This window comes from Komagataeibacter europaeus, assembly GCF_002173515.1.
GTDB lineage: Bacteria > Pseudomonadota > Alphaproteobacteria > Acetobacterales > Acetobacteraceae > Komagataeibacter > Komagataeibacter europaeus.
The window spans coordinates 1,980,172-2,372,500 of record NZ_CP021467.1; the positions used below are offsets into that span (position 1 = coordinate 1,980,172).

General features: G+C 61.1%; 346 protein-coding genes, 11 tRNA genes, 2 rRNA genes, 6 pseudogenes and 2 riboswitches (2 of these 367 running past the window's edge). Of the genes and pseudogenes, 171 read left to right on the forward strand and 194 right to left on the reverse strand.

Annotation, left to right across the window (positions count from 1 at the left end):
• The 3 genes in view from thrS to S101446_RS09140 are tightly spaced (at most 42 nt apart) and all read right to left on the reverse strand, a layout consistent with a single transcriptional unit that may run on beyond the window.
• Positions 1–869: the 5' end (the start) of a threonine--tRNA ligase gene (gene thrS / locus S101446_RS09130; protein ID WP_010508125.1), read on the reverse strand. The gene continues 1,066 nt to the left of window position 1, outside the view; the window shows 869 of its 1,935 coding nt (coding positions 1–869); it begins with the start codon at positions 867–869; the stop codon falls past the left edge of the window.
• A gap of 42 nt (positions 870–911) precedes the next feature.
• Positions 912–1,814 (reverse strand): glycosyltransferase family 9 protein, encoded by a 903-nt coding sequence (locus S101446_RS09135; RefSeq protein ID WP_087608206.1) that lies wholly within the window; start codon positions 1,812–1,814, stop codon positions 912–914.
• Between the two features lie 4 nt (positions 1,815–1,818).
• Positions 1,819–2,805 carry a tetratricopeptide repeat protein gene (locus S101446_RS09140; protein WP_244184133.1) on the reverse strand — a complete coding sequence of 329 codons (987 nt, stop codon included), beginning with the start codon at positions 2,803–2,805 and terminating at the stop codon, positions 1,819–1,821.
• A 101-nt stretch (positions 2,806–2,906) separates the two neighbouring features.
• On the opposite strand from S101446_RS09140, the gene S101446_RS09145 reads away from it, so the two are divergent.
• From S101446_RS09145 to S101446_RS09200, 12 genes are all read left to right on the forward strand, one after another.
• Positions 2,907–4,136, forward strand: coding sequence for a glycosyltransferase family 4 protein (locus tag S101446_RS09145; protein ID WP_087608208.1), 1,230 nt, complete (start codon positions 2,907–2,909; stop codon positions 4,134–4,136).
• A 234-nt stretch (positions 4,137–4,370) separates the two neighbouring features.
• The gene (locus S101446_RS09150; protein ID WP_010508120.1) at positions 4,371–5,519 is read left to right on the forward strand and encodes an aromatic ring-hydroxylating oxygenase subunit alpha; all 1,149 of its coding nucleotides are present in this window, start codon (positions 4,371–4,373) and stop codon (positions 5,517–5,519) included.
• A 63-nt stretch (positions 5,520–5,582) separates the two neighbouring features.
• Positions 5,583–5,774, forward strand: a complete 192-nt coding sequence (locus S101446_RS09155; protein ID WP_010508119.1) for a hypothetical protein — start codon at positions 5,583–5,585, stop codon at positions 5,772–5,774.
• Positions 5,775–5,869: 95 nt separating this feature from the next.
• Positions 5,870–6,424 carry a dCTP deaminase gene (gene dcd / locus S101446_RS09160; protein ID WP_010508118.1) on the forward strand — a complete coding sequence of 185 codons (555 nt, stop codon included), beginning with the start codon at positions 5,870–5,872 and terminating at the stop codon, positions 6,422–6,424.
• Between the two features lie 18 nt (positions 6,425–6,442).
• A complete protein-coding gene (murA, locus tag S101446_RS09165; protein ID WP_019090881.1) occupies positions 6,443–7,705 on the forward strand; it encodes a UDP-N-acetylglucosamine 1-carboxyvinyltransferase in 1,263 nt (420 codons plus the stop codon).
• Between the two features lie 40 nt (positions 7,706–7,745).
• Complete coding sequence (hisG, locus tag S101446_RS09170) at positions 7,746–8,546, forward strand: ATP phosphoribosyltransferase (protein WP_087608209.1); 801 nt, start codon at positions 7,746–7,748, stop codon at positions 8,544–8,546.
• Positions 8,543–9,847, forward strand: coding sequence for a histidinol dehydrogenase (gene hisD / locus S101446_RS09175; RefSeq protein WP_087608210.1), 1,305 nt, complete (start codon positions 8,543–8,545; stop codon positions 9,845–9,847). The genes hisG and hisD overlap by 4 nt, the downstream gene beginning before the upstream one ends.
• A gap of 97 nt (positions 9,848–9,944) precedes the next feature.
• On the forward strand, positions 9,945–10,163 hold the full coding sequence (infA, locus tag S101446_RS09180; RefSeq protein WP_010508114.1) for a translation initiation factor IF-1: 219 nt from the start codon (positions 9,945–9,947) through the stop codon (positions 10,161–10,163).
• A gap of 16 nt (positions 10,164–10,179) precedes the next feature.
• Positions 10,180–10,809 carry a Maf family protein gene (locus S101446_RS09185; protein WP_167376430.1) on the forward strand — a complete coding sequence of 210 codons (630 nt, stop codon included), beginning with the start codon at positions 10,180–10,182 and terminating at the stop codon, positions 10,807–10,809.
• Complete coding sequence (locus S101446_RS09190) at positions 10,794–11,924, forward strand: ribonuclease E/G (protein ID WP_087608212.1); 1,131 nt, start codon at positions 10,794–10,796, stop codon at positions 11,922–11,924. The genes S101446_RS09185 and S101446_RS09190 overlap by 16 nt, the downstream gene beginning before the upstream one ends.
• Entirely contained in the window at positions 11,917–12,123 is a 207-nt protein-coding gene (locus S101446_RS09195; RefSeq protein WP_010508109.1) for a DNA gyrase inhibitor YacG, read from the forward strand. Before S101446_RS09190 ends, S101446_RS09195 begins: the two co-directional genes overlap by 8 nt.
• A 60-nt stretch (positions 12,124–12,183) precedes the next feature.
• A tRNA-Phe gene (locus S101446_RS09200) sits at positions 12,184–12,259 on the forward strand.
• A 252-nt stretch (positions 12,260–12,511) separates the two neighbouring features.
• On the opposite strand, the gene S101446_RS09205 is transcribed toward S101446_RS09200, so the two are convergent.
• The 6 genes from S101446_RS09205 to S101446_RS09230 form a co-directional block, all read right to left on the reverse strand.
• A complete protein-coding gene (locus S101446_RS09205) occupies positions 12,512–13,852 on the reverse strand; it encodes a dihydroorotase (RefSeq protein WP_087608213.1) in 1,341 nt (446 codons plus the stop codon).
• A 199-nt stretch (positions 13,853–14,051) separates the two neighbouring features.
• On the reverse strand, positions 14,052–16,274 hold the full coding sequence (locus S101446_RS09210; RefSeq protein ID WP_019090875.1) for a sensor domain-containing protein: 2,223 nt from the start codon (positions 16,272–16,274) through the stop codon (positions 14,052–14,054).
• A gap of 74 nt (positions 16,275–16,348) precedes the next feature.
• On the reverse strand, positions 16,349–18,583 hold the full coding sequence (locus S101446_RS09215) for an EAL domain-containing protein (protein ID WP_019085020.1): 2,235 nt from the start codon (positions 18,581–18,583) through the stop codon (positions 16,349–16,351).
• 65 nt (positions 18,584–18,648) lie between these two features.
• Positions 18,649–20,652 carry a putative bifunctional diguanylate cyclase/phosphodiesterase gene (locus tag S101446_RS09220; protein ID WP_244184136.1) on the reverse strand — a complete coding sequence of 668 codons (2,004 nt, stop codon included), beginning with the start codon at positions 20,650–20,652 and terminating at the stop codon, positions 18,649–18,651.
• Between the two features lie 508 nt (positions 20,653–21,160).
• Complete coding sequence (locus S101446_RS09225) at positions 21,161–21,718, reverse strand: cytochrome b (protein WP_010508106.1); 558 nt, start codon at positions 21,716–21,718, stop codon at positions 21,161–21,163.
• Between the two features lie 61 nt (positions 21,719–21,779).
• Positions 21,780–22,148, reverse strand: a complete 369-nt coding sequence (locus S101446_RS09230) for a hypothetical protein (RefSeq protein ID WP_010508105.1) — start codon at positions 22,146–22,148, stop codon at positions 21,780–21,782.
• A gap of 251 nt (positions 22,149–22,399) precedes the next feature.
• On the opposite strand from S101446_RS09230, the gene S101446_RS09235 reads away from it, so the two are divergent.
• Positions 22,400–22,921, forward strand: coding sequence for a hypothetical protein (locus tag S101446_RS09235; protein ID WP_048851508.1), 522 nt, complete (start codon positions 22,400–22,402; stop codon positions 22,919–22,921).
• Between the two features lie 48 nt (positions 22,922–22,969).
• On the opposite strand, the gene S101446_RS09240 is transcribed toward S101446_RS09235, so the two are convergent.
• Both S101446_RS09240 and S101446_RS09245 read right to left on the reverse strand, forming a co-directional pair.
• Positions 22,970–23,974 carry a ferritin-like domain-containing protein gene (locus tag S101446_RS09240; RefSeq protein ID WP_026018481.1) on the reverse strand — a complete coding sequence of 335 codons (1,005 nt, stop codon included), beginning with the start codon at positions 23,972–23,974 and terminating at the stop codon, positions 22,970–22,972.
• 210 nt (positions 23,975–24,184) lie between these two features.
• Positions 24,185–24,859, reverse strand: a complete 675-nt coding sequence (locus S101446_RS09245) for an ATP-dependent Clp protease proteolytic subunit (RefSeq protein WP_010508101.1) — start codon at positions 24,857–24,859, stop codon at positions 24,185–24,187.
• A gap of 210 nt (positions 24,860–25,069) precedes the next feature.
• On the opposite strand from S101446_RS09245, the gene S101446_RS09250 reads away from it, so the two are divergent.
• The 5 genes from S101446_RS09250 (at position 25,070) to S101446_RS09270 (ending at position 30,838) form a co-directional block, all read left to right on the forward strand.
• On the forward strand, positions 25,070–26,074 hold the full coding sequence (locus S101446_RS09250; protein ID WP_087608215.1) for an OmpA family protein: 1,005 nt from the start codon (positions 25,070–25,072) through the stop codon (positions 26,072–26,074).
• 84 nt (positions 26,075–26,158) lie between these two features.
• Entirely contained in the window at positions 26,159–27,400 is a 1,242-nt protein-coding gene (locus tag S101446_RS09255; protein ID WP_010508099.1) for an LL-diaminopimelate aminotransferase, read from the forward strand.
• A gap of 27 nt (positions 27,401–27,427) precedes the next feature.
• Positions 27,428–28,765: a homoserine dehydrogenase gene (locus S101446_RS09260; RefSeq protein ID WP_019085025.1), complete on the forward strand. Its 1,338-nt coding sequence runs from the start codon at positions 27,428–27,430 to the stop codon at positions 28,763–28,765.
• 78 nt (positions 28,766–28,843) lie between these two features.
• Positions 28,844–30,694, forward strand: coding sequence for a single-stranded-DNA-specific exonuclease RecJ (recJ, locus tag S101446_RS09265; protein ID WP_087608216.1), 1,851 nt, complete (start codon positions 28,844–28,846; stop codon positions 30,692–30,694).
• 68 nt (positions 30,695–30,762) lie between these two features.
• Positions 30,763–30,838 (forward strand) — tRNA-Glu (locus tag S101446_RS09270).
• A 498-nt stretch (positions 30,839–31,336) separates the two neighbouring features.
• Here the strand turns inward: S101446_RS09270 and eutC are convergent.
• The 3 genes from eutC to qhpR all read right to left on the reverse strand — a co-directional run bounded on the left by eutC (position 31,337) and on the right by qhpR (position 34,683).
• The gene (eutC, locus tag S101446_RS09275; RefSeq protein WP_087608217.1) at positions 31,337–32,107 is read right to left on the reverse strand and encodes an ethanolamine ammonia-lyase subunit EutC; all 771 of its coding nucleotides are present in this window, start codon (positions 32,105–32,107) and stop codon (positions 31,337–31,339) included.
• Complete coding sequence (locus tag S101446_RS09280; RefSeq protein ID WP_087608218.1) at positions 32,100–33,482, reverse strand: ethanolamine ammonia-lyase subunit EutB; 1,383 nt, start codon at positions 33,480–33,482, stop codon at positions 32,100–32,102. The genes eutC and S101446_RS09280 overlap by 8 nt, the downstream gene beginning before the upstream one ends.
• Positions 33,483–33,600: 118 nt before the next feature.
• On the reverse strand, positions 33,601–34,683 hold the full coding sequence (gene qhpR / locus S101446_RS09285) for an AraC-like transcriptional regulator QhpR (RefSeq protein WP_087608219.1): 1,083 nt from the start codon (positions 34,681–34,683) through the stop codon (positions 33,601–33,603).
• A 195-nt stretch (positions 34,684–34,878) separates the two neighbouring features.
• On the opposite strand from qhpR, the gene S101446_RS09290 reads away from it, so the two are divergent.
• The 3 genes from S101446_RS09290 to S101446_RS17720 are packed head-to-tail and all read left to right on the forward strand — an operon-like array spanning position 34,879 to position 37,078.
• Positions 34,879–35,427 (forward strand): phosphocholine-specific phospholipase C, encoded by a 549-nt coding sequence (locus tag S101446_RS09290; RefSeq protein ID WP_208620504.1) that lies wholly within the window; start codon positions 34,879–34,881, stop codon positions 35,425–35,427.
• Positions 35,424–36,716, forward strand: coding sequence for a haloacid dehalogenase-like hydrolase (locus S101446_RS09295; RefSeq protein ID WP_087608220.1), 1,293 nt, complete (start codon positions 35,424–35,426; stop codon positions 36,714–36,716). The genes S101446_RS09290 and S101446_RS09295 overlap by 4 nt, the downstream gene beginning before the upstream one ends.
• Positions 36,717–36,760: 44 nt before the next feature.
• Positions 36,761–37,078 (forward strand): hypothetical protein, encoded by a 318-nt coding sequence (locus S101446_RS17720; protein ID WP_157684843.1) that lies wholly within the window; start codon positions 36,761–36,763, stop codon positions 37,076–37,078.
• 346 nt (positions 37,079–37,424) lie between these two features.
• On the opposite strand, the gene eat is transcribed toward S101446_RS17720, so the two are convergent.
• Positions 37,425–38,822, reverse strand: coding sequence for an ethanolamine permease (gene eat, locus S101446_RS09305; protein WP_208620505.1), 1,398 nt, complete (start codon positions 38,820–38,822; stop codon positions 37,425–37,427).
• A 430-nt stretch (positions 38,823–39,252) separates the two neighbouring features.
• Here eat and S101446_RS09310 point away from each other — a divergent pair, with 430 nt between their 5' ends.
• From S101446_RS09310 to S101446_RS09320, 3 genes are all read left to right on the forward strand, one after another.
• The gene (locus tag S101446_RS09310; protein WP_010508085.1) at positions 39,253–39,582 is read left to right on the forward strand and encodes a hypothetical protein; all 330 of its coding nucleotides are present in this window, start codon (positions 39,253–39,255) and stop codon (positions 39,580–39,582) included.
• An 87-nt stretch (positions 39,583–39,669) separates the two neighbouring features.
• Positions 39,670–41,079 (forward strand): amidohydrolase family protein, encoded by a 1,410-nt coding sequence (locus tag S101446_RS09315; protein WP_087608222.1) that lies wholly within the window; start codon positions 39,670–39,672, stop codon positions 41,077–41,079.
• Between the two features lie 66 nt (positions 41,080–41,145).
• Positions 41,146–41,352 carry a hypothetical protein gene (locus tag S101446_RS09320; protein ID WP_244184139.1) on the forward strand — a complete coding sequence of 69 codons (207 nt, stop codon included), beginning with the start codon at positions 41,146–41,148 and terminating at the stop codon, positions 41,350–41,352.
• A gap of 218 nt (positions 41,353–41,570) precedes the next feature.
• Here the strand turns inward: S101446_RS09320 and S101446_RS09325 are convergent, their stop codons facing one another.
• The 13 genes from S101446_RS09325 to S101446_RS09385 all read right to left on the reverse strand — a co-directional run bounded on the left by S101446_RS09325 (position 41,571) and on the right by S101446_RS09385 (position 61,088).
• A complete protein-coding gene (locus tag S101446_RS09325; protein ID WP_244184608.1) occupies positions 41,571–42,863 on the reverse strand; it encodes a hypothetical protein in 1,293 nt (430 codons plus the stop codon).
• A 60-nt stretch (positions 42,864–42,923) separates the two neighbouring features.
• Positions 42,924–44,207 carry a glycoside hydrolase family 28 protein gene (locus S101446_RS09330; RefSeq protein WP_087608224.1) on the reverse strand — a complete coding sequence of 428 codons (1,284 nt, stop codon included), beginning with the start codon at positions 44,205–44,207 and terminating at the stop codon, positions 42,924–42,926.
• Positions 44,208–44,322: 115 nt separating this feature from the next.
• Complete coding sequence (locus S101446_RS09335) at positions 44,323–45,411, reverse strand: polysaccharide biosynthesis/export family protein (RefSeq protein ID WP_235450298.1); 1,089 nt, start codon at positions 45,409–45,411, stop codon at positions 44,323–44,325.
• Positions 45,401–47,440 carry a glycosyltransferase gene (locus S101446_RS09340; protein WP_087608225.1) on the reverse strand — a complete coding sequence of 680 codons (2,040 nt, stop codon included), beginning with the start codon at positions 47,438–47,440 and terminating at the stop codon, positions 45,401–45,403. The genes S101446_RS09335 and S101446_RS09340 overlap by 11 nt, the downstream gene beginning before the upstream one ends.
• The gene (locus S101446_RS09345; protein ID WP_019091705.1) at positions 47,431–48,438 is read right to left on the reverse strand and encodes an NAD-dependent epimerase; all 1,008 of its coding nucleotides are present in this window, start codon (positions 48,436–48,438) and stop codon (positions 47,431–47,433) included. The genes S101446_RS09340 and S101446_RS09345 overlap by 10 nt, the downstream gene beginning before the upstream one ends.
• Before the next feature lie 84 nt (positions 48,439–48,522).
• On the reverse strand, positions 48,523–49,764 hold the full coding sequence (locus S101446_RS09350) for a hypothetical protein (RefSeq protein ID WP_087608226.1): 1,242 nt from the start codon (positions 49,762–49,764) through the stop codon (positions 48,523–48,525).
• Entirely contained in the window at positions 49,757–50,428 is a 672-nt protein-coding gene (locus tag S101446_RS09355; RefSeq protein WP_087608227.1) for an ABC transporter ATP-binding protein, read from the reverse strand. The genes S101446_RS09350 and S101446_RS09355 overlap by 8 nt, the downstream gene beginning before the upstream one ends.
• A complete protein-coding gene (locus S101446_RS09360; RefSeq protein ID WP_244184140.1) occupies positions 50,425–51,294 on the reverse strand; it encodes an ABC transporter permease in 870 nt (289 codons plus the stop codon). The genes S101446_RS09355 and S101446_RS09360 overlap by 4 nt, the downstream gene beginning before the upstream one ends.
• Positions 51,295–51,356: 62 nt before the next feature.
• The gene (locus S101446_RS09365) at positions 51,357–52,685 is read right to left on the reverse strand and encodes a UDP-glucose dehydrogenase family protein (RefSeq protein WP_087608228.1); all 1,329 of its coding nucleotides are present in this window, start codon (positions 52,683–52,685) and stop codon (positions 51,357–51,359) included.
• Positions 52,682–55,279: a glycosyltransferase gene (locus S101446_RS09370; protein ID WP_087608229.1), complete on the reverse strand. Its 2,598-nt coding sequence runs from the start codon at positions 55,277–55,279 to the stop codon at positions 52,682–52,684. Before S101446_RS09370 ends, S101446_RS09365 begins: the two co-directional genes overlap by 4 nt.
• The gene (locus S101446_RS09375) at positions 55,276–56,982 is read right to left on the reverse strand and encodes an asparagine synthetase B family protein (protein ID WP_244184142.1); all 1,707 of its coding nucleotides are present in this window, start codon (positions 56,980–56,982) and stop codon (positions 55,276–55,278) included. The genes S101446_RS09370 and S101446_RS09375 overlap by 4 nt, the downstream gene beginning before the upstream one ends.
• A 31-nt stretch (positions 56,983–57,013) precedes the next feature.
• The gene (locus tag S101446_RS09380; RefSeq protein WP_157684844.1) at positions 57,014–59,707 is read right to left on the reverse strand and encodes a hypothetical protein; all 2,694 of its coding nucleotides are present in this window, start codon (positions 59,705–59,707) and stop codon (positions 57,014–57,016) included.
• An 82-nt stretch (positions 59,708–59,789) separates the two neighbouring features.
• Positions 59,790–61,088 carry a nucleotide sugar dehydrogenase gene (locus S101446_RS09385; RefSeq protein ID WP_087608232.1) on the reverse strand — a complete coding sequence of 433 codons (1,299 nt, stop codon included), beginning with the start codon at positions 61,086–61,088 and terminating at the stop codon, positions 59,790–59,792.
• A gap of 758 nt (positions 61,089–61,846) precedes the next feature.
• Here S101446_RS09385 and S101446_RS18220 point away from each other — a divergent pair.
• Positions 61,847–62,098, forward strand: a complete 252-nt coding sequence (locus tag S101446_RS18220) for a hypothetical protein (RefSeq protein WP_208620506.1) — start codon at positions 61,847–61,849, stop codon at positions 62,096–62,098.
• A gap of 150 nt (positions 62,099–62,248) precedes the next feature.
• Here S101446_RS18220 and S101446_RS09395 read toward each other — a convergent pair whose 3' ends face one another.
• The 3 genes from S101446_RS09395 to S101446_RS09405 all read right to left on the reverse strand — a co-directional run bounded on the left by S101446_RS09395 (position 62,249) and on the right by S101446_RS09405 (position 65,940).
• Positions 62,249–62,560: a hypothetical protein gene (locus S101446_RS09395; protein WP_244184146.1), complete on the reverse strand. Its 312-nt coding sequence runs from the start codon at positions 62,558–62,560 to the stop codon at positions 62,249–62,251.
• Positions 62,561–62,623: 63 nt separating this feature from the next.
• Positions 62,624–63,871 carry an McrC family protein gene (locus tag S101446_RS09400; RefSeq protein WP_244184148.1) on the reverse strand — a complete coding sequence of 416 codons (1,248 nt, stop codon included), beginning with the start codon at positions 63,869–63,871 and terminating at the stop codon, positions 62,624–62,626.
• 26 nt (positions 63,872–63,897) lie between these two features.
• Positions 63,898–65,940 carry an AAA family ATPase gene (locus S101446_RS09405; RefSeq protein ID WP_208620507.1) on the reverse strand — a complete coding sequence of 681 codons (2,043 nt, stop codon included), beginning with the start codon at positions 65,938–65,940 and terminating at the stop codon, positions 63,898–63,900.
• A gap of 558 nt (positions 65,941–66,498) precedes the next feature.
• Here S101446_RS09405 and S101446_RS09410 point away from each other — a divergent pair.
• A protein-coding gene (locus S101446_RS09410; protein WP_087608867.1) for an IS5 family transposase occupies positions 66,499–67,250 on the forward strand; the annotation gives its coding sequence in 2 pieces (ribosomal slippage) (positions 66,499–66,832 and positions 66,832–67,250; 753 coding nt in all).
• Positions 67,251–67,259: 9 nt separating this feature from the next.
• Here S101446_RS09410 and S101446_RS09415 read toward each other — a convergent pair.
• Complete coding sequence (locus S101446_RS09415; RefSeq protein WP_087608237.1) at positions 67,260–68,162, reverse strand: 3'-5' exonuclease; 903 nt, start codon at positions 68,160–68,162, stop codon at positions 67,260–67,262.
• A 159-nt stretch (positions 68,163–68,321) separates the two neighbouring features.
• On the opposite strand from S101446_RS09415, the gene S101446_RS09420 reads away from it, so the two are divergent.
• Positions 68,322–69,299 carry an ion channel gene (locus tag S101446_RS09420; RefSeq protein WP_053323188.1) on the forward strand — a complete coding sequence of 326 codons (978 nt, stop codon included), beginning with the start codon at positions 68,322–68,324 and terminating at the stop codon, positions 69,297–69,299.
• Positions 69,265–70,407 (forward strand): retropepsin-like aspartic protease, encoded by a 1,143-nt coding sequence (locus tag S101446_RS09425; RefSeq protein ID WP_087608238.1) that lies wholly within the window; start codon positions 69,265–69,267, stop codon positions 70,405–70,407. Before S101446_RS09420 ends, S101446_RS09425 begins: the two co-directional genes overlap by 35 nt.
• Positions 70,408–70,410: 3 nt before the next feature.
• Here the strand turns inward: S101446_RS09425 and S101446_RS09430 are convergent, their stop codons facing one another.
• From S101446_RS09430 to S101446_RS09450, 5 genes are all read right to left on the reverse strand, one after another.
• Positions 70,411–72,240: an ABC transporter ATP-binding protein gene (locus tag S101446_RS09430; protein ID WP_244184151.1), complete on the reverse strand. Its 1,830-nt coding sequence runs from the start codon at positions 72,238–72,240 to the stop codon at positions 70,411–70,413.
• 93 nt (positions 72,241–72,333) lie between these two features.
• Positions 72,334–73,674, reverse strand: coding sequence for a DUF763 domain-containing protein (locus S101446_RS09435; protein WP_087608239.1), 1,341 nt, complete (start codon positions 73,672–73,674; stop codon positions 72,334–72,336).
• A gap of 47 nt (positions 73,675–73,721) precedes the next feature.
• Complete coding sequence (gene mntR / locus S101446_RS09440; protein ID WP_010510864.1) at positions 73,722–74,177, reverse strand: manganese-binding transcriptional regulator MntR; 456 nt, start codon at positions 74,175–74,177, stop codon at positions 73,722–73,724.
• 53 nt (positions 74,178–74,230) lie between these two features.
• The gene (gene purU, locus S101446_RS09445) at positions 74,231–75,133 is read right to left on the reverse strand and encodes a formyltetrahydrofolate deformylase (RefSeq protein WP_019085091.1); all 903 of its coding nucleotides are present in this window, start codon (positions 75,131–75,133) and stop codon (positions 74,231–74,233) included.
• A gap of 6 nt (positions 75,134–75,139) precedes the next feature.
• Positions 75,140–75,811 carry a peroxiredoxin gene (locus S101446_RS09450; protein ID WP_048849557.1) on the reverse strand — a complete coding sequence of 224 codons (672 nt, stop codon included), beginning with the start codon at positions 75,809–75,811 and terminating at the stop codon, positions 75,140–75,142.
• Positions 75,812–75,901: 90 nt separating this feature from the next.
• Between S101446_RS09450 and S101446_RS09455 the strand changes: the two genes are divergently transcribed.
• The 3 genes from S101446_RS09455 to S101446_RS09465 all read left to right on the forward strand — a co-directional run bounded on the left by S101446_RS09455 (position 75,902) and on the right by S101446_RS09465 (position 78,936).
• The gene (locus tag S101446_RS09455; RefSeq protein ID WP_087608240.1) at positions 75,902–76,825 is read left to right on the forward strand and encodes an MBL fold metallo-hydrolase; all 924 of its coding nucleotides are present in this window, start codon (positions 75,902–75,904) and stop codon (positions 76,823–76,825) included.
• A 57-nt stretch (positions 76,826–76,882) separates the two neighbouring features.
• Positions 76,883–78,169 (forward strand): NAD(P)/FAD-dependent oxidoreductase, encoded by a 1,287-nt coding sequence (locus S101446_RS09460; protein WP_010510870.1) that lies wholly within the window; start codon positions 76,883–76,885, stop codon positions 78,167–78,169.
• A 179-nt stretch (positions 78,170–78,348) separates the two neighbouring features.
• Positions 78,349–78,936, forward strand: a complete 588-nt coding sequence (locus S101446_RS09465) for a DUF1643 domain-containing protein (protein ID WP_187293513.1) — start codon at positions 78,349–78,351, stop codon at positions 78,934–78,936.
• Between the two features lie 43 nt (positions 78,937–78,979).
• Here S101446_RS09465 and S101446_RS09470 read toward each other — a convergent pair whose 3' ends face one another.
• On the reverse strand, positions 78,980–79,675 hold the full coding sequence (locus S101446_RS09470) for an SDR family NAD(P)-dependent oxidoreductase (protein WP_239648239.1): 696 nt from the start codon (positions 79,673–79,675) through the stop codon (positions 78,980–78,982).
• 204 nt (positions 79,676–79,879) lie between these two features.
• A complete protein-coding gene (dinB, locus tag S101446_RS09475) occupies positions 79,880–80,965 on the reverse strand; it encodes a DNA polymerase IV (protein ID WP_087608241.1) in 1,086 nt (361 codons plus the stop codon).
• Positions 80,966–81,379: 414 nt separating this feature from the next.
• Here dinB and S101446_RS09480 point away from each other — a divergent pair, with 414 nt between their 5' ends.
• From S101446_RS09480 to S101446_RS09490, 3 genes are all read left to right on the forward strand, one after another.
• Positions 81,380–82,069 (forward strand): YfdX family protein, encoded by a 690-nt coding sequence (locus tag S101446_RS09480; RefSeq protein ID WP_010510878.1) that lies wholly within the window; start codon positions 81,380–81,382, stop codon positions 82,067–82,069.
• 109 nt (positions 82,070–82,178) lie between these two features.
• Positions 82,179–82,790, forward strand: a complete 612-nt coding sequence (locus S101446_RS09485; RefSeq protein ID WP_019085084.1) for a hypothetical protein — start codon at positions 82,179–82,181, stop codon at positions 82,788–82,790.
• Between the two features lie 223 nt (positions 82,791–83,013).
• Entirely contained in the window at positions 83,014–83,256 is a 243-nt protein-coding gene (locus S101446_RS09490) for a hypothetical protein (protein WP_010510883.1), read from the forward strand.
• A 43-nt stretch (positions 83,257–83,299) separates the two neighbouring features.
• Here the strand turns inward: S101446_RS09490 and S101446_RS09495 are convergent, their stop codons facing one another.
• The 19 genes from S101446_RS09495 to secA form a co-directional block, all read right to left on the reverse strand.
• Positions 83,300–83,695, reverse strand: a complete 396-nt coding sequence (locus tag S101446_RS09495) for a hypothetical protein (protein WP_010510886.1) — start codon at positions 83,693–83,695, stop codon at positions 83,300–83,302.
• Positions 83,696–84,054: 359 nt separating this feature from the next.
• Positions 84,055–84,780 (reverse strand): response regulator transcription factor, encoded by a 726-nt coding sequence (locus S101446_RS09500; RefSeq protein WP_019090956.1) that lies wholly within the window; start codon positions 84,778–84,780, stop codon positions 84,055–84,057.
• Positions 84,781–84,918: 138 nt separating this feature from the next.
• Entirely contained in the window at positions 84,919–85,722 is an 804-nt protein-coding gene (gene thiD, locus S101446_RS09505; RefSeq protein WP_019085081.1) for a bifunctional hydroxymethylpyrimidine kinase/phosphomethylpyrimidine kinase, read from the reverse strand.
• 3 nt (positions 85,723–85,725) lie between these two features.
• A complete protein-coding gene (gene glmM / locus S101446_RS09510) occupies positions 85,726–87,084 on the reverse strand; it encodes a phosphoglucosamine mutase (protein WP_087608242.1) in 1,359 nt (452 codons plus the stop codon).
• Positions 87,085–87,136: 52 nt separating this feature from the next.
• Complete coding sequence (gene folP, locus S101446_RS09515) at positions 87,137–88,174, reverse strand: dihydropteroate synthase (RefSeq protein ID WP_157684865.1); 1,038 nt, start codon at positions 88,172–88,174, stop codon at positions 87,137–87,139.
• Positions 88,175–88,406: 232 nt separating this feature from the next.
• A complete protein-coding gene (ftsH, locus tag S101446_RS09520) occupies positions 88,407–90,347 on the reverse strand; it encodes an ATP-dependent zinc metalloprotease FtsH (RefSeq protein ID WP_019085078.1) in 1,941 nt (646 codons plus the stop codon).
• Positions 90,348–90,491: 144 nt separating this feature from the next.
• Entirely contained in the window at positions 90,492–91,754 is a 1,263-nt protein-coding gene (gene tilS, locus S101446_RS09525) for a tRNA lysidine(34) synthetase TilS (RefSeq protein WP_087608244.1), read from the reverse strand.
• A gap of 17 nt (positions 91,755–91,771) precedes the next feature.
• Positions 91,772–92,500: a tol-pal system YbgF family protein gene (locus S101446_RS09530; RefSeq protein ID WP_010509122.1), complete on the reverse strand. Its 729-nt coding sequence runs from the start codon at positions 92,498–92,500 to the stop codon at positions 91,772–91,774.
• 111 nt (positions 92,501–92,611) lie between these two features.
• Positions 92,612–93,082: a peptidoglycan-associated lipoprotein Pal gene (gene pal, locus S101446_RS09535; protein WP_010509121.1), complete on the reverse strand. Its 471-nt coding sequence runs from the start codon at positions 93,080–93,082 to the stop codon at positions 92,612–92,614.
• Between the two features lie 247 nt (positions 93,083–93,329).
• On the reverse strand, positions 93,330–94,694 hold the full coding sequence (tolB, locus tag S101446_RS09540; RefSeq protein WP_026019616.1) for a Tol-Pal system beta propeller repeat protein TolB: 1,365 nt from the start codon (positions 94,692–94,694) through the stop codon (positions 93,330–93,332).
• 30 nt (positions 94,695–94,724) lie between these two features.
• Positions 94,725–95,717, reverse strand: a complete 993-nt coding sequence (locus tag S101446_RS09545) for an energy transducer TonB (protein ID WP_087608245.1) — start codon at positions 95,715–95,717, stop codon at positions 94,725–94,727.
• A gap of 30 nt (positions 95,718–95,747) precedes the next feature.
• The gene (gene tolR / locus S101446_RS09550) at positions 95,748–96,182 is read right to left on the reverse strand and encodes a protein TolR (RefSeq protein ID WP_026018492.1); all 435 of its coding nucleotides are present in this window, start codon (positions 96,180–96,182) and stop codon (positions 95,748–95,750) included.
• Between the two features lie 2 nt (positions 96,183–96,184).
• A complete protein-coding gene (gene tolQ, locus S101446_RS09555; RefSeq protein ID WP_010509099.1) occupies positions 96,185–96,850 on the reverse strand; it encodes a protein TolQ in 666 nt (221 codons plus the stop codon).
• Between the two features lie 201 nt (positions 96,851–97,051).
• Positions 97,052–97,471, reverse strand: coding sequence for a YbgC/FadM family acyl-CoA thioesterase (locus S101446_RS09560; protein ID WP_010509098.1), 420 nt, complete (start codon positions 97,469–97,471; stop codon positions 97,052–97,054).
• On the reverse strand, positions 97,472–98,518 hold the full coding sequence (gene ruvB, locus S101446_RS09565; RefSeq protein WP_010509097.1) for a Holliday junction branch migration DNA helicase RuvB: 1,047 nt from the start codon (positions 98,516–98,518) through the stop codon (positions 97,472–97,474).
• Entirely contained in the window at positions 98,515–99,135 is a 621-nt protein-coding gene (ruvA, locus tag S101446_RS09570) for a Holliday junction branch migration protein RuvA (protein WP_048851879.1), read from the reverse strand. The genes ruvB and ruvA overlap by 4 nt, the downstream gene beginning before the upstream one ends.
• On the reverse strand, positions 99,132–99,638 hold the full coding sequence (gene ruvC / locus S101446_RS09575) for a crossover junction endodeoxyribonuclease RuvC (protein ID WP_010509095.1): 507 nt from the start codon (positions 99,636–99,638) through the stop codon (positions 99,132–99,134). Before ruvC ends, ruvA begins: the two co-directional genes overlap by 4 nt.
• An 8-nt stretch (positions 99,639–99,646) precedes the next feature.
• Complete coding sequence (locus tag S101446_RS09580) at positions 99,647–100,396, reverse strand: YebC/PmpR family DNA-binding transcriptional regulator (protein WP_010509094.1); 750 nt, start codon at positions 100,394–100,396, stop codon at positions 99,647–99,649.
• Positions 100,397–100,455: 59 nt separating this feature from the next.
• On the reverse strand, positions 100,456–103,197 hold the full coding sequence (gene secA, locus S101446_RS09585; protein WP_087608246.1) for a preprotein translocase subunit SecA: 2,742 nt from the start codon (positions 103,195–103,197) through the stop codon (positions 100,456–100,458).
• Positions 103,198–103,481: 284 nt separating this feature from the next.
• Between secA and S101446_RS09590 the strand changes: the two genes are divergently transcribed.
• The 11 genes from S101446_RS09590 (at position 103,482) to S101446_RS09640 (ending at position 115,405) form a co-directional block, all read left to right on the forward strand.
• On the forward strand, positions 103,482–104,363 hold the full coding sequence (locus S101446_RS09590) for a peptidylprolyl isomerase (RefSeq protein ID WP_087608247.1): 882 nt from the start codon (positions 103,482–103,484) through the stop codon (positions 104,361–104,363).
• Positions 104,364–104,466: 103 nt separating this feature from the next.
• Positions 104,467–105,702, forward strand: a complete 1,236-nt coding sequence (argJ, locus tag S101446_RS09595) for a bifunctional glutamate N-acetyltransferase/amino-acid acetyltransferase ArgJ (protein ID WP_010509090.1) — start codon at positions 104,467–104,469, stop codon at positions 105,700–105,702.
• Between the two features lie 115 nt (positions 105,703–105,817).
• Positions 105,818–106,411: an RDD family protein gene (locus S101446_RS09600; protein WP_010509089.1), complete on the forward strand. Its 594-nt coding sequence runs from the start codon at positions 105,818–105,820 to the stop codon at positions 106,409–106,411.
• 191 nt (positions 106,412–106,602) lie between these two features.
• A complete protein-coding gene (locus S101446_RS09605; RefSeq protein ID WP_208620509.1) occupies positions 106,603–109,155 on the forward strand; it encodes a mechanosensitive ion channel family protein in 2,553 nt (850 codons plus the stop codon).
• Complete coding sequence (locus S101446_RS09610) at positions 109,148–109,882, forward strand: 2OG-Fe dioxygenase family protein (RefSeq protein WP_010509085.1); 735 nt, start codon at positions 109,148–109,150, stop codon at positions 109,880–109,882. Before S101446_RS09605 ends, S101446_RS09610 begins: the two co-directional genes overlap by 8 nt.
• Positions 109,882–110,952: a hypothetical protein gene (locus tag S101446_RS09615; protein ID WP_087608249.1), complete on the forward strand. Its 1,071-nt coding sequence runs from the start codon at positions 109,882–109,884 to the stop codon at positions 110,950–110,952. Before S101446_RS09610 ends, S101446_RS09615 begins: the two co-directional genes overlap by 1 nt.
• Before the next feature lie 205 nt (positions 110,953–111,157).
• Positions 111,158–112,294, forward strand: a complete 1,137-nt coding sequence (locus S101446_RS09620) for an MlaE family ABC transporter permease (protein ID WP_029335425.1) — start codon at positions 111,158–111,160, stop codon at positions 112,292–112,294.
• 5 nt (positions 112,295–112,299) lie between these two features.
• Positions 112,300–113,112 (forward strand): ABC transporter ATP-binding protein, encoded by an 813-nt coding sequence (locus S101446_RS09625; protein ID WP_010509078.1) that lies wholly within the window; start codon positions 112,300–112,302, stop codon positions 113,110–113,112.
• Positions 113,112–114,077 carry an MlaD family protein gene (locus tag S101446_RS09630; protein ID WP_087608250.1) on the forward strand — a complete coding sequence of 322 codons (966 nt, stop codon included), beginning with the start codon at positions 113,112–113,114 and terminating at the stop codon, positions 114,075–114,077. The genes S101446_RS09625 and S101446_RS09630 overlap by 1 nt, the downstream gene beginning before the upstream one ends.
• Positions 114,074–114,751 (forward strand): PqiC family protein, encoded by a 678-nt coding sequence (locus S101446_RS09635; protein WP_087608251.1) that lies wholly within the window; start codon positions 114,074–114,076, stop codon positions 114,749–114,751. The genes S101446_RS09630 and S101446_RS09635 overlap by 4 nt, the downstream gene beginning before the upstream one ends.
• 237 nt (positions 114,752–114,988) lie before the next feature.
• Positions 114,989–115,405 carry a hypothetical protein gene (locus tag S101446_RS09640; RefSeq protein ID WP_029335423.1) on the forward strand — a complete coding sequence of 139 codons (417 nt, stop codon included), beginning with the start codon at positions 114,989–114,991 and terminating at the stop codon, positions 115,403–115,405.
• Positions 115,406–115,461: 56 nt separating this feature from the next.
• On the opposite strand, the gene S101446_RS09645 is transcribed toward S101446_RS09640, so the two are convergent.
• Positions 115,462–115,535, reverse strand: a tRNA-Gly gene (locus S101446_RS09645).
• A 114-nt stretch (positions 115,536–115,649) separates the two neighbouring features.
• Positions 115,650–115,730, forward strand: a riboswitch (SAM riboswitch).
• A gap of 125 nt (positions 115,731–115,855) precedes the next feature.
• On the opposite strand from S101446_RS09645, the gene metZ reads away from it, so the two are divergent.
• The 3 genes from metZ to folE all read left to right on the forward strand — a co-directional run bounded on the left by metZ (position 115,856) and on the right by folE (position 118,216).
• On the forward strand, positions 115,856–117,058 hold the full coding sequence (metZ, locus tag S101446_RS09650; RefSeq protein ID WP_019090970.1) for an O-succinylhomoserine sulfhydrylase: 1,203 nt from the start codon (positions 115,856–115,858) through the stop codon (positions 117,056–117,058).
• 84 nt (positions 117,059–117,142) lie between these two features.
• On the forward strand, positions 117,143–117,553 hold the full coding sequence (gene apaG, locus S101446_RS09655) for a Co2+/Mg2+ efflux protein ApaG (protein ID WP_029335421.1): 411 nt from the start codon (positions 117,143–117,145) through the stop codon (positions 117,551–117,553).
• A 57-nt stretch (positions 117,554–117,610) separates the two neighbouring features.
• The gene (gene folE / locus S101446_RS09660) at positions 117,611–118,216 is read left to right on the forward strand and encodes a GTP cyclohydrolase I FolE (protein ID WP_010509068.1); all 606 of its coding nucleotides are present in this window, start codon (positions 117,611–117,613) and stop codon (positions 118,214–118,216) included.
• A 75-nt stretch (positions 118,217–118,291) separates the two neighbouring features.
• On the opposite strand, the gene S101446_RS09665 is transcribed toward folE, so the two are convergent.
• Both S101446_RS09665 and moaB read right to left on the reverse strand, forming a co-directional pair.
• Positions 118,292–118,867, reverse strand: a complete 576-nt coding sequence (locus S101446_RS09665; protein ID WP_087608252.1) for a DJ-1/PfpI family protein — start codon at positions 118,865–118,867, stop codon at positions 118,292–118,294.
• Between the two features lie 25 nt (positions 118,868–118,892).
• Complete coding sequence (gene moaB / locus S101446_RS09670; protein WP_026019618.1) at positions 118,893–119,447, reverse strand: molybdenum cofactor biosynthesis protein B; 555 nt, start codon at positions 119,445–119,447, stop codon at positions 118,893–118,895.
• Between the two features lie 262 nt (positions 119,448–119,709).
• Between moaB and S101446_RS09675 the strand changes: the two genes are divergently transcribed.
• The 3 genes from S101446_RS09675 to S101446_RS09685 all read left to right on the forward strand — a co-directional run bounded on the left by S101446_RS09675 (position 119,710) and on the right by S101446_RS09685 (position 122,680).
• Positions 119,710–121,188, forward strand: a complete 1,479-nt coding sequence (locus S101446_RS09675; protein ID WP_087608253.1) for a carbohydrate porin — start codon at positions 119,710–119,712, stop codon at positions 121,186–121,188.
• A gap of 45 nt (positions 121,189–121,233) precedes the next feature.
• Positions 121,234–122,217 carry a phosphotransferase enzyme family protein gene (locus tag S101446_RS09680; protein WP_087608254.1) on the forward strand — a complete coding sequence of 328 codons (984 nt, stop codon included), beginning with the start codon at positions 121,234–121,236 and terminating at the stop codon, positions 122,215–122,217.
• A 277-nt stretch (positions 122,218–122,494) separates the two neighbouring features.
• Positions 122,495–122,680, forward strand: coding sequence for a hypothetical protein (locus S101446_RS09685; protein ID WP_019085056.1), 186 nt, complete (start codon positions 122,495–122,497; stop codon positions 122,678–122,680).
• A gap of 57 nt (positions 122,681–122,737) precedes the next feature.
• Here the strand turns inward: S101446_RS09685 and S101446_RS09690 are convergent, their stop codons facing one another.
• From S101446_RS09690 to budA, 5 genes are all read right to left on the reverse strand, one after another.
• Positions 122,738–123,181: an NUDIX hydrolase gene (locus S101446_RS09690; protein ID WP_087608255.1), complete on the reverse strand. Its 444-nt coding sequence runs from the start codon at positions 123,179–123,181 to the stop codon at positions 122,738–122,740.
• 252 nt (positions 123,182–123,433) lie between these two features.
• Positions 123,434–125,128 (reverse strand): alpha-keto acid decarboxylase family protein, encoded by a 1,695-nt coding sequence (locus S101446_RS09695; protein WP_087608256.1) that lies wholly within the window; start codon positions 125,126–125,128, stop codon positions 123,434–123,436.
• A 135-nt stretch (positions 125,129–125,263) separates the two neighbouring features.
• On the reverse strand, positions 125,264–126,997 hold the full coding sequence (gene dld, locus S101446_RS09700) for a D-lactate dehydrogenase (RefSeq protein ID WP_010509051.1): 1,734 nt from the start codon (positions 126,995–126,997) through the stop codon (positions 125,264–125,266).
• A gap of 203 nt (positions 126,998–127,200) precedes the next feature.
• A complete protein-coding gene (gene alsS, locus S101446_RS09705) occupies positions 127,201–128,892 on the reverse strand; it encodes an acetolactate synthase AlsS (protein WP_087608257.1) in 1,692 nt (563 codons plus the stop codon).
• 80 nt (positions 128,893–128,972) lie between these two features.
• Positions 128,973–129,776 carry an acetolactate decarboxylase gene (budA, locus tag S101446_RS09710; protein ID WP_026018484.1) on the reverse strand — a complete coding sequence of 268 codons (804 nt, stop codon included), beginning with the start codon at positions 129,774–129,776 and terminating at the stop codon, positions 128,973–128,975.
• Positions 129,777–130,014: 238 nt separating this feature from the next.
• Between budA and S101446_RS09715 the strand changes: the two genes are divergently transcribed.
• On the forward strand, positions 130,015–130,419 hold the full coding sequence (locus tag S101446_RS09715) for a hypothetical protein (protein WP_010509046.1): 405 nt from the start codon (positions 130,015–130,017) through the stop codon (positions 130,417–130,419).
• Positions 130,420–130,464: 45 nt separating this feature from the next.
• On the opposite strand, the gene S101446_RS09720 is transcribed toward S101446_RS09715, so the two are convergent.
• Together S101446_RS09720 and S101446_RS09725 are read right to left on the reverse strand one after the other, a co-directional pair.
• Positions 130,465–130,794 carry a chaperone modulator CbpM gene (locus S101446_RS09720; RefSeq protein ID WP_010509044.1) on the reverse strand — a complete coding sequence of 110 codons (330 nt, stop codon included), beginning with the start codon at positions 130,792–130,794 and terminating at the stop codon, positions 130,465–130,467.
• The gene (locus S101446_RS09725) at positions 130,791–131,732 is read right to left on the reverse strand and encodes a DnaJ C-terminal domain-containing protein (RefSeq protein WP_048851871.1); all 942 of its coding nucleotides are present in this window, start codon (positions 131,730–131,732) and stop codon (positions 130,791–130,793) included. The genes S101446_RS09720 and S101446_RS09725 overlap by 4 nt, the downstream gene beginning before the upstream one ends.
• Before the next feature lie 281 nt (positions 131,733–132,013).
• On the opposite strand from S101446_RS09725, the gene S101446_RS09730 reads away from it, so the two are divergent.
• The 3 genes from S101446_RS09730 to S101446_RS09740 all read left to right on the forward strand — a co-directional run bounded on the left by S101446_RS09730 (position 132,014) and on the right by S101446_RS09740 (position 135,238).
• Positions 132,014–133,780, forward strand: coding sequence for a Na+/H+ antiporter (locus tag S101446_RS09730; RefSeq protein ID WP_010509038.1), 1,767 nt, complete (start codon positions 132,014–132,016; stop codon positions 133,778–133,780).
• Positions 133,781–133,844: 64 nt separating this feature from the next.
• Positions 133,845–134,201, forward strand: a complete 357-nt coding sequence (locus tag S101446_RS09735) for a hypothetical protein (protein ID WP_087608258.1) — start codon at positions 133,845–133,847, stop codon at positions 134,199–134,201.
• Positions 134,202–134,344: 143 nt separating this feature from the next.
• Entirely contained in the window at positions 134,345–135,238 is an 894-nt protein-coding gene (locus S101446_RS09740) for a DUF2272 domain-containing protein (protein WP_087608259.1), read from the forward strand.
• Positions 135,239–135,275: 37 nt separating this feature from the next.
• On the opposite strand, the gene S101446_RS09745 is transcribed toward S101446_RS09740, so the two are convergent.
• Positions 135,276–135,686, reverse strand: coding sequence for a rhodanese-like domain-containing protein (locus S101446_RS09745; protein WP_019085047.1), 411 nt, complete (start codon positions 135,684–135,686; stop codon positions 135,276–135,278).
• Positions 135,687–135,835: 149 nt separating this feature from the next.
• On the opposite strand from S101446_RS09745, the gene S101446_RS09750 reads away from it, so the two are divergent.
• From S101446_RS09750 to S101446_RS09775, 6 genes are all read left to right on the forward strand, one after another.
• Positions 135,836–136,858 carry a cysteine synthase A gene (locus S101446_RS09750; protein WP_087608260.1) on the forward strand — a complete coding sequence of 341 codons (1,023 nt, stop codon included), beginning with the start codon at positions 135,836–135,838 and terminating at the stop codon, positions 136,856–136,858.
• Positions 136,859–136,940: 82 nt separating this feature from the next.
• The gene (locus S101446_RS09755; protein WP_010509028.1) at positions 136,941–137,660 is read left to right on the forward strand and encodes a response regulator; all 720 of its coding nucleotides are present in this window, start codon (positions 136,941–136,943) and stop codon (positions 137,658–137,660) included.
• Between the two features lie 10 nt (positions 137,661–137,670).
• Positions 137,671–139,257 carry an ATP-binding protein gene (locus S101446_RS09760; RefSeq protein WP_048851868.1) on the forward strand — a complete coding sequence of 529 codons (1,587 nt, stop codon included), beginning with the start codon at positions 137,671–137,673 and terminating at the stop codon, positions 139,255–139,257.
• 40 nt (positions 139,258–139,297) lie between these two features.
• Positions 139,298–139,774 (forward strand): OsmC family protein, encoded by a 477-nt coding sequence (locus S101446_RS09765; protein ID WP_087608261.1) that lies wholly within the window; start codon positions 139,298–139,300, stop codon positions 139,772–139,774.
• A gap of 39 nt (positions 139,775–139,813) precedes the next feature.
• Entirely contained in the window at positions 139,814–140,392 is a 579-nt protein-coding gene (locus S101446_RS09770; protein WP_087608262.1) for a YqaA family protein, read from the forward strand.
• A gap of 140 nt (positions 140,393–140,532) precedes the next feature.
• On the forward strand, positions 140,533–141,519 hold the full coding sequence (locus tag S101446_RS09775; protein ID WP_019085044.1) for an SDR family oxidoreductase: 987 nt from the start codon (positions 140,533–140,535) through the stop codon (positions 141,517–141,519).
• A 108-nt stretch (positions 141,520–141,627) separates the two neighbouring features.
• Here S101446_RS09775 and S101446_RS09780 read toward each other — a convergent pair whose 3' ends face one another.
• On the reverse strand, positions 141,628–142,554 hold the full coding sequence (locus S101446_RS09780) for a 4-(cytidine 5'-diphospho)-2-C-methyl-D-erythritol kinase (RefSeq protein ID WP_087608263.1): 927 nt from the start codon (positions 142,552–142,554) through the stop codon (positions 141,628–141,630).
• Positions 142,554–144,371: a tetratricopeptide repeat protein gene (locus tag S101446_RS09785; RefSeq protein ID WP_087608264.1), complete on the reverse strand. Its 1,818-nt coding sequence runs from the start codon at positions 144,369–144,371 to the stop codon at positions 142,554–142,556. The genes S101446_RS09780 and S101446_RS09785 overlap by 1 nt, the downstream gene beginning before the upstream one ends.
• Before the next feature lie 42 nt (positions 144,372–144,413).
• Between S101446_RS09785 and S101446_RS09790 the strand changes: the two genes are divergently transcribed.
• Complete coding sequence (locus tag S101446_RS09790; protein ID WP_019085041.1) at positions 144,414–145,349, forward strand: uracil-DNA glycosylase; 936 nt, start codon at positions 144,414–144,416, stop codon at positions 145,347–145,349.
• Between the two features lie 182 nt (positions 145,350–145,531).
• Positions 145,532–147,508, forward strand: a complete 1,977-nt coding sequence (locus S101446_RS09795) for a lytic transglycosylase domain-containing protein (protein ID WP_048851862.1) — start codon at positions 145,532–145,534, stop codon at positions 147,506–147,508.
• 130 nt (positions 147,509–147,638) lie between these two features.
• Here S101446_RS09795 and S101446_RS09800 read toward each other — a convergent pair whose 3' ends face one another.
• A complete protein-coding gene (locus S101446_RS09800; protein ID WP_019085040.1) occupies positions 147,639–148,928 on the reverse strand; it encodes a hemolysin family protein in 1,290 nt (429 codons plus the stop codon).
• A gap of 130 nt (positions 148,929–149,058) precedes the next feature.
• Positions 149,059–150,240: an adenosyl-hopene transferase HpnH gene (gene hpnH, locus S101446_RS09805; protein ID WP_010509006.1), complete on the reverse strand. Its 1,182-nt coding sequence runs from the start codon at positions 150,238–150,240 to the stop codon at positions 149,059–149,061.
• Between the two features lie 451 nt (positions 150,241–150,691).
• Here hpnH and dxs point away from each other — a divergent pair, with 451 nt between their 5' ends.
• From dxs to hpnK, 5 genes are all read left to right on the forward strand, one after another.
• Positions 150,692–152,707 (forward strand): 1-deoxy-D-xylulose-5-phosphate synthase, encoded by a 2,016-nt coding sequence (gene dxs / locus S101446_RS09810; RefSeq protein WP_408884620.1) that lies wholly within the window; start codon positions 150,692–150,694, stop codon positions 152,705–152,707.
• On the forward strand, positions 152,704–153,366 hold the full coding sequence (locus tag S101446_RS09815; protein WP_010508992.1) for an ABC transporter substrate-binding protein: 663 nt from the start codon (positions 152,704–152,706) through the stop codon (positions 153,364–153,366). Before dxs ends, S101446_RS09815 begins: the two co-directional genes overlap by 4 nt.
• Before the next feature lie 63 nt (positions 153,367–153,429).
• Positions 153,430–154,611 carry a bacteriohopanetetrol glucosamine biosynthesis glycosyltransferase HpnI gene (gene hpnI, locus S101446_RS09820; protein WP_010508990.1) on the forward strand — a complete coding sequence of 394 codons (1,182 nt, stop codon included), beginning with the start codon at positions 153,430–153,432 and terminating at the stop codon, positions 154,609–154,611.
• 106 nt (positions 154,612–154,717) lie between these two features.
• Positions 154,718–156,142 carry a hopanoid biosynthesis associated radical SAM protein HpnJ gene (hpnJ, locus tag S101446_RS09825; RefSeq protein WP_026018636.1) on the forward strand — a complete coding sequence of 475 codons (1,425 nt, stop codon included), beginning with the start codon at positions 154,718–154,720 and terminating at the stop codon, positions 156,140–156,142.
• 79 nt (positions 156,143–156,221) lie between these two features.
• Positions 156,222–157,076 carry a hopanoid biosynthesis-associated protein HpnK gene (hpnK, locus tag S101446_RS09830; protein WP_010508986.1) on the forward strand — a complete coding sequence of 285 codons (855 nt, stop codon included), beginning with the start codon at positions 156,222–156,224 and terminating at the stop codon, positions 157,074–157,076.
• A gap of 26 nt (positions 157,077–157,102) precedes the next feature.
• On the opposite strand, the gene trxA is transcribed toward hpnK, so the two are convergent.
• From trxA to tsaE, 5 genes are all read right to left on the reverse strand, one after another.
• The gene (trxA, locus tag S101446_RS09835) at positions 157,103–157,432 is read right to left on the reverse strand and encodes a thioredoxin TrxA (protein ID WP_010508984.1); all 330 of its coding nucleotides are present in this window, start codon (positions 157,430–157,432) and stop codon (positions 157,103–157,105) included.
• Between the two features lie 69 nt (positions 157,433–157,501).
• Positions 157,502–161,083 (reverse strand): double-strand break repair helicase AddA, encoded by a 3,582-nt coding sequence (gene addA / locus S101446_RS09840; protein WP_087608266.1) that lies wholly within the window; start codon positions 161,081–161,083, stop codon positions 157,502–157,504.
• A complete protein-coding gene (addB, locus tag S101446_RS09845) occupies positions 161,080–164,130 on the reverse strand; it encodes a double-strand break repair protein AddB (protein ID WP_087608267.1) in 3,051 nt (1,016 codons plus the stop codon). Before addB ends, addA begins: the two co-directional genes overlap by 4 nt.
• Positions 164,127–164,888: a nucleotidyltransferase family protein gene (locus S101446_RS09850; RefSeq protein WP_019091408.1), complete on the reverse strand. Its 762-nt coding sequence runs from the start codon at positions 164,886–164,888 to the stop codon at positions 164,127–164,129. Before S101446_RS09850 ends, addB begins: the two co-directional genes overlap by 4 nt.
• Positions 164,879–165,352 carry a tRNA (adenosine(37)-N6)-threonylcarbamoyltransferase complex ATPase subunit type 1 TsaE gene (tsaE, locus tag S101446_RS09855; protein WP_019085937.1) on the reverse strand — a complete coding sequence of 158 codons (474 nt, stop codon included), beginning with the start codon at positions 165,350–165,352 and terminating at the stop codon, positions 164,879–164,881. Before tsaE ends, S101446_RS09850 begins: the two co-directional genes overlap by 10 nt.
• 190 nt (positions 165,353–165,542) lie before the next feature.
• Here tsaE and S101446_RS09860 point away from each other — a divergent pair, with 190 nt between their 5' ends.
• Both S101446_RS09860 and S101446_RS09865 read left to right on the forward strand, forming a co-directional pair.
• A complete protein-coding gene (locus S101446_RS09860; protein ID WP_010508977.1) occupies positions 165,543–166,568 on the forward strand; it encodes an NAD(P)/FAD-dependent oxidoreductase in 1,026 nt (341 codons plus the stop codon).
• Between the two features lie 96 nt (positions 166,569–166,664).
• Positions 166,665–167,930: a D-amino acid dehydrogenase gene (locus tag S101446_RS09865; RefSeq protein WP_019085935.1), complete on the forward strand. Its 1,266-nt coding sequence runs from the start codon at positions 166,665–166,667 to the stop codon at positions 167,928–167,930.
• A 240-nt stretch (positions 167,931–168,170) separates the two neighbouring features.
• On the opposite strand, the gene S101446_RS09870 is transcribed toward S101446_RS09865, so the two are convergent.
• The 3 genes from S101446_RS09870 to S101446_RS09880 all read right to left on the reverse strand — a co-directional run bounded on the left by S101446_RS09870 (position 168,171) and on the right by S101446_RS09880 (position 171,696).
• Positions 168,171–168,446, reverse strand: a complete 276-nt coding sequence (locus S101446_RS09870; protein WP_019091406.1) for a hypothetical protein — start codon at positions 168,444–168,446, stop codon at positions 168,171–168,173.
• A gap of 227 nt (positions 168,447–168,673) precedes the next feature.
• Positions 168,674–170,497 carry a translational GTPase TypA gene (gene typA / locus S101446_RS09875; protein WP_010508969.1) on the reverse strand — a complete coding sequence of 608 codons (1,824 nt, stop codon included), beginning with the start codon at positions 170,495–170,497 and terminating at the stop codon, positions 168,674–168,676.
• Positions 170,498–170,685: 188 nt separating this feature from the next.
• The gene (locus S101446_RS09880; RefSeq protein WP_087608268.1) at positions 170,686–171,696 is read right to left on the reverse strand and encodes an adenosine kinase; all 1,011 of its coding nucleotides are present in this window, start codon (positions 171,694–171,696) and stop codon (positions 170,686–170,688) included.
• A 430-nt stretch (positions 171,697–172,126) separates the two neighbouring features.
• Here S101446_RS09880 and S101446_RS09885 point away from each other — a divergent pair, with 430 nt between their 5' ends.
• Positions 172,127–172,618, forward strand: coding sequence for a bactofilin family protein (locus S101446_RS09885; protein ID WP_010508967.1), 492 nt, complete (start codon positions 172,127–172,129; stop codon positions 172,616–172,618).
• A 239-nt stretch (positions 172,619–172,857) separates the two neighbouring features.
• Here the strand turns inward: S101446_RS09885 and S101446_RS09890 are convergent, their stop codons facing one another.
• Positions 172,858–173,481, reverse strand: coding sequence for a GcrA family cell cycle regulator (locus S101446_RS09890; RefSeq protein WP_087608269.1), 624 nt, complete (start codon positions 173,479–173,481; stop codon positions 172,858–172,860).
• A gap of 144 nt (positions 173,482–173,625) precedes the next feature.
• On the reverse strand, positions 173,626–174,813 hold the full coding sequence (gene rnd, locus S101446_RS09895) for a ribonuclease D (protein ID WP_010508962.1): 1,188 nt from the start codon (positions 174,811–174,813) through the stop codon (positions 173,626–173,628).
• 137 nt (positions 174,814–174,950) lie between these two features.
• Here rnd and queF point away from each other — a divergent pair, with 137 nt between their 5' ends.
• Positions 174,951–175,430 carry a preQ(1) synthase gene (gene queF / locus S101446_RS09900; RefSeq protein ID WP_026018634.1) on the forward strand — a complete coding sequence of 160 codons (480 nt, stop codon included), beginning with the start codon at positions 174,951–174,953 and terminating at the stop codon, positions 175,428–175,430.
• Between the two features lie 90 nt (positions 175,431–175,520).
• Here queF and atpC read toward each other — a convergent pair whose 3' ends face one another.
• The 7 genes from atpC to S101446_RS09935 form a co-directional block, all read right to left on the reverse strand.
• Positions 175,521–175,946 carry an ATP synthase F1 subunit epsilon gene (gene atpC, locus S101446_RS09905; protein ID WP_010508957.1) on the reverse strand — a complete coding sequence of 142 codons (426 nt, stop codon included), beginning with the start codon at positions 175,944–175,946 and terminating at the stop codon, positions 175,521–175,523.
• 32 nt (positions 175,947–175,978) lie between these two features.
• Complete coding sequence (gene atpD, locus S101446_RS09910) at positions 175,979–177,454, reverse strand: F0F1 ATP synthase subunit beta (RefSeq protein ID WP_010508955.1); 1,476 nt, start codon at positions 177,452–177,454, stop codon at positions 175,979–175,981.
• Positions 177,455–177,486: 32 nt separating this feature from the next.
• Positions 177,487–178,368, reverse strand: coding sequence for a F0F1 ATP synthase subunit gamma (locus S101446_RS09915; protein ID WP_010508951.1), 882 nt, complete (start codon positions 178,366–178,368; stop codon positions 177,487–177,489).
• A gap of 16 nt (positions 178,369–178,384) precedes the next feature.
• Positions 178,385–179,923, reverse strand: a complete 1,539-nt coding sequence (gene atpA, locus S101446_RS09920) for a F0F1 ATP synthase subunit alpha (protein WP_087608270.1) — start codon at positions 179,921–179,923, stop codon at positions 178,385–178,387.
• Entirely contained in the window at positions 179,923–180,519 is a 597-nt protein-coding gene (locus tag S101446_RS09925; protein WP_010508946.1) for a F0F1 ATP synthase subunit delta, read from the reverse strand. The genes atpA and S101446_RS09925 overlap by 1 nt, the downstream gene beginning before the upstream one ends.
• Positions 180,520–180,822: 303 nt before the next feature.
• Positions 180,823–182,247: an MFS transporter gene (locus S101446_RS09930; RefSeq protein WP_048851760.1), complete on the reverse strand. Its 1,425-nt coding sequence runs from the start codon at positions 182,245–182,247 to the stop codon at positions 180,823–180,825.
• Positions 182,248–182,347: 100 nt separating this feature from the next.
• Positions 182,348–182,421 (reverse strand) — tRNA-Gly (locus S101446_RS09935).
• Positions 182,422–182,647: 226 nt separating this feature from the next.
• Between S101446_RS09935 and S101446_RS09940 the strand changes: the two genes are divergently transcribed.
• The 3 genes from S101446_RS09940 to nusG all read left to right on the forward strand — a co-directional run bounded on the left by S101446_RS09940 (position 182,648) and on the right by nusG (position 183,592).
• Positions 182,648–182,724: transfer RNA gene (locus S101446_RS09940), tRNA-Trp, on the forward strand.
• Between the two features lie 134 nt (positions 182,725–182,858).
• Positions 182,859–183,053 carry a preprotein translocase subunit SecE gene (secE, locus tag S101446_RS09945; RefSeq protein ID WP_007397644.1) on the forward strand — a complete coding sequence of 65 codons (195 nt, stop codon included), beginning with the start codon at positions 182,859–182,861 and terminating at the stop codon, positions 183,051–183,053.
• Positions 183,054–183,061: 8 nt separating this feature from the next.
• Positions 183,062–183,592 (forward strand): transcription termination/antitermination protein NusG, encoded by a 531-nt coding sequence (gene nusG / locus S101446_RS09950; RefSeq protein ID WP_010508943.1) that lies wholly within the window; start codon positions 183,062–183,064, stop codon positions 183,590–183,592.
• A gap of 128 nt (positions 183,593–183,720) precedes the next feature.
• Here the strand turns inward: nusG and S101446_RS09955 are convergent, their stop codons facing one another.
• From S101446_RS09955 to S101446_RS09965, 3 genes are read right to left on the reverse strand one after another with little or no spacing between them, the layout of a single operon-like run.
• Positions 183,721–184,362 (reverse strand): PqiC family protein, encoded by a 642-nt coding sequence (locus tag S101446_RS09955; RefSeq protein WP_087608271.1) that lies wholly within the window; start codon positions 184,360–184,362, stop codon positions 183,721–183,723.
• A gap of 4 nt (positions 184,363–184,366) precedes the next feature.
• Positions 184,367–186,031, reverse strand: a complete 1,665-nt coding sequence (locus tag S101446_RS09960) for a PqiB family protein (protein WP_087608272.1) — start codon at positions 186,029–186,031, stop codon at positions 184,367–184,369.
• A complete protein-coding gene (locus S101446_RS09965) occupies positions 186,028–187,521 on the reverse strand; it encodes a paraquat-inducible protein A (RefSeq protein ID WP_048849300.1) in 1,494 nt (497 codons plus the stop codon). Before S101446_RS09965 ends, S101446_RS09960 begins: the two co-directional genes overlap by 4 nt.
• Positions 187,522–187,616: 95 nt before the next feature.
• On the opposite strand from S101446_RS09965, the gene S101446_RS09970 reads away from it, so the two are divergent.
• Positions 187,617–187,691, forward strand: a tRNA-Thr gene (locus S101446_RS09970).
• Positions 187,692–188,501: 810 nt separating this feature from the next.
• On the opposite strand, the gene S101446_RS09980 is transcribed toward S101446_RS09970, so the two are convergent.
• Positions 188,502–189,851, reverse strand: a complete 1,350-nt coding sequence (locus S101446_RS09980; RefSeq protein WP_026019762.1) for a GntT/GntP/DsdX family permease — start codon at positions 189,849–189,851, stop codon at positions 188,502–188,504.
• A gap of 253 nt (positions 189,852–190,104) precedes the next feature.
• Positions 190,105–190,596, reverse strand: coding sequence for a MarR family winged helix-turn-helix transcriptional regulator (locus S101446_RS09985; RefSeq protein WP_182355925.1), 492 nt, complete (start codon positions 190,594–190,596; stop codon positions 190,105–190,107).
• A 189-nt stretch (positions 190,597–190,785) separates the two neighbouring features.
• Here S101446_RS09985 and S101446_RS09990 point away from each other — a divergent pair, with 189 nt between their 5' ends.
• Positions 190,786–192,990 (forward strand): FUSC family protein, encoded by a 2,205-nt coding sequence (locus S101446_RS09990; RefSeq protein ID WP_019085973.1) that lies wholly within the window; start codon positions 190,786–190,788, stop codon positions 192,988–192,990.
• Here the strand turns inward: S101446_RS09990 and S101446_RS09995 are convergent.
• The 3 genes from S101446_RS09995 to S101446_RS10005 all read right to left on the reverse strand — a co-directional run bounded on the left by S101446_RS09995 (position 192,971) and on the right by S101446_RS10005 (position 194,981).
• Positions 192,971–193,576 carry a hypothetical protein gene (locus S101446_RS09995; protein ID WP_010508927.1) on the reverse strand — a complete coding sequence of 202 codons (606 nt, stop codon included), beginning with the start codon at positions 193,574–193,576 and terminating at the stop codon, positions 192,971–192,973. The two genes, S101446_RS09990 and S101446_RS09995, sit on opposite strands and share 20 nt — an antisense overlap.
• A gap of 125 nt (positions 193,577–193,701) precedes the next feature.
• Positions 193,702–194,319: a glutathione S-transferase family protein gene (locus tag S101446_RS10000; RefSeq protein WP_019085974.1), complete on the reverse strand. Its 618-nt coding sequence runs from the start codon at positions 194,317–194,319 to the stop codon at positions 193,702–193,704.
• The gene (locus S101446_RS10005; RefSeq protein ID WP_087608869.1) at positions 194,316–194,981 is read right to left on the reverse strand and encodes a Rieske 2Fe-2S domain-containing protein; all 666 of its coding nucleotides are present in this window, start codon (positions 194,979–194,981) and stop codon (positions 194,316–194,318) included. Before S101446_RS10005 ends, S101446_RS10000 begins: the two co-directional genes overlap by 4 nt.
• 181 nt (positions 194,982–195,162) lie before the next feature.
• Between S101446_RS10005 and S101446_RS10010 the strand changes: the two genes are divergently transcribed.
• Together S101446_RS10010 and S101446_RS18025 are read left to right on the forward strand one after the other, a co-directional pair.
• Positions 195,163–196,014: an aromatic ring-hydroxylating oxygenase subunit alpha gene (locus S101446_RS10010; RefSeq protein ID WP_087608274.1), complete on the forward strand. Its 852-nt coding sequence runs from the start codon at positions 195,163–195,165 to the stop codon at positions 196,012–196,014.
• Positions 196,015–196,124: 110 nt separating this feature from the next.
• Positions 196,125–196,301 carry a hypothetical protein gene (locus S101446_RS18025; RefSeq protein WP_167376431.1) on the forward strand — a complete coding sequence of 59 codons (177 nt, stop codon included), beginning with the start codon at positions 196,125–196,127 and terminating at the stop codon, positions 196,299–196,301.
• 172 nt (positions 196,302–196,473) lie between these two features.
• On the opposite strand, the gene S101446_RS10015 is transcribed toward S101446_RS18025, so the two are convergent.
• Together S101446_RS10015 and S101446_RS18030 are read right to left on the reverse strand one after the other, a co-directional pair.
• A complete protein-coding gene (locus tag S101446_RS10015; RefSeq protein WP_087608275.1) occupies positions 196,474–197,748 on the reverse strand; it encodes a chloride channel protein in 1,275 nt (424 codons plus the stop codon).
• A 131-nt stretch (positions 197,749–197,879) separates the two neighbouring features.
• Entirely contained in the window at positions 197,880–198,056 is a 177-nt protein-coding gene (locus S101446_RS18030) for a hypothetical protein (protein ID WP_167376432.1), read from the reverse strand.
• A 360-nt stretch (positions 198,057–198,416) separates the two neighbouring features.
• Between S101446_RS18030 and S101446_RS10020 the strand changes: the two genes are divergently transcribed.
• Both S101446_RS10020 and S101446_RS10025 read left to right on the forward strand, forming a co-directional pair.
• Positions 198,417–198,755: a P-II family nitrogen regulator gene (locus S101446_RS10020; RefSeq protein WP_010508912.1), complete on the forward strand. Its 339-nt coding sequence runs from the start codon at positions 198,417–198,419 to the stop codon at positions 198,753–198,755.
• Positions 198,752–200,131 carry an ammonium transporter gene (locus S101446_RS10025; RefSeq protein ID WP_010508910.1) on the forward strand — a complete coding sequence of 460 codons (1,380 nt, stop codon included), beginning with the start codon at positions 198,752–198,754 and terminating at the stop codon, positions 200,129–200,131. The genes S101446_RS10020 and S101446_RS10025 overlap by 4 nt, the downstream gene beginning before the upstream one ends.
• Positions 200,132–200,302: 171 nt before the next feature.
• Here the strand turns inward: S101446_RS10025 and S101446_RS10030 are convergent, their stop codons facing one another.
• From S101446_RS10030 to S101446_RS10040, 3 genes are all read right to left on the reverse strand, one after another.
• On the reverse strand, positions 200,303–200,833 hold the full coding sequence (locus tag S101446_RS10030) for a GNAT family N-acetyltransferase (protein ID WP_087608276.1): 531 nt from the start codon (positions 200,831–200,833) through the stop codon (positions 200,303–200,305).
• Between the two features lie 35 nt (positions 200,834–200,868).
• Entirely contained in the window at positions 200,869–203,079 is a 2,211-nt protein-coding gene (locus S101446_RS10035; protein WP_087608277.1) for a TonB-dependent receptor, read from the reverse strand.
• Positions 203,080–203,444: 365 nt separating this feature from the next.
• Entirely contained in the window at positions 203,445–204,161 is a 717-nt protein-coding gene (locus tag S101446_RS10040) for a TetR/AcrR family transcriptional regulator (RefSeq protein ID WP_087608278.1), read from the reverse strand.
• 97 nt (positions 204,162–204,258) lie between these two features.
• On the opposite strand from S101446_RS10040, the gene S101446_RS10045 reads away from it, so the two are divergent.
• The 5 genes from S101446_RS10045 (at position 204,259) to S101446_RS10065 (ending at position 209,579) form a co-directional block, all read left to right on the forward strand.
• Positions 204,259–205,974 (forward strand): efflux transporter outer membrane subunit, encoded by a 1,716-nt coding sequence (locus S101446_RS10045; RefSeq protein WP_087608279.1) that lies wholly within the window; start codon positions 204,259–204,261, stop codon positions 205,972–205,974.
• 111 nt (positions 205,975–206,085) lie between these two features.
• The gene (gene dksA, locus S101446_RS10050) at positions 206,086–206,499 is read left to right on the forward strand and encodes an RNA polymerase-binding protein DksA (protein WP_010508899.1); all 414 of its coding nucleotides are present in this window, start codon (positions 206,086–206,088) and stop codon (positions 206,497–206,499) included.
• Between the two features lie 98 nt (positions 206,500–206,597).
• Positions 206,598–206,672, forward strand: a tRNA-Thr gene (locus S101446_RS10055).
• Between the two features lie 319 nt (positions 206,673–206,991).
• Entirely contained in the window at positions 206,992–208,452 is a 1,461-nt protein-coding gene (rfaE1, locus tag S101446_RS10060) for a D-glycero-beta-D-manno-heptose-7-phosphate kinase (protein ID WP_087608280.1), read from the forward strand.
• Positions 208,449–209,579 carry an AGE family epimerase/isomerase gene (locus S101446_RS10065; RefSeq protein WP_087608281.1) on the forward strand — a complete coding sequence of 377 codons (1,131 nt, stop codon included), beginning with the start codon at positions 208,449–208,451 and terminating at the stop codon, positions 209,577–209,579. The genes rfaE1 and S101446_RS10065 overlap by 4 nt, the downstream gene beginning before the upstream one ends.
• Before the next feature lie 80 nt (positions 209,580–209,659).
• Here the strand turns inward: S101446_RS10065 and S101446_RS10070 are convergent, their stop codons facing one another.
• The 4 genes from S101446_RS10070 to S101446_RS10085 form a co-directional block, all read right to left on the reverse strand.
• Entirely contained in the window at positions 209,660–210,109 is a 450-nt protein-coding gene (locus S101446_RS10070) for a hypothetical protein (RefSeq protein WP_048849279.1), read from the reverse strand.
• Positions 210,106–211,839 (reverse strand): putative bifunctional diguanylate cyclase/phosphodiesterase, encoded by a 1,734-nt coding sequence (locus S101446_RS10075; RefSeq protein WP_019085986.1) that lies wholly within the window; start codon positions 211,837–211,839, stop codon positions 210,106–210,108. The genes S101446_RS10070 and S101446_RS10075 overlap by 4 nt, the downstream gene beginning before the upstream one ends.
• 123 nt (positions 211,840–211,962) lie before the next feature.
• Positions 211,963–214,200: an EAL domain-containing protein gene (locus S101446_RS10080; RefSeq protein WP_087608282.1), complete on the reverse strand. Its 2,238-nt coding sequence runs from the start codon at positions 214,198–214,200 to the stop codon at positions 211,963–211,965.
• 153 nt (positions 214,201–214,353) lie between these two features.
• Positions 214,354–215,472 (reverse strand): lysophospholipid acyltransferase family protein, encoded by a 1,119-nt coding sequence (locus S101446_RS10085; protein ID WP_244184162.1) that lies wholly within the window; start codon positions 215,470–215,472, stop codon positions 214,354–214,356.
• A gap of 243 nt (positions 215,473–215,715) precedes the next feature.
• Between S101446_RS10085 and S101446_RS10090 the strand changes: the two genes are divergently transcribed.
• Positions 215,716–216,909, forward strand: coding sequence for an extracellular solute-binding protein (locus S101446_RS10090; protein WP_087608284.1), 1,194 nt, complete (start codon positions 215,716–215,718; stop codon positions 216,907–216,909).
• Here the strand turns inward: S101446_RS10090 and S101446_RS10095 are convergent.
• The 4 genes from S101446_RS10095 to S101446_RS10110 all read right to left on the reverse strand — a co-directional run bounded on the left by S101446_RS10095 (position 216,900) and on the right by S101446_RS10110 (position 220,872).
• The gene (locus S101446_RS10095; RefSeq protein WP_087608285.1) at positions 216,900–217,625 is read right to left on the reverse strand and encodes a CbtA family protein; all 726 of its coding nucleotides are present in this window, start codon (positions 217,623–217,625) and stop codon (positions 216,900–216,902) included. The two genes, S101446_RS10090 and S101446_RS10095, sit on opposite strands and share 10 nt — an antisense overlap.
• A gap of 352 nt (positions 217,626–217,977) precedes the next feature.
• A complete protein-coding gene (locus tag S101446_RS10100; RefSeq protein ID WP_010511216.1) occupies positions 217,978–218,595 on the reverse strand; it encodes a peroxiredoxin in 618 nt (205 codons plus the stop codon).
• Positions 218,596–218,630: 35 nt separating this feature from the next.
• Positions 218,631–219,869, reverse strand: a complete 1,239-nt coding sequence (locus S101446_RS10105) for a transglycosylase SLT domain-containing protein (RefSeq protein WP_087608286.1) — start codon at positions 219,867–219,869, stop codon at positions 218,631–218,633.
• A gap of 166 nt (positions 219,870–220,035) precedes the next feature.
• Positions 220,036–220,872 (reverse strand): aldo/keto reductase, encoded by an 837-nt coding sequence (locus tag S101446_RS10110; protein WP_087608287.1) that lies wholly within the window; start codon positions 220,870–220,872, stop codon positions 220,036–220,038.
• Between the two features lie 157 nt (positions 220,873–221,029).
• Here S101446_RS10110 and S101446_RS10115 point away from each other — a divergent pair, with 157 nt between their 5' ends.
• The 10 genes from S101446_RS10115 (at position 221,030) to S101446_RS10160 (ending at position 232,066) form a co-directional block, all read left to right on the forward strand.
• Positions 221,030–222,112, forward strand: a complete 1,083-nt coding sequence (locus tag S101446_RS10115; RefSeq protein WP_087608288.1) for a dipeptidase — start codon at positions 221,030–221,032, stop codon at positions 222,110–222,112.
• An 80-nt stretch (positions 222,113–222,192) separates the two neighbouring features.
• Positions 222,193–223,491 carry an adenosylhomocysteinase gene (ahcY, locus tag S101446_RS10120; RefSeq protein ID WP_010511209.1) on the forward strand — a complete coding sequence of 433 codons (1,299 nt, stop codon included), beginning with the start codon at positions 222,193–222,195 and terminating at the stop codon, positions 223,489–223,491.
• A gap of 75 nt (positions 223,492–223,566) precedes the next feature.
• Positions 223,567–223,968, forward strand: a complete 402-nt coding sequence (locus S101446_RS10125) for a DUF3597 domain-containing protein (RefSeq protein WP_048851541.1) — start codon at positions 223,567–223,569, stop codon at positions 223,966–223,968.
• A gap of 65 nt (positions 223,969–224,033) precedes the next feature.
• Complete coding sequence (locus tag S101446_RS10130; protein ID WP_010511205.1) at positions 224,034–225,149, forward strand: transporter; 1,116 nt, start codon at positions 224,034–224,036, stop codon at positions 225,147–225,149.
• Positions 225,150–225,278: 129 nt separating this feature from the next.
• Positions 225,279–226,301 (forward strand): UDP-glucose 4-epimerase GalE, encoded by a 1,023-nt coding sequence (galE, locus tag S101446_RS10135; RefSeq protein ID WP_087608289.1) that lies wholly within the window; start codon positions 225,279–225,281, stop codon positions 226,299–226,301.
• A gap of 387 nt (positions 226,302–226,688) precedes the next feature.
• The gene (locus S101446_RS10140) at positions 226,689–227,993 is read left to right on the forward strand and encodes a polysaccharide biosynthesis/export family protein (protein ID WP_208620510.1); all 1,305 of its coding nucleotides are present in this window, start codon (positions 226,689–226,691) and stop codon (positions 227,991–227,993) included.
• 135 nt (positions 227,994–228,128) lie between these two features.
• Positions 228,129–228,530, forward strand: a complete 402-nt coding sequence (locus tag S101446_RS10145) for an HAD-IIIC family phosphatase (RefSeq protein ID WP_087608290.1) — start codon at positions 228,129–228,131, stop codon at positions 228,528–228,530.
• The gene (locus S101446_RS10150; protein WP_087608291.1) at positions 228,530–230,149 is read left to right on the forward strand and encodes a capsular biosynthesis protein; all 1,620 of its coding nucleotides are present in this window, start codon (positions 228,530–228,532) and stop codon (positions 230,147–230,149) included. Before S101446_RS10145 ends, S101446_RS10150 begins: the two co-directional genes overlap by 1 nt.
• The gene (locus S101446_RS10155) at positions 230,146–230,901 is read left to right on the forward strand and encodes a glycosyltransferase family protein (protein ID WP_087608292.1); all 756 of its coding nucleotides are present in this window, start codon (positions 230,146–230,148) and stop codon (positions 230,899–230,901) included. The genes S101446_RS10150 and S101446_RS10155 overlap by 4 nt, the downstream gene beginning before the upstream one ends.
• 28 nt (positions 230,902–230,929) lie before the next feature.
• Positions 230,930–232,066: a WavE lipopolysaccharide synthesis family protein gene (locus S101446_RS10160; protein WP_087608293.1), complete on the forward strand. Its 1,137-nt coding sequence runs from the start codon at positions 230,930–230,932 to the stop codon at positions 232,064–232,066.
• 248 nt (positions 232,067–232,314) lie between these two features.
• Here the strand turns inward: S101446_RS10160 and S101446_RS10170 are convergent.
• Positions 232,315–232,989, reverse strand: a pseudogene (locus S101446_RS10170) (IS630 family transposase); the annotation flags it as partial.
• Positions 232,990–233,210: 221 nt separating this feature from the next.
• Here S101446_RS10170 and S101446_RS10175 point away from each other — a divergent pair.
• A complete protein-coding gene (locus S101446_RS10175; RefSeq protein WP_087608296.1) occupies positions 233,211–234,431 on the forward strand; it encodes a WavE lipopolysaccharide synthesis family protein in 1,221 nt (406 codons plus the stop codon).
• 107 nt (positions 234,432–234,538) lie between these two features.
• A pseudogene (locus S101446_RS18415) lies at positions 234,539–234,894 on the forward strand (transposase); the annotation flags it as partial.
• Between the two features lie 217 nt (positions 234,895–235,111).
• Here S101446_RS18415 and S101446_RS18225 read toward each other — a convergent pair.
• Positions 235,112–235,279 carry a hypothetical protein gene (locus S101446_RS18225; protein WP_208620511.1) on the reverse strand — a complete coding sequence of 56 codons (168 nt, stop codon included), beginning with the start codon at positions 235,277–235,279 and terminating at the stop codon, positions 235,112–235,114.
• A 190-nt stretch (positions 235,280–235,469) separates the two neighbouring features.
• Here S101446_RS18225 and S101446_RS10185 point away from each other — a divergent pair.
• Positions 235,470–235,931 (forward strand): annotated as a pseudogene (locus S101446_RS10185) (transposase); the annotation flags it as partial.
• A 172-nt stretch (positions 235,932–236,103) separates the two neighbouring features.
• On the opposite strand, the gene S101446_RS10190 reads toward S101446_RS10185, so the two are convergent.
• The gene (locus S101446_RS10190; protein ID WP_087608297.1) at positions 236,104–236,898 is read right to left on the reverse strand and encodes an ABC transporter permease; all 795 of its coding nucleotides are present in this window, start codon (positions 236,896–236,898) and stop codon (positions 236,104–236,106) included.
• Between the two features lie 358 nt (positions 236,899–237,256).
• Here S101446_RS10190 and S101446_RS17730 point away from each other — a divergent pair.
• The 3 genes and pseudogenes from S101446_RS17730 to S101446_RS10205 form a co-directional block, all read left to right on the forward strand.
• Positions 237,257–237,472, forward strand: a pseudogene (locus tag S101446_RS17730) (transposase); the annotation flags it as partial.
• A 79-nt stretch (positions 237,473–237,551) separates the two neighbouring features.
• A pseudogene (locus S101446_RS10200) lies at positions 237,552–237,987 on the forward strand (IS701 family transposase); the annotation flags it as partial.
• Positions 237,988–238,473: 486 nt separating this feature from the next.
• A complete protein-coding gene (locus S101446_RS10205) occupies positions 238,474–239,922 on the forward strand; it encodes a WavE lipopolysaccharide synthesis family protein (protein ID WP_087608298.1) in 1,449 nt (482 codons plus the stop codon).
• Between the two features lie 543 nt (positions 239,923–240,465).
• Here S101446_RS10205 and S101446_RS10210 read toward each other — a convergent pair.
• Both S101446_RS10210 and S101446_RS10215 read right to left on the reverse strand, forming a co-directional pair.
• Positions 240,466–241,266 carry a YdcF family protein gene (locus tag S101446_RS10210; RefSeq protein WP_087608299.1) on the reverse strand — a complete coding sequence of 267 codons (801 nt, stop codon included), beginning with the start codon at positions 241,264–241,266 and terminating at the stop codon, positions 240,466–240,468.
• Between the two features lie 52 nt (positions 241,267–241,318).
• Complete coding sequence (locus S101446_RS10215; protein WP_244184164.1) at positions 241,319–242,500, reverse strand: capsular polysaccharide export protein, LipB/KpsS family; 1,182 nt, start codon at positions 242,498–242,500, stop codon at positions 241,319–241,321.
• Positions 242,501–243,183: 683 nt separating this feature from the next.
• Between S101446_RS10215 and S101446_RS10220 the strand changes: the two genes are divergently transcribed.
• The gene (locus tag S101446_RS10220; RefSeq protein WP_087608301.1) at positions 243,184–244,623 is read left to right on the forward strand and encodes an LTA synthase family protein; all 1,440 of its coding nucleotides are present in this window, start codon (positions 243,184–243,186) and stop codon (positions 244,621–244,623) included.
• A gap of 16 nt (positions 244,624–244,639) precedes the next feature.
• Here S101446_RS10220 and S101446_RS10225 read toward each other — a convergent pair whose 3' ends face one another.
• The 4 genes from S101446_RS10225 to S101446_RS10240 form a co-directional block, all read right to left on the reverse strand.
• Positions 244,640–245,260 (reverse strand): sterol desaturase family protein, encoded by a 621-nt coding sequence (locus tag S101446_RS10225; RefSeq protein ID WP_087608302.1) that lies wholly within the window; start codon positions 245,258–245,260, stop codon positions 244,640–244,642.
• A 648-nt stretch (positions 245,261–245,908) separates the two neighbouring features.
• Entirely contained in the window at positions 245,909–247,165 is a 1,257-nt protein-coding gene (locus S101446_RS10230; RefSeq protein ID WP_244184166.1) for a glycosyltransferase family 4 protein, read from the reverse strand.
• Between the two features lie 73 nt (positions 247,166–247,238).
• Positions 247,239–248,447, reverse strand: coding sequence for a glycosyltransferase family 4 protein (locus tag S101446_RS10235; RefSeq protein ID WP_244184169.1), 1,209 nt, complete (start codon positions 248,445–248,447; stop codon positions 247,239–247,241).
• A gap of 30 nt (positions 248,448–248,477) precedes the next feature.
• Positions 248,478–249,581 carry a capsule biosynthesis protein gene (locus S101446_RS10240; protein WP_375138789.1) on the reverse strand — a complete coding sequence of 368 codons (1,104 nt, stop codon included), beginning with the start codon at positions 249,579–249,581 and terminating at the stop codon, positions 248,478–248,480.
• Positions 249,582–249,602: 21 nt separating this feature from the next.
• On the opposite strand from S101446_RS10240, the gene S101446_RS18775 reads away from it, so the two are divergent.
• The gene (locus S101446_RS18775) at positions 249,603–249,746 is read left to right on the forward strand and encodes a hypothetical protein (protein ID WP_375138790.1); all 144 of its coding nucleotides are present in this window, start codon (positions 249,603–249,605) and stop codon (positions 249,744–249,746) included.
• A gap of 480 nt (positions 249,747–250,226) precedes the next feature.
• Here S101446_RS18775 and S101446_RS10245 read toward each other — a convergent pair whose 3' ends face one another.
• From S101446_RS10245 to S101446_RS10260, 4 genes are all read right to left on the reverse strand, one after another.
• Positions 250,227–250,874, reverse strand: a complete 648-nt coding sequence (locus S101446_RS10245; protein ID WP_010512357.1) for an ABC transporter ATP-binding protein — start codon at positions 250,872–250,874, stop codon at positions 250,227–250,229.
• An 88-nt stretch (positions 250,875–250,962) separates the two neighbouring features.
• Positions 250,963–252,147, reverse strand: a complete 1,185-nt coding sequence (locus tag S101446_RS10250) for a capsule biosynthesis protein (RefSeq protein ID WP_087608305.1) — start codon at positions 252,145–252,147, stop codon at positions 250,963–250,965.
• 145 nt (positions 252,148–252,292) lie between these two features.
• Complete coding sequence (locus S101446_RS10255) at positions 252,293–253,462, reverse strand: polysaccharide biosynthesis/export family protein (protein WP_167376433.1); 1,170 nt, start codon at positions 253,460–253,462, stop codon at positions 252,293–252,295.
• Positions 253,463–253,999: 537 nt separating this feature from the next.
• Positions 254,000–254,074 (reverse strand) — tRNA-Gly (locus tag S101446_RS10260).
• Between the two features lie 221 nt (positions 254,075–254,295).
• On the opposite strand from S101446_RS10260, the gene S101446_RS10265 reads away from it, so the two are divergent.
• From S101446_RS10265 to S101446_RS10275, 3 genes are read left to right on the forward strand one after another with little or no spacing between them, the layout of a single operon-like run.
• The gene (locus tag S101446_RS10265; protein WP_087608307.1) at positions 254,296–255,267 is read left to right on the forward strand and encodes a tetratricopeptide repeat protein; all 972 of its coding nucleotides are present in this window, start codon (positions 254,296–254,298) and stop codon (positions 255,265–255,267) included.
• Positions 255,264–256,031 (forward strand): LON peptidase substrate-binding domain-containing protein, encoded by a 768-nt coding sequence (locus tag S101446_RS10270; RefSeq protein ID WP_019092537.1) that lies wholly within the window; start codon positions 255,264–255,266, stop codon positions 256,029–256,031. The genes S101446_RS10265 and S101446_RS10270 overlap by 4 nt, the downstream gene beginning before the upstream one ends.
• A gap of 44 nt (positions 256,032–256,075) precedes the next feature.
• Positions 256,076–256,270 (forward strand): Trm112 family protein, encoded by a 195-nt coding sequence (locus S101446_RS10275; protein ID WP_010516368.1) that lies wholly within the window; start codon positions 256,076–256,078, stop codon positions 256,268–256,270.
• Between the two features lie 106 nt (positions 256,271–256,376).
• Here S101446_RS10275 and panC read toward each other — a convergent pair whose 3' ends face one another.
• Positions 256,377–257,231, reverse strand: coding sequence for a pantoate--beta-alanine ligase (gene panC, locus S101446_RS10280; RefSeq protein WP_167376434.1), 855 nt, complete (start codon positions 257,229–257,231; stop codon positions 256,377–256,379).
• Between the two features lie 185 nt (positions 257,232–257,416).
• On the opposite strand from panC, the gene S101446_RS10285 reads away from it, so the two are divergent.
• From S101446_RS10285 to S101446_RS10305, 5 genes are all read left to right on the forward strand, one after another.
• Positions 257,417–257,566 (forward strand): hypothetical protein, encoded by a 150-nt coding sequence (locus S101446_RS10285; RefSeq protein ID WP_182356737.1) that lies wholly within the window; start codon positions 257,417–257,419, stop codon positions 257,564–257,566.
• Between the two features lie 93 nt (positions 257,567–257,659).
• The gene (cysG, locus tag S101446_RS10290) at positions 257,660–259,057 is read left to right on the forward strand and encodes a siroheme synthase CysG (protein WP_087608309.1); all 1,398 of its coding nucleotides are present in this window, start codon (positions 257,660–257,662) and stop codon (positions 259,055–259,057) included.
• A 101-nt stretch (positions 259,058–259,158) separates the two neighbouring features.
• Positions 259,159–261,222 (forward strand): FUSC family protein, encoded by a 2,064-nt coding sequence (locus tag S101446_RS10295; protein ID WP_087608310.1) that lies wholly within the window; start codon positions 259,159–259,161, stop codon positions 261,220–261,222.
• Entirely contained in the window at positions 261,222–261,416 is a 195-nt protein-coding gene (locus S101446_RS10300; RefSeq protein ID WP_010508642.1) for a DUF1656 domain-containing protein, read from the forward strand. Before S101446_RS10295 ends, S101446_RS10300 begins: the two co-directional genes overlap by 1 nt.
• Positions 261,417–261,428: 12 nt before the next feature.
• Positions 261,429–262,379, forward strand: coding sequence for an efflux RND transporter periplasmic adaptor subunit (locus S101446_RS10305; RefSeq protein ID WP_019087364.1), 951 nt, complete (start codon positions 261,429–261,431; stop codon positions 262,377–262,379).
• Between the two features lie 286 nt (positions 262,380–262,665).
• Here S101446_RS10305 and S101446_RS10310 read toward each other — a convergent pair whose 3' ends face one another.
• Positions 262,666–262,887, reverse strand: a complete 222-nt coding sequence (locus S101446_RS10310; RefSeq protein WP_010508646.1) for a hypothetical protein — start codon at positions 262,885–262,887, stop codon at positions 262,666–262,668.
• A gap of 203 nt (positions 262,888–263,090) precedes the next feature.
• On the opposite strand from S101446_RS10310, the gene S101446_RS10315 reads away from it, so the two are divergent.
• Positions 263,091–263,588 (forward strand): hypothetical protein, encoded by a 498-nt coding sequence (locus S101446_RS10315; RefSeq protein ID WP_239648425.1) that lies wholly within the window; start codon positions 263,091–263,093, stop codon positions 263,586–263,588.
• Between the two features lie 107 nt (positions 263,589–263,695).
• Here the strand turns inward: S101446_RS10315 and S101446_RS10320 are convergent, their stop codons facing one another.
• Positions 263,696–264,214, reverse strand: a complete 519-nt coding sequence (locus S101446_RS10320) for a nucleoside deaminase (RefSeq protein ID WP_087608311.1) — start codon at positions 264,212–264,214, stop codon at positions 263,696–263,698.
• Between the two features lie 105 nt (positions 264,215–264,319).
• Positions 264,320–264,580: a hypothetical protein gene (locus tag S101446_RS10325; RefSeq protein WP_019085824.1), complete on the reverse strand. Its 261-nt coding sequence runs from the start codon at positions 264,578–264,580 to the stop codon at positions 264,320–264,322.
• A 116-nt stretch (positions 264,581–264,696) separates the two neighbouring features.
• On the opposite strand from S101446_RS10325, the gene S101446_RS10330 reads away from it, so the two are divergent.
• Together S101446_RS10330 and S101446_RS10335 are read left to right on the forward strand one after the other, a co-directional pair.
• Complete coding sequence (locus S101446_RS10330; RefSeq protein ID WP_048851842.1) at positions 264,697–265,023, forward strand: helix-turn-helix domain-containing protein; 327 nt, start codon at positions 264,697–264,699, stop codon at positions 265,021–265,023.
• Between the two features lie 85 nt (positions 265,024–265,108).
• Positions 265,109–265,420, forward strand: a complete 312-nt coding sequence (locus S101446_RS10335) for a hypothetical protein (protein ID WP_082086069.1) — start codon at positions 265,109–265,111, stop codon at positions 265,418–265,420.
• A 12-nt stretch (positions 265,421–265,432) separates the two neighbouring features.
• On the opposite strand, the gene S101446_RS10340 is transcribed toward S101446_RS10335, so the two are convergent.
• The 3 genes from S101446_RS10340 to S101446_RS10350 all read right to left on the reverse strand — a co-directional run bounded on the left by S101446_RS10340 (position 265,433) and on the right by S101446_RS10350 (position 267,089).
• Positions 265,433–266,155 (reverse strand): M15 family metallopeptidase, encoded by a 723-nt coding sequence (locus S101446_RS10340; protein ID WP_052957802.1) that lies wholly within the window; start codon positions 266,153–266,155, stop codon positions 265,433–265,435.
• Between the two features lie 41 nt (positions 266,156–266,196).
• The gene (locus S101446_RS10345) at positions 266,197–266,427 is read right to left on the reverse strand and encodes a DUF2171 domain-containing protein (RefSeq protein ID WP_010508653.1); all 231 of its coding nucleotides are present in this window, start codon (positions 266,425–266,427) and stop codon (positions 266,197–266,199) included.
• 200 nt (positions 266,428–266,627) lie between these two features.
• A complete protein-coding gene (locus S101446_RS10350) occupies positions 266,628–267,089 on the reverse strand; it encodes a hypothetical protein (protein WP_231289902.1) in 462 nt (153 codons plus the stop codon).
• 209 nt (positions 267,090–267,298) lie between these two features.
• On the opposite strand from S101446_RS10350, the gene S101446_RS10355 reads away from it, so the two are divergent.
• The gene (locus S101446_RS10355) at positions 267,299–269,839 is read left to right on the forward strand and encodes an excinuclease ABC subunit UvrA (RefSeq protein WP_208620512.1); all 2,541 of its coding nucleotides are present in this window, start codon (positions 267,299–267,301) and stop codon (positions 269,837–269,839) included.
• Positions 269,840–269,939: 100 nt separating this feature from the next.
• Here S101446_RS10355 and S101446_RS10360 read toward each other — a convergent pair whose 3' ends face one another.
• Positions 269,940–271,340 carry a GntP family transporter gene (locus tag S101446_RS10360; RefSeq protein ID WP_010508658.1) on the reverse strand — a complete coding sequence of 467 codons (1,401 nt, stop codon included), beginning with the start codon at positions 271,338–271,340 and terminating at the stop codon, positions 269,940–269,942.
• Between the two features lie 272 nt (positions 271,341–271,612).
• Here S101446_RS10360 and S101446_RS10365 point away from each other — a divergent pair, with 272 nt between their 5' ends.
• On the forward strand, positions 271,613–271,792 hold the full coding sequence (locus S101446_RS10365; RefSeq protein ID WP_010508659.1) for a hypothetical protein: 180 nt from the start codon (positions 271,613–271,615) through the stop codon (positions 271,790–271,792).
• A gap of 48 nt (positions 271,793–271,840) precedes the next feature.
• Here the strand turns inward: S101446_RS10365 and S101446_RS10370 are convergent, their stop codons facing one another.
• Together S101446_RS10370 and S101446_RS10375 are read right to left on the reverse strand one after the other, a co-directional pair.
• On the reverse strand, positions 271,841–272,380 hold the full coding sequence (locus S101446_RS10370) for a hypothetical protein (protein WP_010508660.1): 540 nt from the start codon (positions 272,378–272,380) through the stop codon (positions 271,841–271,843).
• Positions 272,381–273,048: 668 nt separating this feature from the next.
• Positions 273,049–273,660 carry a hypothetical protein gene (locus S101446_RS10375; protein ID WP_239648429.1) on the reverse strand — a complete coding sequence of 204 codons (612 nt, stop codon included), beginning with the start codon at positions 273,658–273,660 and terminating at the stop codon, positions 273,049–273,051.
• A 160-nt stretch (positions 273,661–273,820) separates the two neighbouring features.
• Between S101446_RS10375 and S101446_RS10380 the strand changes: the two genes are divergently transcribed.
• Positions 273,821–274,951, forward strand: coding sequence for a hypothetical protein (locus S101446_RS10380; RefSeq protein WP_087608313.1), 1,131 nt, complete (start codon positions 273,821–273,823; stop codon positions 274,949–274,951).
• Between the two features lie 5 nt (positions 274,952–274,956).
• Here S101446_RS10380 and S101446_RS10385 read toward each other — a convergent pair whose 3' ends face one another.
• Complete coding sequence (locus tag S101446_RS10385) at positions 274,957–275,334, reverse strand: hypothetical protein (protein ID WP_087608314.1); 378 nt, start codon at positions 275,332–275,334, stop codon at positions 274,957–274,959.
• Between the two features lie 93 nt (positions 275,335–275,427).
• A complete protein-coding gene (locus tag S101446_RS10390; RefSeq protein WP_227672646.1) occupies positions 275,428–275,901 on the reverse strand; it encodes a surface-adhesin E family protein in 474 nt (157 codons plus the stop codon).
• Positions 275,902–276,045: 144 nt separating this feature from the next.
• On the opposite strand from S101446_RS10390, the gene S101446_RS10395 reads away from it, so the two are divergent.
• Together S101446_RS10395 and S101446_RS18035 are read left to right on the forward strand one after the other, a co-directional pair.
• Positions 276,046–277,242 (forward strand): aldose epimerase family protein, encoded by a 1,197-nt coding sequence (locus tag S101446_RS10395; protein ID WP_087608315.1) that lies wholly within the window; start codon positions 276,046–276,048, stop codon positions 277,240–277,242.
• An 82-nt stretch (positions 277,243–277,324) separates the two neighbouring features.
• Positions 277,325–277,498: a hypothetical protein gene (locus tag S101446_RS18035; protein WP_010508667.1), complete on the forward strand. Its 174-nt coding sequence runs from the start codon at positions 277,325–277,327 to the stop codon at positions 277,496–277,498.
• Positions 277,499–277,528: 30 nt separating this feature from the next.
• Here the strand turns inward: S101446_RS18035 and S101446_RS10400 are convergent, their stop codons facing one another.
• Together S101446_RS10400 and S101446_RS18040 are read right to left on the reverse strand one after the other, a co-directional pair.
• On the reverse strand, positions 277,529–277,684 hold the full coding sequence (locus tag S101446_RS10400; RefSeq protein WP_227001026.1) for a hypothetical protein: 156 nt from the start codon (positions 277,682–277,684) through the stop codon (positions 277,529–277,531).
• Positions 277,685–278,104: 420 nt separating this feature from the next.
• Positions 278,105–278,281, reverse strand: coding sequence for a hypothetical protein (locus S101446_RS18040; protein ID WP_010508670.1), 177 nt, complete (start codon positions 278,279–278,281; stop codon positions 278,105–278,107).
• Positions 278,282–278,499: 218 nt separating this feature from the next.
• Here S101446_RS18040 and S101446_RS18045 point away from each other — a divergent pair, with 218 nt between their 5' ends.
• Together S101446_RS18045 and S101446_RS10405 are read left to right on the forward strand one after the other, a co-directional pair.
• Positions 278,500–278,661, forward strand: a complete 162-nt coding sequence (locus S101446_RS18045; RefSeq protein WP_167376435.1) for a hypothetical protein — start codon at positions 278,500–278,502, stop codon at positions 278,659–278,661.
• 204 nt (positions 278,662–278,865) lie between these two features.
• Entirely contained in the window at positions 278,866–279,048 is a 183-nt protein-coding gene (locus tag S101446_RS10405) for a hypothetical protein (protein WP_019085838.1), read from the forward strand.
• 186 nt (positions 279,049–279,234) lie between these two features.
• On the opposite strand, the gene S101446_RS18230 is transcribed toward S101446_RS10405, so the two are convergent.
• From S101446_RS18230 to S101446_RS10425, 4 genes are all read right to left on the reverse strand, one after another.
• On the reverse strand, positions 279,235–279,600 hold the full coding sequence (locus S101446_RS18230) for a hypothetical protein (RefSeq protein ID WP_208620583.1): 366 nt from the start codon (positions 279,598–279,600) through the stop codon (positions 279,235–279,237).
• A 41-nt stretch (positions 279,601–279,641) separates the two neighbouring features.
• Entirely contained in the window at positions 279,642–279,974 is a 333-nt protein-coding gene (locus tag S101446_RS10415) for a DMT family transporter (RefSeq protein WP_087608871.1), read from the reverse strand.
• Between the two features lie 4 nt (positions 279,975–279,978).
• Entirely contained in the window at positions 279,979–280,167 is a 189-nt protein-coding gene (locus tag S101446_RS10420) for a hypothetical protein (protein ID WP_087608316.1), read from the reverse strand.
• Between the two features lie 337 nt (positions 280,168–280,504).
• Positions 280,505–281,584, reverse strand: coding sequence for a restriction endonuclease (locus S101446_RS10425; RefSeq protein WP_087608317.1), 1,080 nt, complete (start codon positions 281,582–281,584; stop codon positions 280,505–280,507).
• 129 nt (positions 281,585–281,713) lie between these two features.
• Here S101446_RS10425 and S101446_RS10430 point away from each other — a divergent pair, with 129 nt between their 5' ends.
• The gene (locus tag S101446_RS10430) at positions 281,714–282,313 is read left to right on the forward strand and encodes a GDSL-type esterase/lipase family protein (protein ID WP_087608318.1); all 600 of its coding nucleotides are present in this window, start codon (positions 281,714–281,716) and stop codon (positions 282,311–282,313) included.
• A gap of 101 nt (positions 282,314–282,414) precedes the next feature.
• Positions 282,415–282,810 carry a hypothetical protein gene (locus S101446_RS10435; protein ID WP_039794356.1) on the forward strand — a complete coding sequence of 132 codons (396 nt, stop codon included), beginning with the start codon at positions 282,415–282,417 and terminating at the stop codon, positions 282,808–282,810.
• Positions 282,811–282,928: 118 nt separating this feature from the next.
• On the opposite strand, the gene S101446_RS10440 is transcribed toward S101446_RS10435, so the two are convergent.
• The gene (locus tag S101446_RS10440; protein ID WP_087608319.1) at positions 282,929–284,578 is read right to left on the reverse strand and encodes a phosphoethanolamine transferase; all 1,650 of its coding nucleotides are present in this window, start codon (positions 284,576–284,578) and stop codon (positions 282,929–282,931) included.
• 220 nt (positions 284,579–284,798) lie between these two features.
• On the opposite strand from S101446_RS10440, the gene S101446_RS10445 reads away from it, so the two are divergent.
• On the forward strand, positions 284,799–286,019 hold the full coding sequence (locus S101446_RS10445) for an NADP-dependent isocitrate dehydrogenase (RefSeq protein ID WP_010508687.1): 1,221 nt from the start codon (positions 284,799–284,801) through the stop codon (positions 286,017–286,019).
• Positions 286,020–286,151: 132 nt separating this feature from the next.
• Here the strand turns inward: S101446_RS10445 and S101446_RS10450 are convergent, their stop codons facing one another.
• On the reverse strand, positions 286,152–287,411 hold the full coding sequence (locus S101446_RS10450) for a dicarboxylate/amino acid:cation symporter (RefSeq protein ID WP_087608320.1): 1,260 nt from the start codon (positions 287,409–287,411) through the stop codon (positions 286,152–286,154).
• Between the two features lie 285 nt (positions 287,412–287,696).
• Here S101446_RS10450 and S101446_RS10455 point away from each other — a divergent pair, with 285 nt between their 5' ends.
• Positions 287,697–288,284 carry a TIGR00645 family protein gene (locus S101446_RS10455; RefSeq protein ID WP_087608321.1) on the forward strand — a complete coding sequence of 196 codons (588 nt, stop codon included), beginning with the start codon at positions 287,697–287,699 and terminating at the stop codon, positions 288,282–288,284.
• A gap of 290 nt (positions 288,285–288,574) precedes the next feature.
• A complete protein-coding gene (locus S101446_RS10460; RefSeq protein ID WP_087608872.1) occupies positions 288,575–289,081 on the forward strand; it encodes an RrF2 family transcriptional regulator in 507 nt (168 codons plus the stop codon).
• 43 nt (positions 289,082–289,124) lie between these two features.
• Here the strand turns inward: S101446_RS10460 and S101446_RS10465 are convergent, their stop codons facing one another.
• The 12 genes from S101446_RS10465 to rlmB all read right to left on the reverse strand — a co-directional run bounded on the left by S101446_RS10465 (position 289,125) and on the right by rlmB (position 299,137).
• Positions 289,125–289,721, reverse strand: a complete 597-nt coding sequence (locus S101446_RS10465; protein ID WP_187293606.1) for a DedA family protein — start codon at positions 289,719–289,721, stop codon at positions 289,125–289,127.
• A 398-nt stretch (positions 289,722–290,119) separates the two neighbouring features.
• Complete coding sequence (bluB, locus tag S101446_RS10470; RefSeq protein WP_208620513.1) at positions 290,120–290,761, reverse strand: 5,6-dimethylbenzimidazole synthase; 642 nt, start codon at positions 290,759–290,761, stop codon at positions 290,120–290,122.
• A 15-nt stretch (positions 290,762–290,776) separates the two neighbouring features.
• On the reverse strand, positions 290,777–291,403 hold the full coding sequence (locus tag S101446_RS10475; protein WP_232272473.1) for a hypothetical protein: 627 nt from the start codon (positions 291,401–291,403) through the stop codon (positions 290,777–290,779).
• Positions 291,404–291,545: 142 nt separating this feature from the next.
• Positions 291,546–291,776, reverse strand: a complete 231-nt coding sequence (locus S101446_RS10480) for a hypothetical protein (RefSeq protein ID WP_010508703.1) — start codon at positions 291,774–291,776, stop codon at positions 291,546–291,548.
• Positions 291,777–291,963: 187 nt separating this feature from the next.
• The gene (locus S101446_RS10485; RefSeq protein ID WP_087608873.1) at positions 291,964–292,833 is read right to left on the reverse strand and encodes an aldose 1-epimerase family protein; all 870 of its coding nucleotides are present in this window, start codon (positions 292,831–292,833) and stop codon (positions 291,964–291,966) included.
• A 61-nt stretch (positions 292,834–292,894) separates the two neighbouring features.
• A complete protein-coding gene (locus S101446_RS10490) occupies positions 292,895–293,365 on the reverse strand; it encodes a hypothetical protein (RefSeq protein WP_010508707.1) in 471 nt (156 codons plus the stop codon).
• A 194-nt stretch (positions 293,366–293,559) separates the two neighbouring features.
• Positions 293,560–293,997: a CHRD domain-containing protein gene (locus S101446_RS10495; protein WP_010508709.1), complete on the reverse strand. Its 438-nt coding sequence runs from the start codon at positions 293,995–293,997 to the stop codon at positions 293,560–293,562.
• 199 nt (positions 293,998–294,196) lie between these two features.
• Positions 294,197–294,319: a hypothetical protein gene (locus S101446_RS18625; RefSeq protein WP_279629047.1), complete on the reverse strand. Its 123-nt coding sequence runs from the start codon at positions 294,317–294,319 to the stop codon at positions 294,197–294,199.
• A gap of 44 nt (positions 294,320–294,363) precedes the next feature.
• Complete coding sequence (locus S101446_RS10500; RefSeq protein WP_279629048.1) at positions 294,364–295,371, reverse strand: SDR family oxidoreductase; 1,008 nt, start codon at positions 295,369–295,371, stop codon at positions 294,364–294,366.
• Between the two features lie 109 nt (positions 295,372–295,480).
• On the reverse strand, positions 295,481–295,831 hold the full coding sequence (locus S101446_RS10505) for a RidA family protein (RefSeq protein ID WP_010508718.1): 351 nt from the start codon (positions 295,829–295,831) through the stop codon (positions 295,481–295,483).
• The gene (locus tag S101446_RS10510) at positions 295,806–298,061 is read right to left on the reverse strand and encodes an FUSC family protein (protein ID WP_244184172.1); all 2,256 of its coding nucleotides are present in this window, start codon (positions 298,059–298,061) and stop codon (positions 295,806–295,808) included. Before S101446_RS10510 ends, S101446_RS10505 begins: the two co-directional genes overlap by 26 nt.
• A gap of 251 nt (positions 298,062–298,312) precedes the next feature.
• Positions 298,313–299,137 carry a 23S rRNA (guanosine(2251)-2'-O)-methyltransferase RlmB gene (rlmB, locus tag S101446_RS10515; RefSeq protein WP_053323466.1) on the reverse strand — a complete coding sequence of 275 codons (825 nt, stop codon included), beginning with the start codon at positions 299,135–299,137 and terminating at the stop codon, positions 298,313–298,315.
• A gap of 117 nt (positions 299,138–299,254) precedes the next feature.
• Between rlmB and S101446_RS10520 the strand changes: the two genes are divergently transcribed.
• Positions 299,255–299,340, forward strand: a tRNA-Tyr gene (locus S101446_RS10520).
• 78 nt (positions 299,341–299,418) lie between these two features.
• Here the strand turns inward: S101446_RS10520 and S101446_RS10525 are convergent.
• The 8 genes from S101446_RS10525 to S101446_RS10560 form a co-directional block, all read right to left on the reverse strand.
• Positions 299,419–301,521, reverse strand: a complete 2,103-nt coding sequence (locus tag S101446_RS10525) for a PQQ-dependent dehydrogenase, methanol/ethanol family (protein ID WP_087608323.1) — start codon at positions 301,519–301,521, stop codon at positions 299,419–299,421.
• A 545-nt stretch (positions 301,522–302,066) separates the two neighbouring features.
• Positions 302,067–303,116 carry an AraC family transcriptional regulator ligand-binding domain-containing protein gene (locus tag S101446_RS10530; protein ID WP_087608324.1) on the reverse strand — a complete coding sequence of 350 codons (1,050 nt, stop codon included), beginning with the start codon at positions 303,114–303,116 and terminating at the stop codon, positions 302,067–302,069.
• 570 nt (positions 303,117–303,686) lie between these two features.
• The gene (locus S101446_RS10535) at positions 303,687–304,958 is read right to left on the reverse strand and encodes a M20 family metallo-hydrolase (RefSeq protein WP_087608325.1); all 1,272 of its coding nucleotides are present in this window, start codon (positions 304,956–304,958) and stop codon (positions 303,687–303,689) included.
• Between the two features lie 68 nt (positions 304,959–305,026).
• Positions 305,027–306,427: a sodium:solute symporter family protein gene (locus tag S101446_RS10540; protein WP_087608326.1), complete on the reverse strand. Its 1,401-nt coding sequence runs from the start codon at positions 306,425–306,427 to the stop codon at positions 305,027–305,029.
• Between the two features lie 235 nt (positions 306,428–306,662).
• Complete coding sequence (locus S101446_RS10545; RefSeq protein ID WP_341865145.1) at positions 306,663–308,075, reverse strand: amidase family protein; 1,413 nt, start codon at positions 308,073–308,075, stop codon at positions 306,663–306,665.
• A gap of 73 nt (positions 308,076–308,148) precedes the next feature.
• On the reverse strand, positions 308,149–310,443 hold the full coding sequence (locus tag S101446_RS10550) for a TonB-dependent receptor (RefSeq protein ID WP_244184175.1): 2,295 nt from the start codon (positions 310,441–310,443) through the stop codon (positions 308,149–308,151).
• A 933-nt stretch (positions 310,444–311,376) separates the two neighbouring features.
• Positions 311,377–312,558 carry an MFS transporter gene (locus S101446_RS10555; RefSeq protein ID WP_244184178.1) on the reverse strand — a complete coding sequence of 394 codons (1,182 nt, stop codon included), beginning with the start codon at positions 312,556–312,558 and terminating at the stop codon, positions 311,377–311,379.
• 136 nt (positions 312,559–312,694) lie between these two features.
• Positions 312,695–313,810 carry a class II histone deacetylase gene (locus S101446_RS10560; protein ID WP_087608329.1) on the reverse strand — a complete coding sequence of 372 codons (1,116 nt, stop codon included), beginning with the start codon at positions 313,808–313,810 and terminating at the stop codon, positions 312,695–312,697.
• Between the two features lie 714 nt (positions 313,811–314,524).
• Here S101446_RS10560 and S101446_RS10570 point away from each other — a divergent pair.
• The 7 genes from S101446_RS10570 to S101446_RS10600 all read left to right on the forward strand — a co-directional run bounded on the left by S101446_RS10570 (position 314,525) and on the right by S101446_RS10600 (position 323,311).
• Positions 314,525–314,974, forward strand: coding sequence for a cupin domain-containing protein (locus S101446_RS10570; RefSeq protein WP_010508740.1), 450 nt, complete (start codon positions 314,525–314,527; stop codon positions 314,972–314,974).
• A gap of 187 nt (positions 314,975–315,161) precedes the next feature.
• A complete protein-coding gene (locus S101446_RS10575; RefSeq protein ID WP_087608330.1) occupies positions 315,162–317,708 on the forward strand; it encodes an EAL domain-containing protein in 2,547 nt (848 codons plus the stop codon).
• A gap of 191 nt (positions 317,709–317,899) precedes the next feature.
• A complete protein-coding gene (locus S101446_RS10580; protein WP_244184183.1) occupies positions 317,900–318,751 on the forward strand; it encodes a 23S rRNA (adenine(2030)-N(6))-methyltransferase RlmJ in 852 nt (283 codons plus the stop codon).
• Between the two features lie 119 nt (positions 318,752–318,870).
• Complete coding sequence (locus tag S101446_RS10585; RefSeq protein ID WP_087608875.1) at positions 318,871–319,824, forward strand: ribokinase; 954 nt, start codon at positions 318,871–318,873, stop codon at positions 319,822–319,824.
• 20 nt (positions 319,825–319,844) lie between these two features.
• A riboswitch (cobalamin riboswitch) is annotated at positions 319,845–320,069 on the forward strand.
• A gap of 146 nt (positions 320,070–320,215) precedes the next feature.
• Positions 320,216–321,853, forward strand: a complete 1,638-nt coding sequence (locus S101446_RS10590) for a carbohydrate porin (protein WP_087608876.1) — start codon at positions 320,216–320,218, stop codon at positions 321,851–321,853.
• Positions 321,854–322,127: 274 nt separating this feature from the next.
• On the forward strand, positions 322,128–322,760 hold the full coding sequence (locus S101446_RS10595; RefSeq protein ID WP_244184186.1) for a hypothetical protein: 633 nt from the start codon (positions 322,128–322,130) through the stop codon (positions 322,758–322,760).
• 23 nt (positions 322,761–322,783) lie between these two features.
• Entirely contained in the window at positions 322,784–323,311 is a 528-nt protein-coding gene (locus S101446_RS10600; RefSeq protein ID WP_087608333.1) for a peptide deformylase, read from the forward strand.
• On the opposite strand, the gene S101446_RS10605 is transcribed toward S101446_RS10600, so the two are convergent.
• Together S101446_RS10605 and phoU are read right to left on the reverse strand one after the other, a co-directional pair.
• Positions 323,281–324,006, reverse strand: coding sequence for a response regulator (locus S101446_RS10605; RefSeq protein WP_010510647.1), 726 nt, complete (start codon positions 324,004–324,006; stop codon positions 323,281–323,283). The two genes, S101446_RS10600 and S101446_RS10605, sit on opposite strands and share 31 nt — an antisense overlap.
• Positions 324,007–324,011: 5 nt before the next feature.
• On the reverse strand, positions 324,012–324,716 hold the full coding sequence (gene phoU / locus S101446_RS10610; RefSeq protein WP_010510644.1) for a phosphate signaling complex protein PhoU: 705 nt from the start codon (positions 324,714–324,716) through the stop codon (positions 324,012–324,014).
• 173 nt (positions 324,717–324,889) lie between these two features.
• Between phoU and S101446_RS10615 the strand changes: the two genes are divergently transcribed.
• On the forward strand, positions 324,890–327,226 hold the full coding sequence (locus S101446_RS10615) for a TonB-dependent receptor (RefSeq protein WP_087608334.1): 2,337 nt from the start codon (positions 324,890–324,892) through the stop codon (positions 327,224–327,226).
• Here the strand turns inward: S101446_RS10615 and S101446_RS10620 are convergent.
• Positions 327,175–328,572, reverse strand: a complete 1,398-nt coding sequence (locus tag S101446_RS10620; protein WP_244184189.1) for an MFS transporter — start codon at positions 328,570–328,572, stop codon at positions 327,175–327,177. The genes S101446_RS10615 and S101446_RS10620 overlap by 52 nt on opposite strands.
• Positions 328,536–328,961, reverse strand: coding sequence for a beta/alpha barrel domain-containing protein (locus S101446_RS10625; protein ID WP_244184192.1), 426 nt, complete (start codon positions 328,959–328,961; stop codon positions 328,536–328,538). The genes S101446_RS10620 and S101446_RS10625 overlap by 37 nt, the downstream gene beginning before the upstream one ends.
• 57 nt (positions 328,962–329,018) lie before the next feature.
• On the opposite strand from S101446_RS10625, the gene S101446_RS10630 reads away from it, so the two are divergent.
• From S101446_RS10630 to S101446_RS10640, 3 genes are all read left to right on the forward strand, one after another.
• Positions 329,019–329,945, forward strand: coding sequence for a glucosamine inositolphosphorylceramide transferase family protein (locus S101446_RS10630; protein ID WP_010510635.1), 927 nt, complete (start codon positions 329,019–329,021; stop codon positions 329,943–329,945).
• A gap of 287 nt (positions 329,946–330,232) precedes the next feature.
• Complete coding sequence (locus tag S101446_RS10635; protein WP_010510633.1) at positions 330,233–331,228, forward strand: hypothetical protein; 996 nt, start codon at positions 330,233–330,235, stop codon at positions 331,226–331,228.
• A gap of 159 nt (positions 331,229–331,387) precedes the next feature.
• Positions 331,388–333,412, forward strand: a complete 2,025-nt coding sequence (locus S101446_RS10640; RefSeq protein ID WP_019085348.1) for an AAA family ATPase — start codon at positions 331,388–331,390, stop codon at positions 333,410–333,412.
• Between the two features lie 70 nt (positions 333,413–333,482).
• Here S101446_RS10640 and S101446_RS10645 read toward each other — a convergent pair whose 3' ends face one another.
• A complete protein-coding gene (locus tag S101446_RS10645; protein WP_010510628.1) occupies positions 333,483–333,692 on the reverse strand; it encodes a hypothetical protein in 210 nt (69 codons plus the stop codon).
• Positions 333,693–333,849: 157 nt separating this feature from the next.
• Between S101446_RS10645 and S101446_RS10650 the strand changes: the two genes are divergently transcribed.
• On the forward strand, positions 333,850–334,701 hold the full coding sequence (locus S101446_RS10650) for an acid phosphatase (protein WP_208620514.1): 852 nt from the start codon (positions 333,850–333,852) through the stop codon (positions 334,699–334,701).
• 33 nt (positions 334,702–334,734) lie between these two features.
• Here S101446_RS10650 and S101446_RS10655 read toward each other — a convergent pair whose 3' ends face one another.
• Positions 334,735–335,073 carry a hypothetical protein gene (locus S101446_RS10655; protein WP_010510624.1) on the reverse strand — a complete coding sequence of 113 codons (339 nt, stop codon included), beginning with the start codon at positions 335,071–335,073 and terminating at the stop codon, positions 334,735–334,737.
• 59 nt (positions 335,074–335,132) lie between these two features.
• On the opposite strand from S101446_RS10655, the gene S101446_RS18055 reads away from it, so the two are divergent.
• The 3 genes from S101446_RS18055 (at position 335,133) to S101446_RS10665 (ending at position 337,095) form a co-directional block, all read left to right on the forward strand.
• Positions 335,133–335,285: a hypothetical protein gene (locus S101446_RS18055; RefSeq protein ID WP_010510622.1), complete on the forward strand. Its 153-nt coding sequence runs from the start codon at positions 335,133–335,135 to the stop codon at positions 335,283–335,285.
• Positions 335,286–335,344: 59 nt separating this feature from the next.
• Positions 335,345–335,881, forward strand: a complete 537-nt coding sequence (locus S101446_RS10660; protein WP_010510620.1) for a DUF1269 domain-containing protein — start codon at positions 335,345–335,347, stop codon at positions 335,879–335,881.
• A 92-nt stretch (positions 335,882–335,973) separates the two neighbouring features.
• The gene (locus tag S101446_RS10665) at positions 335,974–337,095 is read left to right on the forward strand and encodes an L-dopachrome tautomerase-related protein (protein ID WP_087608337.1); all 1,122 of its coding nucleotides are present in this window, start codon (positions 335,974–335,976) and stop codon (positions 337,093–337,095) included.
• A 10-nt stretch (positions 337,096–337,105) separates the two neighbouring features.
• On the opposite strand, the gene petA is transcribed toward S101446_RS10665, so the two are convergent.
• Complete coding sequence (gene petA, locus S101446_RS10670; RefSeq protein ID WP_010510616.1) at positions 337,106–337,741, reverse strand: ubiquinol-cytochrome c reductase iron-sulfur subunit; 636 nt, start codon at positions 337,739–337,741, stop codon at positions 337,106–337,108.
• A 283-nt stretch (positions 337,742–338,024) separates the two neighbouring features.
• Here petA and S101446_RS10675 point away from each other — a divergent pair, with 283 nt between their 5' ends.
• From S101446_RS10675 to S101446_RS10685, 3 genes are all read left to right on the forward strand, one after another.
• Entirely contained in the window at positions 338,025–338,213 is a 189-nt protein-coding gene (locus S101446_RS10675; RefSeq protein WP_010510614.1) for a YqaE/Pmp3 family membrane protein, read from the forward strand.
• Positions 338,214–338,221: 8 nt separating this feature from the next.
• Positions 338,222–338,866, forward strand: coding sequence for a glutaredoxin 2 (gene grxB / locus S101446_RS10680; protein ID WP_048849473.1), 645 nt, complete (start codon positions 338,222–338,224; stop codon positions 338,864–338,866).
• Between the two features lie 104 nt (positions 338,867–338,970).
• A complete protein-coding gene (locus S101446_RS10685) occupies positions 338,971–339,162 on the forward strand; it encodes a hypothetical protein (RefSeq protein WP_087608338.1) in 192 nt (63 codons plus the stop codon).
• Between the two features lie 279 nt (positions 339,163–339,441).
• Here S101446_RS10685 and S101446_RS10690 read toward each other — a convergent pair whose 3' ends face one another.
• The 3 genes from S101446_RS10690 to S101446_RS10700 form a co-directional block, all read right to left on the reverse strand.
• Entirely contained in the window at positions 339,442–339,894 is a 453-nt protein-coding gene (locus S101446_RS10690; protein ID WP_232272424.1) for a hypothetical protein, read from the reverse strand.
• Positions 339,895–340,357: 463 nt separating this feature from the next.
• On the reverse strand, positions 340,358–341,758 hold the full coding sequence (locus S101446_RS10695; RefSeq protein ID WP_087608339.1) for a cryptochrome/photolyase family protein: 1,401 nt from the start codon (positions 341,756–341,758) through the stop codon (positions 340,358–340,360).
• 103 nt (positions 341,759–341,861) lie between these two features.
• A complete protein-coding gene (locus S101446_RS10700; RefSeq protein WP_244184195.1) occupies positions 341,862–342,209 on the reverse strand; it encodes a hypothetical protein in 348 nt (115 codons plus the stop codon).
• Positions 342,210–342,427: 218 nt separating this feature from the next.
• Here S101446_RS10700 and S101446_RS10705 point away from each other — a divergent pair, with 218 nt between their 5' ends.
• The 4 genes from S101446_RS10705 (at position 342,428) to S101446_RS10720 (ending at position 345,393) form a co-directional block, all read left to right on the forward strand.
• A complete protein-coding gene (locus tag S101446_RS10705) occupies positions 342,428–342,784 on the forward strand; it encodes a YidB family protein (protein WP_232272425.1) in 357 nt (118 codons plus the stop codon).
• Between the two features lie 99 nt (positions 342,785–342,883).
• Entirely contained in the window at positions 342,884–343,645 is a 762-nt protein-coding gene (locus S101446_RS10710) for an SDR family NAD(P)-dependent oxidoreductase (RefSeq protein ID WP_087608341.1), read from the forward strand.
• 34 nt (positions 343,646–343,679) lie between these two features.
• Positions 343,680–343,994 carry an antibiotic biosynthesis monooxygenase family protein gene (locus S101446_RS10715; RefSeq protein ID WP_019085358.1) on the forward strand — a complete coding sequence of 105 codons (315 nt, stop codon included), beginning with the start codon at positions 343,680–343,682 and terminating at the stop codon, positions 343,992–343,994.
• Positions 343,995–344,178: 184 nt separating this feature from the next.
• The gene (locus S101446_RS10720) at positions 344,179–345,393 is read left to right on the forward strand and encodes an SMP-30/gluconolactonase/LRE family protein (RefSeq protein ID WP_087608342.1); all 1,215 of its coding nucleotides are present in this window, start codon (positions 344,179–344,181) and stop codon (positions 345,391–345,393) included.
• Positions 345,394–345,505: 112 nt separating this feature from the next.
• On the opposite strand, the gene fumC is transcribed toward S101446_RS10720, so the two are convergent.
• From fumC to S101446_RS10735, 3 genes and pseudogenes are all read right to left on the reverse strand, one after another.
• Entirely contained in the window at positions 345,506–346,960 is a 1,455-nt protein-coding gene (gene fumC, locus S101446_RS10725; protein ID WP_010511056.1) for a class II fumarate hydratase, read from the reverse strand.
• A 195-nt stretch (positions 346,961–347,155) separates the two neighbouring features.
• Positions 347,156–347,254: pseudogene (locus S101446_RS17740) on the reverse strand (IS5/IS1182 family transposase); the annotation flags it as partial.
• 202 nt (positions 347,255–347,456) lie between these two features.
• The gene (locus tag S101446_RS10735) at positions 347,457–348,086 is read right to left on the reverse strand and encodes a LysE family translocator (protein ID WP_087608344.1); all 630 of its coding nucleotides are present in this window, start codon (positions 348,084–348,086) and stop codon (positions 347,457–347,459) included.
• 229 nt (positions 348,087–348,315) lie between these two features.
• Here S101446_RS10735 and S101446_RS10740 point away from each other — a divergent pair, with 229 nt between their 5' ends.
• The 3 genes from S101446_RS10740 (at position 348,316) to S101446_RS10750 (ending at position 350,972) form a co-directional block, all read left to right on the forward strand.
• The gene (locus tag S101446_RS10740; protein WP_026018545.1) at positions 348,316–349,134 is read left to right on the forward strand and encodes a metal ABC transporter ATP-binding protein; all 819 of its coding nucleotides are present in this window, start codon (positions 348,316–348,318) and stop codon (positions 349,132–349,134) included.
• Complete coding sequence (locus tag S101446_RS10745) at positions 349,131–349,997, forward strand: metal ABC transporter permease (RefSeq protein WP_087608345.1); 867 nt, start codon at positions 349,131–349,133, stop codon at positions 349,995–349,997. Before S101446_RS10740 ends, S101446_RS10745 begins: the two co-directional genes overlap by 4 nt.
• A 75-nt stretch (positions 349,998–350,072) precedes the next feature.
• Entirely contained in the window at positions 350,073–350,972 is a 900-nt protein-coding gene (locus S101446_RS10750; RefSeq protein WP_010511047.1) for a metal ABC transporter solute-binding protein, Zn/Mn family, read from the forward strand.
• Here S101446_RS10750 and S101446_RS10755 read toward each other — a convergent pair.
• A complete protein-coding gene (locus S101446_RS10755; RefSeq protein ID WP_208620515.1) occupies positions 350,947–352,725 on the reverse strand; it encodes an ABC transporter ATP-binding protein/permease in 1,779 nt (592 codons plus the stop codon). The two genes, S101446_RS10750 and S101446_RS10755, sit on opposite strands and share 26 nt — an antisense overlap.
• A 386-nt stretch (positions 352,726–353,111) precedes the next feature.
• Between S101446_RS10755 and S101446_RS10760 the strand changes: the two genes are divergently transcribed.
• A complete protein-coding gene (locus tag S101446_RS10760) occupies positions 353,112–353,561 on the forward strand; it encodes a DUF2501 domain-containing protein (protein ID WP_010511043.1) in 450 nt (149 codons plus the stop codon).
• Between the two features lie 230 nt (positions 353,562–353,791).
• Here the strand turns inward: S101446_RS10760 and S101446_RS10765 are convergent, their stop codons facing one another.
• Genes S101446_RS10765 through S101446_RS10780 form a run of 4 tightly spaced genes read right to left on the reverse strand, consistent with a single transcriptional unit; the run spans position 353,792 to position 359,131 of the window.
• A complete protein-coding gene (locus tag S101446_RS10765) occupies positions 353,792–355,480 on the reverse strand; it encodes an ABC transporter substrate-binding protein (RefSeq protein WP_087608346.1) in 1,689 nt (562 codons plus the stop codon).
• A 17-nt stretch (positions 355,481–355,497) separates the two neighbouring features.
• Positions 355,498–356,127, reverse strand: a complete 630-nt coding sequence (locus S101446_RS10770) for an SCO family protein (protein ID WP_010511039.1) — start codon at positions 356,125–356,127, stop codon at positions 355,498–355,500.
• Complete coding sequence (gene polA, locus S101446_RS10775) at positions 356,127–358,901, reverse strand: DNA polymerase I (protein ID WP_087608347.1); 2,775 nt, start codon at positions 358,899–358,901, stop codon at positions 356,127–356,129. Before polA ends, S101446_RS10770 begins: the two co-directional genes overlap by 1 nt.
• 14 nt (positions 358,902–358,915) lie before the next feature.
• On the reverse strand, positions 358,916–359,131 hold the full coding sequence (locus S101446_RS10780; RefSeq protein ID WP_019085369.1) for a zinc-finger domain-containing protein: 216 nt from the start codon (positions 359,129–359,131) through the stop codon (positions 358,916–358,918).
• Between the two features lie 38 nt (positions 359,132–359,169).
• Here S101446_RS10780 and S101446_RS10785 point away from each other — a divergent pair, with 38 nt between their 5' ends.
• From S101446_RS10785 to S101446_RS10820, 7 genes are all read left to right on the forward strand, one after another.
• Complete coding sequence (locus S101446_RS10785; RefSeq protein ID WP_087608348.1) at positions 359,170–360,288, forward strand: alpha/beta fold hydrolase; 1,119 nt, start codon at positions 359,170–359,172, stop codon at positions 360,286–360,288.
• A 57-nt stretch (positions 360,289–360,345) separates the two neighbouring features.
• A tRNA-Arg gene (locus S101446_RS10790) sits at positions 360,346–360,422 on the forward strand.
• Positions 360,423–360,837: 415 nt separating this feature from the next.
• Entirely contained in the window at positions 360,838–361,836 is a 999-nt protein-coding gene (locus S101446_RS10795) for an aldo/keto reductase (RefSeq protein WP_048849500.1), read from the forward strand.
• Positions 361,837–362,455: 619 nt separating this feature from the next.
• Positions 362,456–363,007, forward strand: coding sequence for a hypothetical protein (locus tag S101446_RS10805; RefSeq protein WP_010511026.1), 552 nt, complete (start codon positions 362,456–362,458; stop codon positions 363,005–363,007).
• Between the two features lie 308 nt (positions 363,008–363,315).
• Positions 363,316–365,037, forward strand: a complete 1,722-nt coding sequence (locus S101446_RS10810) for a SulP family inorganic anion transporter (RefSeq protein WP_087608350.1) — start codon at positions 363,316–363,318, stop codon at positions 365,035–365,037.
• Positions 365,038–365,255: 218 nt separating this feature from the next.
• Positions 365,256–366,701, forward strand: a complete 1,446-nt coding sequence (gene cls / locus S101446_RS10815) for a cardiolipin synthase (protein WP_048849508.1) — start codon at positions 365,256–365,258, stop codon at positions 366,699–366,701.
• A gap of 118 nt (positions 366,702–366,819) precedes the next feature.
• A complete protein-coding gene (locus S101446_RS10820) occupies positions 366,820–367,071 on the forward strand; it encodes a hypothetical protein (RefSeq protein ID WP_010510401.1) in 252 nt (83 codons plus the stop codon).
• A 55-nt stretch (positions 367,072–367,126) separates the two neighbouring features.
• Here the strand turns inward: S101446_RS10820 and S101446_RS10825 are convergent, their stop codons facing one another.
• From S101446_RS10825 to S101446_RS10850, 5 genes are all read right to left on the reverse strand, one after another.
• A complete protein-coding gene (locus S101446_RS10825) occupies positions 367,127–367,744 on the reverse strand; it encodes a hypothetical protein (RefSeq protein WP_231290046.1) in 618 nt (205 codons plus the stop codon).
• Positions 367,745–368,012: 268 nt separating this feature from the next.
• A complete protein-coding gene (locus tag S101446_RS10830; RefSeq protein WP_053323120.1) occupies positions 368,013–368,765 on the reverse strand; it encodes a sulfotransferase family 2 domain-containing protein in 753 nt (250 codons plus the stop codon).
• 380 nt (positions 368,766–369,145) lie between these two features.
• Positions 369,146–370,495 (reverse strand): MFS transporter, encoded by a 1,350-nt coding sequence (locus S101446_RS10840; RefSeq protein WP_244184198.1) that lies wholly within the window; start codon positions 370,493–370,495, stop codon positions 369,146–369,148.
• A gap of 146 nt (positions 370,496–370,641) precedes the next feature.
• Complete coding sequence (locus tag S101446_RS10845; protein WP_087608351.1) at positions 370,642–371,307, reverse strand: hypothetical protein; 666 nt, start codon at positions 371,305–371,307, stop codon at positions 370,642–370,644.
• Positions 371,308–371,341: 34 nt separating this feature from the next.
• Entirely contained in the window at positions 371,342–372,157 is an 816-nt protein-coding gene (locus tag S101446_RS10850; protein ID WP_087608352.1) for a hypothetical protein, read from the reverse strand.
• A gap of 496 nt (positions 372,158–372,653) precedes the next feature.
• Between S101446_RS10850 and S101446_RS18060 the strand changes: the two genes are divergently transcribed.
• Positions 372,654–372,815 carry a hypothetical protein gene (locus tag S101446_RS18060; RefSeq protein WP_019091928.1) on the forward strand — a complete coding sequence of 54 codons (162 nt, stop codon included), beginning with the start codon at positions 372,654–372,656 and terminating at the stop codon, positions 372,813–372,815.
• A gap of 241 nt (positions 372,816–373,056) precedes the next feature.
• Here the strand turns inward: S101446_RS18060 and S101446_RS10860 are convergent, their stop codons facing one another.
• The 4 genes from S101446_RS10860 to S101446_RS10880 form a co-directional block, all read right to left on the reverse strand.
• Positions 373,057–375,291, reverse strand: a complete 2,235-nt coding sequence (locus tag S101446_RS10860; RefSeq protein WP_157684847.1) for a TonB-dependent receptor family protein — start codon at positions 375,289–375,291, stop codon at positions 373,057–373,059.
• A 475-nt stretch (positions 375,292–375,766) separates the two neighbouring features.
• Positions 375,767–377,017: an SfnB family sulfur acquisition oxidoreductase gene (locus S101446_RS10870; RefSeq protein ID WP_087608354.1), complete on the reverse strand. Its 1,251-nt coding sequence runs from the start codon at positions 377,015–377,017 to the stop codon at positions 375,767–375,769.
• Between the two features lie 39 nt (positions 377,018–377,056).
• Entirely contained in the window at positions 377,057–378,208 is a 1,152-nt protein-coding gene (locus S101446_RS10875) for an acyl-CoA dehydrogenase family protein (protein WP_087608355.1), read from the reverse strand.
• A 4-nt stretch (positions 378,209–378,212) separates the two neighbouring features.
• Complete coding sequence (locus S101446_RS10880) at positions 378,213–379,172, reverse strand: aliphatic sulfonate ABC transporter substrate-binding protein (RefSeq protein ID WP_087608356.1); 960 nt, start codon at positions 379,170–379,172, stop codon at positions 378,213–378,215.
• Positions 379,173–379,702: 530 nt separating this feature from the next.
• Here S101446_RS10880 and S101446_RS10885 point away from each other — a divergent pair.
• The 8 genes from S101446_RS10885 (at position 379,703) to S101446_RS10920 (ending at position 391,012) form a co-directional block, all read left to right on the forward strand.
• Entirely contained in the window at positions 379,703–380,974 is a 1,272-nt protein-coding gene (locus tag S101446_RS10885) for an acyl-CoA dehydrogenase family protein (RefSeq protein ID WP_029335629.1), read from the forward strand.
• Positions 380,971–382,401: an NtaA/DmoA family FMN-dependent monooxygenase gene (locus S101446_RS10890; protein ID WP_019092397.1), complete on the forward strand. Its 1,431-nt coding sequence runs from the start codon at positions 380,971–380,973 to the stop codon at positions 382,399–382,401. The genes S101446_RS10885 and S101446_RS10890 overlap by 4 nt, the downstream gene beginning before the upstream one ends.
• 2 nt (positions 382,402–382,403) lie before the next feature.
• A complete protein-coding gene (ssuD, locus tag S101446_RS10895) occupies positions 382,404–383,567 on the forward strand; it encodes an FMNH2-dependent alkanesulfonate monooxygenase (RefSeq protein WP_087608357.1) in 1,164 nt (387 codons plus the stop codon).
• Between the two features lie 16 nt (positions 383,568–383,583).
• Positions 383,584–385,020, forward strand: a complete 1,437-nt coding sequence (locus tag S101446_RS10900; protein ID WP_087608358.1) for an FAD/NAD(P)-binding protein — start codon at positions 383,584–383,586, stop codon at positions 385,018–385,020.
• Positions 385,017–386,516: an MFS transporter gene (locus tag S101446_RS10905; RefSeq protein ID WP_244184201.1), complete on the forward strand. Its 1,500-nt coding sequence runs from the start codon at positions 385,017–385,019 to the stop codon at positions 386,514–386,516. Before S101446_RS10900 ends, S101446_RS10905 begins: the two co-directional genes overlap by 4 nt.
• A gap of 6 nt (positions 386,517–386,522) precedes the next feature.
• Positions 386,523–387,062 (forward strand): flavin reductase, encoded by a 540-nt coding sequence (locus S101446_RS10910; RefSeq protein WP_010510366.1) that lies wholly within the window; start codon positions 386,523–386,525, stop codon positions 387,060–387,062.
• 322 nt (positions 387,063–387,384) lie between these two features.
• Positions 387,385–389,583, forward strand: coding sequence for a TonB-dependent receptor family protein (locus S101446_RS10915; RefSeq protein WP_087608360.1), 2,199 nt, complete (start codon positions 387,385–387,387; stop codon positions 389,581–389,583).
• A gap of 31 nt (positions 389,584–389,614) precedes the next feature.
• A complete protein-coding gene (locus tag S101446_RS10920) occupies positions 389,615–391,012 on the forward strand; it encodes an LLM class flavin-dependent oxidoreductase (protein WP_087608361.1) in 1,398 nt (465 codons plus the stop codon).
• 35 nt (positions 391,013–391,047) lie between these two features.
• Here S101446_RS10920 and S101446_RS10925 read toward each other — a convergent pair.
• From S101446_RS10925 to S101446_RS10935, 3 genes are all read right to left on the reverse strand, one after another.
• Positions 391,048–391,124 (reverse strand) — tRNA-Met (locus S101446_RS10925).
• 21 nt (positions 391,125–391,145) lie between these two features.
• Positions 391,146–391,261: ribosomal RNA gene (rrf, locus tag S101446_RS10930) — 5S ribosomal RNA — on the reverse strand.
• A 114-nt stretch (positions 391,262–391,375) separates the two neighbouring features.
• Positions 391,376–392,329, reverse strand: a 23S ribosomal RNA gene (locus S101446_RS10935) (it continues 1,785 nt past the right edge of the window).

The window sequence follows — 392,329 nt, forward strand, 5'->3', positions numbered from 1 at the left end:
TAGCCGTTATTGTTCTGCGCGCGGCGCATGTAGTCCTGCAGCACCGAATACAGCCGCCAGCCCTTGGGGTGCCAGAAGATCTGGCCCACGGCTTCTTCCTGAATGTGGAACAGGTCCATCTCGCGGCCAATGCGGCGGTGATCGCGGCGTTCGGCTTCCTCAAGCTGGTGCAGGTGCGCCTCAAGTTCCTTGCGGTCGCGCCATGCCGTGCCATAGATGCGCGTCAGCATGGGGTTGCGATGGTCGCCGCGCCAGTACGCACCCGCCACCTTCATCAGCTTGAAGGCATTGCCGACATCGGCCGTGCCACGCAGGTGTGGCCCACGGCACAGGTCCAGCCATTCCCCCTGGCGGTAGATCGAGATTTCCTCGTCTTCGGGCAGGTCACGGATCAGCTCGGCCTTGAAGCGCTCGCCCCTGTCTTCGAAAAACGCGATGGCCTTCTCACGCGGCCATGTCTCCCGCACGAAGGGTTCGTTCGCAGCCACGATTTCGCCCATGCGCTTTTCAATCGCGGCGAAATCCTCCGGCTTGAACGGCTCGTTGCGATAGAAATCATAATAGAACCCGTTTTCGATCGACGGGCCGATCGTGACCTGGGTTCCGGGAAACAGCGACTGCACCGCTTCGGCCAGCACATGGGCGGCGTCATGGCGGATCATTTCCAGCGCCTCGGGGTCCTTGCGCGTCACGAAGCGGATGCTGGCGTCATGGTCGATCTCGCGACCGATATCCATAAGCTTGCCATCCACTTCCATGGCAAGGGCGGCGCGGGCCAGTCCGGCCCCGATGGACTGCGCCACGGTAGTGCCCGTCACTGCCCCGTCAAAGCGGCGAACGGATCCGTCAGGCAGGGTTATGGCAGGCATGGTTTCATTGCTCCGGTATGAAGATATTCCGCTGTAATGGCGTCAGGCGAGCGTCGCCGCAACCCTGTCAACGCGCAGAGTGGCCAGATCACGCACATAAATGACCCGCACCTGCCCCGCCTTCTGACCCACCGGCGCGGTCAGCGCGGGGTTGCTGTCGGCTGAAAACAGCACGGTGCAGGGCACGCCAAGCGCTGCGGCAAGGTGCATGGGGCCGGTGTCATTGCCCACGGCGCAGGCCGCCCGCGCCATCACGCCCCCCAGTTCCGGCAGCGATGTCCGCCCCGTCAGGTCAACGGCAGCGGGACAGGTGTCGCGGATGACGGCGGCCAGCGCCCTTTCCCCCCTGCCGCCCACGATGACGGGCAGCAGGCCGCGCGCATGCATTTGCTGCGCAAGGGCGGCATAGCGTTCCACCGGCCAGCGCTTGGCCGGGCGATGTGCCGCGGCACCGGGCACCAGCACGCCATAGGGCGCGGGCAGGACAGGGCCACCACGCGCCAGCCATGACAGGTCGGGCACCGGCAGGCTGTCGATTCCCGCACGACGCAACTGGTCACGCTGGCGCGCGCGGGTATGCATGGCGCGCCGCTGCGGACTGTCATGCACCGCCTGCGCCCCGCGCCCGATTCCCGACCAGGCCGTCATGCCCGACAGATGAAAATAACGTGTGCTGCGACCTGATGTCTGCAGGTCATAGATGAAGTCATATGACCGCAGCAGCCGACGCAGCGCCATGACCGCGCGCAGGTCATGCCATGGCGGCCTGCGATCGACATGCACATGGCCGAACCACGGCGCATGGCGGGCAAGATCGGCAAAGGGGGCCTGCGTCAACAGGTCCACCACGTCATGCGGATGATGGGCGCGAATGGCCGCGAACGGCGCGAAGGACTGAATGAAATCGCCCAGCGCGCCCAGCCGGATCACCAGAATACGGGCCATGGGGTCAGGGTGCCTCGGGGTCGGTTTCAAGCAGCGACAGGTCCTGCCGCGCCAGATCGGCCTCATCCGAATCCGGGGCCAGGGTCACGACGTCCTGCCAGTCGGCGCGCGCCTGCGCCATCTGCCCTTCACGCTGGTACAGGATACCGCGTTCCAGCAGCGCCGCCCCATTGCGGGGCATGTCCTTCAGGGCCGCGTTGATGTCGGTCATGGCCTGCCCGATCCGTCCCATCCGCCGCCATGCGGCCGCGCGCGCGACCAGCGCCTCATCCCGTTCCGCCGGGACGGATGGCAGGGGGGTAAGGATGTCGATCGCGCGCTGCGGCTGGTCCAGTTCCACCGCGACCCGCGCATAGACCAGGCGCAGCGGCACATCGCCCGGTTCCAGCGTCAGGCCATAGGCCGCGCTGTCGAATGCCTGTTTCGGGCTGTCATCCGCCTGCCATGCCCGCGCCGCCTGCTCGGCCACGGCCGCGCGGCGACGCAGCGACTGCGGGGTATCGGGCTGCGTGCCCGCATCATGGGCAGGGGGCGTGTCTCCCACGGGCCAGCCGGGCACATGCGCCAGACGGTCCAGCGATGCCGCCGCCGTCGCCACGTCCCCCAGTTCGATGCGTGCCAGGGCTTCGCACTGCTCGGCCTCCAGCCCGCCGCCATGGCCCAGCCAGTCCTCGGCATAATCACGCGCGCCGTCGGGATCATCGGACACGGTGGCGGTGCAGTGGGCGAAACTCCATGCCTCATCATGCCCGGGCCCGTCATGCTCCGGCACGGCGGAAACCGCAGGTGGCGGGGCGCTCCCTGGCGCATCCGCCGCCCGGACGCAGCCATTCCCGGCCATATTGACCACCACCACGATCCCGGCGGCCATGACGCCCCGGCGCCCCACCCGCACCCAGCGGGCGGCCCGAAACGGCGCACCGGCAGGACGTACGGAATATCCACCAGACGGAAAAAGGGGGGGGACGGACAGGCACGTAAAGACTCTCATTACCGCATTCGTCGGCCCGCCCGCCAAGAAGGTCAAGGGCCAGTCCCCCATTCGCCGCCGACCCGTGCAGTCCCGATACGATCATGATATGGGGAAGGGTGATGCAAACCGTTACCGACCGACCTGTCATCCTGCAGGCCCTGCCAGCCCTCGAATCCGGTGGGATCGAACATGGCACGCTGGAAATGGCGCGTGCCATCGTCCAGGCTGGCGGCACGGCCATCGTGGCCAGTGCGGGCGGGCGCCTGGTCCCGCGCCTGAAATACATCGGGGCCATTCCGGTCGAGATGGACCTGAAGGCCAAGAACCCCCTTTCCATCATGCGCAACGCGGGCCGCCTGCGCCATGTCATTGAGGAATTCGGCGTCAACCTTGTGCATGCGCGTTCACGGGCGCCGGCATGGGCGGCGTCCCTTGCATGCAGGCGGCTCAGGATACCGCTGGTCACGACATGGCATGGCGTGCATGCCGCGAACATGCCGGGAAAACGGTGGTACAACAGCGTTCTGGCCTCCGGCACGCGGGTCATTGCCATAAGCCGCTACATCGAAAACCGCCTGCGTGAGGAATACAAGGTGGGAGAAGACCGCCTGCGCCTGATCCCGCGCGGGGCGGACATGATACGTTTTGACCCGCAGGGCGTGCGCGGCAACCGGGTGCAGAACCTGATCAACCTGTGGGACATACCCGACGGCACCACCGTCATCATGCTGCCCGCGCGCGTGACCCCGTGGAAGGGGCATGCGCTGCTGATCGAGGCGCTGGCGCGGGTGAATGAAACCGCGGGCTTCAACGGGGACTGGGTGTGCATTTTCGTGGGTGAGGCGAACGAGAAGCTGGGCCGCGAACTCGTCACCCTTGCCCGGCGCAGGGGAATCGCGACACACCTGCGTTTTGCCGGCCACTGCGCGGACATGCCAGCCGCCCTGATGCTGGCGGACATGGTGGTTGTTCCCTCGCTACGGCCCGAACCCTTTGGCCGCGTGGTGGTGGAGGCACAGGCAATGGGCCGCCCCGTTATCGTGGCGGGCCACGGCGCCGCACTGGAAACGGTGGACGACGGCGTGACGGGCTTCGTGTTCCCGCCCGATGACGCGCAGGCGCTGGCGGCATGCATGCGCCAGGTCGCCACCATGACACCCGAGGAACGCACCCGCCTGGCCTGGCACGCGCGCGAGAATGTGTGCGCGCATTATTCAACACAGGCGATGCAGTACGCGACCCTGTCCGTATATGATGAACTGCTGCACACGCAGCTGGCGAATACCTTCTACCATGCCGCCATGGCGGACATGGGCTGGGGCGATGAAGTCCTGCCACAGGCGGGCTAGCGGCGCGGACGCGGCAATTGTCCCATATCGGGTGCAGGATTGCCTTGATCTGCCTCATGGCGCCCCAAAAAGGCGGGGTGAGCGTCCAGCATTCAGCATGGGCCTTATGCAATGGGTGGTTTTACAGTCGACAAGGCGACTGAAATTCTTCACCCATTGCGCATTCTTCCTTCTGGCGGACGGGGATGACCCGTGGCCCGCCGTTTCAACGCGAACACTTCGGGACTGCACCACATGAACCAGATTTCCCCCGCCCAGACAGACATCACGCCCGAACCCGGCCCCCACCATCCCGACCTGCGCCTGGTGAACGCCAACCCGGACTTCTGGTACCCGGTGGCATGGTCGGCCGACCTGAAGCGCGACAAGACGCTGGCGGTCAGTTACGCCGGCACCCCCATCGTGCTGGTCCGTCCCGATGAAGGCAGCGTCTTCGCGCTGTATGACCGCTGCCCCCACCGGCAGGTCCCGCTGAGCAAGGGCACCGTGAACGGCCAGACCGTGCGCTGCTGCTATCATGGCTGGGCCTTTGGCCGTTCGGGCCGCTGCATCGACGTGCCCTACCTTGGCAAGGGCAAGCTGCCCAACGGCGTGCGTACCTTCCCCGTGCGTGAGGCCGGCGGGCTGATCTTCGTCTTTCCCGGCGACCCGGAAAAGGCCGACAGCACGCCGTTCCCCAAGCTGGCCCAGACGGACAACCCCAAATACAAGACCAAGCATTTCAGCCCTCGGGTGAACTGCCACTACACCTTCATGCATGAAAACCTGATGGACATGAACCATCAGTTCCTGCACCGCCGCCAGATGGGCCAGATCAAGGCCCGCTTCCTGGGGCAGGACAGGGGCGAGGACTTCATCGAGGCGCGCTACAGCTTCATGCGCTGCGCGGGGCAGCAGCCGTTGGCCGAACGCCTGATCTTTGGCAAGCACAAGGACCTGCAGGGCAAGGAACAGCCCGTTGAGGAAGTTGTAACGATCCGTACGGAATATCCGTACCAGACCCTGCGCATCACCGACAAGGACGGTGACCTGATCATGGACCTGTGGGCCGCCTACGTGCCGCTGGACAAGGACGAGCGCGTCACCCAGTCCTTTGGCCTGCTGTCCATCCTGCGCCCGCAGACCCCGTTCCTGATCGACGTGATCTGGCCCGCGCTGGGCTGGTTCACCAACCGCATCTTCCTTGAGGACAAGGAAATCGTGGAACTGGAACAGGCGGCGTGGAACGAGGCTGGCTATGACCGCAACGTGGAAATCTTCCCCGTGGTCAAGGCGCTGCGCGAACTGCTGATCCGCTGTGGCATTCCGCAGGACATGCCGCCCGCCACCGCCGAAAAGCAGCCAGCCCCCCCCACCCCGGCCGAACCCGCCACGTCGGCCTGACCGTCCCGCCCGCCATCCGCACGGGTGGCGGGCATTCCTTGTCCCACCTAGCGAAAACGCCCCATGACCGAACGGCCTGACACCCCCCGCCTGACCGACCGGGCCGAGGCCGCGCGCCAGGAACGCCTTGCGCGCGAGGCCGAGGCCCTGCGCGCCAACCTGCGCCGGCGCAAGCAGCAGAGCCGTGCCCGCACGGCCCCCGCACCCGATGCGCCCACCCCCGGCAGCAGCGACACGTCCCGCAACGAAGCGTGATTGCAGTTGCGGTCTGACGGTCACTTCGTTAGTGGTCGCGCACGGCCGACGGGTTGCCCGCGTGCCGCGCCACTGATGCCGAAGGAAGGGACAGCATGCCAATAATGCCCGATACGTGGATTCGCCGCATGGCCACGGACCACGGCATGATCGAACCCTTCGTGGAAAAACAGAGCCGCGAGGGCGTGATCTCCTTCGGGCTGTCGTCGTACGGGTACGATGCGCGCGTCGCCAATGAATTCAAGATTTTCACCGACGTGGACAACGCGGTGGTCGATCCCAAGAACTTTGCCGAAAACAGCTTCGTCACCCGCCGGGGCGACTGCTGCACCATTCCGCCCCACAGCTTCGTGCTGGCGCACACGGTCGAATATTTCCGCATACCGCGCGATACGCTGGTGGTCTGCCTGGGCAAATCCACCTATGCGCGCTGCGGCATCATCGTGAACGTGACCCCGCTGGAGCCGGAATGGGAAGGGCAGGTCACGATCGAGATCAGCAACACCACCCCCCTGCCCGCGCGCATTTACGCGAATGAGGGGATCTGCCAGTTCCTGTTCTTCCAGGGGGCATCCCCCTGCGAAGTCAGCTACGCCGACCGCAAGGGCAAATACATGGGGCAGGTCGGCGTCGCCCCGCCGCGCATGTAAGGGCAGGAACCGCACATCATGGACCGTTTCATCATTCACGGCGGCCACCCGCTGCGTGGGGACATCGTCATTGGCGGGGCCAAGAATTCCGCCCTCAAGCTGCTGGTGGCGGGGTTGCTGACCCCCGAAAAGCTGGTGCTGGACAATGTCCCGCGCATTGCCGACATCCGCACCATGCGCAGGCTGCTTGAACAGCACGGCCTGACGGTCGAGGACATCAGCGGTGACGGCGGCACGCTGTCGATCGGCGGCGAGATCACCAATACCGAAGCCCCCTACAACATCGTCTCCAAGATGCGGGCCTCGATCCTTGTGCTCGGCCCGCTCCTGGCACGTTGCGGCGAAGCCCGCGTCTCACTGCCTGGTGGCTGCGCCATCGGCACGCGCCCGGTTGACCTGCATCTCAAGGCGCTGGAAACGCTGGGGGCGAAGATCACGCTGGAAAACGGCTACATCCATGCCGAAGCCCCCAATGGCCTGAAGGGGGAACGGGTGATCCTGCCGTTCGCATCCGTCGGGGCCACGGAAAACCTGCTGATGGCCGCCACATTGGCCAGGGGGCGCACCGAGATCGTCAACGCCGCGCGTGAGCCCGAGATCGGGGATCTTGTCGGCTGCCTCAACGCCATGGGCGCGCGCATTACCGGCATTGGCACGGGCAAGCTGGTGATTGACGGCGTGGAAGGACTGCATGGCGCGCGTTACCGCGTCATGCCCGACCGGATCGAATGCGGCACCTATGCCTGCGCTGCCGCCATTACCGGCGGCGAACTGCGGCTGGTGGGTGGTCAGGTCGAACACCTTGGCGCCGTGGTGCGCGCGCTGGAGGAAGCGGGCGTGGAAATGGTGCAGGAAGAAGGGGCCGTACGCGTGCAGCGCACGGGCGCGCTGCGCGGGGTCGATATCATGACCGAACCCTACCCCGGCTTTCCCACCGACATGCAGGCCCAGTTCATGGCGCTGCTGTCGGTGGCCGAAGGGGCGTCGATGGTTACCGAGACCATTTTCGAAAACCGCTTCATGCATGTCCCCGAACTCAACCGCATGGGCGCGCGCATCAACGTGCACGGGTCGTCCGCCATTATCCGGGGTGTGCATTCGCTGTCCGGCGCGCCGGTCATGGCGACCGACCTGCGGGCGTCGTTCTCGCTCATCATCGCGGGGCTTGCGGCGCATGGGGAGACGATCCTGAGCCGCGTCTATCACCTTGACCGTGGATATGAGGCGGTGGAGCGCAAGCTGGCGCAGTGCGGCGCGCATATCGAACGCGTTTCCGACTAGCTGCTGCCAGAAAAGCGCCCTTCCTGCATGATGGCTGAATGTGGTATGCGCGCATGTCGCCATGGGCGCCCCGCACCATGCGGCGCAACCCCAGCCTTCAATGTCGGAGAATGCATTGACCGTCCTGTCACCGGCCCAGACCGCCATTCCGGAAACGGATAGCCCGCTGATACTCGCCCTGCCCAAGGGCCGTATCCTCAAAGCCGCGGCGCCGCTTCTGCATATGGCGGGCATTGTGCCCGGCCCGGATTTCAATGACGAAAAAAGCCGTCTGCTCCGCTTTGAAACCAATGATCCGAACATTGACGTGGTGCGCGTGCGCTCGTTCGATGTCGCGACCTTCGTCGCCTTTGGCGGCGCGCAGATCGGCATATGCGGCGCTGATGTGCTGATGGAATTCGACTACCCCGAAATCTATGCCCCGCTTGACCTGGGGATCGGGGGCTGCCGCATTTCCATTGCCCAGCCCAGGGACCGCAGCGGGCAGGAAGACAACCCCAACCGCCTGTCACAGGTGCGGGTGGCGACCAAGTATCCGTCCATCACGCGCCGCCATTTCGCCGCGCGCGGCATCAACGCCAGCATCGTCCATCTGCATGGCGCGATGGAACTGGCCCCGGTTCTGGACCTGTCGCACCTGATCGTGGATCTGGTGGATACGGGGTCCACCCTGCGCGCCAACGGGCTGGAGGAAACCCACACCATCGCCCATGTCACCAGCCGCCTGATCGTGAACCGCACGGCGCTGAAAACCCAGCCCGAGCGCATAGGCGCCATCATCAACCGTTTCCGCACGGCGCTGGCCTCCAGCGCCGCACAAGCCAAGGACCAGCAGGCATGAAGCGCCTTGATACTGCCCAGCCCGATTTCCGGGCCGGATTCGCCAGCCTGCTGGCTGACCGTGACAGTGACACCGCCCGCGTGGACGGCCCTGTAACCGAAATCCTGGCTGCCGTGCGCGCGCGCGGCGATGACGCATTGTGCGAATTCACCAACCGCTTCGACCGGGCCGATGTCACCCCCGCAACCCTGCAGATCACGCCACAGGAAGTCGAGACCGCCTGCGCGCAGGTTCCGGCCGCACTGCTGGACGCGCTGGAAACCGCCGCCACGCGGATCGAGTCGTTCCACAGGGCGCAGATGCCATCTGACATGCGTTACGTGGATGACGCCGGGGTAACGCTGGGCATGCGCTGGACGGCGCTGGATTCGGTGGGGCTGTACGTGCCGGGTGGCAAGGCAGCGTATCCGTCCTCCGTGCTGATGAACGCCATTCCCGCCCATGTTGCGGGGGTGGGGCGCATCGCCATGTGCGTGCCCACGCCCGATGGGGTGCTCAACCCGCTGGTGCTGGCGGCGGCGCGACGCGCGGGGGTTACCGAGATCTATCGCGTGGGCGGGGCGCAGGCGGTGGGCGCCATGGCCTATGGCACGGCCACCATCGCGCCGGTGGACCGCGTGGTGGGACCGGGCAATGCCTATGTGGCCGAAGCGAAGCGGCAGGTCTTCGGCACGGTGGGAATCGACAGCATCGCCGGTCCGTCCGAAGTGGTGGTGATCGCCGATGGCAACAATGACCCCCGCGCCATCGCACTCGACCTGCTGGCGCAGGCGGAACATGACCCCATGGCCCAGTCCATCCTGATCACGCCGGATACGGACATGGCGGCGAAGGTGGAACGGGCGGTCGCAACCGAACTGGAAACCCTGCCCCGCGCCGAAATCGCCCGCACCAGCTGGGATGCCCATGGCGCGATCATCACGGTGCGTGACCTGAATGAGGCCGCCGACCTTGTAAACACCATCGCGCCTGAACATCTGGAACTCATGATCGATGATCCGGCGCCCACATTCCGCCGCGTGCGGCATGCTGGCGCCATCTTTGTCGGTCGGTACTGCCCCGAGGCCATTGGCGATTATGTCGGTGGTCCCAACCACGTGCTGCCCACCAGCCGCACGGCGCGTTTTTCATCCGGGCTGTCGGTGTTCGACTTTATCAAGCGCACCACGTTCATCGAGGCCCAGCCCGAGTCGCTGCGCAAGATCGGCCCCGCCGCCGTCAGCCTGGCACAGGCCGAAGGCCTTGACGCACATGCGCTGAGCGTGTCGGTCCGGCTGGCCGATCTTGATCGCCGCGCATAAGGAAACTTGACCCCGGCGGTGAGTATCCCCACATAAACCAACCGTATTGCGCTGCGGGCCCGCAGCATGACGGCAATTTTGATGATTGAAGGACACGATGTCTAAAGAAGACATGATCGAATTCAGTGGCACAGTAACCGAACTGCTGCCCAATGCCATGTTCCGCGTGACACTGGACAATGAGCATACCATCCTGGCCCATACCAGCGGCAAGATGCGCAAGAACCGTATCCGCGTGCTGGCGGGTGACCGCGTGAATGTGGAAATGACGCCTTATGACCTGACAAAAGGTCGCATCACGTTCCGCTTCAAGTAAGCCGCCCTTGTCGGTCATGACCGCAGACGCCGCTCCATCCGGGGCGGATAAGGGGGCGCAGCTTGTCCTTGCCTCGGCTTCTCCCCGCAGGCTTGCGCTCCTGCGCCAGATCGGGCTGGTTCCCGACCAGGTGCATCCAGCCGATATTGATGAAACGCCCCGGCGTGACGAACTGCCGCGCCCCCATGCCCAGCGTCTGGCGACGGAAAAGGCCGAACACGTAGCGGGCGCGCTGGACATTCCGGCACTGGTCATCGCGGCCGATACGGTCGTGGCCCTTGGCCGGCGCATCCTGCCCAAGGCGGAAGATGCGGATACCGCGCGCACCTGCCTGAACCTGCTGTCGGGACGGCGTCATACCGTGTTTACCGCCGTTGCCATCCGGCCTACCGCCACATGGTCCGGTGGGCGTGCGTGCAACAGGCTGGTTGCCAGCACGGTCACGTTTTCCCGCCTGACAGCGGCACAGATTGATGCGCTGATTGACGCAGGCGACTGGAATGGCAAGGCCGGGGGGTATGCCATACAGGGCCATGCGGCGGCATTCGTCCGCTTCATGTCGGGCAGTTACACCGGCATTGTCGGCCTGCCGCTGTTTGAAACCGCGCAGATGCTGCGCGGGCAGAAGGGATGCTGGCTCCGGTGAGCATGCGCATCTGCGCCAGCAGCAGCCCCGGAGAGGTCCGCATCGCCGTAATGGACAATGGCGTCATGCAGGATTTCGCCGTGTGGCGGCCTGACATGGCAGATGGCGTGGGCGATATCTATCGCGCGCGCGTCAGCGCCCATGTCCCGGCACTTGGCGGCACGTTCATTACCCTGCCGGGACTGGAACAGGCTGGTTTCCTGCCGGATTCGGAAGGGCTGGGTCCTCTGACACAGGGACAGACCGTCCTTGTGACCGTCACCCGCAGCGCGCAGGGGGGCAAGGGCGTGCGGCTGGGTGCGCGCAACCTGCCATCCGACCTGCCCGGCGGGTCGGACCCCAGTCTGCTGCGCCGTGGCCCCACGCCGCTGGAACGGCTGGCGCGGTATTATCCGCTGGCGCCCATTGTTATTGATGACGCTGCCATTGCAGTAATGCTGCCCGCTGCCTTCCATTCACGCCTGACACGCGTCAACTGTGTGTTCGACAGCGACCTGCGCGCACAGGCCGATGCGCTGGAAGATCCCGTCGTATCCCTGCCCGGCGGCATGTCGGCCAGCATCACGCCCACGCCCGCGCTGGTGGCGATCGACATGGATGGCGGGGCCACCAGCATGGACCGCCGCCCCAAGCAGACGGCACAGTTTGCCGCCAACCGCGATGCCCTGCCTGACCTGTTGCGCCAGTTGCGGCTACGCAACCTGTCCGGGGCGATCATTGTCGATGTTGCCGGACTTGCCATACGCAAGCGTCGTGCGCTGTCGGAAACGGTCGAGGCGTTACTGAAGAACGACCCGCTGCGTCCACGCTTCCTGGGCTTTACGGCGCTGGGGCTGGCGGAAATTGTCCGTCCGCGGGTGCATCCACCGCTGCATGAACTGTTCCAGTCGCGCGAAGGGCGTCTGCTGCGTGCGCTGCGCGGGCAGATGCAGGCCTATCGTGGCATGCCGCCTGATGGTCGGCCTGTCATGCTGGGGTGCGGTTATGGCATCATGGCGCTGTTGCAGGACCATCCGGGCTGGATGGAGGATTTCATGCGCCTGACGGGCCGCGTGCTTCAGCCTGTCATGGATCAGGGCCTGCCCGCCAATGGCTGGAGATTCGATCATGGCTGAACCATCCACCCTTCCCCCCTGCCCCATCTGCGGCCAGCCGGCACAGCCGCAATACCGGCCATTCTGTTCACGCCGCTGCGCGGATGTTGACCTGGGCCGCTGGTTTTCCGGCCAGTACCGCGTACCGTCGGCAGAGATTCCATCCGCAGAGGATGAAAAATACACAAGACGGGTTGATCCCGATGATGAGGTAGGTTAAACGCTTGTCCAACGTCACGGCGGTCCTGACTGCCTGACATAGCCGGACAGACGGCCCGGTGCCCAAGTAGCTCAGTTGGTAGAGCATGCGACTGAAAATCGCAGTGTCGGTGGTTCGATCCCGCCCTTGGGCACCATTTGATTTCCTGAAAAAACAGTCAGTCATGTAATTCAAGCCATCGGGTTTGGCTGATTTGGCGTGTCATCAGCCCTGCAGGCAGGGCATGTTTCCGCTCAAAGCGCACTTCAGAAGTCCGACCGGTCAAATCCCACGGATCAATGAAGACGTTCTTGATGAAGCTTTTTTCAAAAAGTTTCAGAAGAATACCGCCTTTCTGAAAAAAGGCGGCATCCAGAAACTTTTACTGTTTTTCTGTCTGTAGCCTCTTTCAGGCGGATTGCGGGCGGTCCGTGGCCTCGAACAGCAGCGGCGCGCCCTGGGCCGTGGGGGCAAGCTGGCCTTCCCACATGGCGACATTCCCACGAATGATTGTACCGACAGGACGTCCCGTCAGTTCGCGACCGACAAACGGCGACCAACCACATTTGGAGGCCAGCCATTCCTGCTGCACCGTCCAGCGCGCGGCCAGGTCAACCACCGAGAAGTCGGCATCATACCCCACAGCAATGCGCCCCTTGCGCACCAGCCCGAACAGACGCTGCGGCCCGGCCGATGTCATATCCACCACCCGGCGCAGCGACAGGCGGCCATGCGCCACATGGTCCAGCATGAGCGGCAGCAGCGTCTGCACGCCGGGCATGCCAGAAGGGGTTTCCGGATAGCTGCGCTGCTTGGCTTCCAGCGTATGGGGGGCGTGGTCGGAACCAATGATGTCGGGCACGCCCTGCCCCATCCAGTACCACAAGCCATCACGCCATTTGCGGCCACGGATGGGCGGGTTCATCTGCGCCAGCGTTCCCAGTTCGGCATAGGCTTCCTCACCCGCCAGCGTCAGGTGCTGGGGCGTGACCTCGCAACTGGCGATATCCTTGTGACCAGACAGGAATTCCAGTTCCGCGGGCGTCGTGATGTGCAGCACATGGATGCGACGCCCCGTACGCCGCGCCAAGCGCACGATGCGCCGTGTCGCGCGCAGGGCCGTTTCCTCATCACGCCAGACAGGGTGACTGGACGGATCACCGGCCTTGCGTTCGGACAGGCGTTCATGCAGGCGCGTCTCGTCTTCGGCATGGATGGCGACACGGCGGCGGCCCGAACGCAGCACCCGTTCCAGCACCGCGTCATCGGACACCAGCAGGCTGCCTGTGGAAGACCCCATGAAAATCTTGATCCCCGCCGTGCCAGGCAACATTTCCAGTTCACCGCACCGGTCGGCATTGTCCGTGGTGGCGCCCACATAGAAGGCATGGTCGCACCACATGCGCCCGCGCGCGCGTTCCAGCTTGTCCAGAACGGCTTCGGGCCGGTCGGTGGCGGGCTTGGTATTGGGCATTTCGAACACGGCAGTCACGCCACCCATTACGGCGGCCATGCTGCCGGTCGCCAGGTCCTCCGCCCCGGTCAGGCCCGGTTCACGGAAATGGACCTGCGTATCGATCACGCCGGGCAGGATCGTCAGGCCGGTACAGTCAATGACGCGACCGGCATCCCCCTGCCCCCCGATCCGGGCAATCCGCCCGTCACGCACGTACACATCGGTCACGACGGTGGCATCTGGCAGGACAACGCTGCCATTTTTCAGACAAAGATCAAAAACGGGTAAGGTCATGGGACTATCCTGTGGCCATTGCCCGCAGGTCGGCGGCGCGGGCGGGAAATACGCGCCGGGCCACGCCTGTGCCCGCCACGTCCTGACCCGATGTATGGCACGCGCCCGGTAGCATGCAAACCATCCCCATAACGAAACACCCCGGCCCTTGCAGGCCGGGGTGTCACAGTCACACTGATGATATGACGGGAGAAGAGCGTCAGCTGGCGGAAGAGGCGGCGCGTTCTTCCTCCGCCTGCTTCAGGACGGCCTGCAGGCCGCCATCCCTGATCCATTCCTCCAGCTTCTGTGGCGCCATGGGGCGGGCGAACAGGTAGCCCTGCACCACATCACAGCCAAGCCGGCACAGCAGGTCAAGCTGGCGCACGGTCTCGACCCCTTCGGTCACTACCGTCATGCCCAGCCGTCCGCCAATCCCGATCACCGCCGTGGTCACGGCCTGTGCATTGGCGTCGTGTTCCAGATTCATGATGAAACTGCGGTCGATCTTGATTTCCGTCAGCGGCAGGCGCGTCAGCCGCGACAGGGACGAATACCCCGTGCCGAAATCATCCATCGACAGGGCGACGCCAAGATTACGGATGGCCTGCAGGACCATGTTCGTATCCTCGTTTTCCGTCATCATGACGCTTTCGGTAATTTCGACCGTCAGGCGATGCGGCTCCAGCTTGCTGTCACTCAGCAGGCGGGCGATGAAACCGGGCAGGTTGCGGTTACGGAAATGCCCCGCCGACAGATTGACCGCCACCGTCGGCACGTAAATGCCATGCGCATCCCATTCCAGGATCTGCTGCACCGCGCGTTCCAGCGACCATGTGCCAATGGCTTCGATCTGTCCGGTTTCCTCGGCCACGGCAATGAAGCGCGAGGGGTAGATGTTGCCCAGTGTCGGATGATTCCACCGCGACAGCGCTTCCACGCCATACAGCGTGTTGTTCCGCACATCGATCTGGGGCTGGTAATGCAGGTTGAGCAGGCCCTGCGCCAGTGATTCACGCAGCGCCGAACCCAGCAGCAGCCGGTCCTGCGCCGCCTTGTTGTCTTCCGAACGCGCAAGGTGGGTCATGCCCAGGCCCGAACGCTTGGCATGGCGCATCGCCTGTTCGGCATAGCTGAGCAGGGATTCCCCATCCGGCCCGTTTTCGGGGAACAGGCTGATACCGATGCCCAGGGTCGGCACGATCATGTTGCCGCCGATCTCGATCGGCTGCTTGACGCATTCATGCAGCCTGTCGGCAAATTTCAGCGCGTCTTCCTGGCTCGTATTCGGCACGATGATCAGGAATTCATTCGAACCGGAACGGCTGAGAATGTAATTGCTGCGTGAAATGCCCTTCAGCCGTTCGGAAACGGACTTCAGGAACCCATCGCCATTGATATGGCCCAGCGCATCATTGATATCGCGGAAGCGGTCGATATCGATCATGTACAATGCGAAGTGGTTGTCACCCGGCTGGCCAATCATGGACCGGATCACCTTATGCACCGCCGTACGGTTCAGGAAACCGGTCAGCGGGTCATAGTTCGACAGCTGCGAGATATGCCGGCGCGCCTCATGCTGTTCGATCAGCACGCCACAGAACGGCACGCAACTGCTGACGATATGGGATGGCCATTCGCTGCGGTTACGCTCGGAACGCGAATACAGCGCGAAAATGCCTATGATCCGCCCGTTGCGGGTACGGATGGCTGACGCCCAGCAATGGTGCAGCCCAAGCGAAATCCCGACGGAACGGTAGCTGTCCCATACAATGGTGGTCGCCTCACCCAGATCGTTGGCCAGGGCTGCGATATCCGCATCCGTCAGGCGCATTTCCTCCAGGGCTGCGGCAAGCCGGCGCGGCATGCCGGGACCGGACAGGATGCGCAGGCGGTTCTGCTCATCAAGCTGGATCAGCACGGCGACGGTGTTGGGAACCAGCACCTCCACCTCGCGGCAGACCATGTCGGCCACGTCCTGGATCTGGATTTCGCTGGAGAGGGAGCGGAAAACCGTGTTTTGCAGTTCCATCACCCGGCTGCGATGGCCCGCGCCGGTAATGCCATGCACCATCATCAGGCGATAGGTGCGCCCACCCTTCCCCAGCCGTGCCGCCGTCAGGCTTACCTCGGCGGAAATGTAATTCCCGCTGCGGTTTTCAAACGTGACCTCGCCCGCGACCGGTTCCAGCGCCGGTGTCTCCTCGGCGAACGACAGGCTGCCGTCGTTTCCGACCGATGCGGCCAGAAGTTCGCCCACAGGCCTGCCCACCAGCGTGCCGGGATCATATCCCCACAGCGTTTCCGCCGCCGGGTTGGCATACAGGATCATGTTCTGGTCATCGATTATGACCATCCCGTCACGGGCCTGATTCAGCAGTTCAAAGCTGATGTCCGGAATGGTCTCGACAGCTGGGGACGGCTTGGGGTTCTCGGTTTTCATGGTAATCCAAAATTATAAATGCCTGTTTCCAGGCAGGCACCAGGACGGATGGGCGGTCATGGACTGCCCGGGACCTATTTTTTCTGTTCGCCCTCATGCAGGACTTCACACGCCATGCCGGACACACGCGCCATGTCGGGCCCTTCCGCCCATTTCAGCAGGTCTTCGGGCGCCATGGGACGGGCGAACAGGTAACCCTGCACGACATCACAGTTCAGCCCCCGCAGCAGCTTGAGCTGCGCTTCCGTCTCGACCCCTTCGGTCACGACGGTCATGTTCAGGCGATTGCCGATCCCGATCACCGCCGTGGTCACGGCCTGCGCATTGGGATCGTGTTCAAGGTTCATGATGAAGCTGCGGTCGATCTTGATTTCCGTCAGCGGCAGGCGCGTCAGCCTTGAGAGCGACGAATAGCCCGTGCCGAAATCATCCATCGACAGCCCGACACCAAGGTTACGGATGGCGGCCAGCCCCTCCATCGTGTCCTCGTTTTCATCCATCATGACGCTTTCCGTGATTTCGACACACAGACGCTCAGGCGAGAGCTTGCGTTCCTTGAGGATACGCTCGATCAGCGCCGGCAGGCCCCGGTTGCGGAAATGTGCCGCCGACAGGTTGACCGAAACCGTGGGGACATGCAGCCCCTGACGTTCCCAGTCGATGATCTGGCGCGTCGCCTCTTCCAGCGACCATGTGCCGATCGTCTCGATCTGCCCGGTATCTTCCGCCACCGCGATGAAGCGGGAAGGATAGATATTGCCCAGAGTCGGATGCTTCCACCGCGACAGGGCTTCCACGCCATACAGCTTGCCCGTCTTGATATCGACCTGCGGCTGGTAATGCAGGTTGAGCATGCCCTTGGCCAGCGATTCACGCAGCGCCGAACCCAGCAGCAGCCGGTCCTGTGCCGCGCGGTTATCCGCCGTGCTGGAAACACAGAAGCCGCCGCGCGCTTCCTTCTTGCACCGGCGCATGGCGATTTCGGCATGACCCAGCAGGGATTCACCATCCGGCCCGTTTTCAGGAAAGACACTGATCCCGATGCCAAGCGACACGACCAGCAGGTTGCCCGCGATCTCGATGGGTTCCTGCATGGCCTTGATCAGGCCTTCGGCAAAGGCCGATGCCTTTTCCTCGTCACTGTCGGGCATGACGATGACGAACTCATCCCCGCCCGAACGGCTGAGGATATAGTTGCTGCGTGACATGCCCTTCAGCCGTTCGGCAATCGCCTTGAGGAAGGAATCGCCATTCTGGTGGCCAAGGGTGTCATTGATGTCGCGGAAGCGGTCCACGTCGATCATGAAGACCGCGAACTGATTGTCACCCGGCCGGTCGATCATCGACTTGATGACCTTGTGAATGGCGGTCCGGTTCAGGAACCCGGTCAGGGAATCATGGTTGGCAAGCTGGGAGATATGCTGCTGGGCCTCATAATTCTCGATCACGACGCTACAGAATGGCACGCAGCCGGTGACGATCTTCTGCGGCCAGTCGCTCAGCTTGTACTGATTGCGCGAATACAGCGCGAAAATACCCGAAATCCGCCCGTTGCGCGACTTGATGGCCGAAGCCCAGCAGTTATGCAGCCCCAGCGAGATCCCCAGCGAACGATAGCTGTCCCATACGATGCTGTTGGCTTCGGACAGGTCGTTGCCCAGGGCGGCAAGGTCCCCTTCGGTCAGGACCATGTTTTCAAGGGCCGCGGCATAACGACGCGGCAGGCCGGGACCGGACAGGATGCTCAGGCGGTTGTTTTCATCCAGCAGGATGATGGCGGACACCGTGTTGGGGACGAAGCTTTCCACTTCACGGCAGACGAGGTCGGCCACGTCCTCCACCTGCATGTCGTTGGAAATGGCCTGGAACACCGTATTCTGCAGGTCCAGCAGCTTGCGGCGGTGGCTTTCCTCCGTAACACCCTTCATGAAAGCCATGTAGTAGCGCTTCTTTTCCGGGCCCAGCAGCGCGGTCGAGATCGACATCTCGCCCGAAATGTAGTCCCCGGCCTTGTTCTCGAACGTGACTTCGCGCGAGGTGCCGACAATGCGGTTCACGCCCGTCTTGCGGTTCTTGTAGATATAGCTGTCATGATCGGCGCGATAGACCGAGGGGACAAGGCAGCTGACATTGCGGCCGATCACTTCTTCCTCGGTAAAACCCCACAGCTTTTCCGCCGCCGGGTTGAAGAACACGACCTCGTTACGCTCATTGATGATCACGACGCCGTCCGTTGCCTGCTCCAGTAGCTGGAGACTGACATCCGCTGTCATGTCCAGCTTGGTGGTAGGCTTGTGGTCATCGGTCATGGCAGGCGCTTCGTGGGGGTTCATTACTTTCTCACACTGTTTCATTGAGGATATTGTGGCGGATATCACGCTGCGGGATTGAAGGACGGGGCGCACGCCGCACGCATGGGCGTCGCGGCAAACGTCTGTGGCATGGTGGGGGCGCCGGGCGCCGGGGCGTGTGCCGCCATGGGGACATGGGCGGGACGGCCAAGCAGGTAGCCCTGCCCTTCGTCACATCCCTCGGATGAAAGCAGCGCAAGCTGGCCCGGCGTCTCGATCCCCTGTGCCAGGACCGAGACACGCAGCGCATGGCCCATGATCATGACGGAGCGAACCAGTTCGGTCATGACCGGGTCCGTACCCACCTGCTGCATGAGGGTGCGGTCGATCTTGATCTTGTCAAAGGGGAATTCGCGCAGCATGGACAGGACCGATTTCGGGCCACCGAACTCATCCAGCGCAAGCCTGACCCCAAGCGCATGCACCTTGCGGGCCATGGCCAGCGCACGCGGGCGGTCACGCTGTATCGTGGCCTCGGTAATCTCGATGACAAGGCGGTCCGCAGGCAGGCCACTGCGTGCCAGGGCAGCCTGCACCGTATCGGCAAAGCGCGGCAGCAAGAACTGCGACGCGGACATGTTGACCGCGACACGGATATTCCCGTCCCAGCCCGCCGCAATCTGGCATGCCTGGTCCAGCACCCATTCACCCAGTTCGATGATCAGGCCGTTTTCATAGGCAAGGTCGAGGATTTCCGCGGGGGGCACGCTGCCACGTACCGGATGGTCCCACCGCAGCAGGGCTTCATATCCCGAAACCGCGCCAGTCGCGACGACAGTCTGCACCTGGAAAAACAGCGAAAGCTGGTTGTTGGCCATGGCGGCACGCAGGTCATCACCCATCGCGCGGCGTTCGCGCACGTTCTGGTCCAGCGAACTTTCATAATACCAGATCGTATGCTGCAGGTCGGTCTTGGCGCGATACATGGCAAGGTCGGCGCGTGAAATCAGGGTTTCACTGTCGGTCGCGTCAACGGGATAGACCGCAACCCCGATGCTGCCGCCACTGGTGACCATGTAGTCATCAATGGGAATGGGCCGGTTCAGCGCCTGCTGGATACGGTTTACGAAATCATGCAGTTCCGCCTGATCCGACGTGCGGTGGATGGCGATGAATTCGTCACCCCCCAGACGGGCCACGAATTCACCCTGACCCAGCAGCGCGCTGAAACGTTCAGCCAACGTGGTCAGCACGACATCACCTGCGGCATGGCCCCGCGTATCGTTGATTTCCTTGAATTTGTTCAGGTCGATGCCGATAACCGCGAACTGTTCGCCCTTCTGGTCGGCCATTGCGACTTCCTGGTTCAGGCGTTCATTGAAGCTTATGCGGTTGGGCAGGCCGGTCAACGCATCGGACATGGCCATGCGGTGCAGTTCGTCATACGATTCCTGCCGCACGCTGCCATCAATGACAAAACAGGCGATACCGGCGACGATCGTCAGCATCGAACCGGCAATGACCGCAAAGCCGATAGCCTGGAACTGTTCACTGTCATGCAGCGCCTGCATATGCGGGTGCATGTTGATATGCATGGCCGCCATGCCGGTAAAATGCAGCCCAGCCACCGCACCCACCATGGCCAGCGTCATTTCGATCTCATGCCGCAGGCTGGCCGGGCGCAACGCCAGGCACAGGGCCGCGGCGGACAGGCCGATGCCGATCAGGACGGACACGATCGCCAGCGGCATGTTCCAGGCCACGGGCGCATCAATCTGGTACGCCGCCATGCCGATGTAATGCATGCTGGCGATACCAAGACCGAGTATGATCCCCCCCAGCATGCAGCCACCGCGTCCGTACAGCCTGACCGCCGCCATGACCGCAAAAGGCATGGCCACGAACATGGCCAGCAGGGACAGGAAGGTGAGCAGCGGGTCGAGATGCACGTCGGCACCGGCATGATAGGCCAGCATGGCCGCGAAATGCGTGCACCAGACAAAACTGGCGCCCGCCATGGCGGTCAGGAAACACCAGCCAACACGCTGCCTGCCACGCGTTTCGGACACACGGGCGACCAGTCGCATGGTAATCCACGCACCCAGTACACAAACGATCAATGCACCAGATAGCAGAAAGGGATTATAAACCCTAAGTTCATAGATATGGTTGTTCATTGATTCCATTTTTGAACGATCAATACCATCCAGCCATCATCAGATTTCGGGTAAAATCCGTCACCACATTGGGTAATACGAAAAACCAGGCAGTATCAAACGCCTACAACAGGGGCATTTAACAAAGTATGAGATATTTATTTTATGTATTTATTGTGATTAACCGGATGTTAGTAAAGATCCACAGAAAATGCAACAACAAATATCCCGCGGAAATCCTGTATCCGTCCGTGTGGGGTTCTACACCATGCGCGATAGAACACTACACCAATATTCATGAGGAAATAGCAGACAAACAGCAGATAAACATACGATAATAGGTTTAAATTCCTAAATTATACCTATCCTGAACGCTGTTTCAGTTTGTTACTGCCATAACTGCCAACGACAGCACCCCGTCAGATCCCGCATGCCACCATCAGGGCAGCATGCGTTGAAAAACCTGATCCCGGATACCCAGCAGATGATAAAAGCCCGCACCGGCATGAAAGCACGCCAGGCAGAACAGTAACCATGCATTCCAGTGATGTAATGATGAAAAAAACGAATGTGTTCCGCCCATCAATGCCGGAAAGGGCGAATTGATCGGAACACCAAATGCGATCACGGGCCGCCCCGTTGTCCAGCGCGCCATGTAACCGAACACGATTTCCCCGCCCAGCAGCAGATAAAGCAGGCGGTGTATGCTGCGCGCGACACGGTCCTGAAATGTTACAACAGGGAAACGGATTGCCCGTCCCCCTGTAAACGCCCATGCCATGCGGGTGATGAACACAGCCGCCAGCAGCACACCCAGGGACGTATGGGTCACCGCCAGAAACGCCCGCATGGGGGCGGTGCGGTCCATCAGGTGCCAGGCCACCTGTCCCACCACGAACTGCTCCACCACCAGTACGGCGGTAATCCAGTGCAGCCAGCGGGTTTCCCAGCTATACCGCCGGGGCATATGTGACGTGACGGATGAATATGCTGCCATACCGATCACCTAACCTGGCCTGGTAGCCACAGAAAAGACGTCAGGAGCCATGACGGGCGTATCAGTCAACGCCGGGAAGCATCGAACTGTCTTCCCCGCCGATATGCATGTTGGAATAGCTGCCATCGGTCATGCCGGGGGCTTCGCTGCTTGATGCGGTGCCGGGCATCATCATGGAACCTGTCATCTGGTCGGATTCCGCGCCATCATTATGGAACTGCGGAACGCCACCGCCCGAACCGGTTTCCGGCGCGCTGTAGTCGCCCGTTATTCCGGCCGATGCATCATTTGCTTCCGATTCACCGGGTGTATAGCTGCCAGCGCTGTTGCCGCCGGAATGGCTGCGTGCGTGCGCGACACCGCCATGACCGGCCGCCACCATCACCCCTACCGTCAGGGCCGCCAGACCCTTCCTTATGTAACCCGACATCCGGCTTTTCCTCCTGTTATGCGTCACGCAATCGGTCTGCATGGCGTTCAAGCTGTTTACATGGGGCATATGCCCCGCCGCGCCAATAGTATTGCGCATACGGCCTGATCGGGACATTTCTGCCACGCATATGACGCGCGTGTGCCATGTATCCTAAAACACGTGAACGGGCGTATGGTTGTCATGAAACGTAACGCCATACACGACCCGCCCATGGCGTTACCGACACATTGCCTGCTGGAGAATGAGAGATGACCACGCTCGCCACCCTTCCCCTGACCCAGATGACCGTCGTACCCGACCTGCTGGCGGCGCCGGTGGGCACCGTGATGCTTGCATCCGAGGTCTCACGCGATGACCAGAAGATCGTCATTCGCAGCCGCGTTGTCGCGAAGGGCGGGACAACGTCCGGCCTGATCATGATGACGGCGGCGGCCAAGGGCTATTTCGTGCCGGACGAAGCCTGCACCGCCTTCGTGCGCACGGCGCTGGATGTCACGGAAGTCATGCCACTGCTGCTGACAAAGATCGTCCCCGGCTTCCGCTACAAATACGACGCGGTCGTGCGGGGTGACGTGTGGCAGCTCAGGGATGAGGCCGGCGCGCAGTTCGCGGGCCTTGCAATCGGTTCCTCCGATGAGGAGGAAAGCAAGGTCTACGCCTATGCCCGGATCGAGGGGGGCCGGATTGGCGATATTGTCGCCGCAACCCGCGTGGCCTATCTGGGCCAGCTTGATTTCGGCGCGGGGAATGTCGGCCCCACCCTGGGCTGACGATATGTGCCCACCCGCCCGGTTTGCGGGCGGGTGGGGACCGGTCGGTTACGCCGCGCCGGGCTGGCTTTCCAGACTGGCGGAATTGGGCGTGCGCGGCAGGAAGAAGCGGATGAAACGCGCAAGGTTGGGCGCAAGCTTCGGCCGCAGCAGACGCGGGTCATAGCCCGAGAAACGGCGTTCGTTCTCGATCAGGCAGATGTCAATCATGTCGCGCAGCGGCACATCGACATTGGCGACATCCTTCGTGCCATTCACGGTGAAGTTGTTGTCCTGCTCGTGCCTGTTGCCTTCGGCGTCAAACGTCGTGACCATGCCCAGCCGTTCATACAGCAGGAACAGCCAGACCCCGATCACGCGCATCTCGAACCACGGGCGCTTCCACAGCGGCATGGTGGCGCGGTGCCACGCCAGCCAGTTGGCGAACAGCAGGATATGGCGGCATTCTTCCTGCATCACGGGTTCGAACGTGTCGATCAGCGCAGGCGGGAAGAAGGCGGATTTCTGCGCGATGGCAAACAGGCCAAATGCGAAGAAGCTGTCCACGCATTCCGAAAAACCCGTGACCAGATAGGCCCATTCCACGTCACGCGGTTCGATGTAGGGGGGCTCGGACGCCAGCGGAATGCCGTAGGCTTCCACCATCTTGGACAGGACTTCCTTGTGGCGGTTTTCCTCCCACGCGTTGCGTGACAGGGCGTCCTTCATGTCCGGGTCGTCAATCAGGCGGGCATAGGCTGCCATGCGCAGGCGGGCCTTGCCTTCGGTCTGGACGGCGATGTCCCAGATCGGCAGGGAGGTCACGCGTTCCAGCGTTTCCCGGTCCAGCTTTGGCCATTCGATGACCGACGGCTTGTAGGGATTGAAGGTATCGCGGAACATCTCCGCCACGGCCTGCTTGTGCTCCGCCGATCCGGGCGTGAGCGGTCCCGGCACCGGGCTGGACCAGTGGCGGGCATTGAAATCAGCCTTCGCCACGGCATCAGGGGTCGCGGCCCCCGGGTCACGGGCTTCGGGCAGAGTGGTGTAGATGTCGGAAAGTGATTTCGTCATGTCGGCTCGCTGCTCGGAACGGTGTCGCGTGGATACGCCGGCCGATGTGGCATTCATCCCAACAGCTGACACCCTGGTGGCTGCGGTCCATATCACACCAACCAGTAAGTGCAGAACTGTTATCTGGAATTTGCGGGGAATGCCGAAGCACCCCCCGCACAACGCGACAACAGCATTATGGACCCGCCAAGCGGTCCGCCTTGCCTTAAATCAATGCAGGTCAGAGATTTTGTCGATCACGCGCGTCACCAGCCCGTAATCGATCGCTTCGGAGGCGGACATCCAGTAATTGCGGTCCGTGTCCTTGCACACCTTTTCATAAGGCTGCCCGGTTTCGCGCGCGAAGAGGCGGTTCAGGCGTTCACGCATCTTGATGATCTCACGCGCCTCGATATCGATATCGGTCGCGGGACCACGCACGCCGCCCATGGGCTGGTGCAGCAGGAAACGCGTGTTGGGCAGGCAGTAGCGCCGTTCCCTGTTTCCCGCGGCAAAGATCAGCGCGCCGGCGGACGCGACCCAGCCGGTGCCGATCATGTTGATGGGCGCCACCGAATCGACAAAGCGGATCATGTCATGGATGGTGTCGCCACTTTCCACATGACCACCGGGGGAGTTCACGTAAACATCGATCGGCTTGTCCGACGCACCGGCCAGCGCCAGCAGGCGGCCGGTCACGTCACGGGCGATCTTGTCATTGATCGGACCGAACACCAGCACCTTGCGCTGGTCGAACAGGCGGCTTTCCAGTTCCCCGATGGGGGAGGACAGGGTGCGGTTCTTGTCGGGTTCCTCGGTTTCCGGGCCCTGGGGCTCGGGGATATCGGGATCCCTGGGATCTTCTTCATCCATGCGGATGCGGTGTTTCGGCTGCATGCCGTTCATCGGGTTCTCCCTATTCTCCGGGACTGTCCTGGTCATGCCCTTATCCTGCGCCGCCTTGCGTCCGGTGCCAAGTCCCGACCTGACAATCGGGCACAATGACCCGGCCGGTTATGGACCGGGTGCGCGATCCCCCTCGCTAAGATCGGCATTGCAGGCTAGTTTGCCCCGGTCATGTCGTGTGCAGGCCGAAAAAGGCCATGGGAGCTAAGATTGGGAAAGCGGGCACCATCGCCAAGTCCCGGAAGATTTTTTTTTCCGCCATCCAGACGCACCGCCACCGCGCGGGCCGCCCTGCTGGCGCTGTTTGCCACGGGCGTGGCGGGCTGCGCGCACCATCAGGACACGGTCGATTCCGTGTCGGACTGGTACCATAACTACCAGGGCGGCGTGATCGGCCAGCAGCGTCCCCCGCCGCCCGGTACGCACCAGCCCTATCCCAAGGTCGGGCTGGGACCGGACAGGACGCCCGAACTCCCCTCGCCTGAACTGCGCGAAGACATCACTGCGGACCTCGAGGCGCAGCGCGAACTCAACCAGCGCCAGGACGCGATCATGGGCACCATGCCCACGGCCGCCGACATTCCCCCCATTCCGTCGCATCCGTCGGGCAATGGCGGGGGACAGTCCGCCTCCCTCGCGGCGGCGGATGACGGCGCGCAGGCGGGACGGCAGGCGACTGGCGGCACCAGGGCGAAATCCGAACGCGGCATGTCCCATCAGGCCGAGCCCGTGCGGGATGCCCAGGGGCAACTGGTCATGCCGGAGGTAACGGAAGCGGTACCCGACACCCCCGAGGCGATCCCCGCCAACCTGCCCGCCATTGCCGACGGGCCGCCGGAACTGCCATCGGCAGGGGGGATCAGCCTGCCTGACAATGCCGCGCGTGACGGCATGGACCTGCCGACCTATCACCTCGCGACACCGGATGACGGGGATCAGGTGCGCTTCCTGCCCGGATCGGACCAGATCGAGGATGGCGAGGAAGACGTGGTCGGCAACGTGGTAAAACAGCGTGGCAACCGCTTTGTGATCGTGAATGGCTATGGCAATGCCGCCACCGCCACGTCGGAAGGGCAGACCGCGGCCCTCAACCTTGCCCTGCTGCGTACCCGCACCCTGACCAACATGCTGCGCGCCCGTGGCGTGCCAGCCAACCGCATCGTGGTACACGCCCATGCCTTTGGCAATGGTGCAAGAATTGCCATCGTGCGCTAGAGTGTGGCGCACACCCCCGACGGGTGGCCTGCCATTTCCCCAACCCGGCGCGCGGATTGCCGCGCGCCCGTAACAGAGCGTCCCATGACCGAAGAATTCCACCGTATCCGCCGTCTGCCGCCCTATGTCTTCGCTGAAGTCAACAAGGCCAAGGCCCAGGCCCGAGCGCGGGGGGAGGACATTATTGATCTGGGCATGGGCAATCCCGACACCCCCACCCCGCCCCATATCGTGCAGAAGCTGGTGGAAACGGTGGCCGACCCGCGCGCGCACCGTTATTCCGTCAGTCGCGGCATTCCGGGCCTGCGCCGGGCGCTGGCGGGATATTATGAACGCCGCTTCAACGTAAAGCTGGACCCCGAGACGGAAGTGATCGCGACCCTCGGGTCCAAGGAAGGGCTGGCCAACCTTGCCTCCGCCATCACCAGCCCGGGCGATACGATCCTGGTGCCCAACCCGTCCTATCCCATCCATCAGTTCGGCTTCATCATCGCCGGCGCGTCCGTGCGCTCCATTCCCGCGACGCCGGATGATGAAATGCTGGAAGCACTGGACCGCGCGGTGCGCCATTCCGTGCCAAAGCCCACGGCGCTGATTGTCAATTTTCCGTCAAATCCCACCGCATATCTCGCTGACCTCGATTTCTACCGCAAGCTGGTGGCGTTCGCGCGCAAGCATGAAATCTGGATCCTGTCGGACCTGGCGTATGCGGAAATCTATTTTGGTGACAAGGTTCCCCCCTCCATCCTCGAGGTGCCGGGGGCGAAGGACATCGCCGTCGAGTTCACGTCCCTGTCCAAGACCTATTCCATGGCGGGCTGGCGCATGGGCTTCGCCGCGGGCAACCCGAAGCTGATCGCGGCCCTGACCCGCATCAAGTCCTATCTGGATTATGGCGCGTTCACCCCCATTCAGGTCGCGGCGGTCGCGGCACTCAGCGGTCCGCAGGACTGCGTGGCCGAAATCCGCGACATCTACCGCAAGCGCCGCGACGTGCTGATCCAGGGACTGCAGACGGCGGGATGGGACGTACCTTCCCCCGAAGGGTCGATGTTCGCATGGGCGCCAATCCCCGGACGCTTCCGTGAACTGGGCAGCGTGGGCTTTTCCAAGCTGCTGCTAAAGGAAGCAGGTGTTGCGGTGGCCCCCGGCCTTGGCTTCGGGGAACATGGCGAGGGTTTCGTACGCATCGGACTGGTGGAAAACACCCAGCGCCTGCGTCAGGCCTGCCGCTCCATCCGCCATTTCATGACGGAACACGGCGGCACGGCCCCCACCACGCAGCAGGCCGCCCCGCTGCCTGACACACAGCCCGCCCATTCATGACTGCCCTTATCGGTTGACGGAAAACAGATGACTTCTTCCCCTTGCAGACCCGCCCCCAAACCGCCCCTGCGCATCGGCATTGCGGGGCTGGGTACGGTTGGTGCCGGCGTCGTAAAACTGCTGCGTGAAAACGCCGACCTGATCCATGCCCGCGCGGGCCGTGAACTGGTGGTGACCGCCGTAAGCGCGCGCGACCGCACGCGCGACCGTGGCGTGGACCTGAGCAATGTCGCCTGGTGTGACACGCCCGAGGAACTGGCCACCCACCCCGATGTGGACGTGGTGGCGGAACTGATTGGCGGGGCGGAAGGTCCGGCGCGCCTGACGGTGACCCGCGCGCTGGAAAACCGCCGCCCGGTGGTGACCGCCAACAAGGCGCTGATCGCCATTCACGGCGCCGAACTGGCCTGCACGGCGCAGGCGGCGGGCGTGCCGCTGATGTTCGAGGCGGCGGTGGCCGGTGGCATTCCCGCCATCAAGACCGTGCGTGAGGGGCTGGCGGCGGACCGGATCCTGAAGATCGGCGGCATCCTGAACGGCACATGCAACTACATCCTGACCGTCATGCATGAAACCGGGCGGGATTTTGCCGAAATCCTGGCCGATGCGCAGAAGCTGGGCTATGCCGAGGCCGATCCCTCGACTGACGTGGACGGCATTGATACCGCGCACAAGCTGGCAATCCTTGCCGGGCTGGCATTCGGGCGGCCCGTGGTGTTTGCCTCCGTCTATATCGAGGGCATCCGCCGCATTGGCGCGCTGGACCTGCAGTTCGCGCGCAAGATGGGTTACCGCATCAAGCTGCTTGGCATCGCGCGCCAGCATGAAAATGGTATCGAGGCCCGGGTCCATCCCTGCCTTGTCCCGCAGGATGCACCCATTGCGCAGGTCAACGGCGTATTCAACGCCGTGGTGGTGGAAGGGGCCTTTGTCGGCCGCCTGATGCTAGAAGGCCGGGGTGCGGGCGAAGGGCCGACGGCCACTGCCGTATGCGCCGACCTGATCGATATCGCCCGTGGCTCCGCCATGCCGGTATGGGGCTGCGCCGCCGACAGCCTGATGCAGGCCGTGGCCCTGCCTGCCAAATCGTTCATGGGCGAATACTACCTGCGCCTGAACGTGGAAGACCGCCCCGGCGTGATTGCCGACATCACGGCGGTGCTGCGCGACAACGGCGTATCGCTGCGCAGCATGCTCCAGCATGCCGACGCGCATGACGTCCGCCCCGATGGCACCCATGCCGTGCCACTGGTGCTGCTGACGCACAGGACCAACGAGGCAGCAATGCAGCATGCCCTGCACCATATTGCCGAACTGCCCGCCGTACTGGATGAGCCCGCGCTGATCCGTATCGAAGCGGCCTGAACACCGGGCGATGGATGGTCCAGGGCGGACCATTCATCCTGCCCTGCCCGCGCCGCATACCAACAAGGATCCGTTTTCATGTCCGCTGCCGACCTGCTTTCCCCCTTTCCCGCGTCCCCCGCGTCACAGGAGGCGGAGCAGACGCCAGCCGTGCTGGGGGTGACGCGCAGTGTCACGGGCCGCCGGTGGAACTGGCGCGAAGGCGGGCAGGCCAGCCATACCGACCGCATGGGGATGGCCATTGCACAGCAGACCGGGCTGCCGGAAATCGTCGGTCGCATGCTGGCCCTGCGCCACATTGCCCCCGAACGGGTTGCAACCTACCTGACCCCCACCCTGCGGGCGTTGATGCCCGACCCGTCCACCTTCACGGACATGGATGCCGCGGCCACCCGTCTGGCCACCGCCATCCGCAACGGGGAAACGGTGGGCCTGTTCGGGGATTATGATGTGGATGGCGCGTGTTCCACGGCACTTCTGACCGATTTCCTGCGCCGTCAGGGCTGCACGGTGCTGACCCATATTCCCGACCGCATGACGGAAGGCTACGGCCCGAACATCCCCGCAATCGAGGCCATGCAGGATCAGGGCGCCACCCTGATTGTCTGCCTGGACTGCGGCACGGCGGCGGTTGACGTGCTGGAACATGCAAGCGGGCGCGGTGACATCATCGTCCTTGATCACCATCAGGTACAGGGCGCCCTGCCGCGTGTGCTGGCCACGGTCAATCCGAACCGGCCTGACTGCCCGTCCGGCCTGCACGGCATCTGCGCGGCGGCGGTTACGTTCATGACCGTGGTGGCGACAGTCCGCATCCTGCGCCGTGAAGGTTGGTTCGAATCCCGTCCCGAACCGCAATTGATGGACAGCCTAGACCTCGTGGCGCTGGCGACCGTATGCGATGTCATGCCGTTAAGCGGCCTGAACCGCGCCTTTGTCGCGCAGGGGCTGAAGGTCATGGCGCGGCGGCAGCGCACGGGCATTGCGGCCCTGCTGGAGGCTGCGGGCGCGCGTGACCCGCTTTCGGCGTTTACATGCGGATTCGCACTTGGTCCCCGGATCAATGCAGGGGGGCGTATCGCGGATTCCGGTCTGGGGCTGCGCCTGTTGCTGTGCGAGGACGCGGCAGAAGCCCAGGCCCTGGCCGAGAAGCTGAATTCCGTCAACCATAACCGGCAGAGCGTCGAATCCGGCATCCTTGACCGCGCCATGGAACTGGCGGCGGCGCAACGCGCACAGGGGCATGCCGTACTGGTACTGAGCGGCCGGGACTGGCACCCCGGCGTGGTCGGGATCGTGGCCGGGCGGATCAAGGAAAAATTCAACCGTCCCGTGCTGGTTGGCGCGGAAATGGAAGATGGCAGCGTAAAAGGCTCCGCCCGGTCCGTCCCGGGACAGGACCTTGGCGGCGCCATTATCGCGGCACGGCAGGCGGGACTGCTGTCATCGGGCGGGGGGCACGCCATGGCGGCGGGATTCGGACTGCCGGCGGATGGCATCCCTGCCCTGCATGAATTCCTTGACCACCATCTGGCCACCGCAGCCAGCCTGCCCGACGCCGTGGACCTGACCATCGACGCCGTGGTGAATGTCGCGGCGGCTGATGTCGCCCTTGCAACCGACATGGACCGCCTGGCCCCCTTTGGGGCGGGCAATGACGAACCGCTGATCGCGCTGCCCCGCGTGCGCGTGGCCTATGCCGAACGGATCGGGCGGGAAGGCAATACCCTGCGCCTGACGCTGCAGGGTGAAGGCCGCGGCCCCCGGCTGAAGGCGCTGGTGTTCCGCGCCAATGAAAGCCCGCTGGCCCCCGTTCTGGAAGATCGGGACATGCCACCGCTGCATCTGGCGGGGTGGCTGCGTGCCGAAAGCTGGAATGGCCGGACATCCGCCACTTTTTTCATCCGTGACGTGGCAATCCCCGAATAATTTCAATATTTTTGAATCAGGGGGTTGACCCTACCCCCGTGTCGGGATACTTACCGCTCACGCCTTTAGTCCCGTTCGTCTAGAGGCCTAGGACACCGCCCTTTCACGGCGGCAACACGGGTTCGAATCCCGTACGGGACGCCAGTTACTTTACCGCAGTTTACTGCGGGTCTTGGCTGATTACAGGCACTTTCCAAGTTTCTGTATCTTTAATACGCAGAATGCTTTTGGCACTCTGTCATGCATGGGACTGGTACTTTTTACAGTATCGTCATGCACTGACTGAAAAGCTGTTTCAAAAAACTGCCGACAAAGCTTCGTGCAAAATGCAGAGAAATTTCTGCCAAGGCTTTTCCCGGAATGCTTCAGCACACGTTGCCTGGACGGTTCTATCTGAAAAGCCCGCCATTTCGACACCATGTAAATCATAAAGACGTTTTTATTGATCAACGCATTTCCGGACATTCCTTAAAATAAAGAAGCATCAGGAAACCTGCGCTACTTTCCTGTCACAGCCCTATTCCAGAAAATAAGCCGGATCAAGATCACGCCTGCACCGTTTTCACCCACAACACGACAGGTCATGAACGCGGCCGCGCAGACCTTTTTTCTCACATGTCTGTACTGCTGGAATCCATTTTTTTATTGCCCTGATTTATCCGATAACATTTTCTGCGGATCCGGTCGGGCGGTCTGCTCGATAGTACAGGTTTCGTCCTTGAGATTGACGCCACTGTAATTGCGCGTCCGCGCCGTCTTCAGCAACCATGCCAGCGCGTTTGCCGCAGCCATGGCGGATAACCCGCCATGACCGTGGATGTTGGAAATGCAGTTCCGTCCCGAATCCCGCATCCCTATCTGCGGATTCCATGTCATGTACAGGCTCATGCTTTCGGCGCAACGCAGGCCGGGACGCTCCCCGATCATCATCACCACGCATCGCGCGCCCAGACAGGTCGCGATTTCATCGCCCAACGCCACCCGTGCCCTGTGCGCCACAACCAGTGGAGCGATACGCCAGTCCGTCAGCAGGGGCATCATCGCCGCCAGTACCGCGGGGCCCTGCTGCTCTGCCGCAAGGGCCGATAGCCCATCGGCAATGGCGAACACGACATCATACTGCCCGTGCGGCAGGTTTTCGCGGCTTCTGTCGGATAACTGTCGCCCAAGGTCGGGACGCCTTACGTATTCCTCGCGGTCCCGGGCCCTGCTTTCAACCTCGATCGGGGGCTGTGACAGGTTCAGCCGACTGGTATCCAGCGTGGTGGAGACAGCATGACGCGCACGGACATGGGCGTACTGGAACTCCCGCACGGCCGCGCCGGAAATCGTGTCGCCAGCACGGGGCAGGCCGATCCGCGCCGAGGTCCGCGCCTGCAGCCCCTGCCAGGAAACAGGACGATCATCAGTCATGACAGGGTATCATCCCGGAAAGAATGCTGGGGGAATTGACGCGTATCCGACCCTTTGCATCAACCAGTTCACGCGCGATCAGCCATTCTTCGAATTCCGGCGCCGCCCGCACGCCAAACAGCGAACGCAGTGTCTGGATATCGTGGTAGGACAGGCTCTGGTAATTCAGCATGATGTCATCGCTGCCGGGCACGGCAATAAGGAAGTTGATGCCGGCGGTGCATAACAGCATCATCAGGTTGTCCATGTCATCCTGATCCGCCTCGGCATGATTGGTGTAACAGACGTCACATCCCATCGGCAGGCCCATGAGCTTCCCGCAGAAATGGTCTTCCAGCCCCGCACGAATGATCTGCCTGCCATCATACAGATATTCCGGGCCAATGAAGCCGACCACCGTATTGACCAGCAGTGGCGAGAAAGCCCGCGCCACGGCATAGGCCCGTACCTCCGCCGTCTGCTGGTCCATGCCATGATGGGCATTGGCCGACAGGGCTGACCCCTGCCCCGTTTCGAAATACATGGTATTCGTGCCGGCCGTCCCCCGTCCCAGCGACTGGCTGGCCATATGGGCTTCGGACAGGACCGACAGGGAAATGCCGAAACCGGCATTCGCTTCCTCCGTGCCGGATATGGACTGGAACACCAGGTCCACCGGCGCATTGCGTTCCATAAGCTGGAGGGTATTGGTCACATGCGTCAGCAGGCAGGTCTGTATGGGAATGTCATGGCGCACCCGCACATCTTCAAGCATATGCAGGATATCACTGGCATTGGCCATGTTGTCCGATGCCGGGTTTATGCCCACCACGGCATCCCCCACCCCCAGCAGCAGCCCGTCCAGCATGGACGCGGCAATACCCGGCAGGCTGTCCACCGGGTGATTGGGCTGCAGGCGCGAACCCATGCGCCCCGGCAGGCCCTGCGTGTTGCGAAAGGCCGTGCGGACCGTGATCTTGCGCGCCACCGCCACCAGATCCTGATTACGCATGAGCTTGCTGACCGCCGCGACCATTTCCGCCGTCAGCCCGGGCGCGAGCGCCGCAAGGGTCGTCCCATCGGTTTCATGGTCCAGCAGCCAGTCACGCAGATCCCCCACCGTCATATGCGCGACGGGGGCGAAGGCGGCGGCATCGTGGCTGTCGATAATCAGCCGCGTGACTTCATCCGTCTCGTAGGGGACCGGGACCTCGTTCAGGAAGGTCCGGAGCGGAATGTTCGCCAGCGCCTCACGCGCGCCGATACGCTGCAGGGGATCAGGGGCTGCAACGCCTGCCAGTTCGTCACCGCTGCGATAGGGTGAGGCATAGGCAAGCACCTGTTTCAGAGAGGAAAAGCAGAATTTCTCCCCCCCCAGAAAAGCATGATATGACACGGTACAATAGCCTTCCCAGCGAGAGGTAATTTATCCATGGCTGAATTATAAACGTTTGTTTTCAAATATCTTGACCGACAGGCACAAAGACTTGACCTGCCTCCGCACGGGTGTGTGCCTAGCGGTCGCCACCTGAATGCCGGGATGCGCGGTACAGGCGTGGCGAAACCCCGGTCCATTTGCGGAATGCGCGGCTGAAGGCGCTGATTTCCGAATATCCCAGCAGTAACGCGATCTCGCCAATCGGCATGGTGGGACGGGCAAGATATTCGCGGGCCAGTTCCTGCCGGGTCCGTTCCACCAGGGCGGAAAACGTAACGCCCATCCCATCCAGACGCCGTTGCAGGGTCCAGCGCGGCATGCGCAGCGTTTCCGCCACATGTGACAGGGCGGGCACGCCCTGACCCATCGAATACCGGATTTCGGTACGGATGCGCGATAGCAGCGGATCAACGGCAGGCTCCGCCGCCCGGCCCGCAGCCGCGGGCGACAGCGATGTCAGGCTGCACCGCAGGACATCAAGCAGCCGCACATTTCCCTGCGGCATGATGCAGCCCGTTTCCGCCCTGTCAAACACGACCGCATTGACGCCCATGCCAAAATGCACCGGCGCGCCAAAGGCATCATCGTATTCACCCGCCGAGGCGATGCGGCGATGTTCAAGCCAGATGGCCCGTGGCGCCCAGTGCTGCCCCAGAACATGGCGGAATATGTTGCAGAACATGCCCATGGTCAGTTCCGCATCCTGCTCGCGCCCGATGATGCCACCCGTCACGATCCGGTATTCCAGCCGCGCGCAGCCATCGTCCTGATGGACAAGGCGGGTGATGGTGCCGCTCTGGTGATAGGGAAATAGTTCGGCCACATTTTCCACCGCGTTCCCCAGCGTAGGGGACGCCATGGCGATGAAACCGATCAGGCCCAGCATGTCCGGGGTGAAATGCCGTCCATAGGACAGGCCCACCCCTGCATGTCCGCTCTGCCGGGTGGTTTCCTCAAACAGAAGGCAGTATCCGGCAAGGTCGAGCGACGCCGTCTGGGAAAGGCTCTGGTCAAGTCGCAGCCCGGCGGACAGGGCCACGCGATCAGGATCGCAACCCTGTTCACGGATGAACTGGCACACCCCCGTGGCCGCAGCGGCAAGCACATGTGGCTGTCTGATCGTGCTGTCTGTTGGGCTGGGCATATCGCCAGGCAGCATCTTCCCTTCCCTACATCCTGAAGCGACCGCAAGTTTTCATGTTTTGGCGATCCGGAACAAGCCTAAACGTCGTGATGCCAAAATTATGTAGTCTCCTGTCAAGCTCTCCCCATCCATTCCCGTTACGCTGCGGCGCCAGCGATCGCCGTGCGCCCGTGGTGCCGCACGCGGAAGCATCAAGGAGAACAAGGCCGCATGCCCCGTTTCATCCGCCCTGGCCGACGCCGTTTCGGGGTCATGGAACCCAACATCACTCCATGGCGACGCAGCGTCTGTGGTGACCGGACATCCCTGCTTGATTTCGGGGTCACGGACCGGCGATGGCAGGCCGAACGGCCGGATACCATGCACTATCCGGCACAGACGGATGCCGCGTGTCACCTTGCCCCGCCACAGGTGCCCCACCAGCAGCATCCTCGCGTGCAGGAAACCGGACAGCGTCCCACCCGTCCCCTGCCCTGTCGTCACACGCGAAAAAACAGGCTGCATGCGAACATGGGCATGGTGGGTTACGCCGGCTATGCGCCGGTCCGTCTGGACGTTCCCCCACCGGCCAGCGTGACCCATGACGGGAAGCTTGCCACATCGGATCACTGGTATGGCCTGCGCCTGGCATGCGATGGCCATCCGCATTTCCTTGCCAGACTGGCTGGCCACATGGAAACGAGACGGCCAAGCCGCAGTAACCCGCGCCCTGGCGGCGCGCCGTCCATTACCCATCTGTCAAAAGGGCACGAAGCGTGACGAAACCCCTTACCCGTCGTCAGCTTGCCACTGTGGCAGGACTGTCATCCCTGGTGCCCGGCCTGCTGGCGGCCGGGGCGCATGCAACCGATGATACCGCATCCCTCCCGCTATTGCCGCCCCTGAAATGGGCACCGACGACACGCCGGGCGATCGAGGCGGTCATCCGTGCCCATGGACGTGCCGGGGAGGATGTCACGACCCGGCCCTATGCCGTATTTGACTGGGACAATACCTGTATTTTTGGTGACTGCGCGGAAACGCTGTTCCGTTTCATGATCGACAACCTGTGCTTCATGGTTACCCCACAACAGTTTGGCGCCTTTCTGCAGCGCGGACTAGGGCATGGTCCGCTTGCCGCGACATGCCGCACCGTTTCGGGGCAACGGGTCAACCCGCATGCGCTTGCCGTCGATCTGGTGGCCGATTACACGGCGCTGGTACGGTCCTACGGGCTGCGCCCCCTGCGCGACAGCGGCTTCACGCTCCGCACGGCCACCGATCCCATCATGTCCGGTTTCCGGGCCAAGCTGTATTTCGCCTATGACGCGATGACGGCCAGTTCCGGCGCAGACCATGCCTATCGCTGGATCATATGGATGCTGAACGGTCATACGCCCGACAGCCTGCGCCAGCTTGTACAGGCTTCCAACACCTGGCATCTGGGACAGGCCATTACATCCGTCACATGGCAGACCCCGCCACAGCGACCGGGACAGGCGGGGTGCATCAGCCACACCTTCATGCAATGCCTGCGCCTGACGCCGGAGATTGCCACGCTGCACGCCTGCCTGCGCGCGCAGGGGATTGATGTCTATGTCTGTTCAGCGTCCTTCGTGGACATCGTGCGCGTTTTCGCGACTGATCCCCGGTACGGATACAACCTGCCTGCTGAAAACGTAATGGGCGTGCGGATGCGCCCGAACGGTGATGCATCCTATCCCGGTGACAGGGACGTGCCCCACTGGCCCCTGACCTACCGCCAGGGCAAGGTTACGGCCATCCGTCAGGCACTGGTCAGGCAGAAGGGACACGGTCCCCTGATGGTCTTTGGTGATAGCGACGGGGACGTGGACATGCTGCGCGGCTTTGCCGATACCGCGCTGGCGGTCATCATCAACCGCTGCCTGTCCGGCCCGATTGGCGCACTGTCCCGACGCGCGGCACAGGAATACCCGGTACGACAACCCCGGTTCGTACTGCAGGGACGTAATGAGAATACCGGCGAATGGCGTCCTGATCCCGCCACCATCCGTTACGGCAGCACCACGCCACGCCTGCTGGCCTGACACAAACACGACGGATGAACCTGTCCCACGCGCGGGACAGGTTCGTGGGCCGCAGCGACATGCCAAGCATATGTCAGGCTGGCCTTGTACATGATCCGGGGATGATTGATGATCTGCTGTCCGTGCGTGCCGTAACGCACCCCGGCCGAGGTCACATCCGGATCATAGGTTGCATGATTCCCGCTTATGGAATTGTAAATGGACAGCCCAAAGCACATGACCCGAAACAGGAATTATTGTTTTTACTTTTATGTTTTGTTAACCATAAAATCTGTTCTTGCGATTTATTTATTTTTATGATTTCCGGAACAGAAACGAACCGAAATGGCCAGACAGTCAGAAACCGAAAAATCCCCGGCTGATACGTCCCTATCCCGCGACCGGTTCACTCGCACCTGCGTTCCATTTCCCCAATGCATTTCCATTCATGCATGTGAAAGAATATATAATATTCGCTACAATATAATAATTTATATGCTGATCTGAATTCACCTGACAAGAAATACTGTTGACATCCGTGCATGGGAATGCCGCAGGCGCGGAATTCCGCATGGATACGTGTTTTATAATATATCTGCCCCGTCACCAGACTTGAACGCCAAATCATGACTGATTATGGAAAATAATACAGTCATATTCATGCAGCCAGACCCCATGCAACACCAGCAGGCGTCTCCGGCGCAGTGCCTTCCGGTCAGGGCAATCCCGTCAGGTGCCGGATAACCTGCGGCTGAACAGATAAACCGCAAGGCCCGCAGCCATGAACACAACATAGACACCGAAAATGGCCAGATGGCTGACAGCCATGCCCACCAGCGCGCACAATGCGGCAACAAAGGCAAACCCCGGCACGACAGGATAACCGGGCACGGACCATGGCCGCACCCGATCTGGCTGGCTGCGGCGCAACCGGAACAGGCTGGCCATGGCGAACAGGTACATGGTCAGCGCACCGAATACCGATATGGTAACGATATTGGCGGTCAGCGGTTGGCCGCCGATGGTAACATACCGGTCACCGTAAATGGCCATCATCCCCACGACCCCGCCGGCCAGTGTCGCGGCCCACGGCGTTCCGAACCGGGGGTGCAGTCGTCCCAGCACCGCAGGCAGGTAGCCTTCCCGCGCCATGGCATAGATCTGGCGCGAATATCCCATGATGATCCCATGGAAAGACGCCACAAGACCGAACAGCCCAAGCCATACCAGCATATGGACATAACCACTGCGGGGACCGACCACGGCCAGCATGGCCTGTGGCAGCGGGTCGTTCAGGTTGGCCAGGGCTTTCCAGTCACCCACGCCCCCCGCAAGAATCATGATGCCGAATGCCAGAACCATCAGGGTAATGATTCCGGCGATATAGGCCACGGGAATGGTCCGGTGCGGGCTGCGCGCTTCTTCCGCTGTCATGGCCACTCCTTCAATCGCAAGGAAAAACCATATGGCGAAGGGAACAGCCGCAAGAATGCCACCCACGGCATGCAGGCTGAACGTATCGGACCCGGCCCAGCCATCATGGACGAAATTCGCCCATGAAAAACCGGGCATCACCACAACCATGAAGACCAGAAGTTCGACAATGGCGGCTATGGTAATGACCAGTTCGAATGTGGCCGCAATATTCACCCCGAATATATTAAGCGCCATGAACACCACATAGGCCCCCGTCGCGGCGGCCGATGCACTGACATGGGGATATTGCACATGCAGGTAGGCCCCGATCGCCAGCGCGATGGCCGGGGGCGCAAATACGAATTCCATGATCGAGGCAAAGCCCGTAAGGAACGCCGGCACGGGCCCGAAAGCCGCCAGCACATACGCAAATGGGCCGCCTGCCTTCGGTATGGAAGTGGTCAGTTCGGTATAGGAAAAAATCAGCGCCGCATACATCAGCGCAACCATGAACGTGGTGACAAGGAAGCCCAGCGTGCCTGCCGCGGCCCAGCCATAGCTCCACCCGAAATATTCCCCCGAAATCACCAGCCCTACGGCAATGCCCCATAGGTGAAAGACCCCGAACCGGCGCTGGAGTACAGGCGCGGGGCTGCGTGCATCATGCCGTGGCGTGAGGGAAGTGGTGGCAGTCACGATGGGTCGGGTCATTGTCCACAACAGAATTTATGATGGCCTGTACAGGAAACACGCATGGTAACTGCCCCCGCTTAACACGAAGTTCGGACTGGCTTCCATCACCACGATAGACCGCTCCGCCGACAACATTCTTGACCCCGTAAAACATTTTCTTGACCGCGAAAAACGTCTTTATTTCCCGCAGCCTCCATCCTGTGGCCATGCGCGCCGCACCACCCGTGAATGACAAGGGAATTCCCGCCCCTGCTGGCAGCGCGATTGCATGGACTGCACCACGGAACGGGGGGGCCTTTATGCGACGGAAAAATCAGGCGCTCATTGTACCGCGGGCAAGGTGCCCGGCACGACATGGCCCGCATGGCTGATGGGCGACACGTCACTATCCCCCCGGCACCACGAAACATGGCATAGTGCAACCATCACCCAAGGAGGGAACAGCCCTATGGAACCGTGGACTTCTTTCACGCTATTTGGAAAATCCGGCACGATCTATCAGTTCCGGCGCGTACCTTCGCCCCTGCCCCCGCAGGCCTGCATATTCCTGCTGACAACCGTCATGGGATCAACGGTCAAGGGCGGGTCATGGCAGTTTTTGGAACCGGAAATCGGCACCGTGGCCTCACTGTCAGGCGATTGGGACAGCGTGATCACGCCCGCCCGCGAAGCCAAGGCGGAAAGCGATGATGTCCTTGTCTGCTTTCCCGAAAGCGGTGACGTGACCGATGCATTCACCGACCTGATCGAAGGCGGGGCGACGCGCCTGCCGCGTTAGGATTTACGCGCGGCCCGCCCAGATGTGAATGGACGCGGGTCCGCACGCGTTCCACACTGCTCCACCCTGCTGGATGGAGATCCCGCCATGTCCCGTTACCGCCGCCCTGCCCTGCTGACCTTCATGACGGGGGTTCTGCTGGCCCACGGCATGGCCCATGCCCGGCCGGACAGGCCGGTGCTGCTGCGCCATGCCACCGTTATTGATGGCACGGGCAGCGCACCACAGCCGGATACGGATATCCTGATCCGCGACGGACATATCGCGGCAACCGGCCACAACCTGCCGTCCGCGGCCCATGCGCGCACCATTGACCTGTCGGGCCAGACCGTGCTGCCGGGACTGATTTCCGACCACAGCCATGTGGGACAGGTCAGCGGCACGCAGAATGGGGAAGTCAATTACACCCGCGCCAATATCCTGTCCGAACTGTCGCAGTACGAACATTATGGCGTGCTGACCATTGTTGCACTGGGCCTGAACCGTTCACCCCTGTTTGACGATCTGCGGCGCGAGCAGCATGCGGGTCTCAACCCCGGCGCCGACCTGTTTGGCGTGGACCAGGGCATTGGCGCACCCGATGGCGTGCCACCGCAGAACATGTTCCATCTTGGCGCGGATCAGGTTTTTCGGCCCACCACCCCAGATGAAGCCCGCGCTGCGGTCAACAGGATGGCGGATGAAGGCACGGATCTGATCAAGCTGTGGGTCGATGATTTCCGCAACGGCGTGCCCGGCGCGCATGGCCTGCCCAAGATGCGGCCCGAAATATACCGCGCCGCCATTACACAGGCCCACCTGCGCGGCAAGCGCGTGGCCGCCCATATCCATGACCTGTCCGATGCCCGGGCGCTGGTGGCCGCCGGCGTCGATATCCTGGCCCACGGCGTACGTGACAGACCGGTTGACGCGACCCTGATCCATGCCATGACACAGCAGGGCACGGGTTATATCGCAACGCTGGACCTTGACGAAGCGAACTACATCTTTGCCGAACACCCCGAATGGCTGGATGATCCCTTCCTGTCATACGGGCTGTCGCCTGCCCTGCGCCAGCAGTTCGCTGACCCGGCATGGCGGCAGAAGGTTCTGGCAGCCCCCCTGACCGCCGCATCGCGCAAGGCGCTGGCGATGAACATGCGCAATCTGCTGACGCTGTACCACGCGGGCATCCCCATCGGGTTCGGCACGGATTCGGGTGCGACGCCAACCCGCATTCCCGGTTTTGCCGAACACCGGGAATTCCGGCTGTCGGTCATGGCGGGACTGACCCCGCTACAGGCCATTACGCTGGCGACGGGGGATGCCGCCCACCTCATGCAGCTTACGGACCGGGGCACGATCGCACCCGGGCAACTGGCGGACCTGCTGGTGGTATCCGGCAACCCAGACCAGGACCCGGCGGCACTGGATCATATCCAGCAGGTCTGGCACCGTGGGCATCAGGTACCCGGCCCACTGGCGGGACAGGACAGGCCGACAGCCCGGCCCAAGTGACAGAAAGCCGATATGACCGGAAAAAATACGCGCAATCCCCTCCGTAAACTGCTTCCCCTGATCGGGATGGCAGCTGCCCTTGCCGCCTGCGCCGGGCCAAGCGGCCCGCAATTATCGGGGCCGGATGGGCCGATGATCGCCAATAATGACTGGAACGAACATAATTACGGCATGGGGTTCTATTCCGGGCCGTATGATGACGGTTTCGAGGCGGAGGGACTGAACGGCGGGCCACCCGATTATCTGGGCGACGAATTCATGGGAGTCCCCTGAACCCAGAGCGTGACAGTAAGCCGCATGCGACATCAGAAACTGTTCGCAGGCAGTTCACTGGTAAATGAAATAGCAGTTTCCGGATGCCGCCTTTTCAAAAAGGCGGCGTTCTTTTTAGAGACTGTTTGAAAAGGTGGCCCGGAAAACATTCAGCAATCATAAAGAAGTTCTTGGTGAAGCTTTTTTATGATTTGCAGGGCATATCATCTGGCCCTGTGTTATTTCGACGCACCGCAGTCACGTGGCCACTGGTTGCCACCACCCGCTGCCCCTGCCAGCCCCATCACGCAGGCCGCCAGCACCTCCGGGCGCATGGAGGCAGGGGGCGTCGGCACGGATGCGCCATGCATCTGCCGCGCCAGTTCCGCCCGGAACGGCTCCGCCAGCAGGGGCCCATAAAGGTGCAGGTCATCGATATTCACCGCGCCATCGGCTTCCCGTGTCGAACCGCCTATCCGCCGGGTCAGGGTAATGGAACCCACACCCAGTTTCGTATCCGGTTCCTGATTCACGATCATGTCGCCACGTGCGTCCACAACCCCACCTGTCGCGGCCGCCACGCCGTAGCTCGCGCTTGGCTTCCCATCCGGGTACAGGGTTGGTTTCAGCACGATCACGTTGTCCACCGACTGCACATAGGCATTGGACACGACCTTCGGGTGACGCTGTGATGTCGATTCAAAATAATTGCCGGTTATGCTGACCCTGACCCATGGGCGCATGGCGTCCTCATCCAGATGGGCAAGCGGGTCCGTGCAGCCAGGCGCGTCGGGGGTGATGTAGCAGGTCAGCGTGCCGATCAGCATGACCTTGTTATGCGCCTGAAAATGATTGAAGGCGACCGTGGCATGGGATGCCGCGTTGATACGGCCCTTGCGCACGATGTCGACACAGCCATCCCCACAGCGGCGAAAGTCATTATGCACGATCGCGACCCGGTCAAAAAAACCCGTCAGGCCGATGGCATCGCCGGTTTTGTCAGTCTTGTCGACATAGGGCTGCTTGGTCAGCGTCAGCCCCCGTATGATGATATTGGTTGAATCGGTAACGGTAAGGTCCGTAAGGCGTGCGCGTGCCTCGAGGGTTACCTGCCCACACCCACCATCAAGGGTTATGTTCGAAGGCAGGCGGAATGTCGCCTGCGGCACGATAACCCGGCCGTCCAGGTCGTGACTGAAAACAATCCACCCGCCCCCCGCGGCCTGCGCATCATTCAACGCATGGCGCAACGTGCCCGGCGCGGGATGTACACTGTCATCCCCCCCGTCCGTCACCTTAAACAGGGGGAAGCCAAGGCCGCCCTGCGTATCCCCCGCCTCCCCGCCGAAGTCATGGGGATACGGATCATGGCGGACAATGCCCCGTGCATCAGGTTGCACAACGGGGCAGGACTGCCTGCTGAACCGGGCGGCGCCGTCCCGGACCGCGGCAAGGAAAGTCACCGGATCAGCGGCGCGCGCATGTGCCCCGGGCACGATCCCGGCCACACCCATGAGCGCAGCAGCAACCATCACGACACGACAGATGCCGGAAGCCCGGGACCGACCATACTGATCCATGCGACTCATGCCCTATTCAGGTGAGCCGGAAATGGTAACGTTGCTTTCCTGCAGGAGCGGGCTGCCTTTTTTTGTATGAAGACGGGTATCCTCGAACGTCAGGTCGGCGTTGCGTACTTCCATCGGCTTGACCGCTTCAAGCAGCACATGGCGCAGAACCACCTTTTTTATGGGCAGGTCCGGCAGGCCCACGGCATAGCCCAGCATCAGGCCGCCCGAACCTGTCACGTTCTGGATCGTGACATCATGAATGCGCGGCGACGCCCCGTCCCTTCCCACGGCCCGATCATCATTCGCCGGGTCTTCACGCGGGATCTTGGGATAATAATCGGTCAGGATGATGGGTTCGCGCACGTCTTCCATGGTGACGCCGTCATAGACGATATCCGAGACCTCGCCCCCATGCGCGCGGTCCGTCTTGATGCGCAGGCCGTTGGTCGTATGCTGGAACTGCAGGTGGCTGGCGCGGACATGCCGCACGCCGCCCGTGGTTTCGCTGCCAATGGACAGTCCGTGACCATGCAGGAACTTGCAGTTTTCAATCACCACGTTTTCCGTCGCGGCATCGGGGTGCTGCGGGTCGCGATGGCCGGACTTGATGGCGATGTTGTCGTCCCCGTTGTCAATGACGACATTGCGGATGGTGATGTTGCGCCCGGCGGGATCAATACCATCCGTATTGGGTGAGTCAGCGGGGGAGCTTATGGTAATGCCATCCACCACCACGTTGCTGACATCCGTCATCAGCAGGTGGAAGGTCGGTGCATTGCGCAGCGTCAGGTTGCTTACATGCAGGTCGTCAACATGTGAAAACGCAATCAGGCGCGGGCGGGGCGGCATTTTTTCGTGCCGGCTGCGGGCCTGCCGGGCAATCGCCCACCATGCCTCTCCCGCGCCATCAATCGTACCGGCACCCTGCAGCGTGATGTCCCCTGCCTCCTTGCCATAAAGGAAGGCCACGGGCGGTGTGCCCGCGCCGGGAACAAGGGCGGAGCGCAATGTCGCCCCCTTTTCAATCGACAGGGTCGTATGCGACGGCACGACAAGCGCACCGGAAAGGTATGTGCCGGTGGAAAGCTGGACCATGCCCTTGCCGGCACATTCCTCAAGCGCATGGGTGATGGCCGGCCCGTCATCATGCATGCCGTCATGCGTGGCCCCGAAACTTTCCGGCCGGCAGACCGTACTTTCCGCCCTTGCCGTGACACAGCACAGTCCTGTCGCCACAAGCCCGACTGCAACCGCCGCGACAGGTCCGCGCGCCCTGCATGGGGAAAGGATGTTCCAGGCTGCCATCAATATTTTCCTTAACACAGTAAGATTGTCGAAGCAGGGAAGAGGCCACGCGCCGGTCCGGTATCGTAACCGTTCGCCCGGTCCGCCTGGCCCCCTTCCCCCTGCTTCAGATCCATCAGATCGGATGCATGAAGCGCATCATGGTCAGGACCTGCAGGAAGGGTGTCGTGAATTTCTCGAAATCATGCAGACCGGAATGGCTGACCACTATGCCATCGTTGGGCTGGATAGGGAACATCCGCGCCAGGAAGAGGGATTCCCCCCGGGACATGTTGAACCTGTACACCGTGGGCCGTGGATTGGTGTCGGGGTTGGTCAGCCGGAAGACGAACACATGGGTCCGGTCGGCCTGCATGTCATCCAGCCCGCCAGCCATGCCCAGTGCGTCAAGCAGGCTGGTGCGGCGCGCGGTCATGTCGATCTGCCCGGGCTTGAGCACGGCCCCCATCGCCACGAAGCGACGGGCATTGGCCAGGGCCAGAATCTGGTCGCCATCCGTCACTTCAAGCGGCGAGAGCAGAAGCTGCGTATAAGGCAGTTCGACCGACTGTCCATCCGCGCGGTGGACCACGATATCGGTGGCATTGCTGATCTGTGCGGGGCCGCCGCTGCGGGAAATGGCGTCAAGCACGTCGATCTTGCCACCGATGGTGGGCACGCGCCCCGGCGTTTTCACGTCACCCGCCACCACGACCGAATGGCCGGGTGTCGTCACGAATTCAATCTCGACCTGCGGTCCAACGGCAAGCTGCTGGTGTACCAGCGCGTTGCGGATCATGGTTGCCGCGCTGGCCAGGCTGGAATGTGCAACCTTGAGTGAACCCACATACGGCAGCGTAATGCTGCCATTATTATCGACCATGACCGAAGGGAATACGGACCCGCCAATGGAAATGGGGGCGAACGTGCCGCCATCGCTGCGTTCGTACACCGTAATGCGCAACGTATCCCCCGCCAGGATCGGCACATCCGGTACCGTGACAGGGGTGAGGGAGACGGGCGTCACCTGCTCGGGAACAACATTTTGCGCCAGGTTGTTCGCCGTAATGTCAACAACATTGTAATTCGCCACGGAGTTGACGGAAGATGGATGCGTAATCGCCTTCGCACTGGGCGTATCATGCGATCCGGAGCCAGCGCATCCGCTCAGCAACGGCATCATCATCAATCCGATGATCGCGGTGCAGCAAACCTTATTCAACATAGGCCTCCATCGTTTTCCCCAGCATGGTCAGGAGCGAGAAACGTTCAGTAGCCACCCGCCGGGCATCACGGGCGATCGTGGCAACGGATGTGACTGATTCAGATAATAAAGAAAGGACAGCGGCGCTTACCGCATGGATATCAGGGGAAATGGCATCGGGCAGCACAATGCCGGTTACGCCATCAATCAGTGTTTCGGCCGCGCCACCGGCAGGTGTCGTCACGACCGGAATGCCCGCCGCCTGTGCTTCGATCAGCACGTTGGGCAGTCCTTCCCACCGCGAAAGCAGCACGAAAACATCAAAATGCCGGAGCCAGAACCCGACATCGGGCCGCCTGCCGGTAAAAAGGACACGATCCGCAATGCCCAGCCTGCGTGCATGAGCATGGCACTGCTTCGCCAGCGGGCCATCGCCCACCATGATGAAGCGCAGATCCGGCCGCTGCGCCAGCATGCGCGCCGCGCAGTCAAGCCACAGCAGCGGGCGCTTGTTGTCATCAAGGCGCATGACCGTGCCGATGGTGCGCGTGGCCGGCACCTGGGCATCGAAATCCGCCATGAAGACCGCGCTGTCACCGCGCGGCGTATCAGCCAGCGGCCGCACGCCGTTATAGATGACGCGCACACGCGCTTCATCAATGCCCAGCCATGTGGCGTAACGCCGCGCGGCAAAGCGGGAATTGGCGGTCAGCACGATACCCGGCGCGGAAAGCAGGGTCTGATAAAGCATTTGATATTCGGGGCGGTCGCGTTCGGGACGGTCGGGCGGGGGGGCGCTGCGCACCGAAAGGATGATGCGCGGCACCCCCGCCAGCACCGCGCCCAGTCCTGCCGCCAGCACCATGCCATCCTGCCACAGATGCACGACCTGTGGCCTGCGCTGGCGCAGCCAGGTGGCCACCCGCGCCGTGGCGCCGTCAACCGGGGCGGGCAGCAGGTGCAGGACATCCCTTATCCCCGCCACGGCCGCGTCGCTGCGCGCCACGTCAGCAGGGATCTGGCCGTAACAGTCAACGGGTATGTGCGCGGATGTCAGGTCGGACAGGAAAAAATCCCCATGCGGCCGGTCATCCAGCGCCCGGCAGGCGACTTCCACCGGACCATCAAGGTGGTAATGACCAATGCCCTCGCCCGCGCGCGCGGCGCGCGTCAGGCCCACGGCGGTATTGACCAGCTGCCGTTCCGCGCCCCCGGCACCCAGCGAGCCATTGAACATGATCACCCGGCCGACCCGCCCCCGCATGGCAGGGGGCGTTCCGCGCCGGGCAATAGCCGAGACGAGACAGTCGTGCAGCACGGCCTGATGCATGTTACGCGCGGCCATGTCGCCCAGTCCCCGCCGTGCCAGCAGCTTCCGGTCACGGCGCAGGACGGCGAGCTGATTTGCCACGGCGTCATCCTGCGCGGCGGGCGTCTCATCGGTCGAGGCATGCGGCAGGCGTTCCAGCACGGCCTGCGCCGCGGGCAGATCGCCACGCCGCCGGAGCAGCCCGGCATGCAGGCTGCCAACGCCGACAGATGTGGAATCATTTTCCAGCAGCGCGGAAAGCGCCGCATCGACACGCGCGTGTTCCCCCACTTCCTCCCACGCCCGCGCCCACATGCCAAGATCCGGCATGGCGGGCGCACCGTCGGGAAAGCGGGCCTCGATGATTGCACGGGCCGCGTCGCGTCCCGTCATGCGCAGCACGGTACGCACGACAATCACGAAGGCTTCGCCACAATGGGGAAACTGCTCCGCAAGCCTGGTCCAGCCCGCCAGCGCCGCCGGGCGCCCTTCGCTCCGGTCACGCAGACGCATGGCCAGGAGGTGAAAACGCTCATGGGCGGGAAAGCGGGCGGCAAGGCTGTCCATTTCCCGCACGCCGTCCGCGAATGTACGCAGGCGCACATGCCGCGCGAACATGGCTTCCGCCATTTCACGCGTGCCGCGGTCGGGATGCATGGGCTGTGTCGAGCCATTGCCATCGGGGCTGGATGCCCGATGGCCTGATAGGGTATCCGCTGGCTCCTCGTGTATCAGGGGCACGCGGGGACCTTGTAGTAATCCCTGTACCACGCCACGAAGGCATCCACACCGGTCTGCACGGGGGTCGCCGGGCGGAAACCGGTCAGCGCCTGCAGGGCCGAGCAGTCGGCCCAGGTACGCGGCACGTCACCGGGCTGCATGGGCATGTAGTTGCGGACACACGGCTTGCCCAGCGCCTTTTCGATCGCCTCGATGAACGCCATCAGGCTGACCGGCTGACTGTTGCCGATATTGACCACCCGGTACGGCGCGACGGGACTGGCGCCGGGATCGCTTTCACCCGCCTTGAGCGGCGGCTTTTTGGAAAGCAGGCAGATCGCTTCCACCAGATCGTCGATATAGGTGAAATCGCGTTCCATGTTGCCGTTGTTGTAGACATCGATCGGCTTGCCCGCGAGCGTGTTGGCAGTGAACTTGAACAACGCCATGTCCGGCCGCCCCCACGGGCCATACACCGTGAAGAAGCGGAAAGCGGTAATCGGCAGCTTCCAGATATAGGAATAGGAATGCGCCAGTTCCTCTGTCGCCTTCTTGGTGGCGGCGTACAGGCTGAGCGGATGGTCGCAACGCTGGGATTCGGAGAAGGGCATCTCCTTGTTCGCCCCATAGACGGACGACGTTGACGCCATCATGAGATGGGGCGTCTTGTGCTGCTTGACCTGCTCCAGCACGTTATAGGTGCCGACAAGGTTGGCGCTGATATAGGTGCCCGGGTTTTCAATGCTGTACCGTACCCCCGCCTGTGCAGCGAGGTGGATGACCAGTTCAGGCTGGCACGCCGTAAAGGCGTTTTCCATGGCCTGCGCATCTTCCAGCATGAATTCATTGCAGGTGAACTTCTCGAATTCCCGCAGCATCGCATGGCGCTTCTGCTTGAGCGTCACGTCGTAATAGGCGGTCATGCCATCTATGCCGGTCACCTCATGGCCATCACGCAGCAGACGCTGGGCAACATGAAAACCAATGAATCCGGCCGTACCGGTAACAAGAATACGCATTATATACTCCAGAAAATTCCGGTGGCTCGGGGTAAGCCACCCCTGTTTTGTCCTGACGGGACACGACGATGTCCACGCGTTCCCTTAACGGGAATCACGCAGCGCGTAGAACAGCAGAAGCGAAATGGCCCATGCGATGAACGCGCAGCCCGTGACGGTAAGCGGGGAGAGCAGATAACGGGGGAATGTCGCCTCGCCCGCCTTTACCGGCCGGACATAGATCAGCACGTACGCGTTCTGCTTGACGGCGTTCTGACGCAGCTCACGCAATGTATTGCGGGCTTCGTCATAATGGGTCTGGGCTTCCTTCATCTGGTCAAGCAGAAGGGTGTTGGTATCCATGACCGAAGCCCAGCCTTCGGTCGGGGCCGCGGCATGGTCGGCCGAACCGCCACTGACGCGCTGGTGGATTTCACTGATCTGGCTCTTGATGGTGGTGATCTTCTGCTGCAGTGACGCCAGCGCCGGGCTGTTCATGCCCCCGGAACGACGCAGGTCATCGGCCTGGCTTTGCGCGGCAAACAGCGCCTGGCGCAGGGCCTGCTCCATGTTGATCTCGCTCTGGTTGGACCGTTCCGCGTCAACAACGCCCGTCCTGGCGCGGAAATCCGCCAGCCGGTTGCGGGTTTCCGTCAGGTTTTTTTCGGTTTCCTTCAGGCTTTCTTCGGCATATTTCACCGCATCCTGCTGCACGCGCTGCGAAATGGTGTTGGCCATGCGTTCGCTCAGCTGCAGCACGCCATCGGCCAGCGTGTAGGAATCATTGGCCGTAAAGGCGTATGTATTGAGCGTGATGATGCCCTTGGTCACATCATACTGCAGGCGTACTTTCTTGCGCCAGTCCGCCACGACATCTTCGATCTTTGCGTGGGATGAAAGCCTGCTGAGGAAATCGGCCCGTGACGAGGACAGCATGCCGCGCACGTTCACGCCCGTCTGGGTCAGATCCTCAATGGCGGGCGCAGAATTGAGGTAACTGAGCAGCCCGTACGACTGCGTGGCCGAAACCGGGCCGGTCGGTGGCCCGAATATGCCCGCGCCACCGCCAGTTTCACTTCCGTAATGATCTGAGGTGCTGCGAATGGCGAATGTCGCCTGCGTCTGGTACTGGGGGGCGGCCAGCAGGTCATAATACACGAACGCGATGAACGTCGGCAGTATGACCATAAGGACAAAAACCAGCAGCCCGGAGGAACGGCGCGGCAGTTCCAGCGGGAAAGCAGGTAACCCGATGGCCGCGCGGCTGGAGGATGAGGAGGAGACCGCTGGCGCCTTGGCCCGGGTCTCGACAGTTTGGGACGTGCCCGCAGATGACGTGTCAGACATGGATTATCCCAAGCTGGTTTTCAAATTCATTGATGGCATCGGCCATTGTCTCATGCCACGATAGCTGACCATCCACGAGTACGGCGCCGCGCGTGCACATGCGTCGGATGGTGGTCACCGCCTGGGAGACCATGATGATTTTCGCGTGCTTGCGGCGTTCGGCAAACGCGGCCATGCAGCGACGCTTGAACGCGACGTCGCCCACGGCGCTGACCTCATCGACAAGATAGATGTCAAAACGGATGGCCAGCGACATCGCGAACGCGATGCGCGATTTCACGCTGCTTGAACAGAAGCCGAGCGGCATGTCGAAACTGCGCCCGATCTCGGCGAACTCGCGCACGAAGCGGATGCATTCGTTTTCATCGGCCCCGTACAGCCGCGCGATGAAGCGCACATTGTCACGACCGGACATGTGGGGGTGGAAGAAGCCGCTATAAGACAGCGGATAGGAAACCCGCATGTCGGGACTGCGGATGATCTCCCCGCTATCGGGGTAATCCATGCCAGCCAGCAGACGGATGAGCGTACTCTTGCCCGACCCGTTGCCGCCAAGGATTCCGAGATCCTCACTGCCGTCAAACACCGCGTTCAGGTGCGACAGGACCGGATTGTCCGCCGCCCGCCCACGATAGGATTTGGTGACATCCGACATGGCGATCATGCGGATATGATCCGCTTGCGCGTGATGCGCTGCAGGCACAGGCCAACCACCACGGACCCGATGGCCCATTGCGAAAGATAGAGTGGACTCATGTAGATTGTATCATAATCGGACAGATACCCCGCGCGGAACAGCGCCACGCCATGCAGCATCGGGTTCCACAGCAACCACCGACGCAGGTCAACGGGCACCCGGTCGATAAAGAAGAAAATGGCGGAAAAGTGGTATAGCGGGCGCGTGATGATCGGGTACAGCATCACCCACGAACGCCACATCTTGCCCAGTACGGCATTGATCAGCCCAACGCCCATTCCCATCGTGAAGATCAGGATGATGGCGCCAACGCATTCCATCGGATACTCGGGCACGGGGGCATAGTCGCCCATGATCATCCCCCCCAGGATCAGCACGGATACCGCAAGCCACGTAACGCCTTCAAGCAGTCCCCGCGATGTCACGATATCCAGCGCGTGTATCAGCGGAAAGCGCAGGAGCATCTGGTTGGAACGAAGTGCCGCGCCAACATGCAGCGCCGTTTTCTGGAACAGGAAGAACGGCAGCACCCCGGTTACGAAAAACAGAAGGACATTGCCCCCCACCGGGTCCTGGCGGTTGATGGCCCAATAGACAACGGACATGACGGCAACATGGGCGATCGGTTCGATCAGCGCCCACAGGTAACCCACGCTGGTATGCCCGAAACGCGTCTGCGCGGTACGCAGGATCAGCGCGCCAATAACGCGGTAATGGCGCGTGAGGGCAGGCATGACCCAGTTGTCTGCCTGCGTACCGCCCCCGGTTGGCACGGGGGGGACGAACGCGCCATTCCCCGCCGTGTTTCCCACGCTGCCATTCATGTCAGTCATTCTCCGTCAACCACTTGGTGCACCCATGGGTCAGGCGCCAGGCCGGGCTGGCGCCTGAAGCATCAGGCCGCGCTCGTCTTCACCTGGCCACGGCCAACACCCGTATAGGTAAAGCCCGCCTTGATGACGTCCGTGGGATTGTAGACATTACGCAGGTCCACAAGGATCGCTCTTTTCATCAGGCCACGCACCCTGGTCAGGTCGAGCGCACGGAAAACGTCCCATTCCGTCACCACCGTCACGACATCCGCGCCGGCTACGGTTTCGTACGGGTCCTTGCAGAACACGACGCCTTCGTCGATCACCTTGCGCGCCTGTTCCATGCCGACCGGATCAAAGGCACGGATGTTCGCGCCCGCATCCTTGAGCGCACGCGTGATGGCAATGGACGGTGCATCACGCATGTCATCCGTGTTGGGCTTGAAGGTCAGGCCCAGCAGCGCAACCGTCTTGCCACGGATATCGCCACCCGCCGCCTGGATGATCTTGCGGCCCATGGCGCGCTTGCGCTGGTCGTTGACATTCGCCACCGCCTCGATAATGCGTCCGGGCGCGCCATAATCCTGGCCGGTCTTGATGAGTGCGCTGACATCCTTGGGGAAACACGATCCGCCAAAGCCGGGGCCCGCATGCAGGAACTTGGAACCGATACGGTTGTCCAGCCCCATGCCACGCGCGACGTCCTGCACGTTGGCGCCGGCTTCCTCGCACAGATCGGCGATTTCGTTGATGAACGTGATCTTGGTGGCAAGGAAGGCATTGGCCGCGTATTTGGTCAGTTCGGACGTGCGGCGGTCTGTAAACAGGATGGGGGCCTGATTGAGGAACAGCGGACGGTAGACTTCCGACATGACTTCACGCGCACGGGGATCGGTCGTGCCGATCACGATGCGATCGGGCCGCTTGAAGTCACCGATGGCGGCCCCTTCACGTAGGAATTCCGGATTGGACGCCACCGTGAAATCCGCATCGGGCCGCGTTTCGCGGATCAGGCGCTCGACTTCATCACCCGTGCCGACCGGCACCGTGGATTTTGTCACCACGACGGTATAGCCCTGCAGTTCCGCCGCGATATCCTTCGCCACCTGATAGACATAGCTCAGGTCCGCATGGCCATCGCCACGACGGGAGGGCGTGCCCACGGCAATGAACACCGCATCGGCGTCGCGCACGCCCCACCCCAGGTCCATGTCGAACTTGAGGCGGTCGGCCGCGACGTTGTTGGCGATCAGTTCAGCCAGACCCGGCTCATAAATCGGCACGCCGCCATTGCGCAGGGATTCGATCTTGCGTGGGTCCGTATCGATGCAGCGGACCTCATGCCCGAAATCCGCAAAACACGCACCGGTTACAAGGCCGACATAACCGGCCCCAATCACAGCAATTTTCATCCTACTCTCCCTTGTAACGGAAAACCTGTATCGTAAAGTGACATCGTATCCCCCAGCATCCGCTGAAGGCCGAATCTCTGCTCAATGAAGGCTGGCGCACCAGTCCGGGCCTTGAGACGAAACGTGCGGTCCTGCATGACCCTGATGATCGCGGCGGCAAGGTTCTCGGCCTTGTCGTCCTGGACCAGATACCCGGTAATGTCCTGGATCACCGCTTCGCGCGAGCCACCGGCATCCGTCGTGACAACGGGAACGCCCAGTGTCTGGGCCTCCAGCAATACGTTGGGCAGGCCCTCGACCTCGCTGGCCAGCAGCATGACATCCATGGCCGCGATCCATGGCTCGACCGGGCTCTGCCGGCCCGCCAGCGTCACGCGGTCGGCAAGGCCGTGGGCTGCGATCCACTGTTCAAGTTCCGCGCGCAGCACGCCGTCGCCCACAATGGTGAAACGGGCCTCCGGCACCTGTGCCGCCACGATTTCAGCCACCGACAGCCACAGGTGCGGCCGCTTGGCGGGGGCAAGGCGGAACGTACCGCCCATGAGCAGGTTGTCCGGTCCCAGCCCGAGGCGTTCGCGCACCATGGCGCGTGCTTCGGGGTTGCCGCGCTTCTGCACGGACGCGGTTTCCACCCCGTTGCGGATCACGGCGATCGACCCCGGCTCCAGTCCCAGCCACTTTTCATAATCTTCCGCGCCCACGCCGGAATTGGCGGTCAGGCGCACATCGGAACGCTGGGCCAGGCAGCGGTACATCGTGGCGAGATAGGAGCGGTAGCGCCGCCGGTCCGTCTCCTGCGCCACGACATTGCGCGTGGAACAGACAATACGCGGCACGCCCGCCAGCACGGCAGCGACCGAGCCGGTGGAAATGACGCCGTCCTGCCACAGATGCACCAGCCCGGGCTTATGACGGCGAAAACAGTCATACAGCTTGATGACATCGCGCGATATGCGCGTGGGCATTGCCGCGATGATACGCAGCGCCTCGCGTGCCCCGACATCCTCCGCCGCGATCTTGCGAAAGCACGCGGCCTGATCGATCGGGCCGAGATCCTCGATCTGGAGGTGTTCATTGGCGGCAACCGGCATCATCACGGCGCGCCCGCGCTCGGCGGCCATGTCCTGCGCGACCAGCCATGTCGGCCCACGACCGGCTTCGGCGCGCAGTCTGGCAACGCCCCCGGCCGAATAGGCGACCTGCCGTTCCGCCCCACCCGCGCCAAGCGACGACGTGACCAGCATGACCGCATCACCCGGCTCGATCAGCGTACGCGCGGGCGGGTGCAGCAGCGCGCGTTCAAACAGCGCATCGGGAAACCGGCGACGCCCGCTGGTGGCCGCCGGCTGAAGAAGGGAGGCCGAGCAGCGTGCCGCCATGCGTTCGGTCTCGATGCTGGCCGTGCCATCCTCCAGCCCGCCGGACAGGAAACTCCACGCCCGCACGTAATCCCCCGCGGCCAGCAGGGCGGCCGACGCCGCTTCCCGCGCGCGCATGCGCATGCGGGGATTGGACATGGCGCTGACCGCCAGCTTCACGGCGCGCTTGTGCTCACCAATGGAGGTTTCAAGAATGGACAGGTCAACCAGCCCTTCGGCCCCGCCTGAACGGAAATGCTGACGGGCCTTGGCAATCAGCGCGTCAATGGCGGCATTGCGTTCCAGCTTGCCCAGCGCATTGATCAGCCCGCGCCAGTACGCCAGCTTGGTGTCATCCAGCCGCAGGGATATTTCCCATGCCTTCGCGGCCCCGGCCCAGTCCTTGAAGTTGGCGCACAGCCGCGCGCGCATGACATGATAGCGCGCAATGTCCGGCTCGAGCGAGATCAGGTGATCGATCGCCTTGAGCAGTTCATCCTTGGGCGCGCCCATGATCTGGCGGGTTCTGAACCGGCTGCGCAACAGTGCGATGTTGTTGCCGTACAGCGCGGCCGCCCGGTCCTGAACCGCCAGCGCGCGCTCGGGTTCATTCACGCCCTGGAAAATCTGGGCAATGCGCAGGGCGGCGGGCAGGCTGCCCTCCCACAGCGTTTCGGCATGGGCCAGCACCTTCAGGGCTTCGGCCTTGGTGTCATGACGCAGGACGTGGGCGGCCAGACAGGCGGCGGAATTGGCCGTCTCGGGCCACGCATCCAGATGTTCGGCATAAACGCGCCGCAGGGCCCTGCCATCGGCCCGGTTCATGCGCGCTTCCAGCAGGCGTTCGGCTGCGGCAAGATCACCCGGACAGACCTGCAGGAAGCTTGTGAACAGGCGCTCGGCTTCACCATAGTCGCCGCGTTCCAGCGCGCCGTTACCCAGTTTCCACAGGTGGCGGCCATTGCCTTCCGCCGGGGTTCCCGCCCGTTCCACTTCCAGCCACAGCAGGCGCGCCTTGTGCTTTTCCCCCACCCCTTCGTAAGCCTGCGCCAGCAGGGATTTCATTTCGCGCGTAACTTCCGCTTCTTCCTGCAGGGGTTCCAGCATGCTGACCACCACCTGGAACTGTCCCGAACGGACCAGACGGCGAGCATCCTCGACAATCAGGCCAAGGTCCGCACGCGTCAGGGCCTTCCCTGACGGTGGCGGAACCAGCGAGATGATGGAATCGCTCATGCGTACCCCGCCATGACGGCCGGGGTTACGGGTGCTTCCTTGCGGAAGGCAGGTGGCGTGTCGATCGTATCCTGATACCACAGTTCGGCGCAGAACATTGTCCACAGGATACGGATGCTGCGCGCGGAACGGTGCGAAGTGTGACGGAGGTGGCGCTCGACCTGTGCCGTGCTGAACAGGCCGCGCTGACGGCACGCCGAACCTGTCAGGAGGTCACGCATGTACGAACCGATCAGACGTTCGGTCAGTTCGCGCACGTAATGGCGGGGCAGGCCGGCATGGCCCCTGCCGCGTGGCGCGGGACCGCCTTGCTGTGCGGCGAACGCGCCACGGTGCCGGATAACAGCCGGGTCCAGGAAAGGGGCTACCGCCTCGCGGTCGTCAAGGGCGGCCACGCAGTCCAGCACCAGCAGGTCGCTGCCCGGCAGGCTTATGCGCAGGTCCATGTCCGCTGCCGCGCGGCGCAGGTCAGGCGTATCCACCGTCTCCAGTTCCGGGCCAAGCGCGTCAGGCACGGCAAAAAGCAGGGTATGGGTCATTGCGGGGCCGACGACCGTCATGCGTTCGGCTTCCGTCAGGCCGCCATGACAGTGCTGGAACAGGTCGCGCACGAAGGGCATGACATCATAGAACGATGTTTTCCACCATACGGGCGGTCGCCCTTCCTCTCGCAGGCGCACGACATCACGCATGAACACGTCATAGCGCGGCGCGCTGCCCAGCAGTTCCGCGCCACCTGCGGACGAGACCAGCACCGTCTCCTCCGAATATTGCGGGAACAGGGCCGGATGTCCCGGCAGGAGGGAGACAAGCGGTTCACCGGCAATACGTTGCAGCGCCCGCAGACGCTCGATAATGACGTCGTCATCCTGATCCAGGATATTCTGGACGGGATGGAGCGGGGGAACCTGTGGCCCCAGATCCCGTAGCAGGCCATATCCCCTGTCCGCTTCCCCGTCTCCTCCCCCCATAAGGAGCGCGCGCGCGCCACCGGTACCGGTGGTGACCGCATCGCCCAGCAGTCGTGACAGGGTGGCATCCGTTCCCGCCTGTGGCGGGCGGGCCATGGCCATGTCTTCCGGGGCCGGCATGGTCCATGGGACCGTGTGAAGCTTCAGGTTGCTGCCTACAGTCAGCATGTGGCCGGGCAGCAGGCGGCTTATGCCTGCATGCAGGCCAAATTCCGGTGGCGCGCACCCAAGGGAGAAAACATAGGCCAGGGCATCAAGGTTGATGCGCCCTTCCACGTGGGGCCATGCCTGCAATGTGCGGACATCGGAAGCAAAGACGAATGTCCCGTCATGGGCGGCATAATAAAGCGGGCGCTGGCCATGCTGGTCACGCGCGCATGTCAGGCTCTGCGTGGCCTCGTCATGAATGGCGAGTGCAAAGGGCCCCTGCAGGCGCGCGAACAGGGCATGACCATGGCGTTCCCAGCCAGCCAGCAGCACGGCGCCCGTATCCGCCCCCGCCGGGCAGGCGAGTTCGCGACGCAGTTCGGTCAGGTTATCAAGCCTGCCGTCAAACAGCATGATGACACCATGCCGCTGCACGTGGACAGGACCGCCCATGCAGGCGGCATGCCCATCGGCCGACACGATGACCCCCGACATGGCGCTGCCTGGCGTAACACGATAGGCCAGGCCCGCGCCACTCTGCCGTATCATCGATACGACAGAGGGCGATGCCCTGGTATTCCCCATCCATCCAGCAAGAGCGCCCATTCCCGGTGCCTTACGCCGTCGCTGCCTGAGCCTGCCGGTTCAGGATATCACTCAGGAATTCGATGCTGCGGGTATTGTCAGGTTCCAGTTCCACCGCCTTGAGGGCAGCCGGCACGCCCAGGTCGTAATTCTTGCCCGAACGGCAGAAACTGGCCAGACGGCGCCAGTGGGTCGCCCGGTCCGGTTCCTGCTGCGTCAGATGGTTCTGGACCTCGATGGCGTCACGCCACTGGCGCTTGATACGATAGACACGCGAAAGTACCTTGAGCGCATCGACACGGTTGGGCGCGAGGGCCAGGATCTTGCGTCCGAATTCTTCCTGCCGCTCAAGGTCGTCCGCCTGCACGGCATCTTTCATGATGCGACGGTACGCGGAAACGGCCTTGCCCAGAAAACGGTGTGCCTTTTCATTCTGCGGGTCGATGCTCAGCACGATGTCCGCCTTGGACACGGCTTCCGCCACCGCGCCGGAATTGAAGTCGTTGCGGAGTTCCTTGACCAGCTTGCGCGTCAGGGATTCGATCTTGGTGCCGACAACCGCCTTCTCGTCAGGGGGAAGCTGCCCGAACAGCTGCAGCGAACGCGACCAGTTCTGCGCCCGCGCCGCGTTACGGGCGGCACGCAGCAGCGAAGGTCCGTCAGCCGGATTGGTCAGATGGGCGTAATGTTCCCATGCATCCGCTGATTCTTCCCATGTCTGCCTGACTTCCAGCGCCTTGGCCAGCACGCGTTGCAGGGGCATGTTCGCATGGTCAAAGGACAGGCCACGCCGGCACAGGGCAATGGCCTGATCCGTTTCACCAAGGGAGACAAGGCGACGTGTTTCGCGCACGATCGGCGAGACGATCTTGCGGATACCCGAATGGGCGTTGCGGTTTTCGGGATCGATTTTCAGGACACCGTTCCACGCGGCGGCGGCGCTTACGTCGTTATTCTGTTCGACGGCCAGCCGCGCACGGCGAATGAGCGAGCGCACCAGCCCCGCCTGCAGCACGGCGTCATCAGCCGCCGGGTGTCCCTTGAGGCGAATGCGCGCCAGCACGTCCGCCGCGTCTTCCAGATGGCCGGCATCCACCAGCGTCGGCACCGTTCCCATCGCGGCGCCGGGATCGATCGCGGCAATCTGGACGGCGACTTCCGCCAGCTGCTTCATGCGCTTCAGCCGCTGGAGCGCCATTGCCTTGATGACAAGGGCGGAGACATCCCCACTGTCACGCTGCAGGGCGCCATCGGCATCCTGGATGGCGGCTTCGAAGTTGCGGCCCTTCAGTTCGGCCCGGGCCGCTTCGGTCAGGGGCATGGACTGGGCGGGCTGCAAGACCGCCAGCCGTTTCCAGATCGCCGCGGCTTCCTGGAAGCGGCGGGATTTCACGAACGCCTTGGCCGCGGCGGTCAGGGCCTTGGGTTCGTCGGGCGCCTCGGTCACCAGTTCAAGCGCGAGCGAACAGGCTTCTTCCAGCCGGTTCAGGCGCTGGGCGATGCGCACCAGCAGGATCTTGGGTTCGACCAGTTTCGGATTCAGGTCAAGGGCGTGGCGCAGACTGGCCAGACCGGAAATGCTGTCGCCCCGGTGGTAAGCGATGGTGCCAAGCTGGGCAAAAACCTCGGCATTGGCCGGATGGTCGATGGAGGCGCCACGCAGCATGGCTTCGGCCTCATCGGCTTCGCCACGTTTCACCATGGCGCGGGCATCGGCCAGGATCGCGTCGATGCGCATGTCCTCGGGATTGACGACCGGGGTCGGCATTGCCGACGGGGCCTGCCCGCTTTCGGGCGTGGTGCTGGCGGCTGGCGCGGGCTGTGCCGTGCCGGATGCCTGCGCCATCGCCGCCGTCATGATCGGGCGCGCGGCTCCTGGCGTGGTCAGGGGAACGACATAGTTTTCGTACAGATAGGTGCCCAGCACATCCTTGAAGTTAGTGGCGTAATGCTTGTTATCCTCGCCCTGCTTCGCCAGCGCGTTCTTCAGGCCATGGGACGTGACCAGTGGGGTCGGATCAAAGTAGTTATAGCCATGGGTCTGACATTCGGCCCGTATCCAGCCACACAGCCGGTTGCGCGAGGCGATCAGTTCCCCGTTGTCGCCGGGCACGTTGATATGGCTGACAAACACCACGTTATTGCCAAGCCGGCTGGCAATACGCTGCATGTCCGCGGCGACTTCCTCCTGCTTCGTGAAATGCACGTAGCCTTCGAGCATGATGCTTTTCAGCAAGGGGGAAAGCGTATGGAATGCGGGGATCTGTTCCAGCAGCTGCCGACGCTCGGGAATTTCCTTGACGCGACGGTGCTTGAAGAAGATCTCCTGGATATCCTTGTGATCTTCAAAAACCCGGTTGACGCAGTTCAGCTGAAGCAGAAAATTCTTGTAATGTATTTCCTTTATGGATGAAATTTCCACGAAATACACATCGGACGGCGTCCGTACCGTGTCGGCTTCATAGCGCTCGGACGCGATAAGCGGCACCATCTCATCGGGAAGGTTCTGCCCTTCCATGCATTCGATAAGCTGAAGAATTTCCTTGGTGGTATGCACATAGCCGTACACGCGCGTCATGTTGCGCTGCATTTCGCAATGCTTGGAGGCGATGTACAGCGGTTCCGCGATGCGGCAGGTCCCCAGGGGGGTGACGGTTACTTCATGCACTTCAGCCTGCGCCGGCTTTTCCATAACAGGTGAACCGACTTCATTATCTTTCAGCATGTATCCGTTCCAGTTCGTGCATCATCTGTTAAAACAAAAGACCGGCGCCCCGCGGGAACCCGGGACCGGGGACGTTTCTTCGTCAAAGGCGGAAGAAATCGATTTCCGGCGGCATGTCTTCCGGATCAAGAACGGCCTTGACGTCGATGACGACCTTCCCCACTCCCCCCAGGCAGCGGTCAACGAATTGCCATCCCCCCGTTACGAATTCATCATGCGCGACGGCCAGTATGACGCCGTCCGAAGGTTCGATACCGTCATCCGGGCATAGCGGCACCCCCAGCTGCGTCACGACATCTTCCGGTTCGGCCCATGGGTCCACGACCTGTGGAACAATGCCGAACGCCTGCAATTTCTGGATCAGTGCGCGTGCAGGGGTATTGCGGATATCGGGCAGGTTTTCCTTGAACGTGACACCCAGTACGGTCACGCGCCGTCCGCGCTGCCCACCCGGTCCGTGCTGCCGCACAAGACGGTCAACGCATTGCTGCGCAATGAATCCCGGCATGCTGTCGTTGACATTGCGCGCAGTGAGCACAAGCGAGGGCTCGATCCCTGTCTGCCGGGCGCAGTAGGCAAGGTACATGGGGTCAACCCCAATGCAGTGCCCACCGACAAGACCGGGCAGGTAGGGATGGAAATTCCATTTTGTCCGTGCAGCCTGGAAAACGTTCGTTGCATCCAGCCCCAGCGCGCCAAAGATGCGCGCCATTTCGTTCATGAGCGCGATGTTGACGTCGCGTTGCACGTTTTCAGCCAGCTTGGTGGCCTCTGCCACACGGATCGTCGGTGCCGCGTAGACCCCCGCATCCACGATGCTGCCATACAGGCGGCTGGCCCGCGCCAGGGCGGCGGGCGTATGGCCGGCAACAACCTTCGTGACCGTCCTGAGGCAGTGCTTCCGATCACCCGGGTTGATCCGCTCCGGACTGTAAGCGACCATGAAGTCCTGCCCCGCCTTCAGGCCGGATCGTTTTTCCAGTATCGGAATGCATATGTCTTCGGTTACACCGGGAAAAACCGTGGATTCATAAACAACAAGCGCACCTGCGCGCAGGGCAGCGCCAACGGACTGGCAGGCGGCTTCAAGATCGGACAGATCCGGCCGGCCCTCGGCATCCAGCGGCGTCGGCACGCACACGATGAACACGTCGCAGGCCGCAAGCGCTTCCGTGTCATCTGTATAATCAATATGGATGACGGACAGTATCTGGGGCGTGAATTCCTGACCGGAATCCCGCCCGGACCGCAATTCGTTCAATCGTTTCTTGCTAGTATCAAATCCGGTGACGGCAGCACCCTGATTGGTAAATGCGACAGCAAGCGGCAACCCGACATAACCCATGCCGATAACCGCTATGCGCTCCCCCCGAAGAGACATGTCAGGAGTAACGACTCCCACTATCGCATCCCATATGAATACAACCAGTTCATGCGTAGCAACGGACCATCACCATATGCCTTCGTTATAAATACTTTGGTGTGTACTGGAATTATATCATTTATTCCATTAATTCTGCATTATTAACGAATCATTTACCTATCCGTCAATGGGTCAAATTAAACATTTTTCTGGTTTCAGTTATCCAAATTTACACAGAAGATAGGAATATAGACCTATATATTTCTATACTATACAAAGAATTTATGTTTTTTGTGATTATTTACCACAAATTTGGTAATTATTTAATAACTGAAATACATATATTAGATATAATGCTTGTGCTTTTGTTATATTTTGCAAAAAAAAGGACCAGGTAAAAATAACCCACGGCATTTTGTCAGGGATAAAAAGTAATATTGTCGGAATAATGGCTTCCCCCAATCCCCGCCAAACATGAAGTTAGTGACCGCCATATACTACAATCACCGAATATTGGGTGATTTCGGTTTTTTTTGTATGGTGAAATGCAATAAAATGGCATGTTAATTACCATCCATTACCGGAATTACCACATTATACGGTTCCTGCCTCGTATCATGACCTGTGCGCATTGTGGTGTTCAGGCCAGTGTGTGCGCCCGAATATTCTCCCGCATGGGCAAAAATGCATGGGTGCTTATCGTTTGTAACATTTCATTTCAATTGCAAGACAGGCATTATCCGTTTCTTCCAGATCGAGATAAGGACATAATCCCCATGAAACTTCTGCCCTTCGCCCTCTCCGCCGTGGTGGCTACCGGCCTGCTCGCTCCCCTTGCCGCGCGTGCGGACGACATGCATGACCGGGCCGAGATGGAGCGGCACCATAAGGAAGAAATGCACCGCAAGGACATGCATGAGGACGAACACCGCAAAGACCTGCGTGAAGATGAACATCGCAAGGACATGCGCGAAGACGAAGCCCACCACGACCACAGGGAAGAAGATCGCCGCGACCATCATCATTAACCAGGCGGGTAAGGGACACCCGCTGTCCTGTCGTGCCTGAAATCCGGTCCCGCGCCATAAGAGCCGGTGCGGGACCGGTCCACGAATGAATTTGCGCCAGTCCCCTGCCCTTGGCGGAATGGGCAGTCCTCCGCCCGCCGCTCCTGCAAATCAGACTTCATATTCAAATTCATGCCGTGGCTGTTCACGGTTGCCGTAGTCGCATTTTGCCGCATCAAAATAGACAATGGTCCAGCCCGGCAGTTCAGCCCTGATCGCGCGGGCGATCTTCAGCCCATCGGCTGAAAATTCCTTCAGGTCAAAAGCGGCCTGCCGTTCCGGGGGCAAATGGTCCCCGCACGCATTATAGCGATCTGCCCACGCAATCAGCCGTTCGCGCAACGCGGGGCAGATCGGGAGCGCGCTGGCGCAACCGTCGCTGCCGTCACGGTGCCACACACCATCACAACAATGACCGGCCATGACACGGACCCATTTTTCAATCGTGAAGGCGGGTGCATGCGTGTCCTTTCCCCTGCCCGACGGTCAGGCGACGTCACATAACTGCCGCAGCCTGTGTAGCAGGCCCGTATTGTTGTCCGACAGATTTACGGTTGCGATTTCCAGCACGTCAGGACCGGCACGTCTTGCGATACGGTGCAGATTGCGAACCAGGTTGCCGCCAAGCCTCGCATGATGCGGGTAAAGCAGCATGAGATGCGGACAGTCATAAATCCTGCCATATGCCATCATCTGATAGATATCGGCCTGCTTTACACCCTGCCTGGGATCATTTTCCTGCCGGGCAAGACGTTTCCATTTGGTGTCGATGATCTTTACAATTTTATCATCACGTTTGATCAGGATATCTGGAATGGTCAGGAACACGCCCCTGTTGTCGGGTGGTGTATAGAGCGCATAGTCCCCGCCGCCCTGAACCACCACATGCAGGCCCGTTCCCTCCAGTGCTACCCGTAACCAGTAGGCGATGTATTTTTCAAACAGCACGTTCATGTCAAACAGCAGGGAAAACCCCTGCGTCGCGCCATTCGATGTTGTCTGGTACGGTTTGTGCAGCAACCGGTGCGCCAGTTCGATCAACGTGGTCCAGCGTGCGGTAGTACGGTCCACCGTCACCGCGTCCCAGCGCAGGGCTGCGACGGGGACGGGACTGACATCCGCGTAGATACATGCCAGTTCCCGCAATCTTTTCTGGTTATCCGTCGCACGCGCCAGTTGCAAAAGCCGTCCCACCACCGCCTTCATGATCTGGTTGAGTGGCGTATCACAGCCCAATACATCATATCGGCACGCCAGCTTCTGCGGGCTGACCGCCAGCACGCTGAACTGCCGGATGGCATCCAGCCTGCCCCGCAGTGCCGGCAGGTCGTCGGCCTGCTCAACATAGCGACGGGGCAGGCCGCGCCGCACCGCTTCACACAACCGCCGGACGAACAGTCTTATCACAACTTCCAGCAGGGTTTCGTCCTGCGTGCCCATATGGGCCAGATCGCCACCGTCCACGGTCATGTCCAGCACGACTGCCAGCATATGCACCAGACGACTGCGTATGCTGTCGCTCGCCTGCGTGCCATGCTGTTCCAGGGATTCGATCTTGGGCAGGATTTCCAGTTCGACACCGGGGGCGACAATAATCCCCACCACGCTGCCGGCCCGCAGGCCATGGCGCTCGTACCGCAGCACGTCGGGTATGTCAGAGGCGTCAGCTACCGTCATCAGGCGGGCGGCAATACCAAGGGGAATTTCATCTTCTTTTTCCCCGTATGGCAGCATATTCCACTCTAGGACCATACGGCGGATCATGCGTCCAGAAGTCCCCTGTAAGCAAAGCCTTCCTTCACAGTGCGTACGCGCCAGCGGAAGTAGTATGTGTCGCTTTCTCCTTTTCCCCCCAACCCGGCTGGGACCTCCAGTTCGTCACACTTGAGAAATCCGCCTTCACGGTTCGTGTCCGCGTCCCCCAGCACGACGGCGATCTTGTCCCAGTCTTCGTAAAAATATTCCGCCAGCAGCGGGATGATCCGGTCACGCATGACCCGGTCGATATCGCTGCGGTTTTTGCACCCGATGAAATAGGCATGCCCGATCTGGTGTTCGCGGTCGAACAGGTATTCAATCCGTTCATTCAGCGCGCGCAACATCTTTGTCAGGTTGATGCCATCCACGGTTTTAAGCTGATCCGGATCAGGCATCAGTTCCCGAAAATCGAACCGGCGGCGCAGCGCGGTGTCCAGCAGCGCGATGGAGCGATCCGCCGTATTCATCGTACCAATGATATGCAGGTTGGACGGTACACCGAACAGGTCACCCGAATAGGGCAGGCGCACCCGCAGTTCATTGGGCTTCCCCAGCCGTTTATCAGGTTCCAGCAGGGTAATGAGTTCGCCAAAGACCTTGGAAATATTAGCGCGGTTGATTTCATCTATAATAAGGACATAAGGTTCCGCCGCGGCGGGTGGTACGTCCTGCTGCGCCTCGATATACTGTTCCAGTACCGGGATGTTGACCTGGTTGCGGTCCAGTTGATAAAGGGTCGCCCCGGAAAAACCGGGGGGATAGATATTGCTGACCGGCTGGCCCGCCGGGTCCACCCACAACCACTCCACCCGGCGGCGATGCACGTAATTCGGCTGTGCCTCAAGCGGTTTATAGTCATAGTCACCGGTTACCATGCCAATGGCGCGGAACGCATTTTCCCCGCGTGAGACGATAAGAATGTCACCATTGCGGATACTGTTGCGAAAGACGGTCGGCATCCTGACCCAGCCTGATCTGGCCTCGAGCCTGTTCCCCTGTTTCCCCACGTCTGCCTCCCGCATGGCGTGCAGGATGGCGTCCGGGTCGGCAAAACGCGGATCTCTCAAATCCACGTTTCCATAGCTGATGGTGGCGTAACGACCCTTTATGGCGTTTTCAAAGATATGGTCGTTATCACTGCCATCCGTCGCATCAAGGGATATCTTGAAAAACTGTTTTCCCTGGAAAAACAGGTCTTTCCCTTCCAGGTTTTCATTCATGGCTTCACGCACGATCTGGCGGAAGATGCCATCCTTTGGCGCCAGCGTGAACCCTGCTGCGGGCTGTTCGCCTTCGGGGCCGCAGACTGTCGTGTTCTGCTGGGGACGCAGTCCTTCCACGAAATCTTCATAAGCCAGGGACTGGTGGAAAGTGACGAATTCGATCCGGCCCGCACGCATCAGGCGGTGATAGACCGCCATCAGTTCCTCGCGGTCCTTTGGCACCGTCTCACCGCACAGCGCCACGGCTTCGGCCGCCGTGGCATAGGTCTTACCCGTGCCCGGCGGCCCGTACAGAATCAGGTTCACGGCATCTGGCGTGGATGTATCGGGCATGGCGTCTTCTTTTCCTGTCATGGCGTCCTGCGACGTGGGTGCGTTACTGTTTTCCGGACGGGGCGGATAGTCATCAGGCCACAGGCCGGGACGGGCCAATGCCAGTCTTCCCCTGATGATTTCCTGATTATGGACAAGGACACGCTGGATAACATTTACGGCGTTACCATCAAGCGGGAAGTATCCGTCCTTGTATTCCTGCAGGTCCGGCAGGCTTCCTGCATTGAACGAAAGGCGGCATTCGCCCCCCTTCTTTTCCATGAAGCCGAGCACCTTCTGTCGACCAGCCATCTTGTCATAGGCATTCTTGCGACCAAAGCGAAAGTATTCATCTGTTTTATCAGTGAAGTACCAGTCCAGACCGGCATCATGGACAATACGTGCAATCTTGCAGAAACTGCTTTTTTCTTCCGTGGTCAGATCCGGCAGTATTTTTTGAAAATCCGGGGCATTGCTGGCGAAATGCGCCAGTAATTCATCATCTGTCATGCCTGTCCCTTTTGAAATCCACGGCATCGGTGCGGGTCAGTGCAAAATACGTTGCGCTCTGCCCGCCGCCATCTGCGGTCGGCTTCAGTTTCGCCATGACGACCCTATCCGTGCCGCTGGCGGCGTACCGACCCGACTGACCATGATCGGCCGCGCGGTCCTGTCAGCGGAAAATTCCGCTTCGCGCGCCCACGTCCTGAACCGCCCTTCGTGCATATCCTGTACTTTTACGCCTCATGTTCACCGTATCGTGACGCCTGTTATGCCGGAACCGAAGATGGAAATCTGCATGGCAGACCTGTCCTCGGCCCCGTTCCGGCCCGGCGGACAGGGGAAGGCATTGATACGGAACGGATACGACATAAACGGTGGCAAGATGGAAACAAAGGTATCTCACACTCATTCCTGTCCCGTTACGACCGTTTCTGACATGGCCCGGTTTCATACTGTTCATGCACGGACAGGATTGCCCACGCGCCATCCTAGGCTCAGGACCTATTAATTTATTGAACTGAGCAAGCCATTGTGATTCAGAGACTTACCGATGGAGGTGAGGCTGTGAGTGACGTGTTTTTGCTGTCTGAGAGCCAGATGGAGCGGATTGAGCCGTTTTTCCCTCTGGCGCACGGAGTGCCACGGGTGGATGACCGGCGTGTTCTGAGCGGGATCGTTTATGTGATCCGCAACGGTCTTCAGTGGAAAGACGCTCCGAAAGCGTGTGGTCCGCACAAGACTTTGTATAATCGCTTCATCCGGTGGAGCTGCCTGGGCGTCTTGGACAGGATCTTTGTAGCCCTGACAGAACAGGCAGGCCGTTCAAAGCGCCTGATGATTGATGCAATACATCTCAAGGCGCATCGGACATCGGCCTCCCTGCTCAAAAAGGGGCTTTTCCCCGGCATATCGGACGCACGAAAGGCGGCCTGAACTCAGAACTCCATGCCGTGTGCGATGGTCAGGGCCGACCGGTCCGGCTTCATCTGACTGCTGGACAGGTCAGTGACTTCAAAGGAGCAGATGTTCTTCTGGCGTACCTGCCGGAAGGAACAGAAGAGGTCATCGGGGATCGGGGTTATGACAGCAACCGGATCAGACGATATCCTGTCGAACGGAACATTACCGCCTGCATTCCACCGAGGAAGAACCGGAAATCAAAGCCATCTTACAACTGGCACCTGTATAAAAAGCGCCACCTTATCGAAAACATGAAAGATTGGCGACGTGTAGCGACCAGATACGACCGCTGCGCTCATACATTCATGTCTGCAATCCACATCGCAGCAAGCTTCATCTTCTATCTCAAAGAATGAGTCCTGAGCCTAGCACCGCGTGGAAAAGCGGTCCCACGGCGTGATGCGGGTTACGGGCAGTTCAACGGGGCGGGCAAAGACCTCGGCTGACAGGAAGGCCAGTTCCGCTTCCACCTGCTCCTCAGGTAGCGAGATGGACCATGCACGCGGGTTCCCATCGGTTCCGTCATTCCAGCGGTAACCGCGCTGGCGCAGCATGTCCTTGTATTCATAGGGCGCGTTCTCGGCCCAGATCCGGCAACGGATCTGCCGGGCATTTTCCAGCAGCACGCCCAGCGCCGGACGCCCCGATACCGGCAGGTCACGATCCAGGATCGCGATCCCCGCCTGGCAGTCATCCACCGCCCGGTGCCCATCAAACCAGAACCCCGCCTGCATCCCCAGATAGGACAGCTTGCGGCCTTCATACCCTTCCGCCGCCCAATCCACGTCGCGCATGGAGCATGCCCAGGGCTTGGTGGTGAAGACAGATGTGAAGCGTTCCGCAAACTTGCGGTCAAAATTTGCATTATGTGCGATAATCAATGACGCGGGCGCGACAAAACGCTCCACTTCTTCCGGGGTGACGGACTGTCCCGCCACCATGGCCGGGGTAATGCCGGTCAGTTCGGTAATCTGGGGCGGAATGGGACAGGATGGTTCGCGCAGGCGGCTGAAGGGTTCCAGCGACCCCAATATCCGTCCATCCAGCGTATAGACGAAGGGGACGATCCCGAATTCGATGATTTCGTCCTTCGCCGCGCTCAGCCCGGTTGTCTCAAGGTCAAGGAACATGCCAAGCCGCGTGCCCGTCCCCTCCGGGTACTGGTCCAGCACGCGTGGCGCCAGCGGGCGCAAAACACGGTATCGCCCTGTCCCCTCCAGCGTCCGGGCCATGTGTTCCATCGGGTCGGAAATCAGGTCATCTGTCATTGCGGTTCTCCTCTGGCGGCCATGTTCCCATGGATATGCAGACAGCATGGACGCGCCGTCCAGCAGAACGGGCGTTGTTCTGGGACGGGACATGGAATATTACAAAACTTGTCAGGGCGGCTGGATCCTGATGCCGTTCGACCGCACACAGGATACGCCATGGCACAGGATGCCACGCCAGACCGCCCCATCCCGCCCGACCCGTCCCCGCCCCGACCGTCATCGGCCCCGAATCCCCACCGGCTGGAGGACCGGGGCGACGACACGATCATACGCGTGGGACAGGTTGACCGTATCTGGTCCGATTTCTACCACCATGCCCTGACCGCGCCGTGGAGTACGTTCTTCTACGGCTCCCTGCTGGTTTATGTCGGCATCAACCTGCTGTTCGCCCTGCTGTACATGGCGGACAGCAACGGAATCAGCGGCACGCATCCGCACAGTTTTGCCGATTTCTTCTTTTTCAGCGTGCAGACCCTGTCCACCGTCGGCTATGGCGGCATGATCCCCGTCAGCCATACCGCCAATCTGATCGCAACGGTGGAGGTACTGGGCGGCATGATGATCAATGCCCTGGCGACGGGGCTGATCTTCGCGCGTTTTTCACGTCCACGCGCACGGGTGATGTTCAGCCACAAGGCGCTCATCCTGTGGGAAAACAACCAGCTTCACCTTGATATCCGCATTGCCAACTGCAGGCGCAGCCCGATCCTGTCGGTTGATGTGGAATGTGCGCTGGCCCGCCTGATCCGCACGCCCGCGGGCCGGGTGGTGCGACAGTTCGATCCCCTGCCGCTGCAGCAGGCGCATGTGCCGGTCCTGCGCTTCGCCTGCACGCCAACGCATGTCATTGATAAGGACAGCCCGCTGTACAACATGACCGAAAACGACCTGTCGGCGCAGGAAGCGGAAATCATCGTCAGCCTGACCGGCACGGACGAAGCATCCGGCCAGACAGTATTCGCTCGCTCCGCTTACGGATTTGACCGTATGCTCTATAACCATCGCTTCGTGGATATCATAAACGCCGGGCCTGATGGACGGATCACCGTTGACTACACCCGTTTCGACCAGACCGAATCGCCACAGGACGCATCTGCCGATGTGGCGGAATACCTGGCTGACCAGCCTGACTGACCTGCATCCGCCGCGCATCATGCGCGCGGGCGCGTGCGCCATGGGGATCATGGCCTGCGCGGGGTCCGTCCACGCCCGTCCCGCCCATCATGCCCCGCCCGCGCCGGAAGCCCCGCCGGAACTGGCATACGGCCTGCCCGCCGCCTGCATCGCCCATGTCATTACGGCCCCGCTGCTGACCAATAGCGGCAGCCCCATCATTCCCGTCACGTTCAACACGACGGACGGGCTGTCCTATATCAGCGTGACGCAGGACAGGGTGGGCGTGTACGCCGCCACCCCGCATGATTTCCAGCCGGAATCCATCATAAACATCCAGACCATTGCGGGGGAGGACACCACCTACACCACCACCCTGAACACCATGCGCATAAACAACGGCATGGCGGAAAACGTGCCCGCCCTGCTGGAGGGAATCGGCCAGCCCCATATCAACGCCCGACCCGTTCTGGGGATCATCGGGTATGACGTGCTGGGTAATTATGACGTGCTGTTCGACTTTCCGGCCCGGCGCATGGTCCTGTTCCTCCCGCGGGAGGACAGGGCATGCCCGCCAATGCGTGACTGGCTGGGGGCGGATGGCACCGCGCTGCCGCTGCTGCCCGATTCCACGGGGCGGATGACCGGGGTGGCGCTGCGGGTGGGGGAGCGATCCGTACGGATGGAAGTTGAACCGGGGGCGGACATCTCCTCCCTTTCCCGCAGGGATGCCCGCGCGCTGGGCCTGACCAGCGCCATGCTGCATGCGGACATGCATGTGCGCACCAATGCAGGCAAGATCCTCAACGGGCGGCGGCATCATTTCGATAATGTCACGCTGGGAACGTGGCAGGACCTGGGCCTGGACGTGAATGTGGAAAAGACCAGCTACAGCGTCCTGGGCATGAACTTCCTGCGTCGCAGGCGGGTTCTCATGGCCTTTCCGCAGGGCATGGTCTTCATGACGCCACAGCAGGACATGCCTGACGACCGGGGACAGGCCACCCACGGCGTGCTGAGCACGCGCACCGCCATCGCCCGCATGGTCGAAACCCCGCCGCCACCCGCAGGCACCAACACGCTGCTGGTGCCGACAGACCGGCCCGCACCCCCTACCACCACGCACTGATCCCTATGCCGGCAGGTCGCCGCCCATGGGCAGCAGCCTGTCACGATAGGGGCCGGGCATGCGCTCAAGTTCGGCCATGCTGCCCTGCTGGGCGATGCGCCCCTTTTCCATCACTACGATACGGTCGAACCCCCGCAGCGTGGACAGGCGGTGCGCCACCGCGATCACGGTGCGGCCGACCATCAGCCGTTCAAGGGCGGCGTGGACATGGCGCTCGCTTTCACCATCCAGCGCGCTGGTCGCCTCATCCAGAATCAGCACCGGCGCATTGCGCAGGAAGGCGCGCGCGATGGCGATACGCTGGCGCTGCCCGCCCGACAGCATGACCCCCCGTTCCCCCACCACGGTATCGAAGCCGCGTGGCATGGCGGCGATAAAGCCGGTGCATCCCGCGGCTTCCGCCGCCGCGCGGACTTCGGCATCGGTGGCGTCAGGGCGGCCATAACGGATGTTTTCCCCTACCGAACGGCGCAGCAGGTACACATCCTGCGGCACGACCGCCATGGTGGCGCGCAGGCTGGCCTCATCCAGTTCCAGAATGTTGATGCCATCCATTTCCACCGCCCCCGCCTGCACGAAACGCTGGCGCTGCAGCAGGGCAAGGACGGTGCTTTTGCCCGATCCCGACACGCCCACCAGCCCGACACGGCTGCCTGCTGGAATATCCAGATCAAAATGCGACAGGACAGGCGGGCTGCCGGGATAGGCAAAGCTGACATCGCGCAACTGCACATGCCCCCGGCACGCGGCGGGGGGCAGGATCCTGGATTCCACGACACCGCTGCGTTCATGCGGCACCAGCAGGTGGCCCAGCGTTTCGGACAGGCGGGTGACATGCTTCATCGCCTCGACCATGGAAAAGGCAAGGTCGCGCGTGCAGTTCAGGATCAGGAACCCCAGCGTCGTCACCATCACCACATCCCCGGTCGTGGCCCGGTGCATGCGCCACAGTTCCACCGCCCAGACCAGCAGCCCCGTGGTCATGAAGGCGGTAACGGTGGAATGGATCATGCGCAGCTGTTCCATGTACCGCAGCGAACGGCTGTGCATGCCCGTTTCCACCTGAATGCGCCCGCGCATGCGGCCATGTTCGGAACCGATCATGCCATAGGCGCGTACCAGCGGCAGGTTCTGCATTACATCCAGCATTTCGCCGTCCACCTCCGCCGCCTCGGCGGCATAGGACAGGTGCAGGAACTGCCCCCGCCCCGCCAGCCGGTATATGCCCAGACCCAGCAGCAGGGTCATGCCCACCAGCACCAGCGCCATCCACGGGCTGACGGTGCCAAGGGTGACAATGGCCAGCACAAGGTTCAGCACCGAAGGCAGCAGGTTCCACGCCGCCATGTTTTCCAGCGCCACCACGGCACCCGCCGCCGCCGACACACGCGCCGCCAGCGCACCGGACAGGCGCTCCGCGAAATAGGTCGCGGCATGGCCGGTCAGATACCGGAACAGGTCCTGTCGCACATCGCCGCCCACGCGTACGAACACCCCCGACGCCATCCACCCCGCGACACGCCATGCCGCGTTGTCACAGATGATGGTGCCGCAGAACAGGATGATGGACACCCACACCGCCCCCATCCCCTGCCCGCCCTGCGTCATGCCGTTGACCAGATGGCGGATGATGGCGGACATGCCCACGTTGCAGGCAACCGCAATCGCAATCGCGCTGACAATAATGACATGCCAGCGCACATGCAGGCGCACGTAATGCAAAATGAAGGCAAGCGGGTGATGCCGGTAACGCTGCAGTTCGACCATGCGCGCCATGTCAGGCACGGGATCGGGGTCTGCCGGATGGGGCGGACGGGGATCGATTACGGTCATGGATGTGATGCTGCCCTCCAGGCGTGGCGAACGGGTTGGTCCGTATTTCTGCCGTATTCGGCCCGGTATCATGACTGCATGTCAGACGTACCCCTATCCCGAGTGGCGGGACGCATCACCATCATGTCCCTGCTGGTCCTGTGGCTGGCCATCATGGCGCATGACCCGATCTCCCTGCCCTTCTTCTGAAACCCGCCGGGGCGGCGGTGGTTCGTACCCAAACACCGACCGGCCGCCATATTCGTGTGAACGGTTGTATTCCTCCGCCATGATGGCGGAAAATGTGGGGCCGGTCGCGTCCCGCTCCAGACGGCGCGCGGCCGTGTCCAGCCTGCGGATGGCGTCCAGCCGTTCCTCCCGCCCCAGCTTCGCCGCCGTCACCGCCGCCTTCATCACCGACAGCGTGCGGTCATACACCGCCACCGGCACGGGATAGGGATGGCGGTCCTTGCCGCCATGGGCCAGCGAAAACCGCGCGGGATCGGAAAAACGGCAGGGTGCGCCGTGCACGACCTCCGCCACCAGCGCCAGCGCGCGTACGGTCCGCGCGCCCACGCCGGGCACGCGCAGCAGGCCCGCGAAATCCTGTGGCCCCGCTTCCGCCGCCGCCGCCAGCGCACCATGCAGGCGGCGCATGTTCACATCCTGTGGCTGGACATCATGGTGGCCGGGCATGGACAGGTGCGGCAGTTCCCCCTGCGCGGGCACGGGTGGGGGCGGTCGTCCCTCGATGCGCATGAGTTCGCGCGTCACCCTGTCCGGCCCCATGTCATGCAGCAGCCCCACCTGCCCCCGGCGCGAGGCATCGGCCCGGCGGTCGGTCAGGTTCATGATCGCAGACTGCGTGGCGCGGCCATCAATGGCCGCGTGCGGGGCTTCGACAAAATCCTCCAGCCCTTCGGACAGCCAGTGGTAGCGCCGCGCCATGCGTCGGCCGGTATGCATGCCCTGCTGGACCACGCACCACCGACCATCCGCCGCCACCACGAAACCGTGCAGGTACAGGTCGAATCCGTCCTGCACGGCGGCGCTGTCCACCTTGGCCACCATGCGGCTGGTCGCCACCAGCGGGGTGGCGTCAAGGCCGGTCGCCTGCCCCACGTCCAGCAGTTCATCGGGCGTTCGGCGGGAATGGCGGCCCCGGCCGCCACACACATACAGGCCCAGTTCGTCCTGCAACGGGGCCAGCCCGCGCTTGAGCGCCCCGATCACGCTGGTGGTCATGCCTGATGAATGCCAGTCCATGCCCATGACCGCGCCAAAGGACTGGAACCAGAAGGGATGCGCCAGCCGGCGCAGGAATTCATCGCGCCCGTAATGATGGATGATCGCCTGCGTGATGACCGCGCCAAGGCGCGCCATGCGCTGCCCCAGCCACGCGGGCACACGACCGGTATGCAGCGGCAGATCGGCGGAACCCGCGCGTCTGGTCATGGCATTCCCCCTGTGGGCGCTCCCCCCGTGCCCCGACCCCGGCGGGGTCAGTCGTGGCGGTGCTTCCGGGCGGTTTTGAGGAATGTGGCAAGGCCCGCATCCAGCGCATGGCGGAAGGCATCCAGCGTTTCAGCGCCCACATAATGCTCCATGCCTTCGGCATCAATACGTGCATTGGCTTCACTGACACCCAGCGCGCGCAGGAAGCGTTCGACCGTATGGTGCCGCGCGCGACTCAGCGCCGCCATGTCATGCCCGGCGTCGGTCAGGAAAATGCCGCGATAGGGACGGCGCGTCACCAGTCCGTCCGCCTCCAGCCGCACCAGCATCTTCGCCACCGTGGGCTGCGAAACACCCAGCCGCGCCGCGATATCCACCTGTCGCGCTTCCTGCCCGTCATTGAGCAGGTCGTCGATCAGTTCGACATAATCCTCGATCAGGGCGGTCTTGCGCGCCAGCCGCGCCTGACGGAAACCGGCGGACTGCATATCGGCGTCAGGCATGGGTTGCGGACGCGGACCACGCCGTGGCCCACCCCCGCCGTGGCCCGCTGGCGTCATGGATTGAACACGATCGTCTTGTGCCCGTTGGGAATGACCCGGCATTCCGTGAAGTAGCGCACGGCGCGGGCCAGCACCCGGCGTTCGATATCGCGCCCCTTGCGGATCAGGTCATCGGGGCTGTCGGCATGGGTGATGCGTTCGACATCCTGTTCGATGATCGGGCCTTCATCCAGGTCGGGCGTCACGAAATGGGCCGTGGCCCCGATCAGCTTCACACCACGGGCAAAAGCCTGGTGATAGGGCCTCGCCCCCTTGAAACCGGGCAGGAAGGAATGATGGATGTTGATGCAGCGCCCGGCGAGCCATTCGCTCATGCCATCGGACAGGATCTGCATGTACCGCGCCAGCACCACCAGTTCGGCCTCCGTCTCGCGCACGATATCCGCGATGCGGGCTTCCTGTTCGCCGCGCGTGGCGGCGGTGACCGGCAGGTAATGGAACGCAATGCCGTCCAGATCGATATGGGCATAGGTCTGCCGGGGATGGTTGGCGATGATGGCCACCGGTTCGATGGCCAGTTCGCCGATGCGCCAGCGGTACAGCAGGTCCACAAGGCAATGGTCAAAGCGCGAGACCATGATGACGGTGCGGGTGGGCCGCGGGTTTTCACGCAGCGACCATTTCATGCCGAACCGGGCGGCGACCTGCGCCAGCGCCACGTCCAGGCCCCCGCGCGCAATGCCATCGGCCGGCACGCTGAACACGACGCGCATGAAGAAGATACGGCTTTCGCGTTCATCAAACTGCTGGGCGCCCGCGATATCCCCACCCAGTTCAAACAGCGCGTGGCTGATCGCGGCGACAATGCCCGGACGGTTCGGGCATGACAGCGTCAGGATATAGGAACGGCGGTCGTGGTTCTTGTGGTCGGGCATCATTTCCCCATTGCCAGGCATGGCGCGCTAGCGCGTGCGGCCCGTATCGGGCACGGTGTTGTAGAACCAGCATTGGCCCGTGGCCTTGCGCACGCCGGCCTGCGTGGTGGGCACGGGCCTGACCACGTCGCCGCCCGGCACCCAGCCTTCGGGTGTCATGACGGTATTGCCCGCGCTGCGGCGCAGGGCCTCAACAAGGCGGAGCAGTTCCTCGACCGAGCGGCCAACGGACATGGGATACCACATCACGGCGCGGATGACGCCATCGGGGTCGATCACGTAGCATGCGCGCACGGTGGCACTGTTCTGCGCGGTCTGGTCCAGCATGCCATAAGCCCGGCATACCGCCATGGAAGGGTCTTCCACCAGCGGAAAGGGAATTTCGACCCCGAAGCGTTCGTATATCGTCTCCAGCCACGCCAGATGCGCGTACAGGCTGTCAACCGACAGTCCCAGCAGGGCGCAGTCCAGCGCGTCGAAACGGTCCTGCGCCCTGGCCAGCGCCATGAATTCGCTGGTGCAGACCGGCGTGAAATCCGCCGGATGCGAGAAAAACAGGAGCCAGCGCCCACGGAAATCCGACAGGCGCATCTCACCTTTCGTGGTACGCGCCTGAAAGTCCGGCGCCACGTCACCAATACGCAACGGGCGGGCCTCGGTCATGCCACCGGTTGCGGGAATGCTTCCCTCATTGCTCATGTCCTGCCCTTTTGCATCTGTCGCGCCTTGACGCAAGCCATCTTATAACATACATTTATTATGTAATTCATAAAGTATGGAAGCCATTCCATGACCGACCCTGTCATCGCGGCTGCCACCAGCCAGATCACAACATGCCGCGCCACGGGCCATATGCCTGTTGTCAGGACGTTTTTTGACGATCCGACCTTCACCGCCACCCATGTCGTCCATGACCCCGCCACCATGGCCTGCGCCATCGTGGACAGCGTGATGGACTACGACCCCGCATCCGGCCGGACCGATCACGCCATGGCGCAGGAAATTGTGGATTACGTGACGGCGGAAAAACTGAAGGTGGAATGGCTGCTGGAAACGCATGTCCATGCCGACCACCTGTCCGCGGCACCCTGGCTGCAGGAACGGCTGGGCGGCAGGCTGGGGATCGGGGAATCCATCATCCGCGTGCAGGACATCTTTGGCAAAATGTTCAATGCGGGCACCCGTTTCGCGCGCGACGGGTCGCAGTTCGACCGCCTGTTCAGCGACGGGACACGGTTCATGCTGGGTTCGCTGCCCGCCATCGCCCTGCACGTACCTGGCCACACGCCCGCGGACATGGCGTATGTGATCGGGGACGCCGCCTTTATCGGGGATACGCTGTTCATGCCCGATTACGGCACCGCGCGCGCCGATTTTCCGGGGGGCGACGCCCGCACGCTGTACCATTCCATCAGGCGGCTGCTGTCGCTGCCTGACGAAACCCGTGTCTTCCTGTGCCATGACTACAAGGCGCCGGGACGCGACGAATATGCGTGGGAAACCACAATCGGCGCGGAACGACGCGACAATGTCCACGTTCATGACGGCGTGGATGAAGATGCATTCGTCAAAATGCGCACCGCACGCGATGCCACGCTGTCGCTGCCGAACCTGATCATGCCTTCGGTGCAGGTCAACATGCGTGGCGGGCACCTGCCCGAACCGGAAGACAATGGTGTAAGTTATATCAAAATCCCGGTCAGCGGTTCATGACATTCCTGTTACAGCCGATTAGAGCCGGTTTTACATTCTGAGTTACGGAGACCCTTCATGACAGATACCGACCCAGCCGCCCCGAACCTGTCCAGCCCCGCGCACGGGCTGACCTATGATGTCGTCGTGGTAGGCGGCGGGGCGGCCGGCCTGTCCACGGCAGCCAGCATTCTCAAGCGCCGGGGCGGTATCACGGTCGCGATCATCGAACCGTCAGGATCGCATTTCTACCAGCCGGGCTGGACGCTGGTGGGCGGCGGCGTATTCAAGCAGTCCCAGACGCGGCGTTCGGAAAAGCGGCTGATCCCCGCCGGCGCGGACTGGGTGCAGGCGGCGGCGACCGGGTTCGAGCCCGAATCCAATCTTGTGCACCTGTCGAACGGGTCATCCATCCGTTACGAGGTGCTGGTTGTCGCAACCGGCCTGACGCTGGACTGGGACGGGATCGAGGGGCTGAGCGAAACGCTGGGCCGCAATGGCGTGACCTCCAACTATCGTTATGACCTTGCCCCCTACACCTGGCAGCTGGTGCAGACGCTGGGCCGGGGCAATGCCGTGTTCACCCAGCCGCCCATGCCCATCAAATGCGCGGGCGCGCCGCAGAAGGCGATGTACCTGGCCTGTGACGCATGGCGCAGGCGGGGACTGGCTGACAATATCAATGTCTCCTTCCACACCGCCACGCCGGGCCTGTTCGGGGTGAAGGAATTCGTACCGGCGCTGATGGAATACATCCAGCGCTACCACATCGACCTGTGCCTGAAATCCAACCTGACGAAGGTGGATGGCAAGAACCGGGTCGCCACCTTCACCAACGTGGCCGAAGACGGCACCAAGACCACGACCGAGACGGAATTCGACATGCTGCATGTCGTCCCGCCCCAGCGTGCGCCGGACGTGATCCGCAACAGCCCGCTGGCAGGTGAAGGCGGCTGGGTATCGGTTGACCCCGCCACCCTGCGACACACGAAATATGAAAATGTGTTCGCACTGGGTGACGTGGCTGGCACCTCCAACGCCAAGACGGCGGCCGCCGTGCGCGTGCAGGCCCCGGTGGTTGCGGTCAACGTGCTGGCCACGCTGGACCACAAGCCCGCCGTCGCCGATTACGACGGTTACGGCGCATGCCCGCTGACGGTCGAACGCGGGAAGATCGTGCTGGCGGAATTCGGTTATGGCGGCAAGCTGGAGCCGACCCTGCCGACATGGCTGCTCAATGGCCGCAAGCCCACGCATCTGGCATGGATGCTGAAGGAATGGGTCATGCCGGTGCTGTACTGGGATGGCATGCTCAAGGGCCGTGAAATCATGGTCGCCCCCCACAAGATCGGCACGCCGCGCTAAGGGACTGTTTCAGAACAGGCCATTGATAAAAAACAATAAGAGTTTCCGGGTGCCGCCTTTTTCCAAAAAGGCGGCATTCTTTCTGAAGCTTTGAAAAAGCTTCACCGGACACTTTTCTAAAACAGTTTTTTATCCAATGGGATGATGCATGGCCACGTGGGGTGGACCTTCATGCGGCCATGCGTATGAATACGGGCATGGATACCAAGCCGTCTGCCACCCACCATGTGGGGTCTTCCCGTCCGCTGCGCCTGGCCGATGATGTGGTCAGCCATGCCGTCTATGGCGGTCCGGACAAATGCTACCGCTATGAACTGACGCGCACGTGGAATGCGGATCGCCCCGCTGTCATGTGGCTGATGATGAATCCGTCGGTCGCGACCGAGGATGGGGATGACCGCACCGTAGCCAAATGCCAGCGTTATGCCCGTGCATGGGGCTACGGCACGCTGCTGGTGGGCAACACGTTCGCCTATCGCTGCACCGACCAGAAACGCCTGACGGAGGTACCCGATCCCGTTGGTCCCGATAATGACCGTCACCTGCTGGACATGGCGCGCCGGGCCGACCTGGTGATTGCCGCTTACGGCTCCCCCCAGATCAGGAGCCTGCTGTCGCGCGGGCCGGACGTGGTGCGGATGCTGCAGCAGCATGGCATTACCGTCAGCGCCATGCGCCTGAGCCGCCGTTCGGGCCGGCCTGAACATCCGTTATACCTGCCCGCCGACCTGCGTCCTGAACCCCTGCCCGCCTATCCACCCGCCTGAACGTCCCGCAGGGGCATGCGGCGGGCGGTGGCAGGCCGGCCGGTCAGAAGCTTTCTTCCGCCCGGCAGTTGACCGGCACTTCGGAAATGCTGACCTCGTTGGGGGAGGTGACAAGGAAATGGGCAATGCGGCCGATTTCCTCCGGTGGGGTCATTTTCAGGTCCGGCATCATGCCGGCCACCATGTCCGTCTTGACGAATCCGGGGCAGATGACAGTGGACCGGATGCCATGGTCAAAACCTGCATGCCGAATGGCGTGCGCCAGCGCCAGCGACCCGAATTTGGATACGGCATAGGCCCCCGAATCCGCATCATAAACCCGCTTGCTGGACAGTGAACCGATCACGATCACCCGTCCCTGCCCACAGGCCACCAGTTGGTCCCATGCGGCGGCCACGAGCCTGCGGGGGCTTTTGATATGGACTTCCAGCATGTCATCCATATCGCGTTCCGAAATATCGATGACGCTTTTCCATGTGCCAATGCCCGCATTGGCCACAACGGCATCAATCCGCCCGAAACGGGCCTGCGTTTCCTTCACCCACGCCGCTTCGGTCGCGGCGTCAAGCGCATCATAGCGGGAGACCAGCACACGTTCCCCATCCGCCCATGCGGGCATGTGGGGGGTGCGCATGCCAAGGCTGACGCACCAGCCCTCGTCATGAAATTTGCGGGCGATGGCGGCCCCCATGCCGCGCGCGGCACCTGAAACCATAATGACCCGTCCGGACTCTACCATGTAGGCTTCCTGCATCCTGTTTGTTGTCGATACAGGTCCCATCCTTTCACATGCTGAACGATCTGACGAATTCATATGCATGCCGTAATGAACAGGCAGCCATCATTTCCTATGAGCAGATAAAAGTTTTCGGGTATCGCCTTTTTTCAAAAAGGCGATGTTTTCTGAAGCTTTTGGAAAAAAGCTTCACCAGAAACTTCTTCATTATCCAAACAGCGCCAGTTGCCGGGGCGCAGGCTGCGTATCGCGCGCGCGCAGTCCCGATACGGTAATGCCCAGCAGTCTTATGCCCCGTGGCGGGGGAAAGCATGGGGCCAGCAGCGCCTGCGCCCGATCCGTCAGGTCGCCTGCGTCACGCACCGGTTCCGCCGCCGTACGCCCGCGCACGATCTGGCGGAAATCATTGTATTTTACCTTTATGGTCACGGTAACGCCCGTCAGGCTGCGGGCAGTACAGCGGTCCCATACCCGTGCCGACAGGTCCGCCACACTGTTACATGCCGCAGGCCAGTCATGGATATCGGCTTCAAATGTTTTTTCAGCCCCTACCGAACGGCGTGGACGGTTGACCTCGACCGGGCGTTCATCAATTCCGCGCGCGATGCCGTAATAGAAATCCGCCGCCTTGCCAAAATGCCGCAGCAGGCGGGACAGCGGCTGCTGGCGCAGATCCAGCCCCGTGCGAATGCCCAGCGCGTGCATCCGCGCCGCCGTGGCCGGGCCGATGCCGTGGAATTCCTCAACCGGCAGGGCGGCTACAAAATCGGCGCCCATGCGCGGTGTTATGACAAACTGCCCGTCCGGTTTGCGATAATCCGACGCCAGCTTGGCCAGGAATTTATTGTAGGATACACCAGCGGATGCGGTCAGCCCCGTCTCTTCACGGATAAGGTCGCGAATGGCCTGCGCAATCGCCGTGGCGGATGGATAGGGCTGCAGGGGGTGCGTGACATCCAGATAGGCTTCATCAAGCGAAAGCGGCTGGATCAACGGGGTAAAACGCGAAAAAATGTCATGAATCCGTGCCGAGACGGCGCGATAGACATCAAAGCGCGGCGGCACGAACAGCAGGTCGGGACATTTACGCAGCGCGGTCACGGACGGCATGGCCGAACGGACACCGAAACGGCGGGCTTCATAACTGGCGGCGGCCACCACGCCACGGCGGCCCACGCCCCCTACCGCAAGGGGCCTGCCCCGCAGGGCGGGATCATCGCGCTGTTCAACCGAGGCATAGAATGCATCCATGTCCACATGGATGATACGGCGGTACCCTGGCGACTGCGTCACGGCACACCACGGGCCTGGCAGCAGGACGTGCCGCGCGCGGCCACGCCCCGACGGGGCATGGCCGGCACGACATTACGGCAGATCAGCCGTTGCACTTCTTCTTCTTAAGGAAATACGCGATGACGCCGGCAATCGCGCCAAGAACCAGGATGCCCTTGAGGCAAGGGGACTTGGAAGGGCACTTGGTTGTACATTCAGACATGGTTCATTCCTTGATAGACAGGTCCGTTCCAGACGGGAACGGCACTGTTTCATACTAACGCATGGCGGAAACATGACCATACCGCATTTTTACATGATTGCGCCGGGTCAGGCCTGACATGCGAAGACAGGGCAGCCGCATTGCGTTGCCACATCTTTTGTTACATCTGGCGCCGCGCGATGATGCAATGACAGAGACCGGAGATATGAACCATGAAGAAGTTTGCCTTACTGCCCGCCGCCGCCCTGATGATGGGAACCGCGCTGGGTGTCGCCCATGCCGCCCCTTCCAACGGCCGTGCCGTCAATCGTGACTTCGCCAAGCTGTCGGCTGATGGCAGCCGCGCGTTTGACGATATCGCCATGGCCCGCACCGCGCTGGCCAATAACGACCCTGCCGGCGCGGCCAAGCTGCTGACCGACGCCAACAATGCCCTGACCCGCGCCAAGAGCGACAACAAGGTGTTCATGAAGGCGGAAGCCCAGCTGACCCCGCCCAAGAAGGCGCCGGCTGGCGCGCCCGCTCCCTCCGCCTCGGCATCCACCCAGCCTGTCGCATGGCTGCCGGTTGACGGCGAATATATCGTGACCGAAGACCTTGAGCCCACGTCCCCCAAGGGGTCGGCCGTGGCGTCCGCCAATACCAGCCTGAACAAGGGCCAGACCGCACAGGCGGCACAGAACCTGCAGGTCGCGGCCGTGGATGTTGACTTCGTCCTGGCCATCGCACCGCTGGATGCCAGCGCGGGCGATGTCTACCGTGCGTCCAACCTGCTGGCGGGCAAGGACACCAAGGGCGCTGACAGCGCGCTGCAGGAAGCCCAGAACAGCATCCGCTTCGTATCCGAAGACATGGTCGGCTCCCCTGATGGCCAGGGTAGCGGCAAGAAGTCCGCCCACTGATACGCGGTCGTTTCCGGTCGTTTTCATGCATCGCATGTTGACGTCACATGCCGCTTCCCGGTCAGGGAAGCGGCATCGCCTGCCTGACCGGGCGCGGACAGCCTGGCGCATGGCCGCATATGTCGGCCTGGCCTGTGCATTCCTGTCGGCCCGACCTGCATGGGCTGGCGGTGAAATCGAACTGTGCCTGCAACAGCACGCGGTGGAAAACGCCTTTGTGCAGGATTCCCCGGCGCGGGGTCCGATCCATGTGCCCGCAGGCACCGCACTCAGCTACGCCGGACATGCCTTCGGCCCTGCATCTGACCCACTGGATCGTGCCCATGCCGCCCCGGACGGGGATGGGTGGCGTAACATCCCCCCTGCGGAAGAAGCACGTCGCCGCCAGTTGCAGATGGAAGATATCGGGGGGGATGGCGATTATCACCGTCCACAGGCGGCCCTCATGACCACAACGGCGGTAACCCTGTCCCATGCCCATCCCTGCGCGCGCATTGGCGCGACGGCACTCCTGTCCGATGACTGGACATGGACAATGGATACCATTCCGGCCCGTCCCGACATGTATTTTCAGGTGTATGGCACGGTCACCGGTGACCAGCTTGACCCGACATTCAACAATGATGCCGATCCATTCCAGTGGACCGCAGCCCATGGCGGCCTGAACGCCATTGTTACCCAGACCATTGACCAGTCACTGACCCTGCGTTCAGGGGGATAGGTGTTACGCGAATTTAAATAATATACTGCCTTATACTCTGGCTGTCCTGAACCGTTCCTTAACCGGTGCCACATGCCCCATCCGGGCCGTTGCATTCAGTTACCGGAAGGATGGATGACCGAAGAGGGTGGCGTAACATAACATGCATGCTAAATGTTGTTTTAACAGCCCTTCTGACAGGTTCGACAACCTTGGCAGCCGATGGGAAAGTATGGAGAACGGGATGGCCCTCTATCAGTCCGCACAGTTTGTTGATACGTGGACCGATCCTGAATTCGACAAGATCCATCCCCCCCGTACCGTGGCGCCCCATTCCGGCATTTACCGCTGTGTTGGCTGCGGCGTGGAAATTGCCGTAAGCGAAGGGCATCTCCTGCCCCCCGCCCACGCCCATCCACACCGGCTGGGCACGCGGGAAGCGTGGCAGATGGTGGTCTATGCCGACCACCGTCCCAAACTGGTGTGAACCCTCACTGATCAGGTGCGGTACATGGATGTACCGCAATCCCTTACCACCAGCCACCGCCCCACGGGCCGCCCCAGCCGCCACCCCAGCCCCACATGCCCCAGTTCCATGAGGCATCCTGGTACATGTCAGCCGTCATCTGCTGCTGGTCTGCCAGGTTCTGGGCCTGCACATAGGACATGTACCGTCCATAGGCCGCCTGGTTACCGACATACAGGCAGTTGCATACCTTGGGGTCGGAATAGACATACAGCATGTGATCCCCGAACGATTTCTGAAGAAACCGGTTGGCGGGAAGTTTCTGCAACATTTCCTGACGTTCCGGCGTATTGGCCGGACGTGCGACGAACCCTGCCGCGGCAAGGCTGTTTTCCTTGTCCACGATCTGGTCATGCACGCTTTCACACGCGCTCAGGCTACCTGCCGCCGCGATCAGCAATATGCCGCCAGTGTATAGATGCCTGAACCTTTTACGGTGTCCCATCGACATTCTGCCTGTTTCCATCCTGTTAATTCCCGCATCCTGTCCCATGCGCGAAACGGAATAAAGATGTCACAGAAAAAACATATGCATTATTCCGACCGACTTTGATTTATCTCATGTCCGGGGATGGAACACCAATGCAATAACAGCAGGGCGATGGGGGCATCGCATATCGAATCATCACTTTAAAACTCAGGCAGGCTTACCATATGGTGGCCTGCCTTTTTTTGTGTTGCCAAGTATTCCCTGTAACCTATGTCTTTTTTCAAGGCATGGAGTGCCAGTATCCGCACCACATGCCAGCCGGGACGCGATCAGAAAACCGCCACCTGCGCCTTGGCCCGTTCAGGGGTTACGGCAAGTGGGCCGCCTTCGTCACGCAGGACATAACCCTGTCCCCATACGGTGGAGATAAGCTGCCCTGCCCCGGCGACCTGCAGTTTCTTGCGCAGCTTGCAGATGAATACGTCAATGATTTTCATTTCCGGTTCATCCATGCCGCCGTACAGGTGGTTCAGGAAGGCGTCCTTGGTCAGCACCATGCCCTTGCGCAGCAGCAATAGCTCCAGGATCATGTATTCCTTGCCTGTCAGATGCACGTTCTGGCCATGTACCGTGACTTCCCGGCTGTCCAGGCTCAGTTCAAGCTCCCCCGCGCGTAGCGTGGGTTCGCTATATCCCTTTGATCGGCGGATGACCGCCTGCATCCGCGCAACCAGTTCCATGGATTCATAGGGACGTGTCACATAATCGTCCGCACCGATGGAAAATGCCTTCACCTTGGCCATGGAGGCCCGCTCTTCCGACAGGATCAGCACCGGGGTCGGTACACGCGCGGCCCGACTGATACGCAGGACTTCATACCCATCCACATCAGGCAGCCGGACATCAATGACGGCAAGATCGTAATTATACGATTTCAGCATTCCCAGCGCATCATGCCCCGTATCGACATGATCTACCGTAAATCCACCTTTTTCCATGTGCCGGGTGGTCTCTTCGGCTTTTCGTGCAACAGGCTCAACAAGCAAAATCCGCATATCGACCATCCAGTAGATATTTTACAACGTAACCACCTATAGGTGCATTGTAATTCGCAGACAACCTAAAGTTGATAATATATTACTGCCCTGTTATAATATTTATGGATTAATATCATTTGTTTTGTTAATTAACCATTAAGATGGCCACGTCGCCATTCCAGCCGTATGATCCAGTGGCCCCGCCCCGCTGCCATAGCCGGGGGCCCCGGCAATCGCCTTGTGTACATACGCGCGTGCCCGTACCACCGCATCACGCAGGGACATGCCCTGACCCAGGCCGGTCGCAATCGCACTGGCCAGCGTGCAACCGGTACCGTGCGTATGGCGGGTATGGATGCGCCGAGTCACGAATTCTTCCGCCGCGCCACCACGCGCCAGCAGCACATCCACCAGTTCGTCGCCCTCCATATGCCCACCCTTGAGCAGTACGGCACGTGGTCCCAGCGCCAGCAGATCATGTGCTGCGGCAACCATTTCCATCCGGTTCCCGATCCGCCGGTCCAGCAGGACCTCGGCTTCCGGCAGGTTTGGGGTCAGGACGGATGCAAGCGGCAGCAGCCGGGATTTAAGGGCGGACAGCGCACTGTCCTGCAATAACGCGGCGCCTCCCTTCGCCACCATGACCGGATCAAGGACGTAGGGAATGCCGACGGCTGTCATCAGCACGCCGGCGATTGCCTCGATCACCTCGGCGCGGTCGAGCATGCCACTCTTGAACGCATCCACGCCAAGGTCATCCATGACACAGCGCATCTGGGCGATGACGAAGGCGGGTGATACCGGCATCACCTCATGCACGCCCAGCGTGTTCTGCGCCGTCAGCGCCGTCACGGCGGTCATGGCGAAACCACCCAGCATGGTGACGGTCTTGATATCCGCCTGGATACCGGCCCCGCCCCCGCTGTCGCTGCCAGCCATGATCAGGATACGTCCCTTCATGGATCAACCCGCCATCTGGATCGCGTTGATCGCGTCGCACATGTCCTCGACCACTTCTTTCACCAGCACTTCATCTTCCGCTTCCGCCATCACGCGCACCAGCGGTTCCGTCCCGCTTTCACGCAGCAGCAGCCGCCCGCGTTCCCCCAGGCGTTTTTCCGCGGCCTTGCGGGCTTCATGCACCTGCGGGTCCTGCAACGGGCTTTTCCCGGCAAAGCGGACATTTTGCAAAAGCTGGGGATAGGGCTTGAACATGCGGCAGACCGCGCTGGCGGGGCGGCCGGATTCCACCACTTCCGCCAGGACCTGCAGGGCGGCGATCAGCCCGTCGCCCGTAGTGGCGAAATCGGACAGGACCATGTGCCCTGACTGCTCGCCCCCGATATTCGCACCCAGTTCGCGCATCTTTTCCACGACATAGCGGTCGCCTACCGCCGTGCGGACCAGTTCCAGCCCCTGTGTTTCCAGATAGCGTTCCAACCCCATGTTGGACATGACCGTGGCCACGATATACCGGCTGGACAGCCGTCCCTGCCGCGCCCATGACTTGGAAATCAGGGCAAGGATCTGATCGCCATCAATCAGCCGGCCCTTTTCATCGGAAATCAGCACCCGGTCGGCATCCCCATCCAGGGCGATACCGATATCCGCCCGGTGCCGCAATACGGCAGTGCACAGGGCTTCGGGACGGGTGGAGCCGCAGCCTTCATTGATGTTGATGCCATCGGGGTCGCACCCGATCCGCACGACCTCCGCCCCCAGTTCCCACAATGCCGTCGGCGCGACGCGGTAGGCCGCGCCATTGGCGCAGTCGATCACGATCCGCAGCCCATCCAGCCGCAACCCGCGCGGGAAGGAGGATTTGGCGTTTTCCACATACCGTCCCGCCGCGTCATTCAGGCGGGACGCCCGACCGATCTGGTCCGGGGCTGCCAGCATATGGGTCAGATCGGAATTCATCGCCGCCTCGATCCCGGCTTCCGTCTCATCCGACAGCTTGAATCCATCCGGGCCGAACAGTTTGATGCCGTTATCACCATACGGGTTATGCGACGCCGAAATCATGACCCCCAGATCCGCGCGCAGCGAACGGGTCAGCATGGCAATGGCAGGTGTCGGCATCGGTCCCACCAGCGTCACATCCATGCCTGCCGACAGGAAGCCCGATACCAGCGCGCATTCGATCATGTACCCCGACAGGCGCGTATCCTTGCCCAGCAGCACACTATGGCGGTGAGTCCCCTGAATGAAGCGGAGGCCGGCAGCCTGTCCCAGCTTCTGCGCCACTTCGACCGTCATGGGAAAACGGTTGGCGGTGCCCCGAATTCCATCAGTGCCGAACAGCTTTCTTGTTTTTACCATTACTGGGGATCTCCGGATGCATTCAGGTCGTACACCCGACCTACCTTACCTGTCAGTGACGATCCAGCCCTTGGGTGACACGCATCGCCTGCATCATGGCCGTAACGTTGTGAACACGCAGCACGGTATCTGCAAAAACCAGTCCCGGCAGGCTGGCGGCGATGGTGGCCGGATCACGGCGGGCCGCATCTGGCTGGGCGCAGATTTCACCCAGCATGCGCTTGCGTGAAACGCCCAGTACCACCCGACAGCCCAGATTGGCCAGCAGCGGAAGACGGGCCAGCAGGTCCAGATTACCCTCCACCGTCTTGGCAAAGCCGATGCCCGGATCAACCAGTATGCGCGCCCTGTCGATACCGGCATCCACCGCTTCATCCACCCTGTGCGCCAGTTCGCGCACCACATCCACCGCAACATCGTCATACGCTGCATGGTCATGCATGGTTGCAGGCGTGCCCCGCATGTGCATGAGCATGACCGGGCAGCCATGCCGCGCCACCACTCTGCGCGCAGCCGGATCATATGTGAGGGCCGAGACATCATTGATGATACTGGCCCCCGCCCCCAATGCGCGGTCCATGACCATGCCCTGTCGCGTATCAATGGACAGGTGCAGGTTATCAAGACCGGTGCATTCCCGCACCGCACGGATAACGGGCCCGATACGGCGCCATTCTTCTTCCGCCGTTACCGGCGGGGCGCCGGGACGGGTGCTTTCACCGCCGATATCAACAATCCGGCATCCGGCCGCATACATCGTCCGTATGGCCTCCAGCGCGGGCGCGGCATGATAATGCCGTCCCCCATCACTGAAACTGTCGGGCGTGACATTGATGATTCCCATCACCTGCGGGCCGGACGGCAGACCGGCATCGGGAAACGGCGCGCTGACCCGGTCCGCAACCTGTGCCCATTGCGCGGGAAGGAGGCAGGCAGGCACGATATGTCCGTCTTCCTCCCCGCCCCATAACCGCGCCAGCGTATAGGCTGATGGTCCGCCTGCCAGCCAGCGGGCCAGCCCGGCCGTTACAGCCTGTCGGGCGGCAGGCCCATGCAGCAGGCCAAGGGGTTCAATCAGCCAGTCGTTCATCATCATCTGTCAATGCGGGTGTCGTACTGCAAATACCAGGGGCGTCTGTAGTAAAGCTTTTTTCCAGAATATTTCCGGACATGCCGCCTTTTGTCAAAAAGGCGGCAGCCAAAAACTTTTATTGCTTTTTTATCAAAAGATTATTTGGAAACAATCTCTTATGCCCCAGATACAAATATGGCGAGACAGCCATGGGCCACCCCGCCATATTCTTCCGTCCGGATCAGATGTCCTAACCAGCCGGCGCCGTACCAACCCCACCGCCACCTTCTGGCGCAGGAAGCGGTGCAACCGGGGCCGAGGGAGCCGAAGGCGGCACGGACGGACGCCGGTTTTCCGGCATCGGATCGTCAACCACCACCCGCTCGATCTTCTCGCCGCGCAGCACCTGCCGGATTTCCTCACCCGTCAGGGTTTCATATTCCAGCAGGGCACTACCCAGACGGTGCAACTGGTCAATGTGTTCCAGCAGCAGGCTACGCGCACGGTCGTAGGCGGCGTCGATCAGCTTGCGGACCTCGTTATCGATCTCGCGGGCCGTTTCCTCCGACACGTTCTTGTTCTGGGTCACACTGTGGCCAAGGAACACTTCCTGCCCGTTGCCACCATAGGCCACCATGCCAAGCTTTTCGCTCATGCCCCATTCGGTCACCATCCGGCGGGCCACATCGGTCGCCATCTTGATGTCACCCGACGCCCCGGTGGAGACATTGTCGGGGCCAAAGATGATTTCCTCCGCCGCGCGCCCGCCCATGGCCAGCGTCAGCTTGCCGATGCACCATGACCGGCTTTCGGAATAGCGGTCCTTTTCCGGCAGGCTCATCACCATGCCCAGCGCACGGCCGCGCGGAATGATGGTCGCCTTGTGAACCGGGTCGGAACCGGGCGTGAGGATACCGACAAGGGCATGGCCACCTTCGTGATAGGCGGTCATCTTCTTCTCGTCCTCGGTCATGACCAGGGACCGGCGCTCGGCCCCCATCATCACCTTGTCCTTGGCGTTCTCGAATTCCAGCATGGCGACGGTACGCTTGCCCAGGCGGGCGGCCATGAGGGCGGCTTCATTGACAAGGTTGGCCAGATCCGCACCCGAAAAACCAGGCGTGCCACGGGCAATCACCTTCGGGTCCACATCAGATGCCAGCGGCACCTTGCGCATATGGACACGCAGGATCTTTTCACGGCCTGCCACATCAGGGTTGGGCACCACGACCTGACGGTCAAAGCGGCCGGGACGCAACAGGGCGGGATCCAGCACGTCGGGACGGTTGGTCGCGGCAATCAGGATCACGCCCTCATTGCTGTCAAACCCGTCCATCTCGACCAGCATCTGGTTCAGGGTCTGCTCACGCTCATCATTCCCGCCGCCGAGGCCCGCGCCACGATGACGGCCCACGGCGTCGATTTCGTCAATGAAGATGATGCAGGGCGCGGCCTTCTTGCCCTGTTCGAACATGTCACGGACACGCGACGCGCCCACACCCACGAACATTTCAACGAAGTCGGAACCGGAAATGGTGAAGAACGGCACGTTGGCCTCACCCGCGATGGCGCGGGCCAGCAGCGTCTTACCGGTGCCGGGGGGACCAACCAGCAGCACGCCCTTGGGGATCTTGCCGCCCAGGCGGGTGAACTTCTGCGGATCACGCAGGAAGTCGACGATTTCCTGCAGTTCGCCCTTGGCTTCATCAATGCCCGCCACGTCGTCAAACGTCACGCGGCCCTGCTTTTCGGTCAGCATCCGTGCGCGCGACTTGCCAAAGCCCATGGCGCGTCCGCCACCAGACTGCATCTGGCGCATGATGAAGATCCACGCACCCACCATGAGCAGCAGCGGCGCATAGTTGATCAGGTAACGCAGGAAGGGGTTGGTGTCGCTTTCCAGCGGCTTGGCCGCAACCTCCACCCCCTTTTCCGTCAGGCGGGAAATCAGGGTCGGGTCCTGCGGCGCGTACGTGTCGAACGAGGTGCCATCCGTCAGTGTGCCGGTGATGTTATGTTCCTGCACCACGACAGACCGGACATGCCCGCTGTTCACGTCCCCGATGAAATCGGAATATGCCAGTTGCTGCGATGCGTGCTGCACGCTTCCCGGCTGGAAAACGTTAAACAGCAGCAGCAACAGGACGATGATGATAACCCACAGGGCCAGGTTACGGCCGAAATTGTTCATCTTGCCTACTGTTCCATCCGCTGGCCCCTTCGCCATCACCCCACGCGGGCAGACGAACAGACGCCACGTTCACTACGTCCTATCATACATAGGACGATCAAGGGACATTCACACCCCCAATCCACCACCTTTTATGACAATGGATCAGCAAGGCCTGCCATCGGGCGCATAAAACATGGCCCCGGGCAGCACGGGATGGGGTGGCTGGTTCACAAAAACCGCATCGGCCGCGCAATCCTGCGTGCGCAGTCCCATATGCGGAACGGCCATGACCCGGCCATCATGCCACAGCGCGGGCAGCGTACGCAACACGCGCGCGGGCCAGACGGACCGCGACCGGCCGGCAGGCCACCATGATGCTACGGCACCCGCCGCCCCCATCATCCACCCCGGCGCAAGGCCATGGGCCCGCAGCATGAACCGCCGGTCCCATACATCTCCCGCGCGGGCTGGCATGGGTGGGGCAAGTGCCGATTCCTCACGCGCGATGATCCACTGCCCATCGCGCCACGGGATGATGGCCGTCCCCGCCAGGGTTGCGGGCCGCGGCGCATGGACCAGTCGCCCGACGGCCTCATGCCCGGGCGGGTAATCCCGTCCACCAACCACGCGGATCAGGGCGGCAAGCAGTCTTGCGGGCGCCAGCCCCGCAGGCAGCACCACCCATCCCCCGCAATGAAACCGTGCATGGTCCGCAAGCCATTGCGCATCCGCCGCATCATGCGCCATGCGCCCGGCCCCCGCGCGTCGGGCCGCTGCCAGCAACCGCGTGGCATGCGTCCCGTCATGGGCCAGCGCCTGCCGCGCCCGCGCGCGTTCGGTACGCAGGTCATGGTTTGATGGATCTTCCACCCATGCCACCCCCGCCGCGCGAACGGTGGCATACAGGGCAGACTTGGCAACGCCCAGCAATGGCCGGACAATGCGCACATCTGCCACGGGCGTCGCAACCGCCATGGCCGCCAGCCCGTCATCACCACTGGCGGCGCGCCTGCGCATCATGACCGTTTCAGCCTGGTCCCCCGCATGATGGGCCACCAGCAGGTCCAGCGCCCCGATTTCCCGGCAGACGGCGAACAGGGCCTGATAGCGCATGCGCCGGGCACGTTCCGCCATGCGGGGGCCACGTGCCAGCCCCGTCAGGGTCAGCAGGCGACCGGGAATACCAAGCGTGGACAGCCGGGCTAGGGTCTGCACGGCTTCGGACCGGGATTCGGCACGCAGGCCATGATCGACCACCAGTGCCATCACGTCATGCCGCCATTGCCGTGCAAGGATGGCCAGCGCCATGCTGTCCGCCCCGCCCGATACCGCAACCGCCACCGGCACGCCCTGGCCCGGCCATGGGCCAAGGGACGCCATCATGGTGGCAAAACGTGACGGATCGACGGGTTCAGCCGAAAGCACCAGCGCCCTCTCGCAGGTCAGCTACACTTGGCGCGTTTACGGTAAACCTGTTCGGCGGACTTGATACGGGCGGCGGGTTCGGGAAATTCGCTGGAGAGCTTGTCCAGCGCCTGACAGGCCGATGCCTTGTCATTCAGCGCCACAAGCGTCGCCGCCACCCCCAGCAGGGCACTGGGCGCGCGCTGCCCGTGCGGTGCGCGGTTATAGGCGTCATAATAGGCCAGCGCCGACTGACGGTACTGTTTCTGCCCCGCCAGCGACTGGGCCAGCAGGTACTGGGCATCCACCTGCCGGGGGGATTTGGGTCCGGACAGGACCTGCTGCGCATCAGCCTGCGCCGTGGCGTAATCCTGCTTCAGCAACGCGTCATTGCCGGCCTTCAGCACATCATCAGGCGTGCGCTTGGCTGCCGGGGCGGCGGTGGTCGCGGGCGGGGCAACGGTGCTGGAACCCGTGCCGCCGTGGCCATGCTGCATGGCGAAGTCCATGTCGCCGATCTGCTTGCTCAGGGCGGCATTCTGCTGCTGTACCTGATTGGTCAGCTGGTCGATCTGGCCACGCATTTCCCGCGTCTGTTCTTCCAGTGCGTTTACACGGTCAAGCAGTTGCAGGGTCAGGGTATTGTCACCAGCAGCCTGCGCCAGCCCCATGCCTGCCAGCGAGACCCCACCGGCCAGCACGCCCACCCTGCCCCACCGCCGGCACAGAAGGGGGACCGAAAGGAAACATGACATCACAGACTGCATGGACCAAACCCTTTGAAACACAAGACATGCATACCTAAAACAAAACCGGCCGAGCGATAAGCGCCCGGCCGGTTCCATAACTGTCACGCCATCAAAAGCGTGGGCAGAAACTTACTGTACCGCCGTGATGGCGTTACGGTTCTGGGCCCAGGATGCTTCGTCATCGCCAACAGCGGTCGGACGGTCCTTACCATAGGAAATGGTGGTGATGCGCGATGCATCGACACCCTTCGCCACCAGATAGTCATGCGCAGCATTGGCACGACGTTCACCCAGCGCGATGTTGTATTCTTCCGTGCCACGGTCATCGCAGTTGCCAGCGATCTGCACGTGTACCTGCGGGTACTTGGCCAGCCAGGCAGCCTGCTTGTCCAGCGTTGCCTTCGCATCGCTTGACAGCGTGTTCTGGTTCAGCGCGAACAGCACGCGGTCACCCGCGGTTGCGACCAGATCAGCCTCGCTGCCCGGGGTCGGGCCGACCTGCTGCGTGGCGGCGCCCGTGTTCACGTTCTTGTTCGCATGATCGGAACAGGCAGCGAGAAAAAGGGCCATGCCGGCCGCACCGAGAAGCTTCAGTTTCATTACTTTTGATCCTGGATCGGTTTCATTTCTTGAAACCATTTGTTGAATTTCCGGATTTAAATATAGAACGGTCCCGAGTCTCGTTGCGCCCTGCCAAACAAACTGTCCAACAGAAACTCGCGATCGCTGGAAACCGCCACCAACATAGAGGTAAAACCCGGCCACAGTCAATGTTGGACAAACACATACCCGCCATTTGCTAAATGATTAGGTAGCGGAATATTATCTGTCCAACACATTGAAAGAATTACTTGTTCAGCGGCGACCATGTCGGATCGGAGGCGCTGCCCGCCGGCAGGGCCCGTTCATGGAAGCCGGTAATGTCAATTGTATTGATACCTGTTGCAAATCCGGCACCATTTCTGCCCGCCGAACTCTGGCGGCAGAAAGCCAGCACGCGGCCATTGGGGCAGAAAGTCGGGCTTTCCACCGTAAAGCCCTGCGTCAGGATCCGCTCCCCCGTTCCATCAGGCGCCATGACCCCCAGCGAGAAGCTGCCATTGGCAATACGCGAAAATGCGATCAGGTCACCACGCGGGGACCAGACCGGGGACCCGTAATACCCGTGGCCATAGGAAATCCGTTTCGCGTCACCGCCTGCGGCACTCATGATATAAAGCTGCGGCGAACCACCACGGTCGGAGTTGAAGACGATCTGCGACCCGTCGGGGCTGTAGGACGGGCTGGTGTCAATCGCGCCGGATGACGTGATCTGCCGCCGCGCCATCGTTGTCAGGTCCACCGTATAGATGTCCGACCCGCCGCCACGCGTGACCGACAGGACCACGGAACGTCCATCCGGGGCGAAACGGGGGGCAAAGGAAATACCCGAAAAGTCACCCAGCAGCCTCTGCTGTCCGGTATTCAGGTTGAACAGGTAAACACGCGGCCTGTAGTTGGCATAGGACATGAATGCCAGTTCACTATTTGCCGGGTTGAAACGCGGCGTCAGCGTCAGCCACTGCCCGTTGGTCAGGTAACGGCTGTCCGCCCCGTCCTGATCCATGATGGCAAGCCGCGTGATCTGTCGCGCCCGCGGACCGGAACGCGCAATATAGGCAATGCGGGAATTGAAATATCCCTGCTCACCCAGCAGGCGGCCATAGATCACATCGGCGATCACATGCGCAATGCGGCGCCAGTCCTGGGCTGCCGCGGTGTAGGCCGTGCCCTGGATCTGCTTGCCGGTCATGACATCCCACAGCCGGAATTCCACCCGCAGGCTGCTGCCCTGGTCCATGACCTTGCCGGTCATGGCCGCGCGCGCGCCCATGGACTTGTAGCTGCCAAAATCGGGCGTGCCCTGCGGCATGCTGGCGCTGATGGGACGGAACAGGCCGCAATTGGCCAGATCGGCGGAAATCACATCCGTGATCTGCTGCGCGACACCGCTGCCCAGCGACGGCAGGACAATGGGAATGGGCGCGGTGCGGGCCTGGTCCACCGTGATTTCGGCATCGCCAGCCTGCGCATGGGCGGCACCCGCGGCGAACAGCGGCGTGGCCATAAGGCCACCGGCCACCCCTGCCCCCATGAAACCACGACGGCCAAAGGCCGCGGCCAGCCGGTCGGCATCATCATCTGGAATCAAAGGCTTTACGCTTGATGTCATTTTCATCTCCCCGTCTTCGTCCACCTGTTCTCAGGGACGGAATACGAATTTCAGTTGCCTGGTCTGGCCCAGAAGATTCTGCGGAATGGGCAGTTTGGCACAGGTGGGGCTGAGCACCGCATCACGCGCACGTTCCGCCAGTGCGCGATAGGACGGGTCCGACGCCATCTGCGCCTGCGTCTGGGGGGCGAATTCCACTAGGCGTGCCGTGCCCGTCTCATCCACTGTCACAACCAGATGCGCCACGAACTGGGCATAATTACGCGCAGCCGTATCTTCCGAATAACAGCGGCGCACGGAATTGCCGATCGCCTTCTGCTGCGTTGCGTTCAGCGCACTGGTGATATCCCCATCCGGCGTTCCACCGCCATCGGGGGCGCCACCCTGCTGCGGGTTGGGCCGCGCCTTGGGCGGATGGGTCTGCTTCTGGTCCGCGCGGAAGGAATCCAGCGTGGCCAGCAGGGAATGCGTATCAGGCACGTGCTTCTTCGCCTCGTTGGGCTGCGTCGTGCTTGAGTGTTCCTGCACCTTGGGTGCGGCCGTCGGGTCCGGCTGGGCCGAAGGGGGCACGGGGGCATGGGCCTGTGCCGGCGCGGCCTTGGGCGGCGTGGGCGGCAGCTTCACCGCATCGGGCGAGGGCTGCTGTTCACGCGGCGGCGTTGGCGCGTCGGGCACGGGCTTGGGCGCCTGCTGCGGTGGCGGCATGGGCGGCGGTGGCGGCGGCGGCGGGGCCGCTTCCTCATTGGGCGCCTTTTCGGGCGGGGCGGGCGCGGGTGGTGCCTCCTGCCTGACCGGCGCGGGCGCCGGGGCGGGCTTGGGCGCCGGCCTGTCGCCCTTATGCGGGGTGGACGTGCCGGTATCGGCCGCGAATTCCATCTCGATCGTGGGCGGCGGAGGCGGCTCCTTGGGAACCGGCACCGGCATCCGCAGCAGCACGGCAAGCAGCAGCGCGACATGCAGCCCGCCCGATACAATGACGGAACGCCGCATGAGGATACGTTCGGAACGACGCGGTGGCACCACGATCAGACGGCTCCCGGTATCAGGTTCAGCTTAATGGCCGCCGGGCGGCTGCTGCGCCAGCAACGCCACGTGCGTAAAGCCACCTGCCGTGATCTGGCCCATGATCTGCATCACCCGGCCATAGTCGATATGGGAATCCCCACGCACGAAAATGCGGTGTTCACGGTCATTCTGGGCCGCGGCCTTGAGCTGATCCACCAGCTGGTCGGGCGAGACGGGTTCATCACCCAGGTACAGGTCGCCATTGGACCGGATCGAGACGGTAATCGGCTTGGTATCGGTATTGACCGGGGCCGCATCCGTCTTGGGCAGGTCCACGTTCACGCCGCTTGTCATCATCGGTGCCGTCACCATGAAGATGATGAGCAGCACCAGCATCACGTCAACCAGGGGGGTGACGTTGATTTCCGCCATGGGCCGCCGCTTGCGCCGGCGTCCGCGCAGGTCGCTCAGGCTTGCCCCCATGATCACGCACCCCTTTCTTCGGACTGGCGTGACAGGATGGCGGCGAATTCGGTGCCGAAGGCGTCCAGCCGGTCTTCGAACACGCTCATGCTGTTGCTGATCACGTTATAGGCGATCACCGCCGGGATGGCCGTGACAAGGCCGATGGCGGTCGCGAACAGGGCTTCCGAAATGCCGGGGGCCACGACGGACAGGTTGGTGTTGTGCATGGCCGCGATCGACCCGAAGGCATGCATGATGCCCCACACCGTGCCAAACAGGCCGATGAACGGCGCCACGGGCCCGATGGTGGCCAGGAAGATGATCCACCGGTTCAGGCGGTCCATTTCACGCGTGATGGTAATGGCCATGGCGCGGTTGACGCGATCCTGCACCCCACCATGCACCAGGTCGATGCCGGTAATGCGCGATGAACGCCGCCATTCCCCCATGGCCGCGCCAAACACGGCGGCCATCGGGTGGACCGGCTTCGCGCCATCGGATTCATACAGGTCGTCAAGGCTGCCACCGGCCCAGAAGCGTTCCTCAAAATCATTCGCCTGCCGGTTGACCCGGCGGACAGTCGTGAATTTGTCGAAGATGATTGCCCACACAATCACACTGCAGGTCACCAGGCCAATCATTACCAGCTTAACGACAACCGATGCGTGCATGAACAACGCCCACATCGACAGATCACCTGCTGCAGCGCCCAGATTCGCCGCGTTAACCGCTTGGTCCAAATATACCTCCTGCCCACCTTGACCGTTCGCACAAACACGAAACTTGCCCCTTTAGCAAGTCACGGCCAACCCGCTTTCCGCACAGCCTTGCGTCCCGGTCAACCCATGGCACGAAAAGCACATGCATACTGCATGCCTTCGTCTGGCTCAGGCCACGAGTTCGCGTAAAAGATCACGCCATCGCGGCGGAAATCGGGCAGCCCGTCCATCCTGCGCACGCACGCAGGCCAGACGGACATCCAGCGACCCGCACCCCAGACCGCCATTCCCGTCCACACGGTGGAAGTCCTGCATGAGCCGGCAGCTTGCCGCCCCGAGGTCCGTCAGGCGAGTCGTGATGCGCACGATGTCATCCAGCCGCAGCGGCGCGCGGTAGTCGATGGCGGCATGCCGCACCACGAAGGCCAGCCCGTAATCGGCCAGCAGGTCGGACGCCGCCTGCCCCTGCGCGCGGATCGCTTCCGTGCGGGCGCGTTCCGCCAGCGCAAGGTAGCGGGCATGATAGACGACGCCCCCCGCGTCCGTATCCTCGTAGTAGATACGGAAATCGATATTATGTTCCACCATTCAGTCATCCCCCAGCAGGTCGCCCTGTCCGGGCGTGCGGGCGGGGGGCTGCAACCCGAGATGGCGCCAGCCCCGTTCGCCCAGCATGCGCCCGCGGCTTGTCCGTAGCACAAGCCCTTCCTGAATCAGGTAGGGCTCGATCACATCCTCGAGTGTATCGCGCGCCTCGGCCAGGGCGGCCGCCAGCGTTTCAACCCCCACCGGGCCGCCATGGTGGTATTCGGCAATGCGGCGCAGGTACCGGCGGTCCATGCCATCCAGCCCCATCGAATCGACTTCCAGACGCGACAGCGCGGCATCCGCCAGCACCCGGTCAACCGGCCCGCTGCCCGCACGCGCCACGGCGGCGAAGTCGCGCACCCGGCGCAGCAGCCTGCCCGCGATACGCGGCGTGCCACGCGAACGGCGGGCGATTTCCTCCGCCCCCTCCGGTGTCAGGTCGAATTCCAGCTTGCGCGCGCCACGGGTCACGATCTGGCACAGTTCCTCAGGGGTATAGAACACCAGCCGCAGCGGAATGCCGAACCGGTCCCGCAGCGGCGTCGCCAGCAGGCCCGCGCGCGTGGTGGCGGCCACCAGCGTAAAGGGGGCCAGGTCAATCCGCACCGAACGCGCGGCAGGCCCTTCCCCAATGATCAGGTCAAGCTGGAAATCCTCCATCGCCGGGTACAGCACTTCCTCGATGGACGGGTGCAGGCGGTGGATTTCGTCAATGAACAGCACGTCGCGCGGCTGCAGGTTGGTCAGGATCGCAGCCAGATCCCCCGCGCGCTGGATCACCGGCCCCGATGTCGCGCGAAACCCCACGCCCAGTTCACGCGCCACGATCTGCGCCAGCGTGGTCTTGCCCAGTCCCGGCGGCCCATGCAGCAGCACATGATCCAGCGCATCTCCACGCTGCCGGGCGGCGGCGATGAAAATGGCCAGGTTTTCGCGGCTGGCCTTCTGGCCGGTGAAATCATCCAGCGTCTGGGGCCGGAGCGAGCCTTCGCTACCGTCTTCCTCGCCCCGTCGGGCGTCGATTTCGCGCTCGGGCTGTTCGCTCATCGTGCCAGTTCCTTCAGCGCGTCACGGATCACGACATCCAGATCGGCCTTGCCGTCCAGCCGGTCAATGACCCGTTCCACCACCGGCTGCGCCTCCGCCCGGCGGAAGCCAAGCCCGGACAGCGCCAGCAGCGCATCCGCCGCGATGCTCCGCTGCGTCGGCACGGTAATGGTCACGCCCGGCACCACGCTGCCCGCGGGCGCGCCCGTGGGCATGCCTTCGCATTTGTCACGCAGTTCGGTCACGATACGCTGGGCAAGACGCGCGCCCACGCCCCCCGCGCGGGTCAGCATGGCCTTGTCGCCCCCGCCAATGGCCACCATCAGGTCAGCCGGCGGCAGGACGGACAGGATGGCCAGCGCCACCTTGGCCCCCACCCCCTGCACGGTGGTCAGCAGGCGGAACCATGACCGCTCCGACGCCTCGGCAAAGCCATACAGCAGGATGGCGTCCTCGCGCACCACGGTTTCCACCAGCACCAGGGCCAGTTCCGGCGGCTGCGGCAGGACCGCCAGCGTGCGCGAGGACGCCTGCACCAGATAGCCGACGCCGCTTACGTCAATCACGCAGCGATCCGCCTCCACCTGCGCCAGCAGGCCACGCAGCTGCGCGATCATGCCATCCTCGTCGCATTGGCGATATGCATGGCGCTGGCGCGATGGTGGGCGTGGCAGATGGCCACCGCCAGCGCATCCGCCGCATCCGCGCGCTTCAGCAGGGCCGTGGGCAGGATCCGGCGGACCATCATGCCGACCTGTTCCTTTGTCGCGGCCCCGGTGCCGACCACGGCGCGCTTGACCGTCTTTGCTCCGTATTCGGATACGGGAATATCCAGCAGCATCGGCACCAGCAGCCCCACGCCACGGGCATAGCCCAGCTTCAGCGTCGCAGAACCGTTGCGGTTGACATAGGTTTCCTCGACCGCCGCTTCATCGGGGGCGAAGTTACGGGCCAGTTCCAGCAGCGCATCATGCAGGTGACGCAGACGCTCGGGCACGGACAATGCCGAATCGGTGGCGATCACACCATCGGCAACATGGCTCAGCCGGTTGCCCTGCGCCGTCACGACCCCCCAGCCGGTAAAACGCAGGCCAGGATCAATGCCAAGGATGCGGACCACCGGCCGGATCAGGCCGACAGCTTTTCGGCCACGTCGTCCGGCACGTCGAAATTGGCGTATACCGCCTGCACGTCGTCGTGGTCTTCCAGCGTGTCGATCAGCTTGAACACGCTGCGCGCCTTGTCTTCATCCAGTTCAACCGTATTGGACGGCCGCCAGTCCAGCCGGGCCGAAGCGGGTTCGCCAAAACGGGTTTCCAGCGCGTCGCGCACGGCAAAGAAGGATTCGACCGGACAGGTCACTTCATGCATGCCGTCCACGGTCTCGACATTCTCGGCACCGGCTTCAAGCCCGGCTTCGATCAAGTCGTCCTCGCTCGCCGCATCCAGTGGATAGGTGATCACCCCCAGGCGGGTGAACATGAAGGACACCGAGTTCGTCTCCCCCAGCGAACCGCCATGCTTGGAAAACGCCGCGCGGACATCGGATGCCGTACGGTTGCGGTTATCCGTCAGCCCTTCCACGATCACGGCCACGCCGGCCGGGCCGTAACCTTCGTAACGGACTTCGGTGTAGTCATCACCGCCGCCAGCGCCCGATGCCTTCTTGATCGCGCGTTCGACCGTGTCCTTGGGCATGTTGACTTCACGCGCGGCCGAAATCGCGGCGCGCAGGCGCGGATTCATGGCCGGGTCGGGCATGCCTTCACGCGTGGCCACGGTGATTTCACGGATGACCTTGGCAAACTGCTTGGCCCGCTTCGCGTCCTGCGCGCCCTTGCGGTGCATGATATTCTTGAATTGGGAATGACCCGCCATCGTTCGTCCCTGATCCTGTTTCGTCTATCGTTCTTGGCCATCCACCCCGGTATGGCTGGTCAGACCAGCCGCCCGTGGCAGTGCTTGTATTTCTTGCCCGACCCGCAGGGGCAGGGCGAATTGCGCGAGACCTCGCCCCAGCTGGACGGGTCATCGGGCATGACCGCAGCCCCGCCGATGGGCGTCGCCATGGACGGCTCCGGCTGGCGGCCCGTCGCATCGGGCATGAGGCCGGGGCCCGGCTCGTTCTCCAGCCCCGGCACCTCGGGGTCGGAATGGATTTCGGCAACACCGGCAAAGGGGTTGTCAATCGGCGGCGGCGCCATTTCCACCCGCGCCATGGTGGAGGTCACGCGCACCCGCAGGTGATCAAGCATGGCGTGGAACAGCTCGAACGCCTCGTGCTTGAACTCGTTCAGCGGGTCCTTCTGGCCATAGGCGCGCAGGCCGATGCCCTGACGCAGCTGGTCAAGGGCCAGCAGGTGTTCCTTCCATACCGCGTCAAACGTGGTCAGCAGCACCTGCTTTTCCACATAGCGCATGACGGACGGGCCGAAATTGGCGGCCCGGCTGGCCTGTGACTGGGCGGCCGCCTGCTCGATCCGTTCGGCCACGACCGTGCCGTCCACGCCGTCTTCCTTCGCCCATTCCGCAATCGGCAGGGTCAGGTTCAGCGTGGCCTGCACATCCTGCGCCAGTTCATCCTTCAGCCACTGCTCGGGGAAGGATTTTTCGGGAATGCGCCGGGCCACCATGTCATGGATCACGTCTTCACGCATTTCGGTGATGATGGGGGAGACATCCTCTGCCGCCATGTATTCCCGGCGCTGGGCATAGACCTCCTTGCGCTGGTCATTCATCACGTCATCATATTTGAGCGTGTTCTTGCGCATGTCGAAGTTGCGGGCCTCGACCTTCTTCTGCGCGCGCTCAAGGGCCTTGTTGATCCAGGGATGCACGATCGCCTCCCCTTCCTTCAGGCCCAGCTTCTGCAGCATGTTGCCCATGCGGTCGGTACCGAATATGCGCATGAGGTCATCTTCAAGCGAGATGAAGAAGCGCGAATTGCCCGGATCGCCCTGACGCCCCGCGCGGCCGCGCAGCTGGTTGTCGATACGGCGGCTTTCATGCCGTTCGGTGCCGATGACATACAGGCCGCCCGCCTTGCGTACGATATCGTGGTCGCGGGCCACCGTCTCCCGCAGTTCCTGCTCGCTGCGGGCATAGTCTTGCGGATCCTCGATCCCGGCAAGGCGCTGGTGGATCAGCATGTCCACATTGCCGCCAAGCTTGATGTCCGTGCCACGCCCGGCCATGTTGGTGGCGATGGTGATGGCCCCGGGCGCACCGGCCTGCGCCACGATCTCGGCCTCGAGTTCATGGAACCGGGCGTTAAGCACGTTGTGCTTGATGCCGTGCTGGCGCAGCAGGGAGGAGAGGTACTCGCTCTTCTCGATCGACGTCGTGCCCACCAGCACCGGCTGGCCGGATGTCTTGCTGATGTCCTTGATGAGGTTGGCGACCGCTTCGTATTTCTCCCGCGCGGTCAGGTAGACCTCGTCATCGTCGTCCTTGCGCGCGACGGGCAGGTTGGTCGGAATCTCGATCACGTCGAGCTTGTAGATATCCGCGAATTCATCCGCTTCCGTCATGGCCGTGCCGGTCATGCCGGACAGGCGGGGATACATGCGGAAGTAGTTCTGGAACGTGATGGAGGCCAGGGTCTGGTTTTCCTGCTGGACCTCGACATGCTCCTTGGCTTCCAGCGCCTGATGCAGGCCGTCCGAATAGCGGCGGCCTTCCATCATGCGGCCGGTGAATTCGTCAATGATCACCACCTTGCCACCACGCACGATGTAATCGACATCGCGGGTGAACAGCGTATGCGCGCGCAGCGACTGCTGCACGTGGTGGATCACCGCCACGTTATTGCTGTCATACAGGCCGCCTTCATGCAGCACGCCCGCGCCACGCAGCAGTTCCTCCACCTGTTCCGCGCCCTTTTCCGTCAGGATGACGGAGCGGAATTTCTCATCCTTCTCATACGCTTCGGGGTCGGCCACCAGGGCGACCATCACCTCATCCACCGCGCGGTACAGGTCGGAACTGTCCTCGGCGGGGCCGGAGATGATGAGCGGGGTCCGCGCCTCATCGATCAGGATCGAATCGACTTCATCGACAATGGCGTGGTGGAAGGGCCGCTGGACCATGTCCTCCACGCGGTACTTCATGTTGTCACGCAGGTAGTCGAAGCCGAATTCGTTGTTGGTACCGTAAGTTATGTCGGCACGGTAGGCGGCGCGGCGTTCGTCCTCGGGCATGTTGGGCACGACCACGCCCACGCTCAGCCCCAGGAATTCATACAGCTTGCCCATCTGGTCGGCATCGCGGCTGGCAAGGTAGTCGTTGACGGTCACGACATGCACGCCCTTGCCCGCCAGCGCGCTGAGATAGACGGCAAGCGTCGCGACAAGGGTCTTGCCCTCACCGGTGCGCATTTCCGCAATCTTGCCATCATGCAGGACCATGCCACCAATCAGCTGCACATCGAAATGTCGCATGCCCAGCACGCGCTTCGAGGCCTCGCGGCAGACGGCGAAGGCTTCGGGCAGCAGGGCATCCAGCGTTTCGCCCCTGGCAAGGCGTTCACGGAATTCGGGCGTCTTGGCGGCAAGGGCCGCATCGTCCAGCGCCTGGACCTGGGGCTCAAGCGCGTTGATCGCGGGCACGCGCCGCTGGTACGATTTCAGCGCCCGGTCATTGGCGGTTCCGAACAGGGCGCGGGCAATACTGGCGAACATGAAGACCTTCCCGGAATGGCATTCCCGCACGCCCGCGACGGACCGGCGGGGGCGGGGGCAGGCTTTGGCGGATAAAATTCTCGCGCGGAGACATGAGATAGGACCCATGCCGCCAACGGTCAACCGATGGACCGTGGCGCCATGGCAAAAGCGGGGGAAAACGGCCATATCGCATCCGGCCCTTGCAGGCTGGGCCGCCCTTCGCCATGATGCCCGCCGAACGCGTTCATAACTAGGGTTTTTTGCACATGCGGACTATCAGTCCGGCAAAGGCTGTCGCAACGATGGCCCTGCTTGCTTCCTCTTTCATCGTCCCTCCTGCATTCGCGGCGTCCCCCGCCCCGGCGCCCGCCCCCGCGGCGGCCAAGCCGGGCGCGCCCGGCGCGGCGGACCAGAATCCGCTCCTCGCCACGGTGAACGGGCAGGACATCCGTCTCAATGACGTGCGGCAGGCCATGGCCACGATGCCCGAGCAGCTGCGCAAGCTGCCCGACAACATCATCGTGCCGATCCTGCTCAACCAGCTTGTGGACCAGCGCGCCATCCAGGTCGCGGCGGCCAAGGCCGGGCTGGACAAGCAGCCCGACGTCCAGCAGCAGATGCAGCAGGCGGCGCAGAATGCGCTGCAGAATGCCTATCTGTCGGCACAGGTCGCCCCCACGCTGACCGATGATGCGGTCAAGGCGTATTACGACAAGAACTACGCCAACAAGCCGGGTGCTGAAGAAATCCACGCCCGCCACATCCTGGTGCAGACCGAGGCCGAGGCCAACGACGTCATCAAGCAGCTCAAGGCCGGAGCCGACTTTGGCCAGCTGGCCACCAAGCTGTCCAAGGATCCCGGATCCGCCAAGCAGAATGGCGGCGACCTGGGCTGGTTCAAGAAGGGTGACATGCTGCCGACCTTCTGGGACGCGGCATCTTCCATGCAGCCCAACACCTTCAGCCAGACCCCGGTCCACACCCAGTACGGCTGGCACGTGATCCAGGTGCTGGGCAAGCGCACCGCGCCGACGCCCACGCTGGACGCGACCCGCGACCAGATCCGCCAGAAGCTGATCCAGGAAGGCGTGCAGAAGGCCGTCAGCAACGCCCTGTCGCAGGTCAAGGTCGTGCGCTTTGGCCCGGACGGCAAGCCGCTGCCTGAACAGCCCGCGGCCCACTGATCCAAGGCTGCGGCGCGGGCGGGATGCAACCGCGTTCCCGCCCGCGCCGCTGAATAATATCCGTTCCCCGTTTCCCGCTGTCATCCAAGGATCCTGACCGACCATGGCCAATGCCCTGCCCGTCTCCCCCCTTGCCCGGCCAATGCCTGAACTTCCGCCCGTGGCGGGCGTACGTTTCGGCGCAACGGCGGCAGGCATCCGTTACAAGGGACGCACCGACCTGGTGATGGCGGAATTCGCGCCGGGCACGACGGTGGCGGGTGTCTATACCCGCAGCAAGTGCCCCGGCGCGCCGGTGGACTGGTGCCGCGCCGCGATGGCCGATGGCCGCGCGCGGGCGCTGGTGGTCAATGCGGGAAACGCCAATGTCTTTACCGGCCGCGCGGGCTTCGAGGCGACGCAGGCCAATGCGGCCGACGCGGCGCGACTGGTCAATTGCGCGGCAAGCGAGGTTTTCCTCGCCTCCACCGGCGTAATCGGTGAAATCCTGCCCTACCAGAAGATTTCAGCCGCCCTGCCCGGCCTGTACGCCACCCTGTCGGATGACGGGTGGGCGGATGCCGCGCGTGGCATCATGACCACCGATACCTTTCCCAAGGCCGCGACCCGCACGGCGCGCATTGGCGAAACGACGGTGCGCATCCAGGGCATTGTCAAGGGCAGCGGCATGGTGGCACCGGACATGGCGACCCTGCTGTCCTTCATCGCGACCGATGCGAAACTGCCCGCAGGCGTGATCCAGTCCCTGCTGACCGATGGGGTCAACCGCAGCTTCAACTGCATTACGGTGGATTCGGATACCTCCACCTCCGACATGATCCTGCTGTTCGCCACGGGGCAGGCCGGCAATACGGAAATCGGGGATGCGCAGTCGCCGCATCTGGCGGATTTCCGCGAAGCGCTCGATTCCCTGCTGCTGGAACTGGCATTGCTGGTGATCCGCGACGGGGAAGGTGTGACGAAGATGATGCACATCACCGTCACGGGCGCGGTATCCGATGAATCGGCCCACCGCGTGGCCATGGCCGTGGCCAATTCCCCGCTGGTCAAGACGGCCGTGGCGGGGGAAGACGCCAACTGGGGCCGCGTCGTCATGGCGGTTGGCAAATGTGGCGAACCCGCCAACCGCGATACGCTGTCGGTCGGCATTGGCGGGACATGGATTGCCCAAAACGGCACCGTCGTGCCCGATTATGATGAAACCCCCGTTGTCGCGCACATGCGCGGGCAGGAAATCGAGATCACCATCGACCTGGGCCTGGGCAACGGCACGGCGCAGGCATGGGGCTGCGACCTGACGCACGGCTACATCGACATCAACGGATCCTATCGCAGCTAGGCCATGGCGGGCGCCTGATTGCGGGCGCGCACTTTTTTCCTGTTTCGTTGCGCACGCAGCGATGGCATTGCTGTCCGGGTATACCCATCACGTCTGCCAGACAGGAACAGCCTGCATGACAAACCCGTTTTTCCGCCCTGCCTCCACCCCACAGGATGTCTGGACCTATGGGGGGTTCTGGATCCGGGTCGTGGCCTATGTGATCGATTCCATCGTGCTGTGGGCGGTGCTTGGCCTGCTGGGCATGCTGCTGGTGCCGCCCAGCCTCTCGATCTCGATATTCGACCCGCAATCGACGGGGGGCAGCGGGGGGGATTACCGAATCTCCTATATCCAGCCTGCCGACTACACCATCCTGTCCAGCACGCCCCACCTGCACTGGAACGGCAACGGGCTGTTCGAACTGATTACCCTGCTGCTGCCCGCCGCGTATTACATCATGTTCGAGGCGTCATCCCTGCAGGCCACGCCGGGCAAGATCATGTGCAGCATGCGCGTGACCGACCTGTATGGCAACCGCATCACGCTGCTGCGCGCGGCGGGGCGGTATTTCGGCAAATACCTGTCGGCGCTGATCTGTGGGGTGGGGTTCCTCATGGTCATGTGGACACAGCGCAAGCAGGGGCTGCATGACATTCTGGCGGGCACCTGCGTGATCCGCCGCGAGGCCCGGGCCGCCGCCCCGACGCCGCCGCAATGGGGCGGCTGACACAAAAAAACATGACAAAAATGCAACCTTCCCGCCTCTGCCGGCCTTCTATTCTGATATTGAATGTTTTTCCCGCAGCATGACGGTCCGCCCCGCGCAGGAATGCGCGCGGGCGTTTTGGTGTTATGGCGGGGATCCTGACGCTGCGCTGCGCCGGGGTTCCTGATTTTCCAAGGAGGTGAACAATCGGCATGTCGGCCCATTACGCGACAACGGTCCATTCCGCTCCAACCCGGTCCAGACGGGGCGGTATCCTGACATTGCTGGCGGCCTTCATGCTGGCGCTGCTGCCGTGGGCCATGCAGGCCCGCGCGGCGGACACCGACCCGGCGACACAGGGCATAACCAGCCAGCAGGCGCAGCAGGTCCTGTCGGTCATGAACGACCCGCAGAAGCGCGAGGAATTCACCCGCACCCTTGACGCCATCGCCAAGGGACTGCCCGCGCCCAAGCCGGCCCCCGCCGCAGCCCCCGCGAAAAAAGCCGCCCCCGCCGATGTGTCGCTTGAACCCGACAGCATCAGCAGCGAAACCATGAGCGAACTGACCCACATACGCGACCTCGCGTTGCAGCAGGGCCAGAACTTCATGGGGCTGTTCAAGGATCTGGCCTTTGTGGGCCGGTGGGTCCACTCCATCCTGTCCAATGCGGATTCGCGCCGGATCCTGCTGGATGCGATGGGTCGCGCCAGCATCATCTTCATCCTGGCCCTTGTCGCCGAACGCGCGTTGTCCATCGCCATGCGCAAGCCGCTGGCCGGTGTCACCGCGCGCGCGGTGGCGACCGAGCAGCGCCTGAACCAGCGCCTGAAGCGTGAAGACCAGGCGGACCAGAACCAGCCTGCCCCGCCACCCGCCTCCACTGCCGATGCACAGGCCGAACAGCAGACCGAACAGGCCCGCCAGAACGATGACCGCCAGCAGCATGAAACGCTGCGCATCATCACGCGCATTCCCTATTCACTGCTGCACCTGCTGATCAAGCTGCTGCCGGTCGCCCTGTTCTGCGGGCTGGGTTATGGCGCATCCGCGCTGTTCACCTCCACCCACCAGGCCGCGATGGTCACCATCACGCTGACGAACGCCTATGTGATCGCGCGCGTGATCTACCTGCTGCTCGAAACGGTGTTCGTGCCGCATTCCCCCACCATCCGCCTGTGCAGCGCGTCGGATGCCACGGCGCGCATGGTCACGCGGTGGTGGAACTTCCTTGTCGCAGCACCTTCCATCGTGGTGTGCCTGTCCACGCTGGGTGGCGTGTTCGACATGCCGGCCCGCGGCACGGAAGCCATCATTCGCGCCGTGGTGCTGATCGAACATATCCTGATCGCGATCTTCATCTGGCGCATCCGCCACCATGTGGCCGCAGCACTGCAGCCGTCGGCGCGCCTGCGTGAAAAGCCGTTCTGGATCTTCGTGGGCAGGATGGTCCGCTTCTGGTGGATCCCGGCCATGTTCTTCGACCTTGCGCTGTGGCTGGTCTGGGCTACCCAGATCCGTGGCGGCTATGCCTGGATCCTGCGCACGCTGTCGCTGACCATCGTGGTCATCCTTGGGGCGCGGCTGCTGTCCGTGCTGGCCTTCAGCATGCAGAACAAGATTTTCCATGTGCCCGAGGCCACCGAAAAGCGCTATCCCGGCCTGCAGGCGCGCGTGGACTACTACTACCCCATCGCGCGGCGCGCGCTGTCGGTGCTGCTGACATTCGTGACCATCGTGCTGCTGCTGCAGTCATGGGGCCTGCCTGCGATCCGCTTCTTCCTGCATGGTTCGCTGGGCACCAAGATCGTGGGCGCCATGCTGACGATCATGATCGCCTACACCATCGCCATCGTGGTGTGGGAAGTGGCCAACGCCACGCTGCAGAACCAGATCACCCGGTTCGAGACATCAGACCAGGCATCCCGCGCGACACGCCTGCGCACGGTCCTGCCGATCATCCGCACGGTGCTGCTGACTTTCATCATCATCATCGTGACCGTGACCACGCTGTCGCAGATCGGCATCAACGTCGCCCCGCTGCTGACCGGCGCGGGCATCATGGGTGCCGCCATCGCCTTCGGTTCGCAGAGCCTGGTCAAGGACTTCATCACCGGCTTCTTCATGCTGGTGGAAAATGCGATGCAGGTGGGTGACTGGGTCACCGCGGGCAGTGTCGCAGGCACGGTGGAACACCTGTCGATCCGCACCCTGCGGCTGCGCGCGGTGAACGGGGACCTGCACATCATCCCGTTCTCCTCCGTGACCTCGATTGCCAATACCTCGCGCGATTACAACCTTGTGGTGGTCAGCTTCATGCTGGACCTGTCGGAAGACCCGCACCGTGTCGCGGCGATCCTGAAGGATGAACTGTCGCTGATGCGCAAGGACCCGGTGTATGGTCCGCTGATCAAGTCCGACTTCTCGTTCCTGGGTGTCGAGCAGGCGGACGGGAACGGGGCCAAGTTCCTTGGTTCCATCCGCACGGCAGCGGGCGCGAAGTGGAAGGTCTATCGTGAATATTACAGCCGTCTGGGCGCACGCATGGTGAAGGAAAAGGTCGCATTCCCGATCCCGACTTCGGTCAACCTGCTGGCCAATGGCCCGAGCGGCGCGCTGCGCATGAACATGGAGGAAGATCCGGCCACGCTACTTGCCGCGCGCGAAGCACAGCCGGACGCGCCGAAACCGGCGGCCCCGAAGGCCCAGGCCGATGGCGACGGACAGGCGGCCAGCCCCAAGGGAAATGAACCCTCCAATGGCTGACGGCACGCCCACGCTGCTGGCGCGGCTGGAATCCCCCCTGCGCACGGATGGCTTCGCCTTCGTGCCAGCGGGGGAGATGCGCCCCCTGCTGGAACAGTACGGGCTGCGGGACTGGGCCAGTTTCGCCGCCAGCTGGAACCGGCTGGGGCTGGATCGCTACATGGCGGATGGCGGGCGTTACCGCCGCCGTCGTCATGCCACCTTCGCCATCAGCGACGGTGGCATCCAGCGCAAGAAACACCAGCCCCATTACCAGAGCCGCGATTACAACGAACTCAATGGCGGGATCGAACGCTGGTTCCGCGCGGTGGAACCGGAAGTGGGCACGCACCCCGCACTGCGCGCCATCCTGCGGCTCATGCACCGGATCGTCGCCGACCTGACCGACCCGGCCAGCATGCCCGATACATGGCACACCGAAATCCACCAGTTCCGGATCGAGGCGCTGGATGACAGTCCCGGCCAGCCCACGCCGGAAGGGCTGCACCGCGATGGCGTGGACTGGGTCATGGTCGTAATGATCCGGCGCGAGAACGTCATGTCCGGCGAAACCGCGATTCATGACCTGCAGCGCACCATGGTGGGCAGCTTCATGCTGGATGAGCCGCTGGATACGGCGGTAGTCAATGACAACCGTGTCTATCATGGGGTGACGGCGGTCAGGCCCCTTGACCCCACGCGACCGGCCTATCGTGACGTACTGGTCGTGACATTCCGCCACCAGTGATGCAGGCGCGGTCCGGGGCGTGGAAGCATTTCTGCACGCTTGCGCTGGAGACCATGCTGGCGCTGGGCGGCGGCCTTTATCTGTTCATCGTAACGGTTGACCCGTGGGACGTGCTGCCCCTTTCCCCCCGCCTGCCCCGCATTCCCATTACATCCAACGCCCGCTACACCATGCCCGCGCTGGCCCGTGACCCGCGCTTCGATTCCGTCATGCTGGGCACGTCCACCAGCAGGCTGATCCAGCCCGCCGTGATGGACCACGCACTGGGCACGCATTTCCTGAACATGTCCATGAACAGCGCCAGCCCGTGGGAACAGGCGCGCGAACTTGACATCTTCCTGCGCGCGCACCCCGCCCCGCGTATTGTCATGATCGATATGGACGCCGCCTGGTGCCATGAACGCCCCGGCAGCCTGACATCCCCCAACCGGCCGTGGCCGGAATGGATGTACGGCCACCCGGCCTGGACCGGCTACCTGCACATGGCCAGCCTGTACGCCCTGCAGGAAGCCACCAACCAGTTCCTGTGGCTGGTGGGACTGAAGGCCCAGCGTTTCGGCCTGGATGGCTACACCAGCTTTGTCCCGCCCGATGACCGGTATGACCGGCTGCGGGGGCGGGTCCAGGCCGCCTTCGACCACTGGGCGCCGCCTGACAATACCCCGGCGCCACCCGGCATGGCCGGGACACCACCAGCTACCATGGCGCTGCTGGATTCAATGGTTGGACGCATGCCTGCCTCCACCATCCGCATCCTGTGGTTTCCGCCTGCATCCGCCTTCCTGCACGGAACGGCGGGCGGCATTGCGGCGACCCGTCTGCAGGCATGCAGGCTGGGGGTGGAAAGGATCGCGGCCCACCAGCCCAACGTGATCGCCCTTGATTTCAACCATGACGGCCCACTGACGGAAAACCGTGACAATTTCTGGGATCCGCTGCATTACCGACTCCCCGTGGCCCGGCGGCTGATGGCGGATATCACGGCTGTCGTGCAGGGCAGGCCGGTTGCGGATCCAGCGCTGGACAGGCTGCATGACCCGCATGACGGCCCCGATATGGGCCGGCCGTAGCCCAAAGCCATGCGCTGCCATCGCGGAACCTCCACACCGGCGGGGCTTGTGCCGGGCGGGTCATCTGGTATGGAAAACAGAATATCATGGGGTGCCCGCCATACGCATGCGCGACGCAGTCATGTAACGTGGACGGGGATCATTTTGTGCATGCCGCCCCCGTGACCGGGCAGGCAAGGTTGCGGCACTGAGGTTGGAGAGGCTGGTGAATACGTCCGTCAATGGTGCGCCGCAATGGCATCTTCAGCCCGAGGCGAACCGGACCCTTGTCACGCTGTCAGGGGACTGGATTGCACAGGAAGGACGCACACCCGCCTTTCCCGCCGGCGCCCTGAAGGATGTGCCGCATGATGAGCCGGTCGAATTCCGCACGGACCAGCTTGGCAGGTGGGATACATCACTGATCAGCTTCCTGTGGGAACTCAAGCGCAGCGCGCGCGAAGCCCATGTGAACGTCGACACCAACACCCTGCCGGAATCCGCGCACAAGCTGCTGGACCTGCTGCCTGAAATCCCGCCCGAACCGACACCGCCCCCGCCCCACCATTTCGCACCGGTGGCGGCGGTGGGGCAGTTCACGCTCGATACCCTGAACGAGGTCGGCTGTGTCAGCGAAATGGGCGCGGCCGCGGCCCGGGGCGGCCTCGCCTCGCTGGTCGGGCGCGGGATGATGCGCACCGTCGACCTCATGTCCGACCTGAACGCGGCGGGGCCTGCGGCGCTGCTGATCGTGGGCGTGGTGAATTTCCTGGTCGGCGCGATCCTTGCCTTTGTCGGTTCGGTGGAACTGCATAAATTCGCGGCCGACATCTATGTCGCAAGCCTTGTGGCCATTGCCATGGTGCGCGAGATGTCCGCCGTCATGACCGCCATCATCATGGCCGGGCGCACGGGTGGCGCCTATGCCGCGCGCATTTCCACCATGCAGGCCAATGAAGAAATCGACGCGCTGCAGGTATTCGGCATTCCGGTTTCCAGTTACCTGATCCTGCCTTCGGTGCTTGCCCTCGCCTTCACCATGCCGCTGCTTTACCTGTACGGCTGCCTGATCGGCATGCTGGGCGGGTTCTTTGTATCCTACATCATGCTTGATGTATCGCCGCTGGGCTACTTCCACGAAACGATCCAGGCGCTGCCGCTGGACCAGTTCACCTTCGGCTTCATCAAGAGCTTCGTATTCGGCACCTTTGTCGGCCTGACCAGCTGCCGCATCGGGCTGAAGGCCGGGCGCAGCGCCGCCGACGTGGGCATTGCCGCGACCAAGGCCGTGGTCGTGGGCATCGTGGGCGTGATCGCCCTTGATGCGGTCTTCGCGGTTATCGCCAATGTCATCGGGATCTGACCGCCATGAATGATACGAACACCCAGATGCCCGCCACCGATGACCGTCCGGTGATGATTTCCGTCGATGACGTGACCCTGGCCTTCGGCAGCAAGGTAATCCAGCATGACGTGTCCTTCCGTGTGAAACGGGGCAGCATCTTTGCGGTCATGGGCGGGTCGGGCTGCGGCAAGAGCACCCTGCTCAAGAGCATGATCGGCCTGCTGCGCCCCACCCATGGCACATATCTGGTGGAAAAGGACAATTACTGGGCGGGCGACGATGCCAGCCGCGTGCGTATCGGGCGGCGTTTCGGCGTCCTGTTCCAGAGCGGCGCGCTGTGGAGTTCCATGACCGTAGGCGAAAACGTCGCCCTGCCCATGCAGATGTTCACCAGACTGAAACCGGACGTGATCCGCCAGCTTGTGGAACTCAAGCTGGGGCTGGTGGGCATGCTGCACGCCATTGACCAGTATCCCTCCGAACTCAGTGGCGGCATGCGCAAGCGCGCGGGCCTTGCGCGCGCCATGTCGCTGGACCCCGATATCCTGTTCTTTGACGAACCTTCCGCCGGGCTGGACCCGATCACATCCGCCCGTCTGGATGAACTGATCCTGAACCTGCGCGACGGGCTGGGGGCGACGATCATCATCGTCAGCCATGAACTGTCCAGCCTGTTCCACATCGCTGATGACGGCATTTTCCTTGATGCCGACCAGAAAACCGCCATTGCCCACGGCTCGCCGCGCTGGCTGCGCGATCATTGCACCGACCCGATGGTCCATGCCTTCATGCACCGTGAACAGCTGGACAGTTCCAGCTCCGCTGGAAACGGGTAATGCCAGTGCCCGGCAGGCAGACGCTGATCGGTTCAGCCGTGCTGGGGGTTGCGGCCATTGCGCTCGTCATACTGGGCGTAAAGGGGTCGCTGCCCCTGCCCGGCCGCACCAGCGAGGCACTGGTGATTTTTGAAAGCCCGACCAACGGGCTGGACATCGGCTCCCCCGTCAATTTCCGGGGCGTGCCGGTGGGTGCCGTCGAACGCATTACGGTCAAGGTCGATCCGGCCAGTCACCATACCTACATGCCGGTCTATATCCTGTTCGACCCCAATCATGCGCCCGGACGCAGCGATCTGCCGCCACTGCCCGAACTGATCAGTAACGGCCTGCGGGCGGAAATGACGCTGCACAGCCTTGTCACCGGGCAGACCGAGCTTGACCTGGACATGGACCCCAGGACACCGGTGCGGCTGCATCCCGGCCTGGTGGACACGGACCTGACGGAAATACCGATGGGACAGACGGCGCTGCAGCAGATGGAGACCATGCTGATCGCAACTTCCGTCCAGCAGCTGCACCATGACCTGCAGACCGCGATGGCCAGCATCCGCAAGCTGGCGGAAGACATGAATCGTGACCTGCCGGGCATGATCGCCAGCATCCGCACGACATCCGCACGCAGTGAGGGGGCGGTGACCCAGATCCGCGCGGCCATTGCGGATGTGGAAAACCGCGCCAGCATCACCATCAACAGGCTGGACAGGCTGATCGCCACCAACAGCCAGCAGTTCGCGGCACGGCGGGCGGAGCTTCTGGCGCTGATCGCCAGTACCCGCCAGACCATGGCACAGGCGCATGAAACCCTTGCCAGCCTGCGTACGCTGACTGACCCGCAATCACGTGACAGGCTCAATCTGGACGATACGATGCGTGATATTATGGAAGCAGGTTACGGGCTGCGCGGATTCGCCAATGAAGTCGAAAGTAATCCGCAACTTCTGCTGATGGGACGCAATAAATGAAAACGCGCCAGCCCGCCGTCTCCCTTTCACGTCTGTATCCGGCCCTGCGGGCAAGTGGCGGATTACTGCTGTCGGCGGTCATGCTGTCGGCCTGTTCCTCGGCCCCGGTCCGCTTTTATACCCTTGGCGCGCCTGCCGTGGCCGTCGGCGCGGAAAGTACCGCCACCCAGCCCATTACGGACAGCACGCCCGTGATCGAGGTCGAACGCGCGCGCATGCCCGATTACCTGGACAGCCAGGACATCATGGTGCGCAACGGCCATGAAATCGAACGCAGCGGGCTGGGTCGCTGGGCCAGCCGCCTGTCGGTGGGCGCGACCGACCTGATCACCGCGCGGCTGGCGCAGAAATGGCCGAACCTGTTCGTAACCGACCAGAGCCAGCCTGACCGGCCGACATGGCGGCTGCAGCTCAATATCAGCCGCCTTGATGTCAGCCGCGACGGCAAATCCGCGCTGAATGCGGACTGGGCCATCATTCCGGAGGATTCGCGCGCCTCCATCCTGCGTAACCGCACCACCATCGTCATGGATGGCAGCACGGCCAGCAACGCCAACATTGCCAAGGTGACCGAAAGCCTGCTGAACGAGCTGAGCGACCGGATCGAGGCAAGCTGGCCCAGCACGGCGGCACCACAGACCGCCATGACCTTCCATCGCCATACCAGAGGCTGACCCTGTGGCGGGACAGGTGCGGTCCTGTCCCGGTCTGGCTTGACCGCGGGAGGGTAAAACGGACCGCGACACCCGGCCCGGTCCGTACGGATGGGGAACCTTTCGGCATGAAAGGCATTGGGTGCGCAACCGTGTCCAGTCTGCCGGAGTATTGTCATGTCCCCATTTTTCCGTGCCCTTCGCAGGGCTGCCTCTGCCGCCAGCCTGTCTGTCGCGCTCGGGTCATCGGGGGCTGGCATGGCCGCGGAAAGCGGGCCGGTCCTCCTGGCGCAGCATCCCGGCACCGAACTGGACCGGCAGGCCCGCAGGCTGGTGGCGCAGGACCTGCATGATGCCGCGAACCAGCGTGAACAGCCCGTACTGCTGACCGGATCGGGCCTGCTATCGGACAACCCGCGCCGCATGGCGCTGTTTGTGCAGTTGCAGTCCGCCAGCCTGTGCGGATCGGCGGGGTGTTCCACGTCCGTGTACCTGCCCGACGGGCATAAATGGACACTGGTGCTGGATTCCGTCAGCGGGCCGATCACCATCACCCCGCAGGTGCATGACAACATGCATGACCTGCTGGTGGATGAGACAGATCGCTGGATCTGGAACGGCACGACCTACATCGATACGCAGGCAGCACCCGAACCCGCGCCCACAGGCCAATAGGCGGCGGCCACGTCCTGCGCGATCGATCCTGTGAATATGGAATTCCGGGGGGATGGTGGAGCGGGTGAAGGGAATCGAACCCTCGTATGCAGCTTGGGAAGCTGCCGTTCTACCATTGAACTACACCCGCATGCCGGCCCTCTATACTGCACAACCCTGACGGATGCAATCACCCCTGCCATACGGGCGGCAGTTGACGCACCCTGCCCTGATCCGCAATAAGCATTGATGTCCGGCGGGCTTCCTGCCGGGCCCTCGTGATTTGATGCGGCCGGCTTGCGGCGAGGTAAAACATACGCGCTAAAGAGGCCTGATCCCGCCCGCAAGGGCGCGGGCATCATGGTTTCCACGGTCGTGAACCGCCTTTGGGGAATGGGCTGCCGGAACAGACCGGCGCTGACCTCTGCCCGTATTCACGCCCATCCCCGTTCACAGGAATTGCCATCCGCCATGACTGACCAGCCTGATCCCAAGTCCTTCCGTCCCGCCACCCGCCTGATCAATGCGGGCCTTGAGCGCACCCCCTATGGCGAAACCAGCGAGGCGATGTTCCTGACCTCCGGCTTTGTCTATGACAGCGCGGAACAGGCCGAAGGCACCTTTACGGGCGATGTCTCGCATTACCAGTATTCGCGCTTTGGCAACCCGACCACATCCAACCTTGAACGCCGCCTGTGTGACCTTGAGGGCGCGGAAGCGTGCGTCCTGACGGCGACAGGCATGGGGGCCGTCTCCTCCGCCCTGCTGGCGCAGGTGCGCGCGGGCGACCGGGTCGTGGCGTCGCGCGCGCTGTTCGGGTCGTGCCACTGGATCGTGGCCGAACTGCTGCCGCGCTACGGTGTGGAAACCATATTCGTTGATGGCGGCGACATGGCGGCATGGAAGGAAGCGCTCGGCAAGCCCACGCGCGCCGTGCTGCTGGAAAGCCCGTCCAACCCGATGCTGGATGTGCTGGATATCCGCATGATCTGCGACCTGGCGCACCAGGCCGGGGCGACGGTGGTGGTGGACAACGTCTTTGCAACCCCGCTGTACCAGAAGCCGCTGGAACTGGGGGCGGACGTGGTGGTGTATTCATGCACCAAGCATATCGACGGACAGGGCCGCGTGCTGGGCGGCGCGGTGCTGGGCAATGCCAAGTGGATTGACGAGGTCCTGCGTCCCTTCACCCGCAATACCGGCAACAGCCTGTCCCCCTTCAACGCATGGGTCATGCTGAAAAGCATCGAGACACTGGGCCTGCGTGTAAACGCCATGACGCAGAATGCCGCGAAAGTGGCGGACTTCCTGGCGGAAGCGCCTGGCATCGTCCGGGTCTTCTATCCCGGCCGCAAGGACCACCCGCAGTACGAACTGGCGAAGAAGCAGATGTCCGCCGGTTCCACACTGGTGGCGTTCGAGGTCGAGGGCGGCAAGGAAGGGGCGTTCGCCTTCATGAACGCGCTGCGCCTGATCTCGATTTCCAACAACCTTGGCGATGCGCGCTCCCTTGTCACGCATCCGGCCACGACCACACACATGAAACTGGCGCCCGAAGAACGCGCCCGGCTTGGCATTACCGATGGGGCGATCCGCTTTTCCGTCGGGCTGGAAGATGCCGACGACCTGATTGACGACCTCAAGCGCGGCATCGCGGCGCTGGCCAACCGGTAAGCAAGGAGCAGTCCCGTCATGAGCAAGAACAGGCCTTTCCCTCCCCCCGGCGGGGAAGGAGCGGAGTCCCCGCTGGGCGAGACAATGGACAATACCCCCTGTTTCGAAGCGACGACCGATGACGTGCGCGTGGTTGTCCAGACCTTCTGGCTGGATGACCAGTCGGAACCGGACGAACACCGTTATGTATGGGCTTACCGGATCCGTATCGAAAACCACGGCACGGAACAGATCCAGCTGCTACGCCGCAGCTGGCGCATCGTGGACGGGAAGGGACGGATCGACCGGGTGGAAGGCGACGGCGTGGTGGGGGAACAGCCCCTTATCGACGCCGCGGCCAGTTTCGAATACATGTCCGGGGCCGCCCTTGAAACGCCAACCGGCTTCATGGGGGGCATGTACCACATGATCCGTCCCGCCAGCCGGCAGCATTTCGATGTCAGCATTCCCGTATTCAGCCTGGATAGCCCGCATCACCCGACCGTTCTCCACTGAATTTTCCCTCTGCGGCGTGTCCGTGCCGGATATGCCCATGCAACAAGAACCAACAGCATGACTCCCATCGATTCCCGCCCCTCCCGCACGGAAGCAGAGGAGGCCGTCCGCACCCTGCTGCGCTGGGCGGGTGAAGATCCCGACCGCGAGGGGCTGCGTGACACGCCCCAGCGCGTCATAAAATCCTATGACGAATTCTTCTGCGGCTACGCGGAAGATCCGGTCGACCTGCTGCGCCGCACTTTCTCGGAAGTCGATGATTATGACGAGATGGTGCTGCTGCGCGATATCCGCGTGGAAAGCCATTGCGAACACCATATGGTGCCCATCATTGGCGTGGCGCATGTGGCCTACCTGCCGCGCAAGCGGGTGGTGGGGATTTCCAAGCTGGCCCGCGTGGTGGACGCCTATGCCCGGCGTTTCCAGATTCAGGAACGGCTGACGGCCCAGATCGCCAATACCATCAACGAGGAACTGCAACCCTATGGCGTGGGCGTGGTGATCGAGGCATCGCACCAGTGCATGACCACGCGTGGCGTGCATCGTCCCGGCGTGTCGATGGTCACCAGCCGCATGCTGGGCACCTTCCGCACCAATTCGGATACGCGGCGCGAATTCCTGTCGATACTCAACCGTCCGGCCATGAACAGCAGCGGTATCTGATTGATAAAAAATAAAAGTTTTTGGGTGCCGCCTTTTTTCAAAAAGGCGGCATTCTTCTGTATCAATTACAAAACGCTATAGGGTGACTTTTGCCCCCAGCACGGCAATGAACTGCGCAAGCCATGCCGGGTGGGCCGGCCATGCGGGCGCCGTGACCAGCTTCCCATCGGTAATCGCGGCATCCAGCGCGATATCGGCATAGATACCATCCGCCAGTTCCACTTCCGGACGGCAGGCGGGATAGGCTGAAACCTTCCGTCCCGCAATGATACGCGCTGCGGCCAGAAGCTGGCCTGCATGGCAGATCGCGGCAATCGGCCGGTCGGCAAAGGCGCGGACCAGTTCGATCACGCGCGCATCCAGCCGCAGGTATTCCGGCGCCCGCCCGCCAGGCAGGACAAGACCCGCATAACCGGCATGACTGATGTCATCAAACGTTGCATTCAGCGCAAAGCGGTGCCCCGGTTTTTCGCTGTAGGTCTGAGCGCCCTCAAAATCATGAATGGCGGTCAGGACATGCTCGCCCTTCTTGCGGCCGGGACACACCGCATCAACGTGATAGCCCAGCATGGTCAGAGCCTGATAGGGCACCATGACCTCATAATCCTCGACATAATCGCCAGCCAGCAAAAGCAGCCTTGGTACGCTCATTATCCGTTTCCTTCCCGTTATCCGGTCAGTCGTGATGGTCGTCCGGGGACAGGTGTTCACGCAGCCGGGGCATGAGTTCGACAAAATTGCAGGGCACATGCCGGCTGTCGAGCTGCCAGACCAGTATGTCGTCCCACCCGTCCTTCACCGCGCCGGATGATCCGGGCAGCGCGAACAGATAGGTCCCGTTCGCGACCCCGGCCAGTGCGCGCGACTGGATCGTGGACGTACCGATTTTCTGGTAGGACAGCATGCGGAACAGCTCCCCAAAACCTTCGATCCGTTTTTCGATCACTTTATCGAAAGCCTCCGGCGTGACATCGCGGCCCGTCACTCCCGTGCCGCCCGTCGAAATGACGACATCCACCTGCGGGTCCGCCACCCACCCCGACAGGGTGGTGGCAAGGCGGTCGACATCATCGGGCACGATGGCGCGCGCGGCCACGACATGCCCTGCCGTGGTGATGCGCGCGGCCAGTATATCACCGGATCTGTCCGTTTCCGGCGTGCGGGTATCAGATACCGTCAGCACCGCGATGCGGACAGGCAGGAAGGTTTTTTTCATATCAAGTCGCGACATGAAACCATGTTCACCATTCCCGCGCCGTGGCGTCAACGGGCAGCGCGGCAGGAGGGCGCGCCACCATTCCGACAGGGAAATAATGAGTAATATGTGAGAACAAACACGAAATTCTGATGTATTTGTGCATTGCACAAAAAAACATATGCATGAATAGTAACATTCTACATAAATCTATTGATATAACAAAAAAAAATCCTTTACCGTTATTTTACAAAACATTAGTTTTTACATAATTCCCCTGCCAAGGTTTATATTCGGCATGAAATATGCTATCGATACGCGGATGACCAGAACGTTCCCCCGATTTTTTATACCGCTATCCCTGCTTCTTCTTGCGTTTTTCACCCAAAGTGAAACCGCATCGGCACAGGCCATTCCCGGCGAAGGGCAGGGTGTGATCGGTTCTCAGCCCAGCCTGAACGTCAATTCACGACGTAATGTTCCTGTAAACGATCCGGGATCGTTTTTTAGCGCGCCCTACGGAAACCAGCATTTTTTCGGGGACTGGGCCGGACTTCAGCCCTTCCTGCTGAAACATGGCGTGCATATCGAAGCCGATGTGCATGAAGAACTGGCAGGCAACTTCCGCGGTGGCGCCAAGCAGGGCGTGACCGATGCGGGCCAGGTTGGCGTGGAAGTCGATATCGACTGGCACAAGCTGGCCGGTGCACCGAAGAATTTCTGGACACATACCATGATCGTGAACGGTCATGGCCGTAATGACAGTACGGACTACATTCACGATTCCCTTGCCGGCGTGCAGCAGATCTACGGTGCCCGTGGTAACGTGGTTGCCCATCTGGTCTACATGTATGCCGAACAGTCCCTGTTCCATAACCGGCTGGACATCAGCGCGGGCTGGATTCCGGTGGGCAGCTTCTTTGCCGCATCCCCGCTGTTCTGTGACTTCATGAACGTGTCGATATGCGGTAACCCCGCGCCGGGCAAATACGTGCCGGGCGGGCGTGACTGGCCTTCGGGTAACCTGGGGGTCGTGGCCCGCGTCATGCCGACCGTCGATACATACATCATGGCCAGTATGTTCGCCGTATCGCCGCATTCCTATAACGGTGGCATTTCAGGCTGGTCATGGGCGCAGAGTGGCCTTGGCAAATTCTCCACCCCGGTGGAATTCGGCTGGCTGCCGGAATTCGGCCCCCACCACCTGGCCGGTCACTACAAGGCGGGCTACGGCTACGACAATTCCCAGTACAGCGACCTGTATCAGGACATCAACGGCAATTCCGCCGTGTTGACCGGCCGGCCGTTCCGCAAGCAGTCGGGCGTCAGTACCGCATGGTTCCAGGCAGACCAGATGTTCATGCGCAATGGCGCGGGTCCGACCAACGGCCTGATCGCGCTGGCGGGCTTCATGTATACGTCGGGCAAGGTCTCGGCGATGAAGTACCATGCATGGGCCGGCATCGTAGAAACCGGCGCGCGATGGGGCCGTCCGCTCGATACGGTGGGGGCGATGTTCCATTATTTCGAAATGAGCCGTGCATCCGTCCTGCAGCAGGAATCCTCGGTGCTGGCGGGCACGCCGTTCCTGACCAACCAGTGGGGCAAGGCATGGGGCATCCAGACGCATGAGGATGTGTACGAAGTGTTCTACAACATCCATACCGCACGTGGCATGAGCTTCCAGCCGGACTTCCAGTATATCAACCGCCCCGGCGGCACCACGACCTATCATGATGCGGCGGTGATGGGCCTGCAGTTCAACTGCATCCTGTAACGCCCCCTTCATCAAGGGGATTTCCCACGGTATGGGAGGCGGATCATGACCGATCCAGCCTTCCTTTACCGACAGGCCCATACGGCGCTGGTCGATTACCGCCTGCCTGACGCGCGGGCGACGCTGCTTTCCATTTCAGAAAATGTCATCTTCCGGATCGATGCGGGCGACGGGCGACGTTATGCGCTGCGCCTGCACCGGCCCGGCTACCACAGCGCGCCCGAAATTCGCAGCGAACTGGCATGGCTTGACGCCCTGCATGCGGCAGGGCTGGAAGTTCCCCTGCCCATTCCCGCCCATGATGGCATGTCCCTGCGCACCGTGCGGTGTGATGATGGCATAATGCGCCATGCGGTCCTGTTTGCCTGGATGGATGGTACCGAGCCCACGCCGGACATTGATCCCGCAGCGTTTGACCGGCTGGGCCGCATTACCGCGCGCCTGCATGACCACAGCCGACACTGGACACGCCCCGACGGGTTTATCCGCAAGGTCTGGACACCCGACACCATGATCGGTCCCCACGCCCTGTGGGGACGATGGGACACGGTACCGGGCATGACCGAACCGGCGCGCAGCCTGATTGCAGACTGCGTGCGCCAGGTTGATGCGCAACTGGCCGGCTACGGCAGGCAATCCCACCGATTCGGGCTGATCCATGCCGACCTGCGGCTGGCCAATCTGCTGGTCAGTGGCAGGCAGACACGCCTGATCGACTTTGATGACTGCGGCATAAGCTGGTTCATGCAGGATCTTGCAGCGGCCCTGAGTTTCCATGAAGACCACCCGCATGTGTCCCGCTGGGTCGACCACTGGCTGCGCGGCTACAGCACGACAGGCACCGTCACGCAGGCGGACCTGGACATCCTGCCCGCCCTGGTCATCCAGCGCCGCATCCAGTTGCTGGCATGGACCGGCACACATCACGATACGCGGCAGGTCCGCAGCCTTGGCCCCGACTGGGCCGATCGCACGCTGGGGTTATGCCATGCGTGGACACGGGGGAAACTGCTGCACGATATCGGCTGAAACTGGCAGGAACGGTAGGATAATTAGATATTTTTTTAATTCATCTTTGCGAGGAATGCGCCCACATTACTTTTTGGAAACTTTTGTAATGCTGAGGACAGAATGCCGTTGGTTGCATGAGATCAATTAAATGTGACTTACAGAATCGCATTTGCGGCGTGGTATGTCTTTTATGCCTCATTCCTGACATGTATGGACGTTAGGTAATGTGTCGTTCGGTTAACAACCCGATTCACCGGAGCCCGTCCCGTCCTTGGCACATAACGGAAAAACAGCAATGACCCCTGCAGTTGACACGATCACTCCGTCCCCGGCAGCTTCCCCTGTCGTCGCCGCCGGGCTGTCCGTAGCCACCGATGAAATCCCGACCCGGTCGCAGACCACGCGCATGATCTATTCCCGTCACCGCCGTGCCCTGCGGGATTATGCCCGCACGCTGAATATCCCGACCGACAACACCTGATCCCCTGCGCCGTGTGGTCAGTTGAGCGCACAACCAGCGTACCGGCCACGATAAAAATCAAACTTTGATATTATTTTGTGCTGTTGCCGCCGATCTTGCCTGAAGGGCCTTCAGGGCATGACGGGTCGGTTCAGTCAGGTCAGCAGGTAACGCATCCAGTGCATACCACCGCGGACCTTCATGCTTGTCCGGCTCCATAAGGGTCGGCACACCCTGCCATGATGTGACCAGATACACGGGCGAAATCCAGTGATACCCCGCATCGGCGTCCATCTGCTCCACCAGGCATAACAGGTCACTGGCCTGAACGGTGATACCCAGTTCCTCCGCGATTTCACGCTCCGCCGCGTAGGCCGTGGTTTCATAGGGATCAACCTTGCCACCGGGCAGGCCCCAGCATCCCGCCTCTGGCTGTTTCAGGCGTCGCAGCAGCAGGATACGGCCCTTTTCATCTATGATGGCTGCCCCACATCCCACGCGTGGGCCGGTTATTGCTGTCATATTTTTACGTCTTCCTATTTTAAGAAACTTCTTCAAAACAACCGGTTGATAATAAAATAATAAAAGTTTTTGGATGCTGCCTTTTTCAAAAAGACGGCGCCCTTTGAAGCTTTTTGCAAAAAGCTTCACCAAAAACTTCTTAATGATCTGCCGACTTTTAAAACAGCCTCTGAAAAATGCATCCCATACGACAAGGGGGCACCCGAAGGCACCCCCATATCATCCCGATACGGTCATTACGGCCGTTGGTAATCAACGCGCGGCAGGCGGCCGGGCGTTGGCGGTTGCAACGCGGCGGCCCCACGAAATCAGGTCGCTGGTGCAGTCGTCACGATCGATCACGCATTCGATCAGCGTCGGCCCTTCCTTGTTCGCGACGGCCGCGGCAATGGCTTTTTCCATTTCTGCGCCGGTGGTGGCGCGGAAACCCTTGCCGTGGCCATCTTCCGCATTGAACACGTTCATGAGCCCGGCATAATCCCAGTTCTTGATGTTGTTGTACGGACCATCATGGATCTGGACTTCGATGGTGTAGCCACGGTTGTTGACCAGGAAAATGATCACCGGTAGCTTCAGCCTTACCATCTGGGCCACTTCCTGCGCCGTCAGCTGGAACGACCCATCACCAATCATGGCAATGATCCGGCGTTCCGGTGCGGCCACGGCATAACCGAAGGTGGCGGGCACGGACCAGCCGATATGGCCCCACTGCATTTCCAGTTCCACGCGCGCGCCGCGCGGCAGCTTCATCTGCATGGCGTTGAACCAGGAATCCCCGGTCTCGGCGATGACCGACGTGTCAGATGTCAGCAGGCCCTGGATCTGGCGGGCCATTTCGGCGCGTACCAGCGGCGCCTTGGGATCGGCCGCAACCACCGGCGCTTCCGGAGACTTGATGCGGCGGTATTCAACCAGCGTCGCATCCTTTTTCGGCTGGCCCTTCAGCCGTTCGATCAGGCCCTCGATCACGTCACGCAGGTGCACGCCGTCAAACGCCTTGCCCCCGACCGCGATATGCCGTCCGTCCATCAGCGCCACGTTGTCGCCTTTGGGCCACGCGGTCCAGCCAACGGTGGAATAATCATTGAACACCGGCGTCAGGCACAGCACGCCATCCGCCCAGTCAAAGATCTGCTGTGCGCCCGGGCTGCTGACATCCCCCCAGTATGTCCCGGCATAGGCCGGATGGTCCTCGGGGAAGAAGCTTTTGGCCGCCGCCATGGAGGTCACGGCGCAACCCAGCGTATCGGCCAGACGGATGGCCGCGTCCTCGCAGCCTGCGGCGCGCAGGCGGCTGCCCACCAGCATGATCGGCTTCTTGCGCGCGGCAATGAAGCTGGCCAGTTCGTCAATCGCCAGTTTCAGCGTTTCCGGATCGGATGGCGCATCCGCCAGAATCGCGCCAACCGGACCGGGACGCGGGCACGGCATGGGGGCGACGTTACACGCGATTTCGATATAGGCCGGTTTCTTTTCACGCAGCGCAGTGCGGATGGCATGGTCGATCAGTACCGGCGCATCCTCGGCCGAAGTGATCGAGACCGCTGCACAGGTCAGGCGCCTGGCGATTTCAAGCTGATAGCCGTAATCCGGCGTACCAATGGTATGGTGCAGGATATGCCCGCTGCCATGATCGTTGGAATTGGGTGCACCCGAAATCAGGATGACCGGCAGGTTTTCGGCATATGCGCCGCCAATGGCGTTCAGCGCTGACAACGCACCCACGCTGAAGGTGACGACAGCAGCACCCGCCCCGTTCGCACGGGCATAGCCTTCCGCGCTGAAACCGCAGTTCAGTTCATTACAACAATAAACCTGCCGCAGGCCGTCAATTTCAAGAAGCTGGTCAAGCAGGACAAGATTATAGTCGCCTGCGACCGCGAAATGATCCTTGAGCCCGATCTGCGCCAGACGTTCACCAAGGTAATGGCCAACTGTATACGTCATTATTTCGACTTTCCTTCCCTTGTGTGGGGGCGCGGAAGACCGCGCCCTTTCCCCATCTGGGGGGAACCACATGGATGGCCCGCAACCGGGCCATCATGCCGAAAGGACAGCAGGGGCCGCATGCGCGGCCAGTATTCACCCTACACTTTCGGCAACCCAGTTCCGGCGCTTGGTGGCCTGACCAATGCCCGGATTGAAACAGTTGCATGGATCGAGCTGGCGGTAATGCGCCAGTACGTCATCAGGCGCCGCATACAGGTGCCCGAAATTATGTTCCGCCGGGTACCGCGCGCCACGCCTGTCCAGCAGCGGCAGCATGCGGTGTTCCAGCGCCATGCAGTCATACCCTTTGTGGACCACATAGTCCTGATGCATCACGTGGCACAGGAAATGGCCGTAGTACAGCTTGACGATGATCTCGTCATTGATGTCCTTGGGCAGCACCTCGAACCAGTCCTGGTCATTACGGCGCAGGGCCACGTCCAGCGCCACGATGTTCTCGGTCGTGTCGGTATGGACGTTGCGGTAGCGCACGGCAGCGCCTGCGGCGGCAAAGCGGTGCAGGAATGCCTTTGATCCCTCATCGGGGGTGCATTCGAAGAAATCGCCCTCATGCGTCGCGAAATGGCTTTTCAGGAAATCCCGCGCTTCCTGCGCACCCGATGCACTGACCTTCAGCATCAGGTGATGTTCGAACCGGTCACGGTAGTCACGCATGCGCGCGGGCAGGTGCTGCGGGAAGAAATGGCTCATGAACTGCATGAACCGGTCGCTGAAATGCTTGGGCAGGAACCCGATCCTGTCCGCCAGGCGGTCAAACGCATTTTTCATCGCAAACAGGGCCGGCAGGCGCTTCGTGCCGATCATGCGGATGATGACAAACGTGTCCTTGCCATATTTCTCGGCAATGTTGAACGCATCACGATGCAGGTATTCGCCCGCGATCGGCAGTTCGGCAAAGGATGACAGGATGTGACGGCGCACGTCTTCGAGCACATCGGTCTGATTGGTGCCGATATAGAAGACGACGGGATCCTTTTCCGCCTCGAACGTATCAAGACGGACGGCGAACAGACCCAGCTTGCCCGCGCAGCCAGCCCCTTCGTGCAGGCGGCGCAGGTCGGCATTATAGCGGGCGGGCGTGTCGGCATTCACGTCACGCACATGCCGGGCATAATCGTCATCATGCCCGCGGCCCGCGTTCCAGTTGATGCTGGATTCAGGGAAGTTGCCTTCCTCCGCCCGCTTCAGGATTTCCTCGGGATCGCTGCCCAGTTCGATGCCGAGGTGGTTGACCAGTTGCAGCTCGCCCTTGTCCGAAACCTGCGCGAACAGCGCCATGTCGGTATAGGCCGGGCCACGGCGCACCAGCGCACCACCGGAATTGTTGCTGACACCGCCGAACACCGATGCGCCAATGCATGACGACCCGATGACCGAATGCGGTTCACGCCCGATGGGCTTGAGCATGTTTTCAAGCTGGTCCAGCGTGGCGCCAGGCAGGCACACGACCTGTTTGCCTTCGCCGATCAGGTGGATCGCGCGCATGCGCATGCTGTGCACGATCACCACGTCGCGGTCATAGGTATTGCCATCAGGCGTGGACCCGCCGGTCAGCCCGGTATTGGCCGCCTGCATGATCACGATCACGCCCGCCTTCACGCAGGCCTGCAGTACACGCCACTGTTCCACCAGCGAACCGGGCATGACCACCGCCAGCGCACGGCCCTCGCCAAAACGGAATCCCCGGCGGTACGGCAGGGTCGCCCCGTCTTCGGTCAGCACGTGGTGGTGACCCACGACCTGCTGCAGTTCCGTAATCAGTTGCGCACCCGCAGTAGATGACATGTCCTGTGCCGCTTTCAGCATTTTATTTGTTCCTCAATCCCATTGCGGAACCTGTCGGCGGCCCATGCCCGGGCCATGCCGCATTCCCAAAATGGCGTTTTATAGTCTGGCATGTTCCGTATCGGACGACGTGCGCATAAAATGCCGATGTCACATGTCCAAACAGAACGGCCCGCCCGCCGGTCAGGGCGTGGCGGGCCGTTTTCGTCACGCATGCGGCCGTTTTACGCGGCTGCCGAAGTTTCACCCAGTGTCGCCAGCGGCTTCATCAGCAGGTGATTCTGGGAATAGTCAACCGGCACCGAAATCACGACCGGACCCTCGATTTCCATGGCTTCGCGCATTGCGCCGGCAATCCCGTCGGCGGACTGCACCGAAATGCCGTGCGCGCCACAGGAACGGGCGAACATGGCGAAGTCGATCGGCCCGAATTCCACGCCGGAACCACGACCATACTTCTTCTTTTCCTGCATCTCGACCATGTTGTAGGCCTGATCGACCCAGACCATGTGGATCAGGTTGCACCTCAGCCGCACTGCCGTTTCCAGTTCCATGCACGACATCATGAAGCCGCCGTCACCGGAAATGGAGATCACCTTCTGCGCCGGGTTGACCAGGCTCGCGGCGATACCCCACGGCAGGCCGACACCCATGGTCTGCTGGCCATTGCTGATCAGCATCTGGCGTGCCCGGAAGGACAGCAGGTAACGCGCCAGCCAGATGTGGAAGGTGCCCATGTCAAGGCACATCGTGACATCAGGCGTCACGAACGGCTCAAGTTCGCGCACGATCTGCAGCGGATGCACCGCCGTGTTGGAGGTGCTGCGCGCGCCCGACAGGGCGGCCAGACGGGTCGCGTGGTACTGCGACAGGATTTCTTCCAGCTGCGGCGCGCGCGGCAGCTTGCCCGCCTGCGCTGCAAGGGCACGCACGGACGCGGCGATATCCCCCACCAGTTCAACCGCCGGGTCGTAATGCGTGTCCAGTTCGGCGGCGACCACGTCGATATGAACGATCTTGCGACCGTTATCGACATTCCACAGCCACGGATCATATTCGATCGGGTTGTAGCCGATCGAGATCACCAGATCCGCTTCATGCAGCAGCTGGTCGCCCGGCTGGTTGCGGAACAGGCCGACACGACCGCCAAAACGGTCCGACAGGTCTTCCGACACGGCGCCAGCGGCCTGATAGGTGCCGATAACCGGCACGCCCGTGGTCGCGACCAGCGCGCGCACGGCGTCGGCCACATCGGGGCGGCTGGCCAGCAGGCCCAGCAGGATGACGGGACGCTGCGCCTTGCGCACCAGCGCCAGCGCCTCGTTCACGGCTTCAGCCGGGGCGGCGCCCGCGGTGGGCACCTTGCGGCCCGACAGCACCTTGCCTTCGGCCGGCATGGACAGGATATCCATCGGCGTGCTGACGAATGCGGCGCCCGGGCGACCACCTTCGGCAAAGCGCAGGGCGTTGGAGATGCATTCCGACACGGCGGCGGGGGATGTGATTTCCGCGCTGTATTTCGTGATCGGCTGGAACAGGGCGACCGTGTCCATGCTCTGGTGCGTAAGCTTCAGCCGGTCGGCCAGCTTCACCGCGCCACCAATGGCCAGCACCGGGTCGCCTTCGGAGTTGGCGGTGGCCAGACCGGTCACGAAGTTGGATGCACCGGGACCGGATGTGGCGATGGCGACACCCGCCTTGCCGGTCAGGCGGCCAATGCCACCGGCGATGAAGGCGGCGTTCTGTTCGTGCCGGGTCACCACCGTTTCGATCGGGCTGTCCACCAGCGCGTCAAACAGGCGGTCCACCTTCGCGCCGGGAATGCCAAATACGTGGGTCGTGCCGTGTGCGACCAGGTTGCGCACGATCATGTCCGCCCCGCACTCAGGCGCGGCCGGTTTGTTCTTGTCAGTCATTATTTCAGATATCCTGAACGGGTAGGCGCCGCAGCCAGTGCGCGGGCGGTCAATCCAAGGGAGCGGGAGGGGAAAACCCCTCAGCCGCCTTCAGCCACGCGAATGGCTTCGTGAATGTTTTCGGGGGACAGGTTGGCGCGTGCGAACTGTTCCGTGCGGGGCAGCTGGATTTCCACATCGGAAATCACGCCGACTTCCAGCCTGCCCTTCAGCACGGCGTAATCGGTCACGTGACCGCCGCGACGTCCATCTTCCGTCAGGAAGTGCAGGTGGTAACCCGCGACGTTCACGCCCTGCATGTAGCCCGGCGTGCGGAAGCCGAGCATGGTACCGGTGGAGGCGCCAAGCTGCATGGTGGGCTGGCGCGCGACCACGTCAAGCATGGGCGGATAGGGACGGCACTGGCAGAACACGGTGCGGGTCTCGACACGTTCGAACATGCCGGTAAAGCGCACGGCGGCAAACAGGTTGGGGTTATTGACAAGCTGGTCGACAATCGCCTCGAATCCGTCCTTGTCGCGCGCGGTGTCGATCATGTATTCCTTCTCCGGGTTGAAGAAGGTGACGCATGCGAACGGGGTCTTGAGGTCGCCGGGCACGCGACCGGCCTGGCCATCGGCACGGAACTGATGGATCACGCTGTCATTGACGATCATCTCGCCATCCAGCGAATTGAAGGTACCCAGCCCGAAATTGCCGTGCATCAGCAGTTCGTCAAGCGTGGTTTCCCCGTCGTACACCGCGTCAAGCAGCGCGGCCATGGTGGATGTCTGGTACAGGCGGTTCATGCGCGGACGCACCCCGGTCGCATCCGCGGCGCTGGAGCGGGTATCGACATCGCCTACCGAATAGCATTTCAGCTTCAAGACCTGAGTCTCCTGCATCGGGTGACAGCACGCCCCTGGGCGCGGCACTTCCCGGTCATGTGTGATTGCCCGAGGATGGTGAAGCAGGCGGGTTCTTACGTCCAATATATATTCAAGGCGCTTTCCATATATAAAAAATATGGAAAGGCCGGTCCCGTCCCGCTCCGTCTGGACTGGCGTGCAGCCCCCGCGCTTGCCCAAGGCAGCGCGCGCCTGCCATTGTGGCGGTTGAAATAAGATCAGGAAGACCGGATTGATGAAACCATTCCACATGGCACTTGCCGCACTGGCCCTGGGCGGCGTTGTCGGGGGCAGCACGATCGCCCGCGCCGACGGCACGGACCCCAAGCCCCCGTATGGTCCGGGGGCCTATACCGGGGACTGGACGGCGCTGGGTCTCAAGCCCGTCACCATCAGCGCCAACAAGGCGCTTGGCCCGGCGGCCAGACTGTACCTGCGCCTGCCCGACGCATTGGGCAAGATTACCGGCCTGACCGGGCGCACCATTGAAATGAAGGTTCAGGACGACACGTCGCTGCGATCGGTTGATGACAACCCGCGCGCCGTTTTCCGCCTGACATCCCCCAACGCCGCCGACCTGCAGATGCAGGGCGCAAAACCGGGCCAGAAGCTGGACCTGCCGCTCAGCCGCGCGGATTAAGCAAAAAAATACCCCCATGCCGGTGCGGGCATGGGGGCCGTTCGATCAGTCCTGCGTGCTGGCAAGCAGGGCGCGCAGCCTGCTGCGCAGTTCGTTTTCGCGCGGGACGCTGATGGCCTCACGCAGGCGCAGCATCTGCCGGCGGGCGGCATAAAGCTGGTCCAGCAGGGACAGGACCACCGGCATCCCTTCCGTGTTGATCCCCATGTCATCGCGCAGTTCAAGGATCAGCCGGGCGCGGGCCTCGTCAATCTCGCGGAACAGGTAATGCCCGCGTCCGCCTTCGGGCCGCAGCCAGTCACTGTCGATCCAGCCCAGCACCTCGTCCTGTGGCACATTGCCGATACGCATGCACAGGGTTTCGAGCGTGATCATGCCTTGTCCTTCCCGGGCTCCTTCGCCGCATCCGTCGTGCCTTTCAGGAAGGCTTCAAGGGCGGGATCCACCTTGCCTATGGTCACGACCAGCTTGACATACAGGTTACCTGCCTCCTGCTTGCCATGCGCCTTGACCCCGCGCCCGCGCAGGCGCAGCACGCTGCCACTGTCGGAATGGGGCGGAACGTTCATCTTTACCGATCCCGCAGGCGTGGGAATGGTAATGCTGCCGCCCAGAACCGCCGTCTTCAGGTCCACCGGCAGCGACATGCGGATGTCATTGCCGTCACGCGTGTACGTGCTGTCAGGGGCGACGGTGATTGTGATCAGCGCATCGCCGGGGGGGCCACCCTGCACGCCCGGATCCCCCTTGCCACGCAGGCGCATGACCTGGCCGTCGGTAATGCCGGCGGGGATCTTCACATCCAGCTGCGCGCCACCGGGCAGGGTAATGCGCGACGTGCCGCCATTGACGGAATCGAGAAAGCTGACGGTCAGCGCGTACTGCCGGTCGCCTCCCGGCTGCGGGCCCTGCGGCCTGCGACGGAACCCGCCGCCAAACCCGGCCCCGCCACCCTGGCCGAACATGGTGCCGAAAATATCGCCCAGTTCGTCTTCCGAAAACTGGCCGCCGCCGTAATTGAAACCCTGTGGCCCTTCGGCATGATCGCGGTAGCCGCCACGGCCGCCACCAAAACCGAAACCCTTTTCCTGTCCCGCAGCATCGATTTCGCCACGGTCGAAGCGGGCGCGCTGTTCCTCGTCCGACAGCAGGGCATTGGCCGCGCCCACGGCCTTGAAGTTCTCCTCCGCCACCTTGTCGCCGGGGTTGAGGTCAGGATGGTACTTCTTGGCCAGCTTGCGATAGGCCTTGCGGATGTCATCCTGGCTTGCCGTGCGGGCGACGCCGAGTACTTCGTATGGATCCTTGCTCACTTAAAAATCATCCCTCCGTCGGAACATGCCAGCCCGGCCTGTGCCACGCCCGTTATCGTCCCGAACATCATGAATACGACCTTGCGGTCCCTCTTACCTCGATAATGGGAATTGGGGGGGGCAGGGTCAATGAAATCAGGGGGAAATCTTTATTTCCTGCATGGCAGGCAGAAGAAAATAACAAAACGGAGACTTCGAAATAACATTTTTTGTATTTTTAATTAAAAGGAAAATGAAGTATTTGCAGATAACAATAGAAATATAAAAAAGACTCCCTGCAGATGCATGCCGTTTTCATCACCCTTGCATTACTCACCGTCACCGGGATCAGCAGCCTGATTTCACGCGTGGGGCGCATTCCCGTGCCGCTGCCCCTGATCCAGATCGGGGTGGGGGCCATTGCCGCCCTGGCGGGGCTGAATATCGGCTTTGACCCCGACATGTTCCTGCTGCTGTTCATCCCGCCGCTGCTGTATGCCGATGCCTACCGCATGCCGATGCGCGAATTTGGTGAACTGCGGAACATCATCATCATGATGGCGCTGGGACTGGTGGTGTTTACCACGCTGGCCTGTGGTTACTTCATCCACTGGCTGATCCCGCCCATCATGCTGCCTGCGGCCTTCGCGCTTGCCGCCGTCATGTCCCCCACCGACGCGGTATCGGTCGGCAGCATGATCGAGGGCGGCCGGGCGCCAGCACGCGTGGTGCATATCCTGCATGGGGAGGCGCTGCTGAACGACGCATCCGGGCTGGTATGCTTCAAATTCGCCGTGGCGGCGGCCATGACCGGGCTGTTTTCCTTCCAGCAGGCGCTGGGCAGCTTCATCTTCATGTCCACCGGCGGCATCCTAATCGGCATTGCCTGCGCATGGGCCGCCTGCCGGGCGGAACACCTGCTGCTGGTGCGCGGGTATGACGACCCGCCCACCCATATCACGCTGGCCATGATGCTGCCGTTCGGCATTTACCTGATTGCCGATGCGCTGCAGTGCTCGGGCATACTGGCCGCCGTGGCGGGGGGCATGACCGTCAAGTTCACCGGCGTAATGAACGAGGCCCGGACCGAGACGCGCCTGAAGGCCACCACGGTGTGGGACATGGTGAACTTCACGTTCAATGCCGTGATCTTCCTGCTGCTGGGACTGCAGTTGCCCGACCTGGTCAACGGGGGGGCCGCGATCGCGCGCGCGGGCGGCGTGTCGCCGTGGTTCCTGATCTTGGCCATCGGTGGAATCCAGCTCATGATGAGCCTGATCCGCTTTGCATGGATCTGGATTTCCATTTCCGCGCGACGGCTTTTCGCCCATTTCCGCCATCGCAAGACCGTCATCCCGTCCATACGCACCGTGCTGCTGATGACGGTGGCGGGCACGCGCGGGGCCATTACGCTGGCGGCCGTGCTGTCGCTGCCGGTGGCGTCCCTGTCGGGGCCGGGCTTTCCGGGGCGTGACCTGCTGGTGACGCTGGCGGCGGGCGTCATCATCTGTTCGCTCCTGCTGGCCAGCCTTGCCATCCCGCCGCTGCTGCATGGCATGAACACGGATGAGGAAGACCCCACCCTGCATGAACTGGACATGATGCGCATCGAACTGGCGCAGACCGCTCTCGAGACCCTGCATGCCGAACAGGCGGCGCTGGCGCAGCAGGAAGTCGAGGAACTGCCCGACCACAAGGAATCGGTGGATCTGAAACAGGAGGCCATCGGCCGCCTGCTGCATGAATATCAGGACACCATACACAGGCTGGACAATTCCCGCGCGGCGGAAGCCAGCATCCGCGCCACGGCCATACGGGAAAAACGTGCCGAACTGGCGCTGCGCTTCCGTATCATCCGGCACATGCGCGAACGCCTGCACATGCGCGTGGTCCAGAAGCACATCAATGACGAAACCGAATGGACCATCAACCAGGAACTGGATTTCATTGAACAGGAACTCCAGATCGAGGCGCGCTCCCTGCCCCGCCCCGACAGCCTGCCCCATGCGGAACCCGAAACCGCAATACAGCCCACAGGTGAATGCATGGCCGGGGCCGTGACCCACTGACACAGGCGGCCCGCGTCCCTATACCCACGACACAACCGTGCATGACCTTTCAGGAGAGCCTGCCATGCCCCCCCTGCGCACCCTGTTTGCGGGACTATGCCTTGCCACGATCCTGGCGCCCGGCGCCGAGGCCCGTTCGCACCATTTCAGCATGCCGCAGCGCCATATCCATGCGAATTCGCCTTATGGCCAGATCAGGGGCTACGTTGCTGCCGAGGATGAGCATGATCCCCACTACACCGCCGCGGAGCAGAAATGTGAGACCAAGGCTGCGATGGGTGTCATTTCAAAAGGTGCGACAGGCAACTCCACGGCCAAGGCTGGCGGCAACCATGTCCACTTTTACGCCGAATGCATGGTGTCCGAAGGCGCATGGCGCACCCGTTATGGCTCAAATACCGGCGACAAGTTCGATGACTGAATGGTGTGGCGGATAGGCCGGGCGACCCGCAACACCTGCCCGTCTCCGCCTCATTACCAACCGCGCCGCGACACCGCCCCCCTTCCACCGGGGCGGCCCACCTCGTATGGAATAGGCACGCCGCCTGCAATGGAGTGCCGATATTGCGCAAGTTAGCCCCCCTTCTTTCCCTGGCCTGCCTTGCCGCCTGTGCCCATGATCCGGGCCCGCGTGCCCGGCGCGCGACCACGCCGGTCGCGCAATACGCCACCGGGGCCGGGCCACTGGCGGTCAATACCCACGTGCCGGATTTCGCCACGCGCAATTATGAACCCTTTACCCGGCAGGACGTGGTGGCCATCGCCCTGCGTGAATGGCGGCTGTTTGGGCAGCCGGTCAGTGATGATGATCCCCTGCTGCGCCCGGAACCGACCACGCCGGTGGTCAAGCCCGAACGCACGCCCGGCCTGTGGCAGCGCGTGGGCGAATACTGGTGGATTGGCCAGGACCCGCAGGAAACCGAGATCGCATGGGATGGCAAGCATGACGCGGACGGCCACATAACCGATTTCGTGCATGATGGCCGCTTCGCCTGGTCGGCGGCGTTCATTTCCTATGTCATGCGGGTGGCGGGGGCGAATGACCGCTTTGCCTATTCCCCCAACCACGCCACCTATATCAACGCTGCGGCAAGCGGGCAGGAAAAGGGCGTCAGGGCGCGCAATCCCGCCCGTTATGCGCCCAGGCTGGGGGACCTGATCTGTGTGGGGCGCGGGGCCAGCAAGTCGGTGCGCTTTCGTGACCTGCCCACCAGACAGGGCTTTCCCGCCCATTGCGGCATCGTGGTGGCGGGGCCGCACGACGATGCACCTTTCGGCCATGAGATCAGCATCATCGGCGGTAACATAGACGATGCGGTCGCCCTGACCCACGTTCCGGTGGGACGTGATGGCCGACTGGCCGACGGCAAGGGCGGCAGCATCGATCCCCGCTATCCATGGTGCGTCGTGCTGCAGGTCCGCTATGACGCCGATAGCGAACCGCAGGCGGACCAGTAACCATCACACCCGCCGGGTGTGACGCGGACGTATGTGATCAGCCGCGTGACCACGGCAGTTCGGATGCCTGCCAGCCGGCCAGGCGACCACGGCTGCCGGTCGCGTCTTCCGGTCCTTCAAACCCGTCGGCCACGTTGTGCACATTGTGATAGCCCGCATCATACGCCGCATGCGCGGCCGCCATGCTGCGCGCGCCGGAACGGCAGATGAAATAGACCTCGTCCGTCTTGCCGATCCCCGCCTTTTCCAGCGTGGTGATGAAGTCCGGGTTGACCTGTCCCGCGGGCGGCAGCTGCCAGCTGTCACGCACCAGCGCCTTGCCAGCACCCGACAGGTCGGGCACGCCGATGTGTTCCCATTCCATGGGCGTGCGCACGTCAACAAGCCAGGCGTTGGGGCGGCCACGCACGGCCTCCCACGTGGCGGCGGGGGAAATATCGTCAATCATCGCTGTTTCCTTTCATCGGGAAAACCTGTTTAGGGATATGCCAAGCCGCACGCATTCCTGATAGTAAGGAATGCAACACGCCCGGCATGGCCGCCATGTCTGGCCGCCGTGCCGCATGATATGATCCAGACCAGTGAAGGTGCTGCCTTATGGCCGAAAGTGCAAATCCCGCCTCCTCCCTCTCACCGGACATGCCGGCTGCCATCGGCAATACGCCCCTGATCCGCCTGCGACGGGCATCGGAGGCAACGGGCTGCGATATCTACGGCAAGGCGGAATTCATGAACCCCGGCGGTTCGGTCAAGGACCGCGCGGCCCTCGCCATCATCAACGACGCCGAACGCCGGGGCACGCTGAAGCCCGGCGGCACGATTGTCGAAGGCACGGCGGGCAATACCGGCATCGGGCTGACGCTGGTGGCCAATGCGCGCGGCTACCGCTCGGTCATCGTGATGCCCGAGACGCAGAGCCGGGAGAAAATCGACTTCCTGAGCATGATCGGCGCCGACCTGCGTCTGGTCCCCGCCAAGCCGTTCCGTGACCCGGGCAACTATGTCCATGTCTCCCGCCGCCTGGCGGAGGAAACCGGCGGCGTCTGGGCCAACCAGTTTGACAATACCGCCAACCGCGAAGGCCACCGCCACACCACGGCCCCCGAAATCTGGGACCAGACGGGTGGCCGGATCGATGCCTTCACCTGTTCGTGCGGGACGGGCGGCACGCTGGCCGGTGTCACGCTGGGGCTGGAGGACTGCGCGAAAAAGGCCGGTGTCGCCCGGCCGCGCGTCGTGCTGGCGGACCCCGAGGGATCGGGCCTGTATGGCTGGGTCAAGTCGGGCGACCTGTCGGTCAGCGGGTCATCCGTTACCGAAGGCATCGGGCAGTCGCGAGTGACGGGCAACCTGGAGGGCCTGCACTTCGATGACGCCGTGCGCATTCCCGACCCGGAAGCACTGGAACAGATCTATGAACTGCTGATCCATGAGGGGCTGTCGGTCGGTGGCTCGGCGGGCATCAACATCGCCGCCGCCATCCGCGTGGCCCGCGCCATGGGGCCGGGGCACCGCATTGTCACCATCCTGTGTGACGGGGGCGCGCGGTACCAGTCCAAGCTGTTCAACCCCGAATTCCTGCGCGCCAAGGACCTGCCGGTTCCCGCCTGGCTGGCCTGAGGGGCCGCGCCGCACGGGGCGGGAATTGCTACGGATTGAAACATCTGATGTTCCCGCCTTTTTTGTGATGTAGGATCACGACATGAGCCCGCTGCCGCATATCCTGATCATTGATGATGACCGCGAGATCCGTGACCTGCTGGCACGTTTCCTCGAACGCAACGAACTGCGTGTCACCACCGCGCGCGATGGGCACGAGGCGCGCCGCCGCTGGGCCGAAGGGCACTACCAGCTGGTGATCCTCGACCTCATGCTGCCGGGGGAAAGCGGGCTGGACATCTCGCGCTGGCTGCGCACGCAGGCCAATGTGCCCATCGTCATGCTGACGGCCATGGGCGATGATACCGACCGGATCATCGGCCTTGAACTCGGGGCCGATGATTACGTGCCCAAACCGTTCAACCCGCGTGAACTGCTGGCCCGTATCCGCGCCGTGCTGCGCCGGGCATCCGACACCCCCGACCCCCGCAGCGTGCCGGTGCTGCATACGCTGCGCTTTGCCGGGTGGGAACTGGATACCGGGCGGCGGCGGCTGCTCAACCCCGAAGGGGTGGAAGTGCCGTTGACGGGCGGGGAATATGACCTGCTTCTGGCCCTGCTGGAACGGGCCAACCGCGTCATGACCCGCGACATGCTGTTTGACCTGCTGCGCGGGCGGCAGGCCGGCCCGTTTGACCGGGCGATCGACGTGGCCATAAGCCGCCTGCGCCGCAAGCTGGAAGATAACGGGCGCAACGCGCAGCTTATCAAGACGGTACGCGGGGGTGGCTATGTCCTTGCATCAGAAGTCGAGCGTCACTGAACCGCCCGCAATGCCCCATTCTTCCCGGCAGTCTTTCCTTTCCGCCCCTGTTCCCGATGAAGACGCAGCCCCCCGCTGGGGACAGCGGCTGCGCAGGCGGCTGCTGCCACAGTCACTGGCGGCACGGACCACCCTGCTGCTGATTGGCGGGCTGGGGGTCATCCAGATCATTGGCCTGACCATCCATGCGATGGACCGGTTCGACTTTGACCAGCGCATGATCTACGAGCGCACGCGTAGCAAGATGTTCAGCTACTACCGCGCGATCGTGGAAACCGCGCCATCGGACCGTGACAGGGAACTGGCCGCCCTGCACCTGCCCGAAAACGTGCATATTACCCTGACCCCCGGCCCCGAGCCGGACATGATCAACGCGCGCGCGCTTCCGCCGCACCCGCCGGGGGGCCATCCCGGCGACTGGAACGGCCACAGGCCCGATGACATGGGGGCCATACCCTTCTTCGGTCCGTGGGGCGGCGGTGGCGGGCCGCCCGACCACAGGGGTGGTCCCGGTGGACCGGGCGGCCCCCACGGTTTCGGGCCTGAAAACGACGGGGGCATGGGGCCCCTGCCGCCCTCGATGCGCCCGGAGCAGGTCCTGATCTCCCCCACGTCGGGACGCAGGCGGGCCGTGGCCTTCCTGCTGCCTGACGAACGGCGCTGGGTCACCATTCATTATATCCTGCCCCAGCCCAGCCTGTTCCGCTCGCCCACCTTTCCCATCGCCTTCCTCATCATGACCTTCACCGGCGGCCTGCTGATCCTGTGGGGCGTGCGCAGGCTGATCGCGCCGGTCAGCACCCTTGCCGCCGCGGCCGAGGAACTGGGCCGCAACATGAATGCTCCCCCCATGCCCGAAGACGGCCCGCGCGAAGTGGCCCGCGCCGCCCATGCCTTCAACACCATGGCGCACCGCATCCGCCGTTACCTGATGGACCGCACGCTCATGCTGACCGCGATCGGCCATGACCTGCGCACGCCCATTACACGGCTGAAGCTGCGGGCCGAATTCATTGAAGACGATGAAATGCGCGCCAAGATGCTCAACGACCTTGATGAGCTTGAAGCCATGGTCGCCGCCACCCTGGCCTTCGGGCGCGATGCCTCGCAACGCGAACCGATGGGACAGGTCAACCTGACCGCCATGCTGCAGACCATCGCGGATGAAGCCGCCGAAACCCATATCGACGCGGCGGACCGGATCGTGTTCGTATCGGAAAACATGCCCGATGTGCTGGTGCGCGCGCGCCCCATGGCGCTCAAGCGCGCGCTGAACAATCTTGTGACCAATGCGGTGAAATATGGCGGGGGGGCAAGGATCACCCTGCTTCATCCCATCAAGGGCAATGGGGAGGACGCGGAGGAATATAAGGTCACCATCCTGATCGAGGACGACGGCCCCGGCCTGCCGACCGAAGACCTTGAACGCATGTTCGACCCCTTCGTCCGCGCCGAACAGAGTCGCAACCGCGAAACGGGGGGCACGGGGCTGGGGCTGTCGATTTCGCGCAATATCATATGGGGGCTGGGTGGTGACATCCGTCTGGGCAACCGGCAGCCGCACGGATTGCGTGTGACAGTCACACTTGTCTGCTAAGGTCCGATTCCCGTACGGACAATTCAGGATATAACGTTCAATGCCGGACAGAACACACCGCTATCAGGTCTCGCTTCTATGGACCGGAAACGGCGGAAATGACAGGGCTTCCCGGCAGGCCCATCATCGTGATTACGAACTGCACTGCACGGGGCGACCGGTCATTGACGGGTCCGCCTCACCCGCGTTTCGCGGGGATCCCCAGAAATGGAACCCCGAAAAGCTGCTGCTGGGCGCCCTGTGCGCCGACCATCAGCTGTGGTTCATCCACCTGTGCACCGCCATGGGAATCGGCATCCTTTCCTATGCCGACCATGCCGAAGCCATGCTGGATGAATATGAGGATGGTTCCTTTTCCATCACGCAGGTCATCCTGCGTCCCCATGCCGCCCTGTCCACCCCACATGAAATACAGGCCGTGATCGACCTGCATCAGGACGCTGCCATGCGCAGCTGCATCGCACGTTCGGTCAGCTTCCCGGTATTGTGTGAGCCCCGCGTCACCAGCGCGCAATAAGTCCTTGCCGCAGGCCGGGTGGAATGGCATTGCCCGATAATGCTTGATCGCCTGTATGCCCGCATCATCGCCCTGGCCGCCAGCCGACATGCCGTCATATGGCTGGCTGTCATCGCCTTTGCCGAGGCCAGCGTCTTTCCGCTGCCGCCCGACATCATGCTGGTGCCGATGGTGCTGGCCTGCCGGGCCCGCGCCTTCCGCCTTGCGGCCATCTGCACCGTCGCCAGCGTATGCGGGGCGGTGCTGGGATGGGTCATCGGGTCGTTCCTGCTGGAATACCTCGCGATGCCCATTGTGCGATTCTATCATGCACAGAACACATTGCTGGCCCTGCAGGAACGCTTCCGCGAATGGGGGGTATGGATTATCCTCATCAAGGGGCTGACACCCATCCCGTTCAAATTCGTCACCATCGCCAGTGGGGCGGCCCATCTTTCCCTCGTTCCCTTCCTGCTGGCCTGCGCGGTGACGCGCGGGGCGCGGTTTTTCCTGCTCGCGGCACTGCTGCGCCGGTTTGGCGCGCCGATCCAGGCCTTCATCGAACGTCGGCTGCCGCTGGTGGCCGGCCTGTTCGCGCTGGCGCTGGTGGGGGGAATCGTGGCGCTGAAATACATATGACGCATCGGCTGCCGCCTCCCCTGCCCGCGTGGCGGTGTTCGGGTCTGCCATGGCGTGATATGACGGATCCATCGTGATCCGAACCCGCGCGGCCAGCACCAGCCGCGCGGCCTATATTCCAACGGGTGGGGAACATATTCATGCCGCAGCAGGTTGCCGTCATTACCGGAGCGGGCGCAGGTATCGGCCGCGCCACAGCACGCACGCTGGGCCGCGCGGGGTGCGATGTCGCCCTGCTGGGCCGTAACCGCGACCGGCTGAATGACGCGGCGGCCGAACTGCGTGAACTCAATGTTCGCACCCATATCGTCTGCGTCGATGTGGCCGACGCCAAGGCCGTCGATCAGGCCGCCGAGGAAATCGAGGAAACGCTGGGCGCCATCACCCTGTGGATCAACTGTGCCGGCGCCAGCGTGACCGGGCAGGTCGCGGCCCTTGATGCCGATGAAATCCGGCGTGCGACCGAAGTGACCTATCTTGGCACCGTCAACGGCACGCGGGCGGCACTGACACGCATGCGCAGGCGCGGGCATGGCACGATCGTCAACCTCGACCGCCTGGCCAGCCTGCGTCCGCCGCCGCTGCAGGCCGTGGAAAACGGGGCGCGGGCCGCCGTACGCGCCTTTTCCGAAAGCATCCGCCCCGAAATCCTGCATGACGGGGACCGTATCCATATCGCGCTGGTCCACCTGCCCTCCATCAACACGCCGCGCTTTTCATGGACGCGCAACCATACTGGCAAGCGCCTGAAGCCGATGGGGCCGGTATACGAGCCCGAAATCGCCGCCGAGGCGATCTGCCGCGCCGCCTTTGGCCGGGAACGCGACATCTGGGTCGGCCTGTCCGGCGTGCGCAACTGGGCGCTGGCGACCTTCCTGCCCGGCCTGTCGGACCGCTGGCTGTCGGGCAAGGGCTATGCGAAGCAGATGGAAAAGACGCCGGTTGCGGGCAACGAACCCGATGACCTGTATGAAACCGTTCCCGGGGCCTATGCCGCCCATGGCCGTTTCGACATGATCACCCGCAAGGGCATGCCCCTGCTGCTGACCAGCCGCCATGCGCAACTGGCCACCGTGACGGGCCTTATGGGCATCGTGCTGCTGGCGCTGCGCCGCAGGCGGGATTAGGCCATGCTTCTGAAATTATTGTAAAAAATAAAAGTTTGTGGGTGCCGCCTTTTTCCAAAAAGGCGGCGTTCCCTGAAGCTTTCATGATTTACGGGGTATTCCGCCTGTTCAGGCAGGCAGCGAATCGGTGGGGGCTTTCAGGCGTGCCCCCGTCCGGCACAGGTCGCCTGCCCAGACCCACCATTTTCCCTGACGCACCACAGGTACAGCGGCCTGGGCCGCCTCCGGGCTGTCGAACAGGGCGAAACAGGTTGCGCCCGACCCGCTCATCCGTGCAAGGCGACAGCCAGGGGCGGCGCGCAGGGCATCCAGCACAGTCGTGATTTCAGGGCAGATGGCACAGGCCGCGTCCTGCAGGTCGTTGGTCTGCGCCGACAGGTCACGCACCATGTCCGCCAGCGTATCCCACCGTGCGGACAGGCCGGCACGCGGCGTGAAGCCCGGCGCGCGTGACTTGAACACCTGCGGGGTGGATACGCTCTGCCCGCAATTGACCAGCATCATGCCACAAGGGGGCAATGCGGGCGCCGGGGTCAGTTCTTCCCCGATTCCTTCCATCCGGGCAGGCATCTGGTCCAGGCACACCGGCACATCCGCCCCCAGACGGGTCGCCAGTGCCATGAGGTCCTTGCGGGAGATGGACAGGCCCCATGCCTTCAGCAGCAGGCGCAGCGCCGCCGCCGCATCGGCCGATCCCCCACCGATACCCGATGCCACGGGCAGTTCCTTGCGCAGCACGATGTCCACATCCGGCAGGCGATGCGCCCTTTCCGGCCCCACTTGCGCGCGCAGGAGCGCGCCCGCGCGTACGATCAGGTTATCGGCGCAGTCATCCTGCAGCCCCGGGGCGAATGTCCCCTCTATCCGCAGGCCGACATGGCCGCCACGTCCCGCCCCCTGTTCCAGCCGCAGTTCATCGGCGGCGCCGGCAAACACGGCCAGACTGTCCAGCAGGTGATAGCCGTCATCACGCCGTCCCGTGACATGCAGGTAGAGATTGATCTTTGCATGGGCCAGTTCGCGTAACGGGGACATCAGTGGTGGGTTCCATTTGCCTGTGAAGGGGAAGGCGCGGGCTGGACCGCGGGCCGCAGGTCAGCCGGAAGCGCCACGCCAGGATGGGCCGCATTGGCCTGCCATGCCTTGGCATAGGCCAGGGCTGCCGTGATCTTGCGCCGGTCCATGGGATCGGGCTGGAACTGGATGGCGTTCTGCCATTCATTCACCGCTTCCAGCCTGCGGCCCGCCATCCAGTACGCAACGCCAAGGTGGTAATTGATGGCCGGGTCCTGCGGCATCTGCTCGGCGGACTGTTCCAGCAGCGGCAGGCCTTCGGATACATGGCCAAGCCGCATGAGCACCCAGCCCACGCTGTCGCGGATCTGGTTATCGGACGGGGCCAGCGCCAGCGCACGCCGCAGGTAGGTTTCCGCCTGTACGGGATCCCCGCCATGTTCGACCATGGAATATCCAAGGTAGTTCAGCAGTTCGGCCTCGTTGGGGGAAAGCTGGATGGCATGCTGCAGCAGCGTGCGCGCCTGTGGCCAGTGGTTCTGGCGTTCCTGTGCTATGGCCTGCCCGAACAGCAGCCGCCAGTCATCGCCTTCCAGCTGGTGCGGCGTCAGGGCCACGGCATGCTGGTAGGCATCCAGCGCTTCCGCCCATTTCTGCTGGTCCAGCAACGCATCGCCCAGGCTGAACCACAGCATGCGGTCATCGGCGGCCTGCCGCAGCAGGTCACGCAGTTCCTGCGCCGCCTGCTCCTTATGCCCCATCACGACATCAAGGTCGGCCTGTTCGGTCCGGTAGACCGGCAGCAGCGGGTCATCCGCCGGTGCGCCATCCAGTGCCTCACGCGCCTGCCGGTCCTGCTTGCGCAGATGCAGCATGGAAGACAGCAGCAGCCGGGCTTCCGAATCCGCCGGGTCCAGCATCAGCGCCATGCGCAGCATCATCTGCTCGGTGCCGCGCAGGGTGCCGGTTTCCATCGCCATGTCAGGTGACTGGTGATCGTCATCCGGACCGTCATGCGTATAAAGCTGCTGGTCGATCAGCAGGGCGACCAGCCCGTATGCCTGCGCCAGTCCCTGCGTTGCATGGGTCACGACCGGGCGCTGGATCATGGCCATGATATTGGCGCGCGCCGCCTCCAGCACCGGCATGCCCGCGATACGCTGGTTGACCAGCGACTGCGCATCCGCCATGCGCCCCTGCGTCACCAGCCACCGCGCCATGACCAGCGAGGTGAACAGGTCCCCGCCCGTCATGCTGCTGGCCTGCCGGAACAGGGTATCCGCCCGCATCTTCTGGCCCGACAGCTGCGCCACCAGGGCGGCATGGAGGGTATAATATCCCCCCAGCGTGCGATCCTGCCGGGCGGTGTCCAGCGCGGCCAGCGCTTCATCCGTCCGGCCCGCGCCCTGCAGCGCCCATGCGCGCAGCAGCGGGCGCAGCAGGGTCATGATCTGGTCCGCGGGCGCGCCCTGGTAGCTTGTCAGCGCCTCGTCCCATTTTCCCGCAAGGGCCGCGGCATTGCCCAGCACCAGCGCGGACATGACGCCGGGTGTCTGGCTACGCGCCAGGATTGCGGCCTCCGGCCGGCCTGCCAGAATGCTGTAATAAAACGCACGTTCACTGAACAGGTGGTATGTGGGGGACAGCCGCGCCGCATTGCCAAAGGCCTGCGCCGCGCTGGCGTTATCGCCCTCGCTGGCGGCGACGCTGCCGACCAGCAGATTGGTGGCCAGGTCCTGCTGCCCCGCGTGGATGATGGCTTCATCCGGGGTGGCGGCGTGTATTTCGCGGTTGGGAATCCCGGCGATGAGCGGTACAACAAGGGAGGCCACGACCATGCGTGACAGACGAGGTAAGAGCATGACGCCAGAATCTACCGCGTGCGGCGTCCGCTGCCAAACCCCGCGCATGGGGGCGGGACGGCGCGTGCGTGCGTTGCCTGTGCGGGATATATCCATCCGATGACTGATTCCCTGTCCCTGTTGCGCCTGTATGTCGAATGGGGCGCCGATGACGCGCTGGATCCCCACCCACATGACCGGCTGGCGCTCGCGCCCACGATACACGACCGTTCCCGGCCGACACAGCCCCCCCCCATACAGCCAGATGCGGGGAATGGACATAGAAAACACCGTCCGGCCCCGCCCCCGCCGCGCGGGTCCGCCACCCTGATCGACCAGGCCGCGGCCATGGCGCGGGACGTGGCGCAGGCTGCCCGCACGCTGGCAGAACTGCACGCCGCCATCCGCGATTTCGGGGAATGCAGCCTGCGCGATACCGCGACCAGCAGCGTATTTGTGGAAGGGCCGGAGGGTGCCCCGCTCATGCTGATTGGCGAGGCCCCCGACGCGGACGAAGACCGCAGCGGCCATCCCTTCGCGGGGGAAAGCGGGGCGCTGGTCAGCACCATGTTCGCCAGTATCGGCATTGATCAGGCCAGCCTGCTGCGCGCGCCGGTCATCCCGTGGCGGCCACCAGGCGGCAGGCCGCCCTCAGTGGCCGAAACACGGATCTGCCTGCCCTTCATCCAGCGCGCGATCGTGCTGGCGCGTCCCGCGCGCGTGGTGCTGATGGGCAACCTGCCGGTATCGGTCCTGCTGGACCAGCGCACCACGGCGGCACGCATGCGCGGCCGCTGGCGTGATCTGCCCCTGCCTGCCGAAAGTGCGGATAAGGGCGCAACCCCACCCACGCCACAGGCGTTACCCATGCGTCATCCACTGCAGCTACGCGCCAGCGCCACGGCCCGCCGTGATGCATGGAAAGACATGCTTCTGATCCGTGAAGCAATCGGAAACATTCCTTCAAAATCATAAAGGGTATTAACATAATCATGCCCTGCATTAGCTTGGGGCAAGGCTGCTATTCATTCTGCTTCAAGTGTATGTTTTTCACTGTTTACATATAGTTCCTGCATCTGTTCTGAAAACTTATTTACCTTCCCGTAATACGATATCTATTGCTTTCCATTCGCACAGGGCTTACATCCGGCACCGCCATGCGAGGGACAATCAATACCCCCCATCACGCGGTGACGGCCTTTCTGGCTGGCGCCGCATTTCTGGCAGGGGCGGCGTTCGCGCCGCTTCGTGCCCAAACAGTGGAAGCCGGCAGGGCGGATCAGGATCCTACCCCCCACGGCGACCATAACGAGGAAACGGCACTTGCCCTTCCGCGCCTGCCCGCACATGGCAGCGCCGGGCTGCCGCGTCCCCTCACGCCCGATGACGTAAGCCGTATCCGCCGGGTGTTCCGGCTGCAGGCCGATGGCAAGTTCGATGCCGCCATCCGTGAAACGGCCGCGATCCACGATGATACCCTGCTGGGTGATATCCTGGCCGCGCGTTATCTCAACCCCGCCTATCACGCCAGTCCGGGGCAACTGCGGCTATGGCTGCGCACGTTCTCGGGCCTGGCTGATTCGCCCGCGATCTATTCACTGCTGTCTTCCATGCCCAACCGGGGCGGCCCCCTGCCGCCAGCGCCCACCCATAACGCGCTGGACAGCAGCCATCCGCCGCAGCATATCCGCCTGCCGGAGGAGGATGACCCCTCGCTGCGTGTCTTCACCCGCAACAGCCTGCTGGACCACACGGTACGCGAACGCGCCACGCAGGGGGTAAAGGGGGCACGGAGCGCCCTGCACCTGATCGCGGTGACGCCGGGCATAAACGACCTGTATGCCGCGCACCTGCAGGCGGAAATCGCCATGACCCTGTTCAGCAGCGGTGAGAACCGACAGGCCATGTCGATTGCACGCGACGCATTCGAACATTCGGGCCGGCGGCTGGGACTGGCGGGCTATGTGGCCGGTCTGGCCGCATGGCGGCAGGGACGACCCGACATGGCCGAACCCCTGTTCGAGGCCGCATCGCGCGCCAGCCTGACGCCGGGCAGCATCCGTGCCGGCGCCGCCTACTGGGCCGCGCGCGCCCATCAGGCAACGGGGGACGTGGCCGCCTACCACCCATGGCTGCACCGCGCGGCGGCCGCGCCGCATACCTTCTACGGCCTGCTGGCGTCACAGATCCTTGGCCTGCGTGCAGCAGCCCCGAAATCCGCCCATACGCCTGACACCATCGGCCCGAATGCGGCCATGACGCTGGCGGCCGAACAGCAGACCATCCATGCGGGGAACCGTGTGCTGGGTGAAATCGATATCGAGGCCGTGGCCGCCACACCGGCAGGCCGCCGCGCCTTCGCGCTGCTGCAGGTTGGCGAGCGTGATCGGGCGGAAGCCACGCTACGCCGCATGTGGCCCGATATCCAGAACGATGCCGCCCTGTGCCGTTCCACCCAGATGGTGGCCGACGCCATGAACATGAAGGACCTGTCGGCCCAGATGCTCATGCTGATCGACACGAACGAAAGCGAGCACAGCAGCCACGACTCCCGCTTTCCCCTGCCACCGCTGCAGCCCGAGCATGGTTTCCGCATGGACCCGGCACTGGTCTATGCGCTGACGCGGCTGGAATCCAATTTCGACACCACCGTCGTTTCCGGGGCGGGCGCACGCGGCCTCATGCAGCTCATGCCCGTGACGGCCGCTTTCATCCTGCACGACAGGGACCGTTTCAACCGCCGTCCCGTAGACCTGCATGACCCTGCGGCCAACCTTGATATCGGGCAGAGCTATGTGCTGTACCTGGCCCAGCGCTCCACACAGACCGGCGGGACGCACGTTCCCCCCGGCGGTGACATGATCCGCATGCTGGCCAGTTATAATGCCGGGCCATCCGCCATTTCCCGTCATAACGCCACGATGGACGACGGGGAGGATCCCCTGCTGTATATCGAAAGCCTGCCCAATGCCGAGACACGTGATTATGTCCGCCGGGCTTTCACCTACCTGTGGATCTATGCCGACAAGCTGGGTGTCCCGACGCCTTCCCTGGAAACACTGGCCCGCAATGAATGGCCCGGTTTCGACGCGGAAATCGCCATGGCAAGCCATACCGGCCACACCATTCATTAACGGACCTTCCGCATCCGTTTGAAAAAAGGGGCATTCCCGGCGACGGGACGCCCCTTTTTTCATTCAGGATGCCTGAAAGACGTTTTTGGTAAAGGTTATTTTTAGAAATCTCCTGAAGGAAATAAGACCTTCAGTTTTCTGCCAGCAACTGCCGGCTGGCCTGCACGCGCACGACGCGGCGGCCTTCCATTTCCAGCACCTCGAACAGCCAGCCGGAAAATACGACCTTGTCCCCCCTGGCCGGCACACGCCGCAGCAGGGCGAGTATCAATCCGGCAAGGGTGTGATAGCTGCCTTCGGCGGGCAGGTCGGACAGGCCAAGCCGGTCCTTGACCTCATCAGCGGGCATGGACCCGTCAAGCACCAGCACATTGTCATGGGCCAGCCGCTGGGGCGGGGTGTTGCCCGGTTCATGCTGCTCACCCACGATGGCGCCGAACAGGTCGGACGAGGTCACGATTCCCTCAAATGATCCATATTCATCCAGCACCAGCGCAAGACCCAGCGAGGACGCCCGCATGCGTTCCAGCATGTCAAAGGCCGACAGCGTATCGGGCACCGAGATGGGATGACGCAGCCCGATTTCGACCGACGGGCTTTTACCGTCCAGAAACCGATCCAGCATGTCCTTGGCCAGGATCACGCCCACCGGGTTGTCCACCCCCCCTTCACACACCACGATGCGCGAATAGGTGGTCGAACGCAGCACCTGCAGCAGTTGCGCGCGCGGCACGTGCCGTTCCACCCAGCACAGTTCGTTACGCGGGGTCATGATGGCGCGGACAGGCCGTTCGGCCAGGCGCAGCAGGCGTTCGATCATGTCGCGCTCCTCCTGCTCCAGCACCCCGGCCTGCGCCCCTTCGGCAATATAGGCGCGCAGTTCCTCGACCGAGACGGACTGCCGGATCGCGCCGCCTATCCCCATAAGCTTCAGCACCAGTTCGGATGACCGTCCCAGCAGCCACACGATGGGCCGCGTCAGCCATGCCATCCATTCCAGCAGCAGGGACAGGCGTGCCGCGATCTGTTCGGGCTGGCGCAGCGCGATCTGCTTGGGCACCAGTTCCCCCAGCACCAGCATGACGGCGGTAATGCCGCTGACCACCAGGAACATGGCCAGTTCATCGGCAATGGAGCGCAGGGCGGGAATATGGGCCAGCCAGCGGCTGACCCCGGCTTCGATGCTGTTGCCGCCAAAGGTGCCTTCCAGAATCGAGACAAGGGTCATGCCGATCTGGACGGTGGGCAGGAAGCTTTGCGGATCACCGGCCAGTTTCAGGGCGCGGTCCGCCCCCTTGACGCCGTCACGCGCAAGAATGGCCAGCCGAGCCCGACGGGCGGAAATCAGCGCCAGTTCGCCCATGGCAAAAAGCCCGTTGAGCAGAACGAGGCACAATATGACAATCAGTGAGACAACCATGATCCCGCGATCCTACAGCATAATCACGCGCGCGGGCACACCACGCCTACATGCCTGAAAATACGCATGCAAAAGAAAAAGGCGGGACATATGTCCCGCCTTTCCCGAACGCAATACATGAAATGCGTGATCAGTCAGCCGCGTCGGCCGTTTCAGCCGGGGCCGCCACCTTGTTCACGCGCGGCGGGGCCGCAGGCTTCTTGCGGGCGGCAAGTTCCGCCATCTTGGCGTCAACGTGCTGGGTAAACACGTATTCGGCCGGGCGCTGGTTGGCCAGCGAGATTTCCGGCGCCATCGGCTTTTCCGTCTCGGGCCCGAACAGGGCGACCTTGGCAATATGCCAGGGGCGACGCACGGCATCCATGACGGCGGTCGATTCGTATCCGGAATGCACCATGCAGTCGGCGCATTTTTCGTAATTGCCGGTGCCGTACGCATCCCAGTCGGTGTCGGCCATGAGCTCTTCAAAGCTCTTGGCATAGCCTTCACCCAGCAGGTAGCACGGGCGCTGCCAGCCAAAGACGTTACGCAGCGGCTTGCCCCACGGGGTGCAGTGGTACTGTTCGTTACCCGCCAGGAAGTTCAGGAACAGCGGCGACTGCGTGAAGCGCCACTTCTTGCCCTTACCCAGACGGAAGATGTCACGGAACAGCTGCTTCGTCTTGTGACGGTTCAGGAAGTGTTCCTGATCCGGCGCGCGTTCGTAGGCATAACCCGGCGCGGTCATGATGCCGTCAACGCCCATCGCCATCACTTCGTCAAAGAAGGCGGCGACGCGCTTGGGATCGGCGCCATCGAACAGGGTGCAGTTGATCGACACGCGGAAGCCACGGGCCTTCGCCTTCTTGATGGCGGCGACCGCGCGTTCGTACACGCCGTCCTGACACACCGATGCATCATGCATCGCCGGGTCACCATCCAGATGCACGTCCCACGAGAAGAAGGGATTCGGCTCGTAATCGTCCATCTTCTTTTCCAGAAGAAGGGCGTTCGTGCACAGGTAGACGTACTTCTTGCGCGCGATCAGCCCACGGATGATATCGGGCATTTCCTTGTGCAGCAGCGGTTCGCCACCAGCCACGGCAATGACCGGCGCGCCCGCCTCGGTATCCGCGTCCAGGCATTCCTGCAGGGTCATGCGCTGGTTCAGGATCTGGGCGGGATAGTCGATCTTGCCGCACCCGGCACATGCCAGGTTACAGCGGAACAAGGGCTCGAGCATAAGCACGAGCGGATAACGTTTGCGCCGCGTGACATGCTGCTTGACAACATAGGCGCCGACGCGGACTGCCTGCATAATAGGAACGGCCATGAAACCTCTGCTCCTGCACCGGCCCAACGCCGGTCTCATATTTCAAGTCTGGTAGGGCGGATATGGTCACATCCCCCTACGAGAAAACAAGCCCAACATTACCCAGCCGTGCGTTTAAAGCATGCCGAGGTTGCGGACTTGTACGACACATGAAGCCTTTCGCGAGGGTATAGGACAGAAACCATCCTGTATTCAATTGCTATCAGCTTTGGTGTGGCCAATTAACAACAGTCATAGAATTAGAGACTGTATTTACAGCCTTAACCGGAGTAACACATCGCGATTACGCTACGGTCGCCATGGTTTTCGTGCCATGAGCCGCCATTCATCGCCGCCGGAGCAGCCTGATGCCGGCCCCGATCCCGGGACCGACAGGCCAAACCGAAACCCGGGTTGGTCCCTCCCCTGAACATGGGGCAAGGGCCAACGCAGAACAATGGACGCGAACATCATGGATCAGACCAAGCCCGCGATTCCGACCCTTGGGCGCTACCCCCAGCTTGACCGGGTGCGCACGCCGCATGACATGCGCAACCTTTCGGTGGAGCAGCTGAAGCAGCTGGCGGAGGAACTGCGGTCCGAGACGATCGATGCCGTGTCCACCACCGGCGGCCATCTTGGCGCGTCGCTGGGCGTGGTGGAACTGACGGTGGCGCTGCATGCCGTGTTCGATACGCCTGATGACCGGGTGATCTGGGATGTCGGCCACCAGGCCTATCCGCACAAGATCCTGACCGGGCGGCGCGAGCGCATTCGCACCCTGCGCCAGCCGGGCGGGCTGTCGGGCTTCACCCGGCGCAGCGAGAGCGAATACGACCCGTTCGGCGCGGCGCATTCCTCGACCTCCATTTCCGCCGGCCTCGGCATGGCCGTCGCCCATCACCTGCGCGCGGAGGAAGACCCCTCCTACCGCGAGCGCAACGTGATCGCGGTGATCGGCGATGGCTCGATCTCGGCGGGCATGGCGTACGAGGCCATGAACAACGCCTCGCATTGCGGCCCGGGCGCCGAACGCCTGATCGTGGTGCTGAACGACAACGAGATGTCGATCGCCCCCCCGGTGGGCGCGATGTCGAACTACCTGTCGCGGCTCATGTCGTCGCGCAAGTTCCTCTCCTTACGCGAACTCGCCGCCAAGATGGCCAAGCGCCTGCCCGGCCGCCTGGAACGCACGGCGAAGAAAGCGGACGAATACGCGCGCGGCATCATGACCGGCGGCACGCTGTTCGAGGAACTGGGCTTCTATTATGTCGGCCCGGTTGACGGCCACGACATGAATCAGCTGGTCCACATCCTGCGCAACCTGCGCGACGCCGAGGATGTCGGCCCCGTCCTGGTCCATGTCATCACCGAGAAGGGCCATGGCTATACCCCGGCCGAATCGGCGGGCGACAAGTACCATGCGGTCTCCAAGTTCAACGTCGTGACCGGCGAGCAGAAGAAGGGCCCGTCCGGCCCGCCGAGCTACACCTCGGTCTTTGCGAAGGAACTGGTGCGCCAGGCCGCGACCGACGACAGGATCGTCACCATCACCGCCGCCATGCCGTCGGGCACGGGGCTGGACAAGTTCGCCAAGGCCTATCCCGACCGTTTCTTTGACGTCGGCATTGCCGAACAGCACGCCGTGACCTTCGCCGCCGGCATGGCGACCGAAGGGTTGCGTCCGTTCTGCGCCATCTATTCCACCTTCCTGCAGCGCGCCTATGACCAGGTCATGCATGACGTGGTGCTGCAGAAGCTGCCGGTGCGCTTCGCCATTGACCGCGCGGGCCTGGTCGGCGCCGATGGCGCGACCCATGCCGGCGCGTTCGACATCGCCTATCTCGGCTGCCTGCCGGGCATGACGCTGATGGCGCCCAGCAACGAGCTGGAACTGCTGCACATGACCGCAACCTCCATCGCGTTTGACAAAGGCCCGATCGGCCTGCGTTACCCGCGTGGCGCGGGACTTGGGCTGGAGCTGCCGGCCGCGGGCCAGATCCTCGAGATCGGGCGCGGGCGAATCGTGCGCGAAATGACCCGCCAGTCCGGCCCCGAACAGGGCGGCATCGCCATCCTGTCGCTTGGCCCGAGGCTGGAGGACGCGCTGAAAGCCGCCGACATGCTGGCGGCCCAGGGCCTGTCCCCCACCGTGGCCGACGCCCGCTTCGCCAAGCCGATCGACACCGCCCTGGTCGAGCAGCTGGCGCGCAACCACGCCGTGCTGATCACGATCGAGGAAGGATCGGTTGGCGGATTCGCAAGCTATGTCATGACCCATCTGGCCAGAACCGGCCTGCTGGACCGCGTGCGCTTCCGTCCCATGACCCTGCCCGACCGCTTCATCGACCACAACACGCAGGCCGCCCAGTATCATGAGGCCGGGCTGGATGCAGTCGCCATTACCAATACCGCCCTTGAGGCGCTGGGTGTCGGAATCAGCATGACGCAGCCCTTGCTAAAGACAGCAAACGGACCGAAATCATGAACATTATGAAACATGTCCTGAAAACCACCTCGCTGGCGCTGTGCGCCGGACTGATGGCGGCACCGGTCGTCCCTGCCGTCCTCCCCATTCATGCAGCCCATGCGGCCAGCGCATCCGATGCGCAGGTGCAGGAGCCGATCAAGGCCCTGTACGCCGCGCTGGAGCGCGTGCAGGCCAAGGGCAGCGGTTCGTTCGAGCAGCGTTCACAGATGCTGGCCCCGGCAATCGACCACGCCTACGATATCGAGACCGTGCTCGCCTCCTCCATCGGGCCGCGTTACGCCGGCCTGTCCGATGACCAGAAGCAGACCCTGCTGACCACATTCCGTCAGTTCACGATCGCCCGTTATGTTTCCAGCTTCAAGCCCGGCAGCGACGCCCGCTTCACCATCGACCCGACCGTCACCCCTTCGCCCGTTGGCAATGACCGTATTGTTGTAACACATATCGGATCGTCCGATGACCCGAGCGGGACCGAAATCAACTACGTCATGCGTTCGGGCGCCAAGGGCTGGCAGATCGTCGACGTGCTGCTCAATGCCCACATAAGCCAGGTCGCGGCCCAGCGGGCTGACTTCAGTTCCGCGCTGTCGGGCGGGAATGTGCAGAAACTGACAAATCTGCTACAGAAAAAGATCAAAACGTTCTCGGAAGAGTGATATTACACTTCCCTGACGCCGTTTTCTAATTTGCTCCATACGCGGGACCTTGCCGGAAAGATAATGTCTGTTTTCAACGCTCTTGTTTCACCCGCCGGACTGGCCGCGACCGTTGCGGTCGCCGGGTGCATGCAGGCAGCGCTTGGCACTTTTCTGGTCTCGCGTTTCCGGTGGCAGGAAAAACGCATGGACCGGGCGGTGCCCATGCCTCCGGTTTCCGTGCTCAAGCCCCTCCACGGCGATGAACCGCTGCTGGAGGAAGCGCTTGAAAGCTTCTGTACGCAGGATTACCCGCAGATGCAGATCGTCTTTGGCGTACAGGCCGAAGACGATGCGGCGATCCCGATCGTACAACGGTTGATGGAACGCCACCCGGATGTGCAGATGGAACTGGTGATTGACCCCACCTTCCACGGGCTCAACCGCAAGATCGGCAACCTGATCAACATCATGACGCGCGTGAAGCATGATGTCCTGGTCATTTCCGATTCGGATATCCACGTTGCCCCCGATTACCTGCGGCATGTGGTGGGCGCCATGGTGCCCGACAATGTCGGCCTGGTCACGACGCTGTACGCGGGGCTGCCTGCATCATCCACGCTGCCGCGCCTGCTGGCCGCATGCCAGATCAACCATAACTTCCTGCCCGGCGTGATGCTGTCACGCTACCTCGGGCGACAGGACTGCCTTGGGGCGACAATGGCGCTGCGGCGTTCCATGCTGGACGAAATCGGCGGGCTGGAAGCCCTCGTGCCGCATGTGGCCGATGATGCGATACTGGGCCGTTACGTGCGTGACCGTGGCAAGGATATCGCCATTGCCGCGTGCATGACCTGGACCACCGTGGGCGAGACCTCGATGCGTGAGGTGCTGGCGCATGAACTGCGCTGGGGCCGGACCGTCAAGACGCTGGAGCCTGCGGGTTATGCCGCATCCGCCATCCAGCTGCCCCTGTTCTGGGCCAGCGTCGCCGTGCTTGCCGCGCCGCATGCGACCTGGACATGGTCCTTCTTTCTTGGTGCATGGGGATGGCGGGCCGTGTGTTCCTTCATCCTGGACCGTACGCTGGCGCAACGTAGCCTGGTGCTGCCGTCACTGCTTCTGCCACTGCGCGACTGGATCTCGGCCGCCGTCATGGTGGGCAGTGTCACGGGCACGCGGGTTGCATGGCGTGGGCAGACAATGCATGTCACGCCCCATTCGGTCATGACACCACGATCGCAACCGGCTTCCCCCGGTGACTGACCCGCCGTCAGCAGGCTGAACTGCTTGAGAATTCCAACCCTGTCGTTAATAAGAACGGGTATTAAGGGAACCCCATTCCCCGCCAGAGCCCGAGGATATGCGTAGCATGATGAAAACCCTGTTTCTCCAGCCGCCTTCGTTTGACGGATTCGATGGTGGGGCCGGTTCCCGCTATCAGGCCAAGCGGGAAATCAAGTCGTTCTGGTACCCGACATGGCTTGCGCAGCCTGCCGCCATGGTCGAAGGCAGCCGCCTGATCGATGCACCGCCCGCGCGCATGGGCATGGAGCCGATCCTGGAAGACGTGCGCAACCGTGACCTGGTCGTCATGCACACCTCCACCCCGTCCTTTGCATCCGATGTGCGTGTCGCCCAGATGCTCAAGGACGCGAACCCGAAGGTGAAGATCGGCATGGTCGGCGCGAAGGTTGCCGTCCAGCCGGAAGAAAGCCTGCTGAACGCCCCGCCGGTCGATTTCGTGGCGCGCAACGAATTCGACTTCACCATCAAGGAAATGGCGGAAGGCCGCGACTGGAAGGATGTCGATGGCATCTCCTGGCGCGATGCGGATGGCAAGATCGTCCATAACCGCGACCGCGCGATGATCGAGGACATGGACAGCCTGCCGTTCGTGACCGAAGTGTACAAGCGTGACCTGAAGATCGAGGATTACTTCATCGGTTACCTGATGCACCCGTATATTTCGATCTATACCGGCCGTGGCTGCAAGTCGCGCTGCACCTTCTGCCTGTGGCCGCAGACGGTGGGTGGCCATCACTACCGCACCCGCAGCCCCGAGCACGTGGCCGCCGAAATCCGCCTGGCGAAGCAGTATTTCCCGCAGGTGAAGGAATTCTTCTTCGACGACGATACCTTCACCGATGACCTGCCGCGCGCCGAAGCGATCGCCAAGGAACTGGGCAAGCTGGGTGTGACGTGGTCGTGCAACGCGAAGGCCAATGTGCCCCGCAAGACGCTGGAAGTGCTGAAGGCCAATGGCCTGCGCCTGCTGCTGGTCGGTTACGAAAGCGGCAACCAGCAGATCCTGCACAACATCAAGAAGGGCATGCGCGTCGAGACGGCGCGTGAGTTCACCAAGAACTGCCACGAACTGGGGATCAAGATCCACGGCACCTTCATTCTCGGCCTGCCGGGCGAGACGAAGGAGACCATTCAGGAAACCATCAAGTTCGCCACCGAAATCAACCCGCACACGCTGCAGGTCTCCCTGGCGGCACCGTATCCCGGCACGTTCCTGCACAAGCAGGCGACCGAGAACGGCTGGCTGGATGAAAAGAACGCCGAACTGATCGACGATAACGGCGTGCAGATCGCACCGCTGCACTATCCGCACCTGTCGCACACGGAAATCTTCCAGAGTGTGGAAGAATTCTACCGGAAGTTCTATTTCCGTGCGCCCAAGATCGCCTCGATCGTGAACGAGATGGTCCGCAGCCCGCAGATGATGAAGCGCCGCCTGCGCGAAGGGGTGGAGTTCTTCCAGTTCCTGCGTGAACGCCGCGCCGCCTGATCCGGCTTTCTGCGATTACCCCCATGCCGGGACCTTCGGGTTCCGGCATTTCTTTTGTCATGCCATCCGGTTTTGCATCATGAAGCGCGTCATCATATCCGCCGATGATTTCGGCCTGTCCGAAGAAGTGAACGAGGCGATCGAGATTGCCCATCGCGACGGACTGCTATCGACCGCAAGCCTGATGGTATCGGGACCGGCCGCAGCCGACGCCGTGCGCCGCGCGAAAAAACTGCCGGACCTGCGCGTGGGGCTGCATCTGGTCGCGATCGAGGGACCGGCAACCCTGCCGCCTGCCGATATCCCCCTGCTGGTGCCGCAGGACGGGCAGTTTCCGTCCGACCAGCTGAAGCTGGGGGTTGAATATTTCTTCCGCCCCGCCGTACGCCGTGAACTGGCCGCCGAGATCGAGGCCCAGTTTCGCGCCTTTGCCGCCACCGGGCTGGCGCTGGACCACGCCAATGCGCACAAGCACATGCACCTGCACCCCACGGTGGGGCGGTACATGATCGAAAGCGGCCTGCGCCATGGCCTGCGCGCAATCCGCGTGCCACTGGAACCGCCCGAGCCGCTTTATGCCGCAGGCACCTATACCGACACATTGGGGGATGCGGCATTACGCCGCTGGACCGGCCTGCTGCGCCATCAGGCGCACAAGGCGGGACTGGTCACGAATGACTGGTGTTTCGGGCTGGCATGGAGCGGTCATATGACGACCGACCGGGTATCGGCCCTTGCCGCGCACCTGCCGGACGGCCTGTCGGAAATCTATTTCCACCCGGCCACGGCAAAGAACAAACTGCTGCAGAAGCTCATGCCCACCTATGAGCATGAAGCGGAATTCCGCACGCTATGCGCGCCCGGCTTCCGATCCGGCCTGACCCATTCGGGGGCCGTGCCCACCACATGGACGGACGTGGCCCGCGCATCCTGACGGGCCACCCCTGACAGCGGGACAGATCAGCCGAGGCTGCTCTTGACCCATTCCTTGAGCTGGCTCTTGGGCAGGGCGCCGGTCTTGCTGGCGACCGGCTTGCCATCCTTGAACAGGATCAGCGTCGGGATGCCGCGCACGCCGTACTCATTGGGCGTGTTGGGGTTGTCATCAATATTGACCTTGGCGACGGACATCTTGCCCTTGAATTCCGCCCCGATTTCATCCAGCGCCGGTGCGATCATCTTGCACGGGCCGCACCATTCCGCCCAGAAATCGACCAGAACCGGTTCCTTGGATTCCAGAACCTGCGTCTTGAACTGGCCGTCGCTGACGGCAATCGTGTTTTCACTCATCACTCAAAACTCCTCTGTGGCGGCCAGCGCCGCCCTGTCCTGCTGACATGGCCATGCCGACGCATGCGGTCAAGTCGTAGCCGACATATCCGGCGCATACCGGTCCAGTAGCGTAGCAGGCAGAATGTCAACGCGCACGCCCTCCGTCCAGACCAGTACGCACACCACCCGCCTGCCGGGATAGACCCCGCGCAACAGGGCGCGGTAGGCTGCCATCTGCCGCAGGTACAGCACCGGCGTCCTGTCAACGTCCGCAGGCGGCGTGCGGTTTGTCTTGAAATCGCACACCGTCACCGTATCCGCGCTGACCGCCATGCGGTCCACCTGCCCCACGATCACCTGCTGGCCCACGATACCGGCCAGCGGCTGTTCCGCCCGGCTGCCGGGGGCAAACAGAGCGGCAAGCCGGGGCATGCCCATGACCGCAAGCACCTGTTCCACCAGTGTCTCACACTGCGCGGGGTCCAGCCCCGCCGCCGGGCGCGACAGCCACGACCAGGCAAGTTCCGCCCGTTCATCCGCAGGGCAGTCCGGCAGGTACTGCAACAGGGCATGCACCAGTTGCCCGCGTTGCAGGGCACGGGCGCGCTGGCCGGCCGGGTCGGCGCGGTCCCTTACGGTGGTTGCGGACACCAGTGGCGACCGCACGGCGGGCTGCGGGCCAAGGGCGACATCATCGGGACGACTGGGGGCGAGCGGTCGGGCAAGCGGTCCTTCCATGACCGGCATCACGGGACGCCACAGCGGGGCATGGCCCATCCATTTCGGCAGGGCGGGCGCGGGTGCCGGTGCCGCCGGGCCATTATCAGCGCGGGCGGCCCGCGCAGGCGGGACCGTGCGCGCTTCCTCCAGCACCAGGCTTTCCCCCTCCCAGCCAAGGTCGAAAGGCCGTGCCGCGGCCCCTGCACTTTCAAACCCCTGGCGGCACAGGTCATACCAGCAGCCATCGGGCACGCCACGACGGGGTTCCCACCCACAGATCACCAGCCGGTCGCTGGCCCGGGTCAGGGCGACATAGAGCAGGCGGTTATATTCTTCCGCCGCCTCACGGCGTATCTTTTCCTGTACGGATGCCGTCACATCCGTGGCCAGTTCCCGCCGTGGCACCCATATCGGGATATCGAGTCCCGTGGTCCTGTCGGTCTCCCATAATATGTTGGTGTCGGAACGCGGCGTTGCGATCGTATCGGGCAGGATGACAAGACGCGCCTGCAACCCCTTCGCCCCATGCGCGGTCATGACACGCACCATGTTGGCCGAGGCATCGGGTTCATGCCGCACGGTTTCATCCGATGCATTCAGCCAGTGCAGGAACCCCTGCAGGGAAATGGCGTGCGTCTCCTCAAACCGCAGGGCGGCGGACAGCAGTTCGTCAACCGGTTCCACCGCTTCCGGCCCCAGTCGGGCCAGCAGCCGGGCGCGACCGCTCAGCGGGCCAAGGGCTTCGGCCAGAAGCTGATAGGGCGTGGCATAATCAACCTGCCGGAACAGGGTGTTGAGGATATGCCACGCCGCCGACCAGTCGGGCCGTTCCGCATGACGCACGCGCAGCACCGCCCACAGCGGCTGCCCGTCACGCCCCGTCGCCAGATGCATGAGCGAGTCGTCATCCAGCCCGCCAATGGGGGATGTCAGCACGCAGGCCAGCGTCAGGTCATCCTGCGGCAGCAGCAGCGCCGCGCACAGCGCCATGAGATCCTGCACGGCAAGCTGGTCGGTCAGCACGGTGCGCACCAGTGTCGCCACCGGCACGTCATTGCTTTTCAGCGCGCGGATCAGCGCGCGGGCAAAGGCAGAGCGACGCGGCACGAGGATCAGCACGTCACCGGGCGCCAGCGGCGCTTCCCCCGGCGCGGGCGGCGCGCGCAATTGCCCGGCGATCCAGCCCGCCAGTGTATCGGCCAGGCGCTGCTGGGCCGTGGACTGCCCGGCGTTACGGGTCGGGGCCATCCACGGGCTTATGTCCGTCTCGTCAGGTTCCACCGGCACGGGTGGCCAGATTTCCACACATCCCCCCTGTCCCGGCCGGGCGGTGACATGGGCGGGAATGGTGCCGTCGGGTTCCACCACGCCACGGGCGGCGGCGGGATTGGCGAACACGCTGTCCACCAGTTTCAGCACCGGCGCTGTCGAACGGAAGGAAACCGTCAGCGCCGGTTCACGCCATATGGCGCGGGCGGCGGCCGCACGCTGGCGGAATTGCTGCCGCCATGCGCGGAAGGCCTCCGGGTCAGCCCCCTGGAAGGAATAGATCGACTGCTTGTAATCCCCCACCGCGAAAATGGTGCGCGGACAGCCATCGTCATCATGCGTGCCTTCGCCCGCGAAGAATTCCGCCGTAAGCCCACCGGCAATGGCCCACTGGTCGGGGGATGTGTCCTGCACCTCGTCAAGCAGCAGGTGATCGATCCCGCCATCAAGCTTGTACAGCACCCATGCCGCCCCCGGATCACGCAGCAGGTCAAGCGTGCGGTCGATCAGGTCATCATAATCGACCATGCCCTGCGCGGTCTTGCGCGTGGCGTAGCGTTCCAGCACCGGCTGGGCCACGGACAGCAGGGCACAGGTCAGTTCAAACACCGTAATGGCGCGCAACTGCTGGTCAATGCCAATGACCCGCACGGCTTCCGCGCCAAGACGGTCGGCCAGACCGGGGCAGGCGGCATCCATCTTAGGATTAAGGCCGCCCCGCCTGCGCGGCTCCCCCTTCTGCGTCAGCAGGCCACCCCGCCAAGTGGGCCAGTCCGCCGCGCGGGCGGCCACGTCCTGACCCAGCCATGCCAGCATGGTTTCCGCCTGCGCCCGGACGGTGGCCGATCCTTCCCGCGCCACGCAACGCAGTCCGTCACGCAGAATGTCCTCATCGGGGATCGTGGCGCAGGCATTGCGCAACACCGCGTCCACGCTGCGCCCGCTTATGCCCAACAGGCGCATGAGCGCCGATTCCACCCCCGCGCGATCCACCATCCACCGCCGCGCCACGGGCAGCATACGGCGCGACTGGGCCTGCAGCCGGGCGATCAGCGCGGTAAAGTCCCCCACCCCGATCTGCCCCGCCAGCATGGCGACGGCGGGACCGCCCTGCCCCACCACGTCCTCCACCGCCGCGCGCTGCGCCAGGCGGGCGTCGGTTTCCTCGATCAGGGTGAAATGCGGGCTGATCGCCGCTTCCACCGGGAAACGCCGCAGCAGCGACTGGCAGAAGGCATGGATGGTGCCGATGCGCATGCCGCCGGGCAGGTCCAGCACGCGGGCAAACAGTTCACGCGCCACGCGCCGGGTTTCCTGCCCCGTCGGCACGGACAGACGTGCAAGCTCACGGTCCAGATCCGCATCGGGCAGCATGACCCACTGGCCCAGGCGGTTCTGCAGGCGGATGGACATTTCCGCCGCAGCCGCCTTGGTAAAGGTCAGGCACAGGATACGGCCGGGATCGCTGCCGGGCACGCGCGTCATGACGACATCGCGGTCGGGCACGTCACGTGGCAGCATGAGACGCAGAAGCCGGTCGATCAGCAGCTTGGTCTTGCCACTGCCGGCGGAAGCGGAAACGAACACCGACGCCTGCGGGTCGGACGCCGCCGCCTGGCTGCGATTGGCGATATCGATGGCGGACGCCATGCCGTCACCCTTCGTCATGGCCCTGTTCATCCGCCATTCTCCTCCCGCGCGGCACTCCATTCCGCGACACGGGCCAGATGCGCGTAATCGGCGAAGCGGGGTTCCTCCCCCGGAAAGGGATGGGACAGATAGGGCTGGTCAGGATTGTCATAGGCCTCGACCAGCGCCCGCAGTCCCGCGCGGCAGCCTGCGATCAGTTCCGTCAGTTCCGCGCCCCGCGCCACGTCCAGCACCTGCGCCGGGACATGGCCGCCGGTCAGCCGCCAGTACACCAGTTCCGCAACCGTGCCCGCGACCGGGGGTGGGAAGCCGCCGCATTCGATCATCGCGGCTTCCAGCACCAGCTGCGACTGCCAGCCTTCCATCACGCTGCGCCGGGTGGGCAACGTGCCGGTCTTGTAGTCAAACAGGCTCAGGCTGCCATCACCATGCAGGTCGATGCGGTCCGCGCGGCCCCGCAGGGTGAACGGGCCGGCGGGCAGGTCCTCCAGCCGCATCGTGCCCCCCAGTTCCGTCAGCACGGTGCGGGGGCCGCCGGTGGCGCGGCGTGTTTCCTCGGCCTGCGCGCACCATGCCGCGATCCGGTCCAGCCGGGGCGCCCACCATGCCGCAAGGGCGGGCCGCAGGTCGGCCTTACGCAATACATCGGCAAAGACATCGCGCATGCGGGCTGCGCCATCATGCGGCCAGTCGGATGGATGGGCGCGAAACCAGCGATCCAGCGCCGCATGCACGATCTGCCCGTAATCGGCGGCATCGGCCAGTTCCTCCAGATCCGCAAGCGGGCGCAGGCGCAGGATACGCCGCGCGTAAATGGCGTAGGGGTCGCGCATCCATGTCTCGATTTCCGTCACCGACAGGCTACGCGGGCGCAGGCCCAACGCGGGACGTGGCTGTGGCGGGGCGACAGGCATCGCCGCCCCCTGTGGCCGGTCCAGACTGTCCAGCCAGCGCAGCGCCGGATGCGCCGGCAGGCCGTGGCCGTGGCCCGCCAGATACGCATCCAGCCGCACCAGCCACCGCGCGGGCACGGTTGGCGCGCCCTGCCGCCGCGCGGCCAGCGACAGCACCACGTTGGGCGCGGCGCAGGCACAGGACACGAAATCATGCGCGGCCTGACCGATCGCCCATTCAGGCGAAGGCAGGCCGACGCGCGTGCGCATTGGGCGGCTCATCCACGGTCCCGGATCGGTCGCGAGGGGCCATACGGTTTCAACCAGGCCGCCGAGCACGATGGTATCCGCCGTCTGCAGCCGGGCTTCCAGCAGGCCCCAGATGAACACGCGCGGATGCACCGCCGTGCCCTCGCGCCCGCGCACGGCGCGCCGTCCCTGCACCATCATGCCGGCAAGGGAGGACGCCAGCAGCCCGTCCAGCGCGCCCACGCGCGCATCGGGCAATACATCGCACCATGCCAGCATCGCACTCATGTGCTGACCCAGCGCATTACCTTCCTCGCCCGCCCACAGCCGCTCCGCCCCATCCACCGTATCGGTCGTGGCCAGCGCCTGCGCGGTTTCCACCAGTGCGGCCAGCAGGACGGAAACCGGCACCAGCGTGCTGCACGGCAGGGCCAGCAGCGGGCCGAAGGCTGTTTCCAGACGGTCAAGGAACGCGTTTATTTCCTCCGGCGCATCAGGCGCGTCGGCCAGTGCGCCATGCGGGTCATCGGCCGCGCGCGCCAGCGCGCTGCGCAGGCCCGCGATACCCGGCGGCGGCGCAGGCCCGCGCAGGACAAGACGTTCAAGCTGGCGCGCGCTGGCGCGACAGTTGCCCGGTGACAGCCCGCACGCCGCCAGCGGATGCTTGATGACGGACAGAAGGGCGACAGGCGACAGCCCGCCATCCACCGCCTGCACGATCAGCCGCAGGAAGGCGGTCTGCGGCACGGTCAGCAGGCTTTCGCCCGCGCTGTCGTCGGCAATGACGCCCCAGCGCATCAGTTCCGTCGCCACCCGCCCGGCCAATGCACGGTCCGGCGTGACAAGGGCGGCACGCCTGCCCGGCTGTTCCAGTACCTGCCGCAGCACCAGGGCGATGGCGGCGGCTTCCTCCTGCTGGTCGGCGCTGCGCAGGACCGACAGGCCATCGGCCGCCACGGGCGCATCCGGCGCACGCCAGCGATCCAGCGCACGGGCGGGCAGCAATGCGCGGGCCAGCAGGCTGGCGCGCGGGACGGGACTGCTGGCCACGCCGCCATCGTTCAGGGTGTCCCACTGTTCCATACAGGCACGTTCGATGCCCAGTTCGGCCAGCATATGCGCCGTGCCCGCCTGCGGGTGGTCGGGCGGCAGGTGCTGCCAGACATCATCATCGCAATCCATGTCCACGCCGGGCAGCACCAGCAACCCGTCGGGCAGGGACATGACGGCGCGCAGCATGGCGATGGTGGAGGGCACGGCATCGGAAAAACCGGCGGCCCATATGGGGTCACCCGCTGGCGGGGGCGTTTCCGTCCACCGCGCGGCCTGTGCGTGCAGCAGGGCCGTCTGGCGGGCGACAGGGTTCATCACCCCCTGTTCCGCCAGCCATGCGGGCCACACGCTGGTGACGATGGACAGGAATTTCAGCGTCTGGTGCCAGTGCTGGGCAAAATCACCGTCCGCAGCATGGGACAGGCGTTCACACAGGTCGCATTCCGCCCATTCCGCCTCATCCATCAGGTCCGCCAGGGCGCGCGCCAGCGGCCAGGCCTGGTCCACGCCCTGCACATCGCCAAACGCCTTGCCCGCCTGCATGACCAGCAGCGTCAGCGTCGCCAGCCGCCGCACGGGATCGACCGCGGGCGGCAGGTCCAGCGCACTGCACCCCGACAGCGCCAGCGATGCCTCGTCCAGTGCCGCGATGGGCGCGATACGGGGCAGCAGGATGGGGCGGCCATCCACCTGCCGCACGAACGCCTCGGTCAACGCACGGGCGGCACGGCGGCTGGGCAGCAGGATCAGGCCATTGCCACAGGCCTGCGGGTCATGACCCGCCTGTTCCAGCCAGCGGGCGGCGATCTGGTCAACAAATGGCACATGCGGCGGCACGACCGCCGCACGCCCCCGCACGCAGTCGGCCGTGGCGTCGGTCATATATCGTTATCCGAATCCGGGTTCAGGGCGGAATGCAGCACGCGCTCCGCCGCATCGATATCGGCGGGACGGGACAGGTGGAACCACAGCGAATCGTGCACGATCACCCCAAGCCTGCCCGCCGCCATCGCGCGGTCCCACAGCCGGTTCATGCTGAACCCGCCTTCCGGCGCGCCATCAAACAGCGCGGGGGAGACAATCTGCACGCCCGTAAAGACATAAGGCGTGATTTCCCCCGCACGCGGGCGACGCGGCACGCCATGCGCGTTCACCGCGAAATCCCCATGCCCGACTTCCCCCACCGCGCGCGTCATCGCGCCCAGCAGCAGCATGGCGTCCATGCGTTCGGGATCGAACGCCGCCGCCAGACGGCGCAGCGCGGGCACCGGACCGTTGAGCCACATGGCGTCGCCATTGAGCAGGAAGAACGGCCCCGGCCCCAGTTGTCCGGCCCGCAGGGCGGCCGCCGCACTGCCCCCGGTTTCCAGCAGGGCGGGTTCGGGCTGTTCAATCGTCACCGGCCCGCGATGGGCGGCACGGCGGGCGGCAAGGGCGGCATGGATATCATCGGGCCGCCAGTGGGCATTGACCACCACCTGCTGCACGCCACAGGCCTCCAGCCGGTCCAGCACATGATCGAGAATGGGCTGGCCCGCCACGCGCAGCAGCGGCTTGGGCATCGATTCGCTCAGCGGTCGCATCCGCCGCCCCAGACCTGCGGCAAAAACCATGGCGGTACGGGGCATGTTCACGCCCATGATGCATCTCCTGTCCCGAAAACGGCTGACTGCGCCAGCCGCGTATCCCATCCCTCCAGCCGGGCGACCCGCCCGCCCGTCGCATCCGGCGCAAGGGTAATACGCAACGCATCAGCGGGGGCAAGCGTGCCCAGGCGCTGCGGCCATTCCACAAGGACAATGCCTTCACGCGCATCATCCCAGCCAAGTTCGTGCACGCCCTCCGGCCCGTCCAGCCGCCACAGGTCGAAATGCGCGACCTCCGCCGCCGGCGCGTCATAGACCTGCACCAGTGTGTAGGACGGGCTTGGCACCTCCATGTCCGCATCCCCGCACAGGGCGCGCAGCAGGGCGCGCGCCAGCGTGGTCTTGCCAGCGCCCAGATCCCCTTCCAGCAATACGCAGTCCCCCGCACGCAGCACGTTGGCCAGCGCATGGCCAAGGGCTGTCGTGGCCTGTGTGTCGGGCAGGGCAATTTCACGCATTGGCGGTCCCGTCCCCTGCTTTTGCACGATTATCTGTCATGGACCGATTGTGCCTTCCCCTGCCGTCCACGCACAAGGGGCGATGGAAAGGATGCGCCAAAGCGCTTGCACCAATGCAGACAACAACGCAAAACCGCACGTGACATAGGCCTGTAGCAAGGCCACGGATTGCGGAACACCAGAACCGGACATGACCATGCCCTCCCCCACCCATACCACCGATGTCGCCATTATCGGCGCGGGCCCCGCAGGCCTGTTCGCCGCGTTTGAATGCGGGATGCTCAAGCTTGGCTGCATCATCATTGATGCGCTGGATGAAATCGGGGGGCAGTGCACCGCGCTGTATCCCGAAAAGCCGATTTACGACATTCCCGCCCACCCTGCCATTGAAGGTGGCGCGCTGATCGAAGCGCTTGACCGCCAGATCGCCCCCTTTGACGTGCCCCGCCTGCTGGGCCGCCGGGTGGAACGGCTGGAGGGCACGCGTGGCGGTTTCGTGCTGGGCACGTCCAGCGGCGATGTCATTGCAGCGCGCGCGGTCATTATCGCGGCAGGGGCCGGCGCGTTCGGCCCCAACCGTCCCCCGCTGGAAGGACTGGACGCGTTCGAGCAGACAGGCGGCGTGCAGTATTTCGTCCGCCGCCGCGCCGATTTCGCGGACAGGGACGTGCTGATCGCGGGCGGCGGCGATTCAGCGGTGGACTGGGCGCTGGCCCTGCGCGACGTGGCGCGCAGCGTGAAGCTGGTGCACCGGCGCGACCGTTTCCGCGCGGCGCCCGAAAGCCTGCGCCAGCTTGATGACGCCGTGGCACTTGGTCAGGTGGAAAAGATCATCGGCTACCAGCTACACGGCCTGCATGGCGCGCAGGGGCGGCTGACCGGCGTGGATCTTGCGACGCTGGATGGCACGGTGCGGCATGTGACCTGCGATCACCTGCTGCCCTTCTTCGGGCTGGCGACCGATCTTGGCCCGATCGCGCAATGGGGGCTGGACACCATACGCGGCACCATTCCCGTCACCCCATCAACCTGTGAAAGCAGCCTGCCCGGCATTTTTGCCGTGGGCGATGTCGCGACCTATCCCGGCAAGCTGAAACTGATCCTGCAGGGCTTTACCGAAGGGGCCATGGCCGCCCACGCCATCCACCCCATCGTCCACCCCGATACGGCGCTGCATTTTGAATACTCGACCAGCAAGGGCGTGCCCGCAGGCTGATTTCTGCCATCCCGTGCTGTCATAACAGAAACGGTTGACCATTGCGGCGCTGTGGCGCATCCCCGGTGTGTTGATGATGGAAGTAAGGATGAAACTGTGAAAGTTATCGTTCTGGGCGCAGGCGTGGTGGGTGTCACGGCGGCATGGTACCTGGCCAAGGCCGGGCATGAAGTCACGGTCGTGGACCGCCAGCCCGCTGCGGCACTGGAAACCTCCTTTGCCAATGCGGGACAGATTTCACCGGGTTTTTCCGCTCCGTGGGCGGAACCGGCCCTGCCGCTGAAGGTATTGCGGTGGATGGCCAGCCGCCACGCGCCCATCGTGGTCCGCCCGCGTATCGATTTCGCCATGATGCGCTGGATCGAGCAGCTGCTGGCCAACTGCAACGCGCATGACTACGACATCAACAAGTCCCGCATGCTGCGCATTGCGGAATACAGCCGTGACTGCCTTGACGCCCTGCGCAAGGATACCGGCATTACCTATGATGATGAGCAGCGTGGCCTGATCCAGCTTTTCCGCACGCAAAAGCAGGTTGACCATGCCGCCCGCGACATGTCCCTGCTGGATCAGGCTGGCATTGCCCACGAATTCCTCAGCCCGGATGAAATCGCCAGGCACGAACCCGGCCTGATGGAAAACCGGCACCTGTTCAAGGGCGGCCTGCGCCTGCCGGGTGACGAATCGGGCGACTGCCACATGTTCACCCAGCGCCTGGCCCAGAAGGCGGAACAGGAACTGGGCGTCACCTTCCATTATGAAACCACGATCGAGGCGCTGGACGCCTCGGCCACCGACATTTTTGGTGTCCGCACATCGGCCGGCCGCATGACGGCGGATGCCTATGTCGTGTCCATGGGCAGCTATTCGCCGCTGCTGCTGCGCCCGCTCGGGCTGCACCTGCCGGTCTATCCCACCAAGGGATATTCCCTGACACTGCCGGTGACCGACGCTGCACGCGCGCCGGTTTCCACCGTCAATGATGCGACGTACAAGGTCTCGATCACCCGTCTGGGCGACCGTATCCGTATTGGCGGCACGGCGGAACTGGCCGGTTACAACCTGCGCCTGCGCCGTGACCGGCGCGAACTGCTGGAACTGTCGTTTTCGGAACTGTTCGGCGCCAGCGGCGACATGTCACAGGGGGCGTACTGGACCGGACTGCGGCCCAGCACACCCGACGGCACGCCGGTCATCGGGCCGGCTGGACGGTTTTCCAACCTGTGGCTCAATACCGGCCATGGCACGCTGGGCTGGACCATGGCGTGCGGGTCGGGCCGCGTGCTGGCTGACAGGATGAGCGGCAAGCGCACCGAAATCCCCTGCCTGGACCTGTCGCTGGACCGTTACACCACAGCCTGAAAGCACTGTTTAAAAACAGAAAGTTTTCGGGCGCCGCCTTTTTCCAAAAAGGCGGCGTCCCCTCAGACCCCTTGCAAGAAGCTTCACCAGAATCTTCCGTATGATCTACCCGGCATTCCCCTTGGGCAGACTGTTCAGCCTGCTGGCGTCAGATCATAAAAAAAGCCCGGTTTGATACCGGGCTTTTTTCTTGGCTGTCCTGACCGGGATGACATGCCCCCGGTCAGAATGCGACAGTAATTACTGCGCAGCCGGAGCAGCAGGCGCTGCATCCGTGGATTCAGCCGCCTTCTTCGCACCATGATGGTGACCACCGCGGTGATGACCACCGTGATGCTTTGCCTTCTTGGCGCCAGCTTCCGCCGGAGCGGCACCTTCAGATGCGTCAGGGGCATGTTCGGGTGCGGAAACGGCCGGGGTGGTCGGCTCGGCAGTCTGGGCCATGACGGGAGCGGCCACGCCCATGACGGCAACAGCGGACAGGGCGGCAACGAAGCGACGGGGGAAAACGATCATATAAAAATACTCCAACAAATCAGGAATTCTGATCCCAATGCCTGCAGCGGGCGACGAATCGGTACACCCGGGCTGGCCTCCCTGCTGTAACATGCTGCCGGGAGGGCGTCTCGGATTAAAATTCTTAAATTTGTTAGTAATGTCTTACTTTTGCCCTACGGTGACCGCAATCTCAAGAACTTAAACGTAACTAAAGATTGCAGCCACCCCGGGGCCAGACCGTCAGGTCAGTCAACCGCGCCCGAACGTTCGCGCTTCTTGCGTTCGTGCGGATCGAGATAGCGCTTGCGGATACGCACGGCGGACGGCGTGACCTCGACAAGTTCATCATCCTCGATATAGGCGATGGCCTGTTCCAGGTTCATCTTGCGCGGCGGGATCAGCAGCAGGGCCTCGTCCTTGCCTGCGGCACGGATGTTGGTCAGCTTCTTTTCACGGATCGGGTTTACTTCCAGATCATTCTCACGCGAATGCTCGCCGATGATCATGCCGACATAGACCTTTTCGCCCGCGTCAACGAACAGCGTGCCACGGTCCTGCAGCGAGAACAGCGAATACTGCGTGGTCGCGCCATCTTCGGACGAGATCAGCGAGCCGTTACGACGGCCAGCGATCGGCCCGACATAGGGCTGGTAGCCATGGAACAGGCGGTTCATGATGCCCGAACCGCGTGTATCGGTCAGGAATTCACCGTGATAGCCGATCAGCCCGCGTGACGGGATCAGGAAGCTCAGGCGCACCTTGCCGCCGCCGGACGGCTGCATGTCCTGCATGATGCCCTTGCGCAGCGCCATCTTTTCAACCACGACGCCCGAATACGGCTCGTCCACGTCGATCAGGACTTCCTCGAACGGCTCTTCGCGTTCACCGGTTTCCTCGTTGGTGCGGAACAGCACGCGGGGACGGCCGATGGTCAGTTCAAAGCCTTCACGACGCATCTGCTCGATCAGGACGCCAAGCTGCAGTTCGCCACGGCCCGCAACCTCGAACGCCTCGCTCTCGGGGCTTTCGGACACGCGGATGGCGATGTTGCCTTCGGTTTCCTTGAACAGACGGTCACGGATCTGGCGCGACGTGACCTTCTTGCCTTCACGGCCACCCAGCGGACCGTCATTGAGGCGGAAGGTCATGGACAGCGTCGGCGGATCAACCGGGGTGGAGGGCAGCGGTTCCTTGACTTCGGGGGCGGCGATCGTCTCGGGAATCGTCGCTTCGGACAGACCGGCCACGGCCACGATGTCACCGGCTTCCACTTCCTCGACCGGCACGCGGTCCAGACCACGGAAGGACAGCAGCTTGGTCAGGCGGCCGGTTTCCACAACCGAGCCATCGGGACGCAGCACATGCACCGGCATGTTCATCTTCGCCACGCCCTGCTCGACACGGCCGGTCAGCACGCGACCAAGGAAGTTGTCGTTTTCCAGGATGGTGGCGACCATCGCGAACGGCGCGTCCTTGTTCACCTTCGGCGGCGGCACATGGCGCAGGATCAGGTCGAACATGGGAGAGAGATCCTTGCGCGGACCATCAATCTCGGTATCGGCCCAGCCCTGACGGCCCGACGCATACAGCATGGGGAAATCAAGCTGCTCGTCATTCGCGCCCAGGGCTGCGAACAGGTCGAAGATCTCGTTATGGACTTCATCGGGACGGGCGTCGCCACGGTCGATCTTGTTCACGACCACGATCGGCTTCAGGCCGCGCGCCAGCGCCTTGCCCACGACAAACTTCGTCTGCGGCAGCGCGCCCTCGGCGGAGTCGACCAGCACGACCGCGCCGTCAACCATGCTCAGGATACGCTCGACCTCGCCACCGAAATCGGCATGGCCCGGGGTGTCGATGATGTTGATGCGGGTATCTTTCCACACAACCGACGTACACTTGGCCAGGATCGTGATGCCACGCTCACGCTCCAGGTCATTGCTGTCCATGGCGCGTTCGGCCACGTGCTGGTTGTCACGGAAGGAACCGGACTGTTTCAGAAGCTGGTCGACCAGTGTGGTCTTGCCATGATCGACGTGCGCGATAATGGCGATATTGCGGATATCCATAAGTGCTCTTGACCTGACTTTCCTTGGCGGACGCCATAAGGGGCGCGGCGGCACATACGGGGGGCACCCGTGCGTGCGGCGGCGGAATGGGTGGCTGCTGCCTGCGTAGATAATGCGGAAGGGCGCGGATTGCACGCGAAACTTCGTGCCCGCACCCATCACACGACCGGCAGGATGCGCCCTGTGGATCAGAAATCCATGTCCTGACGCATGTTCATGAGCGGGCGCGCCCCGTAATGCGAGATCACTTCCGATGCCGCGACACTGCCCAGACGCCCGCATTCGGCCAGCGTCCGGTCCGATGTCCAGCCGGCAAGGAAGCCTGCGGCATAGGCGTCGCCCGCCCCCGTGGTATCGACCACCTGCGTGCGCACGCTGTCGATCACGATACGCTGCTGGTCCTGAATGATGACGCTGCCACGCTCCGACCGGGTCAGGACGGCGAAATGCGTATCGGCCGAGACAAGGCGGGCCGCCTCGTCAAAATCATCGGTCTGGTACAGGGCGCAGATCTCGTCCTCGTTGGCGAACAGGATGTCGATATGCCCGCGCACGAGTTCATGGAAGGCATGGCGGTGACGGTCCACGCAGAAACGGTCGGACAGCGAAAGGGCGACCTTGCGCCCCGCTTCATGCGCGATACGGGCGGCGGTGCGGAAGGCTTCCTGCGCATCCGGCGGATCGAACAGGTAGCCTTCCATGTAGATGACCTTGGACGCGCAGACGACATCCGCCAGCACGTCTTCGGGGCTGAAGGTGACGCATGCGCCCAGATAGGTGTTCATGGTGCGCTGGCCATCAGGCGTGACCAGGATGATGCAGCGCGCGGTGGGGTGGTTTTCCCCCGCATCGCCCTGCAGCGGGGAAGACGGGAAATACACGCCCGCCGCCTGCATGTCGGCGGCAAAGGCCTGTCCCGGCGCATCCGCCGCCACCTTGCCCAGATACGCCACGCGCGCGCCCATGTTGGACGCCACGACACAGGTGTTGGCGGCAGACCCGCCACCCATTTCCTTTTCACGCCTGATCTGGCCATACAGCGCCTTCGCGCGGTCGGCGTCGATCAGCATCATGCTGCCCGGTGTCATGCCGTTATTCTGCGGGAAGGCCGCGTCCACCGGTGCCAGGACATCAACAATCGCATTACCGATACCCAGCAGATCAAACCGGCATTCCGCCGCCTGTCCCGAATTTTCCATTCTTCTGTTCCACTACCCGTCATTAAACAGTCATGTTCGCGGGCATGGCGTAGCTGCGCCACGAAATAACCCATTTTTTCCCGCTTGATATGGCCCATCGCTATCATTGGCGGGTAAGCGGCGCAATGCATGATGTTTTTTATGTACCGCTGTTCCCCTTAACGCCCCTTGTCGGCATGATGGGGGTGCGTATAACCGTTTGAAGGGGGCTGCGGCCTGCAACCAGCCCGAAAGCGTATCTTCCAGTTTCCGGGATGCACCACGTCCCGATACAGCATAACCAAGCGGGGTAATATTGTTTAGACGACGCAAGCCAGCAGAAACCCAGCCAGCCGCCCCGACGACGCCCCCCGCGCAGCAGCCGGGCCGACCAGCCTCAGGCGGTGGCTCCTCTCCCTCACCCCAACCTGCCAGCAAGGAAAATACATCCATGGCCCGTCCCCCCTTCCCGCCCACGCCCAACGCCCCTCCCGGACCTGGCGGGGCACGTCCCGGTGCACCGGGGGCTACGGCCGCCAAAAAGGAAAATGACCGCCGCACCCTGGTCGTGGGCCGTGGCATCAGCGTGCAGGGAACCATTCAGGACGCCGAGCGCCTGGTTGTGGAAGGGACGGTTGAATCCTCCCTGATCAACGCATCCGAACTCCAGATCGCGCAGGGCGGCGTGTTCAAGGGTGAAGTCGAGGTTGAGGACGCTGAACTGGCGGGCACGATCGACGGCACGCTGACGGTGCGTGGCAGCCTGACCATCCGTTCGACCGGTCGCCTGCTGGGCAAGGCCAAGTGCCGTCGCCTGAAGGTGGAAGATGGCGGCCAGGTCACCGGCCAGCTTGAAATGATCACCACCCCCGGTGCGCCGCCAGCAGCCCCGGCGGCGCCTGCCGCGGCACCCGCCGCGCCGCCGCGCCCGGCTGCGGGCTAGGAAGTCCGATCCGCCCGCATCCTGTCGGGCGGATACAAAAAAACGCCAGTGGCAGCAATGCCCTGGCGTTTTTTAATGCAATCCCCAAAAACTGCCGAAACAATTTCCCTGTGGGACGACATCCCGCAAATCGTAAGGAAGTTTTTTGGTGAAGCCTTTTTTCAAAAAGGGGGCACCCGAAAACTTCCATCGCATTTCATCAAGACGTTATCTTGAAAAAATCCCTGACAGGAAAAGGTTCAGGCCACGTTATCGCGACGGTCGCGCAGTTTGACATAGGCAAGCTGCGCATGTTCCGCGCAGTACGGTTTGCCCGGCAATGGGGTGGCCCCACAGAAATGGAAGCCCGGCGTGCCCGGATCACCCAGCGGCCAGCAACAGGACTGGCTGCTGCGCCGACGTGGCTCACTGACCGGACGCAGGGCAGCTTTCGCCGTGGCTCGGGGCTGCGCACGGGTGGCGCGGGGTGCGGGGGCCGCATCCTCTGACACGGGGGCTGCCGCCGCGGGCTTGGGCTGTGGTGCGGGCGTGGGGGCCGCCTGCGCTTTGGCGGGGGCCTTTTCCGGTGCCGGGACGGCGGCCGCTACCGGGGCTGCCGTAACTTCGGGTTTTGGAGGGGCTTGCGTGCTTTCGGTAGCGGCAGGGGCCGCCGTGGCTTCCACTGTCGTGGCGGCTGGCGCAGGGGCTGCCTTCGCCGCACGCCGGATGGGCGATGGACGCGGCTTGAGGCCCAGACGGTGCGCCTTGCCAACCACCGCGTTCTTGGTAACGGATAGCTGACGGCCGATTTCTGCGGTCGATAAGCCCTGCTGCCACAGATCACGCAGGCGCGCGATCGTCTCCTCGGTCCATTCCATCGCCATCGTTCTGCACTCCTTACGCGGAATGGTGGGAAATTAGGCTTATACTCTGTCTGGCTCAACTGCCATGATACAGAATCTTGTGGACAGTTCTGCGCATAACCTGTTTGCAACCCCGGTAAAACGCGACCGGGGCCATAAACCGGATCAGTCGTGAATCAGCCTGACCTTCCCACCATCGACGCCCATGGTCAGGTGTCCTGCCTTGAGTTCACGCGCCAGCTTGCCAAATACCTCGTTACGCCAGCCATGAAAGGCGGGAATATCCGCCGCGTCATCCAGCGCGAAACGATCCAGATCCTCGGACGAGGCCACCAGCTTGGGCGCCACACGATGCGTTTCGCAACAGGTGGCCAGCAGTACCTTGAGCAGCGCGATCAGGGCCGGCGAAGGACGCTGCGCATCCTTTGCCCGTCCTTTGGGTAAGCGCGGCAGGGCCGCTTCCGGTTCCATGACCGCCTGCGCCACGGTTTCCAGCAGCGCCTGACCGCTGCGCCCTTCGGCAAAGCCGCGCGACACGCCCCGCACGCGGGCCAGCGCATCGACCGTGGCGGGCGCGGTTGCCGCGATTTCCATCAGGCTTTCATCCTTGAGCAACCTCTGGCGCGGCACATTGACGCGCTGCGCCTCCCCCTCGCGCCATGCGGCGACGGCACGCAATATGCCCAGCATCCTGCGGTTATTGGTGCGCGGGCGCATCTTTTCCCACAATGTCAGCGGGTCAGGACGGAACGTGGTGGGATTGTTCAGGATATCCAGTTCGGCCGCGACCCAGTCCAGACGCCCTTCACGTTCCAGCTGGACCAGCAGCTTTTCATAAACCAGCCGCAGATAGGTGACGTCGGCCGCCGCGTACCCGATCTGGGCCGGGGAAAGCGGACGCGCCGCCCAGTCGGAAAAACGGTGTGACTTGTCAATCTGCACCCCCAGCAGGGAGGAAACGAGATTGTCATACCCCACCTGGTCGCCATATCCCGCCACCATGGCCGCGACCTGCGTATCGAACAGGGCGGCCGGCAGGCGGTCAAACAGATGCAGGAAGATTTCCAGGTCCTGCCGCGCGGCATGGAACACCTTGACCACGCTGGCATCATCCAGCAGCGCGCCAAGGGGGGACAGGTCGATGCCCGGCGCGGTCGTATCGATCACCACCACGTCCTTTTCCCCGGCCAGCTGCACCAGGCACAGTTCGGGCCAGTAAGTACGTTCGCGCACGAATTCGGTGTCGATCGTCACAAATGGCTCATGCCGCAGTCGCGCGGTTACAGCCTCAAGCTCCGCTGTGGTGGTTACCAGCACAGGGGCGGAAAATTCGGGTCGGGATACACGTGCCATGCGGTGCAGTTATCATGCCTGTGCCCTGTTGCGAAAGCGGGGAAAACCGCATGACGCCCCCCTGCATTTCCGTTGACGGCGCCCCGCCCCTTCCGGCATCAGCCACATATTCCTTTTCCATTCCTGACGGACCCCAGATGAACACCCGCCCCACCCACGATGATGGCAGCCAGTTCCTGACCCAGCTGGGCCAGAATACCCGCCAGCCCAACAGCCCTGAAGAAGCCCGGCTGGAACGCGTGCCCGCGCCCGAACGCGGGCGGAACTATGTCGTGCGCTTTACCGCGCCGGAATTCACATCGCTCTGCCCCGTTACGGGACAGCCGGATTTCGCGCATATCGTCATCGACTACATTCCTGATGAATGGATTGTGGAAAGCAAATCGCTCAAGCTGTTCCTGACCAGCTTCCGCAACCATGGCGCCTTTCATGAAAAATGCTCGGTGCAGATCGCGACGACACTGGTGGACCTGCTGAAGCCAGTATGGCTGCGGATCGGGGCCTACTGGTATCCCCGTGGCGGCATGCCGATTGATGTGTTCTGGCAGACTGGTGCACCACCCGAAGGTGTGTGGATCCCGGCACAGGACGTGCCCGGCTATCGCGGTCGCGGCTGACAGGCAGGCATAAAAAAAAGCGCCCCATGCAGGGCGCTTTTTTCGGATCCATGTTTTATCCCGTCCCGGTTTCAGGGACGGGATGAACCATCAGATGGACATGGCCGGAATGGCGGACTGACCGGCTTCGATCTCGGCACGGGCCGACTGGATCTTGTCCATGAGGATATCAAGCGCGGGCACGTTCATCTTGTCCGCTTCCTCATAGGATTTTTCCAGCGCGGCAAGACGTGCTTCCGCATCGTCAACCGACACGTCTTCCACCTTCAGCGCCCGGTCGGCAAGGATGGTGCAGTGGGTCGGCGCGATATCAGCAAACCCACCCGCCACGAAGAAGCGATGCATCACGACATCACCTTCATACACATCAACCACACCACCGCGCAGTGTCAGCATAAGCGGTGCATGTTCCGGCATCGCCGCGATGTCACCTTCCGACCCCGGCATGACAACCATATCGGCATCATGCGCGAACAGCACCTTCTCCGGACTGACAATCTTGACCTTAATGGACATGGTCTATCTTCCTTGCGTCAGTAGGTCGGGGTTCAGGCCGATTCCTTCATTTTCTCGGCCTTGGCCACCGCTTCCTCGATCGCACCGACCATGTAGAAAGCGCCTTCGGGCAGGTGGTCATATTCACCAGCCACGATCGCCTTGAACGAACGCACAGTATCTTCCAGCGAAACCAGCTTGCCCGGCGCACCCGTGAACACTTCGGCCACGTGGAACGGCTGGGACAGGAAGCGCTGGATACGACGCGCACGCGCCACGATCAGCTTGTCGTCTTCCGACAGTTCGTCCATGCCCAGGATGGCGATGATGTCTTGCAGGGACTTGTAGGTCTGCAGGATACGCTGCACGTCACGCGCCACCTGATAATGCTCGTCACCGACGATCTTCGGGTCAAGCGAGCGGGAGGTGGAGTCCAGCGGGTCAACAGCCGGATAGATACCCATTTCCGCAATGGAACGGTTCAGCACCGTGGTCGCGTCAAGATGGGCGAAGGTCGCGGCGGGCGCCGGATCGGTCAGGTCATCGGCGGGGACGTAAACGGCCTGCACCGAGGTGATCGAACCCTTCTTGGTCGAGGTGATGCGTTCCTGCAGCGCGCCCATTTCCGTCGCCAGTGTCGGCTGGTAGCCCACGGCGGAGGGAATACGGCCCAGCAGCGCGGACACTTCGGCGCCAGCCTGCGTGAAACGGAAGATGTTATCGACGAAGAACAGCACGTCCTGGCCTTCGACATCGCGGAAGTATTCCGCAACCGTCACACCGGACAGGGCGACACGGGCACGCGCGCCCGGCGGTTCGTTCATCTGGCCATAGACCAGTGCCACCTTGGACCCTTCGGTCGAATCGCCCTCAAGCTTGATGACGCCCGCGTCCTGCATTTCATAATACAGGTCGTTACCTTCACGGGTACGTTCACCGACACCGGCAAAGACCGACACGCCGCCATGCGCCTTGGCGATGTTGTTGATCAGTTCCTGAATGATGACGGTCTTGCCCACGCCGGCGCCACCGAACAGACCGACCTTACCGCCCTTGAGGTACGGGCACAGCAGGTCAACCACCTTGATGCCCGTGGGCAGGATTTCGGTTGCGGCAGCCTGCTCGTCAAACGCCGGGGCGGCACGGTGAATGGGGGCGCGCCCCTTGCACGGCACCGGGCCACGGTCATCGATCGGGTCACCGATCACGTTCAGGATACGGCCCAGCGTGCCGGGACCGACCGGCACGGTGATCTGGCTGCCGGTGGCGGACACTTCTGCGCCGCGGGTCAGGCCATCAGTGGTATCCATGGCAATGCAGCGAACTTCGTGTTCACCGATTTCCTGCGCCACTTCCAGCACCAAGGTCTGGCCGTTCAGCTGAACGTGCAGTGCTTCGAGGATATGCGGCAGCGTACCCTCGAACTGAACGTCAACAACGGCGCCGCGGACCTGCGTCACGCGACCAACGACATTGCTTTTCTGCGCCTGCGTGGAGACAGGAGCCTCTTGAGTTGTGGTTTCCGACATGGGACAGCTCCTGTGAGCGTGAAGATCGATCCTCAGACAGCCTGGGCGCCCGAGATGATCTCGATCAGTTCATTGGTAATATTGGTCTGACGCGTACGGTTGTAGGTCAGGGTCAGGCGGTCGATGGCCTTGCCGGCGTTACGGGTGGCGTTATCCATCGCGGTCATCCGCGCGCCGTTTTCACCCGCCGCCGTTTCCAGCATGGTCGCGTACAGCTGGACCTGCAGGTTGCGTGGCAGCAGGCTGGACAGCATCGTGCCCTCGTCCGGCTCGAATTCATAACTGGCGACGTCAGCGTTGCCCGTATTGTCGTTTTCCGGCAGCGCCAGCGGGATAAGCTGCATCTCCGTCGGCACCTGGGTCATGACATTGCGGAACTGGTTGTACACCAGCGTGCAGATGTCGAATTCACCCTTTTCCAGCAGGGACGCAATCTGTTCACCCAGTTCCGTCGCGGACGAAAAGGGGATTTCCTTGCTGGCGGACAGGTGACGGTGACCGATGATGAGGTCAGCGAAATCCCGTGACAGGAATTCGTACGTCTTGCGCCCGACCGGCAGGATCTTGACCGTCTTGCCTTCCGCCTGAAGCTTGAGCACCAGGTTACGGGTCGTACGGTTGATGTTGGAGTTGAATGCACCGGCCAGACCACGGTCGCTGGACATGGGGACAAGCAGATGCACCTTGTCCTGACCTGTTCCGGTCAGCAGCGCAGGCTGCCCGCCTTCGCCCGCCACGCTGCGGCCCACTTCGGCCAGCATACGACGCATTGCATCGGCATAGGGCCGTGCGGCCGCCGCGCGGGTTTCAGCCCGACGCAGCTTTGCCGCCGCCACCATCTTCATCGCGCTGGTGATCTTTCGCGTCGATTTGACGCTGCCGATCCGTGCGCGCAGTTCCTTCAGGGAAGCCATGGTTGCCCGATCTTCCTCAGTTGCTGAACTGACGGCCGAACGTCGTCAGGAAATCATTCAGGCGGCTTTCGATATCCTTCGTCAGCTGGCGCTGGGTACGGATCGATTCCAGAATGTCCTTGCCCGACGTGCGGACATCGTCCAGCAGGCGCTTTTCGTAAGTCGTCACCTGATCGACCGGCACGGTATCGATATAGCCGCGTGTGCCGGCAAACAGGACAACCACCTGCTCCTCGACCGCAAGCGGCGAGGTTTCGGGCTGCTTGAGCAGTTCGACCAGACGCGCGCCACGTGCCAGCTGCTTCTGCGTGGCCGGGTCCAGATCGGACGCGAACTGCGAGAACGCCGCCATTTCACGATACTGCGCCAGTTCCAGCTTGATCTTGCCGGCAACCTGCTTCATCGCCTTGATCTGCGCCGCAGAACCGACACGGGACACGGAACCGCCGACGTTCACCGCCGGGCGGATGCCGCGGTAGAACAGGTCGGTTTCAAGGAACACCTGACCATCGGTAATGGAAATGACGTTGGTCGGGATATAGGCGGACACGTCGCCTGCCTGCGTCTCGATCACCGGCAGGGCGGTCAGGGAGCCCGCGCCAAACTTGTCGGACATCTTCGCCGCGCGTTCCAGCAGGCGCGAATGCAGGTAGAACACATCACCCGGATACGCTTCACGTCCCGGCGGACGACGCAGCAGCAGCGACATCTGGCGGTACGCGACGGCCTGCTTGGACAGGTCATCATACACGATCAGGGCATGCATGCCGTTATCGCGGAAGTATTCGCCCATGGAGCAGGCGGCATACGGCGCGAGATACTGCATCGGGGCCGGGTCGGACGCGGTGGCCGCCACGACGATGGAGTATTCCATCGCGCCGGTTTCCTCCAGCGTGCGCACCAGCTGCGCAACCGTTGAACGCTTCTGCCCGATGGCGACATAGATGCAGTAGAGCGACTTGGTCTTGTCACCCAGCGCGTTAACGGTCTTCTGGTTGACGATGGTGTCGATCAGGATGGCGGTCTTGCCGGTCTGACGGTCACCGATGATCAGTTCACGCTGGCCGCGCCCGATGGGCACAAGCGCGTCAATCGCCTTGATGCCGGTCTGCATCGGCTCACTGACGGACTGGCGCGGCATGATGCCGGGGGCCTTGATTTCCGCACGCTTGCTGATGACTTCACCAACCAGCGGCCCCTTGCCGTCGATCGGGTTGCCCAGGCCATCGACCACGCGACCCAGCAGGGCCGGGCCGGTCGGCACTTCCACCACCTTGCCGGTACGGGCGACGGTGTCGCCTTCGCGCATGGCGCTGTCATCGCCGAAAATGACAACACCGACGTTGTCATTCTCAAGGTTCAGGGCCATGCCCTTCTGGCCACTGGCGGGGAAGTCCAGCATTTCGCCGGCTTCGACATTCTGCAGGCCGTAGACACGGGCAATGCCGTCACCCACCGACAGGATGGTACCTGTCTCGGCAACGTCAACGGCCTTGTCGAACGTAGCGATCTGCTGCTTGAGGATATCCGAAATCTCGGAGGGGCGGATTTCCATCACGCGGCTCCCTTCATGGCATGGTGCAGGCGGGTAAGGCGGGATCTGAGGCTGGTATCATACAGGCGGGCGCCAATGCGCACGACCAGACCGCCCAGCAGGGCCGCGTCAACACGCTCCTGGATATTGACTTTGGAATAGCCGGCCTCGGCAAGGCGGCTGCGAAGCTGGACACGCTGCAGATCGGTCAGGGGATGGGCGGACACGACATCCGCCACCATTTCCCCGCGCCGGGCCGCAGCGATAGCCGCCAGCGCGGCAAGAATTTCACGCAGGCGCGGAAAGCGGCGGTTATTCGCCACCACGCCAACAAAATCACGCATAAGGGGGCTGAAGCCTTCAGCCTCCAGCACGGCATCGACCGCCTTCCGACTGTCGCGGATGTCGAGCGTACGATCCGTCAGCACGGTGCGCAGGTCGGCATTGCCGTCGATCAGTCCGGCAAGGCTGGATGCCTGCTCCAGAACAGGGTCAAGCTGCTTGCGGTCAGCCGCAAGCTCATAGAGCGCCGTCGCATAACGACCGGGAAGGCCATTGGCAATGGAGGCGATCGGTATTGAGGTCGTTCCACCCGAATCCACTGTCCGCTTTTCCAATCCAGAATCTCGATTCAAACACAAGCCGCCTGCCCGGAAACCTTGGCCCCGTGCGCTGCTGGCGCGGCTCTAGCACGCAGCGTAAGCGCACGCAACAGATCAGGCAGCCTGCCGGCATCGTCCGACACCACTGAACCGCCCGTTTTCCCGCGCACGTGAACACCCCCGCTACAGGTTGGCGGGATCATACATGCAGGACACCATTTCGGAAACAGCAAACCCGCGATTTTGTTGCGCCCTGGCACGGTTCCGGTGACGGGATCATTAGGCATTGATATGCATTAAGTGCATATCAATGATGCGTCAGTTTGAATCCAGCAGCGCAGCAACCTGCCGCGCGCTTTCCTTCGCCCGGATTCCGGTTGAAACCAGCCCCAGACCGGCAATCCCGGCGGCCGCGATGGCCATGCACCACCAGACGACATGCGTGGCCTGGGGAAATTCTTCCCACTGCACGCCCCCGGCCCGCACGCTGCCCGCACTCAGCGCGCCCCCCAGCGCAATACCCAGCAGCGCCCCCACCTGTCGGCTGGTGGACGCGATGGCCGCCGCCACCCCTGCCTGCGTACGCGGCATGCCCGAAATGGCGGAATTGGTAATGGGCGCGTTGCACATCCCGAACCCGCATCCACACAGACCGTAGGACACCAGCAGCAGCCATAGTGGCGTATGCGCGTCCAGCCCGGTCAGCAGCAGCGCGCTGATCCCGAATCCGACAGCCGATATCAGCAATGGCAGCCGCGCGCCGTACCGCCCCGTCAGCCGTCCCGACAGCGGGGCGCACGTCATGCTGCCAAGGGCGAAGGGCAATGTACACAGCCCGGCCTGTAGCGCGGGCAGGCCACGCACATCCTGCAGGTAGAGGGTATTGAGGAACAGGAACGCGCTGAAAATGGCAAAGGCCAGCACCGCCGTCACGATCGCGCCGGAAAAAGGCCACGCCCGGAAAAACCGCAGGTCAATCAGCGGCGAGGCCGTCCGTCGCTCCACGATGACGAACCCCAGGACAGACAGCGCACCGAAACCGAGAAATCCGGAAATGGTGGGGGAGGACCAGCCGTAATTATGGGCCTCGATCAGCCCGGACGTGACCATGGCCAGCGCCACGATGGCCAGAAGCTGTCCCGGCGCATCAATGCTGCGCCCGCGCCCGCCACGGGATTCAGGCACGAAACGCAACGTCAGCACGATCGCGATCAGGCCAATGGGCACATTGACCCAGAAAACCGCCTGCCACCCCACCCAATGCACCAGAATGCCGCCCACCACCGGCCCCAGCGCAAGCGCCACGCCCGACGTCGCCCCCCATATGCCGATCGCCTGCGCGCGGGCGCGGGGTTCCACATACACATTGGTCAGGATCGACAGCGCGACGGGATTGAGCATGGACCCGCCAATCCCCTGCACCGCGCGGGCCATGACCAGCATTTCGACACTGCGCGCAATCCCGCACAGGGCGGAACCGCCACAGAACAGCCCGATCCCCAGCAGGAACATCCGCCGCCGCCCGAACCGGTCAGCCAGCGACCCCACCAGCAGCATGAGGCTGGCGACCATCAGCGTATAGGCGTCCACCACCCATTGCAGGGTGGAAAAACTGCCATGCATATCCGCGCGGATGGAGGGGAGCACGACGTTGACGACCGTCACATCCATCATGACCAGCAGCAGGCTGAGACAGCACGTGCCCAGCACGATACGCGGGTGAATCGCGGAAGAACCGGTCATTGTCATGTAAGGCTACCCCTCCCCTGCCAACAGCGCGGCCCGACGGCAACGAATCCGGCATTCCTGTCTGGCAACATATTCGGTTATTGCAAGGGGAGTATGGAGCGGGCGAAGGGAATCGAACCCTCCTCAGAAGCTTGGAAGGCTACTGCATTACCACTATGCTACGCCCGCTCATAAGGTTGGCAGAACCTATACCGTTTCCGCCATGCGCGTGGCAAGCCCATAAACCCGCGGCACGGGGCAAACAGGTAAAACTTTCATTTTTATGCGCCACCCCCTTGACTTTCGACGCGAGTCATACTTTTTTCCGCTTCCTGTGCCGGGTTCGCATGGATGGCCCGAAACGGCGCGGCAGTCGCCTCGCCATGATGTTTCGGGTTGATGCAGGCGGCTTTGCAGGGGTGTAGCTCAATTGGCTAGAGCGCCGGTCTCCAAAACCGGAGGTTGCGGGTTCGAGACCCTCCACCCCTGCCATTTTCCGGTCGGGCATTACCCTTCCGGCCTGGCACCCGATGGGTCGGGCCACAATGGCCCGCACCGGTTCTTAGGCCCCGCACTGGCTGGAGCAGTCCGGTTGGTGCGCCGTGGCGTTGCAGGAAGGGTATTTCGTGTCGGTCAGTCCCGCGAAATTTGTTGAAGACGTCCGTGCCGAGGCCAGAAAGGTCACATGGCCCACCCGACGCGCCACCCTGATGACAACGGGTGCGGTTCTGGCCATGGCCGGTCTTGCATCGGTTTTCTTTTTCCTCGTCGACGAGGTGATCGGCCTTGCCGTACGGAAACTCTTCGGACTGGGAGGCTGAGTTCAGCCATGGCCAAGCGGTGGTATGTGATCCACGTCTATTCGGGCTTCGAGAAGAAGATAGCCCAGCACATCACGGAACAGGCCGCCCAGAAGGGCCTGGCCGATCATTTCGGTGAAATCCTCGTTCCATCGGAAGAAGTGACGGAAGTGCGCAGGGGCCAGAAGGTCAATTCGGAACGCAAGTTCTTCCCCGGTTACGTGCTGGTCAACATGGAACTGACCGATGAGGCATGGCACCTGGTCAAGGACACGCCCAAGGTCACCGGCTTCCTGGGCAGCAAGACCCGTCCCTCGCCCATTCCCAAGGTCGAGGCCGAACGGATCATGAAGCAGGCGCAGGAAGGCGTGGAACGCGTCCGTCCGTCCGTCACCTTCGAGATCGGCGAGCAGATCCGCGTGGCGGATGGTCCCTTCACCTCTTTCAACGGCACGATCGAGGAAGTGGACGAGGAACGTGGCCGCCTGAAGGTCAGCGTTTCCATCTTCGGCCGGTCCACGCCGGTAGATCTGGAATACAACCAGGTGGAAAAGGTCTGACCTTTCCCTACCTGACGACAAAGGCGCCTCCGGGCGCCTTTTTTATTGCCTGCAGCAGATTGTAAAAAGCTTCGAAGAATGCCGCCTTTTAAAAAAAAAGGCGGCACCCAAAAACTTCTATTCACTGTTCAGGAGTGATGGGCCGCCGGTGCCGCAGGCAACGCCTGCAACCGTTCGGCTGCCATGTCCGCTACCTGTCCCGTCAACTGGCTCAGCGCCGCCACCATGGCGCGCGTGCCGGTGCCAGTGGGTGACGCACTCAGGTCAAGCGGCACGGACAGTCCGTGATCCGCATCCCCGACCCTATGCACGGACAGGCTGCCCGCAAGATGCACCAGCCCCGCCGAATCGCGTGCAAAGCGGGTGATCTCGACCTCGACAGCCCCTTCCGCCGGTACGGTGGTCGCGTCATTCTGGGCAAAGACGGTCCGGCCCGGCAGGCGCTGCTGCAGGTCGGTGGACAGCACATGGCCCAGCATCAGGGCCAGTGGCTCGCTCCATGCCGCACCGGCCAGTGGCGTGACACTGTAATCATCCTGCACGCCCACGATGGTCTGCCGGTCCAGTGAGGACGGAACACCGGGGGTACGGACCTCGATCACGGCGGGAACCTGCGACGCGCTGACGGCAGGCTGCGTACTGGCCACCGGGGCCAGTGAATACAGCGTCGGGTCGGACGACCCGCACCCGGCCAGCAGGAGCGTTCCCGCCATGGCAACCGTTGTGGCCATGGTCCGCCGCGCGGAATATGTGAAGAAGGGGCGTCGCATGGTCTTATCGTCCCGTAATCAGTGCCGAGGGATGGTGGGTCAGGAAGTCCGACAGGAAGCGCAGCGAGCGCGCGGCGTCATTAAGCTGCTGCATCATCTGCTGCAGATTGCGCTGGAAGTCGGTATCGCCGCCATAGCTGGACAGGACCGAGTTCGCGTTTTTCAGCGTCTTGTCCATGCCGGTCAGCAGTTGCGGCATTTCGCTACGGGCGTCACGCGATATGACCTGCAGGTTCTGTAGCGAACCGCGCAGCGCGGTCAGCGCCTGCTTCGTGTCGGGGCTGTTTATCCGTGCATCGGCATGGGCCAGCAGGCTGGTCAGGTTGTCGCCCATCTGGGTCAACGGCATGGCTGCGATCTTGTCGCCAATGACGGACAGCGAATCCATGATGCCCGCCATGCCACCCGCCTGACCCGGCAGGACCATGGCGTCGCCTTCCATCGTGATCTGCTCGGGCTTCGCGTTCCTGACGAAGGTCAGCGCGATTTCGGATTCGCCGGTCAGCATGCTGGTGCTCTGCACCGCGGCGCGCAGTCCGTCCGCCACCTGCGTGCGCAGCAGGCCGGCCATGGCATCGGGCGGCACCTGCTGGTTATCCAGCACGCGTTCGGGCTGCAGTTCCATGGCCACGCGCACATGCGCCTTGCCGGTGGCGGGATTAACCTCCAGCTTCACATCGTCGATCATGCCGACCTGAATGCCGAACATGGTCAGGCGTCCCCCCTTCGTCAGGCCAGACACCGAACTGGTCAGGTAGGTGACAAGAGGGATACGCTCCCGGTAGCCCGCGCTGTTCGCTTCTTCCGCGCTGTCATACAGCAGGAAGGTGGTGTCGGCCCCGGCGGTGCTGGGCAGGGTATTCTTTTCATTGCGCGCATCGGGCGGGTCAAACGCGACCCCGCCGGACAGCAGCGCCTGCAGCGACTGCAGCTTGACCTTCAGCCCACCCGGGCCAAGACCCACCTGCACGCCGGACACGTTCCAGAAGCGTGTGGTGGTGCGCAGGTAACTGTCATAGGGCGCCTGCACGAAAATCTGCACCTTGATCGGTCCGCGGCCTTCGGGCGGCATGGTGTAGCCCAGCACTTCACCCACCACCACGTCGCGAAAGAAGATCGGCGCGCCCTGACCGAGCGAGCCAAGGGACTGCGTAACCAGCGTATAGGTATGCCCCGGCTGGTCCGAACGCACGCCCGGCGGCGATTCCAGTCCCTTGAAATGCGTGGTGTAGCGACCGCCCGGCTCCCCCGCATCCATGGCGATGTAGGCGCCGGACATGACGGTTTCCAGGCCGGTGACGCTGGCGCCGTTGATACGCGGCCGCACGACCCAGAAACGGGCATGGTCGGTCAGCGTGCGGGCGGCGGAGGACGTCATGCGCACGGCGACCTCGACATGGTGCAGGTCATCGCTCAGCCGGATCGAATCGACCGTACCCAGCGACACCGCCTTGTTCTTGACCTCGGTCTGGCCACTGGTCAGGCCATCGGCCGTATCAAAGCTTATGACGATCAGCGGTCCACGTTCGGTCAGGCCGCGCCAGCCCAGGTAACCCGCGATCAGGATGGCGACAATCGGCACAAGCCAGACCACGGAGAAACGGTACCGCCGCATACGGGCCTGCGGCACGTCCCCCCGCGGGTCATTGGAAAGGAAATCGTCATTCACGCCTGATCTGGCTCCATGCTGGCCGGTCCGGTACCGACCGGGGAAAGGGAAGGTGAAGGGGTCGTCTGTCCGGGATCCCGCGTTACCTGCGCACGCAGTACGGACGGGGGCAGGCCATCGACCACCCGGCCGTTGCGGCCCGCCGCATCCCACATGATGCGGGGGTCAAAGCTCCATGCCCCCAGCAGGGTCAGCACCACGACGGCGGCAAAGGCCACCATGCCCGCATTGGCGGTGACACTGGCCATGGCGTTGAAGCGCACGACCGCGACAAGGATCGAAATCATGAATACGTCGATCATGGACCACCGGCCCACCATGTCCACCACACGGAACAGCCGGGTCCGGGCCACAAGGTGCCCCCGCGCGCCATGCCATGTCTGCCAGACCATCCAGCCAAGGCTTGCGATCTTGAGCATCGGGACGGTGATGGAGGCGAAGAACACCAGCAGCGAAAGCGGGATCATGCCGTCCATCCACAATTCGATCGCGCCCTCGACAATGGTATGGCCACCCCCGCCGCCCATGCGCATGAAGGTCATGACCGGGTACAGGTTGGCCGGGATATAGAAAACGATGGCCGCGATCAGGAAGGCGGTGGTGCGTGTCAGCGATTGTGGCAGGCGACGCCAGACCTTGTGCTCGCAACGCGGGCAGATCCCCACGCAGGTCAGGTTGGAAACCGGATGCGCCAGTTCCCCCACCAGCCCGCATGACGTGCAGGCCACCAGATGGTCCACCGGCGGCATGCCGACATCATCCACATGCACGTAGTCCACTTCAACCGCCTGGTCACCTTCGGCCCGGGTCAGGGAATCGATGCGGCGGTGCCGCCAGATCATTTCGGTATCCAGCGTCGAATCCGTGGCCGCCATGGTCAGCATCAGCGCGCCGATCAGGTACACGGCGGGCCCGACATCGACATGGGCCATGTCGGTCAGCTTGGTATAGGCGACGAAGATGCCAAGGATATAGACCTCGACCATCGACCATGGCCGCAGCTTGTCATACCAGACCAGGACACGCGGCGCCCAGTCCGGCAACTGCCGGCATGACGCGGCATACAGGATGGCGAACATGAACCCGATCGCAATGGCCGGGGCCAGGATCGTGACCGCGCCCACCAGCACGCCCGCTTCCCCCCACCCTTCATGCATGAGTTCCATCGGCCCGGTCAGCAGGTCCACGGTGCGCTGCCTGCCATACACATCCAGCGTCATGAGCGATGACGCGAGGGCCGCCAGATAGAACGCGGCCGAGCTGATGCAGAACGCAAGCGGCGTCGCCAGTGGCGCGGTCCGCCGCCTGCGCGCCAGCTTCTGCCCGCAGCGCACGCATGATGCCTGCTGACCCGGGTCCAGATCCGGCAGGCGCTGGTACAGCCCACAGCCGGGACATTCCGACAATCCGCCAATGACGCGCACATGGCGGACAGGGCCGGGTTCCACATCATCACAGCGTAGATGCGGGGAGGAAGAGGACGTGTTCATACCGGGCACAGCATATAGACCAAATTAAAATGGGGAATGCCGCATTTGAGATATTGCATCATGCCAGACCATCGTTTATCAGACGCCACAGGTCTGCCGACATAGCTCAGGGGTAGAGCAACTGATTCGTAATCAGTAGGCCCTCGGTTCAATTCCGAGTGTCGGCACCACCTTCCCCCCTGATTTTTCCAAGATTTCAAACTTGCCCGAATTCGCAGACCGTTCCCCTGATTCCATGGGGTAGCGGGTGGGTAAGGCCGTCCATTTCACGGCACCCCGGATCGCGACCGGAAACGGATTCGATGACATTCGAATTCCCGGTTGATTCCGACCGTCCCGTCTGGCTGGCGCCCCGGCATGGACGAAACCGCCATGCCATTCGGTATCCCCTCCCTGGTCGTAACCATCCAGCCTGCCCGTAAACCCTTGTCATGTCGGGTATCAGCCTGTTCGACCATTGGTATTATAAATAATTACAGAATATGTCTTATTTAAAAATAATTGTAATTACAAGTGGCCATTTGTTGTATTCCAACTGCAACATATAGAGGGGCACCTGTCATGGGGATAATAAACAATCTCAATTCCTTCTTCGGAAATTACGAAGACACGTTTTATATAGAAAAAATATCTATTGATGAGATATCCATAAGCAAAAATGGAAAAGTCATCCCGGATACATCCGACCTTTTACATGATTTTTTATACGACCATGAAGAAAAGACCATATGGAATACAAAAGAAGGTTTCGTATTCCATATGGCGGATGATTGCTATGTCATCGATTTTGACGATTATATAACAACAAATGCCAATTTATATCCAAAAATGACAATATCAAAAAAAGGAATAGGGCTGGATATTAAACTATTTATGAAACACGACTAAAATACAGTGCCTTGTATACATGATAAAGCCACCCGTTCGATCGAACGGGTGGCTTGTTTTATAATGCTGCGTGCCGTGCGTCCTGCCGCACCTTACAAACCGCACCACCCCAGAAGCAGGCACATTCCCAGACCCACTACGCCAATCAGGGTCTCGATCACCGACCATGTGCGCAATGTCTGCGGGACCGTAAGACCCAGCGCATCGCGCACCTGCCAGAATCCCGAATCATTCATCGGCCCGAACATGACCGCCCCCGCTCCCGTCGCCAGCACCAGCAGTTCGGGCGAGGCACCCGCCCCATGCACCATGATCGGCGCCACGATTCCGGCCGTGGTGCTCATGGCGACTGTGGCGGACCCCACCGCCACGCGCATGCCTGCCGCCAGCCCCCATGCCAGGAACAGCAGCGGGACATGCATGTCCACCGCGGCGCGGGCGATCGCATCGGAAATGCCGCTATCCATCAGTTCCGCGCCAAAACCGCCACCCGCGCCAATCATCAGCAGCAGGCTGGCCAGTGGACCGAGGCATTCGTTGGAACAGGCCAGGATTTTCTCACGCGTCAGTCCCCGCCGCAGTCCCAGCGTCCAGAACGACAGCAGGGCCGCCAGCGCCAGCCCCACATTGGGGTCCCCCACGAAACGCAGGGCCTCGACCCAGTCCCCCGTGGTCGGCCCCATGAACCGGGTGGCCGATCCCGCCAGCATCAGCACGATGGGGGCGAGGATGGTGAACAGCGTAATGCCAAATCCCGGCAGGTCCGCATGTGCGCGGGGCGCATCGTGCCCATGGTCATGCTCTGCCCCCATCCCGGCATCCGCAGGCAGGCGGGGAACGATAAAGCGGGTATAAAGCGGCCCCGAAATGATCGCGACCGGCACGCTGACCACGGCCCCCATCCAGATTACACGCCCGATATCGGCATGATAGGCCGCAAGGGCGAACATGGTGCCGGGATGGGGTGGCATATATCCCTGCACGACCGACAGGGCGGCCGTCACCGGCAGCGCCACATGCAGGATCGGCCGTCCGGTCTGCCGCGCGATGGAAAAGGCCAGCGGCACAAGGATGACGAAGCCCACGGTAAAGAACACCGACAGCCCGACCAGCAGGCCGATCACCATCATGGCCCAGTCCAGCCGCCGTGGCCCCGCGAGTGCCACCACCGTCATGGCGATGCGGTCAGCGCCGCCTGACACCTCCAGCATCTTGCCCAGCATGGTCCCCAGCGCGATGACCGAGGCAATCTGCCCCAGCACCTGCCCCGCCCCGCCTTCAAACGACGCCACGACCCGTGAAGCGGGCATGCCGGCGGCAAACCCCAGCAGCATGGACGCGATCAGCAGGGCCAGGAACGGATTGAGCTTGACCCGTTCAATCAGGAAAACGACAACGCATATGGCCACAACAGCCAGTAACAGGGCCATTCCGACCGACATTGACGCCTATTCCCCCAATTCCATGTTCCGATGCGTGGCCTGTCATGGCATCAGCCAGCGGGTGTGGACATGGTGTTTACTATATCAGGGCCGGACAGGAAGACCTGATGCAGGTCAGTCAGAGACTGTTTCAAAACAGACCGTTGATAAAAGATACAGGTTTCCAGGTGACCCCTTTTCCAAAAGGCGGCGTTCCCTGAAGCTTTTTGAAAAAAGCTTCACCAAAAACTTTTCTGATTTTCGGGACACGTTCTCATGGCCCAGCGGCGGAATCCATCATCACGTCCTCCGCCTGCCGCAGCACGCGGGACAGGACATCCATCATGTCCTGCACCCTGTCGGCAGGAATGCCATCCAGCACGCGCGCTTCCATGTCAGCGCAGATCCGGTGCAGGGTCGCGCATTTGCGCCGGCCGCGCGCGGTCAGCACAAGGCTCTTGGCGCGCCTGTCCTCCTGATCGGGATGGCGTTCGACCAGCCCTTCTTCCTCCAGCAGGTCCAGCACGCGCACCAGTGCAGAACTGTCGGTATTCATGGCATGGGCCAGCGTGCGCTGGCTGACGCGGTCGGGCAGCATCATGAGGTACGCCAGCGGGCGCATCATCGCCATGCTCATGCCTTCGGGCCGTAGCGCACGGTCCAGACCCAGCCGCCACGTATTGGCCAGCCGCATGGTCAGGAACGTCATCCTCATGTCCTGAAAACCCGCGCCCTCGATATCTGGCAATGGTGAACGGTCAGCCATGCGCATCCCCTGCTGGTGTCAGACCCCGCCGAAGTCTTCTGCGTGCCCGATAGCATGCCCGCCCGGTCCGATCATGACCCATTTATGCGATGGCTGCCCGGCGGCACCGATATGCAGGACAGATATAATTGACATGGCATTAATTGTCATACAATAAATTGTGCTCCATGCCCTTTAACTTCCTGCGGCATGCGTTATCAGATGCCCAAAACGCCGCAGCCGGGAGTCGGCACCCACATGTTTTCCAGCCTTACGCGCCATTTTTCCGACGACGCCCAATGGGCTACGCTGCGCACCACGGCGGCGTTCAGCGGGCGTGCCCTGCTGTCGGTTGCCATTGCGCTGTTCCTGGCGTTCAGCTTCCAGCTCCAGTCCCCCATGAGTTCGGTCACAACGGTCATGATCGTGGCCAACCCGACAGTGGGCGCGCTGGTATCCAAAAGCGTATGGCGCGTGATCGGGACCATTATCGGCGCGTCCATCAGCGTGGGGCTTATGGCGGTGTTCGTGCAGTCCCCGGTACTGTATTTCATGGGGCTGTCGTTCACGGTGGGACTGGCGTGCATGGCGGCGACTTTCCTGCGGCTGTTCCGCGCCTATGCCGCCGTGCTGACGGGTTATACCATCGTCATCATCTCCGCCCCCGCGTTTGATGACCCGGATGGCATTTTCCTTAGCGCCATGTCGCGGCTTTCCGCCGTGGTGGTGGGGATCGTGACAACGGCGGCGGTGTTCATGGTGACCTCGCCACGCCGCTCGGACACCCTGTTCGTGCAGATCCACGCCCTGTTCCGCGATACGATCGGCTATATCCAGGCGTTCCACCAGGGCTACACCAACGTGCCCGCGCAGGACCCCGACGCGCTGCCGGGCAGCACGTTCCGCTCCCTGCCGACCAATTTTCACGACAGCCGGGCGGCCATGCTGGCGCGGATCGGGCGGCTGTCGGATGCGGTGGAATACGCGGCCACCGACAATTACGACATAAGCGTGCGCGAACGTGAAATCCGCGCGGGGCTTGCGCGCCTGTCGGGTATCGTTGCGTCTTACCATCCCCACACCATCACCGCCGCCGATACCGAGCAGGACCGTGCGGTGCATGCCGAAATCGTGTCCATGCTGCAGTTCCTCATGGACCGGACGACGGGCCGGACGCTGGAATCCAGCTGGATGGAGGGCTGCGCGCGCATACGCCATACCCGCGACCTCATGATCGCGCAGGCGCGCGGGACGCATTCCCCGCAGTCGCTGCTTTTCCTTGACGACATACAGGACCTGCTGGGCCAGATCGAAACCGCGTTGCAGGATCTGTCGCGCCGGGGCAGCGCGGGCCGCAGGCTGCGGCTGCAGCCCTATCTGGAATGGCCGACGGCGCTGCGCAACGGTGCGCGCGGCATGCTGATCACCATGTCGGCGTGCCTGATCTGGTACGTGCTGCACTGGACGGCGGCCCCGACCATGATGCTGTACGTGGTGGCGGCGGCCAGCCTGCTGTCCACCCTGCCTTCCGCATCCCGCGCGGCCGGGCTCATGGCGGCGGGCACGGCGCTGGGGGTTCCGGCGGGACTGTTATGCCATACCTACCTGCTGCCGCAGGTAGATGGCTACCCGCTGCTGTGGCTTTCGCTGTGCATCATGCTGCTGCCGGGCATATGGTTGCAGTTCCACCCGAAATTCGGGGTTGGCGGGTTTGGTTACGGCGTGTTTTCGACCGTGATGCTGCAGGTCAACAACCCGATCCATTATTACAACGACATAAGCCTGCTCAACGGCTGGATGGCGCTGCTCATGGGGTGCATCATGCTGGTGCTGTCGTTCCGGGTGATCCTGCCGCCCAACCACAGGCTGGATGCCGCCCGCCTTGTCACGTCGCTGACGCGCAGCCTGCGCAGGCTGGCGCTGTCGGGACGCAGGCAGGGCAAGGAATGGCTGGTGTGGGAAAACCTGCAACTGCAGAAGGTGCTGCGTCTGGCGATGCGGCTGTCCTTTTTTGCCCGGCCCGCCATGATCCATGAATACATCGATGCGGCTCTGGCCACGCTGTCACTGGGGCGACTGGTGGAGCGGATCCGCATGATTGCCGCAAGTCCCGAGATAACCGGGGCGCAGCAGGTCGCCATTTACGATGCGCTCGATACCTTCGCCGAACTGGCGCACAACCCGCTGCTGACGGCGGCGGGCCTGCGTCGGGCGGCGGACATGCTGTGCCCGCCCGACGCGATCACGCTACGCCCCCCCGCGCAGGTCGAGGCCATGGCGTGTCTGGAGCAGGCGGCGCGGATCATCCAGGACATTCCCGGCTTCCTTGACCAGCGCGGCCCGCTGCAATGGGCGGAAGACTATCCCGCCGCCCACCGTCCGCCGCTTGCGGCCGTCAGGACGGAATCCGGCTGAGTACCGAGAACGACACCGCATCCATGACCGTCGTGTCCACTTCATCACCCGGCTTCAGGGTCTTGAGGAAGTCCTGCATCGGCTTCTGGCGCACCAGCACGACGCGGGTAATGTCATCGGGATCGACAAACACGACCTGATTGCGCGTGGTGTCCACGCCCGTCACCTTCACGCGTTCACGCTTGAAGGACACCATCATGCCATGCGGGTGCGGGCCGGTGCGCGTGCCTGCGGCGCTTTCGGTCGATTCCGGCATGGGCGCGCCCGGCGGTGCGATGACGGCATCAATGGTGCGCACGATGCGCAGGCCGATCTTGTCACCGGCATGCAGGACCGGCAGCTTGGCGCGCACGTCAGGGTCAACGCGCACGGTATCCAGGTTGCCCGCCTTGTCACGCAGCAGCACCATGCCCGCTTCGTGGTCCACGCTTTCGACGATTGCAGTCGCCGTCTGGTTGCCCACGATAACCGGGGCGGCCTGCGCCATGGCGGACTGTGACGCGCCACACAGGCTGGCGGCGCCTGCCGTTATGGTAATGGCCAGTGCCGCCGCAACGCGACGGGGTGCAAACAGCTTCACATTCATATTTCTTGTTCTTTCCTCAATCTCTTGACGGGTATGGACCCCTGCCGGTTGGACCTGCGCCCAGGCCGGCTTCATCATATTCCATAACGTCTAAATGCAGTCATGTATCCAAAGATGTATGGCGCTCAGGCATAGTCCGGAACGCCGGGCATGACCACAAAGCCCGGCAGGCCACGCATCCGTCGCGCCCATCGCCGCAGGGCGGGACAGGTGTCGCGTTCCACCCCAAGGTCCACCGTCAGCGCGAACACGACGAACAGCACCACGTCGGCAATGCTGGCGGCGGGGGCTGCGAACCAGTCATGCCCCTCCATCGCGCGCGCACTCATGTGGTCTTCCATCCGGCGCAGGGCGGCCACCAGCGCGCCCATGGGCGGCAGGACCGGCAGCGTGGTGCCAAAGGCGGCATCGCGTGCCGCCGCCATCGTATCGAGCGCCGTCGTCCCGAAATCCAGCCAGTCGAGGATCGCCCATTCATGCGCCGGGTCCAGCCATGCCCGCGCAACCTCCGGCTGGCGGGCAATGAACTGCATGATGACGCCAGGGCGTGACAGGCGCACACTGCCAGCCACCAGCACCGGTGGCCGCTCCCCCGCCCGCAGTCCCGCGGGGCGCTGGCCCACGGGCAGGTCCGTGTCCACCGCCCGTATCTCATACGTCATGCCCATGAGCGACAGGCCAAGGCGCACGGCATAGCAGCGCACATCCGGCGTCCAGTCATACAGGACCAGTCTGGCGGTCATGCCATTTCTCCCGCGATCAGTCCGTCCATGACGGGGGCGATGCCAGCGCCACTTTCCACCGCGTCACGCAGTTGTTCGGCCCAGCGTGACAGCGCGGGGGACGACGGGCCATCCGCATCCGCCACCCGCACCACATGCAGCATGGCCTGCCCCGCCACCGGTTCATGCACCGCCAGACCGACCGGCCCGTGCCACGCAATCCCCGCATCGGGCGCGATGCCGGCCGCATGGCGCAACGGCCCCACGGATGCCTTGACGTGGAGGGTGCGCACCGGCAGCACGTTGTCCGGCCCGGTTCCCCCGGCGGGAAAATCCTCCGCCCCGTCCATGCTGACCCATGCAAGGCCCGCATGTTCGCGCACGCCATAGGCATGTACATGGATCGAGGCAGGCACGCGCACCTGCGGGTGGGCCGGGATCAGCCTGCACCGCGCGCCGCCGCCAAACTGCCAGCCGTGGTACAGGCACCCCAGCGCATCATCGCGCACGAAGCCGAAACTCAGCCGCATGCCCCGATGGGGGCAGCGGTCTTCCCACGCATGCAGCGTTGGGGTGGGTGCGTCCTCGCGCCACAACACGACTTCGCGGCCACCAATCCGCACGCCCGCGACCTCGCCACGGCGTATATCAGACAGGACGCTGACCGGCTGCCATCTTTTCATACGTTCCCCGCTTCCTTCCATCAGGCCCTGAGGATTGCACACCGCGGGGCGTATCGGACACAACAGCGTGTATTCTTTCACGCAACACCATGGCGTGCCACCATGATGGCAGCTAACATTACGCCACCATCACGGCAATCCGCACACAGCGCGATGGCATACCGCAAACAGGAACCGGGCAATGACACAGATCACCGCCGATGAAACCATCCTGTCCTACTGGCATGTGATCAGTCCCCTGTCACACCTGCGCACCACGCCCACCGATACCATGCTGCTGGACCGGCACATAACCTTCGGCCTTGATGCGCGGGACAATCCCTTCGCCTGCGACGTGGCGGACAGGCGCGCCCTGCCGGTCCGTGCCCGCCATGGCTGCCTGTGGACCTGCCTGGGCACACCAGCGGGCGACATTCCCGCCATTGACGAAGCCCAGGAACCCGACCGCAGGCTGGTTGATTGCGGGGTGTTCACGGTGCGGACATCGGCCCCGCGCATTGTCGAGAATTTCCTCGACATGGCGCATTTCCCCTTTGTCCACACCAACATACTTGGTGCCGAACCGAACACCGAAGTCGCGCGCTACACCATTGAACTGCGTGATGACGGCAAGGAGGTCTGGGCCACGGACTGCCATTTCTTCCAGCCGCAGGCCGCCCTGTCCGCCACCGACGGGCTGGACACGGAATACCTGTACCGCGTGGCGGGGCCGTTCGTGACGCTGCTGTACAAGACCTGTCCCGCGCAGCCCGAACGCTTTGACGTCATCGCCCTGTTCGTGCAGCCGATGACGCAGGAATGTTCCCGCGCGCATCCGGTCATGTTCCTGATCGATGATGTCTCGCCCCAGGCCAACCTGATCGAATTCCAGCAGACCATCTTCCTGCAGGACCGTATCATTCTGGAAAACCAGCGTCCGCGCCGGCTGCCGCTTTCGGCCGGGGCGGAAATCCCCACCATGGCGGACCGCATGTCGGTCGCCTACCGCCGGTGGCTGCGCGACCGCGGGGTCAGCTACGGCACGACGGCCTGAACACCTGCGCCTGACGCATTACCCCCTTCCGCCGGGTGGGGCTGCCCGCGCGGGACACATGGTGTAAGCGTCACGCATCACCAGACAGAGACAAGTCAGGATAACCACCCATGACCGACCAGACCCAGCCCGACGCCTTTGAACAGGGCAAGGCCGCCGCCAACAGGGGCGAGCCCCTGATCGAAAACCCGTTTGACGAGACCCTGCCCGCCTATGAACAGTGGAACAAGGGATGGTGGGCCGTGCGCGAAAACGATGGCGACTTCGACCCCTTTGCCGAAAAATAAGCCTTAGGGCCACGATGGTGTGAGGTCATTGAAACGTGAGTGTTCCCCCCATTGTAGAGGGACCGCGCCACGTGGAATGAATGGCGCTGACGGTTTTGCTGAAATGAAAACGGCGACTGTCCTCAGGGAAAGGCGGCATCGGCAACGGTGCCGCCTTTTTCCATTCAGGCGATCATGACCGCGCCGACATGCTGCCCGGTGCGCTGGGCTGCGTCTGGGCGGCCATCCGTCCCCCCATCCGCGCACAGACCCTGAAGGCCAGCAGCGCGCCAGCCGATGTCACGAAAACCGGGATCCACATGTCATGCCCCAGATGCGTGAACTCGATCCCCAGCGCCACCGCCGTCAGCGGCATGGACATGAACGTGCCAAGGAAGGCGATCCCGCCCAGCAGCGCCACGCTGCCCGCATCCACCACAGGCAGCACCATGTTCCACGCCCCCGCCAGAACGGTGGACAGCAGCGCCCCCATGGTCAGGCTGGGTGTCAGCAGGCCACCCGCCGCCCCCGCGCGCAATGCCCCCATGATCACCACGACCTTGAGCACAAGCAGGATTGCCGCCAGTTCCATGCCCAGCCGGGCTGACAGCGCCAGTTGCATCGGCCCGCGCCCGTTACCCGGCAGCTGCGGGTAAAAACAGGTCAGCACGCCCAGCAGGGGAAACACCACCAGGCACCAGCCGATGCGCGAGACACCCTTCGCCGCACGGTTCTGCACGATACCCATCAGCCGCCGGGCCACATGCGCGCCAGTACCGATGACCGGACCGGCGCATATCGCCCACAGCACCACGGGTGCGGTGACCGCCATCGGCCCGGTTTCATACTGGTGTACATTGCCCAGCACCGCCCACGGCACGAACGCCCCGATAGCCGACGCCGCCACCGCGCACAGGACGGCCCGCTGCCCGATGGTGCCCAGCAGTACTTCGAGGATGAACAGCGCACCGCCCAGCGGCACATTATAGACTGCCGACAGCCCCGCCCCCGCACCGCAGGCGATGAGGATGCGCCGGTCATCCGCCACAAGATCCAGCATGCGGCCCGTGCCAGTGGCCAGCACGGCACCCAGTTCACGCGGCGCCACCTCACGCCCCAGCGGCGAGCCAAGGGCCACGGTCACGATCTGCAGCAGCAGATGGATGAGGGTGGATAGCGGCGGCATCGGCCTGCCCGGACCCGTCTTGCCAACAGCAGCGGCAATGCTGACCAGGGGCCGGCCCAAACGCCCCAGCGCCCACCAGCCCACGCCGGCCACGACACCCGCAACGGACAGGGCCACAATACGCCGCCAGCGCGGTGCGGCGCTGACGCCCTGCAGGAAGTTATGCGGCCCGTCCGCCTGCCCGTAGCCATAGGCAACATGCTGGATCATGTGCAGCAGCAGCGACAGCACCGTACCCCCCAGCCCGGACAGGATACCCGTGCAGACAACCGCCATGGCCATGACCGGCCAGGGCGAGGAAGCGGCAGGTGGAACGGAAGGGGAAGCGGATGTGGTCATGATTGCATGGGGTATGCCGGATCAGGGGCCGGATGCAAGACAGGTTTCAGACGCGACGGGACAGGCTGGATAGGTCACAGGTTCCCATGCCGCTCCCGGCGCGATCCAGCGTCGATGCGGTCATGCAATGCGAAAGCATCCGCGCCCGTGGAAAACGGGGCCTGATCCGCCATGACAGGCACGAAAAGGGGCTGGCGCACAGGATTGGCCGAAGGCAGGAACGCAACCGCCGACATGGATACCGCAGGCATATGGATGTCTTGTGGCGCACGCCGTCCCGGCTGCGTTACGGATGCAAAAAATGCGTAGCATTACAAAAGCGGAAAAAGGCCGTTACCCCATGCGCCGGACATGCCCAAAAACCGCGCGGACGGAAAGACCCGGCATGAAGTGGAAAAGCGTCTTTCATTACAAAAACATTTCGATAATGACGTTGCCCCTTAACGCAGGTCGAAAACGGGGAACATGCCGCGTCCGTAATGGCAACACACAGGCACTGCACAATCGGGCCCAAAGGCGGTAGCAAGTTCATATTGCTTCCGTATATGGTTACCTGTACGGAACAGAGACAGCGAAAAGATGTTTCAGGGGCAAGGCAGGAAGGGAACGAAATGAAATTCGTTATTGCCGTCATCAAGCCGTTCAAGCTCGATGAGGTGCGTGAGGGGTTGCATTCCATCGGGGTGGATGCCCTGACCGCAACCGAGGTCAAGGGTTATGGCCGCCAGAAAGGCCAGACCGAAATCTATCGCGGCGCCGAATACAACATCCAGTTCCTGCCCAAGATCAAGCTGGAGATCGCGGTGGCGGACGCACAGTGCGACAAGGTGGTGGACGTGATCCAGAGCGCCTCGTGCACCGGCAAGATCGGCGATGGCAAGATCTTTGTCCTCGACCTTGAACAGGCAATGCGTATCAGGACACAGGAAACCGGAGAAAACGCGCTGTGATCACAAAGATTGGCAAGAGCGCCCGCCCGTTCGGGGCAGCGGCCGTAACTGTCGCGCTGTCCATGGGCAGCCTGCCCGCCATGGCGGCCGACGCGGCCCCCGCCGCGATCGATACGGGTGATACGGCATGGATGCTGATCAGCACGGGCCTTGTGCTGATGATGACCATTCCCGGCCTTGCCCTGTTCTATGCCGGGATGGTGCGCAAGAAGAATGTGCTGGCGACCCTCATGCAGTCGTTCAGCATCTGCTGCATCATGACGGTCGTGTGGATGGTGCTGGGCTACAGCCTGACCTTCACGTCGGGCAACGCGTTTATCGGCGGGCTGTCGCGCGTTATGCTCAACGGTCTTGGCGCGGGGATCTCCAAGGGGTCCGACGTGGCCTTCACCATGGCCGCCGGCACGCCCGCCGCGACCACCATGACCATTCCCGAAAGCGTGTGGATGACGTTCCAGATGACGTTCGCCATCATCACGCCCGCGCTGATTACCGGCGCGTTTGCCGAACGCATGAAGTTCAGCGCGCTGTGTGTCTTCACCATCCTGTGGTCGCTGATCGTGTACGTGCCCGTGGCCCACTGGGTCTGGGGACCGGATGGATGGGTCGCCAGCAAGATCGGCGCGATCGACTTCGCCGGTGGCACCGTCGTACATATCAATGCCGGTATCGCGGGTCTTGTCGCGGCCCTGGTGATCGGGCGGCGCAAGGGATACGGGGAAGAAGACCTGTCCCCCTACAACCTGACCTACGCCATCATTGGCGCGTCCCTGCTGTGGGTGGGCTGGTTCGGGTTCAATGCCGGGTCCGCCGTGGGGGCGAACGGGCGCGCAGGGATGGCCATGGCCACCACCCAGATCGCGGCCGCCGCTGCTGGCGTGTCATGGATGTGCGCCGAATGGATGAAGACCGGCAAGCCGACCGTGCTGGGCATCATTTCCGGCGCCGTGGGCGGGCTTGTGGCCATTACGCCCGCAGCCGGCTTCGTGCTGCCGGGCGGCGCGCTGATGATCGGCCTGGCTGCCGGCCTGATCTGCTTCTGGGGGGCGACGGGCCTCAAGCACATGATGGGCTATGACGACAGCCTTGACGCCTTTGGCGTGCATGGCATTGGCGGCATCGTGGGCGCGCTGCTGACCGGCGTGTTCGCCTATGGTCCGCTTTCGGCCACCGACGCCAGCCCCGAAGGGGTCAGCGGATCGTTTTCGCAGTTCGTGGCGCAGGCGGAATCCGTTGGCGTCACCATCGTATGGTGCGCGGTGCTGACCTTCATCATTCTCAAGCTGATCGACCTGACCATTGGCCTGCGCGTCACGCGTGATGAGGAAATGGAAGGGCTGGACATGAGCCTGCATGGCGAGCGGATCAATTCCTGATCCCCTCCGCCTGTTCCTGCATCCCTGAAACTGAGGGCGGCCCCGACGGGTCGCCCTTTTTTCATGCGTAATAATCCATTGATAAAAAATAAAAGTTTCTGGGTGCCGCCTTTTTTCAAAAAGGCGGTGTTCTTTGAAGCTTTTCGAAAAAAGCTTCACCAAAAACTTCTTTCAATCCACTACATCGCACCGCATTGCGCAGCGTGACCCGGGGGGAAAGCCTGCCTGCGCTTCCTCCCGCAACACGGCGGCAAGACGCGCATCCGGCATGTCGGACGGCAGCATGTAAAAGCCTGATTTTTCATAAAACGGGGCATTCCACGCAATCGTGCGGAAGGTCGTCAGCGTAAGCCCGGACAGACCAGACGCACGGGCATCGTCATACGCCGCTGATAACAGCCGTCGCCCCAGTCCCCTGCCCTGCCGGTCATGGGCCACCGACATTTCAAGGATATGCAGGTCCTGCCCGCAGCGTTGCGCGCTGAGGAAGCCCATGACCCGACCCTGTTCATCAACCGCGACCCAGCAGGTGCGCGTGGCGATGCAGGCCCGGTGCGCGTCAACAGACATGACCCCGTCATCCGCCACCCAAGCCAGTTCGGGCACGCTACGGAAAGCCTGCCCGGCCGAACGTTCGATGGCGGGAAGGAAGCGGGCGTCATCATCGACCGCCTTACGGATGGAAAAAGACATAAAGGTCATCCCGGTTGTGTAACGGGATGACCCTAGCACACCCGTCAGAACGACTGCGAAATACCGGTCAGGATGGTCCGGCGCAGCCCGTATTGCGGCGCACCCACGCCCACGCCCGTGCCGCTGCGCAGCATGTACGGGTGATCGAACAGGTTGGTGACATCCAGCCGCAGCTGCGTGGTGCGCAGGAAGCGGGAATGAAACAGGTCACGGAAGGACTGTACAACCGACATATTGAACGTCGCGTATTGCGGGATGACCCCGCCATTGGGCACATCCGAATCCTGGCGCAGGCCACTGCCATACACCATGGTGGCCGAAATGCGCGTGGGGTGTCCGCTGCGATAGAAAAAGGTGTAGGAACCCCCGGCCGAAGCCGTCCAGCGCTGGTCATGATCCAGGTGGATCCAGTGCTGGCTGATATATTTCAGGTCATCGGCGTCAAAGTTGAACTGCGCGCTGGTAATGTCCTTGCCGATCGCCCGCGACCACGCGAAATTGCCGTACAGTGACAGCGGCCCATGATCATAGGACGTGGAAAATTCATATCCGTTGACCTGGCCACGCCGGTAATTGAACCCGGACAGGATGATGGGCGCGCCGAACTGCCCTTCATCAATCAGGTTATGGGCCAGCTTGTAATAGGCATCGAACGACACGCGCCAGCCCGGCAGGATGACCTGCTCGATGCCCGCATCGAAATAATGGTCACGCTCGGCCTTGACCGTATCGCTGCGGCTGACATCGGTCGCAGCCGAGGTATTGGCGAACTGCCGCAGGTCGGTCCCGCCCACGACCTCGAATGGCGGCGGGGTGAAATAGCGTGAATAGCCCGCATGCAGCGCCGCCCCCTTCCACGCACGCCAGACCACGTTGATGCGCGGGCTGAGCTGGTGTTCGTCGGTATATTCCCCCACGCCGTCAAAGCGCAGGCCGTAATTGACCGTCAGGTTGCGCACTGGCTGCCATTCGTCCTGCACATACAGGCCGTATATGTCGCCCGTGCGGCCATTGCCCGTGTGGATCTTGACCTGCTGGTTCGCGTCATTGAACACCGTGGCATCGGCCTTGGTGATGTTCCGTTCGCCAAAGACCTGAAAGCCGAAGCGGATGGTGTGGTCAGGACGCACGCGCCATGTCACGTCGCTCTGGGTGCCGGTGGACATGACCGAACGTTCGGCGTGCTGGCTTATGCCCATATACGCAAGGTCGCCCATATTGGGATCGGGGCTGTAGCCCAGACTGCTGTAGCGCGAGAAAACCGATGTCTGCAGGCTGAACGCGCCAATCGTCTTCTGCAGCGACAGGATGCCGAAATCGGTGATTTCCTTCTGGCGTTCATTCAGGTTGCTGCTGCCCGGGGCCTGGGGCAGCAGGCTGCTGTAATTATCACCAAACATGGGCTGGCCGCCGATATTGGGCAGCTGGTACTCGGCGTTGGACACACCGGCGATCAGGCTTATGCGGGTGTTCTCATCCACTGTGTACCGCACGTGGCCCAGGAAATGGTACTGGTTGCTCAGGTCATGCGGCGCGTTGAAGGATGGGGTCGTATTTTCGATCCCGACGCGGTCATGCACGTAATCGGCGGTGAAAAAGTAATCCCATTTGCCATGTTGCCCCCCATACTGGGCGGAGGGAAAGAAGTAGTCCCGTGCCCCGCCGTAAATGGACACGTTGCCACCCTTGTTGGTGGACCCGTTCTTGGTGTTGATGTCCACCACTGCCGCCTGCAGGAAGCCGTACTGCACCGGCAGCGCACCGGTCGAAAGCGACAGGTTGTCGGCAAAGCGCGTCATCAGCGTCTGACCGAACACGTTCAGGCCTTCGGGCAACTGCACGCCGTCAAGGCGGAACTGCACCTCGTTATGGTCACCGCGGACATGGATCTGCCCATAACTGTCCTGCGCCACACCGGGGGCCTGCAGCAGCACGCTGTTCATCCCGGCATTATCGCCACCGGGAATGGTTTCCAGCGCCTTGCGGCTGAAGGCATGCACCGTGGCCCCGGTGGATGGTTGCAACTGGATGCGCGCCCGGTCCAGCCGGGCGGTGACCGTCATGGCGTCCGGGGCGGATGAGCGGCGCGTGACGTCCCCGTCCGTCACCTGCGTGGTGGTCGTGCTGGTCGTGGTGGTGGGCGTGCCTGTCGCCGTCGTGGTCTGCGCCACGAGGGAGGAAACCGGCGTAAACGCGGTCATGGCCGCCAGCATGGCGGGGGACAACGGGCGGCGGGAGAACCATAAGCGGATCATGTCAGGGTGGGCTCGCATCCAGTCAGGAGATTTCGGATGCCTCCGTCGTATATTGGTACAATATAACATAACAGACTAAAAAAGCAGGCATCCTCGCGACGCAGCCGGAATGTTGTTTTTATGCAACATAAGCATACCCGCCCTGACTTACGCACAGGGCGACGCATGCCACGGACCATTCCGTCAGCGCGTTGATGCGAAAATGTGCTGGGAAAACCCGGTCAGGGCGCAGGACAGGCGAAAGACTGCTTCACAAGCCCGTCCGTAAAATATTCCAAAACTGAAAGAAGTTTTTGGCGAAGCTTTTTTAAAAAAGCTTCAGAAGACACACCGTTTTTATGAAAAAAGGCAACACCCGAAAACTTTTATGACGTCGGGCCGGTACCGGATCCCGGGCGTTCCATCACGACCGGCGGCTGACGCGGGGCATCACGCAGATAGGCATTGAGGAACGTCCGCACGGCGGAACGGGCGATGAATTCGATATGCGCCTCATCCGTATTGACCGGCAGTTGCAGCCGTGCGCGCGCCACGATCCGGGTCTGGCACAGGCCATAGAACTGTTCCGCCGCGAAAACCGGGTCGGGAATGTTCAGAACACCCGCGTCATTATGCTGCATGAGCCACGCGGACAGGATGCCAATGGCCTTCTCCGGTCCATGCTTCCAGAAGGTTTCGGCAAGGTCAGGGAAGTTGCCCGCCTCAGAAATGATGATGCGGTTGAGCATGAGCGACAGCGGCGATGTCAGCAGCCGGATCATGGCCACGGCAAGATGTTCGAGCGATTCCGTAAGGTTGGCCCCTTCGTCAATCCGGCTGAACAGAAGGGGCATCTTCTCGCACGCGCACTGTTCCACAAAGGCGGAAAACAGCGTGGCCTTGCTTTCGAAATAATTATACAGCGTTCCCTTGGACACCCCCGCGTCGCGGGCGATGCCCGACATGCTGGCCCCTTCGTATCCCTGCCGGGCAAAGACACGCGCGGCACCGGCCAGGATCTGCTGGCGCTTGGCCGCGGACGCACCGGACAGCGGGCAGCTTTCGGCCTGTGTCTGGTCCCGATGGTCTGGCGTGGTACCCATGGAAATCACCCTGCTCCCGTTATCGGTGCGTACTTTCGATTGACCCCGTGAGGAAAGCCGATAGGCTAGGGGACTGACCGAACTGATCGGTCAATTCATGGCATGGCCGCGAAACCATGCCAAGGGCATACAGGTTTATATCAACTGTTTTCAGGGACAACAGGGGGCCGCGTTGGTGGGTAGGGGATTTTCATGGCGCACGGCGGTGGTTGGGTTGTCGGTCATGACCGCCGGGTGCGCGGTTGGCCCGAACTTCCACAAGCCAACCCCGTGGACGCCCAAGGAATACGGTGGCCCGAAGCGTATCGCCACGACCGGCAAGGATGGCACGCCCGCGCAGGTCGCAAGTCAGACCACGTCGGATGACCCCGATACCGCGTGGTGGACCATCTTCAACGATCCCGAACTGACAAAGCTGGAACAGCGCGTCGCCACCGACAACCTTGATGTCCGCCGCTATGCCTACCGCATGGCACAAAGCCGCGCGGAACTGCGTATCGCAGGTGCCGAACGCTATCCCGCCATGTCCGCCACGGGGTCATACGCCCGCCAGCAGTACAGCACCAAGATGCTGCAGCGGATCGTAACGGATGTGGAAAGCGACCCGCAACTGAGCAACAACCCCGTATTTTCCCAATATGCGCCACCACCCGGACAGGCCAGGATCCCGCTGTTCAACCAGTGGCGCGACAGCATCGACGCCACATGGGAAGTGGACCTGTGGGGCCGCGTGCGCCGCCAGTACGAAGCCGCCGCCGCCCAGACGCAGGCCACGAACGAAGCCCGTCGCGGCATGCTGATTTCACGCCAGGCCGAAGTCGCGCGCGATTACATGGACCTGCGCAACACGCAGGAACAGCTGCGTATCGTCATGGAAAACCGCGACGTGGCCAGATCCATGCTGGACCTGAACCAGCAGCGCTACGCCAAGGGACTGGCCAGCGACATGGAAGTGGAACAGGCCCGCGTGCAGTACCAGAACACGCTGGCGCAACTGCCCCAGCTTGAGCAGCAGCTGGTGGCCCAGGTCAACGCGCTCAGCCTGCTTATGGGCGAGCCGCCGCGCGCATTGTCCGACGAACTGCTGACCGCTTCCGCCATTCCGCCCGTCCCGCCGCGCGTGCCGGTGGGCGTGCCGTCCGAACTGGCGCGCCGCCGCCCCGACATCCGCCGCGCCGAAGCCAACCTGCACGCCGCAACCGCGCAGGTGGGCGAGGCCGTGGCCGAATTCTATCCGCGCGTGACGATCAATGCCGGGTTCGGGTTTGAATCCCTGTCCTTCCGCGACCTTGGTTTCTGGAACGCCAAGGCATGGAATGTCGGCCCGTCCATCACCCTGCCCATCTTCCAGGGCGGGCGCCTGCGCGGACAGCTGGAATTGCGCAAGGCGGCGCAGAAGGAAGCCGCCATCAGCTACCAGCAGACCGTGCTGGGCGCATGGCATGACATTGACAACGCGCTGACCGCCTATACCGATGAACAGGTCCGCCATGACAACCTGACGCAGCGCATGGAAGCCAGCCACCATGCCCTGCAACTGGCGCAGGACCAGTACCGCCACGGGATGGTCACCTACCTGAATGTTCTGGACAGCCAGCGCCAGTATCTGGGCGCGCAATCCGACCTGACCACCAGCACGGCCACCATATCGGGCAATCTTGTCCGTCTTTACAACGCACTGGGTGGCGGCTGGGAAACCACGTACCCCGAACCCGCCCCCCGCACGAAGCAGGCGAAGGCAACCCAGCCCCCCGCCACGACCACCACGCCCGCAGCCACCTCCACGCCCGCTCCATCGCACCAACCGGCCTGAATCCGGCGTTAAAGGCTTGGCGCGCACGCGCCTTGCTAGTATAAGCCGCCCCGTTCCCGACTGGATTGGCACAGGCCGCCACACGGAACCACGGCGCAGGGACCTGTCATCATGATTACATTGCCCCCCGATTACCGCCCTTCGGATGATGAGGAATTCATGAATCCGCAGCAGGTGGAATATTTCCGCCTCAAACTGCTGAAGTGGCGCGCGGACCTCCTCAAGGAAGCGGACGAGACGCTTGCCAGCCTGTCCGAAGGCGGCATTCACGAAGCGGACATCACCGACCGCGCCAGTGTCGAGACGGACCGTGCGCTGGAACTGCGCACGCGCGACCGGGCGCGCAAGCTGATTTCCAAGATCAACCAGGCGTTGCTGCGCATCGAGGCCGGCACCTATGGCTATTGCGAGGAAACGGGCGAACCCATCGGCCTGAAGCGGCTGGAAGCCCGCCCCATCGCGACCCTTTCGATCGAGGCACAGGAACGCCACGAACGCATGGAACGCATCCACCGCGACGACTGACGCCTCCTGCCTTCCGGCTGGATGACCCCAATTTGCCAGAATACGACAAAAGGGGGTTGCCAGCCGATGCAGGAAAAGTTAGGAAGCGCGCATACAGTGCTGCTGTAGCTCAGTGGTAGAGCACTCCCTTGGTAAGGGAGAGGTCGACAGTTCAATCCTGTCCAGCAGCACCATGATTTCCCTGCATATTCCGGTCTGCATGTTTCTGGTCCACCTGGACCATGGGCGTGGAAGGCGTGTCATGCATCCGTCCATGCCTGCATGGTCGACCGGACGCATGGGTCCATCCGCCCCTGCGGCCCGACCGGGCTGTCCCTTCCTTGCGGCAATCAGACATTCCTATGCAGGCATGCCGTCCCGCGCCCCTCTCGACCGGATGCATGTGGCCACATATGCTGCCAGGGCGGATGGCACCACTTGTTCTTGTGAAGCACATGGATCCCCCATATTAAAGCAGTGCCGCAGGCGGGGACGGGAACGGTAGGCACCTCCATGATTGAGAACATGCATTTCGGAAACATCGCCATTGTGGGCGATGTGATACTGGACCGTTATATTTCCGGCCGGATTGACCGTATCTCCCCCGAGGCCCCCGTGCCGGTACTGGTGCATGAACACCTCGATACCGTAGCGGGCGGGGCAGCCAATGTGGCGGCAAATGCCGCGGCACTGGGCGCGCGCGTCTCGCTTGTCGGGCTGGTGGGGGCGGATGAATACGCAACCTGTCTGGCCCAGACCCTTGCACGGTGGGACCGTATCGATACCCGTGGCCTGATACGCGACGCCCATCGCCAGACCACGACCAAGACACGGGTCATGAGCGGCCGCCAGCAGATCGTGCGCATTGATAACGAGGATACCCACCCACCCGATCCCGCCACACAGGCTGAACTGGTGGACAGGGCCTGTACGGCCATAGACGGGGCCGACATCCTGATCTGCTCGGATTATGGCAAGGGCGTGCTGGATGATGGTGTGCTGGAAAAAATCATCACGCGTGCCCGCATGCGGGGCATTCCCGTCATTGTCGATCCCAAGCGCACGTCTTTCGCGGCCTATCGCGGGGCGACGCTGGTCACGCCCAACCGGCAGGAACTGGGCCGGGCCACCGGCCTGCCGGTGCGGACCGATGACCAGATCATTGCCGCAGCACAGGCGGCAGGCACACAGTTTGGTGGCAGCGTGCTGGTCACCCGATCGGAAGAAGGCATGACCCTGTGGCAGGATGACGGGACGGTCAGCCATGTGCGCAGCCAGGCGGCCGAGGTCTTTGACGTCTCGGGCGCAGGGGACTGCGTGGTCGCGACCGTCGCCGCCATCCTGTCGGCGGGGCAGTCCATGGAAACGGCGGTGACCATCGCCAATACGGCCGCTGCCGTAGCGGTGGGCAAGCTGGGCACGACCACCGTTTCGCGCGCCGAACTCAGCCACGCACTGATGCGCGACATGCCGGATTCGGGAAAATGCGTCTCCCTTGAACAGGCGACGGCCATGGCGCGGGACTGGCGGCACCATGGGGCACGGGTCGTCTTTACCAATGGGTGTTTCGACCTGCTGCATCCGGGTCATATCGCCCTCATACAAAAGGCTGCGGCACAGGGGGACAAGCTGATCGTGGCGCTGAATACCGATCGCTCCGTCCGCCGCCTGAAGGGGGAAAGCCGCCCCATACAGGATGAACGCGCACGGGCCACCGTGATTGGCGCGCTGCGCAATGTCGATCTGGTCGTGCTGTTTGACCAGGACACGCCGGAAGAGGCCATCCGCGCGATCCTGCCCGATGTCATCGTAAAGGGTGCGGATTACCGCGAGGATGAAGTCGTGGGCGGCGATATCGTAAAAGCCAATGGCGGGCGTGTCGTGCTGGTTGACATCATGCCAGGCCGATCAACCACATCGCTTGTACGGCAGGCGGGCGGCCAGCGCCGGGCCGGGACAGATACCCCGGCGTGACACCCGAACACTTCCAGACATGGGCTGTCCGCCAGGCCCTGCCGCTATGGTCTGAAAACGGGTTCGACAGGGATCGGACCCTGTTCCATGAACGGCTTGATTTCAACGGATGTCCCATCCCCCTGCCCGCCCTGCGCCTGATGGTGCAGGCCCGCCAGATCGCGACCTATTGCCGCGCGGCCCTGCGTGGCGACTCGCCGGCAGGTGAGATGGCCCTGCGCTGCCTTGCGGAAGTCGAACACCGCTATCACCGTGCCGATGACGCGGCGGGGTGGGTTTTCTCCCTTGCCCCCGACGGGCGGCCTGCCGACCGGCGGCGCGACCTGTACGCCCATGCCTTCATCCTGTACGCCCATGCATGGGCGTACCGCCTGTCGGGTGATCCGGGCCTGCGACGCCGCGTGGGAGACGCCGCGACAGAACTGGAGACCATCTTCCGTACCTCCGGCCCGGGATTCATGGATGCCGTGCCGCCCCAAGACGCCATCCGGCGGCAGAATCCCCACATGCACCTGCTGGAAGCGTGGCTGGCGCTGTTCGAAGCCACGGGAGAGGATATTTACCGCGACCGTGCAGCCCGACTGGTCACGCTGGCCACTACGCGCTTCATCGACCCGGCCAGCGGCCTGCTGCTGGAAGATTTTACCGCCGACTGGCGCCCCCTTCACCCTGCGGGCCAAAACCGGGCGGAACCGGGCCACCTGCTGGAATGGTCATGGCTGCTGCATGAATACCTGCGCCTGTGCGCACCACGGGATGCGGACGGCATCCGGCAGGTTGCCGAACGGCTGCATCGGGTCGCCCTGGCCCATGCCGCATCCGTCCATCCCCCCGTCATCCGCAATGCGGTAGGGCAGGATGGACGGGTCGTGGATGGAGGCACGCGCATCTGGCCCCAGACGGAACTGATGCGCTCCCTTGGAACGAATACAGGTTCATCGGGCATGATCGCGGGTGTGCTGGCGCATTTCGCCACCCATTATATCCCATCCCACCTGAATGGAGGGTGGATCGACCGCCTGAACGCGGACGGGACACCGGCCATGGATCATATGCCCGCCAGTTCGCTGTACCATATTTACGGGGCGGTCTGCGACCTGACCGACGGCAGGGCGGGCACTGGATAAACGTTTCCGGATGTCGCTTTTTTCAAAAGGCGACATCCCTTGAAGCTTTTTGAAAAAAGCTTCACCAAAAACTTCCCCGGTTACAGATTATCCAGCCCAAGGGCCGCGATATCCGCGGGCGGTCCCGCCAGCATGCAGGCAACCCCGGTCGTGCGGTCCACCACCATGCGGATATCCACCGGGCCTTCCGCGCCAAACAGGTCGGATGTCACGACATAGGCCGGGCGCAGGGGTTCATCATCGGTGGCATCATGACGCGCCACCGCTGTCATGAGACGGCCCAGCGCGCGTTCCAGCCCTTCCATCACACGTGACGGGGCAAGGCGCGGGTGCTGGGGCGTGTCGTCACCGGTGCAGTGCAGTTCCAGCAGTTTCGCCCATGCCGCCGTGGGAATGAACATGGGCATGCGCGACCCGTCATTATGCCGTTCGGCATGCATGATGCGCCGCGTATTGGCCAGTTCGATCACATCAATGCGCGGCAGGTCATCACCAATCCGGGCAGCCACGGTACGGGGGGTACCGGTCATGCGCGGGCGACCCCTTCAAAATGCGATGGCAGCTTGAGGATATCCTGCGATGACAGGGCGGAGGAAATATAGAAGCCCTGTATCCGCTCCGGCTTCATCTGCATGACCAGATCGAACTGTTCGCGGTTTTCGACCCCTTCGACCGTAATTTCCATCCCGAAACCCTGCCCCATGTCGATCAGGCTGGACAGGACCATGCAGGCATCGGGATTGCCCACGATGTTGGCGACCATGCTCTGGTCGATCTTGACCTGTGAAAAGGGCAGTTCGCGCAGGTGGTTCAGCACGGTAATCCCCTTGCCGAAATTATCCAGCGCAATGCGGAAACCCGAACGCGCCAGTTCGCGCAGGTTGCGGATCCCCTGATCCGCCCGGCGGCCATGCAGCATCGCCTCGGTCACTTCCAGCACGAAGCTGTCCGGGGACATATTGAAACGCCTGAGCGATTCCTCCAGTTCACGCTGGTAGTCATCACGGATCAGGTCCATGCGCGACAGGTTGATGGCAAGCTGGCGCGGGGGCTGGCCCTTCTCGTTCCACATGCACACGTCATGGCGGAAGGCCTCGATCATGCGTGGACCCATGGCCTGCGCCAGGCCGGCATCGGTGAACACGTCGGAAAAGTCCTCCGCCGCCAGCAGGCCGCGCTCGGGGTGCTGCCAGCGCAGCAGTGCCTCGATCTGGTCCACTTCAAGCGTGCGGCAGTTCAGGATCGGCTGGTAATAGACCTCGAACTGGTTGCGTTCGACACCGCACCGCGCCTCGCTCAGGATGGAGACACGGGCCTGCGCGCGCTCGCGCAGGTTGCGGGTGAACATCTGGGACTGCTTGCCGCCCGCACGCTTGGCGGCGTACATCGCCATGTCGGCGTTTTTCTGCACGTCTTCCATCGTGTCGGTGCCATCGAGCAGCACCGCGCCGATACTGCCCGCAACGCTTACGGTCACCGTTTCGATGTCAATGGGACGTTCCAGCACGCCCTGCAGGCGGTCCATGTACCGCTCCAGCGATACGTCCTCCAGCGTGCGGTGCAGGATCACCGCGAACTCATCCCCGCCCAGGCGGCTGACAGGGTCATCGGGGTGGGTCATTTCAATCAGGCGCGAGGCAATGGCGCGCAGCACGATGTCACCCGCATGGTGACCATGCACGTCATTGATCTGCTTGAAGCCATCAAGGTCGAACATGGCCAGCGCGGGCTGGGGTGCCCCACCACCGCCTGATTCACGGCAGCGCGCGATTTCATCTGCCAGCGCGGTATTGAAACCGCCACGGTTGAGCAGACCGGTCAGCGTATCCGTTTCCGCCAGTTCACACAGACGGTCACGGGTGTTCATCAGTTCGGTAATCTCGAACCGGCTGGCGACATAGCCCTGTATCCGGCCCTGCCTGTCCTTTTTGGGGATGATGGTGGTCGCTACCCAGTACAGCGATCCATCCTTGGCACGGTTGCAGATATTGCCCTGCCACAGTTCGCCCGCCTCGATGGTACGGTACAGGTCCCGGAAGAAATCGGCGTCATGATAGCCGGAATTGACGATCCGGTGTGTGGAACCGATCAGTTCCGCCCGCGAGTACTGACTGATTTCACAAAAACGGTCATTCACATAGGTAATGACCCCCTGTGTGTCGGTAATGGCGACGATCAGGACACTGTCAACCAGGTCGGCCCAGAAATCAGCATCCTGATGTGTCAGTGCCCGCAGCCGATCATCGTGTTGCAATGCCATATTCCCGCCTGGAACCTACAATAAAAAACAGAACAGAATGCTTCATGAAATCAGCCCGGCAACAGGACCGAAGCGCTGCATGATACACCCATGCGCCCACGCCAGACCAGAGACCACATCATATTACACCTTGGTCGGGATAAGGAACGAACCACGTTCCTGTCGCTCACGGAACCATTTTTCCAGTTCCTCCGGCGGCAGGGGTTTCGCGAACAGATAACCCTGCATCACATCACAATGCAGTTCCTCCAGCAGGCGCCACTGCTGCTCGGTCTCGACCCCTTCGGTCACCACCGTCATGCCCAGGCGCGACCCGATGCCGATCACCGCCATGGTCACGGCCTGCGCGTTGGTGTCATGCTCGAAATCATTGATGAAGCTGCGGTCGATCTTGATTTCCGTCAGCGGCAGGCGCGTCAGCCGCGACAGCGACGAATACCCCGTGCCGAAATCATCCATCGACAGCCCGACATCCAGCTTGCGGATGGCGTACAGCACTTCTTCGGTATCACTGCTGTTGTCCATCATCACGCTTTCGGTGATTTCCACCGTCAGGCGGTCCGGCGTCAGGTCATGGTGCTTCAGCAGGTTGTTGATATATTCCGGCAGCGCGCGGTTGCGGAAATGCACTGCTGACAGGTTGACCGCAACCGTGGGCACATGCACCCCGTCACGGTCCCATTTCACCATCTGCCTACAGGCTTCCTGTAGCGACCACCGGCCAATGGCCTCGATCTGCCCCGTATCCTCCGCCACCGCGATGAAGCGGGACGGATAGATGTTGCCCAGTGTGGGATGATGCCACCGCGACAGGGCCTCGACGCCGTACAGGCCCCCGGTCATGGTTTCCACCTGCGGCTGGTAATGCAGCCTCAGCATACCCTTGGCCAGCGAGTCCCGCAGCGCGGAGCCAAGCATCAGCCGTTCCTGCGCCACCTGGTTCTTTTCATGCCCGGCGAAGCGGTACAGGCCACGCCCGTCCTCCTTCGCCTGCCGGGCTGCGGCATCGGCCAGGCTGAGCAGGGATTCGCTGTCCGGTCCGTTTTCGGGGAAGGTGCTGATGCCGACACAGCACGAAATGCTCAGCGTATTCTCACCCACCTGCAGGGGCTTGGCGATTGAATTGATCAGGTTTTCGGCAAACTGCTCCGCACGCCTGTGCGAACAGTCGGGCACGACAATGATGAATTCATCCCCACCCGAACGGCTGACGATATATTCGTCATTGACCAGTGCGCGGATGCGGCGACCGATCTCGATCAGGAAACGGTCGGCATTCACATGGCCCAGCGCGTCGTTGATATCGCGGAAACGGTCGATATCCACCATGAACAGCGAGAACTGACTGTCCCCGCCCCGCATGATCAGGCGTTCGATGACATTATGCAGCGACGTACGGTTCAGCAGTCCGGTCAGGCTGTCGAAATTGGACAGCTGGGCAATGTGCTGGCGCGTCTGGTTCTGTTCGATCGCCAGCGCGCACAGGGGCATGCAGGTCGAAACCACCCGTTCGGGCCATGCCAGCGAGGGATCGTCATCACGCAGGTACACGGCGAACACACCCATGACCTGTCCCGTGCGGGAAATGATGGCGGAAGAGCAGCACCGCTCCAGCCCCAGTGAACGGGCAAGGGAGGAATACCCATCCCATACCACGGCATTGCTGTTGCCGGGCGCAGTGCGCAGCGCGTCGGTCTGTTCGGGTGTCAGTTGCATGCTGTCCAGCGCCGTGCGGTAGCGGTTGGGCATGCCGGGGGAAGACGTGACGCTGACCTTGTGCGCGCTGTCAAACATGATGAGCGCCGCCACCCCACCGGGCACGAAACCGTCCACGCGGCGGCACAGCCGATCGCCCACCTCCTGCAGGGTCACGTCGGACGCAAGCGACTGGAGCACTTCGTTCTGCAGGATCAGGATTTTGCGCTGGCGGCTCTGTTCCGTCACGTCCTTCATGACGGCGATGTAGTAGATCCTGCCTGTCTCACCCACCTGCACGCGCGAAATCGACAGTTCACCGCAGACAGATTCGCCATTGGCGCGGCGGAATTCCACCTCACGCGATGTGCCGACAATGCGGCCTACGCCCGTCTCGCGGTTACGGTCGATATAGCTGTCATGCTGCGCACGGTCCGCCTGTGGCACAAGGCAGCTGACATTCTGTCCCATGACCTGTGCACGCGGCAGGCCCCATATCCGCTCGGCCGCGGCATTGAAGAAGATGATGCAGTTGTGCTCATCAATCACGACCATGGGATCAATGGCCTGCTCCATTGCGGACAGCAGGACATCGGCGCTTATCTTCGGCTGATCCACCGTAAACTCCAGAACGTTGGCACGACCCGTCGCGCCATGTGAGATCACTTTTCCTGATCGTGGCAGGCACGCTTGCAGTACCATGCCGGACAGACCAGCCCTATACAGTGGCAGACACCACCGGGACCGTCGATTGGGGGGCTACCCTACGGGTTAAGGGACAGGGGAAACATGACATGCCTCAATCTTGACACAAAGCCCTCAGTTCCGGTTCCGTTCAAGATCCTGTGGCAACAGGCCCGCCAGCGGACGGCAGGCATACGCGGTTTCGCTTTCCGGCTGCGGCTGGTTCTGGCGCAGTTCGGCGGCCCCTGCGGCCACCGCCCGCCATGTCGCCTGCGCCAGCGCCTTGCGGCTGGGAAAATCATTCGGATCCAGCGGCGCGTGCAGCAGGACGGTCGCACGCATCGAACGCCACTTGACCAGTTGCCACACATGCGGCCCCAGTTCCATGTCGCCATACCAGGCAAAGACCGGGCGGCGCGCACGGTTGACCGGCACGCCTTCCAGCTGGTCATACACCACCGATACCGGCTGGATCAGCGGCGTCATGCCGGGACGTGCCGCGATGGCTTCCGCCTCGCTTTCCGGTTCCACCGGCCCCTTGCCCGGTGGCAGGCGCGGCGGCTTGGCAATGGCGAAAAAGGCCGACAGGAATGGCAGCACCCGCGACCCGTCGGACGACGTGCCTTCGGGGAACAGGATCAGGTTGTCGCCTTCCACCATCAGGCGGTGCAGCATTTCGTCACGCTCGCGGCCGGTGGTGCTGCGCTGGCGGCTGACGAATATGGTCCGGCCAATGCGCGAGACGAGTCCCATGATGGGCCAGCCCTCGATATCGCCCTTGGCCACGAAATTGGATGGCAGCACCGTGCCCAGCACCGGCACATCCAGCCATGATGAATGGTTGGACACATAGATCACCGGGCGTTCGCCTTCCTGCCGTGCGCGCTTGCCCCCCACGCCGCCGGCCCTGCGTCCCACCACGCGGATGCGCAGCGACAGGAGCAGGCACAGGCCGCCCCAGACCATGCGCGTCCACCGGATCTTGGCCGTACCGGGCACCAGCAGCAGCACCGCCTCGAACCCGACCGACAGCGGCACCCACACGGTAATGGCGGCCAGGCGGCCCACCCCGCGCGCGGTCCGGGCACAGGCACGTATCCGTCCCGACGACATGACCGTTGTGTTGGCGATATCCCGTTCCGCGACCGATCCGGGCTGCGGCGCGATCACCGGACGGGCGGCGCGTGACGTGGACCGGGACACAGGCTGTGGGGCGCGACGCCGGATAAGACGGCGGATGAAATCGGCGATCATGCGCCTATCCATAGCCCCACCTGATGGCGCGGGACAATATGGCGAAAGCGTGCAAGGCACGGGGCGTGTCCTGCACGCAACGACGCAGCGTGCATCAAGCCTTTCATCATACGGTCATATTATGGGTGCATGGATATATATACGTGCCATGCGGCCTGTCCGCCGCCTCTGTAATCCTTCCTGACTGGACCCATCGTGCATACCCGTCCATGTTGGGGCCCTGTCCTTCAGGAGTTGTCCCTTATGTCCGCATGCAGCCGTCGCGGCTCCCTTGCTGCCGCCACGACCGCCTTCATCATCCTTGCAGCCATCCAGCCCGGCCCGACACGGGCGGCGGATGATGTGCTGAACGTGCTGACATGGTGTGACCATGAAGACCCGGAACTGCTCGGCCCCTTTGAACAGGCCAACAAGGTACGGGTCCATTTCAAGGATATCGACAGCACCGCCAGCGCCCGAAACATCCTGCGCCAGTCGCAGGCGGGTGACTGGGACGTTGTGATCCTGGAGGAAACCGCCGCCCCGCAACTGGCCGCCGCCGGCCTGCTGGCGCCGCTGGATCCTGCGGATTTTCCGTCGGATGGCATTCCCCCCGCCATTGCCAGCGCGGCCGCCGGTTCATACCAGGGACTGCTGTATTCCGTGCCGGAAAAATACGGCTTTCACGCAGTTGCCTTCAATCAGTCCCATGTCAGCGCGCAGGACATGCAGGACATCAACGCGGTGTGGCAGCCGCGTTATCACGGGCATATCGCGATTTATGACAGTTACCTGCCCATCCTGTCCTATGTCGCCCTGGCGCTGGGGCTTGATCCCGCGCGTCTGACGGATGCCGACCTGCCTGCATTGCAGGACAGGCTTGCGGCCCTGCGCGCCAATGCGACACTGGTGGGCGACAGCGCCAGCGTGCAGCAGGCGCTGGCCGATGGCGTGGTGGATATTGTCGTAGGCGGCGGCGCATGGACCACGGCGGGCGTGGGCGAAGGCGGCACGGTCAGCACGCCCACGGCGCAGCCCGATACCCCGAAACAGCGGCCGGACCTGACATTCACCCTGCCCCGGCAAGGCGGCATCCGGTGGCAGCATGGCATCTCGATCATCGAGGCCTCGCAGCGCAAGGCACTGGCGCTGGCGTTCGCGCAATACCTGCGCACGCCCGCGGCACAGGCGCGGCTGGCCACGTCATCATGTTTCTGGGGCATGCCCGCCAATACCAACGCGCCGCTGGATGCCGATACGAAAGCCGCCCTGCACTGGGACCAGCAGCCTGCCTATATCGCGGCGAGCCATCCCTTTCCCGTACTTGATGACGCCATGGACGCCAGGCTGCACGCGATATGGGACAGGGTCATGAAGGAAGACACCTCCACCGCCGCCCCCACGCCGGACAGAATCGGCGGCGGGCACGATGGGGATGATACGCCGGATCAGCCGTAACGGGGCATGCCGCGTCCCAGCAGCCGGTCGGCCATCATGCCGAAGACCAGCCCGAGGCTGCCCCACAGCACGATCTGCATGCCAAGGGCGGCCTCGCGGAAGCGCCACAGCAGGGTGGCGGGGAAATTGTCCGGCACTTCGCTGATATCGGGCAGCGCCCATTGCAGCAGCGCCACCAGCACCACGAATACCGCCCCGCCGCAGAGCGTCGCGCCCCAGTTGCCAAGGCGCGCGGCCAATGCGCGGCCTGACAGGACCGCCAGCGTCAGCGCGCACAGCGAAAAGACGACCATTTCAAAATAGGCGGTCGTGCGCAGGCCAATGGTTTCCGGCTGCCCCACCGCCGGGGGATTGGCGGGGTATTTCAGGTCCGGCACCAGCACCACGGCCAGGAATCCCGCCCCCGCCAGCAGCATGGACAGCATGCGCGGCGAAAAACGGCCGATGCGCCCGTATGCCAGCGAGAATACCAGCGCAAACAGTCCGCCATAGGCCGCACCATACATGACGGCAGCCGTCAACAGCCCAAGAGATGCCTGCACGCCCCGGCTGACCAGTTCGGGTTCCGGTGGCTCACCCGATGCCGCATCCATGGCGGATTCGAACGCAATGGCAAGGTTGACCTGCGGTTCACCGAATACACGGGCAAACAGGAATGCAAGGGCGGCCGCGGCAATGCCCGCCAGCATGCCACGCAGCAGAAGGCGTCCGGCCATCAGGGCATATCCCGATGCAGCCAGGGGAAAGGAATGAAGGACATGAGGGTCAGATCTCCTGTCGGGAAAGCGCGTCCCGTAACGGAATGAAGCTCTATCCGCCGGGAGGTCTGACTTCCGCAGGGGCTGCGGTGTACAGTGGCGCGACCGTGCCGGAATCCCACCGGCTTCTCCCCACGGATACGGAAAGGCCAGTCAATACCGTGCGGGGAACGTAAGTCAATATTGCGGTCTTAAGGACGACTTCAGAAATCCATCTGAAATTATAAAAGGTTTCTGGTGAAGCTTTTTTCAAAAAAGGCAGCACCCGAAAACTTTTATCTTTATCAGGATATTATTTTGAAATCGGCTTTTACTGGGGCTTTGCAGGCAGCGTGACCTTGCTGGCGTTGCCCTGCGCCGCGCGCCACTGCTTCAGCGCATCCAGCGTTCCGCTGACATGCCCCTTGGGCGACAGGGCGCTGTAGGCGTAGATCACCTTGCCATCGGGGGCGATGACATAGGACGTACGGCTGGCGCGGTTCACCAGCGGCAGGTGGCTGTCATACATCTTTGCGATCTGACCCTTCGGGTCGGTCGCGACGGGGAAACGACCATGGCCCTCGCTTACGGAAAAGCGGTCGAGGGTGTGCATGTCATCGGTGGAAACGCCAATGACGGTGGCGCCGAGCGCCTTGTACTGGTCCATGGCGTTGGCGAAGTCATGCGCTTCCATGGTGCAGCCACGGGTAAAGGCGGCGGGGTAGAAATACAGCACCACCGGCCCCTGCCGCAGCGCATCGGCCAGGCGGAAATCGAACTCGCTGCCGTTGGTGGTGGCCTGCGCATCAAACATCGGGGCCTGGCTGCCAACCGGCAGGGCCGCACGCGCGGGGGAAAAGCAGACAAAGCCGGCAAATGCCATGACACCGACCAGCGGCAGGCACAGTCCCGGCAGGGACCAGCGTGAACGCCTGTAAAAATACCTCATGTGTCCTCACACCCTGCGGGGCAGGGTCCATGCCTTCATGTGGTTGGCGGCAGGATCTGGCACCCTGATCCACCCAGTCGCTGACAGACCTGCTGGGCCGCTTCGTGCGACAGGCCGGTCAGCCTTGCACGATAGACATGACGGCGCCCTGATGCAACGGTCGCGACCTGTGTATGCGCGCCACTGAACGAAACCTTCGCCCGCGCCTGTCCTGCCGCATGCTCCGCCTGTCCGATCGATCCATAGGCGCCGACCTGTACCGCCCAGTCATGGCTGTTCGCCATGCTGATGACGCCGGGACGGGTTCCGGCTGCGGCCATCGGGGACAGGCCGCTCTGTTCACGGGCACTCCATGCCGCACGCACGGCAGCGGCTTCGGGCGATGGCGTATCGGCCGCGGCCCCGCGCGGAACGGATGCCAGAAGCTGGCGACCCCGGCTCTGCCCGCCTCGCGCATTCTGCGCCGCCTGCGCGCGGGCCAGGGCGCGCGCTTCCACCAGCAGGTCGGCCTGCGAACGGTTTACGGGCGTGCTGCCCGCGATCCGTGGCCCGATGGAGGCGACATAATCGCGCGTTTCCTTTGGCAGGGTATGATAGCGGTCAAGAAAGTCATCCAGCCGCCCCGGCCCGCTGTTATAGGCCGCAAGGAAACCGGGGGAGCCGTAAATGTCGTACATTTCACGGATATAGGCCGTGCCCGCCTCGATATTGTCGTGCGGGTCATAGGCATCGGGGCCAAGGTTGTAGCGTGCCCGCATCGCATCATAGGTCGGCGGCATGAGCTGCATGAGCCCCATGGCGCCGGGCAGCGAGGTCACGAACTGGCCATTATGGTAAAGCTGGCCACCCGACTCGCGCCGCATGACCTCGCGGATCCAGACACTGGGCACGTCGAAACGCTGCGAGGCCTCGTTGATATACGGCCCCCATGGGTCTTCCGGCGGTCCCGGCGGGGTATAGTTGCTCTGGGCACGGGCACGATAGGATTCAGCCTCGTGAAGGATCTGTTCCTCGCTCATTTCGGGCGAAGGATTGTGGGCGCAGGCGGCCAGCATGCCCGCAAATCCCAGCGCCAGCCATCGCAGGGACCGGCGCGTGGAGGGAGCCTGCGCGGCCAGGCCGTCATGTTCGTCAGATGCCGCTACTGCCTGCGCTGGTGCCATGCTGGTGGTATGATCCCGGTCATGCCCATTTCCCCATGGCAGACGCGCCAACATGGCCCGCCCGACGGGACGGGCGGGCGCACCATAACAGCGTGGCTTCGGCTTGTGCAATCCTGACCCGCCAGCATGTCCGTGATGTAACTGGCAGGTCAGGTTAATGCGAACCTGCATATTATGGAAAAGTTTTTGGCGAAGCTTTTTTCAAAAAGCCCCGAAGAACGCCGCCTTTTTGAAATAAGGCGGCACCCAAAAACTTTTCTTCTTTCAAAACAGTCTTTTATTCCTCGACATAGGTGGCGGGATCGCCACCGGTGCGGTTGTGGGGGCTGTCGAGCGTCGCAAGGTCGCTCATGTCATCCGGCGTGAGCTGGAAATCGAACGCATGCAGGTTGGCGCGCATGCGGTCGGGATGCGCGCTCTTGGGAATGGGCACCGCGCCGTAGTCGATTACCCAGCGCAGCAGGACCTGCGCCGTGGATTTGCCGTGCCGGTCCGCAACCCGTTTGACAACGGGATTTTCCAGCAGCTTGCCACGCCCCAGCGGGCTCCATGCCTCGGTCAGGATGCCCAGCTTCTTGTGCAGGGCGACCAGTTCCGACTGCGCGAAATCGGCATGCATCTCGATCTGGTTGACGGCGGGGGTGACGCCGGTTTCATCAATCAGGCGCTGCAGGTGTTCAGGCAGGAAGTTGGAAACGCCGATCGAGCGGATGCGCCCTTCCTTCTTCAGGCGGATCATCGCCTTCCAGCTTTCGACATACTGGTCCTTGGCGGGCAGCGGCCAGTGGATGAGGTAAAGGTCAACATAACTCATCTTCAGGCGTTCAAGGCTTTCGTCAAACGCGCGCAGCGTGCTGTCATATCCCTGGTCGGCACCACGCAGCTTGGTGGTGACGAAAATATCCTCACGCCCGATGTCGAAGCTGACCAGTCCGGTCCCCACCCCGCTTTCGTTTCCGTAACGCGACGCCGTATCGAACAGGCGATAGCCCGCCGTCAGGGCCTCACGCACTGCCTTTTCGGCCTGCGGGTTGTCCAGCGGATAGGTGCCGAACCCCATGGCGGGGATCTTGTGGCCGTCATTCAGCTTGAGCAGGGGGATGGAGGTCGTCATGGTCGTTCCTTCGTCAGGCGCTCCCGGCGGCTATGGTGCCCCGGCGCACAGGCGGCAGGGTGGCGACCGGGCCGGGGGCTGGACGTGCGTCGCCGGTCCCTACCCTAACGACAGGTAACCACTTTTGGTTTATGCCCAGTTTTCAGGACTGGGCTGCATGTGGTTCATTATCACCATTGCTGGAGGCCCCATGACTGACACACCAACCGACATTTCCGTCACCGATGCGATGGAACTGCACCACACGCTGCTGACCATTGATACCCATGTGGATATCCCGTGGCCGGACCGGGGCGACTTCGCCACGGGCGCACCGTCGCGACGGGTGGACCTGCCGCGCATGCGCGCGGGCGGCCTGCGGGCGGCATGCCTTGTGGCCTATGTGGGTCAGGGTGCGCGTGACGCGGCCGGGCAGGAGGCGGCCTCCACCCGGGCGGAAGCCATGTTGCACGTGATCGGGGAGACGGACCGGATCGAGGGCGTGCGGGTATGCGACACGGCGGCGGCGGTGCGCGCGACCTGTGACGCGGGTGAGATCGCCATCATTCCAGCCGTGGAAAACGGTTATGCGATTGGCGGGGACCTGTCGCTTATCGCGCGTTTCCGGGGGCTGGGCGCACGTTACATGACGCTGACACATAACGGGCACAACCAGCTGGCAGACTCGGCGCGGCCCATGCACCATCTGGATGATCCCGAAACGCTGCATGGCGGGCTGTCCGGCCTTGGCCGGGATGCCGTGGCCGAAATGAACCGCGTGGGCATGCTGGTCGATGTGTCGCACACGTCACGCGACACCATGATGCAGGCGGTCGAACTGTCCCACGCGCCGGTCTTCGCCAGCCATTCCTGCGTGCGCGCCCTGTGCGATCACCCGCGCAACCTTGATGACGGGCAGCTTGACGCGCTGAAGGCCTGTGGCGGGGTCATCCACATTACCGCCATGGACGCCTTCCTGCGCCCGCGTGACGTACGCGACATACGCCCGGTCACGGTGGCGGACTTCGTGGACCATATCGATTACGCCGTGCAGCGAATCGGGATCAAGCATGTCGGCATCTCGTCCGACTTCGATGGCGGCGGCGGCATACGTGGCTGGGCCGATGCATCGGAATCGCCCAATCTTACGGCGGAACTGCTGCGCCGTGGCTATGACCGCAGCCAGATCGCGGCCCTGTGGGGGGAAAATTTCCTGCGGATCCTGAAGCAGGCGGAAGATGTCGCCAGCACGATCGCGTGAACATGGAATTCCGCGTGCTCTGGATCACACGCGCCTGACGGGGTATATCCTGTGCCGCATTGACGAATACAGGATAAGAAATGACCACCAGCACCGACTACAAGGTCAAGGACATCTCGCTTGCCGAGTGGGGCCGCAAGGAAATCTCGATCGCGGAAGGCGAAATGCCGGGGCTTATGGCGCTCCGTGAGGAATATGGCACGTCCAAGCCGCTGAAGGGCGCGCGCATCGCCGGCTGCCTGCACATGACGATCCAGACCGCCGTGCTGATCGAGACCCTGACGGCGCTCGGCGCCACGGTCCGCTGGTCTTCGTGCAACATCTTCTCGACGCAGGACCAGGCCGCCGCCGCCATCGCCGCGACCGGCGTGCCCGTGTTCGCGTGGAAGGGCCTGACCGAGGACGAGTTCTGGTGGTGCATCGAGCAGACCATCAAGGGACCGGACGGCTGGACGCCGAACATGATCCTCGACGACGGCGGCGACCTGACGACGCTGATGCACGAGAAGTATCCCGAGATGCTCAATGACGTGCGTGGCGTCTCCGAAGAAACCACGACCGGCGTGCATCGCCTGTGGGACATGGCCAAGAAGGGCCTGCTGCGGGTTCCGGCCATCAACGTCAACGACAGCGTCACGAAGTCGAAGTTCGACAACCTGTATGGCTGCCGTGAAAGCCTGGTGGACGCGATCCGCCGTGGCACGGACGTGATGATGGCGGGCAAGGTTGCCGTGGTTGCCGGTTATGGTGACGTGGGCAAGGGTTCGGCCGCATCGCTGCGCAACGCGGGCTGTCGCGTGCTGGTGACCGAGGTTGATCCCATCTGCGCGCTGCAGGCCGCGATGGAAGGCTACGAGGTCGTGACGATGGAAGAGGCCGCCCCCCGCGGCGATATCTTCGTCACCGCGACCGGCAACGAGGGCGTCATCACCATCGAGCACATGCGCGAGATGAAGAACCGCGCCATCGTGTGCAACATCGGGCATTTCGATTCCGAAATCCAGATCAATGCGCTGCGCAACTACAAGTGGGACAACATCAAGCCGCAGGTGGACGAGGTCATCTTCCCCGATGGCAAGCGCCTGATCGTCCTGTCCGAAGGCCGTCTGGTGAACCTGGGCAACGCGACGGGCCATCCGTCCTTCGTCATGTCCGCGTCCTTCACCAACCAGACGCTGGCGCAGATCGACCTGTGGCAGGCACCGGCGGGCAAGTACGAAAACAAGGTCTATACCCTGCCCAAGCACCTGGATGAGAAGGTGGCCTTCCTGCATCTCGCCAAGGTCGGCGCGAAGCTGTCGAAGCTGTCTAAAGCGCAGGCGGATTACATCGGCGTGCCGGTCAATGGCCCGTTCAAGAATGATCTGTATCGTTACTGAGCGCAGCAAACGTCCCTAACATATACGTGACGGGTCCGGTATCCGCCGGACCATCATGTGATGGAGAAAGAAAACATGAGCATCTTCGGTTCAATCCTGTCCAAGATTTTCGGCAGCCACGCCGCCGCCGCCACCCCGGCCGCTGCAACCACCGCAGCGCCTGCCGCAGCAGCACCCGCGGCGGCTCCGGCAGCTGCCGCCCCCGCGGCCCCGGCACAGCCGGTGGACGTGAACGCCGTGCTGACCGCACTGGCGGCCAAGTATCCGGAAAAGCTGAACTGGCAGACCTCCATCGTCGACCTGATGCGCCTGCTGGGCCTCGACAACTCGCTGGCCGCGCGTAAGGAACTGGCGACGGAACTGCATTACACCGGCGACATGAACGACACCGCGCCGATGAACATCTGGCTGATCAAGCAGGTCATGCAGAAGCTGGCGGAAAATGGCGGCAAGGTCTCCCCTGACCTGATGAAGTAATACGCCGCTGGCGTAACGGGCGGGCGCGTGGTCAACGACCACCGGCCGCCCGTTTCGTATCAGCCATGGACAGGGCCACCAGAACCGGCCAGACCGGCAGCATGACGAAGGGATATGCGATGGGAAACGTCCCCGATTTTCCCATGACGGACAACGCCACCGGGCTGTCCGCCGACATGTTATCCGCGTCCTCTGTCTCCAATGGACTGGTATGGGCCATTGCCTGCCAGCCGGGCCAGAAGCCCGAGCGCCTGACGGATGAACAGATTGCCCGCGCGCTTGAAGGCTACCCCCCCGATGAGCCAGCCACCTGGGTCTGGCTGCATTACGATATCGTCCACACAGCCAGTCGCGCCCACATCCAGGCCATTCCCTGCCTGCCCGAGGAAGTGCGCCTTGCGTTGGGCAGCACGGATCGCGGCACCAATGTCGAGGCGGAAGGCGACATCGTCTATGGCGCCCTGCCCGGCTTTGACGATGCCATGTCGGAAGACGACAAAAACCTGTCCGCATGGCGTTTTGCGGTCCTGCCTACCCTGCTGATCACCACGCGCCGCCAGCCGGTTCCCGCACTGGGGGTGATTTACCGGGCCATGCAGCGGGCGTCATTCGACTCCCCTGCCGAGGTGGTGGATCATACCCTGCTGGAATTCGCCGATACCGTCCGGCGCAATATCGCCATGCTGGATGACCAGTTGGACCGCGCCGAGGACCTGCTGCTGACACTGGACCAGCACACTGATTTTGGTCGTATAAGCGGGCTGATCGGGCGTGTGCGCCGCCGTTCGACCGAATTGCGGCGCGTGATCTCGCCCGTGGACCGTATTTTCCACAACGAGGATCTGGAACTGCCCGAATGGGCGGAAGATGACATCCGCGACCGTTCGCAGCGCCAGATCCATGCAGCCCTTGATGATCTTCTGGCGCTGCAGGATCGTGCCCGCTCGCTGCAGGACGAACTGGCGTCCGGTCAGGCGGAAGAAACCAACCGCCGCCTGTACACGGTGTCCATCGTGACCACGCTCATGCTGCCTGCGACCTTCGTGACCGGTTTTTTCGGGATGAACACAGGCGGCATGTTCCTGGCGGCCGGTTCGCTGGGCACGGTGGAGGCCGGCGGCATCTGCTTCGTGTTCATGATGATCACGTGGATGCTGCTCAAGATCATGAAGCTGCTATAAGGCGCGGCGATACCCGCAGTCATCCATTGCGGCAAACCATACAGGGGATGGAAAGTTGTGTAGTGTACACTTTTCTATTATTTACACTGCTTCCATATGTTCATGCCTTTAGGAAAACCGGTGGCCGTTATGAAATGTCTTGTTACAGGTGGGGCGGGGTACGTGGGAAGCCACCTTGTAATAAGCCTTATGGACGCGGGACATGATGTTGTTGTTCTGGACAACCTCAGCACGGGCCATATAGCCGCCATTCCCCAAGGGGCGCGTTTCTGGAATATCGATCTGGAAAATGCGCAGGCAACACATGATGCCGTGTCGCAGGAAAACTGGGACGTCGTCTTCCACTTTGCCGCCCTTTCATCGGTCGGGCACTCCATTGCGGACCCGTTCCATTATCTGCGTCATAATACCATGAATTCGCTCAATCTGATCGAAGCATGTACTTATCATAATGTAAAACGCTTTGTCTTTTCCTCTACTGCGGCTCTTTTCAGTGGGGATAGTGATATGCCCGGGATTACGGATGATGCGCATGTCAATCCGGCTTCCCCCTATGGTGACAGTAAATTCTTCATTGAACGTGCCCTGCTGTGGGCTGATCGCGTTTACGGGATGCGCAGCGCCTGCCTGAGGTATTTCAATGCCGCCGGCGCAGATCCCCTAGGACGGCTGGGGGAAGACCATCGGCCAGAAACCCATCTCATCCCCCTGGCCATCGACACGGCCCTGGGGTTGCATCCTTCCCTGAAAATATTTGGCAATAATTACGACACACGGGATGGCACGTGCATCCGGGACTACATCCATGTGACCGATCTGGCGGACGCGCATATCCGTGTCATCGATCAACTGGATACAAGGTCGGTTTCCTACAATCTGGGCAACGGGCGGGGATTTACCAATCTTGAGGTCATCGAAAGCGTCGAGCGCGTAAGCGGGTGCACGATACCATGGGACTGGGCCCCTCCCCGACCGGGGGACCCTGCCATTCTGGTAGCTGATTCATCCCGAATCCGCATGGAAACGGGATGGTGTCCCAAATACCAGCATATTGATTCCATCGTAGGGACAGCCCTGAACTGGCGCAAAAAGCATCCCCACGGCTACGGGAATCACACGAGCAGGCCAATTTCATCAGCCGCATGTCCCTGAACGCTGACACCCGCGTCGGGATGCATCAAGTAACTGCATCCCGGGCGCCTGTGCGATACACACCGGATCGGACGGCTGCCCCGCTGGCTGCATACCTGTTACCCGCCTAAAATATTATCTAAAGTCCCGTCTTGGGCCACCGTGTGTACGACCAGTCCCGTCTTGCCCCATGCGGCCGGAAACAGAATTTCTTCAATTTTCATAACAAATTTCACGATTGTCGCCCCATTTGCCTAGCATGGAGGGCAAACGGCCCGCTTGTGCGGTTTGCTGCTCTCTTCCGAGGGCCGCCACCACTACTAATTAGCATAGCCAGCCAAAATACGACGTGATAAAAGGCCTTTCCATAGATATTTGCCGACCGTACACGTCAAACATGCATACCGCATGAAAGATACCTTCAATCCTGTTCTCCGCCTTCACTCAACCTCCAGTCGCGGTGTTGCCTTGACCATTTCCTGTCTTCCGAAAAGTCTGGATTCAGTTCTACGGCGCGTTCGAAAAGGTCGGTATTTTGCTGCGGTTGGTGGGGTTCTCCTGCTGCTGACTGGCTGCAATTCGTTACCTTACAGCGGCCCGACGGAAGCACAGATCAACCGTGCACAGCGCGACCCCAAGCGCAATACGGTGGGGTACGCGATCGTGCAGGTCAGCCCGGACCTCATCACGCTCCTTGCCAATGAAAACCCGCCGCTGTTCAGCAACCTGGACGCGGACAACACTCCGGTCAGCTTCACGCATAACGACAGGGTTGGCCCGGGCGACATCCTGCAGGTCTCGATATACGAGGTCGGCAGCGCGCTGTTCAGTCTCAGCAGTGCGAGCATGATGGCCTCGGCAACGGGCGCCAGCACGATGCCCAGTACGTCTTCGGGCTCGAATCTCCCCCCCCTTAGCGTCGATGCCAGCGGCAATGTCCGGGTGCCCTATGCCGGAGAGATCCATGTCGCCGGCATGACCACCATAGAGGTGGCAAACGCGATCAAGGCCCGACTGAAGCAGCAGTCACTGTCCCCGCAGGTTCTGGTACGGATCGCAGCCGATATCGCCAATTCGGTCATGGTATATGGCGGCGTGCGGCGGCCAAGTCGCGTCACCCTGACCCCCAACAGGGAACGCATCCTGGATGTCATCGCCCTGGCCGGCGGCGCAAACCAGTCCCACCAGGCAGACGAGGATTATCTGGTCCGCCTGACACGCAATGGGAAGATTGCCGAACTGCCCCTCAAGACAATCGAAAACAATCCGGCGCAAAACATCCTGATGCAGCCCGGCGACCGGGTGCAACTGACATTCCAGCCCCGCAGCTACACGGTTTTCGGGGCCACCAACCGGGTGACACAGACCCAGTTCAGCATGCCGACCATGACCCTGGCGGAAGCGATTGCACGTAGTGGCGGCCCGCTTGATTCACGTGCCGATCCCAATGCCGTCTATCTGTTCCGGTTTGAAAATGCCGATATCGTCCGCCGCCTCGGGATGCCGGTTGATGACAAGGCAAAAACGGCGCCTGTCGTGTATCAGCTGGATATGATAAACCCCGCCGGATACTTTCTGGCAGACAAGTTCATGATGAGAGACCGGGATCTTATCTATATTGCTGATTCGGCAAGCAACAAGTTTTATAAATTCTTCAATCTGATTACCACCATTCTATCTCCAGGAACATCCATGGGGGGGATTGCCAAGTAAATACCCATCTGCGGATTGCCCGATATAATATAATGGTCATATTTATTATTTATCCTCCATTAACAGAATATCGGGATATGAAACTACCATTCAGTTCCAAATAGCGACCGCAAGCACTGCTTACATGGAGATAAAATGAAAAACCTTGTCATTGATCTTGATTATACGATCTGTCGACCATATGAAAACGAAGATCAGTCAGTCGACCCCGTAATGAAATACAGCAACGCGACACCCATCGTGGATATCATTGAAAAGATACGCGAATATAAAAAAAACGGGTTTCACATCACCATTCATACCAGTCGCAACATGCGTACGTATAACGGTGATATTTCAGCCATCGTAAAGCATACGCTACCAGTTATTACCGAGTGGCTCGACCGGCACGACGTCCCGTATGATTCGATCATCGTCGGTAAGCCATGGTGCGGTCATGATGGGTTCTACATCGATGACAAGGCCATTCGCCCATCTGAATTCCGCACGTTAAGCTATGATCAGATTGTCCGTCTTCTTGAACGTGAGCAGGCATAATGTCAGGCGCTTATTTCATTATCCTGAGCGGCGCTTACATCTGCCCCGAACTGATTGCCGAATTCGGGAGCCTGCCGCCCGCATTCCTGCCCAATGGCGGTCGCCGTCTTTATGAAGACCAGTTGAAGATGGCCAGGGCGATGGATGCGCAACCGGTTCTGGTGCTGCCTAATGATTATGTGCTGCCGCATTACGATGTGGAACGCATAAACGCCGCAAATATCCTGATCGAGCGTGTGCCGGCCACGGCATCCGTGCTGCAGAGCATTGCACAGGGTCTCTGTTCCGTAAAAGATGACGCCAACGTCTATATCCTGTTTGGCGACACACTGTTTGATATCAAATCCCCCTGGCCCGCAAACGGTTTTGCCGTGGGCAGCACACATCATCTGGCGCGGTGGAGCGAATTTGAAATCATCGACGGACGCTATGTATTCCATGAATACCAGCGGGATACCGAACAGACGACCGACATCGTTGCGGGTCTGTTCAATTTTCATGAAGCCGGGCACTTCAAGAAAATAGTCAATATAGCACTACAGGACAATCAGGGCTTCATAGAGGCCCTGAATACATATTCAGCCTCATATACCATGGAACCGGTATACGACATTACATGGCTGGATTTTGGTCACCTGTACACCTATCACCAGTCACGATGTCAGGAACTGCTGGCCCGGTCGTTCAACAGCATCACCAGCGACGGTCGTTCCGTTGTCAAAACCGGGCTGCCCCAGCGCAAGATCTTTGCAGAAGCCGAGTGGTTCCAGCATCTGCCACCACAATTACGGCCTTATACCCCGCACTTCATTGATGCCGGGGAAAAAGAAACATATTCCTATGAACTGGAATATTTATATTTCCCCCTGATGTCCGAACTGTACTGCTTTGGCAACCTGCCCGCACACATGTGGGAAATAATGCTGGATGGTTGCCTGGACTTCCTTGATAAAATGCAGGGCATCCGGCCGAAGAACTATGAAATCGGGGATGATTATCCTTCCCTCTTCTTCAATGACATGATCAAGGGCAAAACAGCCCAGCGCTTGGAAACCTTCGCACGCGACAATGAAATCTCGCTGACGAAGGAATGGCGTTATGGGGGAAAGCCAGCCCCGTCGCTGCGGGCATTGGGAGAAGAACTGATCTCGGCCATTGTTCCGACTGCGCCAGATGATATTACCATGTGGCATGGCGACTTCCACTTTGGAAACATCTTCTATAACTTCCGGTCCAAACGTGTCAGCGTAGTAGATCCCCGTGGAATGCTATCCAATGGACGCATCACGATGTTTGGTGATGCGCGTTATGATATTTCCAAGCTGGGACATTCGGTTTTCGGATTCTATGATTTTCTGATCGCAGACCGATTTGATCTTGTCTCTTCAGATTATGATCTGGATCTGACGTTTGATACGGTCCCTGCGCGCCGCCGCCTGCTGGATATATACAAAAGCCGGAAAGCGGGCAGATATGCCTGCATGGATCGCTCGGCCATTGCCATGACGGCTCTGTTATTCTTAAGTATGCTTCCCCTACACACGACAAACAAACGACGGCAGCGGGCGATGTTAGCCAATGCATTCCGACTGAAGAGCATGATGGAGTCCTGTTCATGATTATATTCCCGATGGTTGGAATGAGCCGCCGGTTCCGCGAAGCTGGTTATGACAGGCCCAAATACATGCTGCCGCTGGGCGACCATACGTGCTTTGACTATTCTGTCATGGGATTCCTGAAAGCAGGACAGGCCGATACCTTCACCTTTATTATGCGCAGGGAGTTTGAGACACCTGATTTCGTCCGTCAGCGTCTGGCTGCCCTTGGCGTGACCAATGCCCGGCTTGTCATTCTGGATGAGATGACAGCAGGGCAGGCGGAAACGGTCGAACGGGGCCTGGATGGCATGACGGATGCCGGCCCTAGCGGCATGACCATTTTCAATATTGATACCTTCCGTCCCGGCTTTACATTTCCGCCCAAAGCCGAACAGGGGGATGGCTATCTGGAAACATTCATCGGTGAAGGGGATAACTGGTCTTTTGTCGAAAGCGATGGCAGCGACCAGAACCGGGTCATTCGCACGACGGAAAAAGAACCAATTTCATCTTTCTGCTGTACTGGCCTGTATCAGTTCGCCACCATCAGCGACTTCCGTTGGGCACTGAATGAAGAGCGGAAAAATCCAAGCAAAAACGAACTCTATGTCGCCCCAATTTATAACCACCTGATCAAAATCGGGAAAGATATTCACTATACGGTTATTCCAAAAGAAAATGTCATTTTCTGTGGGGTTCCGGCGGAATATGAAGCCCTGACAAAAGACGGCGGCAAAAAATTTGAAGAGAAATTCTTATATTTGAATAAATAATTTTCATACACTATAGGACGAACAAAAAATGGTTTACCATTTTGATATTGGGACATTAGACAATATTTATCAAAATGGTGAGCCACTTTCCATCGTTATACAAGGTCCATGGTTAAATAAAAATATACAAGAATCTGCTTTGATATGTCGTCATTGGCGCAACATGTTCCCCAAGGCAGAAATCATTTTTTCTGTATCATCATCTGACTTTATAGATTCTTCAGAAAATGCTGGGGAGAATATTCTGCCGGAAACGGCTCTTTCTGCCTTTAAAACTGATACGATACGGGCAGAAGCCATAAAAGTTTTATTCAATACTACAGATATCGTGATCCAGGCCCCTGGCGCACTTCCACTTCCTCCCATAAAAAACGACACACAGAGCTTAAATAATGTAAATCTTCAGATCCAGTCTGCGAAATCCGGGTTAAAACATGCATCAAGAAAATACATACTGCGCATAAGGAATGACTTATGCCTTATGAGTAAGAATTTTATTTCAGTATACAAAAATAATATGGAAAATAAGCGTCGCGATTATGCATCGTTTATTCAAAAAATATTAATTCCTGAAATCTTTACCATAAATCCTCTGACATTATATAGAATGCCTTTTCATTATAGCGACTGGTTCCATTTTGGATTGAGCGAAGATATAAAAAATCTATGGGCAACAGTTGAAAATGTTAGCTTTGCCGATAGCATCTATTACGAAAATCATCCATTCCTTCATGATACAAATGTATTGGAAAAGAAGTTTCTCATACGCTTGGCAGTAGAACAGTTTATACACTTCCCTTATTTTAAAGAAAAATTTCCTTTCCTGAATCTAGATTATCACAATGACACACGAAACCTAAATGAGTCATTGTATATTATGGCAGACAACTTTATCGTTGCAAATATTAAAGATATAAATGCTTATATAAAAAAATATCAACATATTGTGCGGAAAATTAGCAAGCATACGCGCGTTGAATGTATCAGTCAGAATATCCTGGATTCAATTATCAATGATCCGGACTCATTATTTGACACGATATATCCTGATCAGAAAAAACGTTCAGACCATCGAATGTTCTGGGGATATGATCGTCGGACCGCACTCATTCGGCGAGGCCGCCAATCTTGCAATTCCCTACTGCGTTGGTATCGTAACAGCTAAGATTGAACCCTGAGCAGGACTGACCTCCTGCTTTCGGGCAGTTTTGGAGGAGGCCCGTCAGTCCTCCTCTCTATCCGAAATATCAGTCGGCGGCAGCCTACCTGAAAGCAATCGGCCATGCGGCCTCGTTGCGCTGTCGTCCACATCCTGCGTTTGAATCGCGCATAAATCCTCTTGAGAACCCATCGCATTAAATTTCCAAAAGAGTTCTAAGGATAACACGGTATCGGTCTTAGGGCATGTCCACTTTATTCCGCCCCATATCCAGCGGCTGTAAAGAAGTTGGCGCATTCGTCGGAGGAAAGCATCCAGGACTGATCCGGCGGTGCCCCATAAGGCTGTGACGGCTCTTGCTGTCTTGGCGCGCAAAAGGGCCTTGAGCTTGCCGAATGCCATTTCGATCGGGTTGAAATCGGGACTATAGGAAGGGAGGAACATCATCTGTGCCCCCACTCGTACGATGACCTTTCGCACCCCGGAACCTTGTGGGCGGGCGGATTGTCCAGCACGACGATATCACCTGGGCTCAACACCGGAAAAATCTCGCTATTCATGGCGCCATCATGCACGAAGGGTGCGGTCATGCCCGTGAGGCGCAGGCCTGCGGTGAAAGGGGTGGTTTTCCAATGGCCGTGAGGAACGCCTACCCGACAGCGTTCTCCACGTAAAGCACGACCACGCAGACGGGTCATCTTCGTGGAGAGGCAGGTTTCGTCGATGAAGACCAAACGGTGCGGATCGAGGTCAGGCTGGCTGTCGAACCAGGCCTGCCGACGTTGCAGGATATCTTCGCGCTCCTGCTCCAATACATGTTCGGTCTTTTTTTTAAATGTCCACCTATGCTGCCGCAGCCATCGACTGAGCATGCTGCGGCCGATCCCGACGGACTGCTCATTCTTCAGGCGCGCCACCATCTCCATCAATGGAAACGGTGAATCACAATCCATGTCCCGTGTTCCCCCACACGTTTCATGGTTCAGTGGACGCGCTCTAGCCTGAGACGAACACTTTTCCGATGTGATCGACCTTTCCAAAAGCACCAAGTGGGTTAAAGACCATCATTGATGACGTTATCATTTTAATATAAATATGATACATAATTGGCCATATTCTATCTCACAAAACAGATGGGTACAAGTGAAATATGAGTGATATTGTAATAAAAAAAGATGATATCCTAAATTCTTTGTCAATCGTGGTGCAAGGGCCTCTATATGACTGGAACATAATCCAGACTGCCCAATTAATATCGCAATGGCGAAGCATTTTCCCGAAATCTAAAATTATTTTCTCGATATCACAATCGGATCTTATAATTTTTGAAGGTCCAGGAATTATTCCTAAATTACGTATTGCTAGAATACATAGAAACAATATCGTATTCCAGGACGCATTAGCGTTAATAGATGATTTTAGCGATATAATTGTTATGTCGGACTCAGCTATCGTTTTACCACCAGTCAAACAGGGTCTGCGTGAAAATAATTGCAACCTTCAAATAGAAGCCGCCAAAGCAGGACTTAGGTTGGTAGATACAGATTATGTTTTAAGGATTAGGAGTGATATTGTTTTTTCAGATACATCGTTAATAGATTACTATATTGAAAATTTCAATCTTCCGCGCGGGAAATACGCTGCATTAAAACAGCGTGTCCTAATTTCTGAATTTTTTACGCTCAATCCATTCACATTTGAAAAACTTCCTTTCCATTATAGTGACTGGTTGCATTTTGGCCTTACCGAAGATGTAAAAAAATTATGGGATGTTCCCGCTTATGGCATAATTGACGCTACTTACTACCAGCGCAATCCTTATAAACAAGGTTCTGGCCCAAGGGAAAAAACGTTTTTTAGCCGATATGCTGTCGAACAATATATTGCCATAACCGTTTTCAAAAAATACTTCCATAATATAAAATTAGACTACCACAATGACATGACATCTGTAGATGAATCTCTCTATATCCTCGCAGATAATTTCATAATATCTAATTTTAAGAAAACAAAAATTTATTTTGCAAAATATCAACACATCATGCAGCATAACAATATTAACATTGTATGCATGAGCCAGGAAGCATGGAAAAAAATCGTTTCCAATGCAGGAAAAAGCGTCAATTTTAAAAATTTATTTAAAAATGAAGCTGAAATTGCAAAGAAATCACTCAAAAATAATCCAAATAATGAAACATTCCCCCCTCCAAAAGATATAAAAACAAAAATTTTCTTTAAAATATTGTTTTATATATTAAGCAAAAATAAAAAAAATAAACTGAAAACAAATCCGAAGAAATTTTTCTCCGATTCCAAAAGCCCTATTACAAAATACTTTGGAGAAAAATATATCTCTTCAATGGGTCTATAAACCCCCTTTCCTTAAAGAGTTCTTTTGGAAATTTGATGTAATGAGTTCTCAAGAGGATTTATGCGTGTTTCAAATGCGGGATGTGGACGCCAGCGCAATGAGGCCATATGACCAACGTTATGCGCAAGATGAAATACGATCCTCCTAATCTGACCAACGAGGGGGAGCGCATAGCTCCCCCTGATGCCGTCTGCAAACCAGCGCGGGCGGCAGCGAGCAACCAATTTTCGTAAGATCATCAATGCGCTGCGCTGTCTTATCCGCTCAGGATGCGGTTGAAAAATGCTACCAGTTCATTTTGGTCCACGGCAAACCATCTTTGATGGTTTCGCAGACTGATGCTCCGTTTCCTTTTCCAGACCATCCATAACGTGGAACTGATGATGGACCGGGCTCAGGCAGGCCGCGACGCAGCCCTACGACAGCAGTGATCAACAGCCAGAATATCGATTGTGGTCAAGCAACTTTTGGCGTCCAGAGCCGATCTTTGTGAAGCAGGGCATTTGCGAGGACGACGAGCTTTTGCATGATTGCGGTAATAGCGATCTTGCCCTATTTCCCCTTTGCGACAAGGGGGTTGTAAACACGCTTGAGGTCGGGATTGAACCGCATGGCGACGATGGCCGGCATGTAGAGCGCTTGCCGCAGATTGCACGACCTCCCTGGATGAAGCTGCGGCCTCACCATTTGCCAGACTGGCGCGTGATGGGTGTCTGACCGTCTTCCATCGCGCCAAGTATCGGGCATGTCGGTTCGAACACTACCCGCGCGACAGCCTTCATATCACCGATCCAGCGCAGGAGCGCGGTCTGGCCCTTGCGGGTGTTGGCGACACGAACGGGTATCACCGCCGGGATGACGGGCCGCGTCGATCCCAATCGTAATCGACACGGGGGGAAGATCGGCCTTGGAAGGTGCAACCGGATGCATCATCTTTTCCATGTCCTATGCTTGTCATCCGAGGCCGGACTTCGGGTATCCGTTCAGGGCGCAAGGAAAAGAAGGGGTGGTCATACTCTGGCTCGACCCAATAAGGTCTCCATCAAGGCGCCTCACGCGAAAACAGGAGGTTACGACGCCGGCAAGAAGGTCGTCGGTCGCAAGCGCCACATTGCCGTCGATACGGATGGATGCTTGTTGATGATCAATCTTACCTTTGCCAACATCTCGGACAGTGCAGGTGTCCAGATGATCCTGAGTGCTATCCGCAAACGCAGGCCCTGGGCGAAGTTCCTGTTTACCGAGGGCGCCTACGATCGAATCAGGCTCATGGACAAGGCTGCTTATCGTGACTTCATCCTTGATGAAGTCATCCGCCATCGCGAGGGTGCGAGAGGCTTTGAGGCGCTGCCGCGCCGATGGGGCGCGGAGCGAACCTTCGGCTGAATAACCAGATGGTGGCGCCTGGTCCGGGATTACGAGCGCCGCATCGACGTGTCAGAGGCCATGATTCTCGTCGCCGTGGGCGCCGATCTCATGCGCAGAAATGCTCACCCGTGATTTTTCAAACAGGCTCCAAGCAGCACGACAGAAAACTACAATCCTGCGGAACCTGATTTACAGTCAGGCGGCAAACAACTTCTCAGATTGTCGAGCAACGGTATCCAGAGCATGCTTCGAATACCGTTACCATCTCGTTAACACATTCCCCTAAAACTGAAAGAATATATCGCTATTGAACCAATATGAATCGACGAACTCGCAGCGTCAAATAGACACCAACAAGCAAAAGGAAAAAGGTTATATAACTATCATAGAGAACATCATAATGCGCATGAGCATTGAGACCAAACTGGCCTTCACGTATCATTTCAATATTATCTACACTGGGAGAAAGCATCATGTACCACCGGTATTTTGGTGGCAACCAGTCAACCATCGTAAAGGCCCCGGTGAAAGGAAGTGCAAGATAACTAACGACACTCATTATTTTTTCAACCAGTTCTGACATTTCGCTCAGAGAGGCGAAAATCATGGCCGTCGCCATGCAGAAAGCGGCCTGAAAGAATAGACCAAGATAAACCATGCTATAATACTGTGGAGGCTTCATAAATCCAAATAATATAGACCCAAGAACCACTATCATTCCAGCCATAATGGTTCCCATCAACTCCAAAACAGCACGAGCCACGATAATTGTAATTGGCGTAACTTGGCGATGGAACAACAGGCTCCCATTAGCTTCAAATGCTTTTACAGAGTGGCCAAGGCAATGACGCCACATGGTAAGGGGAACATATCCCGTGATCACGATAGCCGTCATGGGAAGTCCATGCTCATGCGACGGTCGTATTGCCGTCCACAATATGGTCACACCACCACAAAACAGAATGGGTTCTCCCAATACCCAGAAGAAGCCGAGATTCTCGCGACCATAACGTGTATGAATTTCACGCATGATAAGTGCATATATGACACGCGCTTGAAGACTGAAATCATCTATTAATTTCAACATTCTATCATACATTACCGCTTCCTATCGCGCCATATATCGCCACTATCAACCGACAATCCATTACGTAAAACATGCAATGCCAAACTATCCTGAACTGGATCAGAGACATGTCCCATGCGTATGTCCAGACATTGATCAGCGCTTCCCATATAGATCACCAACTGATTTTGAGCCATCACTGATTTATCGGCGTACTTATAAAAAAAATAAAAGCAGAAAATTCAAGCGACTCCTACGGCGTGTCGTCAGTTAAGCGTATGGACGCTGTCTAAGGATTGTACCATGCGGATGTCCGTGCTGAGTGTTCCCTGTGTTTTTAAGAGACAGTCAGATGCGACGCTACGGTTTACGTGACGGTCAATAGGAACGGATTAAAGATATTCTCCCCGGTCGGAACGGGCATGTCGGCGGCACGGCTGCGGACAACCGTCTGTTCGTGCAGGCAGTGCTGTATCGCTATCGTGCGGGCCTTCCCTGACATAATCTTCCTGCCCGTTTCGGCGACTGGAAAAACGTTCACCGCCGTCTACGGCGCTGGTGCGCAAGCGGTGTAATCGAAAGGATTTTCCGTCATCTGGCTGCAGAAATTATTATCATGCTTAACTGACGACACGCCGTAGCACTACAGTTGCATTTTATGGCGGATTCTGACTCTACGGATCACCATGATTCAGAATTTCATGAATGACGGGGTGTCAGTTGAAGAGGCGCTGGAACTGTGGGCGTCTGGACTTCGGGCAGCAAAGGAGCGGATTGTTCCGCTGTTTAATTTCGTGGTTTCAGCGTGTGCCTTCCTTGATGTCCTGATTGGCAACGAACCGCGCAGGACGGGATGGATGCGTGCGGAAGCAGCAGGAGATCCTGGTCCGTGGTGGCAACAGGCGCTTCCGGAGCGCGGGCAACGGGATGCCGGTGCCCTTCGTGATGTCGTCAGGGCCCATGCGATCGAGCATCAGGGGGACTAAAAATGGCGTGCTGGTCATTGACGCAGGTGTGCCATTCCGTTGGGTTGCAGCGGATAGCGTTTATAGCGTGGGCGATGTGGAATGCACGCTCGGCCAGGCAGGAATTGGGTATGCCCTTGGGGTCAAGGGCAATCACTGCTTTGGATCATAAGCAACAGAATCGCTGATTGCCGGAGAGGCAAAGGGTATTGCAGCAGGACTGCCAGAACATGTCTGGCATCGGCAGCTCTCTGGTTATGCTGGCCTATGCTATCATGGCCAGTGTCCGTTACCAGACAAACTCACTGAAACCGAAAAAAACACTGCACAGGACACGACAGTCCTTGTGCGCTGGTCCATTCAGGAAATCAGGCGCCTCGTCGTAAAACTTGCCCAACGCAGGTTACCCGTCGCACATATCCTCAGATGGTCCGTCTTGCGACGAACACATCAGGCCAGCGCCATCCGTGCTCCCTCGCGTTATAAAACACAACTGTAGTGCCAACATGCATTTTGAAAAAATGTGCATAAATGAATTGACAATTAATCGAAAATATTTATTTAAATAACTTCCGTACTTTACATAGAGCAACTTTGTGATAGATTAAAGTACCTCAATAGGAAATTTTTTGGCATAATTGTAATGAAAATTGATAATGAATCAATAAGCATTGTTATACATGGCGGGTGTTTTGAAAAAAATTCTGCTGAAGTAGCAAATATACTAATAAATTACCGAAATATATTTAAAGAATCTGAAATAATATTTTCCATATCTAGCTCTGATTTTATAGATTTTGAATGCTCAAATGAGAGATCTATATTTTCTTATAAGAAGAATATGATAAGCTTTTGCCATATTGTTAATAAATGTGCAGATAAAATAGCCTATTCCTATATGGCGCAGCCTTTACCTCCAGTTTTCCGGGATGCGCCTAATTGTCATGCCAATCATATGATTGAATCTGCCCGCAACGGTTTAGCGCTAGCTTCAAAAGAATTTGTTCTGCGAACCAGGAATGACCTGTTATTTAAAAATAGGTCATTTATAGAAAAATATATTAAATTAAGTGAAGAATACTATAGAAGAGGGGAGTATACGGCATTTTCTTCCCCAGTTATGATTTCTTCTCTATTTACACTTAATCCCTTTTGTGGAGTGAGGCTGCCATTCCATTATAGCGATTGGTTCAATTTCGGAAGGCTGGTCGATATACGTCCTATCTGGGATGCGCCTTTGGTTACTTTGGATTTTATGACATATTATAGCACTAACTATTATACGCCTGGAAGCAGGGAAAAAGAACGAAATTTTAATTCAAGACTGGCCATAGAACAATATGTATACTTTACATTTTTTTCTAAAAAGTTTAAAAACCTGAGGCTTGATTACCACAATGATGATCATTCCATTATAGAATCTCTACAAGTTCTTTTAGATAATTTTATTATATCTGATATATATCACCTCGATGTATACTACCCGAAGTATTTCAACGGATTTAATTCATATAGAGATAACAATACAAGAATTATGCAGCGTGCATGGGAGTATCTGTCTACTCACAGAAATATAAAACCGGACAAATTTCTTTATGTTCCGAGTGATAAGCTACATATTTATACACCCGTTATTTTTCCTTTAAAAATTGGCGTGGAGCAACTCCAGACAAAAACTGGTTTTCATTTTGGTAAAAGTATTATTATACCCTCTGAGGCAGCGCCGGGGGTTGCCTGTTTCGGACCTCATATTGCCTTGAAACAAGGATCTTATACGGCATGTGTCTCTATCTCAACTCTATATCCGAAAGAAGATAATTGCAAAGTAAAGATATCTGCCACAGGAGAAACTGGGAAAATAATTCTCGGATCAACAGAGTATATATTTTATAAAAACAAAAAGAACAATAAAGAGTTAATTTATTTAAATCTTGATTTTGATAATAATAGTGAAATAATGAATGAGTTTGAAATTGTTGTTGAGACATTTTCCCACGTTGATATGGCAATTGATTATGTCCGCATTTCACAATTGGTAGAGAAAAAACAAAAGAGCTTTCCACTTAGGCAAAATACTGAAAAGATAGTTTAGTCGCCTGTTTTCAGATTTTTTCGAAGTATGATCTCGAATCTCCATCGGTTGTTTTCCTATATATGTTATTTCCAGCATAACAAGTGGAGGGATCGAAGAACCGTTGATTGAAGGCATTGTGTCCTGATTTTGGGCTCAACAAGCAGATATTGATGGTTCTGCGTTATGACTTTCGCTCTACGTCTAGGGCAGAGCAGGAAGCATTATATAGCTTGGTTTTCTACGCGGCGGCGCTGATTCGCTCCAGGAACAGAAAGCGGCGCATGTTGTAGATGGTATTGGCCCGCCCGACGCTGCATGGCGGCAGAACGGAACCATATGTCACGTCTGACTTCGGAGAACTTGACACCCTCATGGGCAATTCCCGAACGTCCATGCAGCTTCGGCAGGGTTTTGGACCAGATCAACGTAAACCGGTTCAACATGTACGTTGAACCGCATCCTGAATGACAACCCTGCCGATTATCACCCTGTCCGCCGGATTGTACGATCCGTGGCCCAATGACTTTTCATGTCAGATCATTAGAAAATATGAATGATAAATTACTTTAATTTTGATCTATCTGTAATTTCCTTACCATTTCCAAAATAGGTGAATAATGTTGAAAAATCAGTTTCTACTGAAGCGGGTATGTCGACATGGGGAATGAATCCCTTGCCATTTGGGCCATACCCGTTTTCATCATCCCGTAAACGGGGAATCTCCCCCATGACCAGGGACAGGAACCGCTCAAGCGAAGTGGGGTGATCTGCTTCCGGACCAGAGAAAATGACCATGCCGTTTTTCAATACCAGTTGTGGCACGATGACTGGCCAGCTCAGGATGCGACAGGCAGGTTCCATTCCCTGCCATGTCTGCTGGAACGTTGCCGCCGCCCGGCGCTGCATGGCCGGATCCTGAACCAGAACGGCTGTTTTCGGGGTCATATGCCGCTCTTCCAGCAGTTTTCGGGTAAACTGGCCGTTTTCTCCCCCATTGGTCGCTCTGGTTTCCAACAGGATCTGTGAAGTCGGCAGCCCCCAGAAAGTCGTAGCAATGGACTGCAGGATCTCCGCCTCCGACAGGCCTGCGGTTTCAAGCATATGATAGCGTGCATTCCGGGCAACAGCCTGCTGCAGGAAGGCCGTTGCGTGCCCGACCCCTCCGGAAATCAGCAAGGGTGCCCCCGTACGTTTGGCCAGACGAAACGCACCTTCCGCCCCCGGCAGGAAATCATTCCCGGCCAGAATGATCAGATCGGGTACTATATCATCCTGTACTGATGAAAAATCATCTACAGCCAGGAACCGTATGATTTCGTTAATGCATTTTACAATATTTTCTGGAAAAGAAAATTCTTTCACGTTAACTATCCTTCTGAAATAAATTTTATTTTTTCTATCTTGTGCAGACTAATTACTTTTTCATCATGCGTTTAAGGCGCCCCTGCAGGTCTTTCAATCGCATCAGTACTGTAGGGTGCCATATGCGCATATCATCAAATCGCGCAATGACCGTTTCGACTTCACATGGGATTTGTGTCAGGGGGTCAATATAGCGCGGGTAAAGAATAAGCGCGCCAGCCACAAGATCCTCAAGCAACAGATCCCGCTGACGCCGACCTGCCGGAATCCGCCCCAGATCCGTCGTCAGACCCCAACCCGCATAGAAGGGACATCCATAGGTCACAACCCTGCGTTGCCGCAGCAGTGCTTCAAATCCGGCAAGTGAGGTCAGGGTATGAACCTCCTGCACCTGCCAGATCAGGTCCACGATATTCCCGCCAATACTGATATGGTCGGCATATGCCATGACAACATCATCGGGCAGTTTTCCATTCCGGTGCCCGGCAACGACATCTGGATGTGGACGGTAGATGATGAACGCATCGGGATTATGCCGACGCACACTTTGCAGCAGCGCCAGGTTTCCCTGCACGCTACCGCCCCCCTTGATAACGGACAGGTCATCGCTGACCTGTCCGGGCACCAGCAATACGCGCCGTTCCCTGGCGTCCCGTTCGTACACCTGCTGCTGGTCGGAACGGCCATATTTCGAGATTCCCTTCTGCACCAGATGTTCAATCAGGAAACGTGCCCGTCTCCGCAGATCGCTATCAAATGATGCCGTCGCCAAGATATGCTCAAGGTCGCTGGGTTCGGACGGATCATAATAAACGCCGCGCTGATCCACAAAAATGGAAGCAGGAACCTGCAATCCACTTCCCAGACCGACCGAACGGACAAAACCATCCTCCACACGCCACACAGGCACCTTTTCCGCCTGCGCCTGCTGCATCAGTCCGGCCGGCATGCGTGTTGCCCATGTCACGACTGCCCTGCCCTGAGCGGCACATTGTTTCACTGCGGCACGGGCCTGCCGGAAAAAGGGTGGATGCGCAGGGGGCACGGTAAAGAAAGCAGCAATGCGCCTGCGCTTCCACAAGGACATGCCGACACAGGCCCCGATCTCACGGTTTGCATCAACAACACGCCGCCATAATGCTTGGAATTCCAGCACTTTCAGAACCGTGGTCGCTTTCTCCGTATAGGGATCACGGTACCGCCAGTCCTGTATCAGTCGCCGTGCAACCGCCATGCCATCAACAGGACAACCATGATCCGGGCAGGCATATCGCGTGACCTTCTGGTTACGCAGTGCGGCAAGATCCCCGATATCTCCCTGTCCAAGTTCATGGATTTCCTGAGCATGGTCCAGCAACGCATGGGGGTCCACAGGTCCATGCAGATGGGAAACACCATATCTGCGTGCCATCCGCGCGGCCGCCCCATAAGCGCCAGGAGCAACCAGCAGCAGGTTATGTGGGGAATGGATAGCAACAAGGCGTTCCAGCAACCGCGCCAGTATGCGCATTCCGTCGCCATCGGTGCGGTAGCCCCCGCAGACCAGAACCGGTTTGACACAGGCAGGCGACGGGGCCCAGAAACTGCCACCCGTCCGGTCGGTGACAATCCGGCGCCTGACTTCCGCCAGGGTTGCCGCCGTAGCGGGCTCCCCCGCATCCGGCATGGCAAGCACGGGCAGGCCGCGCCAGAACGGGGGCATCCGTAGCAGGCAGGAACGCGATGCCAATGTCATGACTGGTACCTCTGGCTCGCTATGGCCCTTCTTGAAAACTTCCATGCCGGTCGTTCATGGGACCACAATTTCCGATTACATTCCCAGTGTTTATTCCAGTGGGGATACCTTGTACAAGAGCTTATTATCGATAACAACCTCTGCCGCAACGGATGCCGTGCCGGTTGCTCAACAGGATTTTCATGCTCGCATTCCAGGTTCTGGCATCCTTTATCGTGATTGTTTTTCTGGCGCCAGCTATCGAGTATGCTGTCGTAAAGCCCCGGGCTGAAGGTCATGTGCTACCCTGTCGCTGGATGCTGGATACCCTATGCAGCATTGTGGCGTATGGAGGGTGGCTAGGCGCAACGGGAAGCATCCCGATCGCGATCATCATGACGTTCACCCTGATGATCGTCACGGTTGTCGCATCCAACATCAAATTTCGTGTACTGGGTGAACCCCTGCTTTTCAGTGATGTGGTGGTTGCCCGCAGCTTTCTGCAACATCCCAAATTCTATCTTTTCTCGATCCCGCTGGCCGGTCGTATCGCCCTGCTGGTGATTGCCATCATGGCGCCACTTCTGCTGTGGATCTATTCCTCCGTCGCGGTCCTGCCGCATCTGCTCGGGATGGGCATGATGCTGCTGGGTAGCCTGGCATTATGGCTATGCCCGCCGCAAAAACTGGCCCCGACCCCGGATATCACACGTGACGTGGGGCGATTGGGATTACCGGGAAGTCTCATAATATACTGGCGACAGTGGCGCGCGAGTGATGATCTTCCTCCACCCCCCATACTGCAGGGCAGGCCTGCTTATGACACGATCATGATCGTGCAGTGTGAATCTTTTGCAGATCCCGCGCAACTGGGTCTTCCCGCTGACATTCCCCTGCCAGACATGCCAGGCCTGAAGCGGGCATATGAAATCGCCTCCCGGCGGGGGCCTTTATGTGTAAGTGGTTTCGGCGCCTATACCATGCGTTCGGAATACGGTGTCATTTTTGGACAGGAAGAAACCGAGCTGGGTTTCCGACGCTATGACCCATTCCTGACCGCAGCGCGCGAGCGGGCGCATGCCATAGGCAACCGTCTGGAACATGTGGGATATCGCAGCACATTCGTGCATCCGCATGACCTGCGTTTCTATAATCGTGCAACGCTTATGCCAGCCATGGGATTTTCCCGTCTGGTCAATCCCGGTCCGCATGCGCCAACGCCAGAAATGCCCTATTTTGGCGATGTCGCCCTGGGCCAGACCATGGCAGACATGATGCAGTCGGTCGCGACGCCCTCCCTATTCTATACCGTTACCATGGAAAACCATGGCCCATGGCCAAGCGGCCAGAATGGCCAGTCCCCGCTGGACCACTACCTGCGGCATGTGCAGAATAGCGATCGGATGCTGCTGAACCTGATTGAAGACATGTCAGCAAAGGATTTCAGGGCGTTGCTGGTATTTTTTGGCGATCATCGCCCATCAATCCCCGGCATTGTCATGCCTTCGGACAGACGCGACGTGCCTTACGTCGTCATTTCCTTCCCTCTGGACGACAAAGCAGGGCACCAGGCGCCCGTTTCCCTTACGCCAGCCCAGCTTAATCATCTGATTATCCAGATGTCCGTGCGGATCCAGCCCTGAAAAGGACCGTCCGGCATCAAGAGCGATCACATTCCGTATGACAGACCTTGTCCAGAAAGACTGCCGTAATCGCATAATTGGCATCGGTCTGGCGATAATGATGATTGATATGATGAATCTTGATCTTGCGTAGCAGGGGCAGACGCATGGGGAACTGATGACACGAATAATGCACCGTGTCGTATGCCACGTATCCACACAGGAATCCGACAGCCACTGCGCCCCCGATGCCATCGCCCATGGACCAGATGCATCCGCCCCAGATCAGTAGCGCCAACGGCAGGGATACACTTAACGGCATCAGGTTGCGCAGCGGGTGATTTGGCTGCTCATGATGGTTGCCATGTATCAGGAAAATCATTGACTGGACAAATGCCGATCTGCTCTGAAAATGGAACAGAAAGCGGTGCATCAGATATTCAAACGGGAACCATGCCACAAATCCGGCCAGCCAGTACAGACCCATCATTTTGACAGAAACCGACATGCGCCACGCAAAGATCAGGGCAACCAGCAGGATCACCCCCCACACTACCGCGAACACACCGAAGGAAAGCAGCGTCAGGGATTCCATCACAGGATTTTTGAACAGGCGAAGAGGGGTCTCTTCCTTCATCCTACGCTTCTGCTGCTTCATGGTTACCCTCGAACATTCCTGTCTGGCATGAACCCGTATCCCTGCCCCAACAAGCAATTATAGACAACTTATTTTAGGGATGCAGCCCTGCCATCCTGCAGCAAGTTTCAGGGCATGCCGCCTGTTTCTCCATATGCTCAGGATATGGGGTAAATCCGGTTTATGTCCCTTTCATGAACCTAACGCAACACACGGCGACAGAAAATGCCCCCATGCCTTTTTGACTACGTGCATGTGAAAACACCCTTCATGCCAAAGTAACAGCCTTCCTGTAAGGAAGTTCCATTCTGCGGCAGGGCGCCTCCACCTTTTCGGGCGCAGGATTTATATTTTTATATATCAATGCGTTAATGGTATTTTTGTCATTACCCTGCCACGCCATCGCTCCATAACGTAGTCATACCCACGGACCAGACCCCGTGACCCAATACACGCCGCTAAAATACTGCAATATGACGCGAAAATATGCACGTTTTATATATGTTTTATTCCAGTTGGCATATATGTATTGCCAATGCTTCTATTTTATAGCCTTACCATAAAAATAATAACAATTCACCTGCATAAACTGTTACAGATAGATCACACTTTCCGTTCCTGTTTTGGACACCCCATTTCACTAAAAAAGTGATGGGGCATCCTTCACCCTCATGCTTTCATGGAACCAGACGGCAATCGGTCAGGAAATAATTCATATAAATACGAGTGAAAGGCACGTAAACGTCCGATCTGTGCGGTTTCCGTAAATGCTTCCGCCCGCTTCATGCCGTTTTGGCGCAGGGTTTCCCATTCCGGCGCGTCAGGCCGCATATGATCCAGACGATCGATTGTATCGGCAATATCCTGTGTATCATAAGGATCCACAAGCAGGGCTGCGCCACCGGCAATTTCCTCGGTCGCCCCGCCCCGGGATGTCATGACCGGCACACCCAATGCCATGGCTTCGACAATGGGCAACCCGAATCCTTCCGCCAGGGACGGAAAAACAAGGGCATGGGCATTTGCAAGGCTGCGCAGCAGGGATTCCCGACTGCACCATGGCACGCGGATGACCTGCTGACGCGGCGTACGGGGACTGAAATCGGGCATGTCATCGCCATCTGGCCCCAACAGCACCAACGGACGCTGCGTGCCACTAAGTGCATGCGCCTCCACCAGTCGTTCGATATTCTTGCGCTTTTCCACCCGGCCAATACAGATAAAGCAGCCAGCCGGCGCCACAACCGGGGCAGAGGCCAGTTGCTGGCGTTCAGCTGCGGTAACCCCGGCAAGCTGGTAAAGATTGACAACCCTGCAGGCAGGAATGCCAAATATCTCGCTGATCTGTTGCCTGACCGTTTCCGACACCGTCACCACGATATCTGCCCGTGCAGCCAGTTGGGTCAGCAGTCGTTGCAAACGCTGCGGATTGATCCCCGTCAGATGTGGGTGAGTCATGGGAATCAGGTCATGGACCGTCACGATGTTGATCGTATTTTTCAACAGCACCGGCAACGGATAAGTCCAGAACATAATGTCTGGCAATTGCTGGCCATGTAACCACAACAGGCGTTTCCATATTTGAAAATGAATATGGGAAATACGATAAATATCTGAAATATATGGGTAAAATTTATTCGTAATATGGTCCTGCCTTCTTCTGATTCCCTGAACGGGCAGACAGGCCTTCAGGAATCTGGCAATCCGGCGCAAACCACCATTGGGCGGCGAACTGCTATCATCGGGATCATGGTCCCACAGATACTGGACATGAAATCCCATATGGGTCAGGCATGCCTGTACGCCCTGCACATAGGTTGCCACCCCCGTACCGCCTGACCTGCCCATATTTCTGCTATCCAGCCATATCGTCAGGCCGGAAGGCGGCTGGCGATCACCATTTGCAGCATGTGCAGGGACTGTCATGAAAGATATGGCTACCTATTGCACGAGAATGAAGGGACCATGCAGACATGCATGGGCATGGATCAGGCCGGCATCATCCATGCGGCCGGAAAAATGCGGCTGTTTCATCAGCGACAGCGATACCTGCCGCAACCTGGCGGGGCCAGTTGAACAGATTCAGATCTGCCGCCCCTCCTGCCGTCCTGCTTTCGGGCTTTTCCACCGTCAGGGCATCAATCGCCCTGCGCCATGCGGGGCCATCGGTCGGATCAAGATATGTCGCATGATCTCCCGCGACCTCATGAAATACCGGAATATCACTGCAGACAACCGGGGTTCCCAGAACCATGGCTTCAACAAGGGGGAGCCCGAACCCTTCGGAAAAGGAAGGGAATAACAGACTCTGTGCGCCCTGTAGCAGGCTGACCACTTCAGGATCCGACAGGTCATTATATTCCAGCACATTTCCCTGCAGTGCCGGGCAACGTTCCAGCATGTCGAGAATGTTTTCATTTTCCCAGCCACGTCGCCCGACTAGAATCAGGCGCGGCGTCTCTTCGCCTTTTTCCTCGGCCATAGCGCGCCACAAATTCAATAATAACAGGTGGTTCTTGCGGGGCTCGATAGTGCCCAGATACACAAAATAGGGCCTGCCATCATCGGGCAGACGCGATACAGGCGCATCGGACAGGCTGGAAAGCTGCAGATGCAGGCCATGGGGCACGACATGAACATGATTTTCAGCGGGACGGTGCTGCATGTACGGCGCCAGTGAACGGGCGACGGCCGCGGCAGGAACAATCACACCGGCAGCCAGACGGGCAACCGTCGCCATGCGCCGTGCATGGCGCTGCGGTTCGCCGGGACGGGCATATTCGGGAAATTCCAGCGGAATGAGGTCATGCACCATCGGCACGAACAGGCTGCCATGATGACGCAGGAATCTCTCAATTGGTCCCGGGCGCGTCAGATGATGATGGGATACAAGAAGATAAATGCTGTCGCCCCGATGTCGGGGCATTGTCCAGCATGACAGCAGCACGGACTGGATCAGGCGCTGCGCCATACGGGGCAGGCGCCCCCGCATCACCTTGTCGCCATCCCATACCTGTCCCATTGCCCTTACAAAATCACATACGGCCCGCGTTGACAGCGTCCCGATGAAGCCTGCCGGATGGAAAGCAACGAATGTCAGGCGATGCGCCTCATTTTTCAGCAGGTAAGAAACATATTCATATTCTACACGGTCGATGCCTGTCGGAATGGGATTTCGCGCCCGTGACAGCAGACGGGATATATCCATGAAAATATGTGGCAGATCCGTCATCATCAGCTACCGTCGGGAAGAGGAACTTGTTTCTAGATGCGATATGGTAAACACTTTCCCGTCTTCGGCCGGTGTCGTACGGCTGATCCGCCGGAGCGTGCCCTGCACCAGTAACTTCAGTCCTTCGGGAGAGAAAAAGCCGCCCTCTATCAGGCAACGATCAATCAGTACGCGCCGGAAATCCTCAAATGTCGTCGGGTCCGGTGGCGTGGGCGCCCCCCAGAAATGGTCAAGCGTCCCCTGGTCGGTAATATCCGGCAGATCATAAATCGCCTGTCCCAGCGTGATGACAGGCACATTGCAGATCAGCGCAAGCGTGCCTGTGGTACTGTTTATGGTCACCACCCCCTTCGCTGCGCGGACCATCTGGGCGATATCACCACTTTCCAGATAACGCACGCGATCGGCAACACCAAGGTTGCGCGCCACCTTCTGTACAAGGGCGCTCCAGTCCTTGACGCCGTTATCCAGGGGATGCTCCTTCACCAGCAGGTAAAGATCCTTGGGCGCATGCCGCGCGAAAGACTCCAGCACAAACCGGATCGCCCCGGCTATGCCGTCAAAATCGGAATGCAGCCGGATCTGCGCATCTGCATCCAGCTGAAGCGGAAACAGCATGTAGGGCAGGTTACGGTCGGCGACTTCCGCCAGGATCTTTTCCGTCCGTTCCTGCGCCGCATCACGACGTCGCAGGCGCTTGAGCCAACCGATCCCTTCCGTCCACGGATGCCATGGACGGTAATCATGCCAGTTCTTGAAATACCAGCGCGTCAGCAGATCAGCCGCGTTATAGGCAACCGCTTCCAGTGCCCGACGACGGAAGGAGGACGGAACCTGGACATGTGGCGGCAGGGGCGGAAGATGGGCCGCCTGTTCACGATACCACGCCGGGTCCCGCGGCAGGGACGAATGACCATTCACCCCGTCAAGTTCCAGCGTCACCCAGTCGGGACGGATATATCCCTCTTCAAACACATAAACACGCAGGCCGCGCTCAATGCACACCGAGGCAGCCTTGCGGTGAAGGGGGCGACAGTCCCCGAACAGCATGACATCGGTAATGCCATGCTTCGTGATGACATCGACCAGGAAACCGGGCCATTCGTCCATGCTGCCCGTGAAGTTGATCCCATGCGGCAGGCGCCAGAACAGTTGATCGCCACCATTGAAATTTATCTTGTAAACTCCGTATCCTGCCTTGCGGAGCGCTTTCCCGATTTCATGGAAAAAAGGCCCCATCAACCCCTGGAGCAGAAGGAAGCGGCGGGAAGATGACACAGCGTTGTTCTGTAAGATATTCAGCATTACATATCAGTCTGTTCGAGCTTGACATGCATACCAATTCCTTGGAAAGCAGCCGAAAGCACCGGTGTGGATTGCCCACCTTCGTTTGAAGTTTACAAAGCGATAGATATATACGGAGAACATAGGGACAAGCATATAACAATGATATGCTTTATCAGCAATTCAGGGCTCCATCTCCCTGCAACACAGTCTTACCTGTTGTTTTTCAATGGTCTAAGCGGATCATGCTCAGATATATATACGCGGGGTACCGGTTTATCATCCTGCTGACCCAACCTGCCTGCCCTCTGCCACTATCTCCGGTCATTTTAAAATATCGGGGATGAGAAAACAAATCCTATCTTCCCCAGCGGAATACCCCATCGCGTCGGCACGTCTTGGCACATAAAAAAATAACGACCTATATTCATGTCCTATCCCACATGGACAATCATAACGATCATTAATGGCCTACAGCGAATGGTATAAATCAATACCTTCCTGGACGGACGCGCATTCCACCATTTTCCGGTTATGTATAACGACGCTCCTATCACATATTTCTTTTACAAAATGCATGTCATGTGAAACAATTATCAGTGCACGATCCGCCCGCTTCACAAACAGTTCTTCGCGACAACGTTCATAAAAACGGGCATCGCCTACCATGATCACTTCGTCAATCAGGTAACAGTCGAATTCGATCACGACAGACAGGGCGAAGGCAAGGCGCGCGCGCATGCCCGACGAATATGTTTTCACCGGATCCATGAGCTGCTTGCCTAGTTCGGCAAAATCGTCGACGTATTTACGCGTCGCGGGATAATCGAGATTATAGATTCTACAGATAAACCTGAGATTATCCAGACCGCTCAGACTTCCCTGGAACGCACCACCAAAGGCAAGCGGCCACGAAATCGACATCGTATGTTCGATCCGACCGGACGTGGCAAGTTCAACGCCCCCGATAATCTTGATCAGCGTGGATTTCCCAGCGCCATTCCGGCCCAGGATGCCCAGTTTTTCGCCCTTTTCAACCTGCAGGTTGATACCGTCAAGGATACGACGCTTCCCGTTATCGACGTGATAGTCCTTGACGATATCAATGCAGCGCAACATGACACACTCTTTTTTCTATCCGCACGTAGGAATCCGTATACCACTGTGAATTATGCAGTTCACAGTGGCTGTTGCAAAAGCCCTTTCCCTAGCGCAGGTTACGTTCCTCCGCGCCCGCAATCAGCAGCCGGCCCATGGCATACAGGCCCAGCGTGGAACAAATTGTAATGATAAGAACAATAATGTTGCGGGGATATTCCGGCCAGTCGGCCGCATTGGGCTGCGCAACTTCATCAACATAAATCATCTGCTGGTCAGCCTGCTGCTTGGCAGCTTCCAGTGATGCGACATTGCTGGCCAGAACCCGCTGCTGGATCTCGCGTTGCACCATGAGATCATCATAGCCCGTAATCTTGGGGACAAGGGAATTGTTTGATCCCGTGATCTCTCCGCCAGACTTTTTGATCTGTTCAGAAAGGATATCCGCCTGACGCTGATATGCCGCAATCAACGGGCTGTTCGGGGCAGACTGCCGCAACTGCCCCAACTGCATATTGGTGGTTGTCAGCATATTCTGCAGCGTCGTCACGAAATTGATCATCGGCACGGACTGCCGCATGGGATCGATCAACGCGACCACATTCCGATATTCGGCCAGTTTCTGGTTGATGTCCCGCAGCTTGGCCTCGGAGGCCTGCATTTCAAGCGATGTCGCATGAATCAGGTTTTCACGCTGCCTGCGGTTGATCTCATTCACCAGGTTCTCACCAGCATCCAGCAATGCACGGGCGATCTTCTGGGAATCTTCAGCCCTGAAAGTACGAACCGTCAGAATGGAAATGTTTGTTTCCGAATCCTGCTCCACCAATACATGGCGCTTATAGTAAAGGTAGAAGTGTTCAAAATCCTGCGGCATCCCGAACATGGGATAGCGCGCAAAAAAATCGGCTTCCGGACGCTTGTATATATCCAGCAGGTTATTCTGCTTGATCAGAAGTTCCGCAGCATCACGGGACTGCATATAGTCTTCTACGACATATGTGTTCTCGGACGTGGCCCCACTTCCGCCACTTGATTGCAGGATGCTGCTCAGGGAAATTCCGGACTGCCCGGACCGTCCGCGCACGACAAAATGCGCTTCCGATATATACTGCGGCGTCGCGATCAACGTCAGGTACAGGAATACCAGGCTGGTGGGCAGGACCACAAAAATCATAAACGGAATATGATTCATTACGGCGTTACGAAGCCGATTCCCCAACCTTGCCAGAAAAGAGGGGTCATTTTCCGGATGATGATGATGTTCGCCAGGCTGATACACATCAATATTCATGACATGCAATTCCGTCCAAAATCATAAACGACAATACCGGTCAAATCATGCGCCACAAAGAAAGAGTACACCATGGGATTTTTTACAGAGATATCCGGCAAAACGGACCTAAAGCCACAGCATTGATATTGCATAAACTTTTTCATTATTTTGCCATCCATGCCGCAGTGATTCCCGGCGAGATCAACGTACTAATCAGCCCAAAGAATTTGTAGAACTTGTCACTCGATGCGTTGGCGATATAGATGATATCATGATCCCGCATCATAAATCGCTCCGCCAGGAAGTAATTGGTCGGGTTCATCATATCCAGCTGATAGATGACAGGACCGGTTGTCTCCCCGTTATCAACCGCCATGCCCAGACGTTTCAGAACATCGGCATTTTCAAAACGGAACAGATAGATGGCATTCGGGTCCGCGCGGGAATCAAGCGGGCCACCATTGCGTGAAACGGCTTCCGCCAGGCTCAGCGTCGGGGTCGTGAACTGCGTCTGGGTCACCCGTTCGGTTGCCCCAAACACAGAAAAAGTACGCGGCTCATAAACCACCTGCACCCGATCGCCCGGTTGCATCACGATATTCTGCGCCGGATCGTTCTCGATGGTCTTGAGTGGCAATTCGGCAATTTTGTCCTGACGGGTCAGCCGGACGATATAGTCTTCATCCGACTGGACGGTCCGGTCCTCCCCCCCTGCCAGGGCAATCACGTCAAGGATATGCTCACGGTTTGGCGTCAGCGGAATACGGCTGGGCCGCCGCACCCCGCCATACACTATGACCGAATTGGTAATATCGGACAGGATGCGCACCAGCACCTGCGGCGACTGCGATTTCTGCTTCAGTCGCGCAGTAATGGCATCAGCCAGCTGGCTGGTGGTCATGCCGGTCACATGCATCTGGCCACCAAAGGGAATTTCGATATTCCCGCTTCCATCCACGCTCAATGGCGGCAGATTGGACGCCATGGACATATTGGCCCCGGCGGACATGCCCCCGCCATTGGGGCTGAACAGCGCGCTTCCCACTTCATAGATCGAAACCTGCAGGACATCGCCCGGCCCTATCGTGTCATTGCGGGGCGCACTCACGGGCGCGTTATCCGCATCCAGGCTGCTGAACAGTGGCGGCGCCGCACTTTCCAGAAGACCGATCAGTTCCGGGCTGACCTTAACAATGCCATAGCCCACGGTATTTTTCTTGGGGTTCTTCTGGGCCTGGTTGACCTGATATTCCGTCGGGCCACTGGATGGCAGGGTGTTGCACCCTGCAAGCAACAGAACCGTCCCGCCAACCACAGCACAATACCGACCCATGCGAATATGCCGCAGAACTGAACCCAAGTTTTTCGGGAGACAGGAAATGGTCAATGTAGCACCGCAGCTAAAAGTGATGATCGAGAATATAATCAGGCCAGACAGGCAAGCCTACATATATTCATTTGGCAGGAAAGATGAAGAGCAACGCAGGGGCCTTTTATCAGATCATGCTTTGACTGACCATACAGTAAGAATCTCAACGCGCCACAAAGCTGGCGACAATGGAAACCCACTATTTAAATGCCGGTTTTCTGCCCATCTACATACATCGGCAACATCCATATACAGACCCGGCCACCCGAACACAAATGACGGGAAAACGTTGCACCATGCGTAACGGTTCTCTCCCTCTCGTCGCATCACCAGTCACCAATGCCGGACCATGATCTCAAGGTAAAAAAACGGCATTAATATGTAGCGCCAGATCAAATCGCGCCTTGGGGAGAAAATATTCAGGCTGCTTCGACAGAAGGCTGAAAAACAAAAACGGCCCCGAAGGGCCGTTTGTCATCCGACTGATTTACTATCTAAATCTGGAGCGGGCGATGGGATTCGAACCCACGACCCCAACCTTGGCAAGGTTGTGCTCTACCCCTGAGCTACGCCCGCGCTCCGTGTCGGTGAAGCGGTGTTTACGGCAAACCCGATGGGTGTGCAAGGGGTTAAAATGCTTTTGCCGAAGTTTTTTTTCATCCCCCCAGAATGCGGTTGCGGGGATCGCCGGGAATGCCAATCTATCCTTACAGCACATGAACCGGCCGGCATGGGCATAAGGGCAGGCAGTGCCCCCGTCCCCATGCTGGCCGCCAGACCAACAGGAACACGACCAGATGGACTACATTATCGGCCAGACACCCCGCCCCGCCGGTTCCGCCCCCGCTGCAGGCGCCCCGTTGGCACCGGGCGGCAGGCCCGACCCGGTGATGGAAGGCACGCAGAACACCTTCATGCGTGACGTGGTGGAAGCCAGCCGTGAAATGCCGGTCCTGGTCGATTTCTGGGCCACGTGGTGCAAGCCCTGTGTGCAACTGACCCCGGTGCTGGAAAAGGTGGTGCGCGCCGCCGGTGGACGCGTGCGGCTGGTGAAGGTGGATGTGGACGCCAACCGCGCGCTGGCCCAACAACTGACCCAGATCGGCCTGCCGCTGCAGTCCATTCCGCTGGTCGCCGCCTTCTGGCAGGGGCAGATCCTTGACCTGTTCCAGGGCGCCAAGCCCGAAAGCGAAGTCCGCCGCTTCGTGGAAAACGTGCTGAAATCCGCAGGTGGTGCCCTGCCCGCAGCCGACCTGGTGGAAGCGGCCCGCAAGGAAATGGAGGAAGGCCGCGCCGAAGCCGCAGCCGGTCTTTTTTCACAGGTGCTGGAAATCGAACCCGAAAACCCGGCCGCATGGGGCGGCCTTGCCCGCGCCCTGATTGAAATGGGGGATGAGGAAGGAGCCGAAACCGCCCTGAATGACGCGCCTGCGTCCATTGCCAATAATGCTGAAATCACGGGAGCGAAGGCTGCACTTGAACTCAAGCGCGAAGGCCGCAAGGCGGCCGAGGAAGCCGAGGAAATCCGCGCCCGCATCACCGCCAACCCGAAAGACTACGCCGCCCGCTTCGAACTGGCTGCAGCCCTGAACGCCGCGGGCAAGCGCGCTGAGGCCGCCGATGAACTGCTGACCATCATGAAGGAGGACAGGGCGTGGAATGACGACGGCGCGCGCAAGCAGCTGATCCGCCTGTTCGAGGCCTGGGGCCAGACCGACCCCGATACGGTCGCGGCGCGCCGGCGCATGTCGTCGATGCTGTTTTCGTGACGCGGCATGACCCACGGGGGACCATCATCATTCATGATGACATCCCCCGCCGCATCCCGCAGATCGGGGACATGACACTGGCGGACTTCCCGGCGGAACTGGGGCTGTTCCCGCTGGACGAAGCCCTGCTGCTGCCACAGGGGCGACTGCCGCTGAACGTGTTCGAACCGCGCTATATCGCGCTGGTGGAAGATGCGCTGGCGGGCAACCGCCTGATCGGCATGATCCAGCCCCGCCCGCTCGACGGCATGGATGGCAGTCCGCTGGATGATGCCCAGGATGCCGACATGGACGATGGGTACAGCACCACCCCGCCGCTGTATAATATAGGGTGCATCGGCCGTATCACCGCCATGACCGAACGGACGGACGGCACCTATGCCATCACGCTGACCGGCATCGCCCGCTTCCGCCTGCTGCGCGAGACGGAGATGCGCCGCGGCTACCGGGTCGCACGGATTGATGCGTCTTCCTTTGTGTCCGACCTGACGGATGCCGGGGATGACATTCCCTTTGATCGTGAAGGGCTGCTCAACGCCCTGCATGATTTCTGTGAAGCCCAGGGTGTCAGCACGCAATGGGATGCGCTGCGCCAGATGGATGACGCCGCCCTGCTGGTCACCCTGCCCATGATCTGCCCGTTTGGCACGGCGCCGCGCCAGATGATGCTGGAAGCCCCCACGCCCGCTGCACGGGCGCAGATCCTGCGCAATCTGCTGGACGGGGCTGGACATGAACCCGATGAGGGTGCATCCCCATCGTAATCAATGTCGCATGACTAATTGCAACCTGCATGGGATCTGCCACCATGACTGAAAAGCCGCCCGCCCCACCACTGGACCCCCGGCTGCTGTCCATCCTTGTCTGCCCGGTGACCAAGGGGCCACTGGTCTATGACCGTGAGGCCGGTGAACTGATCAGCAAGCGTGCGGGCCTGGCTTTTCCGGTGCGTGACGGTATTCCCATCATGCTGCCCGACGAAGCGCGCAAGCTGGACGCTTGAAAAAAACTGATAAAAACCAAAAGTTTTTGGTGAAGCTTTTTTCAAAAAGCTTCAAAGAATGCAGCCTTTTTGAAAAAAGGCTGCACCCAAAAGCTTCCTGCTTTTTTTATTCCGGCATGGGCACCCCCATGCCGTCGATCAGCCGCACGTCACCCAGCCATGCCGCTGCCAGCAGGCGCGCGGGTGTGCCCTCACTTATGGTGGCAAGCGGCCGCAGGTCCAGTTCCGACCGCAATTCCACATAGTCCACCGGGTCAAAACCCGCATCCGCCAATTGGCAGACAGCCCACGCCAATGCAGCCGGGACATCAGCACCTGCCGTGATATCGGCGGCACAGGCCCGCATAATGCGCGGCAGGGCCACGGCGATCTGGCGCTGTCGGGGCGCAAGACGCCGGTTGCGCGATGACAGGGCCAGTCCGTCGGCCTCCCGCTGCGTGGGGCAGGCCACGATTTCAACCGGCAGGTCAAGGTCGGTAACCATGCGACGGACCACCTGAACCTGCTGGAAATCCTTTTCGCCAAAAAAGGCATAATCCGCCAGCGTCTGCATAAGCAGCTTGCACACCACTGTCGCCACGCCATCGAAATGACCGGCGCGGGCGCCGCCGCACAGCCCCTCCGACACGCCTGACACGGTGATACGGGTGGCGAAACCGGGCGGATACATCTGCGATACGGTGGGCGCATACAGCACATCCACCCCCGCATCTTCCAGCAGGCGAGCATCCGCCTCCAGCGTGCGGGGATAGGTTTCAAGGTCGTTCGCGTTGTCAAACTGGATCGGGTTGACGAAAACTGTCGCAATCACCCGGTCCGCCCGTGCCCGCGCGGCATTAACCAGTGACAGGTGGCCTTCATGCAGCGCGCCCATGGTCGGCACCACGCCCACGCAATCGCCTGCCTGCTTCCATTGCCTGACACGCGCACGCAATCCGGCGACGGTGCTGATGGTTTCCATCGTGCCTGCCCTTTCCCGCTTCCCTATCTGGCGCCACGCCAGCATTCTCTTCCGGGCAGAGTGCATATCATCATTTCCGCCACATGCACGATGGGGCGTGAGGCCGCGCGCCAATTCATGTATGGACGTTGGTGATGGCATGGCTTTTCTGCTATGTCGGCCATTGCGTCGTGCAGGAGGTTTTTTTGGCCCGTTTTCTTCCCGTTCTTGGTATCTGTGCCATCGTGCTGTCACTGGCCGCATGCGCCACCAATACGCCGGGATCGGTCAACGACCGTTCGACATGGGCACGCTGGGGTTATGCCGAAGGGGTGAAGAACGTCGCCTCCCACTGACGCCACCTCACCACCACTCCGCGCGTTTCCTTACAGACCTGCCCTTCCCCAGCCCCAGCTACAGGATGCCGGCGCGACCGGCTGTTTGACTGCATGACCGATATTCCCGAACCCGCGTGGTTTCCCATTGCGCTGCGGCTGGACAATGTCCGGGTGCTGGTGGTTGGCGGCGGCATGATCGCGGCCAACAAGGTGCGCCTGCTGCTGGCCCACCGCGCGAAGGTCGAGGTCGTGGCGGGCCGCCTTGATGCGGAAATGCAGGCATGGGCGGAAGACGGCACGATCACCCACGTCGCCACAACGGCCGACGCCACCACCCTGCGCGCCGCCATGCCCGGCTGCCGTCTGGTCTATGCCGCAACCGATGACCGCGCGGTCAATCGTGCCGCCGCGGCCCTGGCGCAGGAAATGAACATTCCCGTCTGCGCGGTGGATGACCCGCAGCCATCCACCTTCATCACCCCGGCCCAGATCCATCGCGGACTGGTGCGTATCGCCATTTCCACCGGCGGGGCAGCGCCCGTCCTGGCCCGCCGCCTGCGCGAACAGGTGGAAAGCACCATACCCGATGGAACGGGGGAACTGGCCGTGTTCATGCAGCAGCAGCGCGAGCATGTGGGGGCGGCCTGTCCCGATATCTCGCGCCGCAGGCAGGTCTGGGAAACCTTCCTTGACGGCGCGGGCGCACAGGCGGCCCGGCGGGGCGAAATTGCGCGCGCGCGGGCCATACTGGATGACATCATCGCCTCCACCAACACGCGGGGCGAGGTCTGGCTGGTCGGTGCGGGACCGGGCGACCCGGACCTGCTGACGCTGCGGGCGCTGCACCTCATGCAGAATGCGGATTGCGTCCTGTATGACCAGTTACTGTCACCCGCTTTGCTGGACCGGGTACGGCGCGACGCGGAACTGGTGTTTGTTGGCAAACGCCGCAACAAACACACCATGCCGCAGGACGAGATCAATGCCGAACTGGTCCGCCGCGCGCGCATGGGCCAGCGCGTGCTGCGGCTGAAGGGCGGCGACCCGTTCGTGTTCGGGCGCGGCGGCGAGGAAATCGAGGCCCTGCTGGACTCCGCCATTCCGTTTCAGGTCGTACCCGGCATTACGGCGGCCAATGGCTGCGCGGCCTATGCCGGCATTCCACTGACCCACCGGGACTGCGCGCAGGCCTGCATGTTCGTGACCGGCCATGCCCGCGCGGATGGCACGCTGCACCTGCCATGGGACAGCATGGCACGGAAGGGACAGACGGTGGTGATCTACATGGGGGTTTCCGCCCTGCCCGCCCTGTGCGCGCAGCTTATCGCGCATGGCCTGCCTGCGGACTGGCCCGCCGCCATTGTCGAACGCGGCACGCGCGCGGACCAGCGCGTGCTGACCGGGACACTGGGCGGTCTTGCGCGGCAGGCGGCTGAGGCCGGCGTTGGCAGTCCCGCGCTGATCATTGTGGGGGAAGTGGTCCGGCACCGGGTGATATCACCGGAATGAATATCAGATATGCACGTTGTGCCTGTACATCCTTTGTTATGAATTCCCGGCTATTTCCATTGTATTAAACGCCGTGAGGCCACTGAACGGTCAGGGAGGCCATGCCAGACCTACAGGCGAACAGCACGCGACGTATTCACGACATCACACGCACCTTCCTTCCCTGGACTGACCGCCTGCCTGCGGGCTGGGTGGGGTTCAGCCTGCGCACATGGTGTTCACTGGTCCTTGGCCTTGCCACGGCCTTCTGGCTGCAGCTGGACAATCCCCTGCTGGTCGGCGTGACCGTCATGATCCTGGCGCAACCTTTGCGCGGGCAGGCGCTGTCCAAGGCATTTTACCGGCTGCTGGGCACGATGGTGGGCATGGGCGTGTCCATTGTGCTGGTGGCGGTGTGGAACCAGCAGCGCGGTCCCTTTCTGGGGGGTGTGGCGCTGTGGCTTGCCGCCTGCGCCTTCGTGGGATCGCTGGAGCGGGATTTCCGTTCCTATGCCGCCCTGCTGTCGGGCTATACGGTCGCCCTTGTGGCCGTGAATTGCATTGATACGCCACAGAACGTCTTCAACATTGCCGTTTCCCGTGCATCGGCCATAACGCTCGGGGTCTTTGCCGTTGCCGTGGTCAATATCGTATCCGGCTCGCCCGAGGCATGGCGGGGACTGGCGGGTGGGCTGAAACAGCTTATCCGACCGCTGAGCGAAACCGCGCGCGCCGCCCTGCAGCATATGTACGATCGTGGCGCACAGGCGGATATCCGGCTGGGCGCGCGTATACTCGCACTGACCACGCCCCTGTCCTATGCCCGCACGGAACTGGAACGCGGTGGTGCGCGCGCCAACGGGGCGCGGCTGGCCATGGTGTCCATGCTGACCATACTGGACTGCGCGCGTGGACTGGGTCGCCACACCGGGCATGGCAAGATCGACCCGGCGGTGGAGGACGCCATTGCCCGTGTCGCCCGGCAGACCGACCTGCGCACCGACCAGGCCGGTTTCACCGCACATATACTGGACGCCATACGCACCGCCCTGCCCGGTCATGTACCCAACGCGGATGAAGCCTTCGCCATTGAACGCGCCGCCCGCATGCTGACCGCACGCACCCGCATGCATGCCGGACAGGAAGTCCTGACCGAAGGCACTGGCAGCGCCATCCACAGCAGGACCGTCAATATCGCGGTGCAGCCCAACTACCTGCTGGCGCTGATCGGGGCGCTGCGGGTTCTGGTCGGATTTTCGTTCGCGGCCGGGGTCTGTGTGATAACCGGCCTGCCGGGGGCGACCGTGGCGCTGGCCCAGACCGCGCTGACCCTGACGCTGGCCGCGACCAATGTGGATACGGCGCGGTTTGGCATGGGGGCGATCATTGGCCTGCCCTGCAGCGTGCTGGCGGCGGCCCTGCTGAACTTTTTCGTGCTGCTGCATGGGGCGGACATGCCGTTCCTGGCGCTGGCGCTGCTGCCCCAGACATTCCTGGCCTGTCTTTTGCTGATGCGTCCGTCAACGGCGGCGATCGGGTTCAACTACGGCGTGTTTTTCTTCGCCATACTGGGGCTGGACAATCACCAGAGCTATAACCCGACGGAATTCCTCAACCGCAACATCTTCTACCTTCTGGCGGCCCTGCTGGCGTTCATCATCCTTGTGCTGCTGTTTCCGCCATCGCCACGGCGGCAGCGGTTCTGGATGGCGTCCACCATCGTACGCGCGCTGGAACGCCAGATGACCGGCCATGGTGAAGCCGATAGCCCGACCCGACTGACCCGCACCTATGACCGGTTGGCCCAGATGCAGTTCTGGACCGACCGCCTGCCCGGCAATTCCAGCAGCGAACGCCAGATGGAAAGCTTCACCACCTTTGCCGAACTGGATGGCGCATTGGCACGGGCACGGACCTATGCCCGGCAGGCACAGGCAATCCCCCTGCTGCGCCCTGCCGCCGAACTGGCGCAACGTGAACTGCTGCTGCACGCGCCGTGGGACGTCGTACCCCGCATGCGCGACGCCATCGCCGCCATTCCTGCCCCACAGACCCAACTGCCAGCCCAGACACAGATCGCCGCCATCAACCTGCTGGCGGGACTGGATGGCGTGATGCGGGCATGGCAGGCGGCGGCGCCACGGCTGCGGCATTACGGGATCATCAAAACGAAGAAGGCAGGCTGATGCGGCAGGTTGTTGATCTGGAAGGCGTGCTGATCTCGGCCTTTGTCATGAATCTTGGCCTGGCGCTGTGCACGCTGCTGGTGCTGCGCATCGTGCTGTCATGGTTCAACCTGTGGCGGTTTGTCTGGAACCCACCGCTGGCACAGTTCGGCCTGCTGATCTGCCTTGTTGGCCTGTATACCCTGATCCTGTGAAAGAATCCTGACGTGTTCGCATATGCAAACCGCCTTGTGCGTCTGGCCGTTACCGCAACCATCCTGTTTGTCGCGGCCATCGTGGCCATCGTGCTGTGGGATTACTACACGGCGTCACCGTGGACACGGAACGGTCAGGTCCGTGCGCAGGTGGCCAATATCGCGCCGCGCATTTCGGGCCAGATCAACGAGGTCCGCGTGCATGACAACCAGTTCGTGCACAAGGGCGACGTGCTGTATGTCATCGACCCGTTCGATTTCCGGGTAAAGCTGGATATCGCCGATGCCGCCGTAAACGAACGGCGCGCGGACCTTGAATTCAAGACATCGCAGTACGAACGCCGCCAGAAGATTTCGGGCGTTGCCGTATCGGGCGAGGAAAAGCAGCAGTTCGAAGCCGTGGCCCAGCAGGCGGAAGCCCAGTATGCAGCAGCCCTTGCGGACCTGAAGCAGGCGCGCATCAACCTGGAACGCACCGAGGTGCGCAGTTCGATCAACGGTTACGTCACCAACCTGACCATGCGCGCGGGCGACTACGCCAATGCGGGGCAGGTGAACATCCAGATCATTGATGCGGACTCGTACTGGGTGGACGGGTATTTCGAGGAAACGAAAATCCATTCCATTAAGGTGGGCGAACCGGTGCGGCTGGACCTGATGGGCTTTCATGAACCGCTGTTCGGCCATGTGGAAAGCATCACGCGCGGGATCGCCAGCAACAACGCCGCCACATCCATACAGGGCCTGCCGGCGGTGGACCCGGTCTATACATGGGTGCGGCTGGCGCAGCGTATCCCGGTACGCGTGAAGATCGACAGCATCCCGCCCGACCTTGTGCTGGCCGCGGGCATGACGGCCACGGTGACCGTGGTGTCGGAAGCGGGCAACCGCCGCCATATGTCAGTACGTGACGCGCTGCGGCATGTGGGTGATGACATGCAGCACCTTGCAGGACATCGCTAAAAGACTGTTTTTAAAAAATAAAAAGTTTTTGGATTTCGCCTTTTTTCAAAAAGGCGACGTTCCCTTGAAGCTTTTTGAAAAAAGCTTCACCAAAAACTTCTTTCTGGTTCCCCTTCACCTTATCCACAGATTCAGGGGACGAATATCCGGGCAACCCTGTGGATAGAACCGTTGGGAACCGGGGATAAGGTGTGTGTTTTCCACGACTCGTGAAGAGTCGTATGAATTTTTTCTGATATCCCGCCCCGTTCACCCCCGTACATTCAGGCCACCCACCGCACCACCGTCAGGCACGCGGCGGCGGAGCATAGGGATCCGTCTTTCCCATATCCGGTGCCGGGGCATGCCCCATGCGGTGGGCACGGTACAGCAGGCCGTGCCCCAGTTTTTCAATCAGGATGCCACGGCGCTGCATGCGGTCATGGCTTATGGCATATCCGATTTCGCGCACGATCTGACCACGCAGCACCTGCAACCAGCCACGCAGGGCAAGTTTCATCCGTGTCATATCGCGCGCACTCCCGTTCACCGCCATGTCAGTCATTATTCTCATGGCAGATAAGAGTTATCCGCATAACTTTCAAGATGAGGCAGATGGCCTAAAAGGTTATTTTTATTTAATCCATGTCATGACATGAAAAGCATGGCCGCCCGCACCGGCCCCATCCATGACAAGGATGGCCCGAACCAGTCCTGCCATGGGGGGATATCTTGCGTTACCTGTTCCTGCTTTTTGCCCTTATGTGCGGATATTGCGGCACCGCCGCCGCCCAGACAGCCCCGTCACAGGTGATCAGCACGCTGTTTGCCGACAAGCTGACCATGATGGACCTTGGCCTGATCCGCGCCGAACGCGCCATGCAGCATGAAATCGACAGCCTGCCCGACAGCTATGACAGCGAGATGATGCCGGTGGCGGATTTCGACCCCCGGCGTAACACCATACTGGTGGGCATATGGTACCAGGACCACGATACCTTCAATCGTGGGCAGTGCGACAAACTGCTGGAAACGATCAAGAAATCATTTGGCAACCAGCCCACGACCATCGTTGCGTCGTGGTTCCGCCATCATGGTTATACCTCGCTACGGGATGCGGGGCAGTTCTATATCGGGCTGCGCAATATCATCTGGCTGGTGGTGACCGACGGGGACCGGGCCTGTTCCTATTCCATGGCCAACGGGCAGACCACGACCAACGGATTCTGATCGCTAAATCATAAAGAAGTTTCTGGTGAAGCTTTTTTCAAAAAGCTTCAGAAAACGCCGCCTTCTTGAAAAAAAGGCGGCACCCAAAACTTTTACCTTTCAAGTTTTCAGGCGTCTGATCCGTCCTTTTCACGCCAGAACGTACGCTGCAATTCAGCCGCTTCGTCTTCCAGCAGGGGACCAATGACCGCAACCGACCGCTGACCCGCCGCGAATACCGTGCGGCAAGGCAGGTCGAGCGTCGGATTTTCGGGGTGGTTGCCGGTTATTTCCTTCAGACTCGCCTCGCTCTGGCCATAGACTACGCGACCGATCCCACTCCAGTACACCGCGCCCGCACACATCGCACAGGGTTCGGCGGATGTGTACATGGTGTACGACGCCAGCACGTCTGGCGCATGGGCCTTTGACGCCCGTGTGGCCAGCAGGCGTTCGGCATGGGCGGTCATGTCCCCGCCTTCCGCCGTATATCCATTCCCCTGCTCCATCACCACGTTGCCCTGCGCATCAACCAGCACGCAGCCAAAGGGATGATCGCCCGCCTGACGCGCGCGCTCCGCCACGACAAAGGACTGACGCAGGAAATATTCGTGATCCAGATCGGGCAGGCAGGTGGGCTGAGTCATTCCACATCCATGAAAAAAGGGAGCTGCCTGCGCTTGTGCCGGTTCCCGATTTCATTTTCAAACGGAAATATCCGTGCATCCTGCCCCATGACCCGCCGGATGGGATCAGTCCCCATAATCCGCCACGGGATCGGCCATGGCCATACGCACCGTTTCCATCTCGTCAGCCAGATAACCCAGAATATCCACCCCGTCATACGCGCCATCAAAACGGTCCGTCGCCAGTTCGGCGCGGATGGTGGCCAGACGGTCCAGGCGGCGCTGGAGTTGCGCGACATAGGGCGCAATCCAGGCCGGTTCATCAGGTGCGAATCGGGCATCGATATCAGCCTGGGTACAGCCTGCGGGCAGGAAGGGATCGTGCATGAGGGTTCCTTGCATGTGTATGAAAAAGATACACAATCATTCTGCAGGCATGACCAGTTTTCATGGTCCGTATAATTTCCCTTGCCGTATGTGTGTTTTTTAAGCACATAAGTCGTATGGAAATTACGCACAAAGTCGCACAGAGCGCACCAGCTACCACCATTCCCCGTCGCACACGCCCGCCGCGGCTGGACTGGACCGCCATTGCCCCATCCGTCGCGCAGTTACGCAGGCAGGGTTGCTCCACCCGCGAAACCGCGCGCAGGCTGGGCCTGAACATCAAGACGCTGGAGGCCCACCTGCGCCGCCACCGCATCCGCCATGCCATTCCCATGGACCGGCCGGACCAGGTCCGCCGCACCTGCCTGAACTGCGATACCGCCTTTGTCGCGGATGGCCGTTTCCTGCGCCTGTGCCCGGAATGCCGGACCATGTTCAGCTAAGGCGCGACTCACATTTATGTGCAACCGGAACCCGGTCACCGCTTTCACTGTTGAGGATTCATCATACCAAGGCAGGGACCCGCACATGGATACGCATACGTCTTCAACCCCGACATCATCGACCACGCCCGACGCATCGACCCGTATCCAGTTCCGCCTGTCCCTGCACCATGACCGTCCCGCACACCCGCGCCGACGCCGCATGCGTTCGCTGGCAGCGCTTGGCCTGGCGCTGGTTCTTGCCAGCACGGGGTTAAGCGGGTGCAAGCGGCACCATGAAACCACCGGCGAGAAAATAGATCATTTCGGGGACAAGATGCAGGACACGTTCGACCCGCCAAAAGGGCCGGCGGAAAAGGCCGGGCGCTCGATTGACCGCACCATCCATAACGACTGACACCCGATCCGGTCAGGGCGCGGTATCGCGCCCGATCGCATCAAACGGCAGGTCCATGACCGGATAATCCTGCCAGTGACCATAATCGAAATGCCACCATTCCTCGGCCAGTGGCAGGAAACCGCTCGCCATCATGATCTGGGCCAGCAGGTCACGCAGGGCACGCGCTGCGGCATTGCCACCGCCATAGGCCACATGGGCGCGCGGCGTCATTTCATCAAAGCCCGACGGCATGGACACCACCCGGCGGGTTGCAAGATCCCACAGGGTCAGGTCCACGGCGCATCCACGATTGTGACGGGAACCGATGGCGGGATCACCGACGAATTCGTACAGATCCTCCGGCACCGCCTGACGGAACAGGTAACTGACATGCCATGGACGATAGGCATCATACACCAGCAGCCCATAGCCGTGCCGCGCGGCAAGTGCGCGTGCATGTGACAGGGCCTGCGCCGCCGGGCGCTGCAGGAACGCCCGTGGCGCGGGATAGACGGGAAAGCCCAGGAAATTCCGTGCCGTGGCATAACGGACATCCAGTGCGATCGCCGGATCGACCCGCGTGATGTCAATCAGGTCGGCGGCCCTGCGTGCAGGTGCGAACAACGGCATGCGCGCTGCCCGTGCGTTGGCCAGCAACACATCGGGCGGGTACTGCAATGGCGCGCGGAATGTATCGTCATCCGGCAGCGTATCGGCAACCGGACCAGCCTGCCGTTGCATTTCATGCGACATGCGCGGCCTTTCCCATCACACAGTCAGCAGCATGACGCCATTCAGGCGGGCGGGGTATAGGACTGCACGTCTTCCAGCGTATGGCTGAGCAGGATCTTGCCGCCATCGGTGGACTGCACCCATGACACGGGAATGGTGAAGGTACTTTCCGCCGGGCCATCAACCGTGATCTGGATGGTGGCATTGGTGTTGACGGCTGTCAGCGTGCCCATGCGGCCCGAACCTGTCGCGAACACATCCTGGCCCAGCATGGACTGCGTTACATCTGTCATGAATTTCCCTTCCCTGCGCAGCCACGAAAGCCACGCTGTCCTGTCGGCCTGAACCCCGCCATCATTCCAGGATCATCCGGTCACGGGGCGCGCCCCGCAGAACGGGGCGGCAGACAGGTTGCGATTGATGCCGCCATGGACATGGCGTTCCGGATTCATGCCCCGCATAACACACGCCGGGGGCACAAGTTGCCCTGCCCTCAGTTCACGCCAAACTGCTTGCGCTGGGACATGACCTTATTCAGCCGTTCATTATAGCTATGGTAGGTGCCACGGGGCACGCAACCCATTTCCTCCAGATCCTCGAGCTTGATGCTGTCGTTCAGCCATGAATTGACTTCATTGAACTCGACTTTCTGCGGCACTTCGCGACCGCTGAAGACCACCGGATCATCCTGCCCCTGCACATAACCGAACTTCATGAACGTCCCGCCTGCGGGCGTGTCATGCGGGGCCATTTCACCACATACGACCGATGTCGCATCCATGGAATGCACCGAGACATTGCGGAATGTCGCCCCGTGGGGGTCAGGCAGGGTGGCCGCGACATGGCGCTCCGCCTCGGCAATGACAGAAGTCTTTTCCCCATGCCGTCCGGACGCCGCGTGGGCCACCCCGGAAAACAGGCATATGGATACGCCCAGTATGATGAACCTTTTCATGCTTCCGCCTGCCTGATCATTCGCTTTGTCATTGTCCGATCTTTCTGATGCGCTGCCCCGTTCCATCGGTCAAGCAGGCGACCTGCCATCGGATCAATATCAATTACATAATGTGCGATAACAATAAGAAAGGCGCGCCAGACAAACCGCCGCCGCCGCGTTATAACGGAGGCAACGCCGCCACCGGCACATTGCATGAAGGCCATCCCATGTCACAGCGCCCCATTTCCGATCCTGAACCCGATCCACACAGCCGGGCGGATTTCGTGCATGTGCGTGGCGCGCGCGAACACAACCTGAAGGATGTCAGCGTGGACATGCCGCGTGACCAGCTGGTGGTGTTCACGGGGGTTTCGGGGTCGGGGAAGTCATCCCTCGCCTTCGGGACGCTGTATGCGGAAGCGCAACGACGGTATCTGGAATCCGTCTCCCCCTACGCACGTCGGCTGTTCAGGCAGATGCCGGTGCCCGACGTGACCGCCATCGAGGGCCTGCCCCCCGCCATCGCCCTGCAACAGCAGCGCGGCACGGGCACCGGGCGGTCTTCGGTCGGCAGCATCACCACGCTGTCGAACCTGCTGCGCATGCTGTATTCCCGTGCGGGACATTATCCCGACGGCATGAAACGGCTGGAGGCGGAATCCTTTTCCGTCAACACCCCCATGGGGGCCTGCCCGCAATGCCATGGGCAGGGCCGGATCATGGATACCACAACGGACCTGCTGGTGCCCGATGACAGCCTGTCCATCCGCCAGCGCGCCGTGGCCGCATGGCCCACCGCATGGCAGGGGCAGAACCTGCGGGACATCCTGATTACCAAGGGCGTGGACGTGGACTGCCCATGGCGCGACCTGCCGCAGAAAACGCGCGACTGGATCCTCTATACCGAGGAAACGCCGACCTACCCCGTCTATCCCGGCCTGGACCATGCCGCCGTGCAGCGCGCGATCCGTGACCATGTGCCGCCGTCCTATAACGGCACGTTCACCGGCGCCCGGCGCTACGTAATGCATACCTTCGCGACATCACAGAGTGCGAACATGCGCAGGCGGGCCGAACGCTTCCTGACCGCGACCCCGTGCCCCACCTGCCATGGGCAGCGCCTGAACCCTGACGCACTGCGTGTCACGCTGGCGGGGCTGAACATTGCGCAGATGACGCAGCAGACCCTGTCCACCATCGCGCGCACCCTCGCCCCACTGGCCGAAGGCACGCAGGTGCTGAAGGATACGCCACAGGCGGGCGACGCCACCGCCATTGCCGCCCGCCGCATGGCCGCCGACCTGATCGGCCGCATTGGCGTGCTGGAACATCTGGGGCTGGGCTACCTGCAGGCCGACCGTTCGGTCACCACCCTGTCACCGGGGGAATACCAGCGGCTGCGGCTGGGGACACAGATCCGCTCCAACCTGTTTGGCGTGGTGTATGTGCTGGATGAGCCCTCCAGCGGGCTGCATCCGGCGGATGCCCATAACCTGCTGGATGCGCTGGAGGGGCTGAAGGCAGCAGGGAATTCGCTGTTCATCGTCGAACACAACCTCTACCTGATCCGCCGCGCGGACTGGATTGTCGATGTTGGTCCCGACGCGGGCACGCGGGGGGGCGAAGTGCTGTACAGCGGCCCGCCAGATGGCCTGCGGGACGTGAAGCTGTCGCGCACCGCGCCTTATCTGTTCGCCAGTAACGCGCCCATCGCGGGCACGCCGCGTCCGGCAAAGGGATGGTTGAAACTGGGCGGCATCACGTGGAACAACCTGCACGACCTGAGTGTCGAGATCCCGCTGGGTACCTTCGTCACCGTCACCGGCCTTTCCGGGTCGGGCAAATCCAGCCTGGTCAGCCAGGCCCTGCCCGCCATCGTGGCGCACGCACTGGGACAGAAGCTGGTGCAGGATACGGATGGCGAAAACATCGAAGACATGCCCATCGGCACACCGCAGGGGCATGTCACATCAGGGGCCAGCCAGATCAAACGGCTGGTCATGATCGACCAGAAACCGATCGGTCGTACGCCGCGTTCCAATCTTGCGACCTATACCGGCCTGTTTGACACGATACGGCAGATGTATGCCGCAACCGACCTTGCGAAATCACGCGGTTACGACGCCGGGCGTTTTTCCTTCAACCTGCCCAAGGGGCGCTGCCCCACCTGCGAGGGCGCGGGATCTGTCATGGTGGAACTGCTGTTCCTGCCCAGTGTCTATTCCCCCTGTCCCACCTGCCACGGCACACGCTATCAGCCGGATGTTCTGGAGGTCACGATACGGGGCAAATCCATTGCCGATGTCCTGAACATGACGGTGAATGACGCGGCCACGTTCTTTGCCGACACGCCATCACTGGCCAATGCGCTGGGCACATTGCAGCAGGGCGGTCTTGGCTACCTGCGGCTGGGACAGCCCGCAACCGAGCTTTCGGGGGGCGAGGCACAGCGCATCAAGCTTGCGACCGAACTGCAGAAGCAGCGCCGGGGCCACACGCTGTATATCCTTGATGAACCGACCACCGGCCTGCACCCGGCGGATGTGGACCGGCTGCAGACCCACCTGCAATCCCTGGTCGATGGCGGTCATACCGTGGTGGTGGCCGAACATGACATGCGGGTCGCGGCACGCGGGGACTGGGTGATCGACATGGGACCAGGTGCCGGGGATGCAGGCGGGCGGATCGTCGCCGCAGGCACGCCCCATGATGTCGCACGCGTACCGAACAGCCGCACCGCGCCCTTCCTGCTGCCGCTGACCGGCTGAAAATCAAGAGAAGTTTTTGGTGAAGCTTTTTTAAAAGCTTCGAAGAATGCCGCCTTTTTGAAAAAAGGCGGCACCCAAAAACTTTTATGACTTAATACTTTCAGGTTGGCAGCACTGCCCACATCGTGGCGACACCAGCGAAAACCAGCAGGGCCGCGACCAGCGTCATGATGCTCCAGCTCCGCAGTCCTTCGCGCACGCTCACGCCGCACATGCGGGTCACGATCCAGAACCCCGCGTCATTGACATGCGACAGCGCCATGCCGCCCGACCCCATGGCCAGCGCCACAAGGGCCAGATGCGTCTGGTCCAGATGCAGCCGCCCGATCATGGGCCCAAGAATACCCGCCGTGGTCATTAGCGCCACTGTGGTCGGTCCCTGCGCCACACGCAGGATCATGGTCAGGACAAAGGCCAGCACCAGCAGCGGCAGCCCACTTGCCGCCAGCAATCCGCCCAGCGCATCCCCCACGCCGCTGCCCACCAGCACCTGCGCGAACGCGCCACCCGCGCCGGTAATCAGGATGATGATGGCCGTCCCCGGCAGGGCGGCAGCCACCACTTCGGACACGGTTGCCAGCGCCAGCCCGCGCCGCAGCCCCAGCAGCCACGCGCACAGCATGACATCCAGCCCAAGGGCGACAAAGGGAATGCCAGCGAAGACCAGAACTGAGCGCAGGCGTCCCGGCGACATGAGTTCCCCCGCCAGCGTGCCCGTCACCATCAGCATGACGGGCACGGCAATGACCGCGATGATTTCCCCCATGGCCACAGGCCGGCGCTGGCCGGCCTGCATGAACAGGCGGGCGGGTTCATCCTCCGCGCCATGCCCATGCGCCGCGTCGCGTGCTTCATCCACGACGGCGCGAATATCGGGCGCACAGCCAAAAGGCTGCGCCATGATCGGACGCGTCAGCACATAGGTCAGCACGGTCACCACCGCCGCCAGCGGCAGACCAAGCAGCAGCATGTGCCCCGCCCCCACGCCAAGGGCCGCCGCCACCGCCACGGCGCCGGGATGAGGGGGCAGCAGCGCATGCACCGTCAGCATGGTCACCGCCATGGGAATGCCAAAGACCGCAGGTGGCCGTCCCGTCTGCCGCGCCATGCCATAGACCAGCGGCATGAGCATGATGACGCCAACCTCGAAAAACACCGGGATGCCCACACCAAAGGCGGAGATGACCAGCGCCAGGGGCACATGGGCCGCCCCCACCCGGCGCACCAGCCCCTGCGCCACGACGGCGGCCCCGCCAGACAGGTCGATCATCCGCCCGATCATGGCCCCGAGGGCCACGATAATGGCGATATGGCCCATGGTGCGGCCCATGCTGCCCTGTACCGCGTCAGCCAGCTTCGCCACCGGCATGCCGGTCAGCAGCGCCACCCCCACCGCAACGATCAGCAGAGCCACGAAGGGATGCAGCCTCAGCCACAGGATCAGCAACAGCAGGACGGCAATGGAACCAATGCCGACCAGAATCAGCGCGAGCGGAGTCATGCAGGGAATCCCGGGCGTAAGAACGGCCTGTCTCGGACGGCCAAACGGATCTTATCGGGCATCCCGACACGGCCCGCAACGCCGCCACGCATGAAAAGCATATCCTGCGGGCACAATGGCGGGAAACCGGCATTTTTCAGGTGATTATCGTGTCCCCCTCAAAGAGGGGAAATTTTCATGCTTGACAGGTTTCAATCCTGTCTGCATTACGCGCCACCGGTCACGAACCGCAGTCGCTTTTTTGGGGCCTGAACGCCCCGGGACGCCATGCCATGACAATCATGATCAATACGCCATTGCCCTCCGCCCGCAGCGTGCATGCACGCCGCGCCGTGGACCATGCCAAGAGCATCATGCGCGAGATGTGGATCGTGCCCATGGTCGTCATGGGCAGCGTCCTGTGCGGCGGGGTGGTGACCCTGCTGTCGCACCTGCTGGGACATGCCGGATAAGGCACGCACGCCCCGGAACGCAGGTCCGGGGGCCGGGTTCAGGCGATCCTAGCGCGATGCCGAACGTTCGTTGCCCGTGCGGCGGCGTTCCGCCTTGTGCGGCGCGGGTTCCGCCAGCCAGTGGATCCGGGCGTTGCGCAGTTCGAAATTGCGCTGTCCCTGTACTCCCATATCCCCGAACGGGTCATAGACCACGCCGCTGACCTCGGCCTGGCACTGCTCGTTCTTGCCGGTATCGCCACAGATCTGCTGGGCCTTGCGGAAGGAGGATTCCTCCATCGTCGGGCCATCAAGCGGCACCGCCCCGTTCCAGTCCACCTGCCCCGGCAGGTCGGCAATACGGAAGGCCGCGCAATCCGCCCCGCCTGAATTGGCGGAGGTGATGTAACACCCCTCGACCCGCACCAGCTTGCCGACATACTGGGCCGCCTGCGTCTGGAACGCCGCCACGTCCAGGGTCGCCACCGGCGCCGGGGCTGCTTCATGGCGTGCCTTCGCTTCCCGTGCCGTGGCGAAGCCGGGGGCGGTTACTGCCGCGACAAGGGCCAGCCCGCCAGCCAGCACGCCAAGATGAAAACGTCGCCTCACGTCCTGTCTTCCTTTTCATGTGGGTCAGCCAGTGCTGACAATCCGCAAAGGAAGAGTGTTTGCCATACACACCGCCATTGTCACCACAGCCCAGCGTGCGGGCTGCCATGCATGCACCTGCCAGATCCCGCGCCGAACCCGCACGGGCGCATGCGGCGGATCACAGCCGACAGGCCATGGGTCGGGCCGGAAGACGATATCCAGTCTTCCCCGACCGGCCCTGTGCCGTCCATGCCCTGATGGCGTGGCGGGATGAATGGGAATTTCCGGCAACGGGGAAAGCCGCCCCCGCCTGCACCGCAAACTTATACCACTGGCGCGCGATTACTGGCCGACCCGTATTTCCACATCATCCGGGACAATGCCTCTCTCTGATCACCCCGTCTGATACGCGCAGGACCTGCGGTGCCTGCAGTCCGCCGCCACATCAATCGAGAGGCTGACAAACCGACTCAGGCACCCTGAGCATCTGGCCCGAAATGCGCGGGAAAACGGGATTCCCGTCCGATATCGGCCATGCCTGCTTTTGCCCACGTACCCACGGCGACAGGGCTGGAACGTACCCTGTCTCGTGCAGCCAGTCCCGGCCTGTGGCCGGGGGAAACCATGTTCAGGCGTAGGTTCTCATTATGGGCGTATGTCATCGGACCACTGGCGCAGGCCGTCCCCTAGAACGGAGAAGCCTTCTGTCCCGCGCCCTGACCCAGATTGGCGAAATGCTGGGTTTCCGCACAGCCACGGAAACGGTCCAGAACGGGAATGCTTCCCGCCAGATTGACGCTGAGCGTCGTGCGGTCGCCAAATTTCACCAGTGCCACATGCGACGTCGCCATGGCGTCCAGCAGGCGGGTCAGGTCGTCGGCATGAATGTCGGCCGCAAGGGTCGTGGCGTCATTGGCCTGCATGTGGAACACGCGGGTATAGGCCCCCACGGTAACCGTCATGTCACCTTTTTCACCATTGGCCAGCGTCCAGTGGTCATCGGCGCTGCGCACCTGCAGCGAATCGGCATCGGCGCGGAACATCAGGATCTCGCTTTCCGAACCGGCAATGCACAGGTCGGTATGCACGCCCGCATCGGGCGTATGATGAATGGCGACCCAGCCACCGGCACGTTCATCCACCAGCATCTGCGACGGACTGGGGGTGCTGTTCTCGTCTTCGGGCTGCATGGCCACGGGCACGGCACGGGGCCGTTCATCGTAGGACTGCGCCAGCGCGATCCCCGGCAGGGCGACCAGTGCCATACAGCCCAGAAGAAAATTCCGTTTTCTGTTCACTTTGCGACAATCCCATTGCAACAAGGACCGACGAATCGGGATAATAGACAGTTTCAGCATCACTGTGACGTGATGTAGACATATATTGTCATAATTCGGGCCATGGAAGGCCATTTCCACATGCCTGTTTCCACGACGGGAAACATGGACGGCATGCCGCATGATTGCGGCAGGTCTGCGACAAAATATGTCCGTTTCCTTCAACGCGATGCGTGCCATGCTGGCGGCGAAAATAATACTAAAGAAGATTTTCATTTTGCCGCGCCACAGGGGCGATCTGTGCAGGCGGCATTGGTTTGTCGGTATCACGCCGTTATCATGGCGGCCGTTGATGACATTTTATGGATACTGGAAGGAAATAGCCGGGATGCGCCTGCTACCTGCTGCCATCCTGGCAATCGGGACCCTCTGCGCCACGCCATGCGCGTACGCCGCCGATCCGGACTGGATATTCGCCAACAGCGGACCGGGCGGCCAGCCCATGATCATGTCCCACCAGGGCACGCTGGATATCATGTTCTACCGCGCCGCCAGCGGTACGGTGGGGATTGCCATTCACCAGCGCCACGGTCGTTACCGCAACCCGAAAGGGGTGGAGACGGCCATGGTGATGATCGGCAAATTCACCATTGCGCTGCAGGTCTTTGGCAATGCCCAGAAATGGGATACGGCTGGTGGCGACCTGAAACCCGATATCGTGCCTGACCTGGTCGTCGCCCTGAAGGGGGCAGCCACGGGGGCGCTGATCCCGTTCGAGCGTGACCCGGTGCCGTTTTCGGTAAAGGGGGCCATGGCGGCCCTTGATGACCTGGCCCAATATGCCACCCAGCACGGGGAAAGCCTGCCGCCGCCGCTGCAACCGGCGCCCGCCGCCCATGCGGCCGCCCCGGTGGTGGATATAGAAAAGCTGGCCCATCACCCGTACGATACCCAGCACGGACGCAGACTGGCGCTGCCGCAATATGACATTGCGGCCAACTGCGACCGCGCCCATATCGAAATGCAGGATACGGATGGGGAATGCATTGGCGCCGAACAGAAAAGCCAGGCAGCCCTGACCGCGCACTGGACCGGATATGACAGCGACCTGCGCGCCGCCTGCCTGTCACTGGTCAGCGACCCGGGGCGGCTGGAAAAATACCAGGCGCTGCTTATGTGCCTGTCGCGCTATCAGGATGACCGGCGGCAGTGGCAGCTTGTCTCCGGTTCCAGCGGTAGCGACGACATCATGCCCGCCAAGAACCCGGCGCAGGCGGGTGATGCGCCCGCGGCACCTGCGGCCCGACCCTGAAAAAATCAGTCTGTGGGGTTGCGGCGCGTCAGTGCGAATATGAAAAAGACCACACCGCTGAGCAGCAGCCCGAACAGGATGACCAGCGGCTGGATATAGAGCACCACCAGCACCAGGAACAGCACCAGCAGGGCGCTGTATTTCAGCTTGCGGTCCTCACTGGAAAACAGGTCGATCAGGCCGTCCGAAATCTGGTGCAGGGCCGATGCGCCGTCCGTGCCTTCACGCGGCGCGACCGTCAGGCCCCGCCGTGCCAGCTGCTGCAGGAAAGCACGGGCCTGATCCTGTGCCGGGGCAGCCGCCGCATCACGGCCCATGCCGGTGGGCAGGGATGCCGCCACGGCATCAATGACACGACTATCCACAGAAACCTTATCGTCCATTTTTAGCAGTTCCCCCAGCCATGCAGCGTGCAACGCGCTGGCCCATCCACGCTGTTATCCACATAACTTACTGGTTTATCCCCAAAAGGGGGATTATTGCCCTCCGGCATGATTATGGCCCACATGGGCGCATGCAATACGCCTGCCATCGCGCAGGGACGGGTCGACCGTCATTTCCCCACGCGGCACCGGGCCGTCAGCTATCCGGTGACCCGTGCCCATATGGCCCGACCATGTGGCATAGGACAGCGTGCGGTACGTATCCGCCGCACAGTTGTACATGACGGAAAACCGGACCGAGGCAAAGGGCAGCCCGTGACGGATCATGTCCTCGTCAAAATCCTGGATGAACGTGGCGGATGAATGCGTGCCATGTACCTGGACCGAGGCCAGGTCGATATATTCATTCACCTTGTTCTGGTACGGCGGCAGCTTCTGCAGTTCCGTCTCACCATGCGGGGCCGGGGATACGGGCTGGTCCTGCACCTGTGCCGCCCTTGCGCCGTTTACCATCCCGCCACAGGCCATGCCTGCAGCCATCAGCGCCACCACAACCCTGTATCGCATCTTCTCCCTTTCAGGCGCGCGAAACGCACGCGTACACACCAGACCCGTATTCATTGCCCTGTTTTGCAGGATCGAACCCATAGCGGCAAGATAAACAGCAGGGAAACGGGTTTCATATCGACCCGATAATGACAGGAATACGCCATGCACGCTTTTTTTTCGCACGGGTGCGACCGTTTTTCCCTTGCCGGGCTGCTGGTAATGGCGGTTGTCACGGCGGCCCATGCGGGTCCGACACCAGCCATGACACTGGACCGCGCACCATTTGGCACCACCCCGGACGGCCAGAGGGTCGCACGCTTCACCCTGGCCAACCGGCATGGCATGCGCGTGCAGGTCATGACCTATGGCGCGACCATTACCGCCATCGATGCACCCGACAGCAGCGGCCATGTCGCGGATATCGTGCTGGGGTTCCCGACGCTGGACGGCTATACGCGTGATAGCGCCCGTGGCGGCCTGTTTTTCGGGGCGACGGTCGGGCGCGTGGCCAACCGCATCGCCAACGGCGCCTTCGTGCTGGACGGACAGACCTACCATATCCCCCGAACCGAGGGGACCAACGCCCTGCATGGTGGCCGCAGGGGGTTCGACAAGCATGTCTGGACGGTGGAAAACACCAGCGTCACCGCCCGCAGCGCCAGCGTAACCCTGAAACTGGTCAGCCCGGACGGGGATGAAGGCTTCCCCGGCACACTGACCACGCATGTCACCTTCAGCCTGAACGATGGCAACGAACTGTCACTGCACTACACCGCGACAACGGACCGGCCCACGGTGGTCAACCTGACAAACCACAGCTACTTCAACCTAGGTGGGGAGGGTAGCGGATCGATCGAAAACGAGGTCCTGCAGGTCAATGCCGGTACCTTCACCCCCATTGATGCGAAATCCCTGCCACTGGGCACTGTCGTATCCGTTGCGGGCACGGCGCTGGACTTCCGCACGCCCCACCGCATTGGCGAGCGCCTGCGCGATCCCGACCCGCAGATGATGTATCCGCACGGTTATGACCAGAACTGGGTCGTCAACGGCCAGCTATCGCGGGTGCCGGTGCCTGCGGCCCGCCTGTGGGATCCGGCATCGGGACGGGTGCTGGATGTGCTGACCACGCAGCCGGGGCTGCAGGTCTATACATCCAACGCGCTTGACGGCAGCTACGTCGGGCCTTCGGGTCATGCCTATCGCCAGACGGATGCCGTGGCGCTGGAAACACAGCATTATCCCGACAGTCCCCACCACCCCGGTTTCCCCAGCATCATACTGCGGCCGGGGCAGACATATGACGAAACCACCCTGTACCGCGTGGGCGTGCAACCTGCTCCCCATCCGCGTCCTTAAGGAATATGGGAAATACCGTTGATTCCGGAGGGAATATCCTTACATACCTCACCATAGCGTGATTGAAGGACATAGGATCCAGATGAAAAAAATTGCCGTTGTGCTTCTGCTCGCGGGGCTGGCAGCATGCCAGTCCGGTCATTCGCCCTCTGATCCCAGCGAAAGCGGCGGTATCGGTGGCATGACCGGATCACCGGGGCAGGATGCACCCAGCGATGGACCCGGCGGGAGTGGTGGACCGGGCATGGGCAACTAGTCCGCACGACCGGGTGCGGGCGTGGTGGTATCAGTCGCGCCCGCCACTCAGGTTGATGACGCCAAGCCCCAGCAGGCCAAGCCCGGCCAGCCCTTCAGCCACCATCCATGATATCGGGCCGATCCCTTCAGCCGTCATGCCGCGCACCAGAACGCCCACGCTGCCAATCATCAGGAGCAGGGACACAATGGTAACCCATTTTACAATCTTGCCGCGGTTCATCAATCTCTTCGCTGTCTGTCGATCCGGTTACCGGCAGGCCCGGTCCCTGTCCTTCTAACACCCTGAACGGTCAATCGTCCAAACACAGCATGCGCAGCCGCAATGCGCCTGCCGCGTATCAGGGATCATTTCATGCAGATGTGATCCCCCGCCGGTGCATCTTTCCGTATCTTCATTGCGTTGATGGTTTCATGAACCCTCCGGGCACAGGCCCCACGACAGGGATATCCCACACCGGCAAGGAGCAAGGTCATGCAGGCAACCGGCACCCTTTCCACCCCGCCACGTGAATGGTCCGCGCGGATGCGGCACCTCGTGCGGACATGTGCGGCCTATCCATACGCCTTCCTGCATCTGTGGGACGGGGACTGACCCCGACCCGGTTCATTCATGCCGCAGGTCGGATGCGGAAAACCATTCGTCATTTCCCGTACGGTCACTGCGCACGCGGATCTGGCCATTTTCGATGATTTCGACAATGTCGCCCTTCATCCCGCGCAGTTCCGGCTTGACCGGTGCATCATCCCTGACCACCACAATATCACCTGCCTTGAAATCCATGTCCGGTTCTCCTTTTTCCGATTATGGTGGTCCTGCGCGGGGAGGTGGCCACCGTGGCCCACGGTCCCGCCCGCATCCGCCCCAATCATGCCAGTGATGGCGGACATCACAAGCCGTTGTCCGGCCATGTCATACCACATCCGCACAAAGGGCAGGTTGCCGCAGGGAAAGATGTTCCGACATGAAGGGGGAACCGATACAACATACAGGAATGCTTCATGTCATCAGAACATCATCTGCCTTCCACCACGGACCTGCAGCGCGAACTGGAACAGGTCCGTCGTGATTACGCCATTGCACTGAAGGACCGGCCCGAACACGCCAGGGCGCTCGAAGCACGCGCCAAAAAGCTGGAAGCCGAACTCGCCCGCCAGAAATAACAGGCGCATTCGGGTCGGGATACGACACATCCGGCCGCGCCGGGCGGCACGGCATGCACCCGGTATTGACTGTCACCATGTCAAGATGGCTGCATGACAGGCTGCCATGCGGCGGCAGACATGGTTCATGGCGCGGTTCCACCCCATGTGAAGGGGAACGGGCACACCGTGTGTCCCCTACAGAACAAGAATTAGGATGCTATCATGAGCAAAGTGGCAACCAGTGGTCCTGACGCACAGGGCAAGTACAGCCTGGAAGTAAGCATCGGCGGCCTGACTGGCACGCTGGGCGGTTTTTCCTCCGCTATGGAAGCCGAGGATTACGCCGTTTCCCTGCTGCGCCGCGTCAAGGAACTGGCCAAGGCCGACAACCTGAAGACGGCCTGAAATAATTCCTGAAAACCCGCCGGCAGGGGGTGGCATGCGACAGTATGCCCCCGTCCGGCGGGATGACGGCCATCGCCGGTCGTCATTATGCCTTTTTTCTTTATACAGTTGGAAACCTGACAGGATCAGGACGTGAAGCTGTATATGGAAAAAAGGACACTCTTTCCCATGAAACGACTGACCCGGTCACTGTCGGTACTGGTTTTGGCCAGTCCGCTTGTCGCCTGCGTTGATGGCCCCGGATATGGCGGCTATTACGGCGGGTACGGTTATGGCCCCAGCGGGGGTTATTATAGCGGATATGGCGATTATTACGGCGGCGCGCCCGAATATATCGGGCGCGGCGGTGGTTGGGGCGGCGGTCGCGGCCGCCCCGGTGGCGATTTCCATGGTGGTGGCCCACGTGGTGACTTCCACGGTGGCGGACCGGGGGGCGGTGGAGGCCACGGTGGGCCGGGCGGTGGCGGCGGTGGAGGTCATGGCCCTGGTGGACCGGGCGGCGGTGGCGGCCACGGTGGTGGTGGCGGCGGTCACGGCGGGCCGGGCCGACATTGATGCATATGGCCGGTTCCGTTTGCGGAACCGGCCATTTTTTATCCGTGCTGCCCCCCACCCGACAGCAGGTTCATGACCAGTACGCCACATATGATAAGCGTCATGCCCACGACCGCCGCCAAGTCCAGCTTCTGCCCCAGCACCACCCGACAGACCAGCGTGATGAGTACCGTCCCGACACCCGACCAGATGGTATAGGCCACGCCGGTGGGAATGGCGCGCAACGCCAGGGACAGCGAATAGAACGCCACGCCATACCCGACCACGGTCACACATGACGGTCCCGGCCGTGTAAAGCCATTGGATAACGTCAGGCAGAACGTGGCGGTGACTTCCGCCGCAATCGCGATCAGCAGATAGACATATGCCATGCCCCTATCCGCGCCGACGGCCCGCCGTGCCACGGGGGGGCAGTCCCGTCAGTCGGGGCCGGGGCGCGCGCGGGGGCAGCGGCGTTTCATCGCGAATCGCCACGGCATCATGCCCACGGGCGCGCAGCGCATCAGCGATGCGCTGGACATGGGTCCATTGCGCCCCTGCATACAGTTCACGCCCGTCCAGCATTACACGATGTCGTCTCAACTTTTCCCTCAATCCGTCATATCTGGCCATAAAGATGGGGACAGCAGGCATGAAACGCAACGGCACGGGAAATTTGTTTCAACAGTGCAGGAAACCTTCGCTTTCGTGAAACGATTCATGTATAGGAAAGATAGGAGGTATGATACATGAGCAACTCTGCACGCATGATCGCCCATCTGCTGATCACGGTCCGGTTGAGTACGCGCAATCGTCCTTCCGCCCCTGTTCCCGCAGTTTCACGCGATTGAACATGTCGCGCCGGGGTTACCCGGCGCGCATCCGTCAGACATATTTTGTCATGTTATGACATGATGAGGGATCACGCCTTTTTCCGTTCCCGTGCCAGACGGGCGGCAAAGGCAGGCAATTCATCATGATGCAGCAGGAACACCTTGTTGGACCGGGCCAGCTGCCGCGCTGAAGTCGTGTAATCCGCATTGGAGACGACTGCCGCAATATCGGCATGGTAATGCAGCCGGGCGGCCGAAATCTGCTGCACGGCCTCATTCCCCACCGCATTGCGGTACAGCTTGCACTGCACGACCAGCCGTTTTCCGCCGCGCGTGGCGATGACATCCGCGCCCTGGTCCCCTCCGGGCGGCGTTGCATGCGCATCCCACCCACAGGCACGCAGGCGGTCGGCGCAATAGCGTTCGTAGCCGATCGGGTCCATGTCTGGCGTGTAACCGCCGGTGGCCTGTCCCGCTTTCTCCCCCGACAGCTTCTGGCTGGCCACATTCCCGATCCGGGCCAGTACGCGGTCCGCAATGGCGGGCCATGCCCATTGCAGGCGACGGTCCAGCAAGGCGGGCTTTATGATCGTCCTGATGAATTCCGTCTGTTCGCGTTGCCACCGGGCCGTACGTTCCACGCCATAGCTGTTGACCTGCACCAGTTGCCTGCGCCGGATTCGCAGCGCGTCGGCATGGCGGGACACCAGCCGCCTGCACACGCGCCATGCCTGCCGCCTGCGCAAAAGCCGCCAGCCATACCGTAACAGCGGCCACAGCAGCACGGCCCCGACCCCCGCCATGACCAGACGCAGCAGGCCGGATGGCCGCGACGGCAGTTGACCCGCCACGGGATGCAGGACGGCGGCAGGAAAATACAGCGCACCCTCCCCTTTCTGGATGGGCAGGTGGCGCAACAGCACCGCATCGCCATGATGGCCCAGTACCTGCCAGTTCCCCGTCCCGTCCACGCGCCTGCAGTGCATCTGGATCAGCGTACGACCGGACGACATGGCCGCGGGGGACAGGCTGCCCACCCGTTGCAATGTGGCCGCCTGCGTGCAGCCAATGGTTGCGGGGGGAACGTGACAGGTCGCCTGTTCCGCCATGGCGGCCAGCGGGGCCAGCAGTATCCCGCACCCCACCCATGGCATGATCCCTGCACGCATTCCTGTGTTCCGCCCCTTGTTCATAATCTGTTCTGCGACACTACCGTATGAGAACAAAATGGGAAAGTATGGAAATGCCACTCTTTTCCAGCATGGTTTTTTATCTTCCGCCATGCCTATCATGCCGGTATGCGAATCTGTTTTATCGGCGACAGCTACGTAACGGGCACGGGTGATGAAACCTGTCAGGGATGGGTGGGACGCCTGTCCGCCACGGAACGGCAGGCAGGCCATGACATCACACCCTACAACCTGGGCGTGCGGGGACAGACCAGCCACGACATCGCCCTGCGGTGGCATGCCGAAACCCTGCCCCGCCTGGCCGGACGACATGACGGGGGCATCGTGCTGTCCTTTGGCGTCAATGACTGCACGTCCACCGCACGGGGGCAGCCACGCGTGCCGCATGAAGCCTCCATTGCGACGACACGCCAGATCCTGCAACAGGCCCGGCCATCGTGGCCGGTCCTGGTGATCGGCCCCCCACCGGTCGGGCGGCCCTGTCCCGACGGGCGCACACGGGCGCTGTCGCATGCCATGGCTGACGCATGCGCGCAGGTATCCGTGCCCTTCCTGTCGATATGGGAACCGCTGCTGGCCCATCCCACATGGTGCACCGAGATCGCGCGCGGCGATGGCGCCCACCCGTCGGGCGGGGGCTATGCCGCGCTGGCACGGATCATCCATGACTGGCCTGCGTGGCGAAAGTGGATGGGACCGCTACCCTAAATCCGCGCGCCGGTTTATCCGTTCCCCTTGGCATGGCGCGACGGCAGGGTCACATTCGCCACATGACCGCCATATCCCGTTTTGAACAAAGGCATACAGACATGAAAAAGATCATTACCTGTGCCCTGCTGGGCGTGCTGGCAGCCAGCGCCGTGCCCACGGCGCATGCCGAAGTGCCGGAGGGGGAACTGAACTCGCTCTATATCCGGCCGGAAGTGAAGCTGCCCGCGCCTGCGCTGACATTCCCCAATTATCCGGTCGTTGATGACTGCACGACGGAATTTGGTGATGAAGTCACCAATGCCTGCGTCACACAGGAAAAGGAACGCGCGCTGGTCCTGCAGCCCGCATGGGACGAGTACCAGGACAGCGACAAGATCGCCTGTCAGGAAGACGTGACGCATGTACGCCATGTCCAGCTGTACAAAAACCTTGCCTACTGTCTGGACAAGCGCCGCTATGACGCATGGCTGAAGAAGCACCCCAACGGGAAATAAGGGAACTTCCGAAACAGGGCATTGATGAAAAATAGAGGTTTTTTGGGCACCGCCTTTTTCCAAGGAGGCGGCGCTTCCTGAAGCTTCCTGAACAAAGCTTCACCAAGGCCCCCTGTCCTTAATCCCTTGCGATATGGCACCGGCCATCATCATGGCTGTGGTCATAATCGACATTCTGGTTGGTCGTGCTGTCCCCATGCACGATGCGCGGCATGTGGGCGGGATGGACGGACAGCACCGACAGGCCCGCATCCGCCGCACCGTAATACAGCCCTGCGGCATCCAGTACGCTCGGCGGCAGGGCCGCAAGCGTCAGCGGGACATGCACGTTATCCCGCGCGGCCTGCGCCGCCTGCGGGTGGGCGGCCTGCCATGCGGTGGATGTCCACAGGTAGAATGGTATTTCATACGCGGCGCGCACGTCCCCATGCGCGGGAATGCCACCGGTACATTCCGTAACCCGCACCCCGTGGTCAGATACGTAGAACAGGGCGGATTCCCCCCCATGCGCCGCCAGCGTGGCGCGGACATGGGCCAGCATGTGATCGGTATAGGCAATGCTGTTGTCATAAGCCGTGCCAAGGCTGGCAAAACCGCGTGGGTAACGGTCAGCCGCGTTTTCATGGCTACCGAACAGGTGCAGCACGATAAAGACCCGCCCATGCGCATCCGCAATCGCCTGGTCCACGACCGGCAGCATGCGCCCGTCCAGCACCGGACTGCTCATCAACCCGTCATGCACGGTGGTGTAGGCGATATGGCGGGCCTGTTCCGAATATGCGCCGATCACGCTGTCATATGGCCCCAGACGCGGGTGGTTGCTGATCCACCACGTATCAAATCCCGCCGCGTTGAAAACCGATACCAGATCATGCCCCGGCATCGCACCGGGCCGCAGACGGTCATAACCGGACAGGATGACCGGCACGGCGCCCACCGTGTAGTCGAAGGGCGTAACCATGTCGTCAAAGCGGACAAGTCCCGGTACCTGCTCCATTTCCGGCGTGGTGGGAAGGCCATAGCCATAGCTGTGGTGATGATCGCGCCGCGCACTTTCCCCGATCACCAGCACGATCACCTGTGGCGTGGTGGGGGGCGCAGGATCAAAATGGATCGGTTCATGGCTGATCCGCCGCGCCATTTCGCTCACGCGCCGGGTTTCACGCCGGGCGGCGACATAGCCGGTCGCCATGCTCCACGGCCATGCCCGGTCAAAGCGGGAATGGATGGGCACCATCGGGTTTTCGGTCCCGCCCCGCGTGGGGGGCAGGTGCCGCCATAACTGCACGGTAGGCACGACGGTCCACGCCAGCAGCACGGCCACGCAGGCCAGGCGCGTGCGGACGCGCCATCCGACCACAACCCCGCGCGGCCGCGACAGGTAGAACCCGGCCAGCACCAGCCACACCAGCGTCCACGCCCCCAGATACGGCAACACAGGCCGCACATACCCCAGCACAACGGGGAACGAGCAGTAAAACAGGATCAACCACAGCGGATATCCCGGCGGGACGCCACTTATGCTTATGTAGTACAGCGCCGCAGGCAGCAGCACGACCACCGGCAGCAGGCACGCCAGCAATACCCGCCTGCTGTTGAACAGCAGCGCAACCGTCGCCCACAGCACAACCGACCGCACGATCCCCTGCAACGCCGTGCAGGCGGGCAGTAGCGCAAGGACGGCCATGAGACCAGGCAGCATGTCAGGCCACAGGCGCGGCAAACGGCCCTGCCTGCGGGCCGGATCATGGGGGGAACGGGCGGTCATGCGCGTTTCATGTCACACGCCCCCGTCCACGGGTAGCCCCATCGTGCGGGCAGGCTGCGCGATGATGGCACGTTTGTGAATGAACCTGCGTGCGGCAATGCTTTTTATCCCCTGTCGGCACGCCTAATAATGCGACCGCCGGGAGGCCCGCTGCGCGAACGGGCGCCAGAAAGAAAAAGCACATAAAAACAGTAATCATCTAAAGGCAGACAAACGTACCATGGCAAAAATAAAGGTCAAAAATCCCGTTGTCGAAATGGACGGCGACGAGATGACCCGCATTATCTGGCACTTCATCCGCGAACGGCTGATCCTGCCGTATCTGGATATCGACCTGAAATATTATGACCTTGGCATCCGCCATCGTGACGAGACCGATGACCGCGTGACGGTGGAAGCCGCCGAAGCCGTGCGCCGGTACGGCGTGGGCGTGAAATGCGCCACCATCACCCCCGATGAGGCACGGGTGGAGGAGTTTGGCCTGAAGAAGATGTGGCGTTCGCCCAACGGCACCATCCGCAACATCCTTGATGGCACGATCTTCCGCGAACCCATCATCTGTTCCAACGTACCCCGCCTTGTGCCGCACTGGACCCAGCCCATCGTGATCGGCCGCCATGCCTATGGCGACATCTACCGCGCCGCCGAAACCCGCATTCCCGGTCCCGGCAAGGTCACGCTGCGCTACACCCCCGCCGATGGCGGCCCGGAACAGGTGCTGGACGTGCATGACTTCAAGGGCCCCGGCGTGGCGCTTGGCATGCATAACACCCGCGCCTCGATCGAAGGGTTCGCGCGCGCGTCCCTCGCCTACGGGCGTGACCGGAAGCTGCCGGTTTACCTGTCCACCAAGAACACCATCCTCAAGGCCTATGACGGCATGTTCAAGGACGTGTTCCAGGAAGTGTACGAACGGGAATTCAGGGCCGAGTTCGAAAAGCTGGGCCTGACCTACGAACACCGCCTGATCGATGACATGGTGGCCTGTGCGCTGAAGTGGAAGGGCGGCTATGTCTGGGCGTGCAAGAACTATGACGGCGATGTGGAAAGCGACATCGTGGCACAGGGCTTCGGCAGCCTTGGCCTCATGACCTCGGTGCTGCTGAACCCGACAGGCGACGTGGTGGAAGCCGAAGCAGCCCATGGCACCGTCACCCGCCATTTCCGCGAACACCAGAAGGGACGTCCCACCAGCACCAACCCCATCGCGTCGATTTTCGCATGGACACGGGGTCTGGCCTATCGCGGCAAATTCGATGACACGCCCGACGTAACCCACTTCGCCCAGACGCTGGAACGCGTCTGTGTGGAAACGGTCGAAGGTGGCCAGATGACCAAGGATCTTGCCCTGCTGGTCGGCAAGGACACCAGATGGCTCGATACCCAGCCTTTCCTTGACGTGCTGGATGAAAAACTGGGCGCGGCGCTGGCCAAGGCGTAAGAACACGAACGGGGCGGCGCACTGGCCGCCCCGTTTCGCACCAGATTGAAAATTAAAGCAGTTTTTAGTGAAGCTTTGTTCAAAAAGCTTCAGGGAAGCCGCCTTTTTGAAAAAAGGTGGCCCCCAAAATTTTTATTCCCCCTCCTCCAGCGGATGCGACGCCAGTGCGCCTTCCCACCGCGCCGCAACGGCAGCGGCATAGCCATTGCCCAGAACGTTGGTGGCCGTGCGCGCCATGTCGAGGAAGTGGTCGATCCCCAGTATCAGCGCCAGCCCTGCCTCCGGCAGGCCGAACTGCGGCATGACGGCCGCCAGCGTGACCAGTGCCGCGCGCGGCACGCCGGCGATACCCTTGCTGCTGAGCATCATCACCAGCACCATCGCAACCTGCTGGCCCAGCGGCATGTGAATTCCGTAAGCCTGCGCGATGAACAGCGCGCCAAAGGACTGGAACAGCACCGACCCGTCCAGATTGAAGCTGTAACCCAGCGGCAGCACGAAACCGCTTATGCGGTCAGGCACGCCAAAACGCTCCAGCCGTTCCACCAGCAGCGGATAGACGGATTCACTGCTGGCCGTGGCGAAACCCAGCAGGATGGGCTGCACCAGCAACCGGGCCAGTTCAAACACGCGCCGGCCCAGCACGCAGAAGGTCATGGTGGTCAGCAGCACCCACAGCACCCCCAGCGTACCGTAGAATTTGCACAGGAACATGCCGAACGTGCCAAGGATTCCCGCACCACTATGCGCCACACTGCCCATGACGGAACCGAATACCGCGACGGGGGCGACATACATGACCATGTCGGTCATGCGCAGCATGATGCGCGCAAGTTCCCCGGTCCATGGCAGGATCAGGCGCTGCGCACCTTTCCCCGCTGCTGGCAGCGCCAGCCCGAACAGGATGGAAAACACCACGATCTGCAGGATGTCATTGCGACCCATGGCGTCGAAGATACTGGTCGGCACGACATGCAGCACGAATTCGATCAGGTCGAAGTGACCATGCGCAAGTCCCAGGTCCCCCACCGATAGCGGGGTCGTGAACCCCGCCCCCGGCTGCAGCAGGTTCGCCGCCACCAGCCCCGTCACCAGCGACAGGAAGGACGCGGCAATGAACCACAGCAGGATACGCCCGCCGATCCGCATGACCTGCGCGCCATCGCCAAGACTGCCGATGCCCGATACCAGGGTGGCAAAGACAAGCGGGGCAATGATCATGCGCACCAGCCGCAGGAACAGCCCCGTAAGCAGGGTGGCAACCCGGGCGGCGGGGTCACTTGCCGCAGGCCCCGCCGCATGCAGGACCAGCCCCGCCACAATACCCAGCACCAGGGCTGCGACAATGGCGCGCGTACGGTGGTTTGCATTACTTTTACCGGGATCGGCCAATATCTCAGTATCCTGTTGCGGTGAAAGACACGCGGGGAGTAGCGCGGCGTCCCCCCGTCACGCAAGGCGGCGGCGCGCACGGCCCCACCGGCGCATCCCGCGCCAGTCGCGCATTCCGCCCCATGCCCCGGTCATACGCCATAATTCCCGCCCGTAATGGCGGTGGGACCATGCCGGGACACATAATTGTCATCACCCGCCGGAAGAGGAAAAAAGTCCGATAAAAAAGTTTGGCGATGCGATATATACCTACCCATTCGGGTAGGATGAGATTATACAGACCCCATGCACGATCCCACGCCGCAGGCGTCGTCTCCGGTTCCCACGCAGGGAACACCATGGCTGGAAAGCGGCCTGGAACGACTGTTCTTTCGTGCGCGATGGTTGTGCGCACCGTTATATCTTGGTCTGACGGCCGGGTTGCTGGTGATACTGGTCAAATTCTTCCAGACCGTGTGGACGCTGGTCAGGCATAGCTACACGCTGGAATTCGATGATGTGTTTGTCGGCATCCTCGACATGATTGACCTGGTGCTGCTGGCGAACCTGCTGCTGATCGTGATGTTCGCGGGATACGAAAATTTTGTTTCCAAGCTGGATGTGCGCAACCACCGGGATTTTCCCGACTGGATCGGGCACGTCACGTTCGGGGATATCAAGATCAAGCTCATGGCTTCCATCGTGGCCATGTCGGCCATTCATGTACTGGCGGATTTCATCCGGGTTAATGAAATCTCCAGCCGGACACTGGCATGGAGCGTGGGCATCCACCTGGCCTTCGTCGTATCGGGCCTGATGCTCGCGATGATGGACCGGATGATGGAGCCACCCGCCCGCCCGGCAGGGTCACAGACAGAATCGGGCACCCACTGACAGGTCGCCCGTTGCCGTTGCGACGGCCATGAACATGACGCCCCGGCGGGCGTTGCAGGCACGGACTGGCGCCTGAGGGAACCTGCACCCGTTGATTTGGGGCAGGAAGAAGGCATTTACGCCTCATTACAATCACATTTACGTGATATTATAGGACTGTTTACGTCGCCTTTATTTGCCATTGGCTTACTGAAACCAAGGGCTGAAGCATATTTTAACATATAAATTGTATTTGAAATGCTGTTTATATGGGTCTGTTTCTGTCGATTACCCCTATGTTAGATAGCCACATGCGCCTGACCCTGCACACTGATTATGCATTACGTACGTTGCTATACATGGGAATCCATGCGGATAGACGCGTGTCGATCCATGAAATCGCCAGCGCGTACGACATCTCCGAAAATCACCTTGTCAAGGTCATTCATCGGCTGTCACGCCTTGGGCTGATCGATGCACGCCGTGGCCGGGGCGGGGGACTGCTGCTGGCCCATGCGCCCAAGGACATCCGTATTGGCGACGTCGTGCGCCAGACCGAGGACGACATGCGCCTTGTCCATTGCGAACCGGGCGCCACCGAAAACGCCAGCTGCTGCATCCTGTCGGACATGTGCCGCCTGCGCGGGGTACTGTCGGTGGCGCTGGGGGCATTCATGCAGGTGCTGGATGGCACGACACTGGCCGACCTGCTGCCACCGGAAGAACACGGCATGCTGCGCGAACGCCTGCCCGGTCCCAAGCTGACGGTGCCCCCGACCGGCAAGGTCGCCACGCAGGACAGGCCGACGCTACAGTAAATCCTTCCCATACATGGGATAACCGAACCGGACGGTGATCCGCTTACGCCACCGGTGATCCGGACGTACCCTGTGCCGCCGCATCCGCACGGGCTTCAAGCAGGGCCTGCCGGGTCAGGCGTTCTTCATTACGACGCAGGAAAATGGCGCTGGCCACCAGTCCGGCAGCCACTGCCAGACCCATCGCAATGCTGGCGGTACCTGATACCTGCGTCACCTTGCGGCCAAGATAATACGCACCTGCGGCATATCCCCCGGCCCAGCACAGGCCACCCAGCGCATTGAACACCATGAAGCGCGGCCACGGCATATGGTTGGCCCCGGCCAGCAGGGCGACAAATACCCGCAGCAGGGCGACAAACCGTCCGAAAAACACAATGCCACTGCCATGATGACGGAACAGGAAACGCCCCAGCAGCAACCGGTCCGGGGTCAGCTTGATCCGTGCGCCATATTTCTGCAGCAGCGGCAGGCCGACCTTCCGCCCGATCAGATAGCCGATGTTGTCCCCGATCACGGCCCCCGTCACCGCGGCAAGGGCCACGAACTGGATATCCAGCTTATGGGTGGCGGCACAGTAGATGGACGCTGAAATAATCAGTGTTTCAGCCGGCAGCGGCAGTCCCATGCTTTCCAGCATGACGATAAAGGTAATCACCCCATATCCGTAATGTTGGAACAGGTATTCAAAATGGTGCAGCAGCGTTCAGTCCTCCATCGCCGGGAAACGGGCACGATCCATGCATTCCGCGTACCGACACGACCGGCCCGCCCGGCACGGAACGTCAACAGGTAGGGTGAGAGTACATCACCCGAATATGGCCAGCCTGAAACCCGGCAGGCACAATGGGTGAAACAGGACGACAGCAAAACCGGCTTTAGCGAATATCTGCCACCCGTTTTTTTTCCTGTCCGGTTCCCTGCCCCGGTCCGGCGCCCGTTGCCCTGATCGGGCATGACCCGCGCACGGCCACGATGGAACCGGGCATATTCCGTGATATGGCAACCGGCACCGGGGCCGGGTGAAAACCAGTGGCCCTAGCGCCTGATCCACTCCCGGCGTTCGGGGGCGCGCCTTTCCCACCCGCGCCGTTCAAGTTCCGGCGTGCTGGCAGGCTGGGCCGGGTAGCCCACGCACAGATAGGCGACGAGTTCCAGAACGGGATCCATGTCCAGCACGGCCATGACCCGTTCAGGATCGATGATGGAAACCCATCCTACCCCGATTCCCGCCGCCGTGGCCGCCAGCCAGAACGTATGGATGGCCATGACCGTGGACCACGTGGTGGTCTGTGGCATGGTCCCCCGGCCCAGTCCGCGCCCCTGCGCGGGTTCGGGATGGGACAGGACCGCCACGTGGTGGGGCGCGTCATCGAGTCCCGCCAGTTTCAGCCGGGCATAACGCTGTGCATCCACTCCCGCGCGATCCGACAGGGCGCTGGCATTGCAGCGGGCAAAATCCGCCCGCACCGCCGCACGACGCCGGGGATCATCCACACGTACGAAGCGCCATGGTTCACTCAGACCCACCGACGGGGCAAGGCAGGCGGTGCGCAGCAGATCGTCCAGCACGGGTTCAGGCAACGGGTCACGGCGGAAATGGCGCACATCACGCCGCCAGCGGAACAGGTCTTGCAACTGCTCCCTGAAGACGGGAGAAAATTCGGGCATGGAAGTCATGCCCTCTTCTTTCGTTCATTGCAGGCGGTCTGTCACGTCCTGGATGCTGTCGGGATCTGCGGACGTGGGTTGCGTAACACCCCCTTCCTCCGGCGCCAGGGGGGCGGCATAGGCCGGGTCTTCCTCGAATTTGGACGCCACTTCGCGGATTTCGTCAAAACTGGCCTTGTACCAGTCCACCTGCGTATGGGTATGGCTGTTCACGACAAAGCTCAGGAACGCGGGGGATGCGCTTTCCTCAATGCCATATAACGCCTCGTCCTCGCTCCCTTTCGTATGGAAGACGAAGTGGCAGTTTGCCGCATCCGCATAGCGCAGGAAGGTATGGTAAATGATGGTCGGCACGATTTCATGCATGGCCTGCCCGATGTAATAGGCTGGGCGCCTGCTGATGATCGCGGGCGTGACGTTATCCAGGATCCCTTCATTTTCCAGCGCGCTGGCGCTGTCCACAAAACGGGACTGGTTGATCGTGACCGTCACCCCACACCGGCGCACGTGATAGGCGCTGGTGACCGTAATGCCGAATTTCTCGTAATCAGGCAGCTTGTTGAACGCGGTCGTGGCCGCATGGGCTGTTTCCACCTGTGCCAGCATGGCAACCACCAGCCATGCCGCACGTCGTGGCATATGTTTACCCATGTCCCTTCGCTCTCCCCATGTGGCGGCCTGTCAGGTGTATTTTACGCTCCTGTTATGTATCGTCCAATGAATATGGCGGCACACCGGAATGCGCCGCCATACGATCATGATGCAGGACCTGCCCGGTCGCAGGCCACAGCAGTCAGGTCCGGTCCCAGCAGCCCCGCAGCGCCAGCAGGGAGGGCGATCCCTCCATCCCGGCATGGCAGCCCGACGGCACGGCGATACTGGGCAGCGTCGCCAGCAGCATCATCCCCTGCTTGCGGTAGGCTGCACCGACCCAGCCCACAACGCGCTGGCGCAGCGTGCGGATCTGGAGGGGATTGGAAGAAGGGGAAAATCCCACGGCGGGGACAGGAGAAAAACTACGCATCAAGGCGTTTCCCGTGAGCCTAGCGGGCGAGACTGCCGCATGCTGCTCCTGCGCGCACGCTACGACGCAACCGGGGGGTTGGAAATACGATATTTTCGCAGATTTCCGGGGTGATCCATGCTTTTTTCGCAAGGCTTATTCCGGCAGGTGTTGCATGGAAAAGACACCTGCCGGAAGGGCCATGGGGTCAGAGGCAGCCAACCTGCCACGATGCCCGCCATTCCTGTCCGGGCTGCAGGTGAAACACGCCTGGACGCGTGGAAAAATCGCCCTTGAATCCGACCGGACTGGCCATGCCATGCCACGGTTCGATGCATACGAAATCAGCGCCCGGCTTCATCCATATGCCCAACTGGGGAAAGCCTTCCCATGTCAGACGCAGACCCGGACCATCGGGGATGCGATAGGTCAGTCCCGTACTGGCCGGACGGTCAAAAATCAGCGCATCTGCCGCAAACAGGGATTCATCGAGATGCAGCACCCGACCGACGACCGGGGTGGGAAAGGATTCGGGCAGCAGCAGGCCATCCTTCAGCCGCCGGACGCCTTCCGGCTCCGGCTGGTCGAATTCGATGATGTGCCGGTCCTTGGGCACGTCGGCGGCCAGCGGCCATACAAAGGCAGGGTGCGCACCCAGCGATGCGGGCAGGACACGATTCGCATCGGGGTTGGTCACACAGTACCCAATCCGCAGCCTGCCCTGTTCAATGCGGTATTCAATGACAAGGCTGAAGGCGAAGGGATAGATCCGGCGCGTGGCGTCCGTATCGGACAGTTCGAGGCGGCAGCCCGTCTCATCGCGTTCCAGCCAGCGGAATGTGCAGTCGCGGGCAAAACCGTGCTGGGTCATGCGGTACGCCTGCCCATCCACCCATGCCGCATCATCCACCAGTCGCCCCACAATGGGAAACAGCACCGGCGACTGGCGACGCCACGGGTCACCGCCACACCACAGCAGGTCACGCCCGTCCGCACGCAGGGCACACAGTTCCGCCCCGTGGGCCCGCACGCTGGCCGCAAGGCGGCCGTCGCCAAATGTATGGGTATCTTCTGTCATGCTGGTGGCTCCATCCATGTTCATGATGGTGCCTACCATGCACGATCAGGGGCTGGCCTGCCTATTCATGTACAGCAGGGGTGGTGGCCGCCGCCAGGGTCGCGGACACAGGCGCAGACGCAGCCTTGGCATCCGGCGTCAGGCTTATGGTCAGGCGTTCGACCGAAAATGCCAGCCGCGCGCCGCTGCTGCGCGACGTGAACTTGATATGGATGCCGTTGTTATTTTCCATGACGGCCGCACCCTTCCCCGCGCCAACAGTTGCCTCACCCTGTACGGACCAGTAGGTACCCTCGATATCCTGAATGCGGTACAGGTTATAGACGGTGCCCGTGGCATGGGTCTTGGAAAAGCCAATGGCCGCACCCGAGCCACCGCGGATGCGGAAAGGGTAGTCATGCCCTTCAAACGTCAGGACACCCTTTCCCCATGACATCCCGGCCCCAAGATCGGCCGCCGACAGGGTAAAGGCGATCGTTGCCGTATGATCACCCAGCGCATCCGCCGCATGGGCACAGGCAAAAGGGGTCATACCGGAAAGGGACACAGCAGCCGCTACGGCGGCCAGAGATGCTAGGCGCAAAAGCGAACTCCATGATTTCTGGCGGGCAGGTTGCCCCGCGTCCTTGCGTGACAGACATGATTGGCATGTCGTCCTTTGCACTGTGCCGCACAAATAGCAGCCATGCAAACTATATCATGGACATGATCCCAACGGGTTGCGGTTTATTTTTTTCCGCCGGGACGAACCGGCGCAAGCTGGGCGCGGGCCTCGCCATTGGGCTGGGCGGCCGTGTGCAGGTTTACATAGACCTGACCGTTCTGGAGGGCCTCCGCCTGCTCGGATGACAGCAGGACGGATCCGTGCTGCCCGGATTTATAGGGGCTGGGAATGGGCACCAGCACGCCCGCTTCTTCCCCCGCCGGGGCGGGACCATGGAAATGGGCGGCGACCACCGGCCCGCTCAGCCCGGTCCAGGTCAGGGTATATTTCACAAGATTCGTGCGCGTATTCAGCGTGGCCTGCACGGTGCCATCGGGCTGGCTGGTCGTGCCGTGTTCAGGGGTAAAGTGACCTTCCAGCCGCACGGTGGCCGCAAGGGCGGGAGAAGCCACCACGATACTGGCGGCGACAAGGGCGGGCAGGGCGGGAAAACGGATCATTTCGACCTCCACCACAGGCTGGGCCTGCGGAATTTTTTTGTCACTGAACTAATGGGAAACGCTACGGATGCCCGATTGGGTGCATGATCCGCATCAGTGGCGCAACAAAAATCATGGCCGCGCAGCCCACCCGGCACCGGATCCCGTGACGGCCCGCTTCATGGCCGCCCACACGGCCAGAAAACTGGCGTGACCGGCGTTACCAGGGATGGGAATCGGAAATGAAACGCCCGGCATCGGTAATCATGCCAAAGGCATAATAACATGCTGCAACCCCCAGCAGCATCAGCAGGCAGGACATGATGATACGCATCGACGCCATGTGCCATTGCGGCAACCATGCTGCAAGGACATTCCGCCCCCCTATTATTCCACGCCCGTCCCGCCAGCGGCGGCATAGACCTGACCGGTGATGTAGCTGGCTTCGGATGAGGCCAGCAGCACATAGACAGGCGCCAGTTCCACCGGTTGGCCCGCGCGGCCCATCGGGGTCTCGCCGCCAAAATCATGGATGTTTTCTTCCGTCTGGCCACCACTGACCTGCAACGCGGTCCAGAACGGGCCGGGGGCCACCGCGTTGACGCGGATGCCACGGTGGACCATCTGCTTGGCCAGTGATTTGACGAAGGCGACAATCGCCCCCTTGGTCGCGGAATAATCCAGCAGGATTTCAGACGGGCTGAACGCATTGACCGACGCCGTGGCGATGATCGCGCCCCCGCGCGGCATGAGGGGAATGGCCGCCTTGCTCAGGTAAAACAGCGCGTAGATATTGGTGCGGAAGGTTTCATCAAACTGTTCGTCGCTGATATCAAGGATACTGTCCTGATGGCGCTGGCGGCCTGCATTGCTGACCAGAATGTCCAGCCCACCCAGTTCCCGGTGCGCGCGCTGCACCAGAGCATCACAGTATTTGCGGTCCCGCAGGTCACCGGGCAGGGCCACGGCCTTGCGCCCGGCTTCGCGGATCAGGGCGATGACCTCCCGCGCATCAGGCTCTTCCTGCGGCAGGTAGGCGATCGCCACGTCCGCCCCCTCACGGGCATAGGCGATGGCAGCCGCCCGGCCAATACCGGAATCGCCACCCGTAATCAGCGCCTTGCGTCCCGCCAGCCTGCCGGACCCCCGATAGCTGGTTTCCCCATGGTCGGGTCGTGGCGTCATCTTCCCCGCAAGGCCAGGCCAGGGCTGCGACTGCTGGGGAAACGGCGGGCGGGGATAGGCATTTTCGGGATCCACCAGCGCGGGCGTGGGGGCCGCCATTTCCGCGGCAGCACCGGACCGGCCGGTCGTGGCCGCCGTGACAAGGCCGGCCGCGGCCACCCCGGTCAGGATCTGGCGACGGGACGAGGCATGGCTGTTATCATCTGGCATGGTGGTCTGCTCCCTGTCATGGGCGGCTCCATGGGACCGCATTCAGGAATCTGAACAGGCCGCCCACGCCACGGTTGCATGAAAACAGGCGCGCAGTGCCGCCCGCAGGTCAGGGCAGGGCTGCGATTCCGGTGATTTCGACCTTCCAGCGTGGATCGGCCAGGCGGGCTTCAACCGTGGCCCGGGCGGGTTTGGCGTCACGATCCAGCCACGCATCCCACGCACGGTTCATCGCGGCCATGTCGTTCATGTCGCTGAGGAAAATCTGTACCGACAGCAGGCGTGCGCTGCTGGTCCCCGCTTCCGCCAGCAGGGCGTCGATCTGGCGCAGGATGTCCGCCGTCTGGCCTTCGGCATCAAGGGTGGGGTCATCGGCCACCTGCCCGGCCAGATAGACGGTATGCCCATGCACGACGGCACCGGTCAGTCGTTCCTCAGGTTGCAGGCGTTTGATGGTCATGGATGGCTCCTTCAGGCTGGTACGGGTTCATGCCCGGCCCGGTCGGGCGCGAATCGGGCAGGACATGGAAACGGTGGGTAATATCGAAAAACCGGGCATGTGCCACAAGTTCACGCACCAGTATTTCCAGATAGGCGACACTCCACCCCAGATCGAGGCGACGCGACAGGTTTCCCTCCGTCGCCACGCGCGCCCGCACGCAGGCCAGCGCATCCCCCGCCGTGTGGGCCAGACCGGCTGGCGGCTGGCCCCGCCATGCGGCAAAGCCTGCAATCGTATGTTCCACCGCCTGCCGCGCATCGGGCGGCAGGCTGCCACGATCCAGCATGCGCCGCAGCCGGATCAGGTTCAGCCCCACGGTCATGGCCGCCAGCACCCCATCCAGATAGGCGTTGGTCTGGGCATCGGACATGGAGACGGAATGGCGGACCAGACGCGCGAACCGTGCGGTCAGCGTATTCACCCATGCGCCGGTATCGGGAATCGCGGGCGCACGTGCGATACGGCGCAGGTCGCCCACCATCTGGCGGCGCATGCGCCAGCGTTCCGCATCCTGATCAAATGGCAGCACCAGCCGAAACACCAGCACGCTGCACCATATCCCCAGCACGACCGCGCTGTTGGTATTGAAAAAGGTCAGTTCATCCAGCCGCGACTGGTTGCCGGGATAGACCATGAAGGGCAGGAAATTGTTATAGGGCGCGGCCGTGCCCACCGTGCGGGCGTCGCGCAGCGCCAGTCCCCCCACCATCATGGGCACGAACAGGGATGCGACCAGCGTTTCCCACACCGCCTGCCGGGGCAGCACGACAAAGGTCAGGAAGGCCGCCACCACCACCGCCCAGACCGCGCCGCGCAGGAAGCCCAGACTGTCCTGAACCGGGTTTTCATTGGCGGCGAAACGGCTGCATGTCACCACGACGAACATGGCGAAAGTCGGCCCGTCGGGCCAACCCGTCACTTCCCACACCAGACCGCCCACAAGGACCGCGCCCGCCGACCGGACGCCGTTATGCCACGCATCCGTCCGGTCGCGCCATGGCGGGGTGGAAAAGTGGAAATGGTCATGGACCGGGGCCGTCCGGGTCGCCGCCAGATGCGCCAGCGCCGCATCCAGCCGCACCAGCAGCACCCCGAGCGAGGCATTGAGGATATACCCGTCCAGATGTACCTGTGACCCGGCCGCATCCATGGGCACCGGGCCACTGACAGCGATGATGTCATTGACCAGTTGCTGCCGGCATTCCGCCCCCAGCATGCGGATGCGCGCGCGCAAGCCCGGCACGGCGGCAACGGGATCGGGGCCATCCATCAACCCCAGCATGTCCGCAAACAGCGCCTTTGCCGTGGCCAGTGGAGTAGCGAAGGCCGGGGGCACGCCGCCTGCCTCCCGTATGCGCGCCGCCAGTCCCAGTCCACGCGACATCACCACGGCCACGGCGGCCAGCGCCGCGCGCGCATGGTCACCGGCATGGGTGCGGTGCTGCATTTCCACTTCACTGAACTCGATCTGGTCCGAAATGGAAAAGACGGACCCCAGCAGCGTGCGTGACCGCAGGAATCCGGAATCCTGTCCCGCCATCATGCCCGTCAGGGCCTGCGCCGCCTGCCCCACCGCTGCCGCAACGCGGCGGGTGATTTCCCTGTGCGCGACATCGGCCAGATTGGGCGCGAATACCGATGCCAGTCCGCTTTCACACAGGATGCCCAGGAAGATGTAGGTTGAACGCGACATGGCGATCGCGAACACATCACGCGGGTCATCCGCCGCGTTCAGGGCAATCAGGCCGCTGGTGAACGCCATGAGTACCAGCGCATAGGAATGGAAATTGCGCAGGAAGGTCGCAAGCCCGCAACATATTCCCACCCAGACCGCCAGCACCGGGAAAAACAGCCACGACGACTGGGGCAGCGCCGCGATCAGCGCCACACCCGCCACGGCACCACAGACCGTGCCCAGCAGCCGCCAGCGTGCCTTGGACATGCTCTGCCCACGCGAATTCTGCGCCACGATCCATGTGGTCATGGCCGCCCATTGCGGGTCGTCCATTTCCATCCACAGGGCAAGGACCAGTGCCAGAAGGGCTGCGATGGTGGTGCGGAGCGCAAAGCCGAAATCCACCGCACGCGGGGCATACAGCCACCGGAAACGGCGCAGCCAGCCGCCCATGACGCTAACCACGCAGGCAAGGGGCCGTCGGGCTGTCGCCACGCGGGCGATCTGTATCACGCGGTCGTGTCATTTGCCCCGAATGACAAGAATGACGAGATAAATCTACATGTTATAACATAAATAGTTTTTCATGATCCGCCCTGGCCCATGAACACGGGACTGGCCTGCGGCCACCTTTGCGGGTTCATCCACGGAAAATATTGAAACTAAAGGAATTTTTTATAAAGTTTGTGCGAAAAACTTCCGGGAACGCCACCTTTTTGAAAAAAGGTGGCATCCAAAAACTTTTATGGTTTTTTATACGACCTTCAGCGAGGACGGTACATCTCGTATAAGGCCACAGCCGCCGCGTTGGAGACGTTGAGGCTTTCCATGTCGCTGCTCATGGCAAGGCCCGCGATCTCGTCACAATGTTCCCGTGTCAGGCGACGCAGGCCCGCACCTTCCGCCCCCAGCACCAGGGCGACACGACGCTGGCTGAAGGAGGCGCCATCGAGTATGCCGCCACCAGCATCCAGCCCCACCACCCACAGCCCACGGGTCTTGAGCGCATCAAGCACACGCGACAGGTTGACCACCCGGATCAGCGGCACGATTTCCAGTGCGCCGGATGCCGCCCGTGCCAGGGTGCCTGTCTCATCCGGGGCGTTACGGTCCTGCACGACAACCGCCACCGCACCGAATGCCGCGGCCGAGCGCAGGATGGCCCCCACATTGCGCGGATCCGTCACCTGGTCCAGCACCAGCACGGGGCCGGGCCGTTCCAGCACGGTATCAAGGTCGGGTGGTGTCAGCACATCCACCAGCAACGCCATGCCCTGATGCACCGCATCGGGCCCGCACAGCGTATCAAGACGGGCACGTTCGGTGCGTACGGGCTGAATGGGGAAACCACCCTCCAGCCTGGCGGCAAGGGTTTCCTGTGCTTCAGCCGTGACCAGAAGCTGCCGCAGCTTGCGCGCCGGGTTTTCCAGTGCCGCCTGCACTGCATGCTGTCCATACAGCCAGCATGTGCCACGCGGGGCCGAAGCCGCACCCCGTCCCCCGCGACCATTCCGGTCGGATGCAGGGCGGGCGGACTGGGCGGAAGGGGCGGCTGACGCGCCGCGACGACGGGGAGTGCGCATGTTCATGACCGTTCTTTAAGCCCAACCATAGCCTGCGTCATGCCCCCAAACCGGGAATGGATGAAGTTTTTCACGCTGCCTATTGACACCCCCCGCCAATCCCCGTAATTACCGCGCCAACCTGGAGGGATGCCCGAGTGGCTAAAGGGGGCGGACTGTAAATCCGCTGGTGTACGCCTACGTTGGTTCGAATCCAACTCCCTCCACCAACTACCTTTCCCATACAATCACATACGGTATCACAACGCTGGGTTTCCGGCGTTTTTCGTGTTTACGGCACGCCTGCCCTAATTTCCGTCGGTGGTCCCGTGCCATGAACGGTTGGCCTGCTGGATAATGAACTGACGGATATCCTCTATTTTCTGCCGGGACAGAACCGATCCGAATTCATCCATGCCAAAGGCGGTCAGCGCGCCGCGCCCGACAACATTGTAAAATCCGGTATCGTCCGACAATGCGCCCGACCACCGCAGATCGGGCAGGACACCGCCAGACATGACATCATGCCCGTGGCACCCAATGCAGTAGGTGGCGTAATCCGGTGCACCGCGCTGTGCCGCAGCAGTGTCAAAGCGTGCGGGCGGCCTGACGGGCGACCAGTCATGGGGTGCCTGATCGGGCAGCCTGTCATTGCCCTCCAGCGCAAAAACCAGCAGGCGCGATCGGTTTCCCGTGGTTGTCAGATGTTTGTAGGGACCACCAAAATAAAGGGGATAGGTACCACCCCATCCGACTTCGATCGCTACGTACTGGATTCCGTCAATGCTATACGTCATGGGGGTGGCGATGATGCCGCTTTGCGCGGGAAAGGAAAACAGATCCTGTCCATTCAGGGCGTCATAGGCATGAAAGGTACCATCAGATAACCCCTGAAACAGTATATCGCCACCTGTCACCAGCATGCCGCCGTTCCATGGACCGGTATGGTCAATGCGGAAACGTTCCTGCTGCAGGACCGGATCCCATGCGATGGTCCACCCTTTCATATCCGCCATATCCGCTGGCTGCACGCCATCCAGACCCAGGTTCCAGCCCTTGCGGTTCCAGGACCACACCTTGTCCGCATGGTAGGTTTCGGGAACCTGCTGCGCGGGAATATAGGCCAGACGGGTCAGCGGACTATAGGCCATGGGTGGAAAATTATGGGCGCCCAGCGCACCGGGATACATTTTCGTGTTCCTGCCGGTCAGGGTATAAAGGGCATCCGGCGTAAACAGGGGCCGACCCGTGTGGGGATCCAGACCTGTCGCCCAGTTGACAAATACATAATTCCGCCCTGACAGAAACTGTCCCGTCCGGGCATCAATCATGTAAAAGAAGCCATTTTTCGGGGCATGCAGAATAACATGCCTGACCTGTCCATCAACCGGCAGGTCGGCCGTGGTAATCGTCTGGGTGGATGTATAGTCCCACTGGTCGCGTGGCGTTTCCTGAAAATGCCAGACATATTCACCCGTATCCGGTTTCACGGCGACAATGCTGCCCAGAAACAGGTTATCCCCCTTCCCGTCCGAGCGTAATTTGTAATTCCAGGGCGAGCCGTTACCCACGCCAATATAGACCAGATCGGTCACGGGATCATACAGGATCGAATCCCACACGGTGCCCCCGCCGCCCGACACACGCCATGCCTCGGTCGGCGACCATGTGGGCCATGCCATGTCGTGGAGAACGGGATCGGACACGGCATGGTCTGCTTCGTCATCCACATTGGGTACCGTGAAAAAACGCCACTTCAGCTTACCGGTCATGCCATCAAAGGCGGAAACGAAGCCCCGCGCGCCCAGCTCCGCCCCGCCATTGCCGATAATGACATTGCCATGGGCAATACGTGGCGCGCCATCAACACTGTAAGCACGCGCCTTGCCCAGAATGGCATCGGGCGGGATTGTATTGACACTCCAGACTTCCCTGCCCGTTCTGGCATCCAGCGCCACCAGACGGCCATCAAACGTGCCAACATAAATCATGCCATGCCAGTACGCCACGCCACGATTGACCGTGTCACAACACCCCCGCCACGCCGTATCACCGGGAACACGCGGATCATAGGACCACAGCAACCGGCCTGTTGCGGCCTCCAGTGCAAAGACACGTGACCAGTTACTGCTGGCATACATCACGACGTCTACGACGATCGGGATACCTTCCTGCCCCCTGTTGGTGTCAAAGTCATGATGCCATGCCAGTTTCAGACGGTGTGCATTGTCATGGGTGATCTGTGCAAGGGGGCTGAAATGCTGTTCAAACTGATTGCCACCATAACTGGACCAGTCCGTTGACGTCGGGGCCGCAATACCCTCATGCACGGCAAGGCAGGTTACGGCCAGGAAACCGCAGAAAGGGATGGCCAGGAAACGCTTTTTCCATATCGGCTTCATCTGTATCATCTTCGTTGTGAAATTCGGGAAATACGCGCCAAACCATTTTGTTATTTTATAGTAACATTAAAAATGCCATGCCATATGACAGAATCAAAATCAGGATTCCTACATCAAGAAGTGGGAATGATACTGATATGCTGACGTGATGATGGAACCACTGCATCAGGCCACAATTCATGATGCATCCATGTATTGTAAGTTTATCGGGATATATTTCAATAAAGAAAATTAGTGAATAAAATATCCTGATGTATTCATATGCAAAAATATCATTTCAGAAATCTGTCTGTTTTCCGTTTCAACCGCACCGTTTCGTTCGCGACATGCGGTATGCCCATATGTACCCCTGTCCCATCAGTCAGATCAGATGAGTGATGTTCTGTCTTGCAGGCCCGGGCACCCATTGGTTCTTCTGTTAGGTGCGTATCCTGTCTTCCCCGGTATACGCCCGTAACAGTCCCTGCTATTCCCTGCGATACCCCGCCTGAAATTTCCTGCACGGTTTTCCGGCAGAATCAAACAATAATAATATTCATAAGTATTATATATTATCAAACGCCTTCCGATTGAATATACTGATATTTATCTTTCAATGCAGCCTTCCATCGCCTGCGGGACCGGGAGAGCGACGTACTTTCAGCATATCCAAGATGTGTCGCTATGGCATCGCGCTTCAATGCGCCCAGTTCCTCCAGGCGCGTCGCGGTAAGATTACGGTAATGATCAAGCAGGGAACGGAAGGAATGACCGGCCGATTGCAACCGGCGCTGTAATGTACGAACAGACACATCCAGCCGTTTCGCCACGCAGGCCATGCAGGGCTGGCCGATTTCGACACAGAACTCGATGGCATCGATTGTTGCTGCTTCCACCGAATTTGTTTCTTCAGACTGACCGACAAGACTTTTCAGGTGATCTTTCAGAACGGATATCAGGACATCGTTTGCGGTTCCCATACGCATATCAAGGTATTTTTTGGGAAACAGAACGGAATTCGTAGTACAACCATACGTAAAATCACAACCCAGCAATCGTTTCAGCTTGGCGCTTCCATCAATACTCGTATGTTCAAATTCTATTCCCGATGGTACCCAATGGGCTCCAAACCGTGCCTTCAACAGGGCGACAATCGTACCCAGGGTAAATTCCGTATCCTGTCGGCGGGGCCAGCTGCCTGCATGATCAATACAATAGGAAATCCGCGCCAGTTCCGCGTTTTCCGAAAGATGCAGCCGGGAGTGAGACTGCACGGCGGGGAAAAAATCATTGTAGGCAATCATGCCTTCGCGTAGCGTCCGGGCCAGTAAAAACAGCAGACCCAGTGGGCCAATTTCATCCGGTCGGGTTATAAGCCCGAGTTCAAACCCCACGAGTGGCCTGTTATTACGTAATGCCACATCTTCAAGAAATGAAGCGAACGTCTTGAGATGAATGGTTGTATGGGGCAGTGACAGCAACGCGGTCTCGATCTGGGTACGCGCCATCGCACTTTCTACATTCAGCCCCATGTCCTTCAGTCGTGACACAACCAGTGTGACAATCGACATCCTGATAATGGGAAGGTCGTGGCAGGCGTTTTTGATATCCCCTGCCTGTGCCATTGACGCTGATACCATCGCGTTGCTTCCCTCTGGCGCAATAGGATAACACCATGGCGCGCAACAAGATTCCGTTTCAATTAAGAAATTATCTATAAGTCATATTGCTAATTCGTAATGATAAAGCATGGCTTTCCAACAGGCCATGATCCGATATCCGGAACACACGTTCCGCCAGTAGCAATCAATTACCCGGACTGATGCCATGCCAGATTGCGCGCGGCGCGTAGGCGCATCCGGGATGGCGGGATATACCTTGTGGCCATTCCTGCCTGCTCCTGCCGGGCATGGAATGGTTGATTCCTCGTCGGGAATCTCCGGCCAAGTCACAGATCTGACAACCGGTTCGCCCCCGCCTGCACGCCGGATCCAGAACGCTTGGCGCAGCGGACTGGATGGGATGCCAGCGGGCCCAACCTGTCTGACAAGTCAGCCTTTGCAACATCGGGCAGATTATGAAAAATTTTGGTGAAGCTTTTTCAAAAAAGCTTCGAAGAGCGCCACCTGTTTGAAAAAGGCGGCGCCCAAAAGTTTTTATTCTTTATTTATCAACGCATTGATCTCGAACAGTCTCTATGCGTTATTAAAGACGGCATCTGCCTTGAGAACAGCCTTGAGCAGGATGCTGGCGCCGGCTTCAGCATCTTTTTCCGTAATGCTTTCGGCTTCGTTATGGCTCAGGCCATCAAGACAGGGGACAAAGATCATCGCCGTGGGGGTGATCCGCGCCATATAAGCGGCATCGTGACCGGGACCGGACACGATACGCCGTGCCCCGTAACCACTTTCTTGTGCCGCGGCCTCGACCATACCGATACAGGCGGGGTCAAAATGCACGGCCGGGGCATCCCATATCCGCACGATTTCCAGAGCAACGCCGCTACGTTCCGCTATTTGCGGCAACAGGTCATAAAGCTGCGCCTCCATCTGCTGGACGACAGCATCATCAGGGTCACGCACATCAATGGTGAAAAAGACCTCACCCGGCACCACATTGTTGCTGTTGGGACGGTTTTCAATCAGTCCCACCGTGCCCACGGCCGTCGGCGCGTGTGACAGGGCTACCGTGCTGACGGCCTCGATCATGCGGGCAGCGGCCAGAAGCGCATCATGGCGCATGGGCATGGGGGTGGAACCGGCATGGGCGTCCTTGCCCTTTACCGTCACTTCGTACCAGCGTGCGCCCTGCACGCCCGTTACGATGCCGATGGTCTTTTCTTCGGCCTCCAGGATCGGTCCCTGTTCGATATGCAGTTCAAAATAAGCGGTGACGGGGTGCTGGCCACAGGGCTCGCTGCCGCGATAACCAATCGCCTCCAGTTCGTCACCAAAACGCAGTCCGGCCCGGTCACGCTTGTCCAGCACTTCCTGTTCGGTAAAGACACCGGCAAAGACGCCCGAACACATCATGGGCGGGGTAAAGCGGGAGCCTTCCTCATTCGTCCAGTTGATCAGTTCAATCGGATGACGGGTAACGTAACCAGCGCGATGCAGGGCGCGCAGCACGGCAAGCCCCCCCAGCACACCAAGGATACCATCAAATTTGCCACCCGTCGGCTGGGTGTCCAGGTGACTGCCAATGGTAATGGGCGGCAGGCTGTCATCCTGCCCGGCCCGACGGGCGAACTGGTTGCCCATGGAATCATGCGTGACCGTGCAACCCAGTTCCTCGCAGGTGCGCACGAACCAGTCGCGCACCTGCCTGTCTTCCGCCGTCAGGGTCAGGCGGCGGATGCCACCCTTGGGGGTGCCACCAAACCGGGCCGTTTCCATAAGGTCGGACCACAGGTCCTGTCCGTCAATGAAAACATTGTCACCATGGCCTATAGAAGAATTCTGCGTCATTCTGACTTACCTTACTCCATACCCAATGACATTTCCGTCGAACTGACAGATTTATAAAAAACAGTAGATCAAGTCTGGACACTTTTATAAATCGACCTGCGTGAAATCAATTTCGACCCGAAATACAGTACCGATACATTGAAAATCATGCCAATGAATCCAGGATTGATACCAAGCGTGTCTATGTTGGAAAAATACAGCAGCAGCGAGAACAGCACACCACCGACCAGTCCCGTCCCCACAAGCGACGCGGGCATCTTCTTCCTGAAAATCACCAGCATGATGGCCGGAAACGTCTGTGATATCCCGAAGTAATAGATATTGTTGAGGACAATAATATATTTTGAAAGAAAGGAAAGACTGGCGATCGACAGCATCAGGTAGACCGCCATGACAATCTTGGCGCCACGGCTTTGCCATTCACCACTGGACGCATGCAGTACATTGCGTGAAACCAGCGGACCGATGGTCAGGCATATGCCTGATAAAATCACCAATGCGGAAAGAACACATCCGCCGGCGACAAGCCCCTGCGCGCCGGGGGAAAGCGTATTGCTGACCACTGCCATAAACACGTCGTTTGGCGAGGACAGCGCCATATGCGTACGCAACGCATACATGGACATGAGATACAGAAAGGGAAACATCAGCATATAAAATGGCATGATGATCTGGTTCTTCCGCAGCGTATCTTCCGAACGGGCCGTAAATACAAAAGCCACGGCCTGTGGCGCCACGCAGAAGCCCACGCCCTGCAACAGTATTGTAGAAACGATGAACAGATCCTGTGACCCGCTCAGATAGGAAGGCTGCACGACCGAACTGACCAGATGTTCCAGATACGGTTGCGGAACATCCATGAGGTTCAGCGCCGCAACGCCACCCATCACAATCGAGACAACCATCAGTATGTCTTTGAAAATGGAAATATAGGCCGGTGCCCGTATGCCGGAAAACACGACCCATAACAGGGTCATCAACCCCGATATGATCGCCACCAGCATGGTGGGTATATGAAATTTCATATATTTTGTGACAACAAGAATACCAATCAGTTGCGATTCACCGAATGGAACAAGAAACATTATGGAATTTATGACAACGATTATTTCAAGAACATAACTTCCGAAATGTTTCCTGAATATATCCGCAAGGGTAACGCATGAATATTCATCACGAATTTTTAATATTTCTGGATTTATAAAATATCCAATACAGGAAGAAAGTAATATATACCCCAGAAACCACAGGGGAAACATCTCCCCTTTACTATACACCCCGGCAGGAAAGCCCAGCACGCTGCCGATACTGTATGTTTCCCCGATCATCAGGAAAAATATGAGAAACCTGCCAAAATGGCCTGACGCGACAAAAAAATTCTTTACGTCGTAAGTTTTTATGCTCAGCCGGGCACATAAGGCGATCAGCAGGGCCGTCAGGATAACAAGGCAGAAATTTACGATTTCCATAATGCGATTTTACTTTTCCTGCTCAAATAAAACCCACCCCGTCCACATGCAGCCTGGCACCAATATAAAACATGAAAATATCCAGAATACGGATATAGGAAAGCCAGCCACCTCAATACCGGTCCTGTTAAGGAGCAGAGGAACAAATGTTATCATGACAAGCGGCAGGATGCCCGATACCAGGACTGACTTTGCTTTCCTACACATATCTTCCCTCAGATTTTCAGATTACCTGTCAGGACATGTTTTTATAGACATGGCTGGCGCTCTTTATATCCTGACTCATCAAGGCCTCGATGGACATGCTTAACCGCAATACGCCGATATCATCGCGCATCTTTCCCGCAACCTGGACCCCCACCGGCAGACCAGTCGTGGAATAGCCGGCTGGAACGGAAGAAGCAGGCTGCCCGGTCATATTATGCAACAGGGAAAAGCCAGCCCATTCCAGCCAGTCAGCATATTTTTCGTCAGGCACGGTGGCCCCCGCCTTCAGCGGCAGTACAGACACCGTGGGGGACAGGACAAAATCAACCGTATCATGCACCCGCGCGCAAATCTGGCGATAGGTGATGCGTTTCAGGACGGCATCGGCATAATCGCCCATGGCAATGCTTTTGCCATAGTCACCCCATGCACGGAATTCCTGGTCTACAAGTGCACGTTGTTCGGGCGTGTAATGCCGCTGTGCCTCATACGCGCCAACCTGCCACAGGGTGCGATAGGTCGGTCGCCAGTCCTCCATCGGATCAAGCGGGACAATGTCCGCCCCCGCCTTCGCCAGACGATCGACAACGGTACGGAAGATTGCACGAATTTCCTCATCCACAGCCATGAAGCCGAAATCTTCGCTCACGCCGATCCGAAGACCTGACAGGGACAGTGCCGTGATCGGGAAGCTGTCGGCCGGCAGGGCATCAAGCGAGAACGGATCCAGCGGATGACGTCCCTGCATGACCGACAGCATCAGGCCGGCATCCGCCACATTGCGGGTCATGGGGCCAAAATGGGACATGTCGGTGTAATGCGCGCCAACAGGGTACATGGGCACGCGGGCAAAGGTGGGCTTGAGGCCAAAAATACCGCTGAAGCTTGAGGGCACGCGAATGGACCCGCCCCCATCACTGCCCAGCGCCAGAGGCCCGCACCCTACGGCAATGGATGCGCCTGCCCCGCCACTGCTGCCGCCGGGCGTGAAATCCGTATTATGGGGATTACGCGTGATACCGGTAAGCGGACTGTCGGTGACAGCTTTCCAGCCGCCTTCACAGGTCGTTGTCGAGGCGAACAGAACAGCCCCCGCCTGGCGCAGGCGCTCCACCGATGGGGAATCCATGGTTGCGGGAGGCGAATTTTCAGCCACGCGGGATCCACGCGCATAGCGCCATCCGCGGACCATGGCCGTATCCTTGATTGAAACCGGCACCCCTTCCAGCGGGCGGGTCGGAAGACCTTTTTTCCATATATCCCGGGATACGCTGGCGGATGCCAGGGCATTTTCGGCATCAATGCAACAGAAAGGGTTAAGAACTGATTCCACACTCCGGCTTCGGTCCAGCACGGCCTGCATCACTTCAACGGGGCAGAGTGTTCCCGCGCGATAGCCAGCCAGCATGTCCCTTGCGGAGAGTTCACATAGTTCAGCCATTCCCAAAATCACCCCTTTGCAATGTATCACAGGCCACGACAGGCCTATCAGATCCGCCGTGGCAAACTATTGATCAGAAACCCACCGTAACGCTGCCGGACATGGCGAAGCCACCACCAATATTGTAGCGCGGCGACGCCCCCTGAATCGTTGATCCGTTCACCCCGCGGATGGCATGCGCGTTGACCGCCAGTCCCGAAGCTTCGGCATAATAGACGTTGTTGCCAACATTCATGAAGTTAAGCTGGAATTGCGGACGCACAAGTGAAAATTTATTGCTTACGTGGACCGTTTTCATGCGGTAACCCAGCCCCATATCCGCCATCAGGTAACCCGGGATGGATTCATCATTCATGAAGGTCGTGTACCGCCGACCGACATAATTCAGTGAGAAATTGGCAAAGAAACTGCCATTATCATAGGAAAGCCCAACCGCCCCGGTAAATGTGGGCGTATTGACCGAATCCTTACCCTTGGTTGGCGCATAAGTGTCACCCACCGCAATATTGCTGTCCATGCGCGAATGCACGAACGCGCCGGACAGATAGGGGCTGAAATGGTGCCACGGACGCAGGGCAAGTTCCAGCTGGGCGCCACGGATTGTTTCACCCCCGACCTCCAGCGGCACATTGACCAGGGAGCCCTTCACATATCCCTGCGACAGGACATCATGATTGGTGATGTTGTAGTTGAACAGCGATGCCGCGATATGCACCAGTCCGTTATGGCGATAGCCGATTTCCTCCCCAATCGCATATTCCGGCTTCATGTGGGCGGTATGCTGCACCGCCGGGGTGTTGAGATTGGCGTCCCACATGTCCAGATAGGCTTCACTCCGGTCCGGCGCCTTGAAACTGGTGGTGCCATTCACATAAATCTGGTCATGCGGGGTAATGTTGTAGGAAATCGCGACCTGCGGCAGGGGTTCGGCGTAGTTCGCCCCGACCAGGCTGTTTGAAATACCCGGCAGGTCATTGGTCACATGACGGTTGATCATGACTTCCTTGAACCCTGCGGTGACTTTCAGGCGATCATGAAGGAAGCTGTAGGTATCGTCCAGATAGATGGTCTCGACCTGCTGGCGATAACCGATTTTCCACGGGCTGAGCGTATCGCCATTCGCATCCTTCAGGCCATAGCGCCCCCAGCCATTGGCGGGCAGGCCATCTGGCCCGACTTCCGTGTAATTGGCGTCTTCATGCATGTCGAGATAGGTGTACATCCCGCCAAATCGCAAAATATTGTGTCCACGTTTCCAGTCTATGTTCGCCATCAACTGCAATGTATGCTGGTGCTGCGGATCGACCACTTCAGCCGGGACGGTCTGGTTATTTCCATAGGGATAGAATGTCTGCAGCTTGCCCGCTGGCTGGGTGCCATAATAACTGTTGGTGCTGTTGACGGATTCACCGTACGTATCCCAGAAACTCCAGTCACGGTAGGTCGGGGTAATGTGCAGCGTCAGTTCCTTGTTCAACTTGAGCTTTATAGGCGCATAGATCATCAGATTGGTGCTCTTCAGATCATCAAGCTTGTAATAATCGGAACTGCCGTTTTTGAAATCCTGCTGCGTATAGGTCGGGCTGTAGTACAGGGAAGATGTGCCCTGCTGTTCGAATTCTGATTTTGTTGGTGTTTCCGCCCCGTTGCCGGTAATGCCAATGGCGGTATATTCACCATATCCTATGTTCAGCGCCGCGGAATTGCCATCACCCCACGATTTGACGAATTTTGCATCCATGTGGTGGCGGTTGAATGAACCGGGCGTATCCCACATCTGGGAATAGTTATAGGAATACGAAACGTAGCCCCTGATACCTGTATGCCCGATATCGCCCGTTTCAAACCGGGCGAATTCCTTTTTCATGTTCCAGCTACCGTAGCTGCTTTCCAGCATGCCCCCCATCTTGTGCGACGGGTCGCGTGTCGTCATCTCAATCTGGGCGCCAGCGGCATTATAAGCAGGACTGGTAATATCCGATGACCCCTCGCGGATCGAAACCGACTGCAGATTTTCGGAATCCGGCGTGGCCGCCATGGGATCGACCTGATAATAAATCCCATCCATCAGGTTCTGGCCATCGACCAGATAACCGACTTCGGATTCATTCAGGCCACGTACCATGTAATGGCCTGATGTCAGACTGTACGGATCTGTCCGGGCATAAACAAAGCCTGGCATCAGGGCCAGCAGGCCTGGCGCACTGGCGTTCGTATTCTGCTTGGCGATAAAATCGCGGGTTACACCAACACGTGTCTGCGGTGCGGTCTGAGCCATCATCAGCCCCCCGCCGGGCGTTGTATTGGTGACACCGTTGGCCGTGCGCGTTCCCGCATGCACGGTAATACTTTCATTTCCCCCCATCATGCGCTGGGCATTGCCACGGCCGCGGGGCCGGGCCGTTGTATGGGCTGCCCGTGTCTGCGCCACAGTGCCCGTGTCACTTTTTGAACTTCTGGCAACGGGTGCAGCGTAAAGCCTGTCAGCGGTCATGCAAACGCATGATACAGAAACGAGAAGGAAAACTTTCCTTTTTCTTTTTATCAGCATTCCACACACCTTTTCATTTATTACCTGCATGGGGACAAACATTCATCCAGCCGATCGGCAAAAAATACAAAACACCAAACCGGAATTTACCAGATGCCTGATGAATTCGGATCTATCGGACCCTGCGACATGGTGAGATCTGTACCTATGATCAGCTTATGGCAAAATCACTTCGTTAAAGTAACAATATAGCATTCCGGCCGGACATCATATGTACAAAGAACGACACAATGCGGAAACTGTACTGATCGGATAGACTGAAACGAAATCATTTAAAATTAACAATCTGAATATAAAGAGATTTTTTCATAATCATCCATGGTATTCAGGAAAATTCATATTCATATTCCAGCATCATTCCGAATTATGTTGCTAAAAAGCAACGTTAATATATTCAACGAATTTTTTAAAATAACGCATCAGGACAGGCGCCGCATTTCCACCATGTGACGGAATACACAGCGTGCTTATGTTAATAAATTCTGTTTCAGGCCACCTGATCAGAACAGGCCTTCATCAATTTCGTGCAGTCTTGATGATAGATTCAATACTTGTCTTTTTTCCATGCCCACACGGTCAGATCCAGCCAGGCATGCCCGACAGGGAAAGGCAGGGCGCCCCTCTGGAAACCCGTGTGCAACCGGCGTGACACAATCGGTCTTTTCCTAAAAAGACAGACTTCCTCGACACGGATACCATGTCATTTCCTTTCTTCCCTGAAGGTTACGGAAATATTCACGAACAGTGCCATTATCCACTCACCCTGGTGGAAGCCATCCCCTGTTCCGAACTGCGATGCATGACCAGGAAGGCTGAAAGCAGCATCAGGCATTCCCCCGCCATGATCAGCGCGTCATCATGACCTGTGGCCTGCAGAAGATATCCGCTGATCGCTGGCCCGAATGCAAAACCGGCACCGATTGTAAGGTTGACGATAGCCATGGTTTCAATCGCTGCGGCGTGTTGCGCGACACGGGCCAGCACAAACGGCACGACAAAGGTCCAGCCAAATTTGAACAGGCATGATGCAGTAAAGAAGCGTGGCCAGCCGATGTGACCCAACAGCGCCGCAACCGCAACAATGATCATGCCGTATCCGGTCAACAGCGCCGGATACGCACTACTGCTGGCACGCCGCGACAGGTAATGACCCACGGCGGAAGCACACAGTCCACCTGCAATACCAAACAATGCCGCCGTTGCCATGAACTGATCGGTAGCGCCACGCGAAAGACCGGAATCCATGCCAATCTTTTCCAGAAAGGTCCACACGCCACTCAGCCCCAGGTAGAAACACAGGACACCAAGCACCCGCAATCCTGACGACAGGCTGAAACCCGTATGCTCTCCTGTATGCAGGGCGGCCGGCGTCCTGTCTGGCAACCAGAATACGCAGGGTATCGCCAGCATCATCAGCAATCCGACAAATGCATACACACCGCACGCGCCAGAATGATCCGCGATAACAGGGAAGACGACAATGACCATGGCGCTGAGAATCAATTGTCCCGCAACCCAGAATCCGAAGCTCATTTCCTGACGTGGCAGAAGCGAGATTCCGGTCATGGTCAGGATCATCACAAACCCTTCCCCCGCTGCGGCGCCCGCACGGGTAAACAGCAGGAGTGTATAGTCTGGCGCACACCACGAAAGCAGGTTGAAGATTATGAATATCGCCACACCACCCGCCATGGCGCGGCGCAGGCGTATTCGGGGAACAAGCCAGATGGCAGGAATGCTGACCAGACTGACCGACCCGAGTTCAACCAGAAAATAGAATCCCACTTCCGCAGATGTCAGGTGGAAACCACGCGTCAGCACACCGGCAAGCGCAGGCGCACCGAGTGACATTATGGAGGAAACGGCCGAGAAAATAACCAGCGCGGCAAGCGGCAACCAGTACTGACCGGGACGGGATGATGCGACCATCATGGCGTCCGCACACCCGGGCCGCGCCGTTGCCGGAACTGACCCGCGCCCATGCAGCGGCACGTTGACATGATGCCTGCATGTCCGGGACGCATTGCCATGCAGCGGACCGGCGCCATCAAAGATGAAAAACCCTGCATCAGCCAGGAAATCCGAACATGTCCGCAAGTTCGTCAAGCAGTTCATTCTGGAACGCGATAAACCGCGGTCCTGGCTGCTGCGCCAGAATATATGCCTCGATTTCATCCCTGACCGCCGTTGTACACCCGGCAAGGGTCTCGATCAGGGCATGCCCGCAGAAAGGAACATATGCTTCGGAATATCCGCCTTCATGCGCGGCCACGACCTTGCCGCCGCAGACTTCGCCCGCCACGTCCATCACGCGCGATATCAGATAACGGTATGTCTGTGAGGGCAGCATCATGCGTGCCAGCGGATCGAAAGCGTTGGCGTCATATCCGCAGGCAACAATGATCAGTTCGGGCTGGTAGGCCTTCAGCGCGGGAACGACAATCTTTTCCATGGCGCCGACATAGGCGTCATGTCCACCACCCGGCAGCAGCGGGATATTGATGTTATAGCCTTCACCCGCGCCGTCCCCCCGGCGGTCCGGATGGCCGGACCCCGTCGGGTAACAGTTTTCCTGATGAATGGAAATTGTCAGCACATCCGGGCGATCATAGAAAATCGCTTCGGTGCCGTTGCCATGATGCACGTCCCAATCCACGACAGCAACACGGGAAAGCTTGTGAACGCGTCTGGCCTCTTCTATGGCGACGGGAATATTGGCCAGGAAGCAGAAGCCCATGCCCTCGTCAGGAAGGCAGTGGTGCCCCGGTGGACGACTGAGCGCGTAGGCATTGTCCAGATCGCCCGAAAGAACCATGTCAACCGCGCACATGACCAGTCCGGTCGATTTGCGGGCGTAGTCGTAGCTTCCTTTTCCGCAACTGGCCTCCGGCCCCATGACGCCGCCACCCGCTTCGCTTACGCGACGGAATTTCTCCAGGTAGGCGCTGCCGTGAATACGCAGAAGGGCCTCCTCCCCGGCGCTGGGCGCGCTCAGACTGGTCAGTTTTCCCAGCAGACCCGACATGTCCAGAAGGCTTTTCAGCCGTCTCTTGCTGTCCGGAGATTCGGGCAGGCTGGAACTGGCCGAAGGCTGTACCCACCCACCCACAGGCAGAATCCCGACATGGGGCTGCGATATATGCCAGAAACATGCTTCATCCGAGAAAAAACCTGTCCTGTTCATGTTTTTTGCTCCTGCCTGTATCGGGAAAATATCACTTCGGTGTGCACGCCATCATGCGACGGTCCAGCGCCATATCATTGTTATTTCGGAACAATATGGACGCAGCCATTACATGCACCGCCACATTTCCCCTGTCCGGTATCATGAAATGGAACTTTTACAGTTCTGTCGAATGTGTCTCCCACTTACGCCACGCTGTCATTCCGGAAGCTATCTTAGGATGTGACATTCGCTTACCGAAACGACAGTTCACGCCAAAGATGTGTCACTTTGCGCCATTTTCCATAAAATATGCCGCGCAAGGGAATTTCAGAATAATGGTGCCCATGCCCTGCGGAAGAACCGCAGACAGGTCGTGACAGTGCAGGATCCGTCATTCAGGCCGCCAGCACGCCGAATTGTTTATGGCAATAGTGTTGCCCGCATGGTGTTGGAACGAGGGCCTGTCAGAAATGGGCTGAAACAACTGAATGATGAAAAATAAAAGTTTCTGGATTCGCCTGTTTTCAAAAATCTTTACCAGACACTGCCTGTGGAATGACGATATCCGGTAGATACAGTCCCGCACGTCCCGGCAGAACCCGAACCATCCGGCTTCATGCCCTGCCATACCTTATCCCCTCAATATCATGTGAGGGTCCACAGTCATGGAACCGCATCCGGCCATCAGGCGCTATGTCCTGTAATAACGATGACAGACCGGAAAGAGGGAAGATGCACGGATCAATACCTGCGCTGGCCGCCTGCCTTGTGCTTGCACCTATTGTCGCCCCATCCGCCCATGCGCAGACGGTCGCATCCGGGCACCGCGACATCCTGCTGCAGGCCACGAAGTCATGGAATGGCGTGGCCTATGAAAAATACCCCGCCACCCAGCCGGAACTGATGATGATCCGGCTGACCATTCCCGCCCATACCGCCCTGCCATGGCATACCCACCCCGTGCCCAATGCCGGTTATGTGCTGCAGGGGCAACTGACGATCCATGACCGCGACAGTGGAAAGACGGAAACTTTTCATCAGGGCGAAGCGTTCGCTGAATCCGTGAACGACACCCATCGTGGGGAAAGCGGCGACACACAGACCGTCGTGCTACTGACCTATGCCCTGACGCCGGGCACGCAGCCCTCCATCCCGGCCAAGGGAGAAAAACCGGAATACTGACCGGTCCCGTTGACGCCACGCTGTCTCCACAGGGCCGATCATGACAGTCAATACGTCCCTTTTCCATGTAATGAGGTTGGGACGGCAGACCATAAAACTGCCGCAATATAGTCAATAATAAAATAACATTTCATTGCCCCTGCCCAACGGTAGTGCATGCCCCCGACAGCCCTTTCCTGTCTGGGGCATGATGACCCTTTATATTGTGAAAGACGCGATCATGCCGGACATCACACGGATTTCCTCCCCCCTGCTGGAAAAGCTGCCCATGGCCGTGATGATGGCGGATGTCTCGGGTCGCATTGTGTACGGTAACCCGCGCGCCTGTGCCCTGACCGGCTATAACGCCACGGATCTGGCAGAAACGCGCCTGGGCCGCCTCTTTCCCGACAGGGCTGTCGATGCCACGGCCACGCTGGCCATGCCCACGACGCAGGACGGTTGCACCACCCTGCGCCGCAAGGACGGTCTGGGCATGCCCGTACGCCTGTACCGTGAAAGCATAAGCTGGGATGGCGGCCTGTACGAACTGGTGGCCCTGCTTGACCGCACGGAAGAAGAACAGACACGCGAGGACGCTGAAATCAGCGCCCTGATCGTGCAGGCGACGGACCGGGGCATTCTGGTCCTTGATCCACAATACCGCATCACCCACGCCAACCGCGCCCTGACCGACCTGCTGGGGATGGAGCCCGCCGCCCTGCACGATGCCCCGTTCGGCACGCTACTTTCGGGAGGGGAAAGCGATATCGCCACCCTGCGGCAGTTCCGGCGGAATCTGGCGCGGCGCACGGGGTTTGAACAGGATATCCATACCCGTGGAAAACAGGGCAAGGACCTGTGGCTGCGCTGTGCGGTAACCCCGCATTACGGGGCCGATGGGCAGCTTGCGGATATTATCGTCATCCTGCACGACATTACCCATGACCGGCAGTTGCGCGAACTGCAGCGCGACGTGGTGGAAGCGCTGACGGACCAGCTTTCGTTGCGCGAAATGCTGGACTTCATGTGCCGCCGTATCGAACTGATCGCGCCGGACTGCATGGCGGTGGTCATGCTGGGCACGGGTGGTGTCCTGCGCACGGGCGGGCACGGCGCGCTGCCCATGCCGGTATTGCAGGCTTTCGACGGGCTGGAAGCCAGTACCGCCGGCGGGGCCTGCGGTACCGCAATCGTCACGGCGCAGGACGTGGTCGTGCCCGACTTCAAGACCGAGACCCGCTGGCCCGCCCTGCGTGACGTGGCAGGCCAGCACGGGATCGTTGCGGAATGGGCAGTCCCCATCATCCTGCGCAATGGGGATGTGGCGGGCAGCTTCTCGCTGTATTTCCGCGCACCGGGGCAACCGGGGGCATGGCACCGGCGCATTGTCGGGGCCTGCGTGCATCTGGCCATGCTGGCGATTGAACAGCAGCGCAGCCGGGATTCAATCATCCGCCTGTCCTACACCGACCGGCTGACCAGCCTGCCCAACCGCATGTGGCTCAACCGCCGCATGCAGGAACTGTCCACCCGGCCATCGACAGCGCCCCTCAGCATCATGGTCATCGACCTCGACCGCTTTCGCAAGATCGTGCAGGCGCTGGGACAGGGCCGTGCTGACCAGCTTCTGCTGGAACTGGCCGCCCGCCTGCGCAACGGCATGGTGGGACGCGATGTGCTGGTGCGCACAGAAGGCGATGAATTCGTTGTCCTGACGGAAGAAAACGCGCCCGATGTCACCCTTCTGGCCGAACGGATCATCCATAACCTTGAAGAGCCGTTTACCGTTGACGGCATTCCCGTCAGCATTTCCGGCAGCATCGGCATAAGCACCCACCACGGTGAGGGGCAGGATGTGGAAGAGTCCCTGCGCCAGGCCTACACCGCGCTGGCGCAGGCCAAGAAGGCGGGACGATGCTGTTACCGCTTTTTCCACCCATCCATGAACCGGCAGGCGGATGACCATGTCATCCTGGCCTCCGCCCTGCGTGAAGCCATAGCCGACAACCGCCTGACACTGGTTTACCAGCCACAGGTCAACCTGCATACGGGCGAACTGCATGGCGTGGAAGCCCTGTCGCGCTGGGATGACCCGGTTCTGGGCATGGTGTCGCCAGGGCGGTTCATTCCCGTGGCCGAGGAAACCGGACAGATCCGCGCCCTTGGCGTATGGTCGCTGCGGGTCGCATGCGAACAGATGGCCGAATGGATCGCACACGACATTCCCGTACCGACCGTATCGGTCAACCTGTCCGCCATCCAGTTTCAGGATCCCGATCTGGTATCACAACTGGCGACCATCCTGCACCAGACCGGCGTGCCGCCGGAACGGCTGATCGTTGAACTGACCGAAACCGCCATGATCGAGAATTTCGACCAGACGGTGAACACCGCGACCGCCATCCGCAACCTTGGCATCGGGCTGTCGATGGATGATTTCGGTACCGGCTATTCCAGCCTGTCCAACCTGGCCAGCCTGCCCATAAGCGAGGTCAAGATCGACCGCAGCTTCATGAACGGCTTCGGCAGCACCGGCAATGTGCGTCAGGTGGTGACCGCCATCATCCGCATCGGGCACACGCTGGGCATGACCGTCATTGCCGAAGGCGTGGAAGAAGCCGCGCAATGCGCCCAGCTGCGCGATATCGATTGCGATGTCATACAGGGTTATTACTTTGGCCGGCCGATGAACACCGCATCCCTTGATGCATGGATCAGGGAACGCAGGGCCGAAGCCGTCCCGGTCGCCTGACGCACCCCATGGCGGCATGGGCGGCACGATGCCGACAGGCAGGATGACCGCCTGCATCGCCCTGCGCCCGCACCATGCCGCTCCGTGACTGCACGGCAACCCACGGACCGGCATGGAAAAAGACCGCACGATCCATTAACAGTCCTGCGGACCCCGTTCATGGGGCATGCAATCCGTGGGACGGCCAGACCTTGAATTACAGACACAGCTATCACGCCGGCAATTTTGCCGATGTCATGAAACATGTCGTGCTGGTGGCGCTGATTGACGCGCTGCGCCGCAAGCCCGCGCCTTTCTCCGTCCTCGACACCCATGCCGGTATCGGCCTGTATGACCTGTCGGGGCGCGAAGCGCAGTCAACGGGGGAATGGCGTGACGGTATCGGTCGCCTGCTGGACGCGCCAGCCGATCCTGCCGCACCGCCATGTATCGGGGAATGGCTGGAGATCGTGCGCGCCACGATCGCCGCGCATGAAGGACGGCTGTTCTATCCCGGCTCCCCCGCCATTGTAGCAAGCATGCTGCGACCGGGCGATACGCTGACATGCTGCGAACTGCACCCCGAGGACCAGCGCAGCCTGCGCCGCCTGTTCCGGCATAATCCCGCCGTATCCATCCATGGTCGCAACGGATATGAAGCCATTACCGGCCTGCTGCCGCCAAAACAGGCGAAGCGCGGGCTGGTGCTCATGGATCCACCTTTCGAGCAGAAAGATGAATTCCATGCCCTGGCAAAAGCCATCATCACGGCCCGCCAGCGTTTTGGCACGGGCGTCATCGCCGCATGGTATCCCATCAAGCACCGCGCGCCCACGCATGCCTTCCACAATGCACTGAAGGATGCGGGACAGCGCAACCTGCTGGCGCTTGAACTGACCCTGCGGCCGCCACTGGACCCGACACGGCTGAATGGCAGCGGCCTGCTGATCGCAAACCCGCCGTTCCGGTTTGAACAGACCGCGCGCGCCATCCTGACCACGTTGTGCCCGCATCTGGGGGATGATGGGACACAGGCGAACGTGGAATGGATTGTACCTGAATAACCAAAAACTTCTGATAAGCGGAAGGGCATGGCACAGGCAGGCTGCGTACCTGTATGGTTACGGACTGAAGTGGTAAAATGACCCTTGCGTGTTCATTTCCACTGTTCAGGATTTCATCAGTGCCGACGCCACAGCCCCATATTGCCGTCATTGGCAGCACCAATATCGATTTTGTCGTGCATGTCGCGCGTTTTGCACAGCCGGGTGAAACGCTGCATGTCCATTCCTCCACCACCGGGCTGGGGGGCAAGGGGGCCAATCAGGCGATTGCGGTGGCAAGGCTGGGGCAGGAGGTGGCGCTTGCGGGCTGGACGGGTCGTGACATGCTGGCAGACATGGCGCGCACCACGCTGGAACAGGCCAGGGTCAATACACGCTGGCTTATGGAAGACCCGGCGGCAGGCACCGGCCGGGCCTTCATCACCATCGACCATGCGGGCGAAAACCAGATCCTTGTCGATGGCGGGGCAAACATGCGCCACGGGGCGGAAGCCGCGTCCCGGCTCGCCCCTGCCCTGGATCAGGCCATACTGGTTATGATGCAGATGGAAATGCCCCCCGCACTGGTGCTGGAAATGGCCCGGCAGGCCCGTGCGCGCGCCATTCCCGTCATGCTGGACCCCGCACCGGTCCCGGCAGGCGGCCTGCCGGAAGACCTGTACGCGCTGACGGACATCCTGACCCCCAACGAACGCGAGACCCGTGACCTGACGGGTATCGAACCCACCGATGAAACAACCGCCCTGCAGGCGGCCCGCATCCTGCACGCACGCGGCGTACGCACGGCCATCATCAAGCTGGGGCATCGCGGCGTGGCGTATTCCGCACCGGATGGACAGGGGTTCGTCCCGCCCTTCCATGTCCGGGCTGTTGACACGGTGGCGGCGGGGGACTGTTTCAATGCAGGGCTGGCCTGCGCACTGGCGCGCGGGGCGGCGATTGGGGAAGCCGTGCGCTTCGCCGCCGCCTGTGGCGCGCTGGCCACCACCCGTCCCGGCGCCGCACAGGCCGCACCGGACGGGAAGGAAGTCGCAGCCCTGCTGGACCGGCAACCCCCGGCTGATCTTGCCTAATGGACTGTAAACGCTATAGTCCGGGTCACAAGTCAACGGTCCCGTGCAAACGGGTGAAAAAGGGAATGTCGTAAACCCCGGCTGGATGCCATATCCGGGGGTGCAGTCGGCAGCTGTACCCGCAACTGTAAACGCAGAGTACTTCATCTGGCGCCGCCACACGGCACCCACTGGCCCCGGCCGGGAAGGGAGATGGAATGCAGTGACCCGTAAGCCAGGAGACCTGCCGTTGTCCTTGACAATATCGCCGGGCGGGCCGACCGGAGATGGACACGAGACATGTACAAGACCACCTGACATCCCGTCCCCCGCGCCAGCAGTGGCCCGTTACGTTGGGCCGCTTTTTCCAGCCCCTCATGGCTGGCCCCATCCTGACGGGATGTTTTTTTGCATGAAATTCCTCTTCGCCCGCGCGGCACGCCATGGCCGCACGCGTGCCCTTCTCTTCTCCTGCGGCCTGATCGGCATTACAGAAGCCGGCGCCCATGCGCAGGCCCAGACACAGATCGCGCAAGACCGTGCCCGACTGGGCAATTCCACCCCGCTGATCCAGCAGATCGACCCCGCCACGGTGCGTGATTCGGAGCGCGCGCAGGCCGATACGGAAGAAAAGGCCGCGGTCGCGGCAGGGGGCGAGGACAGGCTGGACACCAGCGGCAACCTGCTGGGCAACATGTGGGGCGCGCGGCCGTGGCTTTACAAACACGGCATCACCTTCGACATACAGGAAGTCGATGAGGTCTGGGGCAACGGCACCGGCGGCACGCCCAGCACCAATGGCGACGGGCAGGGTTCGGGCACCGGCCCCGCCTATGACGGCGTCACCATGCCGACGCTGACCATCGATACCGAAAAGCTGTTCGGACTGAAAGGCGGCCTGTTCAACGTCAGCGCGCTGCAGACGCGCGGGCGCTCGATCTCGCAGGATCACCTGAACAACTTCAACCCCATAAGCGGGTTCGAGGCCGACCGCTCCACCCGCCTGTTCGAACTGTGGTACCAGCAGTCCTTCCTCAAGGGAAAGCTGGACGTGAAGATCGGCCAGCAGGACCTTGATACCGAATTCCTGGTCAGTGATTACGCGTCTTTGTACCTGAACGCCAATTTCGGCTGGCCCATGGCCCCTTCGGTCAACCTGTATGGTGGCGGACCGTCATGGCCGCTGTCCTCGCCCGCCATCCGCATCCGCTACCGCCCCAGCGAGAAATTCACCTTCATGTTCGCCGCCGCCGACGACAACCCGCCCGGCAACCGCTACAACTCCCTGCCCATCCAGCAGGCCACCGGGTCCGGCAGCGGCTTCAGTTCCGATCCCACCAGCCAGACCTATGACGGCGCCAACGGCACGAACTTCAACATGGGCAACGGCGCGCTGCTGATCACCGAACTGCAGTACGCGCTCAACCCGCAGCCGGCCGACATGTCCAACGTGACCAAAAATCCCGGCCTGCCGGGGGTGTACAAGCTGGGTGGATACTACGATACCGCGAAATTCGCCGACTACCGCTACAACCAGCGCGGCGGTTCACTGGGGGCGGCCACGCTGAACGCCAGCGCCACGCAGGCCGACCTGACCCCGCGATGGGACCGGGGCAACTGGATGGTCTATGGCATCATCGACCAGATGATCTGGCGGCCCTCGCTGACATCCCCCCGCTCGCTGGGTGCATTCGTGCGCGCCACGGGCAACGGGGGCGACCGCAACATGATCAGCTTCGCCATCGACGCGGGGCTGAACCTGAAGGCCCCGTTCAGGGGACGTGACAACGACACGATCGGGCTGGGCTGGGGCATCGGCCGCGCCAGTTCGGGGCAGCGCCAGTTCGACCGCGACAGCCATTCGCTGGTGCAGGGCAATGAAAACCACCTTGAACTGACCTATCAGGCGCAGGTCACGCCATGGCTGGTCATGCAGCCCGACTTCCAGTACGTCTGGCACCCCGCCGGCGGCGGTGCCGACCCGTCCTTCCCATACCGCCGCACCGGCGACGAGGCGATCTTCGGCCTGCACAGCAATATTACATTCTGATGGACGCATATATTCCGGCCCGTAAGGATCCCCATGCCTCGGGTGGGGCATGACGCCCGTCCCGCTGGTGCCCGTCCTGCTGGTGATGGTACGGCTGCCATTCGCATTCGCGGCCCATAATCCGCGTATTCCCGCCACAGGAATGGCAAGAGAAGACAAAAGCACAGGGCGGAATTGAAAATTTACATTGTTGTGAGGAACGGACCCCTTCTATACGCCTGAATACACAGGCACATGGCTGGGTCCCGTGCCGCATTGCAAAAGGAAAAAACCGTTGCGCCGTCTTGTTGCTTTATGTCTTCCGCTCGGTATGGCCGCCTGCGCGCAGCACGCCCCCCGTCCCATGGTAAATTACTGCCGGCAGCCTGCTGTTGAATCCGCGGTGGTGGCCATTGCCAATCAGGGCGCGCCCAATGCATCCCCGGCCATCCGTTTCGAAGACGGGACGGTCAAGAGCGCCGTCTATAACGACCATATACAGGTCATGGCCTGCCATGGCAGCCTGGTGCGCAAGGATGGCACGCGGCAGGACGGCATCGCCGTCGCCCGCCTGCCGCACATGCGCACGGGATGGAAGGAAATCTGGGGCACCAGTGCGGCCAGCCACCAGTGGATATCGGATGCGGACATAGAAAAAAACAAGCAGAACCGGTACGCCGACTATTACGAACATACCCCGCAGGCCTGCAAACCCTATGCGCATGACCTGTTCTACGGCACGCAGAAATCGGACAAGGAAACCGAACACCTGCGCGAGACACTGTATGACTGCCTGGCGGAACATGACGTCAAGCCGCTGCGTCCCGTATCCGGCGTGGACCATACCTACAGCCCGTTCGGCATGAACTTCTACATTCCGTATTACACTAACCTGAACGCGGACGATAACGGTCCCTTCCTGTACTGATCGCAAACCGGAACCCAGCCTGCATGGCCATCCTGCCGATTGTCCGCTTTCCCCATCCCTGTCTGGAACAGGTGGCGCAACCCGTTGATGCAACGGCGCCCGCAACCGCGCAACTGGCGCGCGACCTGCTGGAGACCATGCATGCGGCCCCGGGAATCGGGATAACCGCATGTCATGTGGGCATTGCGCAACGCGTGGTGGTGATTGACCTGCCGGATGGGGATGGGCCGCATGTCTATGCCAATCCCGAAATCATCTGGCAGTCGGCGGAAACATCCACGCAGGAAGAAGGCAGCGTGTCCATGCCCGGCATCCACGCGCCCGTCACCCGCCCCGCGCGGATAAAAGTGCGCCATGCGCGCCCTGACGGCGGGAATGTGGAAGAAGACGCCGATGGCCTGCTGGCCACCTGCCTGCAACATGAAATCGACCAGATCAACGGCATATTCTGGCTGAAACGCCTGTCACGCCTGCGCCGCGAACGGGCGCTGAAGCGTTATGCCAAGCTGGGACGTGGCGGTCAGGCCACCTTGCCATCATCCAGCATGTAACCGCTGGAACGCACGGTACGGATCAGGTCCGCCCCACCCGTGGCGTTCAGCGCAAGACGCAGCCTGCGGATGTGGACATCCACCGTGCGCTCTTCCACATGGATACGATCATCCCACGCGGCGGCCAGTATTTCGGCGCGCGAAAACACCCGGCGCGGATTGCGCAGCAGGTGTAGCAGGATACGGTATTCCGTAGGCCCCAGGGCAAGCGGCGTCCCCGCACGGCTGACCCTGCGCCCGGCATGGTCCAGCGTTATGTCAGCAAAGGTCAGTACGTCCTCCGCCTGTGCCGCAGGGGTTGCGGCACGGCCCGCGCTACGCCGCATGACCGCACGCACGCGCGCATGCAGCACATCCATCCCGCACGGCTTGACCAGATAATCATCCGCCCCGGTATCCAGCGCGTGGACGGAATCCTGTTCTTCCCCCCGCGCGGTCAGCATGATGATCGGCAGGTACCGCGTGGCCGTGGCCATGCGCAGCCTGCGGCACAGGTCAACCCCGGACAGGCCCGGCATCATCCAGTCCAGCAGGACAAGGTCGGGCTTCCACTCGCTCACCTCACGCAGGGCGTCCAGACCGTTATCGACCGGCATGACAAGGTGCCCCGCCGCCTCAAGGTTGTAGGACAGCATGACGGACAGGGCGGCATCATCTTCTGCGACAAGGATGCGCAGCGGGCGATCTTCGAACAAGGACGCTAGCCCCCCTGTCCTGAAAACCCGCCACGGGGGCGGACAACCGGCAGTATCTCGCCCGTCGCGGTGTAATAGACGCGTTCGGCGATATTGGTGGCGTGGTCGCCGATCCGCTCAAGGTTCTTGGCAATGAACAGCAGGTGCGTACACGGCCCGATATTGCGCGGATCTTCCATCATGTAGGTAACCAGTTCGCGGAACATGGCGTTATACAGTTCGTCCACCGCCGTGTCGGACTGCCAGACTTCACGGGCAAGGTCGGCGTTGCGCTGGCTCATGGCGTCGATCGCGCGGCGCAGGTTGTCCTGCACCAGCCGCCCCATGCCACGTAAGCCGCTGAGCGATATGCGCGACGTCACAAGTTCCGTGCGCAGCGACCGGCGCGCGATGGAAGCCGCACAGTCACCGATACGTTCCATGTCGCCGGTGATCTTGAGTGCCGAGACCACTTCACGCAGATCCCCCGCCACGGGGGAACGCAGGGCGAGGATACGGATGACCATCGCCTCCACATCGCGTTCCAGCGTATCGACCTGCGGGTCGAGATCGGCTGCGACACCGGCGGCGTTTTCATCACGGTCGGCAATGGCGGCGACAGCCTGCGATGTCTGCTGTTCAACCAGTCCGCCCATCCGCGCCATCATGGAACGAAGCTGTTCCAGTTCCTGTTCGTAACTGCTGACGATATGTGCCGATTCCTGTCCCACCCGTGAGAACCTTCCTGCCTGCCCGCACAATTATACGGGATATGCCCGATAACAGGGCTTATGATACGTCACACGGATATAATATATCCGTCCCGGATTTGTTCAAGACGATGTCATACCCCATCGGGATGACCCAAAATAATGAAATAAAAAGATTTCTTCAGGAACGCTCCATGCCACATGCCCCCCGTCCCCCAATCCTGCCCGATCCGGTCCCCGTTTCCTACCGGCGGATGCTGACAGTCGCGCTGGGCACGATGCTGGGCATGGGGCCGGGCATGGCGTCGGGAAATGACAACACGCCTGCCACGCCACCCGTCACGACGCGGGCCTCCACACCCGCGCATCTTCCCGCAGCACCCACGGAAACCATGACCGTGACCAGCCAGCACGTGGTGGGCACCCAGCCCGGCGGTGGCCTGATCCGGGTGGAGGACGCGCCGAAATCCGTCAGCACCATCGGCACCGACTTCATGCGCAAGCAGGCGCCCAGTGCGACGGCATTCGACATGGTCAGCCTGCTGCCCGGCGCCAATGTCTCCTCCTCCGACGCGCTGGGGTTTTCGCCCCAGACCAACATCACGGTGCGGGGACTGAGCGGGGATTCGCTTGGTTACATCCTGGAGGGCATGCCGCTTAATGATATCGCCTATTACAACGGCTATCCGGGGCAGTTCGCGGATACGGAAAATTACCAGAGTGTTTCCCTGCAGCAGGGATCGGCCGACCTTGATGCCCCCGTGCTGAACGCAGCGGGGGGGCTGATGGACATGTCCTTTCGCGATCCATCCATGAAGGCAGGGGGCTATGCGGATGTCTCGTACGGGTCATACAACACCAACCGGCAGTTCCTGCGGCTGGAAACCGGGCAGATCGGGCATACCGGCCTGCGGGGCTTCGTGTCCTATTCCCATGGCTATACCGATAACTGGCGCGGGCCGGGCCATGATGAACGCCAGCACATCGACTTCAAATTCCTGCGCGAATGGGGGGCGGGCAACCGGGTGTCCCTGATCGGGACATGGAACACGATGGTCGCCAGCTATTACCCGCCGGTGGACAAGGCGGACTGGCAGGCACAGGGACCGCACGGGGCGGCCAACAACCTTGCCGCCACCTACAACCCCCATGATGCGGCGGGCGGCACGGATTACTGGGCGCTGTACCGGCAGCCCGAACGCATTGCCTATCTCGCGGCCCCGGCGCGCTTCACGCTGGCGGACAACCTGCACCTGAAGGTCACGCCCTATGCCCAGTGGAGCTACGGCAACGACCCCAGCGGCACGACCATGGGTGACAGCGGCCTGTGCAGCGGCACAGGCAACTGCGATGAAAACGCCGTCGTGCGCGCGAACTGGACCCAGACCAGCTACCGTTCCGGCTTCAACGCGACACTGGACTGGCAGCTTGGCAACCATGACCTGGTGTTCGGTTACTGGTACGACTATTCCGATGACAGCGAGCATCAGCCCTTCACGTCCGTCAATGCGCAGGGCACTGCGGCCGACATATGGGTCGACCGCATCAGCCGCACCCTGCTGCAACCCGACGGCCAGCAGGTGGACGCGGGCAGCTACCACATGATTTCCCAGACCAATGCACTGTATATCGGCGACCGGATGCATTTCCTGAACCACCGCCTGATGGTGGATGTGGGGTTCAAGGAAGTCATGCTGGACCGCCACGGCACCACCACGTCGGACAGCGTGCAGACGGCGGCGGGCAGCAATTCCGCCACCCCGCTGCCACGCATCGCGATCCGTTACCGCATAAGTCCGCGGCACATGGTCTTTTTCAACACCACGACCAATTTCCGCACGCCCGACGAAACCGCGCTGTTTGGCGGGGTGACCGCCAGTGGGGTCGCAACGCAGCTGAAAAACGAATATTCCGTGTCGGAGGAACTGGGCTACCGCTACAATGGCGACCTGATTATCGGCAGCCTGACGCTGTTCAACTATGATTTCACCAACCGCGAAATCCAGACCCAGATCGGGCAGGTGGAATCCACCATCAACGGCGGTGGCCAGACCTCACGCGGGGTGGATGTGGAAATCGGCATGAGGCCATGGCACCATTTCGCGCCCTATCTGTCCGGGGAATACCTGCACGCCACCATCGACAGTGACATTCCCTCCAGCAGCGGCATGCTGGCGACGCGAGGAAAGACGGCGGTGGAAAGCCCGACACTGCAGGCCTCCGCCGGGCTGAGCTATGATGACGGGCACATATTCGGCATGGCGTCCGTCCATTACACGGGACGGCAGTATTCAACCTTCATGAATGACGAACGCATGCCCGACCATACCACCGGCAACCTGGCCATTGGCTACCGCATGGACGACCATGCTTTCCTGTCCCACCCCGAATTCCGGATGAATTTCAACAATATCACCAACCAGCATTACCTGTCCGGCGTCGCCACCCCCACCCTGACCAAAGCCGATGGGCCGCAATATTACGTGGGCGGCGGGCTGGCGGTGCTGTTTACCGCCTCCACCGGGTTCTGACGGGCGAAATACCGCAGCACGACCCCGCCCGCCAGCAGGTACAGCACGGCAGGCACCAGCAGGAAGCCGGCATGGATTCCCGCCTGCGCATGTAACGACTGCATGCGCGCGCCACCGACCAGGCCCGATACCGCCAGCACGCCCGCCAGCAGGCTGCCGCCAATATCAAACGCCATTTTTGATGCGGTGGAATTCAGCGCCCATGCCAGCCCCACCGTATGCGTGCCCGAAAACCCATCGCCGTCCATGCAGTGCGCCAGCAGGGTAAAACAGACCGGGTTGCAGATCCCGACACACAGGCCGAACAGCGCCAGCGCTACACCGATCACCTCCACCCGCGCGGGCAGCACATACGCCACCAGCAGCACGCCCCCCGCCGCCAGCGTGCCGCCCCGCATGACCGGGGCCGTGCCCCACCGCGCAGCCAGCGGCAGTGACATGCCACAGCCCACCAGCACCATCAGGCTTATGGTGCCCAACAGCCAGCCAGCCATATGGTCACTGTCATGCAGGACATAACGCACGTCATAGACCAGTGCGCCGAACAGGAAGGTACTGCCCAGCATGGTCAGCAACATCGCCCCCGTCAACCGCCGCCAGCCCCGGTTGGCCAGCAGCCCGGCAACGCGTGCGCGCACCGTCATGTCACCGCTGTCCGTCGCGACCCGTTCATGGCAGAACCGCGACGGCAGCCACAGCAATCCGCCCACCACGCACGCCACCACGACCATGAACAGGGCAAACCCCACCTGCCGGTCGCCATGACCCAGCCAGTCCACCATGGGCAGTGTCGCGATACTGACCAGCAGGCTGCCCAGCGTCGCCCCCACCATCCGGCTGGTGGCAAGGCGCAGGCGCATGTCATGACCGGCCGAAATCAGGCTGGTCATGGCGCCATAGGCGGTATTGACCACGCCGTACGCCACACACAGCGCCATATACCCGATGGTGGCGCCGATGCCGCGCACGACCACCGGCCACCCATGCGGCAGGGGCAGGAAGGCCAGCGCCACCAGCACAATGAACGGCACGATCCCGCCACGCAGCAATGGCAATGCCTGCCGCCCCGCGGGCCTGCGGTCAATCCAGATCCCCACCGCCGGATCGGTCACCAGGCTGGCCGCGCGCGCGGCCATGAGCATGAACCCCACCATCTGCACCGGCAGCAGGCAGATTTCGGTATAGAAATATGCAAGGTAGCTGAGCATCAGCCCCCAGATGATGTTGAACCCCATGTCGCCCGCGCCAAATGCCACGACCTCCGCCAGTCCGATGCGGGATGCGGGTGGCATGGGCGGGCGGGCAGGCATCATCCCGGCAGGATCGTGCCGCGCACGCCAAAGCATTCTTCCGGTCCCCGAAACGCACGCGACCGTACATCATGCGCATAGCGTGCGGCAGCGTCATCAATCATGCCGTTCACGTCAGCATGCGGGTGGACAGGGCGTGGCATGCACGCACCAGACGCCCCCGGCATGTCATCCACCACCAGCACCCGCCGTGATGCACGGATAACGGCCATGCCATGGGCGATCATCATGTCCACGCCGACACCAGGGGTATGTCCGGCATGCCCAGCGAATCCCCTCGCCAGCATCACGTCCACATGCGGATCAGGCCTGCGGGACATGGGTGCGGCATAGGCCGCCCGAATGGTCCGACACCGGGGCTGTTCCCCATTGTCCATGCTTGCTATTCCCCTGACCTGGCCATCTGTTACGATGGCATCAGGCATATTGCAGCATATCCGTGTTTGCAAATCAGCCGCCAGACAGCAACGGGAACCGCGTAAATGGGACTGGGCCGGACCGACATATGGCAGACGGGACTTCTTCACCGGTCCATGCCCGACATACTGCGCGCGGGCACGCTGGTGGATACGCCGGTTACATGGCTGCCCGATCCTGGTCCCTTCCGTTTCATTGCCGACCCTTTTGGCATCTGGCACGAGGACAGGCTGTACCTGTTTGCCGAAGCCTATGACTACCGCGTGAAGGTCGGGCGGATCGATGTCTTCATCCTTGACCGCACCCTGAACGTCACCGCACACGCCCCCGTACTGGTGGAACCGTGGCACCTGTCCTATCCCGTCATTCTGCGCGATCGGGATGGATCGTTCCTCATGATGCCGGAATCAGGCAAAAGCGGCATGCAGCGCCTGTACCGCGCGACCGACTTCCCCTATCGCTGGAAAGAGGTGGAAGGCTGCGCCTTTCCCGGCCCGATGATCGATGCCTCCCCCCTGTTCCATGACGGCAGGTGGTGGCTGTTCCATACCCCGTGGCATGAACTGGAACGCCCGCGTGTCGATACGCTGCATGTTGCATGGGCCGACAGCCTGACCGGGCCATGGCACCCGCATCCCGGCAATCCGGTGCGGCGCGACATACACGGCGCGCGGCCCGGCGGGACGCCGGTGGTGATGGATGACGGCACGATCGTCCTGCCTACGCAGGACTGTGCCCGTACCTATGGCGGCGCGATTACCCCGCTGGTCATCACCACCCTGACCACCCGCGATTTTGCGGCACATCCGCTGCCCCCCCTGTCCGCGCCAGCCGCATGGCGGCCTGCGACCGACGGGCTGCATACCCTGTCCGCCGCCGGTCCCGTGACGCTGGTGGATGCGAAGCATACCAGCCGCTCGGTCATCAGGCGGGCGGGCGTGGACATTCACCGCATGGCGCGTGAACTTACCCGCCGTACGCTGCGTTACTGATAAAACTGAAAGAAACATATTCATGGCAGGGCATGGAAACCTGTCATGGATTTAATGTGATATTAATTACCATTATCACATAACATGCCTATTATATGCATCAATATGGCATGCAACGAACAACCACATAACACCCAGTCCCGATAACCGGGCCAATGCCATAGCCCATGTGACCCGCCCCCATCCCATCGTGGCGCATGGATCCGTATCGTGCTGGCGCCGCCGGCATGACCGCCCCTTTAACCGACACCGATCCTTCCAGCCCCAGATACTTCAAGGACCGCCCGATGCGTGAACCACGTACCGCCCCGGCTGCCTGGCATCTGCAGCATTCCCGCCCCGAAAGCCTGGTCAGCTATTTTGACCCCTGGCAACCGGTGGCGCGGCAGCTGGACATGCTTGCCAACCGCTTCAGGACCGTCAAGGCCCTGTGCGATGCACAGGTGGACAGCCTGGCCACCGAACATGCCGCACTCGCGGAACTGCGCGATGCGCTTGCATTCCACCTGATGCGGGCATGCGTGTGGTGGCAGGTCGATTTTTCCCCGCACGCGGTAACCGGCCTGCAGGCCACCAGCTTCATGAAACACGTCCGCCGTCATACCGACCGGTTCGTGGATGACGATACGCTGCTCGATGTCATGACATGGCAGCATTACATGCACCGTGCCGATAGCGGTCACATCATGGTGACCGGGACCGACCCGCTGTGCCGGGGCAACACCACCATCGTGTACGGCATCGATGGCCACCGGGGTTTCCGCTTCGCCATGCAGCGTGCGGGGCAGAAGCTGGAATGGAACGACATCACCCATGCGGATTTTGTCGCATCCTGCCTGAACGCCCGCGCCCTGCACTGCCTGATCGAGACGGAATGCACCGCCATTGGTGAATGGGATCTGGCACGGGAGGAACACATACAGGCATCGCGTTACCACACCCAGCATTTCCGCACGGCCACGCAGGCCAACCCGGTGGAACGCTACGCCACGGCGCTGGATCAGCTCAGCCGCTGCCATTCCCGCTTTGGCCGTTTCGAGTTCGAGAACATCGTCAACCACATGGCGTTCTCGGTCATGCAGGTGGCGCATGAACGCGGGACCAGCATTGCCGACATGCTGCGCCACGGGACCGACCGACCTGTCAGCCCCCGAATCGTTGGCAGCCTGAAAAAACGCGCCCGTGGCCATATCACCACCGGCACCGATCCGCTGCGCCATGCTGGGCTGGAGGCCATGCTGGATCAGGTTGAAACCGGCTTTGCCCTGTCGGGTGGCAACTGATGCGGCAGGGGGGAGAGAAAACATCTTCCTCCCCCCACGACATCTGCCCCTGCAATACCTATATTCAGACAGGAGTAGCAGGAGACCCTATATATGGCGCTAGCCAGAAGCAGACGACCGGCAGCACGCCGCAGGACGGTACAGCCCCGCTCATCACGCGTGCGGGGCGAGACACGTCGCCTGCTGGAGATGCTGTGCGTACTGCATGGTTCGATCCATCGTGGGTCGCGTGACGCGGGCGCGCTGGTGCGCTGCGTGGTGCAGGCCCAGCCCGACCTTGGCCTGCAGGACAAGGAACTGCCCGCCGCCCCCCGCCATGACGGGGAAAACCCGCCCACCGCCACGGAATGGAAACGCCTTGGCCATGCGCTGGAAGAAGCGCGCGCGCAGCATGCAGGCGACCGGGGCTACGTGGATACATGGCTGGAGGAACTGAGCCAGGCGACAGGCCTGGGCCGGGTCGCCAGCGAGGTGCTTGGCCTGGCCATGTGCTACCGCCTGAATGGCCATTTCGAACAGTTGTGGGACGACCTGTGTGAAAACCGTTCACGTGGGCCGTTCCTGTGCGAGGACATCCCCCTGCTTCACCTGCTGCTGGGGCAGGAGGAGGATGCGATCGCCACCGCCCTTGCCCCCGATGGGCAACTGCGCATGAGTGGCCTCATGACCGTGGATGAGGACGGCGACATCACCCTGCTGCCCCGGCTCATGGCGCTGATGAACCGCCGGGCCAGCGTGGTGGGGGATATCCGTTCCCTGCTGCTGGGCCAGCCCAGGGATGCGACCCTGCCGTGGGATGCCTTCGCCCATCTGGGCCAGCAGGCGGAAATCGCGGCAAAGCTGCTGAAGGCCGCGGTCAGACAGCATGCAACCGGCATCAATATCCTGCTGTATGGGCCACCGGGCACGGGCAAGACCGAATTTGCCGCGACCCTTGCCCGGCATATCGGTGCGACCCTGTACCCCGTGGGCGAGGCGGACAGCGCCGGCGATGAACCATCCCGCCACGAACGGCTGGCCGACCTGCGGTGCAGCACGCGGCTGCTGCGCAACACGGAATCCATCCTGCTGTTTGACGAGGCCGAGGACCTGTTCACCGCCAGCCTGTTCGATCCGCCACAGTCCTACAGCCGCGTGTTCTTTCACCGGCTGCTGGAACAGGGCGGCACGCCGGTCATCTGGACAGCCAACGATCTAGATACCCTTGGCCCCGCGATCGCGCGGCGCATGGCGCTGTGTATCGAGGTGCGCCAGCCCGGTATCGGCGTGCGCACACGGCTGTGGCAGGACATGGCGCGTGAGGAAAAGGTCGCCCTTGCCCCCACGGATGCCGCCGACCTGGCCCGCGCCATTCCGGCGGCCCCGGCCATTTTTCGCAATGCGCTCCGCTCCACCCATCTGGCGGGGGGCGATTCCGCCATGGCCAGCATGATCGCGACCGGCATCGCGCGCGCTGCGGCGGGCGGGCAGATGCCCATGCCGTCACAGCCGGATGTGACGGATTACGATGCGACCCTGATCAATGCGGACTGCGACCTGCAGGCCCTGACCACGCGGCTGGCGCGTCCCGGCGCGCCGCGCGCGGTTTCGCTGCTGCTGTCAGGCCCGCCGGGTTCGGGCAAGAGTGCGTATGCCCGCCATCTGGCGGAACGGATGGACATGCCGGTGCTGCAGAAACGCGCCTCCGACCTGCTGGACAAGTATGTGGGCCAGAGCGAGCAGCAGATCGCCGCCGCCTTTGCCGAGGCCTGCGACAGCGGGGCCTTCCTGATCATTGACGAAGCCGACAGCCTGCTGGGCGATCGCCGTTCGGCGGAACGGTCATGGGAAATCAGCCAGGTCAACGAAATGCTGACATGGATGGAACATCATCCGCTGCCATTTGCCTGCACCACCAACCTTGTGGAAAAGCTGGATCCGGCCAGCATGCGGCGGTTCCTGTTCCGCGCGCGCTTTGGCTACCTGACATCAGGCCAGGCGGCGCATGCCTTCCGTCGCTTCTTCGGGAAGGATGCGCCCGCCGGGCTGCGCCACATCCATACGCTGGTCCCGTCCGATTTCGCGCTGGTGCTGCGTCGTGCGCGCCTGCTTGATGAAGACCCGACGCCCGATGAACTGCTTGGGCGTCTTCAGGCGGAAACGGCGGGGCGGGACGGCAACCGACGCATCGGGTTCATGTCCTGACATGTGGTGGGGCATGCCGTCTTTTCCAGCAAGGCGGCATTTCCTGAGGCTGTTACAGTGGTCTGCGTGCCTACAGCGACGGTCCCCACATGCCAACGACGAATATGATCGCCCCCAGCGCCAGCATGGCGATGTGAAACATGACCTGTCCCGGCATGGAATCGGGGCTTATGTGCAGGCCATGGAAAAACTGGACCACCACCAGCGTCAGGCCAACGACACACAGGCCGATGCGTACGGGACTGACCGTGGTGGGCCATATCTGGTTTCTGCGGTTCATTCTTGCATGCCTCCGGGCTTTGTCGCCAGCATGCCATAAAACGCGGCAGCGCAGAAGCAGCACCTGTCCTGCAACAGGATTTGCCAGTCCCTGCACCCATGCTATGCGCATGGTAGGGCCGTGGGTTGCGGCCAACAGGTGAAATGACAGGAAACAGATGCGTCTTGACCGTTGTGCCATGGCGGGTGGCCATGCCACCTGCGCCATGATGACCCTGCTGGCGGTGGTATCCGTTCAGGCCAGCGCGCATCCCCACCATCATGGCACAGGCGTCGTGCATCACCATGCGGCACAGGCCGCCGATACCGTCCCCGCGGGCCCGCCCCTGCCGGATGGACAGATTTTCCTGCCGCCCCCGCCCGGCCCGGACACGGCGCAGCGCGCGGCGGATGCCAGCATTTTCGCCGCGACCCGCGTGCTGGAGGGGACGCCACGATGGAAACTGGCGCAGGCGGATAACCGTGATACGCCCGCCCATATGGTCTCGGCCTTTTCCTGTGCGGCCGGCTTTACCTTGCCGCCGGATCACCTGCCTGAACTCGTGGGCCTGGTGACACGGATCGAACGGCGCCTGACACCTGCGGTCCATGCGCAGAAAATGCTGTGGAACCGGCCCCGTCCCTTCACCGAAGCGGAACTGTCGACCTGCATCCCGCTGCGGGCCAGCCTGCGACAGGACCCATCCTATCCTTCGCTTCATGCCACGCTGGGCTGGGTGACGGGACTGATCCTGTCTGACATCCTGCCTGAGCGGACGGCATGGATCATGCAGCGTGCCCGGGTATTCGGGGAAAGCCGGGTCGTCTGTGGCGTACAGTGGCAAAGCGACGTGATGGCCGCGTGGCTGAATGGCGGCGTGCTGTATTCCGCCATGGAACAGGATGAAGGCTTCCGTCAGGAAATGGACGCGGCCCGGGCGGAGGTCGTTGCCCTGCACCCGACCATGTCCGCGCCCCCTGCGGAAGAATGCGCGGTTGAAGCGGACGCCGCGGCCCATCCGCCCCAATAAGGGGCTGGCTGGAAAATCCGTTCAGGATACCCCTTACCGGCGTTCGGAATCCGCACCGCTGCCATCATCCGTAATCCCGGCACGCGAGGGGGAATCGGCATCCGGTTCCACCGTGCGGCTCATACGGGCAACAGCGGCGTCATCGCCAAATCCGCGCCCTGACACGCGGCGACGGGGGGCCGGATTTTCCATCAGCACGTTTTCCAGCGCCTCGGGATCGGTGCGCTCGGCTTCATCAAACAGTTCATCGGCACGGGCCTGATCGCCTGCGCGCTCGGCCTTCAGCCCGGCTTCGGCCAGCCTGCGCGCGGTGCCATGCTTGCCTTCGCCTGCATTGTCGGGACGGTCATCATCGTTCATGAAACGGGACATCGGCTTGTCTTTCCTTGCAATACATGGGTGCGTGACACCGCGACATACGGACAACACATATGACAGGGGGACGGTTCGCCACCATGTCCGTCATGAGCCGCTTCATGGCAGATGGGGTGTCCGGCCTGCGCCCGCAACCGGGCCAGACCTGCACCCCACCGGGGGCATCCATGCCTAAAAACCGCCACGGCATGAAGGATATATCCATGTAATATCATGGTGACCATCCGCCCCCACCATCCGGGGGCGGAGACATGAAATGGAGTATCCCATGTCCGATCTGATCGTTATCGGTTTTGACAGCCAGGACGAAGCCACGGCTGCCCTGACCGAATGCAAGAAGCTGGAAAAGGAATACCTGCTGGACCTGGAGGACGCGGTTGTCGTCATCCGCACCGCCGATGGCAAGCTGCACCTGCAGCAGAGCGTCAACCTGGAAAAGGTCGGCGCGTCGTATGGCCTGTTCTCTGGCGGGTTCTGGGGCGCGCTGGTTGGCCTGCTGTGCCTGAACCCGCTGGCAGGTTTTGTCGCGGGCAGCATCGTGGGTGCCGGTGCGGGCGCGATCGCAGGCAAGATGTCCGACTACGGCATTGATGACAATTTCATCAAGTCGCTGGGCGCCACCATCCCGGCCAACACGTCCGCGCTGTTCATTCTGGTGCGCAAGTCCCAGCCCGACAAGGTTCTGGCCGACCTGCGCACGTTCAAGGGCCATGCCCGCGTGCTGCAGACCTCGCTTTCTCCGGAAAACGAAAACAGGCTGCGCGCGGCCCTGGGCCAGCTGGCGGCCCCTGCCCCGGCGGCCTGAATGCCTGTCCCACATGCCGCCCGTGGCATGTGGGGCTTTGCCCACACACAGGCGTGATGACCGATCACCCCGCGTAATGATATGCTGGGCATATGCCGACCACCCGTCAGCGCCTGCGCCGCGTGTTCCTGTCATTTTTTCTGGCCATTCCGGCCGCTGTCACATGGCATGGCCCGGCACGGGCACATGAAAGACTGCATGTGCAATGGACATCCGACCGTGTCCTGAATGCCGTAGCGGTCGCCGATAACGGACGCACTTTCATCTCCTTCCCCTATTGGGGTGGGGGCGGCAGCGGCCCCACCGTTGCTGAAATCGACGCAGGCGGCCAGCCCCATGCCTTCCCCGATGCACGCTGGAACCATCCCGACGGGACAAGGGACGACCTGCAGCCCTTCGTGCGCGTCAACGCCCTGCGCATCGGCCCGGACGGACTGCTATGGGTCGTGGATTCAGGGAACGCGAACGTAGGGGGGCCACCCAGCCCCCACAACGGCGCACCGGCGCGCCTGCTGGCGTTTGACATAACGACCGGGCGCGTGGCGCATGCCATTTCACTCCGGGCGGCCAGTACGCCACACAGCTACATGGATGACATCCGTTTCCATGGGGATACGATTTTCGTAACCGATGCGGGGGATCCGGCGCTGGTGGTGGTCAACCTGTCCACCGGGGCACAGCGACGGGTACTGGCGCATGACCGTTCCACCACGGATGACCGCCCGATGTATGCCGAAGGCCGCATGCTGATCGCCCATGGCCGGCAGGTGCGAATCCATGCTGACCAGCTGGAAGTCTCCCCGGATGGACAGAAACTCTATTTCCAGCCCAGTTCCGGCCCGATGTGGGTGGTGCCCACGGCGGCGCTGGAAAACCCGACCCTGTCGGCAGCCGACCTGTCCCATGCCGTAACGCTGTTCCATGATACGCCCACGACGGGCGGGACAGCCATTGACGGGGATGGCAACCTGTATGTGTCGGATGTGAACAGGTTAAGTATCCTGCGCATTACACCACAGGGAAAAACCACCACGCTGATTCATGACAGGCGGCTGGTCTGGGCCGACGCCATGTGGATCGACAGCCATGGCATGCTGTGGATACCCGCCGTGCAGCTTGACCGGACCGCGACGTTCCAGCCCGATGGGGTCTCACGCCTGCATTTGCCGGTTGCGATCTATACCATGGACCTGCACCTGAAACCCGTGCGCTAGGCCACCGGGATCAGAGCTGCTGGATACCGGCGAAATCGAAATCCTGCCCCGCCGGGTTTTCACCCAGCCGGATAACGGTGGGCGATGGCATGCTGTAGGGCGGGACCGGCAGGTTGTACGGGGCGGGCGCGCCACGGAACACACGCCCGGCCAGATCGAATTTCGATCCATGGCAGGGACATGCATAGCCACCCGGCCAGTTGCCGCCGCCCTGCCCTTCGGGCAGGGGCTTATAGGCGGGCACACAGCCCAGATGGGTGCAGATACCCACCACCACGCCATAGCGCGGGTCCAGCGAACGGTGCCAGTTTCTGGCATAGGGTGGCTGCTGCCGGTCATTGGACTGCCCGTCACGCAGTCGTCCGGTCAGGGCGGCGTCCTGCAGGGCCGCGAGGGATTCGGGCGTGCGATGGGTAATGAAAACCGGCTTGCCCTGCCATGTCACAACAATCTGCTGTCCCGGTGGCAGGGCGGATATATCCACATCAACCGGCAGGTGGGCTGCCGCACTGTCGCGCGGGGCAAGGCTTTGCAGGAAGGGCCACAGGCATGCGCCCGCACCGGCGGCAGCCGTTGCGGCGGTAACAAGCCCGAGGAAATTCCGACGCCCACCGGGTGCCGATTGTGTATCCGACGCGTTTTCCATCGGAGTGTTTTTATCGCGAACCCGTTTCAAAAGAAAGGGCATACCGTATCCGGATACGTCCTTATCCACCGGTGCAAAAAGACGCAGCCAGGGGCGGGAAAGCACCGTTCCCTGGCTGTCGTGGCCCGGTCGTGCGGGGCCATGGGGCAAGGTCGTGCATGCATGGATCCGGGACATGCGTGTCATAATGATGCACGAACCGGTATCCGGGCTGTGCCGGACGGCAATTCACGCTACATTGTGCCCTGTCCCGCCCGATCGGGCATGCATGTGGAGATCAATCATGCGGCTTATCCTTGCCCTTCTGCTGCCGTGGCTACAGTTCTTTACGATTGGCCGCCCCTTTGCCGGCATCATCTGTCTTGTCCTGCAGGTGACCGTGATCGGGTGGATACCGGCCGCAATCTGGTCGGTCTATGCGCTGAGCCAGTACACCACCGATCGCAAGATCGCATCCCTGCGACGGTCCTGAAAATCCGTATGAAACTTTATATCTACGATCACTGCCCGTTCTGCGTGAAAGCCCGGATCATTTTCGGGCTCAAGCACCTGCCGGTCACCGATGTGGTGCTGCTTAATGATGATGTCAGCACGCCAACCCGGATGATCGGGCGCAAGATGGTGCCCATACTGGAAACCGACGGACATTTCATGGGCGAAAGCATGGATATCGTCGCCCATGTTGACGCCCTGGATGGCCATCCCCTGCTGACCGGGCCAACGCGCCCCGAAACAGGCCAGTGGCTACGGGACGCGCAGCAGGCCTTCATCCGCCTGGCCCTGCCCCGGTTTGCCGCAGCCCCCTTTGCAGAATTCGCAACGACAGGCGCGCGGCTGTATTTTATCGAAAACAAGGAAGCCATGATCGGCCCCTTCAGCACGTGCCTGGCTGAAAGCGCCGCCCTGCGGGCCAGCGTGAACGCTGACCTTGCCCGTCTTGCCAGACTGATCCAGCGCCCCGATGCGGTAAACGGCACGCTGTCTACCGATGACATTCACCTGTTTGCCCACCTGCGCAGCCTGACGATCGTGGCGGGACTCGACTGGCCCATGCCGGTGCGGGCATATTGCCAGCACATGTCACAGGCCACCGGCATCCCCTTGCTGGATCACATGGCGGCCTGAACGGTTGCACATGGGTCAGGTGGGGATACGGAAATGCATGGCAACTGTCAGGCCGTCCTGACCGTTTCCCCCGCATGACACCATGGCGGACAGGGGGACACTCCATGTCAGAATTATATGAAACCGGACAGCCGTATGAACGCCGCCGTTCCACACCGTTCGAGGTCTGGATCCGACGGTCGCTGCATGCCCGTTTCGATATGGTCTGCAGCGAGAAATTTCCTGTTGAAATCCAGGGGGAGTTTGACCTGTGCTGCGCCACCTACCCCCATATGGAACATGACGGGGACGCCTGATGGCGGGAACACATAAACAGACCGGTCAGGTGTGGATTTTTTTGGCCTGATCTGTTCCGAGTCCCGCAGTCACTTGCATAAAGTGGCCGGAAAAGAAAGCGGGGGAATCGCTCTCATGGCGGAAAATAGCCATTTATTGTCTCTTTACCGCAACACGAACCTAGATTCGCAAGCCTGAATTTGTGTTGAAGGCCTGTGGATAAGTCTGTTGACGTTTTGGGACTCAGGGCATGGAAATGCAGAGTCTTCTCTTTTTCGTGATTTGTTCCTGACCTATGTTCAGGCAGGCAGGCGCAGGATGACCGTATCGTGTTCCACTGCCTGCCATTCACGTTTCAGAATGGGCGCGCGGGCACCTTCAGACGCAACGGGATGATCAATCCGCCACGGGTTGCCATTCAGGCGCACGGCTGTCCAGCCATCGGGTTTATCGCCATCGGGCACAAGCCCGACAAGGGTCATGTCCGTCATGGGATCATAACAGGCAAACTGCCGGGCGCAGTTCTGGAACACCAGTTGCACACAGTCATGGGACTGACGCGGGCGCATCAGGTGGACCAGCAGGGTTCCACCCCGTTTTGCCGCATCATTGAATATCAGGCTACCGCCACCGGGCCGTATCTCCACCGGCAGGATGGTCACGGTCTCGGAAATGGCATGGTTGAAGACGATCGTCCCGCCATCAAGACCCAGAAGCCCATGGTTCCATCCATGCAGTTCAGACAGATTCATGCTCAGCCACGCACCGGGACAGGCAAGGATGGACCGCAGGTGGTCAGGTTGAGGTTGACTGCTTTCCCGATGGGACCGGGCCAGGACCGACCGGATCGTGGCCATGTCAAAATGACCCGCGCCAAAGATTACCTGCCCCTCGCTGTATGAAACAGCTGTTGCAGAACCGTACCGCCTGCCCATGTAGTACCATCCCCTGTCACATCCGCATGTCCCCCTGCAGGAAAGATGCCGAATAATTTTTTTGCTGATCTGCTTTGTAAAAAACTCAAAATTAAAATTTCATGCGCTTCAAATGATAAGCTATCAATACAGCCTCAGAATTTTTCAGTATGTTTCGTATTGTATTTGTTTTACGTAATTTTTACCAAACCATAAACCAGTGCAGGCTTGAATATCCGGTACGGAAATCCCTGAAAGACCTGAACATATATTAAGTTGGATGCATGGGAGCGGCCAGATGTCATAAGGCCTTCCATGCCGCAAGTGCGCGCGCGCGTCCGCCGGCAAGATCAACAATGGGCGCAGGATAGTCACCCGGGGCGGATGGTCCGGCCTTCCATGGCGCATGGATGTATTTATTGGGCAGATGGGCGATTTCCGGCACCCATTTGCGGACATAATCACCGGCGGGATCGAATTTCTCCCCCTGTGCGACGGGATTGAATACCCGGAAATAGGGGGCCGCATCCAGTCCGCACCCGGCAACCCATTGCCAGTTGAAGGGGTTGCTGGCAGCATCCGCATCCACCAGCGTATCAGCAAACCACGCCTCGCCCACACGCCAGTCAAGCAGCAGGTGCTTGGTCAGGAACGACGCCACGACCATCCGCACGCGATTATGCATCCAGCCCGTGTGCCATAACTCACGCATGCCCGCATCAATGATGGGGTAGCCGGTTTTCCCCTTCTGCCAGGCCCGCAGGGCCACCGGATCATGCCGCCAGGGCATGTTGTCGTATTCAGGGCGCAGGTTGCCGGTACCCATGCCGGGGAAGTCAAACAGGGTCGCATGCGCGAAATCCCGCCATCCCACCTCACTCAGGAAACAGGCGCTATCCTGGTCGCCCGGTCCCAAAGTCTCCACCGCGTGCCAGACCTGCCGGGGGGATACATGGCCGAAGCGCAGATAGGGCGACAGCCCCGACGTGGCAGGCTGCGCGGGCAGTTCACGCTGCGTGGCATAGCCGTGGACCCGTTCCGCGACGAAGGCATCCAGCCGGGCATGGGCCGCCGCCTCCCCCGGTTGCCACTGCGCACGCAGGCCCTGTGCCCAGTCCGGTCGCACCGGCAGCAGGGCAAGGTCGGCAGGCTGCACCAGACGGTCCCCGATTTCAGCGGGGACCACGGCAAAAGCAGGCTGGTCGGGTGCGGGCAGTGGTGGCAGGGGTGGCCCCTTTGCCTGCACGGCGCGCCACCATGGCGTGAAGACACGAAAGGGCGTGCCCTGTTTGGTCCGGACCTGCCATGGTTCATGCAGCATGTTGCCGGGGTGGCTGTGCGCATCAACGCCACGCGCCTTCAACGCCGCCTTCACGTCTGTATCCACCTGCCGGGCACGGGGGCCATAGCGCCGGTTCCACACCACCGCACCCGCGCCCGTCCGCGCGGCCAGCCACAAGACGCTTTCATGCGTATCCCCGGCCATGATGCATAACCGGCCACCCTGCGCGCGCAGGTCATGGTCCAGCGCCGACAGCGCACCATGCAGCCACCATTTTTCAGCCCCGCCCAGGGGGAAGGCCGGATCATGGACATACAGGCACACGACCCGCCCCCGTGACGCGGCATCACACAGGGCGGGATTGTCCCCAAGACGCAGGTCGTCGCGGAACCACATGATGGTCGGGGCGGTGTCAGGCATGGTTGGCTGTATTCCGCTCGGGTTGATGCGCAGTCATTATGACCCTGTGTGGGACACAAGTCCCCGGCCAGTCAAATACGGCGCGACCCGTGCGGGGGCGCGTTCAGTGCGTTGGGGCGACTTCCCGGGCCACGGCGGCATCTTCCTGCTTGTGTTCCGCGTCCTGCGCCTCGTCATCCTCGAACATGGCGCGACATTTGGGGGAAAGCTGGCTGAGCTTGCTTTCCAGGCATTCCGTCATCAGTTTTTCATTCGGAATGTCAAGAAAGCATAGCCGGAACACATCATTCTTGCACGCACTGGCCTGGTCCTCGCGCCCTGCGGCATGGGCACCGGTACTGGCCAGCACGACGGCCATGGTAAAATGGACTGTCCAGATCAGGCCGTGCGTTCCGTAACGGCACACGGCGGGAATGCATTGCATCGGGCTGTCTCCCTTCAGAAATGACATGGCAATTTTTGTTATATCATCCAGCGCATTGCACTTTGCCGCCTGAGTCAAGACACATCCACGCAGTGCAGCCATCATGACAGGATGAATGGATGGCGCGGGGAAAGTTCCCGCAGTCTTTTGCGCCTGACTTCATAAATCCGTGATGGGACAAATCCCGTCCATCCTTCGTTGGCCCCAGTATCCCTGACCACTGATTGATGAAGGAGCATACCACCATGGCCAATGCAGCAACGGACCAGATCGGACATGCCGCAGACAAGGTTGCGGATACGCTGACGGGGGCACGCACGGATACGTCGGGCCTCATGAGTGCGGTCATTGCCTATATGGGCGACGCTGACAGCCCCGGACGGCGCGAACTGCATGATCGGGCGCGCAAGGCGGGGCTGGCGGCGCAGGTCACGCAGTGGGAAAACCACCCGACCAATACCCCGGCCGATGAAAATGTGGTGACCCGTCTGATCCCCGCCCCGGTCATCGAGCGTTTCTCCGCCGAGACGGGATTATCCCGCAACGCCACCATCAAGGGCCTGTCCGACCTGCTGCCCCACCTGTCGCGACTGGATGGCTGATATACGCCCATGACCTGCGGGGGGCCATGTTTCCTGTTTGCATGGCCGCCCGTGGGCTTATGATCAGCCATCTGACAATTCAGCAGGCAGGACGGGTTCATGAACAGCGTCAATTCCACCCCCGCGCAATCATCCGGCGTCGTGATCGTGACGGGCGGCAGCCGGGGCATCGGGCATGCCATAAGCAGCCTGCTGGCACGTGAAGGCCATGCCGTCGCCATCAATTACGCCGCCAACGCCGCCCCGGCGGAAGAACTGGCCCGCACCATCACGGCCAGTGGCGGCCGCGCGCTGGCGATCCGGGCCGATGTCTCGAAGCCCGAAGAAATCCATGCCCTGTTCGAACGCGCGACCGAACTCGGGCCGCTTGCGGGGCTGGTCAACAATGCAGGCATTACCGGCACGAAGGTGCGCATTGATGAACAGACTGCCGAAACGCTGGATACCCTGTTCAACATCAATGTCCGCGCCACCATGCTGGCGGCGGGCGAGGCCGTGCGCCGCATGTCAACCCGCCATGGCGGAAAGGGCGGGGTGATCGTGAACCTGTCATCGGTTGCCGCCCGTCTGGGCGGGCTGCCGGGGCTGGTGCCCTATGCCGCGACCAAGGCGGCGGTCGAGACTTTCACCCGTGGCCTGGCCAACGAGGTCGCGCATGAGGGCATACGCGTCAATGCGGTCGCCCCCGGCCTGACCGCGACAGACATGGTATCGCCGGAAACCGTGAAGCTGGCGGAAACCGTCGTGCCCATGGGACGTGTCGGGCATGTGGATGAAATCGCGCAGGCGGTGGCCTTTCTCCTTTCCCCCGCATCATCATATATGACAGGAAGCGTGATGACGGTGTCCGGCGGTCGCTAAGGTCAGTCCGGCTACAGAACAGGAGAAACACAGCATGTACATTGCCATGAACCGTTTCCGTATCCCGCCTGAAAACGAACAGGAATTCCGTGAACGCTGGCTGGGGCGCGAAGTCCACCTGCGCACCGTGCCCGGCTTTGTCAGTTTCCAGTTCCTCAAGGGTCCGACGCATGAGGATTACATCCTCTATGCCTCGCACACCGTGTGGGAATCGTATGAAGCCTTTGTCGGCTGGACGCAGTCGGAACAGTTCCGCGCCGCCCATGCCCATGCGGGCAACCGCAAGCCGCTCATGGCTGGTCCCCCGGTGTTCGAGGGTTTTGAAGTCCTGCAGGATATCGAAAACTGACCTGATGGTCCCAGCCAGGAAACGAACTGACAATAACAGGAAGTTTTTGGTGAAACTTTTTTCAGAGAGCTTCTAGAAACGCCGTCTTTTTGAAAAAGGTGGCACCCGAAAACTTTTATTTGTTTTTATCAGCAGGTTATTTTCAAATAATCCTTCCATTCATAAACAGCAGAAAGACGTTTTCATGCCGCCAGCCTCCCCTGCGCTCCATCCCGGCCGGCGTGCCATACTTGCCGGGGGGCTGGCCACGGGGGGCCTGTGGGCCAGCGGACTGCACGCCCGCGCGGCAACAACCGTGGAAAACCTGCCACAACCGTCCAGCGTCATCTCAAACCCGCCGCGGCAATGGGGGGCGGATGCACCGGTCACGCCCCTGCCGGACCCGGACATACTGGTGCTGGATCCCGGCTTCGGCAATCTGGCCTATGCCAATGCCGGGCTGAAACTGGCATGGCGCGGCGGGGGATGGCTGGAGGGGCCGGCATGGAACAGCGAGGGACGATTCCTGCTGCTGAGCGACACGATCCGCGCCCAGCAGTACCGCTATCTGTGGGAAAACGGCGCGGTTTCGGTCTTTCGCGACTATTCCTACAACAGCAACGGCAATGCCTTTGATAACGAGGGCCGTCTTGTCAGCTGTGAACACGGCATGCGCCGCGTGGTCCGGTGGGAACATGACGGGTCATGCCACGTACTGGCCGACAGTTACGGCGGCGCGCCCCTGAACTCCCCCAATGACGTGGCGATCCACCCGGATGGCAGCGTCTGGTTTACCGATCCCGGTTATGGCGACACGATCGTGGAAGGCCACCCGGATGCCCCCGGCGCACCGGCCAACCGGGGCGGTGTCGAACGCTGGACGCTGGATGGGGAAGTCGTGACCCAGTTTGGCGGCCACAGGCGGCAGGAAGACCATGTCTTCCGCGTGGACCCGGCCACCGGCGATATCCGCGCCGTGCTGACGCAGCAGCAGTTGCCGGACCCGAACGGGATTGCGTTCTCTCCGGATGGAAAGATCGTCTATGTCATTTGCGATGGCCCCGGACCGGGACAGAACGGGCATGGCGGCGACCAGCATATCCATGCGGGCGACGTGGCGGGGGGCGAGGTACACAACCTGCGCCCCTTTGCCGACATGATGCTGAACGGCCACCAGATGATCCCCGATGGCATGCGCACCGACATTTTTGGCAATCTGTGGTGTGGGGCCAACGGGCCGCTGGGGCTGTGTGGCGTGGTGGTGTACAATCCCCACGGCCACATGATCGGGCGGCTGCGCCTGCCACGCGGGGTATCGAACCTGACTTTTGGCGGCCCCAAGCGCGACGTGCTGTTCATGTGCGCGGGTGACGCGCTGTTTACCCTGCAGGTCAACACGCAGGGGGCCGCGCCTTCGTAATGTCTTGTCTGGAAAATAAAAGGGTCTGGGTGCCGCCTTTTTTCAAGAAGGCGGCGTTTAACGAAGCTTTTTGAAAAAAGCCTCACCAAAAACCTTTGTCTGTTTTCAAGTATCAGGCCCCCCCTACCCCCTTGCCCACCATATCCAGCGGGCGGACAAGACGGTCGAAGGTGGCGCCATCGACAAAGCCCGAGGCAAGGGCTGCCTCGCGCAGGCTGATGTCATGTTCCATGGCCTGATGCGCGATGGCGGATGCACGGTCGTACCCGATCTCGGGACTCAGCGCCGTCACCAGCATGACTGAACCCGCCACGTAAGAATCAATGCGCTTGCGGTTCAGCTTCGTACCCTCGACTGAAAAGATCCGGAAATTATGACAGCCATCGGCAAGGATGCGGATGGCATGCAGCACGTTGGCGACAATGACCGGACGCATCACGTTCAGGTCAAGCTGTCCCTGGCTGCCTGCAAACGCCACCGTGGCGTCATTGCCCAGCACCTGCGTGCAGATCATGACCATGGCCTCGCACTGGGTCGGATTGACCTTGCCAGGCATGATGGAGGAACCGGGTTCGTTTTCCGGCAGGTGCAACTCACCAAGGCCACAGCGCGGGCCGGACCCAAGCAGGCGCATGTCATTGGCGATCTTGAGCAGCGTGACCGCCACCCCGCGCAGGCCAGCGGACGCCCGCACCATGGCGTCCAGCCCGCCAAGGGCCGCGAATTTGTTGGGCGCGGTGACAAACGGCCTGTCGGTCAGTGCGGCAATGCGCTTTGCAATGGCGCGGCTGAAACCCGGCGGGGCGTTTAGCCCGGTGCCCACCGCCGTACCACCCGCCGCAAGCTGCAGCAGGGCGGGACGCGCTGCCTCGACCGCTTCCAGCGCATCTTCAAGCTGCTGCGCCCAGCCTGACCATTCCTGCCCTACTGTCAGGGGTACGGCGTCCTGCAGGTGGGTACGGCCAATCTTGACCACCTGCATCCACTCTTCCGCCTTCGCGCGCAGGCTTTCGATCAGTTCACGCACGCGCGGCAGCAGGCGACTGTCGATTTCCAGCAGGGTTGCGACATGCATGGCGGTGGGAAAGGAATCGTTGCTCGACTGCCCCATGTTCACGTCGTCATTGGGGTGAACCGGCGTCTTGGACCCGATGGTCCCGCCCAGAAGCTGGATCGCACGATTGGCGATGACTTCATTCACGTTCATGTTCGTCTGGGTGCCCGATCCGGTCTGCCAGACAAATAGCGGGAATTCGGAATCCAGCCTGCCCGCAATCACCTCATCGGCGACACGGCTTATGGCGTCGGCCTTCCATTGCGGCATGCGTCCATCCGCCGCATTGACCTGTGCCGCGGCCTTTTTCACGATCCCGTAGGCATGGCATACCTCAATGGGCATATGGTCCCGCCCGATCGAGAAATGTACAAGACTGCGCTGTGTCTGCGCACCCCAGTAATGGTTGGCGGGGACATCAATTTCCCCCATCGAATCCTTTTCGCGCCGTGTGCCGGTGGCATCCAGCCCGATGGGGCAGTCCGTGATCGTGGGCGTGGTGGGTTCGGTCATGGTGGCGCTCCTTCCCTTTGTGGTTGCAGGGAATATGGGAACGCCACCGGGCTTTCGCGCCCCCGCCCGGCATCACAAGCGGGTGCGCGGGATTTCAGGGCGTGTCGGTGACGGAGGCACCGGTGTCGACTGCATCGGGCAATGGTTCCGCTTCAGTGATGTCCGCCCTTTGTCCAGGCGTCAGGGACAGGGCGACCGCCCATGCACATTCTTCCAGTCCCCGAACCGGACAGGCAGATCACGCCAGGCAATACCGGCGCGGTAACAATGCAGAACGACTGCGGCAAACAGACGCCTTGAAATATCCTGCCAACCATAAAGAAGTTTTTGATGAATATTTCCAGAAAGCTTCGAAAGAACACCACCTTTAAAAAAAGGCAGCACCCAGAGACTTTTATTTATATCAGTCAGGGAGTTGTTTTCAGACAGTACCAGGCCAACAGCCACGGACGGCATCATACCCTGCAACCGCACGTACAGGGCCGACCTGCGATACCTATACCTGCGTCAGGAGCAGCATGGCCCCGAACCCGATAAACACGAGTCCGGTCACAAGGCAGAAAATCCGATGCACCTCCGGCGTACGCAGCCATACGGACAGGACACGTCCACCGCTGGCATAGACCACGTACCAGAACACTTCCACCATCGCGAATGTCATCACCAGCGTGACATATTGCGGCATGCGTGGCGCGGCCGGATTGATAAACTGCGGCAGGAAGGCCGCGGCGAACAGCAGCAGCTTGGGATTGCTGATCCCGGTCAGGAAGCCGTCACGAAACAGCGCCCGCATGGTCACAGCGGGCACGCAGCCCATATCCGCCCCGTCACTGTCCGCCACATCACGCGCACGCCATACCCGGACGCCCAGAAACACCAGGTACGCCGCCCCGATCACCCGCAGCACCATGAACAGGCGTGGTGACGCCACCAGTATGCCCGCCATGCCCGCAAGCGAGGCGATGACCACCAGTACAATGGCCAGCATGCAGCCCGTCATGACGCCCACGCTACGCAGCAATCCGTACCGGATGCTGGTTGACATGACGTGCATCATGTTCGGCCCCGGCATGGCGGACAATACAAAGGCAGTGGCGGCAAACAGCAGCCATGTATGAAATGTCATCCGTCCTGCCCTGCCTGTTCATGGTGTGGGGCGACACCATGCCGCCTTCCCTTGACGGTAGGCAAGGCGATGATATAAGAATATGTTATATTATAACACTTTGGGTTCCCATGCCGCTTTCCTTTCCTGTCGCCACCCCGTCCACGGACCAAGACAACCGGACAGCCATGCAGCATCCCACCCCCGCTACATCACCTGCCCCGCTGCCCATCACATGGATGGCGCGTGCATGGTGGCAGCGTCTGGCCTGCATGACCGTGCCGTGCGGCGTATTGTGGGGGCTGATCGCGTGGGCCATCTCCATCCCATGACCGTCGGGACGACCACCGGCACGATCCGGCTGGAAGATGCGGGGGCCATGATGGGGGGACAGACAGTATGGCAACACGTGACCGGCAGTTTCCGTCCCGGCAGCATGACCGCCATTGCAGGCGCCAACGGCACGGGCAAGTCCACCCTGCTGCGCGCCATCCTTGGTGAAGTGCCGCTGGCGCATGGCACGCTCACGCGCGGGGGCCTTGGCCCACGTGATTTCGGCTATCTGCCGCAGGCCCGGATCATTGACCGGGGGTTTCCCATAAGCGTTACCGACATGGTGCTGGGTGGCGCATGGCAGCAGACAGGATTTTTTGGCGGGGCGGGGCGGGCGGTGCGCCTGCGCGCGGCCAGCGCATTGCAGCGCGTCAACCTTGGCGGGCAGGCGCAGCGCATGATCGCCGCCCTGTCGGCCGGGCAGTTCCAGCGCCTGCTGTTCGCCCGGCTGCTGATGACCGATGCACGCGTCATCGTGCTGGACGAACCCTTTACCGCGCTGGATGCGCCCACGACACGGGACCTGCTGGAACTGGTATGCGAATGGCATGCGCAGGGCCGCACCATCATTGCCGTGCTGCATGACATCCACCAGATCCGTACCTGCTTCCCCGATGTCGTGCTGCTGCATGGCGGACAGGCGACATGGGGCCGGACCCCGGACATCCTGACCCCTGTAATCCTGCAGCGCGCCTATGGCGGGACACGGGACAGGTGGACGGACATGCCATCATGAGCATCCTGTCCGCATTATGGGATCCGTTTGCGTCCTTCGGTTTCATGCGCCGCGCGCTGGTGGCGTCCATGACGCTTGGCATGGGGGCCGGGCCGGTTGGCGTGATGCTGCAACTGCGCCGCATGAGCCTGATTGGCGATGCGATGAGCCATGCGATCCTGCCCGGGGCCGCCATCGGTTTCCTGCTGGCGGGCGGCCTGTCGCTGACGGCCATGGGGATCGGGGGGATCGCGGCGGGGCTGGGTGTTGCGCTGCTGGCCGGTCTGGTCAGCAGGCGGACCCAGCTTGCCGAAGACGCCAGCTTCGCCAGCTTTTACCTGACGTCACTGGCGCTGGGCGTGCTGATCGTTTCCGCGCGGGGGTCGAATATCGACCTGCTGCATGTACTGTTCGGCACCATTCTGGGCATTGACGCATCGGCGCTGTGCCTGATGGGTGGCATCACGACGCTCAGCATCGTCATGCTGTCCATCATCTGGCGGCCACTGGTCATGGAATGTGTCGATCCCGGCTTCATGCGCATGACCGGCGGGCGCGGCGGCATTTATCACATGGTGTTCCTGTTCCTCGTGGTCATCAACCTTGTGGCGGGGTTCGAGGCGCTTGGCACCCTCATGTCGGTGGGCATGATGATGGTGCCCGCCGCGACCGCGCGGCTATGGACGCGCCGGCTGCTGCCCATGATGGTGCTGTCTGCCGCAACGGGCATGGCGGCGGGACTGATCGGGCTGCTGGTGTCCTATCACTACCGGCTGGCGGCGGGACCATCGATCATCCTGACGTGCAGCGTGCTTTATATCCTTTCCCTTGTCATGTCGCCCACGGGACTTCGCGCGGGGCGCCACGTTCATGAAACATCCTGAAAATTAAAAGTTTTTGGTGAAGCTTTTTCAGAAAGCCCCGAAAAAATGCCGTCTTTTTTAATGGAGTTCGCGCCGATGCGCCGCCTGTCCTGCCTGCTGGGCCTTTGCGGGGTCCTGTCCATCATGCCTGCCCGTGCGGCCCCCCTGCCCCATACGGTCCAGGCGGTCGCAAGTTTTACCGTGCTGGCTGATGTGGTGGCGCATGTAGGGGGCACGCATGTGCATGTCACGTCACTGGTGCCCCCCGATGGCGACCCGCATGAATTCGAACCCTCCCCCGATGACGCCCGCCAGCTACGCCAGGCCGATATCGTGTTCATGAGTGGCGAGGGACTGGAAAGCTGGTTCAGCCGGCTGGCCCACGCGGCGGGTTACCATGGCACGCCCGTCATCGTGTCCAACGGGATCAGCATCTACACCCCGCCGGGCCTGCAACAGGCGGAAACGGACCCGCATGTCTGGAACAGCGTGCCCAATGTCATCATCTGGACCAACAACATCCGTGACGCCCTGATCGCCATAGACCCGGCGGATGCCGACAGTTTCCGCGCCTCGGCCGCCGCCTATGTCACGCAGCTGCGCGCACTTGACCGCGACATCCGCGACCGCATCGCCACCATACCGGCCGACCGCCGGCGTATCCTGACCAGCCATGACGCCTTTGGCTATTTCGGCCGGACCTATGGCCTGACCTTCATGGCGCCGCAGGGCCTTTCGACCGAGACGGAAGCATCAGCCGGGGATATCGCCGCCCTGATCCGGCAGATCCGGCAGACGGGCGTCACCACCTATTTCATGGAAAACGCCGCCGATCCCCGCATGGTCCAGCAGGTGGCGCGGGCGACCGGCACCCGGCCCGGCGGGGAACTGTATGCCGAAGCCCTGTCCCCGCCCGGTGGTCCCGCACCGGACTACATCGCCATGATGCGCCACAATACCGACCTCATGGTCACGGCGATGCAGGGGACGCGCTGACGCGCCTCTCGCTGCCCTCGGGGGCGGCAACGGCAAAGGGGGACAGGTCCACACGGTTGACATGCATCGCCACCACCGATTCCCGATGCGTGATGGAGACAACCGTCATGTCCGGACAGGCCTGACGCAGCAGCGCGTACAGCGCCGCCTCCGATGCCGCATCAAGGTTGGAGGTTGATTCGTCAAGGAACACCCAGCCCGGCCGCGCCAGTATGATACGCGCAAAGGCCAGACGCTGGAGTTCACCCGGCGAGAGGATCTGCCCCCACGCTTCCTCGCTTTCGATACGCGGCGCAAGCTGGCCCAGCCCGACCTGCTGCAGGGCCGCAATCACATCCGCTTCCGGATAGGCGTCGACCCCGGCGGGATAGGTTACCGCCCGGTGCAGCGTGCCGGTGGGCACATAGGGCCGCTGCGGGACGAACATCATCGCCACGTCCGGCTGCGTGATGGTGCCGGTGGCGAACGGCCAGATCCCCGCCAGCACGCGGAACAGCGTGGACTTGCCGGTACCCGACGGACCGGTCACCACCGTCATCTGCCCATGTTCCAGCGTGAAGCTGACATTACGCAGCAGCGCCGCGCCATCGGGACGGAATACGTCCAGCCCGCTGACCTGCAGGCTCGCATTCGCGGCAGCGGGCACGACCGTAACCCTGTCACGCATGGCCTGCGCACGATCCATCACGCGCTGGAAGGTGGCCAGACGCGCGACCTCCGCATGCCATGTCGTAAGCGAGGCATAGGATGTGGACAGCCAGCCCAGCGCCCCCTGCACACGTGAAAACGCCATGACCAGCTGCATGAGCGTGCCGAACGTCATCTTTCCTGCGAAATACCGGATCGAACCGATCAGCAGCGCGAAATTGCCCGACACCACCTCCAGCCCCGTCGTCAGCAGCCCCAGCCACTTGGTCCGGCGCATGATGACAAGGAAATTGCCGTACACCTGCGAAAAGGAACGGTTGAGCCCGGCCTGTTCCTCCGCCTCGCCACGGTACAGGGCGATCCCTTCGGCATTGTTGCGGACATGGACAAGGCTGTAGCGGAAATCGGCTTCGGCGCGCTGCTGGAAAAACTGCAGCCCCGCCAGCTTGTGCCCTGCAAGATGGGTCACCCACGTCGCCATCACAGAATAGATCAACGCGGCCCAGAAGAAATAGCCGGGTATGGAAAAGCCCAGGACCTCCAGCGGGCCGGACAGCGCCCACAGCAGGCCGACATAACTGAACAGCGTCACGATATTGGACAGCAGGTTGATGAACTGCGTCAGCGTATCGGTGACAAAGCTGTTCAGGTCTTCCTGTATGCGCTGGTCGGGGTTGTCCGCGCCTGCTTCCAGCCCGGACGTGGTGATGGCGATGCGGAAATAGGTCTGGTTTTCCATCCACTGCCGCGTCATGCGCTGTGTCAGCCACCGCCGCCAGCGCAGGCCCAGCATCTGCTGCAGGTAAGTGGCATAGATACTGCACAGCACCGCGGGAATGGTGATGATGAAAAAGCCCAGCACGAAGCCTTCCTGGTTATGCACATACCAGAACAGGCCACGCAGGAAGGTCGTGGCGTCGCGCTGCTGCAGGGCCGTGTAATAGACATTGCGCGAGAACGACTGCAGCAGGTCCAGCCCCACCATGGAAAAGGTCAGGACCAGTACCGCCACCAGCAGGCCCCATGCCCATTTCTTGTCCTCGGACACAAAATAGGGACGGGTGAGATACCAGACATCTTTCAGGAGAAGGCGCAAATGCTGCATGTTGATCCCGTGCACAGGGTTAGGGCCACGTATGGTCCAGCATTCCCACGAAGTCGGGGCGGACTCAATGTCCATTGCGCCCGGATGGCGGTTTCCATGCGCCGGAAGCGCTGCGTTAAGCTTCCTCACGACTTCTTGACGAAGGATGTCTTCCACGCCCGCACCCCGCCCATGGCATGCGACAGGGGGAAATACCGCCAGACAACAGGGGTTTATGGGACGCAGGCCCGAATGGACAAGGGTACTATATATCGAAAAGCCGAATGCCAGACATATCAGTCGCACGGGTACCGAACTGCCACATCGTGTTATGTTTGACACACAGATTTACAAATGGCGGGGTCGGGTTCCTACCCTGCCTGCTAAACAAGGTAAGGAAAATCAATATGGTGTCGTTCAGTCGCGTCCTGTCTGCCGGTGCGTTCGCCACAATCATGGCAGTCGCGCCGCTTGCGGCCCATGCCGCTGAAATCTCGCCCCCGACCGGCGCAGGCGTCGCCAACCAGGTCGAGGCGATCAAGCCCGGCTCCCTGTCCGCTGAAACGGTGTACTCGGCCGTGGCCTCGGCAAAGCCCGCTGATCTGGGCGGCATCATGAACTACTGCATCCAGTCCAATTACCTGACCGCGTCCGAAGCGTGGCCCGTGCTGGCGGCGTTCAACAAGAAGACGAACGACGTGCCGTCCAACCAGAAGGGCAACATGTCCTATGCCGACGGTTCGACCGGCCTGCTGAAGGTGGGTGGCAAGGCGCCGATCTCGCTGGAAGATGCATCGGCTGACATCCGCAAGCAGGCCTGTGCGAAGGTTGAAGCCCGCGCGAAGTCCATGCTCTGATCCAGGGACCGTTTCCCCTGCTTATGCCCCGCCGGTCTCCCGGCGGGGTTTTTTAATGCCTGCTGCCGTTCCGGAAAGCTGTCTGACAGACCCACCCGGAACGCATCAGCGGTCATAGGAATGTTTCTGGTGCCGCTTTTTCAGGAAGCTTCAGGAAACATCGCCTCCCTGAAAAAGACGATACCCAAAAAACCTTTATTTTCATCAACGTGTTGATTTCAAACAATCGCTTATTTTACCCACACGCGCGAAAACGTCATGTGGTACAGACGCGTGGAAAAATAGTTTCCCAACCGGGGCGAGACCAGATCCACATAGCTTATGCTGATCATGGGCGCGGCGGCGGCAAGCCGGGTGATGCGGTCATCCACCTGCTGCCACAGGCCCTGCATCACCTGCGGATCATGTTCGTGCCGGATGCGCGCCACCAGCGTCTGGACCCCTGCATCACACAGCCCCGACATGTTGATCGAACTGTCGGAACCGGGATGGAAATTGTCACAGTCAAACAGCGTATCCACGAAATTGGATGGGGATACGTAATCCGCGTACCATCCCATAAGGCTGATCTGGACATGATTGGCGCTGTTCTGGGCATAGGCCAGCTCCATGGCCGGCGAAAGTGGATGCAGGTGCGCGTGATAGCCAATATCCTGCAGCATGTCGCGCAGGTAGGTACCCATGCTGGTATCCATGGCGGTGGCCGGGACGATCAGGGTCACGTCCTGTCCTGCTGTCCCGCTTTCACGCACAAGCTGACGTGCGCGCGCCATATCGGGACGCGTCCAGCGCGGGGCCGGGTGGTCGGGGTCCGCACCTTCGGTCCATGCGCACTGCCCGTCACCGGGCAGAAGGCCGGGGGGCACCATGCGGCATAGCGGGGCGGCAATGCCCGATCCACCATACAGGATGGTCATGGCGCGCCGGTCCAGCGCGTAATTGACCGCCTGCCGGGCCCGGATATCATCAAAGGGCGGGATATTGACATTCATGGGCATGTACATGAGGCCGTACAGCGGATAGACGTGAACCTGCGCTGTATATCGCCCGCCGATTTCCCCCAGCCGGTCCAGCGGCTTCAGTCCCGCCATCCAGTCATACTGCCCCCGTTCGACTGCCGTGACGGCATCTTCTTCCGACAGGCCATAGTCATACTGTATGGCATCGACATACCCATCGGGCTGGGCGGCCTCGCTCCATTCATGAAAATAGGGATTGCGTTCCAGCCGCATGCCCCGGTCGGGGATGGAAGACACGATGCGATATGGACCCGTCGCAGGTGCCGCGACCTCGCCCAGGTCATGGGCGGGCGTGCTGGCAGGCAGGACGACCGCATGCCCGAAAGCGATCTTCTGCGGGAATTCGGAATCCGGCGCGGTCAGGTGAATGGTGATGCGCCGGGTGGCCGCATCCGTTTCCACCCCACCGGCCAGCGTGCAATGGGCGGGATCATGCAGGCATGCATCCGCCCCCACGATCCCGCCGTAAAACGACCCCGCCGTAGGGGAGCCAACGCGGAACAGCCGTTGCAGGGACGCCGCCACATCGGCCACGGTCAGGGGTGTCCCATCGGAAAAACGGATACCGTCGCGCAGGGTGAACACCCATGTGCGCCCGTCATCCAGCCGTTCGGGCATGGACTGCGCCAGGTCGGGCACAACCTGCGCCCCGGCCGGGCCTTCCAGCTTGGGATAGGTCAGCAGGCCATCATACATGACGCCCATAAGCTGCATGTACTGGCTGCTGTAATTGATCTGCGGGTCCAGTGTCCCGGCTGCACTGACCGCTGTCAGCCGCAATGTGCCGCCACGGTGGGGACTGCCCTGCGTGCCATCAGCCGCACGGGCGGGCAGGCCGTGCAATGCCACCCCCAGCAGGAGGAGAAGGACCGCGCCAGATGCCTGCCATGATGCCTTCATGCGCGGTCCTGTTGTTTTCAGTGTTTGCCCGGCGCGTTCATGAGGTCCGTCATGCGCGCGGTGACATCCGCCGCCGTGGCGGTGGACGGCAGGCTGCCTGCATACCGCCCGGTGGGTGACATGATCACGATCTGGGTGGCGGGTTCCATGCTGTATTCGCCATTTTCCCCGTCATGGCGGACATAAGGGGCATGGTATTCCTTCGCCACCGCCTGCAGCATCTTGGGCGATCCCGTCATGACCGTGACATGCGTGCCGAAGCGCAGGGCATAGGTCCGCAGCACCTCCGTCGTATCACGCATGGGATCAAGGGAAATGAAAATAGGCACCACCAGATGCGCGCGGTCACGGCCCAGTGCCTCCACCCCGTCGGCCATCGCCTTGACGGTGGCGCCACAGACCGTATCGGGGCAATGGGTGTCACCAAAATAGATCATCATCCACCGCCCGCGGAAATCGGTATCCATCACCGACCCGTCGGCCCCGTTGATCAACCGGAATGAACCACCAACCGGGTTGCCATAAGTGGTCAGCGGCACGGGGGCATTGCTGGAATAACGGTAGCCGAAATATCCGGCAATCGAGGAAACCGCGAGTATGACCAGCCCTACAATAACAAAGAACCGGTCCCGTTCATTTCGCATCATCAGTGTGCATCCGCCCAATTCGTTCCGGTCCCGGTTTCCACGACCAGCGGCACCGAAAGGGTGGCTGCGGATTCCATGACCTGCCTGACGAGGGCTGCCAGACGATCGGCATCATCCTTGCGCACCTCGAACACAAGTTCGTCATGGACCTGAAGGAGCATGCGTCCGTCAAGCCCCGCATCCGAAAGGGCGGCAGGAATTCGCACCATGGCACGTTTGATGATGTCAGCCGCCCCCCCCTGCAACGGGGCGTTGATGGCCTGGCGCTCGGCATAGTTGCGGCGCACGGCGCTTTTGTCACCAATGCCCGGAACCCAGCACCGGCGGCCGAAGGGCGTGGTGACATATCCCTTCGCCCGCGCTTCGGCCTTCACGCGCTCCATGTAATCGCGGATGCCGGGGTAACGGGCGAAATAGGCGTCGATGTAGCCCCGTGCCTCCCCGGGGGGAATGCCAAGCTGGCGGCCCAGCCCGAAGGCGCTGATGCCGTAGATGATGCCGAAATTGATCGCCTTGGCGCGCCTGCGCGTCAGCGGGTCCATGCCTTCGATCGGGATACCGAACACTTCGGACGCCGTGCGGGCATGGATGTCCTGCCCCAGCGCGAATGCTTCACGCAGGGCGGGGATGTCCGCCACATCCGCCAGAAGCCGTAGTTCGATCTGGGAATAATCGGCCGAGACCAGGACATTGCCGGGGGCTGCGACAAAGGCCCGGCGGATACGCCCGCCTTCCTCCGTGCGGATGGGAATGTTCTGCAGGTTGGGATCATTCGATGACAGGCGGCCCGTTGTCGTCACCGCCATCTGGAACGATGTGTGCACGCGCCCCGTCGCCGGATTGATCTGGTTGAGCAGCGCATCGGCATAGGTGCTTTTCAGCTTGGCCAGCTGCCGCCATGCCAGAATCCGGGCAGGCAGGTCATGTCCCTGGTCCGCCAGGTCCTGCAGCACCGATGAATCCGTGCCCCATGCCCCCGCCTTGGTGCGCTTGCCACCGGGCAGGCCCATTTCATCAAACAGGATTTCCCCCAGCTGCTTGGGGGAGCCGACATTGAAGTCACGCCCGGCCAGCTTGTGGATCTCGGCCTCGATCACGGCCATGCGCTGCGCGAATTCGGTGGACATGGCGCGCAGGTCATTGGCATCGACCGCAATGCCCGCGCGCTCCATATCCGCCAGGATCGGTACCAGCGGGCGCTCCATTTCCTCATACAGCGCCAGCGCGTGGTTGGTGCGCAGTTGCGGCCGGAGCACCTGCCACAGCCGCAGGGTCACATCCGCATCCTCCGCCGCGTACGGCGTGGCGCGCGCGATATCCACCTTGGAAAACACCACCCGGTTGCGGCCCGTGCCCGTCACCTCGTCATAGGGGATGGGTGTGTGGTCAAGTGTCAGGCGCGAAAGCTCATCCATGCCCTGCCCATGCTTTCCCGCCGACTGGGCATAGGAAATCAGCATGGTGTCATCAATCGGCGCGGGCTGGACGCTGCCCGCCTGTGTCAGCACCAGCAGGTCGAATTTGGCGTTCTGGAAGACCTTGAGCACCGACGGGTCGGCAAACAGCGGTTCAAGGATTTCCAGCGCCGTTGCCACCGGCATCTGGGGCGTGCCAAGGCTGTCCATCAGGTCCACCTGATGACTGAGCGGGATATAGCACGCGCGGCCACATTGCGGGGCAAGCGAGATGCCGACCAGCGGCGCGGTCAACGGATCAAGCCCGTCGGTTTCCGTATCCACCGCGCAGACCCCGCTGGCGCGGGCCTGTTCCACCCATTTCCGCAGCACTTCGGGATCGGTCACCGTTTCATACGGGCCATAGGGTTCGGGCGGGATGGGGGGCAGTTCCCCCGCAGGCTGACTGAGCCCGGCCGGTGTGACATGGGCGGAAATGCGCGGGCGCGGCTTCGCCTTGAACCCCATGCGCTGCAGCAGTGACGAAAAACCCATGTCCGACAGCCATGCGCCCAGACGTTCCATGTCCACATCGCAGCAGGCAAGGTCGGACAGGGGTTCGGGGCATGGCGCGTCTTCACGAAGCGTCACCAGTTGCAGCGACAGGCGCGCCATGTCGGCATGGGCCAGCAGGTTATCGCGCCGCTTGGACGCCTTCATGCTTTCAGCGCCTGCCAGTATGGCGTCCAGCGACCCGTATTCCGCCATTAGCGCCGATGCGGTCTTGGGACCGATGCCCGGCACGCCGGGCACGTTGTCCACCGGATCGCCAATCAGGGCCTGCACCTGCGCCACCCGGTCGGGCGCAACGCCGAATTTGGCCTCGACCTCCTTCACGCCGATCGGGCGGTTCTTGATCGGGTCCATCATCATCACGCCGGGACGGACAAGCTGCATCAGGTCCTTGTCGGATGAATAGATGGTGCACTGCCCGCCCGCATCGGTCGCCTTGCGGGCATAGGCCGCGATCAGGTCATCGGCTTCCCAGCCCGCTTCCTCCAGCGCCGGCACGCCGAAGGCGGCTGTCGCATCGCGCACAAGGCTGAACTGCGGGCGCAGTTCCTCCGGCGGTTCGGGGCGGTGGGCCTTGTATTCACCATACAGGTCATTGCGGAAGGTATGGCGTCCCGCATCGAATATGACCGCCAGATGGGTACCTGCATGTTCGCGCAGCAGGCGCGACAGCATGTTCGAAAAACCATACACCGCATTGACGGGCGTGCCGTCGGGGCTGGTCATGGGGGGTAGTGCGTGGAAGGCGCGGAAAATGAAGCCCGAACCATCCACCAGGATCAGGTGAACCTGCTTGTCGCTGGACATGTATCAGGATGCGATCAGTGACCGGCGTCCGCCGGCGCATCGGGGCTGAGCACGAACAGCCGCGAGCAGTAGGGACAGAATGTCTGGTGATGGCCGATACGCAGGAAAACCCGCGGGTGTCCCAGCGCGCCAAGCCCCCCGTCACAGGACAGGGTACGCGAATCGACAACGATGGTTTCAATCGTACCCAGACGGGGGTGCGGGACGGGATCGTGGGACAGGGCTTGCATTTTGACGGGCCTCGGGTTGTTGTCCGGCTTTGGTTTGCATGTCCGCCCGCGGGCGGACCATGCGCTTGTCCATGATGATACGCAGGATTGCCGTGCTTTCAAACATTCGCCTGTCACGCCTGCTTTATCCAGTGCTTTTTGTGATGCTGGCAGCCTGCACCACGCGTGAAGCCCCACCCCCGGCGGCACCGGCCCGTCACCCGGATCTTGCCCGCCTGATTCCTGCGGACCGGACGGTCACGATTGCAGGCGTGGGCACGGTGCCGCTGCGGATCTGGCCTGCACGGGGGGCGGAACGCGCCGTCATCCTTGCACTGCATGGCTTCAATGACAGCCGCGATGCATGGGAACACCCTGCCCCCGCACTGAATGCGGCAGGCATGACCGTCATTGCCCCCGACCTGCCCGGTTTTGGCCAGACGGCGCAGCGTGGCGGATGGGCGGGAACGGACGTCCTGCTGCGCACCGCATCCAGCCTTCTGGCCACGATCGGGCGCGAACATCCCGGCGTACCCGTATATGTCATGGGGGAAAGCATGGGCGGTGCGCTGGCCATCGTGCTGGCGTCACAGGCCGACACGCCACCCGTGGCGGGCTACATCCTGCTCGCCCCCGCGGTATGGGATCTGGATACCGGTACGCGCACGACCACGCACCTGATCGCCGCACTGGCGCCCCGGTGGCGGCTGAGCGGGCGTGAACTGCCTGTCCATGTCACGGCGGCCGATGACATGCTGGCCCTGGCGCGCCTGTATTATGACCCCCTGACCCTGCGGGACACCAGCACGGTGGCGCTGTCCGGGCTGACAGACCTCATGCACCGCGCGGCGCAGGCGGATGCGCACATGCACGGGCGCGTGCTGGTGATCTATGGCGGCCATGACCAGATCATTCCCGCCCCGGCCATGGCACGGGCCTGGCGGCGCATGCCACGGGACACGCGGCATGACTACATCCCCGGCGGCTACCACCTGCTGCTGCGCAGCCGTGACGCCGGCCGGGTCACGGCGGACATGACCAGCTGGATCGTCAGTCCCGACAGCTTCCTGCCTTCGGGCGGGGACATGGCGGCGGCCGCATGGATGGCCGACCAGAAAGGACGCGCGGCCCCCCTGCCTGTCCTGCCGGGATGGATGGACTGGGTCGCGCCGCAATGAATTTTCCTGATTTCAGGGGTGGCATTCAGCCTGATCCCGATGTATGCAGGCGGAAGTGGACTCGTAGCTCAGCTGGATAGAGCGTCGCCCTCCGAAGGCGAAGGTCGAAGGTTCGAATCCTTTCGAGTCCGCCACATATTTTTTCAAAAGGCGCCATCCGGCCTGTCCTTTTGTGCATCCCCTGAAATCATCGGCAAGCCGAATCTGGCGACAGAAATAATATATCTGTTGTTTTTGCTATATTTTATTTATTTTTAAATAAATTTATCAATGCATATAATAAATCAAGAATTTTTATTTTGAACAGGGGCGATTTTAAGCCCATGACTGCACGATTTATTCAATATATTCCTTTCCACCTCCCGGCAGGCCGTGATCCTTACGCATGTTTCCGTATTTCCAGGGAAATATAACAGCACTCACCTCGTTAACGATGGAAGCATGGCTGTGCCCTGTGGTGACGGGTAACACGTCATCCCATGCTATGGCACGGTTGCACACATGGCGGTTGCAGCCGTCATGACCGGTTCACGAACACGGAGCGTATTCATGACTCAGGCATCTGTTACGGAAACCACGACAATCCGGGGGCTGAAACATCCCGTCTCGCGTATTGCGCTTGGCACATGGGCCATTGGCGGATGGATGTGGGGCGGCCCGGACGACCGCAACGCCATTGCCACCATTCAGGAAGCTGTTGATCTGGGCATAACACTGGTCGATACGGCACCTGTCTATGGCTTTGGCCATTCGGAGGAAATTGTGGGGCAGGCCCTTGCCGGGCGGCGGGACAAGGTGGCGATCGCAACCAAGGTCGGGCTGGACTGGAAGGACGATCACAAGCCGTTCCGCAATACCTCGCCGGCCCGTATCCGCAAGGAAATCGAGGATTCACTACGCCGCCTGCGCACCGATTACATCGACCTGTATCAGGTCCACTGGCCTGATTCCGCCGTGCCGATGGATGAAACCGCCCGTACGCTGGAAGATCTGGTCAAGGAGGGCAAGGTACTGGCGCTGGGCGTAAGCAACTTCACCATCGCCGAGATGGATGCCTTCCGCGCGGTCGCCCCGCTGGCTGCGGTGCAGCCGCCTTACAACCTGTTTGAGCGTGGCATGGAACATGACATCCTGCCATATGCGCGCCAGCATGACCTGACCATCCTTGCCTATGGTCCGCTCTGTCGTGGCCTGCTGTCGGGCAAGATGACGGCACAGACGAAATTCGGTCCCGATGACCTGCGCAGCGCGGACCCCAAGTTCCAGCCGCCCCGCTTTGCCCAGTATCTGGAAGCCGTGCGGCAGTTGCAGGATTTCGCGCGTGAGAAACATGGCAAGTCGCTTCTGGCGCTGGCCATTCGCTGGGTACTCGATCAGGGACCGACGATTGCCCTGTGGGGCGCGCGCCGCCCGGACCAGATCGCAGCAGTGGCCGACGCGATCGGCTGGCACCTGAGCGCCGATGACCTGCGCGAGATCGACACAATCCTCAAGACCTGCATCAAGGATCCGGTCGGGCCGGAATTCATGGCGCCCCCGGGTCGCTGACAGCGTTTTGAGACCTGACATGCGCCCGCCTGTCATGTTGTCCGCAAAGGCGACTCCATGACAGAAGGCAGGCTGCCCCGCCTCCATGTCTTAGCCCATGAACATGCTCAGGATGACACATGCAAAAGTGGTGCATGGGGCAGGATGCAGAAAATCCTGCCGCGGGTCATTGATGCTGGACTGCACCTGCACGAAAAACAGTGCGCGGAATCATGGCCCTGCGGGCGCATTACGGATCGGGCACATGCGGCAAGTCATCCCGGCCGCATCACCTTCACATTCATGCCGGATAAAACAGTCAAACCCACCACAAGAACCAGATGGGGCGTGGAACAGGCCCGCGTATGGGATGATTGCGACCATGCTGGAAACACCTGACCATGACAGGCCAGGTCATCCCGAATGAAAATGGACCGCACGCGGGACGGCGGAATAGCCAGAAGACCCACCCCAACCGGTCTGGCGCCATGCAATCGCCGCCAGCCTGCGAAATGGCGCCCTCATCGCGTTTGCATTCATATTGACTGAACGGGTATGTCCCGCAAAATCAGCATGAACAGAACGTCAGCCATGCTGATCGCAGCGATTCCCGACCCGGACGGGGCAAATGGAGCGACCGATGACATCCTTTCCCCTGCGGGGCATGCTTGTGGGCAGCGCCTGCGCGCTTGGTTTCTTCCACCTGCCCGGCACCCTGCGTCCGGCCCATGCGCAGCAGGCGGAAGAACATCACGGCCCCACGGCGGAACAGCGCGCGGAAATCCAGCGCGCGGTGCATGAGGCAATCCAGCAGGACATACGCAAGGTGGCGCAGTACAAGCTGCCCAAGGATTTTTTCGCCCGTATGTTGCCCCTGATCCGGCAGATCAGGCGGGCCAACATCACCCCTCCGACCCAGACCACCAACATGACGCTGGCCACCACCATCCGGCGCACGCAGGCCATGCCGCAGCTTCAGGCGATCCTGCAGGAACATGGCATGTCGGCGGAAGATTTTGTCATGAGCCTGACCACGTTCGAAATGACAAACGCCATGATCCAGGCGCCCCCGCAAAAGACAAAAGACACGCCAAAGCTTGACAAGGATAACGTCAGACTGATCCAGTCCCATCAGGCACTGGCGCAGGCGCTGGTGCACGACATGGACAGCGAAAGCGAACATCTGCAATAGCGGACCATCGAAAGTTTTTCGCAAAAATTTCCGGCGAATCTTTTCTCAAAAAAAACTTCAGGAAACACCGAATTTTTGAAATAAATGTAGTACAAAAAGAAATTATTACTTTTATCAGTAATTCATTTTTCGCCTCTTTCTCCAGCACAATGCCGTCGTGACAGGCGTGCCAGCATGGCAGATGTCAGGGTCCTGCCCTTGCCAGTCGCGCGATCTTTGCCGGATATGACCGGCACTACTGAACACATACCGTTGTAAAGGCTGGCGCGTTGCCGGTCCGGTCGTGTGGATGATGGACGGTGTTGGTCATGCAGACCGGAACAGGCAGATCGGACTCTGGGACAACGGCAGGCAGCGTACCCGCCCGCAACGGGCTGCGTGCCCGGCTGCATGATATCCTGGCCGGCCTGTCGCTTGCCTCCATGAACATTCCGCAGGTTCTGGGCTACACGCGCATTGCCGCCATGCCTGCGGTAACGGGACTGTACACGGTACTGCTGCCACTGGTGGCATTCGCGTGTTTCGGGGCATCGAAACATCTGGTTGTCGCAGCCGATTCCGCCACCGCCGCCATTTTTTCCAGTGCGGTCGGTCGCATGGCGACACCGGGCAGCACGCATTACATGGCGCTGGTCAGCATGGTTGCCCTGCTCAGCGCGGGCTTCCTGCTGGTCGCACGCCTGTTCCGCCTGGGCTTTCTGGCGGATTTCCTTTCGCGCACCGTGCTTATGGGATTTCTTGCCGGGGTGGGGGTGCAGGTCGCACTGGCCATGACGCGCGACATGCTGGGCATTACCACCACGGCGCACAACCCGTTACTACAGCTGTTCCAGACACTGGCGCAGCTTTCGCATGTCAATATCCCGACCCTGCTGCTGTCCGCCGGCATCGTGGCCATCATCATGACGGGGGACCGGCTGACGCCACGTGCGCCACTGGCGCTGGTGACCGTGGTGGGCACGATCATGGTCAGCATGACCTTTGGCCTGTCCCGGTTCGGAATAGAGACGATCGGCCCGATCGTGGGTGGCCTGCCCCGCCTGTCCATACCCGATGTGTCATGGAATGACATGCTGGCGCTGCTGCCTGCCACGACATCATGCGTTTTTGTCATCATTGCGCAGAGTGCCGCGACATCACGCGCCTTTGCCCTGCGCTTCCATGATCCGGTGGATGACAACGCGGACATACTGGGCCTGTGCGCCGCCAACGCGGCGGCGGGGCTGAGCGGGACATTCACCGTCAACGGCAGCCCGACCCAGACCGCGATGGCCGTACGGGCAGGCGCGCGCAGCCAGCTTGCACAGCTGACATTTGCCATCGTCACGATGCTTGTACTGGTGTTTCTGACCGCGCCGCTGCAGTACCTGCCGCGCTGCGTGCTGGCATCCATCGTCTTTACCGTGGCGCTGGGCATGATCGACCTGCAGGCGATGGTCGCCATCCGGCGCGAAAGCCCCGGTGAATTCGGGCTGGCGCTGATGACCGCCGCCGCTGTCGTGGGCATCGGGGTGGAACAGGGCATCTTCCTGGCCATCGCGCTGTCGCTGTTCCGCCATGTGCGACACAGCTACGAACCCCATACGATGATCCTGCGCCGGGACGGGCAGTCCGGCCTGCTGGAACCCTATGACGTAAGACCCGGACAGCAGACCGCGCCGGGACTGATTGTCTATCGCTTCTGTGCCGACCTGTTCTATGCCAACGCCACGCGGTTCGCGCATGACGTGCAGATGCTGGTTGACAATGCCCCGACCCCCGTCCGGTGTCTTGTAATCGATGCCAGTGCAATCACGGATATCGACTTTTCCGCCGCAAGCGACCTGCGTGACCTGTTCACGACCCTGCGGGCGCGGCATGTGACCGTGGTATTTGGCCGCGTCACCCCCTACCTGCGGGCCGACATGGACCGCCATCGCATCACCCCGGTCATCAGCGCCGTCAACATCCACGCGCAGCTTCATACCGCCATCGCGGCGGCACGACAGGTAATGACCGACAGCGAGATACCCCAGCCCACGATACATTAGGGACGGCTTGAGACAGCCTTCCCCCGGAAGCAGCGTTCCTAATGCTTTTTGGGAAACAGCTTCTTCATGACCCCCAGGCGTCCGAAACGGTTTCCACGGGCCACCCGCGACAGGTACCCCCCGCCGGTCATGACCGCCATCGGTTGTCCATGCCCCACCAAGGCGATACGATACCGGCTGTCATACATCAATTTCCGGACAGGATGGGAAAACAGGTCATGCAATGGGGTTGGATCAGTGCGGCAACCACCATCAGTTTCCAGATCCTGTTCATCATCCGCGTCCTGCTCCGCCCCCACCGGCAGCCCGCGTCACGCGTGGCATGGGTGGCCATTATCGGTTCCCTGCCCATCCTTGGCATGATTGCCTACCTGCTGCTGGGCGAGACCCACCTGAACGAGCGTATCCTCCAGCGTATCCGTGAGGCCATCAGGCGGCTGCCCATCCCCGGCAAGACCAGCAACGCGCTGATTGACGCCGAACGTGATTTCGGGCTGCATCCGCGCCTTGCCCCGCTGTTCCGCGTCGGGCAGTCCATTAGTGGCTATCCCCCCATGGGGGGCAACAGCGCAGCCCTCATGCCGGATTCAGATGCCGCCATCACGGCCATGGTGCGTGATATCGATGCGGCGCGGGAACATGTGCATATCAGTTTCTATATCTGGCTGTCCGACAATAATGGCATGAAGGTGGTCGAGGCCCTGAAACGCGCGGCAGGACGCGGTGTGACATGCCGCGTCATGGCGGATGACCTGGGATCACGGCGCCTGATCCACAGCCGACACTGGCGGGACATGCAGGCGGCGGGCGTGCGGCTTGTGCGTGCGCTACCCATCGGCAACCTGTTGCAACGCCCCTTTCGCGGGCGGTTTGACATGCGTAACCACCGCAAGGTTGTCGTCATTGACAACCGTGTAACCTATTGCGGCAGCCAGAACTGCGCCGACGCCGCATTCCGGGTCAAGCCCCGCTTTGCCCCCTGGGTTGACCTGGTCACACGGTTTGAAGGCCCTGTGGTGCTGCAGAACCAGCACCTGTTTGCAACAGACTGGTTCGGCCATACTGACGAAGACCTGACCGAACTGCTGGCCACGGCAGCCATACCGGCAGGAGACGGCTTCGTGGCCCAGGTCATCGGGACAAGCGCCGCCGTGCGCTATGCCGCGATGCCGGAGGTGTTTGTATCACTGATGAATGCGGCGGCGCGGGACCTGACGGTTACGACACCCTATTATGTTCCTGACGAACCCATACAGGCCGCCCTGTGCGCAGCCGCCCGGCGCGGCGTGAACACGACGCTTACGGTCCCCACCCGCAATGATTCATGGATCGTCGCCGGTGCCAGCCGCAGTTATTACCGTGAACTGCTGGAAGCGGGGGTCAAGCTGTATGAATACCCGCACGGCCTGCTGCATACCAAAGCGCTGACAGTGGACGGGAAAATGACCATGATCGGATCAGCCAACCTGGACCGGCGCAGCTTTGACCTCAATTTTGAAAACAACATCCTGTTCGTGGACCCCGCGTTCACGGCTGACATCCACGCACGCCAGCAGACCTATACCAATGCCGCCACCCCCGTGACACTGGACATGGTCATGAACTGGCCGAAATACCGTGTCCTGTGGAACAATGTCCTGGCGATGGTTGGCCCCGTTTTGTGAATAAGCGAGATATAATATCGGCTCTTGAAAACGCTCCCGCCGGACCCGACATCTGGGGAGAGAGCCCGGTCAATCGCACGGGCAACCTGCATCGAATGGCAACAGGAGAAACCGGATCATGAGTACCGCTGAAAACCTTCGCAAGCTCAGCCCTGAAGACATTCAGGAAATCACGAAGCATTTTGAAAAGTCCCTGCACCAGCACAAATCCGAACTGCACAAGCAGATCGCGGATCATCTTGCTGGCCTGAAGGGGGAAGTCCGCCTGCATGAAAACAGGATCCCGACCTATTGCAAGGTATTCGGGTTCCTGATTCTGGCGGCGGCATCAGTGGTCAGCTATGCCTTCGGTCGCAAGTCCGCGGAATAAGCAACCTGTCCGGGCCGCCGCATATCCACGCGGCGGCCCGGGAACGCGGAACCAGTCATTTGACAGTCGCAGCATTCGTGGCCGGGACTGTTACGTGCGTCGCTTGTACCTGCGTTGCTTCCTCGGGCACAGGGGGCGTCCTAGGGGAATGGAATGCGGAAATCGGTCCCAGCGGGCCGCGTCTGACATGTCGCATTGACGCGACCGGCTTGCGCACGCATCCCCGTGTTACAATTGAACAGACCCCATCGGATCCGATGATTTCGTCATCATCGCCGCTGTAATGCAGATCCACCACCTTATCATCCTCGATACGGATATCCGCGACGCAGGTCTTGCCCGCGCCGCCCACGGCTGTTTCCGTCAGGTTGACCAGGGTCTGTAACGGAAAAAGCGTTGAATCATTCGTGGACGGGATATTCAGCGTGCGTGAATATTCAAATATCTGCACATGATCGTCTATTTTCTTGATCTTGTCGGGAATGCCCACGCATGACTGCACATCCGTGCTGTTCATGCCGATCATGGCAAGCTGCGCACGGTGCGCAGTACGGGAGTCCGTATAACCACACCCCGCAAGGCCACCGACAGGCAACAGAACGATACATACACCACCGATGCGCGACAGGAAGGTGTGGAACAGGTGATTGCTGCGGTGGGTCTCAACTGTCATGCGGCTCTGTTGCTCCGGAATGGGGATGGTCGTTCTGACAAGGCGGATTCTGGTACGGCCTTCATCAATCATCTTTCGCATATACGAAACAGGAATTCATGAAGGAAATCCTGTTTTCCTGCACTGCGGCCATCCAGCCACACCGGGTGTTTACCAACCCCGCATCTGCTGGTACGGTTTTTTATGTAAACCGTCCGGATCCGTTTTTCATGTCCGGTCGATGAATCCGGTGCGCAATGCCGGTCCAGTCGCACCCTGAAGATGTTTCTTATACAAAATCGAAAGCGGACCGGCGAGGCAGGGATGGCGATGTCATATCTGCCAGGCGGGATAAATGATTGTGCCTGACACTGGCAATCAGGTCGTAATCCTGACGATAGATCTGGCGTATGCGCGTAATCTGGTCGGCACTGGGCATTTCGTCCGCGCCGCCACCCGCATTGGCATGACCGATGGGGTTGGACGTATAATTCCGGACAAAATCCTGTATGCGGCGCATATCATCCATCAGGAACAGGCGATCCACCGCAACCTGCCCATGCTCATCGGTCAGATACCACGACTGGGGACGAAAGATGTGATCCATGTCGTAGCATGAATGGACATGGGCGATATGATCCAGCGCGTCGTCAATCCCGTTGAAAGCCATATAGGCCGGACGGAATCCCTGTGCCACATGCCGCGCCTCGCTGCCACCCGCACGGGCATAGTGATAGGCGGACATGAAACGCTGCACCGGGTCACGCAGGATGGCAAAGGAAGGAAAACCCACCAGGTCAGGGATGCGACGCCGAAAATACCGGATGGTTTCGTGTCCTATGTCCATTCCGTACAGGGCACGCGCCACGGATGTCCCGGCATTCTTGGGCACATGGATAAACAGCACGCCGCGCGCACGCACCATATCCGCACGTTTAAGCCGCTTGGGACCAGGGGGATAGGGAATGCGTAGTGACGCCAGGCGTTCATGCACATCACTGGACATTCTGACCCGCAGGATAGGTTGCAGCAGCGTTTGCATGGACGCGTTCATTCCACATGGTACGACCGACAACGATCAGTACAATATTATGCGCCTGTAGCCTTACGGTACATGAATAAAGGAAACGAAATGAAACGATCGCGCGGATTCCACGGGGCATGCGGGCGATCCATACACGGAAATGCACCTTTGTCCGGCAGGAATGGGCCTGTGCGAAGGGGCTCCTGACGCCTGCCCATAAGACCCGCACGGTTGCCTGTTATCGTAGCATGCCATGTTTCATGGCCGGATGCTGGCACATTGGCTGATCTGCTCATGCATATGCCGTGACGCATCAGCCTGCCATATTCATCCCCGCCCGGAACGGCTGACCTGTCGCGGCATGGAAAAACCGGGCGCCACTTTCCCGCGCATCCCCATCACGCGTGGGGATGCAGGGTCTGTTCCGGTTTCGCCACCACGGCGTGGGTGGCGCTGGTCAGGGGGTGCGGCACGACTTCACGGGGCTTTTTCGCCTGTCGCCGGACATAATATTCCGCCAGTCCCACCAGCCCGAACCCGATAAAGGCAAAACACGAGGACAGGACCGGCAGCCCGCCATAGGACCAGTGGGTATCCACGATATGGCTGCCCGCCCACGCACCGACCGCGTTGCCGAAATTGAAGGAACTCTGGTTCATGACGGCGGCAATGTTGGGCGCGGACCCGGCACAGGCGACCACGTATGTCTGCAGCGGAGCCATGGGCGCATAGATGAACACCCCCCACAGGAACAGCAGCACGAGGCAGGTCCATGGATGCAGGCTGCCGGGCACCAGAAGCACCTGCACGATCGCCACGGCGGCCATAAGCCCGGCGCACGATGGCAGCATCTTCCAGTCCGCCAGTTTCCCACCCAGCAGGTTGCCCAGGCACAGCCCGCCCCCGATCATGAGCAGGATGACGTCAATCGCATGCGTGCTGAAGCCGGACCGGGTCTGCAGGAACGGGGTGATATAGGTAAACAGGGTAAACATGCTCGACGACGTGCACATTGAAACCAGCATCATGGTCACGACCAGCGGGTGCAGCATGGCCCTGAACTGCGCCGATAGCGGGATGGCGGGACCACTGGCCCGGTCCTGCGGAATCCACAGCCACATGGTGGTCCATGCCAGCACGCCCACGGCACAGATCAGCCAGAACGCCATGCGCCACGATGTCATCTGCGCCACGACCGTGCCCATGGGCACGCCAAGGATCATGGCCAGCGTCAGCCCGATATAGACCAGCGACAGGGCTTCCGCCCGCCTGGCCGGGGGCACGACCTGGGCCGCCATGATGGACGCCGCGCCATAGAATGTCCCGTGTGAAAATGATGTCAGCACGCGCGCCAGCATGAGACTGGTGTAAGTGGGAGCCAGGGCGCTGCACGCATTGCCCGCGATGAAGATTGCCATTGTCAGCAGCAGCGTCGCACGGCGTGACAGGCTGTTGGTCAGGATCGCCACCAGCGGCGATGCAATGGTCACCCCGATGGCATAGCCCGACACCAGCAGTCCCGCCTGCGCGATGGAGACATGCAACCCGGCCGAAAGCTGGGGCAGCAGCCCCATGACGATGGTTTCCGTCGTGCCAAGGCCAAACGCCCCGATAGCAAGGGCCAGCAACGCAACAGGCAAGATACGCGTCCTTGAATTTACGGTAGCGGCCCATGCCGCCACGCCGGGAGAAGGGTCGGACGCACCGGGAAACGGATGCGCCCCTTCCCATCCGCAACCGCAGGTCATGGCGGTCTGTCCGTCAGGGTGGGAAAGGGCGGCTGTACCAGATTTCTCTGTTTCTGGCCGCAGGGAAATGCAGGTAATTTGGAAATATATTTTATGCAGGGACCTGATACGCATGCAGGAACGTAAACTTAATACATATCTCTTATTTAATGTTTTCTGTCCATGTTACCATGTCCATATGTGCCGGGATCAGGTCCGCTGCCCCGCCGCAGGCTGACAAATGGCGTCACCGGCGCAATGACCGTGCAACGCGTGGCGTCCCATGCATGGATCAGGACACGGATGGACTGGCGCAACGTATCGCGATCCACCATCAGGCGCCTTGCCTCATCCTGTCGCACGCGATCATTCTGCCCGAACAGGGCTGCTTCATATCCCATCTGCCGCCCCATTTCGACATCGGGCAATGATGACAGCGGCGCATAGGATAGCGACAGGCTGACCTGCTGGCTGTTGGTGCGGCTGGCATCGGTGGCAAGGCCAAGGGTCGGGGCGGTCGTGAGCGCCCCCACACTGAATTCGCCGCCACGGGTAAAACTACCGGCAAGCTGCAGCGTCACGTCCCCCGCAATCGTGCCCACCACGGGGTCCGCTGTCTGTTGTGCGCACTGCGCGGCCCGTACCGCCTGGCCGAAACGTGCATCCTGCTGCGCGGTCCAGTCGCCCGCATGTGAAACGGGTACCGCCCCCGCCCGTACCAGCGTGGACTGTATGCCCGCCATCGCGGCCGGAATCGTGGTCTGTACGGCGTGGCCATGCGCACAGCCGGACAGGCATGCGGCAGCGGCCAGCATGGGCATAAGGATTTTCATGATCATCCTGCAAGCGGGAACGTTGGTGGCGATTTCAGCGGGCGGTGGTGGACGACACGCCGGCAAGATAGGCTTCGTTACTGGCGACAAGGGCATCCCAGTCCTGCCCCGTGGGGGCGAGCATCCCATTGGGCAGCAACTGCCGCCATGCCAGGCCATGGGCTTCCATCAGGCGACTGCGCAGCCACCGCCACGTCGCTTTCTGAAGGGCGCCCCATGTCAGCAGCGTGACAAGGTCGGTATCCGCCGTGCCGTCATAATCCCATAACAGCAGGCAGTGGCCACCCGCGCTGCCCGGTGTCGGGTCACCATGGCTGGCGGGCGTGACGGTGTCCCATACCGGGGCAAGGCTGCCCGCGACATCTTCCCACATATCCGCCTGTGCAAGCCGCACCCCGAGATAGGCGGCGGACAGCCCCGCCGTGATGTTACGGATGCCATTCAGGTCGCCAGCATCCACGCTGCCCCATAACGGAAACAGCGTCTGGTCAGCCAGGACGTATCCTGCCCGCAGCGCGGTGGCCAGGACATCCACCTCCACCCCACCCTGATCCGTCTGCGGATTACCCGGCACATACCCGGTTGAACAGGCATAAAAACGCACCGCATCGTCCGTATCCACCGCAACCTGGTAACCCGCCAGCGCCGCCGTAGCACGGATATGATTACCGATTCCCGCCGCCGTGCAGTCCCCCAGCACGTCATTGCCCAACATGCGTGGCGCGGGATCGATCCGTTCGCGCCCCAGTCGCGGCGGGGCCTTGCGGGCCATAAAATTACGCATGCCCGATAGCAGGGGCTGGCGCGCCTGTACCCGGGCGGGAAGGCAGCCAAGTTTACGCAGCGTCATTGCCTGTATCCATGTCTGACCGGACGGGCACAAAATCCCATCCATTTGGTACATCCCGAAAATTAAAGGATTTTTTTACTGAATATTTTTTTTAAAAAGGCGGTAGCCGAAACCTTTTATTACTCAAGAAGACTGTTTTTACGGTCTCGCAACAGGAGGAAATATAAATACGAGGGATGCAGGCAGCAAACGAAACGACACGGTCCTGCTCAACATGGCATGCTGGCAGGGCCAACCCGCGATCATCTGCAAAAATTGCCGGGACAGGATCTACACATTCCTTTTCATGACAGAAAAGAAATGTAAAAACAGTGGATTATGGGAAGAAAATGGCATTCCATGTGCCATGCGCCATCGCAGCATGGTTGAGGAAAGAATGAAATGACCCATTTTACTGATTGACAGGAAAGTGTGTTATTTTTAAGGCGATGTTATCGTTTTACGGTCAAGACCTGAATTGTGTTGCGTCATATTTCAGCAAAAGGTTTTCTGGATCATGTCACTTGAAAGCATTGCCCTGTCACAGACAGGCCAGCACCATGACGATCGTCCCGCCAGCAAACCGGCAGGATACCGCCACACGCCAATCCGGGGCATCCTCTTTGGCCTGATGTTCAGCGTGCCATTATGGGCGCTGGTATTCTTCCTGCTTCGGTAAGAAACTACTTTTAAAACAACCTGTTGATAAAAAATCAGCAGGATTTCAAGGATGCTGCTTTTCCTGAAGCTTTTCATGATTTGCAGGCGGGATGTGGCCGGCGTATCGCGCTGCGGGACCATTTACTGCCCCGGCCTGCAATCCGGATCCGACGGGGTGTCCGGGCAGAAGGCTGGATGATATCCCCCTGCCCTGTCATGCGCCCCGTTTTTTTCTGGCAGGTCCGGACCGCCACCCGTGATCAATTGAACCCGATGGACACACCCGCAAAAATGCCGAACCCGTCACCCGACAGCATGGCGGCAGGCTGCTGTCCGTTGCTGGTGGAATAGACCGGCACCACACCCGTTGCGTAATGTTTGTTGGCAAGGTTGTGCAGGCTCAGGAACACCTGCCGGTGCTTGTTTGGCCAGAGGTAGCCGATATCAAAATTATAAATATGATAGGGCGCGGCCTTGTACTGGTTGTCATACGAAGCCAGTACCGAAGACGAGACTTCTACATCGAATGAAGTATAAAATCCGTTCTTCATATCAAGGTGCAATTCCCCCTGATAGAAATGACGCGGAATACCGGGAATGTAGTTGTGTCCCCATGTTGCGTCATGGTTGAAGCGGAAGCTCTGGAATGTATAGGCCTGGCGAAGCGAAATGATGTTGCCCTGCCATTTGTACAATGTTGAATGAAAGGACGTTTCAACCCCCTGATGCGTTGTGGGCGATGCATTGCCGTAAGTGGAGTTGTTGTACAGGATGGAATTGGGGGTCGCGACCGCCAGCAATTCGTTATGAACGGCGGAGTGGTAGTAGGTGACACTCCATTCCGTACCGGCAAAATGGCCGCTGGTGCCCACTTCAAATGTCGTGGCCGTCTGGGGACGCAGGTTGGCCCAGTCCTTTGTCAGGCCCGTGGCGATTCCCGATGTATAATTGGCGCCCGAAAGGTACTGCCAGTCCTGCGGACTCTGCACGCTGCGGCTGACATTGCCGTACACCTCGACATTGGGGGTGATGACATAACGGAACCCCGCGCGCGGTGCGAAATACAGCGCATTCTGGCTGAAGGAACTTGTCTGCGGGTATGTCTGTGATCCCGAACGCGGGGTGTAGCTTAACGCGCCGGCCGCGGTCAGCCAGAAGTTGTGAAAAAGTTCGGTATTGTTGCGCACATGGAAAACCGTATCACTTCCCCCCAGGTGCGAACGGGTCACAAGGGTGCCAAGCGCATAACCGGGATAGGCCGCCTGCCGACGCACCCGGTTGTCAATGGTGGCGTCAAGGTCATGCGATGTATAGATGCCGATATCCGTATCACTGGCATGCCCCAGCAGCTTGTCCTGACGCGTGTAATTCACCATGCCCGTGGCATAGTCGATATTGTACAGTGACGAGGTATTACCCAGTTCATGGTCCATCGGCGCGTTCAGGTAGGCAAAGCCAACGGTCAGCCTGGACTGGTCATCAATGCGGATCCTCAGCCGGTCGGCAGCATATTTGGTGCCGGGTTCAATGGTCTTTGTGCCCCATGTCGCATATTCGGGCTGCATCTGGCGCGGATTGTCACGGATCTGGTCGCGCGTCAGATAATAGGGGTTGCCTTCCCATGTCTGGCGATAGCGGAAGAAAAAACGGTTATCGACATTGTCGCTGAATTTGTAACCGTAATTGAAGTTCACGCCAAAATTCGTGGTCTTGGTATTGTCCTGGTAGCCCCCGCGATAGGAATTGGTAACACTGAGATAATAGTCGGATTTGCCGATGACAGTGCCCGAACTCAGCTGTTCCTTCACGTAGCCGAAACTGCCTGCTTCCACACGGGCCTGATAACGCTGTGAATTATATCCCGTCTGCGTGACGTAATTGATCGCGCCACCCAACTGGGTGGAGCCGAAGTCGATGCCATTCCCGCCGCGCATGATCTCGGTATACCGGATGCCCAATGGTTCCTGCAGTTCATTGACCGTGCCAATGGGCGTGGTCAGCGGAATATCGTCAAACAGGAACATGATGCCCGCACGCGTGGCGTTCAGTCCTGTCTGGATGCCCGAACCACGAATGGAAATACGCAGGTCATCCGATCCGCAGGGGGCCTGGGCAAATACGCCTGCCTGATACTTGAATGCATCCGCATTGGTGGCGTTCCGTCCCTTCAGCACGGTGGCCGCGTCAATGACGCTGGTGCCGCCGGGAATGGTTTTCAGGTACACCTCCGCCTGATGCGTTGCCGCACTGTGATGATGCACGGCAATATGTTCGACCGTGCTGGCATCCAGCCCGTTACCATCCGCATGACCATCATGATGGCTGGCTGCGTCATGTCCCCCTGCGGCATGCCGGACAGGGGTGCGGTGGGGGATACGATGCGTGGTCGTTTCATCCGGCGCGACAGATACGGCAGCCAGGGCGTGATGGGATGCAAACAGAACGCCAAACAGACCGCTGGCGAGGACAAAGGTGCGTTTGCCCTGTGCCTCCACGGCAGGGATCCGGCCACGATACAACTGGGGATGGAGATGGGGAGGTGATACGGTGGAGGGCCGGAATAATTCACTTTTTAACATTGTAGTTTTTCCATTATGACCGCAAGGAACGCATTAATTTGTTAGCGGCCAGAATGGACTTTTCATACAGGCATGAAGGTCTGGAATTCCAAAAATACGGAACAGTTGCACCAAAACAACATATACACATATATAATAGTTAATTATAGGCAGCCCATGCAGCCACGCGACCCGGATGTCCATGAAATTTTAAAAAATTATTGTTTTCTATCATATAATTAAACAAAATTACGATCGGTATGATTTCATAGCCAGAAACGACAGAAATCATACTGAAAGCAGAAATTTTCTTCCCATCAACGCAACGGATTGCATATCCGGCAGGAAGCTGCCCTCTGTTTGGCCTGCATTATTATACAGTTTTTATTTGTTATTTATGCACCCTCCTGCCCTAGCTCCATGCATGTAACGGTGGCAGGGCATGGTTCAGGTAGTAATTTCCCACAATCGCATATTTCCAGCGTACCGGATCATGCAGCGTGTGCGTACGCGCGTTACGCCACAGGTAATCAAGGTTCAGCTTCCGGTCCGTGGCGGATGCGCCAGCCAGTTCGAACAGTCTGCTTGTCGCCTCCATGGCGCTTTCGGTCGTCAGGACCTTGGCCTGCGCTGTCTCGATCTGGGCGGTGGCGACACTTTGCGCGCTTGGGGTCGAGACGGCGTAATCAATGGCATCACCTGCCCTGTCCAGCAGGGCCAGTCCAGCATTCAGGCGTATTTTCAACGCCCCGACCATCTGGATTGTATAAGGATCGTCCGATGCCTTTTCCTGTCCACTGTCGATCCACGCGCGGGCGCGGGTATGGACCAGATCGATTGTCGCATCGATTGCCGCGTCGGCCAGGCCCGCGTCGATGGCCGCCTGTATGAACTGCGATATGGCGCTGTCGGCAAATGGCGCGTCAGGCCTGTAGGCCTTCCAGACCGGGATGACACGGTTGCGTGGCACCTGCACATTCGTCAGTTGCACGGTGCCGCTTGCCGTTCCTTTCTGTCCAAATGCAGACCAGTCATTGATGACATTCAGGCCGGGCGCATGACGCTCCGCAATGGCAAGATGGCTGTGCCCGTCTTCATCCAGTGCCACGATCTGCACCAGATGTGCCGACAGCGCCCCCGTGCAGTAATGCTTGACGCCATTCAGGGTAACGGTGTCTCCCGTTATCTGAAAACGTGTTTTCAGCGCCCCGACATGCCTGATGCCACGTTCTGAAAATGCATTGCCAAACCTGTATCCTTTCAGCACCAGCGCAAACAGGTCGCGCGCCTGTTCGGGACTGGCGCAGGAGACGAGGCTGGCGATCGTGGCGAAGTGATTCTGGCTGAGTTGCGCCACCGCTGAATCCGCTTTTGCAATCAGCCGGATCACCTGTCCCAACGTACGGTAAGACACAGCGGCCCCGCCATAGGCGCGTGGCACGGTAATGCCCCACAGCCCGGAACCGGAAAAAATGTCCAGTTCACGCGCGGGAAAGCGGTTTTCATGGTCGCGTTGCGCGGCCCCTGGCGCGATCTGCCGGGCGACTTCGGCTGCAATGCGCAATGCCGCGTCATCATTCGCGATGACGGGCACGCCAGCAGGCGGCAGGGGAAACGGGGGGACGTCCGTCTCACCCGTGCCGACAAATTCCGTATGGGTCATGATAGGTCCAGTCTGGATGGGATCAGGGATGATCGGGATTCATGACAGCGCCCGCTGGCCCGCGATCCGGCGCAGCAATTCGCCATGGGGTGCATGGATGCGGCCACACAGCGCGTCACGATGGGCGCGTTCCAGCGGGTTATGGGCAGACAGCCCGGCATTGCCCGCAAGACCCAGCAGGGCGGATGTAAAATCGGCCGCCGCATCGACCACGCGGGATTTGATCACCGCCGCATGCGCATTCAGTTCAGGTAGGGGGCGTGCGGCCGTGACATCCGCGGCATAAAGCCGCAGCAGCATGGCGTTCATGTGCAGCGTAATGGCGAAGCCCCCCACGGCGTCGCGCATGGCGGGCAGGGTCGCAAGCGGTGCGCCCAGATTGGATGGCACGCGATTTTTCAGGAATTCGCCAAACCATGTCAGCGCGGACGTGGCGATGCCATTATACAAGGCGCCCAGCAGGCCCGTATTCCATAACATGAGGATATTGCGCCCTGCCGGGGGCGTATCGGGCGCGTGCAGGCCCAGCGCCGCATCGGGCGGAAGCACGACCTGCGTGAAGGTGACTTCATGGCTGTTGCTGGCGCGCATGCCGATATGGTCCCAGTTTTCAATGACATGAATACCCTCCGCCGTGGCCGGGACCATGAATGTACCCACCCGCACCGGGTCTTCGTCCGTGCGGGCACGCACCAGCAGCCATGACAGGCCGGGAATGCCGGTGACATAGGCCTTGCGTCCATCCAGCACCCATCCCCCGGCCGTGCGGGTCGCCACCGTGCCGGGCAGGCCGCCGCGCGATGCGGAGCCAAGATCGGGTTCCGCCAGCAGGATATTGGTCAGCCGGTCATGCTGTTCCTCTTCCATCCAGCGCACGAAAGCACCGGAGCCGAATTCGTGGTGCGCAATCGCGGCGCGTACCATGTAATGGTTGACCATGACCAGCGCGGTAGAGGCATCGCCCTGCGCAATCCGGCCCACGATGTCCTGCACCACGCCAAGGGTAAACGGCATGGGCCGTTCGGGGGTGGAAATACGCAGCGACAGCAGTCCCGCCCGGCGCAGGTCATCAATATTCTCCTGTGCGAAAATCCCGGTGCGGTCATGGTGCGCCGCACGGGCGGCAAAGCGCGCCTGCAGGTGCGTTGCCGCATCAATGGCGTCATGTGCGGTATATCGTGTCAGAACCATGGTCTCATGCCCCCCGCACAATGGCCCGGACATCCGGCACAGTCGGGATCAGATGCGCATGGAACAGGGTTGCTGCAATATCCTGCTGTTCCGTCACGACGGCCGGGTCCAATGGTGCAGGTTGCAACGCCAGTTGCGCCAGTGCACGGGTAATGACGGGACGGGACAGGCCGGTACCGGCGGCAATGTCCGTGGTCAGCGTATCGGCATGATCCGCCGCCCATTGCACGCAGTCCTGTCGCACCTGCGCCAGCAGGGTGAAGAAGTCACCCGGATTGCGGTCTGCGAACGGCCTGCTGGCGATCAGGAACTGCCGGTTGGTCGTCACACCCTGCGCATCCACCAGCAGGCGGCCTTGCGTATCCACCAGGGCCGCACTCAGATACGGATCCCATATTGCCCATGCGTCCACGCGCCCGGTCTCGAACGCGGCACGACCGGCGGCGGGCGGCAGATAGACAGGGTGGATATCCGTCCATGCAATCCCCGCACGCTGCAGTAGTGCCAGCAGCAGGTAATGCACGTTGGACCCACGGTTCAGGGCAATCCTGCGTCCCTTCAGATCAGCCGGGGTCTGTATGGGACTGCCGGCGGGCACCAGCACGCCTTCGCCATGCGGGGCGGGGGCGGAACAGCCGATACAGGCCAGCCCATCAGGCCATGCGGCCTGCGCCATGACCGGGGGGGCATTCCCGGTTTCGCCAATGTCGATGGCATCCGCCGCAAGCGCCTGCAACAACTGGGGACCGGCAATGAATTCGGACCACTGCACCCGCATCCCGTGCGGGGCAAGGGCGCGTTCCAGCAACCCGCTATGTTTCAGCACCACCAGCGTGCCGTACTGCTGGTAGCCCACGCGGACCGTGACATCCCGTGCCGCATGCGCCCGGCGCGGCATCCACGCGGGGCATGACAGCGCCATGCCAAGACCGGTCAGGAACGTGCGACGTGAATACCGTTTCATTGCAGGCTTACCTGTAACAGGGGTGGGACATATGTCGTCCGACAGATCCCTGCCGGTTGCGGAATCGGACCAGGGATGGAGGACATATTTAACAATATAAAACCGTTAATATTTATTTATGACATTATAAACGTAAATTCATATGTCAACGGGATAATTTCCCTCTGTCGGGGTTTTCAACACGATCATGCCGTGTAGACCATGCGCCGATTCAGGGGCTGTGCCTTTCGGGCATTATATGACGATAAAATTTGTATAATTTAACGGAAGTGTGCCTGCTCCATATAATACGATTTCATTGTGTTATATTTTTATAAAAAATATCTTTTGAAAACAGCTTATTAATAAAATCGTAACACTCATTTTAGACCATATTTCAGTGAAATTTGTCAGATTTCCTCCACGATCCCTCATATAAAATCATACGAAATAGTTGTTATTTTATTGACTCGAATATCTTCGTTGTTAATGTGTGTGAAATGTAAATACGCATATGACATAGTTAAAATATGCACGCAATCGAGGTCGCCATGACAGATCCGGTACATCTTCCACACGGCTTTTCCCCACGGATTGATGCGCTTGCGCACAGGCTGCGCCCGGTTTTCGCGCGCATTGCCGATGGCGCCATTGATCGCGAAGAAAACCGTATCCTGGCCCATGATGCGGTACGGTGGCTGCTTGATGCCGGTTTTGGCGCGCTGCGCGTGCCGGTGCGTTATGGGGGCAGCGGGGCCAGCCTGCCGGAAACCTTCGCGTTGCTGGCCGAACTGGCCGAAGCGGATTCAAACCTGCCGCAGATCTTCCGCGCCCATTTCGCCTTTGTCGAAGGGCGCCTGCATGAAGGCGACAGCGCGCGCGCCGCATACTGGCTGGAACAGGTTGCACAGGGCGCCCTGTTCGGCGCCGCCATGGCAGAACTGACGGACAGTACCGGCACCACCACCACCCTTGCACCCGATCCGCAGGGACAGTGGCGGCTGGATGGCACGAAATATTATTCCACCGGCACGCTTTATGCGTCGTGGATTGTCGCGATCGCAACCGATGGCACCGACCGCATCCAGCTTGTCGTACCGGCCGATGCGCCCGGCGTGACCCGCGTCGATGACTGGGATGGTTTTGGCCAGCGCCTGACCGGCAGCGGCACGACGCATTTCAAAAACGTTGCAGTGCCCGACGATTATATCATCAACCGCACGCCACTTTCCGAATTTCCCACCAACGAATATTTCACCACCTATTACCAGCTTTTCCACCTTGCCACGCTGGCGGGGATCGGGCGGGCCATCGTGCGCGATGCGGTGGCCTTCGTACGCCCGCGCACACGTACATTCGGCATTCCGGGACAGGTGGCCCAGCGCCATGACCCGCTGGTGCAGGGGGTGGTGGGACGCCTGTCCGCCCTGTCATTTTCAGCCGATACGCTGGTGGACAGGGTGGCATGGGCGCTGGAAGCGGCCTTCCCCCAGTGGGCGGCGGGACATGAAAGCGGCCCGGCCTTCGATACCGCGCAGGTACAGGCCTATCAGGCACAGCAGATCGTGGCAGGCCAGGTGCTGGAAGCGGCCACGCTGCTGTTTGAAGTGGGCGGGGCCTCCGCCACCAGCACGTCACGGCGGCTGGACCGTCACTGGCGCAACGCCCGCACGCTGGCGTCGCATAACCCGCTGGTCCAGCGGCAGCGCGAACTGGGTGACCTTGTGCTGAACGGCACGGCATTCGGTTCGCGCTGGCGCGATCGCGCCGGGGCTGCCGCCCCGTCCGTCTCCACCAGTGCGCAACAGGAACACGCGGCATGACAACGCAGCCCAGACAGTTGCACGTCAACCTGTTCGAAATGGCCTGCGTCAGCCATATCGTGCACGGCATGTGGCGTGCGCCGGATAACAACCGGCACCGGTTCGGGGAAATGGCGTACTGGCTGGAAGTCGCGAAACTGGCGGAAGAAGGCCTGTTTGACGCGATCTTCCTGGCGGATGTCATCGGCACCTATGACCGCTTTGGCGATGGCACGGCCGCTGCCCTGCGCGAAGGGTTGCAGATCCCCAACCTTGATCCCCTCATGCTGGTGCCCGCCATGGCGGCGGTGACGAAAAATATCGGCTTTGGCGTCACGTTTTCCACGACGTACGAACCGCCCTTCGCCTTCGCCCGGCGCATGGCCACGCTTGACCTGCTGACCGAAGGCCGCGTGGGGTGGAACATCGTCACATCCTACCTGCGCAGCGCGGCCCGCAATTTCGGCATGGAGGACGAAATCCCCCATGACCAGCGTTACGCCATCGCGGATGAATACCTCGATGTCCTGTACAAGCTGTGGGAAGGCAGCTGGGATGATGATGCCGTCGTCAATGATGTCGCATCCGGCATTTACGCCAATCCCGATGCCGTAAGGCCCATCAACCATGACGGACGGCACTTCCGCGTGGCGGGGCCGCACCTCGTCTCGCCCGGGCGGCAGCGCACGCCGGTTCTGTTCCAGGCAACCGGGTCGCCAGCGGGGCTGGAATTCGCCGCCCGCCATGCGGAGGTCGTGTTCATTGGCGGCCAGACGACGGAAGCCGTGCGTGAAAACATTGCCCGCACGCGCGCACGTGCACGCGCGCACGGCCGTAATGGCGATGATATCCGTTTTATTGTCATGGCGGGCATCATTGCCGACACGACGCAGCATCTGGCGGAAAAGAAGCTGGAAAAATACCGCCAGTATTACAGTGTCGAGGGCGCGCTGATCCATGCACAGGCGGAAATCGACCTGCGCCGCTACCCCGAAGATGCGCATATTGGCGACATCCTGAAACGTGAGGGCGTGCCATTTGGCAATATGGGCCGACGTTTCCACCCCGAACAGACGGTAGGCAGCGCGCTGCGCCAGATCGCATCGTTTGACGAAGGGCGCTTCTTTGTCGTGGGAACGCCTGACAGGATCGCCGATGAAATCGAACGCTGGCTGGATGTTGACGGGATCGATGGCATCAACCTGCGCCAGTACCACACATTCGAGACCGCGCGCGACTTCATTGACCTGGTCGTGCCCGAACTGCAGCGGCGCGGGCGCTACCGCACGGCCTACACCCCGCGTGAGACCCTGCGCGAACGCCTGTTCACGCCGGGCCAGCCCCATCTGCCCAATCGTCATTTCGGCAGCCGGTACCGTGATCCCGCAGCGCTGCATGCACCGGCTGAACCCCTTTTTCCCCATGAAACATTTTCCAGGGCGTCCTGAACATGTCTTACGAAATTCCTGACAGGATCAATGTCCTGTGGTTCCTGCCCACCCATGGCGACAGCCGCTACCTCGGCACGCAGAAGGGCGGCCGCCCGGTTGACCTGCCGTACCTGCAGCAGGTGGCAAAGGCCGCCGATACGCTGGGGTATTACGGTGTCCTGATCCCGACGGGGCGCAGTTGCGAGGATAGCTGGGTCGTCGCTTCCGCCCTGGCACCGGTAACCGAGCGGCTGCGTTACCTGATTGCGGTACGGCCGGGGCTGCTGTCACCCACGCTTGCCGCGCGCATGACCGCCACACTGGACCGTTTTTCCAACGGGCGGCTGCTGATCAATATCGTAACCGGCGGCGACCCGGCGGAAAACGCGGGCGACGGCCTGTTTGCCGACCATGCCACGCGCTACGAAATCACGGACGAATTCCTTGATATCTACCGCGCGCTTCTACGCGGCGAGGACGTCAATTCTGAAGGAAAGCACTTTACCATAAAGGACGGTCGTCTGCTGTTCCCGCCATACCAGCATGATGGGCCGCCGCTGTATTTTGGCGGATCATCGGAAGCCGCCGCCCGTGTCGCGGCCAAATCGATCGACAAATACCTGACATGGGGCGAACCCCCGGCACAGGTGGCGGAAAAGATCAGCCATGTGCGCAAGCTGGCCGATGCGCAGGGGCGCGAGGTGTCATTTGGCATCCGGCTGCATGTCATCGTGCGCGAAACGGCGGAAGAAGCATGGCATGAAGCCGACCGCCTGATCAGCCATCTGGACGACGCCACCATCGCAAAGGCCCAGAAGGTCTTTGCCCGCATGGATTCCGTGGGTCAGTCACGCATGAGTGCCCTGCACGGCGGCCGGCGCGACAGGCTGGAAATCAGCCCCAACCTGTGGGCGGGCGTGGGCCTGGTGCGCGGCGGGGCGGGGACCGCGCTGGTGGGCGATCCCGATACGGTGGCCGAGCGGATTGATGAATATCGCAGGCTGGGGATCGATACGTTCATTTTCTCCGGCTATCCGCATCTGGAAGAAGCCTACCAGTTCGGTGAACTCGTACTGCCCAACCTGCCGACCGCGCACCCCGTGCGCGGGGCGTCGGACCTGAACAACATGGGGCCGTTTGGCGAAACCATCGCGGGCGATCACCGTCCGACCCGCGCCGCCTGACTACAGGAACCGTGCCATGCCCGTTTCCCCCCATATTCCCCATATCGCCATTATCGGCGGCGGGTTCAGCGGTGCGGCGCTGGCGTGGCACCTTGCGCGCGACACCAGCACGCCCGGACGCATTACCGTGTTCGAACCGCGCCCCTTCCTTGGCGCGGGGCTGGCCTATGGCGCGACTGATCCGCAGCACCGGGTGAATGTGCCTGCATCGCGCATGAGCATCGATACCAGCCAGCCCGATGACTTTGTCAGCTGGATCCGGCAGACGGATGCGCTGGCCAATGATCCGGCCGCCTTCAGGCCGGATGGCAGCGCCTTTCCCGCCCGCGCCGTATTTGGCCGCTATGTAGCCGACCGCCTGGCCCCGGCGCTACATTCGGGCGCGGTGACGCACCTGCGGCACAGGGTAACCGGCGTGCAGACGTCACCTGATGGCAACTGGATCATTACGGATGCCACAGGTCACGTCATGGGGGCTGATATTGTGGTCATCGCCACCAGCCATCCCGCGCCACGGCCACCGGAACTGCTGCGCGACCTGCACCTGCCTGCCGGGCATCACCCCGTTCTGGTCACCAATCCATGGCAGGCCGGTGCGCTGGAGGACATTGCGCCGTCTGACCGTGTCCTGATCGTTGGTACGGGGCTGAGCATGGCGGATGCCATCGTCACACTGACGGCACGCGGGCATGATGGCAAGATTACCGCCATTTCCCGGCGCGGGCAGCGTTCGCATGGACATGCGGCACATGTCGTTGACCCGGTGGGGCAATTCGTCGCCCCGCCATCGCGCACGGTGGGCCATCTGCTACGCCGCGTGCGTCATGCGCTGGCGGCCCGTCCCGACCAGCCATGGCAGGCCGTGTTTGACCGGCTGCGCGAACAGGCGCCCGATATATGGGCCGCCCTGCCATTGCCCGAACGTAGGCGGCTGATCCGGCACCTGCGACCGTTCTGGGATACGCATCGTTTCCGTATCGCGCCACAGGTGGAGGACGTGCTGCATGCGCGCGAGCGTGCCGGCACGCTGGATATCGTGGCCGGACGGCTGGCAGCCGTACAGGTGGCGCGGGAACGTTTTGTCACGACCCTTCGCCATGGCGACACCGTGCGGGACGAAACGTATGACGCCATCATCACCACGACGGGACCGGCGCATGGCGCAATCATCCATACCGTGCCGTACCTGCGCGAACTGGCCGCTGCCGGTCTGGTGGAAATGGATGCAACCGGGCTTGGCCTGCATGTTGACGCGCTGGGGCGTGCCTGCGTTGGCAGCAGGCATGCAGGAACCCTGTTTGTCGCGGGACCACTGGCGCGCGGGCGTTTCGGGGAACTGATGGGCCTGCCCGAAGTCACGCGTCATGCCGAAAAGCTGGCTGTCATCATAAGCGCGCTGTCAGCGTCGCTTCCCATTGTCCATTACCCTAAAGAAGAACGGGCGACGACATGACCACATTGGCGCAGACCCACCATGACCGTCCCGTCGTGCGCGATGCGGATGACATATCCGCCCTTGTAAATGCGGGCCCGCGGGCAGGCAGCCATGCACGCATGGTTGTAGCCCTGGCACTGGGGGGCGTGTTTCTTGATGCCTATGACCTGACCACCCTGTCATGGGGCATTTCGGATGTACAGGCGCATTTTGGCCTGTCCGCGTTCCAGACGGGGCTGGTGGCCGCCGCGCTGAATGCCGGGACCATCGTGGGCAGTATTGCGGGCGGATGGCTGACGGACCGCATCGGGCGGTACGCCGTGTTCATGGCCGATATGGTGTGTTTTGTCATCGCGGCCCTGGTGGCGGGGCTTGCACCTACGGCCGGTATCCTGATCGCGGCGCGTTTCGCCATGGGGTTCGGGGTAGGCATGGACCTGCCGGTGGCGATGGCGTTCCTGTCGGAATTCTCGCGGCTGGAGGGACGGGGCAGCAAGGCGGCCCACGCGGCGGCATGGTGCCCGACATGGTATGCGGCGTCATCCGCCTGCTTCGTGATCGTGTTTGCCCTGTCTTACGTGCTGCCAGCAGGCCATCCAGACTGGCTGTGGCGGGCATCGCTGGCGTTTGGCGCGGTCCCCGCACTGGTCATCATTCTGGTGCGCGGGCGGTACATGAGTGAATCCCCCGTATGGATCGCCCGCCGGGGTGACCTGCAGCAGGCGGCTGACATCCTGCGCCGGTCGTACGGAATTGACCCGGTCGTCCGCGCCGCGCCGGGACAGGTGCCGGTGGCCATGCAGGTCGATCCATGGCGGCTGCTACGGCGGCCGCTGCTGCAGCGCGGGCTGATGGTGGTCAGCATGACGCTGATCAGCAGCATGTCCTACAACATCATCATATTTGGCCTGCCCACGCTGCTGGTATCCATCATGCATGCCAGCCCGGTGCAGGTCGTGGTAATTTCCATCATCCTCAACCTGGCCGTGGCCTTTCCCGGTGGGCTGCTGGGCGTGCGCCTGGCGCGCAGTGTACGCTCCCGGCCCGTTATCCTGGCGGGGTATCTCATGCAGGTGGCGGGGGTCGGGGCGCTGGCCCTGACCGGTGTGCCGCATGGGACGACGGGTATCATCGTAGCCCTGGCCGGTTTTGCCGCCTTCCTGTTCGCGCAGGGGTTCGGGCCGGGGTGCCAGCTTATGGTCTATCCCACCCTGAGCTACCCCACCGAACTGCGCGGACTGGGCATAGGTATCGCACGGCTGGTATCCGGCATTGGCGGCACGCTTATCCTGCTGTCCTTCCCATGGATGAATGCACATCTTGGTCCCGCGCTGTTCTGGGTGGTGCTGGTGGCGCCGCTGGCGGGTGTGGTGATCGCTTTTTTCTCGCGCTGGGATGTATTCGGCTACGACCCCGACATGGACCCCGCATTGCGCCAGCAGGCCCCGCCCGTGCGGCGGGACACGGTTCCCGATGCGACCGACCTGCTGTTTTCCACTGATATCAGGAATTGATTGACCATGAACAATGTCATTGCACCGTTTGGCTATAACGCATCTGATGAAGCGGCAGTCAGTGTCGATACGTTTCGCAACGGCATGGCGGCGTTGCCGGGTGCGGTTACGGTCGTGACGACGGACGGCCCCCATGGACCACACGGGTTTACGGCATCGGCGGTATGCAGCGTGTCGGATACGCCGCCGACGCTGCTGGTGTGCATCAACCGCACTACAAGCGCGCATCCCTATATTCTGAAACATGGTGTGCTGGCCATCAATGTCCTGCATGAGGCGCAGCACGAACTGTCCAATACCTTTAGCAGCCGGTCGCGGTCCATGGCGGAGCGTTTCGCGGCAGGAAAATGGCATGCGGGCCTGACCGGTGCGCCGGTTCTGGATGATGCGCTAGTCAGTTTTGACTGCCGTATCCGTGAAATCCGTGATGTAGGGACGCATACGGTCGTCATCGCGCATGTGGTTGATGTCACCGTGGGCAATGATGATGTCCGCCCGGCCCTTGTCTGGTTTAACCGGCAGTACAGCCGCGTCACTCCCAAATAAAAATAAAATTTTCCGGGTGCTGCCTTTATTTAAAAAGGCGACGCCTCCTGAAGCTTTTTGAAAAAAGCTTCACCAAAAAACTCCTTTACAATTTGCGGAATGTTTCATGGACAATATTTCGAAACGAACCTTGGGGAGTTTTCTTTCAGGAAACAGTAAAATGTGTACAAGATAAGAACTGATGAAATGAAGAAAAAACATTCACAAAATAATCATGCGCATGCATGCATCCATGGAATCATTCCCAATGACACGGATATCCGCACGCCCCCCATCTGACAGATATCTTTCCCGATCCCGTTTCCTGTCGCATCGGACGACAGTGGTGATCGGCTCCTCGCTGCTGGGTTTTGCGCCTGGCGCGTTCGCGGCGGACACCGTGGCTTCGTCACCCGCACCACACAGTCATGAAACGCAGCATGTCCGGCCCACGCGGCAGAGCGTGACACCCGCTGCGCCCGATCGGGCAGCCCCTTCGCCTGCACGGCCGGAAGTCATTTCCGTCTCGCGCCATCGCCTGTCGCCCGCATCGCGGGCGGAGTCACGCCTGGCATCCATTCCCGGCGCAACCAGCGTGATCGACGCGCAGAAAGTACTGAAGGGCCGTAACTTCACCAATGCGGATGCCCTGTCATTCCAGCCGGGCGTATTCGCGCAGTCCTCGGGCGGAGGCGATGGCATACGCCTGTCAATTCGTGGGTCGGGCATTGCCACCGGCACCAATTACTTCCGCTCCGGCCTGCTTATGATGTTTGACGGGCTGCCAGTCACCACACCCGCTGGCACGCCCTATGAACTGTTTGAACCGCTGGGCCTGCGTTATACCGAGGTACTGCGCGGAGCGAATGCTTTCGACTATGGCGGCATGCAGCTTGGCGGCGCGCTGAATTACGTGTCCATGACCGGATATGATGCACAGCGTTATCAGGCCCGTGTCGAAGCGGGCAGCTTCGGCTACGTCAAGGAACAACTCAGTTCCGGCGGCGTGTTTGGCAAGTTTGATTATTATATCAGCGCCACCAATTCATATCGCGGTGGCTATCAGGACAATACAAAGGCAACCAGTTTCGGACTGAATGCCAATTTTGGCTACCGTTTCAATGACCGTGTATCAACACGGGCATTTTTCCGCTACCGGCAGACCGATAACGGCTATCCCGGCTACCTGACGCGCGACCAGATCCTGTCAAATCCCAGACAGGCACAGTCACCGTATTATGCATGGGGGGCACACCGCATCCAGCCCGGTACGAAATATTACGGATCCATGACCACCATACGCATTGATGACAGGTCAAAGATCGAAGTCGGTGGCAATTATCAGGATGCGCCGATTGATATCCAGAATACCGCATCGTCCCAGATATGGGGATACAAGACGATTGCCGGCGTACTGAATTACGACCGGCATGACGTACTGGCAGGCCACAGGAGCGACACGCAGTTCGGTATCCTGAGCTATACCGATATCGAGGCATGGCAGCGCAACCGCATTCGCGTCAGCAGTGTATTCGGTGGTGTGCCGGACGGTACGTTGCTGCGTAATGTAAAATATGGCGGCACGGAAAACTATTTCCATCTGCGCAACAATACCGAGGTCGCGCATAACCTGTGGCTGACAGCGGCAGGTGCGGTGGCCTTCATCAAACGCACGTCGGATGTCACCTATCCCAACCGCAGTGACCTGCACACAGCTTCGGTCAATTTCATTCCGCGTGGTGGGTTCCGTTATATTCCGGACAAGCATGTGGAGATATACGGCAATGTCAGCCGCAGCCTGCAGCCGCCCAATGACTGGAACTACAATTATGCCGGCAATTACTATAACGCGGCCAGTTATCCGTTACAGGCTGCGGCGGGGGAGAATTCCACATCCGGTCGCCTGCGTAACCAGACCGCGACCACGTTTGAAATCGGGACGACGGGCCATTATTTCCATAATAAATGGAGCCTGAGTTACTATCATTCCTCGGTCCATAATGAATTGCTGACGGTGACAACACCAGCATCCCTTGCCGCAGGCACATCGATTTACGGTAATGCCTCGCCCACCATGCATCAGGGTGTCGAGATTTCACTGGAAACCGAACTGCTGAAATGGGCAGGTAATACGCTGTCGCTGCGGCAGGCCTATACATATCAGGACTTTCGCTACAAGCATGATGCCGTTTTTGGCAATAACCATCTGCCCGGAATCCCTGAACATTTCTATCAGGGTGAAATCCATCTGGATATGCGCAACGGGTTTTACGCCAGTTTCAATGCGCAGGTTTCGTCCAGGGTGGGCGCGTCCTATGACATGACGTATTTCGCACCCTCCTACCACATCTATAACGCCAATATCGGTTATTCCTGGCCGCACAAGCATCGTGAAGTTTTCATAAGCTTCAACAACCTTGCCAATACACATTACGCGGCCATTGTCGTGCCCGGTTACCAGGCTGCGGGCAAGCAACTGTCGGTCATGCAGCCGGGTGATGGTTTTGGCGTGTTCGTCGGCGCATCGATCGGGTTTGACTGAATACGGTACAGTTCTGAACGGATATGCTGAAATGAAAGAAATTCGCCTCAATGCATTTGACATGAACTGCGTGTCCCATCAGGCCAGTGGCCTGTGGCGGCACCCACGTGACCGATCGGACCAGTACCATACCCTGCAATACTGGACAGATCTGGCTTGCACACTGGAACGCGGTCTGTTCGATGCCCTGTTCCTGGCAGATGTACTGGGTATTTATGATGTATATGGCGCATCACCCGATGCGGCATTGCGCAATGCCGCACAGGTTCCGGTCAATGATCCCGCCATGCTGATTTCGGCCATGGCGTCAGTAACGCGTAATCTGGGCTTTGGCCTGACAGCAACCCTGTCCTACGAACATCCGTTTCCCTTTGCGCGGCGCATGTCCACGCTGGATCATCTGACACAGGGACGCATCGGGTGGAATATCGTCACGGGCTACCTGAACAGCGCAGCAAAAAGCACGGGCAGGGCACAGCAGTCGTCCCATGACGTACGCTATGAAATGGCGGATGAATACATGCAGATCGTCTATGGACTATGGGAAGGCAGCTGGGCCGATGATGCCGTGCGGCGTGACCGCATCAGCGGGGTATTTACCGATCCATCGAAAGTCCATCGTATTCGTCATGATGGGAAATACTTCACGGTGGATGCCATTCACCTGTCCGAACCCTCCCCCCAGCGCACGCCGGTTCTGTTTCAGGCCGGCGCATCCCGCCGGGGACAGCAGTTTGCGGGCATGCATGCCGAATGCGTTTTTATTGCCGGGCCATCAAAGGAAATCATCCATAAAACGGTTGCCAGCATACGTGAACAGGCCATGATGCAGGGACGTCGCAGCGATGAACCACTGATTTTTTCCTTGCTGACAATCGTGACTGCACCAACACGCGAAGAAGCATTGGCAAAATACGAAGACTATAGACAGTACATAAGTCTGGAAGGGGCATTGACGCTATTATCGGGATGGACCGGCATTGATTTTGCGCAATACCACCATGATGAACCGGTACGGCATGTGCGCAATGATGCCATCAATTCCGCCATTGATTCCCTGACCATTCTCAATCCGGACAAGATCTGGACAGTGGGCGAACTGGCCCGCCATGCGGCAATCGGGGGAATGGGGATCACAATTGTCGGCAGCCCCACCGAAGTAGCTGACCAGATGGAAGCGTGGATGGAAGAAACCGGAATTGACGGATTCAACCTGGCCTATGCCGTAGCACCGGAAACGTTTGAGGATATTGTGGATCTCATCATCCCCGAACTACAGAAACGCGGACGGTACAAGACGGCCTATCAAAAGGGAACATTACGGCAGAAACTGTTTGGTCGTGGTGACAGACTCGACAGCACGCATGTCTCACATGAAAGTCACTGTTTCCTGCACCAGCTTCCGAACGCAAAAAACCCGCCTGATTAAGGCGGGTTTTCATGTCCGATTGCGGACTTGATTCATGGTTGCGGGGGCAGGATTTGAACCTGCGGCCTTCAGGTTATGAGCCTGACGAGCTACCGGGCTGCTCCACCCCGCGGTGGTGAGGGGTGACTGGAAGACCTGGCGGCGACCGACTTTCCCGTGCCTTGAGGCACAGTATCATGGGCGCTGGGGTGTTTCACGGCCGAGTTCGGGATGGGATCGGGTGGATCATTCCCCGCCATGGCCACCAGGTCATCCAGTCATCCCTTTGGGAGGGGCTGAGAGGATGTGATGGGTTGGTGCTGTTATGGTGTGTTGAAGAGTGGATGACTGCTGTGCATGTATGTTGCCACGTCATGTGGCGATGGAATGAGCCTGTTGGGCGATTAGGACCAGTTAGCTGCACGCATTGCTGCGCTTCCACACCTGGCCTATTGACGTGATGGTCTATCACGGCCCTCGGGGAGACCTTGTTTTGAGGTGGGTTTCCCGCTTAGATGCTTTCAGCGGTTATCCCGTCCACACTTAGCTACCCGGCTGTGCCGCTGGCGCGACAACCGGTGCACCAGAGGTATGTTCATCCCGGTCCTCTCGTACTAGGGACAAATCCTCTCAAGTCTCCAACACCCACGGCAGATAGGGACCGAACTGTCTCACGACGTTCTAAACCCAGCTCACGTACCACTTTAATCGGCGAACAGCCGAACCCTTGGGACCTGCTCCAGCCCCAGGATGTGATGAGCCGACATCGAGGTGCCAAACCTCCCCGTCGATGTGGACTCTTGGGGGAGATCAGCCTGTTATCCCTAGAGTACCTTTTATCCGTTGAGCGATGGCCCTTCCACGCGGGACCACCGGATCACTATGGCCGACTTTCGTCTCTGATCGAGCTGTCACTCTCACAGTCAGGCGGGCTTATGCCATTGCACTCGACAGTCGGTTTCCGACCGACCTGAGCCCACCATCGCGCGCCTCCGTTACACTTTGGGAGGCGACCGCCCCAGTCAAACTGCCCACCATGCAGGGTCCCGGACCTGGCTAACAGGCCTCGGTTAGACATCAGAAACAGTCAGGGTGGTATTTCAAGGATGGCTCCACCGGAACTGGCGCCCCGGTTTCAAAGCCTCCCACCTATCCTACACAGAATGTCTCTGATGCCACTGCAAAGCTGCAGTAAAGGTTCATAGGGTCTTTCCGTCTGACCGCGGGTACCCCGCATCTTCACGGGGAATTCAATTTCGCTGAGCCGATGCTGGAGACAGCGGGGAAGTCGTTACGCCATTCGTGCAGGTCGGAACTTACCCGACAAGGAATTTCGCT

What these genes read in the sequence shown, in the direction of transcription:
- tolQ (WP_010509099.1), bottom strand. Translation starts at nt 96,850, where the DNA reads ATGTGGGCGTTGTTCATGCACGCATCGGTTGTCGTTAAGCTGGTAATG.
- S101446_RS10015 (WP_087608275.1), bottom strand. Translation starts at nt 197,748, where the DNA reads ATGGCCATGGCGGTTGTCTGCACGGGTATCCTGTCCGGGCTGGGGGGT.
- S101446_RS10345 (WP_010508653.1), bottom strand. Translation starts at nt 266,427, where the DNA reads ATGACAGATGTAACGCAGTCCATGCTGGGCCAGGATGTGTTCGCGACA.
- S101446_RS09955 (WP_087608271.1), bottom strand. Translation starts at nt 184,362, where the DNA reads ATGCGACGCCCCTTCTTCACATATTCCGCGCGGCGGACCATGGCCACA.
- S101446_RS10390 (WP_227672646.1), bottom strand. Translation starts at nt 275,901, where the DNA reads ATGCGATACAGGGTTGTGGTGGCGCTGATGGCTGCAGGCATGGCCTGT.
- S101446_RS09745 (WP_019085047.1), bottom strand. Translation starts at nt 135,686, where the DNA reads ATGATTGACGATATTTCCCCCGCCGCCACGTGGGAGGCCGTGCGTGGC.
- typA (WP_010508969.1), bottom strand. Translation starts at nt 170,497, where the DNA reads ATGGATATCCGCAATATCGCCATTATCGCGCACGTCGATCATGGCAAG.
- S101446_RS09485 (WP_019085084.1), top strand. Translation starts at nt 82,179, where the DNA reads ATGGCCGCATATGTCGGCCTGGCCTGTGCATTCCTGTCGGCCCGACCT.
- S101446_RS10240 (WP_375138789.1), bottom strand. Translation starts at nt 249,581, where the DNA reads ATGGACGAATGGCCCGGTTTCCTGGTCGATGTCATCACGAAGCATGGC.
- S101446_RS09455 (WP_087608240.1), top strand. Translation starts at nt 75,902, where the DNA reads ATGACCGACCCTGTCATCGCGGCTGCCACCAGCCAGATCACAACATGC.
- S101446_RS10365 (WP_010508659.1), top strand. Translation starts at nt 271,613, where the DNA reads ATGACAATCATGATCAATACGCCATTGCCCTCCGCCCGCAGCGTGCAT.
- S101446_RS09190 (WP_087608212.1), top strand. Translation starts at nt 10,794, where the DNA reads ATGCTGGCTCCGGTGAGCATGCGCATCTGCGCCAGCAGCAGCCCCGGA.
- S101446_RS10495 (WP_010508709.1), bottom strand. Translation starts at nt 293,997, where the DNA reads ATGATCCGTTTTCCCGCCCTGCCCGCCCTTGTCGCCGCCAGTATCGTG.
- S101446_RS10275 (WP_010516368.1), top strand. Translation starts at nt 256,076, where the DNA reads ATGACTGAAAAGCCGCCCGCCCCACCACTGGACCCCCGGCTGCTGTCC.
- S101446_RS10550 (WP_244184175.1), bottom strand. Translation starts at nt 310,443, where the DNA reads ATGATGGGGGGAAATGAAAGTATTACCGTGCATGCGGGAACGCGCACG.
- S101446_RS10880 (WP_087608356.1), bottom strand. Translation starts at nt 379,172, where the DNA reads ATGAAACGGTATTCACGTCGCACGTTCCTGACCGGTCTTGGCATGGCG.
- S101446_RS10255 (WP_167376433.1), bottom strand. Translation starts at nt 253,462, where the DNA reads ATGGGTCGGTATTGTGCTGTGGTTGGCGGGACGGTTCTGTTGCTTGCA.
- S101446_RS10040 (WP_087608278.1), bottom strand. Translation starts at nt 204,161, where the DNA reads ATGGGTACCACGCCAGACCATCGGGACCAGACACAGGCCGAAAGCTGC.
- S101446_RS09255 (WP_010508099.1), top strand. Translation starts at nt 26,159, where the DNA reads ATGACCGAAGAATTCCACCGTATCCGCCGTCTGCCGCCCTATGTCTTC.
- S101446_RS10360 (WP_010508658.1), bottom strand. Translation starts at nt 271,340, where the DNA reads ATGACTCCGCTCGCGCTGATTCTGGTCGGCATTGGTTCCATTGCCGTC.
- S101446_RS10355 (WP_208620512.1), top strand. Translation starts at nt 267,299, where the DNA reads ATGTCACAGCGCCCCATTTCCGATCCTGAACCCGATCCACACAGCCGG.
- S101446_RS09465 (WP_187293513.1), top strand. Translation starts at nt 78,349, where the DNA reads ATGCGTATGAATACGGGCATGGATACCAAGCCGTCTGCCACCCACCAT.
- mntR (WP_010510864.1), bottom strand. Translation starts at nt 74,177, where the DNA reads ATGCCTGACGCCGATATGCAGTCCGCCGGTTTCCGTCAGGCGCGGCTG.
- tolB (WP_026019616.1), bottom strand. Translation starts at nt 94,694, where the DNA reads ATGACATCAAGCGTAAAGCCTTTGATTCCAGATGATGATGCCGACCGG.
- S101446_RS10920 (WP_087608361.1), top strand. Translation starts at nt 389,615, where the DNA reads ATGAAAGAAATTCGCCTCAATGCATTTGACATGAACTGCGTGTCCCAT.
- S101446_RS10830 (WP_053323120.1), bottom strand. Translation starts at nt 368,765, where the DNA reads ATGCAAACGCTGCTGCAACCTATCCTGCGGGTCAGAATGTCCAGTGAT.
- S101446_RS09375 (WP_244184142.1), bottom strand. Translation starts at nt 56,982, where the DNA reads ATGGGGAATACCAGGGCATCGCCCTCTGTCGTATCGATGATACGGCAG.
- S101446_RS09915 (WP_010508951.1), bottom strand. Translation starts at nt 178,368, where the DNA reads ATGGCTTCCCTGAAGGAACTGCGCGCACGGATCGGCAGCGTCAAATCG.
- S101446_RS10430 (WP_087608318.1), top strand. Translation starts at nt 281,714, where the DNA reads ATGCGAATCTGTTTTATCGGCGACAGCTACGTAACGGGCACGGGTGAT.
- S101446_RS10570 (WP_010508740.1), top strand. Translation starts at nt 314,525, where the DNA reads ATGCACGGATCAATACCTGCGCTGGCCGCCTGCCTTGTGCTTGCACCT.
- S101446_RS10665 (WP_087608337.1), top strand. Translation starts at nt 335,974, where the DNA reads ATGCCGACCACCCGTCAGCGCCTGCGCCGCGTGTTCCTGTCATTTTTT.
- S101446_RS09770 (WP_087608262.1), top strand. Translation starts at nt 139,814, where the DNA reads ATGCTTGATCGCCTGTATGCCCGCATCATCGCCCTGGCCGCCAGCCGA.
- S101446_RS10555 (WP_244184178.1), bottom strand. Translation starts at nt 312,558, where the DNA reads ATGATGGTCGCATCATCCCGTCCCGGTCAGTACTGGTTGCCGCTTGCC.
- S101446_RS09135 (WP_087608206.1), bottom strand. Translation starts at nt 1,814, where the DNA reads ATGGCCCGTATTCTGGTGATCCGGCTGGGCGCGCTGGGCGATTTCATT.
- galE (WP_087608289.1), top strand. Translation starts at nt 225,279, where the DNA reads ATGAAATGTCTTGTTACAGGTGGGGCGGGGTACGTGGGAAGCCACCTT.
- S101446_RS09370 (WP_087608229.1), bottom strand. Translation starts at nt 55,279, where the DNA reads ATGAGCGATTCCATCATCTCGCTGGTTCCGCCACCGTCAGGGAAGGCC.
- metZ (WP_019090970.1), top strand. Translation starts at nt 115,856, where the DNA reads ATGACTGACCAGCCTGATCCCAAGTCCTTCCGTCCCGCCACCCGCCTG.
- S101446_RS09605 (WP_208620509.1), top strand. Translation starts at nt 106,603, where the DNA reads ATGTCGGCCCATTACGCGACAACGGTCCATTCCGCTCCAACCCGGTCC.
- S101446_RS10840 (WP_244184198.1), bottom strand. Translation starts at nt 370,495, where the DNA reads ATGACCTGCGGTTGCGGATGGGAAGGGGCGCATCCGTTTCCCGGTGCG.
- S101446_RS09210 (WP_019090875.1), bottom strand. Translation starts at nt 16,274, where the DNA reads ATGAAAACCGAGAACCCCAAGCCGTCCCCAGCTGTCGAGACCATTCCG.
- ruvA (WP_048851879.1), bottom strand. Translation starts at nt 99,135, where the DNA reads ATGATCGCGCAGCTGCGTGGCCTGCTGGCGCAGGTGGAGGCGGATCGC.
- S101446_RS10405 (WP_019085838.1), top strand. Translation starts at nt 278,866, where the DNA reads ATGAGCAAAGTGGCAACCAGTGGTCCTGACGCACAGGGCAAGTACAGC.
- S101446_RS09795 (WP_048851862.1), top strand. Translation starts at nt 145,532, where the DNA reads ATGCGAGGGACAATCAATACCCCCCATCACGCGGTGACGGCCTTTCTG.
- S101446_RS10490 (WP_010508707.1), bottom strand. Translation starts at nt 293,365, where the DNA reads ATGACCCCTTTTGCCTGTGCCCATGCGGCGGATGCGCTGGGTGATCAT.
- S101446_RS09140 (WP_244184133.1), bottom strand. Translation starts at nt 2,805, where the DNA reads ATGAGAGTCTTTACGTGCCTGTCCGTCCCCCCCCTTTTTCCGTCTGGT.
- S101446_RS10780 (WP_019085369.1), bottom strand. Translation starts at nt 359,131, where the DNA reads ATGCAAGCCCTGTCCCACGATCCCGTCCCGCACCCCCGTCTGGGTACG.
- S101446_RS10435 (WP_039794356.1), top strand. Translation starts at nt 282,415, where the DNA reads ATGAAAAAGATCATTACCTGTGCCCTGCTGGGCGTGCTGGCAGCCAGC.
- S101446_RS10765 (WP_087608346.1), bottom strand. Translation starts at nt 355,480, where the DNA reads ATGAAGGCATCATGGCAGGCATCTGGCGCGGTCCTTCTCCTCCTGCTG.
- S101446_RS09755 (WP_010509028.1), top strand. Translation starts at nt 136,941, where the DNA reads ATGAGCCCGCTGCCGCATATCCTGATCATTGATGATGACCGCGAGATC.
- S101446_RS09325 (WP_244184608.1), bottom strand. Translation starts at nt 42,863, where the DNA reads ATGGTTGCTGCTGCGCTCATGGGTGTGGCCGGGATCGTGCCCGGGGCA.
- S101446_RS10685 (WP_087608338.1), top strand. Translation starts at nt 338,971, where the DNA reads ATGTCAGAATTATATGAAACCGGACAGCCGTATGAACGCCGCCGTTCC.
- S101446_RS09235 (WP_048851508.1), top strand. Translation starts at nt 22,400, where the DNA reads ATGACCACGCTCGCCACCCTTCCCCTGACCCAGATGACCGTCGTACCC.
- S101446_RS09870 (WP_019091406.1), bottom strand. Translation starts at nt 168,446, where the DNA reads ATGATCGTTTTCCCCCGTCGCTTCGTTGCCGCCCTGTCCGCTGTTGCC.
- cysG (WP_087608309.1), top strand. Translation starts at nt 257,660, where the DNA reads ATGACCGATATTCCCGAACCCGCGTGGTTTCCCATTGCGCTGCGGCTG.
- queF (WP_026018634.1), top strand. Translation starts at nt 174,951, where the DNA reads ATGAACACCCGCCCCACCCACGATGATGGCAGCCAGTTCCTGACCCAG.
- murA (WP_019090881.1), top strand. Translation starts at nt 6,443, where the DNA reads ATGGACCGTTTCATCATTCACGGCGGCCACCCGCTGCGTGGGGACATC.
- S101446_RS09260 (WP_019085025.1), top strand. Translation starts at nt 27,428, where the DNA reads ATGACTTCTTCCCCTTGCAGACCCGCCCCCAAACCGCCCCTGCGCATC.
- S101446_RS10000 (WP_019085974.1), bottom strand. Translation starts at nt 194,319, where the DNA reads ATGACCGCCAGACTGGTCCTGTATGACTGGACGCCGGATGTGCGCTGC.
- S101446_RS09860 (WP_010508977.1), top strand. Translation starts at nt 165,543, where the DNA reads ATGACCATGCCCTCCCCCACCCATACCACCGATGTCGCCATTATCGGC.
- S101446_RS09815 (WP_010508992.1), top strand. Translation starts at nt 152,704, where the DNA reads ATGAACATTATGAAACATGTCCTGAAAACCACCTCGCTGGCGCTGTGC.
- S101446_RS10205 (WP_087608298.1), top strand. Translation starts at nt 238,474, where the DNA reads ATGAAAATTGATAATGAATCAATAAGCATTGTTATACATGGCGGGTGT.
- rlmB (WP_053323466.1), bottom strand. Translation starts at nt 299,137, where the DNA reads ATGAACATGCGCACTCCCCGTCGTCGCGGCGCGTCAGCCGCCCCTTCC.
- S101446_RS09395 (WP_244184146.1), bottom strand. Translation starts at nt 62,560, where the DNA reads ATGGCCGGTCATTGTTGTGATGGTGTGTGGCACCGTGACGGCAGCGAC.
- S101446_RS10850 (WP_087608352.1), bottom strand. Translation starts at nt 372,157, where the DNA reads ATGACGCTGCGTAAACTTGGCTGCCTTCCCGCCCGGGTACAGGCGCGC.
- S101446_RS10090 (WP_087608284.1), top strand. Translation starts at nt 215,716, where the DNA reads ATGTCCGCATGCAGCCGTCGCGGCTCCCTTGCTGCCGCCACGACCGCC.
- polA (WP_087608347.1), bottom strand. Translation starts at nt 358,901, where the DNA reads ATGTCCAGCGACAAGCAGGTTCACCTGATCCTGGTGGATGGTTCGGGC.
- S101446_RS10650 (WP_208620514.1), top strand. Translation starts at nt 333,850, where the DNA reads ATGCGTCTTGACCGTTGTGCCATGGCGGGTGGCCATGCCACCTGCGCC.
- S101446_RS09290 (WP_208620504.1), top strand. Translation starts at nt 34,879, where the DNA reads ATGCCCCGTTTCATCCGCCCTGGCCGACGCCGTTTCGGGGTCATGGAA.
- thiD (WP_019085081.1), bottom strand. Translation starts at nt 85,722, where the DNA reads ATGAAGGGACGTATCCTGATCATGGCTGGCAGCGACAGCGGGGGCGGG.
- S101446_RS09990 (WP_019085973.1), top strand. Translation starts at nt 190,786, where the DNA reads ATGCGTTATCAGATGCCCAAAACGCCGCAGCCGGGAGTCGGCACCCAC.
- S101446_RS09880 (WP_087608268.1), bottom strand. Translation starts at nt 171,696, where the DNA reads ATGGAAAATTCGGGACAGGCGGCGGAATGCCGGTTTGATCTGCTGGGT.
- moaB (WP_026019618.1), bottom strand. Translation starts at nt 119,447, where the DNA reads ATGTCGCGACTTGATATGAAAAAAACCTTCCTGCCTGTCCGCATCGCG.
- S101446_RS10795 (WP_048849500.1), top strand. Translation starts at nt 360,838, where the DNA reads ATGACTCAGGCATCTGTTACGGAAACCACGACAATCCGGGGGCTGAAA.
- S101446_RS09580 (WP_010509094.1), bottom strand. Translation starts at nt 100,396, where the DNA reads ATGGCGGGTCATTCCCAATTCAAGAATATCATGCACCGCAAGGGCGCG.
- S101446_RS09750 (WP_087608260.1), top strand. Translation starts at nt 135,836, where the DNA reads ATGGCCGAAAGTGCAAATCCCGCCTCCTCCCTCTCACCGGACATGCCG.
- S101446_RS10300 (WP_010508642.1), top strand. Translation starts at nt 261,222, where the DNA reads ATGCGGCAGGTTGTTGATCTGGAAGGCGTGCTGATCTCGGCCTTTGTC.
- S101446_RS09330 (WP_087608224.1), bottom strand. Translation starts at nt 44,207, where the DNA reads ATGGCAGCCTGGAACATCCTTTCCCCATGCAGGGCGCGCGGACCTGTC.
- S101446_RS10005 (WP_087608869.1), bottom strand. Translation starts at nt 194,981, where the DNA reads ATGAAAAGATGGCAGCCGGTCAGCGTCCTGTCTGATATACGCCGTGGC.
- S101446_RS09470 (WP_239648239.1), bottom strand. Translation starts at nt 79,675, where the DNA reads ATGGTAGAGTCCGGACGGGTCATTATGGTTTCAGGTGCCGCGCGCGGC.
- fumC (WP_010511056.1), bottom strand. Translation starts at nt 346,960, where the DNA reads ATGACCGAACCCACCACGCCCACGATCACGGACTGCCCCATCGGGCTG.
- alsS (WP_087608257.1), bottom strand. Translation starts at nt 128,892, where the DNA reads ATGACTGACAAGAACAAACCGGCCGCGCCTGAGTGCGGGGCGGACATG.
- S101446_RS10745 (WP_087608345.1), top strand. Translation starts at nt 349,131, where the DNA reads ATGAGCATCCTGTCCGCATTATGGGATCCGTTTGCGTCCTTCGGTTTC.
- S101446_RS10115 (WP_087608288.1), top strand. Translation starts at nt 221,030, where the DNA reads ATGTGGTTCATTATCACCATTGCTGGAGGCCCCATGACTGACACACCA.
- S101446_RS10870 (WP_087608354.1), bottom strand. Translation starts at nt 377,017, where the DNA reads ATGACCCATACGGAATTTGTCGGCACGGGTGAGACGGACGTCCCCCCG.
- ahcY (WP_010511209.1), top strand. Translation starts at nt 222,193, where the DNA reads ATGACCACCAGCACCGACTACAAGGTCAAGGACATCTCGCTTGCCGAG.
- S101446_RS10910 (WP_010510366.1), top strand. Translation starts at nt 386,523, where the DNA reads ATGAACAATGTCATTGCACCGTTTGGCTATAACGCATCTGATGAAGCG.
- S101446_RS10035 (WP_087608277.1), bottom strand. Translation starts at nt 203,079, where the DNA reads ATGATCCGCTTATGGTTCTCCCGCCGCCCGTTGTCCCCCGCCATGCTG.
- S101446_RS10530 (WP_087608324.1), bottom strand. Translation starts at nt 303,116, where the DNA reads ATGGCACAGGCAGGGGATATCAAAAACGCCTGCCACGACCTTCCCATT.
- S101446_RS09720 (WP_010509044.1), bottom strand. Translation starts at nt 130,794, where the DNA reads ATGATCACGCTCGAAACCCTGTGCATGCGTATCGGCAATGTGCCACAG.
- S101446_RS10070 (WP_048849279.1), bottom strand. Translation starts at nt 210,109, where the DNA reads ATGACCGGTACCCCCCGTACCGTGGCTGCCCGGATTGGTGATGACCTG.
- S101446_RS10645 (WP_010510628.1), bottom strand. Translation starts at nt 333,692, where the DNA reads ATGAACCGCAGAAACCAGATATGGCCCACCACGGTCAGTCCCGTACGC.
- S101446_RS09600 (WP_010509089.1), top strand. Translation starts at nt 105,818, where the DNA reads ATGACAAACCCGTTTTTCCGCCCTGCCTCCACCCCACAGGATGTCTGG.
- qhpR (WP_087608219.1), bottom strand. Translation starts at nt 34,683, where the DNA reads ATGCTGCCTGGCGATATGCCCAGCCCAACAGACAGCACGATCAGACAG.
- S101446_RS09225 (WP_010508106.1), bottom strand. Translation starts at nt 21,718, where the DNA reads ATGGCAGCATATTCATCCGTCACGTCACATATGCCCCGGCGGTATAGC.
- S101446_RS10350 (WP_231289902.1), bottom strand. Translation starts at nt 267,089, where the DNA reads ATGAAAAGGTTCATCATACTGGGCGTATCCATATGCCTGTTTTCCGGG.
- S101446_RS09625 (WP_010509078.1), top strand. Translation starts at nt 112,300, where the DNA reads ATGAATGATACGAACACCCAGATGCCCGCCACCGATGACCGTCCGGTG.
- S101446_RS10750 (WP_010511047.1), top strand. Translation starts at nt 350,073, where the DNA reads ATGCGCCGCCTGTCCTGCCTGCTGGGCCTTTGCGGGGTCCTGTCCATC.
- S101446_RS09480 (WP_010510878.1), top strand. Translation starts at nt 81,380, where the DNA reads ATGAAGAAGTTTGCCTTACTGCCCGCCGCCGCCCTGATGATGGGAACC.
- atpA (WP_087608270.1), bottom strand. Translation starts at nt 179,923, where the DNA reads ATGGAAATCCGCCCCTCCGAGATTTCGGATATCCTCAAGCAGCAGATC.
- S101446_RS09665 (WP_087608252.1), bottom strand. Translation starts at nt 118,867, where the DNA reads ATGAGCGTACCAAGGCTGCTTTTGCTGGCTGGCGATTATGTCGAGGAT.
- budA (WP_026018484.1), bottom strand. Translation starts at nt 129,776, where the DNA reads ATGCAGGAGACTCAGGTCTTGAAGCTGAAATGCTATTCGGTAGGCGAT.
- S101446_RS09150 (WP_010508120.1), top strand. Translation starts at nt 4,371, where the DNA reads ATGAACCAGATTTCCCCCGCCCAGACAGACATCACGCCCGAACCCGGC.
- S101446_RS09690 (WP_087608255.1), bottom strand. Translation starts at nt 123,181, where the DNA reads ATGACAGCAATAACCGGCCCACGCGTGGGATGTGGGGCAGCCATCATA.
- S101446_RS10415 (WP_087608871.1), bottom strand. Translation starts at nt 279,974, where the DNA reads ATGGCATATGTCTATCTGCTGATCGCGATTGCGGCGGAAGTCACCGCC.
- dksA (WP_010508899.1), top strand. Translation starts at nt 206,086, where the DNA reads ATGATTACATTGCCCCCCGATTACCGCCCTTCGGATGATGAGGAATTC.
- S101446_RS09220 (WP_244184136.1), bottom strand. Translation starts at nt 20,652, where the DNA reads ATGCGACTGGTCGCCCGTGTGTCCGAAACGCGTGGCAGGCAGCGTGTT.
- S101446_RS10020 (WP_010508912.1), top strand. Translation starts at nt 198,417, where the DNA reads ATGAAATTCGTTATTGCCGTCATCAAGCCGTTCAAGCTCGATGAGGTG.
- S101446_RS10635 (WP_010510633.1), top strand. Translation starts at nt 330,233, where the DNA reads ATGCGTGAACCACGTACCGCCCCGGCTGCCTGGCATCTGCAGCATTCC.
- S101446_RS09715 (WP_010509046.1), top strand. Translation starts at nt 130,015, where the DNA reads ATGAAACCATTCCACATGGCACTTGCCGCACTGGCCCTGGGCGGCGTT.
- S101446_RS10805 (WP_010511026.1), top strand. Translation starts at nt 362,456, where the DNA reads ATGACATCCTTTCCCCTGCGGGGCATGCTTGTGGGCAGCGCCTGCGCG.
- S101446_RS09675 (WP_087608253.1), top strand. Translation starts at nt 119,710, where the DNA reads ATGAAATATGCTATCGATACGCGGATGACCAGAACGTTCCCCCGATTT.
- ruvB (WP_010509097.1), bottom strand. Translation starts at nt 98,518, where the DNA reads ATGAGCGAACAGCCCGAGCGCGAAATCGACGCCCGACGGGGCGAGGAA.
- S101446_RS10380 (WP_087608313.1), top strand. Translation starts at nt 273,821, where the DNA reads ATGATTGCGGCAGGTCTGCGACAAAATATGTCCGTTTCCTTCAACGCG.
- S101446_RS18625 (WP_279629047.1), bottom strand. Translation starts at nt 294,319, where the DNA reads ATGGCGTCGATGCGTATCATCATGTCCTGCCTGCTGATGCTGCTGGGG.
- S101446_RS09355 (WP_087608227.1), bottom strand. Translation starts at nt 50,428, where the DNA reads ATGATCGCCATGTCGGATGTCACCAAATCCTATCGTGGGCGGGCGGCG.
- S101446_RS10620 (WP_244184189.1), bottom strand. Translation starts at nt 328,572, where the DNA reads ATGCTTTGGCGTGCGCGGCACGATCCTGCCGGGATGATGCCTGCCCGC.
- S101446_RS10230 (WP_244184166.1), bottom strand. Translation starts at nt 247,165, where the DNA reads ATGACAGTCCCTGCACATGCTGCAAATGGTGATCGCCAGCCGCCTTCC.
- S101446_RS09155 (WP_010508119.1), top strand. Translation starts at nt 5,583, where the DNA reads ATGACCGAACGGCCTGACACCCCCCGCCTGACCGACCGGGCCGAGGCC.
- nusG (WP_010508943.1), top strand. Translation starts at nt 183,062, where the DNA reads ATGGCCAAGCGGTGGTATGTGATCCACGTCTATTCGGGCTTCGAGAAG.
- S101446_RS10820 (WP_010510401.1), top strand. Translation starts at nt 366,820, where the DNA reads ATGAGTACCGCTGAAAACCTTCGCAAGCTCAGCCCTGAAGACATTCAG.
- S101446_RS10330 (WP_048851842.1), top strand. Translation starts at nt 264,697, where the DNA reads ATGGAAATTACGCACAAAGTCGCACAGAGCGCACCAGCTACCACCATT.
- S101446_RS09425 (WP_087608238.1), top strand. Translation starts at nt 69,265, where the DNA reads ATGTGGCGGAATACCTGGCTGACCAGCCTGACTGACCTGCATCCGCCG.
- S101446_RS09345 (WP_019091705.1), bottom strand. Translation starts at nt 48,438, where the DNA reads ATGCGTATTCTTGTTACCGGTACGGCCGGATTCATTGGTTTTCATGTT.
- S101446_RS18030 (WP_167376432.1), bottom strand. Translation starts at nt 198,056, where the DNA reads ATGCCTGCGGTATCCATGTCGGCGGTTGCGTTCCTGCCTTCGGCCAAT.
- S101446_RS09800 (WP_019085040.1), bottom strand. Translation starts at nt 148,928, where the DNA reads ATGGTTGTCTCACTGATTGTCATATTGTGCCTCGTTCTGCTCAACGGG.
- cls (WP_048849508.1), top strand. Translation starts at nt 365,256, where the DNA reads ATGCAATGGGGTTGGATCAGTGCGGCAACCACCATCAGTTTCCAGATC.
- S101446_RS10590 (WP_087608876.1), top strand. Translation starts at nt 320,216, where the DNA reads ATGAAATTCCTCTTCGCCCGCGCGGCACGCCATGGCCGCACGCGTGCC.
- S101446_RS10145 (WP_087608290.1), top strand. Translation starts at nt 228,129, where the DNA reads ATGAAAAACCTTGTCATTGATCTTGATTATACGATCTGTCGACCATAT.
- S101446_RS18060 (WP_019091928.1), top strand. Translation starts at nt 372,654, where the DNA reads ATGTCACTTGAAAGCATTGCCCTGTCACAGACAGGCCAGCACCATGAC.
- S101446_RS18045 (WP_167376435.1), top strand. Translation starts at nt 278,500, where the DNA reads ATGTCATCAGAACATCATCTGCCTTCCACCACGGACCTGCAGCGCGAA.
- S101446_RS10340 (WP_052957802.1), bottom strand. Translation starts at nt 266,155, where the DNA reads ATGTCGCATGAAATGCAACGGCAGGCTGGTCCGGTTGCCGATACGCTG.
- S101446_RS10150 (WP_087608291.1), top strand. Translation starts at nt 228,530, where the DNA reads ATGTCAGGCGCTTATTTCATTATCCTGAGCGGCGCTTACATCTGCCCC.
- trxA (WP_010508984.1), bottom strand. Translation starts at nt 157,432, where the DNA reads ATGAGTGAAAACACGATTGCCGTCAGCGACGGCCAGTTCAAGACGCAG.
- S101446_RS10125 (WP_048851541.1), top strand. Translation starts at nt 223,567, where the DNA reads ATGAGCATCTTCGGTTCAATCCTGTCCAAGATTTTCGGCAGCCACGCC.
- S101446_RS10335 (WP_082086069.1), top strand. Translation starts at nt 265,109, where the DNA reads ATGGATACGCATACGTCTTCAACCCCGACATCATCGACCACGCCCGAC.
- S101446_RS10265 (WP_087608307.1), top strand. Translation starts at nt 254,296, where the DNA reads ATGGACTACATTATCGGCCAGACACCCCGCCCCGCCGGTTCCGCCCCC.
- S101446_RS09365 (WP_087608228.1), bottom strand. Translation starts at nt 52,685, where the DNA reads ATGAAAATTGCTGTGATTGGGGCCGGTTATGTCGGCCTTGTAACCGGT.
- S101446_RS10540 (WP_087608326.1), bottom strand. Translation starts at nt 306,427, where the DNA reads ATGGAAATCGTAAATTTCTGCCTTGTTATCCTGACGGCCCTGCTGATC.
- S101446_RS10220 (WP_087608301.1), top strand. Translation starts at nt 243,184, where the DNA reads ATGCTCGCATTCCAGGTTCTGGCATCCTTTATCGTGATTGTTTTTCTG.
- S101446_RS09985 (WP_182355925.1), bottom strand. Translation starts at nt 190,596, where the DNA reads ATGGCTGACCGTTCACCATTGCCAGATATCGAGGGCGCGGGTTTTCAG.
- S101446_RS09320 (WP_244184139.1), top strand. Translation starts at nt 41,146, where the DNA reads ATGGCAGCTGCCCTTGCCGCCTGCGCCGGGCCAAGCGGCCCGCAATTA.
- dld (WP_010509051.1), bottom strand. Translation starts at nt 126,997, where the DNA reads ATGCTGAAAGCGGCACAGGACATGTCATCTACTGCGGGTGCGCAACTG.
- S101446_RS10770 (WP_010511039.1), bottom strand. Translation starts at nt 356,127, where the DNA reads ATGATGCGAAATGAACGGGACCGGTTCTTTGTTATTGTAGGGCTGGTC.
- S101446_RS09590 (WP_087608247.1), top strand. Translation starts at nt 103,482, where the DNA reads ATGGCCCTGCTTGCTTCCTCTTTCATCGTCCCTCCTGCATTCGCGGCG.
- eutC (WP_087608217.1), bottom strand. Translation starts at nt 32,107, where the DNA reads ATGACTGATGATCGTCCTGTTTCCTGGCAGGGGCTGCAGGCGCGGACC.
- argJ (WP_010509090.1), top strand. Translation starts at nt 104,467, where the DNA reads ATGGCCAATGCCCTGCCCGTCTCCCCCCTTGCCCGGCCAATGCCTGAA.
- tsaE (WP_019085937.1), bottom strand. Translation starts at nt 165,352, where the DNA reads ATGCGTGAAATTGCCCTGCCCGACACACAGGCCACGACAGCCCTTGGC.
- S101446_RS09315 (WP_087608222.1), top strand. Translation starts at nt 39,670, where the DNA reads ATGTCCCGTTACCGCCGCCCTGCCCTGCTGACCTTCATGACGGGGGTT.
- S101446_RS09415 (WP_087608237.1), bottom strand. Translation starts at nt 68,162, where the DNA reads ATGACAGATGACCTGATTTCCGACCCGATGGAACACATGGCCCGGACG.
- S101446_RS10045 (WP_087608279.1), top strand. Translation starts at nt 204,259, where the DNA reads ATGGCATGGCCGCGAAACCATGCCAAGGGCATACAGGTTTATATCAAC.
- S101446_RS10575 (WP_087608330.1), top strand. Translation starts at nt 315,162, where the DNA reads ATGATGACCCTTTATATTGTGAAAGACGCGATCATGCCGGACATCACA.
- S101446_RS09685 (WP_019085056.1), top strand. Translation starts at nt 122,495, where the DNA reads ATGACCCCTGCAGTTGACACGATCACTCCGTCCCCGGCAGCTTCCCCT.
- rfaE1 (WP_087608280.1), top strand. Translation starts at nt 206,992, where the DNA reads ATGATTGAGAACATGCATTTCGGAAACATCGCCATTGTGGGCGATGTG.
- S101446_RS10905 (WP_244184201.1), top strand. Translation starts at nt 385,017, where the DNA reads ATGACCACATTGGCGCAGACCCACCATGACCGTCCCGTCGTGCGCGAT.
- ftsH (WP_019085078.1), bottom strand. Translation starts at nt 90,347, where the DNA reads ATGAACAATTTCGGCCGTAACCTGGCCCTGTGGGTTATCATCATCGTC.
- S101446_RS09310 (WP_010508085.1), top strand. Translation starts at nt 39,253, where the DNA reads ATGGAACCGTGGACTTCTTTCACGCTATTTGGAAAATCCGGCACGATC.
- S101446_RS10755 (WP_208620515.1), bottom strand. Translation starts at nt 352,725, where the DNA reads ATGCAGCATTTGCGCCTTCTCCTGAAAGATGTCTGGTATCTCACCCGT.
- S101446_RS10710 (WP_087608341.1), top strand. Translation starts at nt 342,884, where the DNA reads ATGAACAGCGTCAATTCCACCCCCGCGCAATCATCCGGCGTCGTGATC.
- S101446_RS10900 (WP_087608358.1), top strand. Translation starts at nt 383,584, where the DNA reads ATGCCCGTTTCCCCCCATATTCCCCATATCGCCATTATCGGCGGCGGG.
- S101446_RS09405 (WP_208620507.1), bottom strand. Translation starts at nt 65,940, where the DNA reads ATGACAGATGATGAATTACTGGCGCATTTCGCCAGCAATGCCCCGGAT.
- recJ (WP_087608216.1), top strand. Translation starts at nt 28,844, where the DNA reads ATGTCCGCTGCCGACCTGCTTTCCCCCTTTCCCGCGTCCCCCGCGTCA.
- atpC (WP_010508957.1), bottom strand. Translation starts at nt 175,946, where the DNA reads ATGTCCATTAAGGTCAAGATTGTCAGTCCGGAGAAGGTGCTGTTCGCG.
- S101446_RS18040 (WP_010508670.1), bottom strand. Translation starts at nt 278,281, where the DNA reads ATGGATTTCAAGGCAGGTGATATTGTGGTGGTCAGGGATGATGCACCG.
- folE (WP_010509068.1), top strand. Translation starts at nt 117,611, where the DNA reads ATGACTCCCATCGATTCCCGCCCCTCCCGCACGGAAGCAGAGGAGGCC.
- hpnH (WP_010509006.1), bottom strand. Translation starts at nt 150,240, where the DNA reads ATGGCCGTTCCTATTATGCAGGCAGTCCGCGTCGGCGCCTATGTTGTC.
- S101446_RS10505 (WP_010508718.1), bottom strand. Translation starts at nt 295,831, where the DNA reads ATGACCATCAAACGCCTGCAACCTGAGGAACGACTGACCGGTGCCGTC.
- S101446_RS09435 (WP_087608239.1), bottom strand. Translation starts at nt 73,674, where the DNA reads ATGACCAGACGCGCGGGTTCCGCCGATCTGCCGCTGCATACCGGTCGT.
- S101446_RS10440 (WP_087608319.1), bottom strand. Translation starts at nt 284,578, where the DNA reads ATGACCGCCCGTTCCCCCCATGATCCGGCCCGCAGGCAGGGCCGTTTG.
- S101446_RS10600 (WP_087608333.1), top strand. Translation starts at nt 322,784, where the DNA reads ATGGCCATCCTGCCGATTGTCCGCTTTCCCCATCCCTGTCTGGAACAG.
- S101446_RS10095 (WP_087608285.1), bottom strand. Translation starts at nt 217,625, where the DNA reads ATGGCCGGACGCCTTCTGCTGCGTGGCATGCTGGCGGGCATTGCCGCG.
- S101446_RS10295 (WP_087608310.1), top strand. Translation starts at nt 259,159, where the DNA reads ATGCCAGACCTACAGGCGAACAGCACGCGACGTATTCACGACATCACA.
- S101446_RS10110 (WP_087608287.1), bottom strand. Translation starts at nt 220,872, where the DNA reads ATGACGACCTCCATCCCCCTGCTCAAGCTGAATGACGGCCACAAGATC.
- dcd (WP_010508118.1), top strand. Translation starts at nt 5,870, where the DNA reads ATGCCAATAATGCCCGATACGTGGATTCGCCGCATGGCCACGGACCAC.
- S101446_RS10525 (WP_087608323.1), bottom strand. Translation starts at nt 301,521, where the DNA reads ATGATACAGATGAAGCCGATATGGAAAAAGCGTTTCCTGGCCATCCCT.
- petA (WP_010510616.1), bottom strand. Translation starts at nt 337,741, where the DNA reads ATGGAAAACGCGTCGGATACACAATCGGCACCCGGTGGGCGTCGGAAT.
- S101446_RS09205 (WP_087608213.1), bottom strand. Translation starts at nt 13,852, where the DNA reads ATGACCTTACCCGTTTTTGATCTTTGTCTGAAAAATGGCAGCGTTGTC.
- S101446_RS10535 (WP_087608325.1), bottom strand. Translation starts at nt 304,958, where the DNA reads ATGACGCAGAATTCTTCTATAGGCCATGGTGACAATGTTTTCATTGAC.
- S101446_RS09195 (WP_010508109.1), top strand. Translation starts at nt 11,917, where the DNA reads ATGGCTGAACCATCCACCCTTCCCCCCTGCCCCATCTGCGGCCAGCCG.
- S101446_RS10475 (WP_232272473.1), bottom strand. Translation starts at nt 291,403, where the DNA reads ATGGGTAAACATATGCCACGACGTGCGGCATGGCTGGTGGTTGCCATG.
- S101446_RS09930 (WP_048851760.1), bottom strand. Translation starts at nt 182,247, where the DNA reads ATGACCGGTTCTTCCGCGATTCACCCGCGTATCGTGCTGGGCACGTGC.
- S101446_RS09680 (WP_087608254.1), top strand. Translation starts at nt 121,234, where the DNA reads ATGACCGATCCAGCCTTCCTTTACCGACAGGCCCATACGGCGCTGGTC.
- S101446_RS09560 (WP_010509098.1), bottom strand. Translation starts at nt 97,471, where the DNA reads ATGGTGGAACATAATATCGATTTCCGTATCTACTACGAGGATACGGAC.
- S101446_RS10395 (WP_087608315.1), top strand. Translation starts at nt 276,046, where the DNA reads ATGCACGCTTTTTTTTCGCACGGGTGCGACCGTTTTTCCCTTGCCGGG.
- S101446_RS10480 (WP_010508703.1), bottom strand. Translation starts at nt 291,776, where the DNA reads ATGCGTAGTTTTTCTCCTGTCCCCGCCGTGGGATTTTCCCCTTCTTCC.
- S101446_RS10010 (WP_087608274.1), top strand. Translation starts at nt 195,163, where the DNA reads ATGACACAGATCACCGCCGATGAAACCATCCTGTCCTACTGGCATGTG.
- S101446_RS10690 (WP_232272424.1), bottom strand. Translation starts at nt 339,894, where the DNA reads ATGAATCTGTCTGAACTGCATGGATGGAACCATGGGCTTCTGGGTCTT.
- S101446_RS10320 (WP_087608311.1), bottom strand. Translation starts at nt 264,214, where the DNA reads ATGACTCAGCCCACCTGCCTGCCCGATCTGGATCACGAATATTTCCTG.
- hisD (WP_087608210.1), top strand. Translation starts at nt 8,543, where the DNA reads ATGAAGCGCCTTGATACTGCCCAGCCCGATTTCCGGGCCGGATTCGCC.
- S101446_RS09615 (WP_087608249.1), top strand. Translation starts at nt 109,882, where the DNA reads ATGCAGGCGCGGTCCGGGGCGTGGAAGCATTTCTGCACGCTTGCGCTG.
- addB (WP_087608267.1), bottom strand. Translation starts at nt 164,130, where the DNA reads ATGACCGACGCCACGGCCGACTGCGTGCGGGGGCGTGCGGCGGTCGTG.
- S101446_RS09885 (WP_010508967.1), top strand. Translation starts at nt 172,127, where the DNA reads ATGGCCCGTCCCCCCTTCCCGCCCACGCCCAACGCCCCTCCCGGACCT.
- S101446_RS10175 (WP_087608296.1), top strand. Translation starts at nt 233,211, where the DNA reads ATGAGTGATATTGTAATAAAAAAAGATGATATCCTAAATTCTTTGTCA.
- grxB (WP_048849473.1), top strand. Translation starts at nt 338,222, where the DNA reads ATGAAACTTTATATCTACGATCACTGCCCGTTCTGCGTGAAAGCCCGG.
- S101446_RS10695 (WP_087608339.1), bottom strand. Translation starts at nt 341,758, where the DNA reads ATGCCTGACACCGCCCCGACCATCATGTGGTTCCGCGACGACCTGCGT.
- addA (WP_087608266.1), bottom strand. Translation starts at nt 161,083, where the DNA reads ATGAACAGGGCCATGACGAAGGGTGACGGCATGGCGTCCGCCATCGAT.
- bluB (WP_208620513.1), bottom strand. Translation starts at nt 290,761, where the DNA reads ATGACTTCCATGCCCGAATTTTCTCCCGTCTTCAGGGAGCAGTTGCAA.
- secA (WP_087608246.1), bottom strand. Translation starts at nt 103,197, where the DNA reads ATGTTCGCCAGTATTGCCCGCGCCCTGTTCGGAACCGCCAATGACCGG.
- S101446_RS10760 (WP_010511043.1), top strand. Translation starts at nt 353,112, where the DNA reads ATGGTGTCGTTCAGTCGCGTCCTGTCTGCCGGTGCGTTCGCCACAATC.
- S101446_RS10140 (WP_208620510.1), top strand. Translation starts at nt 226,689, where the DNA reads ATGAAAGATACCTTCAATCCTGTTCTCCGCCTTCACTCAACCTCCAGT.
- S101446_RS10875 (WP_087608355.1), bottom strand. Translation starts at nt 378,208, where the DNA reads ATGGTTCTGACACGATATACCGCACATGACGCCATTGATGCGGCAACG.
- S101446_RS09230 (WP_010508105.1), bottom strand. Translation starts at nt 22,148, where the DNA reads ATGTCGGGTTACATAAGGAAGGGTCTGGCGGCCCTGACGGTAGGGGTG.
- S101446_RS10160 (WP_087608293.1), top strand. Translation starts at nt 230,930, where the DNA reads ATGGTTTACCATTTTGATATTGGGACATTAGACAATATTTATCAAAAT.
- S101446_RS10215 (WP_244184164.1), bottom strand. Translation starts at nt 242,500, where the DNA reads ATGGCGGTTGCACGGCGACTGATACAGGACTGGCGGTACCGTGATCCC.
- folP (WP_157684865.1), bottom strand. Translation starts at nt 88,174, where the DNA reads ATGAACGACTGGCTGATTGAACCCCTTGGCCTGCTGCATGGGCCTGCC.
- S101446_RS10460 (WP_087608872.1), top strand. Translation starts at nt 288,575, where the DNA reads ATGCGCCTGACCCTGCACACTGATTATGCATTACGTACGTTGCTATAC.
- S101446_RS09850 (WP_019091408.1), bottom strand. Translation starts at nt 164,888, where the DNA reads ATGGGCGTGAACATGCCCCGTACCGCCATGGTTTTTGCCGCAGGTCTG.
- S101446_RS18775 (WP_375138790.1), top strand. Translation starts at nt 249,603, where the DNA reads ATGCGGCAGGCGCCAGAACAGTTGATCGCCACCATTGAAATTTATCTT.
- S101446_RS09640 (WP_029335423.1), top strand. Translation starts at nt 114,989, where the DNA reads ATGGCCGCGGAAAGCGGGCCGGTCCTCCTGGCGCAGCATCCCGGCACC.
- S101446_RS18230 (WP_208620583.1), bottom strand. Translation starts at nt 279,600, where the DNA reads ATGTCGGCCCGGCCCGCCGTGACCGCCGCCACCACCACCGTGGCCGCC.
- S101446_RS09240 (WP_026018481.1), bottom strand. Translation starts at nt 23,974, where the DNA reads ATGACGAAATCACTTTCCGACATCTACACCACTCTGCCCGAAGCCCGT.
- S101446_RS09730 (WP_010509038.1), top strand. Translation starts at nt 132,014, where the DNA reads ATGCATGCCGTTTTCATCACCCTTGCATTACTCACCGTCACCGGGATC.
- S101446_RS10660 (WP_010510620.1), top strand. Translation starts at nt 335,345, where the DNA reads ATGTCCGATCTGATCGTTATCGGTTTTGACAGCCAGGACGAAGCCACG.
- S101446_RS10455 (WP_087608321.1), top strand. Translation starts at nt 287,697, where the DNA reads ATGCACGATCCCACGCCGCAGGCGTCGTCTCCGGTTCCCACGCAGGGA.
- S101446_RS09890 (WP_087608269.1), bottom strand. Translation starts at nt 173,481, where the DNA reads ATGGCGATGGAATGGACCGAGGAGACGATCGCGCGCCTGCGTGATCTG.
- S101446_RS10310 (WP_010508646.1), bottom strand. Translation starts at nt 262,887, where the DNA reads ATGACACGGATGAAACTTGCCCTGCGTGGCTGGTTGCAGGTGCTGCGT.
- S101446_RS10825 (WP_231290046.1), bottom strand. Translation starts at nt 367,744, where the DNA reads ATGACAGTTGAGACCCACCGCAGCAATCACCTGTTCCACACCTTCCTG.
- S101446_RS09995 (WP_010508927.1), bottom strand. Translation starts at nt 193,576, where the DNA reads ATGAATGTGAAGCTGTTTGCACCCCGTCGCGTTGCGGCGGCACTGGCC.
- rnd (WP_010508962.1), bottom strand. Translation starts at nt 174,813, where the DNA reads ATGGCACGTGTATCCCGACCCGAATTTTCCGCCCCTGTGCTGGTAACC.
- S101446_RS09500 (WP_019090956.1), bottom strand. Translation starts at nt 84,780, where the DNA reads ATGCGGATTTTGCTTGTTGAGCCTGTTGCACGAAAAGCCGAAGAGACC.
- S101446_RS18220 (WP_208620506.1), top strand. Translation starts at nt 61,847, where the DNA reads ATGAAACTTCTGCCCTTCGCCCTCTCCGCCGTGGTGGCTACCGGCCTG.
- S101446_RS10245 (WP_010512357.1), bottom strand. Translation starts at nt 250,874, where the DNA reads ATGTTGCGCTGCATTGATATCGTCAAGGACTATCACGTCGATAACGGG.
- S101446_RS10100 (WP_010511216.1), bottom strand. Translation starts at nt 218,595, where the DNA reads ATGAGGTATTTTTACAGGCGTTCACGCTGGTCCCTGCCGGGACTGTGC.
- S101446_RS10425 (WP_087608317.1), bottom strand. Translation starts at nt 281,584, where the DNA reads ATGCGTGCAGGGATCATGCCATGGGTGGGGTGCGGGATACTGCTGGCC.
- S101446_RS10845 (WP_087608351.1), bottom strand. Translation starts at nt 371,307, where the DNA reads ATGAAAATCCTTATGCCCATGCTGGCCGCTGCCGCATGCCTGTCCGGC.
- hpnJ (WP_026018636.1), top strand. Translation starts at nt 154,718, where the DNA reads ATGATGAAAACCCTGTTTCTCCAGCCGCCTTCGTTTGACGGATTCGAT.
- S101446_RS10545 (WP_341865145.1), bottom strand. Translation starts at nt 308,075, where the DNA reads ATGGCTGAACTATGTGAACTCTCCGCAAGGGACATGCTGGCTGGCTAT.
- S101446_RS10225 (WP_087608302.1), bottom strand. Translation starts at nt 245,260, where the DNA reads ATGAAGCAGCAGAAGCGTAGGATGAAGGAAGAGACCCCTCTTCGCCTG.
- S101446_RS10615 (WP_087608334.1), top strand. Translation starts at nt 324,890, where the DNA reads ATGCCACATGCCCCCCGTCCCCCAATCCTGCCCGATCCGGTCCCCGTT.
- S101446_RS10810 (WP_087608350.1), top strand. Translation starts at nt 363,316, where the DNA reads ATGCAGACCGGAACAGGCAGATCGGACTCTGGGACAACGGCAGGCAGC.
- hpnI (WP_010508990.1), top strand. Translation starts at nt 153,430, where the DNA reads ATGTCTGTTTTCAACGCTCTTGTTTCACCCGCCGGACTGGCCGCGACC.
- S101446_RS10630 (WP_010510635.1), top strand. Translation starts at nt 329,019, where the DNA reads ATGGGACTGGGCCGGACCGACATATGGCAGACGGGACTTCTTCACCGG.
- S101446_RS09490 (WP_010510883.1), top strand. Translation starts at nt 83,014, where the DNA reads ATGGCCCTCTATCAGTCCGCACAGTTTGTTGATACGTGGACCGATCCT.
- S101446_RS09965 (WP_048849300.1), bottom strand. Translation starts at nt 187,521, where the DNA reads ATGAACACGTCCTCTTCCTCCCCGCATCTACGCTGTGATGATGTGGAA.
- S101446_RS10235 (WP_244184169.1), bottom strand. Translation starts at nt 248,447, where the DNA reads ATGGATATATCCCGTCTGCTGTCACGGGCGCGAAATCCCATTCCGACA.
- S101446_RS10655 (WP_010510624.1), bottom strand. Translation starts at nt 335,073, where the DNA reads ATGTCCCGTTTCATGAACGATGATGACCGTCCCGACAATGCAGGCGAA.
- S101446_RS09350 (WP_087608226.1), bottom strand. Translation starts at nt 49,764, where the DNA reads ATGTCTGACACGTCATCTGCGGGCACGTCCCAAACTGTCGAGACCCGG.
- S101446_RS09980 (WP_026019762.1), bottom strand. Translation starts at nt 189,851, where the DNA reads ATGTCGGTCGGAATGGCCCTGTTACTGGCTGTTGTGGCCATATGCGTT.
- purU (WP_019085091.1), bottom strand. Translation starts at nt 75,133, where the DNA reads ATGCCTGGCAATGGGGAAATGATGCCCGACCACAAGAACCACGACCGC.
- S101446_RS10485 (WP_087608873.1), bottom strand. Translation starts at nt 292,833, where the DNA reads ATGACAGAAGATACCCATACATTTGGCGACGGCCGCCTTGCGGCCAGC.
- S101446_RS09735 (WP_087608258.1), top strand. Translation starts at nt 133,845, where the DNA reads ATGCCCCCCCTGCGCACCCTGTTTGCGGGACTATGCCTTGCCACGATC.
- infA (WP_010508114.1), top strand. Translation starts at nt 9,945, where the DNA reads ATGTCTAAAGAAGACATGATCGAATTCAGTGGCACAGTAACCGAACTG.
- S101446_RS09775 (WP_019085044.1), top strand. Translation starts at nt 140,533, where the DNA reads ATGCCGCAGCAGGTTGCCGTCATTACCGGAGCGGGCGCAGGTATCGGC.
- S101446_RS10325 (WP_019085824.1), bottom strand. Translation starts at nt 264,580, where the DNA reads ATGCACGATCCCTTCCTGCCCGCAGGCTGTACCCAGGCTGATATCGAT.
- hpnK (WP_010508986.1), top strand. Translation starts at nt 156,222, where the DNA reads ATGAAGCGCGTCATCATATCCGCCGATGATTTCGGCCTGTCCGAAGAA.
- eat (WP_208620505.1), bottom strand. Translation starts at nt 38,822, where the DNA reads ATGACCCGACCCATCGTGACTGCCACCACTTCCCTCACGCCACGGCAT.
- S101446_RS18055 (WP_010510622.1), top strand. Translation starts at nt 335,133, where the DNA reads ATGACAGGGGGACGGTTCGCCACCATGTCCGTCATGAGCCGCTTCATG.
- S101446_RS10500 (WP_279629048.1), bottom strand. Translation starts at nt 295,371, where the DNA reads ATGCCAGATGATAACAGCCATGCCTCGTCCCGTCGCCAGATCCTGACC.
- S101446_RS09385 (WP_087608232.1), bottom strand. Translation starts at nt 61,088, where the DNA reads ATGTCTCTTCGGGGGGAGCGCATAGCGGTTATCGGCATGGGTTATGTC.
- S101446_RS10420 (WP_087608316.1), bottom strand. Translation starts at nt 280,167, where the DNA reads ATGCTGGACGGGCGTGAACTGTATGCAGGGGCGCAATGGACCCATGTC.
- S101446_RS18035 (WP_010508667.1), top strand. Translation starts at nt 277,325, where the DNA reads ATGAAAAAAATTGCCGTTGTGCTTCTGCTCGCGGGGCTGGCAGCATGC.
- S101446_RS10445 (WP_010508687.1), top strand. Translation starts at nt 284,799, where the DNA reads ATGGCAAAAATAAAGGTCAAAAATCCCGTTGTCGAAATGGACGGCGAC.
- S101446_RS09145 (WP_087608208.1), top strand. Translation starts at nt 2,907, where the DNA reads ATGCAAACCGTTACCGACCGACCTGTCATCCTGCAGGCCCTGCCAGCC.
- S101446_RS09530 (WP_010509122.1), bottom strand. Translation starts at nt 92,500, where the DNA reads ATGCAGTCTGTGATGTCATGTTTCCTTTCGGTCCCCCTTCTGTGCCGG.
- tolR (WP_026018492.1), bottom strand. Translation starts at nt 96,182, where the DNA reads ATGGGGGCAAGCCTGAGCGACCTGCGCGGACGCCGGCGCAAGCGGCGG.
- S101446_RS10700 (WP_244184195.1), bottom strand. Translation starts at nt 342,209, where the DNA reads ATGTCATTTCTGAAGGGAGACAGCCCGATGCAATGCATTCCCGCCGTG.
- S101446_RS09400 (WP_244184148.1), bottom strand. Translation starts at nt 63,871, where the DNA reads ATGCTGCCATACGGGGAAAAAGAAGATGAAATTCCCCTTGGTATTGCC.
- S101446_RS09245 (WP_010508101.1), bottom strand. Translation starts at nt 24,859, where the DNA reads ATGAACGGCATGCAGCCGAAACACCGCATCCGCATGGATGAAGAAGAT.
- S101446_RS10030 (WP_087608276.1), bottom strand. Translation starts at nt 200,833, where the DNA reads ATGACCTTTATGTCTTTTTCCATCCGTAAGGCGGTCGATGATGACGCC.
- S101446_RS10085 (WP_244184162.1), bottom strand. Translation starts at nt 215,472, where the DNA reads ATGATCGCCGATTTCATCCGCCGTCTTATCCGGCGTCGCGCCCCACAG.
- S101446_RS18025 (WP_167376431.1), top strand. Translation starts at nt 196,125, where the DNA reads ATGACCGACCAGACCCAGCCCGACGCCTTTGAACAGGGCAAGGCCGCC.
- S101446_RS10885 (WP_029335629.1), top strand. Translation starts at nt 379,703, where the DNA reads ATGACAGATCCGGTACATCTTCCACACGGCTTTTCCCCACGGATTGAT.
- S101446_RS10075 (WP_019085986.1), bottom strand. Translation starts at nt 211,839, where the DNA reads ATGGCATTGCAACACGATGATCGGCTGCGGGCACTGACACATCAGGAT.
- S101446_RS10560 (WP_087608329.1), bottom strand. Translation starts at nt 313,810, where the DNA reads ATGAACAGGACAGGTTTTTTCTCGGATGAAGCATGTTTCTGGCATATA.
- S101446_RS09760 (WP_048851868.1), top strand. Translation starts at nt 137,671, where the DNA reads ATGCCCCATTCTTCCCGGCAGTCTTTCCTTTCCGCCCCTGTTCCCGAT.
- S101446_RS09450 (WP_048849557.1), bottom strand. Translation starts at nt 75,811, where the DNA reads ATGAGCAATGAGGGAAGCATTCCCGCAACCGGTGGCATGACCGAGGCC.
- S101446_RS09185 (WP_167376430.1), top strand. Translation starts at nt 10,180, where the DNA reads ATGACCGCAGACGCCGCTCCATCCGGGGCGGATAAGGGGGCGCAGCTT.
- S101446_RS10785 (WP_087608348.1), top strand. Translation starts at nt 359,170, where the DNA reads ATGTCCGCCCGCGGGCGGACCATGCGCTTGTCCATGATGATACGCAGG.
- S101446_RS10715 (WP_019085358.1), top strand. Translation starts at nt 343,680, where the DNA reads ATGTACATTGCCATGAACCGTTTCCGTATCCCGCCTGAAAACGAACAG.
- S101446_RS09420 (WP_053323188.1), top strand. Translation starts at nt 68,322, where the DNA reads ATGGCACAGGATGCCACGCCAGACCGCCCCATCCCGCCCGACCCGTCC.
- S101446_RS09335 (WP_235450298.1), bottom strand. Translation starts at nt 45,411, where the DNA reads ATGTTGAATAAGGTTTGCTGCACCGCGATCATCGGATTGATGATGATG.
- S101446_RS10130 (WP_010511205.1), top strand. Translation starts at nt 224,034, where the DNA reads ATGGACAGGGCCACCAGAACCGGCCAGACCGGCAGCATGACGAAGGGA.
- S101446_RS10465 (WP_187293606.1), bottom strand. Translation starts at nt 289,721, where the DNA reads ATGCTGGAAAGCATGGGACTGCCGCTGCCGGCTGAAACACTGATTATT.
- glmM (WP_087608242.1), bottom strand. Translation starts at nt 87,084, where the DNA reads ATGGTAAAAACAAGAAAGCTGTTCGGCACTGATGGAATTCGGGGCACC.
- S101446_RS10740 (WP_026018545.1), top strand. Translation starts at nt 348,316, where the DNA reads ATGGTGGCAGCGTCTGGCCTGCATGACCGTGCCGTGCGGCGTATTGTG.
- S101446_RS09215 (WP_019085020.1), bottom strand. Translation starts at nt 18,583, where the DNA reads ATGACCGATGACCACAAGCCTACCACCAAGCTGGACATGACAGCGGAT.
- pal (WP_010509121.1), bottom strand. Translation starts at nt 93,082, where the DNA reads ATGAAACTGAAGCTTCTCGGTGCGGCCGGCATGGCCCTTTTTCTCGCT.
- S101446_RS09780 (WP_087608263.1), bottom strand. Translation starts at nt 142,554, where the DNA reads ATGTCCCCGTTACGCGAACTGGCCCATGCAAAGATCAATCTCTACCTG.
- S101446_RS10385 (WP_087608314.1), bottom strand. Translation starts at nt 275,334, where the DNA reads ATGGACGATAAGGTTTCTGTGGATAGTCGTGTCATTGATGCCGTGGCG.
- S101446_RS09460 (WP_010510870.1), top strand. Translation starts at nt 76,883, where the DNA reads ATGACAGATACCGACCCAGCCGCCCCGAACCTGTCCAGCCCCGCGCAC.
- S101446_RS09765 (WP_087608261.1), top strand. Translation starts at nt 139,298, where the DNA reads ATGCCGGACAGAACACACCGCTATCAGGTCTCGCTTCTATGGACCGGA.
- S101446_RS10720 (WP_087608342.1), top strand. Translation starts at nt 344,179, where the DNA reads ATGCCGCCAGCCTCCCCTGCGCTCCATCCCGGCCGGCGTGCCATACTT.
- S101446_RS09380 (WP_157684844.1), bottom strand. Translation starts at nt 59,707, where the DNA reads ATGCTGAAAGATAATGAAGTCGGTTCACCTGTTATGGAAAAGCCGGCG.
- S101446_RS10705 (WP_232272425.1), top strand. Translation starts at nt 342,428, where the DNA reads ATGGCCAATGCAGCAACGGACCAGATCGGACATGCCGCAGACAAGGTT.
- S101446_RS10190 (WP_087608297.1), bottom strand. Translation starts at nt 236,898, where the DNA reads ATGTATGATAGAATGTTGAAATTAATAGATGATTTCAGTCTTCAAGCG.
- ssuD (WP_087608357.1), top strand. Translation starts at nt 382,404, where the DNA reads ATGTCTTACGAAATTCCTGACAGGATCAATGTCCTGTGGTTCCTGCCC.
- S101446_RS09695 (WP_087608256.1), bottom strand. Translation starts at nt 125,128, where the DNA reads ATGACGTATACAGTTGGCCATTACCTTGGTGAACGTCTGGCGCAGATC.
- S101446_RS09430 (WP_244184151.1), bottom strand. Translation starts at nt 72,240, where the DNA reads ATGACCGTAATCGATCCCCGTCCGCCCCATCCGGCAGACCCCGATCCC.
- S101446_RS09785 (WP_087608264.1), bottom strand. Translation starts at nt 144,371, where the DNA reads ATGGTCGTGGCCTCCCTTGTTGTACCGCTCATCGCCGGGATTCCCAAC.
- atpD (WP_010508955.1), bottom strand. Translation starts at nt 177,454, where the DNA reads ATGTCGGAAACCACAACTCAAGAGGCTCCTGTCTCCACGCAGGCGCAG.
- S101446_RS10250 (WP_087608305.1), bottom strand. Translation starts at nt 252,147, where the DNA reads ATGAATATTGATGTGTATCAGCCTGGCGAACATCATCATCATCCGGAA.
- S101446_RS09360 (WP_244184140.1), bottom strand. Translation starts at nt 51,294, where the DNA reads ATGACTGACATGAATGGCAGCGTGGGAAACACGGCGGGGAATGGCGCG.
- S101446_RS10675 (WP_010510614.1), top strand. Translation starts at nt 338,025, where the DNA reads ATGCGGCTTATCCTTGCCCTTCTGCTGCCGTGGCTACAGTTCTTTACG.
- S101446_RS10890 (WP_019092397.1), top strand. Translation starts at nt 380,971, where the DNA reads ATGACAACGCAGCCCAGACAGTTGCACGTCAACCTGTTCGAAATGGCC.
- S101446_RS09635 (WP_087608251.1), top strand. Translation starts at nt 114,074, where the DNA reads ATGAAAACGCGCCAGCCCGCCGTCTCCCTTTCACGTCTGTATCCGGCC.
- S101446_RS09630 (WP_087608250.1), top strand. Translation starts at nt 113,112, where the DNA reads ATGCCAGTGCCCGGCAGGCAGACGCTGATCGGTTCAGCCGTGCTGGGG.
- S101446_RS09610 (WP_010509085.1), top strand. Translation starts at nt 109,148, where the DNA reads ATGGCTGACGGCACGCCCACGCTGCTGGCGCGGCTGGAATCCCCCCTG.
- S101446_RS10735 (WP_087608344.1), bottom strand. Translation starts at nt 348,086, where the DNA reads ATGACATTTCATACATGGCTGCTGTTTGCCGCCACTGCCTTTGTATTG.
- S101446_RS10155 (WP_087608292.1), top strand. Translation starts at nt 230,146, where the DNA reads ATGATTATATTCCCGATGGTTGGAATGAGCCGCCGGTTCCGCGAAGCT.
- apaG (WP_029335421.1), top strand. Translation starts at nt 117,143, where the DNA reads ATGGACAATACCCCCTGTTTCGAAGCGACGACCGATGACGTGCGCGTG.
- S101446_RS10625 (WP_244184192.1), bottom strand. Translation starts at nt 328,961, where the DNA reads ATGCCTGATGCCATCGTAACAGATGGCCAGGTCAGGGGAATAGCAAGC.
- dxs (WP_408884620.1), top strand. Translation starts at nt 150,692, where the DNA reads ATGGATCAGACCAAGCCCGCGATTCCGACCCTTGGGCGCTACCCCCAG.
- panC (WP_167376434.1), bottom strand. Translation starts at nt 257,231, where the DNA reads ATGGAAACCATCAGCACCGTCGCCGGATTGCGTGCGCGTGTCAGGCAA.